A 461,373-nucleotide genomic window follows, 5' to 3' on the forward strand; every position below is an offset into this window, starting at 1 on the left:
GGACAAGCCGCTGGGGATTTATCCGGCATGTGGCACCCGAGCCAAGAACATCGGCGAGCTGCTGCTGTGGAGTGCAGTTTGCGACGATGCGACGTTTGCCGTCGCGGCGCCGCCCACCGATCCTGTCGATCAAAAGATGTATGCGATGTGGTCGACTTTCGCCCGCAACCAGCAACTGCCGGTGCGGTTCGACGCGGAGCTTGTCGAAGGGATCTCGCGAGCCGAATTGCTGGCCGCGGCCGATTTCTTGTTCACGTCGAGCGTCGCGGAAAACGGAGCGTCTGTTTTTCTGGAAGCCATGTTGGCCGGACGCCCGCTGCACGGTCGCGACCTTCCGGCGGTTACCGACGACCTACGCGCCGCCGGATGCGAATTCCCCGGTCTTGCGCCGTCGCTTTCGATCCCAGCCGCTGTGATCGGGCAATCGGCTCAGCCACAGATCTGGGAAGCCTATTGTGCAGCGTGGGGCTGGTTGCCCGACGGGTTTATCGACGCCTTGGATTTGGAGTCGGTCGATCGCGGGCCGATCGTCGGCGACATCGACTTTGCCCGTTTGCCGATCGGCCTGCAGGCGAGAGCGATCGCCGCGGCGAAGTCCGATCGTAAGCTGGCTGGCCAAATTCGCGACGCCAATCCCATCATGCACGACCTGCCCGCAGCACCCGGCGACCCGCAGCCGCATCTCGCTGCCAACGCGCATCGAGCGGCCGAAGCGTTCAATGAATCGGCGCTCGCCGATCGGTTGACGCAAATCTATCGAGCCGCCTTGCAAAGTGATCGCGATGCCGGAACGACGGCTCCCGCCAGCGCCGGGCAGTTGTTCGTTCAGCTGGCCCGCTACGAAGCCTTCACGCCGTGTCGCACGATCGAATTGTGATCGTTTGACGTCACTGCGGTGCCGCCACCTGCACGGCCCTCCCCGAACCTCGCTGCGCTGGTTCGACCCTCCCATGCAAACTGCGTTTGCGGGAGGGTGAAGCGTTCCACTTCACTCGCTCGGCGTATCCGGGAGGGTCGGGAAACGAGGTGAAGCGCGATGCAAGCAGCTGTGTATTGCACCCTCTTGGGCGAAGCCTGGGAGGGTCGGAAAACGAGGGTTTAGCAAGTTTTTCGGGGAGGGCTTTACGACGGATCGAAGACCGCAGGGCACGGTTAGACGCTTGAGCTGCTTGAAAAATTGGTCGGTGAAAACTGAATATGCTCGAAACCGATCGGCTTGGCTGGTACTTTGGTGCCTTGAGAAAACACCTCCAATTCATCGATATCCGTGAGTTCCCAACATGCCTCGCCCCTTGATATTCGCTCTGCTTCCACTGATCTGCTGTTTGACCTTCTTTGCCCACCGCGTCGATGCCGATGACTCGCTGACCCTCGATCCGGCGAACTCGATCCTTCGCGGTGATTTCCAGAATGCGAAGATTCTGTTTGAACGAGAGCATCGCGGGCACGTCGCGTTTATCGGTGGATCGATCACCGAAATGGATGGCTATCGCCCGATGGTGATGAAGTCGCTGCAGGAACGTTTTCCCGATATTAAGTTCACGTTCACCGACGCTGGGATCTCGTCGACCTGTTCGACAACGGGAGCTTTCCGGCTGCAGCGTGATGTGCTGGACAAAGGGCCCGTCGATCTGTTCTTCGTCGAGTTTGCAGTCAACGATGATCAGGATGCGATGCACTCGCGTGAAGCTGCGATTCGCGGGATGGAGGGGATCATCCGCCACGCCCGCTTGCACAATCCAAACGCCGATATCGTGCTGACCTACTTTGTGAACCCGGGAATGTTGGCCACGTCGCAACAGAAGAAAACTCCGCTCTCGATCGCCGCTCACGAAGCGGTTGCCGAACATTATCAAATCCCCGCGATTCGGCTGGCTCGGCAGGTTGCCAGCAGCATTTCCGCGGGCGATCTCAGCTGGGATGTCTACGGTGGCACGCATCCCAAACCGGCGGGGAATCGGATCGCCGCCGATCTGATCGACCAACTGCTGGACGCTGCTTGGAAGGGAGACAAGAGCGCAGAGGACGCGAAGCTTGCGGCGCATCCGTTGCCCGAGCCGATGGATGCGGACAGCTACTTCCGCGGCCGGTTGTTGGATCTCGCCGACGTGGATCTGATCGCAAAAGCGACGGTCAAGGTTCCCGATTGGGATGCGCTTCCCGGGGGCAAGCGAGGTCGCTTCAAACGCGAACGATTGCTGTGCCTGGAGGGTGTGGGAGCTGAGTGCTCGCTGAAATTCAGCGGCACGGCGATCGGAGCTTATGTGTTGGCGGGACCCGATGCGGCAACGGTCGAAGTGAGTATCGACGGCGGTGAATTCCAGCCGGTCGAACTCTACCACCATCACAGCAAAGGGCTGCATTACCCGCGGACTGTGATGTTCGCCACCGATTTGAGCAACGATGCGCATCAGATCAAACTGCGAGTTGCTGCGTCGCCGGAGCATCCAGAACGGCAGGTCGCTCGGATCTTAAACTTCGTCGCGAATTGACGTCCGGTACAAACCCAAACTGCGCGAGTGCAGCAACACTCCGAACGCGACAGGCGACCGTTGCTGTGCGTTAGAATCGCGGCTGTTGCGTGTTGGGCGTCGCGGTTTGAGGCTGAGGTGGAACGCCGAAGCCTTGCTGTAGATCGCCGAGGTTCAAGTTTTGAATCTGCAGATCGATGATCTCTAGCGTTCGCGGTTTGAACTTCAAGATCTCGGCTTGAAACGATCCGCCCGATTGGCCGTTGGCGTATTGCCGCTGCAATTCGACGGGGCGATTGCGGACCCCTTCGATCACGAACAGGTCTTTGTCGGCGATGTAGCCCATTCGGTCGGCGGTTCCGCGGAACAAGCCCTTCTCGTTGCGACCCTGGAACGCAACGTTCGACATCGCTTTGGCTTCCCATTGGCCAAACGATTGGCCACGTAAATTAAACTGATGTGCCGACGGCGTTTGCGAAAACTCCAACTGGTCGCAGTCCAAGACGGCTTGCCCGTCCTGTGCTTCGACGATCTGCCGCGCGTCGATCCGTTGCTCCTCGTTGGCCACCGGAGAGGTTGCGACGCGGACACCGCGGACAAATCGCAACACCTTGTTGGCGAAGTTGCCTTCGATCTTCTCCTGGTAGACCAGGTGAGCGGCCAGCCAGCCGCCGGTTTTCGAGAGCGTTGCCAGTGGGCCCGAGTCGGTCACTTCCGGCTTGCTCCACATGTGGTACCAACCCGGCCCACTTCCCAACAGCTGCGATTGGGCTGGGGTCACGTCGAGGGTGGGCAATTGCAATTGGTGGCTGCCCATCAGATTGCCGCGAAGATCGCGTTGGACCGCGGACAGCAAGACTCCATTGCTGTTTGCATCGATCCCGCGAAACGAGATCCTTTCGACATCGGCTTGCTTCGAAGCGTCGGGAGCTGTGAAGTTGATCCGCTGGGCCAAACTGACTTCCAACAAATCGCAGCCGACGTGCAGGTCCCAACGCGTCGGTTCGTCCAGCGTCGTCACTGCTCCGGTCATCTTGACGCCACGCATCAATTGAGCGGTGCGGCCGTTGAATTGCATCTGACCTTCCCAAGTGCAGCGCGGCGGCGCGACCCAGCGGAAGTTCGATTCTCCGGCGGCTGACAGAACCGAGGTCGGCATTTGGAATTCGCCGGCGCGGTCCATGAACAACGAATTGTCGCCCATTCGCAATTGGACCATCGGGCCGCGGAAGTAGCCGTCGGCGATCTCGATCTGTGCCGGGAAGCCGGAAACCTGGACGATCCGCCCTTCGTCGCCGTCGACAAAAATCAATTCGCGTCCGGTCAAGACGACCGGCAACGGTCCCTGTTGCGATTCGAGAACGTGTTCGATGCGGACGTCTTCGTTGATCGAAAACTCATGCGCGACAGCGTTCTTGCCGTCGGTCAAAATGTTCGCCGACAACGTGCGGCCGCTGATATGAGGCCGTGGCTGGCTGGCGGCGGCGGGCTGCCCAAAGCCAGCGCCCAAACCTCCCGTCGCGGCGACCGACGATTCGGGTTCCTTGGTCCACAGTTTCAACGACTCTCCCGAAGCGCGATTCAGCCGCAGTTGTTGCTCCGGCGGCGAATCGGCGGTGACTTGTTCGATGAACAGGTCCAGCTGTTCGGTCTTGGCGTAGATCTCGCGCGTGTCGAACAGCACGTTCCCCTTGGCGACCAAGCTCTCAGGGCGGAATCGTCCCTTCAGCGGTGCATCGTCATCACCTTGCTTGGACTCAGGCGTTTCGGGCAACAGCGTGAAGCCTAGGCCAAGGCTGTCGGTGCGGATCCGGCCATCGTCGGGCAGGATCGCCGACGCTTGCAGCATCCACAACTGATACTTGTTCGGTTCGGTCTGGGGCGTGATCCGCAGTTGATCCTGCCATCCGAAAGATCGAAAGGGCATCGTCGGATCGTGTGCAATCAAGCGTCCCTCGCCCGCGGCCTTTAATTGGATCAAGTCGGTTGGAGCGCCGGGAGTAAAGCGATACTCAAAATCGGTCAGCACCAACTGCATCGCGCGATGGGCGATATCGATCCCGCGCGAACTGGCGATTCGAATCACGCCGCTGCGGAAATCGGCGTCGATCAATTCGGCGGAGACGCGCGTCATCAACGTCGGCGCGTCGAAGGTGACTGGGCCACCAAAGGCGCGGACGCGACGGATCATCCGATCGGGAGACGGTTTGGCGACCGAGTTGCCAAACGGATCTTCCAGCTCGATCGCCAAATTGGGACATCGGATCACATCGACTGGTAGGCCGGGACCGCGGTGTTCGATCGTGACTTGATTGCTTAGCGACAACGTGTAGGTGGCGAAATCGAACCGCATCGCGCCGCCGCAGCGAACGTCTAGACTGCCGCCAACGCCCGATGGCGGGATCGATCCCGGCGGACGCGCGGCCAGGACTTCGGGGAGCGCTGGCCAGAGGGTTCCTTGTTCCAACGGGACATGCAGTCGATCCAGATAGATCAACGTCAGTTCGTTCAGCACCGCCAGAGGTGAATCGGAACGCTGAGTGGGAATTTTGCCGCCGCCAGCTAATGCGATCGTCAAGTCGCGGCCTTCGGCGACGGCGTTGCCAACCTGCACGCGGACCGGTGCCGTCGTCCAGATCTTCTTACCATTGATGCGGACGTCGCTGGCATTGATCTGCAACCGATCGCTGCCATCGCTTTTGGTGGCTGGGCCGATGATCTGCACGTTGCCGATCAGATGGCCTCCTTGAACCGGCGGCGTGCTGCCATCGATCACCGACAGTGATTCGGCGAATTCGATCTCCGCACCACCGGGGGCTTCCAACAGGATCGGACGACGCATGTTGACTTCGCCGCTGGGCGTTTCGCCCGCTGAATCATCGCTGCGCAGCAACAACGTGACGGGAGACAGCTTCCAGCGATTATCGCTCAACCGTTGCCAGTCTTTGAACAACAGCACACCGATCTCGGTTTCGATCTGCTTGGGCGATTCACGCTGCCACGATCCCGGTTTGAAATATTCAGCGATCTTCGAATCGCCGACGTCCGATGGCGCGCGGATCGGGATCTCGGCAAGCTGCTTTTGCCCCACCAACGCTGGCGCGATTGCATAATCGTAGCCCCAGGCTGCCAACAAGCAGACCACAAGCGCTTTGATAAAATCCAACGGTGAAGTGGGCATCCCGATCCTAACGCTGAACGACCAGCGAATCCCATTTTGATTTAGCGTGCAGCAAGCGTTCGATCATTTCGCGGACGGCTCCCGTTCCGCCGGGCAGCTTGGTGATCCAGGTCGCCGCCTTGCGAACATCGCTGGCCGCGTCGGAAACACAAACCGGTAAAGCGACACGTGTCATGACCGCCAGATCGGGCAGGTCGTCGCCAATGTAAGCCGTCTGTTCGGGGCCACATCCCGCCTCTTGCATCAGTTCGACGGCGGCGTCCCACTTCTGCTGGCAGCCTTGCCGCAGGCCGGTGATCCCCAGTTCCTCGGCGCGACGCGTAACGATCTCGCTGTTCCGCGCGGTGATGATCCCAAACGAGAACCCCGCTCGCTGCCACAGCTTGATCCCCAAGCCATCGCGGACATGGAAGGCTTTCGTTTCGAAGCCCGCCGCGTCGTAGATGATCTGCCCATTGGTCAACACGCCGTCGACATCCGACAGGATCAACTTAATGGGAGCCGCGATTTCGCTATCCGATTTCATACTCAATGTTGTTCAAACCTGGGGACGCATGGGCAGGATCTGAGGCGGATTCGGTTCGTCGTTAGGCAACAAACTGACGATGTCGGTGATGTCGATCAGTCCGACCGGTCGTTGATTTGCATCGGTGACTGGCAGTTCGCTGATCCTTCGCTGGGCGAGGATTTGAATCGCATCTGCCAGCAACGAGCCGCTGCGGACACGCGTCACCTGGCTCGACATCACTTCGACGATCGGCCCGTCCAACGCTCGCTCGCGACGGCGTTCCAACAGACGAGCCAAATCGCTGTCGGTAAAGATTCCCGACAGGCGTCCCTCTTGATCGGTCAGCATCACCGCGCCGGATCGTCTTCCCGATTTGCTGTTCATCACCAACACGTCGCGGACCGAAGTGCTGTCCGATGCGATCCGGCATTGCCCAACGGGTCGCATCACGTCGTCGACGGAAGAGAGTTTTTGTCCGAGGCTGCCGCCGGGATGGTAGCGAGCGAAATCGCTGGAGGTGAATCCGCGGAGTTCGCTGGTCAACAGAGCCAATGCATCGCAGACCGCCAGCATCGCCGTGGTGCTTGTCGATGGTGCGAGTCCCAGTGTGCAGACCTCCTGCGTCGAACCGATCTCGATCACCAGGTCGACGCCTTGCCCCAGGGGACTGTTGGCCGAGGCGGTGATCGCGATTAACGACTGCGATTGAGCCGACAGGGCGGGCAGCAGGCGGACGACCTCTTCGGTCTTGCCACTGTGCGAAAGCAGCACGACCACGTCGTCAGCTTGGACCTTGCCCAAGTCGCCGTGAACCGCTTCGGCTGAATGCAGGAAGTGTGACCGCGTGCCGGTGCTCGATAGCGTCGCCGACAGCTTCTGCCCGATGATTCCCGCTTTGCCGATTCCCGAGATGATCACCGAGCCTTTGCATGCGAGCAATTGATTTGCAGCGGCGACAATCCTTTGGTCGATCTCAGCCGCCAATCGGGTCAGGTGTTGTCCCTCGACACGGATCACATTGCGAGCGAATCGCAATTGTTCGATCGGCGTCGCGGCGGCTAGCGAATCGTTCGTGCAATCGCCCGCAGGCTTGGGGATTGGTTGGGCACTCATGGATCATCCTTGATCGGAGTCGAATGGTCTAACGTTTGTCTATCGACATACGAAGCGGAGTCTATTCATTTGATCCGTTCGCCACAACGCGAACCGGGCATAAATAATGCTTGCAAATCCAACGGCTTCCGGCGTCGCGGTCGAACGCTAGCGTTTCGGGCGAGTGATGGAAGATTAGGAGCAATTGCATGCATTGCAATCGCAGGCGAAGAACCAAATCACTTACAATCGATGCTCGCGGCAGCCGGTTTCCGTTTGTCGACAAATGAACTTCCAATTGCCGTGACGAGAAAACGATGCCCGCAGACGAAACGCCCGCTGACGATTCACCTCAACCAACGCGCCTCAGCGACGATCGGGCGGAATCGGAGTCGGTCGATCGACAGCGGAGCGCCGAACGATTTGTGTTGTTGCTAGCAACCGTTGGTCCGGCCAGTTTGGCCGCTCTCAGCTTTGGCAGCCAATTGGTCAACGAATACACGATCCAGAACGTGTGGATCGGCCTGCTGAGCTATTTTCTGAGCGGCATACAGTTCTTTTACTATCTGATCGTGCCGATTTGGATCGCGTGGCGGTATCCGGTGCTGGGGCGGCAAGGCTGGCCGGTGATCGGATATCTGTTGCTAGGCCTGATCGCCTGCGAGGTTCCGACGCTGCTTCAACTCTATAATGTCCGCGAATTTTTGGAGTTCCAATATTCGCAGATCGCGGTGCTGCAGGTCGGATGGGACCTGATGCGATTCATCGTGGCGATCGGCGGTTTTGTCCTGATGCGGCGGATCACGGGATATTGTCTCGTCGACGCGGGACTCGACAAACCGCCAGCGAAACGGCCGATCACGATCGCCGAACTGTTCGGCTGGATCGGCTTGGTCGCCGTCGTGATGGCGATCGCTCGACCACTCAACCGGGTCTATCAATCGCTGCAACTGGGAACGAGCGCGACGGTCGCGCCGACGCTACTGGTGGTCCTGGTCACGACCGTGCTTAGCGCGGCGGTGCTGTGGGGGACGATCCTGTTTCTGGTTTGGATGCGGGATCGTCGCGTTTGGATACGATTGGTGCTGGGCGTTTGCGTCTATGCGGCGCTTATGGTCGTCAATCTAGCGATCTATCAAATGATCTCCAGCAATCCCTTCCCGGTCGCGGTGGGAGCTGAACTTGTGCCTCGACTCGTCTTGGCGGTGTCCCAAGTTGTCGGGTGTATGTTGAGCCTGTGGGTGCTGCGAAAGATGGGACTGCAGTTTGTGCGTTTGTCGCCTCGCGGGGATCGTAGCGACGAAGCGATCGCCGAGACAACTTGAGCGTTAGAGGTGGACGGATCCCTACAAACGTTGACTGGGCGACTACAATAAGCAACTCACCCCTACGAGCGCGTGCGTACGGCACGCTCCTTTTTTATCAACTCTTAGAGAAACACGATTCGCATGCAAGCAACGACCAACATCGCAGCCCTGCTGCTCTCGGCCTTCCTGATCTCCGGCGCGGCGATCGGACAGGATGACGATCAATGGACCGACCTCTTCAACGGCGAAGACACCAGCGGCTGGAACAATCCGTATGAATGGGGCGAAGTCAACGTCGTCGACGGCGAGATCCATCTGACAGCGTCGAAGAAGTTTTTCCTGGTCACCGACAAGAAATACGGCGACTTTGTTTTCGAAGGCGAGGTGATGATTCCCGAGGGGCAAGCGAATTCGGGCTTCATGTTCCGCTGTCACTCCGAAAAGAACAAGGTCTACGGTTACCAAGCCGAATGCGATGGATCGGATCGCCGCTGGTCGGGCGGTCTGTATGACGAGAGTCGCCGCGGATGGATCTGGCCGAGCATCAAGGGCCGCACCAAAGAAGCGAAGTTCCTGGAGCATGCTGAGGAATCGCAAGCCTACTTTAAGAAGCCCGAAGTCGCCGGCGCGTTGGACCGCAACGGCTGGAACAAGTACCGAATCACTTGCCAAGGCGACTCGCTGAAGATCGAAGTCAACGGCGTCGTCACGACCGAGATCGAAGACGACACCGATGCAAGTGGCTTCATCGCCATCCAACACCACGGCGAAAAAGGGCAGACCTACCGCTTCCGCAATCTGCGGATCAAGGAACTGAAGCCGCAGAGCTAGCCGGCGGAGCGTCCCGGCTGAGATCAGCTGGTTTGATTTTTCTGCTGTCGTTTGTTGCGACGTCGCCGAGCGATTCCGCCGGCGACCAGGGCAACCGACAGCATCGCCATGCTTCCCGGTTCGGGAACGGCTGCGGTGACGGCAAGATTGTCAATCGCTACGTAAGCGGGCGTGTTGAGTCCCCAGGTGCCGACGTCGCTGCCGTCCAGTGTTATCCCGATCGAACGCGCGTCGCCCAGTCCCGTCAGATCGACGGTCTGCCAGTCCTCGACAATGTAGTCCAACGAGTCGTCGCTAAATCGGAAATCGCTCAAATAGAACTCGACGCTTCCGGTACTCGCTCCGCCGACATCGGCTTGTTCAAAGCCGGTGAAGGTGACGCGGAAGTAATCGGGGTCGCTTCCCGTGGATCCACCGAACTTCTTGGCAAAACCGCCATCACCGTCGCCATCACGCATCGAGATTCCGGCATAGGTCGTATTGGCGACGGCGATCGATTTCGCTTGCAGATTGGCCGACAGGTTGAAGTAAGCGGCGTTTGGGGAAAAGCCGGTTCCGATCACATAGTTGCCATTTCCACTGACATCGGTCCCCGGGTAAGCCGCAAACTGATTGGTGTAGCCCGCGGTGGTTGTGTTGTTGACGTTGGAATAACTCCACCCCGGTCCCCATTGGTTTGTCCCAAAGGTGACGCCGCGGGAAGACCAGCTGCCGGTAGCGGCTCCATAACCGTAGCCGTTCAAATAGCTACCGTCGGCAGTGGTGTCGGTGTATCCGGACAGTTCATCGAAATCGATCACCATGTCGGCAAGCGAAGGCGTCGCCGCGGCGAGCGAGATCATCAAAGCAAACAGTTGAATTTTCATTGTTGTGGTTTCGTCAGAGTTGTGGAATTCAGTGGTCGATGGAATCGTGAGCTGCGTCGCAAGTCGGCAGCCAAGCATTCCATCGAGGGTTAAAAATCAGTAGGCGCTGGAGTCAACCACTTCGCCCTTGCCGCGAGTGATCAGTTTTCCAAGCAGCTGTTTGTCGATCGTTTCGGCCATCAAGATCGTTCGGCCATCGGCAAACAGCACCGTTGCCCCTCCGGTGTGCAGACTGCGGATCTCGTTGTCGCCGATCCAGGCGTCGGGATCGTTGATTCCGTAGGCCTGCACAAAGACGTTGCGGCCATTGATCCATTCGCTGTCCGGGCCGCCGACGTCTTCGGCAACTGCGAGCGTTTGCGTGAGCCCATCGCGGATGTCGCGAAACCGCACCGACCGCTCGTACAAGAAGAGGCCATCTTCCGGATCGCGATCGACGATTCGTTCGCCGTAGATGCCGCCGTAATCGGACCTGCCCCGCGTCGCGGGACGCTCGATCGCAGTGGGGCATTCGTAAACGCTCAGCCGCGTCGACGCGGCGGGCAGATTTTCAGGGGCGTCATACGGCAGCGACCAATCGATTTGGGCATGGACGTTTTGTTGCTCCAAGAAAGGCAACAGCATCGCCGACCAAGCGAACTGCCGCTGCGTTGGCGGTGCGCCCCACGACCGCCACTCGATACATCCGGTTGGCAGCGTCTGATGCACGTCGTGGTAGTTGTGCAGCGCGATTCCCTGCTGACGCAAGTTGTTCTTACAGCTCATCTTGAGAGCGGCTTCGCGAGCCGCTTGAACGGCCGGCAACAGCAGGGCGACCAAGATCCCGATGATCGCAATCACGACCAATAATTCGATCAAAGTGAACCCAGCGGCTTGGCATGTTGGCTGTCGCAATTTCGCGAGCCGAACGATTTCCAGTTGCTCCGCCGGCGAGGCAGCTGACCAACCGGTGATTTCATCTTTCGTGCGGCCGCATCCGCTGCAAATCGCTTGGCAATCCAACCGGCACTGCTTAGTGCAGGGCGATGCGATCCGTCGCTGCTTGGCGCTTGGCATCTCTGTCCCGATCCCTTCGCTACTGCGTCGAAACACGCTTCGCCACGAGACCTCGGCGCGCAGCTTCCCTGTCTTCTGAGAACCGATTTCGATTTTCAGAAAGTGTGAGCGCGCAGCGACAAAGGGGGCAAGAACGTATCGACAACCGATGAAATTAAACAATGTGTTGTGTCGACACCATGCAGAGTGAACGACAAATACGCCGTGTTTCACTAGCAATTGGGGGACAGAACACATTGCAACGACCGCCTCAATCCAAGAAGGCACTCAATCGTCTTACGCGTGGTAGGTCTTCTGACTCACTGCCTTTCGAATACTCACAGCCTTCTCGCCTGGAATTCCAAGCAATGGCACTTCGGTAGAAGGAGCATCGAATCGAATGCGTTGGCACTCGAAGCAGTTCACAGCGGCTGGACCGTCCCGGTTTTTCACCGGAGTTCCCTGTTCGCTCGCAGTGCAGAAGCACCGCAAGTCACCACGAACGAGTCACATGATAGTACCGCGATTTCCAGCGTCAACCGCCACTTTTGGCTGAAGCGACGGCCAAGCCTTCGGCGGGATTCCGCCGTTTGGGGATGTGTGGGATGCCAATCTGCGTCGCTGCCGTTTGGCGGTTTCGTTTCAGATTTCGAAACCACACGCTTCGCCAAACAATGCAAATTTTGGTATGCCGTCGATTAACGGAAGGAGCAATTGGAGCGTGGTTCGATCGATTCTGGGGGCGTTCGTTGTGCTGGATCAATCGACTAAGAAGACGCCATAGCGCCAGACGAAGTGCATCGTGGCGATCACGATTAGGTTCCAGGCGACGAAAAAGAGCTTGGTGAACAGGGGCGGGTATTGTTTGGGGCCGGCGAGTGCATCGAGGCTGAAGAAGATCGCGCCGGCGAACATGAATCCCGCGACGATCGGCGATTGGAAGTAGGTCCACGAGATCGCGACCTCGACCAGCATGATCCCGACCAACAACCACTTCGACGGGACCGCGCCGAGCGTGATCGCGGTGTTATGACGCTCGGCGATGCGGTCCTCTTCGATATCCATCAACTGGCCAAACAGATGACTCTGCATCGCAAACAACGCGCTGAAGACCATCGTCGCCGCATTCAACTGAGGCACGCCACAGAGCCAACTGCCCAGCAGAAAGATCAATAGGTAGCCGATCTGATTCATCAGATCCAAGACCGGCAGGCGTTTAAATCCGAGCGTGTTGTAGGTCGCGTTGGTCAGTAGCACCGCGGCGAACCAGAGCAGCATCCACCAACCGCCGATGATCACAAACGCGATCAGAAACGGGACCTGCACCGCGGCGATGATCCATGGCAGACGACGCCGCATCGCCGCGTCGGGCCGTCCGCCAAACAGCCAGCTGTCCTTTCGCGGGTTGCAGCGATCGCTGACGTAGTCGCCCAGGTCGTTCCAACCATACAACAGCAAGCCAAGAGGAAAGCTGACGTAGAAACAGCCGAGCCAAAACGGGATCGATCCGAACATGTCGCGCCCCGCAAAGGGCAACAGGTAGAACCAGACATGCGTCGGCCAGAATCCAGGCCGAGCGATTTTGATGATTTCCAGCATGTCTTGGCTTCGCTTGCGGTGATACGATCTCGAACACAATCTACCAACCGGCATCGCCGCACGAAAACAACGAAACTAAGATTCGATACGGCCGCGCCAGGCGACTCGGCGTCCGCGACTGTGCCGCCACAACGCGATCCATTGCAGTCCGGCAAACAGCACCAACGCAAAGGGATGCAGCCAAGCCGAGGCCAGCGGCTGGCGAAACCGACGGACCGAAGCGACTCGCGACAGCGTTGCGATACAAAAAGCAAACGCCGCGATCGCACTGGCAATCCATGCTCCCGCGATCGCAAACCCGATCATGGCAATCGCCGCGGCGAGCGGCGCCAAGCAGAAGAGCGTCACCGGGACGATCAACGCCGGGCGGGCGAGCGCTTCGTCGGCGTTTTTGATCACGCCATCAAACACCTCCGCCCCGCTGCGGTACATCCGAACGCTCGCCAGATCGGTCCCATCGATCACGTCGGTCATCAACTCCGCCTGCCGATACGCTCTCGGCAATTTGATCCCATCGTGCCGCGATCGAGCGATCGCGGCGTGACCGCCCGCCAATTCATACGCTTGGCGGTCGGTCATGAACATCTGCCCGCAGCCCGCGGCGTAGGCGGGATCGGTGACGCGTTGCATTCGCCAGATCGGCAAGAATCCCAGCAGGACAAAATGCATCAGCGGTACGATCGCCGTTTCGATCCAGCCGACGGTTTCCTGGTGCGGGAAGCCGCTTAAAAGTGCCAGTGATTGCGGCTGGCCGGCGCGACGGTCCATGCAATGCGAAAGCCTAGCGATCGCGTCGGGTTCGACATGGACATCGGCATCCAAAAACAACAATCGGTCGTGGCGAGCCAGCTTCGATAGCTGCCAACAGGCAAACTGCTTGCCGTTCCAATCGCGTGGCAACTCGTCACCGGGGGCGATCCGCAGTCGCGAGTCCTTTTCGGCGATCCCTGCAACAATCGCTGTTGTCGTGTCTTGGGAATCGTCGTCCAGGACAACGACTTCCAGATCGACGCCTTCGCTAGCCAACAGACGTTCCAAGGTCGCCGCGATCCCCGCGGCTTCGTCTCGCGCCGGGACCAACACGCTGACCGGCGTTGGACGATCGTCGACCTGCGTCGACAAGCGGCGGAAGCAGCAGAGATTCCAAGCGATCATTGCGGCGGGAATGCCCGTCAACAACAAACAGAGGCTAGCCAAGACGATCGCGATCACTGTAATTTTCCGCCATGAGAAGCTTGGTACCGCGTACCGCTCAGCAGCGATCGGAATCGCCGCGCCAGGTCGTATCCCGCTCCGCTACCACGCCCGCCGCGAAGCACGATCTCCAGAGCTTCGGTATCGCGATCGATCGCCACGCGGGCGAGCTGATCTTGCGTCGCGCGAAGCCGCTGCGCCAACAATTCTCTCCAGTCCGACTTGCTCATCTCGCGATGCGCCGCAACGTCGATCGGATCGCCGAGCGCCATCAGCATTTCGGGAAGTCGTTCTTCCCAAAACGGGTACTCGATCGCCAACGGGACGATCGCGCCTCGTTCGAATCGGCTGCACAAATGAGCCAGGCCGGGCATCAGTTCGGCGGAGCGATCGCGAGGGTCGCAGAAGCGGCCTTCGGGAGTCAACCAGAGCGAAGCGGCGGGGCGATCCAAGATCGCACGACTGCAGCGAAGAAAGTTTGCAGCACCCGTGGCAGTCCCCATTTCCAACGGGTAAAAGCCCAAGCGAGCGAGGATCCGGTAACGCTGTAGCGCCGCCGCATCGATCGGAGCGAAGAAGTCGCGATCGGGAAAGCAGATCTCGCAAACGAGGTGCGCGGCCAACGGGTCCCACCATCCAGGATGGTTTCCGTAAACGATCAACGGTTGATCCGGCGCGATACCACGGGCTGCAGCAAGGCCCTCGCGCAGCATCGCCACCGCGTGGAACTGCTTACGAATCATCCGCCGACTGTAGCGACGGAAGCCGCGCAACAGGAAGCGGCTGATCTCGGGAACCGGCGGGTTTGTGGGCGTCTCGCTCATGCGGAGCCCAGATTAGGTCGGCCGCCAGCAAAAAACAAGGCGAGCGTCAACGTCGATTGAAACTCCATCGAGCGCTATCGTCCGCCTGCTGGAAGTTTGTCGTTCAAGTACCGCGTCATCAACGCCCGCAAATGCCGCGTCGTATTTTTCCCTTCGGAGATGCTGTGCGAGCGGTTCGGGTAGGCCCACATGTCGAACGGTTTGTTGTGCCGAATCAATTCGTTGATCAACATCTCGCTGGTTGCATAGTGGCAGTTGTCGTCGCCGGTGCCATGGATCAACAACAGATTGCCCTCCAGTTTGTGGGCGTGTGTAATCGGCGAACCCTCTTGGTAACCGTCGACATTGTCGCTGGGCAATCCCATGTAACGCTCTTGATAGATCGTGTCGTAATAGCGGTGGTTGGGAACCGGAGCGATCGCGATCGCTGTCTTGTAGAGGTCGGGGAATTTGAAGATCGCGCACAGCGACATCGAACCGCCACCGCTCCAACCCCAGATGCCAACGCGATCGGGATCGATATCCTTGCGATCCTTCAAGATCTGCCGGACCGCGGCGGCTTGGTCCAGCGGCGCGTTGATGCCGATCTTGCGATAGATGCTTTTTCGCCAATCGCGTCCCCGCGGCTGAGGCGTCCCGCGATTGTCGATGCTGATCACGACGTAGCCTTGCTGTGCCAGCATTTGATGCCACAGAAAACTCGATCCGCCCCAGCGATCGCGGACCGTGGTCCCCGCCGGTTCGCCATAAACATAGATCAACAGCGGATACTTTTTTCGCAGCTTGTGATTGGGCGGGTTGATGCACCACGCATCGAGTTCGACACCATCGTCGATCGCCACGCGGAACAGTTCCGCCTTGGGCAGTTTTCGTTTCGCCAGTTTCTTACGCAGCGCATCGTTCGCTTCCAACATTTCGATTCGCTGGTGGTCGGGCAGCGAAATCAGATCGGTCTGCGGCGGCGTGTTGAGTGTCGAATAGGTGTGGAAGGCGAACTTGCGATCGGCTGACAGTTGGTAGCGATGCGTTCCCGGTTGATCCGCTGGCGTCAACCGTTGCCATTGGTTGCCGGTCAGCGATGCGGTGTACAAGTACCGCTGGGTGGCGTTCTCGGGCGAGGCGATCACATAAGCGAGCCCCTGTGTCTCGTCGATCCCCAACAACTCGATCGCATCGATTCCTGCGGGCGTGATCGGTGTCAACGCTTGGCCGTCGCGCGAGGCTAGGTAGACGCGTCGCCATCCGTCGTGTTCGCTGATCCAGGTGAAACGCGTGGCATCGTCGAGCCAGAACATTTCGTCGTGCACATCGACCCAGGCGGCGTCGGTTTCGGTGAGTACCGTTCGCATGCGATTCGAATCCACATTCCAAACAATCACTCGGTTTTCGTTTTGCAATCGATTGAATTCTTGCAATACCAGGTCATCGGGCGATGCGGTGTCGACAGCGGGAGGTGCCATGCGGTCGACCGGTTCCCCATCGCCAGGACGTTCGCGACGCGGAGCCCACATGATCCGAGCGATGTAGTGTTGGCGTGGATCGCCCAATTCGATCCACTTCGTTTCGGCGGTTTTGATATCGACGACGCCAACGCGACATGCGGAGTTCTGTTGGCCGGTTTTCGGATAGGGGAAGGTGATCGTTTGAGGATACATCTGCCGCGTGTTGTTGATCATCGTCATCGTCGGCACGCCGGTAGTATCGAATTGCCAGTACGCGATCCGCGATCCATCGGGACTCCAACGGAACCCGTCGCGAATCCCCAGCTCCTCTTCGTTGACCCAGTCGGCTGTTCCGTTGATGATCTTGTCCGAGGCGGTCTTCGTCACTTGCCGGATCTCGCCCGTCAGCAAGCTTTCGACATAGATATTCCGCTCGTGAACCCAAGCGACACTCTGCCCGTCGGGAGAGAATTTGGCAAACATCAACGTCGCCTCGGGGCGATCGCCGCCGAGCTTCTTCAGCGTTCGCGCCGATCGATCCAGCACCCAATAATCGCCGCGGGTGTGGCGTCGCCAAACGCGGCGAGTGTTGGTGAAGATCAGCACGCGTGATTGGTCTGCGGAAAAAGAGAACGATGCGACGTCCAACGGCTTCGTCTGTCCCGCGGGAATCAGGCTGCCGGCAGGGACCAAGACATCGCGATGCTTGTCACTGGCATCGATCGCGACGATCCCTTTGTCGGATGAACCGTCGGAGGTCGGCAACCGCTTGGTATAGCGATGCCCTTCGGGGAGCCAGTCGCCTGAAAACGAACGGGCTGAAAACTCGCTGGAACCATAGATCTGATCGACGCTCAACAACGCCGGTTTGGCAGCGTCGGGCGACTTGGCGGATGCCACTGCGACGTGGAGACAAAGAGCAGCCAGCAGGCCGAGGTAGGCAAAACGTGAAGTCATAGTTGTCGGTCGCGGTGGGGGAGTCAACGTGAGTGGGATCGTGCCGCGTGCGGCGGACATTCAGCGGCGGATGCGGTTTGCGGCGGATCGTTCCTCAAAACCGGCAGCGGAGCCTGCTGCTCTATTGTAGCTTCGCGACGGGTGCGCATCGACTTTCCAATCGTCGAAACGAAGGTGTCCGGATGTTCGATCATCTGTTGGGTCATCTTGTGTTGATGGTAGTGCATCGCACACTTGGTGAGGTAATAGAAACAGACCGAAGGGTTGGTGAAACGATGCCTGACAAGGTTGAATATCCGCTGGCGATAGATTTTGCGGAGGCCCCGATCGGGAGTGCCACGCATCAATTTCCAAAACAGGACGCCAAAGCCGACGGTATAAAACGTGGCGTGCCGCAGGCGCATCAGGGGCCGTTTGCGGAACGCTTCGGTTTCGAAAGCTCTCAGCCGGAAGCGGTCTTGGATGTACAGTTGGTCCAAGCGGTCGAAGTAGACGTCGGGCGTATACGCGTCGAACATCGTCTTCATGTATCCGGCGCGGAGCGTTTCGCGTGACATCTGTTTTGGGATCACATTGGTCCCAAAAGGCTGGTCGTCGTTCAGATCCAACCGTCCCTCCTGCTGCAGCCTGGCGTGCAGCGGCGTCTTGGGAATCGCATGCAACAGCCCGACCATCGCCAACGCGATCCGCGATTCTTTCAAGAACTTCGTCTGCATCGCAAAGATGTCGGGCTTGTCGTTGTCGAATCCGACGATCAGCCCGCACCAGACCTCGATCCCGAAGTCTTGAATCTGGTGAATCTTTTCCAGCAGCGTGCCGCCTCGCTCGCGGACGTTTTGAAATTTCTTCGTCTCCTTGAGCGATTCCTCGTTGGGGCTTTCGATTCCGATAAAGACAGCTTGGATGTTGCAGCGGGCCATCAATTCCATCAGCTCTTCGTCTTCACAGAGGTCCAACGAAGCTTCGGTCATAAAAGCCAGCGGGTATCCGTTTCGCTCCTGCCACTGGGCGACCTCTTCCAGCACCGGTTTAATGCCACGCTTATTCCCGATCAGATTGTCGTCGACGATAAATGCGATCCGCATCCCTTCGCTGCGCAGGCACTCCAGTTCGTTAATGATCTGCGAGGCGAGTTTGATCCGCGGCTTGCGGCCGAAGGTGACGATGATGTCGCAGAACTCGCACTGGAACGGACAGCCGCGGGAGAATTGCAGGCTGCCAAACATGTAGTGTTTGTTTTTCAGCAGATCGTGCCGCGGGGTGGGGACCGTCGTCATGTCGGTCCGATCGGTCTGTTCGTAGCGTTTTTGGTGGTCTCCCGTTTTCCATTCTTCGAGAAACTGGGGCCAAGTCGTTTCCGCTTCGCCGACAAAGATCACATCGGGCAAGCCGTGGAAGTAATCCTCTTCGACCGTCACCCAGGGGCCGCCGAGAGCGACAAAGACGCCGCGGGATTTTAATTCCTGGATGATCTCGTCCATCCGGAACCGCTGGACGCTCATCCCCGTGACGCCGACTATATCGAATTGGGCGAGTCGATCGAAGTCGAGCGGTTCGACATTTTCATCGATCAGCGTGACGTCGTGCTCTTCGGGCGTCAGCGCCGCCAGCAGCGGCAGGCTGGCGACCGGCATGTTCGCTCGCGTCCCCATGATCGCTTGAGCGTGTTCCATTCCCCAATACGACACTTCAAACAGCGGATTGACGATCGCAATCGTAGCCATCTCGATTCCCCCCCGACATGAGTTTGAACAACACACAAACTATTGTAGGGCAAGCGACTGGCGACCGGATCGGAATTCGCTATTTTAAATCGCGGTACGGGTTGAACAGTTGATAGTTCAAGTGACGGTACAAGTCGCTGCTGGTGAGCAGTTCCTCGTGCCGCCCTTCGCCCGCGATCTGCCCATTGCTGAGAAGGACCACGCGTTCGGCAGCTCGCAGCGTTCGCAGTCGATGCGGTAGGATCACGACCAGCGTTCCCGTTTTGACAAGTTCCTGCAGCGCATCGAGGCAGGGATCTTCGGGGAGATCGGTCTGGCTGGCGGAGAGTTCTTCCACGATCACGACCGCTGGCTTGGCCAGCAGCGCCCGAGCGACGGCGACTTGATAGCGACCGCTGGCTTCCAGACGCGAATCGCCCGGCGAGATCTCCGCCGAGAAGCCCTCTTCGAGTTGTTGGATCTTTTCGTAGATGCCAACTTTCCGAGTCACATCGGCTAGGTCAGCGGTGGTCACGCCGTCGGTATTGGCTCGCAAATTCTCTTCGATCGAACCGGTCCAGATCGGGCCATCGCTGCCGACCCAAACGACTTGTTTGCCCAGGGCGCTGGGATGGATGTCGGCGATCGCCATCCCGTCGAGCGTCGCTTTGCCCGAGGCGGGGCGGCCAAAGCCGAGCAGCAGTTCGACGATCGCGCGGAGCGCGGCGACGTCGGATCCCATCAAGGCGACCAAGCTGCCTGGTTCCAGACGCAGCGAGATATCGTTCGCCAACACCTGCTGTTGGCCGTCATGCAGCGTGACGTGCGAGAGTTCGATCGCGTCGTTGAGTCCGCCGATTCCCAGTCGTTCGCTGGCGCCGGCTCGCGTCGGTTGATCGAGAAACGAAAAGACGGTCGCTGCAGAATCGGCGGCGACTTGCATTAAATGTTGCGTCTTGGCGAGGCTAGCCGCCGCCATCCCGGCGCCAAACAGGCTGAGCGCCAGGACGATCGCCGCCGGCAACGTGAGCCCCGATGTTGGGTCGAGCAGGTTGACGCCAAGGGCGAAAAAGAGCAGTCCGATCGCCAGTGTAGCGGCCAATAAAAGAACGGGAACACGGCGGATCGTCGTCTTGTCACGGACCGCTTGCAGATCCATCAACTGTTGCAGTTGAGCGTTGTACAGCAGATTAAACTCTTCGCCGGTCTGCAGCCGAGCCAGCATCGGTCCCTCTTGAACCATCTCGACAAGTCGTTCGCGCGACCGTGGGAGTTCCCATTGGCTCCCCTCGGGTTCATCCATGCCTTCGAGCCAGCGATAAAATTTCCAGACCAGCAACCAGCTGACGACTGCCAAAAGGGCCAACCAGACATCGACGAGTCCGGCCAGCAGGATGCAACCGATCAGGATCACGACGCGGCGAGGCGTGGTGCGATACCAAGCGATCAGTCCGCACCGCAGTTCGGGCAGCGAGTTAAGGATCAAGTGTTCGGCACGGCGGCGTTGGGCGGTGACTCCTTCGGTCGAAGCGTGCTCGATACAGCGGGTCAACGTGTCGCGGTGCAGTTGCGCGACGACGCTGTCGGCGCGGTGGAAGACGATTCGATAGAAGATCGATAACAACAGCGCTTGGGTCAGCGCGATCGCGACGCCAACGCTGCCGATCAAGATCAATTGGTGCAGCGGTTCCATTTTCAACAGCCACTCGGGCAACGGCACCGACAGATAGCGGCCCAACACGACGGGCGACGCATGCAGCCCGCGATCCTGCAGCAGGACGGTCGCGATTCCGGCGACGATAAATCCCAGTGGAATCAGCAACCCCGAGATGATCGCACAGAGATTTCCGATGAGGGTTGATGAACCGCTGGGCACTTGTCGTGCTCGCGAAAACGCGCTCGATGGCATGTGATGACCTGACACTCAGCAACGGAAGAAAATGGACAAGTTGATATCGGCAAAGGTTTCCGCCATAAGCCAGCCGCTATTATAACCGCAATCCAGGCCCTGCGGTCATTGGCAATCCGCCGAAACCAGGGCTATTCAGTGTTTGGGCTTACGCAAATTTGCCGGCACACCTTAGCGCGGCGTTGTGCAAGTGAACCGGACGCTCGCGCGTGGCGGCTGATACCTCCAATTGAGACCGTGATTTGCCCTGCGGACGAAGGCTTGCGAGATCAGCATCCTGCGTTCGCTTCGCTACAATGGCCGCATCAAGTCTCGACACCCTACGCAAAGGAATGACCCCCGATGAATCGAATCTGGCTGCCGCTGATTGGATGTCTACTGAGTGCCACGCTGGCCGCCGCGGACGAGCCGCCGCAAGCGAAAGATCCGGAGACGCGAAAGTACTTGTTGGACCGAGTCGATGATGTCGCGATCGCGCAGTTGTATGTCGATGGATTCGAGCAGTTGCCACTGAACGACAAACTGCTGATCTACCATCTGACGCAAGCGTCGATCGCCGGCCGCGATATCTTCATCGACCAAAAGTACAAACATTCGTTGCTGTTGCGCGATCTGATCGAAGAGACGCTGACGCATGCCGACGGTATCGATCCCGAGGTCCTTGCCGAAATCCGTCGCTACGCAAAATTGTTTTGGGTTAATAACGGCCCGCACAGTGCGCTGACGTCGCAGAAAAATATCCTCCGCTGTTCGCCTGAGGCCTTTGCCGCAGCGGTTCAAGCCGCCGTCGACAACGGGGCCGACATTCCGCTTGCCCAGGGGCAGGATCTCGCGGGCTTGTTGTCGAGTCTCCAGGCGGTGCTGTTCGATCCAAAGTTCGATGCGTTTGTGACGCAGAAGTCGCCAGCCGACGGCGAGGATATTCTGACAGCGAGTGCGAACAATTTGTACGACGGCGTGGTCAGCAGCGACCTGGAGGGTTTTGAAGAGCAGTACCCGTTGAATTCACGGTTGGTTAAAAAGGCCGATGGGACGCTGGAGGAGCAGGTTTATCGGGCCGGCTTCGACCACGTGATCCCCGGCGGAATGTACGCGCCCGAGCTGACCGAGGTCTGCAAACATTTGGAAGCTGCGATTCCCTACGCCACGCCCAAGATGGCCCGTGCGCTGGGGCTGCTGATTCACTATTACCACACCGGCGAAGCTGTCGACTTTCGCGAATACAACATCGCTTGGGTCGACGACAAAGACTCTCCGGTCGACACCATCAACGGCTTCATCGAAGTCTATATGGATGCTCGCGGCCAGAAGGGTTCGTGGGAATCGGTCGTCTATTTCAACGATCCGGCCAAGATGGCGATGATCACCGCGTTCTCGGAAAACGCTCAGTGGTTCGAAGATCAGATGCCGTTTGATCCGCGGTTTCGCAAACCGGAGGTGAAAGGGATTTCGGCCAAAGCGATCCAGGTGGTGATCGAGACCGGCGATTCGGGACCGGTCACGCCGATCGGCATCAACCTGCCCAACGCGGGCGATATTCGCGAGCAGTACGGCAGTAAATCGGTCTCGTTGAGCAACGTGGTCGAAGCCTATGAGCGGGCGAGTTCCAAGAGCGCGCGGGCGGAGTTCTGTTTAAACGAAGAGGAGTACCGGCGCAGCGCAAAATGGAAGAGCCTGACGTTGGCGTTGGAGGTGAACATGCACGAGGTGATCGGCCACGCCTCGGGACGCAACGCCGATTCCTTAAAGGTCGATCCGTCGATCGCGATCAAAGAATATTATTCCGCATTGGAAGAGGGCCGCGCCGATCTGGTCGCTCTCTACTTCATCGGCAATCCAAAACTCGTCGAACTGGGACTTGTCGATAACGCCGAGGATCTGCGTGAAATTCAACGGACTGCGTATGAGGAATACACGCGCAACGCGATGACTCAGTTGCGGCGATTGCCAACCAGCACGACGATCGAAGAGGATCACATGCGGAACCGGCAGATGATCGTGCATTGGTTGGCGGCGAACACTGCGGCGATCGACGTGATCGAAAAGGATGGCAAAACCTATTACCAAGTGATCGACGTCGACGGCTGGCACGATGGCGTGGGGCGGTTGTTGAAAGAGGTGCAGCGGATCAAGAGCGAAGGGGATCGGGCTGCGGCGGAGCGGTTGATGGAAGATTATGCGATCAAGATCAACACCAAGCTGCGCGACGAAGTGTTGCAGCGCTACAAAGCGTTGGACCAGCCGGCCTACACAGGTTTCGTGATGCCTCAATTAACGCTGGTGAGCGATCCTGAAGGGGCGCCAATCGACGTGGCGATCGATTATCCGCAGGACATGGAAGCGCAGATGCTGCGGTGGTCGGGGCGCGTCAAATGACCGCTCCGGCTCGGCAGCTGATAGAAAAGAAAATGCAAAGCATCGCTGCCCCGACGATGCTAGGGTGAATGCGGTTGACCGATCGCCCAGCGATCTGAGCTTGGAACGGTCAACGCTTGTCCTCGCCATTTAGTGGCGATGGTGTCCGCGGTGCCCGTTGTCGCGATGCCCGTGGTCACGATCGCCATGGTGTCCGTGGTGACCACGGTGGAGATCGTAGTGACCGGGGACATAGTGGTAGTGGTTTCCATGTGGCACCAGGCTCGGGCGGTGGTAGTCGTAGTGCGGGCGATGCGGATGATGGCCGCCGTAATACGACCGGTGCTGGCTGTAGATGCGGGCGGACGAACCGTACCCGTAACCATACGAAGGCCGGTAACTGCGGTTGTAACCGCCGTACCCGTAGCTGGGCGTCCCAAATTGGATGCTGAAGCCGCCAGTTTGGGCTTTCGCTTGGGGTGCGTCGCCGACAGCGACAACTGCGAAACAGAGACATGGAACCGCCAACCATCGAAGTGTGCGTAACATCTTTTCGTTACCTCCCTAGAACGTTTTCCGCAGCGACTAATTTCGAATCGCGACCCTCAAAAGCGGGCCGCGGCGAACTGTCGTTCCTGCCACGGACTTTAGTTATCTTGCTCGCGGCTCCCCGGAATTGGGTCGCCTTCACGATACTCTCATTAGATGACGCAAGCTGCGTGCCAGAATCGCCCGCTTGATCGGTGAAACATTCCAGGGTCGCCCGTTTGCGCAGCAATTGCCGGGGGCAACGCGATCTGGATCGGCGGAGCAGCCGATCCGCCGGGAACTCGGGGGTGTTGTCGTTTTGATGACACGCCGTATTGGAATGATACCGGTCGGCGCAAGAAAGTTCTCGATTCCGGGCGGGAAACTCAAGCTAATACGTTCAAACAGCCGAACCGTGATAAAAGCCAGAACCGTCAAAGTTTCGCGCGCCGATTTTCCAATTGCTTGCAGTGGTGATTCGTCTACTACCGCAGCGGGTGTTTTGATAGAAGCGGCCTCGAAGCGGTGCAGCAGTCCCAAAATCACATCGGTGAAATCGGTCGGAGTCATTCATGGTCATCTCAATCGTTCTCTTCATTCTCGTGGGCATGGGCATCGGCCACTTGATTTGGTACCGAGATCGATCCGAGGACGAAGCCCGGATGATCCACATCGAGGCTCGCTACCGCAAGCTGCGGGCGATCACGCGGCAGCGGAAGCGGCAGCATGCTCAACAGGATCGCGACTGGCGAGAAGCTCGCACCCAGTGGGAAGGGATTCGCGATCAGAACAAAGAGCTGACGCGGATCCAGCGGGAGCTTGAAGTCAAAGCGAACGATGCGATCACTCAACGCGATCTGTTGAGCCAGCAAGCTCAAGAGGCGGTCAACGATGCGGCCCGCGAAGCTGCGGAACGCGATCGTTTGCTGCAGGAGTTGAACGACGTCAATCGAGCCAAATCGCAAGCCGATGCGCAAGCCAAACGGCTCGACAGCGAGCTCGATTCGCTTCGCCAGCAACTCGACCAAACACGGCATGATCGCGAGCTCCGGCAGAACGAACTGAAGCAGACTGCGGAGAAGAAGGAGAGCCTGCAGCGGTTGCTGGATCAAACGCGCCAGCAAGTCACCAGTTTGCAGGGGGACAACCAGAAGCTGGACGCTCAGATCGAGCAGTTGCGTCAACAACGCGAACAATCGCTCGGCGAAGTCGCGGCGCAGCACGATCGCGAGATCGCTGGGCTGAAGCGTCAGCTGGCCGAAGCCGAACAGACGCACAACGATGCGGCGAAGAAGCATGGCTTGGAAATCGCCAAGCTGACCGAACAGCTGACTGGCAAACATCGGGCGGCGATGACCGAGGTCACGGCGAACTTCACAGCTCAATTGGAATCGGCGCAGGCTAAGCTCAACGCAGAGATTTCGCAGCGTTCCAAAACGGGAGAAGACTTCCACCGGCAGATCGCCGAACTGAAGCGGCAATGGTCCAGCGAGCATACCGCAAAGCTGTCCGAAACCACCGCCAAGCACCGCGCGGAGATCGAATCGCTGCAAGCCAAGATGAAGCAACAGGCAGCGTTGCACGAAACCAATTCGGCGTCGTTCCAACAGCAGATGGATGAGTTGCAGGCTCGCTTGACTCGCGAGCACGAAGCGATTCAGACCGAAACGAAGACCTTGCATCAGCGCGAGGTTGAATCGCTGCGAGACGAGCTGACCAAGCAGGTCGCCGGCAGCAAAAACAAAGCGGTTACGCTGAAACAACAACTGGAAAAACTGAAGACGCAACTGACTCGCGACCACGAAGCGATGATCGCTGAAACGACGGCGAAGCATCAACAGGAGCTTGCATCGCTGCAGGATCAGCTGAAGCAACAAGCCGCTGGCAGCGAGAACCAAGCGGCGTCGCTGAAGCAGCAACTGGCCGATTTGAAGGCTCAACTGACTCGCGAGCACGAGGCGTTGATCGCTGAAACGACGGCGAAGCATCAACAGGAGATCGCATCGCTGCAGGATCAGCTGAAGCAACAAGCCGACGGCAGCAAGAGCAAGACGGCGTCGCTGAAGCAGCAGCTGGCGGATTTGAAGGCTCAACTGACTCGCGAGCACGAGGCGTTGATCGCCGAAACGACAGCGAAGCATCAACAGGAGATCGCATCGCTGCAGGATCAACTGAAGCAACAAGCGGCTGGCAGCGAGACGACAGCGACTTCGCTGAAGCAACAGCTAGCAGATCTGAAGGCTCAACTGACACGCGAGCACGAAGCAAAACTAGCCGAAGCGGCCGACAAGCATCGCCAGGAAATCGAGCGTCTGACGCAACAGTTCGACGCCCAAGGCAAGACCGCGTTGGTCGATGCGGCGGCAGATTTCGAGCAGCAGATCGCGGCGATCGCGGCTGATCTGGCAGCGACGACAATCGAGTCGCAGAAACAACAAGACGAATCGAGCAAGACGATCAAGCGATTGAGCGAAGAGTGTCAGACGTTGAAAGGATTGGTAGATCAAAATCAAAGCCAATCCGAACAGCTGGTCGGCCAATTGAGCGACCGCGACGAAGTTCTGAAAAAGCTGCAACAGGAAGTTGGCCAAGTGAAGGTGCAACGGGACGAATTGAAGTCGGAGTGCGAGCAGTTGAAGAGCGAGCAGAGCAAGCTGGAATCGCAACGCAAGGAACTGCAGGTTCATTGCGACGACTTGCAGCAAGAGGTTCGGGCGGCCGACGCGTTGCACGCGAAGTTCGAAAAGCAGGTAAATCACGTCAAGCAATTGGTGACGCAACGCGACAGTGCGATGGATCGAGCCAATGGGTTGGAGGCGACGTTGGCCGAGGTCGACGCCAAGCTGATCGCTCGCGAGCAATCGATCGACGAATTGAAGCAGGACCTGAGCGAGCTCACGACGCAACGCGAGACGATGTCGTCCGAGCTGCGTGAGTTGACCGATTCCAACGAACGATTGAGCCAACAGGTCGAAGCGAAGTCCAAGGAACTGAGCCAGGTTGCCAGCAAGGTGGCGGCGCTCTCGGAACTGGAACGTCAACGCGACGAAGCGACGTTGAAGCTGCAATCGGCCAGCGAAACCAACGCCAACATGCAGAAATTGTTGAACCAACGGGACCGGGAACTCAAGAGCCAACAGCAGTTGGTTGCCGAATTGGAATCGAGTCGCAACGATCTCACCGCAGATACCGAATCGCTGCGGACCGATACCGAATCGCTGCGATCACAGATCGCTCAATTGACCAACGACCTCGCCGGCATGGAAAAGCTGCGTCCGCGATTGGCCGAGTTGACAAAGTCGTTGGAGCAGTCCGAGGCTCGCAATTCGCAACTGCAATCGACCGTCAAAGAACTGAGGTCACAACAGAAGGCGATGCTGGGGCAGGTCGAGCAGATCGAACCGCTGAAGCAACTGCAGAAACAGACCAAACATCAGCTGACCCAGGCGGTCGAAGAGCACCTGGAGACGGCAAAGCAACTGGAACGCCAATCCAACCGAGTGCAGGAACTGCAAGACAAGGTCTCCGAGTTGGCTCAAGTCCAGCCCCAGGTCCAATCGCTGCGGAAACAACTGGAGGATACGACGGGACATCTCCGCGATGTCACCGAGGACTACAACGCCAGTTTGGACGCCAATGCGGAAGCCGAACGTCGGATCATCGACTTGCAAACCCGACTGTCCGAACGGGCCGAAACGATTCGCGAACTGCGACGCAGCCGCGGGGCTATCGATCTGGCGGAACAGGACGCGGCGGAGGAAAAGCCCGACGTGATCCCCTTCAAGCAACGCGATCAAGCGGCTTAAGCCGGCTGCCGGTCGGCAGTTTGCTTTAAAGTAAAGGGCTTCGCTTGGTGCACCCAATAATCGCGGACGCTTACTACGTCCGCGATCCTTTGAAAGCGGCGACCGGTTGATCTCGGGCAAGATGCTGCCCGACGGCTACGGATCGGTAAGGTTGGGAGCCCAAACCGCATTCCGAACGCTGGGGATTTCGCCCGATTCGGGAAACGTTTGCCCGATCGCTTGTTCGATCTTTTGCTTGAGGTCGGCGATCGTGGCGGCTTGAGCCGAATCGTTGGCAAGATTCGTCAGCTCTTGCGGATCGTTGCGGTGATCGTACAACTCTTCCCCCTTGGCTCCCTCGTCGCCCCACTGCGTATAACGCCACTCGGGCGTGCGGATCGTGTAGCCAAAGACCGGCGGTTTGCCGCCTCGCTTGACCTGGCTGATCGTCCATCCACGCCCCTTTGCCGATGGATCGGCTAGCATCGGTTGCAAGTCTTGGCCTTGCAGGTTTTCTGGACTCGGAACATCGCAGGCTTTGGCCAGTGTCGGATACAGATCGATCAGCCCTACGGGCGACTTGGCCACCGAACCCGGCTGGGCCACGCCGGGGCCCGCGATGATCAACGGCACGCGAGCACTCTCCTCGAACAGACTCATCTTCTGCCACAAGCCATGTTCGCCCATGTGGTAGCCATGGTCGCTTGTGAAGACGACGATCGTGTTGTCCGCTAGCCCCAGTTCGTCGAGCGAATCCAACAGCCGTCCGACTTGGGCATCCATGAACGAGATGCTGGCGTAGTAGGCTTGGATCGCTTGCCGTCGCAGGTCGTCGGTCAACAGCTCGTGATCCTTCTTGTGACTCCCCAGGCCCAGTTTCGGGATGTCCTTTTGGTCTTCTTCCCAACCTTGAACCACGGGCATTTGATCCAACGGATAGGGCTCAAAATACTTTTTAGGAGCCACGTAGGGCGTGTGCGGTCGGTAGAAACCAACAGCCAAAAAGAACGGGCGATCGCGTCGCTTGGCACATCGCTGCAGCACCCAATGAGCGTCGTCGGCCAACATCGCGTCGGTGTGATCTTCGTCGGGCCGTGACGATGCAAGCCAGCTGAGCGTGCCGCCGAAGCTATTCTTCCGCAACGAGAAGATCTGCGGTTCCTCCTCCAGCCGATCGCAGCCGGCAGGATTCAGTTCCAGTTCCCACGATCCAGGGTCATCGTGCCCGTTCGTACCAACGCTTTTGGGAACGTTGTAGTGATACAGTTTGCCGATCCGGCCGGCGAAGTAGCCATCCAACCGGAACGCTTGAGAGAGGCTGTGGTGTTGCGGGATCGTTTGCCGAAAGATCAGGCTGTTGGCATGGATCCCCGTGCTGTTGGGATACAGCCCGGTGAGCATCGAATTGCGACTGGGACCACACAGCGGGTACTGGCAGTAGGCGCGGTCGAACCGGACGCCGCGAGCGGCCAGTCGATCGATGTTCGGCGATTTAACGATCGGATGCCCGTAGCAACCGAGCGAATTGTTGAGGTCATCGGAGACGATGAACAGGACGTTGGGACGAGAATCGGCCGCGTCGGCTGGCATTGCCTGAGCCGCGACCAGGCCGGCGATCGCCAAGAACAGAAATCGCCCACGCGGCAGCGCAGAAAAATGGGGTAGGTGCACGGGGGAGACCTTTCGACCAATAGGGAGTGTTTTCGACTGCCCTATTCAAGTCGATCGCGCCGCGGCGTGCAAGCATTCGCCGTCGTGTAAGCCGGTCGACGGGGGATGCATCCGCCCGCATCGGTCGATGCGGGCGGGGAGAGTGCGTTTGCGCGGCTGCTATTGACGCAGACGCGGCTTGATCTTGCCGTCGCCAGTGCCTTCCGTATCGGCAGGGCCGCCGGTGAGATTGACGTCCAGTTGAGGGAACGGAATCCCGATGCCAGCTTCGTCCAGGCCGTTCTTGACGGCTCGCGTCAACGATTCTTTGACGCCCCAGAAGTCTTCGGCTCGCGTCCAGAAACGGACGGTCCAAGCGACCGCGCTGTCCCCCAGTTCGCCCAAGACGATCTGGTAGCCGCGGCCTTCGCCGGTGAGCATCTTGTCGCTGAGCGATTCGGCGGCTTTGGAAAGCGTCTCGCGGGTCAGATCCAGGCTGGCCGAATATTCGGTGCCGACCGAGACGTCGACGCGTCGCTCTTTATGGAACGAGATGTTCTCGATCGTGCCGCCGGCGATCTGGCTGTTGGGGACGATGATCCGGCGGTTGTCGGGCGTGTCGAAGGTTGTCGTAAAGAGATCGATCTCGTTGACCTTGGCGACGATCCCAGCTGCCGAGATCACGTCGCCGACTTTGAACGGGCGGAAGACCAGCAACAGGATGCCGGATGCAAAATTGCCAAGCGTCCCTTGGAAGGCTAGCCCGACGGCAAAACCGGCGGCACCCAAGATCGCTGCGAAACTGGTGACGTTGATGCCAACCGACCCGGCGACACCTAACAATACGCAGATCATGATCGCATAAAAAACGACCTTGGAGACAAAGCGGCCGAGCGTTTCGTCGACGCGGCGGCGGACCGGCGTGCCGGCGATCCGCGAGACGAATTTGGCGACAAAGTAGGCGACGATCACTCCCAAGACGACCAACACCGCCTTGGGCAGATAGACCATCGACATATCGATCAGCTGCGAGAAATCGCCTGCCATCGCACTGCTAAACGCGTTGGACGCCTCTTCCTTGAGCACCTCCAGGTTCTCGTTGACTCCATTGGCTGCGGCTTCTCCCGCGTTTGCTGGCTCTTCGTTTTGCATCGCTCGATCCCTTGTCTTGTTAATCCACAGAAGGTAGCGTCGCGCGGACGATGGAAGAGAGTGATAAAGTCCCCGAAGCTTCTGCGCGCGACAAAAATAGAGTCGCATTCATATCAGAAACCTCCCCTGCCATTCCAGGGCAGCCAGCCACCAACGCTGGCCAACTGCAGCTCGCAACCAGTAAGGCCGCCCCGCGGGCGGCAATCTGCAAAGCATGGGCGAACCAGGGGCTCTGTGTCCCGAGAAACGTAGCTTCACGCCACTCCCAATCCCAAGCCAAGCTTAGCGAACCTCGCGAGCTAAACGCCGGCCTGAATGCGTCGCGCCGAGTTCAACGCGAGGGGCGAAGCTCCAATCCATTTCCTATCGCAGCTCAAACGCAACGAGTTCCGCGAGCGAAGTGCCAGCCTGGGGGACGTGTTCGCCGCGTTCAAGCCAACAAGTTAGCCGCGGCTGCGGCGGCCGCATATAGCCTACGGCGCCATCCGTAGGACTTGTTGGACAAGCTGTACGCGAGCCCCGGGAGGGGCGGCCTAATCAGCGCAGCTGTCGCCCTTGCCGCCGCGGCTTTTTATGATTGCGGATCCTCCGATCCTGAGGCTCGCCCGGCAAGCGATATCCATCCCCCCGCTCACGCGGCTTGTAATTTGTCCGACGGGCGAAGCTCCAATCCGTTGCTTAGCCCAGGTCAAGCGTAGCGAGCCTCGCGAGCGAAGTTCCGGCCTGGTTTCGGCGTCCACGATAATTCACCGGCAGGACCAACGGTCCGGCAATTTGTCGTCGGGCGATCTCTTTATGCCGCCCCCGATACCTCTCAAACGCTCAGCGATTCCGTTTTTAGAACAGCATGTTTTTGCCCGCGAATGACGCGAAGTTTCGCGAATGCTCGTGAGCTGAAAGACTGTCGATCTGCTCTGCCCTGGCCAGCCGGAACGTGTCTAGCGAGCGAATCGCCGGCCTGAATGCGGCGCGCCGAGTCCCATGCGAGTCTGAGGGGCAAAGCTCCAATCCGTTGCTTAGCCCAGGTCAAGCGTAGCGAGCCTCGCGAGTGAAGCGCCGGCCTGGGGGCGGTGCCAGCGATAATTCACCGGCAGGACCAACGGTCCGGCAATTTGTTGTCGGGCGATCTCTTCACGCCGCCCCCGATACCTTTCAAACGCTCAGCGATTGCGTTTTTAGAACAGCATGTTTTTGCCCGCGAATGACGCGAAGTTTCGCGAATGCTCGTGAGCTGAGAGACTGTCGCTCTGCCCTCCCTGCGAGCCGGAACGTGCCTCGCGAGACAAGCGTTGGCCTGAATGCGGGGCGCGGAGTCCCATGCGAGTCGGAGGGGCGAAGCTCCAGTCCATTGCTTAGCCCAGGTCAAGCGTAGCGAGCTCCGCGAGCGAAGTGCCGGCCTGGGTTCGGCGTCCACGATAATTCACCGCTAGGACCAACGGTCCGGCAATTTGTCGTCGGGCGATCACTTCACGCCGCCCCCGATACCTCTCAAACGCTCAGCGATTGCGTTTTTAGAACAGCATGTTTTTGCCCGCGAATGACGCGAAGTTTCGCGAATACTCGAGGGCTACTCGCACCAGTGCGAGTTGATATGCGAGTACACCGAAATTGAATCGGGCAACCGCAATGGCCGACCAGAACTTGCCAAAGGCACTCACGCATGCGAGAAAGATTGGCGGGACGTTGGTCATCGCCAAACTGGCTCGATTTGCACGTAACGTTGCGTTCACTGCCACGGAAATGGAACGCGGGACGAACTTCGTGGCGGTTGACAATCCCAGTGCCAATTTTTTGACTATTCATGTTTTGGCAGCGGTAGCGGAAGACGAAACTCGGTGAATTTCGGCAAGGACCAAGGCGGCGTTCGCGGCTTTCAAAGCACGCGGCGGAAGGCTCGGCTCCAACGACCCGAAAACGCGACAGGCGTACGCCGACCTTCTGCCACGCCTTCGCAGTCTCCGACCAGAAGGGAAGTCCTGTCGTGAGAGCGCGAAAGCACTCGATGACGACGGGCACTCGACGCGGTTGCAAGTAGAATCCGATCCAGGTCAAACGAATTCTCGACCGTGATGCGATTGTGAGTTAGACCGCGTTACACCCCCTCCAGCTTTACCACGATGGTGACGTACTGTGCTGCGTGTCATTCGACGACGGAACCCAGATATTCTGGCACGATGATTCGCCGGTAGTCATCGCGTTTGCTGGAATCGAACCTGAGATGTAGGAGGGCTTCACGTTTTTTGAGATTGACAGCCTGCTCGCTGATCTCACAAGACTGTACGAGCTATCCGAATGAAGGATGGACGCGGTGCGAGAGCACCGCGTCCGGATGATCTTAGGAGTCAAGTGATCCCGATTTCACGCGAGAACACCACATCTTGCTGAACTCAAATTTGTGTGGTCCAGGACCTCACTGGCTCCTCGGTTTTCCAATCTTTGGTTCGACCATACTCAGTGGGTGTATACCATCGGGACGGGAAATGAATAGGTGACTCATTCCCTCATGGCGCGAGCCACCTATCCCACATTAGCCGTCACTGGACGGTTCATCGACCATGGCGGACCAGGTACGAAAGCGACACAGCACGTGTTGTCTTGGGAATGCTGGCAACGAGTACGGTGGAAAACATGAGTGGATTTCGGAACGTGCGTGTTGGTGGCGAGTGAACTCGCCAGTGAAGAATATTTACTATCGAGCAGAATTCATGGCGTGAAAAGGATAATGCAATTTGGTAACGCTGCCTTAAATTGCTGGACGCCGTCGCGGGTCACCTTTGTTTCACGCACTTCTAGCTTTTCCAACTTCGTGCATTGGTGAAGTCCGGCGAGTCCTCTGTCGGTAACATTGCACCCCCACATACGCAGGTGTGTCAAATTTGGCAAAGTCGACAGAGCGATTGCGGCTTCGTCATCGACATTCGTATTTCCTAATATAACAGTCCGTAACGTCTTCTTCTGAGCCAAATGGTTGACACCGTTGTTCGTTAGTTGCCTGCATGAATGCAATTTTAAATACGAAAGTCGAGGGAAGTTGGCTGCGATAGTTTCGCATCCTCGATCGGATATCCGTGTTCCTGAAATATCGAGGTGCTCGAGCTTTGATAGTCCTGTCAGCAGTTGCAAGCCGTGGTCGTCCAAGGGAGTTTCGCCCAGTCGTAGGTCTTTAATTGTGTCGAGTTTGCAAAGCAGATCGAAATGGCGTTTGGTCATCGGCTTGCCGTGCCACTCAAAGGACAGGAGCTTCCCATCATCGTCAAATGAAACCCCGTTTGCAAAAGCGAATAGAGATATCGCAATGCTATTCACACGGAATCCAAGTTGCTTTCCAGCGATGATGCCCTGGGCAAACGCAATCGAGCGTGCTGATTCTTCCCGCTGACCTTTTCGACGCGTGCTACCTGATACGATACCCAGGTATTCGTCTGTTTCCAAATCCGTAACTTGTAGTTGAACTTGACAAGTGACGCCTTTCGCCAGCATGTCGACTGAGACAAGGACATCAGCTTTAGCGTTCTTGGCAATCTCAATGTCGGGCACTTCGCGTACATCGACTTGTCGTTCGTCTGCAATCGATTGCCGCATTCGTTCCGTTTGCTTTTTCGACACGACGTTGAAACCGTATCGGACTAATTCGGCGATGAGTTGAGCATGGAGAAAATTGGCGTCATCGGTTAGGGAATCGGCATCAGCGGTTGGCTTCCATCGAGGCGGTGCGAGAACGATTCGTTTGGTTTGCTGCTCGATCTCGACTTGCCGCTTCGTTGCGAAGGCGTCTATCACCTTTTGAGCATCTTCGTTGAGTGGCTCTGGGAAATTGACTTTACTTAGCCGTTCGGAAACGACCGTCAATGGGATCGCGTTGCCGAGTTGTTCACGGATAATACCCAACACTTCATCGCTAGTCGGATCGACGATCGTTTCGGGAACTCCGAGTAAGACACAACGACGGCCGGTTTCAACGCCGTCATCCGAACCGCGATTCACAAAGACTCCTTTCTCGGAGTTATGGACGATGGTGGCTTCAAGTCGTCCAGTCTTCAGTATCTTGCCCAGTTTCCACGCTGCGTATGAAGCAAATGGGACGTACTCATCGGCCAGTACTTCTTCGATATCGCCGACTTTTATTTCGATGGCCTTCTTTTCAAGGCTGACCGTCGTCGCGGCTGAAATGTCGAAGATTGACAACTCGTCCTTGCTTTCGTCGATGAGTGGGCCAAAGTATTTGTCCCCTGTCCGAGTATGGATTCGGACCATATTCGGCGCGGCGGCTTGGAGGCTCTCCGGTAATACGAAGAAGGGTGTGATAGCGCACAATAACGCGAGAACAACGAATCGCAAATGTGTTTTGGACATCGAGCTTTGGCTTCAAAGGGGCTTTTTGCTTGTAGTTTATGCCCCCCCATTAGAACCGGTGGTCGGCAAGCCATCAAGTATTCCGTTTGGGACTGTTCCAGCACGGACTTCACGCCCTCGCTTTAGTTACCAGCGAGAGCGATGGATAAATCAGTTCACGTAGACGAGTACGAAGAGATCCCGTGTTAGCAGTGTCAGGGCCCTCTAATCGGTTGACATCACCCGAATGAATTTGGCCATCAGGCCGTGGATTTCACAGCTACACCTGAGCAAGATGAAACGGGGCAAATTTGGGCTTAACGTCATTCCGACGCGAGAGAACTGATTTGTAGTACGGAGCTCTCCGCCCCATTTTATGTCAGATCTAGACGTACTGCTTAAGAGACACTAGGCACCAGCGTCTCGTCTCGTCCCGTCCCTGGAGCAGTTCCACCTCGGTTCACGAAGTCACGGAGGAAGAGGTCTCGGCTGACAATGATCGCGACCGCCGCGAAGCCGATCGGACGCTAGGGCTGAAACAACCAGTCGCGAGTTTCGGCATGCAATTTCAATTTCTTTGCTCGTTTTTCGATCTGCTTGCGGCCGTGCCCTGAGAAATCGATCAACACGTGCTCGGGAAACGATTCAGGGTCTGAAGTAACCTTCAGATCCAATGCTTCGCATTCGCTGACGCTTACTCCCAACGCGCCATCGGAGACATGTCCGAGCGATTCGGTGTAGTGCTTCCAAGCCGACTTGGCATCGATCTGGTCGCCGTCGTAAGTCGAAAGCATGTCTTCATCTTTGGGCGTCGGGCGAAAAGCTTGTGAAGTGATTCTACCGTCCTGAACAAAGGAGGGATGGATCTGCCGAATCAGCGTTGTGGAGGAATTCACGCGTCGGAGTCTCCAGGTACGAGCTGAGTTAATTGGTCGGCAAGCCATTTCCAACCGTCAAGCGATGACAAGTCGATTTCGTGTTCGCTCTCCTCGTCGTTACTCTGGTTGAGTGCATGCCAATAAGCCGACTTCGATTTCAGATCGATATCGAGTGTCGCCTCCCATTGGTCGAGACTCCATTCCGCCTGCACGCCCCCTTCGCCTGTGGGATACAAATAAGGAGCGGGTAAACAATCGGAGTAGTTTGCCTCAAATTGGTCGGTCAGCCAGTCCAAGTCATCGGCTTTGGGGGCAATCCCCCTGCCTTCCAACCATCCATTGCTGAGCGACGTGAATTCTTCGAGTCGTGCGCCGACGTCCAAAGGATCGAGCAAGCTGATGTGCTCAACCGATTCAAGTCCATCCAGTCGGTTGCGGCGATTGTATCGACCAACACCATCGATGATCACTCGAACACCATGCCGGAAGCGATGAAACGCGTCTAGGATCGTTTCCCTGTGCTCGGATTGGATGGGGGCTCCAATGATGCGGCCATCGATCAGCCGCAATTGAAATCGGTCCTTCCGTTGATCTGCCTCGCAAACACTTCCCCGCAGCGTGACTTCCTCAGTAAAGCCGCCAGCGGAAGAGGCGGCCAGCGTTAAATAGCGACGCGTTGTTCGATTGATTTGTGCCGGACGTTTGGTGTCCGGGTAGTTCAATTCCAACGCTTCATTGTCCCGCAGGCTGCGGCCGATACGATCGAAATAGGCCAGGTGGCTGTCTAGCAAAATTCCCGCAACCGAGCGTTGATGATGTGCGTTGTCGATCGCCGTTACGACCGACTCTTTTGCTTTGGCGAAGTACTCGCGATGGTCAACGGGAAAGAGTGTCCCTGTCGCCGAAGATACACATAAGACGATTTTGGGAATGGCACTTCCATCGCCGATCTCGGTAACTTTCAACGAAACGTCATCCGCAAACCCTTTGGGAATTCGCTTTCGTTCCGGGTTTTCATTTCGGTAGTGCCATTTAGCAACCTCAACAAGCAGTTCCTCCAGGGCCGACAGGTCTTTCAGTACCTCAAGCGGAATCGAGTGTCCGTTGAAGCGGTCACCGACTAGGCGCGGTTCCAGGAAGTCAATGTTTTGGGCCATTGGAACTGAGTGCAGGTGTTTCGGCAAAGGATGCGGAGTGCGTCCGGCTTACGCTGATTGTACGCGATTGGTTCGGTCGGAGATACGTCACGCGAGGGCTAGCGCAAGTGTCGTTACCCGAGCCATCGGCTTGATAAAACGCGACAACCACGCGTGCGCAACGGGTTAAACCGTCGAAGTTCAGAACTGCCTAGCTGCCCTGCGTTTCCAAGTGAGTGCAGTTGTTCTTAAGGGCGTTGCGTTGGCAGGCATTTGGTCCTGACGAGCCCCACTTACGTGTTTGTTCGTTTCTTCGGTGCCGGAAATGTATTCGGTTACGAACACTCCGCCTCGCGTGTGGTACGAACTTTCATCCACGGCGTTGAGCTCGAGCTTGTCGTGAACGAAAGGATTCAGGAATGCATGACGGAAATGCGAATGTTCACTGCGTCGAAGTCAGCTGAGCTAAAATGTCCGATCATGCGTTTGATGCAGATCGAGGAGCAGCTGGGGAAGCATTTGGGCAAAGCTTGCTCGGTAGTCTTTGCATCTAGTTTTTCGCGTGCTGTGTTAGCTGTCCTTCTCGTAGGGGCGAGGTTAGCAACCTTCTGCCTGTTGGCGTGGCTGTTCCCGTCTGCGGGACGGGGCGGCTGGCGGCTGCATTGAGGATCTGCAACATTCTTGGAGGCCTGAAATGACTCGAAAACGTAAGCCGCGTCGACGGATGGTCTATTCGACGACAGCAGGATTCAATGATGGCTCGGTCATCGCATGCGGTCCCGAACGCAAACCTTCTGCCAAGCGAATGAAGGAGGACGGCATTTTCATTGACGACGATGGCGTCTTCAAGGAATCGCACTACTCTGCATCGTATTGGAAGACTTGGGACGTTGAGCAACGCGTCAAAGCGGTGACCATCTTGGCAAACCGGCTGAATACTCGCCGAGCTATTCGTGAATTGGTGCTTCCAGAAATCGCCGGGATTGCCGCGACGTTGGATCGGATCGAAAGGCGACTCGACGCAATTGAACGTTCGGTTGACGGCGGTAAGTCGTCGCAAGGGGCTGCGGAATAGCGGCATCAATGCGCCCCCAATCGCGATGGTTGCTGTTCCAAGAGCCGGGACAACGTCGCCGGTCCACTGCTTCTTCGGCCGTTGTGGATGCAATCAGGCCGGGGCTCGTTTGCGGACCATGGACGACGCAGGTCGGTTGGCCGTGATGTGAAAGGAGCCACTTGCATCACACCATCATCGAATGCAAGGGATTGGGAATGTAGGGCGGGTAGACGCCGAGTGGGCTAAATCGACACCGGGTTGGCGTTGTTGCCCGGGTGCGCGAATCTACCGCTCCGACTCTAGGCGATCGACCGTCCGTTGCGAGATATCGCTCGACACGCGACAGAGTGCATCGATATGGCTTAAGGACACCGCACCGGTGGCAATAAAGCACTTTACAACGACCATGAAAGAGACATTCGGCCGAGCGGTCCAAGTGAGGGCTGTGGGCAACGAGAAAAGCATCCCAGGAAACAACCCGCGAAGTATCGCAAACAGGCAATCACGAGCCATCACCGGATCGGTGCGGATACGAAAAAAGCCCGCCAAACACTAAGTTTAACGGGCCTTTGATTGCTGGTGATCTTGTCACCAAGTACCGAAGGTGGGACTCGAACCCACACTGGATTGCTCCAACTGGATTTTGAATCCACGCTCGGTGTATTGGACCTGAGCTGGCAAAGCAATGCAAACCCAAGCTTTTGCGGGGTCAGCGTCGCAACTCACGTTGTAATAGGATTGTAGGCATATTGCGACTTTATTGCCAATACTGCCACTGATCTGCCACTGATTTTTCTCGTTGGACATGGGGGGGCACCATTAGCGATCAAGTCTACTCTTCAGTTCAAAATTATTTGATGAGATCGTCACCATCTCCTGGGCGTTTCCGGCCTCGGCATGGCTGTGAGGAAACGAATCACGAATCAGCTAGGCGAAGTTCAAGTGCTTAAGTGCGGGCATACGGCGACATCGGTAGCCGATCGAATGTCGCCCACCGGCGCGGTCATGCTGTATCGGTGGTTTCACGAGTAGCTGTGGCATAACGGTCCGAGCGCCTCGTCGTTAGACGGGCTGGCCAAAGAGTTCGATACAGGACTTCGGCACGCAGAGTCCAAGCTTCAAATTTCAAAGCGGAATTGCCTATTTTGCAGTCGAGGCGATTGCAAAATCGTCTTGTCGCTGCGGCTGAAGCTACGATTCGACCAACGCTTCGGCATACGACGTCCACCTGCTGAGTCTTTCGAGCGCAGGCGAACGCAAGTCCGCCTAGCACGCCTGCCAACGGTCCTGATGCTCATAAGAAAATTTTGGCTAATGCTGCCAACTCGCAGTCTGCGAATCAAGCGTCAGCGCAATCACATCCACAACTAGCCCTGCAAATTAGGCAAGAGCTACATTTGAGCCTGCGGCGAAGTGTGAGTGCTGAATGTCGGTAAGCAGAACTAACTGTTCAGGGCACGGATCATGACGCACCTCCAAGTAAAGGATTGGTTCGCACCAGAAAACTATTTGACCAGCGAATGGGGGGGCTGGCCGCCATGCGCAACACGCATGGCTCGAATGGTTTACGGCAGGAAACCGTGATCGTAATAGACATCATTCACAGAAACGCAATAGTAGGTAGTGTTTGTAAAACGCACCATCTAAGCACGACTTCGCTCACTGTTGGCAAGCCCAAGCCACCTCTGACGTGCAAGCTTTCCAGTTTCAGCTAATTGTTGTGCCAAAGGCAGTCTGAAACCGTACTGGGATGCACTCGAAATCACTCTATCAACGATAGACGGAAGTACCGTTTTAGTAAGGGCGGGTCCATGTGCCTGTAACCATCCGTGCGCAATGTATTCAGCTGTTAGTCTGGAATTGCACATTTCGTTGGCGCGTTGGAACCCAGCATTAAGATCTTCGAAGGCCGTTTCAGGGATGGTAAACCTCATCTGACCATCTCTCCAGTGTGGAGTGAAACCCAACAGAACACCCGAGTATTGTGGGTCTGTTAGGTCACCTGAAACATCTTCGCCTTTGAGACTCATTCCATGTCGCTCCAGAATTTCTCCGGTTGCATGGAGTAGTCTCGATCCCTCACTCTCGCTGTTTGCCAAAATAGGCAGGTTGTCGTAGTAACGAAACCTCAGCGGGTCTCCCAGGTATTGTGCTCCAAGCACAACATCCAGGTTGCGATAGAGGAACGCCTCTACCACGGACGGTGCCAACGGCGAACCTTGGTCAACCCCGTCCTGTTTACCGCAACCATCATGGCCACGGATGATTTGAATGACAAGCCAGACGAGATCGTCGGCGTGATAAAAGTCTCGGCAGAATGCTTCAATCGCCGGTGTTGTCGGAACCGACGGATAGCAATTCCTGATGTCGTCTATGGCTAGCCAATAAGTTTGATGTCGACGTACGTGATTCTCCATTTGAGCGTAAGTTCGCCAAACGTCGCGTCCATAGTTCGGAAAGATTTGCTGAACCCATTGGTTGAGCGTCATCAGTAAAGCCTTTGCGACCACACGATCGATAACCGTTTGGAGAAGCAACTCGCGAAAGCTGCCATTTCCTTTCGGTACGCGCGCAACACGCAATGGTTGCGGACGATAGGTGCGGCGGTTGATCGAATAAGCTGCGGCTCGAAGCGCTTCATTGCGTTCGCCCTTACTGAAGTCGCGAAACGTAAGGCCGTCTACTCCGCTCCCTTGGCCACCTTCGAGTCTAAGTTTTTCCCAGGCCGCTAGCAGATGCGTAAATGTGGCAAATCTGGAAAGCCTGAACTGTCGAGGATCTTGGCACACATAGTGAGTTTGCGAAGTGCGGTTGCGTGCCCCTACATTGCCTCCCAGTGACGGTCGGGATCGTCCACCGCGATACCCAGCCGGGAGTCTTGGGTGTGCAAAAACGTTTGTGATTGATCCACTACCGAATCTGGTCATGACGTCTCCAATGTTCTTGAATGAATCGGAGTGCCCGTCCCTCCTGGCCCGAGTGGGCAACGTCAACAATGTCCTGCTTCTCGAGAGCAAGCTTCCGGTTGCGCGATGCCTGATCAGCCTTAGCGTTAAAGCGATCGCGAAAATCAATAACGAGCATATAGCGAGACACTCCATGCCCCCAAGCAAGCCAAGACAGGGGGATCGTTGGCGAATTTCCGCCAGCAGCCCAGATTAGAATATCGGAGCTGAAATTTGCTTGAGTCATGGCATCTGTCATGATGATCTGAGCCTGCCCATGACAAGCTCTTGCGCGGTCGCGACTGATTCGACGTCGTTTACTTCCAGATAGCCTTGGGAACACCGAATTTTCAGCCGTGATGATTGGCCAGTCACGCAACTTTTGGCCTATTGCAAACGCGTGCTCGATGTCGTCGACAACGATCGAAACGTTGTAGTTTTCACCGACTTCATTTCTGCGTTGTTTAGCAATTTGAGAGATTCTACGGTTTCGTCGTTCGTTATGGATAATTATCTGGTAGCGATTCGCCATTGAGTCATTTATTCGATTCTGCCGGTTGTCAATCCATTCCACGCAAGCGAAGCGTTTCGGCTGATCGGCCGCAATTAGGTCAAGAACGCAAAACCCAAATGCCGCAGAAATATGTGCAGCAAGGTAAGGAGGATGGCATGTTCCTGCTTTCTCGAATGCAAACAGGCGAAATGGTGCGTCGTTTTTGCATAAGGCTGTCCTCATGTCCCTGTCAACGACCTCCGAGGCGTCAAGCAAGATCACAAAGTCAATCGACGATGGTTCAAGCTCGTTGAGCTGAAGAGGAGTGCAACCGATGATTCGGGGAAACGGTTGTGAGTCATCCTCAAACCCGTCCACGGGATTGCCAGCGTGATTAAAGAAAACGAGCGGCGTACGCCCTGTCACGCTTTGTATTTTATCTCTGGCTAGCCTCGCCCTTCGGGTTTTGTCTATTTGTTTGGCGACACTCCGCAAAGCAGACTGATGGTTCGCAAGCATGACGATGCGGGCGTTCGGAAATCGCCTGTTCAGCGCGGCGATCACTCCCGCTCGATGTCGGAGGTTTGCGAGCTTGATAATTCCATGGATGTTGTTCTGAAAGAACTGGCCAAATAGCCTTTTTCTTTCCTCGTCGAAAGACAACGCTGGGGCGCCGGGCGAGGAAAATGGAACGTCATAGATCTCGGGAAACGCTGCCCCGTCCCGAATACCGAGTTGCATATACAAAGCGTCACGGAGACCCACGTTTGGCCTTCGCTCTCCGTTAGGTGGACAAAGGAGTGACTCCATGACTTGCTCTGTGCGGCACCCTGCAGTTTCGTGTGCAACGGTATTGAGCCGTCGCACGTAAAATTGCCCTGAGAGGTTCGCTCGGACCCATTCCGGCGTCATCACAAAACGATGACCATCTCGACGAATTTGCAGACTTTGATGCTGTTCGTCGTCGTATTCGCACGGAGTGTCTTCCATCACAACGTCTCTATTTGGTTGTTATTTACCGATTACCGTTGGCCGGTCAAAAATCTCTGGACTTTCAAGTGCTCGATGCGGTTTGCGCGAGGTCGTGTCGAGTGACGCTCCTCGCATTCAACGCGTTCGATCTCATCGCCCTGCAAAGAAACCAATGGTGCAAGCGCCATTGAAGTTCAAATGAGATGTGTTCTGAGAGGGCCGACTATTGGTAAGATTGTGTATTGATATTGCAGCTGGGTTCATCGCGAATGTCCATTGACCAGATTGAAACACGCCAATACACTGCTCAGTGTGCAGTGTTCGGTTTTAGCAATCAAGTAACCAATCAACAAGTGGGAAAATGTCAAAAGAGATCACTTCCAAGGAGCTGATGGAAAGCGCAGGTAACGTTTCTCGAAATACATTGACCCAATGGTACAAGTGTAAGCTCATTCCTCCACCTGAAGTGCGAGCTCATCCGAGTGGCCGGGGCAAGACAAACTATTGGCCATGGTGGGTTGCACACCGCTGCAAACGTATTAAGAAGCTAAGCGACGAAGGCAGGTCTCGAGCCGAGATTCTAGCCCTAATCGGATCGAACTGGGAATTTGAAGAAGAACAGGCCAAGCTGGAAAAAAAGCGAGAGCGTCGGAGTTTTGCGAAGATTTGCCAGGATACCGAACGTATAAACGCCATTACCGAGATTCGAGAAAGAATAAACGATGAGATACTAGATTGGTCACGGCGATTGGGCAGAGAGGCCCGCGATGTGACGACCCAAACATTTGAACCAAATATGATCAATCAATGTCTCGAAATGATCAACGAAGGTTTCAGGCCAGTGCTTGTGCTGCACGATGAAGGGGTTGCTTTAACATCAGACGTCGCTGTAGCGCATCAAATTACGAACCTCACCAGCCCCAACGAGTCAATTTTGGTCATTCCACTGTCTCGTACTATCGCCCGTTTACTCGACGAAGCTGCCGTGGCTTTTTCGAGAGCTCAGATTTGCCTGCCGGGGACTGTCCGCGATATCGAAGGAGAGAAGATTGTCGAGCGTGATTTTAAACTTGTTGGTGAATGGGGATTCGAAGTGGGGCCGTGAGGGCAATCAAACAAAGATCCAGCCAGAAAAATGCAAAATGCCTGGGTGAAACCCGTGGAAATGCTCAGCGTTTTCCGAAGGCCAACCCCGGTGGAAAGTGCCTCGCCGTGCGAATCTATATTGCCCCGACCATGGTCCCCTGCTTTCTTCAGTCGGGCGAGTCAGGCGTTCTGTTGTGCCGAGCTGCCACCAAACGCAGGCGGTTCAAGTTGACTCGCATTTTTTGAGTCATCCGGCTTAACGTGTCTGCAATTGGGCAGTCCGTTTTGTTGCATTGCGCACTCGTATTTTCGTCGTAGATGCGTGCACTGCGGTATGCGAGATAGCTTACCTGCAGACGATCACTCCGAGCCATATAGATGCTCAGGAAGAGTGGCTCTGCAGTCTTGTTCCGCCATCGTATATCGCCTGCCGCAAAGATCTCTTTAGCATGCGTCCAACTAGGTATTGCTCTGCTGTTGAAAACCCTCGCTGCCGATCTTTTTCACGTTGTCGAGTTGTTCTTTGATGGCCTAGCGATCTGAAGTTGCTTTCAACGATGCTTCAACACGTGGCAGACGCGATGTGCCGATGTTTCCCATACAATTGCCACAGGGATACTGCAAGTTGTCCTATGGCTGCATTGCACCGACTATTGCGTTGGTTGCCAGAGGTCTTTTATTGCGGTGCGCGCCTGTCAATTCTGGACGTGGGGAGCGGCCCAACTACCAAACTCAGCTTAAGTTGGCGCGACTGGTTTGACGGTGTCGATCTTTGCGGTTCTTGTGAGGCCGGTCACGCACGCTTGGTTTGTTCTGAGCTTGGAGAGGGCCTGCGGAGCCGTTTCAATTGTCCATCCTTGCCCCTTTCAGATTTGGAGTGGCGTGTGACGCTCTAATTTCTCCGAGCCACTTTTCTGGCGATATCGATTAGTCAGCAATTATCCGTTCGCCGAATATGGAATTTTGTGAATTGACGACGTTGTGTTAGGCAATCATTCCGGTTGGCGCAACAGAATCTGCCACAGCGAGAACGGACGTTCAGAAAAAAAAAGTAGCTGGATGGAATTTTGCGGATCTAGGTGCAGCTGCATGTGAATCCTGGCGGTTAGAGTTTAAAGGGGACCTCTTTGGCCGGGCGTTCTATCTGGCCTCTCGGGGGCTGAATACGGATTCACTCACGATTCGAGGAGAGAACTGAAAATGTCCAGGAGGTTAAGATGCGTAAAGTTGTGACGCAACTCTCTCCCGGTAAAGGGTTTACGGCAGACTTGTTTGCAAGTGAGGACCTCTGGACTTGCAATAAGTAACACCGTTGGCGGGCCTCAATGGGGCTTCGCGTCGCACGCAACGCCTACCGAAGAGTTCTTGCATGCAAAATGCCGGCTGCTTCACGGGGGAAGCCCGCCGATTTAGCAGAGCTCGCGGGCCTGTGATAGCTAAAAAAAGAGCCCGTTCCGTCACCGACAGGACGGGCTCAAGTGCGTCCAGAGACGCATCGTAGCTCAGCGCCGACCGCACTTACTGCACGGCTTGCGGCTCGCGCGACGACGTGCCGGTGCTGGGCGTGGTGAGCTGCCTCGGGCCCTTTGCAAGCCGTAGATCGTGGCAACGATACAGGCGCCGTAGAGGATCAAATCTTGCATGTTCTGAACCCAATAAAAGGAGTGTTACCCTAGTGCTTTGTCAGCCTTAGGAATTGGGGTTTCCTGAATTGGAAGAATCCGGGAGTTTGTGGGTCGATTGCCCCACGAGTCACGGAGGATTCGATGATTAAGAAGTATATCGTTCGGCTTTCGGATACAGAACGGGAAGAACTGAAGGCGATTGTAAAGAAGCTGAAAGGCTCCTCGCAGAAGGTACGGCGGGCGATGATCCTTCTCAAAGCTGACACGGAAGGACCTGGCTGGAGCGACGCCAAAATCGCGGAAGCTTTGGCGTGTCGGATTCAGACCGTGGAGAATCTTCGCAAACGTTTGGTGACCGAAGGGTTCGATACGGCGCTGCACGGGAAACCGCGTTTGAGCGCCCCGCGAGAGAAGACGCTTGACGGAAAGCAAGAAGCGAAAGTGATCGCCTTGCGGTTGGGGAAACCTCACAAAGGGTTCGCGAGTTGGTCGCTGCGTCTGTTGGCAGACCACGTGGTAGAACTGGGGATCGTGGACTCGATCAGCTACGAAACCGTTCGCCAAACGCTTAAAAAAACGGCATGACCAATCGCAAGATCCAGTATTGGGTGATTCCACCCGACGCCGACTCCGAATTTGTAGCGTGCATGGAAGAAGTCCTAGATACCTACGAAGAACCGTATGATTCGGACTATCCCGTGGTGTGCATGGACGAACAGCCGGTCCAGCTTCACAAAGAGACGCGAACGCCGATCCCGGCGACCCGCAATCATGCTCGACGCGTCGATTACGAGTATGAACGGTGCGGAACCGCCAGCGTGTTCATGTTCACCGAGCCGCTGGCCGGATGGAGAGAAGTCACCGTGCGTCCAAAGCGAACCAAGGTCGATTGGGCCATCGAAATGGAGGCACTGCTGACGACACGCTACAAAAAGGCGAAGAAGATCATCCTGGTATGTGACAATCTCAATACCCACACCAAAGGCGCCTTCTACGAGGCCTTTAAGCCAGAAAAAGCCCGTGCCTTGGTTCGTCGCATCGAGTTCCGTTACACACCCAAGCATGGAAGTTGGCTCAACGCGGCTGAGAACGAACTCAGTTCAATGACGCGGCAGTGTATCAACGGTCGTCGATTCGCGACGATTGCGCCGCTGAGAAAGGAAACACAGGCGTGGTCCTCACACTCAAACAGAAGACAGCGTGGCGTTGACTGGCAATTCCAAGTCAAAGATGCGAGAACAAAACTAAAATCCCTCTACCCCAAAATCAAAGCCTGACAAAGCACTAGCCTGTCGAGCACGTTTGCGCACCAGATAACGACGGGTGCGGCCACGATCCAGGCTGTCATCGGAGCCCATCCGCCACCTGCGAGCGAGGTGGCTAGGGCAGCAACCCCCAGCCACATGAGGAACTGGAGCGATCCTTGAAGTTGATTGTTCATGGCTTCCTTGAGGTTGTATGACCCACATCGGCTGACGGTGTGGGAAGGGAGAGGGACGGCACATGTGGCCGCCACGGGGATCGGTCGTTAGACCGACAAGAGGTTGCTTTTCAGCCTGTCGATCAGTTCCGATGCTTGGCTGATAGAGAGTGCGGCGGTCGAGGAAACAGCAAACTCGTCGTGAAGAATGGGGTTAAGGTCGATCCCCTGGCGTTTGGCCATGGTCTTGATCGCTCCAACCTGCTTTTCGGTTGCCAGCCGAGGGCCTGAGCGATGGTTTGCCGCGAATCCCCTCTGGCCGGGGGATGCGGATCGTGCCAAGTCGCCGCCCGAACTACCAGCCAGTCGGACGACCGAATCGCATTGCTGTGCTGTGTGCACCAATTGCGACAGAGCTTGCTGATCGAACGATTCGATTTCAATGTCAGCTTTGCATGTAACGGAATTGGATTGTGGCGTCGGCTGGCCGACTACAGTGATCGTCAATTTCATCGAATGAACTTCCAATGGATAAGCGGAGGTGAAAGGGATGGGGAAACAACGTTTGCTTAAGACGCCACCCATTCGCTCCGACTCCATGCGGCGCCTGTTACGGCCGCAGGGTCGTGCGATGAGTAGCGGATGGTGTCATCGAACGGATCGTGAATCCGAACCATGGATTCGTACTCTCTGAGCCACGCTTCGTGCAAAGAACCGCTGAATGGTCGGGCGAAGTCGATGGCTACCTTGAGTTCCTGTTCGCAGCGTGGACCGACACTGGCGACCAGTTTTGCTTTCGTCTCGTCACCTCGAGCGAGCACACTGTGGGTCCGCCAATTGAACGCTGCATTCAGCTGATCGGTCAGTGCACCGGCGGTCTCGCGAACAGGAGTTTCTGCACGAGGCTTTAACTCGATCCAATGGTGATACGAGGACGATGAGGAACTGCTCGCACGCTGGGCCAGTTCTTGCAGCGTCGAAAGTTCTTCATCGGTCAATTCAATTGCTGACGGCGTGCAGACCTGGCACGGAAGGGCAACGTCGACCAGACGCATCGGATCGCCAGTCGCCGCGACACCAAAGGCACCAACGCATGTTTCACCTGCATCGCGAAAGAAAAGCAGCTTGGCCATGCAGTAGGGGGTGAACGTTAAACAGGGCTGGTGGTTGAGAAATTCATCAGCCGTGTCTCTTTTCTTTGGATAGGCGATCATGAGTCAGCTTCCCGGTGAATTGTTTTGAGTAGGTGACGTTGTTCCGCCGGCGGCCACGGCGGAAATATCGACAACCAGCGACACGCTGGACGTGCCGCTGGCGGTAAATAACAACGCCCAGTCGGTAGACGGATTTAGTGGGTTGCGAAGTCGATGAATTCGTCTTCATTACACGCCTCTTGCTGCGTTTGGAACTCGTCCCAGTCGATGACGTGGGGGCCGAGAAGTTCGGCATCGGGGTCGTTGATCGTTTCGGATGGATCTGCGACCAAAAAGCCGAGCCGTTTGACGGTAGCGATTGTCTCGCCCGTGACACGTGAGATATCTCGATAAAGATCTGCCTGTAACATGTGTGTTCTCCAATGCTTGGAAGTGAAAACGAAAAAAGCCCGTATCGGATGGCACAACGCCATCCTGTACGGGCTTAGGGAAACCTGAAATGCAAGTGACTCAGTCGAGGTTCGACAGGAGCCAGTTCTCATGAAGCCAAGCAACCTCCGCTGCCAGGGCTTCGCTTCGGTTGTCGAACGGTCCCAGCAACGGGCCATCGACGGGGGAAAGGTCGGCCATCCATTGACCTTCCTGGTTAGGCTCGACGTGCGAGCCACGTTGAATATCGAGCGTGCCGATGGAAGCGAGGTTTATCGTTTCCCCGTACACGCTCTTCACGCGACCAGAAGCCGTCACCACGATTTGCATGATCGTCACCGAGGGCGTCGCAGGATATTGCGGCGGGGACGGTCGACCATCATCCCATCGAGCGATGACTGAACCGCAGCCAGCTGGCTGCTGATGCGCTGCCGAAGCGTATCGTTGTCGCGAAGTGTTTGAGGTGCCACGCCGTCGATGACTTGGCGGGCACGTTCCACGACCTGCTCAAGTTCTTCGTTGGAACCGATGTTCAAACGTTTGAATCGCTCGAAGAACTCGGTCAGGTTATCGATCGCTGAATCGCGAAATACTTTAGGTGTGCCATCAGCTGCCCCCGCCAGCCGTTCGGCAAGGTGTTCGACCATCCTGCTGAGTTCCTCCGTGAACGCGATCTCGGCCAGCTGTACCGCTTCGTCGAACCGCGACTTTACGCGGTCGCACTCTTCCTGGTAAAGCTGTGGATTGAGGCGTCGCAAGTACTCTGGCGGCTCAACGCTGGGGAAGTCCCAGCCGATCTCGAACAGGCCCCGAAGCGTTGTCGGATAATCGCTCTCGTTAAAGAGATCCCCCAGCCGGTTGCGTGCCTCGTATTTCAGTTCGTCAAAGCGAGCATCGAGCGCCTCGACCGCTTCGGCCAACTGCGATTGAAACTGCAACATCCGCACATTGATTTCATCGAGCGTCCCTTGCGGAACCAACCGAATTCCGGATTCGGGATAAGGCAGACTCGTTCCTTTGAAAAAGGAATTCACCTGCGTGCGGACTGCGGTCACGGCTCGAAAGCTCGGATCGCCGGTGTCGATAAGCTTTTTTCCGGCGCTGAGATACTTTCCCTCCGCATGGAATGTATCGGCCGCTTGAGCTTTCTGCTCACGAGACAGCGACTTGCGAGTTCCGAACCAGGTGTACGAAATCCGCATTGCTGCCATCGTGGCTCGCAGCTGATGTCCGTGATTCGATTGCGTCACCTGGGATGGAGGCTCTTCTGTAAGTGTTTGCATTGAAATCTCTTTTAAGTTCAGTGTCGGGGGAAAACGAAAAAAGGCCCGTTCCGTATGGAATGGGCCTATTGGGTTTGGATCGCGAAACTGAGCGAACATTGCGTCGACGCGGGACGCTCAGCTATTCAGTTGCTGTCTGATAGATCGAGCTTGAAATTTCATCAACTTCTGGCATCCAGCCTTCAAGCCGACTTGGTGTCGACAGGTATCTCGCTTCGACGATGTGCTCGGGAAACTCATGGCATTCCACCAACACGTCGATATTCGAAGGGCCGGCGGCGTAGGTGAACTTCTGCCGAGTCAGAGGGTGCCCGTTGATGCTGGTCACCAGCAGTTCGCTAGCTGTTGCATCAGGGACTTCGGCGTGAAAAACAGCGGCAAGGTTTTCAGCATGCTCTCGAAGGATCTGTGCAGCCACATCTTTCCGGGGGCTCACTGCCATTACGAAAAGAAGGTCGCGAGGCGTATCGAGCATCTGTATGGCACCCGGAGCGAGAGGAGATGAATTCTCAGCTTCAAAGCTCTTCGGGCATTGGACGACAAACCCGTCGCTGGTGACTTGGATCGCCTGCCATTCTTGTTGTTGTTTGTTTGAGATATCTCTTGCGGCAGAGAAAACAACACCGACTGCCGCAACCAAAATGAAGCCTACGGCCAATGCGCCTCCGATTCGCCTTAGCTTGGGACTGGCATCTGGTTCAACCCGCGTCGGCAAGACATAGTTCAACACGCGTGCCGAGAACGCGAAGAGAGCAGAAATCAGCATGGCCATCATTGCGATCGATACAACGACACTTGGGAACGGTCCCAAGACCGGGCCGAATACACCGAAGAGACTAATCGCCCAGACCATTCCCAAGATCCCGAACGACAATATGGCATAGCTGAACCAAGGTAGTCGTCGGAGTGAAGTCAGACGTGAGTCGCGCGGCTGATCTGCCGGATCATTTTCCATTGCGATTCCTTCATTGCTTGAGTTTTAGAATTTGTGAAACAGCCAACCTGATCCAGTGATGTCGCATACCACAGGTAGACTCTTCACACTTAGGGTTAACACAGACAGCCACGCGGTCCTTCGAATGCCCGCAGTGGTTTGCTCCTGAGCACGAAAACGGCTTGCGGTAGCAAACCAACGGACCGGCCCCGCGTTATGTGCATAGTTTAACTTGGCGGGCGCAGGGGCGGCCCCTTTGGCGGTGTTTTTTAGCCAAATCAGCCCCTTTGGGCTTGGCGGGTGCAGGGGAACCTCGCGATCAGTTGGCGGATGGATCGGTCCGAGCGACGCGGCGACGGCTGGAGGACTGTCGGCTGCTGTGTTGATAGAGTCCCGTCTTGTCCGCATCTAAACATCGTCCTGAAGCCCATTTGCGGAGCGACTCAACCGATTCAGCTGATGTCACCGCAACGGGAACGACATTCAATGCAGCTTGTACGATGGGCAGGTCCAGCAGCGCAGCAAGACGGCAACATGCCCGGATTTCCGCACCCGTCCAATTGGCATCGGACGGCTTCTTCTGGTTGGCGTCCAAACCGAACAGCTCCAGGTACATCGACCAGATCGTGTCCTTTTCCGTGCGACCTGGCAGGTCCAAAAAGAACACACCATCGAAGCGTTCCGAACGGCTGAACTCAGCAGGCAACCTTGATGCATCATTGCTCGTGCAAACGACGAACACATCGCTCTCATGGTCATTGAGCCATTGAAGGAACGTACCGAACATCCGCGCCGACACGCCACTGTCATTGGATCCCGAACCGCTGACGCCGCTGAACGCTTTTTCAACCTCATCGATCATCAGTACGCAGGGAGCCATCGCATCGACGATCTGTAGCGCCGTCCGAGTCCGTTCCTCCGACTGCCCAACGAGCGAACCCATCAGACTGCCGATGTCCATCTGCAGCACGGGCCTTCTTGTTTCTCGTCCCAGGGCTTTGCAGAAGTGCGATTTCCCACACCCCGGCGGCGACAAGAGCATCACGCCTCGAGGTCGCTTTCGTGGCATATCGCGGCTCCGTTGAAGCAACGCACGCTTCGTGAAACTCTTGAGCGCGGACAGTCCGCCGAGTTTGCTGAAGTCGTCATCACCGCGATAAAGCTGAAGCAGTCCACTCTTGGTAAGTGCCTGGCATTTCTTCGACCACATCGTTTCAGCCGTCAAACGGCCTTCGCGAACGAGCGACAACGCAAACGCATTCTCCGCCTCGAACCGAGTAAGACCTGAAGCGGCATCAAGAACGCGGTCGAGCGATTCACCACTTGGCAATTCACCTACTTCCGTCGCGACGGCTTGAGCGATCGACGCCAGTTGTTCGCGATCGGGCAGATCGTGATCGACAACCACAAACAACTTTTCGAGTTCAACCGGCAGCTGCACCACCGGTGCCAGAACAACCAGGATCGTCCGCGCCTGTTTGCCCGACAGAACCTGTTGAGCAAGCGATTGAACGATTTCCGGAGACTGCATGAACCGATGGAAGTTCTCCAGGACCAGCAGCGTTGTTCCATCGACATCCGCAATCGCTTTCGCCGACCGGATCGCCGCGAGAGGATCGTTTGCGTCGACACTGAGCGGTTCGCCGCCACAATGCAAACCGGATGCAATGTTCCAATTCGCCACTCGCCAGCCTTCCTGCCGGCACATCTGAGTCATCTCCAAAATCGCATCGTGGTGTTCATGCGATTGAATCCAGATCCCTGTGAAGCACGCGCGGACGTACTCCTGCAATCGCTGCGTTAGCGACATAGCATCTCCCTTTTGTGTGCGGTAAATAAGAACCGAGCAACGGCACCGTCAGCAGGTCATCCCTGCGACGTGCGCTGCTGCTCCGACACGGACGATTGGTGGAACTCCGCTTTCAGATGCTCGCCTTGTCGCGAGCCAAGAGCCTGTTCCATGAAGTGGCTCGCTTGTTGGCATTCGCTGCCAACGAAGCCTTTCGTTTCGACACGGCTTTGCCCGTCAGCTGTCACGATGATCTCGATCGTTTTCAAGATGCACCTCCGACATTAACGGTCAGCTTGATCGAACCATCTTCGAGCGACTGTTCAGTCACCGAATGGCCATTCTTGCGAGCTTCCAGCGTCGCCTTCTCGACCGCGTAGGCTTGCAGAAACTGATCGAGCTTTGCCCGGTCGCCCCAGCGGCCTTCGAAGTTGTCGAATTCAACGCTACCGGTGTTTACATCGCAAACCACCGGATACCGCCACTTCGTCAACTGAACGATCCAGCCCGACTTCGAATCTGAAAACAGCTTGGCCAGACCAAACGTCGGCGGCTGCAAAGCCAACCGACCACAAGCGGCACGAATCGCAACCGGATCACGAACCTGAGTCTGCACCGAAACAACGTGCGACATCAAAGAACTCCTTGACGGAGACATCGAAAGGCCAGCACGACTGCCACACGCAACCGCTGAAAGCTAGGCCATCCCATCAAGGTATATGACGCAAAAACGCTTCGGATTTAGCCTAACGATTTCGTCCATTTTTGCTTGTAGCAAGCAGGATTTACATCGGCGATACTGTGGATGCAGGGATCAAACGCTGAATCTAGGAACCGTTTTGACAGTCTTCGTTCGTCGAGGTGAATGGCATGGCTGATGAGTTCTTGATCGTGAAAAGACGCGAACTGTTCGACCAAGTATGGTCGGCGCCGATGACGAAGATTGCCCCCAAGTATGGCCTTTCCGGTGTCGGCTTGGCAAAAGTGTGCAAGAAACACAAGATCCCGAAACCGCCTGTCGGACACTGGGCAAAATTAGAACACGGAAAAGGCTCACCCCAGCCAGAGTTGCCGGAACTCAACGATACAGATCTTGAAGAGATCCGCTTTTTTCGAGCAGGCTTTGAGCCGGTCACAAAACACGTGGACGCAGTAGCGACCACTCCAGAAATTGTCGTGAAGGATGACCTGCGAAATCCGCACCGTCTTGTCGACCAAGCAAGGGAAAAGCTTCGTAGCGAGACTGCAGGCTACCGTGGCTTGGTTTCCGTTGGATCGCAATGCTGCCTGGACATCTCGGTAACAAAGAAATCTCTGACCCGCGCATTGCGTATTCTGGAGGCCTTGATCAGATATTGGGAATCCGTTGGCGGTTGTGTAAGTGCTGGCGATCCTGGAACTAGGTTTGCACGCGACGAAGACGGCGTATCCATTTCGATCAGTGAGCAGATCGTTCGACACGAGAAACCCAGAAAGGATCGTTACTTTAAGGAGTACACATACGAGGCAACCGGCAAATTAACGCTGAGCATCGACGAATGGGGCGAAGGATTGCGAAAGAGCTGGTCTGACGGAAAGGTCCAGCGGCTCGAAAGTGTCCTGGGAAATGTCGCTGTAGCACTGGAAAAATGGGTGCTTCATGAGCGTGAACGTCGACTAGACAGGCAATGCGAAGAAAGGCAGGAGCGGGAAGCCATGAAGACTCGCGAGGCCAAGAAAGCATCTGCAGAGCTTGAGTCCGAGCGAATTAAGAACTTGGAAGCCTGTGCAAACGACTGGGGCCGTGCGGGGCAGATCCGCGACTACCTTGCCGATCTTGATGGCAAGATAGCCTCTCAAACGATTAAGCCGATTGATCCTGAGTCGTTTGCAAAATGGATGCCATGGGCACAATGGTACGCTGACTCAATCTGCCCTATTACGCCGACACCTCCACGCCCCGAAACAGATGAACCAATTGCTCGCATAAACAAATCGACTGAACATCTCGACCTCACCGCAAAGACGCGACAAAGATTAAAGCAAGGCCAGGTCTCTGACACTGACGAACTAGCGGAGCTTACAAAGCATCAGCTTGAGGAGCGTTGCGGGGGCCGATACTCGAACATGTACCGTGAGGTCACTCGTGTTCTAGAGGGGGTCGGTTACGACATCAGTGCCCGCTCTAGGTGGTAGCTCCGAGCGAACCATCTTTCGCAGCTTGAAAATACGGGAAGTTGCGGAGAACCGTAGCTACCGAAGAACTGATCCCTTGGCTGTACCTCAAAGGTATCTCCACGGGTGATTTGGGCGAAACGCTTCAATCGCTCGTGGGCGAGCGGCTGCTGGCCTGAGCGCGAACGCCGAATATCGTCTCAAAGAGCAGTGGTGCAGCGAGTACGACGACTGGAACAAACGCGATCTCTCGGGTAAGCAATATGTTTACCTCTGGGCTGATGGCATTCACGCGAAGGTCCGCCTGGGAGAAGTGCTTGCTGGTGCTAATGGGAGCAACTCTCGATGGAAAAAAGGAGTTGATCGCCGTGTTAGACTGGAAGGCCCCCGTTTTTGATCCAAGTGTTATGAGGGTAAGGATTGGGGAACAGGTTTGGTTTCGCTGTGCTGATGGAGCGGAGTTTGCGCAGCAAACGTAGCGGAATCAGCACAGCGACGCGCGAACTCATCTGGGGGAGGACACCGAGTGAACTGTGCGGCCGATAGACGTTTTAGTCCTCTCGCCAGGCCGAAGCGTGGGCACGAGCGTGACGCACGCTGTCAAACTCTTCCATGTTCAATAACTCATCCCGTAGTCGGCTGTGAAAGCTCTCGGCATATCCGTTCTGCCAAGGACTGCCAGGCTCGATGTACAGCGTGGCGACCTCCAAGGGAGCCAGCCAGTCTTGAATCGCCTTGGCCACAAATTCGGGACCGTTGTCGCTCTGGATCGCTTCCGGAACGCCGTGCATTACAAACAACTCTGCCAAACGGTTGATCACATCTTCACTGGTCATGGTCCGCGAGACATCCAACGTAATGCAGCGACGCGTGTATTCGTCAACGATTGAGGTCACTTCAGCGATTGCCCGTTAGTGGTGTGATCGAAGACGAAGTCCCAGCACCAAACATGATTGGGACGCTGAGCTCGAAGCCAAGAACACGCGTTCTTCGACGTTCCCTTCGCTCGCTTGTTCTTCCGTTTTCGTCGCACTTTCGGGCCCTCTGCTCGCCAGATCCGTTGAATACGCTTGAAGCTCACTCGAAACCCTTCCAATCTCAGCAGGCGAGTCATCTGGCGATAGCCGAACCTGGGACGCTCCCGAGCCAGTTCATGCAATCGCTTCGTCATCATTGTTGGTTCTGCGTACATAACGAACACTGCTCCGCGAGAATCCAACGCCGCGGCAGGCCCGACACTCAGACACGGAGAACCTCCGTCGCAACCGTTCGACGGTTTGCCGCTTATGGGGCGGGCTCAGTCGTTTCCCCGAAGTGCTTCCTTGAGCATCGCCTTGTCGAGCTCTGCCTCAGCAAGAAGACGCTTCAGTCGCGCATTCTCACCCTCAAGTTCCTTGAGCCGTTTGGCTTCCTCGCTCTTCATCCCACCGAATCGATTCTGCCAACGATCGAAGGTGGCTTCACTCACTTCGAGCATTTTCAAGACGTCTTCCATGCTCTTGCCAGCGTTGAGCATCACCTCGGCATCACGAAGTTTCTTGACGATCTGCTCCGGTGTGTGGCGTCTTCGTTTCTTGGTCATCCGAGAATCTCCTTGCTCATCATCGGGCTCTAGATTCTCATACCACCTGGATCAGTTTTTGGAGAGCACTCCAAACCTCCTCGCGACACTTAGGCTGAAAACAAAATCAACGCGAGATTGCCGTCGTTCCCCCGGTGCTACTTGAATTCACTCAGCGCTATCCGCCTGAGGTTTCAGAAAAGAGGACCGGCAGCCTACCAACAGCACCCTACGTTCACTTTTGCGAAGCCTGAAATAATCACAACTGAAGTCTTTCGATTCAACAGCGAAGAAGTTCCTGTTCCAAGTTCGCAATAGGGTTCCGATCTGTTGGTCACTGAATTTGAATCTGACCGTCCAGTAGCGTCACCGGTATTTGCCCCTCGTTCAATTCCGAACGTAAGTTGCCTTGTTCTGCGATCCAAGAAACGCTAGCAACGCCTGTTCTCTCCGGCACGAGATCAAAATCGAGGATTAGGAGTTGCCCATTCGTCATTTGAGGCAACTCATTGACGTTGGCAATCGTGACGACGAGTAACCCCTCAGACGTGCTGAAATCTTCGTTGACATCCCAGCTCAACAACCACCCTGTGAGTGCCGTTCCAAGGCGAACTGATGCGGTCTGGCTAGTTGGCCGTTCTCCGGAGTTAAACAGGCTCAAGCGAGTCTTGTCGTATTTGATCGCGAAGTCAATTCCCAGGATGTCCTGGGTTTCCGAAACAACAATTGGAAGTTGGGCCGTCTGTGAAGCAGTGCCACTAACCGTAGCTGATCCGAGCGTCACAACTCTGGCCTCCACCGCTACAACCGTGATTGTGAAATCTTGTTCGATCGTTTCTGCTAATTCACTCAGCGGAGTACGCGTCGCTTGAACAGTAACGGAAAAGGTTTGCCCCACAGAAAGCCCGGTATTGTTCGCCAATACTAATCGATTGTTCGACAACGAGAATCGTCCGTCGGCATCGTTGTTCAAAGCAAATGTGTAATCATCGCCCGAATCGGGATCAACAACGGTCAATACGCCCCCCACGGTAGAGCCAACCGCAGCGTTCAACGAAACATTGGGCGAAGCAAATGTGATACCCGTTGGGGCATCGTTAACAGGGGTGATCGTGATGGTCGCTGTTTGCGTCGTACTTGTATCCTTACCATCATTCTCCGTTCCACCATCATCTCTCGCTCTGATCGTCAACACAGATTGCCCGTAGGCATTGGGGGCCGCTGTGTACTGCAACTCGCCGTTAACAATTTCTGGTTCGCCCCCGGCGGCAAACAGGTTGTTAGTAAAGTTCGTGACCGAAACTGTCACGCTTTGAGATGCTTCATTCGCTGCGCCAGACGCTATCGACGTTACAAAGTTGGGCACCGTTTGAGGACCTGCGTCTTCTTCGCTTGACACGTTCGACGTTACCAATACGGCAGGAGCATCGTTGACAGGGCGGACGGTAATCGAAAACGTGTCGGAGACCGACAGCTCTCCATCAGATGCAGTGACAGTGATTGAAACAGGACCGTCTGCCGATGTGTTGGCGTCAGGTTGAAGTTGAAGAGTCAGGACGCTTCCCGTCACACTGGTCGTAACGATACTAGCTTCCGACGATGTGGCGGTAAACACTAGCGTTGTCCCCGCGTCGGGATCTTGAAAATGAGTGCCGACGTCCAGCGTGCTGATGCTGGAGTCTTCGTTGACTGCCAAATCGGTAAAGGGCGTAATCAAAAGCGGTGCCTCATTGACATTCGTTAGATTCACCGTGATCGTGGTCGGCGTGGAGTTACCCGCCGTATCCGCAGCATTTGCAATAATGGTAAACGTTGGCCGAGACTCGAAATCCAGTTTGCTCGAATTCAACACTCGCAATTGATTGCCATCTGCGATCTCAAAGGTGCCCGTATCGCTATCGGTCAGTGAGTAGGTGATGGGGTCACCTTCTGGATCTGTTGCAAAGAGATTTGCGGCAAGAGTTCCTACTGCAGTGTTCTCTTCAAGCGTGATTTCGGCTGGCATGATAGCACTCGGAGGCATGTTGATCGGCTTACCATCTTCAACATCCGTGATCTTAATTGGCAGCGTTGCGAAGCCGACTCCGCCCAATGAATCCGTTGCTGTCACCGTAATTGAAATCGAATCTCGCGATTCAAAGTCCAGCAGCGAGTTGTTCTTCACGCGAATCTCTGTGCCGACGAGCTCGAAGGTTCCGAGCCCGTCGTTGCTAAGACCGAACGTTAGCGGCGTATTTCCGTCAGGATCAACGGCAGTGACAGCGCCGACGACGCTGCCGACGGCACTATTCTCTGCGACCGAAGCAGGGCTGATTGCGAAACTTACCGGAGCCTTATTGATTGGATTGGATACTGAACCGCCGCCAGAACCTGACAACGCAACGGTTGACGGTAGACTTCGTGAACGAATGCCATCCGCCGTGTCAAAATCACCGCCCTGCTGAATCATTGCAGCGTTAAGATTGCGAAAAGCCTCCTTTGACGAGGAGTTCAAAAACAATCGCTTCGAAACAAACTGCGGTAAGATTGCCAGTTCACCGAAGTCGTACCCCGTACCGTTTGTGTCATCGGGCCAATTTGCGAAGACAACTTGATTATCGCTGACCTGCCCTGCGGGGCTTCCCGCTGATTCTTCGCCATCTTGCCACGCGGACGGTTGTGACTGAGTCAGGGTAAATGAACCGGCACCTATTCCCGTAAATTGATACTTCCCTTCGTCATCAGTGACGGCCTGTAGCGTAAATGGCTGGGCATCGGTTCCCGGGGCAGAACTAGTCCCGGTGAGCGTCATGATGACACCTGGAATCCCCACATCATGAGCAGCAGCATATGTTCCGCTGGCATCTGTATCCAAAAAAACGGTTCCAGCGATCGAACCGCCGTTTGCAAGCATTCGGCGCAACTCGAGACGCTCAACGCTAAATACGCTTCGTTTCGTGAAACGCCTATGCACTCGTTTGCGTTTCAGCAAAGAATTTCTGCCCATATTCTAGTAACCAACCCATTACGTAAACACAGAACCGGTTAACCGTCGTTTCGCCCAGACAAACGCGGGGTAAACCGTTTCATCAGTGGCGCAAGCGATATATTTGTCCGTCCCGAAGTGCAAATGTGCCTCCACTGCGTCACAGGCTTCAGGAAACGCCCCGTTAGATCCTTATTCCGTCCCGTCAAATGCGCCGGAACACACGACGATCTTAACTGCAATGGGGGCTGGCGACACTCCTTAGGTGGGGAAATGCTGGGATTTCGGCAAAATCGAAACAATCGTTAAAACTTACGCAGATTGCCTCACCGGCAAACTTGCTGTTTGCCGACAACTAGCCGTAGGGGCTCGTGCTTCGGCATTGGCCATGAGTATCGCACACCAAGTTCGTTATCCAACCTTGGCCGCCTTTGCTAAAGTTTCGGAAATTATGATGGTTAATCCGCGGCCAAGGTACAAATTCGTCGCCTGGATCATTGCGTTCTCCGCAGCAGTAGTACTGCATGTCAATGTTCACGCTCAGACTCACTGTCGATACGAATCGTCGTGCCGATATCAATCCGGACACAACGAACTCGGTTGTGATGCCGCCCCGCAGTATGAATCCCAATGTTGCAACATGCGACATTGCCAAAATCAAAGTTTTGGTAGCTTTCACGTCTACGGAGAGTTTATCAATTGGTGGGCATCCGATATGGGTGCTCCCTCGTTAGTAACGACTTCTTCCGCAGGTACCGATCGGATCGATGCCGGTGTGATGGGACTCGCGTCCACGTCAACGCTATTCGGTGATGATGTTGTCAGCAGTTCAAGCCAAGGCGGAAGGTTCGGGACGGAATGGCGACTTGATAATCGAAGCGGTTGGAGTATCAATGCAGAGTATCTGTTCCTAGGCGAGAATAATGACCGGTTTTCTGGCTCCAATGCGATTCTTGCACGCCCATTCTTCAACGTTCAAACGAACCAACAAGCGTCGAACCTGATCGCTTTCCCGAACATTGCCACCGGCAGCATTGAAGCCTCCGCCGGAACCAAGTTATCTGCATGGGACGTGCTGGCCATCCGCGACATCGCGCGCAACGCATGTTACGATAGCCAGGTCATGTTTGGCTACCGTGGCTCTCGCCTTGATGAGTTCATTCACGTCAACGATTCATCGACATCTTTAGACGCTGCTTCTGGTGCCGCCGAAGGTACGCGAATCAGGTCGACCGACCGCTTTGATGTCGACAACACTTTCAATGGCTTCACAATCGGAAATCGACTGCGAGCAGTCCTGACTGATCGCATGAGCCTGCAATTGATTACGAAACTTTCGATTGGTAGTGTCGAGTCAAACGCTTACATCGGCGGCCAAACGACAACGACGCCTGCTGGACAGACATCTGTCACGAGCAGTGGCGGCCTGCTAGCGCTGCCGTCCAATATCGGAAGCTACAACGTAAAAAACTTCGCGATGCTTCCGGAACTATCCCTAAATGCAATTTACCAAATGAATCCTTGCTGGGAGTTGCGACTTGGATACACATTGCACTATTGGAGCCAAGCACTTCGTCCCGGTACCGTAATTGACCAAAACGTTAACCCGTCGCAACTTCCGCCCGGCGTGATCAGTGGTGCCGCATTTCCACAGGAACGGCTTACGCTGACGGATTTCTTGGCCCAGGGTATCAACGTCGGCTTGGTCGGCAGGTTTTAGAGTGGTCAATGTCAGTACATCCATCCGGGCAAACCGGTTCAATGTAACCGCGGAATCGAAACCGGCAACAGCCATCGTCGATTCGCCCCATTACTCCAACCAGTTCGTTCGCAAGTCAAACAGAACATCCACTTGCTCACCCCAAATCTCGTCGTCGTTATTGTCAACGACCTCAGCATCCAATGAAAGTTCCTTGATTTCAAGATCGGGGAAGCTTATGGCTTCAGAGCTCGAAGGCACTGCCTTCAACTCTCCCATAGCTGATACCGGCAACTCCGGAGGAATCTCATGCGGGTTCTCCTCCTGCTTTCTGTGGATAGCTTTGATCTCGATACCCGTCAGTTGATCGGCAGTCACTAACGGAGTGCTATCTGGAAATGTCGTTGCCTCTTTTGACAGTCCGGACTCATCACTCACTACAGCTACCTCATTTCTCGACACTCCCACAACCTGTTCTTTTTGTTGCGATTCGATCTGCTCGCCTTCGGTAAGCGCCTCTTTCTCGGCTATCGCATTCAAATTGTTTGCGATGCTCACGAAGCGCGAGTGAAAGGCTGAGTCCAACGCTGACAATCGCCCGTTGCTGGTGAAATCCGCCAACAACACCGGATCGACATTTCCGTAGAATTCAAAACCGGACACGATAATTTTGTCGGTTCCAATGTCGTTTGAGGTTTGTGATCGTCGACTAATCACTTCCATCAACGAAGACGTATCAAGAGCACTCGGTCTTTTGCTCCCATTAAAATCACCGATCAACCCCACTACCACGAGCGCCGAATCCGTTCGTGATCCGACAGCCGCACCCGAGCTACCACTTAGCGAGAGATTGCTCACTTGAACCACACTGGTTACGGCACTTGTTGTAACGATTGGATCGAGTGCTTTCCCGTGAACCCTAACCAGTTCAAAACTCGCAGTCGACGGGATCGCGTCACCCGTCATCACGATCCGAAGCGAACCTGCCGTAACCACTGTCGCTGACTCAATTGTCCAGCCTGTCGCAGTTGTAAGCTTCGGCGCGCCACCTTCCATCGATAGTTCGACGACAGTGGGATCAATCCGTAACGTGAACTCGGCGCGATTCACTCCCGCTGCATTTGTGACCGCGATCGGCATCCCGGCAACAGTTTCGATGTCAATTTTGCCGCCCTGGATTGCGCTAATGTATCGATTCACCGCGAGCTCTGCACCAGGAGCAATCACCATATCGGCTAATTCCAACACCGCACCGCCAGTTTGCACACTGAATGAACGCACGAAGTCGCCCCCTGCCAAACCGTCACCGTCTCCATCGAGCAGCGTTCCTGCTGCATCGATAAACGCATCATCTGCGCTTCTCAGCCGCAGCGTGTACGAATCCGGTTCCAACGGTGATCCAGTCTTCACGAAGGTCAGCGTTCGAGTAGCCGGTTCGTAGTGGACTGAACCGTTGACGACGCCTACGCTAGAACCGACCAGTACCACGTCGGCATAGTTGTCCGGTGCCGCCTTGTCGTCGTACAGGTTTAGCTTCGTCATATCCATCGCACGCGAGAATGTCACACGCACGACACCATCGGAGACGTCGAATGCTTCAATCCCCGACACTTGGCCACGAATTTGAGTCGTCGAACTGGATTTTGTCACCCCAATCAGATTTCCGTCTTGCGTTGCTCCGGTGATCCGCAAGCCGAACTGCTCGCCCGCAGTCACACTTGGAGTCGCAGCAATTAAGATCGAGAACGTCAGTCCATTGGCTCCTGGTGCAAATGACAACTGTTTTACGCCAGCGTCAAATGACACGCCCGTCGTCGCTGCCGCCGCAGTCTGGATAGCCGCAAGAATTGCAGCTTCTGTCACCCGCGTTGTTGCCGATGTCACCTCGATACCAACCAAGATACTGGACGTACCTGCCAGCACTGCGTTGCTCAGATCAATACGATAGGTCGCCGTTTCACCGACACTGATCGTCAATGGCCCCGAGACGCCGACTGAGATCGCATCACTATCCAAGATCGACGTTACCACCGACGAGGGCGTTCCAAGCGTCACGCCTTCCTGTGCGGTCGGCAATGACAATTCCAACTTGAACGTCTCTAACTGCTCCGTCACGCCATCCAGGATCGTTCGCAGGGTTAACGTCAACGACGAATCACCGCCACCGGTAAACGTCAACAAACCACTCGACGCATCAAATGACACACCCACCGCTCCGGCGATCGCCCGCGCCATCGCTGCACTCAACGATTCAACATCCGAGCCATCCGTCGACGCCGTACCCGTCCCAAACGCAATTTTCACCGAAGCCGTTTGACCCAACGGTAATGAACCACCTCGCACGATCGTGAATCGGGCTTCGTCTCCCTCGTGAACAGTTGCCTGGTCACCCGTGATCGAGAACTGAACCGACTTGTCAATTCGATCTTCTTTCACCGCGTGCGCCTGGGGCGTACTGACAAACACTTGCAATGCGGGGGCATTGGCGAGCGTCGGAGTCGACAACACGAACACCACGTCCTGTTCCACGTTGTCTTCTGGATCGCGGGTCGTGCTGGCCGACAGCGTCGCTCTTGTCGCTCCGCCGGTGAACGTCAGAATACCGTCCTTCAACGTCACACCAGCCTGACTCGGTGGGTCAAGCACAAGTGGTCCGGAATCACCGCCGACCAGTTTCAAGTTCACCGACGCCGTAGCATTTTCCGACGCCATTTCATTTTCCGGCAATGTACCCAACATCGACACCGAAAATCTCAGTGGATCACCTTCGACGACATTCGCCGCCAGTGACTTGGCAACAAATTGAATCGGCGTGCCCATCACTTTTTCAGCCGTCACCTTGATCGTCGCCACCGGCGACGTGCCAAAGCGATCGCTCACGGTCACATCCACGTCGTAGCTGCCGTCACGTGGGAACGCATACGGCAGTGCCGCGAACCGAGTGTTCGTAATCACCGGAAGTGTGACCGGCGGCTTGCCATTCTCCTTAATCGTGTACATCACGGTCCAAGGACCACTCCCCGCGTCCGTAAATGGAACCGGCAATTCAACGATCAAACCCTTAGCAAACGTATAGTTCACCGCCGCCAACGGTTCGATGATCATCGGCAACACATTCGTCACATTCAAGACAAACGTCTGTCGCACCTCCACACCACCCGTAGCCGTCACCAAAACGCTCACGTCGTAGCGTCCCGCCGCGTCGGGCAAGAACCGGAAAGCAGCCCGGTCGGTATGTTGAATGCCCTTCGAGTACGGCACACCATCGCGAGTCACCCGCCACTGGTACGCCACGTTCCGATTCGCCGCATCCGCCAGTTCGCCCGCTCCCGTGGCTTTCAGGTCAACAAAACCGCCTTCCATCGCAGGCCCGCTGGTCTCCTGGGAGATCACGATCTTCGGCGGTGTCGCCAAAATCGAAATCGGTACGGCCGCTGACACCGTGGACTTACCCTCGTCATCTGTCACCACGACACTCACTTCCACTGTCGCGTTGCCAAACTTCACACCGCTGGCGGCACTGATCTCCGCAAAAGTCACACTCGGCTCCCGAGTCGTCTTGTTCAGATCGCGCCAAGGTTGATCCGAAGCACTCCGCACCTGCCACTTGTACGTTAGCGGATCGTTCCCGTCTGTCGCCGTCGCCGACAGCATGACCGACCCCGCCCCAGCATCTGGCAACGAATACCCTTCCCCCGGAACCACAATCTCAACACGCGGGTCCGCATTCGCGATCACGACCGGGTGAATCTTGATTTCCGACACCGCCTTGATCGTCGTCCCATTGCTGTTCGTCAGCGTTTCCACTGTCGTTCCATCACTGGCAAACGAGGTCGCACGCATCGCCACAACATACGTCTGCGACCCTGGCCCCGATTGCAAAAACGAATGAAACACCGTCGCGTCATCCACAAACGGCACATTATCAAACTCCGCTGCCGAGCCCTTGTAATCGAAGATCCATTGGTAACGCACCAGATCCTCACCGCCGTCGTAAACTGTCGTCGAAAACGCCAGTGAATCGCCTTCCAACCCCTCCGTCGCTCCGTTGATCGGGCTAGCGATCGGAACGTCATTCGTGACCACCACCGTGAACGTCGAACTGGTCGAACCATACACCGGATCATCCGCCGTCATTGTCACCGTGTACGAACCGCCATCCGGGAAAACCGCACTCAATTGCAGCTTGCCCACCGCATCAAACGACACAGGAACCGTCGGCGCCCCATCGCCATAGTTGACCGTCACCTGAGTCTGACTCGAACCTCCAATGAGTACCACATTCGGCTCCCATCGCACGCCTTCGACGTTGGACAAGTCCGCCCCAGTCGGCAGTACAAACTTAGGCGGAGTGGACAGCACTTCCAGAATGAACGTATCAATCGCCTCCTCAACGCCCCCTGAATCCAAAACAACTCGCCCCTCGAAGACACCTACGTTCGGCAGTGCCGTCCGAATTAGCGGGATCGAGAACGTCGAGTCGGTAATACTTGTCTGCTCAGCGACGGTGGCAAATTTGCCACCGTTGACACCGGGTCGACTGATCTGCACCAAGACTTTCGCGCCAGTAACCGCCCCCGCAACTGTTCCGCTCACTGGCTCTGAGTTATCGCCGTCCACCACGTAGCGGCGTGGAACATCCGCATCGGCTGCGCTAACAACTAGAGTGCGCAAGGCAAATGCACTGAGACTCTTTCCTGGCGTAGGAGCACCCAGAGTAATCGCCGCGTCGGTATTGATCGCACGGAAAACACGAGTCACCTCGACGCCCTCCACTATGGACGTGACTCTATAGGCACCGGTATGCAGTGGCGTAAACGAACCATTATTCGGGACGCTAGCGACTCCTTCCGTTCCGTTCTCATTGACTTCCTGCAAGGTCCAGGTCGCCGCAGCACCACGAGCGTCGACAAATTTGACTTCGGCTCCCACTGGAACCACTGCACCAAGGCGGTGCACAACGTCGGCGATTTCAGCAGTCAACTGAATCGAACCGGGCGTCACTGACTCAGCATTCGACGGCCAACTTGGAGCACGCATCGACAGCAGGTCGGCGTGCTCCGACACGTTGTCGGTGTTTGGATCATCGTCACCAGCACGCTGAGTGCTCAACGAACTCAGTCCATATTGGAATGCCGCAGGCGAAAGTGGATTTCCACGCAAATCAACCGCACTCAGCAACGGCATCACACCTTTTGCAATGCGAACTGCGTCACTCAGCAGTGTGCCATCCTTACCCTCCAGGCGATAGCTCACTGAGAAATTTCGCCCTACCACGACTTGATCAGCCACGTCCGTCGCACGCAAATTTTGAACACCGAGAACCACGGAACCGTCGTTGCGCACTGTAAAACTCTTCAGCGCCAACCACGGGATCAGCGGAGCGACACTAACCGCCGCCTTAATTGCCGAAACATCGCCAGTCACCTCGCCCCTAAGGGCCATCACGAGGCTATCTGAAACCTGGAAAGTGTTTGGACCCGACGTTACAACAAAATAGGTTTTTCGAGAGCGGGCAGCATCACCTTCAAGCACCTCAAACTCTACGGCATCCCCTGTCCTTAGGCCGTGCGCAGGGCTGCTGAAATGACTTTCCGATTCAACAAACGTCACGAATTTTCGACGAACCTCTTGCGTCCCCAGATAGTCATCGCCACGTGGTGGCAAAACCTGATTCGCCTCAACGGTTACGTTTTTCACATCGCCGGAAGCATCAACAATAGGGCAAGGTGCATCGGATGTTGCAAAACAATATCGTGCGTCACGTGCGCCTTGGGGTTCATCTGGCCAAGTCGCCCAAGCCTGATAGACGCCTGGTTCTAGATCGTGGAATCGATAAATTGCCGAAGGGCTCGGATCTTCCAGTCCTTGCGCAGATGTAAACCCCTGGCTCAGGGCAAGATTCGCTCGCTCGGATTCAGCGTCTGCTTGATTCAACGCAAGATGCTGTGTCCACTGCGACACTGTTTCCGCTCCAACACCCTTCGTCGAATAAATCACATCCGATTCGTCGATCACGTACTGTCCGGTCAGCACTCCGACGTCGGAAATAAAATTGTTGCGAAGGTTCAGCACACGAACGGATTCGGGTATCGAACTATCTTCTACCCGATAGACTGTTGCACTTTGACCATCTGTTGACGGCATGTCCACCAGAATAAACGATCTCGAATCGATCAGTGAAACAGCCGCATAGTTTCGTTCAGACGTGACATCACGCGGGTTACGCAGCAATCCGCCCGATGCGTCGTAGCGGACCAGTTTACCCGCCACCGTGTCGTCATGCAGAACAAACGTACTTGGTCCCACATAGAATGTGCCCGTGCTATTTGTCGAACCGACTTTATTCGACGGTGTCGTATCGTACCCGCCCGACTGGATCACGCTGGCAATCGTCGTTTCACCTACCGTTGTAAGAGTACCATCAACAATACTCACTTCATTTACGTCTTGCACCTTTCCGGATGTAGATGTAATTTTGGTGGTGCCATTCAATGAAGCCCAGAACACGACTCCAAACTCAGCATCAACCGCGTAATTCAACGGATTGACTGAAGCACGAGAAAACTGAAGATATTCACTTGCGAGAAGCGTCACCTTAGAATCATGGAGCACGTACATTGCTCCATTGTCGCCAAACCAAATGTTCGTAATTTTTGGCGATACAAATACTTCATAGATCTTTCTATTTTGATCAACTCGAAACACGCCGTAGTACGACGCAACATAAAAATCGCCAGTGGACGGGTCGACTGTCGCCGAGACTATGTCTCTCGCTCGAATCGATAAGACTGAAACACTCGCTGAATCCTGATCATCCTCGTTAGGCAACGCGTTATTGGGGGTCGAGTCCAGATCCATCTGATCTGCCTGACTAACCTCAGCCTCAATGATAAAGTTTCCAAAGCGCGCGTCAGTCAAAATGGTGAGGCTAACTTGCTCGCCCGTCCGAAGGGAACCAATTGTCCAAACACCATTGAGAAGGTCGCCCTGAGAAGCTGTCGTCGTAACGGCCTGAAGTTGCGAAGGAATACCGAGCCTCACCTGGACATTGGTCGCAATGTCAGGTCCATCGTTACTTACCCGAAAAACAAATTCGCTCGAAGAACCACTTCGATTTACGGTAGCCGTCAACGACAAATCAATGAAACCAGGTTCAGTAACAGTTGAGCCAACCTCACCGCTGACCAATTCTGTGTTGGAGGTGACTTGGGGATCGGATGCAGCGAGAAACTCGCTTCCAAGATCCTCTCCACTTGTGGCAACGATTCGTGACCTACCATCGGCATCGAGTTGACTCGACAATCGAACTCTAGTTAGTGAGGTTGAGTTATTCACTACCTCAGCTACAATCAACTCGTTCCCAACGAGAGTCACAACACGTGACAATGTCCCACTAACAGGCGAGATCCCGCCAGCGGTAAGAACTTTCCGCCAGCGACTCTCGACGACTGGCGCAGCGATGTCCAGGCTCACGGACAGAGTTGGAGTAGAACCAGACAGAACAGCATCCTTCAACAACAGGTCTGGATATCTATCGAAGACGTAAAGTCCGTCCCCGTTTATCAACACGGGAGTGCCATCAGCTAGTGTGACTACGTCGATTGGGGCGATATTGACCAACGAAGTCTTGCCCGCCTCAATTTCGGGAACTTGGTTGAGCGGGAAATCTTGGGTTGGGATCGATAGGAGTTCGACGGTGTCAATTCCCTGGCCTTCCAGACTCAACCATTGAAGTTTGTCCATACTTGCGAGCGGACCAAGCAAATTCGCCGTTCGCAATGAATCGCCTTCTGGCTGCGCGTCTTTTCCCGACAAGTCAAAGCTGAAATGCCTAAGATTCGGGAACGACTGTAGGACAGACAAATCGTCGATATCGCTAGCGTTGTCAATGACAAGCGACTCAAGGAATCGCGCGCCTTTACGTGTGCCTACAAGATCGCTGGTATCTTCGGAGTTGAATCGCCCCGACCGCAGAGAGTCAATATCGACTTGCGTAAATAAATCACTCGGCACATTGAGAGACCTAAGGTTGATTAGATATTCCAGACCATTGAATAGCAGAAACTCTTCAGAGTTCGAGAAGTCAAGGGAGGTTATTTCCGCCAAGTCACGGGCTGTGATATTTTCAGAGAAGCTGCCGTCATCACGATAGGAGATTTTCAGCGCGTCGGCGACCACTTGCCCTACTCCGCGAGAAACAGGCGCTCTTACGTGAGCCGTCCAAATAACGGGATTGCTATTTGCAAAATCTTTAGGAGAACGGGTTCCATAACCAAAATCTACGTTTGAAGCACCTCCTTGTCCGTCTACGAAATCAAGATCTCCGCTGTTGTCGTCTGCAACGACAAACGTGTCGCTACCGTCACCTCCGTACAGCCGATCGCGATCTGGATTGCCATAGTACGCCGCAGTCTCACCCGCAAATGGTGGGCTAACTTCAATAGTGAACTCGTTGCCGTTGTGCGTTGCCGCACCTTCGGGTCGCGACACTTTCAAGTAGTAGTCGTCTCCAGGCAAACCTCGCAGATCAAAGATCGACTGGTTCTCGCGAAGCAATCCGCCGTCAGAGTTGTAAAGACTGGCAGTGAAGCCTTCACTGGCAGCGGGAACGGAGATTGTCAAGCCAACGGCAACAACAGCATAGGGAGCGCCGTCAACCATCAAGCGAAGACCAAATTCGGTGAAACCATGGTCCCGAAGGTTCAGCAGAAATCCAGAGAGGTTGTCGGCCGCATCTAGGGTTAGCTCCAATGGGTTACCTTGTCGAAGCGTGGTTGTGTCAACTATTGCTTGCCCGACTTCAAGCCAGCCTAGGTCGCCGGAAGCCCCCATCTGGCCAGGCTGAGCATGAGTGACTTCGACGGATAGCCTGGCCGAAGAACTCGACACATCGAGTTGGTCCGACAATATTTCCATACTGATGGTCGCTCGACCGGGTGCGACCCCAGACTGCATGTTGCCAACGAGCCGCTTCGCGTCAATCAGATAGTATGCGAGCGGATTTCGAACGACACTTACTCTACCTTCAACATTAACGGCTATTGTGCTTCCATCAGCGGAAATCGATACGGAGTCAATTTGCTCATGCTCATTGCCGACAAGTATCGTCTTGGAAATTCGGTTTACTCGATCATAGATCTGCGCAAAATCGCCTTGCCTGTAAACCAGGAACTGCCCGTTTTGACTCAATGAAGAGCCAGAAATAGAGATGGCTGCAGCACTTGCCACGATAATGTCGTCTACCATTCCTGAAGCCGTATCATAAAGCACGATGTCTCCAGGCGAATCGAATCCTAACCACTGTTCTCTCTGTACAAACGCGATATACCGTCCATCACCGCTCATCGTTGGTGAATCGGAGAACCGCTTAGGGTCACTTATTACGGTAGTTTCACCTCCTCGATCGACAGCAATTACAGCCTGCTGAACGACATTACTATCGATGCGTTGAGCCTCAAAAGCGACTATATCTCCGTCATAATTCAAGCGTGAGGTTCGCACAAGGAAACGGCCGGGCCGTTGCCCCGCAATACCTGGCACCGACGACGCACCAATTTCTCTGAATACCTGGGACTCGCGATCGAACACTACGACAGTACCATTGTCATCATCTGTGTAAGAAACAATTTTCCCGCTGCCACTAATTGCTGGGAACTGAAGAATGTTGCTTCGGAAATCCGGAACAAGATACGGTGGAAGATTGGTGTTAAGATCGACTATGTACGTACGGCGGAGTTGGGTACGTTCGTCATGCGTTGTGAATACAACGACACTTCCATCGGTAGACATAGAAGGTGTGAAACTTGGTCCGGGTTGGCTAACCGCTATTGCTTTGATGTCCCCGGTCTGAAGGTCAGCAACAAAGATTTCTCCTTGTTGCTGTGCTGGCAATTGAGTTCCGTACAACAAAAAGCGGCCGTCACTACTTAGCATCGTACGCCCAATGTTCACTGCATTCGCTGCACCAAACTCCTTTGCCGCGAGTGGCAGCACTTGCGTTTCAGTGTTAGCGGATACGATGATTTCGCGACGTTCAGGTGTCACATAGATATAATCCCCTGGCAATCCATTGCCGAGCGTGTTGATGCGGAACCATTGTTCGCCTCGTGTGTCGGCGAACTCGCGGTGTTCTAGGCCCAGCACGGTCTTGGCGAATGAGTCTTGATTGAACAGGCCGTTGGGGAGCAAGATTTGCATCAAGCTGTCGGAGTTGGCCGGGCCCGGGACTCCAGTAAAAGATTCTGAATCAAACTTACCTATCAATACTTGATTCAGGTCGTTTGTCGTTGCCGCTAGTTCGGTAGACAGTCGGTGATTGGAAAGTTGATCGTTGATCTTTTGAGCGATCGTCGCCGCGTCGGCTTGCCGGACGATCGCGATCCGCGTTTCCGTACGAATCTTGAGTGCTGTGCCGAGCTTGGCTTCGATGAGAGTTCGCAAACGACCGGGTTCGATCGGCGTGTCTGAGGCTTGAACAGCGATGACGGTGATGGTTGGAGTGCCGATCAGCTCACCAGCGGCGTTGACGCTTTGACTCTGCACTTCAAACTTCAATCCGTTGGGGATCGCAATGTTCTCGTTAGATAGCCACTGCGTGGAATAGCCACCAACAATGCCACCTACGCCCGCTGTATGCTGCGCGAGCGAAAGCAGATTCCGCGCCGCAGTTCCCTCAAGCGTGTTGGACTCCATTTTGACTTGGATGATCTTTTGGGTTGCAAGGGATGTTTCAATCACCCAGCGGCTCTCCGTTACCGCGACGACATCACGCGACTTCGCAGCAAACTTAGCGGTGATCGTTTCGGCAATCTGCTTGGGGCGCTGGTCGTTGATCGATACTGGATCGATGAAGCTGATGCCTTTGTCCGTCACCGTGGCAATTTGCAGCGGAGTGGCCGATGCGACTTTGCCGTCCGGCAACGCAGAACTCTCGGCGTGTGCGTCGATGCCGGTCGCGGAGAACTCCAGCCGACGCGATGCGGAAGCGCTGCGCGTGTTGACCAAGATGCCAAACTTCAAGCCCGTGCCGCCGCCGGGAATTACATCGGGCAGCGGTGTCGAAGCGCCCCACTTCGCACCATGTCGCATCAATTGCGTCGGAGCAAACCCGAGAGTCTTTGCCAGCCCCGCATCGACAAGATCGTTGGCGCCGTCAGCCGAGATCAACGCGAAACTGGTTGGTGAGTCACCATTGGCGAGTACTTTATTGGGTCGATCACCAAGGTAGTCAGGATCAATCGAGAATTGCAAGAAGCTTTGCCCTTGGCTTTCCGTGAGTTCAACTCGCATGAATTCACTGTAAGGCACCGCGGCGTGAGTCCCCATCGCTGGAATCGCTAGCGAGTTGAGTTGCGATCGAATCGAATCTACGAACTCAGCGCGAAGCTGAGGAAGCGGCTCTGGCACGATCTCGACAGTGCCTCCATAGTCGCCTGTGGAAACACTAAGACCCTGGCGAATCGGCAATTGATAGTTCGTCTGCAAGGCAAGGTCGAGCGTCAACCCTGCCGGTAAATTGATCGTCGTCGGGAGTGGCGTCTCACTTGCCGAGACGATGCGAGAACCCGCCAACGATCCATCGGACGCTAGGGTGAAACCGAGCGTTTCAACCAAAGCGTTTTCAGCCGCATCATTGCGGTCAGGCACGATCAACAGTTGAGGCCCCGACTCGCCAAACAATTTTGGCGAGGTGGATGTCTCCTTCACGCCGATGGCCAGTGTCGCGGGAGTGAAGTGCAACTGCACCGAATTGTTGCTCGTTTTGGCGATCTTACCGTTCACCGCATCGGAGGCACCTGCAAAGAACACGACGTCGATCGTATCGCCTGGCTTGATCCGAATCGAGTCCGATCGAGTCAACATTAAGCCATTGACGAAAACCGCAAAATCGCCGCCGATGGTATGCGTGTAGCTCAGGAAACCATCCTGCGTGTTTTCCAAGCGTTGGATCAGCGTATATCGCTCGCCTACGTCAGGCACTCGATCCGAAGTAATCGACATCGATTGCGATGAAATAGCGGCTGTGAATCCAGTACCTCCCGAATAGGCATTGTCAGCGACGACCATCTCTGGTGCCGCCCCGACAATATCAAAGTTGACACTTGTCGCCGTGAAGTACTTCCACTTGGGTGACGTGGTAGCGAACTCCGCTTGCGTATCGCCCAGCAAGGTAGCTGCCGCCGTCGGATGAGGGACGATATCGACCGTCACCTTGCCCTTGAGCGGAAAACTCTCGTCCTGAGTCGTTGGATCGGTCACTGCATAGGCGTTGATCGCATCTGTCAAAGCGGTTTGCAGACCGTCACGCGTGTACGATCCGCCGGTGACAGACACCGTCCCGTTGACACCTTCGCGTTGCACCGACAACTGGAAATCCAACGGCGTATCGAGTGTCGTTCCGGCGGGAATCGGGTCCGTGATGATTTGGGTTTTGAGTTCTCGTTCAAACGTAACGGGACGTCCCGTTCCCGGATTCGCCAGATACTCACCCCCACCCGCAGGCGTCACATTCGCCAGCGTATCGACTGGAGAGCGAAGCGTCGTACTACCCACCTTCGCAAACGGCCCAATCTCCTGGATGCGAGGCGCACCGTAGACGATGTAGACCGTGCCTGCATTGTTCTTCAACTCACCTGTTTTCGGGTCGATCACATCCGCATTTGCCGCGCTGACAGCAAGGTCGTCGTAGCCATCCTGATTGATGTCAATGCGAGCGTTGCTGGCAATGCCTGTAACTTCAGGTCCACGCCCACCGCCGTCAATAACGATGTCAGCATCCGCCAGCGTCAACTCCAGTCCTCGCGATTGAATATCAAAGAAAACGTAGACAACGCTTTCTTTGTTGATGTCGTCCGCTGCCCATGAGTTTCTCATCAAGGAAAAATCCATTTTCCCGTCCCCTGAATAATCGCCAAAAGCGGCATCAAGGCGAATAGGTCTTTGGTCCGAAGAGAAGCCGGTTAATGTTTGCTCGATACCATCCCCTTCATTGAGAAAGTAGGTGATCGTTACACTCTCCGGTGAGCCTGGGATTGCAGGTGAACTCGGGATCGAGCGAAGGTGCCTTACTTCGGCTGCCAAACCAGCAGCGTCCAAATCATAGCTTTGTTCGCCATCCGTGATTGTTGCTGGGCTGGATAATCGCTCTTTCCAAGCAACAGAATCAAAATCGTAATGCGCGACGAGTCCACGAAGATCGACTGGGCTAGTCAAAACGCTCAGTGATTGCGTTCCGGTTTGACTTGTTCCCACCCAGAATGTTGCAACAGACGGCGTATCGGTCCCAGGCAGCATTGACACAATCGTGTCGATGCCTGCGACACCGTTACCGTCAGTTCTAAAAATGCCTGCTGCATCGGTAATAGCGTATTGACCGTTTTTCGCCAAACTCAATGATGCTTCCGTGACTCGGTTGCTAGCCGGTTTGGCAATCTCCCAATCACGTCCGCGCATCAATTGAATCTGCTCTTGATCGCGATGGTATCCGTTTCCAGTCAGTGCTCCGCCTACAAATACTTGGTTCGCTGAGTTCGTTCCGCTCAACACCGCGAGCAACTCATTGTTTTCTGTTCCTGCGACATTGCCCGTGAACGATACACCCGCAATGTCAGAAGTGGTTTGGAACTGAACCTGAGAGCCGCTCAACGTCAGCAGGCCCGAAGGTGTTCGATCCAAAGGCCCCTCAATGACTTTTACGAGATTCTTTGCAACATTCCCGGCAGGTACTTTTAGTGCAAAATCTGAATAACCATTTCCTGTAAAGTCACCCAAGGCAACAAAGCCGTCCGGAGCATACTTAGGTTCAACTGGTGTAACAATAAGCTGTTCACTGCCAATAGTCTCATTCGCGTCACTGAATGAAATAACGAAACTTTCGGTGTTCTGGACGACAAGTAACTGTTGCTTTGCATCGCTATCGCCAGATTCGTCGGCAAGAAGTTTTAATCCTGAGAACAGACCGGGTGTCGCTGGGTCCTGAACGTCCTGTACTCCCTTGCCTGCGAGCACAACCTGATAATCACTTTCACTCAGATCAATAACCGCAGGGTCACCAGCGACGGCACTTTTGATACGCGAGCCTTTGAAAATGTCGAAGACAAGGTCACCAGCAAACGAGTAATTGATCGAAACTTCAGTTAGTCCATCTCCGTCAAGATCACCTGCGGAGGAGAAAGTGTACCGCAACACTTGCAGTCGTTTGTCGGAAGGGGTTGTCCAAGTCACTGCCGCTACCGCAGGTGGGGCAAAAGCCTCAATGGAATGAATGATCACGGAACTGTCGAAAACGCTTGGACCTGCATCAAACTGGTAGGTCATGTCGAAATCCAGTGTGTCTCCGACGGAAACCGCAATCCCAGAAGCTAACATGGAAGGTTCAATCATAGTGCCATTTAACAAGACATCACTGATTCGTCCCTCTTGCGAAATGCTGACTAGGCCGCTGTAGTCGCTCGTCCATCGCCGACGAACCACTACGTTGAAGTCGCGCGGAACAGACTCTACCTCAGAGGTTTCAAGTCTAAATTCGTCGCCGATATCTCCGCTGGTCAGCGAAACTTCAACGCCATCAATGCTGAACTGTTGCCCACTGTCAACGACTGGCAAGAACCTACCGGAATCGACGGAGTACGTTTTAGACCACTGGCTATCGGTCGAGGTAGTCGCGGAATCCGCAAGGTGACGCAACTCGCGAAAATCGGAACTCAGGAAGAGTTCGCCAATCGTGTCCGTCTCAGCTTCCGGCGTATTTCGATGCAGCCGATCGACAATGAGTTCGTCGTAGAGATCACCATCAAGCGAAGGGATCGTTACCAAACTATCGGCGTATCCCCAATCTATATTCACCATCGCGTCTGGTATTTCCAGCGTTGGTTTGCCTGATTCAGTACCTGTGTAAATTGGACGTACAATGCCTCCATCAACCTCAACAAATCCTGCAAGTCCGACTCCAAAGTGCCCAAAGATTGGGTTGAACGACTGTGTGGTTATAGGGGGAACCAAAGTTTTCGTAATGGAGTTTGGTACAGGACCGAAAACGATGTCGACCGTCGATTCGCTAACCTCTTTGCGAAATTCCGAATATCCATCTTGATTTAAGTTTCCGGTGGCAAACAGGGCGCGATCTACACCGATGAATTCTGCACTACCGGTTGCCACGAAAACGGATTTACCAACCTCTGATCCTAGAAATCGAATGGAATAATTTAGTGTCTGATAGACTTTTGGAGTTGAGGTTTCCTTTGCGGTCAACTTGAGAATGTAGTAGTCCGGAAGTCCTTTGATAGAAGGGTCTTCAACCGTGCTAGTGGGGTCACCAGGGCGCGTGGCGCGAGCAGGAACGAGTGTATGAGAGATCACGGTTCCTAGCAGATCGTCCGCTACCGCTTGAATCATGCTTGTTTCAAGGAGTGACTTTGCCGAATCGCCAAACTTCTTCAATGAAGGGGGCACTGAAATAACGAATTGATCAACGTCCGCAGCGAGCTTGTCGTCTTTATCAACGAATGCGTGGAAGCTCAGACCATCGATCACAATGTCTTCTTGGGAGAAGAGCGGTGACCAATCGATATCGAGATACGTCGCTCGCCCAATGTTATTGTTGTCGCCAAAACCTCTTGCAAACTCATATCGATCTGGGGCAACACCAGTGTTGTTGCCGTCAATCCAGTCATCGCCGTCGTCGCCTTCAAGCAAATCGTTGCCACCACCGCCTTGAATGACATCGCGTCCGGGGCCGCCGTTGATTGTGTCGCTGCCTGCTCCTCCGAAGAGTCGGTCGTTGTCTGCGCCGCCGTTAATATACAGGTCGCCTAGGCGGCCTCGACGCGGGGCGTCTTGCAATGCGATGCCGAACTCGGCTTCAGAACCAGGGAACTTGTAGCCTGGTTCGGCGTGGACTTCATCGTCTCCTCCACGTGTCTCGATACGCATCCCTTCCACATCGACGCTCTGGAAGAAGGCGTAGTGTTGTAGGAAATCGCCTTCGCCGATTGTGTTGGCCGCGAACCGCTGGTTGTTGAGATCCCAGACCAAGCCCGTGAACTCGTAGCGAGCAAAGGTGGCGTTGTACCGCACCGCGACATGATCGGGGATCGGTCGGCCCTTGTCGTCAATGTCACCGCCAAGGTAGATGACTTGGTCGTACCCCTCTTGACCATCGAAACGGTCGGATTGCGAGGGAACGGTGTAGCGTTCTTCGGAAGTGCTGACGATCCGCTGTTGCCGTTTGTCTCGGGGCAACGAATCAGGGATGACTTGGAACAAGTCGTCGCCGGGACCACCCCACAATAAATCGCTTGCTTGGCGATCGCTTCCGCCGGAAAGCACGTCGTTGCCCTCGCCACCCAGAATCCAGTCTTCTCCACTGCCACCGCGCAGCCGGTCGTTGCCGGGACCGCCCAATATAATATCGCGGCGGCGACCTGCATCGCCCAGAGATTTATTGCCGTAGTCGAAAACTCGTTCGACGAGGTTCGCGGGTGTTTCATCAAGAACAATTTGCGCAGCGGCTCGCGCGGGATCGACGATCAATTGATAGATCGCGTAACGATCGGGATCGTTGTCCGCAGCCACAGTGTTCCACGACACATGCACGGCGTAATCGCCCGCAGGCAAATTCTGTAAGTCGACGACGGCATCAGATTGACCGCCTTGGCTGACCGAAGTGCTGATGATCGCGGCTGTCAAATTGTCTCCACCGCTAAGCCGGGCCAGTTCCAATCGCACGGGATCGCTGTTGTTGAACAGACTCAACACGATTTGAGTCACGCTGCGTTTTGCCGGATCGTCGAGCGTGAAGGCGTACCAGTCTTCATCGCTCTTGGACGACAACGACAGTCCGTTGACGACACGGACTTGCTCCAGGGTGGATGCGGTGGTCCGCTCGCTACGAATTTGCGTCAACCAAGTGGCATCGTTGACGTTGTTGTTGTCGGTCTTGACTGGTGTCACACCATTAACGCGACGTGCTCCGTTGGTTTCGGCCCAATCAACGCCTGAGAATTCGATCTCGTATTGCGTCGGCCCCAGTTCACTCTTCAATCGCAACCAAAATACGATTTCCTCGTCGCGTACTTTATCAGTGAGAGTCACCGACGGAGTCAGCGTTCCGAGTCTTTGTTCCAGTTGCAGTTTGACATTTTGTAAGCTCAAACGGCTCGACGAGCCAACTTGGAACCAGCCACCCAGTTCATGTGATTCGAGAACCGCCGTTTCCATTTTCTTGAAGTCGGGTTGAGCGTTGCCCAGCCAAACGCTTTGATCGGACGATGTGATTTGTGGCTCTGTTCCGGCCACTGGGGTTTCAATGTAAGAAAAATACAGTTCGGGAACGATTCCAGGGATCACCGACAATTCACTGATCGTGATATACCCGTCCAAGTCCGACATCGTAAAGGTGTAGATGTCTTCGTCTGCAACGCCGTCAATCGTCAGTCCTGTGTAAGCGGCTCCGGCAATCGTCGAGATCGGTGTGGTCGTCTCGGCCAGTCGATCACCACTGAATTGGAACGCGATGTCTTCGTTGCGGTTTTCGTCAAGATTTTCCGTTTGGTCGATCAAGATTGCGCGACCGGGCAGGATATCGACGTAGTCGTCACCGGCTCCGGCATCGATCCAAACACTCTTCACGACCGTGGGGCCGACAATGACCGTATCGTCACCACCGAGAGCGTCGATGATGATCGCTTGAAAATTGTCTTCGGGCGGTAGCAGATCAGCGATGTTTTCCAGTCCAGTCTCGATCCGCTGGGACGTTTGGCCCTCGCGGAAGCCTAACTCGTTTTTAGCAATGTTGTTGACGCCTTGGATCGTTAGCGGCACTGCTATGTCGGCCATCTCTGATCTTTTTTCGGCTTGCCCGTCGGCCAGTACCAATCGCAGCCGATACAGATTGTCACCACTGAGCGACGTGTCGTAGACGAAACTCTCGGCTTCGACGATTTCTCCTAGTCCAGCCAGTTCCAATGCGTTATTGACATCGAGGACCAAATCTTTCAGTGATTTGTTGTCACTGGTTTGACTGCGTTGGAGCGCGGAAACACCGGTTCGCGTATCGAGCCGTGGGACGACGACTTCGATCGGATCGGCATCAAATATCTTGAGGCTAAAGACTGCGTCGCCGGTCAGGCGACCGTTGAACGTATTCTGCGCCGCCGCTGCATCGGTAGTCGTCGTGGTTGCGATGGTATTCGCTGCTTGCGTTTGCCCCAACGCGAACCGCGAGTCATCTTCGAGTCCGGCACCGACGATCGCTTCGGCGTAGAACAAGTCACGTGGATTCCAGATTGGTTTTCCGTCCGCTCCCACCGCATCGTAAGACAGGCGAATTTGAGCATCAAAGGTGCTGTTGTCTTGGTTGGACGTGCGGCGAGTGATGAGGTGTCGTCCGCTGAGTAGTCCCGGTTCGGTGACGAAGTCGACATGAATTTCGTCTTCGAGATTGGTGCCTGAGTAATACCACACGAAACCCGTATCCTTGGCGTACTCTTTCCAGGCGTCGCCAGACAAACCTTCGTCCAGTTGCGAGAACGGTGTTCCGTCGCGACGGTACAAGCGATCGGGGCTGCCCAGCGGGGCACCGTTGCCGAACAGGAAGTCCAGTCCCGTGCCACCATACAATTCGTCTTGCTGGTTAAAGCCGCCCATGAACCGGTTCAAACCGGTTTCTTCAAGTGAAGCGACATTAGGGTCCAGCGACTCGCTAATTTGGCCCGTGATGTTGTCTCGACGAACCCCAAAGTTCTTGACGACAAAATCCGCGTCGTCGTCGGTACGCAGCCCGCCGATATCGATATGCCCCAGTTCGCCGGGGAAGTACGCTGGGTTTTCGGACCAAGCGAACATTTGGTTCGTGCCGGTGCCACCAATTAGATCATCGTTGCCTCGGCCCGCAAACAAGACATCGTGGTCGAGCGTTGATCCAACATTCGCACCCGAGTCGCCCCACAACCGATCATCGCCGCCGTAACCGAAGATCACGTCACTACCCGCACCACCATCGAGACGATCACGACCGTCGCTTCCGCGCAAGATGTCGTTGCCCGGACCACCTTGCAGGACTGCGACCCAATCATCGCTAGCCGCCGTCAACTGACTCGCATCGACCGGGTGAACTTGGTCAAACTCGATAATGTCGTTACCACCCAAGCCATCGATCTGAATTTGCTCGACCAGCGGTCGCCCTTGCGTATCCCGCCATTGTGCCAACACTTCACAGCGCCCATCGCCCATCACCATTGCTTCGCCACAACCGTTGACGCCAGGCGGAATCATCACGGACATGATGTTAAACGACTTCGCGTTGGCAGCGAACAGCGGTGTCTTGCCATCAACGCCAAACAGATTTCCTGTGACACTCGAAATTGAAAATTGTTGGCCCGCGTCGTCCGTCTCAGCGATCGGTCCAACAATGCCGATCAGATTGCCGAACCGTCGGAATAGATAGTCGTCTTTGGGTTTACCTTGATTGAGTGCTTCCAGCAGTCTGTCAATTTCAAAGGTGCCAGGAGTAGTTACAGCAAATACTTTTGGACTAGTGCCTGTCGCCGTTTTGATTGTAATTGTGATTGTGATACCGCCGACTGGCACGACGACTTGATTGGGCAGTTCGACCGCTCCGATAATCGACTGGCGTTGCTCCGCGACAGTGATGTAGTCAGCATTGTCCGACCCACGCACCAGCAACACATCCGTCGGATTCACACCGATCGGAACGCCCAAGTCACCATCAAACGAGTCACCGAAGAACTTGTAGTGGCTCGCGGTATCCAGCACCAATTGGTCGAGCCACTGTTCTCCGTATAGTGCATCGTACCCATCCTGGCCTTCGAGGATGTCGGAATCCGCTCCGCCATACAAACGGTCATTGCCGCCGCCGCCGAACAGATCATCCTCCCCCGAACCACCACTCAACAAGTCGTCACCACCGACCGTGTCCGCTTTATTGTTGTCTGCATAGTCCGGCCCATTGAGCCAATCGCCAAGAATGCGATCTTTACCACCGTCTCCGTAGAGCAATTCGCGGCGCACATTGCCGTAAAGAACGTCGCCATCCGGTCCACCGTGCAGTTCGTCGCCTAGCAATTGCACTTCGTCGCTAGTAATGTCAGCGGCTGTGTTGGCTGCCCAAGCATACAGATAATCGATCCCCGCTCCGCCCCACAGCGTCTGCCCCACCGTGATCGCGTCATTGGTGCCGATACCTTCATCACCGTAAACGTAATCCGTTCCGCCATCGCCGAAGACCAAGTCGATCCCGAATCCACCACGAACGATGTCATCGCCTTCGCCACCGCGAATGATATCGTTGCCTACACCACCGGTAACGAACGAATCATTCCCAGCACCCGCATCGACGTAGTCACTACCGTCCCCGCCATCAAGCAGTCGGTCATCGCCGCTTCCGCCGAACAACCAGTCGATGTCGTCACCACCTTCCAGTGAGTCGCGCCCATCATCGCTGCCACCGGGAACACTGCCATCCAGCGACCGTTGCTTGACCAACCTTGGCATCAGCGCAAATCCATCATTTGTAACGCCTTCGCGTTTCCGCTCTGCCAATTCAATCGGAAATTCAAAGCCTCCCGATTCTCGCAGCATCGCGGACGTCAACATCATGTTCTTATCGAACAATGTTGTGCCAAGCATTTCAACAAACGTAAACGCCGCATGGCCCCCGAACAGCAGATCGTTCCCTTTGCCTCCCTGAACTACATCGTCGCCCAAACCACCAACCAAAAAGTCGCGTCCGATACCACCGATCAGCGAATCGTTACCATCTTCCCCGAATAGATCATTGTCTCCATTCCCCCCCTCAATGCGATCGTCCCCGCTACCGCCGTAAACAATGTCACGTCCCTTGCCGGACGTGATAAAGTCGTTTCCTGCGTCCCCGTAGACCGTGTTATTACCATTGCCTGCGAAAACGTAGTCATCTCCACTGCCAGCTCGAATCAAATCATTCGATTCGCCCGCTTCAATGCGATCGTTCCCGTCGCCACCGTCGATGGTGAGGCTCTTTCCTGCGGCGGCATTTGACATCAAGACATCGTTGCCACTTCCCAAATAAACAACCCCTTCACCCGCAAATACATTGACCACGTCATCGCCCGGTCCTGCAACGACAAAGTCATCTCCATCACTTCCATAAATGCGATCCGAGGAGTCCGATGGTGCAAGCGACTGGTTAGTTGGAACTTTTTTATCGGTATTGATTAGGACGTAAAGCCGCTCCCACTCAGCAAAACTATTAAAGGTTACATCGGGTGTCGAATCAGAAGGCCAATCACCGATCAATACTTGTTTGGTCCCCTCGTTAGAAACCGCTTGGCCTACAATCGTTGCTGTATAGGCATAGAGCGTGTCTCGACCAGCACCTCCGATCAGCACATCGCTGCCCGCTTCCCCAAACAATTCGTCGCTATCGTTGCCGCCATCGATGAGATCGTCTCCTGTACCTCCGCGAATTTCATCGTCGCCGTCGCCGCCGAAGAGCATGTCGTTACCCTTCTGACCATCGATCGCATCCGCCCCACCGCCGCCGTGAACCCAGTCGGTGCCGAAACCGGCATTAATCACATCGCGGCCAGCAACTACCTTGAGAGTCTCGTAGGCTTTTCCGTCTGCATCTATTTGCGCTTTCGTGAATGGAGATTGACCTGGAATGTAACCCTGTGTTCCACCACCACCCTCGGGGGAGAGTCCATCACCAAGGATAGCGTCATTGCCTTCGCCACCGTCAATACGATCATTGCCAGCGCCGCCGACGATGACGTCGTTCCCCGCTTTGCCTAAAATCAAATCGTCGTCTGGGCCGCCGATAAGAGTGTCATTTCCTGGTCCGCCAGTGATCTTGTCATTTCCTGCACCGCCATCGAGATAGTTGACGCCGAGGCCACCGACCAGTGTGTCACGATCGCCCGTTGGACTAGATTTTTGCTCCACATTTTTGGCATATCCATAGAACGTAGAACTCCCTCCGCCGCCGTAGAACTCATCGTCGCCTGATCCCCCCCAAGCTGTCACGGGAGCCGTAACGTTTCGGGCAACGGTCAGAACATTCACTCCGTCCCCAAAGTGTGCCACGATACTGTTCACGTTGCTGATCGTTTGACTCGTTTCGAAGGCCGAAATCACATACTGACCAGCTTCCTTTCCGGCCTCGATACGAAACTTTTCTTCTTGATCACTGGCACCAACATTCAGTTGGAAAACACCGTTTCCAATATCACGTGCTAATTCGATCTCCTTCGCGCTGCACGAATGCGAATACTCAAGAAGCACGAGATTGACGAGGTCAGCATTGGTCTCAATGAATGTTTTGGAAATTTTTTTGAAACCAAGGTTAACGCTGCCCGTGACCTTTAATCCGGCAACAGCTTTCGCGGAAAGTTCGCCATGCAAGTCAAATATGCACTGCGGCCCCAGTTCAAATCGCTCAGTAAGCTCGTCTATCCGAACCTTGCCATCGTCATTTGGGTCGTGCAGGTTCAGATCGACAGTCGCAAAAATACCGCCACCGCCGTAGGGGGCAATCGTCAATTTGGCAACGCCGTAATTGATATTGAAATTCAAGGCTTGAGGCGTTTCGAGGGTGATGCTGCCAACGAGACGAACCTCAGGAAAGTCTTCGTTGGTGAGGCTATCCCTGTCTTGAATATAGAAACCGTTTAAAAGATCATCCGTTTCCTTCGATCTAGCGAAGTCAAAAAGACCTTGAGTGTCATAGCCAAATCGCAAGTCAATGAATGCGTCCAGTCGGCCGACTAGATCGGCCCAAACGAATGGTGGAAGCAAAGTCACAAGTTGCCGGTATTCAAATCCGACACTAAGGATCGGCATGTCATATTCCATTAGCGTCACGTCCTCGTGACCGAGGAAGATACGCATTATTTCCTTGATCGCCGAATCCTTCTCTAATAGCGGAAAACGGAAGCCTCGTTCACCACTCGGAAGCTTGTGCAGATCGGACACTCTTTTTTGCACGGGGGTTGGCAGACCGGCCATCGGGTCAGGTTGATTGTTATTGTCAGGCTGCCCCATCAGAACTGCAAACGCTGTATCAAATGGTGATTCACCGTTTGAGTCGAGCTTGTTGCTCAGTTTGTCTTTTGTGCTCGCGTCGCTGAAGTCCATATCCGAAAACGTGAATGATCCCAACGAAACTTTTCCACTCGCTGCAATGTCCGTTAACCGTGAAACGGTCTTGACTACCGAAATAAATGCCTTAGCAGTGTTGTAGGTTGACTCATCTATTCCATATCCCAACCCCTGTTGGCCCACCATGTAAGCCAAGTCAATGAGGTTGACAGGTTCGCCAGACAATTCAGAAATCACTGGAAGCGGAGCATCGAGCATGTCCACAAAATCTTTGATCGGATCAACGGCTTCCTTAATTCGATTGACTGACGGTCCAATAAGGTTTTTGATGAGTGTTCCAACATCGAGTTGAATGTTGTTAAACGCAATGTTTTGTTGGGCCAGGTCTCCGTCCTTCCATCGGATGTCCAATTCCGTCTCAATGCTCGGGAAGTTGCTACTGCTACCGACGGATGTGACAAGCGACAGCGTCAAATGACTGGCGTCGCCAATAGCAAACCCCGATGCACTCGCAGAAAGATCACCTAACGAGTTTCCCCCTACGTCGATCTGAAATCCACCCGAGAGCAATGAATCCTTGTCGGTCGCCGTCAATTGCAAGACACCAGCCAGATTGGCCGCTGCGTTTAATCCAGGCAACGTCGCAGTGAAGCCCACATGAATCGGACTCGACGCGATCGTAATTCCTTTCTCGACATCAGCGGTGACCGTGACAACCCAGTTCCAATCGAGATCGACCTTCACCTTGCCATCAACATTTAAGCCCAACGCATCGAGTCCAATGTCGATCGGTAATTCGGCGATGTTCTGTATTCCACCAAGCGGAAGCGTCAGGCTGACGGACTTTGTGCGAGTTGGGTCTTGCGTGTACTTCACATCGCTAGCACTGACAACACCACCTAAAGTTGGTGACTTCAGTATGTTTAACCCTGTTGGACCTAGTCGATCAAAGACTTTTTGTGGGATTTGATCCGCCAAACCGTCGATTGTGGCCAGCACGTCGGTGATGCCGTTACGAATCTGCTCGACAAACTTAATGCCATCGCTCAAATGGCCGCCGATGACAGGAATCCGCTCAAACAATTCCCTGTTATCGATTGCTAAGTCGACAACTTCCAAAACACCCATCCAGCCTTCGGAAAGGGTGGGTAGCATATCCACGGGGGTGGGAAGCGTTCCTGTTAACTCAAGCTCAATGTCGTTCAGGTTTTTGAAATCCGTCGGATTGATAATCAGGCTCGCAGGAGAGTCTGATGCGGGTAGGATTGGTAGTCGTGCTCCAATTTTTCCAGTCGACACGCCAGTAAAGTTTGCACCGCCCGAGGACGAAATTGCGACGTTCGCAAGATTTGTCGAGAGCGAAGTTCCCGGTACGCCCGTGCTACTGACCGCAATAAACGAGCCGACATTGGCATTGCTCGTCCCGAGCGTTCCATCACCAATGCTCGCAGACAGTGGGCCAACGACCGCTTTGAACTGCAACGCGTTACCGACGACTTTGAAGTTGGTGTCCAGTACCTTGCCTGGCTTTAATACGGCGGTAACTTTGTTCGACGCATCAAAACTGAGCGACATGTTGAGAGTCAAATCGGTTGATGCGAACGCATCAACGCGGCCACTACCGCGCGCGTCGAGGATTCTGTTCAATCCATCTGGCAATTGATCGTCGGTTAGCGTGAAATCAAAGTTAATTCCCGTCGCCGAATTTTTTGAGGTATCAAGCACCATGTCTTGTAGATTTAGCGACACGTCAAACTGTGATGTCGCGTCTTTGCCAATGTCGATTTGAAATAACTCATCATCCGCTGTAGTATTGGGAACCTTGAAGAACCTTGCGATGACAGTTTCAATCGCTTCTTCAGCCGCTTCGATCGACTCCCAAGTTGTATCCTTCACAGCGTCGATTACTTGCTGGAATTGATTGTCGAAGTTGAGCAGGTCACCAAGCCCGCTATTCAATCCCGGAATTTTCGCTGCCAACAGATCGTTGTTGCTTAGGTCGGCAATGAACGTCTTAATCTGATCGAGTAGCTTGTGGATTTGCACTGAATCGAAACCACCCAGGCCGAGTGTTGGCAACTCTCCAGGCTGGTAGCCGAACACCGGCACTGAGTCGAGTGTCGGCCAAGTGATCAAGATTCTTGGATCGGCGATCGCAGCAAGGGGATTGACTCCGGATACCGTTCCGCTTAGAGGCAGGTTAAGACTACCGCTCCCCGAAAGAGAAGGATTGAACCGAAAAATTGGGTTGGCAATCGCAGCTCCTTTGGCAGCAAGGTGTCGCCCTGCGCCTTCAAATAACTCTCGAAGCGTCACGCGTCCATCGAGATTCGGATCAAGCAACTCGATGTCAGCACCAACGTGTGCGGCCCCAGTGCCGTCCGTGATCTTGAATTGGACGATCCCGAGATTCGCTTTTGCCTCGATGTTTGTTGCGTTGAGGTCAATGCTCGACGTAATTTTTGGTGGAACTGATCCCGATGCGTCGATGAACGTTTGATCGGCCAGCGTCTTTCCGTGCAGCGGTAAGGTTTCTAACCTCAGTGCGTTTCCGTCTTCGTTCGAGTTCGATGTCAGCGACACTTCCTTGGCAAGCCCAAGCGTGAACGCGGCCGGTGACACACGCTTTCCATAAGTAAAAACCTGGAAATTCGGTATCCCTTCTGCCTCGACCGTGAACGGCGAATCACCCGACGAAAGATCGACGATGGTAAACCGGGTTGCTTTCGCTGTCGGGCGGTCAGCATCAGATGGTTCTACGTCGAACACAGGACGAAACGCGAGTCCATTGATCGCTCGATCGTATTCACTCGTGTTGAATCCAAGGGGAGAAGTTGGCTTGTTGAGAAGGATACTCCTAGTCGAGCCGTCCGATCGGTTCACAATCAGGGAAAGCGTACTGGAGGTAAACTCTGACTCCGCAATGGTCGCAGTGGCCAACGAAATCGGCTTGATCTTAAATGGCGACGCATCGCCGCCTGTCATATCGAACAAGCGTAGTGAGTACGTTGCTGGGTTGTACTTTGCTAGAAACGACGTCTCATCACCCAGGCCGGCTTTGGCAGCGGTCATTAGGCGAGTTTCAATACTTGCCGCAGAGATGTTCTTGCCCAAGTCCGTCAAGCTGACGTCAAAGGATCGCCCGTCACTCAATGTCACCATGAAGTCGGGAGCAGTAACGTATCCATTTGTACGAAGCCGCAGCAGGTTTTCTACTAAATTGGTGCTGCTGGTGAAATCCTCGGCGGGCGTGGCTCCTTTGCCAGGGTCGGATAAGTCAACACCGATGGTGAAATCGAATTGCGATTTCGCAGAGATCGTTGCGGTGGACTCTGTTGAAAATCCAGTCAACCCATGTGACGCATTGTTCTTGGCATCGACCTTCTTCTGGTCGTCCGGTATACCAAGAGTGAACTCTTTTTCGTTTGCCGCGTGATTGGTGCTACCTTGTAATTTGATCTTTAATGCTGAATCGACGTATGTGACTCCAGCAATCGGATTCGTAAGCGGATCGCTGCCCATGCCAACCCAAAGGTCTTGGATCGTCGGATAAATCGGGAGGCCATCTTCGTCGACAACACGTTTGGTGTACGCATTGCTCCAAGATTCCCCGAAGCCTAGTCCCTGACCAACTGTATTGGAGTCGGCGATCGGCAACTTCTTCGCTAACTCGCCTAGACCAGGCAGAGAGTCGAGCCATGAACCGAACTGAGTGAAACTGCTGCCCAGCGTTTCGGGTGTCAGATGGCGAAACGGGGTGTACTGGAACGCCGAATCAAGAACAACATCAATGCTTTCAAACGGACCATCAATGCGGGTATTGGAGAGGTTAATTTCTTGACGCTCGATCGCAGGGATTAAATCCGTGGTTCCAGCGTGCGTATCGCTAACCAGCAGTGTTCCGGAAATCGGTCTCTTGTTGTTCTTGGAAGTATCACCGAGAGACAAACGCGACTCAGGTGAACTTGTGAAGCCAGTTGCCTGTGAGAAGTCCTCCGGCTTATTTAAATTGATGGGAATCGTTTGGGTAAACTTAATGTCGTTGACGTCGTCGTCAAGCGAAAGTTTCAAAGCGCCAATCCGTCCTACTTCAGCGTCGGCGACTCCTGCCGCTGTGGCAATGATGCTTGGCAAGAGATTTAACTTTGTGAACTCTATTGAAAGGTCAGAACCGTTCAGTTTGACTCTGAACTCGGCGTCTATGTTTAGCTCAATGGACAAATCGGAGAGCGGTAAACGGAGCGAGATGGCGTCGTAATCGGCACGATTCGCTGCGCTGCTCTCCGACAGGTCAAGATGCAATCCTTGGATATCAATTAAAGACTCCGCTGGAATCAATGCCTTCGCAGTGTATGCAGTGCCAATCTTCGCGAAAGTGATTTCGTTGGTGGTGCCGATTAGTTCATCAGCATCTCTGACGACAGTACTAAGGGACGAATCAAATTCCGCAGCGAAGTCAAGCAGCAAGTCTTGCAATAAATTCAGTGAATCTACTTCCTTGTCGTTTGACCGTTTCAGTAACTCTCCCAAGGTCACCGAATCAAATGAACCGTCTTCCAACTTGATGGAAATTCCAGAAATTCCTCGTCGCAAATCAGGGACACTATTGAGTGAATCACCGCTGAAGTTTGGCACCAAAGAGAGAATCTGTTTTCCAACAACCCCTGAACCTTCGCTTCCGGCTACTGAAATCGGGTCATTTTCGCTCAAGAGATTGAAAGCATTGACGGCATTTAGCCAAAGCAGTGTCAGTCGATCCAATTCAGTGCCGCGCAGATTCGCAATAGTCAGATCATTAACTTCACTACGCTTTGTCAACTCGCTCGCTGTCGTTGCCTTGAATCGTCGTAGCGCATATTCCGTCTCCGCGCCGACTATTCCATCAACGGCCAACACCTTGTTGTTCTGCCCGGTAAAGCCGAAGTAGTTGAGTCGTTGCTGAAGACGCGCCGCCCCGATCCGATCAAGCTGACGCGCTAGGTTACCTTCTTGGTTCACAGCGACTCTGTAATCGCCCGATCCACTTTGTCCCGCTGCGATCACGACCTCCTGCGTCTTGTCACTCCCTTTCTGTCCAACGATAAGTGACCCTTGGAATCCTCGGAACCGAGCTCCAGCCACAGAAGGTATCTCGTCCACGGATAAGCCATCGAGGGTGGACGGTGCGAGCCAGAAGCCTTCAACGATTGAATCTGCGGTTCCATTCGCTTCATCGAACAGAATTCGTCCCAGCATCTGACTAGGATTGCCAAGTCCGGTGCTATAGACAATATCCGCCCTATCCCATCGCCCGTTCACAGGGACAACTCGCAACTCGCGAATCGTCGTATCGGCGGGCAAGTTCAATCCAAAAGAGCCTTCGACACCAAGGTTTAGTGTGCCACGGGTGATAGCGTTTCCACCGGTCTCGGAAATCTGTTTTTGCAATGCCGACAGATCGACGTAGAAAACGTCGCCTGTCAAACCACCGGCATTTAGTCGCAGCCCATCGACCCCCAGGGAGACATTCCCAGGCTCTCCGATTAGTTCAAACTGAATCGAGCCGACTTGATTGCGGAGATTGGACGGCAAAGCGATGCTACGTTTGCCGATCAGTTCACCATCTTCGAGTTGCGAAGCAAGCAGCCGAAGAGGAATCGAATCAACAACTTGATCGCCGAAGGAAACCTGAAGCCTCGCAGCATTACCGAAAACAGGTTGTTTGGCTGTAGTCAACTCCGTCAACGAATCAAAGCGATAGGTGAAATCGATAAGGCCAGTGTCGGCTGGCACGTAAACGCGGTTATATGACGCTGATTTTGCGGTGCTACCTAAATTAAGGAAGTAATCAAGACCGTCGGTCGTTACTGGCTTTGCAGAAGTATCCTTTCCAAAACCAGTCCAGCCAGCAACTGCTCGAGAAACAGAAGCTGGCGCAACTGAACCGTGTGTAACCACCGCAGCGGATATAGGCGAAAGTCGACTGCCCCACTGAAGTTCTGATTGCATCCCGATATCAGATAGCATCGCCGAATCCAACGCCGTCGGATATAGAAGGTCTTCGGTAGCACTAGTTGCGGAGTACGGTTCCAAGAAGGATGCCATCAAGACTTTTGACGATTTTCCGAATTCAGATTGCACGACATGAACAAAGTCACTGCCTCGGCCTTTACCGATGGTCAGACCCACCGTGAAGTTTCCATTCGCAAGGTATGCATTAGATCCCGAGAACTCCGGAGAATTGAAAGCCGGGAAGTCGATCAGGGTATCCAGCGATGTACTAAAAACAGACGAGGGCGTTGACGGTATGAATGTGACCGTTCCGAATTCCATCTGCGTACTCAATCGAGGTGCCGTGGTACTGGACTGAACGTAGCTGCTAATGAAACCTAGTCCGTGGAAAAGCTCATGTTGAATTAGAGTGATAAGATCCAACTGTCCTGCTACTAGGCCGCCACGACGTTCGAGTCCAGAGGCATCGACGAAGAATCTGTCACCAAGCTTTTCACCATTCAAACCCTCTGTGTCAAAAATTGTTAAAGTAATGTCAGCCGTCGAGCCATTCGGATCATTGCCCGTACGCGATTCAAAGAGTGTACCCGCTTCATAATTTCCAGTCGCACCAGCGGACTGTTTTAGGACGTAACTGTTCGCACCAGCGTTCGCATAAAACGTCGGGTCAAGAGTTGGTGCCAGAACGATTTCGACGTCTAACATTCCCAATCCTGGGATCAATGGACTGAGAATAAGATTTGCCGCATCAAAAGCGGCCTCAATACCGGGCAATTTGGCAAGGATCTCCGGGGAATAGTCTGGAGCGAATCGCAGTGGGCTACTAACGTTCGAGTAGACTTGTTTGGCTAATCCACTGCCGAAGTTGTCGTCAGGACGTAAGGCAAAATTGCCTCGAGCTATTCGAGAGAACTGATAGCCAGAACTTGTCGTTGCAACGACAGATGGCAAATAAGAGTTTCGCCACACGCTTTCGTGGAGTGAAACTTCTGTTCCAGATATTTCAACCAGCGTGTTGAATGCGCCGGGAATTGGTCGGCCTTGGGCTTCGTTACCAGACGTGCTCTGGTAGATTGTATCTGCGAATGCAACGTTGTTCCAAAGTGACGCTTTGACGGAATTTCCTGCGAGGAACTCATCTCCAATGAATGTCGGCTGATCGAAGTCATGAGGATCAAGGTATGTGAGGTGGTCGACGGGGATTTTATATTGAGCGAGTCGCTCAACCGCTTCGCTCGTGACGATTGCACCTGTGCCGTGGCCGATGAAGTGCATTGGTAGATTCTGGCCACCTGCCAGTTCAGTTACTCCGAGTTGTACCAGCATCGTGAATAGCGATTCGCCAGCCGCCTCAACCCAGTCGGTCGACAATTTGTTTGGCTCAACAAACCAATCGAAAAGAAGGACTAGCTCTCCGCTCTTGCCTTTGAGCGTTTGAGGCAAATCGTAGGAGCGATTCGCGTCGCTTGGCGTCGGATCGACAAACGCCTGGACAAGCGACTTGTCCATATCAACATCGACGATCCACGCATCGTTCCCCGTTTCCAATTCAGCTCGATCATTGATCGCGAGTGCCAAATCGAGAAGCGTGTCTCCGCCCAGTTTTCGGTCGTCTTCAAACCCATGCGTGATGATGGTAACGCCCGTGATCTGTTCGGCGCTACGGACTCGCGTGACAGCGTCTTCGATGCTGATCAAGCCCGCCGGTGCAACGGCCAGCAGTCGTCGGTCTTCGAGCATCTCGAAGAGCATTCGTCGCTTGGACGGCTTGCCCGATTTGCGGTGGCGGGCTCTGGATCGCGCAGAGGATTTGTTTGACTTGGAGTGATTCATGAACGTTGCCCTAAACGCTGTTGATGCGGCGTTTGCTTACTGCGAAAGGTTGGTCAGGACTGACCGGCAACGTGATGACGTGAAGGTGGATTCCGCCCAGAGGACGCCCTTGACTCTTCCATAAGCACTGGCTACCGCAGACGAATCAACGACACGCTCCATGCCGCAAGTGATCCTGCTTTATCCGGCCGGGCCCCCCAGCGGAACCGGAAGTTTACATACCTCCAAGTTGCAGCACAACTGTTTGGAGTGCATTCCCAACGCATCTAGGGGGGGGGGGCTGCGTCTCCCCCCAGCGACCGCAATCCCCCTGCTTCACGAACAATTCTGCGTTCGAATGGCTGCAAAATCAGCTACCACCGACGCAAACGCGATGACTAAACTAACACAGTCATCGCTACCAGTTGCTCGGCTTAAGGCGCCAACCGGGGCGGTCCAGATCTGGGGCCATGGTTGCTCTGGCGTCGAGCACGCTGGCAATGAATGTCGGCGGGAATGGTTTGGCAAAAATTACATCGAGGAGTTAAAGCCGCCTGAGCCACACGACCGGCGAAGGTGGTAACCCAGCGAAGAACAGTTGGCCGCCGATGCGGAAGGCCGACAGGGTAATGCCCAAGAGATAGACGTGCCACAAACAGGCCAACAACGAGAGCCGACGCCATCATGGCAGCTCTAGCGTCACCACTGTAAAAGCGTGATGGCGGTGGTCCTACCCATTGTTAGCTGGGTGTGTGAGCCGATTCTTCCTCGCGGTCCGCCCAGAAAACGTTTCTTCACAAACGCAGCACCAGCAACACCTTAGAGTCCGTCCTGGGCACGGTGTTGGCATGTTTCGAGGGGACTGGCATAGTCCGTTTTTGTGACCGACTGGCGCTAATGCGGCATGTAGACAAAGACATCTCGGGAGTGTCTGGAGATTCAGGAAGGGGGGGCCGGGTGACAAGCAGCCCGTGGACGGTCTGTCGGAGTTTGGGAGAAGGTCCAGACCAAGATGAACGACCGGGAACTTCGTCCGAAAACGAATCGGGGCGAGGCTCACTGGTTGGCATGTCTACTTTATTGTCACAAGTGCGGCGAAAAAATTTGGGGCGACAAAGCCTGTTAAAGGGATATCTGCAAAACCTGCAAGGTGAACGGCAAGGAGAACGAAACCGGCTGTCAATGCTTTCGGTTTCTCAACGCTGAAATCGAGGCGCATGCGGAATGATACTTCCTGCTCCATCGAGGCAACTGCCAGGCATGCAAATAGAAGAACGATGTATCCGGTGATGTTAAGAAGCGTCAAGGTCGTACCAATCGACTTGGAGATAGTTTGGTTGTAAAGAGCCCGACTCGAAGTCGGGTAAAAATGAACCGACTGGTCGGCCAGTGCCTAGGCACTGACCTGCGGGACCGAAACATCCGAGTACTCGATTGCAGGGGTCGCAAGTCCTTCGATCGCCGGCATCGACGAACCGATGATGCCTTGCAGATCACCATATAATCCCGCGGTGTTCAGTAACGCCCTTTGCAATTGCTTTTCACGCTTCGACCAAATCCGTTGCATGGATCGTCGTTCCGATTCCAAGTCGGTCTGCATTGTTACGAACGCCTCAACCACCCCCTCAACCCGTTGCTGAAACTCTCGTCCTGCCAGATAGTTGTAGACAAGCTCCATCTTTTCGTTTTGCCCTTGCACGGCCAACTTGCTCTTTCCGAGCTCAACAAGGCCAACACGGAGAGCAGTCGCGAGCCCGGCAACGGAGGGCCAATTACAAACCCAAACTCCGTCGATCAAACCGAAGTTGCGGATGCCCGGCGGCAGAACCTCAGTGACAATCACAACGCAGCCTGCGCGTGCTGCCCGCTGATCGTCACGTGCTTTGGCAAGCCAAGCGTTGCTCCATTTCTTGGTGCGTTTTGACTCCCATAGCATTTCGCCGCAACCCAAGCCGCTTGTATCGTAGACCCTTTGAATTGCGTCGCCACCATGAACGCCCTTCGCAACCGGTTCAATGGAATCCGCCGAAAACAACGTGCTTAACAGATCCTCGAGTGCAAGCTCCTGAACTTCGCCTTGAAGTTGCTGCGATCCCTGCTCGACTTTGCGCTGCAGTTCCTTAAGTCTTGCTGCCATCTCAGCAATTGTTTTGTCTTTTTCGGCTTGCCTCAGCTGATGGGCTTCGTCCAATTGCAACTTCGTCTCTTCAACAATTTTGTTCCGCTCGTCATCCAATTGACGAGCGACTTCCAGCTTCAACGATTCCTTCTCCGACTGAAGCTGGCGCTGCTGTTTACGCAGTTCCAACTCGTTTGTGCGGGCGGTGTCGAGGGTTTCGGCCAGTTCCTTCAGTTGTGCGTCACGATCAGCAATCTCAACCGCGACCGCAGCAGCAGCCTTTTGATTTGCCTCGGCCAGCAACGAGACTCGCTGCTCGTCAACACGCAATTGGATCTGTTCAGCCAGCGTCTCTCGCTGTTTGTCTAGCGCCTCCCGCTGTAGAGCAACTTCGTTCTGTTGGTTTTCGAGTTGACGCCGAAGTTTCGTAGCTTCGGCACCAAGTTCACCACGGATCTGAGAGGCGACCTGCGTACGCATCAATTCGGTAAGTTCGATTTCGTGATTGCAATTGGGGCAGGAAAGTGTGTTCTTCAAGGGCTTTCTTCTCGCTAGGGTTGAGTTAGTCAGTGTTGACACTCTTGCCTAACGAACCAAATCAAATCCTGTCCGGACAATATTTCTAATATCCAACAATTCGTCCCATTGCGAGTAGCTTACCGGCATCGAGCCCCGACTTCGCTTGCTCGTTCAGATGACTCTGCCAACCTGTCAAGATTTCATGGAGTTTTGGCTGCCCGCCAGAAATGTTATTAGCAACGGCGGCAATCATAGCGGTTACCGCAAGACTCTTCTTTTCGCCGAAGATTAACTTTTCAGCCGTCTTCCTGTCTGACTTCGCAAGCAAGCCAGCGCATTGGAGGTGAGCCGCAATTTGAATCAACTGGAAAATGGGCCGGGGCTTCACTTCGACAAGTCGTCGCAAGCGTCCAACACATTCAACAGTTCTCGTGGAATCGCCCGCTCCCGCAATCGCCACCGAAACATGACGCAATATTCCGTGAGCTGGGTAAAAGGGATGGTCGCCAATACACCATGGGGTGTACTGAGTCTTCGTGCGGTGAAACGCTGAAACGAAAGCGTTTGATTCGTCGCGTTGCATGGCGGCAGCAGACATCGCACCGATTCGACTCCAGTGAAGCAGCGCGAACCCTTTCCCGACATCATCCGGCGTGGACTGGATATACTCTGCGATTGAGTCATGTGAAAAATCACTCAGCCCGAGGCTCTTCGCAAGAAACTCTCTCGCCAAATCCCACTGCCCGGCGACGGTTTCAAGCTCCGAGCGGTATTGCCATTGACGTGCCCGATCGCCGTCGTGCTGGAATTCGCTGATCGCCTGGTCGCTGATCGCTCGACAACGATCGAGGTCGCCTTGGGATCCCAGCATCAACCCGATCTCGCTCTGCAGTTGAGTGCCCAACGCTCGCGCACGTAGATCCGACAGCACCTTTTCCGGGAAAACCCCTTCGAACGCCTCTGAAAAAAAGCCATCAAGTTGCTGGTAATACCCGACAACTGCTGCCATGCGGTCCGCTGCAGATTGATGATCGAAGCAATCATTTTGATGGACGGCTTTCACAATGAACGCGAACATCAAATCTCCAGCGAACTCCCACCGTGAAGACAACTTAGGTACAAGCGCTTCGACTTGCTCTGCATAAACACGCCCCGCTATCGTGTTGGCATCGTGATTACATGCCGTCAACGCCCAGGTGTCCGTCAGCAACCGCAACCAATCCGCGGGCCAGTCCAACGACGCCTCCCGATTGCACAATGCGTTCTGCATCCATCGGCAGCAGCGAAGAGAGCTATCAAGATCATGACGTTGTTCAGCGACTTGGTTCAGCCAACCAGCGATGATCTGAAATTGAGGCTTTTGCGTGACCGGCGGAAGCATCTCCAATGCCGAAACAACTTCACTGGCCAACGACTCGTATCGCTCAAGCGTCTTCTTTTCGATGCCATCCGTTGTTGCCCGCTCGGCAAGAGCGATCAAAGCAGAGCCATGAGATTCACGACGGACTAGGTCGCGAACACGGGTGATTGTTTCGTCACATGAAAATGACCAGTTGAAGCTGGCAAGTGTTGATCGCATCGCCTGGCTTGCCTCCGGGTGTTTAGCCAGGGGACGAAAGTCATCGTGACTGGTGTAACTGATTACATCGGCAAGCTGCAATCTTCGATCTTCCCGCGCCGACCGAATCTGAAAACCGCTCACTTGCCACCGGAATCGCGAAGCCTTGAAACCGTTCGCCAGGGCAGCCCTCGCGAATACATCGTGGATTTTTTCGAGATAGGCCTTCGCGTCCAGAGTTGCGATTCCCGTCTTCTCATCGTCTTCCGTCACGAGGGTCGCGGCAAAGACGTTCAAGGAAACCTGAGCGACTCCTTCCGCTTCGAGTTGCTGGCATACACGCACCAGCAATTCGGCAAGAATGTTGCAGTAGGTCGCAACGCGATCACCGAAGGAAACCTCTTCCGCGTTGACCAACCGCACGGGCTGGATCTTCTTCGACAAGAGCGACTGGCACAACGAATGAACGAGCCGCGGGAAGCCAGGGCTGCCGCTGTGCTGATTCGCATGAAATCTCGGCGTGTACTCGATCGCACCTGCCGCGCATGCAGATTTTAGAATGGAGCCCGCATTCCCACTGGTGATCGTCCCTGCCGGGCAGACTACCCCAGCGATCTGGCTCGGGAATTTGCGATCGCCGCTGTTCTCGTGCCGCCCCCGCTCTTTGACATTCGTCGAGGTCTCCAAAAACAGCCCACTCTCGTCGAGGAAAATGTCGTAGTTCATGGCTTTGGTTTCTCCTCCGACTCGCGGAGTTCCGATTTCAGTTCTTCGAGCTTTTCATGGACGCAGTAGCGAGGGTAATGCATAAAGTCGAGGATGCGGATGGCCAGCAATCGGCCAGCAACGGCATGTTCGTAATCCATCGGCTTATCGTGCGAGGCTGCGTTGCGAAACAATTGGATCGAACGTTCAGAAAGGACGTTCTGCGAAAAGGCGCTCCGCATGTCTGCGTAATTGTCGGGCTCACTTTTGATCCAACGAAATTCCGACAGGCGTTCACTAACATGCTGAACCGCGTGCCGACGAATAGACGAAGCAGAAACGATTTTTCTGCGAATGTCTGCCATGCACTTTTCGATTAACAGTAGCATGTCGTTTAATGTCATCCGGCGGCGACTATCAGGATCAGCCAACTTCAGAACAAACAACTTCAGCCTTTCTTTTTTACGTGGAGAAAGCGTTTGTACGTACTTACGATCAGCGTCAACCCAATCTGGATTTTCATCGATCAACGCGCCGAGTGGATCAACTAGCTTACGCCGAAGTATGCTCTCGATCGCTCTCCACCATTGCGAACATGCCATCGAGTAGTCATCCGTGATGCAAGTGACGAAACCTGTGTCGCCGTTACGGATGAAGTCTCGTTCGCGCGCTGCAAGGAGGCAAAACCAAGGGTGTCGCATCTGGAAGTGTTCTAGCGAAAGCCAAGGTTCAGTCGCTCCCGCGACATATCCTGATCGCCCAGGAAATATGTTCGCCTCATCATTTCTATAGTCTTTTAACCCAAACGAATCAATCAATAACTCGGTCACGACATCCCGCTCTGGAAATCCATTGTCGGCGCAGAAGCGATGCAAAACTCCTTCCTTGTTATCCACAAGTTGGCAGTATGAAGTGAGAAGCTGTTCGTCGAATATTGATTTGTTCTGGCGTTTCCAAGCTGATTGGCAACAGTTGTCCAATTCCATGAAGTCGTGGTAGATGTTCGCAATTCGCGTCCAGAACAACTTGGGTGCGGCTAGTCGTCTAAGCAGCTTTGCAAGTGAAATTAGATCATCGACCCGCCGGTAAACGTACTTCCATCCAAGACAACAACACACGAGCTTTCGGGCCAGATCTTCACGATCGGTATGATCCAGCAGCCACTTGGCAACCAGAAGTGCGGCGGTTGGATGCGCAGCGGGAACCATCCATAGATTCTCAGCGATTCGTTGGAAGACTTCTTCAATACGCTCAATTTTATCAACAGCCGTTAGATGGCTATTGTTGAGCTGAAACCAGAGCGCCTCCACTGGATATAGCGACTCGATTCGTTCAACCTGATCTCGCCCTTTACTCCAGCACGCTTCCGAAATCAACAACGACACTGGTTTAGCCAGCCCAGCACTTGCAAGATGAACACTCTCGTAAAGCCAGAGGGGCATGGCCCCGCGTCGATTCAGTTCGTGACACAGCTCAATCGACTCTTCATATTGACCTAGCTGATATGCATTCCAAGCTATACGCGATAGAAGAGGAGTTGCTGCCTCAAGCGGGTAAGGGAAGCCATTCGTGCGGCGATGACCGTCCGCGGAAACATCTAGGAACGCGATCTTTCGAGCTCCATTATCGCCAATGATTTGAGCACTGCCGCCGTTGCCTGTATCGTCAACCAGTTTAGGATGGTCGCGTTCCGTTGCTTCCCTGATCTTTGCTGACCGCAAGCAACACCGTTTGTACTTCTTGCCTGATCCACAGGGGCATATGTCGTTTCGTCTGGGGTGAGTCATCGTCAACTACCCCAAGAATAACCGAAGAACACTGCCCAGCGGCGAAGCAGCCGGCCGACGACGGTTTGTCTGGCGGCCTTTGTGCGATCGTGCCGAACTCGTCCGCTGGCCCTTTTTGTTGCGTGTGCCGGCGATCTCGCCGCCGCACAGTACCGTCACGGCCGCTTCCAGTCCCGACAATTCGCGCCCCGACCACCAGCGACCGCAACCGCGGCACTGAACATTGGATTTGCCGTGTCCGATATGGAAACGGCGTCCGCAAACGCAATTTACTTGTCTAGCGATGATAGTGTCTCCTGAAAGGGTTAATTTTGCCACGCGAACGGATCAGCAAGGGGGTACTCGTTTCGCCGGTCTCTCGATCACGCTTCAGGTTGTAATTAACGATCGTCGCGGCAAAGTGTCCGAGGTTATCCTTCGGTTTCGTCGCTAAACGCTTTCTCCAGTCGCGGCAACTTCGTCTGGCCGTTGCGAGTGGCGCGGTAAAGCCCGCCTCCGATCAGCAGAGGAGCACCGCCGGTCGCCAGGATGACGGCAGAGGTTCCTGCCGCAGCAGTCGACATTCCGACGACAGCGAACGTCGCCCCGCCGGCTGTGATGGTGAGTTGTGGTGTCACGATGAGTCGTTTCTCCGAGGGAAAAAGTCATTTGCAGTCGCGTAACGCTGCCGCTCGTAATGTGTCCTGGATTCTGCTCAACAAATGTCAACACGCACCATCCACGCCATTCTCCTGAATGAGTGTCACTGACTTTCGGACCATCTCTCGCAAATCGTGCATACGTCGTTGAAAGACTGCCACTTCCGCATGCCCGTTCAGGAGCGATCGCACTGGATGCATGGCAGCGTTGCGAAGCTCGACCAGGTGGTTGGTCTTTTTCTTGAATTCGGACTTCGACATCGCGAACAGATTTAGAAGCCTCTCCTGCTTGGGCCAGATGTTCAGCAGATCCGAAAGTTCTAGCCCTTCTACGGGCGATAGCTCGATATTCTGGCGTCTGCCATATTCGTGACGTCCGAGCACTTGAACCTGACGGTGTTGTGCAAGCGACTCAATCCAACTCATGTCATCCGGCTGGTTCATCGTTAGCAACTCAGCGAGCGACATCTCAAGTGCCGAAGTCCATAGATAACAGAACAAACGAACCGCTTGGCGGTTTAGATCGGCGTAGTGCAATAAACCAGCAAATCCACCGGACTCGGCGTCGAAGACGATACAACAAGGCGATCGAACAAGGCACTCGATAGCTTCCAGCATGCTCTCGCTACTGAGAATCGAATCGAGTGTCGACAGTGGCGAGAAAATGTCAGCAATCTGACCATCACCACTATTCGGAATTCGATCCCGAAAAAGCATTCCAGCTAGCGTTCCCTGATGGATAACCGGCAGCTGATCGAACGTCGCGCCCATTTTCTCGAGCGCATGTGCAAGGCTGTCTGCAGGGCTTGCAACAACCAACTGGTCCACAGGCGTCATGATCATCCCGGCAATGATATGTTCAGCAAATTTGGGAAGCTGTCCGTTGAGCATCACCGATGACAAGCGAGGAGTTGACATGGCCATCGCTTACAAAACCTGCCCAACGGGACTGGCTCCCTTCTTCGTATTGCATTTGCTACACGCAAGCCACCCATTGTCGACTGTTGTCGGCCCCCCTTGGCTGTGCGCGACCACATGGTCAGCATGAAAATCATCCCATGGCACGTCAGAACCGCAGTACTTGCAAGCGCCGCCATCACGACGAAAGATCACAAGCCGTTGAGTCGCATCGAATCCTCGCTGCGAGTCTAGTGGAATCAAATCTGGCACGAATGCGTGAAAATCACGCAGCAACATCTCATGGCGGTATGCGATCGCCTCTTCACCGTCGGAAGACTTCGATGTGTGCCTTTCGTAATTCAGAAAGTCGCTGTCGTTTTTTGCCGATCGGCGTCGATGCTCAAAGTCCAACAAGAAACTCTTGAACGCATCCTCCTTGCCTGACAGATTGTATTCCTCCATCAGTTGTGAGAGCAGCAAATAGATGGACACCGAAAGCCCTCGCTTGAGTTCATGCGTTTTTTCGGGGAAACACGCATGCATGTAGTCGAATACCTTTTTCGACTTCTTCGCAACTTTTCCGTTGTCGCTAAACGATTGATGCTCCGTGTACATCCCGTTTAGGCGACTGTCGCGAATGTTCGTCGCCTTGCCTTCGATTTCCAACAAAACACATTGAGCAGCCAACTGTTGATGCTGCATCCGTCCATCCGTGAATGCGACCGAACCAAAGAAGGGGTGCTTTGCGAGTGTCGCACAAAAGTCGCGCATGTCACTTGCCATTGCATTGCGTTTCTCCGCGGCGTTCAATGGCTTGCCGTTCTGCAATCGACAGAACATTTCACGAATTTCAGCATCGCTCGCGTCTCGAATGATTACGACGCTGAAGTTGAACATGTCGAAGATCTGGCGTGTCTCCATCTCCAGCTGATCGTACCGCTGTCCACCAAGATCCGGTGTAAAGTCCTTGTTCAACGCGTATTCGTTCGCATAAAAGTCCCAAATCGCTCTCATGCGCTGCTGCCCATCGACGGCTTCGTACTTAAAGTCGCTACCGTCAGCCGTTTTTCGCAAATACAACTTTGGAATATCCATTCCCTGATAGATGCTATCCATCAGTAGCTGCTGCTGCTTGCGATTCCAAACGGAATAACGCTGATACTCGGGCGTCGGATTGATGTTGTTCTTGTTGTGAATGAGACCGATAAGTGGCCAGATTTCGTTGTTAAGTTCCATAGTTGCTTGTTATCTCGCCTAAGTTGAAGTGTTGTTCGTTAGTCTGACTATTGGCTAACGGGAGGCTCGTGAAACTGTCCTTGTTTGCAATCCAATTTGTAAGCCGAGCGGTGAAAGTAGCCGTGCCGAACGCGATACCCAGTGCCTCACGGCACTAGGTTCACAATGGTTTCCAACCCATCCGACAGTGAGTCGAGTAGTTTGACACGGATTTCGTTGGCCTCGGTTGCCGTCAGTTGTAGGTCGTCGGGACGGTAGAGCAGCTCGCTGTCAGAATTGAACTTGGGTTTCTCGCGTCCAAGTTGCTTGGCGATCGCGTGCTGGATCTGCTCCCACTCGCCTCGCTTCGCCACGTCGTCGGCGTGGTCGCCACGACACCGGAGTTGGAATAATAGATCCAGCGCTGCCGAGCTTGACTTACCGAGTTGACGCTTGAACTCGACGAGCGCGTCGTGAGCCGTCCCGCCATCCTGAATCGTCAAGCTTTCACTCGTCAGCTTGATAACGCGTTCGGCGAAGGCGAACAGCTCTTGCCAAATGGCATCCGAATCAGTTTGTGTCGACTCCGTCGGTGTTTGGATTGCTCCAATCGACTTGGCCATTTCCGTTCGCGATGATTCACGGAAGACCGATGGGCCATCGCCTCCGCCAACCAGACGATCGTGAGACTCGCGAAAACGTTGGACAGCATCAGCCAATTGCACTCCAAGATCGTGTTGCCAATCGTTTGTGGTCAGCGAACACTTCCATTGATCGAGCGAAAGCCGCCCGCGGGTGGCAGCCGATTCACGCAATGCATGATGAATCTCTTTTACCATCCACGTCTGGACGCGATTGCTCGATTCGTCGTCGATCTTTTCCAGCGATTGAACTCCCGCGCCTTTGCAGAGTATTCGCTCAATCCTGTATCGCGAACCACGGCGGCCGGCCAGGCGATCGTCAATCACTCGCACTGCCATCGCCACGTCGATGTTGCCGAACGATGAAGGCACCAGCGATTGTTCATCGACACACAGAATCCTTGCCGACTTGATCCAACTCACCAGTGACTTCAAATTGTGAACGCTGCGCTGGAAGTCGCCCGCGTGTTGATTCCAGCGGCTGCTAACGTTCACGCCGGTCGTCTTTTGAAAGTGCGACAACAGCAAGTCGTAAACCGGGCCTAGCCGATCTCGTTTGCCTTCGTAGCTTTGGTCAAAGCTGGTGTCGTGAGCAAACTGCCGAAAGCCCTCTTCGTCGTTGTAGTGCTTGTAGAGTTTGGTTTGGTCCTGAATCATCGAATTCATGACGCGGCGATAGGCGCGGTCGTGTTCGATGCGGGCGGTCTTCTTATCGCTGTTCTGGCAAGCGTTGTTGTATGCCGGATCCTCGGCGACACGGCGAGGAATTTCCTCCGTGATCAATTCCTCGATGCGATCCTTGTCATCCCAGTCGATGTTGCCAAACTGATCATTGAACGTTCGGATGATCGACGAAAGCCGATCCAGTTCGACAGGCGGTTTTGCTCCACCGCCCGTATCGTTGGCGGGATCAACCTCGGCATCTTCATCGGGGAGCAGAATTTGCATCTGCGCGCCGACTTCGACACGGTAACTGTCCATGTCGATCGTTTGCAAAATGCCTTTTGACAGATCCTCCTCTTGAGGTGCCGGCAATTTTGGCGTCAGGAAATTCAGAAAGGTCGAAAGACGTTCCCAATTGGGTGGCACCGACGGCAAGATGGTTGCCAGGAAGCCGTAGGTCCGCACAAAGGCCTTGGCACGCGATTTGAAATCGACTTGCTTGTCTTCATCGAGGTCTGAGAGATAGCGATCGACGCAAACATCGAGCAACGGATCCAACTCGCTGCGATCGGCACCGGCCAGATAGTCATCGACGAACGCTTGCACCTCCGACCATGCATAGACCTGGTGCGCGTCCAGTACGGACTTCAAATCATGCAACTTATTTGGATCGGTCGAATCGCTGAGCACTGTTGTGCGATAGTACTTGGCGAAGGACTCACGGATCGTTTCCAAATCATTGAGGAAGTCCAGCACGAAGGTATCGTACTTATGCGGGTGGGCGCGGTTCAAGCGTGACAGCGTTTGCACCGCTCGAATGCCCGAAAGCGGCTTGTCAACGTACATCGTGTGCAACAGCGGTTCGTCGAAACCGGTTTGAAACTTATCGGCGACGATCAGGAAGCGATAGGGATCCGTTCGCAACATCTTCTCGATCTTGCTGCTCGCGAAGCCGTTCATCTTCGACTCCGTGACACCCTTCTCGCCCTGGAACTCACGATCGCCCGAGAACGCAACGATAGCTCGATACGGACTCTTGCGTTCTTTGAGGTACGCATCGAACGCTACCTTGTACTGCATGGCACGATCAACGCTGCTGGCCACGACCATTGCACGTGCCTGGCCGCCGACCTTCTTCTTCGCCAGCACTTGCGAATGGAAGTGGTCGATCATTTCATGGGCTTTGCGCCGGATCGCGTGCTCGTGCGATTCGACGTATTTCCGCAATTTCTTCTTCGCCTTGCTGACGTCGAACTCCGGATCGTCCTCGACCGACTTCACCAGTCGGTAGTAGCTGTTGGCTGTGGTGTAGTTCTTCAGTACATCAAGGATAAAGCCCTCTTCGATCGCCTGCTTCATCGTGTACTTATCGAAGGGGCGAAACTTCTGCTTGTCTCCTTCAGGGACCGGCACGCCGAAGAGTTCGAGTGTCTTCGGTTTCGGGGTGGCCGTGAATGCGAAGTAGCTGGCGTTGGAGAGCATCTTGCGTTTAGCGATAATTTCATTGATTTTGTCCTCGGTGGTTGGCTCCTCCGCATCCTCATCTTCACTGCCAGCGACCGCGTATTCCGTATCGGCATCTCGGCGACCAATCACATTGCCCACGCCGAATGACTTCTCTGCGACCAAATCCGATGCCCCAACGTCTGCGGACTTCGATTTCCCGCTTAAGGCAACGTTCGCCGATGCAGCCGCCTTTCCGCCTTGGCTACTATGGGCCTCGTCAATGATCAACGCGAAGGTGCTCGCACGATGCCCGTCTCCGATCGCGTCCAGAATGAACGGGAACTTTTGGACGGTTGTCGTGATGATCTTCTTGCCTTCTTCGATGAATCGTCGCAAATCGGCTGAATTTTGGGCCGCACCAACGACGGCCGATTCCTGGGCGAACTGACGAATGTTCGCTCGGATCTGTTTGTCCAGGTTGACTCGATCGGTTACGACCAAAATTGAATCGAAGACCGATTCACCATCCTTCTTCAGGCCGATCAATTGATGAGCCAACCAAGTGATCGAATTACTCTTTCCGCTGCCGGCGGAATGTTGAATTAAGTATCGCTTGCCCGGACCGATTTGCTGCGCATCGTCAAGCAGACCACGAACACACTTCAGTTGATGGTATCGCGGGAAAATCTGTTTCCGCTTGGTCTTTCCAGCTTCGTCTTTTTCCTCGATCACTTGCGCGTAATTCTCGATGATCTCCGCGAGAATAGGCTTCGACAGGATTTCTTTCCATAGATAATCCGTCCGCAATCCATTGGGGTTTGCCGGATTGCCCGCACCATCCTTGAATCCTTGATTGAACGGCAAGAACCAACTATCGACACCCTTCAGATGCGTGCACATCCATGCCTGAGAATCGTCAACCGCAAAATGAACCATACAACGGGGGAATTGAAATAGCAGTTCGCGCGGATCGCGATCCGTCTTGAACTGATTGATTGCATCGTCGTAGGTCTGTTTGGTGATTTGGTTTTTCAGCTCAAACGTCGCTAAGGGTAAGCCATTGATAAAGATAACGAAATCGAGCGATCGAGCCGTGGCGTTGCGGCTATATTTTAGCTGTCGTGTGACGCTAAATATGTTTTTCGCATGCAGAGTAGCAGCACGCTCGTTGCCAGGTGTCGGAGTGCCGTAAAATAAATCAAGCGCTCCGGTGCTCACGCCGTGCTCGATTCCATTTCGCAACACGTCGACAACACCGCGGCGGCCAACCTCCCCTTGCAAGCGGTGCAGAAACTTCCGACGTGCAGCCCCCTCGGCATCGATGTTCAGCGTTGCATACGCTTGGGGCTGCGACGATTTTAAAAACGCCAACAGCTTCGGCACATCAATCGCGTGCTCTCGATCGTAGTCCTGCGGCGTCCCGGCGAGGTATTCGGAATCGTTGACCAATGAATCGCAAATCAGCTGTTCCAAACTTGCTTCGTTAAAACGGGAGTGGGCCATTTGCGCTGTTTGACTCCGAACGTTGACAGGGAGTTTTATGTGGGGTTCTTTTGAGAATGCAACGATTCTAGCTAATTCGGATATCTGTCGCACCCACCTTGAGGCTTGCGATTCCCGAGAGTGTTTGGCGGCAGATCAGTTGCTCAATTCCTGCAGGGCCCCGCTAGCTCAAACCGCAGGCTTTCGAACACAGCACGTCCTCTCGAATCACGAGAAAACCGTTCGCCTCCAGAGATTGTGTCAGGTCGTTTTCGCTCTTGGCGTCAAATTCGAGCAACCGATTGCCGGTGCTTGTCACATGCTCGACTCCCAATGCGATCACCGGTTCCGGCAGCCAACTAAAGCAATTGCTTTGTGGGCACACAGGCCAGTCACCGTCGGCGTAGCCAGGGATCAACAGTGGATCGAAGGGCTCTTCGTCAGCGGGCGCACCAAGCTCAATACTCAAGAACCGGTCTCGAATGAAATGCCAGTTGCGGTTTCCGCATGCGTATCGAAAATCTTGCCACGTGTTTGCTGCTTCGATGGCGTGATACAGAGTCTGCAAGGCCAGCGCTTCGCCAAATCGAATGGCAACCAGACAGCGGCCGTTGTCGCAGCTATCGACTTTTCCGATAAGAACTGTATCTTCCTCGGAACCCTCGCCACGATCCGCGTACAGGTTAATGGAGGGATCCTGGATGATGCATCTGCCATCCAAGCGAACCGGCTCACGAAACGAAATACCAGCTGCAGTGATGAATGAACTGCAATCCAAATCACGCCGCAGTAGTTCAGCTCGCAAAGCAATGTCGTGGTGCGCACGTGCCGTCACCCACCCCTGATTCCCCACTTGGCTGTTCACTGCAAAAACCAGCTCTTCGATTGTGGCAGTTGCAAATCGTTCGACAAATTTTTTGAAAGTCATCGCTTCCCGGACCTCAGTTGAATGGCAAAGTGTCATTGTTCAAGATCGTGTAACGGAAACCCTAAAAAACTGTCCGGGATATTGTCAGTAAAAGTTTACTTGCATCGAGGCGAACAAGTACGGATCGCATTCTGGATATCGATGACTAGCTTCTGCTCCCGATCAAGCCGAAAGATTGCTCTTTGTCCGAAGGTTGATGCCAGGTCGACAACCGATTGCTGATCCATACCGGCAACCAAAAAACTTTCTTCTTTCCATGATTCGCAACGTGATTGTCCGACGACCTTGCGAATTTGCTCGGTCCGCATCTTCAGACTTTCCAAAAGCATGGCATTACGCAGCCGATTCGTTGCGTCGTCTAAACTTTGCTCAAACGGATTCCAAGCAGTAATTACAAAGCATGGTTCGGGAAACGGCAAACCGGTCGCATCAGGGCCAGCCACCATCGTTTTCGATGTTTGATCCAATATCACTGAATCACTGAACGCCAGCCAAACTTGGTTTCGGTTCTCAACCAACTCGATAGCGCGCATCATCAAATCCTGCACCGCAATGAATCTGGTCAACGAGATCGGCTGTTGCGGATCATCGTGATTCAGTCGCCGCGAATGGGCGATATGGTTACGAAACCGGACGGCCCACGAGCCAACCTTGCGAAATTCACGTTTGGAATAGCCGAGTTCCTCGAGCAGTTTGGGGATCCTGAAGACCCGATTCACGACCTGGGAAAGCTGGTGAAGAGTGACATGCGAGTCACCTGATACTTCGCTAGCTACGTTCGCACCGTCAGCTGCTTGTGGCTCATCACTGATCGGATGATTGGTATAGGTTCCGACCAATCGCCGCAGCACTCGCTCCAGCGCGATTAGATGCGCAAACGCAAACGCACTGGCTGCTGGTTTCGCCAAATCTTCTCGGGTCACGACCCCGATACACTGGTTGCTTCGGGTTAGCACTAGCCAGGTTGTGGTGGCAAGCCTTAAAAAAGCATCATTGAGCGAGAGGGTATCCGGGAAGCAATGCTCGTCAGGCAGTGGCTCCATGAAGTCCGCAAGGATCGATTTCTCGGAAGCGGTCGCCAGATGTTCGCGAAAAACTATGGACGGAGCCATGATTCCTTTTACAAACGCCACATCGAAGTCGTTCGCTTTCATCCAGTAGAATTGTTCGAGAGCCGAATCAGCCGGGTCAGCATAGTGGACACCGCGACTCGCAATGTCGATCGCGAGTAACCAGTGCTCAGGAGATCGACCGTAGTCGTATACTGTCATGGATCACTCTTCTCCTTGTGCTGGCACAGCGAATTCAGTTTGATCGTGCGCTCTCGATCGTAGTCTGTCGCAATCTCAATCGCGTCAAGTCCAGGGCAGTTGGATTAGTTCCAAATTATTGCTGAACCCGGACTGAGTCAGGTTCCCGCTGCCCACCAACAACACCAGGTTTTGCTCGCCGACCATCAATCATACCTTCAGCTGAAAGCTACCCCGGCACGGCACCGTGACCGCCATGTACTCCCGAGTCGCCCCCGCGCAATGCAAACGCTTCCGCCGTCGCCCGCTTAAAGCCGTGTTTATCGCAAAGCAGCACGCACCGTTGCAACTTTCGCCGATCAATCAGTGGAAAGACCACCGATTCAAAGAATGTAAAGCTGACCGTGTAGGTGGTCCCCAAGACGTAAAGCGGAGCAAACGATTCGAAAAAATTGGAAAGCTTGGCTTTGGAAATAGACACCTATGCCACGCCTCACACGTCCTTAGGAAATTGAGCACGGACCAGACTTTTCGCATGGTTTAGCATTAGTTCTCGCGGGTTTTCGTCGCGAGCGACAACCTTCAACCGTTCCTGCATTTTCCCTAATAGCTTCATGGATGTGGCGATTGGGTCCAAATCGCTACGCCCCAGTTCGCCGAGCGCTTCGCCGACAATAGAATCGAGTTCATGCTTCGGCCAGGCTTTTTCAACCCGATCTTTCCATTGGCGAATTATCGCAGTCTTGTATTCGTCTTCGTTCAGAAGTCTCAGGAAATTTCGAATGTCATGAAAGGCATCGGTCAGCTGACCGATCAACGTCGCAACACAAACCTCGTAATCGTGGCTTTGCGGCGTCAAACGCCCGACTGTTTTGTCAAACCATTGGCCTGCGATGTCAATTGTTGCTTGATCGGACTTCGAGGCGTACTGTAGCGAATGTTGCAGATAGGTTCTTAAGCGGCCGCTCACAGTTTTGATCTCCGATACTTGATCAGCCTGAACTTGCAGCCCTCCAGCGAGCTTTTCAAAGCTGAGAACATTCGGCCCGCCGCACTCAACCAGCATCATGTACGACCATGAAACTAAGCGGAAGAAGTCAAATTCAGAGCAACCTGAGCCGAGCGGACGTTGAGTAAATGTCTCAGCCCGTTGAGCAAAAAAGGGCGCTCCTATAAAGCTGGTTGTCAATTGATCAATCTGTTCGCGGATGCGAACGAGATCATTCCATCTTTGAATCAGTTCGTCGTGGGGGAGCGCCTTTATCCGGCTGACATTTCGCGGAGCGATGCAACTACGAACAAATTCAACTTCGAGTTCCCGGCCAGAATTCATCTCGCGAAAAATCCGACGCATTACGCTGTCAATTTCACCAATATCTCCTGGCCATGCGTGGTCGAGCAGAAGTTTGACTGACTCGATATTGAGCGAGTCCAATCCTCCGCGGCAAGAACGGGCAGCTAAGTGCAATTCGTAAACCAAGTCACCTATTCGTTGCGTCAATGTCGGATAGCGGAAACCGGTCGTGAAATCGGAGAAAATGCTACGAGTCTCCTCGAATGCAGCACAATCCTGTCCAATCAAGAGAATCTGCTTCTGAGCGAAGGGCAGCCAAGCTCTCAGGTAACGAGTAAGCCGCCGCTGTCCAGCATCGTCGAGATGATGAATGTTCTTGACGACGATCTTCATCTCATCGTGTTCGCAAACGCTCCGATCAATTCCTTTTCCGAACAAGGAGTTGTGGTTGTGCTCGCCGCAACCGTCTTGAAGCACGATTGGGTTAATTGAAGGGAATTCCAATGCATTGATCACAGCCTCGTCGATTCGCCGAGAGTTGCCATAGCGAACAAATAACAGGATCTTGGCTGGATTCGCTGACTGTTCCGCAACCTGCGCCGCCTTCAATTCGTCAACGAATTGCCGGATCTCATCAGACTGTCCGGCAAACGCTCGAAGATGAAGCCACTGAGACTCATCAGCAAGACGTTCCAGCAGCTCGTCAAAATCTGATTGATTCATGGGCTCACGCCTTTCGAGCCGCCGTCACTAACCGAATTGGATCAGCAATCGTTCCCCGGAAATTGAATGCAATGCAAAAATCTTCTAGCGGTCGATTGCTTAGCATGGTTTGAGATTGAAACTCCGTCGGTCGGAAAATAATTTCTCGACGCAACGCAGGAACGTAAACCCATCCCTTATCCGTGTCTTCCGAGACGCGACGAATGGTTCCTTGGCATGGAATCGGCTCACCTCGCTCGTTACCCCAAACGCAGAGACGCACGACTCGGTAACGACCGGCCATCGTTGACCGATCCAAAATCCGAAACTGGTCTTCACTTTCCCGATACTGGCCCGTTTGAAAAAGGGCCCAAGCGTAAAAGAACCTAGCTTTCAAACTCTCCTCGTCAGCAAACGTGATGCGACGATTTAGCCAATAGGCAAAGTGCTCCCATTGAGACTTGCTAAGTGGAACAGAACGTCGCTCGGACTCGTAGAGGTCAAGTTTTCCGAAACGTTGCCACCAGGCATTTGTATAAAGCCTGGCCAGTCGCAAATCGAGTTTTTCCTCAGCGGCTTCAATTCGCTCAAGCCCGCGCTCGATGTCACCATCGGAACGCCAATTCCGTTGACTATCAAAAATTAAATTGCGTGCCAGCATATACTCACCAGCGGTTGACCCAAGTTTCGCAAGCTCTTCCAGTGCCTCTTCCTTGATTGATGGATCACCAAGGATATGCGAAAGTTCGATCCTGCGTTTGTTGTACTGCTCTTTGGATGATCGCCAAGATTCGTGGTCAAGGACATCACACAAATCTGAAATCAGTTCAACTCGTTTGCCGCTACTCTGCCTGCCAACCAATCTTCCTCCATCCAATTCGTTCTTCGTCGCTTTGAATCGCACGTCCAGAGAGTAGTAGTTCTCGCTATCGAAGATTGCAGCTTGTGTGCAGTGACGAACCGCCTCATCGAATCCGGACCCGATCGCACCGCGGACTCTCGCTTCAATCGGACTATCGGATGCCCGAGTCGCGATCTCTGACAAAATCTGTTGTGCGAGCACGCAGAGGCTTGCATACTCGTTGTGAACTCTCGAAAGGGGACGACGATATCGCTTGTCGGATGCCTCGCTATAAGAATCTTCGGCTTGATTCAAAGCCGCCGCTGCCTTCTCGTAGTCTTGAATCAGACCTTTCGCGGCAGAATCAAGTTTTTCGAGGTCGTCCCACTCGACGTTATTCAGCTTTCGTAGCAACGCCTCGCGACGAAAGTAGCCTTCTTGAAAAGCGAGTCTTGGATTGGCACGTGTTCCGCTGCTCGCCAATATTTCGGCGATGACATCGGCAAGATCGAGTAAGTCGTTGTCTGTTGAAGTGCGAAGCGTGCTACTTGGGCCAATTGCGTTAAGCAAGCGAAGCGCAAAGTCCACCTCGAAGTTGTACGTCTGCCAATCTCCGGTGGCGCGGACCGATTTCAAAAGCGTTTTAAGAACATCGAATTGCTCCGCCGGTCGAAATTGGGTTCGGACTACGGTCTGAGCCTCCAATTGCTGCCGGGCGCCCAACGCGTGATTTCCATACTCGTCTTCCGTCCAACGGTAGACCGGAGTCTCGTTCAACGCCTGCCTAAGCACATCAAATCCCTCTTTGCCAAGGCATCGAAGGACGAGATCGACCGGAACATCCTGCCCGAAAAAGCTTGGAATTAGAATCAAACCGTTGAGCTTCTGTACTTGCTCAGCGGCCACACCGGTAGCCGTGCGGAATTCGAGTTCTTCGGTTGCGTCGGTTTGTTCATTTTGGACACCTGCTTCGGCGAGGATAGATCCCAGCGTGCCCGTGGCAACCGGAACAGCAATCGACTGAGCTTGTAGTGATGCTTCCAGGCTGGAGTTATAAGTTTCCACCTCCGCCAGTAGGCCCAGCCGCAACCGACCACGAGATTCGGGGAGCAGTCTCCAAAGCCAAGCCCAGAAATTTGGATTCTCCAGATCGCCCGCAGAGATGTCTTCCACGATGCTACTGTCGAAACTCTTCAAATGCTCACGAAAGCGTTTCGCATCTGAGCCGGACATCATGATCGGAAACGGAATGCAGGTCGCGCCGGAAAACTCTTCATACGATGACCCGACCACCAGGACCTTCCGCCCACGCGACGCCAGATAGGCTGCCAGCGAAGAATACTGCTCGCCCATTTGGGACGCATCCCAGACCAGCAATACTGAGGTGCTCTCCAGACGATCAAGCTCGGCAGAAATTCTTTCGACCAATCCCGCGTCGATGTCTGTTTGGTTACGACCGAAATAGAGCACAGGCCATCCCCGTGAACGTGCGGAAATTGCCAAATCTGCAAGAGCGACCGACTTTCCAGAACCACTCTGCCCGGTGACGAGCACGGGCTCTTCGTTAAGCCTTTGTGCCTCCAGAGCCTCAAAAACGGTTTCCTTCAAGTCATCAAACTCTTGACGGCGAAAAGCCAATCCGGTCACGTGCGCCTGCCAGTCGGGGACACCGTGAGAACCGTAGAGGAAATCGCGAAATCGCCGGTACTTTTCATCCGTAGATGCAAAGTTATATTTCGTTTTCGCGTCGGCGTCGGTTAGCAGCGTGACACCATTGGTCAATCGCCGCCATTCGGATGCCTTGAACACATGTCTCTTCTGATTGGGGAAAGTGAACTCAACACCCTCGACCCAACTGCGGCTAGTCTTAATTAACCCATGAATTTGGTCTTTGGGCAGAGAGTCCGCGGCCTGCCCCAACGTCATTGAATGCAAGGTGATCTTGTTCATCCTTTGCAGCAAATTGATCTCTCTAACCTTGCCGGTGCGTTCGGTTGCGCCAAACAAGTGTGTCTGTCCCGAGCCCAATTTCGCGATTGCTTCTGCCAATACCTTCGTGTCTAACCAGTCGGCTTCATCCAATCCGTCGATGAAAAGCGTCCCGCGGGGTGTCACCAGCGTCGGCAGTTGCCGCAGCATCGTCGCAGCCACGCCGTCTCGCTCCAATTGCTCCATCTCATCTGTGGGTGGTTGCTCCCGCGACTCGTCACGCGTAACGCATCCAAACAACTTATACAGACTTAGCTTCACCCGGTTGCGCGGATCTGAAGGAAACGTGGTGTCGTCAAGCACCGGCGTGACCGATCGCCAATCGGCCGCCAAAGCCCGGTCAAGGACATCGTGAATGGACGATGTGAGAACACAATTCCAAGGCAGCGAAGTCAGCTTCTCCAAGTCATCTGGAACTGCAATGCGGCTACTGATGTCGTGCCAAATCGGCATGAGTGATTTTGCTTCACCGCAGTTCGCGATTAGATCGTCGTAGCTGTTAGCGGATTCTAAACCAAAGCGAGCTTGGCAGGTGCTCAAAAAGTAGTCCTCGCTGCCGTACTGTCGCAGCAAGTCCTGCCCCATCAGAAGCACTGCAGGCCCTTCTGACATACCAGCGAAGAGCTTTTCGTAGTCAAAGTCAGTCATTTGATAAACCTGTAAGGCTACCTATCGAGTAAGCCGCAGCACGTAGCGTCTAATTTCTACGCTGGCGGTATTTCTATTTTGTACGTGTTGGAGAAGCAAATCGCGTGGTTCCGGTCACTCAGCCTGTCAGTTGAAGCTGGCCCGTCACCGCTTCGGCGATCAACGACGTGCGGAACTCGTTCATGAGTGTGATTTCTTTCGACACTGCGTTCACCACCTTGTCGATCCGTACATATTCCGTTCGCAGGAATTCCGCGATCTTTTTTTGCTCATCGCTTGGAGGGACTGGAATTTCGATAGCCATCAAGCGATCTTTGGTCAACTTCGGTTGAGCCGCACCGCTAATCCACGGGTTGTAGTCGATGGCTTCGAGAAGTTCGGCTAGGAAGTAGAAGTCACCTCGCTTGGGACGCAAGATGTGCGCGTGATTATTGACCCAGTATCTGCCCGTTGCGATGATCGAAAGACGCAGATTGCGCAGGACGAGGTTTGCGCCATCTTCGGCGACAAGAATCAAATCCTCGTCGAAAATGAAATCATCAACTTTGTCGATTACACCGGATGCCCCGTAATAGTCAAATTCGCGTTTTTTCATCGCCCCACGCTCGCTTGAATTGAGCGGGATGCGGCGTGTATTGAAGTTGTCAAATTCGGATTTGAGCCTTCCAGGAAACCAACCCACAGGAATCTCGGGAATCCAGAAAATGCCAGATGGTTTCAGCTTCGGCGATGCCGATAATCCGCGTGTTACTGCCTTCATGCGAATCGCCGATCTTTCTTTCTCCAGCAGTTCGATGAGGCGGCGTTTGTTGGCGATGAAGCGGTCGATCTCGGCGAGCTTGCCGTCCAGGAACGACACGATCGCATCCTGCTCTCGCCGCGGGGGAACCGGGAAGAGCTGTTTGCCAAAATCACCAAAACGGAAGTCCGTGGACCGTTCGCGGATCCCAGTTGCAAGTGCAAGTATGTAATTCGTTCGTGCCATCTCGCGGAGTAAATAGGCATAGTAATACGGGTTTGCTTCAGAGGATCTGGGCAAGCAGACTTGATAGACAGGAGATGATTTTCCGTCCGAATCTGAAACACCAATGGCTCCTGCGAAGCCGTCCATCGCATGAATCACCAAATCGCCCACGCGGATTCCTTGATATCCGATTTCCTGCATCGCTTCGGTGAAGCCATCAGAGCGACGGTTCTTGCGCAATGTGACCTCGCCGTCACGGAACGCGGTAATGACTTTGTCTTGTTCTCGAACGGGGCGTTGAACTTTGTAGAAAAGTGATTTTCCCCTCGAGATTCCCCAATGTTCGGGAAATCCCATGAGCCAAGGGACAGCTTTCTTGCTTTGATCGGTCGTCACAACGCTCACGAGACCACCTCCGTGATCTTCTCCAGCAAACCTTCGGTCTCCTTTTCCAAAGCCTGAATATCAGTCGTGATCTCGGACAGACTCCGCAGCGGCGTGTACCGATAGAAGTGTCGCGTGAACGGGATCTCATAGCCGACTTTGGTTTGCTCGGCGTCGATCCAGGCGTCCGCGACGTGCGGACGCACTTCGCGCTCGAAAAAAGCCTCGATGCCGCCCTCCTCTAATAAAGGAATCTGCTCCGTGTCCCGAAGGGAACTATCCGGTTCATGCTCAACGATGAAAGTGGACTTGCCTTCGGTCAGCACGTGGAAACCGTAGCGTCGGCCGCGAGCTTCAGTCGATTTATCGATGCCGGCCTCATCCGAAGGAAGCAACTCTTGCAGTACTTCGTCGACCGTCTCGCCCTTCTTCAGCTTGGTGCGTTTGGCAACAACCGGCTCGGCCAGTTCATCGGTTTCGGCTAACGAGTCGCGGATGAATTTCTGCTCCGTCTTATTGGCTTTGATTTCCATCTCGCTGGCCAGTTTCCTCAGCTCGACCAACACAGCTTCCCAGTCCATGTGCGGCCCCGCACCAATCTGCTCCGCCAACTTCTCCACCAGCGGCGGCAATGCCTTGATCGACTTGCGTTTATCCGACTCGCAGGCCGCCGCGAATTGCTGCAAACGCTCGGGCGTCAAATCGGTTCGCAACCGCAGCGGACGCTCGACGGTGATCTTCCAGTACCCGAAAGCTTCGTTGTCAAAGATCTTCGACGTCTCGGACTCCTCGAAGTCCAGCAACTGCCGCGTCACCGTTTGAATATGATCCGCATTCAGCTTGCAAGTCTTGGAACCCAGGTTCTTTCGCAGCTTTTCAAATTGCTTCGTTGCATCAATCAATTGCACTTTGCCGCGACGGTTTTCGGGCTTGCGGTTGGTCAGCACCCAGATGTAGGTCGCGATGCCGGTGTTGTAGAAGATGTTCAGCGGTAACGCGACGATCGCTTCGAGCCAATCGTTCTCGATGATCCAGCGCCGAATGTTGGATTCACCCTGGCCCGCATCGCCGGTGAAGAGGCTGGAGCCGTTGTGGACCTCGGCAATGCGGCTGCCCAGCGGCGTGTTGTGCTTCATCTTGGACAGCATGTTGACCAAGAACATCAATTGTCCGTCGCTGGATCGCGTGATCATTCGATAGTCATCGTCGTCGCCGTACTCGCTCTTCAGTTCGGTCACGAACCGCGGGTCGGTCATGTCGGCTTTCTTGCCATCACACAACCGATCGAGGTCCATCTTCCAGCTCTTTCCGTACGGAGGATTGGAGAGCATGAAGTCGAACTCTTCGGCCGGGTATCCGTCCGCGCCCAGCGTCGATCCGTAAATGATGTTGGCGGCTTCTTCACCTTCGCCCTTGAGCAGCAGATCGGCTTTGCAGATCGCGTAGGTCTCTGGCTGCAATTCTTGACCGTACAAATGGATCGAAACCGCTTTGCCGTGATCCTCGGCCAGCCCGGTCAATGTTTCATCGGCAACGGTCAACATACCGCCAGTCCCGCAGGCTCCGTCGTAGACCAGGTAGGTGTTGTCTTCGATCTGGTCGGCGATCGGTTTGAAGATCAAGTTGGCCATCAACTGCACCACGTCGCGCGGCGTCCAGTGTTCCCCGGCCTCTTCGTTGTTCTCTTCGTTGAACATCCGGATCAGGTGTTCAAAGATCGTGCCCATCGTGTGGTTGTCGACGCCGGGATGCGTTTCGATGCCATCGGCGTCGGTGGCCGGTTCGGGGCCGAGGTGCATCGAGGGCGAGACAAACTTTTCGATCAGCGAGTAGAGCGCGCCGGCGTCCTGCAGTTTTTGCAACAAGTTGCGGAAGTCGAACTTGTCCAGAATCTCTTGGACGTTGGGCGAGAAGCCGTCAAGGTAGTCGATCAGGTTCAGACGCAGTTCTTGTTTCTTGCCGGTCGCCAGCAACGATTTCAGCGTGAACTGAGACGTGTTGTAAAACGGCTGGCCCGAAACGCTGCAAAGGGCACCGTATTGCTCGTTGATACCGTTATCGTCGAGCAGTTTCTTGGTCTTGCGAACTTCTTCGTCGGTCGATTCCAGGATCACATCCAGCCGACGAATGACGACCATTGGCAGGATGGCGTCGCGATACTTGCCGCGGACCAGGACATCGCGAAGCACATCGTCAGCGATGCCCCAGACGAAACTGACGAGTTTATTATGTAATGTTGGGTCCACGCGTAACGGATCCTCCTTGGTGGGTTGAAATACTGGCCCGCCGTGAATGCGAGAATGGATTGTTGTTTCGGGATTCACAGCGGTGGTCATCTTACCGGATCGTGTTTGAAGATGTGAGCAGTGGGCCATAAGAAACAGGGTGACATCTATGCCGTATGTTCTGCGAAGCCTCATCAACCGCTTTGGCTGATACGCTGCAGTGCATCGACCACGGTTGCGGCATCATCGGCCGGAAGCCGGGCCGCGACGGACGTGCTAAGCAGGTCAACGACTTGCTGGCGATGCTGGATTTCGCGTCGCTGGATCGCATGCATCGACACGGACCGATACAGCAAAAGGACGATGGCCAATAACGCGACCGCAAATGCGATCGAAACGCCCCAAACGAACATCAGCCAAAACTCAGCCGTCGCCACGGCATCGTCTTTCTCCTGACGCATATTTTCGTACTCAGTCTTCACATGCCGGGCTTCGCCAATGTCGGTCATTGAGTCATTGGTCTTGCGATAGAAGTCGTTTTCCAATTTAACGATCGACTCTTCGCGGTCGATGATCGCGGTCTCTCGCTCGAGCAATTGGGTCTCGAGGGTGTCCAGAGCAGCCTTGCGGCCGTCCAAGATTCGTTGCTTCTCTTCCATCTCAAATCCCTTGCCGCCTTCGGCTGCCGCCAGCTCTGCTTGCAAGCGATGATTCGCTTCCCGCGACTTGGTCAGCTCACTTTCGAGGCTCGCGATTCGCTGGTTCTGCTCCGTACGAGTTCGCTCCACTTCCGACAACCGACCACGGGCCTCGTCGCCGGTCGGCAACGAAGACCCACCGCAACCGGCGATGAAAACAAACAAGAACAAGACGGCAGTGATTGAGATGTTTTTCATTAACATTTCGTAACGGGTGTGAATCCGAAATCGTCCGGTTTTACTGAGCGTGTAACCGAAGTTTTATTGCCTCGGCGGCTTTTCGCTCCGCCTTCTGCGTCGCGGTGGCTTCGACCAAACGGAATTGAAGGCACCCACACATGCAACTAATCTCGGTGCATTTGACTGGGCTGTTGCGGCGGACTGTGGTTTTACAGCCTTGGCAGGTCAGGCAATCGAGCAGCTCGCGATAGGCCTTTACGACGTGCGTGAACTCTTGCCGGGTGAAGTCTTGCCATTGGTTGTGATGGACGGCAGGATTCACCATCCAGCTTTCCTGTTCCTCAATTCGTGTGACCAGATCCTTGAATTTGCTTTCGAGCTGGCTCGTTTCTTCATCCTTGTCGACATGCCCCCAGCTCTTGGACGCTTTGGCGGACTGTTTCAACAGTTTCCGAAACCGCTGACAAACCCTCGGGAACAGTTCTCCAACGGAATGAGAGCCGTCGGCGCGGTAGACAACATCCGCACCCAAATCGTCGGCAAGCTCTGACGATAGGCACTCGAGATGGTTGCGAAGCCGCCACGCTGCGAGGCCAATGTCATTCTTTTGCAAGGCCGCTTCGATCTCGTCCCATGTACCGACAGCCGTGAAAACCTGGGGACCGTGGTCGACGGTCCAGCCGCTGAACTGGATTGCCGATTTCGGCTCGATCAATTTGGCGGTCTGCATCTGCTTGAACCAGGTTCGCTCGTGTGTCGTGATGATGAATTGTGTATCGGGGAATTTGGTGCGGAGCAGTTCGCAGAGCTTCTTGCGATGCCCGTTGTCGATCGACATGACAACGTCATCCAAAATGACCAGTTTCAAGTCACCGTCGAATACGTGTTTCATGAGTGCCAGGTACAGGCAAATCCCCATCCCGTCTTGGTGTCCTTCGCTGTGAAAAGCGGCTGGCGGGTGGATGCCGTGCGTGTAAAACTTGGCCTTGATTTCGAGGCTGTTCTCCGACGTGTTGAACTCCGACTCAAAATCGCTTTCGTCGTCTTCGTTGATGAAGCGGTATGAGTGCTCAAAGTCAGCTTTTACATGGCCGTAGAGTTCGTTCAAAACCGCCTCGGACGTTTGTTGGTACGCCGCGTGAGTACGCTTTGCGAGCATTGCGACTTTCTCCGAAACCGCTGCCTTCTCCTTGGCCTGCTTGTATTCGGCTAGCTGGCGTTTGGCTTCGACCAGAAACGTTCGCGAATGGTCGGTTGCGGATTGCTCCGGGAGCTGGTTCACCTTTTCAGCGAGTGCCTCGACAGCGGCCGAGACACTGTTCAATTTCAGCGGATTACTGATCCAAGTTCGACCGGACATGATGCCGGCCTGCGTAGTCAGATCATTTGCCCAGGAAGAGACCCTTTCGTACGCCGTCTCCAATTCGAAAATTTGATCCGGCGAGGAAAGTCGTTTGGCGATCACGCCGAGACTTTGCAAGTCGCGGCCGATCGAAGTCAAGGCGAGCGACAACGTATCTGCGGCGTTCTCGATCGCATCGTTGATAGCTTTTGCTGCTTCGCACTGCGTTTGCTTCGCCATCAAGTGCTGCTTCAATTTCTCGAACTCCCATTCTTTGTCACACAGCGGGCACTGGTCGGCATCGAGAGCATCTAGCCCGAATCCGATCAACTGGTGCCGGGCCAATGCGATCGCTAGCGTCGGGGCTGCATCTAAGGTGTCGAGCTGACTGATGATCTGGCCGCAAGCCTGACCGATGCCATCGTCAGCAATGGAGTCTCGAATCGTCTGGATTTCGGCGATCGCGTTCTGCTTATTGACTTCTTGTTTTGTGACAACACTCTTGTCGGACGCAGGCGACAAGAAGCTATCCAGATCAGGCGATGGACTAAAACCCGCAGTGGACTGGTGGTGGTTGATCACCGCGAGCACTTTTCCGTCTTCAATCTGAGGAACGCCAAGGTGCGTGCAGAGCTTTGCCGTGAGGTCCGAGAGCGATTGCTGGTCAGCCGTCGATAATCGGGCACATTGTGCGTTGGCTTTTCGGAGTTCATCACATGTCGACTGAACTTTGTCCAACCGCAACAACGCTTGCAGTTCCTTCGATCGGTCTTTGGATTCCGCCAAGATGAATCGTATGATTTGCCGGCGGGTCAATGCAATCTCTGGATGACCGGCGATCTCGCTGACAATGGCGTTCGCGAGTTCATCATTTGGTTCGATTTTCGGCTTGGACGGATTCTTCGTCGTCCGTGTCACGACGATCTCGCGATTTTGGCTGGGCACATGCAGGGTCAGCGTCACCTTGCCGATGTCTGCGTCAACATGCTTCCCATGCTCTTTGACGGTCAGCGCCTTCGTGCCGAGGCCTTTCAGCCTGCTGCACTTGCCTGTCAGCCCGAACTCGACAGCGTCCACGACGCCGCTCTTCCCTGATCCGTTCGGGCCTTGGATTGCAAGCGAAAGGAGATTCAGCTCGCGGTTGAAGTGTTTGATCCCGCGGACGTGGTCAATCGTGATTTCTTTGATTTGAATCATGCGTTGGTTGCATCCTCGTTAGTCTTGGATTGAAAGATTACAATGAAGTCGCCTGCTTTGGGCTTCTCGTTCTCGGCAATCAGTTTGCCAACATCGCCTGCGATGTCGCTCGTACCATCGGACTCGTGCATCTTTTCAAGAAACGCGGATGTGACACGGTCAACAATGGATCTGTTCTGTTCCATTAATGTGCTCCATTCTGCTTGGTTTGCTGGTTTGGTGGTTCAACACTCGGCGATCTGCGACGCGTGAGCGGCCGGGTGCTAGCGAGGATGCCTTATGACTCATGGCTCAGCATCCTAGAACATCACGTTGAACGCGATTGTCAGGATGACGAGCAATCCAATGTCGCCTTTGAAGGCTTCAGGGGTCGTGCCGCGAAACGCGAATGAACGCATCCCGCCAACAACGATCAATGCGATGATGAATTCTGTCATGATGCTCGTTGGGTTCCTTGATGGTTGGTTGAAATGTTTGATCTGCTAGTGACTAACGAGAGGGCTCGTAATCTGTCCGGCTTTGGCAGGATTTTGCTTCGTTGGTTTCTTGATGCCACCGCAACTGAGCGTCGCGCCGTCGATGAAGTGCATCGCGTCGAGTCCATAAACTCGTGATATGTCTTGCGTCGAGACAGCCGCCGCCTTGTGTAGCGACATGACCATCAACGGCGGGCACCAGTTGCCGACGGCCAGCTTGGAGCGAAAGTTAACAATCAATTGTGGACGGTCGTGAGCGATACGAGATTTGCGTTTCCCGAAGCCTCGCCCGCGATGGACGATACAATTCGGGTCGAGCAAGATGACACCTGCGATCGGCGCGTGTTGAGCGTCGACGCCCTTGCCAAGTTCGGCGAGGCGTTCTGGAACACAGAACGTGACGGCATCGTCTTGCCAAAGGGTCGAGCGAGTTCCAGAACAAGCCTCATCAAACCACTGTTCGTAAGCGACGCTGGCCCATGCCCGCGTCGCAGGGACGACGATCCATCGACCACCGACAGCGGATTCATTGATGCGACGCATGTTGTCGATCATGCGAGCGAAGGAAGGTACCCCACCGACGTACCAGCCCAGATCGTCTTCACCCATCGCCCGACACGTATTAGCATCCGTACAAACTGGGCCGAGGTATTTCTCGCCAAGGCGCGCGATTCGCGCGGCACGCATCAAAGGCGTCGGATAGAGTGATTCAAAATCGAGCTGAGTTGTTGTTTGCATGTTTGGAGATGAATCCTTAGGTAAGTGCTAAGTTGGGTGGCCTGCCAGTACTTGGCGGACGCTCGGGCCGTGAAGTTCACAACCCGATTGCGTCAGTGAGCGACTGCTATTGTCTAACGAGGCGAATCGCAGATCGTCCGGATCAGCTTTCCTGTTTTTCACCACAGTTACTGCAGAAGCGGTCACCGATCTTCACCGGCGTTTCGCATGCGGCACACGGCTTCGTCGCTGGACCATCGTCCAGTGGCGATTCCGTTTCGTTCTCCGTCATCGTGCAGGTGCCAGCAAGCTCGTCACACAGCCGATTCAGAACGACTCGCGCGGCCTGTTTGCTGGTCGATTCGTTTGACAGCGGATTAGCGATGCATCGGAAGCAACCGCCGTCAGTGTCACAAGCACACTGATCAAGCCGTTCGATGGCCTTGTCGATCAGTTCGTGCATTCGATCGCAGGCAACAGTGGTCAAGCCGACTCCGTCGTAGACCATGTCGTACAGATAGATCGATGCGGAGCCGTCAGCGTCGACTTCCGAAGCCGACGAGAAGTCTTGCTTGTCGCAGGGACCGGAGACAGCGGGGAACAGTCCCCACAGCAACCGTTCACAAGACTGCAATGCGGTACGAGCGACTTGGGTTCCGAGCTTGGCGGTGATCTCGTCCCAAAGTGGTTTACGCATGCGCAGCAGCGTCGCTTCGGTAGGCAAAGTGTGCGTCGGCATTCCCATGTTACCGCTCCAGGAATTGACGATCTTGCCACTGCGGTCCTTCTCGGTCACGCTGACCAGAAACTCCGTCACGTTGATGTCAACGGTTGCCAGCATCACGTTATCGTAATCTGCAATCTTGTGACGCCGTTTCAGTTTGATCTTCTTGTTGATGAAGGCTCGGGTCTCGTTCCACAAGTATTCCCGTTCGAGCAACACTTTTTTCTTTCCCCGGATCACGTCTTTGACCCGATACGCTTTGCCACCGTGGCGATAAATTGCATTTCGGTAAGCCTCGCGTAGTAGGTGGAATTCGTCGATCTCGCCGATCGAATCATCGTCCTTCCCGAAAACGAGTTTGTAGTTGCCTTCACCGATGCTGCGAATGTTGACGTGCTGATGCGGCTCGCTGCGGTAAAACACATCCGAGTCGAGTTTGCCTTCAGAACGAACAATCTGCACGGCGGCGACATCCTCGCCGAGCACGGCTGCATCCAAGTTGTCCTCGTCGCCACCGACTTCTGCTGTGGCGCAGGCGTAGTGCTGGCAAACGACACGACGGTTGGAAGTGTTCAGCACCAACGGCTCGTTGTCTTTGGCGAACAATTCTTCAGGGTGATTTGAGTAGTACGTGTCGATTGGGGTGTCACCGGGGATCAATACGATGCCACCGTCCTTGCCCGCACGAGCAGCCCGGCCGGCACGTTGCCACAGGCTCATCATGCTGTTCGGTAATCCAATGCAGACAACGGCGTCGACTTCACCAATGTCGATTCCCAATTCGAGGGCACTGGTGGAAAAGACCAAGCGGACAGACTTGTCTCGCAAGCCATGTTCGATCTCTTCCCGCTCCATGGCCGAAAGTCCCGCTCGATAAACTCGTACGAATGGAAGATCGTTGTCATGGTGAGATAGCAAGCGAGCCATCATTCGCTCGGCGGCCATTCGCCCGGGACAGAAAGCCAGGACGGTAAGTCCTTCGTCAGCGAGTTTGAAGGCGAGTTTGCGACCGTAGTCGTAGAAGTGATCGTCACTGCTGGTCATCCAGAACTTGCGACGCCCTTGGCGGCTTCCGTCGATATCGGAACCGACACAACTGAAATCGACTCCCGTCAGTCGTTCCATGTGCGACTGTGGTTCGTGGATCGTCGCACTGGTGGCGATAAAGGTTGGCTCGGAGCCGTGGACTTTGCAGACCTGGCGCAGCCGGCGCAGGATGTGTGCGACATTGGTGCCGAAGATCCCTCGGTACTCGTGGCATTCATCAATGACGACGTGCTTCAGATTTGCAAAGAAACGTGCCCAATGTGAGTCGTGGTACTGCAACATGGCGTAGTGCAGCATATCGGGATTTGTGAGGATCGCTTGCGCCTCGTCACGAATCTGTGGGCGATCGGCTTGGGGCGTCGCTCCGTCATATCGACTGATGAAATGCGGACGATCGCCGACGAGTTTGGCGACCGAAGTTGTCAACTCAGCAAACTCTCGCAGTTTTAGCAACTGATCGTTGGCGAGTGCCTTTTGTGGATACAGGAACAGTGACGTTGAGTCAGAGTTGCTACAGAGCTCGTTCAAAATTGGCAGTGAAAAGATCAACGATTTGCCACTGGAGGTGCGTGTCGCCACGACAGTGTTGTCACCGGCAAGGATGCGAGCCACGGCTTCGTGCTGATGGCGATACAAGCCGTCGGGGAAACGAGAACGAATCAGTTGCATTGCATCTGGGTGAAGTTTCAACGACTCAGATGGGCAGAAAACGCCTTTCGTCGGTTCTTGCACCGCCGGATCGTGATGCAGTTGCGATCCTTCCATGGCGGTGATGGCGTCAGCGATTCGGTCGATGATGGTTTGGTTGGCGACGGTATTCATCGGGTTTCGGGGGGCCTCAGATGGAGCGATCGGGTTTGTCTGAGGCTTGCTAACGAATTGGTTTGATTTTTGTCCGGGACGGCAAATCATTTTTGTTCCAGGGGGCTCCGTGCCCCTAAAAGTGATGCATTACAATCTTGCGAATGAATGACTAGCGCAAAACGCATAGGGCCTGCAATGAAGCAATCGCATAAGGATGACCAATACGAACAGACTGGTGTTCAAGACCAGCCCGACAAAGCAAGGATGCTGTTGCACAGCATTTACGAAGCTCCCGACAAAAGCTTCTGGAAGATTCCTGAGAAGGAACCGAACAGCTCGCACCCTGGAATTTGTTGGCACGTCGATCAGGACACCGGTAAAGCGGTGATGTTTAAGGGAACCAGCCAGCAACCCAAGAAGGCTCGGTATCTGATTAGTTACGCGGTTTTGGCTCCGAATGAATCCAACGGTTTGGATGCAACAACCTACTTCCGCGTTGACGAACCACGCTTGCCTCGGGTTCGACAGCTCGAATTGATGCATCACGATCGCCTCCGTGGTTCGCTTGCTGCTCACGACGTTGCGGAAATTGAGTTGGCTCTCAACGAGCTGAAGGGAGCGAGCCATGTCGACGGGTGATGACACCGTGTTTACAGAACACGTCAAGCAACTCGGCACTGGGACGACAGAAATCCCGGACGTGGTCCGCAAGAAATTGGCGGCGCGGTTGAAGTCGATGATTCGCAAGCGAGGTTTGGCGAATCTCTCCGCAACAACGTTTGGCTATTCAGGGAAATTTCTGGGTGACGCTGTGACTCTGGACGAAGTTATGGATGATGCGTACTGCCATCTGTTCTTCGGTACCGGAGCGCGTGCTGGTAAGCAGTTTGCATTTCTGCAGAAACAAGTCGAAACGGGCAACGCAATTGATCCGCTGATACAAAAAGAGTTATTTCGTTTTGTGCACGACCTGCACCGCAATGCTTTTCCAAACGATTCAGCGATCTACAAAAACGTGCTGGCTGCTGCGAAAATGCTTGTTGACGATCCTGAGAATGACGTTTCATTGCGTGACGGTAATGATCGCAAGCCGAATCTAGCTTCGGTGTTAAAGATGTCTGGTGACGCTCAGAATTTCGCAGAGACTGCATTGATAGAACGCGCCATTCGCGGAAACGACGGATGGCACAAAACTCTTGGGCTAGTTCGCCGATTTAGTAAGAAAGCGACCTGTGGCGTCTCAGAAGGCACGCTGGCAATGATGCATCAGGGCACTCGCCCGTTGCTCTTGCAACTTCTGAAAGAATCGATTTCGGATCTCGCGTATGATCCTATCGAAACAGCCGCGATGACGTCTGCGGCGGACTTTACTGGTGAAGACACAAAAGGTCCGGAATTTGTCCGGACGATTCTGGACGAAGACCGTTACGAAGTGAGGCAATCCAAGGTTGACGAGTTTGTCCACGAGGGACGGCGAGCAATCAAATCACTGGGCTGCAATAACACCACCACAGAAACGCTGCTCGAAATCCTTCACTGCTATGCCGAGAAATGCCGGCGATGTGCTTGTGATGAATACATCTCGCAAGAGCAAGTGCGCAAGGACATCGGCCTAAAAAAGCAGACCATGAGTGACTACATGGGCAAATTGAGGGCAGCTCTGGAGACAATAAAATCATGAAGCCAAACCACGACACTTTCGCGGAGTTGCTCAATCAAGGCCTTGAAATCCAGAATGCGATTGCATCAACTCAGGCTTCCCGTTCGGAACGTATTGAATCGGGCGACTTATTCCTCTTGAAGATGCCAATCCCAGCTTCGGTGACTTGGTGTGCTGCCTTCAGCCATTCCAAGGACAGCGATCTTTGGTACTGCGTCCCTGGTGATTCCTTTTCACTCTTGGCAAATTGCGATGTTGCTTCGGATGAAACAGAACACACGATGCCGCTCAATTTCCGCTGTCGTTGTGGACTTTGGATCCATTCGGAAGACATCGATGTCTCCAATCGAATTAGCCAACTGACCGAGGACATTGTTGTCGCTCTTCGTGACAAAGTGGCCGCGTTGGCGGACGACCCAATCGCTCTGTTGTCTGGGGATGAAATCGGAAGCGATCCCGATTACGAGAATTGGATTGATGAACTTCGAATCGCTGTTGATTCGCTTCGAGAATCACTGCACGATGAACCCACAATTTCGGTTCGGCTGGTTGATCGTAAGTCAGAACTCGCATTGACTCAGCTTGAGCTGGCTCTTGCAGCGGCGGACAATGATCCGGAGATTGAGCTTCCGACGCTGATCAGAACGCTGCAGGTTTTCAAGTCGATCGACGGGCTCTTAAAAGCGTGTCTCTACGATGATGGCCTTGTTCTGGAATGGCACCCGTCTGACGAGGAATCGTCGAAGCCGACGATCGCATCGCACGGGACCGAGCTGGCATGGACACCCCAGGATGGTTCTTTTTGTACGGGACTTATCGTGTGGGTGAACGGGGCAGTCGTTGTAACGGTCAATCACGAACTTGTCCAAATCGCAAAGGACTGAGGTAGAAACGTGCTGGGCGTACAGTCGATTGAACCGGATTCCGTTTGGGCGAAAACGAATCCGGTATGGTGTTACAATGAATTCATCCAAAAAGAGAAGGCAAAGAACCGGGGGGCTCGCGGGCTTCAGGTTCGACTCGCGAACTGGATCAGCAAGGCGCAAGCGGAGGGAGTAAGATTTCCACATGAACTGTGGAGAGAATTCTTCTGCTTGACTCCACCACCTGTCTGGCAGCCTCCCATGGAGCGACCAGGCGTTATCGGTCTGTTGAAAGGTGACCACGGCGGTTTGGATCAACCGACTGGATTTGCAACTCAGATTTCCGCTGCTGACTCAAGTGAAGGCTGGCAAGCGTATCGGCTGCCATTTCAATCGCATCATATCGAAGATGCGCTTTCCAGGTTGCTTCATGCAGCCCACGTGGATTTGGATGCGGTGGTTCCAGAAGCACGGGCGTTCACTATCACGGACTCGTTGAAGCAGTCACCGCAGGGATCGTCGATCAACATCGCCGCTTTGCTTGCCGTGATTGACACCTGGAACGACAACGGGCGTGGCAAAGAGCCGGACTTGCTACGGTGTTGCTGCTCGTTCGTGAAGCCGAAAGACAACCTTCTGAAATCCGTAGGTTCCATACGGATAAAGCTCGATGCCTTTATTCGTGAGTACGGGCATGGAAGTTTGGTTGTTTGCACCACTGAAGCGGCTAGCGAGTTCCAATTGCGCAAGCACTTCGAGCATGTTTGGAAGGTTGATTCTTTTGCTGACCTAGCACACAAGATGCTCAATACTGACTTGCTGAAACCATTGCTCTCCAAGCACGCGATGTCGTTAAATGCGGTCACGGAAGCTGCTAAGGTGATTGAGCGGATACGGCGATCTGTTGGTGGAAGCGAAGCAGCACTCGAATTTGCCGACCGCATGCAAAATGCTGTTTCGCAAGGAGGTGCTGCCAGTCTTCGTGTCTCCCAACGTTCGAGTGAAGTACTCGAAAACGTCCATCGACACATTGGGAACTTCGCGGAAGCGTATCGACATTCTCGACTTGCAGTAGACTCACTTAGTCAGCTCGGTGAGCATGCGAGCTTCCAAGAGTTGGCTGAGGCGAACGCTCGCTTGGGGTCCGCGATGTTTGACGCGCACCGGATTCACGAAGGAGCGGAGGTGCTGAGCGAACTGGTTGACGAAGCTGAAATGCACCCTCGCCTCTTGAGTGCGGAATCGAGAGTCATGCTCTTCAATACGCACGCGAGACTGTTGGCGGCTGCCGGGCTCGAAGGTTGGGAACGCTTGTTCCGAAAATCGATTTATCTACAGGAATTGGTAGAGCCATCCAGTATCGCTCGAACTCGGTGTTACCTGGTCCATGCATGTCTTCACAATAGATTGCCGGAAGACGCTGAACGGGAGTTGCGATGGTTCGACACCAACGCAGTTTCCGATGAATCGAAGCCATTCGTCAGCTTTTACCGTGCCGATCTCTATCGCCGCGATCCAAACTTTGGGCCAGCGTTTAAACAGGACGATCTATTCGAGCGTATTGGCCGCAACCACGCATTTGCGTTTTATCTCCAGGCAACGGCAAGACAGCCTGACCGAAGCCCTGAAGATCGCGAACACAGACTTGCGTGGGCCAGCGACATTTTGACAAATGAACGCGGGAAGCAGAAAGGACAGAACCTACTTCACCTGTATTCGCTGTTTATCAATCTTGCCAAACAAGACGCAGATGAAACATCAATCAAAGCAAAGATTGATAAGGTTTTCATTGATAGCGGAGACAACGCATTGAATGAATGGTACAGCGAATCACTGGCGAAATCGTCTGAAGAGACGGAACCGCTTTTCAATCGAGTACCTCATTTCTGAATCTCTTCCCGCCTACTGGCCTCACGGACTGAATAACGAATACATGTTTACCTGGAAACCGATCTATTCCGAAATCACAGCCAAGCTGTCTGAGTTTTCATCCGAGAACGAGAAGCTGGTACAAATGATGATCCGCTTACACGAGCAGGGATTGAAGGTCTCTCCCGTCGCGGACGAATACCCGGCGGGAACGAAGGTTCCGCTTGACGAGACCGACCCGTTTTCGTTCATGGCGATATTCAATCGTGGCGTCACGGACGAAAATCGCATCGCCATTTTGCGAGCAATTAGGGATGAGTGGGGAATTGCCGCCGAACTGCCGAGCGACTTCGACGGGCTGCCCGTGGTGAATTCACAGAACAGTTGGTTCATGCCGTACAAGTACAAGCGAACGGTGGACCATGTCGCGACTCTTTGGCGATTCTTTCTTCATGTACTTTCAATCGAAAACGAAAGTCAGCTCGACACATCCTTGTTCGATAAATGCCGGGCACTCAATGGTGTCGGATCGGCATCGCTGACGATGGGCATGTTTTGGTGCCGGCCTGATATCTGGATCTCGGTGGACAAAAAGAATCGAGCCAGCGCTGCGACCGAGGGAATCAACCTCAAGATTAAGACAGGCGCAGACTACCTTCGATGGCTTGGATTGGTCAAAGAAGCCTTCCAGATGCCCACGGTAGAGTTTTCACATCAAGCTCACCTCGATTTCGTTTCCGTTGATCCGCTCGAGGACGACGACAAAAATGGTGAAGGTGACGAGCGTGGTGGTGCCCTCCCGCACGGCGTTCGCAACTATTGGCTCCTCGCCCCTGGTCCAGGTGCGGGCCTGTGGGACGTTTGGTACGAGCGGTCGATCGGCGCGATTGGCTGGAATGAGATGGGCGACCTGCAGGAGTACGACTCAAAGCAAGCCATCGCGCAGTACATTCCGGAACTCTCGCCCGATTCCGGTCCGGCGAGCGTTGCACCCATGCTGTGGGAGTTTGCTCACGTGCTGAAGCCTGGTGATGTCGTGTTTGCCAAGCTTGGACTGCACAAGGTTTGCGGTTGGGGAATCGTTGTCGGAGACTACACCTACGACGAGAACGAAGAACCGTTCCACAACCTCCGCAAGATCGAATGGCAGGATGCCACCGAAGTCAGCATGCCAACCGGCAATCAGTTGCCGTTGAAGACATTGACTCGGATGACAGGCAAACGCAAATTCTTGGATCCGATGGCGGATGCCTATGATGGTGTGTCGGGATTGGAACGAGTTGGAGGAACCTGCAGTGGCGGTGGCCCTGGTGCAGGCCGAGTTGCCGGCACAGAATACAAACTGACCGATGCGATGGACGACCTGTTCATGCCGGTCGATGAAGTCCAGCAGTGCGTTGAGCTTCTTCGGCACAAGAAAAACCTCGTCCTTCAGGGCGCTCCGGGGACTGGCAAGACGTTCGTTGCGAAACGACTCGCGTATCTGTTGATGCAACGCAAAGACAATTCACGCGTTCAAATGATCCAGTTTCATCAGTCCATGACGTACGAAGATTTCGTCCAAGGCTACAAACCGTCGGCCGATGGTGGATTTAAACTGGAAGATGGAACATTCCACAGGTTCGTCTCGTCGGCAATGACGAAGCCTGACGTGCCGTTCGTATTTATCATTGACGAAATCAACCGCGGCAACTTATCGAAGGTTTTTGGCGAGCTGATGATGTTGATCGAGCCGGATAAGCGAACCTCGGATTTCGCGATCCCACTGAGCTATTCGTCGGATCCTGAAGCGACGTTCTACGTTCCGCCGAACGTGCATTTGATCGGCACAATGAATACGGCGGACCGGTCGCTGTCGATGGTGGACTACGCCCTACGCCGACGATTCTCATTCGTTGAACTTGAACCTGGTTTCCAATCGAAAGTGTTCGCTCAACACCTAATGAATGCAGGCGCCTCCGAAGATTTGGTCGCCAGAATTCGCCAACGTATGAAGTTGCTCAACGAAGCGATCAAGAGTGACGAATCGAATCTCGGGAAGGGCTATCAGATCGGGCACAGCTTCTTCGTCCCGCCGGAGGGACAAACGGCCAATGAACAGTGGATGAAACGCGTGCTTGCCTTCGAGATCAAGCCGTTGATTGAAGAATATTACTGCGATGACCCTGCCGGTCGGCAAACCGCAATCGAAACGATTCTCGAATGAATCCAGTGCCAGCAACCAGCATCCCCATCCAGAACGTCTACTACCTTCTCGCCTACGCGTGGGATCATTTCCGCACGGGTGACGAAGTGGATATCGACCAATCCCAGTGTCCCGACGCCCACAATCTGCTCGCGATGCTGCTTTGTGGTGGGATTCGGCGGCTGGCAACGAAGGGGATGGATAAAGACTATCGCCAATTCACCGAAACGACGCCACGTTTACGAGGTCGCGTGGACGTACTGGCAAGTCATCGTCGGATGACGCACGTATCAGGGAAAATGATTTGCGAGTTCGACGAACTGACCGCAGACACGTTACCGAACCAGGTTCTCAAAGCCACTTGTCGCCGGCTGAATCGGTTCTCGATGCATCTGAGCAAAGACAATCGCAAACAAGTTCGACATTGTCTTGACCTATTGGCCGATATCAGCGACATCCGGCTTGCGAGTCGGGCTTTTCATCGGGTTCAGTTGCATCGCAACAATCGCCACTATCGACTGCTGATGCACGTTTGCCAAATGCTTCACAGTCTGTTTCTTCCGGACCAGCAATCGGGAACGCACCGCTTCCGCGACGTACTAGCTGAAGAAACCGTGATGCACCGTGTCTTTGAGTCGTTTGTCCGGCAATTTGCTGTGAAGCATTGCCCAGATGCGAAAGTATCAGCCATGAAGATCGCCTGGCACGGCGAATGGGAGGACGACGTCAACTCAGTGCTACCGACAATGCTCACCGACGTGACGCTGAGCCGACCGACCCGGAAGACCATCCTCGACTGCAAATTTTATAAGGAAGCGTTGGTCACACGTCACAATCGCCACCGACTCCATTCATCGCATCTCTATCAGCTGATGGCTTATCTTAACAACAAATCAATCGACGAAGGATGGGAAACCGTCGACGGCATCTTGCTTTACCCCGCCGTGAACCATCACCTCGATCTATCGTTCTCGCTACTTTCCCACGACATCGCGATCCGCAGCATCGACCTTGACCAAAACTGGCCGTTAATTCACCAGCGTTTGCTGGACGTCTTGAGCTGAATAGCTCGCTACGGCGATTTGCTCGGCCACCAACGAATCGCGTCTTCACCAAGGTCGACGAAAAAAAGACTCGTCGCATTAAGGCAATGATACTGGTCCCGTGCCATCGGATCGTCAACCGAAATGATCGAGACGGATTGGCACTGCGGTCAATCTGTCTTCCGTGCTGCTCCTAATCGCACCGGGAATGCACATTTCACCCGTCGCGATGAGACCAAGTTCGTCCAGCTTTTTGCCTTATAGTTCAACGGACCTGATTTCGTTACCGAAGTGGGGTGCTTCGTTTTCTAGAAGCGATGGGACTGTGTTGGATCCGATGTCACGGAAGCTCCCGATGTTCAGGAAGTCGTCTTGCGGGTGCCTGGCTGCTTCTGTTGGTTGGGGGGGCGGTGCGGGCTCGCCTGAGGCGGCGTTGAGATCCTTTACATCGAACCTGCCTCCCCTTGACGGAACTGGTGTCTGTTAGAGCTTCGGAAGCAGACTTCGGGGCGAGTGCTTGCATCAAAAGGACTTTAGTGATGATGCCAAAGCGCAGGTGTAACAAATAGTTTGTCGGGAGTGCTTCAAAACACGGCGTCCGGGCGGTTCGCTTGGCTTTTTGCCTCCATCGGGGTTCACGCTGCGGTGTACTGCTCTCCGGCCCTGTCATTCAGAGCATCTGGTACTGAATGTTGGGGCATTGCAGTGTTTTTAACGCTCACGTCAAAAAAAACTGAAAAAAAGAATCTTGCCAATGGCGTGATATTGTCTGCTAATCGGGTTTTGTGGTGCCGTGGCGTCCCGTGCCGTTGTGGGGACAGCGCTCTTGCTGGGGGGATGTTTCTTTGCTTGACCCCTCCGGGTTCTTTGCAAGAATACGCACTTGAGGTACCGCGTGGTACTTAAGCTGCCCCCAGGAGAAATTCTAGATGGCCGACTCGGTATTCCCGATGGACCCGTCTAAGCTGCAAACGTTGATGTTGGATGGTTCGTTGATTGTAGCTTTGAACGAAACTCATTCTGCGTTGCAGCGGGTTGAAGCAAGGCTGAAGCACGTAGCAAGCGAGGATGACAGTGGGCCGGAATGGTTGACTGTGGATGAGGTTGCGGAACGATTGGGACGGAAGCCGTTTACCATTAGAGAGTGGTGTCGCCGCCATCGGGTCAACGCCTGCAAGGCTGGGCGACGCGGTGGTTTCGGTGATTGGCGAATTCATCGTAACGAAATTACTCGATACAGGAACGAAGGACTGCTTTAGGTTGTCGCCCCCAGAGACTGACTTAGTTGATTCCGTTTGAATGCCTACAACTGAGCGTTGCAAACCAGGATTTGGTGCAACTCAGTAGGTCACGGACAACTTCAGTAGTACTAGAGAATTCCAATCCATGATTGACTCGACTGGATTGCAATTAGCAGCACCGCCTAGGTGCTTACCGCCTGTGAAGGCCTGAACGATCACTCGATGGTCGACCGCCGGTTCCACGTAAGCTTGCGTGAGTTCGTTGGCGGGTACCTTTCTTGACGCCCCCTACGAAGGGCGTTTTTTTCGCGGTTTTTGCAAAACGTCGTTCGCCGCTGCGCTAAACGTCGCAGCGGCTCTTTGGAGTCATGTTCATGAGTGATACAAGAATTAGCTGGGTTGACTACACTTGGAATCCATGGATAGGTTGCAGCAAGGTGTCTCAGGGGTGTAGCCGTTGCTACATTGAAACGCCATTGCGAAACCAGGGGCGTGAGCCGTTTCAAGGTCCCATTCGGTGCACCGACACGTGGAGGAATCCGGAGCGATGGAACCAAAACGCCTTGCAGTTGCAAAGTTGCAAACGCGTTTTAGTTGGGACTATGTCGGACTTTTTTCACGAAGGCGCTGATGAGTGGAGAGCCGAGGCTTGGGAAACGATTCATCGGTGTCAGGCGCTCGATTGGTTCATTCTGACGAAGCGACCTGAATGCGTTCGGGAACGCCTTCCTGCGAACTGGGGGGAAGGCTATCCAAATGTTTGGCTGGGCGTCACGGTTGAGCGACAGTCCTGTGTCGGTCGTATTGATACGATTTGGGACAATCTAGCTGCCAACTACTTCGTTGTCGCCGAGCCGTTGCTTGGGACTGTGACTTTCGGAGACCGAATCGACAAAGTTGATTGGGTTATCGCGGGATGCGAATCCTGGAAAGGGGATTTCCGAACTCATATGAGTAATTCATGGGTGCGATCGATTCGCGATGAATGTGATTGGGCTGGCGTTCCTTTTTTCCTGAAGCAACGCTACGTCGATGGTGTTCGTAAGTTCGACGGCGAGTTCGACGGCGTTATCAGGCAAGACTTTCCGCGTTCGCGTAGGCTCCCGACCAGTTTCTGATAAAGCGATCGCTGGGGAGTGTCGTTACGGAATCGAGGCACTGATGGGGATGCACCATCAGTGCCATTGGGCGGAGGGGGACGCAGTAGAATGCCAGTCTCTAGCGGCATGCCGCTCTTAGGCGAAAACCTTTTGAATTGCTTTCCGTTCTTCATTTGGAAACAAGTGTCGGTATCGACGTCGCATTGCCTCGGTGGTATGCCCAACGAGGTATTGTCGAAAGTTGTGTTCTTGAGTGAATGAAAAAGGTGGCGCATCCTGTTGGAACTATCACCCTCCAACGGCCCGACGTGGGCAAAGGAATGCGCCATGAATCAGACTAAAGCAGATCGAACCGACGTGCCAGTGGACAACCAGATCGATCCCGAAGTGGTTTCCTTTCGAGCGCAGTTCGACCAGCGAAGCCCGCTCGACGAGATTGTCCGCGAGGGAGCCAGACGCATGCTGCAAGCGGCGATCGATGCCGAAGTCGAAGCCTTTATCTCCTTGCACGCGGATCGAATCGACGAGCGTGGCAGAAGGCTCGTCGTCAAGAACGGCAGCCTGCCGGAGCGAAAAATCCTCACCGGTGCTGGCTCCATCGCAGTCACTCAAGGTCGAGTTCGCGACAACGCTCCGGATCGCAGCAAGCGAGTCACATTCTCGCCCAGCGTGCTGCCAAGCTACCTGCGCAAGACCAAAGCTATCGAAGAACTGATCCCTTGGCTGTACCTCAAAGGCATCTCCACGGGCGATTTGGGAGAAGCGCTTCAATCGCTCGTGGGCGAGCGGGCTGCTGGCCTGAGCGCGAACGTCGTCTGTCGGCTCAAGGAACAGTGGTGTAGCGAGTACGACGATTGGAGCAAGCGTGATTTATCCGACAAGCAATACGTTTACGTCTGGGCTGATGGCATTCACGCGAAGGTCCGCCTGGAAGACGATGCCAACAAAAAGCAGTGCTTGCTGGTGCTGATGGGAGCAACTCCCGATGGGAAAAAGGAACTGATCGCCGTCCTCGATGGCTACCGTGAAAGCGAACAAAGCTGGAGTGAACTGCTCATCGATCTCAAGCAACGAGGCCTGAAGATGGCTCCGAAGATCGCCATCGGTGACGGTGCGTTAGGCTTCTGGGCGGCGATTCGGAAAGTGTTTCCCGAGACCCGCGAACAGCGCTGTTGGGTCCATAAGACGGCCAACGTTTTGAACAAGATGCCCAAGAGCGTGCAGCCCAAGGCGAAGGGAGACCTGCACGAAATCTGGCAAGCCGAGACGAAGGACGACGCGAACAAAGCGTTCGATCACTTCCTTGAAAAATACGGTGCGAAATACGCTCCTGCATGCGCGTGCTTAAAGAAGGACCGTGACGTGCTGCTGGCATTCTACGATTTCCCGGCGGAGCACTGGAGTCACCTCCGAACGACCAACCCGATCGAGTCCACGTTCGCGACGATCCGGCTTCGCCATCGAAAGACCAAAGGAAGTGGAACCCGGCGAGCAAGCTTGGCGATGATGTTCAAGCTCGCCCAATCAGCATCCAAGAAATGGAGACGCCTGAACTGCCACGAAAAGATCACTCTCGTCACCGAAGGGCGTTCCTTCAAAGACGGAATCATGCAGGATGAGATCGCCGCTTAATTCAATTTCTCAAAACACAACAATTGACAATTACTCATGCCCAACCCACGCATCGATCGTACGTTGGTCAAGGCCTTCTGCTGCACAGCAGCTGCAGAATGAGTGACGTAGACAATGCCAACCGCGAAGTACGCTCCACTGGGAACCATCGAGGGTTTGTTGGAAATGGTGGTGTGCTTCGTCCGGCGTCATGGGCAGCGTAAGGCTGCGATTCTTCTTGCTCCGAGCAATACTGGGAACGCAAAACGTTTGGGTGCCGCCTGGGTGACACTCGCGCCAATCGCTGAGCGCCTCCGACAGGCGTTTCGACATGGGGACTCTGCGTGTCGATCGCTGGCCACGCACCCTTTTCTTTTCGCGGAGCACCAGATGGCTATCGCTGACATCGACGAGTTGTGATCGCATCAGTTCACTTCGCCTTGCTCCGGTATGGGCCGCGGCAACGAACATCGGGTAGATGAATGGGTGCTTGGCCGTCTTCTGGACATAATTCAGAAGCTCTTCAACCTGCATGCGAGAGAGGAAGAGGCAGTCCCAAAGGTCCAGGACATCGGCATCGCTCAAGTTGCCGCGATCAATCTGAGCGACGATTTCGCTCCAGGTTTGAAAGTGTGGTTTCTCGTCCGCTTTCGGGAAGCGGACGCCCTTCATTGGGTAAGGTTTAGCAACGACCCCTTCCGCTAATGCCCAGTTCCAAACACTTCGAAGCGTGACCAGTTCCTTCTTGATCGTTGCTGGCTGGAGGCGGCGCCCTCGGATTCCGCTTGCTTTGGATCGTGCCTGAACATAGCCCTGCAGCGTCTCGCGAGTGAGCATGTCGATTTGAAAGTTCTTGCCGATGTGTTTCTCAAGATGCCTTTGGTGCAGCTTCATTCCTCTTACTGTGGTTGCTTCCAATGCGCCGTCGGGGATTCCGTCGAAGTACTTCTCAAACAGCTCGGCGAGCCGCACTCGCATCGCTGGAGATCGTGTCGTGGAGAGTTTGCCGTCGGAGAGCAGGAAAACGGGCAAATCGGCCCCTTCCGGCAACTCCAGGCGTCCGCTTTCGACAAGCTGGATATTCTCTTCGAGGCGGTGCAGGCGGCTCTCCGCCTGCCTCTCGTTCTTCGTTTTCAGCGTTCGTTTGTATTTCCGACCGGCAAATCGGAAGCTGATGTGGTAGTTGCCGGACGGATCAGTTTGCAGCCAAGCCATTTGAACTCTCCAATCAATTGATTGAGAGTGAGTCTATGTCGAGACGACGCATCTCGACCAGCGACACAGAACCAATGCATTTGCAATGTTGCCACTGATTTGCCACTGATTGCTCGGAGAGTCCACAAAAAAAGGACTCAGAGCGATTGCTCTAAGTCCTTTGCTCGTAACGAGTACCGAAGGAGGGACTCGAACCCTCACTCCCTTGCGAGAACTGGATTTTGAATCCAGCGCGTCTGCCAATTCCGCCACTTCGGCTCTTCTTTATGCTGCGATCCCAATTGGCTGCGGTGCTCAAGGGGCACTGCGGCTAGGAACGCAGGTCGTGGGGGGCGATCGACGAAGGCAGGCCATCGATCTCCACGTGGGGAGAGTATCGCGAAGTGGATGAAATTTTGCAAGCCGGGCAGTGAAGCTGCTCGCAAAAAAAACTGTGGAGACGCCGCCCGGCTATAGCGATTATAGGCGTTCGGTGGCGGAGGCTCCGCGGCGGTGCGCAGCTCGAGAAATTGGCCGCACCGCGAACCGCACTTTGCCTTTTGCCACTTTAACTGTAGACTTTCCACTCGCGCCCCGCCCACCAGCGGCGGCGGCTCACTGCGAGCTCGCGAGATGAAAAACAAGAAATGGATGGGTGGCCGAGTGGTCGAAGGCTCTAGTCTTGAAAACTAGCGTAGGGGTGACTCTACCGTGGGTTCGAATCCCACCCCATCCGCTGATCGGCCACTTGGGATCGCTCCCGAGTGGCCTTTTTTGTTTGCCCAGCGAAGCTGGCAAACCCAGTCGGTGCTTGTCACCGACCAAGCCCTGTTCATGGGGAATTGAATTCGATTCGCAAGGGTTCCGCCGGTGACTGCGGGTCTGAAGGAAGCGATAGGAGGACGATGGAACGTAGCGAAAGCGAACCCGATTCGGCTGCCGGCGGGGGCGAGCGTGCAAAAAGTCGCGATGCCCGATACATGAACAGCCGCCGGAAGTGTTTGGGGACGTCATCATCGTCAGGGAGCCAGTGCAGTAACTGGGGAGACCTGACATTATCCGTGGCCGCGTTAGCTCCCCCAAAGGCGAAGCGTGAGAAGCCGGTAAGGTCGCTTCAAGTGGAAACACAAGAAGCGATCGATGTGGTGTCAGGAGTCAGATGAACCCGTAGTAGTGAATAAGTCGCGGCCCGTGAAAGCTGGTAACAGTCTGGAGGACAAAACCGTGGCGACGACGTGCAAAGCATCGGCGGTAACCGAAGCGAGTCACGCCGGACAGAGATGACTCAAAAGGTCATCACTGGATGCGAAGGGGTGAAGTTTTATTTGTGATTGGAGAGAACACCGAAAACGAGCAATCGGCAGCCGACACAATCCGAGAAGATCGAAGGTCTCGGGGACCGGTCCACAGTGGCGATGCGGGGAACTGCTAAGCTGCTCGATTCGTCCGTCGGCGTGGAAGTAACTCAGCAAACTCGACACCTCGCGATTGTCCTTTACCGGAATAGCACACGAGGCGTCCGCTCGAAGCCAACCGCCACACTGCCAACCGATTCGACAGAAAGCGCTCGACCCAACGAAAGACCACCGACCGACAGTCATGAAGCGAACCTACTACAGCCTCTACGACCGACTGCTTGATCGCCGAGCTTTGGCTCGCGCGTTCGAGAAAGTCCGACGTGCCAAGGGTGCACCTGGCATCGACGGGCAAGCGATCGATGCGTTTGAAGCTGATTTACTGGGGGAGCTGACGCGGTTGGTGAGCGAACTGCGGAGCAAGACTTACCGGCCCAGTGCGGTCCGCCGAGTTTCGATTCCGAAACCGGAAGGCGGCCAGCGGCATCTTGGCATCCCAACAGTTCGCGACCGAGTCGTCCAGCAAGCGTTGCTGGACATCCTGCAGCCGATCTTTGATCCTGACTTTCATCCATCAAGCTACGGTTACCGACCGGGCCGCAGTTGCCAACAGGCAGTCGCCAAAGCAACGATGTTCATCCGGCGATATGGTCTCGACCAAGTCGTCGATATGGATCTCTCGAAATGCTTTGACCGGTTGGATCACGGCTTGATTCTCTCGTCGATCCGTCGTCGGGTGACCGATGGCAGCATTTTGAATCTGATCAAAATGTTTTTGACCAGCGGAGTGATGAACGAAGGTGTCTGGGAGGCGACGGAGCTTGGCAGCCCGCAAGGCGGTGTTGTCAGTCCCCTGATCGCCAATATTTACCTGGATGCTTTCGACCAGGAGATGATGCGTCGTGGTTACCGAATCGTTCGGTACGCCGACGACATTCTGATCCTGTGTCGGAGCAAGCGCTCGGCGGCTCATGCGATGAGCGTTGCAGTGGAGATTCTGGAAGGTGATTTGAAGTTGACCGTCAATCGCGATAAGACGCACCTGACTTCAGCCTGTGAGGGTGTGAAGTTCTTGGGCGTCGTGATCGGCAGCATGCACACCCGCATTGCTGCCGAGAAAGTCGCGGCCTTCAAGGCGAAGGTCAAAGTGATCACTCGCAAGAACAGCCCGGTGAACTTGGAGAAGGTCATTGCTGACCTGAATCCGGTGCTTCGCGGCTGGGGCAGCTACTTCCGGATGGCGAACTGCAAAGGTCTGTATCGCGAGTTGGCTAGATGGATTCGGCGACGATTACGGGCCAAGCAACTCGCGTTGTGGAAGAAACCGACGCGTCTGATTCGCCGCTTGCGGCAGGTCGGCGTACGTGGTGACCTCCAGAAGATGCGAATGACCGCGTGGCGTACGTCGCGTAGTTCTTACGCCAGCATGGCCATCAGCAATGGCTTCCTGGCGGAACTTGGCCTGTTTGACTTGACCGAATTGGAGACTGGAGTCCTTCCTGGATTAACCTAGGCAAGTAAAACAGGAGCCGTATACGGACCCGTACGTACGGTTCTGTGAGAGGGCTGAGTCAGCGGTCGCTCCGCTGGCTCACCCTACTCGATCGTGGCGTCGCAATTCTTTTTCGCTGGTGCGAGGTAAGCTCCGCCGGCCCTCTGTTGGATCGTTCCCATCGCGGCGGCCTGTTGCTGCTGAGCTGCCGCCGACGCGGTGGTGGTGTGAGCCCTGGGCAAATCGCTGTTTCAATTTAGAGTGTCAGCCGCTATTCGCTCGTGCAGCGTTGTCCAAGCGAACCGGACGCTATCGCATGGCAGGTGATTTGTCTAAGTCTCATCCACTTAACAGCTCTGGCCTCGCTGGCCCCGCAGCGTGTAGCTGGTCGTCGCATCTGATATAACTGGCAGAATCGGTGCGAAATCGCCGAAGTCCAGATGCCGCGATGCCGACGATACCCATTGATATTATGGGCTTGCCTCTTGGGTGGACCGGCGCCGCGATGCCGGATCGGCTACAGCTGGCAAACTGATTTGTTGTTCGTTCGACTTCTCGTATAGGACCCTCCAAATGCCGCGCGGAAAAACTTACGCCAATGCATCGCAAGCGATTGGCGACACCCCGATGATCCAAATCAACCGCTTGATTCCTGGCGATCAGGCGACGGTGTTTGCTAAGTGCGAGTTCTTCCAGCCGCTCAATAGCGTCAAGGATCGGATCGGCGTGGCGATGGTCGAAGCTGCGGAGAAGGCGGGGATCTTGAACTCCGAGACCCACATCATCGAACCGACAAGCGGTAATACGGGGATCGCGCTGGCGTTTGTGTGCGCTGCGAAAGGTTACAAGTTGACGCTGACGATGCCCGAGTCGATGTCGGTCGAACGTCGGGCGCTGCTGCGAGCGATGGGAGCCAATCTGGTGCTGACTCCTGCCGCCGAAGGCATGAAGGGAGCGATCAACCAAGCGGCCGAATTGGTCGAGAAGGGGGATAACGCTTGGATGCCGCAACAGTTTGAAAACCCCGCCAACCCAGCGATCCATGAAGCGACCACCGGGCCGGAGATCTGGGAGGACAGCGGACACGATATCGATGTGTTGATCGCTGGCGTGGGAACCGGCGGAACGATCACCGGCGTGTCGCGGTACCTGAAAAGTGTCAATCCAAACTTCAAGGCGATCGCTGTCGAGCCAAAGCATTCGCCCGTGATCAGCGGCGGCGCACCGGGCAAGCACCGGATCCAGGGGATCGGAGCTGGCTTTATCCCGGGCAACCTGGACATGTCGGTCGTCGATGACGTCGTGTTAGTCGATGACGAAGACGCCTTCGAAACCGCTCGCCAGCTTGCCAAGCAGGAAGGAATCATGGCGGGGATCAGCAGTGGAGCCAACATGTGGGCCGCTCAACAGATCGCCGCTCGCCCCGAATTCAAAGGCAAGCGGATCGTGACTGTCATGTGCAGCTTGGGCGAACGCTACCTGAGCACACCTCTGTTCAGCGACCAATAATAGCTGGCCGCCAGGCGATCGTCGCTCACTTCGTTAAACCGCCTGCCCGATTGGGCAGTGCGTGTCGCTGGGGTGATGCTTGAAACCGCGCGGGGCGATGCCCACGCGGTTAAACTAGTCGTGCGCGACTATGCCCACGCGGTAAAACTAGTCGTGCGAGGCGATGCCCACGCGGGTGAGCTAGTCGTGCGGGGCGATGCCCACGCGGTTAAGCTAGTCGTGCGGGGCGATGCCCACGCGGTTAAGCTAGAGCTGCACGCGGGCTGGTGAAAGGTTTGCTTACGAAGTTAAGCAGTGGCGGTTGGCCATCGAGATCCCGCTGACGATCGCTCCCACGATTCCCACAAAACCTTGATCGGTTCCGCACAGGAACAGGTTCGGCAGATGTGTCTGTCCGTCGAGTTGTTTGTCGGGAACGCCGTAGATCGCGCCGTTGTCGTGCCAGGTAAAGCGGCGGATCGTCTTGGGCGTGAAGACATCGGTATCGATCACATGCCGGCGGAAATCGGGCATGAAGCGGACCGCGGCGTCGATCGCTTCATCGTATTGGATCGTCTTCTGGCGGCGATACTCTTCCTCGGATAACCCACACCAGCGATCGTGATTCGCCAGTGTCGTGAGCCGGATCACTCCATCGGGCAGCTCGCCGTCGGCATCGTCGTAGAGGTAGTTGTTTGGTGAGCAGACTACGCCGGTACGTGGATCGCAGAGCGTATCCTCGGGGCGTTCCCAGTGGAATCGCGGGCTGTCGTTGTAGAACAGGATCGTGCGATCAAATCCGATCTGCTTCGGTTGGCGATCGAGGATCGAGATCGATTCGATAAACGACAGCTGGCCGGCGCGGGCGACGTCGACTTGCGTGATGTCGTCGCACAGTCGCATCGTTTCGATCTGCCCCGCCGACGAAAGAATCCGCTTGCCGCGAATCTCCGTCCCATCGTCCAGGACGACTCCGACGGCGCGATCGCCTTCGACATGGATCCGGTCGACACCGCTGCGCAGCTTCAGTTCGCCGCCGAGTCCGCGGAACTTGCGGACAAGATTTTTGAGGATCAGCCGGACGCCTTTAAATGGGCGGGCAAAACCCTCCATGTAGCAGGCGCGGAACATGATGCAAAACTGGCCGAAGTCCATGTCTTGCTGCCGCGCGTTGCCGTACCACATCAGCGGACACAACAACATTTCGATCAGCAGCGGATCGGTGATCGTCTCTTCCAACACCTGCCGCGTCGAGATGTTAAACGAAGCCTCGTCGAGGTCATCGTAATCGAGCAGCCGGGCCAACAGCTTTTGGAAGTTGTCTTTCTGGTGCGGGAACTGCTTGGCAATATCCGCTTCCAGCAGCTTGATATCGTTGCCGAAATTCAGCTCGACATCGGGAAAGCGGATCGCCGACCCGATGGCTGGGGACAATTGGAAGTCGTCCCAGCGAAACCGCAGCTGCCGCAGCAGTTTGGCCAACGGTCCCTTTTTGCTTCCCTTCTCGGTGAAGTTCGTGATCGCGTGCAGACCGACGTCGTAATCGCGGCCGTTTTGTCGATAGAACGAATTCAGCCCACCGATCGTGTAGTGCTTTTCGAGAATGCAGACACGTTGATCGAAGTAGGCCAAGCGAATGCCTGCGGCCAACCCCGACATCCCCGCACCAATGATGATGGTGTCGTAGACGTCTTCACGTGGTGGGTCGGTTGGGGAATTGGCCGTGGTCAAAGCGGTTTCGCTTGCAGGGAGGGATTCGCTAGCTGCGAACGATGTCTTTCATCTTCGGTTCTAGGTACGTCACGGTGCTCTGCATGCTTGCCAGTTGGCCGTATTCCTCTTCCGGAATTTGCACGCGGTGCCGCTTACGCAACTCCATCACGATATCCAGGAAATCCATGCTGTCGAGTTCCAGCTGTTCGCGGAACGGTTTGGCGTCCTCGAGGTTGCTGAGGTCTTCATCGGGAGCGATATCGCCGAGGATGTCGATAATTTCTTCGCGAATGTCTTCAGGCGTCATAACGTCCTTTTCTCCTGGATATTTTCAAACGCGGAACCGCTGGTCCGCCAAGTGGATTGAAATTGTGGCCCCGGGGCACCGACGCATCATAAAGGGTTAACTCAATTTTCAACAGGCTTGGTCGATCAAAACCGGCGAATGATCACGACAGAATTGATCCCGAGCATTCCGAATGAGTTGTTTAGGATGTATTGAACGTCGTCGAGTTCTTTTGGCTCGTTGATCACCAACCCCGGCAGTTCGCAGGCTGGATCGAGCTGATCGACGTTGATCGTCGGGTGGCAGACGGAGTCTTTGAAGGCCGATAGGTTGCCGGCAAGTTCCAACGCCCCGGCGGCTCCCATCGCGTGACCGATGTAGCTTTTGGTGTTGTTGAAGTGGACACTTTCGCAACCGGCAAACGCTTCTCGCAGCGCCAGGCATTCCTGAGCGTCGCCGCTGCTGGTCCCCGTCGCGTGGGTGCTGACGATGTCGATTTGGTCGGCCGCCATGCCGGCTCGCTTGAGCGCTTTGGTGACGCACTGAGCCTGCCGCTCGGGATTGGGCAAGACAAAGTCGGTGGCATCGGTATTCATCGCGTATCCGACAAGTTCGCCGTAGATTTCGGCGCCGCGGCGGCGGGCGTCGGATAGCCGTTCCAAGACGTAAACGCAGCCACCTTCGGCGACGACGATGCCGTTGCGATCGACGTCGAACGGTCGCGAGGCAAGCTCGGGATTTTCATGCGTCGCCAACGCACCTTGGCTGTTGAAGCCGGCGAAGATCCCAAAGGTGTGGATGCTTTCGGAAACGCCGCCAGCCAACGCTAGGTCGCATTCGTTCAGCCGCAACATCTGGGCCCCTTGGATCAGCCCCGCGTTGCCCGCGGCACATGCGGCGCCGATCGTGTAATGCGGCCCGGTGATCCCCATGTTCAGGGCGATTTCGCCGGCTGGGCTGTTGGCAACCGTTCGTGGATTGTGATGGTGCGACCAATATTTGGTGTCGTAATCGAAGCCTTTGATCTCGTAGATCTCGTTTTCGGTTTCGACGTTGCCGTGTTCGGTAACGCCAATATAGACGCCGACGTTCGATTTGTCGGTGTTCGCCCAATCGATCCCGCTGTGCAGGATTGCTTCGTTGGCGGCGTAGATACCGACGCTGCCGGCGCGGGTCCCGCGGCGGATATCCTTGCGGCTCTGATGTCGCTTGGCATCGAAGTCGCAAACGCCAGCTAAGGTTTTGCCGAAGTAGCGGATCTCGTAATCGGTCACGCCACTGCGGCCGGCGAGCAGCGCCTCGCGGAAGGTGTCCCAATCGTTGCCGTTGGGGGCGGTCAGGCCGATCCCGGTGATTACGATGCGTTGGTCGTCAGGCAATTGGAAAGAGCTGTCAGCGGCGGTCACATGTATCTCTCTAGAGGAGGCCCGAAAGCCTGTAATTTAAATCTTTTCCAACCTTCCGCAAGCCGCTCGAACGAGAGCTTACCGAACCGTTACTTAGTCAGCAGCTGCACGACGGCTGCGTGATTGTTCTTCTGAGCGAAGCTGAGCGCGGTGTCGCCGTCGACGTCTTTTGCTTCGCGATTCGCCTTCCGCGCCAGCAGCATCTTGCAAATTTCGGTCTGCCCTTCGGCTGCGGCGAACATCAGAGCGGTGAAGCCTTCGACGTTGTCAGCCAAATTCACCTCCGCTCCCGCTTCCAGCAGCCGTTTGACGGTCGCGTCGTTTGGCCCCGAAGCTGCGTACATCAGCGCCGTTCGCGCCGACGAATCCTTGGCGTTGACCTCGGATTTGTTCTCCAACAGCAATTCGACGACGGCGGTATGCCCGTCGAAGGCGGCCAACATCAGCGCGGTTCGCCCCGCTTCGTCGGCCGCGGTAACTTTGATTCCCTGCTCGATTCCCTGGCGGACCGGTTCGATCCGTCCCTCCGCCGCGGCGTTGCGAAAATCGGCGAGCGTGATCGGCGTGATTCGTTGCGGCGGTGCCTCGGCAGTCTCCGAGTCGCTGTCGTCGTCGGCCGATTCGGCAGCCGGGGCGGCTGGTGGCGTGGTGTTGTCGGGCGCGCCGCCACAGCCGATGAGAGCCAGCAACAGAGGCCAGCTGAGGTGTAGGTATTTTGGATTCATCGAAGGCTATCCCCGGCGAGCGTGCATGAAAAATTGGTGGCGCGGCGCCGCGCCAGCGACTATCGAACCACGAACCCTATCGTGGAGGCAAGCAGCCGAAGCGATTCCGCAGCCGATTTTTTAACGTTTCTCGAACAGCCAAATAAAATCTAAAGCATTGGCAAGATTGGACTTAGAGGGAATAGAGAAGAAATGCCCTCCCCCAAACCATGCAAACATAGGTAGACTATCGGCCAGCAATCCATGGCCGGACATCGGTGAATCAAAGGGGCAGGTTCTGCCTGGTGTCACGCGAGCGGACCGCAGCGGCATGGAGGCTAGAATTGGAGACAAGGCAATGTTGACAACCACACGACATGATCCAAACGTGACGCTGACACTTCGCGGAAAGAATTCGCGAACTGTCGACCAGGAGCTGGTTTCGCGTTACGAGGAAGTGCTTTCTAACAAGAAGCTTAACTGGACCACGTACCATCGCTTGGGAAAGCTGTTGGGGATGGGGGGCCAGGGGAAAGTTTATCTTTCGGCGCGTCGTGGCACCGACGGTTTTACGTTGCCCGTGGCGATGAAGGTCTTCTCCCCCGAACGCTACAGCGACGTCCGCGATTACGAAGCGGCGATGTCGCGGATCGCTGGGATCGCTGCCCGCGTGGCGATGATCCAAAACGATAACGTCTTGGACGTGCAGAACTTTGTCGAACGCAACCGGATCCGGATCATGGTGATGGAGTGGGTCGACGGTTACGATCTTCAAGCGCTGATGCGACCCGAGAAACTGAAACTGCTCGAAGGCAACATCAGCAAGCGACGTTGGAAATACATCAACGAAGTTATTTTGACCCGCGGCCCGGTTCAGAACCGCTTTAAAGCCGGCGTTGCGGTGGCGATCCTTCGCGAATGCCTCGAAGCCCTCGCGGCGCTGCACCGCGAAAGCATCGTGCACGGCGACATCAAACCGTCGAACATCATGCTGAAGAAGTCGGGGCACAGCAAATTGATCGACATCGGTTCGGCGTACGATTATCGCACTCCGCCAGTCGATCGTTCGTGTACGCCGGTCTATGCCGCACCGGAAGTTCTGGAGCACGACAACGCGACGCCAAAAAGCGATCTGGCGAGCCTGGGGTACGTGCTGATCGAAATGCTCAGCGGGCGGCCTCCCTTCCGCGGCGACATCTCACTGCGGGAATTGTTGCAAGCCAAACGCGAACTGCCGCAGCGACTGAACGAAGTCTTGCCAGCGGAAGTCACCTGCAACGCGCTGCTGATGCACTTCTGTCGCGGCCTGATCGCTCCGGACCCAAACCGCCGCTTCCCCAGCGCCGAAGCAGCTGAACACGTCGAACAAGGTGCCGCGGCGTTCCATCGCCAATTGGTCCTTAGCGACATGTCGACCGAATACGACAACGACATCCGACTGTGGTTGGAAGAGCTGAACCGGATCGAGCTATCGCTGGAAAAAGAACGCGAAGAGAACGAAGACCCCAGCGGCAACGAAAACGAATCGATCGTTTAGATCGCCGCGGGCAGTGATCCGCGGGCTGCTGGCAACTGGATTGAGACGGTTGCCAGACGAGTGAGCGAAGTGTGGCTGACGGCGAGCCCTTCCAAGCTAGCATTTCGGGGCTCTTTGGTCGAGGATTCTAGCTGTCGATTCATGGTTACCACGATTTCGGCTTTTCCTTTTCGGTGGTGGCTTCTTTGGTCCTCTGTGACTCTTTCGGTATTGACTGAAATCGAGTTTCCGAGCGATGTCGACCAACTCTTTGGCGAGCTGTTTGAGGGTTAGTTTTCCATAGACTGAATCAAACTCCTTTTCAGTCACAGCCGTCATGAACCCCTTCCACGATTCAGAGACGTCGTTGGCTGCATAGTAACTGGAAACCTCGTCGGCTAAATCCGCGTCACCTGCTGCACAGCCAATCGATGTTTTCATCACGCTTATTAGGTTTTACATCATCATCGACATGCAAAAACTGAACAGGGCCGCTTGAGGATATCCAAGCGTATTTATCTCACTGTTCAGTGTCGTGGCAAGATGCTGGAATGCGGTTTCGATATTCCATCGCTTGCGATAAGCATTCGCCACGCTTTTCGCACTAACCCGTGAGGGAAGATTGGTCAAAACGTGAACAGCGGTGTCGCCCTTGCGAGTTGGTGTGTCGAGTTCGATCGTGACCCGCCGCGGGCAAATCGTACGCCCTTGATAGGTGAAGGCAATCTTCTGTTCGTATATTGTGCCGCCGTCACAACGCCCGATTTTCCGGCGTTCTCCTTGCGATTCCCAATTTGGTAACAAGCCCTTTGAATGACGAAAAACAAAGAAAGCTTTCTTGTCCAAGGCAATCGTGGTCATCATCTTCTGTGAAGCAAAATGACGGTCGCCGATCCAGACATCCCCCTTTTCAACAAGCTCAAGAATCTCTGGATGTAACGTGGCTTCGTTGGCATGCCCATCGCGACTAAGAATCACATCGACAAGTAATTTCTTGTCGGGATCTAAGATAGGGATAGTGGTGCCAGGCAAGGCGGCTGCGCCGAGGGTCCGAAGCTCTTTGATTCGATGCTCGGTTCCAGCGAGATGGTTGCCGTCGATGATCCGTGTCTTGTAACCGCTCAACACAGGCGGTGGTTTGGGACCTTCGAGATGGTCCCACAACTGCGAAAGCTCGGCCGCCGTTTCACTTACCAAGGCGCGGCTCACTTGGGTCTCGATACCTTGCAGCTTGTTGTATACGGATGTGACAGAGACTTTCAGTTTTTCTTTGTGCTTTTTGTAAGCAGCATTGACCGAAGGTTTGATGTTCAAGGCAACACAGGCCATGATGTCAGCGACCGATGAGAACAGGAGTTCACCGCATCTTTGAGAGCCTGCGTGAGTGGCAAATAGAGTGTCCATTCGCTCGTCGCTGAGCAGATGATTGAGCACCAGTCGAGTGCCCATCGCCACAGGGCACTCATTTTTGAAGCGATCAAGCAGTTCATCAACAGTCATCATTCCACCTCGTTTCGCGTAACTTCCGATAAATAAGCTACTTAGATCTCAGTGCAAAATAGATGCCGAAGCATGCCCATGCTAGCTTGAAAGGGCTCGGCAAAGGCCTCCGCTTCTGTTTGCTCCCCGGGCGTCACTTGTCTGCGATCGTAGAGGCTTAAGAAAAAGTCAGACTTAGCCGCCATCGTCTTTGGCGGCTTAACATATCCTTAGTGATATACCCAAGCACCTGTGGGGACGGCGACTAGTTTACGATTTTGAACGTTGAGCCCACATGCATCGCCAACCGATTGCGCGCCCGCGTCCGCACGTACGATCCTGACCTGCCGCCGATAGGGAAGCGGATCGCGGATGTTGTAGTCGGCGCGAAAATGATGGTAGCGGAACGATAGGCCCTCGATGCGAGGATTCTTCAGATGGCGTCGCATACAAGAACCGATGCGGTCGAAATCCGCTTCGTGAATCACTTCGTCGGCTTGGATGTAGAAACACCAATCGCCCGTGCAGTGCTGCAAAGCAAGGTTGGTTTGATCCTCGAGGACCGTACCGTTCTGTCGACTCGTTTCATCCCAGACGGTATCGATGATCCGTATCTTGGGGGAATCGATCGATTGGATTAGCTCCCGCGTTTTATCGCAGCTTTGACCTACCGCAACGATCATTTCATCAACGATCGGAAGTATCGATGTAAAGCTCTCGATAACGGGGTAGTCGTAATGGATTGCGTTGCGAGCGATGGTGAATCCCGATACTTCATAGCTCAATCTCTATGCTACAGTTTCTGACTTCATACCCTTGCCTCGAAACATTCATTCACCGAACGACGAGGGGAAGCGAGGGACCCACCCAACTATGTGAGTTGGGTGTGTCTGTGGTGGCAAGTCGGGCAATAACAGAATAGCCCAATCAGCCGCTTCGCCGATATTGAACGATTCGCCAAGGGCGACAGCCTCAGCGACGTGAACATCTCTCGGGGATTCGCAACGTCAATGCGATCGGATGGTTTATATGCTTGATGAACCGGTTCGCGTTTTACAGACGGTGAGAGCTTGGCGGGCAAAGTTACGCGCCTCGGTGAATTGCCGAATGCTCGCGTCGTGGAATCTCGCCCGATACCCATGAATCAAGTCATTGCGAAGCAGGGTGGAAGGCGGCTCGTCGGGTATTGCAACTCTCACAGGCGGTGTTCAGGCGGTGTGGGGTGCTAGCAACTCGCTTTCGCTCGCTGCGATCGCGTCGCGGACTGCATTATCAAGAGGTTCCAGCGGGCAGTGCCACGGCCCTCGCCAACGGTTTCGGCTCGCGGAAACCTGCTGATACGTTGCCCCAACTTCATTTGCTAGCAGTTCAAAATAGTCGCGGTCGCAATTGGAAGGTTTGATCTCGATCAAATCGATGGGGTTGGGCGAGAGCAGAATGTTAGTCAGTCCGGCGCCGTGCAGACCGACAACGACGGCCGCGTCGCGAAACAGGCGAACCTGTTCTGCCAGCGTATATCGCTCCAGGCAATGCGATTCGAAACCATGGCTGGCCAGCAGCGCCGCGACTTCCGCATCGTTTCCCAACGAGCGGTTTCGGGCCAGTCGGCGACTGACATACAGCCGCCGCTGCGATGGCGGTTGCGAAACTCCTGTCGCCGGTCCCAAGCGGGATTGCAAGCGAGCCCCAAGTCGCCGTCGCGATACCGCTGTCGCCAGGGAGGGAACGATCAAACGATCAGCTTGGATCAGCAAGCCTTCATGTGGTTCGATCACCTTGGCTGCGGGAATGCCCAACAGTTCGAGCGCCTGGCGATGAAATGGTTTGTAGTTGTCGACCACGTAGGCGTCGGCTTGCAGCAGGCCCGCCTCGCGGACCAATTCCAGGCGGGGCAGCACCTCGCATAACCAGTGAAAATAGTTGTGCGATCCGGACGTGTTGAGAACGACGACATCACCGGCGACATGGACTGGTTGGGGCAGGCGGCGGGGAGTTGTCACCGCGCGGCGGATTCGACGTGGATTGAGCCAACCGCCGGGAACGGCTTTGGGAGCAAGCGGGCCATCGCAACGATGCAGTTCCGATAGCACGACGTTGTCGATTCCGATCCAGTCGCACTGCCGACCGTGGCACCATCCCCCTTCGATTTCCATAACAAGCCCGTCATCGAAATCGCCGGTTCGATCCGATTCGACAGCATCGTGGGGCGACTTCGCTGGCAAACTGCCGGCTTTCTCGCGCCACAGCATTTTGACGCGTTGCGGATAGCGGTTCAGCAGTTCGGCTGTCGACAGCGTTTCAGTTGGCTTCTTGTTCCCGCGGCGAAACGGCAGGAGCGTCGACAACGCAAACACGTACTTTCCGTAGTGCACTAGTTTGCGATTGTGTTGGGCAATATCCATCTCGAAAATGTCGCGCTCCGGTCGCTCGCTCAGTCCCCTGCCCGCCGTTCATTGATTGCCGGACCGCTGTAGGTCGAATTGGGCTCCTCCGTACTCTACCGCTACCTTTCTAGAGCGTCCAGATCACCGACAGTCCCACCGAAATGGGGTGCCGCGGGAGACGGCGTCCGAAATCAATGGCGACGCTGTCGATCGCTAATAACGCAGCAGAGCGGCTTCGGCCATCACGCCGGGGCCAAAGGCGAGCACGACGGCGGGGCCCTCGATCGGTTGCGATTGATTGCGTTCCATCACAAACAGCACCGTCGCCGACGACATGTTACCGAGGTCGTTCAAGACTTCGCGGGAGACCTGCGTCTGTTTCGGTGGCAGATTGAGTGCCTCCTCGACCGCATCGAGAATGCGCGGGCCGCCCGGATGGACGATCCAACGCTGGATGTCTTCGATCTTCAATCCTTGAGAGTTCAGCCACTGGCAGATCCAGGCTCGCAGATAGGTTTTGATGCAATCGGGAACTCCGCTGGTCAGCCGCATCTGAAATCCATGATCGCCGATATGCCAAGACATCTCGTCGTTCGTGTCTTCGATCAAACAGGCTCCGGTCGCTTCGATTTGGCAGATCGAATCCGAATGCGGATGCTTGGTTTCCCAGTTGGCACCCGCCGCGATGATGCTGCCCGAACCGTCGGCGAACAGCGCGTTGCCGACCACGCCATCGAGGTCCCAACGCATGCGAAAGTGCAGACTGCACAGTTCGACACAACACATCAAAACGCAGGCGTTGGGATCGGCTGCCGCGAGACCTTGGACGGTTCGCATTCCATTGATCGCACCGTGACATCCCATGTAGCCGACGTGCACGCGCTGCGTCGTCGATGGCATCCCAAGCAATTGGATCAAATCGATGTCGACGCCGGGGGCGGCAAAGCCGGTGCAGGAAACGGTGACCAGATGCGTGATGTCGCCCGGCAGCACCGCCGCGTCGTGGATCGCAGAGGTCGCCGAAGCGAGAGCCAAGGGAGTCGCATGTTTTCTGTACAGCGACATCCGCTGGGCGGTGGTCGGACCGTTGCCGCCAGTCCCCGATTCGTTGGATTCGCTGTCGGATTTATGCCAGAGATACCCAAGTTCGTACGGGATCACCGTCCGCCGCGACGAAACTCCCGATTTGTGGAACAGCGTTCGCAACAGCCGCTTCTGTTTCTCGGTCTCGCAGATTACCTCGGAACTGAGAGCCAAGGCATCTTCTTGACTAACAGTTTCCGGTGCCTGTGCCGTTCCCAGGCCAATGATTGAACACGTCATGCTGCCGCTCCCGATTGATTTGTCGTACCACGAATCGTCCCAACGAGGGAACCACGGTGACAACTTTCAGCAAACCACGTACCAGCTTGGGGTATCGAAGCGTTCGCGCGAAGGCGTGACACCAGTATTGTTGGGTGATAACAAGATCTTCTGTGAGGTCACCCCAGCGATCGATATAAGCCGCGTCCCATTGCTTCGCAGCAGCGACGACCAGTGGTGCAACCGCGCGTCCGCCCCGGATCGCCCAGGCCATCCCTTCGCCGGTGAACGGTTCAATATATCCGGCGGCATCCCCGACGACGAACAATCGTTCGCAAGCGACGTTCTGTCGTCGGCGAGTTAGCGTTGTCGTGCCTCGCCAGGTTCCCGCCAACATCTTCTGGCTGACGGGAAAGCCAGCCTCCTGTAGGATCGCTCCGCACACCTCCGCAGAGGTGCGTCCACGGAGCGCCTGGCGGTCGATTGCCGCAGCGATGTTCAACTGACCATGTTCGGTCCGCGAAGCCCCGACGTATCCGTCCTTCGCGACCGCCATGTAGATCGTCCCCTCGCAATAGTCGCTGGGAAAATCGGCTGTCGACATGCCAAACCCCACCCGCGAGTCGGGTTTAGCTGCCACCTGCATCTGCGATTGAGGGATCAGATGATCACTCGCTAGCCCAGTCGCCATGACGACGATCCGGCCGCGGAGCGTCACGTTTCTGGCGGGATCCGACAGCTGGCGATATTCCTGCTGAGCATCGGCTGGCAGCGCGGAATCGTCGTCGAGTCGCAGCGTCACGCCCGACAGGAATTCACATCCCGCCTCGATCGCCTGTTCGACAAGGACCGCGTCCATCGCGCTGCGGCTGATCGACAATCCGCCGGGCAACGGCAGCGTCACCCTTCGGGATCCCGATCGCAAGTCGTATTGGCTCAGCGGCAGCGCGCCGGCTCGCATGATCGGTTCGAGCACACCCAATGCTTTTAAGCCAGAGACGGCATCGCGATTCAAGCAGGCACCGCATACCTTGTCTCGCGGAAATTCTTTCCGATCGACCAACAGCACGCTCGCTCCGCCGCGAGCGATCCCGATCGCTGCGGTCGCCCCCGCGACTCCCGCACCAACGACAACGACATCCCAGATCCGTCTGCCAGCCGTCGTCGAGTCGGTCGTGGAGTCCATTAAGGTCGTTCCCAAGTCATCAGCAGACGCTGCGGCCAGACGTTTTGAAAGACCATCGATTGCAGCCCTGCCCTGTCCGCAAGCTCTTCCAATTCCGAGCGAGTAAACGCTCCCTGCACCGATAGTGGGCCATCGACGTGACACATTCGGCTGCGCGTTAACATCCGGATTCCGGCCCAGCACATCACGTAACCCAGTCGCGTTCTCAACAGATCGCTGATTACGATCAAGCGAGCACCGCTCTCGCGCATCGCCGTCAGTAATTGAATCACCTGCGGTGGATCGAAATGATGCAGGAACAGCGAACAGCAGATCACGTCGTATCCGGAGGGGAACGGATCGGCCAGAACATCGGCTTTGAAGAAGTTGACTTTCAGATCTTGCCCGTCAGCTCGTGCTTGAGCGTACTTAAGGGCGACGGGACTCATGTCGCACCCGTCGACCGAAACCGGCAGCCCCGACTTCACCGCCTGCTGAGCCAGCCCGATTGCCACGTCGCCGCCGCCGCTGGCAACGTCCAGTACGCGGGTCGGTTCTTGCGCTTGTTGTGCCAGCTTTTCGATCGGTCGCCATAGCGTCGCCGTGGTGCCACTGATCGCATTGACCCGCGTCAGCCCCGCCAACGCCTGGTGGTGCAGCGCCGGATCGAGATCGGGCTGATCCATCCATTCGGGTTCGCGTCGGCGTTCTTTTAACCAGCGTGTTACCATGGCAATCGACAGACTCCCCACTGGCCGTGGTTCTCGTCGACACCAACTTCGATCGTGTCGATCGCATCGCCAAACTTCGCCCGCGTCTGCTCGCGAACGCGCTGGGCGATCACTCGCGCCAACTCTTCCGCCGTCGTGTTGATCACCGGCAGGACGATGCAATCCTCTTTGGGAAAGACCCATCGCCGCTCGCGGAATCGCGCGACCATTTCGCCATCTTCCTCTTGGACCTTGATCTCCGCATGCTCGCTGGGCAGCAGGACGTGATGGTCCAGTTGCAGCGTTTCGTGCAGCACCGCATCGCGGAGGGCGATGAAGTCGACGACATATCGATTGGCATCCAACGGCCCTTCGACGGCAACCTTCACGCCATAATTGTGGCCGTGCAGCCGTTCGCAGATGTCGCCGGCAAACGTGATGAAGTGAGCCGCCGAAAAAACGAAAGCCTCTTTGCAGACCTCGACTCGGTAACTTGCAGATGCTGTCATCGGTCTCCCTATGGATCGCGTTGAGTGGTGTGAGTTGGATCGCGCTGAGCCGATGGAGCGTTACACGGCTCGCGGTGAACCGAGCTCGTCTCGATCAGCGACCGCCAGCAGCCCCTATTGAACCGCACTTCAGACCCCCTGTGCAATAGGCGTCGCGTGGTCGAGCTGCCGCAAGCCTTTTGCGCTCGGGCAGGTGAATGTTTGTGTTGTGGACGTTTCGGGCAGATCGCGGTTCCCGCCGCCGGAAACGTTTACGCTCCGTTCCGGCGCGTCGTGGCGAGCGATGCGCCGAAGAGCGGGGAGTTGAGGGCTCGGGGTGATCGGAGTAGTATTCTGGACGCAACGACAGCGGGAGAGAGTTCTCCGCCGCGATGGCATCGTTTGGCAAATAGAACAAGAAAATCGAAGCGACGGGTTCGCCGCGTAGATCAAGATCGCGTAGTGCGAGCGAAGGTGCAATCAATGACGGCCGATCAAATCTTTGTTGGATCGATAGCGATCGTACTGTCGATTGTCACGACGATCGCCGCGTTGGGGTATCTGCCCGCCGCGTTTGAGCTCGGCGTGGCGAAGAGGATTCAGCAGCGTTATGGCCAACGCGGTGCAGCCCGCTTTTATTGGCTGGTCTCCGCTCTTCTGTTCGCACTTGGATTGGTGATTCTGTGCGACGTGCGGCCGTCGTTTGCGGTTCCCGAAGCGGAACGCGAGCAGATGATCGCTGGCGATTCAGACGGCGAATCGCAGTAGAAATCGCGTCGCAAGGCCGACGCGGATCGCATCGCAAGGCCGCCCGGCAGAGATGCCAGTCCCGCTGCAAGATCGCAGGGACTGGCTTTTCGAGCGGCGTGCTGCTGGGCTGCTTTAGTGCAGCTGACGCACTTGGCTCATCGCTTGGTGCATCACACCCTGAGCTTTCACGCTGTAGGATTCTGGCGATTGGAAGAATCGTTTCAGCGAATCCTCGCTGGTGAAGAAGAACAGTTGACCCTGGTGGTGCAGACCAAATTCGCGGGTCCCTTCGACCTGTTCTTGGTTCTCGAAGAACCGCACGACATCCATGCCGCCAAGAGCTGGCGTGTACTTTTCGGGATCGGCCAAGAACTTAGTTTGCGCTTCGGCACTGGCAAACAGATACAGCTTGCCAAGGTGGATCGCGCCGAATTGCTTGTCGCCGCTAACCCAACGGGTCTCGTCGAGGATCGCAACGGGGCAGAACCCATCCATCGCCAGTGGTGGCGTAGCGGCGACGCTTGGCGATTCAGGCTCGGGCGACGGAGCTGTGGGCTCTTGCGTCGCGGTGGTTGCGGCGAAGCTGTTCGCTTCGATCGATGCAGCACCGCCGTCGTTTTGTTGAACTGGTTTCGATGGAGGCATCGAGATCGCAGCCGAGGCGGGCGTCACCGAGGGAGTCTGCAGTCCCGAATGGCTCGGCAGTTGGAACTGTCCCTGCGGCGCGTTGGCCGCGACGTTTCCAGCGATCGATGGCGGCATGCCGTATCCCGAAGCTGGACCGGTTGGTTCAGCAGCAGGCGGTTGGGCTGCGACGGCTGGTGTTTGCAGCGACGTCGGGCTTGGTGCCGCCGGTGCTTGTTGAGCGATATTGGCGGCTGGGTTGGCTGTCGGAGCGCCGATCGGGCGGCCTCCCTTGGCGGCAGCTTCTTGCAGCATCGTGACGTATTGCAACGGTGCCTGAGGGCTGACGCTGTGAGCGTGCACGGCACCGGAGGCATCGACGACGACATCGGTCGGGAACCGATTGACCTTAAAGTATTCGGCCAGCTTCTTATTGTTGCTGGCGTTGATCTTAACCGGCACAAATGTCTGGCCGATCACCGCGGCAACCTCGGGGCTTTGGAAAGCGCCAGCTTCCAAGCGGTCGCACCAGACGCAATTGTCGCTTTCGAAGTGGACCAGCAGCAGCTTCCCTTCGGCTTGCGCCTGTTGGTGAGCGACCTTGAGGTCAGCGTTCCACGGGATCTCCGCTTGAGAGCTGGAGGCAAATACGAACAGTGCAGTCAACAACAATGCGATACGCATCGCGATCCCTCGCGTTTCGTCAACTCTCGTGAATCAGGCACGGTCCTGAATCGTGGATCGCAATCGCAATCCGTCACTCACTCGAGCCGACTTGGGGTGTGGTTCGGCGAAGCACAACACAACGATTCGTTGCGGATATTCCGACGCCACAGTGGGTATTCGGCATTCGGAATCGTACTTCTTAAACGGAAAGTATCAATTATGCCGATTGTTCCGCCACACCAATCTCAAGAGGATTTGGGGGCTGTTGAACTATAAGAAAGAAGGTGGTTAGAAGCGGAGCGGACAGGATTCGAACCTGCGGATCCAGTTGCCCGGATCACCGATTTAGCAAACCGGCGCTTTCGACCACTCAGCCACCGCTCCTGCTAACCAATGCTGAAACTTTGTATCGGATGATCGCCGTTTCATCAGTCGGCTAATTCTTGCGAATCTGTCTAATTTATGCAACCCATCTGCGGCGGTTCTTCGCGGTGATTTGGTTTTTAAAAATGAAGCTTCCGCCGGCAGTGTCGCTACCGCCGTGGCAGCCAACAGAATCGGGCCTGTTGGCGACCGCCGCCGACTGCCAAACCGGACGCTCGAGCCCGCCGGGTGATCATTAATACGATCGCTAAATGGGCTCGCACCCAGCGGCGGCATGGTTGTCCAGTTTTCCTAAACCGGATAAGCGGAGGGGCGTGCGGAGGATTGGCGATCTTTTTTGAACCGCCACTGGAGAACTGCAGGCCCGACGTTCGATCGCTATTAATCGCGGGAAGCCCCCAACGTTTCAAGGATGAAATGGCAAGTCCGAGTCTGTCGCGAACAGGCGTTGCTTCTAATCCTTGGAAATTCTGTGCGATCTATCTTGGCTTCACTGTGTGTGCTTTTACTTGGCATCGTCGCTGCGCTTCCATTTCGCAAGTCGCCGCACCAAGAGGTTGAACCTCCCGCTTTGGAGAGGTCTCAAGTCGCCTCGTTGGTCTCGCCGCTTGAGGAGATCGACGTCGAAGCAGCGGATCTCTCTGGGCTGAGCCTATCGGAGATGCCGTACGCGATCGACGAGATCCCCAAGCCTGCCGATTCCCAAGACGGACTGGCTGCGTTTCCGACGCTGCCAAAATCGCGGCGTCCGTTTTCCGAAGGCTTGGTGCAACCGACGCCGATGCTGCCCGATAGCAACCCGTCGCGTGGGCCCGATCCGATGGACATCGCCAATCGATCGCAAGATTGGAACATCGATCTGCCGCTGAAATATGTGCAGCCGCAGACTGGATTAAAGGTCGAAGCGATCGCCAGAAAGCCGTTGGCAACGCCGGCTGAAGCGACAAGCGGTTCGCTGTCGTGGAACCCTTCGCCAAACGAAAATCGCCCGGCGGCTACCGGGATGCGGATTCATCAAGCCGGTTCGCGACAGTTGGGTGAAAGCTCGCAGTCGATCGAGCCAGAGGCGTCGGTCGAACCGACGCAGCAATATCAGAATTCGCCGCCGCCACAGCAGCGGCCTCGCAAACGCTACTTCGTTTATGAGCCAGCCGGTTGAGCCGAGATCGCTTCTTGGAAGCGATCGAATAGGTAGTGGCTGTCGTGTGGCCCCGAAGAAGCTTCGGGATGGTATTGAACGCTAAACGCATTGTGCTGGCGATGCCGAACGCCCGCGACCGTGTCGTCGTTCAGGTTCATGTGCGTGACTTCCAAGCAGTCGGGCAGCGACGATTGCTCGATCGCAAAGCCGTGGTTCTGCGTGGTGATCTCGATCTTCCCGGTCGTTAGATCCAAGACCGGTTGGTTGACGCCGCGGTGACCAAATTTCAGCTTAAACGCCTTGGCACCACAGGCTAGCGACAGCAGTTGGTGTCCCAAGCAGATCCCGAAGATCGGTTTCTTGCCGATCAGTTGACGGATCGTTTCTTGAGCCTGCTGCAAAGGCTCGGGGTCGCCGGGGCCGTTGGACAAAAAGATCCCGTCGGGTTCCAAGGCCAAGATCTCATCGGCGCTTGTCGAACCGGGAACGATCGTGACGCGGTTGCCGCGAGAGTGCAGGTGTCGCGGGATATTCCACTTCATGCCAAAGTCGAGGCAGACGATGTGGGCGCCGGAGTCGGGCGTTTGCGAATCGGTCCACTGATCCAATCGAACGTCCCAGGTCTCGACCGACTTGGGCATTACTTCGCAGGTCAGATCGCGGCCGACTAAACCGGGCGAGGCCTTCGCTTTGGCGACCAAGCTCTCGTCGTTCAGATCGGTCGTCGAAAGGATCCCCTTCATCGCACCCAGGTCGCGGATGCGGCGGACCAAAGCGCGGGTATCGATCTCGGCGATCGCGACGACGCCATGCTTCCGCAGATATTCGGTCAGGCCGCCTTGAGCGCGGTAATTGCTGTAGACACGGCTCGATTCGCGGATCACAAATCCCGACAACCGCGGCACGAGATGCTCGCGATCGTCGTCGTTGATCCCGTAATTGCCGATCTCGGGGCTGGTCATCGTGACGATCTGTCCGCGATAGCTCGGATCGGTCAGGATTTCCTGATATCCGGTCATCGCGGTGTTGAAGACGACCTCGCCGTCGACTTCGCCATCGGCACCGACCGAAATGCCGGTGTAGACGGTGCCATCTTCCAGTGCCAATTTCGCAGGGGCTCGCGTATTCATAAAGCTTGTATTGGGGTGGGGTTGGTGCGGCTGCGTTCTCATTGAAACGTATAACCTTTTCCCCACAGCGGCAAGGTGGCGAAGCGGGTTGTCGATCAGCGAAGTTCTTCAAAATCCTCCATCGGCTCGCCAAACTCCATCACCTCTTCGGCTTCTTCGACCACCTCGGCGACTTCCGCCTCCTCGACCTCCGCAAGCTCACCCTCTTCGACCGGCTCGGCTTCTTCGATCACTTCGTCCTGGTCGCCATCGGATTCTTTGTCGCCCGGCGTCGCCGGACTGGCAGCAGCACGTTTTTCCAGCATCGCTGCGATCGGAACCGCAAGCACGATCGAAGCGATAAAAGCACACCAACCGTAAAACCACATCATTGCAAATTCGCCAGTACTTCGGATTCGAATCAAGTTGAAAAGCGGAAGTTCGTTCACCCCGAGGGTGCCTATCGGCCATCGATCGGATCGTTGGATAAACCAGCGGGGATCCGATTTATCGTAATCAAACGCTGGGAGAGCTGCAATTTTTTGAGGCTCAAATTGCAGGGTGAAGCGATGTTTGCGCATTAGGCAATACGGGTAATCCGGCGTGTGCGCGAGGCACCGCGCAGATTCCCCGCTCACGCGTCGGGTTCCCGTTTAATCAGTACCGTTCAATGAAGGAGCCTCCGACCGTCGCAATAATTAGCGGCGGGAGGTAGTGGACGAGGTTACGAGTCCCAGCGATTTGGTCTGATGCATGCTGAAGGACTTGTAGCCTCGTCCACTACGCTTCGTTGAACGGCATTGGCGTTTAATCTGACGCTTCGGTTTGAAACACTGATTTGCTCTGGCACGAAATCCTATGCGTCCCGAACGACCTGCGGGGCTCCTGTGCAGAGGTTTCTAAAGCCTTACAGTGATAGTCGGATTCGACGCCATCAAAATACGAAGGGTTGCTAAGTATGAATCTGTCTGCCAACGAGATCGCCGAACGCAAAGACGCGATTCGCAAACAAGCCCACGCCAATCGAAAAGGGCAAGCTGACAAAGAAGCTGTCAGCCAGCGGATCACCGATCGTTTGCACCAGATGTCGCAGTACCAAAACGCGACCGCGGTGATGTATTACGTCGACGTTCGCGATGAAGTCCGCACCCGGCACGCGTTGCCCGAAGCGTTGGCGTCGGGGAAAAAGATCGTCGTGCCGTTTTGCGTCGATGGCGAACTGGAACTGTTTCATCTCGAAGCGATCGATGAATTGGAAACCGGGATGTACAAGATCCTGGAACCCCGAGCCGATCTGCGCCAACTGGCGGCCAAGCGAGTCGAGGTCGCTGAATTGGATCTGGTGATCGTGCCGGGAGTCGCTTTCGATCAAAACGGTGGCCGGACCGGGCACGGCAAGGGATATTACGACAAGCTGCTGGAGCACGCTCGCGCCGACACGCCGCTGATTTCGCTGGCCTTTGAATGCCAGATGTTCCCCGAAATCCCCGTCGCTCAGCACGATATCTATATGGACTTTGTCGTCACCGAAGCGGCGGTTTACGCCGGTCGCGGCAGAGCCTGAATTCGCAGCGACGGTTGCGGCTTTAAAACCGCTGCCGACGACCCGGTTGGCTGGCGCTGATCGCCTGCGTTTCGCATCCCCGTTTCACTTCCCGTTTTGCTGCCAGAGGTGCTTTCCATGCCCGATCTGAAGACGCTTGTCGAAGAGACCTATGCCGAGGGATTTCGCGGGATCTATGGTGAGGTGCTGATCACAGCGCACGATGAAAAGTGGCTGCGGCACTGCGTCAACGCGGTCACGGGGCATGCCAGCAGCACGATCATGTGCGATTGCGAGGCGGGCGTCGCTCAGTGGATCGGCCCAGCAGCGGCCGCGGCAAACAAGACTCCCGACGGCCGTCCCGGAGCGATCGTGCAATTCCATGTTCCGCGTTTCCGCAAGAACCGCGAAAAGCATCTGGAACGCGTGATGCTGGCTCGAATCAGCCAGAATGTACTGACCTGTCCCACCGCCCGCTGCTTCAACCAGATCGATTCGGACGACTATTTCAAGCTGGGGCGGAAGGTCGCGATGTTCGGCGACAGGCATCAATTCCGCGACCAACGGTACGGCGAAAAGGGATGGGTTATCCCGATTCTGGCGGGCGAGTTCTTTTTGTCGCGGCGATTTGGATTCCGCGACGGAGTGATGGGAGGCAACCTGTGGTTCATGGCAGCCAGTGCCGATGCGGCGTTGTCGGCTGCCGGGCGGGCGGCCGCTGCGGTCGATGCCTGTCCCGACGTGGTGACAACGTTTCCGGGCGGGGTTGCGTCGAGCGGTTCCAAGGCGGGCAGCAGCTATGACTTTTTAATCGCTGCGACCTATGCCGAATATTGTCCGACGCTGAAGGAGAAGTTGGGGGACAAATCAAAGGTGCCCGCCGGAGTCGCATCGATCACCGAGATCATCATCAACGGCAAGGATTTGGATGCGATCAAGGTTGCCACCAAAGCGGCGATCGCCGCTGCCGCCCCGACGCCCGATCTGATTCGGATCACCGCCGGCAACTATGGCGGGCGGTTGGGGAAAAGCTTCGTCCATCTGCATGAACTGATCGACTAGTTCGAACCTTTTGCGGGCGGGTCGATCGGCTAATCGGCTACGCTGTCGGAGGGGTGGCACTGCCAAACCGCTTCATGCGGTAGGTGTAGATCATCGAATACGCCAGGCAGTATCCGAGCACTGCAACGATCGAAGCCACGACAAGGCATCCGACGGTCAACGGGCCGATGATCTCCCAGATGCTTGTCCAATAAAACTCGGTTTTGTTCACGAAGCCTTCGGGGGGATGGTGAAGGCTGCGCCACCAATCTCGACCCTTGGGCTCGCTGCCCATGATCAGCCGTCCGACTTGGTAGCAGGGGAGGTAGATCGGCACAAAGGTAGCGGGATTGCTGAGCCAGACGATCGGGATTCCGACCACTTTGTTCGCTCGCAACGCCCAGGCGAGGAACATCACCAGCAGCATCTGCAGGCCGATAGTGGGGGTGAAGGTGACGAACAGCCCGATCGCGACGCCTAGTGCCAGCGGGTGAGGCGGATCGTCGGCGTGCAGGATGCTGTGCATGACAAAACGCCGAATGCGGATCCACATTCGGAAGGTTTGTCGTTTCGCGTATCGGTGCATGCGAAGGTACCAAGCAGCGGCAGAGGGGGTGGGGGGAGAATCGATAGTTTGATACAGCGATGACACGATGTCGACCCGTTAAGTAATGACGATTGTGCGAATCAGGTCGCGGTTATCGCGAACGATTCCGCAAGCAAAGACTGCGGCTATTAACGACCGATACCATGGAATACCACGTCTACCTAAGTCTGGCAGTGATCGATCATCGCGAGCTCTGAAACCGGAACGTGTGGATTTGTGATCACGCAATCGATCCAACGCAACAAACAGCCTTCAGAGTTCAATTGCTTCTAAGGCAAAGGAGCCTTCCCGATATGCAAGCTTCGCGAAATTTATTGTTGGCCTTTATCATCATTGGTTTGGCCACGACCGCAACTGCTGATTGGGATTCCTTTTGGTATCACAAAAAAGTTGCGATGCATAATTGCAAGATCGACTATTTGCGCAATCAATCCTGGCCACAACCGTTTTTGGAACACGACGCCTACAAGACGCGTGGCCCATTTCAAACGATGGCCAATAACGGCTGGCGGCTGCATAATACGCTCAGCCACGAAGTCTTCCGCCCCGACGATTCGATCCTGACAGCGGTTGGCCGCAATCGCGTTCATTGGATCGCGACTCAGACCCCCGCAAACCGCCGTCATATCTATGTCTTGCAGGCGCGGACGCCCGAAGAGACAGAGCGCCGCGTGGCGTCGGTCGAAGACGCTCTCTCGGGAATCGTTAGTAACGGCAATCCCCCGCAGGTCTTCGTAACCTCGAAAGAGCCGACGATGGGATCGGGCGAATGGAATGCCACGCTCAGCCGGATGCGTCGCGAGCAGATGGTCGTGCCCAAGTTGCAAGCGGATAACACCGGCACCAACTAAGCGTGCGGTGAGTTGAGAAACAGCAGAGTCCCCGTTTTATGAGGGGGCTGCTGCGAAGCGAGCCACGGTTCTCTGGTCGGCTACAGATCCAGACCGTCCAGTTCGTCCAACAGATTGTCGAGATCGTCTTTCGGTTGATCCGACGCTGCCGATTGACGCTTCGGGATTCCAACTTCCAGGCCAACCGTCGCGCGGCCGGCCAGCAACAGTTGTTCGTCCCGTTCGCGAGCCGCCGTGGCGATCGGATCTTCATCGGCATCGGGAGCCCCAAACAGCTTCGACAGGTCGATCTTCAAGCCCCCCGCTTCGACAGGGGCTCCAGCGATTCCCGGCGATTTGTGCTGCGGGAAGATAATCGCATTCTCGGGGCAAACGCGGCTGCACGCCGGACATCCCTTGCGACAATTGTCGGGCTGTTCGACAAGGATCGTTTCGACGGTATCGACGCCGTAGACGCCAAACAGGCAGAAATCGATGCATTCCATGCAATTGGTGCAGCGGCTGAAATCGATCACCGGGTACCAACGGCGGCTGGGCGATTCGTCGATCTTGGTGACCGCACCGATGCCAAATAGAGCGGGTTCGGCCGGGCGGCCGTTGGTTTCGGGAACCGCTTCGAGAGCCTGGTCGTTGGCGTCGGCATCTCCCGCCAATCGCAGCGACGTCGTGTTTGTCGGTTGCTCGAATCGCGCGGCGGCCGATTCTCCTGCGGTCCGCGGCAGCGCGGCGATCCGCTGCAGTTCGGCCACGATCGGGTCGGCAGCTTTGGTGACGCGGAAATCGAGGCTGTAGATGATCCGGTTGGGGCGCGGTGCATGTTCGGCAACACGCTCCTTCTCCTCGATCTGCGAATCCTCTGGCTGTTCCTCTTGATCGTCGTCCTCGTCGTCGCGGACCAACGCGACCTCGCCGAATTGGCCGCGGACGCCGCCGCGATCCAAGATCCAGTGGGCGGCGCGTTCGTAGACCCACGACAGCACGACCATGTCGCCGGGGATCGATCGCATGGTCGCCAGGCTTTCGCCGGCCGCAGCGAGATCGTACAGGTGTGGAATCAACAGCACGCTGACTCCGTCGATCTCCGCGGCCCGTTGGGCAACGGATTGTTCGAGCCCCCGTTTCTGCGGATTGCGACTCTGCCCCTGCGAGATAACAACGGTCAACGGATTGGACATTCGACTCTTACGAAACGGAATTCGATCGGGCGGGAAATTGTTCGACGGTCGAAGCGGCTCTGTAAAAGCAGGCCGCTAACCGACTGGCCAGTTTAAGCCAAACCGCTCCCGCTTGCACGTCCCGGCATCCGTTGTGCCCCGGGCAAATCGACGTAAATATCGACGGCACCAAAACTTGCCCGCGGCGGCTTAGCGGTACTCCCAACCGGTCAATTCGCCATCCTGACGGTTTCCATAGCGACGGAAGAGTTCGGGGTCGATCGATTGGCTCAAGAACCGCGTCGAACCATCGGCGAAGGAGAACAACGCGCCGCCTGGGTGCGTGCTGCCGAAACCGCCAACATATAAAGGCTCTTCCGACGGATCGGGCTCCGCTTGGTCGGGCAACTGGTTCAGCCGGTTGTATGCGGCGAGCAACGTTCCGGTGTTCCGCAGCGTCGCCCGCGTGCCAGAGGCCCAGCCGAGATCGTTGGCAAACGGCAACGATTCGCCCAACAGGATCGTCTGCGTGCTGCCGTCGGGGATCTGGCTGTAGCGGATGTCGCTGTTGAGGAACAACAGCCCGTTGTTGTCGGCGTCGATCGGGGCTTCGACGTCGTGATGACATCCCGAATAATTGCCGCTAACAATCTCCGGCTCGCTGTGCCTGCCGCGGCGGTAGTTGCCTGGATACGAGGGGCAATGCATCGTCGGGATGGTCTGTTGCCGCGCTTCGCGATTGACCGCTGCGTACGCACCGGCTGCCTGATCGAAGTGGTTGTACAACGCGTTCTGTTCGATAAAGGGCAGGATCTGCACGACCCAGCTAATGTGGTCGCCCGATTCGGCGCTGCGGATCGGCCCGTCGGGATTGATCACACCGGCGGGAAGGTGTTCGGTGCTGAATTCATGATGATGCATCGCCAAGCCCAACTGCGTGATGTTGTTCATGCATTGGCAGCGCCGCGCCGCTTCGCGAGCCGCTTGCACCGCCGGCAGCAACAGTCCGACCAAGATGCCGATGATCGCGATCACAACAAGTAGTTCGACCAGAGTGAATCCGCGTCGGCGCCGGCCGCCGCGATAGAGATGGGACGCATGGTTCATGGTTGTTCTCGTGGTTGAGAGGAATCGTTTGGAAAAGCAAGTCACATTGAGGACGGGATCGGAGATCTGGTTGCTGCCGCGTTCGGCAGTTTGGTTAGGGATATTCAAATTGCATCGATCGCTGTGTTCGCGCCGCAGCGTCGTCGTGCGGTTGGATGCTAGCGACGACATCGATCTGCCGCGGTGTGGCGTCGCCGGAAACGTCGATCTTCACGACGGCAGTTCCCTCGCCCGGCATCAGGTCGCGAGGCCGCCACGTTTCGCCGCGGTAGGCGTCGTCGCGCTGCAACCGCTCCGCAGCTCGCAGCGCTCCTGCATCCAGCAGCAGATCGGTCTGCCGCAGTTGCCGCAATCGTTGCGTCTCGCGCCGGCCCAGCAGTGCGCTGTGCAAGGTGCTTGCCGCCAACGCGGTTGCGATCATCATGCAGACCAGGACCGCGACGGCGATCGCGCCAGGTCGCTTCGGGTGCAAACGGTTCATTGGGCGTCGTCTCCTGTTGCGGCGGGATCCGCTGAATCGGCTGGGTTTTCGTTCGACGAGGGCATTCGTTTTTGCAGCAGTCCCACAGCGGCGATGATCTGCCGGTCGGTTCGCGGCGGAACACCTTGCAGTCCCGGATCGCTGCGGACCACGATTCCTAGACGCTGGGGCGCGTCGAGCGTTAGTAGTTCGATTTGCGACCGATCGTTTAATAAGAACAGCTCGCGGTCTTGCCGTTTGCTGTCGACCGTGGTCTGGCGTTGGATTTTGTTGCTGTCGAACGTATAGACAACGCGGGTGTCGTCGATCGCCAGTTCCAACGTCTGCGGATCGGGCAGCTCGAAGCCTTCGCTGCGATGGACGTCTTGGCGAAACTGGCGGTCCATACGGACCAACGCCCGGTCTTGGTCGGCTCTCGCTTGTCCCAGCTGGGAAAAGGTGAGCGATTGGTGGACGATTCCGATCGCCAGCAACATCACGACGCTGCCAAACGACATCGCCACGACCAATTCGACTAACGTGAAACCTGTGCAACGGCGAGGGATGCGTCGGTAGATCGGAGCGGTTTGTTGCGGTTCGTCTGTTGGATTATTCATCGTCGGTCCCCCGGATCCATCCTGTCAGCGAGAGTGGTTGCGATGGTGTCTGACGCTGCCAGTTGATTTCGATCGTTACCCGCGTGCCGTCTTCATCGCTCACTTGAACCGCCGTCAAGCTGGCGGCGGGCAACGCGGCTTGCGCGGCAGCCGATGGCTGAAGCGACTGGAGCTCCGCGCCGCGTTGGTCTTCGGGAAGTGCGAGCAAACGATCCAAATGATTCGAGAGTTCGTCGAGAGCCAGTTGATGATGGCGCGTCTGTTGCCACATCCGTCCGGCGCTCAGCGACATCGGCGCAAACGTACCGATCAACGCGACAAGCAGCGTCGCGGAGACGACAAGTTCGATCATCGAACCGCCGCCGCGTCGACAACCCCGCCGCGGCGGCGATTGGCAGCGATTGAAGGTGTGGCGAAAACACATGATCGTCGGAACTCCCAAATCAAATCTTCACAATGCAATCGAAAACAATGACGTCGACAAAACGTAAGCTCATGCCAAGATCAGAATGATTCCACTGAGGAACCCAAAAAACGCGAATCCAATCCAAGCCACAATCGCGGCCATCGCGAGCACGATCGCCGGCTGCAGCAGCGACATCAGCAACCCGACGCGGCGACCAAACTGGCGTTGATGGCGATCGGCTAGCCGGTGCATCAACCAGGCACGCGTCCCGTTGGATGTCGAACCGGCTAACGCTTCCGATTCATCGCGTTGCAGCAACCCCGCCGCCGACAGCGAACTCCACGGATCGGATCCCTGTTCGACTTCGTTTCGGGCGAACAACAGTTTGGCTCTTACGTTGCGGTCGTAGTGGTGGCGTGCCAGCGTCGACAACGCACCTCCCAGCGGCCGGCCCGCGGCAACCGCTGGCGACAACAATCGCAATAGCTCTGCCGAACGCAAACGAACGACCGGACGCAGCAGACGCGAGGCCCAGACGCGTCGATAAAATCGCTGCATCAAACCCGATGTGACCAACCGCAAGCCAGCGAATCCGACCAGTACCCATAGGAAAAACGTGCCTTCCAAAAAGCGACCGACAGCCCTCAACGAACGCATCGCCGCGGGAGGATGGTATTCGAACTCCTCGGCGATCTGCATCAACGTGGGAAAGATTCTCAAGGCTAAGAAACTGAGCACCAGTAAATACAACAGCATCATGCCAACGAGATAGAACATGCCGTAGCGAGCCGTGGGAGAGGTTTCGACGCCACCGTCGGCTGGCGTTGCCAACAACTGATCGAACGTCGCCGCAAGCGTTCCCGATTGCTGCCCAAAGCGGATCGCGAGGACCATCTCGTCGCTGAGCGCATCGGGGGTCTGTTCCAACGCCTCGACAAGCGACGATCCCGCTTGCAGGCGGCCGGCGAGTCGCAGCAAGCGGCGGCGATAGCGACCGTGATGTTCGTCGGCCAAGTTTGCGATCCACTCGGGCGTCGAAAGTCCTTGGCTGTGGGCGATCGCCAAGACGCGAAGCAGCGACCGCTGCTTTGCCGCCAACGGTTCGTTGGCGATTCGCGACGACAGACGCCAACGTTGCCCGGGGAAATTGCTAGTGATTTGCAAGCGACCCGTCGTCCGCATGCCGCGCACCAACGCACTACCGAATCGGTATGCGGTCGGGAAGTTCTGCTGGTTCAATGGGAATTTCATCTGCACACGCACTTGCTGGTTGCATGACCTGACGGGATTTGGATTCGAAACGTTGGGGCACCGGTTGGGAAGCGTTATCCCAACGAGGTGACTAGCGAGATCATCGGCATGAATAAAGCGAACACAACAAAAACGACAACCAACCCCACGGCAAGCAACGCTAGCGGGCCGACCAGCCATCGCAGCCAATCGATTCGCTGCGCTGCGCGTTCGTGGTAGATCAGTGACAGTTCACGCAGCAGGTGAATGTTGGGATGTCCGGTGGCGTTGGGTTGCAGCGCCAACAACAAGTTGGCTGGGAAATAGGTTGCTTCTCTGCTGTCGTTTAGTGTGTCGGAGGAGGTTTCCGCCGCGCCGGCCAGCGATTCGAGTTCGCGTTGGTACAGCGGATGGCCGCAGCCACGACTGCTGATCCGAAGCGCTTCGGGGATCGACGCGCCGACGCTGATCAGTTCGGCAACCGATCCGACAGCTTGCGCCATCGCTTGGACTGCTCGAGTGTTTCCCTTGAGGCTGAATAATCGGGAGCAAAGCGGGCTGCTGATCCACCAGCGGTAGATTGCGACGCTCAAGGCAATCGCTCCCGCCGCGATTATCAACTGTTTCAGCGGGGCTTGGATGATGCCGTCGGAGATCGCCACGGAGATCCGCGTCGGCAACGGAAGGTCCAGGCCAAAGTCGCGGTACATCGCCGCAAAGGTTGGGACAATTCCCCAGCTCAATCCCAGTCCGACCGCTCCAGCCAACGCCAGGATTAGAAACGGATACAACAAACTCGCCCCACGCTGACGCTGGCGCTGTTGCTGTCGCATCGTTTGCGAGAATAACAGGTGGATCCGCTGTGGCGTTTCGGCTGGGTTGAACCCGCCGACGATCACCGGCAACCAAGCTGCAGCTCGCGGATGCTGCATCCACGCATCGGCGTCGGTTTCGTTTCGCAACAGATCGATAAGTTCTTGAAGGTCGCGTTGTCCCCAGCTGTTTGGCATTTCTTCGGCCAATGCGGTCAGCGGCGGAATCAGGAGATCGCGTTGTTCAAGTGTCGCTTGGATTTGGTCGTGGAATGTTGACATCGGCCTACTCCGTTATCTGTGTCGCGATTTTGTATAACAAGTCGACGTACGGAAGCATCAAGCCCAGGCCATAGGCGAGCACCAACAGGCCGCCGATCCCGCCGCTCAGCAACATCGGCAACACAACCCGCCAACGACGGGCTTGGCTGGTCGCGGCGTCACTGTAGATTGCCGCGACTTCTCTTAGGACTTGGGAACGCGACTGGCCATCCAACTGGCCGACCAGTGCCCACCGCAGCATCGGCGGCAACGCGGCGATTGTGGGATCGTCCGGCGGAACTTGTTGCCCGATCTCTTCGGCGGTGCTCAGGTAGACGTTTGCCGTCGCCAATTCGCCCCCGAGGTCGTGACTCTGCAGTGGCAACGGCCCCACGCTCGCCAAGGCTTTGCCGGTGCTGCAGCCGACGTCCAACAGCGCTGCGACGTGGCGAGCATACGCTGCCGTCTGAAGCGACTTAAAATAACGCCGCCCACCAAACAACCATCCAAATCGCGAACGCCCCCGCCGGAGGCTCCACCAAACGATCGCAAGGATCGCGAGTACGGGGACCCCAGGGACCCAGATCGGCATCGCGTCGCGGAGCATTCCGACCAGCCGCAGACTGCCGCTGACCGGCAGCCACATCTGGGCGTAGATCGCTTCCAACCGCGGCGCGACAACTAGACAAAGCGAGATCAGGCCAAAGTAGACGACTACCACCAGGATCAGCGGACCGATCAAGGCGATTCCCATCTGGCCATGCAGGTCGCGGCGGGCCGACGCGGCAGCCGATAGTTGGTCGAGGACCTCGGTCGGGTGTTCGCACTGCACCCAGGTGCTGAGAGCCGATCGGTACGGTTTGGGAAGATCGGGGTCGCTGGCAATCGCCTGGATCAGGTCTCCTTGCCGCTCGATTCGCAGAGCCAATCGGCGTTGGATCTGCTCCAGTTGCGAGGCGAGAGCGTTCGGGGGGGCTTCAAACCCCAGCTCCATCGGCAGCCCTAAACGCTGCATCGAGAGCAGTTCTTTGTGAAAATCAACGATCTTCGTGAGCGGAGATTCGGGCATCGCATCGACAATCTGAAGAGGAGAACCAGTCGCTTGTCCGAACGATGATGCGCCGTGGACGAAGATTTATCTAAACATTCACACAAAGAAAGCGGCCCGGCGAATTTGTTGCGATGGCCATCGAATCGAGTTTCTTCGCTGTCCATGGTGGCGAGCCTGAGTTAATATTTGGTCTGAAGAAAAGTTGGCGGCTTATGCCAACACGGACGGGAACGGATTTCCTGCAAGTCAAAAAGGCTCGATGGCTGACTTTCAACTCCATATAACCGGAACTCTGGGACTGCTGCTGGGCGCTTGCCTGGCTGCAGGGGTCTTTGCCGACGTGTTGCACCTTCCGAAGGTGACCGCCTACCTTCTGGTTGGCCTTTTGGTCGGCCCCAGTTTGCTCGACTGGGTTCCGCAGGAGCACCTGGAACACTTCGACCCGATGTTGAAATTGGCGATGGCGGTCGTCTTATTCAACCTCGGCTGTGAGTTTACGTTCACCAAGTTTCGCCGCATCGCGGGACACTGTTTGGTCCTCTCGGCTGCCGAGATCTGCGCCACCTTTGGTTTAGTCTTAGTCGGTCTGTTGATGTTTGGCTGCGGCGGAAGCATGGCGCTGCTGTTGGCCTGTCTGGCGGTCGCCACCGCTCCAGCGACCACGATCCTGGTGCTGAAAGAGTTTCGTTCCGAGGGACCGGTCACCGAGAGCACCGGGTTTCTCGTGGCGATGAATAACTTCGCCTGCATCGTGTTGTTCGAGCTGGGGTTTCTGGCGATTCAACTGACGCAAGGTCAGCTGGAAACGCCGCTCTGGATGCAGGTGGGCAATGTTCTGATGAGCATCGCCGGGTCGATCGCGTTGGGAGTTCTCGGGGGTGTCGTCGTCAGTTACGGCTGCGGTCTGCTGAACATCAAACGCTGGTTGGTGCTGTTGGTTGCGACGGCGACCTTCTTATTAGGCGTCAACGAATCGCTGCAGGTTCCCTACATGTTGACCTTCTTCGTGATGGGGGTCACGGTTGCCAATACGTCCGATTCCAAGTCGAAGATCGGCGATGAACTGGATCACCTTTCGGGGCTTTTGGCCGTTCTGTTTTTTGCTGTTCACGGCACCGAACTCGATCTGCACGCATTTCTCGCAGCGGGCACGTTGGGCGCCGTCTACGTCGTCTTCCGGATCGTTGGAAAGTGGTCGGGCGTTTATTTTGCGGCTCGATTGACGCGGCAGTCGTTGGAGATGCGGCATTGGTTGGGCAGCTGCTTGTTTGCTCAAGCGGGAGCTGCGATCGCGCTCTCGACGATCGCTGTCTCGCGAAACCCGACGCTGGGAAAACCGGTGCAGGACATCATTCTCGGATCGGTCGTGTTGTTCGAGATCATCGGCCCGCTGTTCATCCGCAAATCGCTGTTGGAGACCGGCGAGGTGCCGTTGGCTCAGGCGATCAATCACGCTTCGCGGACGCCGATGGAACAGGTTCGCAGCGTCGGCGACCGCTTCCGATCGGCGGTCTGGGGAAATGCGACGCCCAACGGCGCGATGAATGGAGTGAGCGTCAACAAGCTGGTGCGGAAGACCAAAGGGATTCATCAATCGGCTCGCTTCGACGACGTGATCGATCATATCGAACACAGCAACGACAACACGTATCCGGTCGTCAACGACAAGATGGGTGTCGTGGGAGTGATCCGTTATCCGCTGTTGAGCGATGTGATGTTCGATCTCAGCGCGTCGCAGCTCGTCCGCGCCGAGGACTTGGTCAGCGAAACTAACGTCGTCCTCTATCCTGATGATCCGGCCTCGCGTGCCTTCGAACTCTTTCAAGCCGAAACCGACGACTGCATCCCGGTTGTCACCAGCACCCAGCCGCATGAACTGCTGGGAGTCGTGCGACGCAGCGATATCGTGCACGCTCTGATCACCCAACGCCGCAAGAAAAAGTAGTCGCGACGCACCGGCAGTTTAGCGTTGCGAATAACCGCTGGCATCGCGCGTTGCCGCTTGCCGCAGTCTCGCCGCGGTTACGGACTTTCGGCTCGGATCACTCCGATATAGAGGCTTCCGTCGGTGTACCAAGGATCTCCGCCGCCATTGGTCCCCTCGCGTCGCTGATGGTAATCGGCTTCGACCGAATGCTCGGCCAGCTGCCCAGTCTGTTCCAGGCATTGGAAAAGGTAGTCCCGTTCGGCATCGATGTTCGGGGCGGTGACGTGCGTGATCTGTCCCGTCGTGTGGCTCAGCCCGACACGCTCGTCGTAAACCGCGGAGCCGATCCACTTCGGTTGCCCAGCCGCATTTACATCCTCGGTTTTCCAGAATCGAACATGATGCCGATGCCGCGGGTTGTCGCCGACCGGTTGTTCAAAAGCCAAGTCCTCCTTGCGGCCAAACAGATATAAGCTGCTGACCGGAGCCGCGTCGTCGGGGCGAGAGAAGACGGTATCGGCAGCGATCTTCAGGTCGCTCTTCAGACCCAACGCGGCTGCCGAATACCAATCGGCCGCCCGCATGATCTCCTGCATTTCCACTTCGCTACCGAACAACGCGACATTTAAAGGGTCGCCGGGATGGCCGTCGCTGGTCCGCGTGATCCGCTGCGATTCGCCGTCCATTGGATCGCTTTCGGTGAACGCTTCCCAGACCCACGGTGCGACGGCATAAGCCACCACGATCCATAGCAGCAATATCACCGCAACGACGCGAATGAATTGCGATTTGCGTGTCCGTTGACGCGGGGTGGGTTCTGGTTCGGTGTCCATGCTTTATCTGTTGTGTTGATGCAGCTGCTGTGCGCCCGAATCGAGCGGCGGGCGTCGTCAAAATTAAACTTGAACTCGTTCGTCTTGGCAACGATGGTTCCCTAGGGGACACCGTGAATCCGTTTTTCAGTTTGGGTAACCGCCCGCCCGCGGCCGACTCTCCGCCGAAATGAAACGAAGTCGCCCGGCGGCTGGGCTCAAGCCTTCGCAGCGGACCGTGCTGAGACGGTTGGGCGAGCGGAAAACCAGCTTAAGTATATTCTGGTTAATTTGGGTGGTTGGCTGGCGGCGTGAGCTATCGTTCCGCTGGCCCGTTGCGGGCGCGGCGTATTTTTTCAGCGCGGTTGAGCATTTTAGCCAACGTTTACATTAGAATAGGCCCCACCCCGCTTGATCCGTCCCACCTCTCCCATTGTGATGTCACTGCCATGCGTTTTGTCCCGCATCTTGTCGTGCCGTTGTTGGCTGTTCTGTTTCTCACCCCGCCTGCCATCGCTCAACCGGCCGCTGAATCCTCGGCCTGGAAGGTCCAACAGGTGCCAGCGATTTGGAAGAAGGCGGCCGGTGGTCGCGATGCCTATTCTTGGTATCGCTGTGCCGTCGAAGTCCCCGAATCGTGGGCCGATGAAGAATTGACGCTCTTTATCGAAGGTGTCGACGACGCCCGCGAGGTCTTCTTCAATGGAACTTCGATCGGTCTGGTCGGTACGCTGCCGCCGGAATATCGCAGTGGATTGGGAGCGACGATGCGATTTCCGATCCAAGCCAATCTCGTTTCGCCGGGAGCCGCAAATGTTGTGGCCGTTCGCGTTTACCAGAACCAGGGACGCGGCGGGTTCAACGTCGCCGCACCTGTACTGTTCGGCAACGACAAGGCGATTCGGATGGCGGGCGACTGGGAGACACGCGAAGGCGATGACCTCAGCTGGGGCAAGCTGTCGACGCGCGATGAGATCGCCAAAACCGCGCGGTTCGCAAAACTGGAATCGGCCGCCGACGTCGAAGCTTCGCTGAAGAAGCTGGATGACGACGCGGGGCGTCAATCGATCGCCGACACGCTCAAGCAACTGACCCATCCCGACGACCTCGCCTTAAATGTCGCTGTGGGCGAACCGAATATCGGCCAACCGCTTTCGATCAAGTGGGACGCCCGCGGGCGGATGTGGGTGATTCAGTACCTGCAGTATCCGACGATCGCGGGGCTGAAGATGATCAGCCGCGACAAGTTTTTGCGAAGCGTTTACGACAAAGTTCCGCCGCCGCCACCGCATCACTTCATCGGTGCCGACAAGATCACGATCCATGAAGATACCGACGGCGACGGAGTCTACGACAAACACAAGCCGTTTATCGAAGGGCTCAATCTCGCCTCGTCGGTCGCGATCGGCCGCGGCGGCGTCTATGTGCTCAACCCGCCCTACTTGCTCTTTTATCCCGATGCCGATGGCGACGATCTTCCCGATGGCGATCCCGAGGTGCTGTTGGAAGGTTTTGGTTTAGAGGATTCGCACTCGGTCGCCAACAGCTTGCGTTGGGGCCCCGATGGCTGGCTCTATTCGACTCAGGGAAGCACCGTCACCGGGCATGTTCGCAAGCCGGGATCGGCGGAAGAACCGATCCATTCGATGGGCCAAGTTGTCTGGCGTTATCATCCCGAATCGGCTCGCTACGAGATCTTTGCCGAGGGAGGCGGAAACTCGTTTGGCGTCGAATTTGACTCGCAAGGACGCCTCTACTCCGGCCACAACGGCGGCGACACTCGCGGCTTCCATTACGTCCAAGGCGGTTATTACCGCAAGGGCTTCGGCAAGCACGGATCGCTCTCCAACCCCTACACCTACGGCTATTTCGAAGCGATGGGGCACGCGAAAGTCGCCCGCTTCACGCACACCTTCGTGATCTACGAAGGAGACGGATTGCCCGCGAAATATCAAGGCAATCTGTTTGGATGTGGTCCGTTGCAGAGTCATATCGTCCGCAGCGAAGTCCAGCCCGATCGATCGAGCGTACAGACGGTCGACCTTGGTTTTGCCTTGGAAAGCGAAGATAAATGGGTTCGCCCTGTCGACATTCAAGCCGGCCCCGACGGCGGGCTTTACGTGGTCGACATGTACGAGCAACGGATCGATCACGCCAGCCATTATCAAGGCCGGATCGATCGCGAGAGTGGCCGTGTGTATCGGCTGCAGGATCCCGATGCGAAGCCGTTCAAGATGGGAGACCTCAGCAAGTTGTCGACGGCTGAATTGGTCGACCTGCTGAAACATCCTAACAAGTGGCATCGGCAGACCGCTCTGCGACTGTTGGGCGATCGCCGCGATGCAGCCGCCCTGCCGCTGCTGAACCAGATGTTGAAGCAGTCCGAAGGTGTGGACGCGCTGAATGCTCTCTGGGGCCTGAATCTATCGGGCGGATTTGACGATGCGACCGCGTCGCAGTTGTTGGGACATTCCGAACCGCTGGTCCGCGAATGGACGGTTCGCTTGTTGGGCGACCGTTTGGTCTTGAGCGACGCGTTGGCAAAGCAACTCGCTTCGTTGGCAGCAAGCGAATCGGACGTCCGCGTTCGCAGCCAACTGGCCGCGTCGGCGCGTCGAATGCCCGCCGCCCAATCGCTGCCGGTGATCGCAGGGTTGCTGACTCACGATGAAGATGTAGACGACATCCACGTGCCGCTGTTGATTTGGTGGGCGTTGGAGGCACATTGTGAAGCCGACGGCCAGCAGGTGTTGGCGATGTTCAACGATTCCAAGATCTGGACGCGCCCGATCGTTCAACAGCATCTGTTGGAGCGATTGATGCGACGGTTTGCATCGACGGGAACGCGAGGCGATCTGCTGAAGTGCGCCACGCTATTGAATCAAGCTCCCACCGCCGACCAGCGAGCGACGCTGTTGGTTGGATTCGAGAGTGCCTTCGAAGGACGTTCACTCTCCGGCTTGCCAAGCGAATTGTTGGATGCGTTGGCAAAATCGGGAGGCGGTTCGCTGGCGCTGCGACTTCGCCAAGGGAATGCCGAAGCGATCGAAGAGGCGTTGGCAGACATCGCCAACAAAAAGGTTCCCGCAGCGAAACGGATCGAATTGATTCGCATCTTCGGCGATATTCGCAACCCCGCGGCGCTGCCAGTGCTGTTGGAAATGGCGAACCAGGAGAGCGACGAAGCGTTGGTCGGTGCGGTCTTGGCGACGTTGCAGTCGTACGATGCCGCCGAGATCGGCGAAACGATCGTCGCCGGCTTGAATAAGTACTCCGACGCCGCGACGGAAGTGGCGTTGTCGACCTTGGCCTCGCGAGCGGTCTGGTCGCAACAGCTGTTGTCGGCGGTCGCGTCGAAACAGATCGAAAAGGATCAGATCCCGACCGCGATCTTGCGGAAGATGTTGCTGCATCAAAACGCGGAGATTTCCGAAGCGATCGGCGACACCTGGGGCGAGATCTCCGGCGCGTCGACGGCGAACATGTTGGCTGAAATCACCCGGATCAGCGAAGTCTTGTCGCACGGGACGGGCAATCCTTATGACGGCAAGCTGCTGTACAAAGAGAGCTGTGGGAAGTGCCATCAGCTGTTCGAGCAGGGAGGGGAGATCGGTCCCGATCTGACCGCCTACAAACGCGACGATGTCCGGCAGTTGTTGGTCAACGTGGCGAATCCGAACTTGGAGATCCGCGAGGGCTTTGAGAACATGATGGTGCTGACCTTCGACGGCCGGGCGCTCAACGGATTTGTCGAGGATCAAGACAACCAAGTTGTCGTGATCAAAGGTGCCGATGGCCAGCGAACGGTGATCGAGAAAGAGAACATCGATCTAATGCAGGCGAGCAAAAATTCGCTGATGCCCGAAGATCTGCTGGCCAAGCTGAGCGATCAACAACTGCGTGATCTCTTCGCCTACCTCCGCTCGACTCAGCCGCTCCCCTAGCCCGGCAGAAAGCCGACGTCGTTTAACCGCGGCCCATCGGGCCGCGCGTCTGTGTGTGGCGAGCACTTCGCAGCGCGGGGCGTTGCCCACGCGGTTAAACGATTGCGATGGGAGAGGTTTTAGATGTCGGTGCCGGCCAACGAGACATCGCTCTTTTCTGCGTAGGGGTTGGTGCGAACCAAGCCGTTCTTGCGCGTCGTCTTGCTGGCGGGATGGGTGGATGCACCCGTTGTGCAGCTGTTGCAGTAGGGGTTTTGCTGCGGTGGGTTGACGAAGTCGGGAGCGAGTCGCCCTTGGTAGGTGCTCGGCGCGGCGACCTGTGGCAGCGATGCGAAGGGGCTAATTCCATAGGGCCGGGTGTGGCGGTTGCCATAATAGACCGGTGGGTGGAGAGCGAAGTAGGGTGGCGTCGCCACGCTGGTTCGGCTCTGGATGCCGTAGGGCTGGTAGCTGCCGAAGTAGCCTAGGTTCGGATAGCCGACGGCGGATGCCGGGATCGCGATCGACCCCAACAAGAGGAACAACGCGGCGGTGAAGGTGGATCGTCGAGTCATGGTGGAGAGTTTCCTGTTGCGATACCAATGGAGAGGTCCAAGGACGCACAGCCCTTGCTTTCCTTCACGTTAGTTACGGTGGGGCCGCAATTGAAGCTTCCACCGCCGATTCTGCTCTCCTTTGCCCCGATCGACCGGTGGGGTTGTAGCGATTGTGACAAATGCATCGCGCCGCGCGGGCAGGTATACTGCAAATTCTTGCAAGTTCGACTGGCCAGTCGCCATTTGATTCTCGGGTTCCCCGAACATCAACGCTTCGTTTTTCCTGCCACGCCCCCGATCCCAAGACATTCCACGCCATGAATACGACTCGACGAAGTTTGCTCACGACGACCGCTGCCGCAGCGGGTGTCCTTGCGTTTCCGCATGTCGCCGGTGCCGCGGAGCCCGCTAAGATTCGAGTCGGCCAGATCGGCACGAAGCACGCTCACGCATCGGGCAAGCTGGCTGCGATGCGGAAATTGAGCGACCTGTACGATGTTGTGGGCGTTGTCGAACCCGATGCAAAACGTCGGCAAGCGATCGCAAATACCGAAGCCTATCGCGGGATCCGGTTCCTGACCGCCGAAGAGTTGTTGAGCGATCAAGGCGTTGCCGCGGTGGCGGTCGAGACGTCGGTCGACACTTTGGTGCCGACGGCGATTCAATGTCTGCAGGCGGGAAAACACATCCATCTCGACAAGCCAGCTGGTTCGTCGATGTCGGCTTGCCGCGCGATGCATGCCGAAGCCGATCGTCGCGGGCTGACGATTCAGATGGGCTACATGCTGCGATACAACCCCGCCTTCGAGATGCTGTTTCAGGTGGTCCAAGACGGTTGGCTGGGACCGATCACCGAGATCAGCGGAATGATGGGCAAGATGGCGAGCGATCCGCTGCGGAAGAGCTTGGCGGCCTATCCCGGCGGCGGGATGTTTGAACTGGCTTGCCATCTGATCGATGCGGTGGTCACGGTTCTTGGAAAGCCCGACCGCGTGACGGCTCACAATCGCCAAACCTTCCCCGAGAAAGACAGCTTCGTCGACAATCAGTTAGCCGTCTTCGATTACCCGGCGGCGATCGCCACGATCCGCTGCAACCACCTGGATCCACTGGGCGGTCCGCGGCGCGGATTTGAAGTCGCGGGTCAGCAGGGAGCGTTTCAGATCAATCCGTTGGAACCGCCCGCGGTCCGCTTGGGGCTGGACCGCGCGAGAGGTTCGTTTGCCAAGGGCTTCCAGGATGTGAAGCAGGAACGGAGCAGCGGCCGTTACGACGACGAGTTCCGCGATTTGGCCAAGGTGATCCGCGGCGAAAAGGCCCTGCGATGGGATGCATCGCACGACCTGGCGGTTCATGAAGCGGTGCTATTGGCCAGCGGGTTGCCGTTGAATTGACGCCTGGTGTGGCTAGCTCGCGTTGGCGGCGACACGTCGCAGCAGTTCGGCGGTCGCTTGCAGCGATTCCATCGGGATCGTGTGCGGTCCATCGAATTGAATGAACTCAAAATTTGCTGACGATTCGTCGAGCAATTCGCTGAGCCACTGAGCTCCGATCATCGGCAGCACAAAATCGCTGTGCCCGTGGCTCTGCAGCGCGTCGACCGATTTCAGTCGATCGGCCGCGACAGCTTTCCATTGGGCTTCGCAGATCAGAGTCCCCGACCACTGGATCAGGCCGGCGGGCGGATCTTTCAGGCCGCGAAGCGCGACGTCCAGGGAGACCATTGCGCCTTGCGAAAATCCGCCGATCACCAAGGGAGCGTCCTTGTCGAAGTCGCCGGCGACCGCTTCGATTGTTTCGGTCAGCATCTGACGCGCTTCGTCGATCCCCGGCGGTTCTTGGCGTCGCAGTTCGCTGAAGTCGTTCGTTTGGAACAGCTCCATCAATCGCTGCATGTTCAGCGGCCACCAGGCTCGGCCGCCGGGCATCCCTTGATCGGCTAGCGAGATCGGAGCGGTCGGGAAGACAAAACGGAATTTGTCGGCGTCATCGCCCAGCATTTCCAGCAGGTATTGTCCCAGCGGGACCAGGTCGTCGCCGGGGGCTCCAAAACCATGGCACAAGACGACGGGAATGGTTGGGGCTTCGCCACCATCGATCACGACGCACTGCAGCGGACCGATTTTTTGTTCAAGAGCTGACATCAATGATTATCTGGGGATTTGGGCAAGGGATCGGGATTGACGCGGTCCAGATGGCCCAGGTCACGCCCCTGGGCAACGCGGTCGCGGACCAACTGTTTGAGCACTTTGATCTCGGGAAAACCGTGATCTCGGTGGCGATCCCAGATCATATCGCCATTAAGCTCGATCACGAAGCGGCCTCCATCGGTCGGCGCCAGGGCGACTTCGTCCAATTCGGCTTCAAAGGTTGTCAGTAGTTCTTGGCCCATCCAGGCGGCTCTTAATAGCCACCGACAGCCGGTGCAGTAGCGGATTACGATACGATTTTTCATGTAGGTCCGTTCCAGTGAAAAACTCTTTACCCGAAAGAGCTATGATCCGAAGGGATTATGTTATAGTGTAAGCCCCTGTTTTATGATCGATTCCGACGCGTCAACGCGAGCCCACCGATGAAACACCTGCCCAGCATTCCTTTTTTACTTTTGCTGTTATGCGTGCTAGCGGGTCCTGCCAATGGGACCGACACGGACCGCCAGGCGATCAAGTTCTTTGAGACTTCGATCCGCCCATTATTGGCGAAACACTGCTACGATTGCCACGGCGATGCCGAGCAAGAGGGCGGTCTGCGATTGGACCACATCTCGTTTATCGAAACCGGTGGCGATTCGGGCCCCGCATTGGTTGCTAGCGAACCGGACGAATCGCTGCTGATCGAAGCGATCCGCTACGATTCGGGCCTGGAAATGCCGCCGGATGAGAAGCTGGCTGACGAGGAGATCGAGCTGCTGGAACGCTGGGTCGCGATGGGGGCTCCATGGCCCAAAGAGGCGGCTGCGGCGAGTTCTCGCGACGAGTTCGGATTCACCGAAGAGGATCACAAGTGGTGGGCGGTTCAACCGGTCGCCGATCCCGCGGTTCCGAAGACTGGCGATGCTTGGGCGACCACGCCGATCGATCAGTTTATCGCGGCGAAATTGAAGCAAGCCGATCTGACACCCGCTGCCAAAGCCGATCGATATGAATTGATCCGCCGGGCGACCTTTGATCTGCACGGTTTGCCCCCGACCCGCCAACAGATCGACGATTTTGTCAACGACGATTCGCCTCAGGCTTGGGAGCGGTTGATCGATCGTTTGTTGGAGAGTCCGCGGTACGGCGAACGCTGGGCCCAACATTGGTTGGACGTCGTCCGGTATGCCGAAAGCGATGGCTATCGTCAGGACGCATTCCGGCCCAAAGCGAGCCGCTATCGCGACTACGTCATCGATTCGTTCAACAACAACAAACCATACGACCAATTCGTTCGCGAACAATTGGCTGGCGATGAGATCGATCCCGACAATCCCGATGTCTTGATCGGGACCGCATTCCTGCGGCACGGGATCTACGAATACAACCAACGCAACGCGCGGATGCATTGGGAATTGATCGTCAACGAGATGACCAACGTCACGGGAGAAGTCTTCCTGGGCTTGGGGATCGGTTGTGCCCAGTGTCACGATCACAAGTTTGATCCGATCCTGCAGAAAGACTACTTCGCGTTGCAAGCGTTCCTCGCGTCGACCTGTTGGCCAACCGATATGCCGTTGGTCGATCGTGAGACAAGAGAAAAACACGATCGGATGCAGGCGGAGTGGGAGCAGGCGACGGCGTCGATTCGCGAGCAGATCGATGCGATGCTGGAACCAACGTACAAGAGTCGCACCAACGCCGCTGTCAAAATGTTCCCCGAGGACATTCAGCAGATGTTCGCCAAGCCACGCGAGGAGCGAACCACGTACGAGCAGCAGATGGTGATGCTGGTCGAACGTCAGGTGACGCGGAAAAACGCTGAGGCCGACGGGAAAAAGGTCTTCGCCAAAAAGCCGGGAGAGCTAGCGAAATTCAACGATTTGCAGGCTCAACTGAAGGCCTTCGACCATCTGAAGCCCGAGCCGTTGCCCACGGGGTTTGTTGCGACCGACGTCGGTCCTGAGCCCGCGGAGACGATCTTGGTTTCGCGGACCGGCAAAACGAATGTCGATCCCGCCTTTTTGACTTTGCTGGGGCAACCGGCACCGGTGATCAAACCGACCGAAACGACGACTGGTCGTCGCCGGGCGTTGGCTGATTGGATCGCGCAGCCCGACAATCCGCTGTCGACGCGCGTGATCGTCAACCGAATCTGGCAGCATCACTTTGGTCGCGGTATCGTCTCCACGCCCAACGATGTCGGAATGTTGGGAGAACCGCCGAGCCACCCCGAGTTGTTGGACTGGTTGGTCCAGCGGTTCCTGGAAAACGGTTGGCAGTTCAAACCGATGCACCGAATGATCATGACCAGCGCCGCCTATCAACAGACGGCGCGGCGCGAGGCGACCGAGCATGAAGAAGCTGTCGACATCGAGAACCGATTGCTGTGGCGATTCCCGCCGACGCGATTGGATGCCGAACAGGTCCGCGACGCGATGCTGGCCGCTTCGGGCGAACTGACTCACCGCGATGGTGGCGGATCGGTCAGCGGAAACACTCCCGTGCGAAGCATCTACGTGAAGAAGATTCGCAACACGCCCGATCCTCAATTGGGTGCGTTGGATGCGCCGATGGGATTCGAATCGGCACCGACGCGTCCGCAAACGACGACGCCAACTCAGGCGTTGACTTTGGTGAACGGCGAGTGGACGTTGAAGCGAGCTGAAGCGATGGGCAAGCGTTTGCTGGCCGGAAAGGATTCGATCAGCGCGACGGAGATCGACCAAGCGTATTGGGCTGTGTTTGGCCGCCCCGCGTCCGACGCGGAACTAAACATGGCGTTGGAATTCACGCAGAGTTTGGTTGAGCAGGAATCGCCCACGCCAGAGCCAACCAAAAACGAAAACGATCCGTATCCGGGGGAAACGGGTTTGCGAAGCATTCAAAATGCGTTCGCCAGCGTGAATGGTGTTTCGCTGGGAAGCGGTGCGTTGTGGATCCAACCGGGCAGCCGATTTGAGCGGCTGCAATTGAAGGACCTTCCGCTGGGCAGCCGGTTCACGATCGAAGCGATTGCGACTCTCGACCGGATCTATCCCGATGCGAGCGTCAGCACGTTGATCTCGGCTTGGAATAGCAACAACAAAACGCCGGGCTGGTCGCTGGGAGTCACCAGTGCCAAGTCGGGTTATCAGCCGCGAAATCTGATCGTTCAATTGATCGGTCACGATGCTGCCGGAGCTGTGAAGTACGAAGTCGTTGCTTCGAACCTCCGCTTCCCGCTGAACAAGCCGGTCTATGTTGCTGCGGCCGTCAACGCACGGCCCAGCGGCGACGGCAAGTCGGCTGGAACGGTTACGTTCTACATGAAAGACCTGTCCGATCCCAAAGCGAAGATGCAAACCGCAACGATCCCGCATTCGATCGTTGGGAACATCAACAACAAATCGCTGCCGGTTTTGGTTGGCGGACGTCAAGGGAACGGCCATCGCTGGGACGGGCAAGTCGCACGCCTGGCGATCGCGGATAACGAGGTTCCTCAAGACCGTTTGATCGTCAACGCAGCCGCTGAAGGAGGTCCAGTCGAACATCTGCTGGACTTTGATTTCAGTGGCGAAGACGGCCAGATGCCAGCTCCGGGAACCGCTTGGGTGACCAGCGAAGCTGCGTTGAAGAAGTCGGAACCGCCGTCGAAGGTCGTCGCTGCGATGCGTGACTTCTGCCACGCGTTGTTCACGTCGAACGAGTTCCTGTATCTGCACTGAGCTTGCGGCGAGAAAGCCCGTCGCACCTTGGGTGCGATGGGATGCGTTAGCCGTGGTTTCCGCGTAGCCCCGGATCTGCCGCCCGCTTCGGGGCTTTGTCTTGGTTTTGGGGTGCGATCCTGCGGCTCGCGCCGCAGGCTTTATGCGATCGCCGCCTCCGCGGCTGGGAGTGCTCCTGCGGCATGCGCGGCGGGCAAATTGCGATCGCCGCATCCGTTCCTGCGGCTTGCGCCGCAGGCTTTATGCGATCGCCGCCTCCGCGGCTTGGAGTGCTCCTGCGGCATGCGCGGCGGGCAAATTGCGATCGCTGCATCCGTTCCTGCGGCTTGTGCCGTAGGCTTTATGCGATCGCCGCGTCCGCGGCTGGGAGTGTTCCTGCGGCATTCGCGGCGGGCGATATGCGTCGCGTTTGCGGCTTGGTGCTGGGCTGCGTCTCGCGCTGCCGGCAATTGTTGTGTCGGATTTCGACCCGAGATCGCTGCGCGCGAAGGCGTTCGTGAAGCCGCGGACGCGGCGGCCGCATAAAGCCTACGGCGCCAGCCGTAGGATGCGTTAGCCACGCGCTTCGCGTAGCCCCGGATAGGGGCGACAGGAGCATTGGATCTGTCGCCCACTTCGGGGCTTTGTTTGGGTTTTGGATTGCGATCCTGCGGCTCGCGCCGCAGGCTTTATGCGATCGCCGCGTCCGCGGCTGGCAGTGTTCCTGCGGCATGCGCGGCGGGCAAATTGCGATCGCTGCATCCGTTCCTGCGGCTTGCGCCGTAGGCTTTATGCGATCGCCGCGTCCGCGGCTGGGAGAATTGTCTCAATCGGATTCGCCTGAGGCTGGTTCGGTGGCGGTGGTAGAGTCGGTGGGTGAGGTGGGCTCGGGGAGCTTGTCGATCGCAGTCGTAAGCTCATCGGAGATTGCGTGGTAGCCGTCTTGCGGCGAGAAGGCCTCGGTCATCTTGACTGTCATTTCGCGGATGGGCATCGAATGGATCGCAAATCCATCGCGAATTTTTCCCGATTGTTTCAGTTCCCAGCTGGCCATCTCTTTTGTGCCAGCGTTTTCACTACCGGGAAAGGCGACTTCGACACGATAGCTGTGCGAAGGTTTACCGGCAACAAAGTCATACTGCACTTCAAAGTAGCAAATGTTTGGCTCTTCAAACCAAGCTTTTAGATCGTGCAGTTCAACCCGGCTGTCCTCTGTAGGTTCAGCAGGATCGGCCGACACGATAGATTCCGAAACTGGTGCCTGGGGCGGCGGTGAGTTGGACTCGGATTTACACCCCAGCAACGGCGCAAACAACAATGGACATAACAGAAGGCGATGTAATGAACGACGCAGTGCCATGTTTATCTCGAAGCTCTACAGGGAAGCGAGTGTGGATGAAGAGAAGCTTGTGAGAAGAGAACGTGTTGCTTCGCCTCTCACATCATTCCTTGGGACGGCTCACTTCTTCTTCGACTCCGAAGGCAAGGCAATTACAACATCCCCGCCGTCTTCAGAGATGGTTACCTGCAACGGCGAGTCGAGGGTCGAATAGGGAGCTGGAATTCCCTCGCGTGAATCGGGGGACTCCGCTTGCGTTGCATCGGCTGGTAGCACCGTGCCGTTCCCGTCGACCATTTGGCTGATGCGAACCCGGTAGTTCCCGGGAGGCAAGCCACCGTCGCCGTCGCGAGAACTAATGACGGAGAACTTCCCATCGGAATCGGACATCCCCAAGGCGCCGTCGCCCGTCGTTCCCGCTTCCGGAATGAATTGCACCGAAGCGTTGGCGATCGGGCCATCGTCCAATTGCAATTGGCCGTTGATCGCGACGCGGTTGACGCCATCTCCACCACAGCCGACGCAGAGGAGATAGCTGAGCACGAATAGACTTAGTTGCAGTTTTTGCACTTTGGGACCGCCCTACAAATGATTGATGTTTTCTACGAAACAGAGAGAGTCTGCGTCGCGATTTTGAGGAAGCAGTGAGCAAGATTGCCTCCCGTGATGCACAGGAGTTTCGCTTCCGCAGAGAATCGCGACGCTTTAATGTGACAAGAAATAGAGTTTGCGATCCTGCAGAGGTTAAAAGTCTGCGTCGATCACTTGGCCATCCGCCATCCGGCTCAGGTTGGTCAGGTTGGTTGTGTCGATGGTTTCAGAGATGTAGCGAACCGAACCATCGGCGAGGACAAACATGCATCCGCCTGGGTGCAAGCTTGCGACGCTATACCAAGATGCACGTCGGCCTCGTTTGTTGTTTAACGGGCTCGAATTGTTGCCGTAGTTCCAGACGTTCAGTCCACGCGCGGGAAAGGTGCTGTTAAACGCACCGACGGGATCGATTCCGACCGACAGCCAACCAGCGTAAGACCAGGCCGAGGTGTCACCATTGAAGGTTTCCAGCGTCAGTTCACCCATCGCCAGGGTGTTGCTTGTGCCATCTTGGATTCCGCTGATCGGTGTGTAGCTGTTTTCACCAAACAGATAACGTGTGCTGATCGAGACACCGCGGTGGTAGTTGTAACTGTTCAGCGTGCTTGCGGGCATCAAGAAATCATAGTTGGTTTTTTGCGCCGCGACGCCGGCTCCGCGATCGGGACTGTAATATCCGCTGAGCTCGATGGTTTCGGCTCCACCGTCCGACGGGCAACGGAAACTGGTGACCAGTATTTCCGATAGCGCTGCGTTTCCAGAGTCGACCGCGTTGGGAGTCGTCAGTGGAGCACCGCCTGGCCGGATGTAGTCGCCATACGCGCAAGAGTGATTGAATTGGTCGTAGAGAGGTTGTTGTTCCATGAACGGCAGGAGCGAGGTTAAGCCCTGCCCGTTCTTCGCCAAAGGATCGGGCAGATATGGCGATGCGGGGCTGGACGAGTTCAAACCTCCTAAACTGAATCTCCCCGCAGGAAACTTCTTGTAGGTGCTTTCGTAATTGTGTAAGGCCAGGCCCAACTGCTTCAGGTTGTTGCTGCACTGCATGCGGCGTGCTGCCTCGCGTGCGGCTTGAACTGCAGGTAGCAATAGCCCGACGAGAATTCCGATGATGGCGATCACGACCAGTAGTTCGACCAGCGTGAATCCATTTTTGTTTCTTCGTGTTTGCATCAAAGCTGTTTCTGCGAGGGATGAGGAGGTAGGACATTCAAAGGTGGGAGGAACCTGGATCGCCCAAGCTCCTGTTGTCACCCTTCGGTAGCAACTCGCATGCCAACAACGTGCGTTGACGGGATCAAGCGGCACGTCGTTTCAGCGCGAGCATCCCCATCCCACGCCTGCAGGATGAGAGGAAACGAGCCAATGGTGTTCCAACCTCCGCTGCCCGTGGCTCAGCGGGAACAGAGCATCCGGCACAATCCAAGCCTCTTCGTTTGGCAAAAGGATGTTGTTTTGAGAACTCTGTGCCTTCTCGTCAGATCAACATGCCAGCCGGCGAGTCTGTGCCAAAAGGATGTAAAACAAGCAGGCACATGATGCCCGGTCTCTAGGCAAACAGGATCGCGAATTGCGAACGCCCTTCAGGAATGACCGAGCAATAAAAAAAAGCTCGCCGAGAGCGGAATGCCTCGGCGAGCTTTTTGTTTGCCCAGCGAAGCTGGCAAACCCAGTCGGTGCTTGTCACCGACCAAGCCCTGTTCATGGGGAATTGAATTCGATTCGCAAGGGTTCCGCCGGTGACTGCGGGTCTGAAGGAAGCGATAGGAGGACGATGGAACGTAGCGAAAGCGAACCCGATTCGGCTGCCGGCGGGGGCGAGCGTGCAAAAAGTCGCGATGCCCGATACATGAACAGCCGCCGGAAGTGTTTGGGGACGTCATCATCGTCAGGGAGCCAGTGCAGTAACTGGGGAGACCTGACATTATCCGTGGCCGCGTTAGCTCCCCCAAAGGCGAAGCGTGAGAAGCCGGTAAGGTCGCTTCAAGTGGAAACACAAGAAGCGATCGATGTGGTGTCAGGAGTCAGATGAACCCGTAGTAGTGAATAAGTCGCGGCCCGTGAAAGCTGGTAACAGTCTGGAGGACAAAACCGTGGCGACGACGTGCAAAGCATCGGCGGTAACCGAAGCGAGTCACGCCGGACAGAGATGACTCAAAAGGTCATCACTGGATGCGAAGGGGTGAAGTTTTATTTGTGATTGGAGAGAACACCGAAAACGAGCAATCGGCAGCCGACACAATCCGAGAAGATCGAAGGTCTCGGGGACCGGTCCACAGTGGCGATGCGGGGAACTGCTAAGCTGCTCGATTCGTCCGTCGGCGTGGAAGTAACTCAGCAAACTCGACACCTCGCGATTGTCCTTTACCGGAATAGCACACGAGGCGTCCGCTCGAAGCCAACCGCCACACTGCCAACCGATTCGACAGAAAGCGCTCGACCCAACGAAAGACCACCGACCGACAGTCATGAAGCGAACCTACTACAGCCTCTACGACCGACTGCTTGATCGCCGAGCTTTGGCTCGCGCGTTCGAGAAAGTCCGACGTGCCAAGGGTGCACCTGGCATCGACGGGCAAGCGATCGATGCGTTTGAAGCTGATTTACTGGGGGAGCTGACGCGGTTGGTGAGCGAACTGCGGAGCAAGACTTACCGGCCCAGTGCGGTCCGCCGAGTTTCGATTCCGAAACCGGAAGGCGGCCAGCGGCATCTTGGCATCCCAACAGTTCGCGACCGAGTCGTCCAGCAAGCGTTGCTGGACATCCTGCAGCCGATCTTTGATCCTGACTTTCATCCATCAAGCTACGGTTACCGACCGGGCCGCAGTTGCCAACAGGCAGTCGCCAAAGCAACGATGTTCATCCGGCGATATGGTCTCGACCAAGTCGTCGATATGGATCTCTCGAAATGCTTTGACCGGTTGGATCACGGCTTGATTCTCTCGTCGATCCGTCGTCGGGTGACCGATGGCAGCATTTTGAATCTGATCAAAATGTTTTTGACCAGCGGAGTGATGAACGAAGGTGTCTGGGAGGCGACGGAGCTTGGCAGCCCGCAAGGCGGTGTTGTCAGTCCCCTGATCGCCAATATTTACCTGGATGCTTTCGACCAGGAGATGATGCGTCGTGGTTACCGAATCGTTCGGTACGCCGACGACATTCTGATCCTGTGTCGGAGCAAGCGCTCGGCGGCTCATGCGATGAGCGTTGCAGTGGAGATTCTGGAAGGTGATTTGAAGTTGACCGTCAATCGCGATAAGACGCACCTGACTTCAGCCTGTGAGGGTGTGAAGTTCTTGGGCGTCGTGATCGGCAGCATGCACACCCGCATTGCTGCCGAGAAAGTCGCGGCCTTCAAGGCGAAGGTCAAAGTGATCACTCGCAAGAACAGCCCGGTGAACTTGGAGAAGGTCATTGCTGACCTGAATCCGGTGCTTCGCGGCTGGGGCAGCTACTTCCGGATGGCGAACTGCAAAGGTCTGTATCGCGAGTTGGCTAGTGCTTTGTCAGGCTTTGATTTTGGGGTAGAGGGATTTTAGTTTTGTTCTCGCATCTTTGACTTGGAATTGCCAGTCAACGCCACGCTGTCTTCTGTTTGAGTGTGAGGACCACGCCTGTGTTTCCTTTCTCAGCGGCGCAATCGTCGCGAATCGACGACCGTTGATACACTGCCGCGTCATTGAACTGAGTTCGTTCTCAGCCGCGTTGAGCCAACTTCCATGCTTGGGTGTGTAACGGAACTCGATGCGACGAACCAAGGCACGGGCTTTTTCTGGCTTAAAGGCCTCGTAGAAGGCGCCTTTGGTGTGGGTATTGAGATTGTCACATACCAGGATGATCTTCTTCGCCTTTTTGTAGCGTGTCGTTAGCAGTGCCTCCATTTCGATGGCCCAATCGACCTTGGTTCGCTTTGGACGCACGGCGACTTCTCTCCATCCGGCCAGCGGCTCGGTGAACATGAACACGCTGGCGGTTCCGCACCGTTCATACTCGTAATCGACGCGTCGAGCATGATTGCGGGTCGCCGGGATCGGCGTTCGCGTCTCTTTGTGAAGCTGGACCGGCTGTTCGTCCATGCACACCACGGGATAGTCCGAATCATACGGTTCTTCGTAGGTATCTAGGACTTCTTCCATGCACGCTACAAATTCGGAGTCGGCGTCGGGTGGAATCACCCAATACTGGATCTTGCGATTGGTCATGCCGTTTTTTTAAGCGTTTGGCGAACGGTTTCGTAGCTGATCGAGTCCACGATCCCCAGTTCTACCACGTGGTCTGCCAACAGACGCAGCGACCAACTCGCGAACCCTTTGGGAGGTTTCCCCAACCGCAAGGCGATCACTTTCGCTTCTTGCTTTCCGTCAAGCGTCTTCTCTCGCGGGGCGCTCAAACGCGGTTTCCCGTGCAGCGCCGTATCGAACCCTTCGGTCACCAAACGTTTGCGAAGATTCTCCACGGTCTGAATCCGACACGCCAAAGCTTCCGCGATTTTGGCGTCGGTCCAGCCAGGTCCTTCCGTGTCAGCTTTGAGAAGGATCAGCGCCCGCCGTACCTTCTGCGAGGAGCCTTTCAGCTTCTTTACAATCGCCTTCAGTTCTTCCCGTTCTGTATCCGAAAGCCGAACGATATACTTCTTAATCATCGAATCCTCCGTGACTCGTGGGGCAATCGACCTACAAACTCCCGGATTCTTCCGATTCAGGAAACCCCAATTCCTAAGGCTGACAAAGCACTAGATGGATTCGGCGACGATTACGGGCCAAGCAACTCGCGTTGTGGAAGAAACCGACGCGTCTGATTCGCCGCTTGCGGCAGGTCGGCGTACGTGGTGACCTCCAGAAGATGCGAATGACCGCGTGGCGTACGTCGCGTAGTTCTTACGCCAGCATGGCCATCAGCAATGGCTTCCTGGCGGAACTTGGCCTGTTTGACTTGACCGAATTGGAGACTGGAGTCCTTCCTGGATTAACCTAGGCAAGTAAAACAGGAGCCGTATACGGACCCGTACGTACGGTTCTGTGAGAGGGCTGAGTCAGCGGTCGCTCCGCTGGCTCACCCTACTCGATACTTTTTGGTTCGTCTCTTTCAGCTTAGATCAGCTGTCGACTTCGACCGATTCGCCGTGTTTGTCGCGGCAGTCCATTTCCATGTGCTCGGGGAACAAGCCCTCGCTGCCAAGGATCTGAACCGTCATCTCGCCGGCTTCTTCCATGTGCATGATCTCGCGACGTTTCTTGTTGTTCAGATACGCTGCGACTTCATCGTTCACGCGGACGGTGATCCGTTGAATGTGCTCGTTTCGCGACGCCAGTGCCAGCATCCGGATGACTTCGATCGACATGCTCTCGCCAGTCTTGACCACACCGCGGCCGCTGCAGCACGGGCAGTCTTTGTAGACGCTGCGCTTTAGGCTTGGACGAATTCGTTGACGAGTCATTTCGACCAGACCGAAGGGGCTGGTTCGCAAGATCTTGGTGCGAGCCCGATCGCGAGCCATCGCATCGTGCAGAGCGCGTTCGACCTTACGGCGATGGCTCTCCTTCCGCATGTCGATGAAGTCGTTGACGATCACGCCCCCAAGATCGCGAAGTCGCAATTGGCGAGCGATCTCGCGGGCGGCGGCCAAGTTGACTTGCAACGCGTTCTCTTCGGCGTTGCTGTCGCTGCGGTGGCTGCCGCTGTTGACGTCGATCGCAACCAAAGCTTCGGTCGGATCGATCACGATCGAACCGCCCTTGGGCAATGGCACGGTGCGGCCTTGGATCTTGCGGATCTCCGATTCCAACTTGTAGTGATGGAACAGCGGTTCGGTGCCTTCGTAGAACTTCAGCTGTTCGGCGGCACGTGGCATCACCAAGCGGATGAAGTCCTTCGCCCGTTCGTACGCTCCGCGTTCATCGATTTGGATCGCATCGATATCGCTGGTCAGCATATCGCGGATCGTGCGGATGATCATGTCGCTTTCTTCGTAGATCACGCCCGGCTGCTCGCTCTCGGTCAAGCGACGGTGGATCGCTTTCCAAAGACGCAGCAGGTAGGCGAGATCGCGCGACAAGTCCTGCTTGGTTCGTCCGGCACCGGCGGTGCGAACGATGAAACCGAGACCCTTGGGAGGGCTGAGTTCCAGCAGAGCTTTCTTCAATCGTTTGCGATCGTCGTCGTCTTCGATCTTGCGGCTGACGCCAACGCGAGCCAAGGCTGGCATCAAGACGAGGAAGCGACCGGGGATGCTGATGTAAGTCGAAAGGGTTGGTCCTTTGGTGCCGATGCCCTCTTTGATGCACTGGACGAGAATGCTGTCGCCGCGTTTCAGAACATCTTGGATCGGAGGTTTAACGCGAGGTCGGCCCCCTTTGAAGACGCGTTGGTTGCGGCCTTGTTCGCGGGCTCGCTTGGCCGCTTGTTCGGCCAGTTCGTCCGATTCCCGCATGATCTCTTCGGGGTCGTAACCACCCTGTCGAAAGTACTGCGGTTCGACGTCGCTGATGTGCAGGAAGCCGTTGCGTCCGACGCCGAAGTCGACGAAGGCGGCTTGGATGCTAGGTTCGAGGTTAACGATCTTGCCTCGATAGATGTTGCCAACATAGTTGTCGGCACTTGCACGCTCGGTATAGAGCTCTTCAAGCTGGCCATCCTCGAGAATCGCGATGCGACTCTCTTCGGGCTGGGCAACGTTGATAAGCATTTCCTTCTTCATATCGCTTGCCTTTCATGGGTATCTGCATCCTCGATCTGGGCATCAGTTAGTGTTGTGGCTGTTGGCACGATGTGTGCCGTTGAAACTATGAAACGCATACGATGCGAACATTTCGTGTGTTGCCATCGGCTGGTCTTGGCGATCACTTCGCCCTGCCAGCGCTAACGATCTAACTGGTCATCTGCCCCGTGACGCATCTGGATGATTCAAATTCGTGTTCCAGTTCGACGCGCGTTCGCGTCAGAAACTGGCCACTGTCGGTAACGTGTGTAATCTTCAATTCTTGGATCAGGTCGGTTGGTCGCAGCGATGCGCCTTGATCCGGCGTGCAGCGAAAAACGAGCACGCCATCTTCTACCGCCAGGTGTTCGATCTCCGCTGCAAGACTGAACACCAATGTCTTGTCTTTCCGCTTTATTTCGATCGTGTCACGGCTGCGCAGCGCCTCGATCTCTGCGAGTAGAGCCGCCCGATCGGATTCGGGAATGGGCAGATTGTACGTTGTTGACTTCAGCTTTGCCTTAGCTGAGCCCTCGGGAACCGCAGTTACTTGCAAAATTCCTAAACCGGGCTGTTGGTCCGCTTGCAGCCGCTGGCCCAGTTCTTGGGGATCCAACGGTTCGGTAAGTTCCAGTTCGAGCAGTTCGTCGAGGCTTGCCGTGCCGAGCGCGAGCGCCGAGGGGAAGTTCATCCGCGGCTTGGGGTGAAAGCCTTCGGACATCGCCAGCTTCAGATCGATGCGGTGGAACAAGCGTTCCCACAATCGCAGCAGGTCGCGATGGCTGATCCATCGCAAGGGGCCGGTTTTCGAAAAGCGGATGTGGTACCGCGCTCGTGTCATAAGACTATTGCACAACCAGTTCGGGGACCAGATCGCCAAGGCGATCGAGTAAATACAAATCGACTTCGCGGGCGCTCTCCAGCTGCATCACGCGGCAGGCGATCTCTTCGCAATCGGCGATCGTCACGCTGCGAATCACCTTCTTGATCCGCGGGATCGCCAGCGGCGGAACGCTGACGCTGCGAACGCCCAGTCCCAACAGCAACAACACACGAGCAGGATTTGAGCTCATCTCGCCGCAGATGCCGACCGGCGTGTTGGTCTTGTTGGAAACATCGACGGTTTGCTGGATCAATCGCAGCACCGCCGGATCGCTCGACTGATAAAGTTCCGCAACGCTTTCGTTGCTGCGGTCGACTGCCAGCGTGTATTGCACCAGGTCGTTGGTGCCGATGCTGAAGAAATCGACCTCCTCGGCAAAGCGATCGATCATGATCACCGCGGCGGGGACTTCGACCATCATTCCGATCGGGATGTCGCTGCGGAATTCGGCCCCTTCTTCGCGAAGATCATCGATCACGATGTTGACAAGCATTCGCGCCGTTCGCAGTTCTTGCAGCGTCGAGATCAATGGGAACATCATCCGCACGTCGCCATGCACCGCAGCCCTTAGGACGGCGCGGATTTGGGTGCGGAACAGATCCTGATTCTTCAACGACAAGCGGATGCTACGGAGTCCCAAAAACGGGTTGTTCTCGGGTTCGGTCAGCGAGGTGTGCCCCATTTTGTCGGCGCCCAGGTCGAGCGTTCGAATCACGACCGGACGACCCTGCAACGCACCGATGACTTCGGTATACGCTTGGTAGTGGTCTTCTTCGCTCGGTTCCTCGTCGCTGCTGAGGTACAAAAATTCGGTGCGATACAGACCGATGCCGTCGGCTCCACGCTGCAGGCAGGCGTCGACTTCGTGAGGGAATTCGATGTTCGCCGAAAGCGTCACGCGATGTCCATCGACAGTCTCAGCTGGCAAGTCGCGCAGTTCGGCCAGACGCAGCGTCAGCTTTTGGCGAATCTGCGCCCGTTCCTCGTAGCGATCGATCGTCGCTTGGTCGGGATCGACGATCATGCAGCCGCGGTCGCCATCGACGATGACTTGCGAGCCCTGGCCGATGCGATCCAGGAACTGGCCGATGCCAACAACCGCTGGCAGTTCGAGTCCCTTGGCGACGATCGCTGTGTGACCGCCGGGGCCGCCGATCTCGGTGCAGAAGCCACGCACGAATTGGCGATCGAGGTTTGCGGTTTCGCTGGGGGTTAGATTCCGGGCCAGCAGGATCACCGGTTCGTCGAGATTGCTCAACGGGTCGCTGGTGACGGCACCAAGCCGATGCAGCAGTTGCTTTTCGATATCCAGCACATCCTCGGCGCGTTCGGCCAAAAACGGGCTGTTCAGCTTGCCGAGCGCTTCGGCGTAGCGGTGCAAGACGCGGCTGACGGCGTAAGCGGCGCTTTGATGCTGTTCGTGGACACGGCCTTCGAGTTCGGCCAACAGCCCGGGATCGCTGAGCATCTGTTGTTGAGCCGAGAAGATGCGGCCGGCTTCTTCGCCCAACCGTTCAGCGGTCTGCTTGCGGTTGACCTCCAGCTGCTTGGCCACCTTGCCAAATGCAGACAATAACCGCCCCCACTCGGCCGATGTGTCGGCCGCGGGAATAAGACACCTGGGGATGCGATACCCTTCATCGTCCAGTACTAAGGCCGGACCGATCGCAACGCCTGGTGAAACCGGGATTCCTTGAAGTTCGAGCATTCAATGGCGGCACGCGCAACATCCTTACCATCGACGCGATGCTGCAGGCGATCGATCCGCCGAGCCATCGAGAGGATGAACCGAATTGGCCTTGCCATTTCTTTTCTTGTACGGTTTTTAAAGTTCAATGGTCGTCGGTCCCCAGCCGCATCGGCTGGGAGCCATGCCGCAGCCGACAACATTTGTAGCGGCGGCGGATTATTCGGCGTCGAGTTCGTGGAAACCAGCCTCGAACAACTCGGCGACCGCCGACAACGCCTCTGCGGCATCGGGGCCTTCGGCTGAAAGCCCGAGCTGGGTTCCTTGAACAGCGCCCAGCGTGAGCACGGACAACATGTTCTTGCAGTCGGCAGATTGGTCGTCTTTGGTCACCATGACAGTCGCCTCGTACTGCATCGCCAACCGCGCCATCAGCTCCGCCGGGCGCAGGTGCAGCCCTTTTTCGTTCTTAACGACGACGATTTGCTGGCATGATGGATTGGACATAGCGTGCATATCTATGGCGGAACGTGCGTTTAAGACGCAAACTGATTGTTATCAGCCTCTTCGAGCAATTGGTTGATGTCGTCGACCGTCTTGCTTTGCTTGAGGAAGCGGCAGAAGGTGTCGTCGCGCAACTGACGCGAGATGTTTTCCAGGGCTCGCAGGTGATCGCCAGGGCGTTCTGGAGGGCTGATCAGCAGGAAGAAGAGTTGTACTTTTTCGCCATCGAGGCTGTTGAAGTCGACGCCGTCGACGCTGACACCGACGGTGCCGACCAGCTTTTCAACGCTGGGATGCTTTGTGTGAGGAACGGCAACGCCGCGACCAATGCCTGTGCTGCCGAGTTCTTCGCGCTTCATAACCGCAGCGATGATATCGTCTTTGTCGGCGGTCTTGATCTCGCCTGCGGTAACCAAGCTTTCCACCAATTCGGTGACGACGGCTTCCTTGTCGTATGATGCTAGATCCGGCTTGATCGCCTTAACGCAAATAAAGTCTGCGAATTTCATTACCTATCCTTTGATTTAAAAAAAATCAGCCTCGCAACGCCGTTTCGCAACGCTCGATGTTCCGGCTGGGAATTGATTTCATGGAGCCACCGGTGCCCGTCGAGGACAAACGGCTTCCAGGTGGCTGTGCGGTCTTGCAATGGTGTTCTGCATGTTCGATCGGCCGCGATTCGGTCGGGCGGTTGCCGCCACGACGCAGAGATCTGCTCTGCGTCGGCGGTATGGCTCCGACTGGCTGTGCTTTAAACCTCGTCGGCAACATCCGTTGTTTCGATGTGTTTCAGTCCGGTCGCCCGGTGCTCGGTTCGCTTTTCCTTGGCGCGTCGCAGTTGCTTTTCCAGCTTGGGAATCACGACATCCAACGCTCCGATGACCGTTGTCGCTGTGGCCGAGGCGATAAAGTCTTCCTCGTGTTCAACCGAGACCTTGGCTTCGAGAACTGGCGATTCGAGCTTCTCCAAGTCGACAATCACTTCGATCGCGTTCACCCGATCATACAAACGACGCAGCTTTTCAACTTTGTCTTCGATCAGAGATTGATCGCCCGTTCCCAGATTGCCGTGTCGGGCAGAGACGCTCACTAGCATTGATTGCTCCTTAGTATGATTGCAGCATCGAAACGGACCTCGTTTCTAGCGAGTAGCATACGCCGAATCACGCGTTTAGGTAAGCGTTACTGTAAACGCGTGCACATGATTCGGCGGTATTTTCGTTCCAAATGCTCGGCTTAACAGACCTTAAGTTCTTCCAAAACAATACCTTACGATACCCGTAAAGGATTGCACTCGTCACCCTCAATTGACGCTTTTTCGGGTGCTCTTCGCTTCGCTTTCCATCTTTTTGGCCAACGCAGTTTAAACTTCCTCGGGGTCGCTACGCACGCCCGATGCGACCGTTAGGAGGCCCCCAGACGTTCCACTGCATCTCCCGCTGCAGATCAGCGAGTCGCAGCGGAATCGGCCAGGCAGTAGACGTATTCTTGAGTCTTCTCATCGGCGGTCAACGATACCCGGGTAAATATCTGCCCCCCACAGATCGCTGGAGTTGCAAATACCTTGCTCCCCAGCGAATTTGTCGCCACGCTTTGGAATCCCTCGACGCTCGCCTTGAAGATATGTGTCTTCCCCGATTCGCTGGTCACATAGATGTTCTCGCCGACCAGGACGGGGGAGCTGCTGAAGGTTCCGCCCAGTCGCTCTTTCCAGATCTGTTCCCCTGTTTCCACGTTCAAACAGGTCGCGATGCCCGCGTCGAGAATGGCAAATACGTGCCCCTTGGCGATCAACATCGACGGCACGTATTCGCGGTCGGTGTTCTCCCAGACGATTTTTCCCGATCCGTCCGCTGCGACCGCAGAGATATGGTTGTCGGGGTATCCGCCGCTGGTCAGGATGACTTTTCCGTCGGTAACGGTTGTCGTCACGCATTCGGTCGTCGCCCCTTCGATTTCCCAGATCGTTTGTCCGGTCAGCGGATCGAGGCTGGTGACCAAGTCACAGCCGGTCATGATCAATTGATCGCGGCCAGCCGCTTTGACGACGACCGGCGAGGGGTAATTCGGGAGTTCGGGACGCTCGCGCCGCCAGACGATCTCGCCGTTGGTCCGATCCATCGCCACGATCGCTCCCCCCGCTTTATTGTCAGCCGATGAGATCACCAGGTTTTTGTAGATCGTCGGCGACGAACCGTATCCCTGGTGGACCTGGTAATCGGTCAAACGCGTTTGCCAGAGCTGTTTACCGTCCAGATCGAGCGCTGTCGTCCAAACCGCGTTGTCGTTGAGGAAGTTGATGAACAGCCGCGAGCCGTCCGAGGCGATCGTCGACGATGCCAACGTTGCCTTCAGATTCATCTTTTTCCCGCGGGTCTCGAATCCGCCGCGGTGGACGATCGTTTCCCATAGCTGTTTTCCGGTCGCGCGATCGAGCCCAAGGACGATCTGGACTTCGCGTTCGTGATCGGCTGAGGTGATGAAAACGCGGTCGCCGATCACGACGGGCGAGCTGTGACCGCGGCCGGGCACCTCCGCTCGCCACAACACATTTTCGGTCTCGCTCCACGATGTCGGAGGCGTTTGCTTTGCTGAAGCGACTCCGTTTTGATCCGGGCCGCGCCAGAAGGGCCAGTCGCTGGCGGGGAACTGCAATCCGCTGAGTCCAGCCGGTTCGAGCGCCGCCGCGGGTTGGCTGATCAGGGAAAGCGATATCAACAGACAAATAGGAGCGAAGTTCTTCAGTCGACCCATAGCGGTGCGTCTCGGTAGGTTGGTGGAGCCGGAGGGGGGCGACCGGAACGCTTTCGGGCCGCGCTCTCATTATCGATCATGCCGCGCCGCAACGCAATCTTTGCGCAGCCTCAGCCCAGGGCGGGCGTGCCAGGTTCGGTGGGGGCTGCAATGGAGAGCCGCGGGCTGTCAGCTGATCTGATCGCTCGACAGGTGCGTGATCGAATTCAGGATATCCAACCGCCAAGCGTCTTCGGAAACGGTAAACTTCGTCAGTCCGGTGTTCAGCATCGGGCCGATGTGTCGGCGGGTGAAATCGTTGCCAAGGATCTGTCGTAGCATGCAGACTTTAAAGTCGGCGTGGATCACCGCCACGACGACCTTGTCGGTCGCCCCGAACTGTTCGGCAAATCGAGCCAGCATTTGTTCGCTGCGGAGCGTCGCTTGGGCTTCGGTTTCATAGGGACGACAGCCCCACCAGCCCTCGGTGCCGATCGATTCGTCGACCGTTGTACCGGGATATTTGGCGAGGATTGCGTCGCGGTTCATCCCCGGCGCCCCCTGCTCTTCCCCGGGAATGTAGCCTCGGTAACATCCGCCGACCTCGTGCAGATCGCGCCAGACATGGATCGGCATCCGCAGCGAATCGGCCAGGTACTGGGTCGTCTGCAGCGTCCGGAGGAATCCGCTGGTGACCAGGAAGTCGACGTTTTGGTCGGCTATCGATTTTGCGATCGCTGCAGCCTGCTGGTGTCCCAGTTCGGTGATCTCGGGATCTTCGACACGCTCCGCTTCGGGTTTGCTGTTGTTGGCGCTTTGCGCGTGGCGGATCAGGTACAGCTGCATCGTCAAACTTTCGTCGAATCGGCGCGATCCGAATCGATCGCTTGGGAGGAAGGGGATGTCTCGCTGCCGCGATCGCGACCGACCCAGTCGATCATGGTCCATTGCAGGATCAGCAGTAGCACGGGGCCAACATACAACGCGAACTGAGAAAGGCTGCGATTGCGCATCCACTGCGGGCCATTTTCGGCAATCGCAAAATAGATCGCCGCGACGACGCCGCCATTGAGAACAAGCAACAGGCAGCCAAACAGAGCGCTGGCCACGGCGAACCCGCAGGTTCCCAGGCCGCCGCGAAGTCTTGCCGATCGTCTCACTGAAGCTCCCAGGTTGATTCAAACGCTCCGCACGAAAGGCTCGCGGCGGCTTGCGCGTTGCATGCCGCAGAATACTCTCCCCTTTTAAGTCGCCGCTGCGGTAAGTGCAACCGGCCCGGACGGCTTTGGGAGAGGCTTCGTCGCCGTTTCGAAACCGATCAACATCGCTGCGTCATGGAATCCGCAGCGCCGAAAACTGTCGATGCGCTCGCTTTCCCTTAGAGACTTCAAATCCCTTGCGAGCTGCAAACTGCTTGTGAACCGCCGTCGCAACTTGTTCGTCGTAGGGGCCGGCGTGGACCAACAATAAGTACCGCAGGCGGAGCGGTTTTTCAGAGGTGATCTCGAACGCTTCGTGCATCCCAAACGAAGCGCCCATCCAGCCATCGGCTCGGACGTGCCAGTGCGTTGGGTAGCGAGGGTTCTCGGGATGGTCAAAGAAGGTGATTCCTTCGATCTGCGTCGTCCGGTCGGGGCCGCTGCCGACAGCGACCGGGCCGCTGTAATCGACCCAACGAGCTGGCTTGCCGAAAATCTCCGGCTCCCCTTCCCCACCCTCGCTGTTGGTCAATCGCCCGCCGCCAAAATGAGTCGAGATCGTCTTGGCGACTCGCACGGCGAGAAACCCAAAATTGGTCTTCCCCAGCTGAACCGAATCGCGGCCTTCGCCCGGTTTGAATTCGGATTGCAGTTCCAACGCGTATTGACCCGCTTCGCCGGGGATCAACGCGGCGACCAGGTCCTGCTGCATCAATTCGTTCCCCTCGGGATCGAACCAGCCGCAGGTCGACGCCATCACGGATTCGTCGTTGCCGTCCTCGTAGGCGTACCAATTCTTCTGTCGGATCGAGGTCCCTTTGCCATCGGCCCAAAAGGTGAATCCGTCGACATCATGATGCGCAAACCAAACGCTGCGATGATGATCGTGGTCCGCCGCGCCGGGGTGTCCCATGCGAGTTAGCGACGTTCCCGATGGTCCGACTAACGGATAGAAGAATGGACGCGGGTATTTGGCGTCGTAGTGCCACCGCGTTCGCTGCACGCCATCGATCTGGAAGTCGACCTGGTGGTCGGGCAGCGGAATCAGCTCGCATCGATCCAGTTGAAACACGCCTGCGGCGGCAGGCTCTTCAGCCAACAGCGGAGAGGCGGCGGCTAGCAGTATCAAAACACAGGCGGCGGATCGGAGGAGGGGGGAACGCATGCGGAACCTTTGCAAAATCAGCGGTGAGAGAGTTGGGGGCAGGCGGGGATGTTCGCCATCTTCCCATGCTCGCGACCACGCTGCAACTTGCAACTGCAGGGCTATCGCGTGGCGGCTGATTTGCCAGAGCAGAAACTGTTAACGCCCTGTCGATTTAATCGCGTGCGAACTTCTTGAATTAGCAGTTTGGGCGTTAGCCCCGGTTTAGCGTTGCTTGAACCGGGGCTAACGCCCAAACGGCTGACTAAACCGACAAGCCGTTAACAGCCTTGGCTGCATGCGCGTCGCCGCTGATGTTACCAGCGGGATCAGTTCAGCGTTTCGGGACGCGTTCCCATCAGAAGGCCCGCGTTTTGAGGAGCGTTGGTTAGCGGTGCGTAGAGGGCGGAGGTGAGGCCTGCGCCGACCATCAACTGGCTCGCTTCGGGAGCGGTTCGCAAGCGGCCCAGCGGAGTCCGCAAACCGAGTTCCAAGTTCTGCACGGCGGTCGCCAACGATCGCTCTTTGGCGTCGATTGGATCGAAGAAATCGATCACCGCAACTTCGCCATCGGGCCGCGTGACATCGGCGGCGCGGCCGAGGATCGTGACGGCAAGGGCATCGTCGAGCGTCTGCAGCAATTCGGGAATCACGACCAAATCGAAGGGGCCCTCGGGCAGTTCGCCGCTGGTTGGATCGCCTTCGATCCCCTTCCAACGATTTTGCAGACCGATGCTCTCGATCATCGTCTTCGCTTCGCCCAACGCGTCGGCATGATCGATGGCGACGATCGTGGTGCCGGGATCGCGAAACGCAAGCGTCGACGTCCAGACGCCCGAACCGCAACCGATCTCCAGAATCCGCAGGTCGCGGCGTTTCTGGCCGATCTCCAACACCGCGGCGGCTTGCATTGCCAGCGGTGTCCGTGTCCATCCGCGGGCGACTTGGTGGCGTCGATACGCATCCCCGTTGCCGGCGGGAAGATCGCATCGCAGTTGGCCGACCAGGCTGTCCAAGTAGTAATCGCCGAGGTCTGAATCGTATTGGGCTAACAGTCCCAGAGTTTGCGAGGCGGCGTAGTGCTCGGCGTATTGTTCGATCAGGCCAGACGCGATCAAGACGTCCAAGATCCGCGTGGTCAGGTTGGGCTGGATGTCGCAAGCCTCGACGAGCTCGCCAAACGTTTTTTGCCCCGACAGCAGTTGCTGGAACAGACCGACCTCTCGGGCCGCCCGAATCGCGTGCGCCGTCGAGTTGATCCCGATCAGGGTCCAGTATTTGCGAATCGTCAATTCTTGCTGATTGGCCATCGTATGGTTGTGTCTTTTCGTGGATTTTGCAGTGGTGCGGGGGGCCGCGGCGGCGGCAAGAGTATATTGCACGAGGTTCGTTTCAGGAACGGATGGCCGGCCTGTGAAGCGCCGTCGATCGGATCAATCTCGCCATTGCGACTTCAGTTCCGCCAGCCCCTCGGCTGTCGAGATGATCGGTTCGTAGCCGAGCAGTCGCCGGGCGGCGGTGATGTCGAAGTAGTGGTCTTTGGCCAGTTGAGCGGCGACAAATCGTGTCATCGGCGGCTCGCTGGTCCGCCGCGTGGCGGCGTAGATCAGTTCCAGACCGTGGCCGATCGTGTAGGCGGTGCGGTAGGAGATCGATCGCGTCGGTACTTCGACTCCCGCCGCCGTTAAGATCTCCGACAGCCAAGCCCAGCAGCCGACCGGTTCGCCTTGCGACAAGAAGTACGCGCGGCCAGCGGCTTCGGTCTCCCCGCTGCTGATTCGATCCAACGCCAGCAGGTGGGCGTGGGCTGCGTTGCGAACGTGGATCGTATCGATCAGGTTTTCACCCGAACCGACGCGGACCAAGCGGCCGGCGCGGGCGCGTTGGATCAAGCGTGGGAACAGATGCGGATCGTCGGGAGCCCAGATCAGATGGGGCCGCAGCGCGCAGGTCAGCAGACGCCCCGGCTGATTGGCCGCCAAGACTTCCTGTTCAGCCGCGGCTTTGGTCCGCGGGTAGTGGCACAGATAATCGTCGGGATAGGGTTCCGATTCGTCGACGCCGGTCTGGTCGTCGCCGCCGAACGTGACGCTGGGACTGCTGCAGAAAACCAGACTGCGGATTTCGCGTTGGCGGCAGGCTTCGATCACGTGCCGGGTGCCGAGCGTATTGGTCTCAAAGTAGTGTTGGTACGATCCCCAGACGCCAGCGATCGCGGCGGTGTGGATCACGGCGTCGACATCTTCGGTCGCCCGCAGGACGGCGGTCTGGTTGCGGACATCGCCGCGGACCTGCTGCATCCCCGCTTCGGCAAGCTGTGGGTAATCGCGGCGTCCGAGCCCGACGACATCATCGCCGCGGGCGAGCAATTGGCGAACGATCTCGGCTCCTAAGAAGCCGCCGCAACCGGTAACTAAGACTCGCATGAACTTCCTGGTGGCAGTGGCGTGAAAATGGGCGGGGAATCGAGCGGTGCTGCGACCGTCGTCGAAGTGTAACACGGCGGGGGGCGGAGGCCAAAGGATGGCTCGCTGCTGCTGGACTCGCGTCTCGGTTGGGTAGAGATCATAATTGGGCTCCGCACCGCGTGGCCGATCGTGTGATCCGCTGCCGGGCGAAAAAGTCTATAGATGCAAAGGAAGCTGCGTTGCGAAACAGTAAAACTCTGGCCAAGGTGCGAGCGGGCAAGCCGGTTCGGATGTGCTCGTTTGGACATTTTATTCCGGCATACATCCAGATGGCCGCCGACAGCGGATACGACTGTCTATGGTTGGACGCGGAGCATCGGGCGTTCACCGATCGCGAGCTCCAGACGCTGCTATCCTATTGCCATCGGTTCGACATCGATTGCATGTTGCGGCCGCCGACGTTGGAGAAATCGCGGCTGTATCGCTATCTCGAAGATGGCGCGACGGGACTGATGATCCCGCATGTCTCGACTGCTGATCGGGCGGCGGAATTGGTCCAATCGGTGAAGTTCCCGCCGCTAGGCGATCGCGGGCAGGATGGCGTCGGGTTGGATGCGGGATTCCTATCGCGGGGCGATGAATACGTCGAGCACGCCAATCGCGAGACCTTTCTGGTTGTGCAAATTGAGACGCCTCAAGCGGTTGAAAATATTGACGCGATCGCCGCGGTTCCCGGTGTCGATGGAATGTTCATTGGTCCGGGCGATCTCGGGTTGCGGATCCGACGGACCGAAACCAACGTCACGATTGCTCAGGCCAACGCCGACGTCGCCGCCGCGGCGGCTAAGCACGGGAAATTCTGGGGCGGCCCGGGGCTGTCGCTGGAAAATATTCAGGAACTCTATCGGGCCGGCGCTCAGATGATCGCTCACGGCAATGACTATGATGGACTGCTTGCGATGATTCGTAAAAGCTCCGCAGAGCTCGACGCGATCTACGATTGACCGCGGCGAATCGCCGTGTTGCGATACGAATACGAGAAATGTGACCGATGAAAACCTGGACGATAGGCCGAAATCCGCAGTGCGATGTCGTGATCGATCGTCCCGAGGTTGCCGATCGTCACTGCTTGTTGCGACAGACCGTCGGCGGGTTTTTGTTGGAAGATCTCGGTTCCTCGACCGGGACGTTTGTCGACGATCAACGAATCACCCATCCCCTGCCGATCGGGCCCGAGAATCGGATCCGGTTGGGAGCGTCGACTCCTTTTGCTTGGCCCGATGGGATCGATCCCCAGGCGATTGCGCTGGCGTATGGAGCCGCCGGATCGAAGATCTACCGCGTCGGCCGTTTTCCCGATAACGACCTCGTGCTCGATCGCGACATGATCTCCGGGCGGCATGCGGTGCTGGTCGTGCAACGCGATCGAATCCTTCTGGAGGATCTCGGTTCGACCAATGGGACGGCTGTCGGTTCGATCAACAACAGAATTGAATCGGCCGAAGTTGAAGAGCGCGATCGAGTTTTCTTCGGCTCGTACAGCATCATTGTCACACATTTGTTGGCGATGACGCGGAAGACGAAGCCGCCCGAAACCGTTGTCGAACAGCCGATCCAATCGTCTCGCAAGGCGGAGGTTGCCCGCGGCGGATCCAAATGGCTGCCGCTTGCCGCCGCGGGGCTTTTGGTGGCGTGTTCCATAGGCGTGCTGATCGGATTGCTGAATCGTCAGCCCCAGCAGACGGCGACTAACGACCCGGTGCCGGCCGAGGAGACCGAACAGCCCGCGCCGGATGCAACCGCTTTGTTGCCTCCTATCGCACCGCCGGAAACCGCCGATTTGCTGATGACTCGCGGCGAGGATCAGCAGAGTGGTCCGGTCCCGATCAGCGAAGCAGCCGATGCGTTGTTCAAGGTGATTGTGACGGGCGACTCCAAGCAGATCGCGTTTCATATCGGCACTGCATGGTTGGTCGCGGCGGATCGGTTGGTGACTAGCGGGGCCGTCGTTTCGGCGATCATCGAGCAGGACGCCAGCGGTTTTTCTCAGGTCCAGGTCGTGCAAACCTCTAGCGGCGAAGTGTTTGATGTCGCCACCGCGCGGCTCGATTCGGAGCTTGCCGAAGCGCAGCAGCGTTACGTGGAGGGCCGCCAGAAGTACGGCGAATTGCAAGCGGAGATCAAGACGCTCGAGTTGCGTGGGGATAGCGAACCGCGGCTCAGCGAAGCCCGTCAGGAATCGCAAGCGATCATCGAAGCGGGGCTGCAATCGACGGCTGTGCGAGCCAGCTTTAACGTCGGCTGGCTCGAATTGGCGGCCCCTGTTCCCGAGGCGGATCCGGCATTGTTAGGCAACGCGGGCGAATTGGTTGTCGGGCAGATATTGCATATGCACGCCGCACCGATCCGCGTCGAAAATCCCGCCTGGGATCCAGCTCAAGCGAGCGAACCGTTTGGAGTTGAGGTGCGAGTCGAAGAGCGCATCGCATCGACTGTCGAAGAGGTTCCCGACCGTTGGCTGATGTCGATGGCAAGCCCCGAATCGCAACAGAACTATGTCGGCAGCCCGATTCTGACTCAGCAGGGACGAGTCGTTGCGATGTTCTCACGCGCCTTGGCCGATCAGCCCGACGCCGACGGTCGGCCATCGTTGTTGTTCGAAACCGTTTCGGTGCAACGTGTTGATGGGGCAGGCGAGTAGCGATTTGGTTCGCTTCAGTACTCGTATGTTTATTCCGTCATTCGCACGTTTATTTGTTCGAACACTTGCTTGCGCTGCGTGCTGGTATTTGGGGGCACGCGGTTTCGGACACTTGATTGCGCTGCGTGCTGGTATTTGGATGCACGCGGTTTCGTACACTTGCTTGCGCTTTTTGATGTTGCGCCGGTGGATGCTTTAATCAGGCGATGCACCGGTATTCCTGGGATAAAAGCTCAGTGTAGCGTTTCCTCAGTGTGCGGAGGCCGTGGTTGGTTTTTAGCCGTCGCAGATGCCACTGGTGCTCGCGATAGCGAATGCCTACCAACAACGCCTCGCGGACGGTGTAGCTGCGAGCGTGCTTCCAGCATTTGCGCTGCCGATCATCGATTCGGCGATCGGCCAGCTTGCGGCGACGAGTCCATTCCAGATAGCAGAACGTGATCAAGACAATCCCCATCCAGCTCTCGACCGCCTCGAAATCTTTGAAGCTGTACTGGTTCATTCCCAGCGTGCTCTTGAGTTCTTTGAAGAACAACTCGATCTGCCAACGTAGACTGTACAGCTCACAAACCTGCCGAGCCGACAAGTGCTTTGCATTGGTCATCAACAACTTCGTCCCTTCACGTTGAATCTTTTTGCCAATCGGCTTACTCGAGGAAAAGACGAGCATGACCATGCCCACATTGTGGACCTCGCTTCTCTCGCTGTGGACGTGATACGTCCGAGTTGACTTCGTCCCGTCGCGGCGGCGTGCCGTTCGATGGCAGGAGGCTCGTCGCTGAGCAGCGTAAGGCCCCGCACCGATCGAAAGACGAATGGTTTGGAAACGTGATGCAGGAAGTTGTTCGATTCGCAAACTCACACGAGGCCGCTTGCCGTGCTTCTTTGCAGAGAAGACGCGATTGGTGTTGACCGGAACGATCCAAAAATAGCCTCGCTCCCGGCAAGCCGCACGCACGCATTTGGCGTCAAATGCGGTGTCTCCGAGCACAATCAGTTCGGTGCCGGCGGGTACTTGCGCGTCGCAAATCAACTGCGCCGCAAGCTGCGCCTGCGTCCGATGTTTGATCTTGTGGGCCTTCGCATAAGGCTTGGTGTAGTACGGCAGCCACATCGGTACTCGCAGTCCATCGGGCGTCAGCAGCAATGCGAACACGAAACAGTGGCAACTCTTTCGTTGATACTTGTACTTTGTGTAGCGGCGATTCTTGGCCGGTCGTCGCTTGGAGTTACCGGTGCTGAAGGTGTTTTCGACGGTCTGGCCGGCAGTGGCGACGAGTGTTGAATCGAGCAGTAGGAGATAGCGGCCGTTCCAATCCTGATCACGGAGCATCTTCAGTGTGATCGCCGTGAGCAAATCGGCGATCGCCTGCCGGTACCGTTTAAGGAAGCGTCGGGGTTGTGCCCGATGTCGCGGTTTTCCCTCGATGGCGGAGGCAGCAGACATGCACGAGTTTCGACCGTGCCGCGTAAGAATAGCGATCAAGAATCGCAGCAGCATGCTTCGAAAGTGAGCAGAAACCTGCGTGTTCGGCAGAAACGACTTGATTGCGGGGAGGGAATCTTCCATGATTGCCATCGGTGAGCTCCTGGGCTTTGTTTGTGTGGTAACTCACAAACTCAGGATGTCTCACCTCTTTCTGCAATACCAATTTTCGCTAGCAACCCCATCAACGCGCAACATCAAAACTTGCGCTGCGTGCTGGTATTTGGAGGCACGCGGTTTCGTACACTTGCTTGCGCTGCGTGCTGGTATTTGGGGGCACGCGGTTTCGGGCACTTGCTTGCGCTGCGTGCTGGTATTTGGATGCATGCGGTTTCGAACACTTGCTTGCGCTGCGTGCTGGTATTTGGGATGCACGCGGTTTCGGACACTTGCTTGCGCTGCGTGCTGGTATTTGGATGCACGCGGTTTCGGGCACTTGCTTGCGCTGCGTGCTGGTATTTGGAGGCACGCGGTTGGTGGCCGGTTAGGTTGTTGTCGAGGGCGATTCGTTTGCCGCGTTGACCAACGAGATCACAGTGTCCCCTTTTTTCGGTTGGATCGGTTTGTCGTCGGTGTTGATGCTGACCATGCCGTTGGGGTCGATCTGGAACAACAGAACGGTTTGATCGCCGTAGGTCGATTTAAGGCTGTCGAGCGAAAACGTCTCGGTCAGTTTTGTCGTTTTGAAGACCGCGCCGTCATCGATCCGCTGCTGCATGTAGGCGCTTGTAAGTTCGCTGTTAAACAGGCTGCGACCGCGCAGATGGTGCGACAGGGCTCGTGTCGAGTTCTGCTTCTTGTTTTTAGACGCCAATTGGAACGTGTTTTCGCTGCCAAAGATGCCGCGGAATTGTTGAACCGACAGCGCGTTGACTTCATCGTTGGGAGTCATCGCTAACAAGCGACCGATCCCTGAAAAATCGAGGTTCTCCAACGCGTGGTCGCTGACGATGTTCACGCATTCGGCTTGCAGGCCATCGACCCGCGCCAGACTGACTTTGCTGTAGTTGGTATCGCACAGCAGGACCTTGATGTTTTTGGCGTGCAGCGAACGGGCCAAAGCGCGAATCCAGGGATCGGCGCCGAGGATCAGCAGTCCCTGTGGAGTCGGTTCGGCGATCTTCAGCCATCTCGCCAGCGGTGCGGCGGATAGACCGTAGATGAAGACCGTTCCGACGATCACCAAAAAGGTAACCGAATCCAAAGCGTTCGCGCCGGCAGGCAGCGGCCCCGAATTCATCAACTGCAACTTCAACGCAAACACACTCGCGACCGCGGCGGCAACGATACCGCGTGGCGCGACAAACGCGACGAAGGTTCGTTCGGCCATCGTCAAGCGAGTGCCAATCGTCGCAACGAAGACCGATAGCGGGCGGATCACCAGGACCAAGGCAAGCACAAAGATAACTCCTGGCCAGCCGATATCGCCGATCGCTTGCAGGTCTAATCGCGAGCCGAGCACGATGAACAAACATCCGATCAGCAGGACCTGCAGATGCTCCTTGAACTCGATGATATGTTCGATCGCAACGCGTTTCTGGTTCGCCAGCAGGATCCCCAGCAGCGTCACGGTGACCAGCCCCGATTCTTCGGCAAGGGCGTTGCTGATCGCAAACAACAGCATCGCAAACGCTAGCGAAAGGACGCCTTGCAGATGGTCGGGCAGCCAATAACGCCGGATGCTGAGGACCAAGAACCAGGCGCCAAAGCTGCCGAACAGCAAACCGATGCCGATCGTCTTGGCGAGAAGGACCAAACCGGAGACCAGTGAAAACTCGTCGGCTCCCAGAAACAGCTCGTCGAAAACGAGCACGGCAAGAATCGCTCCCACGGGATCGATGACGATACCTTCCCACTTCAGCACGCTGCTGACCCGCGCCGAGGGGCGAATCTGTCGCAGCAACGGTCCCACGACGGTGGGCCCCGTGACGATTAATATCGCTCCCAGTAGCAGCGAGACGCGGAAGTCGAAACCGAGGATGAAGTGAGCCGCGATCGCGGTGGTGAGCATCGTGATCGTGCTGCCGACAACCAGCAATCGGACCACCGATTTGCTCGACTGGCGGAACTCATTGATCCGTAGCGTCAGCCCTCCTTCAAACAGGATCACCGCGACCGACAACGAAACGATCGGGAAGAGGATTCGCGGCACGTCCTTGGCGTCGCCGTGCATCAGTTCGGCGATCAGGGTATCCAGCGGGACAAATTGTCCCAGCAGGATTCCCATGCACAATAACAACAGGATCCCGGGCAACCGGGTCCGCCACGCAATCCATTGCGACAGAACGCCCAATGCAGGGACCAGGGCGAGGTAGAGCATCAGATCCATGGGAAGTTCCGTCTTGGCAAGGCGTTTCAGAACGCAAGAGAATCCGAGCTCTATACGCTGGTATTGTTCTTGATCGATTTAAGTTCCAGTTCGCAGATCTGCAGCGCATCGGCGGCCAACTGGCCCGCCAATGCCCCGGGATCTTTGCCCGCCAGCACATCGGCAGCCGTTTGAACTTCGATCACAAACGCGTCGGCTGGATCTCCCGATCCCAATTCGGGCCGCTCGATCTTTCCGCCTTCGTGGATAATCTTGACCGGCATCAATTCGGTGCCGTCGTCGAAGCCGGCGAACTCAAATTGAATCGTCGCCCGTTCGAAATGAACTTCGTATCCGTGCGTGAACGGACGGCCGTGTTGGTCGATCGTGCCGCCACCAACCGAAACGATCACATCGGGATCGTCGTAGGTCATCATCGATTCAAAATACGAAGCGGTCTCGCCACGCATCCGGCCACGGCTGATGACTTCCTTGGGCATCCCAAACAGCAGTCGCAGCAGGTGGGCGTCGTGAACATGCAGGTCGATCAACGGACCGCCCACTTTTTCTGGATTGTAGAAATCGGGGTTCCAGTCGACCGGACCGATCACGCGTTTGAAGCGGCCACCCAAGCACTTGCCGTATTTTCCCGATTGTTGAGCGTCGACCAGCAAGCGGAACTCGGGCAGGTAAGCCAAAACGTGAGCGACCATCAGGTGCAAGCCCTTCGATTTGGCCAGTTCGACCAGGCTCGCGGCATCGTCGGCGTTCAGCGCTAACGGCTTTTCGCACAACACGTGTTTGCCAGCTTCCAAGCACTTGCGGACCGCATCGACATGCAGATGAACGGGCAGACAGATGTCGATCAGATCGATCGAATCGTTCTCCAACATCTCGTCGAGCGTTTCGTAGACCGAAAGGTCGCTGACATCGATCTGTTTGCCGGGAGGTCCAAAGTTGCCTTGGATGCCGGTCCAGTCGCCGCCGCGTCGCTGCGGATCACGCGTGCAAAAGGCAACCAGTTCGGCACCGGTGGCGCGTTGGTAGGCGAGGTAATGGATCCAGCCCATGAAGCCGATGCCTGCGATTCCTGCACGCATAATTTGCTAACTCCGAAGTTGATTGACTGAGGAAACCGTCGATGAAACGAGGTGGGTAAAGGCGGGAGGCAGCCGATAAAATCAAGCGTCCAGTTTTTCAAACCGCTCGGCTGCAGCGTCCCATGGATCGGGATCTTGCGGTTCGTAGGCGACGGGTTGGAAGCTGTCGCGAATCAATTGGCGGCCTTCTTGGATCGAGCCGATTTGCCCCAGTCCAACCATCTGCATCACGATGTTGCCGATCGCCGTCGCTTCGACCGGGCCGGCCAGCACGCGGCGGCGACAAGCATCCGCTGTCATCTGGCACAGCAACGCGTTTTGGGCTCCGCCACCCAAGATATGGATCGTGTTGATCGTGGTGCCGGTCAGCGATTCGAGCCAGCCGAGGCAGGTCCGGTAACGGAGCGCCAGCCCTTCCAAGGCACCTCGGAAAAGGACGCCGTTGTCGGCGGCGGCTGGTTGTCCGGTGCGGTTTGCAAATGCGGCGATCGCATCGACCATACAAGCCGGGGCTGCGAAGTCGGGGCAGTCGGGATCGATCAGTAATTGGAACGGCTTCGCGTCGGCAGCCGCTTGAACCATGCTGGGCCAATCCAACGTTTGACCGCGTCGTTCTAGCGAGGCTTTGATCTGTTGGAAGATCCACAGCCCACCGATGTTCTTCAGCAACCGCGTGCTCCCTTGAACGCCACCCTCGTTGGTGAAGTTCAGTTCGGCACAGCGATCGTTGATCAGCGGTTCGGGAATCTCGCAGCCCATCAACGACCAAGTGCCGCTGCTGATGTAGCACCAATCGGGCTGAGCCGGTGCGAAGTTGTCCGCTGGAACGGCGACGACAGCCGATCCGGTATCGTGAGTCGCTGGCAGGACAACGGGGACGCCTTCAAGACCGGGGACGCCACCTTGGCCACCGAGAATCGGGCCCAAGACGGTTCCTGGTTGCACTACGTCGCTGAAGACACGCGTCGGCAGATCGAACGCTTTCAGCAGCTTTTGCGACCAGCCTTGCTGTTGAGTGTTGTACAGTTGCGTCGTTGTCGCGTTGGTGTATTCGATCGCCGCTTTGCCGGTCAACAGCCAGTGGAAGAAGTCGGGGATCATCAACATCAGGTTGGCGATGTTGAGGACCGGCGAATTCTCCAGCCGCGCCGCCAACAACTGATAGGCCGTGTTCAGCTCCATGAATTGCAGCCCCGTCTCGGCGAAGATCTCTTCGCGAGCGACGCGTTCAAACGCCTTGGGGAACATTCCGCGAGTCCGCGCGTCGCGGTAGTGGTAGCCTGGGCCGATCAGGTCGCCGTTGGCGTCCAAGAAAACGTAATCGACGCCCCAGGTATCGACGCCGACCGAAAGGACTTTGGCCTCTCCGGCGGCGGCTAATGAAAGCCCTTTGCGGATCTCTTGCCACAGTCCCAGCAGATTCCAGTACATCCGACCCTGTACGTGGACCGGATCGTTGGCAAACCGATGCAGCTCGGAAAGCTTCAGTTGGCCGCCCTCGATGCAGCCAGCCAGTACCCGACCGCTCGATGCGCCAAGGTCCACCGCTAAATGCACAGGTGCCGATGCCATACGTTTCCTTCGTTCGATCGATGATTCGGGGAATTTGCCAACCGAAAAATGTGACCGCCCGCTGCCCGAAAGTCAACCGGAGGCAGCTTTTACGGCCGATATTCCGGCCGACTGCGGCGAATCGGCAGCCGCGTTCTGCAAGCTCGTGGCGGACGCTAGCGTGAATCCCTATCCAGCCCTATCGCATCCAGCGTTTGCAGTTCTTCGCTGACGGTGGACCGAGCTTTCCGTAGCTTTTCAAGATCGGCAGCTGATGCGTCGGCAATCGGTTGCTCCGATGCGAGGTTCGTATCGACGCGGCTCAGTGCATTGAGAATGATCAGCGCGTCGATCGGCGACAGATGGCCGTCGCGATTGGTGTCGTAGAAGAATCCGGGAAACTCATCGAGTGTCGCGCGATCGACCAAGCGGTTGTCGTCATCAACGAATTGCCGCCGCGATAGCTCGTTGATGATGATCAGGGCATCCAATGCGGTGATCTCTCCCGAAGCGTTGACGTCCAGCGGATCGGATCCGTAGGTCCATCCGTTGTTGCCGTCGTAGTTGACCAATAGCGTCGCCGCCCCTGCGCCTTGCCACTCCTCATAGTATTGGCCGTCGATTGGTACGTTGCCGACAAGCGTCCATTGATCCATGCTGGCGAAGACGTCGTCGGGATCCAAAAATAGCTTAAGTGAGTCGTCCGATCCGGCCATCTCGAGCACCGACGTCGGGCTGATCAATACCGATTGCGATCCATTGCCTGTCAAGTCGATCGCTTCGATGTTCCCTAAATCCCCCTCCAGGTCGCCGATATCGAAGTTGCCTTCGCCGGGGCGGAAGCGAATCGTATCGGTACCCATTTGGGTATCGATCCAAACATCGATACCAAGCGACCAGAGGTCGGCCGTGTCAAAATAATCGTCACCGCTGGTGAACCGAAAATCGATCGCCGATCCGGGAGGCAGCGGTGCTCGAAACAGCTCCATCTCGCCGCTTCGGACGACCGTCTGGCCATCGATTATGTCGACCTGGGTGGAATGGTTGACCGTGTTGATAAAGACCGACGGGGCATCGTCGGCCGAAGCAATATGAAATTGGTAATCTTCGACTTCGCCATCGGCGGCTTGCCCTGTGGGCGAGAGGCCGCCGGAGCTGCTGAGTCGGAAGCGGGCGAAAGTGCTGCCGCTCGATGCGCCGGCAGGAATCGTGACAGGGACGATATTCTCGCCAGAATTCAGGGGCAAAGCGGCAGCGATCTGTTCGCCCGGATCATCCCAATCGCCATCTTGGTTGAAGTCGATCCAGGCATCCAACCGACCTTCGCCACTGCTTACAACGATCACCGATGCCACCGAATCGGAATCGCTTGCGGCAACAAAGCTAGTGATGGGGTGCACGCCGTCATCGAGGTCGCTATCGGCTGCCGGATTGGCGATTGCAAACGGCTCGAAATTGATCCCGTCTCCCAAAAACAAATCGCTCGCCCCATGACGGGCTCCGTCGCTTTCCAACGAGGTCGGATAGATCGAATCGGGGGCATCGCCGTAGTCCAATCGCTCGTCATCGAGATTGATCAGTTCAACGTCGGCAGCGTTCAGCCCATCGAAGTTCGGATCGTCGCTGGTCGCCGCGGCGATCACGATCGTCAGTTCCACATTGCCATCGACCAGCGAATCGTCGACTCCCGTGATCGTGACGGTTTGCGGAGTGGTTCCGTTTTCGGGAGTGAAGCGAAGCGTTGGCGTGTCGATCGTCGCTTCGTCGAGATTGCTGCTGGACAACGCGATCGTGACATCCGACGCTGGCAACGCGTCCAACCGAACGGTGAACGTTGCTGTCTTCCCCGCTTCGGTCGTCTGCAGGATCCGCAGCGGTTCGACCGTGATCCCGGCGACGTCGTTATCGGTGGTTGTGATCGCGACCGATTCTGGTGACAGTGACGTAAACTGAGGATCGGAACTCGGTCCTACCGTAAGGATCAGTTGCGTGATTTGCGAGCCGTCGATCCGTTGGTCGTTCTTCGCCGTAACGACGACGGACTGCGGGAGGTTCCAATTTTCGGGAGTGAAGACCAGTTGTTGGCGATCGAGTTGAATTTCGTCGTCGCGGTCTAAACCGAGGTCGATCACGACGTCTTCCAGTGGCTGAGCGGTCAGGGCGACCGATAGCGAATCGGCGCGGCCCGATTCGCTGGCGACGAGGTTGGTTTTGGATAGCAGCAGCCCGGCGACATCGTCGCTGACGATGGTGCCGGTGGCGTGGTCGCGGGTCAGGATGACATCGGGCGTGGTCGTCAGCCGCAGTTCGAATTGTTCATCGTTTTCGATCAATGCATCGTCGATCAATTCGACCGAGACGATGGTGGAAAGGTCTCCGCTGGCTGTCAACGAAACCGGCACGCTCCACAACGAACGGTAATCGACGTCGGGAGCGGCGGTGCCACGGAGCGTGAGGGCTTGCAGTTCCGCTGTGCTACCGTCGGGCAGCGCGTGGCTCAATTGAGCGACAAAATCGAGGGTCCCGTCGGTTTCGTTTGCCGCCGCGTCGGAAAGATGTAGGCCGATCATCTCCACCGCGCCAGCGTCGACGCCATCGTCGCGATTGTCGATCCCTTGCAGATCGATCTGTCGCGCCACGCCTCGCGCGTCGACGGGGATGTTCTCGCTCGTGTCGCCATCGCGATCCAGGTCGTATCGATCGGCGGCGGTGCTGCCGCGACCGGCATCCAAGGCGGGGCTGTCTTGCAGCATGGGATGGATCTCGATCGCACCGCCATAAAATCCTAGCGGTGCCAGCAGGGGATCGATGACGTCGGATGTGTCCAAGTCACCCGCGGCATCGCTGGCGTTGCCGGGGCCGAAAACGTTGTAGCCGTCGCTGCGCAGACTGTTGGTTCGCGTGTCGCTTGCGCCGGTGACGTCGAGATTCGAATCGCCGTTGCCCGCGACGATCGACGATCGCAGTTCGGTGCGCGTGTTTTGTTCACCGCGCGAGACTAAGCCGTCGCCGAGACCAGCCGCTTGATTGTTGGTGATCGTGCTCGAATCGATCGACAACAGTCCGCCATCGTTGATCAGGCCGCCAGCCGCAACGGTTGCAGTGTTTCCGGAGATCGTCGTGCCGATGATCTGGCTGCCGTCACCGACGCCAAAGCGGCTGCTCAGATAGACGCCGCCTCCTTGCTGATCGGAGTGATTTCGCGCGATCGTGGAATGGAGAATCGTCAATTGGCTCTGGTCCACCGCGACGGCGCCACCGGAGCCGGCGGCGGTGTTGTCGTTCAACGAACTGCGGACGATCGTCAATTCGGCGCCGTCGGAGGCGTAGACCGCGGCTCCATCGCCAGCGGATTGATTGTCCGACAGATCGCTGTCGATGATGGTGATCCGGCCGCCGGTCGCAGAGATCGCACCGCCGGGACCGTCGGCGACATTGTCTGTGATCGCCGAGCGTTCGATATGCAATTCGCCGGAGGACTCAAAAAGGATCGCGGCCCCCGCTTCGCCTGGTTCGGTCTGTCCACCGGTTAGGTTGAGATCGGTTAGGGCGAGGTCGACGCTTTCCACATCGAAGATCCGCGATCGTTCGGCCGCGTCGATCGTGAGCGCTCCCGAGGCGGGACCGTTGATCGTCGTCGAACGCCGGATTGGGAGCGAGCCGAGCGTTAGATCGATCGTTTCGCCGGCAAGCGAATCGGCGATCTGAATCGCAGTGCTGCCGCCGAATTGGTTTGTGTATTCGATCGCTTCTCGCAAGCTGATGTCGCCGACACTCAGATCGCCATCGCTCTCATCGACCAGCGTATCGACGATCGGTTGGAAGTCATCGGGGACAAAGATCAGCGAATAATCTTCCACCTCGCCATCGGCCGCCATGCCTGCAGGTGTCAGGCTGCCCGCGGTGCTGACGCGAAATCGGAAGTGTGCGGGGCCGGGCGTGAAGTCGTCGGGAAGCGGCAATTCGATGATCGTCGATCCGTCGGCAACGCCTAGGTTCATGCTGACCGCAAACTGTTCCCCCGCGTCGTCCCAACTGCCGTTGCGATTCCAATCGACCCAGGCATCGAGATAGTTCCCCGTGGCGGCGGCGTTCTGCAGATCGATGGCGATCGTCAACGGATCGCCGATCGATTGGTAGCGGCCGCCGATGAAGGCGACGCCATCTTCGTCGTCGATAAAGGCTTGGTCGCCACGCGACAGACCTTCGGGCTGGCCATCGCGCTCGCTGTCGACGGTCGCGCCCAGTCGCGGGCCAGCGACCACGTGGTAGGCACCGTTGTCGGCGGCGAGGGTTGGGTAGCTGGAATCGAAGCCGGTCAGATCGCTTGTCGGCGCATCGCCAAAGTCGAAGGCGACTTCGACCGCACCGATGTCGACGCCGGTTCCCATCGCGCGGGAATTGCCGAGTTGATCGACGGCTGGAATGTCGCCGCCAATGGAAGCTTGGCTGTCGATGGCGGGACTGCCCGGCAACAGGCTGTGAGTAAACGTGGTTCGGTCCAACGCATCGACCAGCGGGTCGACGTTGGTCTGGTCGGTGTCAGCGCTGAACCAATCTGCCGCCGAATCGTGTGAGAGGTTGTTTCCCAGAGAGGTGATCGTCGCGCTGCCACCTCCCATTTCGAAGGTCCCCAGCGTGTTAAAGCTGTTGCCGGAAAACAGATTCGCTTCGGTTGTCGCCACGGCGTCGGCGCCATCGGCGACGACACGAATCGCCCGCGCGTCGTTGTCGACAAAACTGGAGCTGGTGATCTGAAACGATTGCCCCGCGGTCGTGGCGACAACGGAAACTGCGGCGGCAGTTCCGTTGGCTTCGTTGTTCGAGAAGGTGCTGTTGGTGATCGAGCCGTCGCCGTCGATCCGCAAGATCGCAGCGCCATCGCTGGCGGTCGTTGCCGTCTGGCCAGTCGCCGTGTTGTTGACAAACGAAGTGTTTACGACGGTCAGCAGCCCGCCTTCGGCATAGACGCCGCCGCCTCCTTGGGCTCGACTGTTGCGAATCACGAGATCCTGCAGCAGCAACGTGTCGCTAGTTCCCTGGTCGCTGCTGATGCCGGATTCAAAGTGGACCGCGCCGCCGGGGCCAATCAAGGCGCGGCCGTTGGCAAGCGTGAGGTCCTGCAGGACAAAGTCTTGGCCGCCGTCCCCTTCGAATTGGAAAACCTGTTTGGTGCCGCGGCCACTGAGCGTCAGTTGGTCGGCGCCGGGACCGGCGATGGTGATCGAGTCGGTGACCGTGAGGACCTGCGTCAGTTCGAGCGTCTCGCCACTCAGCTCCGGTGCAAACGTGATCGTGTCGTGACCGGGATTCGCGTTCGCTTCCTGAATCGCATCGCGGAGCGTGCAGGAACTTTCGCTGCATGCCCGCCCGTCGACGTCATCGATTCGGGTAACGTGGAAGGTTGTCAGCAGACGTCGCAATTCGAGCGACTCCAGTCTCAAGCGTCGATGCCGAGCGCTGGCGGATAGGCGAGAAGGATTGGTTTTTCGTGAATGCCTCAAAATTTCCACTCGTCAATGCAGTCGAACTAACGCGGCGGGCAGACACTCTGCCAGACCGATCTAGTTTGATTGACGCAGCCGACGATGCCTAACAATTCGCCGCAAATTTGCCGTTACAACCCGGCGGAACTGTCGTAACCCGGACTGTCGTGTGCGGAAAAAATCGATCTCTAGCGAATGCGTAGCGACCGGAGAGGCCCAAGTTGGGATTAGGCTCGCGATTCGAGGAAGGTTTGCAGGGCGAGGCGATTCGATTCGAAGGCCATGTTTTCGAGGTGTTCTGGCCCGAGGTCGCAGAACGAGGTCGATTGCACTTCGCTCGGTTCGGCTTCCAAAGCCGCCAGGTCGACGATTTGGCAGGTGTAGAAGAGATCGACGACTGGAATGATCAAGCCGCGATATTCGTAGCTGTTGGTGTAGGAGGTGAGGTATTGGAACGATTCGACATTCAGCCGCACCTCTTCCTTAATTTCGCGGATCAACGCCATTTCCCCGGTCTCGCCGCTGTCGACAAAACCGCCGGGCAGGCCCCACTTTCCCTTGCCCGGATCGCGGGCGCGGCGAAGCAGGAGCACCCGCCCCTGAGCGTCGGTGACAATTCCTCCGACGGCCACCGTGGGGCCAAAATGATACGTGTATTGGCAAGCGGAGCATTGGAACGGATCCTTGCCGATCGCAGTCGCCGCGGCTCCGCACCGCGGACAAAAATGGAAGGTTTGCGGTATCGGAAGGTTCATCAAATGCTCGGCAGTAGAGGTCGGCGGTCGGTTCCCAACCGATGGTACGAGAAACCGAGTGCGGTTTGAATCCGTGCGGCGGAGACAACTGCGGCTCTTTTGCGATTTGATCGAACCGCTTATCCTTTGTGCGTCGCAGTTTTAACCTTTATTGCATCGAAGAGCATTTATGGAAGCTGGTATTGTTGGCTTGCCGAACGTCGGAAAAAGCACGTTGTTCAACGCGTTGACGAGTTCACAAGCGGCCCAAAGCGAAAATTATCCGTTTTGCACGATCGAACCCAACGAAGGAATTGTCAACGTTCCCGACGGGCGATTGCAGACGATCACCGATTTGATCCACACCAAAAAGATCATTCCTGCAGCGCTCAAGCTGGTCGATATCGCGGGAATTGTCAAAGGTGCCAGCGAGGGCGAGGGCTTGGGGAATAAGTTCCTCAGCCACATCCGCCAGGTCGATGCGATCATCCAAGTCGTCCGCTGCTTCGAAGATCCCGACGTGACCCACGTCGCTGGCAACGTCGATCCGATGGCTGATATCGATACGATCGAGACCGAATTGATCCTCGCCGATATCCAGACTTTGGAAAATGCGTTGCCAAAGGCCGAGCGGACCGCGCGGACCGGCGACAAAGAAGCCAAGCTGTTGGTCGCCACGATCAATAAGCATCTGGAGCACATCACCAAAGAATTGCCGCTGCGTACGCTGTCGCTAACCGAAGCGGAAGCCAAGGTGGTCAGCAGTTTCGGACTGATGACAGCCAAGCCGATCCTGTACGTTGCCAACGTCGATGAAAACGACGTCAACGGCGAAAACGATCTGGTCGCCAAGGTCCGCGAGCACGCCAAGCAAAGCGGTGCGGGGGTCGTGCCTGTCTGTGCCAAGGTGGAAGCGGAAGTTGCCGAGCTGGAGCCGGAAGATCGGGCGGAATTCTTGGACGCTGTCGGTTTGACCGAGCCGGCGCTGGAAAAACTGGCCCGCGAAGCCTACCGAACACTTGGCCTGCACAGCTATTTCACCGCGGGTGAGAAAGAGGTTCGGGCGTGGACAATTCCCGTCGGAGCGACCGCACCGCAAGCTGCCGGAGTGATCCACAGCGATTTCGAACGCGGCTTTATCCGCGCGGAAGTCTATTCGGTCGAAGATCTCGTCGAGCACAAGAGCGAGAAGGAGATCCGTAACGCGGGCAAGTTGCGTGTCGAAGGGAAGGGATACGTCATGAATGATGGCGACGTCGTCCACTTCTTGTTCAACGTTTAATCAGCTGCCAGCGTCCGTTGCGACGCCCAGTTAACCGTGATGTTCGGGTTGTGTCGGCTGCGCTGAGTCTGTGTTTCGCGACTATTAAAAGTGACCTTGGATCGAGACGCTTGCCGACCAAGGTGGAGGGCGTTGAGCGCGGATCACTTCAGCAGTTAGATGGACGAACATGGATTATCGACGTGCCGGCAACGATGTGATGGAAACCGAAGTGTTGACAGCATCGCCAGCAAAACTGAGACGCATGACGGTTGAGTTTGCGTTGCGAAACGTGAACCAAGCGATCGAGCAAGCCGCGGCAAACGGCGGGGTTCAGAAGTCCGAAGCGACCCTGAATCTACGCGACGCGCTGACGGAACTGTTGGGTGGGATTCGTCCGTCGGAGGAATCGCTTTCCAAGCAGGTTGCCGACATGTACGTCTTCCTGTTGCAGTGGCTGACGGCTGCGGAGCTTGACGGCGATCGCGAGAAACTTGTCGATATCGGCCGCGTCTTGGAGATCGAACTGGATACTTGGAACCAGGTCGTGACGACCACGATCTCCGAATCGAGTTATCGGTCGGCTGGCGGCGACGACGATTCGCTCGATTCGATCTGCTTCGATGCCTAGCCAAAGCGATGGTGTACGCTACCCCAGGTAGGCATCGACGCAAGTGCTTCGGATGCTAGCCCCGCCGCGTCGATCCACATCTCGTGCAGCAGCAGTTGAGCGTCGACATCGGGGTTCTGCAGGATGCCCAGCAACAGGTGTTCGGGCTCCGCTTTCTGGTATCCCATCCGCGTCGCTTCGGCGATCCCATCGAGCACGCATTGCCGCGCCGCTTGCGAGACGGGCAAGTGGTTGTTGGTCTCGTGCAGCCGCGTGGATGCCAGCCGCAGTTTCTCACTGACGGTGCACAGGTCGTCGAGCGTTAGGCCCAGGTTCGCAAGCCAGCTGGCCCCCGAATACTCCGCTTCGGCGGCGAGCCCGATCAGCAGATAGTTGCTGCTGACCATCCCGTCGCCGGTCTCCGCAGCTTCGTCGACAGCAAACCGCAACGCGCGTCGCGAACGGTGGCTCAGCCGCTTCAAGACCGAGATCGGTTGGGCCTCGAGATCCAGTGCGGGTGCTGTGCGAGCGTCGCTTGCCGCCTGAGTATCGGAACTCGAAACTGCAAACATCGCCGTGCCGAGGGCGGACGCTTGGAAGAACCGTCGTCGAGAATGGGCCATGGGATAACCTTTGAGAGAGGAACCAAACAGGTACGGCGAATTCTATGCAGGGCGATCCGGCGGGCAAGCGTTTCAATCGCCAAGTCGCCTTCTTTTATCGGCTGTAGCGACGCGATTGACCTTGGTATGCGTGGGATCTTCAGCGTCGTGGCAAAGCTTGCAGCGAGCCAAATGAAGCGATTGGCGACGGTTTGGCGGCGACGGTTCGTGGTGCTGCGTGAGCCGGTCGCAAGCCGTCCGATCTGCGTCGCCGCAGGCCGGCCGATAGGCGCATAAAAAACGCGATGCTTGTCAGTCGACAAGCATCGCGATGCGATGAATCAATCGAGCTCTCGAGACCTATTGCAGGATCTTGCTCAGGTTGGCGACAACAGCGTCGACGTCCAGGTCTTGGGCGTTGGCGACAGCGTAGCTAGCCTTGACTTGAGCGTTGCCAGCCATGACGACGGTAACTTCCGCTTTGGAGTTGATGCCGTAGTTGTCGGGACCGTTTTCGAATTCGTTAGGAACAACAAAAGGAATGTTCGACGCCTTGGACTTCGAAGCCAAGTCTTTTGCCGAATCGGACAAATCTTCCTTGCTGTCGCCCATCAGGTTAACAAACGCCTTCAGTTGAGCGTCTTCGTTCTTGCTGATTGCAGCGTCCAACTTTTTCACCAAATCGACAACTTTGTCGTTGGTCGAGCGAGTGAAGACCATTACCTGTGGACGCGAACCGTTCTTGCAGCGGTAGCACAGGTTCTTGCCTTCTTCTACACCGTCGTCAGTCGCACCGGCGCACTTGGTCACGTAGAACGCACCGATCCGATCGCCTTCTTGGGGACCGCTGGTTAGCGCGTCTTTAGCCGAGACCGATCCAACAAAAGCCAATGCAATTGCGAGACTAAGGAGGGAAACATTCTTCATCGAGATATCCTTCATCGGAAAGGGATAGTTTGTCCATGCGACATCGCATGAACCGGTGGGAGGTTCTGATCGGCCAGCCAGTTGATTGCGGTTGCCAATCGGGATTTGCCACCTGCTGGAATTAGGCCTCATATACTGGCAAACATGTTACGCAACCGTTCAGCCGCGGACAATCATTAATTCTCTCCGCCAGCTTTTTACGAACGAGTTTCCAATATGTTCAGTGAGCTATCACACACAACGTTCTGCGAGGTGAGCTTCCGTACAGATACTTTGGCTGCTCCGTTGGAGGAAAACCGGTGGGTTTGCAGCGTCCGGATTCCGCGGGGCAGCGATCGCTGGCGTCGCGATCAAAACTGTCTCTGTTCGGTCGGGATGCTGCGACGGGCGTGGACTTGGGCGCTGTTGCGGTCGCAAGGGCGTGCGTCGCGACTGTGTTTGTGATGGCAAAATCGCGATGCGGGCGGGGGGCATGCTACCCGCCTTGTTCTGAATGCTATGAAAACGCGAAAATCATTCCGATCGGCTTCGAGACGCCAGCAATTACACCGCGGTCGGGAAGATCGAACATCGCATCACCCGTTTTTCCGAGAGACACTTTTGTATTTGAAATTGTGATGCGAACCTAACATCCATTCACCGACAGGCGAAATAATGCAGTATCGACAATTAGGGCATCTGGGCCCTCGAGTTTCCGAGATCGGATTCGGTGGCTGGGCGCTAGGTGGTCAGTGGGGAGCACAAGACGATGCGGATTCGATTGCCGCGCTGAATCGAGCGATCGATTTGGGTGTCAACTTTATCGACACCGCAGCCGGATATGGCGATGGCCGCAGCGAGCGCTTGATCGCAGAAGTTGCCAAGCAGCGCAGCGAACAGCTGTTTATCGCCACCAAGACACCGCCGGCCGATGGTCCCTGGCCGCCGTCCCCCTATTGCGCGTGGCAGGATCGTTATAGTGCCAACTACTTGCGCGAGAATATCGAACAGCGTTTGCGGAATCTGCAAGTCGAACGCATCGACTTATTGCAACTGCATACATGGACACGCGCTTGGAATGACGACCCGCAGCCTTTGTTGGTGCTGCGCAAATTGCGCGAGGAAGGCAAGATCGGCATGATTGGGATCAGCACACCCGAACAGGATCAGAATTGTGTGATCCAGTTGATGCGGGACGGGCTGGTCGATTGCGTTCAGGTGATCTTCAATCTATTCGACCAGGAACCAGCGGCGCAGCTATTACCCGTTGCTGAGGAGACGGGGACTGGCGTCATCGTTCGGGTTGCCCTAGACGAAGGGATGCTCGCCGGTAAGTTCACTGCCGAGCATCGGTTTGCCGACGACGATTTTCGCCAGCAATATTTTGCTGGCGATCGCTTGCCGCGTAGTGTCGATCGGGTCGCTGAGATTGCGAACGATATGCACCGCTTTGGGCTTCAAGACTACAGCGTCGCCGATCTCGCGATCAAGTTTGCACTCTCTGCTTCGGGCGTCGGTAGCGTGATCACCGGTATCCGATCTGCCGAACAGGCCGAACTCAACGCCGCAGTCAGCGACAAGCTGGCGGTCCCCGATACTCTGTTACATCTGCTGCGGCGACACAACTGGCGACGCGGCGTCTGGTATGCCGGCAAATAGCCGATGCAAGCGAGTCCCGTTCGAGCGGCTTCGACGGGGTGTTATCGGTTCGGCCGAACTTCGCTCGGCTTGCATCGCTATCGATAGCTGCCGGTTACTTTAAGGCTTAGCCTCGATCATTTTTGTGATCACGTCGCGAATTTCCATTTGCGGGCCCATCAGGATCTTGGCGACGTTTCCGTCGGCATCCACGATGGCTGCAAAAGGAAAGGATGCCAATCCCAGTTGCGTGGCTAGCGGGTCGCGAACGCCTTGGCTGGCTCGGTCGGGGTTGCGGACGTTGGGGAACGTCGACCGGAAGCGACGGCGGAACTCTGCCAATTCCTCGTCCGAATCGTCGAGATTGACGCCGAGAATCTTGACCTTCCCTTCGAACTCTTTTTCCAACTCCTGCAGCCCAGGAATGATCTGCAGCGACTCGGGACGCGATGTCGTCCAGAATGGCATCAAGACGATCGAGCCGCGGAAGGCGTTCCAATCGAGCTCTCCGCCGGCGAGATCCGGGTACTGGATATCCAGCGGTTGGCCGATCGCTTCGCGACGGTTGTCGCTTGCCGCGAGGAACGCTTCGGCTTCGGCAGCGATCTCCGGAGCCACGTTTTCCGAACCGATAAAGGTCTTGCGGATCGCGTCGTAGATCACTTTCACAACATCGGGATTCGCTGACCCCTCGGAACTCAACGCCAATCCAGCGAGGTATTGGAATGTCGAAACATCGATCGGTTGGGCGACCAGTTCGTCGATCGCCGCCTGCCACTGCTCAGCTCCGGCAGCCTCTTCGCCGCCGAGGTTGGCGTGCAGTTTGTCCAAGTTGTCGAATTTCGCCGCCGCTGCCATCATCTTCGCAGATCCGGCGATTTGAGGATCGGAATGGTTGGCGAACTTGCTGGCAATCGCATCGCGAACCGCTCTCGCTGCATCGTTGTAGTCGTACTGGCTGAGCACACCAAAGCTCTGCTGCAACGCATAAAACGCGGGCATCCCCAGCTCGCGATCGGAAGCTTGGAATTCTCCGACGAGCGCTAACAATTGATCTGTCGATTTCGATTGGCCGGTGCGAATCTTGTCCAGTTCAAAACCCAACCGCACGACGCGGCTGTCGTTGACCAGGTCGGGATCGTCGCTGGCGGCGAGCTCCGTCGCGTAGGCTTCCAGCTGTTCCGCAGCGGCTACGTCCTGCAGTCCGGCCAACTGGCTGAGGGCTTCGAGTTTGGTCCGTCGCGCGACGGTCAGCGTCGCCGGTTGGATGTCTGGGAGCGCGATCGCGTGTTCTGCGGCCGCCAGCTTTTCGGCACTGATCCGCTTCGCCTCTGCGATCTGAGCGGCTTGCGTCGTGAACGCCGACTGGCCACTCATCAGTTGCCGCAACGCGTCGTTGGTCTTCTCGAAATAAGCCAACGTCGTTTCCAGCGACGCATCGTCGGCCAGCGGAGCTAAACCGGTAGGCGCCGGATCCGAGGCGTCGAGCATGCCGTCGACGGCGGGAGCGGCTGTGGGATCGCTGGTGGGCGAGGCGGGCGAAGGGGCGTTTGCCGTCATCGGGGCAGCTGACGGAGCGTCCGGAGCTGGAGCGGCGGATGTTTCGTCGCCCGAATCCGCTGCTTGGTATTTGGTCCCCTTCGACGTGACGTCGTCGGTCTTCGACGAACAGCCCGACAACAAGCTGACGCCTACGATAGTGATTATCAGTCGACGGGTCATGGTCGACCCTCCTGAATGTTAGAGTTCTTGATGACGGAATGCAGCCGATGCCCAAACGACCCAGCTGGCGATCAGTATATCCGCGTTCCAACGGCATTGCCCAGGGCAATGCCCGCGAGTCGTCCTGGCGAACTGACGGATCGTTTGGAGTGCACTTGCTGTGGAACAGCAGATCAACAAAATAGAAGGCTTGAGTTCATTCCGGTCTTCCCCGTTTCGCAATACCGATTCACCACTATGTTTGCACTGCAAAACAACATCTGCTGGTCCCGCGTCGGTCCTCTTGCATTGCTCGCCAGCTTGCTGCTGCCCGCCATCGGTGCCGGGCAAGATGAAATCCAGACTCAGCTGGGGGCAGAACCGGGGCCGTATTTTGTGGGGCTGCCGGTCACGATCCAGTTGACCGCCACCGGTTTATCCGACCGCGGCACGCCGGAGGTCGAAGTCGAAAGCGATAGCGACGCGCTGCGTTGGACTTTGGTTGCCACCAACCCGACGTCGATTCGGTTCAACAACAATGGCCGGATCTCGTCGCAATCGAAATACGATTTCATCTTTCGGTTCACCGCCAGTAAAGCGGGCCAATGGGAGATCGGCCCGTTTGTGATCACCGATGGTTCGATCGAGAAACGCGTCGACGCGGTAAAGGTGACGTTCGAAGAGGTCCCCACCACCGACAACATGCAGATCCATCTGCGCGTTCCCGAGGGGCCGTTTTTTCCCGAGCAGCGTGTGCCGGTCGAAATCGAGTGGTGGTATGCGGGCGATCTGGCTAACACCGGCGTTTCCATCTCGTCGCCACTGTTCGACACCTTCAAGTTCGAAGATGAGAAGCCGACCAACGTCCGCGAGGCGCTGCTGCCGATCGATACCGCCGAGGGGAGTGTCGATTTGCAGGCTACCGTCCGCGAGGAGTTGGTCGACGGAAAGCGATTTCGTGTGTTCCGCGCCAAGCGGACGATGATTCCCGATCGTATCGGCACCTTTGCGATCGATCCGATCCAGGTCACGATTCGCCATCGCGTGTTGGGACGCCGCCAGCGGCGCGATGATACCGGGTTTGGATTTGGCTTTTTTGATCGCGTCGAAGAGTACGTGAAAAGTGTCGAGGCGTTTCGAGCGGTTGGCGAACCGATGACGATCGTGATCGGCGGCTTTCCCAAAGCCGATCAGCCCGAGAGTTTCGCCGGCGCGGTGGGGAAAGGATTTTCGATCGCTGTGACGGCGGATCGAACCGTTGTTCGCGTGGGCGATCCGATTCGATTGAACGTGACGCTGCGTGGCAGCGGGAATCTCAAGGGGGCCAGTTTGCCGCCGCTGTCGGCCGATGGTGGAATGGATCCCGAGCGGTTTCGCTTGCCCAGTGGAGACATCCCCGGGAAGTTGGGAAAAGATGAGAAGACGTTTTCGGTGTCCGTCCGAGTCGAAGACGAATCGGTTAGCGAGATTCCCTCGATCGCATATTCCTGGTTCGATACCGATGCTAAACAGTACCGCACCGCTCGATCGGCACCGATCGCACTGCGGGTGATGCCCGCCGATATGATCTCCGCGGACGACGTCGTATCAGCTGGTCCAGGCCCTTCCAGCGACCCGCCGCCCGCTGGCGATGAACCCTCGTCCGCGGCGGGCCAGCCGCGCAAGCGATTCTCGTTGAGCGGTGCGGACCTAGCTATCGAATCGAATCCGGCGGCGATGCTCTCTACCTCAAGCCGGTCGGTATCACCTGTTGTTGTCCAAACGACAGCTTATTTGGCCGGGATCGCGATCGTGATGTTGGCTTTGGTCGATCGCCGCCGCAGCCAAGCCGATCCCGCTGTCGTCGCGCGGCGGAAGGTTGCGGTGGAGCAAGCTGCGGCGATCGCTGCTGCTGCGGGCAAGCCTCAACGCCAGGGGGCGAACGAGGTTGCCGCTGCTCTCCGCAGCCTGCTCGCTTCGCAGCCGGGCGTCGAACGTTCGAGTACCGAAGCTTTGATCGGAGAGTGTGAAGCGTTGGTCTATCAGCCGAGTTCTGCGGGAGACGAACCGTTGTCGCGAGAGATCATCGAACGGGCCCAACAGCTAGCCAACCGATTTCGCAAGGAAGCCCAATGAACCGTTTATTGAAAACCTTGCTTTGTATCGTCGCGCTGTCGCAAAGCGTCTGGGCCAACCCATCGAACAAGTCGCTGGAGCAGGCGATCGAAGCCTACAACGAGGGCTTCGCAGCGGTCGAGCGGGAGCAGCGATTGCGGCATTTTCGCCGCGCCGAACTGCTGTTCGCTCAGGTCGCCGAAGCGGGCGAGATTGAAAACGCCAGTCTGTATGTCAGTCTTGGAAATGCGGCTCTTGGGGCACAGCGAATCGGGCCGGCGATCGTCGCCTTTCGCCGCGCGTTGGCGATCGATCCCAGCAATCGGCAGGCTCGGCAAAACCTAGAGCACGCTCGAACTCTGCTTCCCGATTGGGTTCCGCGTCCCGAGGCGACGGCGACTAGCTTCGGTTCGCTTGTCGGCGCGCTGTTTGGTGAATCGGTAGCCCGGTCGGCCGATCAAATCTACCTACTCGCTTCGATCGCCTTCTTGGCCGCCGCGGTTCTGCTGGCGCTGGCGATTCGAACCGACCGCAAAGGGATCCGAAATCTTGCAGGAGTCTTGGCGTTGATCTGGATCGCGTTTCTGGGGACGGCGGTTTGGAAATCGTATCAACCGACCGCCGCGGTGGCAGTTGTGATCCTTCCCGATACAACCGCGCGAGCCGCCGATTCGATCAATTCTCCGTCGCGGTTGCCCGAACCACTTCCCAGCGGAACGGAGGTCCAGGTGATGGAAGATCGCAGCGATTGGCTGCGGGTGCGACTGTTCGATGGCCGCGATGCCTGGTTGCCTGCGTCGAGCGTAGCGCGGCTGGCCGGTTAGCTGACGCGTTGCCTGGGCTATCGATTTGGCCGCGCCGGATCGCTGGCGGCGGCGAGAATCAGTCGACGTAAAATCGATCCGTTCTAAACGTTCGATCGCTTGCTGCGAGAGCCTTTCTTGGAACCGCGTTCCAGCTGTCGCGATAGGCTTCTCAGGTGCGTCGCGGCGGCTTCGGGTAGAACCGGATTGATGTAGCAGTCCGAGCCCCATTCGAAGCCCGCCAATTTCGTAACTCTTGGGAAAATCTCCATCCACCAATGGAACGCCGCCGTATCGTGGAAGGCGGTGGGGCGGGTATGGATGATGAAATTGTAAGCCGCTGGTGAGAGGATGCTTTCGACCAGTTTCAGCAGCTTGCGAACCAGGACCGCCAGGTCGACCAGCTGCGTATGTTCGATCGCTTCAAACGAATCCTGGTGTTGGCGAGGAATCAAACGCATCAGGTAGGGGACGCGACTGGCAAATGGGCAGAGGGCGACAAAGTGGTCGGTCGTCGCGATGATCCGCTTGCCGCTGATCTGTTCTTCGCCCGACATGCTGCAGACCATGCACTGTCCGGTGCTGCCATGGTGTTCTCCCAGTCGAGACATCAGGGCGCTGATCGATCCTGGCATCACGCTGGTCGCGATCAATTGGCTGTGCGTGTGTCGCAGCGACGCTCCGGCGGCAGCCCCAACGTTTTTGAACAGGATGTGGTAGTCGACGTCCGGTCGTTCCCGCCAGTAACGCATGCGGTTCAGGTACGCCGAAAAAACATCGATCACGCGGGATTCGCTGAGTTCGGTAAGGCTGTGGACATGCAGCGGCGATTCGATGAAGACCTCGTGCCCGCCGGTCAAGGCAAACGCTTCGAACGCGTGGCTTTGCAGCATCGCTTCTTCGGAGACCTTGCCGTTGCACGCTTCCACGGCGGGATAACGATTGGGCACAACGCGGACCGACCAGCTTTCGGGGTCGTCTTCGTCGTCGAGGATCGTCAGCGTTGGATCGGGAGTCAGTTGCTCGTTGCCCGCGCAAAACGGACACGCGATGACGGTGCTGCCAGATAACTGGGCTTCGACCAATTCATCGGGGCGATGGTCCCGGTTGGGAGCAACGATCACCCAAGCATCGGTCAAAGGATCGCGTCGAACTTCGCTCATCAGTGCGCACCTGCATGGCGGAGTCCCTTCCATACACGAACATGCCGAGGCAACAGGAGAGGAGAGCTTCGCATGCTGCCCAACCTCGGCTCAAACCCCCATAGCTTACAGCATTTCACCCTTCGAGAGAAGATTCCCGGCACTTCAAACTGCTGGGAAATGGCGGATCGCGTCGGCTCGTGTCGATCGGGGAAGCCTTGCCAGACAGTTTGTACGGGGCGGTTCTGACCACGGCTGGCGATTTACGGCAGGACTGACGCCCAAGCGGGAATCGGCCGCGATCAGCCTCGGTTTGCTGCAAATCGTTTGCTTTAAGAAACGATCCCTTTATGCGCTTGCCCTTCGTTTTGGTCGACTCGCTCGGGACGTCCTTTGTGCATGTAGACGACCTTGGTGTGGTCGAGCCCCATCAAACGCATGATCGTGGCGTGGATGTCGTGGACGTGCAGTTTGTCTTCGATCGCAAACAGTCCCAATTCGTCGGTCGCCCCGATGGTTTGACCGCCGCGAACGCCACCGCCAGCCATCCACATCGTGAAGCCGGTCGGATTGTGATCGCGACCGTCACCCTTTTCGCTCATCGGTGTGCGTCCAAATTCGCCGCCCCAGACGACTAGCGTCTCGTCGAGCAGGCCGCGCTGTTTGAGATCTTTGATCAAACCGACGATTGGTTGATCGACCGCGTCGCACAATCGCGAGTGGTTGGCCTCCATCCTGGAGTGACTGTCCCATTTGCTGCCCGCACCATGATACAACTGGATGAACCGGACACCGCGTTCGGCCAATCGACGAGCCATCAAGCATTGCCGCCCGAAGGTCTTCGTCTCCTTGCGGTCCATGCCGTAGAGTTCCAAGGTTTCCTGCGGCTCATCGTCCAATTCGATCGCATCGGGAGCCGAGGATTGCATGCGATAGGCCAGTTCGTAGCTGCGGATTCGCGCTTCGAGATCGGTGTTGGATTCCCGCGATGCGTAGTGCTGCTGGTTCAACTGGTTTAGGAACGCCAGCTTCTGCAGCTGCCGCGCTTCGGAGATCCCCGCGGGGCGGTTCAAGTTGGCGATCGGTTGTTCTCCCGATTCGAACAACACGCCCTGGTAGGATGCTGGCATGAATCCGGCGCCCCAAGCCCGGACACCGTTGACGACCATCGACTTGGTGTCCTTGATGACGACAAAGCCTGGCAGGTCTTGGTTTTCGGTTCCCAGTCCGTACGAGACCCACGCGCCTAGCGATGGCCGCCCGCCGAAGACCGAACCGGTATTCATCTGCGACACGCCACCGGCGTGGTTGATACCGTCGGAGACGCACGACCGGATCACGCACAGATCGTCGGCGATCTCGCTGTGCTTGGGCAACCAATCGGAGATCCACAGGCCGCTTTCACCGTGCTGGGCCCACTTGCGTTTGGATTCCAGCAGCGGCGAATTGACTTCGCCCATCGCGGTGACCGGCTTGTCGAAGCTCTCGGGCAAGCTCTGCCCAGCCAGTTCGTTCAACAAAGGTTTGGGGTCGAACAGATCCAGATGGCTTGGACCGCCTTCCATGAACAGCCAGATCACGCTTTTCGCGCGGCCGAGGAAGTGAGGGATCTTTGCCGCGGCGGCCGACACGCTCCGCTGGGGCAGCAAAGCTTCGCCGCTGAGTGCTGAAAATGCCAAGGCACCAAATCCCGAACCCGCAGTCTGAAGAAACTTGCGACGCGAATTGGGATGAATGATGTTGTTGCAGCTCATCGAAGATACCAATCTTAAGGGACTTGGAGGGGGGCCCACGTTCTTTTTCGGTCGAGGGCGGGCCTAAGGTGCAGGAATGCAGCAGCGATCGATTCTTGCCGCTTAATCCTTACCTTAGGGGATAAATTGTTGCACGTCTGGGGCTCTGCGGCAACACTTAAACGCCGGCGAAGCGATGCCGAGCCAGCAGTTTCAGCGTCAAAATCGCCGTCCGCATCACCTTCATCTTGCTAACGCCCCCCTTTTGGTCGTATCGCAGGATCAGCGGCACTTCGGAAAAAACGCGTTTTCTCGAACGCAATTTCAAAAGAACGTCCGCCATGCAAGAGAATCCGGTTTCGCTGACCAAATTGTCGCCGAAGTGGGCGAATCCTTCTTGGATCGCTTCGGCGCGATAGGCGCGATATCCGGAGGTGTAGTCGCGGACGCCTTTGGTCGGAAAGATCAGCGAGAACAACATCCGCGCACCAACGCTTAAAAACAGCCGGTTCCACGGCACGCCGACGACTTGTGCGCCGTCGCGAAAACGCGATGCGATCACGATATCGCTTCCCTCTTTGATGCGGCGAACCATCGAATCGATCAAACCTGCCGGGTGCGTATTATCGGCATCCATCGTCAGGATCACATCGCGAGCCGTCGCCAGTTCGGCAGCTTCGCGCAAACCGTCCCTCAGCGTCGGCCCCAAGCCCATGTTTTCGGAGTGTTTGAGCAGATGAACCGGCATTTGGAATCCGTATTGGCCAGCCAGTTCCGCCGTCGCATCGACGCTTCCATCGTCGACAACGATCACTTCGTACGGCCATCCATTGTCGGCAAACGCTTCGCCCAGATTGTTCAGCAACGCCCCCAACGCTTGCTCTTCGTTGAATGCCGGCAGCACGACGTAGACCTTCGATTTGGGATACGAAGGCGGGGATAGCGGATTGCGCTGCCGTTGTTCCGCGAGCAGCGATTGCGGATCGGATTGAAGGTTCATTTGACGGCAGTCCTGGTTCTTTGACGCGGGGAAATGCGATTGGCCAAGCTCATCCCAGTCACGCGCATGCAACACCTATCAACCCATTGTAATGACAAAAGAGGAAGCGTCTTTCAAAAATTGCCCGCCAGCGACATTTCTACCGGTTGGAAAAGGGGGGCTCGATCTCCCCAGCGAGCGTTTGGGAACGCGTCGTCAGTTGCCGCGTGGCGGCTGATCGCTTGAATTGCACCAGTGATCGGCTCTGAACACTGGTTATCGCTATGTATTTGTTGCGATTGCGTTTGTGTTAGAATTCGCTTGATCGGCATCCGTTTGGAGTTGTGTCACGCGACGAAAGAGGTGGGGCTTGTGGTTCGATTTATCGATGCGCTTCGGGAAGATGGCACAGAAGTGCATCCCCGATCGTTGCTGGGGAGAGTGACATCGTCCTAGCGCGTTTTCGAAAGCGGCCAGAACCGCTTGGCGTCGGATAAGGGGCAACGTCTGAAGGGGAAGCAGGAAATGCACGATAACAAGACATTGTTTGTCGCCCTTCAGGAAGGTGCAAACCGCAACGTCGTGAATCGGGCTTTTATCATTCCCCACCAGGACGAATCACTCGATATCTACGACGTGTTGATTCTCGATGAGAGCCATCGCAACAACGGGCAAGCGGCGGTCGCGGCGATCCTGCAGCACGATTTGACGACCTACGCGGCGATCATTCTCGATTCGGGTTTCCCATCGGGGACAGCTGAAAGCTTGTTGGCTCAATTGAGCGACGACACCTCTTGTCTGGTGGCGACAAGTCGTGCCGATATCAAGACGACGTTCGAAGATCTTTCTCAAGAGGCGTTGGCCAGCGATCCGCAATCGAGTCCAACCGATCTGTTGAAAGAGATGTATGCGATGTTGAGTTCGGGCGTCGAACCCGAACAGCGGCAATCGCAGCGAGAGCGGTTGGAATCGATCGGCCTGGCGGTCGCATCGGTCGCACACGAGACCCGCAATGCACTGCAGCGGATTCAGGTTCATCTCGACTTGTTGCGTATGAACGAAGGGGATGCGCTGCAACGGATGAACGATCTGACGTCGATCGAACAAGCGAATCGGTGCCTGTGGACGCTGTTCAATGAATTGCAGGATTTTAGTGCGCCGCTGCAGCTGCAATGCGAATCGGTGTCGGTTCGCGGTTTGGTTGATAGCAGTTGGGAGAGCCTGCGGGGGCGCGAAGGTTGGGACCGGGCCGAATTAAAACTCGACATCCCCAACGTCTGTGCGACGGTCGATCCGATCCGCATCGAACAGGTCCTGCGGAATCTGATGGAGAACGCGATCGATGCTTGCGACGACAAGGCAGCGATCGAGATCGCCGCTGCCAGCATCCAACTGAATGGACGGGAAGCTCTTCAAATCACGGTTCGCGATAACGGCAGCGGCATTCGGCCGGAGTTCCGGCAGAACGCCTTTGAGCCGTTTTACACGACAAAGTCGAGAGGATCGGGGTTGGGATTGCCGATCTGCAAGCGAATCGTCGAGGCCCACGGCGGTCGATTGGGGATCGACCCGAAGATTGTCGATGGGACCGCGTTTCTGATCGTGTTGCCTGTCGGTCGATCCGACACTTGCGACTGTTGAACGGATCGATCGAGATCGCCAAGCGGTTATTTGGAGGCTTTGGCTGGGATGCCGCGGACCACGACATCGTCCCACAGTCCCAGGTCGTCAAACGATCCGAGTCCGATCTGGCCAAACTGGAATTCGCGGTTATGCGTGACCATCTGCGGTTTGTCCATGTCGTCGAAATAGATCTCGATCAATCCATCGGCAACTCGGCGGACGACCTTCACTTGGTGCCAGGTGCCGTCCTTCCAAGGCGTTCCCGCGTTGGTCGATTCGCTGATCGCAACCCGCGGCGCGTCGTTGACGATGAAAATCTGATTGGCGTGCGGATCGGTCTCCTGCCCCAAGTGAACGTAATAAAAATTGGCAGGGTCTTGGTATCCGAAGAAGATGCACATGTCGCGATGCCCGCGGGAAGTCTGCAGCGTTTGCACCCGCGCTGTCAATTCAAAATCGCCGACGACGAGCTCCTTGATCAACGAGATGCTGTGCGGACTGCGATGCGGCGGTTGGTAATCGCTTTTGCCCAGCAGATGATAGGCGTTCGAACCGTCGGCTTGCTTGGTGACCTTCCACTTCGCGGCGTCGGTCGGTTGCCAGCGTTGGACGCCGTTTTCAAAGTCGTCTTGGAAAACGACTGGAAGTTCTTCGGCTTGAATCGACGAGACCGCAAGTCCGGTGTGGCTCAACAGTGCAGCGATGGTCAGTAGTTTGCAGGTGTTCCGAAAGACAGATTTCATCGAGTGGGTCCCGTTGGGTTGCTTGAGTTTGTAGAGGGCCGGGCCGGAGCGGTTCAGCGAGATGCTTCCGATCCGATCCGCGGAATCGTCCATGATCTTAATCCATCGAAGCGGGAAAGACACGTTTGGGCCCCAGTCCGCCGTCGCGCGAATGCAGGATCGCTCGCAAGCGTCCCGACTCGTCCAACGCCGCGATCTCCTGCGGATCGTTGATAAATCCCGGGCCCAACGCTCGGAATGGGATCATCCGACCGTTGATAATCTCTGTCACTTCGTCGTCGTCGAGGATCGTTTGCGGCATGTGCATGACGCCGCGCGCGGCGGGCTGCAAGGCGGCGCGAGCCGCTTCGGCGGTCAGATCGTCGATCGAGGTTGCGTCTTGGATTTTGAAAGGTCCGATCGCCGTGCGAGCCAGCGCCGTCATGATCGCTTCGGTTCCCAGGCTTTGAGCCAAGTCGCGTCCGATACTGCGGATGTAGGTTCCCGATCCGCAATCGATCTCCAAAACCAGTTCGGGGAACTCGTAGTGCAAAAGCGTGATCCGGTGGATCTGCACCGGCCGCTTGGGCAGATCTAACAAGTTGCCTTGGCGGGCCATTTTGTAGGCTCGCTTCCCCTCGACTTTGATCGCTGAATAAGCGGGCGGTCGCTGCAGAATTTCCCCCTGCATCTCGGCACAGGCTTGTTCCAGATCGATCCGCGACGGGGCTGGCAGTTCGGGGTGCTCGGTGACTTCGGTTTCGGAGTCGTCCGATGCGCTCGACATCCCTAATTCAAATGAAGCTAGGTAGCGTTTGGGGAGCAGGTGGAGATAGGGCACCAATCGCGATGCGCTTCCGATCGGCACCAATAAGACTCCGTGAGCCAGCGGGTCGAGCGTGCCAGCATGTCCGGCCTTGTTCGGCTTGACAGCGCGATAGACGCGATTGACAGCCGCCCGCGAAGTGATCCCCTTGGGTTTGTTGACGTTCAAAATTCCGAACATGAATCTATGGTTACCGCAGTCGAAGAGATTGCCAGCAGGACGCCTGAACATCCTGAATGAATTGGTTTAAGATGGTGGGTCGGCACGCGTCCGGCTCGTCCCGTTTGAGTCGCCGCGATCTCCTGCAATCGAGCTCTTTCCCAACAGAACCATGCCAGAATCCCAAGCGAAAGCCATCACCGCCGTAGGCCCGAACAGTGTAGCCGCCTTTGAGCGCGCGTGTCAGTTGATGCCCGGCGGGGTCAACAGCCCGGCCCGCGCTTTTGGTGCTGTCGGCGGAACGCCGTTGTTCATCGAATCGGCCAAGGGGCCCTATCTGTACGATGTCGATGGCCGTCGCTATTTGGACTACATCGGTTCCTGGGGCCCCATGATTTTGGGGCATCAGAATCCGGAAGTTGTCGCTGCGATTCAGGCAGCTATTTTGCGAGGGACCAGTTACGGGGCACCGACGGAAGCCGAGTCGGAGTTGGCCGAACGGATCATCGAAGCGGTTCCGAGCATCGACAAAGTGCGGCTCGTCAATTCGGGAACCGAAGCGACGATGAGCGCGATCCGCGTCGCTCGAGGTTACACCGGACGGGAGAAGATCGTCAAGTTCGCGGGCAACTACCACGGCCACGTCGACAGCCTGTTGGTCTCCGCCGGAAGCGCCGCGGCGACGCTGGGCGTTCCCGATTCGCCAGGTGTGACCAAGGGAGCCGGTGGCGACACGATCGTCCTGCCGCACAACGACCTGGCGGCGGTGGAAGCTGCGTTTGCCGCGCACCCCGGCCAGATCGCCGCGTTGATCTTGGAGCCGGTTGTCGGCAACATGGGATGTGTGCCACCGAACGACGGATATTTGCAAGGCCTCCGCGACATCACGGCGCGGGACGGATCGGTGTTGATCTTCGATGAGGTGATGACCGGCTTTCGAGTTGCCTTTGGCGGCGCTCAGCAACGCTACGGCGTGACGCCCGACATGACGACGCTGGGCAAGATCGTCGGCGGCGGGATGCCGCTTGGGGCCTACGGTGGCCGCCGCGAAATCATGGACCAAGTTTTGCCAGCGGGTAAGGTTTTCCAAGCTGGTACGCTCAGCGGCAACCCGGTCGCCGTGGCGGCTGGCAACGCGACGCTGAAGCGTTTGAAGGCTCAACCGCCTTACGAATACTTGGAAAAGATCGGCACGCAGTTGGCCACCGGCTTGGGACAGGCAGCCGAAGCGGCGGGGCTGCCGCATCAGGTTCAGCAGGTCGGCAGCATGTTGACGCTCTTCTTCAACGGTTCGCCCGTCACCAATTGGGAGCAATCCGACCGCAACGATCGTCAGCAGTACGCTGCATTTTTCTGGGGTCTGATTCGCCGCGGCGTTTATCCGCCGTGCAGCCAATTCGAAGCGATGTTCCTGTCGGAAACACACACCGAAGCGATGATCGACGAAACGATCGCGGCGGCGAAAGAAGTGTTGCAGGAAATCGCCGCGAGCGCTTAGCGATCGGCGTCGTCGCGGTTCGACTTGGTCCACCGCGTCGCTTTAATTTCCGGCAGCGAGGAATCGCTGCGGGCGAAGAACATCAGATGCTGCCACGGCAGTCCGTTGAACTCGCGGACCAGTTTCAAATCGTTGGCCGCGTATTCGCGTAAGATCTGCGTCTTGGACATCTTGTGCAAGCGTTTGATCGGCACCGTGGGATCTTCCATGCGGTATTCCAGCAATGCGATCACGCCGGTATCGGTCAGCGAGTTGCGAATCGATTTGAGCATCGGTTCGGGATGCGAGAACTCGTGATAGACGTCGACCAACAGCAGCAGGTCGATCTCTCCCTCGGGAAGATTCGGATCGTCGATTTCGCCAAGGATCGGGACGACGTTATCGTGTCCATCCTGCTGGGCTCTGGCTTTCAGTAGGTTCAGCATTTCGGGCTGGATGTCGACCGCCAAGACCTTTCCCGATTCGCCGATCTGGCGGGCCATCTTCAGCGTGTAGTAGCCGTTGCCGCAACCCAGATCGCATGCTGTCATCCCTTCACGCAGCTGCAATTGCTGCATCACCAGATCGGTGTTTTCCTCTTTGTTGCGATCGGGACGAATCAACCACGGGGCGCCGTGATACGACATCGTCTGGGCGATCACGCGTCCGAGATATTGAGTTGCCTGGCCGCTCGCTTGTTGAGCCGAAACAAACGCGGGGACGCAGATCAGCGAGGCTGCGAGGAACAAACGAAGGTTGGTCATGATGTTCACCCGCAAGTCCTTTGGTTGATAAAAAAAGTCGACGTGGCGAGCTGACCTGTGCAGGTTAGACCTGGCCTGTCGACAGCGATTCGAATTCGGGTTCGAACGCTGTCTCGAAGACAAAGACGTCGTCGAAGTCTTCGCGGCGATCCGAATCGCTCTTCCGCATCTGTTCGATCCGAATCAGATTGTAAACGATCTCGCCGAGGTCGCTGGTCGTGTAGATGCCCCAATCGTTGAGCACCAATTTGGCGAGGAAGCCGTATTGTTCCAGAGCATAGCGGCGGCAGGCTTCGCACAACTGTTGGCCCGTCAAATGCCGACTCTCTTCGTCGCTGAACGCCGGGTCGTCGCTGACTCGCAAGACATCGTGGGCATACGAAAGCGATTCGCGAACAAACTGATAGGCTTCAAATTTGAAGCGCTGGTCATGTTCCAACAGATCGGCAAATGCACGTATTCCAGTGTTCATAAATTCTCTTCTCCCTCCGCTTTGGAAGGCGTATCAAGATTCTTGGAGTTCTGCTTTTTCTTGCTCTTGGAGGACGATCGGTTGTCGCCGGCAGGTTTCTTTTGGACAACCGATAAGACGTCGGAAACGTCAATCAGTACTCGGCGATTATCCTCGGTCTGGACCAACAATTGTTGAGCCAAAATTTCTTGGAAGATCACCGTCGCTTTGCCATCGCGGGTGAGCACCTGGGCTCCCGGCGGTGGCAGCTCTCGCTGCATTTCTTCGTAGGTATCAAATTCGTACCGCAGGCAACACTTCAGTCGTCCGCAACGGCCCGAAATTTTTGACGGATCGAGCGTCGCTTTTTGCAGTTTGGCCATCCGCATCGAAACCGGTGGCATCGCCGAAAGGTGCGTGTTGCAGCAGACCGGTTTGCCGCAATCGCCATAGTCGGCAAGCAGCTTGGCTTCGTCGCGGACGCCGATCTGACGCATCTCGACCCGTGTCTGAAATTCCGATGCGAGGTCACGGACCAATTGGCGAAAGTCGACACGTTTGTCGGCCAAGTAATACACGACAACCCGCTCGCCGCCAAAGAGATGTTCGATGTCGACAAGTTTCATATCCAGACCGAGGCGGTGGATATGGCGTTTGCAAGCGTCGAACTCCTTGCGACCCTGGTCCGAGATGTGGCTGAGGTCGTTGACATCATCGCCGCTCAACGAGCGTAGGATCTGGCCACCGGGAGGGTTGGTCATGTGCGACAGCGTATGTTCGGTCGCTTCGACCAAGACCTCGCCGGTCTCCATTCCGCGGTCGGTCCGCACGATGACTTTCTCGCCGTAATGAAAGCTTGATTTCGAAGTCGCCACGTGTAGCGTGCGCAACGAACCGCATCGCACCACGTATTTCATGGGAGACGCTTTGGTTTCGTCGGTTGGGGTCGCAGTCGACATGGGGCGTGAACTCAAGCAATCATTGTCAGGTCAAAAAACTCGCAGTTGGGGCGTTGGCGGCTCCCACGCTACTTTTTCAATTCCGCGATATCTGGCGCGGTGTAACCCGACTTCCAGGATGGAACAAAGCTGGCAATCATGTGCTTCCGCGTCGCTGCCAGCAGCTTGCCGTCGGCAAATGCAACCGACCAGATCCCGCTGGGAACCTTGCCGATCTTTTCAAAGTTGTTTCCATCGCTTGTAAACATCGTACCATCCATCGATCCCACGGCTATCTGGGATGCGCCAGGATTGCAGTCGATCGCGGTGATCCAATCCGATGCCTGGCCCAACACGGTGGGTTCCGCTTCCCCATCGACTTCGATCCGCCGCAGCTTCCTGTCCGATCCGCCAGCAAACATTTGTTTGTCATTTGCAGAGAAGCAAACCGCCCAAATCGGTGCTTCGCCACAGGCAACTTTCTTGACCGTTTCTAGTCCCGCCAGCTTCAGCAGATGGACGCTTCCGGCACCATCTCCCGCTGCCAACAACTTTCCGTCAGCCGAGAAAGCAAGCGAATAAATCTGCTGGCCACCCAGCTCGACACTTTGGATGACTTCCCCTTTTGCGACGTCGTAAACGAACACTTTGCCCGCTTCGTTAGCCGCCACCAAAACGCTGCCGTCGGGAGCAAAGGCCAAGGCCCGCGTCCAGCGTTCGAAGACAGTTTCTTTCATCGTCAACTGCTCGCCTTCAAAACGATAAATGCCGAGGTTGCCCTTGTAATCTGTGCTAGCAACCGACGCGCCGTCGGGAGCCACTGCGACTGCCCAGACGCTAGCGGGATGCGTGTAGAGCGTCTCGCTGCCGGCGAGATCGGCGGGGTTTACCGCCACGACATTTGCTTCCCGCAACAGTAGCCCATCGGCGGCAGCCGCACAGACGCGGCCCGCGTTCGTCGAAACCGCTGTCACCCAGCGATGCGGCCAAGTCGGTTCCGACTTAGCCTCTGGCTTCGGTTCTGGCTTCGGTTCTGGCTTCGGTTCTGGCTTCGGTTCTGGCTTCGGTTCTGGCTTCGGTTCTGGCTTCGGTTCTGGCTTTGGTTCTGGCTTTGGTTCTGGCTTTGGTTCTGGCTTTGGTTCTGGCTTTGGTTCTGGCTTTGGTTCTGGCTTTGGTTCTGGCTTTGGTTCTGGCTTCGGTTCTGGCTTCGGTTCTGGCTTTGGTTCTGGCTTTGGTTCTGGCTTTGGTTCCGGCTTTGGTTCCGGCTTTGGTTCCGGCTTTGGTTCCGGCTTTGGTTCCGGCTTCGGTTCCGGCTTCGGTTCTGGTTTAGCTTCCGGTTTAGCTTCCGGTTTAGCTTCCGGTTTAGCTTCCGCGGCGGGGGGCTGTTCCTTGGCGGCAGGTTTTGTTGGTTCGTCGTCGGCGAACAACGGCGAGGCGAAGCTCAGCACGGCGGCGAGCGACAGGCTGGCGAACCAGTTGGTGCGGATCGTCTTGGCAAATGGATCTAACATGGGCAGGGAATCTCCAAAGTTGTCAATCAAGTTTTCGCATCGACCCGATTTTGGGGTAGCTGGTGCCGGGCGATCGGGAAGGATCGCGTCGAGACTCGCCGGTCGGGTCGGATAGCGGAGAGGTGGGCAGAACGAATTCGGTTTGTCGTTTTTGTAGCTGATGAGGGAGTCGGATTTGGGCAGGCTGTGATTTTATTACGCGTGAGATCCGCAAGCGAGCGATGTTGTTTCCCTCGCTCGCTTCATGCTCAACTTGGCGATACTGCTTCGGTAGCGGCTGAAAATTTCACCGCCACGCCAGCAAACTATTTGCAGTAGCTGAGCGCCATCAAAGCGTAGGCGGTGACCAGGTTGCGGTCCCCTTCGAGCCAGCGTTCGTTTTCACGGTTGACCCACGCGCCATCCTCGGCTTGCAGCGACAGCAGCGTTTCGGAAAGCTCCTGACGCCAATCGTGCTTTTGTCCGCTGGCATCTTCGATCGTCTTCAACTGCGTTGCGTCAAGCGCCTTAGCGAAGGTGTGGTAATAATAGAACAGCCCGGCGTTTCCCATGCCTGGATTCTGTTGCAGCGAGTAGGTTTTGCGGATGAAATCCATCGCAGCCTTCACGCGTTGATCGTCTTTGCTGACCCCGGCGTAGATCATGCTCTTCAGCCCCGCGTAGGTCATCGAACCATAACTGCGGAGGCCACCATCGGGCGTCTGCCCGGCTTGGCTCTGACCGCCCGCCGCCGAAGTGTAATAGAAACCGCCGTCGCCAACTTTTGCTGCGTGCGGAGTGTCGTTGTACTCCGATTCGAGGTTCTGGCAGCGCGAGACAAACTTCAACGCTTTTTGGATCGCCGGATCCTCTTCGCCCACGCCGACGCTGCGCAACGCGTCGAGGAAGAACTGGGTGTTGGAGAGGTCGGGGCGAGCGTGTTTGCCATAGCCCGCACCGCCATAGCCCGGGTCGGACGATTCGATTCCCTCTCCTTCGTCCCACTGGATTCCTCGCAGGAACGCTTCGGCTCGCTTCAGTCGTTGATCATATCGATGATCGCTGTTGGCCAACGCCAAAGCCTGCATCGCCAAGCTGGTTTCATAGTTCCGGTAGAGCGAGTCGTTGACGTAGATGCCGCCGGTATCTTGGAAGTGCTGCTCGAGAAACTTCAGCGATTTAACGATCGATGGGGAGGTCGCCATCGCCGGCCGATTCTGCAAAACCGCTGTGATGCATAAACTTGTCACACCCGTTCCAGTCTGCGGACTGTAGGCCCCGGTGTCGGATGCCGCCCCACGCGTCAGGAAATCGATGCCTCGCGCGATCGCTGCGTCGGTTTCCTGTTGCCGGTCGGCTGCGATGCTAGGAAGCGTCAATAAGGCAGCAAAACAACATAGCAACGGTCGTAGCATGAGAATCTTCCTGGGATCAACTTTTGTGGCTGGCTCGGTTCATTCGGCTCAAGAATTCGTCCGATGCTTCATTCTAGCAGCAAATGTTGAGGAAGTTAATCAATCGTCGATAGATCGACGGGGCTATTAAGTGTTTGTGTTTCGCCGAATTCGCCGGTCTGCAGCAGCGTCCGGTTGTCCAAAGGAGCCGGAAGCACGCGCGCTGCGGCAGGTGCCTTACATTAAATCAATGATTTGCCGAGGTTAGATCGACAGTTTGCCGGAACTGTCGCCAAAGCACAAAGTGACGCCAATCCCTGTTCCAAACAAATGCGAGGGGGCCGAGAGCACGATGGGCAGCAGACCTGAACAAACGCCGTTGAACGCTTCACACCGCGTCGACGATGCTCATCCCGATTTTCGCATGTCGCGACGGGGGATGGCCGCCGAACTGGATGCTGGCCAGAGGGATGCGGACCGGATGGATCATCTCTTGGAAGCTTTGCTGCCCAACCACGCGCGAGAATTGATCGACAAGCTGCAGTCGTGGAGCGAGGTGTTGGACCGCCGCGAAGCTGAACTCAACTCGCGAGTGGCGCTGTTCGAGCACCGCCAGCGGACGCATCGGATGCGAGAACAATCCCGGTCGTCGATGATGGAGGAACAGGAGCGTGCGCTGCAGCGTCAGCATCAAGCATTGCGAGACGATCTGCGGCGGTTTGCCGTTGGGAATATCCAAGTGCAGATGTGACGCGGCGCTCCAGGTCGGTCGCGCCAGAACAAATCGAACGGCGCGGACGGTATCGCGCCCCCCGAGATCGATGCCCGCGTAGAGCCGACTTTTAGAACAAGTCGCGCATCTGTCGCGTGAAGCTCTTCTTTTGTTCGTCGACAGCTTTGCCTTCGAGGTAGGCGACCCAAACCTGCGGATCCTCACCAAGTTCTTTACCGGTGCACTGCGCCAACGATTCGACGGCTGCGGTGCGGACGGCTGGGTTCCGCGATTTCAAGCTCGCCTTGAGTGCCTGAGCTGCTTCGGGGGACTGGTGTTTGCCAACCGCTGCAATCGCCGCCATCTTAACATCTTCGTTCGATTCGCTGCCGATCGTGGTTCCCAACAGTTCGGTCGATCGAGCTTCGTCGCGGACCGCCAAGACATCGCAGACCGCCATCCGGACCTTGATGCTTTCATCGGTCAATTGTTTCTCACACAGATCGAGCACGCGTTGGCTGCGGCAACCTGCGAGCGCGCGAATCGCCAGCGTCCGCATCTCTGGATTTTTGTCGTTTTCCAGAAGCGCTTCGATATGCGCGAGCCAATATTCTTGATCGGCATCGGACAGGCTGGGCATCGACGCAACCAGACGCTGCAGTTCCTCATGGCGCTGCGCATCGGTAGGCCCAAGTTTTTCATCGTCTGCCCATTGCGAACGATAAACCGGGTTGATCGTTTTTAAGGCAAACAGCGGTCCGTCGTGACATCCCGCTAGCAAAGCGCAGGTTGTCAGGATTGCCAAAGGGGTCAATCTGTGCATTCAAAAACTCCTGAATTTCACCGCGTGTACCATATGTGTATGCCGCGTATCCAGGTCAATCGGAATCGGCTTGCCGCTGTCATTAGAACTTGTACAGGAGGGTCGCTGTATAGTCGATATCTTGTGGTTCGAGCCCCAGTGGGGTGCTGTCATATCGATTGGTCGCGGCCAGTTTCAGGCTGAAGTTCTCCGAATCATCCAACAAAATTTCCCAGCCCGCATCGGTCACGACGCGGTAGTCGGAAAAGTCTGCGAAGGCGGGGAAGTAGTCGGCTTTGACGTAGATCTTGTTTCGTTTGTTGACCTGTTGTTTCAGATCCAAACCAAACAGCATTTCCGGTTTCCAGTCCTCATCGACCGAACCGATCTCCTGCGATGCACCGGCACCGATCCGAGTGATGAAGGTGACGTCGTCGGTCTTCGCCAGGAAGTAGGAGAGACCGCTGTTGACGTTCACGCGGGCGTCAAACGCTTTGAATTCGTCGTATTCGAGTCCACTCTTGATGAACGCCGAAAAGTCGGTTTCGGCGATCGCGCGATCCAAGTCGAAGTTCGCCCGGGCGTTATTCTGAGTATCGATACCGCCGCTGCTGGTTTTGCGGTAATTCAAATTCACACCCAAGTTATACAGATCGCTCTTCCGCGCCAGGTTGGCTCCGGCGGCGTAGCTGAGCGAGTTTGTATTGCCTTCGCTTCCGTTCAAACCAAACTCGACGCTGCTGTCCCAGCCATCGCGTGGAATCCAGACCCACGGATAGTGATACCAGCTGTATTCTTCTTCGATCTGTTCCATCTGTTCGGGCAGCGGAGTCATCATCGAGATGCCCAGATCGTCGCCAGCCGGTTCGGGTTCCGGTGCCGGTAGGGCTTCTTGCGATGCTCCCGATCCGACGACGCTTCCACCCTGATAACTCGGTGGGTCGTTCATCGGAACCGGTGGTGTGTAGTTCTGCGCCGGCGCGGTCAGATACTGATTCTGCGCATAGGTCGCGTTGTCGTTGGCCGTTTGATAATACGACGACTGGACCTGTTGAGGATTCGGCACACTGGCTGTCGTCGGCATCGAATAAGCGCTACCCGCCGCGGGGCCGCTCTGCCCGATCGACGGATATTGAGTGCTCTGCCCATCGACCGGTGGCAGGTAGGTCGGAGCGCTGTTGCCGTAGGCTCCCGGTTGATATCCGGAAGCTTGCAGCGGCTGGATCGTCGTTTGCGCACATGCACTCGATAACCCGTACGTCAGCCCTAGCGAACTGACGAGAATTAAACGAATTAGCGTGGGAGAAAACATCTCACTAGACTCCGGAAGATTTGTTCACCTGTTATCTATGTTCGGAGCGTATAGCAAACCGAGTTAACCGGAACAAAGAGCATTCTCGGAAAGAGCGGGAAAATCTTCACTTTTCCCCCAATCCGCGGTTTCCCAACCGGCCGGCATCTGCCGCGAGCGCGACCCGCGGCACAGCGGATCCGCTGCGCCGTTGTACACGCTCATGCGACAGTCGATAAACCCACAAGGCGTGCAGGCCCGGTGGTGATTGGGGACGCAATAAGTGCTGCTATTGCGGGTCGGAGCTAGCGGAGGCGGCCGCCGGAAGATAGCTTTCCAGCTTCTTGGGCAGATCCGAAAAGGCTGTCTTGCCGGCCATTGCAAGCAAAAGGCCCAAGCCGATCAGGCCAAAGACGATCGTGGCCGGGCGGTTAACATGTTCTCCCATCACATCGCGGGAACTGGTCAGCCACAATAGGACGCCCGCGATCAATGGTGCCGCGACGACGGTAACCGCTTGAGCGGCGATGATCGTCGGCGTTCGATCGAAGTCGAAGATCAGCACCGCCACGCCGACTGCCATTCCCAACAGCAGCGACGCCGCGGTCAGCAGGCGAGGTACCAGGTCGGTCGGGCGGCTGCCCATGTTCAGGCCGTCGGCAGCCATAAAACCACCGATCATCGCGTTGACCAGAAAGGATGAATAGGCAGCGGAGAAGAGCCCGAAGCAGAAGATGATTTTTGCGGCCGGGCCAAACGTCGACTCCAACGCGATCGCGACATCGACGGGACTGTTGAGCGTGATATCGGCGCGTCCGGAAAGACCAGCCGCCGCGGTCGACATCAACATCACCGTGATCAGGAACATGATTATCGAGCCGATGCGAGCATCGACCATGCCGCTTTTGACTTCATCGATTCCCCAGCCCTTCTGTCGCACGAGATACGCCTGATAGAAGGCTGCAGCGCTGATGAAGGTTGTTCCGATCAGGCCCAGGATCGGCAGCAGTTCTCCCGATTTGCCGAGCGTTGGGGTGACCAAGCCCTTGCCCATCGCAGCCAGGTCGGGGCGGAGGCTGATCAAATTGATAGCAAACGAGATCAGCATCAAGCCGACCAATGCCATCATCACGCGTTCGAGCATCTTGTACATGTCTTTGAAGGCAAACAAAAACACGATCGCTAGCAGGTTGAAGAGGATCACCATGCCGGCGACGACAGTTTTTGAATCGATGAACGCCTCAAAAGTCGCGGCGACACCGATGTTGTTGCCCGATTGAAACGCCGTCGCGATAAAGAAGACGCTCAACCCCACGAGGACCGACAACCAGCGACCGGCTTTGGCGGCGATTAGATCGCAGGGAGCGGCGGAGCCGACGGCGCCGAGTTTCGCCCCGAGGGTCATGTACAACATCATGAAGGCAACCGAGACCACGACGACCCACAGCATTGAATACTGTTCCGACGCGCCGACTTTCGAACTGGTCACAAGACTGCCCGGGCCGATCACGACACAGGCGGTGATCAATCCGGGACCGATCCGGCGATACCAAGGTTGGTGCGAGGGTTGATCGTTCATCGGCGAGCCTTCTTTAGAATAGGTGGGATAGGAGCGGAGGGTTTCTATTTGGCGGGGCTTCAGTGTGAGCGAAACGAGCTGCGTTGGCAACGGTCGGATTTATGAGCGACGCCGATTCGCCGCAATTCCCCCGTGGCACCCCTCCTTCGGAACTGCGGCTTACGCAAGCTCTCGCGATTGCCGAAGAAAATTGCTCCCGCGTCGACAAGATTGCAACGGGGATTGGTCAGCCGCAGCGGTCGGCTTTGGGGGGGGATGAGATCGATCCGCAGGCCAAGATTGACTCACCCGGTGCGGGCAACCAAAATGCGACCTGTCAGTCTCTCTGCTCGCAATCGCCCCTCCCTCCAAGGAAGCCCGATGCTTCGTTTTGCCCTTTCCTTCTCCCTGCTAATTGCATGTAACCCGATCATGGCGGATGAACCTTATCAAGCTGGAAGCATCGCATTGCCCGGCAGCCCCGACCAAAACAACAGCCAGCCGTTTGGCTACCGCTTGATGAAGCCGCGGAACATCGAACCGGGCAAGAAGTATCCCTTGGTTTTGTTTTTGCATGGCGCCGGGGAGCGTGGCGATGACAACCTGCGGCAGTTGAAGTTTTTGCCCGAATCGTTGGCGACGTCGGCCAACCGCGATCGGTTTCCCTGTTTCGTACTCGCTCCCCAATGCCCGACAGGCCAGCAGTGGGTCGATGTTCCTTGGGGCGATCTCAAATCGACGCCGATGCCCGAACAACCGTCGCGACCGATGCAAGGAGCGATCGAGGTCTTGCAGAAAACGCTGAAAGAGCAACCTATCGATCGGTCGCGCGTTTATCTGACCGGTTTGTCGATGGGCGGTTATGGATCGTGGGACCTCGCGTCGCGTCATCCCGAGTGGTTCGCCGGAGCGATTATCGTCTGTGGCGGGGGCGATGAACAACAGGCTGCGCAGTTGAAGCAGTTGCCGATTCAAGTCTTCCACGGTGGTGCCGATACCGTTGTTCCGACGCAGCGTTCGCGTTCGATGGTCGCGGCGATTCAGGACGCCGGTGGGACGCAGATCGAATATACCGAGCTGCCAGGCGTTGGGCACAACAGTTGGAGTCATGCCTATTCGGACGCCGCCGGCGCGCTCGAATGGTTGTTCAAGCAATCGCGTCAACCGATCCCAAGCGGTTCGGTCGGCAAATAGCGTCGCCGCGGTAAGCGGCGTGTTGCGGTAAGTCGCCGCTCGCCGCAGTCCACAACGCTTGCGATCTCATTTAAAGTCCGACGGCTGCGGCCAGCGAATCGCGGATCGCGGATTCCTTGGCGATCGCCGGACCTCGCGTTGGCAGCTCGATCACGAAGGTTGTACCGACACCTTCGTCGACGTCGAACGAGAGCTTGCCGCCATGGCGTTGCACGACGACTGTGTGCGCGATCGCCAATCCTTGTCCCGTTCCCTTGCCAACTTCTTTGGTCGTGAAAAACGGATCGAACACGCGGCTGCGGATCGCTTCGGGGATGCCACCGCCGTCGTCGCCGATTTCGACTTTGACAAAACCGTCGTGCTGAGACGATCGAATCGTCAACTTGCCGAGTCCGACGCTGCCGCCGGCGGTGTTGTCGGAGATCGCGTGGGCGGCGTTGATGATGAGGTTCAGGAAAACCTGATTCAATTCTCCCGGATACCCAACGACCGGTTCCAGGTTGTCCGCGAGATCGGTTTCGATTTGGGCGACGTATTTCCATTCGTTGGTCGAAACCGCCATCGTCGTTTCCAACGCCCGATTGATATCGACCGCCGACGTCTCCTCCGCTCCGGGATGCGACAGTTCTTTCATCGCCCGCACGATGCGAGAGACGTGTTCGACGCCATCGATCGAATCGGTTAACGCTTGCGGAATCTGGGTGCACAGACTCTTCAAGCTCAGTCGTTTCGCCTTCTCCCGCAGCTCAGCAACCAGCGTTGGACTGACCGCCGATTGATCAGCGACCTCCAATAACTGAGTCGACGATTCGAGATATCCGATCAGTTTGTCGAACTTGGAATTGAGGTATTCCAGATTGTCACCGAGGTATTGCATCGGAGTGTTGATCTCGTGGGCGACGCCGGCGGCCAATTGCCCAACCGATTCGAGCTTCTGCGCGTTATGCAGTTGTTGTTCCAGCAGTCGATGTTCGGTGATATCGCTGCCGAGAATCAAGGTGCCGCGGCGGAAGCCCGCTTCGAGAACCGGGTAGCTGGAAAACGAAACGATCCGCAACGTTCCATCGACGTCGGAGAAACTGGTTTCGAGATGAGTTGGCGTCTCGCGATGGAGACTGTCGGCCAGCTGGTCGACCACGTCGGCCGACTCCCACTGGATCGGCAGCGAATAGAGCGGTTGGCCGATCGCCTGGTCGGCTGGAATTCCCAGGATCGCAACGGCGTTATCGTTCCAGCGTTGGATGATTCCGGCGGCGTCGGTTCCCACCATCAACGAATCGATCGATTCGAGTAGCTGTTCGGATTCCTGCCGCGCTTCGCGAAGATGTTTGGTGCGTTCGGTGACCGTCCGTTCGAGAGCCTCGCGTTTGATGGAAGCCGCATCGATCAGTCGACGTTTCTCGATCAGCGCGACGACGATCTGCAACACCTCCGCATTATCGAAGGGCTTTTTTAGGATCAACAAGCGGTCCGAAAGCCCCAGTCGTTTGGAGATGTCACCCCAGGTGTTGTCGGAGTAAGCGCTGCAGATCACAACTTGCAGATTTGGGTCCACCTTCCACAGGTTTTCGATTGTTGTCAGGCCGTCCCACCCCGGCGGCATCCGCATATCGCAGAACGCCAACGTGTAGGGGCGTCCCGCCGCGGTGGCGTCGCGAACTTTGCGATAGCCCTCTTCGCCTTGGTAGGCGGAATCGAGTTGCACGTCCAGCTTGTCGCTTGCGGTTGGGGGCGGAGTCTCATCGCCAAAAAATGCCGAAGCGGCGTCCAGCAACTCCTGCCCATCCCCTTCGGAGACGAGGATCTTGTGGAAGTCGTCGTGGATCGCTGGGTTATCATCGATCACGATGATACGTGGTTTGGGTTGCTCGATAGTATTCATGGCAGTTCCTGGGAAAATCTTGCGAACGTTGCGATCTCGGCAGCGGGTCGGCTGAAAGTTCAAACGCTCGTCCGCTCGCGGTTGGCATCACCCGCCGGTCGGCAGATGAGGTGTCGTGACGGTTTCGATTGGCAGAGCTGGAATCGTTGGTGAATCCAGCGTCTGCGGGATGCTCGTGTCTCTTGTGCTCAAGACCCGGTCGTGCAATGGCAGCCTCAAGGTGAAGGTCGCTCCCAAACCCTCGCCGTCGCTATGAACCGACATGCTGCCTCCCATCTCACGCGCTGAATTGGCACATGAATGAAGTCCGAATCCGTGTCCGGTAGTCTTGGTTGTGAAGCCGTGTTGGAAGATGTTTTTGAGGTTCTCTTGCGAGATCCCGATGCCGTTGTCCCGCACCTCCAGCCGCACGTGTTCGTCTTCGGTGCGAGCGGTCAAACGGATTGTTTTTTCGCTGGCGTCCGATTTGTCGACAGCCTGTTTTGCGTTCTTGATCAAGTTGATCAGGATTTGCAAAACCTCATGCTTGCGGACTTCGATGTTCGGTACGTCTTCGAATTCGCGGATCAGTTCGACGCCGTGTCGCATCAAGCTGGCGTCGTTGATCTTGACCGCGTCCTCGATCAATTCGATCGGATCGACCGATTCGGTCATGCCGCTCTTTTTGGCAAACGATTGCTGCATCGATACGATCTCTTTGATGTGTTCGACGCTTTTTGCCAACGCTTGAATCTCGTCGCGTTGGGCGTCGCGCTCGCTGCGGAAACTGGTCGCCAATTGATTCAGCAGGGCGGGGAAATGTTTGCCCCGAGGATCGTGAGTCAAAAAACTTCCCAGGTCTGTTTTGTTTTCAGCGATCACCGCCGCCGCTTTGGCAAGGTGATCGACCGGGCTGGCGTTGATCCGATCGCGAATCAAGTTGGTCGAAACGTTGACGCTGTTGAGCACGTTGCCGACGTTGTGCAGCACGCCGGTCGCAACCTCCGCCATGCCCGCCTGACGAGCCGCGTTTTGCAGTTCGCCGGCCAGTTGTTCGCGTTCGCGTTCGGCCCGCTTGCGATCGGTGATGTCTCGGACAAAACAGCATGCGTATTCGATTCCGCCAAAAGCGCTGTAGTTGATCGTGACTTCGACCGGGAACGTCGAATCGTCGCTCTTGCGATGTTTGCTTTCCAGAACCATCGCCTTTTGGTCTTTCAGCTGTCCCCAAAACTCGGGCCATTTCTCCCGCGGCAGGCCGGGGTCGACGTCCGGTACCGAGATCTTCAGCAGTTCTTCGCGAGGGTATCCAAGTCGCTTGCAACTGATTTCATTGGCGTCGATGATCTGTCCGGTGCTCTCGCAAACAAACATCGCATCCTGAGCGAAGTCGAGTCCCTCGCGCAGCATCCGTTGGTTGAGGTCGCGTTTCCATTGTTGAGTGATGTCCAAAACGGTGATCACCGCTCCCTGCTGTCCATCCGAAGCGAGCGGGGTCGCGTTGATCGAGACCAGCACGTCTTTGTCTTTCCGCCGTACCAGCAGTTCCTCGTTGCGAACCTGTTCGCCTTGCAGAGCGCGGACCATCGGCAATTGGATCAACGGGATCGGTTCGTAGGTGATCGGATCGACTATCTCGATCGCCTCCAACTGCTCCAGCATCGACCGAGACTTCAGCCAATGTTCGCCGAAGATCTCCTCCGCCTCGGGGTTGAAACTGACGATATCTCCTTGGTCGTTGACCGATACAATTCCGGCGGCGACGCTTTCCAAAACTGCATTCAGCGTCTGTTTTTGTGTCTGCAGGATCTGGGTCACCGCCGCCAATCTCGCCTCGGACTTCTTGCGGTCGGTGATCTCGCTTTCGATCGCGATATAGCGAATCAATTCACCATCCTCGCGATGAATCGGTTGAGCGCCGATCGCCACCCAATACGGTTCGCCCGATTTTCGGTAGTGCACGATCTCGACGTCGAAGCCTTTCTTTTCGAGCACGCGTTGGCGGATCTGCTGGATCGTTGCGGGGTCGGTATTTTCACCGTACAGGATGTGTCCGGGGACTTTGCCTTGGACCTCTGCAAACGAATATCCCGACGCCCGCACAAAACCATCGTTGACCCATTCGATGCAGCCCTCTGCGTCGGTGATGACGACGGTGTTGTCGGTATATTTGGCGACCAGTGACAGCAGTTCGAGATGTTCGGAAGTTTCCTGTAGCTCGCGCTGCGCCGTCACACGTTCGGTGATATCCAGGTGAGTCACCACCGCGACGCCCGCTTGATGATTGCGCAGCGGCGTTACGTTGACTTGATACCAGAACTTTTCTTGCTGCGAATCGCATTCGTATTCGGAGACGTGTTGGGCGTTGTGCCCGGTGATCACCGCGGCGATCGCATCGGCAACCTGCCCTGCCCCATCGTGTTGTCCATCGTGAACCTGTTGGCGACATTGCTGCAGATAGTTGTCGCCGATACCAAGTCCCTGAGCGCATTGTTTGCTGGAGAACTCGCTCCACGATGCGTTGGTCTCGACGATCTGTCCGCCGGAATCGAGGACACAGATCGGCGCGTCGATCGCATCGAGCACACCTTGGAAAAAATCTTTCGACCGCTGCAGGTCGGCGGTCTGATCGTCGCCGCGCTGTTCCAGGACTTTGTTGATCACGTTGAGATCGCGGGCACTCTTCCACAACGCGGTCGCTTGAGTGACACAATATCCCAGCAACACCATGATCGCGATGATCATGCCGGCATGGTAGCGGTTTTGTGAACTGCTGCGGCGCTGGTACGCCGTGTTGGCATCATCCATCACCGCCAGGATTGCCGGACGGACCGGAGTCGCCACAAGCTGCGAGACCGTTTCGTCGAGCGTTTGTCGCAATTCGAGCAGTTTGTTGCCGTGCCGGATCGCCCAGTTGATTTTGGGAAAGGCCTGTTGCGGCGTTGTCCGCAGCAGTTCGCTTTCGAGGTTGGCGATCGCATCGCTGAATTGTTTGCGGTCGTTGGAGTCACCCGACATGCAGAACCGATAACCCGAGGTCTCGAGGTCGGCGACTGCAAGCTGAATGTTCGCCGGCAGCTGTGGGGTCTGTTTGGCAAGTTGAACGTTCCGAAACAAAGCGGCGATCGAATTGCGAACGATCGCGTGGGTCGCCTTGAATTCTTGAGAAAGTGCCAACTTCTGTTGAACCAAATCGTCGACCCTTTCGATCCGCTGGCTCACTTCGGATGTGACCAACCAGGACGCGTCCAGCTGGACAAGCTCTCGCGCAACCACGCTTCGCAGCGCTTGTTCAAACGAAGTCAATTGATCGTAGTCTTGGCGAATCCCTAACCGCAGCGAAAGCACCGACGAATCGAGATCGACGTTGTATTGTTTCGCCGCGCGAATCGCTTGTTCCAACCGCGCATGATCATCGCTGACCCGGTCGACCGAACGGATGTAGAGCCCGATGATCGCCAGGATCGTAAGCGTCAGAAAGAGTAGATTGGGGATGCAGCGATTCATTGCCATTCCCTTTTGATTTCGCCGGTTAGGCTTTTCAGGAACGCTTCGATCAGATGGGTTTCTGATTCCAGCAGATCGGTTCCCAGTTGATGTTCGGCCATGATTTCAATCGCCTCGCGCAGCGTCGTTGTTCTGCCGTGGTGGAAGTAGGGACCGGTAAGTTCGATGTTGCGTAGCGTGGGGACCTTGAAGCGGTGCAGGTCGGACTTTTGTTTGGTGAAGTTGAAGCGTCCTTTGTGGACCGCCGCGTTGGCATCGTCGCCGCAAAAGTAGTCTTCCATCACGCCAAACTTCTGGAACATGTTGCCCCCCACCGCGGCTCCTTGGTGGCACGAGATGCAGCCGAGGTCTTTGAACAATTCGTATCCCTTGACGGCGTCTGCGGAGATCGCCGACCGATCGCCCAACAGATAGCGATCGAAGGGGGAGTTAACGGTGATCAACGATTTTTCGAACGTCGCGATCGCGTCGACGATCGCAGCTTCACACAATCCCTCGGGATATTCTTCATTAAAAGCCTGCACGAAGCCTGGATCGCGTTGCAGTTTGGCAACGACACTGGGCCAATCGGTCGCCATCTCGATCGGGTTGTGTACCGGGCCAGAAGCTTGTTCTTCCAACGTGGCGACGCGGCCATCCCAGAACTGAGCCAGCGAGAGGCTGCAATTAAATACCGTCGGCGTGTTCAGGTTGCCGATTTGATCGTTGTACCCGACCGCCGTCTCCAAGCCGTCGCTGCCACCCTTGCCCATGTCGTGGCACGTTGCGCACGAAATCGAGTTGTCAGCCGACAAACGTTTGTCATAGAACAGGCGATGGCCAAGAGCCACCTTTCCCGGCGGCAGGCCGAGATTGGTGTACAGCGGCGATATCGGTTCGGTGGAAGTTATGGTCGCGACCGCGCGAACCGGTAGCGGGACGGGGGCTAGCGTCGCTGTTGTTTCCGGTGAATCGCAGCCGCTAATGCCGCAGGTTAGCAGGACGCAGAACATCGCAAACGACGTCTCGATCGGCTGCCAGAACTGTGCTGCCGACGCGATGCGGTGCAAGGGATCGACCGAATATGCAATTCCGTTTGACGACACCGGAGGTTGCCGGTCGGCGGAACTTGACTCAAATAACCCCTTCATTCGATTGCCTGCGTGCGCGGTCTCTCTGCGATATTCAAGCGACTCTTGTGTTGTCGACGAAGCGACGTATCAACAGCAGCGGTTCGCAAGCGACAGCCTGTAGCTGCCTGGCGAGGGTGTCTTGGTAACCCATTGGTGCTGTTGCTAAACTTTAGCACGAAAACCCGCTTGTGAAGCAAAGCTAGGTGTTTTGCCACAAGGGGAATGCTTGAGCGAAGAGGGCTTGCCCGCTAAAGCAATGCCGAGGCTGCGACTTCAGTGTGCAGACGAACAGTGGTCTCGGCCGATGTCGCCCAAGAAGAGAAGGTTTGGGCCGGTTGGTCGTTTTGTAATAGAGGTAGCCGATTTTCGCAGCGGCAATTTTTTCTTCGGCAATTTGATGGTCGCCGTGCCTCGGCGGCTAGCGATTGTTCGGCGAACTTTCCGCCGGTTTTGGTTCACCGACCGTCGTTACAGCGCCCGAACGGATCGATTCGCCCAACCGACGCTTCAGGCGATGGAAGATCGGACGGCGGCGGCGTTGTCCCGAGAGTTCATCGGCGCGAATGATCTGCAGCTTGCCATCGGGCCACTCGACCATCGCGGTGCAGTGTTCGATCCAGTCGCCGGTGTTGCAATACAAGACACCGTCGAGCGATTGCATCTCGGGATTGTGGATGTGACCGCAGACAACGCCTTCGCAATTCATTTGCCCCGCGTATTGATAAACCTTGTCGTGGAAGCCGCTTTTGCGTTGAACGATCTTCTTGACGCCAACCTTCAAACTGCGGCTCAACCGCACCGGGCGGACGCCCAGCAATCGCAGCATCCAGTTCAAACTGCGGTCGGTCGCAAGCAAGATCTCGTAGGCTGTCGAACCGAGTTCCGAGAGCCACCGCATTTTCTTTTCGACCACGTCGAACTGATCGCCGTGCAAAACTGCCAATCGCCGCCCATCGGCACACTGGTGTATGAAGGAGTCGCGGATTTCAACCAGCCGGTAATCCTCGGCAAAGCTGCGGAGGAAGGTGTCGTGGTTTCCTGGCGTGTAGTGGATCGAAGTGCCCGAGACGCCGAAGTCGAACAGTCGGGCGATCAGCCGCGTGTAGTCGGCGGTCCATCGGAAGCGGCGGCTGAGTCGACGATCGTCAAATAGGTCGCCCACGATATAGATATGCTGTGGCAGGCAGCGATCCAGCAGGTCCAACAGCGGACCGACTTGGCAGAATCGGCTGCCCAAATGGATGTCGGAGATGAACAGCGTCCGCGCGTCGGACAACTCCCAATCCATCGACTTTGTTGCGTCGGCGATCGGTTTGGCCTTGTTGTCGATCATCGTCAACTCCTTCTCATCGGCATGTTTCAATCGGGCGGATGTTTGGCTCGCTCGAAATACAATCCCGTTCGTTTTGCCCTGTCCACGTCGCTTCGCGTTCCGCGGGATTGGACTGCGGCGAGATCGGCTTGCGTCCGACAAACCGGTAATAGGGGACCGATACGAAAGGGATGAAGGGAAGTCCGCCACGATCCTCGTGCCGATCGGTCGACTCAAACTTCGAGCTCAAAAAAGGGAGATGGTCCGGCGAGAGAAAGACGTTGTCTTTCGCGAACCAGGTTGGCCAGAAGGCTCGAGTCACCACGCCGTGGCGACGATGGTTGGCGGCTGGATATTTCCGCGAAACGTAGAAATCGACGACGCCGATCAGCCCGCCGGGCTTAAGGATCCGCAGCGCGTTTTCGACCGCTGCAAACCAATCGGGGATCATCGTCAACGAATAGCTGAACGTCACGATGTCGGCGGCGGCGTCAGGCGTAAAAGTTGTCACATCGCAACAATGAGTGACGACATTCTTCCAGCCGCGATCGGCGATCCGTTGCTTGGCAACCTGCAGCAGCGACGGGGAGAGGTCGACGATCTCCAACCGCTCCAGCTGCGGCAATCGGTCGGCGATGCTCTCGACATTAGCTCCGGTCCCGCCGCCAAAATCGACCCATCGACCGCCCTGGGGGATCGGGATCGATTGCCACAGTTGTTCGCGGCCGTGCAGCAAACGTTTGCGAAACAGATCGTAATTGTCCGCCTGCTTGCCATAAAAACTCTCTAGACGTTGCTGGTGTGTCTCGCCACGAATGGGTAACGCAAGTTGCAGCAAGGTCTTCAGGTCGCTTGATATTGTCACGCGTGTGCTCCGATCTCAGACGGAAGCCCTCAGCCGGCGAGGTGCCCGATGAAAAACGATCCGTAGGTGCCGACGCGATCCTGTTGGTGCAGCCGCGACGCCAGATCGGTTTGCATCGACAGCAGGTCGGGAACTCTCGTTTTGCGGCCGCGATGATCGACCTGAATGTCGTTCAGGTAATCGGTCCGAAGTCCACCGCTGCGCCAGATCAGTCGCGCATCGGGCCGGGCCCGGTCGGCGATCTGTTGCCATTCCTCGACAAGCGCCGCGTGCCGATGCTCGCTCATCCAATCCATGTGGTCCAGCAGAACAAAACGGCTTGGTTGCACCGAAGTTTGATTCAGGAAATCGGTGAGCGTTGTCGTATGGACGTTCACGCGGTCGACTAATCCGCCACGCAACCGATCCAAGTTGGCGGGCTTCAGATATTCCGGGCAACACGTTGGGCTGTATTGTCCGGTCAAATAGACTCGCCAGAAGTAATTGTCGGACAATGGCAATCTCGCGAATACATGATCGAGAGAATGTTCGATGAAGCCGGCGATCCCGCCGCCAAAATCGCGTTCGACTTGACGTCGTTGTGCACGAGGCACACCCAACATCGAGAGGGTCGAATCGCGGCCCATCGCCATCCGCACCGGCCGCTTCCAAATCTGGGGGAAGACATGCGTCTGGTATTCATCGCGTTGTTGTTCCAGCGTCTCTGCATTCAGCATCCGATCGACGCTGCCCCGCGCTTTGGCGACGCGATCGATGTATTTGTTGATCAACCAAGCGAATGCGCCAGACGATCCGCGGAAATAAAACGATCGGTCGGGGTTCGCAAAGAATTTGATATAGCGATCCCAATATCCGCGAGCGAAGTCCGAGAGGTCGGTTCGCATGCTGTCGCGATAGGCTTCGACAGCCGTCGGCAGATAGCCGCGGCCGAACATCGAAAAGACTTCGTCGTTGGGCAACCGGCGAATCGCTGCCAGCTTCAACTCCAACAATGCATTTTGCCGTGGGTTCATGTCGACCGCATGGACCGATCGAACGTCGCACAACGCGTAATCGAGCGCGTTGCAACCGGCCGAGGTGATCATCACGATGTCGTCGCCGGGGCCAAGCCCTAACGCTTCGCGATCCAATCGTGGATCCTCCCAGCAGGTGTTGTAGATTAGCTGGTTTTGATGCACGAAATTGAACATCCGTTCGCTTATCCAGCGTCCGATCATGGTCGCGTTCCTAAACACTCGAGGGATGGGCTGCCGTTCACACAAGCGGCATCGTGCACGATCCCTCGACCGCTGGAAACCTTCAAATCCGAGCTTCGCAGAAAATTAAGCAAACCCTCTCGGCAACTAAACGCTGGCCCGCTCAAACGCTTTGTTTGCCACGCCCTACGGTGAAGATTGGATGAACGCCGGTCGACGCTTATCCGAATCGCGACGCTCGCGAAGAGAGCGATTACCGATCGATCGGAGCTTCCGTGGAGGCCATCGCTTGGCACCAAGCGGCGATCTTGTCGGGATCGATCTGTGAGTCGCGTCCGCCGCTACAGACGGCGCCGCGAATTCCCAGCAGGTCGGCTCCGAGTGACCTGAGTGAATCGACGTCCTGCAGCGCCAGCGATCCCGCCAACACCGTGCCGATTCCGTGTTGGCGACCCATCGCGATGACATCGGTTAACTGCCGGGGCGTTAACCAGTCCAATAACCGTCGCCCATCTTTGGTCGCTGTGTCGATCAGCAACCACCGGTGTTCCGTCTGAATCGCCAGTTCGGCGATCGTCTCGACGGGGGCGCAATCGGCCTCGGCATGGTCGGCATAAGCGACAGCCACGGAGGTTGTCGCGTCGGGCATCGCGGCTCGAAACCGTAACATCGCATCGCGGATTTGGCTGGCGCTACAAAGTCCCGCGGGGCCCGCTTTGGCAAACCGAATTCCCGCTGGCAACGCCAACCGATGCGACTGGAGTTCCCGCAATTCGCCACACGCGGCGCTGAACCCCAGTCCGGTCGGCTTCAGGCTCGCTACCCGTTGCAAGACGGCGTCGCTGCAGCGTCCCAACGCGCCAGCCTTGGGGTTCTTGAAATCGATGATCGCCAGCGGAAACTGGCAGGCGATTTTTGCTTCGGCAATCGAACGGACGCTGATCAGCAACGGTACCGCGTCGGTTCGCGCGATGCCGCCGACGGCTGGACTGGCGATTGGTAGGCCCGCTGATTTGTTGGTGTTCTGAAGCAAACCAAGCTCTTTCGTCGACGATCGATCTATAGGATAGCGGGCTCCTGGGCGAGCAGCGATTGTAACATGCCGCCGCGTTTTCCGTCTTGCCCCGGCGCTACGCAGCAAAGATCGAATCCAACGCCCGGCGACGCCGAATCAGTGTCGTACCGCCGCCAACGCCCAGCCGGACGGAATCGAAACGACAACCGAAGCAGATGGTTTTGGTTGTCGCCGTTGTTCGATGCGTCAGCCGTTCCGCTACGATGAATATTTCTTCTGCTGCACGCCGGGGGCCACTTTGGGACGCGTGATCAGCAGCTTGTACCGTCCGGGGCCCAGCAGATCGTCGATCCGATCTCGCAGTTCATTGTTGACCTGGACCTTGTACTTTTGGCTCCGCATCACGACTGCTTCGCCCGTCTTCAGGTGCATCGAGACCATCAGTTCCTGTCCGCCGGGATAACCGCGAAGGACCTCGCGAACGTGAGGCAACATCTCGTCGTGCGTCGTCTCGTCGAGATCGATCAAGATTCCGCGGGTGTATTTGGCGTCGAGTTCCTCCAGCGGCACCAATTCGTTGACGATCAAGTTGATCTCGTCGCCACCACCACGCCGATCGACGACACCGCGAACGATCAAGACGGCGTCGGGGACAACCATCTCGCCCATCTTTTGATAGCCGTCGGGCCAGAGGATGCAGCGAATCGGACCCTCGACATCCTCGAGGTCAAAGTTCGCATACTTCGACGGCGCACCGGGCTTTGGGTTTTTGGTGTGGGCGATTTTGATCGAACTCATCATTCCGCCGATGATCACTTCGGTGCGATCCTCGCACTCGATCAATTGGCTGGTTTTGTGCGTCCGGAAAGTGCTCAGCTTCTGTTCGAATTCGGCCAGCGGATGGCTGGTCAGGTAATATCCCAGCACCTCTTTTTCGGCCAGCATCGCTTGTCGTTCGGGCCAGTCTTCGACGTCGGGCAAGGCGTTGGTAGGATCCTTCTCCTCTTCCTCCTCGGTCGCGTCTTCAAACTCACCAAACAAGCTCTTCTGGCCACTCTTGCGATCGGCAAGCGCCGCCGCTCCGCTTTGCAAGGCGCGGTCCAACGCTGCGTGCAGTTGTCCGCGTTTGCCAAAGTCGTCCATCGCACCGGCTTTGATCAACGTTTCGACCGCCGCGCGATTACATCGTTGCGGATCGACCCGTTCGCAAAAATCGAAGATGTCTTTGAACGGCCCATTGGCGTGCCGTTCCTCCGCGATCGCGACCGCGGTCCCACCGCCGCAGCCCTTGATCGCCGACATGCCAAAGATGATCTTTCCGTCGGAAACCGAGAAGTCCGAATCGCTAACGTTGACGTTCGGATTAACGATCTCGATGTTCATCCGTTGGCAATCTTCCATGTGCTCGATAAGCGCATCCTTACGCTTAAAGTTCCGCCCGCTGATGTCGCTCGACAGCAACGCCGCCATGAACTCCACCGGATAGTGGGCTTTGAGATATGCGGTTTGGAAAGCGACAAGCGCATAAGCTGTCGAGTGCGACTTGTTGAAGCCGTAGCCAGCGAACTTTTGGATCATCACCCAAATGTCGTCGGCCTCTTTCTTCGTAAGCCCGTTGGCGATCGTCCCCTCGATGAACTTCTCGTGGTTCTGGTTGATCAGCGCTTCTTTTTTCTTACTGATCGCCTTAATACAGGTGTACGCGTTGGCCAGCGGAATGCCGCCCAAGCGGTTCAAAATCCGCATCACCTGTTCTTGGTAAACCATCACCGAGTTGGTTTCGGCGAGGATCTCTTCGAGCACCGGGTGCTTGTATTCGGGCTCTTCCTTGCCGTGCTTCACGTTCACGTAGGTATCGACCATACCGCCCTCCAACGGGCCGGGACGATACAACGCCGCTGTCGCGATGATGTCGTGGAAGCTATCCGGTTTCATCCGCTGCAACAGGTCGCGAATACCGCCGGATTCCAGCTGGAAAACACCTTTGGTTTCACCGCGCTGCAGCAGCGCGTAACTCGCTTTGTCGTCCAGCGGGAATTGCTGCGGATCGATCCGCTCGCCGGTCGTCTGTTCGATCAAATCGACCGCCTTGCTGAGGATCGTGAGGTTGCGAAGCCCCAGGAAATCCATCTTCAACAGACCGGCAGATTCCACGTCGTTCATCGACCACTGCGTGATCACGTCCTGCTTGCCCGGAACCCGGCCGATCGGCAGGTATTCCGACAGCGGTTTATCGGCGATCACAACCGCCGCTGCGTGGGTGCCGACGTTCCGCGCCAGTCCCTCGATCCGCATCGCTAGGTCCAACAGTTCGCGGACCTCCGAATCGCCGTCGTAAGTCTTCTGCAGCTCCTCGTTCTTTTCGAGCGCTTTGGCGATCGTGATCTTTAGTTCGTCGGGAACCATCTCGGTGATCTGGTTCACGCGAAACAGCGGGATCCCCAACGCGCGGCCTACATCTTTGATTGCCGCGCGAGCCGCCAAGGTTCCAAACGTACCGATCTGGCAAACGTTATCGTGTCCGTATTTCTCCTTCACGTAGTCGATTACTTCGACCCGGCGATCCTTGTCGAAGTCGACGTCGATATCTGGCGGCTCTTTCCGGTTTTCATCCAAGAACCGCTCGAACAGCAGATCGTATTTCAGCGGGCAGACGTGCGACAGATACAACGCATAACAAACGATCGCCCCTACACCGCTACCACGAACCGTCGCCCAGATGCCTTTGCTGCGGCCGTGTAATACAAAGTCCCATACGATCAAGAAGTAGGTCGGGAAACCGAGCTTGTCGATCACGCCCAGTTCGCGTTCGAGCCGCGCGTGCACCTCTTCGGACAGGTCGCCGTCATCTCCATCGGGCAGTCGGTCGCGGTCGCCCTTGTAACGGTCTTTCAGGCCCGTGATACACAGCTCACGCAGATATTGAGTCGCTGTCTTCCCCTCGGGAACTTCGAAATTTGGAAAGTAGAACTTGCCGAGGTTGAGTTCCAAGTTGACCGAATCGGCGATCTTCTGGCTGCGCGCAACAGCGTCCTCGAGTCCGGGGAACTTCTCGTACATCTGGTCGGGCGTACGCAGGAAGTACTGGTTCCCGTCCATCTTCATCCGCGACGTGTCGGTCCGGAAGCGGCCGGTGTTGATGCACAACATCACGTCCTGAGCTTCGGCATCGTCGGGATCGACGTAGTGGCAATCGCTGGTCGCGACGACGGGCAAGCCCATCTTGTTGGCGATATCGACGGCGCCGGCCAGTTGCTGGCGTTGGATGTCGACGCCGTTGTTCATGACTTCGATAAAGTAGCGATCGCCAAAAACGCGTTCGAACCAACTGGCGACTCCCATCGCCTCCTTCTCGATCTCTTCGGTCGAAGATCCCTTGAGGATCGCGCGGCTGAATTCGCTGCTCACGCAACCCGACAGACAGATGATCCCCTCGCTGAATTCCTCCAGGATCTGTTTGTCGATCCGCGGCTTGAAGTAGAACCCTTCTAGGCTCGCTTTGGAGGCCAGGCGGATGAGGTTCTGGAAGCCGGTTTTGTTCTGAGCTAGCAGCGTCAGGTGATAGCTGGCGTCGCGGCTGCCGCCACCAGAACCCTTGTCGAATCGGCTGCCCGGGGCGATGTAGGCTTCGTAGCCGACGATCGGGTTGATGTTGGCAGCTCTTGCCGTGCGGTAGAACTCAAGCGCACCGTGCAGGTTGCCGTGGTCGGTCAACGCCAGCGCATTCATGCCATGTTCGCTGCAACGTTGGACCAGTTTGGGGATCGAACTGGCACCGTCCAACAGGCTGTAGTGGCTGTGACAATGCAAGTGCGTAAATGGTCGAGCGTTCATGAATCCGATTCCCAGCAAAGGTCCTGCTTGACTTGTAACTGCAATGCCGCGCAGCGAAAACGCGGCCCAGAGCGTCTGGCGCGCGATACCGACTCTACGTTACGACTTCGTCGGCGAGATTTAAACCGGACTTGACGACGACGTTCAATCCATCCAATCGGGATCGGCCGCCTTGCGTATCATCGTGCCGATTTTGGCTTGTAGATCGATCATCCGTTGCCAAGCCGCATAGTCGATGACGACCTCTTGAGTCCGTTCATCGATCTGAGCGTGATCGATCAGTTTTTGCAGCCGCTGGTGCAGGAATTCGAGCACCTCGCACATCTGGGCTGCTTGGCTGGGAGATAACCGGTCGGGGATTTCCGGGGTTTCGATCATCCCCAAAGTCCCCGCCGACTCGCGATCGGTATTCCGTTCGCCGACTTCGAAATCGAGCGCCGAACTACCTTCGCCAGCGGAGAGGTCCTGAGTCATCGTCGCACCGATGTTCTTGTCGCTGGCCGCCTGCAGTGCCGCGACCCGGGCTGCGATCTGTTCCTCGGTTCCGACCAGCAGCATGCTGCGGCCAACCGAAACCAAATCGCCGTGCCGCAAGATCCGTAGATGGCTCTCCTGGCCATTGACCTTGGTGCCATTGGTGCTGTCCAGGTCGGTCAACACCAGCCGTTCATTGTCGTATTGGATCTTCAGATGACAGCGGCTGATCCGTTCATCGTTTAACTGGATCGTGTTCCCCTCTTCGCGCCCGATCGTTACGGGGGGGGCGATGTCGCGGAACACTTTCCCACGATCACTACCATGCAGAACTGTGAGCGTAACCTCGGTCATGTCGCCTGTTCCTGACTTGTGACCCAATCTGTACTGGCCGACAAAATGAACGTCGAAAAATTATATGTTTCCCCATTAGATTTTGGCATCCAGCGATCTACTGGGCAACTGTCCATCTTCAGCATTGATGATAAATTTCTCAGCAACTTCACCTACCCGCCCCCCGATCGACGCTGAACATGGAGAATTGTTGTTTCAACAAACGTCATTCCTGGCCAGGCAGGATCACCGATTTAACGATCTCTCCGTGGTGCATTCGCTCGAACGCCTGCTGCCATTGCCCGATTCCAAACGTCCCGCCAACGATCGGTTGAACGTCTAATTGTTTGGAGGTCAACAGGCTGATCACCCGTTCCCAGATCGGCCAATTGTGGCTGAAGCTCCCCTGCAATGTCACATTTTTTTGGACCAGTGGGTCGATCGAGAAGCCCAGCGGTTTGGGGCCCCAGCCGACTTTGGTGATCCATCCGGCGGGGCGGACCAATTCGATCGCCAATTGCAGCGTGCTGGAAACGCCCGCCGCATCGATCACGACGTCGACGCCCAATCCGTCTCCCTGGCGAGCCCATTCGCTGGCGTCGGTGAGCGTCGTGACGCCATATTTCTGGGCGACAGCAAACCGGTGCGTGTCCGATTCCAGCCCCAGCACGGCGACGTCAGCACCGACAAGTTTTGCCACCGCGGCGCACAGGATCCCGATCGTTCCGGGACCGATCACTAGCACGCGGTCTCCCGGTTCGATCCGCGAATTTTTGACGACAGCGTTGTAAGCGACGCAGCACGGTTCGGTGACCGCAGCGTGTTCAAACGCCAGCGCGTCGGGAACGCGATGCAAACAGCGGCTGGGGACGCGGACAAACCGAGTCATCGCCCCGTCGACTCCATAACCAAAGCCCTTCCGAGTCGGATCCAGGTTGTACAACCCACGCCGCGACATCGGATTGTCGACGTCGATGATCGCCGCGGTTTCGCTGGCGATCCGGTCCCCTTCGCGCCAGCTGGCAACGTTGGCTCCCGTTTCGACGATCGTTCCGGCAAATTCGTGTCCCAGCACCACCGGATAGTTGACCGGCCAGCTGTGGGTCGCCGTCCATTGGTGCAAGTCGCTGCCGCAGACGCCGACCGCGGCGACTTCGACCAGCACGTCGTCGGTCCCGATCGTCGGCCGCTGGAATTCTCGGATCTCGACGCTTCCCGGATCGGGGGCAAAGTTAACTATCGCTGGCGATTTCATCGTTGCACCTCGTCGTAGGCATGTACTTTTTCACAGATCAGGCGAAGCGAACTTTCCAGGTCGCCATCGGCTGTCTTAAATGCATCGGCATCGATCGTCAGCGGCGCTCCCAAAACAACCAACGGGGCCCCATAAGCCGGACATTGGATCGCTTCTTCGATCGACAGACCGCCGACAGCTTGGACGGGAATCTTGACCGCATCGACAACGGCTCGCAGATCGTCCAGTGGGCTCGGCATCCGTCCGCCAGCCGCTGCGATTCCGCGGCGATGATCGTAACCGATATGATGGACGATGTAGTCGCAGCCGAGGTCTTCCAGCCGCCGCGCACCATCGACCATCGTGTCGTAGGCCATGTTGTCTCCCATCACGCCGACGCCGTAATCGCGTCCCGCTTTGACGACGCACTCGATCGTCTCGTCGTGCGCTTGAGCCATCACGACGACGTGCGTCGCACCGGCACCCGCCATCATCTCCGCTTCCAAGTATCCGCCATCCATCGTCTTCAGGTCGGCGACGATCGGCACGTCGGGGAATCGTTCTCGCAGAGCGCGGATGCCATGCAAGCCTTCGGCCAAGATCAGCGGCGTCCCCGCTTCGATCCAGTCGACGCCGGCGCGGATCGCCAGTTCGGCTGTCTCGAGCGCTTCGGCTATCGTCGTCAGGTCCAACGAAATCTGAACAATCGGTTTCATCGATCTCTCGCAGCGTTTCGGATAGAAAAGGGGGCGGCTGGCACGCGCAACGGCATCCATGGGATCGCATGTTATACCCGCTGCACGCGACGATCGCACGCGTTGCGATCGACATTCTGTCCGAGATAACTATCGACTGATGCGGTGCGTCGACGTGAGACCGATCAAGCCAACAAATCTTTGACGACGTGTCCGTGCACATCGGTCAGTCGGAAATCGCGTCCTTGGAAGCGATAGGTCAATTGTTCGTGGTCGAAGCCCAGCAGATGCAGGATCGTCGCCTGCAGGTCGTGGATGTGGACAGGTTTCTCGGCGACGTTGAAGCCGAGTTCGTCGGAGTTCCCGTAGTCGAAGCCTCCTTTGACGCCGCCGCCAGCCAACCACATCGTGAAGGCGTCGGGATAGTGATCGCGGCCCAAGATCTTCCCTTTGGCTGTGCGTCCCTCGCGGAAAGGTGTGCGGCCAAATTCGCCGCCCCAAACGATCAGCGTGTCTTCAAACAATCCACGCTGTTTGAGATCCTTGATCAGCGCGGCGATTGGTTTGTCCATCGTCGCACACTTATCGGTCAGCCCTTTCTGGATCCCCGTCGCTGCACCGGTGCCATGGAAATCCCAACCCCAATCGAACAGTTGGACGAACCGAACGCCCGATTCGACCAGCCGCCGAGCCAACAGGCAGTTGTTCGCCAAGCTGGCGCCGCCGACCTCCGCACCGTATTCGTCCAGCGTCTTTTGCGATTCCTGTGAGATGTCCATCACTTCGGGAACCGCCGTCTGCATCCGAAACGCCAGCTCGTACTGCGCGATCCGGGTCATCGTTTCGGGATGCCCCAGTTGTTCGGCTTGGATTTGATTCAGGTCGCGGATGGCATCCAGGCTCATCCGCCGCATCCCGCGGCTCATCCCCGCCGGGTCGGAGGAATACAAAACCGGATCGCCTTTGCTGCGGCATTGCACTCCTTGATAGACCGACGGCAGGAATCCGCTGCCAAACGAGTTCTTGCCGCCGTTGGGTTGAACGCCGCTGGAAATTAAGACGACAAAACCGGGGAGGTTTTCGTTTTCGCTGCCCAATCCGTAAGTCGTCCACGATCCGAGCGAAGGACGTCCCGAACGCGGAGACCCCGTTAATACAAGCAGTTCCGCCGGGGCGTGGTTGAACTGGTCGGTGTACATCGAATGGACGATGCACATGTCGTCGGCGGTTTTGTGGAAGTTGGGGATCGCATCGGACATCCAGGTCCCGTTGCTGCCACACTGCTTCCACTTCCGCGGCGATCCCAGCAGCTTCGGTTTGCCGCTGGTGAATGCAAACGTCTTCCCTTCGATAAAATGGTCGGGACAATCCTGGTCGTCGCGCTGCTCCAGTTCGGGCTTGTAATCGAACATGTCCAGGTTCGGTGGCGAACCGGTCATGTGCAGGTAGATCACGCGTTTCGCTTTCGCCGGGAAGTGAGGCTTGGCTGCCGCCAGCGGATCGTTGCCCGAAGCGTCGCCGGCCATCAGACTGGCGAGCGCCATCGCTCCCACGCCCGCTGTCGATTGCTGCAGGAAGTGCCTCCGCGTGCTGAAGGCTGCGTATTCGATTCGTGGATCCATCGAGCTTATCCTTGGTTTTTGCGGCCCGTCAGGGAAAGGGGCAGCGATGCGATCAGCGTTTGAGAAACAGTTCGTCTAGGTTCAACAGCACGTTGCCAACAACAGTCATCGCCGCGGCTTCGGCGACATCCATTCCGTCGGGCAGTTCGCCCAGCGGCTCTTCGGCCAGTTGATGAGCCAACGCCGGATCGGCTTGGAATTCGGTCAACGCTTGCTGATACAACGCAGCCAAACGGTCGACTTCGATTTCCGTAGGCTCTCGCAACAAGCACGTCCGCAGCCCAAATTCGACCCGACCTCGGACCGACGAATCCGCCGTTAACATCCGCCGAGCCAGAGCTTGAGCCGCTTCGACGTAGACCGGATCGTTGAGTGTCACCAACGCTTGCAGCGGAGTGTTGGTCCGCCCACGTCGCACCGTGCAGACCTCGCGGTTGGGAGCGTCGAATGTTGCCATCGACGGATAGGGGCTCGAACGCCGCCACATCGTATAGATTCCGCGACGGTATTTGTCGTCGCCAGGACTTGTTTTCCAATCGGTCGCCGATCCAAACGCTGCGTTTAACCCGAGGTTGGGTTGCGGCGGCTTGGCCGGCGGGCCAAACATCTTGTGGCTCAGCAGACCGCTCAACTGCAACGCTTGGTCGCGGACCATCTCTGCCGAGATCCGGTATCGCGGGCCGCGAGCCAACAACCGATTTGCGGGATCCTTTTCCTGCAACTCCGGCGACGTCACCGAACTCTGCCGGTAGGTCGCCGAGGTGACGATCAATCGCAGCAACGCCTTCAGATCCCAGCCGCTGTCGCGAAGTTCGACCGCCAGCCAATCCAGTAGCTGCGGATGCGAGGGAAGTTCTCCCTGCGAGCCAAACTCTTCGCTCGATTCGACGATTCCGATGCCGAAGATCTCTTCCCAGTGTCGGTTGGCGATCACCCGCGGTGTCAAAGCGTTTTGATCGTCGACCAGCCACTGGGCTAGCGACAATCGATCGGCCGGGCGGTCGGCGGACAGCGGATGGAATGCTGCGGGCGTGCCACGATCGACGTCGGCTCCGGCTGACTGATAATCGCCACGCAGATGGATGTAAGTCGACCGCTGCTTCTCGCTTGGCAGCTCCTCTTGGATCGGCACGGTCGTATACGGTTTGATGTCGGCGAGTTGTTTTTCAAGCTTCGCCAGTTGGGTTCGGACCGGCGCCAGTTGCGGCGCGATCGTGCGATAGTAGGCGGCCAACTGGTTCGCTTGCTTCTCATCCAGCGGTTCGGTTTGCAACACGATCGATCGGATTGCGTTGGGCAAGCTGGCCCATTGTGTCAGGTTGGCCGAATCGCTTGCTCGCACGCGAACCTTGTCTAACAGGTGACGAACGTGTACCGATTTCTGGTGCAATTGCAGTTCCAGCACGCCGGCGGCGAGGGGCCGCGGTGGATCGAGCGTCAGCGTCAACTGATGCGGTTGGCCAAGTCCACCTGCGATCGCCCAGCCCTTTTTCGTGTCCTGTTTGTCCAGAATCGTTGTCGCTGCAGGAAAGCCCGACTGTTCATAATCAGCCAACGCGTTTTGGAACCGCAGTTGGACCGCTCCGCCGAGAGCGATCGATTGGTTGGGGCTGGGGATGGCGTCGGGCGTTTGTTCCCACACGACTTTGCGTCGCGCATCCAGCAGGCTCACCTTGTAACCCTTCAACCGCTGTTCGATCGAAGCACCTCCGTCGGTTCGGTTCCAGATCACGACTTCGTCGATCGGATGCGATTGCTTCAGGTCGATCTCAAACCATGGGTTGGCTTCGGCGTTGGTGTGCGTGACCGAATTCTTGTAGAAATCCCCTTCGGTGTTGCCGTCGATGGCTCGCGCCGCCGGTGCGTTATATCCGGTGGAACTCTGCGAAGCGGCGCTGGCAAGAGCGATGTTCTTCGAATCGCTGAACGCCTGCACTTCGGCCAGATGGATCATCTTTCCTTTGCCCGCCAGTTCGATCCTCACGAATCGGGCATCGACAGGTTGTGGTTCGGTGGGCGTCCAGGAAGCGGTCGCTTGTGTGAGGACAAAGTTGGCGCTCTGTTCGGGAGAGATCTCCAACTGCAATCCCGCCACCTGTTCCCCGGCGGTTTCAAATCGCAGCGTGTAGAGATCGTGGTCGCTCTTGTCGCCGCTGGCCTCGATCCATCCCTCGGCGTCGGTCGTCAATTGACGATGCTGAGCGGTAGCGGCGGCCGGAATCAGTGGCTTCCAAGTTGGCGGCGTCTTGATTTCGGCGAGCCACTTCGCTTGATCGGCTTCGATTTCGGGAGTCGTCTGCTGCAGTGTCGCTTTCAGGTCCGCGATCTGTTCGGCCCATTGCTGCTTCTGAGCTTTCTGTTCGTCGGTCCAGATCGGCAGCGTCGGCCGTTCGTCTTTGATGTCGGCGTCCAACGTGTTGTTGAAGATCGCAAAGAAGCGAAAGTACTCTTCGTGCGTGATCGGATCATATTTATGCGTGTGGCACTGGGCGCAGGCCATCGTCGTTCCCATCCAGACAGACATCGTCGTGTTAACGCGATCGACGACTGCCACGTTGCGGAACTCTTCGTCGTTGGTTCCCCCTTCGCTGTTGGTCATCGTGTTGCGATGGAAGGCGGTGGCGATCAATTGTTCGTCGGTTGGATTGTCCAACAGGTCGCCAGCGATCTGTTCGATCGTGAACTGATCAAACGGCTTGTTGGCGTTCAACGATCGGATCACGTAATCGCGATAGGCCCAGATCGTCCGCGGCGGATCGTCGGCGTATCCGGCGCTGTCGGCGTATCGGGCCAGATCCAACCAGACCCGCGCCCAACGTTCACCAAACGCGGGTTGTTCCAATAACGCATCGACATACGATTCGAAGGCATCGTCCCGCGTGTCTTCTACAAATGCTTGGACCTGTTCCCACTGGGGCGGCAGGCCGGTCAAGTCGATCGCCACGCGGCGGGCCAACGCGTATCGGTCGGCCGCGGGCGATGGCTGCAGTCCCTCGGCCTCCAACCTGGCCAGGACAAAATGATCGATCGGGTTGCGCGGCCAATCACCTTGTTTGACTTCGGGCAGCGGAGAACGGACCGGTGGTTCGTAGGACCAGTGCCGCGCGTAATGCGCTCCCTGTTGGATCCATCGGCGCATCCGATCGATCTCATCGGCGGTCAGTTGTTTGCCTTTGCCCGGGGGCGGCATCCGCAGGTCTTCGTCGTCGGTCGTCAATCGAGCTATCAGCTCGCTCGCCTCGGGATCGCCCGGCACGATCGCGGCGTAGCCTCCGAGATCGATTTGCGAACCCGCTTCGGTATCGAAGCGAAGTTCGGTCGAACGAGCGGCTTCATCGGGGCCGTGACACATCACACAATTGTTCGAAAGCAACGAGCGGATTTCGCGATTAAAATCGACTTGTTGGGCGCGAATGTTATTCACGGACAGCAGTGTGATCGCGAAGACCGCCAGTCGCAGCGAACTGGCTTGTCGTTTCAAGAGAACACGTTGGCGGTTTTCGATCATGAATAGTCGACAGAGCGTAGGAGGGAATGGCGAATTCGGTCCATAGCGGCAGAGCGTCGCGGGGAACGACCGCCGGCGGAAATCCATTCGCGTCGGCAAACGTTTCGGATGACAGGCGGGAGCGTCAATCGTACGGAAAACTTGGGGAAAGCCGAGGCTTCATGGTACCAGCCCGCCGAAGGCCAAGCAATTATTTGGCGAATCGCTGCCGCGGTGCCCCGTTGTGGAACTCGTCATGAGTTCCGGGAAGGAGAAGGGAGATCGGCCGTAGATCGAAAGTCTCGACGGCCTGTTGATTTAATCGCGTGCGAACTTCTTGAATTAGCCGTTTGGGCGTTAGCCAAATGGCACTCATTTTCACATTCCAGTAACATTTCCCTTCCCACCACATGCGATTGGCACTGAATTTGCGCTAGCGGTTTGGTTTTCTTTTGACTGCCAGAAAAAGCCATTCCATGTCGAGCGATGCAAGAACTCAGAACCTTAGTGCGGCTTTCGAACTGCTCAAACAGTGGACGGACATCGGCGATGCCGATGTGTTTGAAGAGCTTGGGCCAGCGGCCGTCTATAAAACAAGTGTAGTTCTGTGGCTGATGCTCTTCCAGCGCCTCAACCCCAAGGCGAGTCTGCGAGATGCCGTTCTCCACTTTATCGCAACGGCTCCCCCGGAACTCAAGACGAACAAGCGACTTCGTGAGGGTTCGCTTTCGACGAAGAGCAGCAGTTACAGCGATGCACGACATCGGCTCAGCTTGAAGGCAGCTCATTGGTTCCAAGAGCGTGTCGCGTCGTCGATCGTTAACTCGACGGCGCCGACATGGGGTGACCGGCGTGTGTTCTTGATCGATGGAACGACCTTTACACTGGCTCCAGTGGCCGAGCTTCAGGCCGCTTACCCACCCGCCTCTAACCAGTACGGCGAAAGTGTGTGGCCAATCGCGTATGTGGTTTTCGCACATGAACTCAGCTCGGGGGCAGCAGTGCCTGAGGAGATTGGAGCTATGTATGGCCCAAACGCCGTCTCAGAAACTCGGCTTGCTCAAACTCTCATGAAGCGACTCCCGGCTAAATCCATCATCATGGCCGACGCTGGGTTCGGAATATTTTCGACTGCTTATCATGCCCATTTGAATGGACACAATTTTGTTCTACGGCTAAAGAAAGATCGATTCAATCGAATTCGGAAGCGGGCAGAGCTAATCCATTCGACAGCCACTTCGAAAAGCTACCGGGTGTCCTGGACTCCTTCGGCCAAGGAACGAGTAACCAATCCAGACCTCCCATCCGACTGTGTCATAGCGGCGATGATCCATGAATTGAAGATCGGGGAAGAGAGCCTCTACCTCGTCGAGGATATCGATGCGACGCCCAAGCAACTGCGCGATCTGTACTGGAAACGCAACGATATCGAAGTCGATATCCGCAACATCAAACTGGTAATCGGTACCGAAGAGATCCGAGCGAAGTCGAAGGAGATGTTTCTCAAAGAGTTCGCCTTGTCGATGGTAGCGTACAATTTAGCGACCCAATTGCGTCGCCAAGCCGCAGTGATTGCCGAGTGTGAGCCCCGCGAATTAAGCTTTACGGGCGTGTGGTCTGTCTACCGTCACATGCTGCAGGGGATTGAAGTCAGTGACCCCGGTCGTTGGATCGAACGTTTGGATCGCGTGCTGCACTACGCCTCAAAGCAAAAGCTTCCCAACCGCCCAGGCCGCAGTTATCCACGCGAGGCCTACGCCCGCCGCCCCAAAACCACCCACTTCCAGAAACGAAGAAAGAAAAGTAAACCCAACGATCCAGAAGAACCAACGTCAAAGTGAGTGCCATTGGGCGTTAGCCCCGGTTTAGCGGTGTTTGAACCGGGGCTAACGCCCAATCGGCTGATTAAATCGACAGGCCGTCGACGACTTCCGATACGGCTGAGATGCAACTTAATGGATCAGCTGAGCCGATCGATCGCGGCGTTGCTGTCGCCGAACGATTCGCTCGGCGCACCGGCTTGCTGCAGCATCCACAGATAGAGATTGCAGAGCGGCGTTTTCTTCGGATAAACGATGTGTCGTCCGGTTTGAATCCGGCCCCCGGCTCGGCCGGCTAACAAGATCGGTAGATCGTAATGGTTGTGGCGGTCGCCGTCGGAGATGCCGCTGCCGTAAACGATCGCCGAATGATCCAGCAGCGTTCCGTCTCCTTCGGGCACCTGCTTCAAACGCTCTAAGAAGTAGGCGAACCGCTGCGCGTAGAAGCGATTGATCGTGGCGATCTTGGTTTGCTTCTCCTCGCTCTTGCCGTGGTGCGACAGTTCGTGGTGCCCTTCGCGAACGTCCAGTTCGGGGTAGCCGCGGTTGCTGCCGGCGTTGGTGAACATAAACGAAATCACGCGGGTGCTGTCGGTCTGCATCGCCAACGTCATCATGTCCAACATCAGGTCGGCGTGCTTCTGCATCTCGCGTGGAACGCCCGCCGGACGCGGGTAATCGGGGACGCCTTCTTCGGTCGCGTCCAGTTTGTCCGTTCCGACGATTCGCTTTTCAATGCTGCGGACCGAATAGAGGTATTCATCCAGCTTGCGGCGATCCAAAACGCCCAGTTGATCCTTCAGTTGGTTGGCTTCTTGCAAAGCGAAATCGAGGACACTCTTGCGGTACTTGTGACGCGTGGCGCGAGCTTCGCGAACCGCTCCGCCGTCGCCGTGGCCAAACAAGCGGTCGAAGACCTTGGCCGGATCGATCTCTTTGGCGACGGGAGAAGTTGCGTTCCGCCACGACATGTTCGACGAGTAGGCGCAACTGTAACCGCTGTCGCAGGTTCCCGCTTGGGCACTGTTCTCGAGTCCCAATTCCAGCGAAGCAAATCGAGTCGCCGATCCGATCGCATCGGCAGCAACTTGATCGACCGAGACGCCGTTTTGGATGTTCGCGCCGTCGGTCTTCTTGGGATGCGCGCCGGTCAAAAATGCGGCGACGCTGCGGGCGTGATCGCCACCGCCATCGCCTTGCGCTTCGGCTCCCTTCAGCGCCAGGCCGGTCATCACGTTGAAGTCGGATCGATGGGCTGCCAGTTCTTTCAGCGTCCGCGGCAGCTCATAATCGCTCCCCTCTTTCGTAGGTTTCCAATCGGGCATGTGCATTCCGTTGGGAACGTACAAAAACGCCATCCGCATTGGAATCGCGGTGTTTGTTGGGGCCGCGGCGGCGGTCAGGCAGCGGGTCGGCGACATCGCGTCGAGCAGCGGCAGGGCGATCGCGGTGCCGAGGCCACGCAGCAGGGTGCGTCGATTCAGAGTCGTTGCATGGGTATTCATCCGTCTCATCACTCTATTGCCTCACGCCTTGCTTCTGGAATGGATCGCTTTGCACGATCCCCAAGATCAGTTCGGAGAATCGATAGTCGTTGGCCGCCAATCGATTCTGAATTTTGTCGACCGCGCACTTGTCATAATATTCCAATCCGCGACCCAGTGCGAAGGTCAGCAGTTTCTCGGTCACACAGCGAACAAATTGCTCGCGCTGCTGTTCGACCAAGACCTTCCGCAGGTCTTCGACTCCGGTAATCTTGATGCCGCCGGGCAGTTCGCCGCTGGCATCGACCGGCAGCCCATCCTGCTGCTGTCGCCATTGGCCGATCGCGTCGAAGTTTTCCAACGCGAAGCCCAATGGGTCCATCAATTTATGACACGATGCGCAGGCCGGGTTGTCGCGGTGTTGAACCAGTCGTTGCCGCATGGTGCCCGTCAATTCGGAGCGTTCCAGTTCGGGAACGTTGGGCGGTGCCGGAGGTGGCGGCGTCCCCAAGATGTTGTCCAGGATCCATTTGCCGCGTTTGACGGGCGAAGTGCGTGTTGGATTGCTGGTGACGGTCAAGATGCTCGCTTGAGTCAGCAGGCCACCGCGAACTCCATCTTCGAAACGAACGAATTGAAATTCATCGCCACTGATTCCCGGCACGCCGTAGAACTTGGCCAGCCGTTCATTGAGATAGGTGAAGCGACCATCGAGCAGTTCGGTGATCGGGCGATCGTACCGCATCACCGCAGCGAAAAAGGTGAGCGTTTCGCGACGCAACAAGCCGCGGATCTCGTCGTCGAACTCGGGGAATTGGCTCTGGTCGGGATTCGATTTGCTGAGGTTCCGAAGCTGCAACCACTGGCTGGCAAAGTTGTCGACCATCAGCACCGAACGGGGATCTTTGAGCATCCGGTGAACCTGGCCAGCCAACACCTCGGGATCGTGCAGCGAATCGTTCCAAGCAAGCTTGAACAATTCCTCGTCGGGCATGCTGGACCACAGGAAATAGGAGAGCCGAGCGGCCAATTCAAACGCATTGACCGGCGGATAGACTCCGTTGGCATCGGGCTGGCGCGGCTGTTCGAATTTGTATAAGAAGTGGGGGGAGACGAGGACGGCTTGGAACGCGACTTGGATACTCTCATCAAACGTTCCGCCGTCGCTGCGGACTTCGGCCGCCAACATCCCCAAGCGACGAATTTCATCGTTTGTCGCGGGGCGGCGGAACGCGCGGCTGGCAAATCGCTGGATGACTTCAGCCGCGGCCGACTCGGGTGTCCTGTCGCGACTGGGAGTGACAAAGATTAACTTGCGATGCGTCGCGGGAAGATCGCCGACGACTTTGGAATTGTCGACTTTCGATTCGCCACTCAACATCACGTGGGCGATCGCAGCGTTGCGGTCTTCGCCTTTCTTGCCATCGGTGGCAGGCTTGTAATAGTCGTTTGTGAAGGCAAACGAGATCTTGTGCTTCCCTTTGGACAGTCTGAGTTTGATCGTGTAGTCGGTCGGATCGGACGCGGGAACATTGACGATTCGTTGCAGCTTGCCGTCGACCTTGACCTCGAACTTCACCGGTTCGTCGCCCGCTTGATCGCCGTACGCGGTTAGGCGGAGTTCGAACTGACCGCCGAAAGGGATCTTTTCCTGCAGGTAGACCTCGCCGGAGGAACTCAGCCTCACACTCCCGTTCCGCGTGCTGTACTTGTCCGCGTCGCCCAGGTTTTCGCCTGGGCGTTGGACGCTGAACAACTGAGCTCCCGGAGCGGTCTTGATCGCTTGGCCCATGATCTCTTCGGCCGCTTGCAGATACTTTTCCAACAGCAGCGGCGGCAGCGACAAGACGTCGCCGATGTTGTCGAAACCGTAACCGACGTCGTCGCCGGGAAAGTTTGCCGCCGGGGTGTAATCGACGCCGGTTAGTTCACGAATCGTGTTGCGGTATTCGCTGCTGTTGAGTCGGCGCAGCGTGATCTTGCCGGGATTGACGTTGGGGCCACAGTCGACCGAATTGGCGACTTCATCGATCAGGTGGATCATCGCGGCGCGATCGGCCGCGGGCATTTCGGGCGAGTCCGACGGCGGCATGACTTCGGCCTGCACCTGCCGCAGGGCTCGCATCCAAGTCTCGCGATCCATCCGCATCGCGAGCGCCGACGCGGGAGTCTCCAAGGCAACACCACCTTCTGCGGAAGCGGCGTCATGGCAATCCAAGCAGTACGTCTTAAGAAGCGGTTGCAGTTCCGATTTCAGAATCTTATCGAGATCGGCGGCGCTACAAGTCGTAGCGAAAACGGAGAGCAACAGGCTTGGCAGCAGCCAACGAAATTGCAGATGCACCGATCGGGAACGGTTTGCGATCCGATGATGTTTCGCGGCGACTGAAGAGAAGAGAGAAGAGTCGTTCACGTTGGCTGAGGGTTCCAATTTTTGAGATGTCAGTTGTCAGGATTCCCCCGCCCGCCAGATGGCGGTGCGGGGAGAATTCCGATGAATCAACAGACATCCATTGTAATCGCGGTTAGACCAATTTGGTCTTACCTGGAATGGCGTATTCGCCGGCCGGACGTTTTCCGTCCCAAGCCAATTCTTTCGGGAACAGGTCGAGCGTCGATTCTTTGCTGGCGAAGTCCCAGCTGACCAATTGCCCGGTGTAAGCGGCCATGCGGCCCATCACGGCGGTCAACGAACTCTCGGCGGTCTGCTTGAGTTCGACGATCGGTTGGTTGCTGCGGACCGCATCGATCAGATCCTTGTGCTCCTGCTTGTAAGCATCGGCGATGCTGCCTTTCATCGACCACAGTTCCTTGCCGTTGCGATCGACGATCCGCGAACCGGTGCTGCCGGCGCCGATGTGACAATTCGCTTCGGTTCCGTAGATCACGTTGCTGTTGTCGCCACGGGTGCCAGGGACTTGGCGGCACATGAACGACAGGTTGCGATCGCCGGGATACATGTAATCGATTTCCATGTTGTCCCACATCTCGCTGTCGTCGGGACGCGTGAAGCGGCCGCCGGAACCGTAAGCCGAGATGGGAGCCGAGCCCATGACCCAGTTCATCGTGTCGATGTTGTGAACGGCTTGTTCGGTGATCTGATCGCCCGAGAGCCAGATGAAGTGCATCCAGTTGTTCAGTTGGTACTCGGTGTCGCTCATTCCTTCGGTACGGTTCTTGTACCAGATACCGGTCGAGCAATAGCGGCTGGTCGCGCTAACGATATCGCCGATCATTCCGCTGCGGATCTTGTCGACCGCACCGACGTAGTTGACTTGGCGACGATACTGCGTACCGGTGACGATCGAGGTGCCGTTCTTTTCGGCCAATTCGTGAGCCTTCAAGCAGATCTGGTAGCCTGCAGGATCGACGCACGAAGGCTTCTCGGCGAAGACGTGCTTGCCAGCTTCGACAGCTTCGAGAATGTGGTAGGGGCGGAAGCCAGGCGATGTGGTCAGCAGCACGACGTCGACATCGGGATCTTCCAGAACCTTTTTGTACCCGTCCAAACCGGTGTACATTTTGTTCTCTTCCAACGCGATCTTTTCGGGATGGCGGCGGGTCAGAGTCGACTTCAGTCGTTCGTTTTTATCGGCGTACAGATCGGCTGCAGCGACCAATTTGATGCCTTCATTGATCGACAGCGAATCGTTGATCGCGCCTGATCCGCGACCGCCACAACCGACGATGCCCAGATTGATCGTTTGCTTTTTAGTTGCTTCTTCGGAATGGACCATCGACGGGACGGTCATCGCGGCGAATGTCGATGCCGCTGCGGTCGAACGCAAGAAATTGCGACGATCGGTGTGGGATTTGGCGGGTTGAACTGTGCTGTGATCGGATGCATCTTCGATTGGCATGATTCTTTAACTTTACAAAGCTTGAGGAGGGGAAACGGGCGGGATAGAAAGCTGTATTATAACTCCCCGCGTTCCGCCAAACCATTGATGACCGCGCCGGAACGCGCGGATCGAGCTTCTCGATTGGCGACGCAGCTGGCAGCATTGTAAGTATATCTCACAATAATGCAAAATGCCCTTCCGTAGTGAGCTACGGAAGGGCATGATCGGAGCCGGCAGGTTCTTGGGGAGAACGATTGCCTATTTGTTTTCGCCTTGCTTTTGTTGCGCGGGGCGAACGCGCTTGTTGATGTCGGTTTCCAACACGCCGAAGACAGCTTCGTGACGTGCGACCGACATCTGCAGTGCAGCCAACAGACGCTTCGCAGTGAAGAAGTTCACGATGATGCGTTGGTTGACGTTGATCGGATCTTTAGGAACACCGATCGGTTGTGGGTTCAGACCGAAATCGATGATCAGTTCTTCAGGCGAACCGGTTACGCGACAGAAGTTCGCATAACAGGCTTGTGCGTTTTCGTCGGTGACTTGCACTTGAACTGGCTGTGATTGCGCTTGTGCGGCTGGGGCTGCGGGGGCAGCAGCTGCTTCGGCCGCTGGCGCTTCTGGTGTTTCCGCGTCTTTGGTCATTCTATCTTCTCCAATAGGATGTCATTTTCCACCGTATGCGCGGCGGGCTGGCCGCACGCACCCACGATCACAAAACTTGAGGGTTGTTGCCACATTCACTTAAATTCAATCAACTATCTAATGGCAACACGAGATAGTTGTTGTTTCGTTAGATCGACCAGAGGGGTGTCAAGTTCCAGTGAATACCCACCCAGAGGTCATTTATCCTATAGTTGTTAAGGGCACAAACGAGCTTGAAGTTGTTGCCCGAACAACCGGAATGACCAGCATTGCTTTTCCTGGGCACCATCGCTGTTAAACAGGAAGGAACAGGTAGAGCAGTCAAAGTGTGCGGGCGTTTTTCAGTCGTTGTGGCGACGCTTCGTCTGGTGGTCGCAAGAACCCTACTTCTAAAAATCAAACTGGAATGTTTTGTTCAAGAACCTGTAGAACCGCCAGCCGAGCGATTTGGGAGCCGCGCTGATCTTCGCGGTACCGCGGTATCCAACTCGCATCCCTTCGGAGACTTCGGGCAACGGCACTCGGGCTTGGTACGACGCGTTGATCGGTCGCATGTTTCCCGTCTCGGGATCGACCTGAGTATCGAGATCGCCACCGCTCTGACTGGACAAGCTGGCAGGCGAATATTTCATTTCGGTTCGCGAGACTTGGTCGATCTTCCCGTGCAAGACTTCTAATCGCCTCGCATCGGGCTTCAGTTCCACCGAGTCGCCCTCTTGGATCAACTGGATGTCGCCCTGATCGACGATCAGGACCGCTTCGATATGACGCGGATCGCCGATCATGCAGATCAGACTCTCCTGAGTCATCAGCGCGCCAATGTTTTCGGTATCTAGCGGCGATCCCGACCACTCGGGCAAGCGTCCATCCTGCGGGTCTTCGTCGGGTTTATCCGGCGGTGGAATGATCACGCCCGAGATCGGCGCTTTGATCTGCAGTTGATCGATCTCTTCTTGAGCTTTGCGGCGCAGTTCGGTGACCGAATCGAGCATCTTCTTTTGCGTCGTCGTCTGTCCGCTGAGCGACGAATCGTAGCGTTTCAGACGAGACAAGCTGGCTAGTCGAACATCTGCGATTCGCTCTTCGCTTTCCAGGTCCGCCAGTTTCAGGGTCAGTTGCGAATTCTTCAGGATCGCCAGCGTATCGCCTTCGCGAACCTCGTCGCCTGGTTTGACCAACACCTGCTCGATCTGACCGGGCGTGCCGGCGTAGACCGAACGCGGATCGGCGGGGCGAACTTCAAACGCACACTTGATGTGGTAGGGCAACGGCACGAAACAGAATGCCGCGATCACGGTGCCAGCGACCGCAACGGTAGCGGCCAATCGAGAGCGTTTCACTTTTTGCATTCTCCCCGGAGTGCGAATGAATTTGATCGATTCCCAGATCGGTTTGGCGATCAAGCCGCCGAAGCCGATGATCGCAAACAAGCGACCGATGACCCGCAAACCGTACGGTTCGAGAACTTGGTTTAAGAACATCACGATGCCGATCACCACGACCCAGCGGTAGATCACCGACGCGACGGTGAACATTCCAAACATGAACCGGTTCCGCTGCGGCAGGAACGGATTCTCCTGCAGTTCCAAACCGAGGCAGGTTTCCTGAAACCAACGCTTTAAGGTTTCGGTAGCCTTCTGACGCAGGTTGGGAATCTCCAGCCAATCCATCAGGATGTAATAGCCGTCGAATCGCAGCAGCGGGTTGGCGTTAAAGACAACCGTGCTGACCGAGCAGATAAACATCGTTGCCAGGAAGGTGAAGTTCAGCAGGCCCGGTTCGCTGAACCACCATAACCAGGTCGCAAACGATGCCAGGATTAATTCGACATACATTCCACCGGCACCGATCCAGACTCGCTTCCATTTATTGGGAAGCATCCAGGAGTCCGATACGTTGCAATACAGGCAGGGTGTAAAGACTAGTAACATGAACCCCAGTTCATGGCACTCTCCACCAAACCGTTTACACGACAGACCGTGGCCAAATTCGTGGCAGATCTTCACGACCGCCATCAACAAGCCCATGTACAGCCAGTTTTCGGCGGCGAAAAATTCTTGGAACGACGGCAGTTTCGAGCGGAACAACTCAAAGTTCATTCCGACAAGAATCAGCGTGATCAATCCAAAGCCGACGAAAAAGATAAGTGCAGGAACGGTGAAGACCCATCCCAACACGGGGTTCATACGACGCAGGATTCCCTCGGGATCGATCCCGCGAAATCGAATCGCAAAGATGTTGGCCAGTTTGCCCAGCAGTTCCTTCTTCTTTTTTTCGCTGCCACGTTTTCGCAGTTGGCCGCCTTGGCCGGGAGAGTTGGAGATCACCAGCCCGCTGCGGTGCAGCATGCCGAGGAATTGTTGCAGGTCGCCGAATGTGATTTTCTGCGGAGCGAATTCCTGTTCAAACCCATCCTTGATCTGCTGCAGACTGACGTGCCCATCGAGCATCTGCAGGATGAAATATTCCTCGTCGTGGAAGCGGAAATACTGCAGCCCCACAGGTTCCTTGACGACCCAATAACTGGTCCCCTGATACATGTGACGACTGCTCGTCAAATCAGGACGCTTCCGAACCGAAAGCGGTCTTGATGAGCTGCTGATCAGGCTATCGGCGAGCGTTGTCATCGAATCTCGATCTCACGTGGGCCGGCTTGTCGCGAGTCGGCGGAATAGTATGTGGTGGCTGTCGGCGATGCGACTTGAAAAGAGGAGCCGTCTGGGGATTAGTTCAAGCTGACGTTGGATGGCGGCATGATTTGCATCTCCGCTTGCATCCCCGGGCTGACCAGATACCGGCCGCCTTCGACGCGATTGACGATCTTCGCCCAAACGCGATAGGTGTTGTCGCTTTCCAGGATCGGGCTGACGTATTCCAAGCGGCTTTCGAAATCGACGTAGCGGTTGCCGCCAACGTGAACGCGGATCGCTACGGGAGCTCCCATCACGATTCGTTCGGGGGCGTCGAGTCCTTTGACGTCTCCTTCGACCTTGATCTCATCGATTCTCACGACGCGGACGATCGGTGTGCCAGCTTGCACCCATTCGCCGCTCTTGGCATACCGTCGTGCGATGATGCCATCGAAGGTTGCCGTGATCTGGCGTCGTTTGATTTCGTGTTCGGCCAATCGACGCTCTGCGGTTTTGGCAGCAAAGGTCGCCACGGCGACTTGTTGTTCGTTTTTCGCCATCTCGATCGCCAGCTTCGATCGCTCGGCTTCGAGGACTTCGCGACGCATGTCCCAGTAGGGCATGGCTTGTTTCTTGTGCAGTTCCTCGGCCGACTTGGCTTCCGCCCATTCGTATTCCATCGATTTCTCGGCGGCCCGAATGTTGACGTCGTTTTCGGCTTGCAGCCGAGCCTGCTGCTCCTCCGCCTCTTTCAACACCAGGTTCAGCTTTGCTTGCTCGGGATCGATCATCGCGATCACCTTTCCCGTCTGAACCAGCTTGCCCTCTTCGACATCTTGGTTGTCGAGGAACAAGATTCCGTCGGCACCGGCGGAGATCTTGATGTCGTCGATCGCTTCGACCAAGCTGTCGCGGACTGGGATCGGAGAGTTATCCGATTGAGCCGAGGCGAGGTTGTCCAGCAATCCGATCGATGTCGCCAGCAGGGCGATGGCCAAGGGTTTGTGGTTTGCGAGGATATTCATTCAGTTCACCGTTGATGTTGAGATAAGTGCGGAATCGGCGATGCAGTGGAGAGGACGTCGATCGCAATGTGGAGGCGTGCGGTAGCGGACCGGGGGAACAGGTTGTTTGATCTCCCGAGCGAAACCCAGACCTAAAACCATTTGAAGAGAATTGTTTGGAACCATTCGTAGGCGCCGTGGAACCAGACGAATCCGGCAGCTCGGCGGCCGCAGTAGACGTCCGCAGTCACCTTCGCACCTGGGCGAGGTTGCAGCGTCGAGAGATCGATCGGATCGGCTCGCAGCGTGACAACGTTCCCTTCCTCCTGATCGGGTTCGGCTCGCAATTCACGTGCGGTCAGCACGGCTTTCATCTCGTGATCCGGATCGGTCGCGAGGATGAAGGTGACCGGCAACGGTTCGCCGCCAGCCGCCGCGACGGCGCGATCCAGGTGATCCATCTTCTTTTCGGGCATCTTCAATTTCAGATGCATCGGCTTGGAAAGATCGGCAATCGTCAACAGCACTTGGCCGGTGACAACCGGACGCGAACGGAGTGTCTTTTCAACATCCCAGGTCACGATCTGGCCGTCGATCGGAGCGGTGATGATCAATTGTGAGAGGCGTTCGTCGAGCAATTCTTGCTTCAGCAGCAGGCTGTTCAGCTCGGTCCGCTTCTCCGCCTCTTCACCCTTCAGCCGCGTTTCTTCCTGCTCTTCGCCCTTTCGCGATTTGCGGACGTCGTCCAATTCGTATCGGATCCGCGTCAGCGAAGCTTGGGCGGTGCGAATGCGGCCCATCGTCTCGGCATAGTCTTCTTCGACTTGGCGATTTCGCAGCTTCACCAACACCTGGCCCTTGGTGACGTTCATACCGTGGGCTGCGGCGACTTCGATGATCTCGCCATCGATCGGCGCGAAGACCTCTTGCCGGATCGTGGGCTGCAACGTGCCGGGGCAATCGAGCGCGAAGTCCAAGGGGACAAAGATCATCCCCAGGATTGCAGCGGTCAGAAGCGCCACGACAGCAAGTGTTTTGGGGAGCGTACGCGCTTTGATGATCCAAGCCGCTTTGCCCAAGGTGCGCCAGACGGGCATCAAGAACAAACTGTTGTGTTGCATCGAGTTGGCGATGGCTCGCGTGCCGTGTTCGTAAACCAGGTTCACGCGGCTGCGGAAGACTTCATCGGGCAGACTGCTTTCGATCTGTTCGACGATCAACGCTCCGATCACGTCGCCGCGATGCGCGTTATCGCGTTCGATCTCGCCGACGTTCTTGTTAAGTGCGTCATCGTTGCCGCGGCTCGGTTCTCGCAGCGGCAGGACTGCGATGTGGCGACCGTAAGATTGATCGACGTAGTCTTCGACGGCTTCTTCGATCTGCGGAGGCAAATCCTCGGTGGATCCATCGTGCCACAGCGGTTCACCCGCGGCGACGACGCGCGTCGCCAGATTGTTCAGCGAAGAGACGATGTTGGAGCGGTTTTCGATCGTGTCCTGGCCACTGATCGCCAGCACCTTGCATTTGCGGCCGCGCATCGTCGCCACGCTCACGCGGTCGCAACCGATCAGACGCCGGCCTTCGTTAGCGATCACGTAAGCGGTTTCTTTCAGGTCCAACGATTCGTGAGCGGCTCGCGCGAAACCATCGGCTTGCTGCCACAAGACTTGACGATCGGAGAACAATCGCAGTTGTTGCCCCTTGAGCCAGTCGCCGGCGAGGTCGGACATCTGCCCCAAAAAACGCAGATAACCCTTTTGCGTTTCGGGAGGCGAATCGGGGCGTTGGAAGACTTCGATCAGCCCTTCGACCTGATGCTCGCTGCGAAGTGGCGAGAGGACCAACAGGAAGCGGGTCGGATTCCCTTCGGCCTCGCCATCGGTGGTTCCCGAATAGGGTGGAACCAGCAATTGTTGGCCCGCTCCAGCGACGCGGCGCAGCAAGCGGTTGTGCTTGTTGGCGTCGTCCGAATCGGTCTCCAGCAGCGATTGACTGGTGTTGATCTGGTATTCCAGCTTCAATTGACGGTCGTCATCGAACAACCAGATCGCACCTCCCACCGCCGCCAGCGCAGAGATCACCCGCTGAAGCAATTGAGGGTAGTACTCCTCCGCCGGAGCTCCGCTCTTGGACAGCGCCGCGATCTCGTTGACCAAGCCGCGGATCTGATTTTTGGTTTGTTCAACCGTTTCTTGATTGACAGCCATATTCTGCTGTGTTCCGGAACGAGGAAGAGAGCCTATCGAATGTTTTACCGACCCTAGCGAGCTGGGTGCCTGCTTCAGACAACTTCAACCTATCGCAAACTTGTTGGATCTCCACCGCCAAACGTTGGGCATGTAGATTTCTTAAATCTTCGATGCGGAAATTGTCGAATGTTAGGATTCTTGCCAGGTGTTGCTTTAATGCAACGCCGACATCTACGACCCTCCAGCTGCCACAAGAGTTCCCTAGCTAGAATTACCTATCGGCAGCAGCTTATACTAAATGTATAAGCAGTATGTCGGATTGCAACCGATTTGCCGAAATTGCGGGGAACAAAACTTCAGCGTTTTCCGTCACAATCGCTCACAAACCGTCTCGTCCACCGCCGCCGATGCGCCAGCAAATCGCAGGCGTTATGTCCGTTGCGATCGCGACGATTTGCCATCATTTTCTGCAAATTCGTTGCCGACCACCGGATCGGGCTCGAACTTGCCGGTGCGGTCGGCCAAGTTGTTGGTTGATTGAGTCGGACAGATTTCGCTTTTCGGATCGCTTGGACGTAGTGCATGAACGAAGCAACGCTCGTAGAAGCTTTCCGCGGGATTCCGCGTCGCGATTCGGTGCGGATCGGAATCCAGGTCGGTAAGCTGCGCAAGGTCTGTATGGGAGACCAAGCGTTGGAGGCCTTTTTTCCTGAAGCGTTAGACATTTTGTTGCGGTTGTTCCATGCGCCAGCCGGTGCGTTCTGGTTTCGGCCGTTTAACGCGACCACGCTGTTCCCGATCTCGCGGGTCGGGTTTGAACAGTTGTCGCTCTCGAATTCCTGTCTGTCGGCGTGCGAACAGATGGTGCGTGGGGCTTGGCAGTCGCTGGCGCCTCAGGTGCGTCCGATCGACCGATCGTTTGTCTCGTTGATCGGTCCGATCCGCGACGGTTCGACATCGATCGGAGCGCTGCAGTTGGTCGCCGATAGTGGTGGCGATGAAGATCAGCAGCCGAAGTTGGTCTACGCCCGCGCCATGGCGGGTGTGCTGTCGTTGATCCAGCCGGCGATCCATCGGCGGATGCAGGTCGGCGAGACGTCGATCCGCGAAGCGACCGACCGATTGGCTCAGTTAGCCGATCAGCTGACGGGACTGCAGCAATCGATGCGGCATGCGATCGACCAGACCTTGGGGCAATTGCGAGGCGCATCGTTTGGGTCGCTGGAGGCGAATCAGCAGTTCACTCGCGTGATCCACGAGTTGCTGGAAACGCACGGCCTGCGCGTCGTCTGTCCCGAGTGTGGTGCGGCGGCGATCCTTCGCTGCTCCAAAAATCCCCGCACCCGCGACGGCGTCTTTGTGTTCGACCACAGCGTTGCAGGCCGGCGAACGTTCCACGGCGGATACACGACGCTGCCGGTACTGCAGGTCGTCAGCAAGCCGCCGCGGCGCGGTAAATCGCTGGCTTGATCGGTCGTCTGCTTATGCGGAGCTAAGGCCCGAGCGGACGTCGTCGGGGCCAGGCCCGCCGCCAAACGAATCCAAGTCGTTCGCCCAGACGCTCATCTCGACGCTTTCCGCCGCGCCAACCAGCGTAGCAAAGGCGACGTCGGCCGCGTCGCGCCCCGTGCCGATCCGAACAAATCCGCCGACGGGAGCCATCCGCGTGGCATCGAACAGGAACCATCGCCCGTCCAAAAACGCTTCGAAGAAGCCGTGGAAGTCGGGCGGCTGCAGATGGACCGCGTAACCGGCGACGTATCGCGCCGGGATCCCCATCGCGCGGCATAGGCTGATCGCGACGTGCGCGTAGTCGCGGCAGACGCCAGCTCGCTGCAACAGCACGTCGCAGGCTGTCGTCGACGGACCGGTACTTCCCGGTGTGTAGGTCAGGTGGTCGAAGGTCCAGTTGCAGATCGCGGTGACTCGCGAATAACCGGGCAACAGCCAGCCGAACTCGTTCATCGCAAAGCGATTCAGTTTGTCCGATTCGCAGTAGCGGCTGGGGTTCAGAAAGATCAGCACCTCCGGCGGCAGGCTGCTGTAATTCGATTCGCCGACGTTGTTCGAATCGACTGCCGCGGATCGCAGTTCCACCTCCGCTTGGTAACCGATGCTCAGCGGTCCCGGTTGGCCGATCAAGCGAAACAGGCGATTTCCCAGCGGCCCGACCTGGCATTGTTCCAGCGGTTGGTCGGGGGTGACTTCGATCCGTTCGTTGCAGATCCTTTGGAAATCGTTCATCGCCGCCGAGATGTTCAGCAGAAAGCTGGTCGGCGTGTGGACGTAATATTTGAGTTGGCAGCCAACGTAGATCGTTTTCATCGAAACCGCCTTGTTGTAGCGACACACCCGCAAGCGGGCCGAGGCGCAAGCCAACGAGTCCCGCATCAGCGGAGGCCAAACATAAAACGTCCAACCACAAAAAAACGACCCAACGTGATCCGCTGGGTCGTTTCAGAAGTTTGTTTACGCTGCGGCGATCGACGCCCGGCTGCGATTATTCGCCAGCGGTAACGGTTGGAACAACCCAGACCTTCAAGTCGACTTCGACTTCCGAGTGCAGGTGAACCTTGACCGTGTAAAGTCCCAATTCTTTCAGTGGGCCTTGCAGGCGGATTTGGTCGTCGGCGAGGGTGAATCCAACTTCCTTCAACGCTTCGACGATCTCGTGTTGGCCGACGCTGCCATACAGGTGACCTTCGTCGTTGGCGTTGGCTTCGATCGTGATCGACTGAGTCGCGATCTGATCGGCGTATTGGCGCAACTCGCTCAGCTTCTCCAATTCCAATTGGTGCAGCTTCTCGCGGTGCTTCTCGACCATTCGCTTGTGGTGATCGGTGGCGATGGTTGCCAAGCCTTGAGGCATCAGGTAGTTCATCGCGTAGCCGCGGCGGACTTCGACGATGTCGCCTTGACGGCCCAGGTGCTCGACGTTGTGGATCAACAGCAGGCGGATACCGCCGTTTTCGCCCTTAGGGAGACGTTTGTGGGCACGGTGCAGTTTTTTTTCGGTGGTTCGTGGCATTTCAAGTGCTTTCGCAGTGAATCAATCGGTATTAGTGAGGAAGCCAAGTCCGCTCCTCGAACCTGGCAATGTTTCAATCGAGGCTTCCGCCGACGTCCCGCTAGAACGGGATGTTGGGGTCGCTGAAATCGTCTCCGCGCGATCCGCTTGGGCTCGCCGCCGGGTTGCTGGGTGGGGCGGAGTGATGGGACGGTTCTTGAAGCGAGTTGTCGTCGCCGCCGACCTCGCGGTGGGAACCGCCGCCAGAGCCAAGCATTTGCATCCGATCGCAGACAACGCGGAGCTTGCTCCGTTTCTGCCCTTCGGTTTCCCAGGTATCCAGTTTCAATCGACCTTCGACCAGCACGGGAGAGCCTTTGCTGAGGTATTCGCTGGCGACTTCCGCCGTGCGTCCCCAAAGCGTGACATCGACGAAGGTGGTTTCGTCGACCCATTCTCCCGTCTGCGACTTGCGTCGGTCATTAACGGCAAGGCCGATATCGGTCACCGCGGTGCCACCTTGGGTGTAACGCAGTTCGACGTCGCGCGTCATATTGCCTAGCAGTATCACACGATTGTAGCTTGCCATGATTTGCCTCGCACTCCGGCTCCGATGAGCTTCGCTTAGGTAGCTGCGACTTCGGCAGCCTCAACTTCAGTCGATTCTTCGCCGGTGCCTTCAGTGGAGATCGATTCGCCACGTGCGTGAGCGACCATCGGTTCGACCAATCGCTTGTCGAGCTTAAGCGACATGTGACGGACGATCGATTCGCTCAATTGGCATGCGCGATTCAATTCGGTCAGCTTGGTCCCTTCCATTTCGAAGTAGGCCAGCCAGTAGGTTCCCTTGAAGTGACCATCGATTGGATAAGCCAGCTTTTGTTCAGCCCACAATCGGCTGACCAAAACCTTGCCACCCACCTCTTCGATCATCGCAGCGACGGATTTTCCGACGCCGTTTGGATCGCGAGCATAATGATTGCTGTCAAGAATGAACAATGTTTCGTAAGTGCTGATGTGGGTGACCACCAAGTTTCTCCTAGGATCTAGCGATACGCGCGTAAGGTTTATTATTTGTCGAGTTCAGTGCCATTGTAGGCATTCATGCAAAAGGCAACGTCGTGCCTGACAAAATCGTGTGCCGCTTGGGCGGCGCGATCCGTCACCCGTTCCACGTCGACCTCTTCGTCGGAGCGGAACTTGCTGAGCACATAATCGGGGATGTTCCAACCCGCTGGCGGCGGGCTGATGCCGATTCGCAAGCGAGGTACCTCTTCGGTCCCTAGCAGGCGGATGATGTCAGCCAACCCTTTCTGGCCACCGCTGGAACCTTTTGCTCTGACTCGCAGTCTGCCCAAAGCCAGATTAAAGTCGTCGCAAATGACCAACACATCGGCGGGATCTATCTTGTAAAAGCCAACCGCCTTGCGGACGCTGCCGCCGCTGGCGTTCATGTAGGTGCTGGGGCACAACACGATCGCCTTGGTGCCGGCGACCTGACCTTCAGCGACCTCACCATCAAATCGGTTCCTCGTTTCAGAGGCACCGATCTGTTGGGCGAATTTGGCCGCAGCCATGAACCCGATGTTGTGCCGCGTGTGGGCATACCGGATACCGGGGTTTCCCAGTCCGACGATCAGCTTCATGGCAATTCTAACAAATCCTACTCGTTTTCGTCTTCTTTCTTCGCACCGATGACTTCCGGTTCGGTTGCAGCTTCTGCATCCTCGTCGGTCGCCTTTTCGCCAGCTGCTGCGTTCATTTGAACAACAACAGCCGTCGGATCGGTCGTCAATTCAGCCCCTTCGGGCAATTCGATATCGGCAGCCGTCTTCGATTGGCCGACATCGAGATCGTTTACGTTCAATTCGACAAATTCGGGAATCTTCAAAGCGGGAACGTTGATCTCGACCGAGTGCAAGATTTCGTTCATCACGCCGTGATGGTTCAATCCGATCGCCACGCCGTGCAGCTTGACAGGTACCGTGATGGTGACCTTCTCGGACAGCGAAACGCGCAACAGGTCCATATGGAGAACTTCGATTCCCAACGGATCCCACTGAACATCTTTCAACAATACGTGATCGTTAGCCGCTCCGGCCAACTGAACGTGCTTGCTGTGGTGACGCAGCAGCAATTCCACCTCTTTGCGAGGAACCGACAGATGCTGATTTTCACCTCCGTGGCCGTAAACGACCGCGGGGATACGGCCCGTGTCACGCAATTTGCGTGTCGCGGCGGTCCCCATGTTCTCGCGAACCTCAACGTTCAATACGTCGGACATTGACTTTTCCTAATGCTATCCCTGTGATTTGGCTCGACATATCGCTAGCGTCTGCGGGCAGTATCCTGCGTGGCGACGGCTTTGATGTGATTTAGAATCGGCTAGTATTGCGAGTTTCCTGATTATTGCAAGCCCAACCGTTGAGCTTTAGCTAGTCTGCGCGGGGAATGTGGCTTGCCGATTCCGATTCGGGCCGTTAAACATGATTTCAAACACCCGGGACAGTTAGGGTGCGCTCAAATCACATTATATACGACAGCAGTCGATTTAGGATCTTTGATGGCGAAAAAGCGACCGCAGGCCTTTGAATACGTCGAACCGATCGGTCCTCGCGTATTGGTCCGCAAGGACGAACCAAAACGAGAAACCAAAGGCGGAATCGCGCTCCCCGATGCCGCTGAGATCCCGACTATCACCGGACGGATCGTGACGATCAGCGCCATGGTCGAACAAGACGATGAAATGCCGCTGCGGCAATACGATAAAATCCTGTTTCACCCCAAAGACGCGATCCCCGTCGACTTCGAATCGGACAACCAGCTGTTTGTCGTCCCCGTCGAAGATGTCGTCGCCGTCTTCAGACGAAACGATCCTAGCGAAGACGCCAGCTAGGATCTGCGCTTCGCCGATCCCACCCAGTCCCGCCGCTTTAACGGCGAACCAGCGTGTCATTACTTAATAGTTAGTCAATCGGCAGCTTGGCCCCCCACCGCGATCCATTGTTGCACGATCTCTTCAACCTCTTCCCCCTCGAGCGTTTCGTGGGCCAACAGATTGTCGACGATCGTCGCCAGCGCCGCCCAGAAATCGTCTTGAGCGAGAATTCGATACGCTCGGGCGGTGATTTGCTCTAGATACGCTAGTCTTTTGCGAGGATCGGGAAATCGCGGGGCGGCCGCTTCCCATGCGAGTTCCCAGTCGGATGTCCATTCGGCGATCAATCCGGGGTGATAGGGATCCCCTGTATGGATCATCTCCGCCGCGGGACCTGCCAGAGCTACCATCGCGAGTTTTTCGGAGAGTTCGCGAGAATCGAACCGCTCCGTCGGCCATTGGATCTGAATATCGGCGTGTCGTTGGGGGCCATCATCCCAGTCGGGTTCGATCGTGACGCTCAGGATCCGCGCCCCGGCGATCATCGCCATCATTGCGTGGCCGGCTTCGTGGTAGGCGGAGATTTCACTCATGGGCCGCAGTTTGCACTTATTCGCAGGCCATGGCAACACGCAGTTTTTCGATCGCCCGCATGTAAAGCTTACTCGCCGCTTTTTCGGACAGCTCGAGATAGGAACTCACCTGTTTGTTGCTGAACGCTTGGAAATGCCGCAGTTCGATCACCAATCGATAGCGATACGGCAGCCGGCTGAGCGCCCCGCCGAGCCGCCGGTTGGTTTCTTTTCTGGCAAAACACTGGCTGGGCGTCGATTGGTCGCTGCCAACGCCCTGCAACGCGTCGGCATCGTGTTCGCGGCGTGCGTCGCGCTTCTTGGCCAACAGATGATGGTGGTTGGTTTCGAAAGCTTTCATCTTGGCTAGATAGAACAGCCACTGTCGGACCGGCATCGGTTGTTCGTTCAAGTAGCGTTCGACGCGTTTACTGGCATCGATGAAGGTGCTTTGCACGATATCCGACGCGTCGACCCTGCGGCGGATGCGGACATCGAGATGCCTTTCGATCATCTGTTTGATCTCCGGCCTCAGCTCGCTGAACATCCGTACGATCGCGATCGTCTCGCGTTCTAACGTTCGATCCGAAAATAGCGGTTTCATCGAATGTCCTTGCGGCTAGTCGAAGAAGAAAATTTCTAAAAATGAATGGCGACAAAGTTTCCAGTTTACCGGACTAATCTAAGATCCAGCTTGAACAGGCGTACCGTAGGTTCAAGCGAATTCCGGCTCAGCGGAAAATTTTTTGAGTCATCGATGCAATGTTTGCCCCGTTAAAAATCAATGCGAAGTGAAGAGAGCTGTCTGTTGGAACAACCTTTGCAAACGGCTGAAGGCACGCTGACCCGGCGAGATCGTCGCGGCGGTTCGTTTGTCGGCAGTCGCGTTGCAGAGGCGCCCCCGTTGCCCGAATGCCTTGGTACGCCATGGTGGAAGCGGGGGTGCGATATCGTCGGAGCTTCGCTGTTGCTGTGCCTTTTGCTCCCTTTTCTGCTCGCCGTCGCATGTTACATCCGGATCGTTTCGAAGGGACCCGCTCTCTTTTTCCAACGCCGCGTCGGTGAGGGGGGCAAGCATTTCAACATCATCAAATTCCGCACGATGGATGTTCGACCCGAAGCGACCGCCGAACACCGAGTCTACGTGGAGCGGTTGACCACGCAAGACGCTCCGATCGAAAAGCCTGATCATACGAACAGAATCATTCCCGGGGGAAACTTTCTGCGACGCAATTCGATCGACGAATTCCCCCAGCTTTTGAACGTCCTGTTCGGGACGATGAGCTTGGTCGGCCCACGCCCCGATCTGCTGGAAATCGAAGACTACGAACCCTGGCAGCTGCGACGATTTGCAGTCCTGCCCGGGATGACGGGACTCTGGCAGGTGAGCGGCAAGAACCGGCTGACGTTCCGCGAGATGATTCAATTGGACATCCAATACGTCGAAGCCCGTTCGTTTGCGTTGGACCTGCGGATCTTGTTGAAGACCTTTTCGGTCGTCGTCCAACAGGACAACGATTGATCCAGGGCCGCCCGCATCCGCCCACCACTGTTTGACTGCCTGAACTGAATAAACACCAAGAGCTTACTTCTATGATTCGTGTTGGTATCGTTGGCCTCGGCTATTGGGGACCTAATCTGGTCCGTTGTTTTTCGGATATTGAAGGAGCCAAAGTGACGGCCGTCTGCGACCAGAGTCGCGACAACCTGTGCCGCATCACCGATCACTTCCGTGGCGTCACCCCGTTTGAGAGCTTCCAAGAGATGCTCGATCGCGATGTGATCGATGCCGTTGTGATCGCGACTCCCACGGCGACTCACTTTCAACTGGCCAGCGACGCCCTCAAGCACGGCTTGCACGTATTTGTCGAGAAGCCGCTGGCGAAGACCTCCGAAGAGTGTCGCAAGTTGATCGATCTGGCTGAACAACACAACCGCACGCTGTTTGTTGGGCACGTCTTCCTGCACAGCGCCCCGGTCATGAAGCTCCGCGAAATCATCGCCTCGGGCGAACTGGGGAACATCAATTACATCAGCAGTCGCCGGTTGAACCTGGGCCCCGTGCGGACCGATGTCAGCGCCCTGTACGACCTCGCGCCGCACGACATTTCGATGATGCTGTATCTGTTGGATCAGCAACCCGAAACCGTCACCTGCAGCGGATTCGATCGGCTCAACCCTGGGATTCACGACGTTTGCAACGTCTCGATGAAGTTCGCCGGCAACCGCATGGGAATGATCCACGTCAGCTGGTTGGACCCGCGCAAGGAGCGTGTCTTGACTGTCGTTGGCGACAAAAAAATGGCGATCTACGACGACCTGGAACAGGAGAAGATCAAGATCTTCGATAAGGGAATCGATGCGCCGCCGCCGGCCAGTGGTGACTTTGCCGATTTCCAAATGTCCTACCGCTACGGCGGCAGTTACAGCCCGTTCGTTCAGGAACGCGAACCGCTGAAAGCCGAGTGCGCGGATTTCATTCGTTGCATCGTCGACGACGACGTGCCACTGACCGATGGCGTCAACGGCTTGCAAGTCGTCGAGGTCCTCGAAGCGGCTCACCATTCGTTGCACCAGGGCGGCCAGCCGGTCGATCTGGTCGCCGCCCGATCGATTGCGACTTCTTAGATCGACGATCGCGGCGTTGTCTCGACTCATCCCATTTACCTCGGAGAAGTGATCCCTTGCACCACGCCACTGCAATCGTTGAAACCGACACCATCGGTCCCGAAACCAACGTTTGGGCCTACGCCCATGTGATGCCCGGCGCTATCGTCGGAAACCGAGTTAACATCGGTGATCATGCGTTTGTCGAAGGAGGCGCTGTCATTGGTGACAACGTGACGCTCAAGAACAGCGTTTGCGTCTGGGAAGGGATCACGATCGAAGACGATTGTTTCATCGGCCCAGCAGTCACGTTCACCAACGATCGCAATCCCCGTTCGCCACGCATGGACGCCGCCGCGCAGCGTTACGCCGAACGGGACAACTGGTTGGCCAAGACCGTTGTTCGCCGCGGTTGTTCGATCGGCGCGGCGTCGACGATTTGCCCGGGATTGGACCTGGGAACGTTTTCGATGATCGCCGCTGGCAGCGTGGTCACTCGCGATGTTCCCGCGTTTGCGTTGGTGATGGGCTCGCCCGCCCGACGCGTCGCCGATGTCTGCAGTTGTGGTCAACGCTTGCCCGGCAAGTTCGACGATTGCGATTGCGAAACCTGTGGCGAAACGGCAACCCAACGCGTTCAACGCGGATTCAAATAGTACCGACCGTTGGCTGGGCCAAACCAACCGAAACCTAATCTATTCCTTGTCTCCAAGATGCACACAACAACATGATCCGCCAACTCGATACCGATCTCGAAATCAGCTCGATCCCGCTCGTCGATCTGGCCACCCAATCGCGTCAGATCAAAGAAGACGTTTTGCGACGGATGTCCGACGTGATCGATTCGGCTCGCTACATCCTCGGACAAGAGGTCCAGGAGTTCGAAGAGCAGTTTGCCGCCTACTGCGGTGTCGATCATTGCGTCGGTTTGGCCAATGGAACCGACGCCCTGCACATGGCGCTGCGAGCTCTCGAAGTCGGCGAAGGCGACGAAGTCATCACCGCCGGCAACTCGTTTGCTGCGACAGCCTTTGCGATCGCTTACTGCGGAGCCCAAGCGGTTTTCGTCGACATCGATCCGGTCGACTTCAACATCGATCCCAATCGGATCGAAGACGCGATCACGCCGCGAACCAAAGCGATCATCCCGGTCCATCTGTACGGGCAACCGGCGCAGATGGCTGCGATTCGCGAGATCGCCGACCGACATGGCTTAAAGATTATCGAAGACGCCGCCCAGGCGCACGGTGCCGAGAGCAACGGTCAACGCTGCGGATCGTTTGGCGACATCGGATGTTTCAGTTTTTATCCCGGCAAAAATCTGGGAGCCTTCGGCGACGCCGGGGCCGCGGTCACCAACGATCCCGAATTGGCTGATCGTCTGCGGTTGCTGCGAAACTACGGCCAAAAGGTCAAGAATCGCCACGATTGCTTGGGTTACAACTGCCGCATGGACACGTTGCAGGCGTGCGTGCTGCTTTCGAAAATGCAGCATATCGAGGACTGGACCAACAGCCGCCGGCAGGTTGCGGCTTGGTACGGCGAGGCCCTTGCTGGCACCGATCTGCAGTTGCCGGTCGAGCGCGACGACGCTCGGCACGTCTACCATCTGTACGTCGTTCGGCATCCGCAGCGCGACGCGATCATCGAGTCGTTGTCGGCGAAGAAGATCTTCTGCGGAGTCCACTATCCGCATCCGCTGGCGACTGCGACGCCGTTCCAGGATGCCAAAACCTTCCCGGAAGGTTTGCCAGTCTGCACAAGTGCTGCCTCCGCAATTTTGTCGTTGCCGATGTATCCCGAGATGACACAACAGCATGTGTCGATGGTTGCCAAGGCTTTAGTTGATTTTGGGTGCTAGACCGAGAACCGACGAATGACTTCAAAAAAACAACGTAACCTGAGCCACGATCCGGCTGTCTTTTTCTCGCACCGCGCGTCGGGAATCGATCAATCGACAGTGATCATGGCGCGTGCCAGCCACGATTCGTTCACCGAATCGGCGGCCCATCATGGCGATGGCCGTCACTCCGCCAGCCTGCGCTCGTATTTGGAGTTGCCGTTTGTTTACAAGCGATTGATCATCGGATGCCTTGTGGCTGCGATCCTCTTGGGCTGGGCAGCGCTGCTTGTCTGGCCGCGGAAGTATGAATCCGAAGCCAAGCTGATGTTGCGGGTCGGCCGCGAGAGCGTTTCGCTGGACCCGACGGCAACGACCAGCCAGACTCTGATGTTGCAGAAGACGCAAGAGGAAGAAGTCGTTTCGGCGCTGGAAATGTTGGGCAGCCGTCAGATCGCCGAAGGCGTGGTCGATGAGCTCGGCGAGTCTTCGATCCTCAATGGCAGCCTGCCAAGCGAAGGCGGCGAGCCGGCCGGTCCAACCGTTGTCGATCGCGTCAAAGGTTTGGTGAGTGGTGCGATCGATCTGGTCGCGACGACGTCCGGTCTTCGCGACGAAATCTCCAACCACGAAGTTGCGGTTCGCCGCGTCCAAGGCGCCGTCGAAATCAAGGCTCAAAAGAAGTCGAACGTGATCTCGGTGCAAGCCTCTGCCAAGACGCCCGAGATGGCTCAAGCGTTGGTTCAACAAACTTGCGACACCTATCTGAAACAACATCTACTGAATTCGCAAACCGCCGGATCGCATGACTTCTTCGTGCAACAGGTCGATGCCGCGGAAGCTCATCTGAATGCGTTGACCGATCGTAAATCGGACTACATGAAAAAGCGTGGCATCGTTTCGGTCGAAGCGAACCGAGAGTTGTTGCAAGAACAACTGGCGACTTGCGAACGCGAGCTGCTGATGGCCACTGGTTCGCTGGAACAGGTGAACGCCGAAATGGCCGATCTTCGCCGCAAGATCGCCGACACCGAAGAAGAGATTGTCGCCGAACGCAAGGAAGGTTCCGACAGCACCTGGAGCGGCATGCGTCAGCAGGTCTACGAACTGGAACTGCAAGAGAAAAGCCTGGCGGCCAAATACACGCCGCAGCATCGGCGGTTGATCGAAACTCGCGAACAATTGGACGGGGCGCGGATGATCATGGCAAAGCTGCGCAGCGAACGAGTCGACCATAGCATGACGCCCAACCCGATGAAGCGTCGTATGGAAGACGATCTGCAGCGGTCGCAAACTCAGGTCGTTGGATTGCAGAGCGTCGTGCTGGAGAAAGAACGTCAGCGGGTCCAGTTGGCTCAACAGGTCCGCGAGCTGCACGACTGGGAAATCGAACTGACACAAATGGATCGCGACATCGAATCCTCCGCCGCCAGCCTGAAGAAGCTGGTCGAAAAACTGGAGGAGGCTCGCGTGATCGAAGAGCTTCGCAACCAACAGATCTCCAACGTGAGCGTCTTTCAACCGGCGACGTTTGTCGAACGTCCCGCCAGCCCCAACAAGCGGATCCTCGCCGCGGGATTTGTGATGTTGGGATTGTGCAGCGGCGTGGGACTGGCGTTCCTGCGTGAAATCGGCAGCGACACGATGCGGACCGCCGAACATGTCGAATCGAGCTTGCGATATCCCGTGCTGACAAAAATCCCGCACCAACCGCGGTTGGAACTCGGCAATTCGATCCGTCGACTCGACGATGCAGGCGATATCCGCACGCGTTGTCGATCGATCATCGGCGACCTGATGCTCTCGCGTGCCCAACCGATCGGTGAACCGCCGCGAGGTCGCTCGCTGGGCGTGATCGGGATCGATCCAGGTTGTGGAGCGAGCACGTTGGCCGCGGCGTTGGCGATGGTCAGCAGCGACGATTGCGGACTGAAAACAATATTGATCGATGCCGACGGTCGAACCCGTTCGGTTTCCAAGGCCTTCGGTTTGCAAAACGCTCCCGGACTGTTGGAGCTATCTGCAGGGGACGCCGCCGTCGAACAGTGCGTTCAGCAATTGTCCGACAGCAAGCTGGCGCTGTTGCCTTACGCATCCCCAACCGTGAACGATTCGGAATCGAAATCTGCCGAACGCCACGATCCACGGCAGACGATCGAAGCGTTCGGGCAAGCCAACGATCTGGTGATCATCGACTTCCCGCCAGCGTCGCTCCCCGACCAAGCCTTGTCGCTCGCCCAGACGTTGGATTACGTCGTGGTCGTGGTCGAATCGGAAAAGACCAAAGTTGCCCAAGCCCAGCGGTTTTTGAATCGCTTTGCCGGTAGCGATACCGAAGTGATTGGTATCGTTCTCAACAAGACGCGTAACTATGCTCCGGCGATGTTCTCGGGCGCGTAACCCTATCTGCGATGAAGTCGACCCGGGCTTCCGCCAAACTTATCAACCGACGCTTCGGCGGATCTAGCGATTCATGTCTCTTGCACTCACCTCACCCGCAACCGCACGGCGACCATCGTTCGACCGCTTGCTGATGTTTTGGGTGCCCGTGATCGTGCTGGCGGTCTTGGTGATCCGCAACGATGCTCGTATGGCGTACGCTCAATCGGCCAACGGTGCCGCGGTCGAAGCGGCCGATCTAGCCGAAAACGCCGGCACCGGAACACGCGAACGCCAGTTGTTGTTCCTCGCCTTGGGAGCGACCGGAGGGATGTTGCTGTGGCGCGATCAAAGGACCAACCGACGGCCGATCTATTGGCCGATCATGCTGCTGTTGGGGCTGTTGTTCGCCTACGGTTGCTGTTCGGTCGTCTGGTCCGATTCCCCTTTCTTAACCGTCAAGCGGATGATCGTGTTGGGCTGTCTCGCGCTCGGTGCGATCGGGATCGGCAAGGTCTGGAGCACCCGCGATTTCTGTCTGGCTTTAATCGGTTGGACGTTGCTGTTTGTCCTGATCAGCGTCGCCGCCGAACTCGCCAACGGCGTCTTCCTGCGCGGCGGAGACTACCGGTTTTCGGGAGTCTTTCATCCAAACAAGCAGGTCTTTTTCTGCGCGTTTCTGTTCCTGTGCAGTTCGTGCATGTATCAAAGCGAACGCAAGCGGATCTATCTGGCGATCGCGATCTTCGCTCTGATCGCAGTCATCTTAACGAAGTCGCGAACCGGCACGGCCGCCTGTCTGTTGGCGGGGGCTTGGTTGTGGTGGAGTTATCTGCCGCGGAACTGGATCGTCAACGTGGCCGTCGCCGGATCGATCTTGTTCAGCATCGGATTGATCGGACTTGGGGCGAGCGGCGAAGAGGTCTCGTTGCTTTCGGCCGCGAGGATGGGCCGCGAGGATGAACTCTCCGATCCGACCAAGTTGACAGGCCGGTTGCCGATCTGGACCGAGACCCTTTCCGCCTTCATCAACCAGCCGCTGTTAGGCTTTGGGTACGGCGCGTTTTGGTCTCCCGAACGGATTCGATATTTCGAATCGCAGAACGGTTGGGCGTTCAGCCACGCCCATTCGATCTACATCGAATCGGCGGTCAATTGGGGACTGTTGGGCGTCTTTATCATGCTGATGATCGTTGTCGCCACGGTGCGACGCGCGAAATACCTGCTGCGAACCCACGAACGGATGGCGGGTCGTTGGATGATCGCGCTGTTGATCCTCGCCGCCATCGCGGGGCTCGCCGAATCGGCGTTTGTCGCCGACGGATTTGAAGCGATCGTGTTGTGTGCCAGTATCGGATTGGTCGCCTGCCATGGTCCAGTTCCTCCCGCCCGAGGAACGCGATGACAACGATGGGCAAGATCCGCCGCAATGCGGTTGCAATTTTCACGGGCGATCTGGTCAACAAGGCGAGCACGTTTGCTGTCTATGCGATGCTGTCGCGGTACACGAGCCTGGAGTCCTTCGGGCTTCTGCAGTTCGGCCTGCTGGTGCTGTATACCTTTAATGTCTTCGCCGCCGCGGGGCTGCCAACGCTGTTGACCCGCCGCGTCGCGCGGCACGCCAATCGTTCGCGGCATCTGCTGTATCACGGCTACGCTGGCGCACTGGCCTCTTCGCTTTTGGCGATGCTGGGAATGATCCTGTTTGCTTTTGTGATGCGGTACGACGCCGAGATGCGGTGGGTGCTGTGTCTGCTGTCGATCGCGATCGTTCCCTACGCGTTGACCTTAGTCGCCGAGGCGGTGATCCGCGGCCGCGAGCGGATGCATTTGATCGCCCTGGCGAATCTGCCCGGCAACGCTTTGCTAGTCGGCGGCGCGTTTGCGGTGCTGTCGCTGGGCTACAGTATCTATTGGTTGGCCGCCGTGGTGATCACCGCTCGAACCGCGACGTTTCTGCTGACACATGCGATGGCGTCTTACTGCTGTCAGCATTCCCTGGCCGTCCCTGGCGTCGGGTTCCGCGTCGGCATGAAACAACTGAAACACTCGTTGGTCTTTTTCGGCAACGACGGCGTCAACGCGATCTGGTCGGCGCTGGACCAAGTGATGCTGTCGAAGTTTGCCAGCGAGCGAGAGATCGGTCTGCTCGGTTCTTCGTATCAAATCCTGCAACCGATTCTGATGGTCTACCGTGCCGTTGGGACCAGTGCGTTCCCAACCCTGTGCTACACCGCGTCGCGCGATGCGATTGCCGAGATGGTTCAGGCGCTGATCGGACTGCTGTGGCGGTTGAGTACGCCGGCGGCGATCGGATTGTTCCTGTTGGCCGACGAAATCCTCGTGTTTGCGTACGGCAATGAAGAGTTCCGCGCCGCCGCGGTCGTGATCCGAATCCTTGTCTTCACGCTCTTCCTCGATCCGGTGACTCCATTGTTAGGTCACGCGTTGTGGGCGACTAAAAACGAGGCAGTGGTGCTGCGGATCGTGTTGGTCAACCTGATGGCGAACGTCGTCGTCGGATGCCTGTTGATCAGCCAATTCGGTTTGATCGGAGCCGCAGTGACTTACGTGAGCATCAATTTCTTCAACGTTTTACAACACAAATATTACTTCCGTCGCGAGATCGCTCCATTGGCCTTGGGCCGAGAATGGCTGCGTGGTCTCCCCGCGACCCTCTGCCTGTTGGCGATCGTCGCCTGTTTTGTGCAATGGGATGCGGTGCGTTCTGGACAGCATCATTGGATCAGTATCGGGCAGGCAATCATCGCGCTGACTCTGGGAATGATCGTCTACGTGCCGCTGGCCTTCCCCGGGCTGTGTTCGCACGGCGTTCGCATGGTCACTGGAAAATTGGAAAAGGCATAAGATGCGAATCGCTTGGATATCATACGGGTTCGAAGAGCTGTGCGTGCAGAACGTCAATGCGCTCGCCGAAGAGCACGAGGTGCTGTTGGTGATGCCTCATCCGCAGCCGGGGGAAACGCAATACGCGATCTCCGACCGGGTGAAGCATTTCGGTTTTGACGAGCCACGGTTGCGCCAACCGCTGCGGCAGCTGAGCTGTGTCGCGGCGATCCGCCGCCAGATCGATGCGTTCAAGCCCGACGTGGTCCATTTCCAACAGGGACACATGTGGTTCAACACCGCCCTGCGATCGCTGAAACGGTATCCGTTGGTGGCGACGATCCACGACCCGCGGCACCACGCCGGCGACATGTCATCGCGGAAGACGCCGCAATGGGTGATGGATTACGGATTTCGCAAAGCCGATCATGTGATCGTTCATGGGGAGGCGTTGGCAGCGCAAGTGCAGCAGTTGTTCGGTTTCGCCAGCGATCGCGTGCACGTCGTCGCTCACGTCGCGATGGGCCAAGTCGAAGGAGCGACCGCCGTCGCCGAAGAGCCTCACAATGTGTTGTTCTTCGGAAGGATCTGGGACTACAAAGGCTTGGAATATCTGATCGCCGCCGAGCCGTTGATCGCAAAAGAAGTCCCCGATTCGAAGATCGTGATCGCGGGGCGAGGCGACGATTTTTCGCGGTACCAGAAACTGATCGGCGATTCGCCGCGGTTCGAGATCCACAATCGATGGATCAGCGATCAGCAGCGGGCTGAATTTTTTCAACGCGCCGCCATCGTGGTTCTCCCTTATACCGAAGCGACGCAAAGTGGAGTCGTCCCGGTCGCGCAGATGTATGCCAAACCTGTCGTCGCCACGCGCGTCGGCGCGTTGGCCGAATGCGTGCTCGATCGGCAGACCGGCTTGCTCGTCCCACCTCGCGATCCGCAAGCGCTGGCGACGGCGATCATTCAACTGTTAAAAGACCCTGCTCAGCGGCGGGCCTTGGGGGATGCTGGTTTCGATCGCTTGCAAGCCGAAGCGTCCCCCGCGGTTGTCGCGCGGCAGACGGTTGCTGTTTATGAACAAGCGATCGCCGATCGGCAGCGCGGATCCAAACCTTCGCCGGCGCAAGCGTCCGCGACGCAGCCAACGCAAACTTTAGGGAGCCCCAGTCATGTCAACCAATAACGCGATGCATCTGGGAGTCGTGGCGTCGGTCAAACACGGCTTCGAGCACTTCGTCCATCGGGAGCTTTCGTTTTTCGAGAGCCGCGGCGCGAAGATCAGCGTCTATCCGACGAAGTTCCAAGCGGGGTTGTACGGCCCGCGTCCGACGTGGAACGTCTATCGGTGGGGCTTGATCTCGCTGATGTTTGCGAATCTGGGCACGCTGCTATCGCGGCCGGCCAGCTATCTGCGACTGCTTGCCGAAGCGATCCGCCATCGCGCGGTCGTCGACTTTGTCCTGGCGGTCTATTTCGCCGGCAAGATGCACGACGTCGATCTGATCTACGCCACCTTTGGCGATCGCAAATTGTTTATCGCCTACTTCTGCAAACAACTGCTCGACAAACCGCTGATCTGCACGATCCACGCCTACGAGATCTACGAGAATCCAAACCCGGCGATGTTCGCTCGCGCGGTTGCTGCTTGCGACCAGATCACGACGGTGACCAATTACAACCGCGAGCAGCTGAAGTCGCGGTATGGGATCGATCCAGCGCGGATCGAGGTCGTGCGGCTCTCGATCGATCTGCAGACCTACCGACCGGAGCGTAAGTTTGTCGTCTTGATCGTCGGCTACTTCGCTCAGAAAAAGGGACATCGCATCCTGTTGGAAGCGCTTCGCAAGATCGACAACTCCGAATTTGAACTGTGGGTCGTCGGCACCGGTCGCGATTCGGCCGATTCGGTCGACGTCAAAGCCCTCGTGGCGGAGATGGGATTGGAATCGCAGGTCGCGTTTTTCAACGGCCTCTCGGGAACCGCGCTTCGAGCGGTCTACCACGCTTGCGACGTCTTCTGCCTGCCCAGTCATCACGACGACCACGGCGGGGCGGAAGGTTTTCCGACGGTGATCATCGAAGCGATGGCCTGTGGCAAACCGGTGATCAGCACGCGGCACGTCGAGATTCCGGCGATCGTCGAACAGATTCTGGTCGATGAAAAAGATGTCGATGGCCTGGCCGACGCTTTATTGCAAACGTATCGTTCGGCAGACCTGCGCGAACAGATGGGGGAACGAAATCGCGAACTTGCTGCGGAACATTTCTCGCATTCGAATGTTAAAAGAACCGAAGCGATGATGCGCGCCGCCTGCGGTCTGCCGCCGCTGGTTGAACCGGAAGCGAGTCCGGTCGAGATGCAACATGAGTCACTGACAACGTGAATAGCCCGATGAAATCCAAGCCCTACCGGATCTTAATGCTGCTCGAAAACGAGAGCGTTCCGGACGACTGCCGCGTGTTGCTGGAAGCCGAAGCGCTGATCGATGCCGGATATGCGGTGACGATCATCTGCCCAACAGGGGAGGTGACGAAAAAGGTCGACCGAATCGGAGAGATCCGCGTCTATCGATACCCGCAGGCGTGGGAGATGAGTGGCGTGCTGGGGTATCTGTTGGAGTACGGTTACAGCCTGGTCGCCGCTTTTGTCCTTTCATGGTTTGTCCTGCTGAGGCACGGTTTCGACGCAGTCCATGTGCACACGCCGCCGGATCTGATGGGATTGGTCGCGATCTTCTTCAAGTTGTTGGGAAAGCGGTTTGTCTTCGATCATCACGACCTGTCGCCGGAGCTGTATCTGGCGCAGAAACCGGGGCGCAGCGAGGGGACCGTCTATCGGGCGTTGCGATTTTTCGAGCGACTGTCGTGTCGCAAAGCCGATCGTTTGATCGCCACCAACGACACGCAGCGCTCGATACAAATCGACCGTTGTGGAGCCGATCCTGAGGCCTGCTACATCGTTCGCAATGGCCCCAACGCGTTGTTTTTGAGCGACGTCCAGCCGCTCGAATCGATTCGCACGCCGGGCTGTCTCACGATTGGATATGTCGGCGTGATCGGCGTCCAAGATGGCGTCGACTTTATGGTTCGGGCATTGCACGAAGTGAAGACGAAGCACGGCCGCGACGACTTCCGCGGCGTGATCGTTGGCAGCGGACCGGCGATCGCCGATCTCAAGCGTTTGGCGGCCAAGCTCGATCTGGCGGACAAGATCCTGTTCACGGGAATGATTCCGTTTGCAACCGTCCCATCGCACATCGCCGCGTTTGACATCTGCCTGACTCCCGATCCCAGCAACGCTTACAACGACAGCTGCACGACGATCAAGACGATGGAATACATGGCGCTGCGAAAGCCGACGGTCTGTTTCCGCACGCGCGAGAATCAAATCACCGCCGGCGACGCGGCGGTCTACGCCGACAACAACGACATCCCCGCGTATGCCGATGCGATCGTGCAATTGATGGACGACCCGGCGCTTCGCCATACGATGGGCCAGACGGCTCGGCAACGGATCGACAACGGGCTGACTTGGCAACATCAAGCGGTCCGCCTGATCGAACTCTACGACAACCTGTTCGACGTCGTCCGAGATCCAGCCGACTGCGACGCCCCCGCCGCAGTCGCAAGCGTTTCTTAGCCAACCGCGCTGCACCGCAATATCGCCCCAATCGAGGGCCGCAGGCCCGACGATTTACATCGCCAAGCCATCGGCTGGATGGGGCTGCTTGCCCTGGGGACGCGGTGGCTATTGCGCCAGTTCGAGGTCGTCGAGGTAGACGACGGCGTTGTCTTTGGCTTGGCTGACGAAGCCGACCCAGTCGAGATTTTGCCAACCGGGACTGGTCGTTGTCAGGTCGCGGAACGTTTGCGGTTCCTGTCCTGGCACGGTCACTCGCAGATGCCAATGTCCCGCCTCTTGCCCCAGCTGCGCCGCGACTTCGATTCGGATCCATTGATCGACGGGCATTTTGACCGAGACGCCATCTTTCGCTTTCAAGACGCCTTTCTCGATCCACAGACTTGGACCGATCTGAAACGGTTTGGCCGCGTCGCGCCATTCGTGCTGAAAGACAGCTCCTTCACCTAGCCGAATCATGAATCGGCATCGCGTCGTCCCGCTGCTGTGCTTGGGTGCCAGCGACATCATCGGATAATAGGCGTGTGGTTGGTCGGGAGTGTCGGTGAAACGGAGTGCTTTGCTGCCATGCTGGGCAAAGTCGACTTCGACGACTTCGATACCACCTCGCTCTTTGTCGGCGCTCACTCTTGCTCCCAACGGCAGTTCGCCGGATTCAAAGTCCTCGCGGACCGAATAGGCACGCGGCTCGGGAGCCTTCAACATCTCGGGCATCGGCAGCGATGCGGCTTTTTCCTTCCATGCCGGTTCGCCGTAAACGCCCGCTGCCGAAACATCAAACGGCTTGAAACCGATTTTGTCGGCGGCGGTGGTGTCGATGAATCGGAAGTCGTCGTGCTTGGGATCGACAAATCGCGGATCGGCAATCACCGACTCGCCACTCGTGTCCGCTTTGCTGATGTCGACCTCCGCTCCTCCACGCCAATAAAGGTTCCGCCCGACCTTCACGCCATCGTCTCCCCAACGGCCGTGGAACAGTTCCTCGCTGTCGAACAGCACGATGTTCTGTTCGTACGTGAACGATAGATGGTCTTCGACGCGGCTGCGTCGCACTTGGTATTCGCGTCCGTAGGCGAAGATGTTGTTGCGGATGATGTTGTCGCGTCCGTAGTGCTGGTGGTAACCGCCCGATTTGGTTCGGTAGACCAAGTTGTTTTCCAGCAGGATGTCGGTGCTTCCTTCATCGTTGTACAAGCCCCAGCCGCCGTAGCCCCACGAATCGATGTCGTGGATTCGGTTGCCGCGAAGGACCGTTCCGGGAGCTGGCCCCAGCGTGTAGATGCCTCCCATATCGCTCAGCCAACCCTGGCCGATGTGATGAATATGGTTGTGTTCGATGCGATTCCGCGCGGCCAAGCTTTCGGAATATCCCCAGCGCCAGCCGACGGAGATGCCGGTGTAAAACAGATCGGCGATCTCGTTATGCGTGATTTGATTGTCGCCACTATGACCGATCCAGATCCCCACGGCACAGGGGAACATGTGACCGCCGTGATTGACGATGCTGTTGTCGACGACGATATGGCTGGTCCGTTCCGCGAGGTTCTTGGCGATTCGGGTTTCGCCGATTCGCACGCCACCGGCACCCAGGTCGTGGATCCAACATCGCTCGATGCGGCTGTCGCGACAACCCTTGCGAAACCAGAGACCGTACTGGCCGGTGTGGCCGATTTCACAATCGGCGAAGACGATGCCCTGGGCTCCGTCGATCTGTACCGCCGCTTCGATCGGTGATGCGGCTTGCGAAGGCTCAAATCCCTCGCGCGGCGTGATCAGCCCGCTGTGCCGAAATGCCAAGCCGTGGAACTCAAGATTCTCCACCGATTTGTCGCTGGCGGCATCGCCAAGGATCACAACCAGCTTTTCGCTGACCGGCGCGATGCACTCGATCGTGTCCATCGATTCCCCTTCGCGAGGTCGGTAGCTGAGCAGACCATCGGGGGCGAGGAACCATTCGCCCGGTTCGTCCATCGCTTCGCGGTAGTTCTCTAAGATGTAGCCGGTGTTCAGAGTCAGCGGATTGTGCGACTTCATCCCACGTCCAACGCTGACCAAGCGGCCCGCGGCAGTATCCGCCGATTCGAGGAACCGCCGCGTGGTGTCCCATTTATGGAAGGCCAGGAATTGCACGTTGCGGATCTGTTCGGGGCTGAGTCCTTGCAAGCTGGCGATGTCGTCGGGATCGACAGTCAGCGTCTGCCGCGCGCGACGCGCGTTTTCGATCAACGTCTCTTGGCCGCGCAACATGTAGTGGAAAAAGTGATCCGGTTCGCGGGCTCGCGTCGCGTGGTTGCCGTTGATCCAGAGTTGATCGAAACGCCAATCCTGAGGCAACTGAGTCGACCAGACGCCCGAATCGGTGGCGGTCCATGGAGTTGTGATTTGGCGGCCGCCGGAGATCACCGGGGCAGCTCCTTCGGCGGCTTGGTAGACCACGTTGCCGTCTTGGGCTTCGAATACGATCGGTTCGCTGATTTCATAGCGTCCATCGGCGACGATCACTCGAAACTTTTCGTCCGGTGCGTCGGCGCGTCGCTGGCGAATCTCGTCGCGAGCTTCGGTCAGCGAATGGAGCGGACCGGCGGGCGAAACATGCAGCGTCGTTTCCGCCGCGTCGCAGGCAACCGCCGCACTGATCAGGATCGCGATCGCCACGCTTTGGCGGCTGACGCATCGAACGGCTGAAGATTTAGAGGAGAACCTATCAGGGATCGCTTGCGCGAACTTTGAAATCATTGTCGGGGAACTTTCAAACAGGGTGAGTATCAAGTTGGGGACCGCACAAATTAGGCGGATCGTTGAACGAGCTCAACGGGATGGCGATGCGGCGTTGGATGGCACTGCCCGCGATTGCCGGGGGAGCTGGCAAAACTCTACGTCGCTGTCGCGGGCTGCCTTTCCCGCAGCGCATCAAACCAATTGCTTGTCGTTTTCGCGGTTGTGGTCGACCCGCGAAGTGGTAACGTCATTTTAAGTCAGCCGTCCAAAAATTGGAGGGCTTTCGAAGTTGATTGTTCCTAAACCTGCTGGGTTTAACGAGTAAAGCGAAGATCGCATGAAGAGAGTTTCCCCAAACGAACTACCATCGCTGCCAAGCCGCGAGACGATGTACGCCGCGCTGGTCGCCAAGGACTCCCGTTTTGAGGGGGTGTTTCTGGCGGGGATTCGCACGACGGGGATCTTCTGTCGCCCTTCGTGTACGGCGCGGAAACCGAAGCCGGAGAATGTCGAGTACTTTCGCGATGCCAAGTCGGCGATGGCTCACGGTTTTCGAGCGTGCAAAGTCTGCCGCCCGTTGGCGGCGCTGGGGGCTTCGCCCGATTGGCTGGAGCCGTTGATCGATGATCTCCAGCGCGACGCCAATCTTCGTTTGCGAAGCGAAGATCTGCGATCCCGGGGACTCGATCCCGCTCGCGTTCGCCGTTGGTTTCAAAAGACCCACGGGATGACGTTTACGGCTTATCAGCGGATGCGGCGGATCAATCAGGCCTTTGGTCAGATTCGCGAGCGCCAGTCGGTGACCGAGGTCGCATTGGAGAGCGGATACGAATCGCTGAGCGGATTTGGGGACGGATTCAAACGAGCGATCGGCGCGGCGCCGGCCAAAAGCGACGACCGACAAGTGATTGCGATCTCGCGACTGCTGACACCTCTTGGTCCGATGCTGGCGGGCGCATCGGACGCGGGGATCTGTCTGCTGGAATTTGCAGATCGGCCGATGTTGGAAACGCAGTTGGATCGGCTGCGAAAGCGGCGCGGAGCGACGTTGCTGCCGGGGCCAAGTCCATTGTTTGCAACGCTGCAGTCTCAGTTGCAAGAATACTTTGCCGGTCGACGGACTCGATTTGAGATCCCCTTGGATACCACCGGGACTCCATTCCAACAAAGGGTTTGGGAAGCGCTGCGGCAGATTCCATTTGGCGAGACGCGCTCGTATGCTCAGCAAGCCACGGCGATCGGCAAGCCGACAGCGGTCCGCGCGGTAGCGCGGGCCAACGGCGACAACCGGATCGCGATCCTGATCCCTTGTCACCGAGTGATCGGCGCCGACGGAACGCTGACCGGATACGGCGGCGGACTATGGCGAAAACAGCGACTGTTGGAGATCGAGCGTCAGCAGCCAGCGACGGCGAACCGAGCTTAGGCTCGTCCAAGACCTCGTGGTTTTGGGCGATCCCAAAAACGGGCCTGTGCACTTATGCACCGGCCCGCCGTTGAATCAAAAATCGTCGGCGTGTGATTCGTTCGGTTTAGAACTTGAAACGCAGTCCCGATTCCCATTCGTTCACGAACAATTTGTCGCTGAACTGACCAAGGTCGTCATCTTGAAGCGCCATGGTTTCGGTTCCGAGGAATCGGTATCCGCTGAACAGTTCAACGCGTTGGGTTAGGTCAAACGAAACGCCAGCGCGAGCCTGATACGCGAAACCGAGTTCGCTGATCGCACTGGCGGATCCTGCAGGAACAGACAAGCTGTTGGCGGAGGTTTGAGCGACACCCAATCCCGCCCCTGCGTATCCGGTCAAACGCGATGTCACGGGGACGTCGATGTAGGCATTGACCATCCATGTATCGAGAGATTGGCTGCCGTCTGCGTCGAATGTGCTGGTACCGACCCCGACGCTGTCGTAATCGAAATCGAATTTGCTGTATTCAAATTCAACCCTTCCAAATTTTTCTTGCCATCCCAGCGCGATGTTGGCGTTGAAGCCCGCATTAAAGTCAGCGGAAAAACCGCCGTCGTCTAAATCGGAAAGAAACGTCCAACCAGACGATACCGAAACATAGAAGGCATCGCAGTCGCAGTTACCATTTGCAAGCCGTTGGCCGAGTGTCTCGGCTTTGGCTGAACTGCATACCGCAAGCATTGCAACGCACAGAAAGAGAATCCGTCTCATCGTGAAAGTCCTTTTCGCATTTGGGTTCGTACTGAAGTGCGATCCGTTCCGCGGAAGGTTGTGTTGGGGATCTCAACCGGCCGTTAAAAACAGCTCGCCTGCAAACAGTCACTCTGGTCTGCTTGCCACCCTTGGAGTCGGCGGATTCTTGTCGGGGCAGTGAAGAGTTTACGTTAATAGCCCGTATGGTTGGCGCGCTCCGCCGCACTAACTGGTGCAATTGGTCTCACTGTACATAGTGATACTATGGCTGCGAGCATTTTCTTGCCTCGATGGGAGCCGTTTTCGCTGCGCTGCGATGCTGGTGTCTGTGCAAGTCGCGAGAGCAGTCGAGGAAGAGTGCTCTCGCGAAGAGAGTTCGGTCGAGCCGATCGACTGCTGCGATCTGGTTTCACTGTTGGATCGCGGGACGAAGCTCACATCTCGGGAGATCTAGATGTGGCAGATTGTCGTACTGGCCACATCACCGACGCGATGACTCGGTCGTGGCAGACCAGACACAAGGCGCAAGACAAAGACGTTGCGGTGCTACCTTAAACACAACCGTCTCCTCGAGGTGTCTCGTTACAAACTTGCGAAGTCCCGCGATCAAGGACCTCGTCGCGTCGTCACATCGTCGGGTTAACGATCAGCAGAAGAAGTGTGCTCCGATTTTGATCTGGAGCCAGCGGGGGCGGGAGATCGACAAGTTGGCATCCGCGCGCCGCTTGAACGATTGCCAGAGTCCGGTTGTTGAGTCCCGCGGCCGGCCCGCTGGAGACGCGGTTTGGCGGGGGGCGAACGGCTGAAGCCTAATCTCTAGCGCCGTCCGCTTCGTTTACCCCACGCGTTTTGCAGTTTGAATTCGCGGAGCGTTGGACCCACGAAAAAACCCGCAGGAGGTTTAATTCCTGCGGGTTTCTTTTATACGCAACGTTTAGAGGCGCCGGCCGGATTCGAACCGGCGATGGTGGATTTGCAATCCACTGCCTTAGCCACTTGGCCACGGCGCCTTGAGGAGTCGTACGATAGGAGAATCGGCAAATCTGGTCAAGTCGCTTTAACTTAATTTGCCTGCCCAATCAAAAAAACTAACCCAGTCTGCGTTAGTCCTGTGATTGTACCGTACCGGCATGGAGTGAACTATCGGTCGTATTGGTCGGCGATCGCCAGTGCTTCTTCGATTGCCGACTGAAAATCTTCTTCGCTCAATCCCAGCGTTCGCCGGACCGCCACCAAGGCCTCCAACTGCTCGGGGGTAAGGTCACCCTCCGCACTAGCCGCCATGAAGATCGCTTTCATCGCCAGGTACTTCTGATCGCGGTCCCATCGCGGCACGACACTGCGCAAATAGTTGTGAGCCTTGTAGCCGACCTGCGTCGCCGCGGCGCACATTCGCCCGAGGTCTTCGCGGTCGGCCGGTTCACCAAACAGCAGCTCGGCAACATGCCCCAGCGACTTAATCTCCGCCTCCGTGATCTCGCCATCGGCAACAACGGTCAGGACCGCCACGTTCATCACCTCTTGATGGAACTGCTGTTGTTCCAAATGGACGGCGGTCGATGGATCGATCTCCAACACCGCCGGCTCAAACGCCTGCCGGCACTCGTCGCACTCGACGTAATGTTGCACCGCCCCCATCGGAATCGTGGGGATAAAGTAGAGCGTCAGGAACGGCCGGACGCTCTTCAGTCGATACGGTTGCAGCTGCCGACACTGGGGACAGCGAAAATCGCCGCGGTCGCGCGTGCGACGCAAATCGGTTGTCCCAATCAGAAGCATCGGCCTTCTCCTTCTAGCGAACAAAAATGTTAGCAACGTCGACGGGGCCGTCGGGGACCAGCGTCAGTGGCCCCTTGGCGTCGGCGGATCCCGTCGCCGCAAACGGCTCGATCTCCTTGCCGTTAATCGTCAGCGAAACCTTGTCGCCGCGAACCTCTCCTTCGATCCGATTCCACTTGCCCACCTTATCCAGATGAGGCGTCAGCGGCGAATCGTCACCCGCGATCGATATCGCGGCCGCATCGCCACGCAGACGAATCTGTGGCGAGCCCGAATCCTTGTTCAGTCGGAAGTCGACGACAAATCCATAATCGCCAAAGGCTTCGTCGGAGGCAAGTGGCAGGTTCGCGCCGGCGGCTCCGGTGCAGGAGAGAACCCAGTCGCTCGGCTTCCAATGGCCAGCAGCCTCTTCCGCCGTCTGCTTCGCCGCACCTTCGGGCTGCTGCACGTTCCAACCGGTCAAGTCGATGCCGGTGTACAGGCAGCGGTAACCGCGATCGGCGATCGCGATCATGTTGGCTTCGATCGGCGTATCGGGCAGCTCTTTGATCTTCACGTTGCGGTAATGGACGACGCCGCCTTCGGATTCGATGCACAGATAGCCCTTGCGCGGGTTGCAGTCGGTGCCACGGGTGACGACTTTGCCATTGACCGCCAGCGAGATCGTGCCATCGATCGCTTCGATCCGATAGTGATTCCACTGCGGCGTCGGCAGCGAACGCATTTCCGTCGGAAAAGCGCGACTGCCACCGCGATCGTTGACCGGAGTCATCTTGGCCCCATGGATCGGAAAGATATCGCCATGCGTGGTGAACCAATCGGCTTTGCCGTAGGCGTTCTCGAGGATTTGGACTTCGATCCCGCGATGAAACGGCTGTCCCTTGGCGGTGATATCGTCGGCCCAGACAAAGATTCCGGCGTTCCCTTTCGGGACCATGTGCCGCCACTCGACTTCCATGATGAAGTTCTGATACATCCGATCGGTCCGCAGTTCGCCGATCGGTTTTCCGCTGCAGATCAGCATCCCATCTTCGACCGACCAGGTGCGAGGATCGGTGTTGACCAGTTGCCAGCCCGACAGGTCCTTGCCGTTAAACATCGGGACAAAACCGTCGTCCTCCTGTTGCGACCAGAGGTTCGCTGTGGGGGCGAGCAGCAATACGAGAGCGACAATCCAGCTGCGATGCATGTTTCGACTCAAATCAATGGAAGGGAGATCGGGTTGCCGGCGATCAGGCGGCGGCCAACCAGGGGTGGGGAGAGAGGTTTCGATTGTACTTTACCCACCGGCCAGCTACATCCTGGATGGGCGAAACTCCCCAAGATCGACTATTATGAGTTTTTGCCAGCGTCTGATATCGGACCGCCATCAGCTGATAGCCGCTGCTTATCTCCCCTAACGCTCTTGTTTCATTCGAGGACTTTTAAACATGACTCAAGCAACACGACGACAGTTCGTCGCTTCTGGGCTCGCCGCGGGCGCTGTCGCGACGCTCCCCGGCCGCCGTGCCAATGCCGCTCTCGCCAACGACGAAATCAACGTCGGCTTCATCAGCTGTGGCGGACGTTCGAACGAATTGATGGGCTACTTCGAAAAAGTCCCCGGGGTCAACATCGCCGGTCTTTGCGATCCCGATCAGGCTCGCTTGAGCCGCACCAGCCGAAGGTTTCCCAAAGCGCAAACTTGGAAAGACCTTCGCGATCTGATCGCATCGGACAGCATCGATGCGGTCGTCGTCGCCACCTGCAACCACTGGCACTGCTTGGCAACGATTTGGGCGATGGAAGCGGGCAAAGACGTGTACGTCGAAAAGCCGTTGTCGCACAGCCAATGGGAAGGTCGGCAGACCGTCGCGGCGGCGCGGAAGTACGATCGGATCTGTCAGGTCGGAACTCAGCAGCGTTCGGATCCGATGCAGGCAGAGATTCAAAAGTACTTGCACGACGACAAGGCGTTGGGAGCGATCCAAGCGGTCCGCGTCAACCGCTACGGTCTGCGAGGTTCGATCGGACGCCGGACGGAGCCGCTGCAGATCGACAAATCGGTGGCTTACGATCTGTGGCTCGGCCCGGCTCAAGACGAACCGATCTTCCGCAATAATTTGCAATACGATTGGCACTGGGATTGGAACACCGGATCGGGCGAGATGGGCAACTGGGGCGTCCACGTCCTGGACGACGTTCGCAACAACGTCTTCCAAGACCAGGTCGCGTTGCCCAAACAAATTCTTGGTGGCGGCGGACGTGTGGTCCTGGGCGACGCGGGGCAAACGCCCAACGTCCACTTTGCGTATTTCGACACCGGATCGATTCCGGTCGTGATCGGACTGTCGAATCTTCCCGACAAAGCTGGCAGCAAAAAGAGCCCGGCGCATCCGGGCCCCGGCAGCGGATACGTCGTCTATTGCGAAGGGGGCCGTTTGGAAGGCCAACGCGGCCGCGCTCAAGCGTTTGATGCCGACGGGAAAAAGCTCGCCAGCTTCAAGGGATCGGGGGGCAACGTGTTGCATCAAGCGAACTTCATCGATGCGGTTCGCGCTCACGACCGTTCGCTGTTGAATACCGAAGTGGCTGTTGGCAACGACAGCACTGGTTGGTGCAACCTGGCCAATATCGCGTTCCGCGCCGGCCGACCGTATTCGCCGCAAGATGCCGCATCGGTCGAGTTGCCCCAGTGGAACACATTGATCGGCGAGATGGATCAGCATCTGAAATCGCACGAACTGTCGTTGGACAACAGTGCGATTCAGATGAGTCATCTGTTGACGCTCGACGAGAAGACCGAGCAGTTTGTTGGCGACGATGCCGATGCAGCAAACGCCTTCTTGAAACGGAAATACCGCGAAGGTTACGAAGTGCCAACGATCCAAGCGTAGGCTTGGGGGCACATTGGAATAACGCAAACGGGGACTCTGGTTTATTCGGAGGCCCCGTTTCTTGTATACTCATCGCCTGATTCCGTTTCGATGCGTCCTATGATTTTCCCACCGTTTCCAACAACCCGAATCCGCCGATGATTGTTCCTGTTAACCGCGAGCGACTGCTGCAACGTTTCCTGCAATATGTTCAGATCGGCACTGCGGCCGACCCGCACAGCGAGACCTATCCCAGCAGTCCGCAGCAGAAGGATTTGAGCCGCGTGTTGGCGGAGCAATTGGTTGCGTTGGGCGTAGCCGATGCGCACATGGACGACCACGGTTTGGTCTGGGGAACGGTCCCGGCAAACGTCGCCGGCGCTCCGGCGATCGCGCTGAACTCCCATGTCGATACATCGCCCGAAGCTCCCGGGGACGATGTGAAGCCGCAGGTGATCGTTTATCAGGGAGGCGATATTCCGCTGCCCGAAGACAATCAAGTCATCCGCGTCGCCGACTGTCCCGAACTGGCCGATCTGGTCGGCAAGACCTTGATCACCACCGATGGCACGACGCTGTTGGGAGGCGATGACAAAGCGGGAGTGGCGATCATCATGGAATTGGGTGGCGACGCTGATCGAAAATCCGCAACTGCCCCACGGTCCGGTCAAGATCCTGTTCAGCTGCGACGAAGAGATCGGACACGGCACCGACAAGATCGACTTGGCTCAATTGGATGCCGTCGCCGCTTACACGTTGGACGGTGGCGGAGCGGGAGATTTGGACGTCGAAACTTTTTCAGCCGATGGAGTTCTGGTCACCTTTACCGGGCGGAACATCCATCCGTCGATCGGCAAAGGGCGGATGGTCAACGCGACGCGGGCGGCGGGCTTCTTTCTGCAGCAGTTGCCCGACGATTCGCTCTCGCCCGAATCGACCGATGGCCGCGACGGATTCATCCATCCGTATGAGACCGAAGGAGGCGTCGGCCGGGCGGAATTACGCGTGCTGTTGAGGAGCTTCGATACGGCGGAGCTGACTCAATACGCCGATCGACTGCGACAAGCGGCAACGGCGACTGAACAACAATATCCCGGTCTCGCGGTCCGCGTCGAAGTCAAACCGCAATACCGCAACATGGCCGACGGTTTGCGAGAGAATCCGCGGGTGGCCGATCTGGCGGAGCAGGCGTTCCGAAACCTGGGCCGCCCGGTCCGACGCAGCATCATCCGCGGCGGGACCGATGGTTCGGCGTTGACGGAGAAGGGACTGCCGACGCCAAACCTGTCCAGCGGTCAGCACGCGATCCATTCGCTACACGAATTCGCATGCCTGGAAGAGATGATCGAGGCGGTCGAGCACCTGCAGGAATTGCTGCGGTTGTGGTCCGGAAACGACGGAGTAGCGGGAGCCATTGCGGTTGCCGAGGAAATTTTTGTTGCGGCACGATGCCTAGCTCGTGCGTTTGTCGCCCCGGCCGAGAATCGTTGTACTATGATGTGTAGACGCTGCATTGCACTACGCCTTCCCACCTACTGACGAGACTCGCCATGGTCGTGTTCTTTCGACGATCCTCTCTTCCGATTCTGACCTTTGCGATCTTGATCGCTCACGCAGTCTGCCAGCCGGTCGTCAGCCAGGCTCAACCGCGGCCGAACAATAAATACGGTCAGACCGATGATTTTCGGCAGATCGACCAGTGGCTGCCAACGCCCAATAAATACCGCTCCGCATCGGGAATGCCGGGCCCGGAATATTGGCAGCAGCGAGCTGACTACAAGATCGACGTGCGGTTGGACGATCAGAACCAGAAGATCACCGGCAGCGAAACGATCGACTACCACAACCCACGCTCCAGAGCCGCTGGGGTTCCTGTGGATCCAATTGGACCAGAACATCTTTGAACCGGGATCCGACGCGATCGCAACCGCGACGGCGCCGAATCTCTCCGACCGCGCATCCTTTAATACGATCCGATCGCTGTTGGCGCGGGAATCGTTTGAAGGAGGCTTCAAGATCCACGGCGTGACCGACGCCGAGGGCGGGCCGCTGAAATACACGATCGTCAAGACGATGATGCGGATCGATCTGCCCACGCCACTGCCGCCGGCGAATCGACGACCGTCAAAATTCGCTTCGACTACTTGATCAATGACAGTAAATTAATCCACGCCCGGACGGGGTACGAGTTCTTCGAGAAAGACGGCAACTACATCTACGAGATCGCGCACTGGTATCCGCGCGTCGCCGCGTTCACCGATTACGAAGGCTGGCAGAACAAGCAGTTCTTGGGACGCGGTGAGTTCACGCTGGAGCTGGGCGATTTCGAGGTCCGGATCACCGCTCCGGAGGATCACATCGTCGCGGCGACCGGCGTTTTGCAAAACGGCGAAGAAGTGCTCACCGAAACGCAGCGGCAGCGTCTGGAAAAGGCGAAGACCGCTAAGGAGCCCGTCTTCGTCGTCACGCCCGAAGAGGCTTTGAAGAACCAGAAGGATCGCAGCAAGCAGGACAAGACTTGGGTCTACCATGCCGAGAACGTTCGCGATTTCGCATGGGCCAGCAGCCGCAAGTTCATCTGGGACGCTCAAGGTCACGACCAGAACGAGAATCCCGTGATGGCGATGTCGTATTATCCGAACGAAGCCGAACCATTGTGGAGCAAATATTCGACGCACGCGATCATCCATACGTTGGATGTCTACAGCCGCTACACCTTCGACTACCCCTACCCGATCGCGATCAGTGTCAACGGTCCGGTCTACGGGATGGAGTATCCGATGATCTGTTTCAACGGCCCGCGCCCGGAGGAGGATAAAACCTACACCGCGCGGACCAAATACGGATTGATCTCGGTGATCATCCACGAGGTCGGGCACAATTATTTCCCGATGATCGTCAACAGCGACGAGCGTCAGTGGACGTGGATGGACGAGGGACTGAATACGTTTCTGCAGTACCTCGCCGAACAGGAATGGGAAGATGATTACCCGAGCAAGCGAGGCGAGCCAGCCGATATCACCGGTTACATGCGCAGCAGCGGCCAGGTGCCGATCATGACTAACAGCGAATCGATTCTGCAGTTTGGCAGCAACGCCTACGGCAAACCGGCGACGGCGCTGAACATCTTGCGGGAAACGATCCTGGGCCGCGAGCTGTTCGATTTTGCCTTCCGCGAATACGCCCGTCGCTGGAAATTCAAACGCCCCACGCCCGCCGATTTCTTCCGCACGATGGAAGATGCTTCGGGCGTCGATCTGGATTGGTTTTGGAACGGATGGTTTTACAGCACCGACCACGTCGATCTCGCGATCCGCGACGTCAAACTGTATCAGATCGACAGCTCCGATCCCGATGAAGAGGCCGAACGCAAGCGTCAGGAAAAAGATAAACGCCGGCCATCGCTGTCGGCTGAGCGGAACGAACCGCTGCAAAAACGGATCGATCTGTTCCCTGGCCTGAAAGACTTTTACAACGACTTCGACGAACTGGAAGTCACCGAGGATTCACGGAAAGCGTTTCAGAAGTTTGTCGAAAGCCTGAACGCCGAAGAGAAACAACTGATCCGTCGCAAGACGAACTTCTACGTCCTGACCTTCGAAAACGTCGGCGGTCTGGTGATGCCGATCATCGCCGAGATCCGCTACACCGACGGATCGAAGCAGATGTTGGAGATCCCGGCGGAGATCTGGCGGACGAACAACAAAACGGTTTCGAAGCTGGTGATCACCGATAAAGAACTCGACCGAATCGAGATCGATCCGCGACGCCAATTGGCCGACACCGACGCGTCGAACAACTTCTATCCGCCGCGGATCGTCCCCAGCCGATTCAAGTTGTATAAGAGCAAGAAATCGTCCAACCCGATGCGGAAAGCAAACGAAGCGAATAAGAAGTCGGACGCTGAGAAGGGGAAAGAATCGAGCAAGGAAGAGGCTGCGGAGAAGAAGCCTGCGGCCAAAGCGGAAGCTGCCAAGCCAGCCGCGGCCGCAGTGGCGAAGCCCGCAACTGCGGAGGCGGCCGAATGATCCTTCCTCTACTGTTATCGATGTTGATGCACCCGTTTCACGTCAGTTTGGCGGAAGGGGAATGGAATCCGCAGTCGGGGCGATTTGAAATCGCGATCCGCTTGGAGCCTCGCGATTTTCAGCTTGCGTTATCGAAGCACGCTGGCAAACGGATCGATCTCGAAACGACGGATCGCGACCAATTGCAAGCCGCGATCATGGCCTACGTGAAAGCCAAGTTCGTCGCCGTCGATGGCCAAGACCGCCCCGCGCGATGGCACTGGGTTGGGATGGAGAACGAGACGAAATACGTCTGGGTTTACCTGGAACTGCAACCCGATGCGGCTTCGCGCGAACTGCGGATCAGCCATCGGATGTTGCACGAAGTCGCTCCGACGCAGGTCAACACGCTGTTGTTGGTGGGAGCGGATGAAAAACAGACGCTCCGTTTCACCAAGGCCCAGCCAACGCAAACGCTCCGCCGCGACGGAGCCAAAGCCCCGTGGGAATTGGTTGTCCCGAAGACCTAGAGTCTCGGTGAATTGTGCGCGGACTCGCCTCCCCGAACGTCGCTTCGCTGGTTCGACCCTCCCCTTCAAACTTCGTTTGGCGGAGGGTGAAGTTGGTCGATTGCGATGCCAGACTACACCCGCCCAGCGGAACGCTGGGAGGGTCGGAAAACGAGCCTTCAGCCAGTTTTTCGGGGAGGGCCTTGCGAGGGCTCGAGCGTCTGGAAATTGTGCGCGGACTCGCCTCCCCGAACGTCGCTTCGCTGGTTCGACCCTCCCCTTCAAACTTCGTTTGGCGGAGGGTGAAGGTTCGCCCCTCGCTTCCATCCTGCGGAGGGTGAAGCGTTGGCTGGTTGACCTCGTGTCGAGGGCTAAGGCTTCGCGGCTTCGGCTGCTTCTAGGTAGGACATCAGTTCGTAGATCTCATCTTGAGTGAAGCGATCCATCAGCGCCTTGGGCATCATCGACTGCGATGATTTGTTCATGATGTCGATGTCGTCGCGATCGATCACCGTCGGCTCTTTCGACTCGGGATTGGCTAACAGCGAGATCGTCTTCTTGTCCTCTTCGACGACGATTCCCGAGATCGCTTTGCCGTCGAGGGTCAGGACGACGTGGACGACATATTTGGGGTCGATCTTGTGGGAAGGATCGAGGATCTCCTGCAGCACGCCCAACCGGTCTCCCTTCCAACGCGCGACGACGTCGGTCAGGTCGGGGCCGACCGCGCCCCCTTCGCCATGCATCTTGTGGCACTGAGCACAGCTCGCTTCGGTGAAGATTCGCTTGCCGATCTCGGGGGACCGACCGCGGAGAGCGAGGTCGAGATCCTGTTTGAAATCATCGACAGTCCAACTCTTGATAAACGCCCGATCGTTGCCGATCGGATCCTTTGGCTCGACAGGATTCTTCAGCCACATATCGAGATCTTCAACCACAACCATCACGCCGTACATCCGCATCCAGTGACGGGGAAAGGTGCAGACGTAAGGGTATTCCCCCGGCTGCTCCGGAGCGGTGAAGGTCAGCGCCTCGCGTTGGTGCGCTCCGACCATCGATGTCGAATGCAGTACTTTGTCGCTGTCGGGAACGTGCATTTTTCCGGACGGCCCGGGAGTCGAATCCATGGCCGAACCAAGCTCCGCAACCTCCTTCAGATCGCCCGGCGTAGTGATCACCAAGTTGTGCGGCATCAGGTCTTCGTTGATCAAAACGACCTGCACCTCGCTGCCCGCTTGGACGACGAAATAGGGAACGTCGTATCGCATCTCCTCTTCCACCGCGTGGATCTGGACGACGCGGACGGCGATTTCACTGAGACGCTTGCGGACGGCGCGGGCTTGGTCGACTGGCATCAGACCGATCAATTGATCGACCAATTGCATCGCGTTCAAAAAAGCTGGTTTGGTCCGATCGGCGGCGGGCGTCGCTTCGGCCAACTGCATCAGCTTGGCGACCACTTGTTGAGCGATCGAGGGATCGCGGTCGTCGGCGGGGACCTTTAACAGTGTCGAGACCGCTTCGGCGACCAGCGGCTTTTCGGCGATCGTCTTGGCAACGCGGCTGAACGTGTCGGCTTGGTCGGCGGGAATGCTGCGGAGTGCACCGATCGCGGCGCGACGCATTTCCTTCTCTTTCGATTGCTCGAACAGTTCGATCACATGCGCTCGCTGCGACGATCGCAACTTCGGTTTGGGGAGCAGCGCGATCGAGTGCAAATAGTCGAGCTTGCTGTCCGAGCTGGCGGTTGCCAGCTCCCATGCCTGATCCGATTGATCACCCGCGATCAAACCGGCGTATCCGGCAGCGCGAAGCATCGCTGAATCGGAAGCGACCGCGTCGATCAAGGCTTGTTTCTGATCCGCCAGGTCTTCGGACGACTGAGCCAGCAGCATCGCGGCCAACTGGCGGCCGACTTCTTTCTCTTCGGAATCGCTTTCATCGAGCCCCGAAATCGCGGCGAGTAGTTCGGTCGCCGGGCTGGTGCCGTTGATCACCGCCAGACCTTCGGCGGCTTGTTGGCGGTCCTGTCGCGAGAGGCCGCCGCGAGTCAGGATCGTGGCGAAGACAGGTTTGTATTTAGGATCGTCGGTGGCGCGAGGGACCATCACCAATTGCTCGTTGGAGAGCCGATTGAGTTGGAACATCACGACCCGCTCGCTCTTATCGAGGAAGATCCGAGGCGGCTTGGGATCGGCTGCCGCCGCGGTCGTTGCGAGGGCAAACAGGACGATGCAGAGTGTCAGCGCGTGAAGCTTCATACGTTTGAATCGATTGAAAGGAACGGTTGGGAGCGACCGGAAACGTTACGGGCTCCCGAATCGCCTGAGTGTATCAAATTGTGTTGCCGATAGGACCGCAGGGCTCAGCCGTCCGACGAGGCCGCCGCCACATAACGACTCCCCTGCCGGCTCCCTCGCTGCTTGAATTCCTGCTCGATCGCATGTCGCAGGCTCGACTTCTGCAAGCACCATTCCGGAGCGATCAGGTAGGCCGGCGGAGCTTCGCCGCTGACCCGTTCGATGATCATCGTTTCGGGCAGGCGTTCGATGAAATCGACGACTGTCTGGACGTATTCGTCCCGGGGCATCAATTCCACCTCCCCCGCAGCGACTTCATCCCCCAGACGCGTATTTTTGACGGCGTACAGATTATGAATCTTCACGGCGTCGAGATTCAGTCGAGCGACTTCGACGGCGGTCTCCATCATGTCGGCGTGCGATTCGCGTGGGATCCCCAGGATCACATGACCGCTGATCTCGAACCCGCGGCCGCGGCTACGCTCGACAGCATCGATCATCGAATCGTGGTAGTGAGCGCGGTTCATCCAATCGAGACTCTCCGCGTGGATCGTCTGCATGCCGTATTCGACCGAGACGTAACGCTGCTGGGCCAATTCGCTGATCAGATCCAACACATCCTCGGCGACGCAGTCGGGGCGGGTGCCGATCGCCAGGCCGACAACTTCCGGATGCGACAGCGATTCCTCGTACAACGCCCGCAGATGGTCGACGTCGGCGTAGGTGTTCGTGGCAGGCTGGAAGTAAGCGATGAAGCCCTTGATGTTGCTGTATCGACGCTTTAGGGCTTCGATCCCGCGATCGATCTGTTCGCGGATCTCGTATCGCCGCGTCCGCCGGCTGGGGCTGAACGAAGGGTTGTTGCAGAAATTGCAGCCCCCTTTGGCAAGCGTTCCATCGGCGTTGGGGCATGTGAAGCCGGCGTTGATGCTGACCCGTTGGACGCGACCGCCGAAGCGATTCCGCAAATAGGCGCTATAAGGGTAATAGAACGCACCATCGAGCCGCCAATCGAAATGTTCGTGCCCCGGCGGAATTGAGGATTGCATGTTTGAGAGCTATTATAGTTAGGTGAAGTGACAATAAATGGAGCGCTAAGGGACTTTTGAAGTGGCTACCATTTTTCAGCAACCTGAGTGTAAGGTCCACTATTACTCAGCGCATAGATAGCGCCAACGGCGTGGGCAGGCAAGGGAACCGATGGACGATATTGGCAAAGTTAAACGTTACGGGATGCTCGAACCCTCCAGCGGCGGCGATCCGGTGCCGTTGTTGAAGGAGCGATTGACGGTCGGACGCCGCGATTCGTGCGACATCTGTTTGAAGTTCGCAAATATTTCGGGGCAGCATTGTCGGCTGACGCTCGAGAACGGATACTGGTTCGCTCGCGATATGGACAGCCGCAACGGCACCAAGGTCAACGGCAGCCGGATCTTGCGCAAACGACTCGATCCCGGTTCGGTGATCTCGTTTGCCAAGCACGAATACACCATCGAATACAACCCGCAGGATCTGGGGGCGTTTGGCCCACCACCGCCGGACGAAGATCAATTGTCCGACGTTCTGCGACGTTCGTTGATGGACCGCGCCGGCATGAACCGCCGCAGCGAGTCGAATCGCTTCAAGAACGAACAGCACGACGACCTCGATTTTTAATTAGGATTCCGCACCGATGAAGTTTGCACATTGTGTCTTTTTTACGCTGAACGATAAGTCCGATGTGCAATGCGAATCGTTGATCGCCGCGGGGCTGAAGTACCTTAAGCCCCATGACGGCATCGTCAGCTATGCGATGGGGCGTCGCGAACCGGAGATGCAACGCCCGGTCAACGACCAGGAGTTTGATGTTTGTTTGGCGATCGTGTTTGCCGACCGCGCGGCACACGATGCCTACCAAGTGTCCGACCCGCACAACGAATTCATCGCCGAACAAAAAGAGAACTGGAAACAGGTTCGCGTCTTCGATTCCAACGTCGCTTAGACGACTGGCGAAGCCAGCAATCCGACGCCAGCCAAGCGGTGGGCGATCCAATCGAAAAGGGACTGAGAAACGATGCATCAGGATGGCATAACTCCGGCGAAAATCGGCGACTACACCTGCGGCCCTGGCAATCCATTGCTGTTGATTGCCGGTCCGTGTGTTTTGGAAACGCGCGAGGCAGCGATCGAGATCGGTTTGCGGCTGCGCGATATCGGCCAAGAGCATGGTGCCTCGATCGTCTTTAAGGCTTCGTTTGATAAGGCGAACCGGACCAGTTTGAGCAGCTACCGCGGGCCGGGACTCGAAGCGGGGCTCGAGATTCTGCAAGCCGTTGGCGAAGCGACCGGCCTGCCGGTGACGACCGACATTCATCTTCCCGAGCAAGCCGAAGCTGCCGGGCGGGTTTGCGATCTGCTGCAAATCCCTGCTTTTCTCGCCCGCCAGACCGATCTGTTGGTCGCGGCAGCCGAAACGGGCAAAGCGATCAACGTGAAGAAGGGGCAATTTATGGCTCCCGGCGACATGCGGTACGTCGTCGAAAAGCTGCGGGAGAGCGGATCGCAAAACATCCTGCTGTGCGAGCGGGGAACGTTTTTCGGTTACGGCCGTTTGGTCAACGATATGCGGTCGATTCCGGAGATGCAGGCGTTGGGCGTGCCAGTCGTTTTTGACGCCACGCACAGCGTCCAGCAGCCCGGTGGGTTGGGTGGCGCAACCGGCGGCAATCGCGCGATGGTTGAACCATTAGCTCGGGCTGCCGTAGCAATAGGAACCGACGCGTTATTCTTTGAAACCCACCCCGACCCCGATAAATCACCGAGCGATGGTCCGAACATGGTTCCGCTGGATCAGTTTTCGGGTTTGGTGGGCCGGATGCTCGCAATCCGCCGCGGTCTCGAGGCCCTTTAAAGGCGGACAGAAAACGATTTGGTTGGATCGGCATCCCGTTCTAAAAACTCAGTTTTCTGTCCGGCCCTAAAAAATCGAATGATGATCTGGATCACAAACTCTCGTTACCGCATTGGCTTGGTCTGTCTTTTGATCGCTGCCAATGCAGCTCTTGTCGGCTGCAACAACGAAGCGGAGATCGTCCGCCAAGCGCGGCGTAAACAAAAGCAGCAGCTGGCAAACGAAGCGGCAACCGTCGACCACTTGAACGAGGCGGCTGGCTATATCAGCCGGATGGTCGAGCTCGATCCTCAAGCGGCGACGCGGCAGATCAATTACCATCTGAACGCTTGGTTGGAAGCCTCGCCGCCGAAGGTCGATCGCCAGTTGTCCCCGATGGCGGCCCAACGGATGCAGTCGTTCCCCGACGAAGTCGACGCGGTCCGTCCCGATTCCGACACCTTCCTGCCGGGCGACATCGACTATTTTCGTCGCTGTTTTCTGCTCAGCCGCGTCGCGAACTGGGCTGGCGACGGGCCGCTGCACGATCCAATTCTCGCCGGCTGGCTAGCCGACGAAGAGTCGGGACTCGACCCGTCGCAGGCTCAAACGCTGGAAAAAGCGTGCCGCTTGTTCGACTGGACGCTCCGCAATATCCAACTGCAACCGATGCAATTCCCCGCCAATTCTCCGCGGGTCGCTCCCAAGGAGATGCCGCCTGGATTGGTCTTCGATGGACCTGGGTATCGGCAGACGTTGGAGGAATGTTTGTGGCGAGGCAGCGGCGATGGGCTGCAGCGTTCGCGCGTCTTCCTCGCGCTGTGCCAACAGGCCGGCCTCGATGCCTGCATGCTGGCGATCAAGCACCCCGATCGCGACTCGGTCGCGCCGTGGTTGGTGGGCGTCCGCGCCGGCCAACAGGTCTTCCTATTTGATGCCATCATCGGAACGCACGTTCCCGGTCCTGGGCAAGAGGGAATCGCGACGCTCGCTCAAGCCAAAGAGGATCCGGCGGTGCTGCGGCGGATGAAGATCGCCGGGCTGTACGATTATCCCGTCGATTCCAGCTGGCTGTCGAAAGTTGTCGCCTTCATCGACATCCCGACCGAAGCGTTTTGTTGGCGGATGAAAGCCCTGCAGCAGGGGCTGACCGGCGACGCCCGGATGCAGCTGACGTACGATCCCGAATCGATCGCGGCGTGGGAAGAACTCGAATTGATCGACGAAGTCCAAGCCTGGTCGATCGACGCTTTGGCTCGCCGGTATCACTTTGCAATGCAGCGAGCGATGTCCGACGACCTGAAGGTCTATCTGGACCAACAGATGCGATGGGGCATGTTGTCTCCCAATTTTCCGTTGGCCAACGCGCGGTGGAATCACTTGAGCGGCGAGTTCGATCGCGACGAAGACGATGGGGCGCGGATCCTTTATATGAACCTTCGGATTCCCGACACCGACATCGAAAACCTGCCGTACGATGTGAATCTGCAGGTTCAATTGAACGCTCGCCGCCAACCTGGACAGCCGCAGGAAGCGTACGACCAGCAGTTGCGAATCATCCAGGCTCAGTACCGCCAAGCCAAACAGGCGGCAACGTTTTGGTTGGCGTTGATCCAGTTCGAAGACTCGCGTTACGAAAACGCAGCGACGTGGCAGCAGAAGCGTGTGCTGGGCCGCGACGCGCAATCCCCTTGGGGACCTTCGGCTCGTTACAATGTGGGAAGAGCATTGGAGCATCTGGACCGTCCCGACGAAGCGATCGAATATTACAAGACGCAGCGCGATCCCCAAGAACACGGGAACCGCATCCGGGCTCGGTTGTTGTCGCGCGAAGTCGCCGAATAACGCGATCTGGCGGTTCGGGGCACGTATAATCAGTGCTGGGAAGAGGAGGGGGATGTACGATGTTCCAACAGCACTCACGACGCATGCGCACCGGCGGTAACCGCGCGCTGCCACCGTGGCGGAGCTTTCTTTTGGGTTGGGTTGCGCTTTGTCTGGCGTTTCCGCTGACCGAATCTCCGACCTTCAGCCAGGACGTCCAGCGAGGAGTGTTGGTTCAAGTCGCGTTGCCGATCGACGATGCAACGCAGCGGCAGGTCGAATCGACGATCAACACGATCCGTTCCACCGCCACAGCGGAAGCGGGGCGGCAAAAGTTAGTGCTGCAGTTCGGCAAGCAAGGCGACCAGGCGACCGGCGGCGAAACGGCTTTCGAACGCGGGCTGCAATTGGCGCGGTTCTTGACCAGCGAAAACGCGACCGACGTCAAGACGATCGCTTACGTCGCCGGATCGGTCCAAGGGCACGCGGTCCTGCCGGTGCTGGCTTGCGATCAGATCGTCGTTGCCCCCGGAGCCAGTTTGGGAGATGCCGGAATCGACCAAGCCTCCGTCGATCCGGTCGTCATGTTAGCTTATGAATCGATCGCCCAGCGACGCCGCACGATTCCGATCGGAGCGGTGCGAGCGATGCTGGACGCCGATCTCGAACTAGTCCGGATCAGCCAAGTCGATGGGGGCGACCTGTTTCTTTCGGGACCCGAACTTGCGGAACTCCGCGACCAGGGGAAGGTCTGGAAAGAGGAACAGCTTGCCGCGCCGGGCGAGCTTGCCAACTTTGTCGGTTCGCAGATGAGGACCTATCGGTGGGCAACGCACGAGGTTCGCGATGTCGATGAATTGGCCACCGCGCTCGGTTTGTCGCGAATCAGCGATTCCCAGTCGCCCAACCTGGGAGAGGTCAACGCGGTGTTGGCGGAGATCAGCGGTCCGATCAATCGCCGGCGGGGACGACGCGTCCGCAATAATTTGTCCGACGCGATCCAACGCCACGATCTGAATCTCGTCGTATCGCACGTCAACAGCGCCGGTGGAGATCTAAACGAATCGCTCGAATTGGCATCGTATTTCGCCAACCTTCCGGCTCAGGGAATCCGAACCGCCGCGTTTGTCGACCCTCAAGCCGTCGGCGATGCCGCGTTGGTCGCATTGTCGGCGCAACAGGTCTACATGTCCCCCGAAGCAAACCTGGGCGGGCCGGGAGCAGCGTCGTTCAGCGCCGCGGCGTTGGATGATCTGAGCGAAGCGATCGACCAGATCGCGCGGTCGACGGGACGCAGTCCAGCGCTGTTGCGCGGGCTGTTGGATCGAGAACTGGAAGTCTTCGAATATCTTGACGCCCGCAGCGGTCGCGTCGCTTACTTCAGTTCCGACGAACACGCCGCGCGAGACGACGCGGCGCGATGGGCTCGCCAGGGGGCCGTCGCGTTGGCCGATGGCATCTCGGCAGAACAAGCACTTCAACTGGGGCTGATCACCGGCATCGAGAGCGATCTAAAACAGGTCTGCCGAAAGGTTGGACTGAAAGATCTGCCTCAACGGCTGGACGAACGCTGGATCGTGAATTTTGTCGAGAGCCTGGGACGCCAAGTTTGGCTGCCGCGGATGCTGCTGTTCATCGGCTTCTTCATGCTGTCGGTGGAGATCGGTGCGCCGGGGATCGGTTTTCCCGGCTTCATTTCGATGGTCAGCCTGATGCTCTTCTTTTGGATCCAAGCGGCCGGCGGAACGGCGGAGTGGTTGGAGATCTTCTTGTTCGTCGGCGGAGTTCTCTGTCTGCTGGCGGAGGTGCTGTTGTTCCCCGGCTTTGGCATTTTTGGGATCGGCGGCTTGGTGATGTTAGTGGCCAGTTTAGTCCTGGTCAGCCAAACGTTTGTACTGCCCAGCAACGCCTACCAATACAACCAATTAACGGGCAATCTGATCGGCGTGCTGGTGGCGATCGGCGGGATGTTAGGAGGCGGGCTGGCGCTCCGTTGGATGCTGCCTCAGTTGCCTTTCTTCCGCCATCTGATGATGGTCGAAGACGAAGAGGAGAAGCAGATTCGGGCCGAGAACGAAGCGATCGTCCACTGGGATCATCTGCAAGGTCAGCGAGGAATCGCGACGACGCCGCTGGTCCCGTCGGGCAAAGCCAGGTTCGGCGAGGAGTTGATTGCGGTGGTCAGCGACGGACCGATGATCGATCCGCAGCGACCGGTGATCGTCAAACAGGTTTACGGCAATCGGGTCGTCGTCGAAGAGTTGATCGACGAGGACCAACCGGAATAAACGCCGGCGCGGTCGCAGGATCCGCAGGGCAGAAAAGTCGCTGGATGATCGAATCCGAGATAAATGCCGACCTCGGCGGGTGGTCGCCCGTCGCGATTTCGCATATCAAACAGGAGAGTTTACCGATAATTGGGGGGCACCGGACCTAATTCGATCCATCCGCATGGAGCAACGCTTGGACATGAACGACAACTATCTGAAGGTGGCGCGGCTGGCGGCCGCAGCTGGTGCTGAGATTCTTTTATCCTACCAAGGCCGGTTTTCGGTCCGCGAGAAGGCACCTCGCGATCTGGTTACCGAAGCGGACGTCGCGGCGCAGCAAGCGATCCAAAAGATCCTGCTCTCCAACTTTCCCGACCACGGATTTGTCGGCGAGGAGGAGGGGCACGACCAGGTCTCCGCCGAGATGTTGGCCGATCCGAACCACCCGCCGATCTGGATCGTCGATCCGTTGGATGGGACTGTCAATTACGTCCATCAATTGCAGAGCTTCGCGGTTTCGATCGCGATGTACCACCGTGGGGAATTGCAGCTTGGAGTCGTCCACGATCCGGTAACAAAAGAGATCTTCTGGGCGCAGCGTGGCGGCGGGGCGTTTTTGAACGACTGCCCGATCCAGTGCAGCCAGTCCGATCGACTGGATCAAGCTCTTTTGGCATGCAGCTTTTCGGCGGGTGTGCGTCACGATTCGGGAGAACTGGACCGTTTTGCCGCCGCTTTGGATCAAGCTCAAGCCGTTCGTCGGCTCGGTTCGGCTGCGCTGAATCTCTGTTATGTCGCGGCAGGACGGTTGGACGGCTACTGGGCGACGTGTGTCAAACCTTGGGATGTCGCGGCGGGAGCGGTGATCGTTTCCGAGGCTCAGGGGGAGATCTTGTCCCTCGCGGGGGAAAAATTTGATATTTGGGACCCACGATTTGTGGCAACCGCCACGAAATCGCTAAACGATCAACTCCGCCGCTGCTTGGCCTAGTCTGGCCCCCCGGCAGCGGAAATCGTTGGTTTTATTGCGTCCGGTCCTGCGGATTATTTGGGGAAGTGCATCCCCAAGTCGACGTGTTCTCGCCAGTTTCCCTAATCCGATTAGTCACAAGCTTTTTACTCGGCGGTGATTCGCTTAAAATGAGTAGAGCTTCTCTGCGTTAACCGTGTCCTTATCACCCGATGGGTTTCGAGTGCTTTTCTGGCAAGCAAACCGATTCAATTCTGCCAGGGTGCTGTGCGCTTGGATCGCGTGTGCGCTGGCGTGGATTGTGGTCCTCCCCTGCAGTGCCCAGACTCCCCCCCAGGTGCAGTTCCCCGACGGGATCGACGACCTGATCACGCCGCAGGATGCGCTCCCCCCGGCGATCTACATGCTCGACGATGGCACGCGGGTCTTCATCCCGATCACTCCCTATCGCGATTTTGAGCGTCGCAACCAGGTCGTCGGCAGCACGCCCAGCGGCCGCGCTCCGTTCACCTTCGATTCGATTGAAATCACAGGGGAAGCGAAGGGTGGCCGAGCCGAATTGGATGTCGAGTTGCGGATCGATCTCGATGCCAGTTTGAAGGAGGAGGTGGCGATCCCGCTGCTGATGAAGAACTTCCATCGGCTGACACCGTTCCAAGTCGACGGGCTGAGCGATGTTCGCGGGATGACCGATCCGAAACTCGGCAGCCAGACGCTGTTGGGAACGCCCACCAAGCAGCGGATCGTGGTCCAGGCCAAGTTCTCGGTCCGAGTCAACGAGGCGGATGTCCGTCGCAACATCGACTTTCGCTTGCCCGTCGCCCCGACGACGATCAAGTTGACTGTCGATCAAGAGCGACCGTTTGCCGTCGTTACCGGTTCGACAAGCGAAGAGATCGTTCGCGCTCCCGAACCGGTTGAGCAAGGCAAGAGCCTGATTCAGTTGGAAGCGGCTGGCGGCGATTTCACGATGGCTTGGGGAGCATCCGAAGAGGAGGCTCCCGAAACGCAATCGCTGGAGGTCGAAGGGGACTGGAAGATCGATTGGCAGGACCCGCAGCAATCGCCGCAGATCGAGGTGACTTACAAAGTCCGCAATCTGTCGGGCAACATTCAACCATTTGAGATGCAGATCCCGGCGCAGTTTTCGATCTCGCCGATTTCGTTTTCCGACGTCTCGATCAGTCCTGTCGGGAACGACACCTACCGGATCACCCCTGCTCTTTCCGAGACGCCGCGGTTGACGTTCCAGTTGCAAGTCGATGTGCCCGGCGCAGACTATCGAACCGAATCGCCGCTGCGGTTGGTTGGGATGTCGATCGCTGGCAGCGTCCGCGAGACCGGAACGATCAAAATTCAAACGACCCGCGATCACCGCTTGCGTTGGCTGGAAGGCAACTTTGTGCGGCCGTTGATCTCCGCTTCGAACAGCGAAGGGGACGGCCGAGCCTACGATTTCCGCTACGATCGCGGCGACTTCACCCTGCCGATCTGGCTCGCGGTGAAGGCGAGCGGGATGCGGATGCAGGTCGATTACGAAACATCGATCGGTCCGGAGTCGGTGAATCTGGATGTGTTTGTTAACGTCGCCGGATCGGGGACGACCGGGCAGAGCTTGACGATCGACTTCAAGCAATGGGAACTGCAACGCATCAACGATCAACTGTTGATCGACCTCGACATCGCCGGCGTCGAACCGACGGCGGAGACCGTGCAGATCGAAGTCGACGAACTGATCGAAAACTTAAAACCGATCTCGGGACAGCGGCGGCAATTGAAGCTGCAGCTGATCCGAGCCCTCTCGGGCAGCGAGGGGAAGGTCAGCTTTGACATCCCGTCGATCAATCGGCCAGCCAAACGACGCAGCGACGTGATCTACACGCCGGGCCAAGTGCGCGTGCTGGAAAAAGAGAACGTTACGATCGCCTTTGATCCCGCTAACAGCCACGGGCTCGAACAGGTCGTCGATGTAACGACCGCCGATTCCCGCGTGTACCAGTTGTCGTCGGCCTTCGGCAAGCCGCGGTTGACTCACACCGTGGCTCGTCGCAAGACGCAGTTTCGCACCGCGATCGCGGCGGAACTGGCGATCAATGGCGACCAATGTTTCTTCAGCCAGCGGCTGTCGATTGAATTCAGCGAGGGGACGCTTGCCTCGCTGCAATTGATGTCGCCGCACGACGATCTGAAAAACTGTTCGGGAACGATCGACGGCAAGCCGGTCTTCCTGAAAAGCGAGAGCGATACGACCTATCAAGTTCGCTTCGATCCGCTGCCGCCGGGCAGTTATGAATTGGAACTGACGCAGCCGTTCCCGTTCCCACCCCAGACCGACGAAGAGCTTGCTTCGGTCGAACTGCCGCTGAGTCTGCCGATGGAATTGGCTTCGGGCGGCGAGTTCGAGATGCCGTTCCAAGTCGTTTCGGACGCCTGGTCGCGCGATGAACCGGCAGGTTCGGACAAACAACCGGGGGCGATCCTGGTGATCCCCGGCATCTCGCCAACGATCCAATTGGTCCGCCAGCGGCAACGCGATGAAGCGTCGCTGTTCATCGACCGGTTGTGGATCCAATCGATGATCGGCAGCTCCGTTCGCCGCGAGAAGATTGTCGCTCGCGTTCAAGGGTTTGCGTCGCATCTGGAACTGTTCAGCAATCAATGGAACGAAGACATCCAAGTTCGGGCGATCGTCGACGGAACCGAACTCCGTGATGTCGTCCAACAGGGAAACCGGCTTCAGATTCCGCTGCCTCAAGACCAAGCCACCTCGATGGTCGAGGTCTGGATCTGGGATCGGAACGTCGAGGCGCCGGCGGTGCTCGATGAGATCACACCGCACGTGAAACTAAACGCTCCTCACGGCGAGTGCTACTGGCAACTGGTGCTTCCGTCGGGGCAACACTTGGTCTACGCAAGTCCCGAAGCGGGGCGAGCGATGCAGTGGCAGTGGCGGAGCCTGTTTATGGCTCGCAAACCAATCCTCACGACAGCTGAACTGGAACGACAATTCGGTAGCTCCACCTCCGAAACGCTGCCGCCGTCGAACATCTATCTGTTCACGCCAGCCGATCTGACGGGGCTGCAAGCGATCGCGGCACCGCGGAGCACGATCTGGTTCGTGGTGGGTGGGATCACGTTGCTGTTGTCGACGCTGATCGTCTACGTCCGTCGGTTGCGAACCTCTTTCACCTTTATGATGCTTGGATTCCTGTTGGTCGGGATGTCGGTGACGCTGCCCGATCTGGCGGTGATCTTCGGCCAGGTGAGCTTGTTGGCGCTGATCTTAACGGTCGTCTTGTTGGCGATTCGATCGGCGATCGCTGGTTGGCCACAGGCGAGCGTGTTCGAAGCGCCACGGCCTCGCGAGGGCTCGACTCGCAGCGTTCCCAATCCGATTGTCGTCGGGTCGACGCAGAGTCTCGATCCGCGACGAGTGGGACCTCCGGTCGAGGCAAATTCATGATCTTGGCTTGTCGTTCCCCGCACCGCTTGCTGCGAGCGACGCTGGTCGGCATCGCTCTAGTGATCTCTGCCGCCAGCTTTGGTTCTGCCGATGAACCGTCGGCCAGCGACGAAGCACCGCGCGTGAAATATCGCCAGATCTTCATTCCTAAACGGGATGAAACCAAGCTGATTCCGCCGGACTACGAACCGATCTCGCAGAGCAAACTGAAGCAGGCGCTAAACAATCTGCAAGATTCGGCCAACGACGAACAGGTGCTGCCCGAATTGGTTCAATTGCAATTGATGGCTCGCTATGCCGAGAACGCATTGCAGTCGATCGGCGAATCCTATTTTGAGTTTGAATATCAAGATGATGCACCGGGCAAACTGACGTTGAGTCCGTTGAATCTGGCGGTCCTTCCAACCGCTTCGCTTTCGGGATCGACCACGGCGCGATTGAGTACATCGTTGGATGGTCAGGTCGCGGCGCGGGTTAGCGGCGATCAGCGGATTGGTTTTTCGTGGAGCTTGCAGGGGACGCAGGTCGATCCCTCGCGAACTCAATTTACGATGCGTCTGCCAGCGACCGGCAACGGCAAGCTGTATCTCGCTCTCCCCGAGGGCCTCGAGATCGAAACGCATTCGGGGGCCGTCGAAGTAGTCGACCCCGCGTCGCCGACACTCGAGGATGTTGTGTTGCGCGACGACGAAACGATCTATCTTGTCGAATTGGCGGGGGGCGATCGGGCCGACTTTTCGATCGTCAAAGCCGCCTCGTCGCCGGTGCTCAGCCAAGTTGTGATGCGTGAGGCGTTTGGCAAATACCAGATCCGCGAGGATAGCGTCGCCTGGGATTTCACCTTTGATTTCACCTGGCCGCGCGAGAACGGCCCGCTGAACCTGGTGCTCCCCAGCGGCAGCGTCCCAACATCGTTGACGATCGATTCGATGGCTCGCCCGTACGAAACGACTTTGGAAAACGGCCAGACGCTGCTCGTCCTGGATCCCAGCGATTGGACCGACCCGGCGGGCTCGATCGATCATCGGTTGCAGTTGATCGGCCTCTCGGCACCTCTGAAGTCGGGCTGGGTAACGCTCCCCAAAGTCGGCTGGCGGAATTGTCAGGTCGTGATGTCGGGCAGCGGATCGATGCTGCGATTGGACCTCGCCTATCCGATCGAATTGATCGACGTCGACACCTCGACGCGTTGGAGCATCGCTAATTCTTCGCGAACCGATGTCGACGAGAGCTATCAGTTTTCGGGTTCCTCGTGGGACGCGCCGCTGAAGCTGTTTATGCAGCGCGACGATTCGCACGCCACGGCGACCAACGCGATGCGTTTGAATATCGGTAGCGATTCATTGCAGGGGACTTGGGACAGTTTTGTCGAATACAAGGTGGCGGTTCTGCCCGCCGAAGATGATCAGGAACCGGCGATGCGGTTGCCGACGATCGGGCCGATCTCGATGGAGATCGAAGATGGCTGGGAGATCACCAGCGCGGTCGTCGTTTCCAGCGGACGCGAAGTCGACCGAGTCGGCGGCAAGATCGACCGACTGACGATCTGGCCCGAGCCCGATGAGATCGACGGCAAGGTGTTCCATGTCCGCGTCAAAGGACGCCGCCCCCTGCCGCCACAGGATCGGGTGAGCATCCCGCCGACGTTTTTCGTCCGTTGGGAGACGATTCCGACCAGCGAATACGTGATGTTAACGGCGTCGTCGCGAATCCAATTCCGCAGCAATCAAGGGCTGCAGCAAAACCGGATCTCCAACAAACAACTGCCGTCGTCGATCGCCGAACTGTTCGGAGATCCGAGCGTCGCGCAGTGTTATCTGGCGATCGATTCGACGCGCACGCCATCGATTGAATTCGATCGCCCCGCCTCGCGGTTTGATGCTCGCGTCGACGTGTCGGCTACGTTTCTCGAAGGCAGGATTACCGAACAGTTTACGATCGGCATCGAAAACGTCTCGGGCAAGTTGGAAGAACTTGTCGTTCGTTTTCCCGAATCGCGGCAGGAAACGATTCGTTGGACGGTCGCCGATACGGGCAGGAACAACGAGGATGCGACCGGACGCAATTCGATCCTGGCGACGCGGCAGACGACCGAGGATGGAGCCGAGGTGTGGAAGTTGCGATCGCACGACCGCATCGACGATGGCACGGTGATCGTCGGCACTCGCGAGATCGTCGACGCCGAACTGCGGATCGATTTGCCCAGTATTCCGCTGGCGTTTAATCAACGCGGCATCGTCCGCACCGACCGCACCGTCGAAGTTGTCTCGGTTAGTTCGAACATCGTTCGGATCCCCGAACCGAAAAGAATTCAAAGCGAATCTCCGCTCCCCGTGCTGCGATACGATCCGACAGTCGATGGGCAGGTCACGATCCAAGCCAGGAAGACCAAGGCGTCGCTGCCGATCATCCAGCGGCAACAGTTGAGTGTTGTCGCCGATGCGTCGGGAGCCGAACGGGTGTTTGTCGAAATCACTCCCGATTCTTCGGGGATGATCATCGTGAACCACGAACCTTCGCTGCGTTTGGAGCGGGCGATCGGCGAGCAGGCCGACCTGCCTCCCGAATCGCTGCGAGTCACCGATTCGACGGTTACCTGCAAGCTCGCCACGCAGCGCTCTCTGCTGTTGGTCTTCACCGTTAACCGCGCCGCTCAGGTCTGGGGACGTGTTTGGCAACCGCCGCAGGTGCAGTGCGAAAATCCTGTGTTGGAGTCGAGCTTGCGGTTGTGGTTGGGGCCCGACAGCGTTCAATGGAACAAGAACCAGTTGCAACTGGAACGCGATACGGAGCCGGTCCAGCCGCCAGCTTATGTCGTCGATTCGGTCTCGGTGCCGTTGGCGTCGGCTGGTTCGGAGCTGGAATTAAAAGAGACGATCCTGCTGTTGCGTAGCGAAACGATGACCGGGCTGAAATTTGGAGCTGCGATTTTGTTGGTTGCATTCGGCTGGGCGACCGGCGGTTGGCGAGTCTTCGGAATGCTCGGCTTTGCCTTTCTCGCCCTTTCGGTCGTGGGAGTGTTGGGCAAGTGGCGGATCGATCCGCTGCTGTTGCCACTGATTCCGTACGCCTTGGGAGCGTTGCTCGCCTCGCTGTTGGCTAAGCGTCCGGTTCCGCGAATCGAAGAGGATTCGCGACGCGAGGTGGGGAGTCATTCGTTGGTTTTGCGAGCTCTCGTCTGCTTGGCGTTAACCGTTTCGTGGGCCGTCGCGGCGAGCGGCCAAACGCCTCCGATCACTCATTCGCTGTTGATCCCGACCGAAGAGGATGGCACGCCGATCGACAAGGTCTACATCCCACCGAAGCTTTACGAACAATTGCTGCAACGCGAATCCAAAGCGTTTCATCTGACCAATGCCCACGTCTCTTCGGCGCGTTACATCGTCGACATCCGCTCCAACGCGTTTGTCGCCGAGCGCGATGCGGCGCGAGTCCAAGCGACGATCGGCATCGAGAACCCCGACCTCGCCAGCGCTGTGGTGATGGCGATTCGCCAACAACCGTTTCGCGACGCGATCCGGCGAATCGATCTGTTGGTCGCCGGCGATGTGATTCCGATCCGTCGCCCCACATCGGGCAGCGACGACAAGATCGTTCTTCAATTGGGAGGCCAGCCGAACGCCACGGTTCGGTTTTCATTGGCCGTTCCGACTGAGATCGACGATGCCACCGGACGACGCGAACTGTTGCTGGAGATTCCACCAGTCCTCAACTCGCAATTGGCGGTGATGTATGACGACGAGGTGCGGGACGTCGAAGCGGTCTCCAGCCTAGGAAGCGTCGTCACAAATTCGGCGACTCAATCGCTGTCGGCTGATCTTGGTCCGGTCGATAACCTGCGGGTCGCATGGCGCAAACAGAACGCAGACCCATCGGTGCCGTTGGTCAACACGCGACGCTGTTGGTACCTGCATCTCACGCCGCAACAGATTTCGCGCGAGGTGCAGTTGGATTTTGTCCAGCCGACCGAAGGGGTGAAGGTCGATCGCATCGAATTGAATTTTGACACGACGCAGGTTCCCGTTGTCACATCGAGCGGATGGCAGTTAGAAGAGACGCGCATCTTGGAGGGAGAGCGGTCGGCGTTGACCTTCGTCTCCACCAGCGAAGCGACCGACTCCCTGCGACTGCTGTGGTCCAACCCACGCGACGGCGATACAACTCAAACGATTCGGTTGGTCGATATCCGTGCGGCCACCACCGACGAAACGACTCCCGAGGTGTTGGTAGCGATCGCGGCACCGGCAAACTGGACGATCGAAGATCCTTTGGATTCGCTGGCCACGGTCGTCGATGCCAATGCTTTTTTATCGCATTGGCCGACGCGAACGGGACTCTTAAGCAAGGTGTTCCGCAGCGAATACAAAGGCCCGATTCCGTTTCGCTTGCGACAAGACGAAACGCGACAAGCGGTTGCCGACGATGTCCACCAGATCAACTTTGAGACCGATCGGCTGGAGATCAATTACAAGGTTTCGGTCCAAGATTACGCGACCGCCGGAGAGAGTATCCGGTTGCGGGTTCCCAAGAACTTGCAAGTCGAGAGTGCGATCTTGCAGGGCGAATCGGTTCCCCACAAGCGATTGCCTTTCGAGGACCACGACGAAATCGTAATCGGTTGGCGTTCGAATCCCGAACCGTTTGTAGAACTGTACGTCAAAGCGTCGGTCCCGGTGAAACTTGATGTTCCGCTGAGCGTGCCGCGGATCTTCCCCAGCCAGTTCACGCTGACCAGCAGCGAATTCCAATGGAGTCGCGTGTCGGGTGTCGCCGTCCAGTGGTTGCAACAGGATGCGTTTGAGGACTTGCGGTTTGAAGTCACCGGAGTCGAACAGTTGCACGCGCAGATGTTTCCGGTCACACGTTGGAATCTCGATGTCCAATGGCTCTCCGAACCCGTCCTGCCGGGGCAGTTCCGGTTGCAGAGAGTCACGCCGCGGATCGAATCCGAATCGGTCACCGTCGTCAGTTGGAAGGATCGCGCGTGGTCGGCGAAGGCCTACTTCGATATCCACGTGCAGCAGGGAAACGTCGACTATTTTTCGTTTGAAGTTCCGGCCAGCTGGTTTAGCGAGATTTCGATCGACGATGAACTGCCCTGGATCGCGATGCCGTCGGTCAATCGCGATTCGAAGATCATCCTCGTCCTGCCGTCGCGGCAGGCTGCCAATCGCTACCAGATCACGATTCGTGGTGGACCGCGAGCGACCGCCAGCGAAAGCGTGACCGTTCCCACGGTGCGGATGCTCGAAGCGGGAAAGCATCGCCACTTCTTTGCCGTTCCGCGGCGATTGACCAACGAAGCGATCGCGTGGAAGGTCACCTCGGCAAATGAAATCTCGCTGCGAACGCCTTTGGCGAGAGCATCGGGAGTTCCCGACGATCACGTAACTTACGAAGCGAATCCGAATTTCTCCGCCAGCCTGAATCCGGTGTTAGATCTGACGATCGAACCGCTAGTCTCGTTGGCGTCGTTTGAATATTTCGAGACTTCGATCGCGGCTCACGTCCGCTGCAAATGGGACTTCGTTCCCGCCGGTCGCGATCTGCTGTCGGTCGAGATTCCCGAGTCCTACAAAGTGGTGGCTGCTCGGATCAACGACATGGAGGCGGATCTGCATCGCCGGCCGTCGAACCTCTTGGATGTGCAACTGCTGTACAGCCAGTTGCCCCAGCAAATCGAATTGCTGTTAGAGGTGCCCTGCCGCGGCGAGGCAAGCACCGCCAAGCTCGAAGTCCCCCAGGTTGTCGGAGTCCCCGTCAAAGAGACTTGGTTTGTGGTGCAAGCGATGGCTGGCCGCGACGCGTTCCAGCGACCGTTGAACGACGTGGCGGTTCCCGCCGGCTGGAAAGATGTGTCGGCGGAACGTCTGCTGCTGGCGCAATCCGAATCGATTATTACCTGCTTGGATAACGCGACCGAATCGCTGCAGGAGCGAACCTCCTACGAACTGGTCCACTGGCTGACCCCGTGGCTGAATCGCTTTGAAGACGCTGTCGAAAGTCTCGCCACCTACGGTGACGCGACCGAGCCGACGATCGAGGACTTGAGAACGCGGATGGACCAATTGGTCGAACAGGCGGGAGTCGAAACGTTGGTCCGACAGGCATTGGAACCTTCCGCCAGCGTTGCCTTTACGTCCGACCGCGTCGTGCATGTCTATCGCGCCGAGGCGGAGCTGCAGCAACCGCAGCTGATCGAGATCCAATTCCAGACAGCAAAAGAGCTCAACGACTATGCTCCCTTGGCGCAAGCTGTTGCGATCTGGGGCGGTCTGTTTCTGTTGATCGCCGCGACGACGCTACTGTTGCGAATCCGCGATCCGTCGCTGGGGAACCTCGTCTGGTTGGCGATGATCGGAGTGGGAGTGTTTGCGCTCTCGCCGCGCCCGTTGGCCAACGTGCTGTTGGGCGTCGTGGCGGGAGTCACGCTGTTGGCGATCTGGCTGATCTTCCGCCGCGTCCGAACCTCCCGCGCCTAACCGGGGCCAGCGCGAGACAAGCGGCGTTTATTCGTAAGTCAGCAATGAATGCAGCGGGTATTTGCTCAACCGCTGCTCGCCGCCAAGGGCTTTGAGGTTGATCACAAACGCGCAGCCTACGATCTCCGCGCCGCACTTCTCCAACAATTGGCAGCAGGCGTCGACGGTACCTCCGGTAGCCAACAGATCGTCCAGCACCAGCACTCGCTGCGATGGTTCGACCCCATCGACATGCATCTGCACCGTGTCGGTCCCGTATTCGAGATCGTAGGTCAACGAGTGCGAGGTGAACGGCAGCTTGCCAGGTTTACGAATCGGAACAAACGAAGCGTTCAATCGGATTGCTAGCGGTGCAGCGAAGATAAAACCTCGCGCTTCGGCGGCTGCGACGACGTCGATTTTCTGATCCAGATAGGGAGCGGCCAAGCGATCGATGACCGCCGACATTGCGATTGGGCATTTCAGCAGCGGCGTGATGTCGCGAAACAAAATCCCAGGCTTGGGGAAGTCGGGGACGTCGCGGATGTAGTCGCGGAGATCGATCGAAGCATCGGACATGCTGAATTCCTGAAGTAAAGACGCAAAACGAGGACGCCCAATTTATCAGGTCGTCAAGAATTCAGAAACTGCCGAACCGAGATCCCGAAGCCTCGCAGGGCGTCGCTTAAAAAGGAACCGATCCTTGGGGCGGTGCCCAGATCGTCGCCGATCCCAGGCAGACAGACGATCGCGATCATCAACAGCAGCATTCCTCCCAGAGCCATTCCCGAGAGGCTCGACCCCGAATCCTTGGGGATGCTGCCGGTCAGCTGCCACGTCCGCCGAACTCCCTCCTGCGGCGTGATGTCTTGCAATCGGCAGACCGCAATCGTGGCGGCACCGTTTTCAGCAGTGAACCGCCATTGTGGCCAGACGAGCGTTCGTTCGTGCTGCGCGATCAGGATCCATTTCCGATCTTTCCGCAACTTTCTCGCATACTTCTTGGCAACTCGAAGCGTGTAGCCCTCGATCGAAGCGTCGACCAGCGTGACTGGAATGCGTCTCCGCCCAACCTTTAATACACCGATGGCGCGTTCACCCGAGATCGGGCAACGAAAGAAAGAGGCTGGGGTGGAAACGTCTGACATACATTTCGCTCGGCGGGGTTCAGCGTGGCGGTATCTAAACCCTAGCTTATTTTTCGAGCGAGCAGATTCTTCCACGGCTTTGCTAGCGGCGAAATGTCGCATTCATGTCAAGCTTTGACGATTCGGGAAGACGCTCGGGTTGTTAGCAGCAATTTCGATTTGAGGGTGGGATTGGTCGATCCTACAAGGGATACATATCTAAACAAAGGAAGGACTGGCATGAGTGCGATGAATCGACGAGTTATAGCGGCCTTGATGGCCCTCGCGTCGGTGGTCCACTCCGTCCATGGGCAGTCGCCGATGCCATATGGCGGCGATGTCGCGATGCGGCCCGGGATCGGATTGACCAGCGACGACCAGGTTCCGGAGATTCCCGGCGAAGTTCTCAGCCAGTTGCCGCCCGGCTGCACCACAACTTGGAGCGGACGTCCTTCTTCGGCTCAACTGATGATGCCTCAAGTCGCACCGCAAGCTGCCGGCGGTGCCGCCCCTGCGGCGGTCGATCCTTATACTGCCGCCAGCAATTCCGCCGGTAGAGCGGTCCATATGATCCACGGAAGCTACCGCTACGATGCGGCAAGCGTTCCCGATAATTCGATCCGCGCCCAATTAGCCGCCGCCCATCGGATGGCTCAACTGGAAAAGGACGATCCGCTCGCCCCCGCCGATGATCCGCTCTCGCTGGGCGGAGACGACGACCCGCTGGGCGGTTTGGGCCCGCGTAACCGCCGCTCGCGTGGCGGTGGCGGCGACAAGGGAGCCGATGCTCCGAAGGCTAAAAAGACTCCCGATCCCCACGAGGCGTTGTGGGCTGAGGACTGCTATCCCTCGGCGGCGACCTGCGCCAAATGCCATCCCAAACACTACGAGGATTGGCGAGCCAGCAGCCACGCCTACGCTGGTATCTCGCCGATGTTCCAGGTCTTCGAACAGTTGATCAGCGAATTGTCGCAGGGCACCGTCGGCTACTTTTGTGTCCGCTGCCACATGCCCGTCGCGACGCAGATGAAAAGCATCGAACGCTCGACGACGATCCTCGACGCACCGGTCGTGATTCGCGAGGGGATCACCTGCATCGCCTGCCACCGCGTCAACGAGATGTACAACAAAGTCAACGGAGCTCGCCGGGTCGAACCGGGCGACATTCACGCCCCGGTTTATGGAAACGTTGGTGGTGCGGGCGTCAATCAAGCGATCGCGGAAAAAGACAAGCACAAACTGAAACTGAGTCCCGACGATAAGGGTCCCGGCCAAGCGATGCACCTGGAGGGACGCTTCTTCGAACCGCTCTCACGCAGCGAATTCTGTATGCCGTGCCACCAGGTGGCGGTCCATCCAGGGATCGCGTTAGAGGTTGTGTGGAACCAATACCGCAACTCGCCAGCCTGGAAGAACGGCGTCTCCTGTCAGGATTGTCATATGGGGCACACCCCTGGCAAAGCCTACGGTTACTCTTGCGAACCGATTGCCGAATTGGCGGGCAAGCCGTTTGGGCCACCGCGGAAATTCTCCAATCACAATTTTTGGGGCCCCAACTATTCGATCGCTCACCCCGGCGTCTTCCCTCACAATCCCAAAGCCGACCGTTGGTCGCCGCGGGAATGGTTGTCGTTCGATTGGCGAGCCGGTTGGGGAACCGAGGACTTTGAACGCAGCATCCGCGGCGTTCAAGGGATGCACTTCCCGCCCCCTTGGGACGATGCCGACGATCGCCGCGACGCGCGGAAGATCATCGATTCGAACTTGAAACGGGCTGTGGAGAAACGAGATTCCGGTATCGCGACGCTCTCCGCTGCGGTCAGGCTGGACGGGCCTCACTTGAAGTCTCAGCCGCGAGTCAACAAACCGTTGAATTTCAAGATCCATGTCCACAACGGCAGCGATGGTCACAACCTACCGACCGCGTCGTTGGGAGCCCAGCCGCAACAGTGGTTGAACGTCACGTTGATCGATCCGTTTGGAAGGATCGTCTGGGAGACCGGATACTTGGACAGCAACGGCGATCTGGCGGAACTGATGAGCGAGGATGTGGCTAACGGAAAGATCCGCCCGGACTACCAGTTGTTCAACTTGCAGACAAAGTTCTTGATCACCAACGTCAAAGGACCCGACCGCGAATTTCCGCTGCCGGTCAACGTCGACGTCGATCAGATCCCTTTCCTGCGTCCGGGGAACGTACCGTTTTCGGTCCTCAACCACCCGCCGTTCATTCGCATGGAAGCCCACTCGATTCCACCCGACGGTGTCAAAACCGCAAGCTACCGGATCCCTGCCGACGCGTTCCGTCAACCGGGAACCTACAGGATCTCGGCTCGCTTCCGCGCTCGCTTGGAACCGCCCTACTTCATGCGGCTTTGCAAATCGACGCCCGAAATGATCCGTCGGATGAATGAACAGATCATGGACATCGCTCCGCAAACGACGGAAATCTTCGTTCGCTAACCATGTTCCAATTACTCCCCCCATCGAACCGAGCAGCCATGCATGCCTCAGCGATCCTTATCGTCAGCCGCCCCGCTGCGACGATCTTCGCCAGCTTGCTGATCGTTGCATCGCTGCTGGCGACAACCGCCGGCGCCCAATATGCGACCGCCACCAGCGGTGTGCAGTTGGGGATGCCGGTGATCCGCAGCCAGGCGGCCGACGCAGCCCCGACGCGGTTGCCCGATCCGTCGACGGTTCCGGTCGCTGCTGGCACGCCCGCGGCTACGGTTGCCACGCGGCAAGCTGCACAACCGGCAACGGCTCGCAGCAGTGAACCGATGCCAGGTCGGCTCGCTTCGGCGGTCCAGTCCAGCACGCTCGATGGGGCCAGCATCTACGCACCTCAATTGGTTCCTTGGGCGGGCGATTTTTCGCCGACCCCGCTTCCCGATGCCGCCTTCACTTACGATGCCGCCGAGGCGCGACGCCCCTACGACGGGAAGAGCCCGGTTCCGGTTCAGCGTCCGTTGATCGAGTGGGGCCTGCCGCTTTTCCTCAACGGCATGATCCCTCGCAGCCAAACGTTCCTCGGGGAGACGAACCTCGTTCAACAACACTTCTACATGTACGGCGATTATCGCGCCGGATATGGCGGCGGGCGAAACGCCGGCGGCGACTTCCACAACATGGCCGCGCAATTCCGGCTCGACCTTGATTGGGGGATCACCTCGACCGAACGCTTCCACGCCTTCATCCAGCCGCTCAATCGCGGCGGCGACTTTACCGGGATCAACTTTGTCGATGACGACTTCGACGCGCAAGACGCGTTTAACGCCGACTTTATCACCGCCTTCTTCGAAGGCGACCTAGGAGCGATCACCGGCGGGCTGACCGATACCTGGTACCCGTTCGATCTGCCCTTCACCGCCGGGCTGATTCCGCTGCTGTATCAAAACGGCATCTGGATGGATGACGCCGTCGCTGGAGCCGCGTTTGCACTTCCGTCGAAGAACAGCAAATTCCTGCGATGGTCCAACTTCGACGCGACATTTTTTGCAGCCGTCGACCAGCTCAACAGCGACGCCTTTCCCGGCGACAAAAATGCGGCTCACCTGTTCGGTACCGCGTGGTTTATCGAAGCCTACGATGGCTACATCGAATCGGGCTACGCATACGTCGATGATCGCACCAACAGCGATCGCAGCTACCACAACGTGACCCTCAGTTTCGCCAGGCGTTATTTCTGGCGAGTGGCGAACACAGTCCGCGTGATCGGCAATTTCGGACAGGATCTACCGCGTGACCAGCGGACAGCCGATGGAGCTTTGGTGCTGATCGAAAACGCTTGGGTCTCGCGAGATGCCCTCCGCTTTGTCCCCTACCTGAACGCATTCGCTGGTTTTGGCCGCCCTCAATCGGTCGCTCGCGCGGCGGCGGCTGGCGGCGTGCTGAGAAATACTGGGATCAACTTTGAAACCGACGGTATCAACGGCTTCCCCACTCTCGACGCCACGGCAAACAATACCTATGGCGGCGCGGTCGGCATCAATTTGCTGGGCCCCGCCTTCGATCACCAATTGGTTGTCGAAGCGGCCTACGTCGGAGTGATGGATAACCCAGACGATCGCAATGCTGCGGGCGAGGAGCTAGCGTTTGGAACGCGGTACCAAATCCCGATCAGCCATCGGACGCTGATCCGCCTGGACGGCATGTGGGCTTGGCGAGATAATGCTAGCGATTTGACCGGCGGACGCATCGAGTATCGATGGAAGTTCTGATTGGGGCTTTTGAAGAAGCTTCGTTATCGTTATAGTACGCGATTCATTCCGACCGAAGATTGCAACTGTTGCATAATCCATAATTGAAAGGCTCCCGAAAATGCCCAAAATGAAGACCCACAAAGGCACGAAGAAGCGTTTTCGTCTGTCGGCCACAGGCAAAGCGATGCACCGCAAGAGCGGCACCAGCCACTTGCAAGCTCGCATGTCGCAAAAGCGTAAGCGAAACTTGCGTGGTACCGGCGCGATGGACGTTTGCATGGAAAAGACAATCCACGCAGCCCTCAGCGGCAACAGCTACTAATCCCAGCTGCCGGCCGCTCAGGCGGCAAAACAAAAAGAATCCCATTCACCAAGCAGCTGGGCAGAAACAGTCTCGCCGATAGAGCGGGGCGGCCCGAGGTTGCCAAACACGCAAGGAACGATCGATGCGTACGACTAAAGGTGCAGCTCGCACCCAAGCTAAAAAACGTCTTTTCAAACGCGCCAAAGGTTTTGTCGGCGGACGCGGAACCCTGTTGCGCAGCGTCAAAGAGACTCTGCTGCGAAGTGGTGCTTACGCCTACCGCGATCGTCGCGTCAAGAAGCGTGACTTCCGTCGCTTGTGGATCACCCGTATCAGCGCCGCTTGTCAACAACGCGAGATGCGATACAGCCAGTTCATGTACGGCCTGAAGAAAGCCGACATCCAACTCGATCGTAAGCAATTGTCGGAACTGGCGATTCACGATCCTCAGGCCTTCGACGTGATCGTTGAACAGGCCAAAGCCGCGATCGCCTGATCGCCGCAGATTCCCCGCAGCCCGGGCGATTCCGGGCAGCCGCGAAAGTAATTTCTTGGACCTATGGCACTCGCAGACTTCATTCGATCGCTAGACGATCTTGAATCCCAAGCGGTCGCGGCGTTTCGCGAAGCGACCGATAACGACGGACTCGAAGAGGTTCGAATCCGTTTTCTCGGTGCCAAAAACGGCCAGTTGAAATCGGTCCAGCAGCAGATGAGTTCGGTCGATGGACCGGACAAAAAGGCGGCTGGTATGCGACTCAACGCGGCCAAGGGGAACATCCAAGCATCGTTCGAACAAGCTGTCGAACAGCTTTCTCAGCGGGCCCAGAAATCGGGCCCCGCTCCCGACCCAACGCTCCCTGGCAATCCTGTTCGCTTGGGACACGTTCACCCCGTCACTCAGACGATCGAACATCTCAAAGAGATCATGGGGCGGATGGGGTTTGAAGTCGTCGAAGGTCCCGAAGTCGAGGACCCTTGGCACAACTTCGTCGCTCTGAACATTCCCGAGGATCACCCCGCTCGCGATCCGCTGGATAACTTCTACCTGGCCACTGCGGAACGCAACGGCAGCGGCAAGACGTACGCCGAAGGTGACCGGTTGCTGCGCAGCCAAACCAGCACGGTTCAGATTCGCGTGATGGAAAACCGCCAGCCGCCGATCCGCGTGATCTCGCTGGGCCGCGTCTACCGTCCCGACGAAGCCGACGCCACGCACTATCCGATGTTCCATCAAATGGAAGGTCTGTTGATCGATCGTGGCGTTACGATGGCCAACCTGAAGACCGTACTGAACATGTTCGCCACCAGCTATCTGGGCGAAGAGGTTAAGGTCCGCTTCCGGCCGTCGTTTTTCCCGTTCACCGAACCGAGCGTCGAAGTCGATTACTGGTGGAACGGCTCCTGGATCGAATTTGGCGGCGCCGGCATGGTCGACCCCGCCGTTCTCACCGCAGTCGGTTACGACCCCGAAGAGGTCACCGGATTTGCATTTGGCCTGGGCGTCGAACGCCTCTGCATGCGACGCCATGCGGTCACCGATATCCGCGATCTTTTCAGCGGCGACATTCGGTTCCTCAGCCAGTTCTGATCGGCGTTTTCACCGACTGATCCAACACACGAAGAGTTGCCCCGATGCTTGTATCTTGGAATTGGCTTCGCCGTTACGTCGACCTTCCGATGACCGAACCCGAGCTCTCCGAACGCTTGAGCATGACGGGGCTGAATCACGAGGGGACCGAAGTCGTCGATGGCGAAACCGTCATCGATCTGGAAGTCACCAGCAACCGCGGCGATTGCCTGGGGCACATCGGTGTGGCTCGCGAGATCTCGGTGCTGTACGAACTGCCTCTCTGTAAGCCGCAACCCGAACCGGCGGAAGGTTCCGGCAAGGCAAGCGATTCGATTCGCGTCACCAACGTTTTTTCCGACGCCTGCCCGCGCTATACAGCTCGCGTGATCCGCGGCGTAAAAGTTGGCCCCAGCCCCGATTGGCTGGTCGAAGCGCTGCGTGCTGTCGGCATCGGCAGTGTCAACAACGTTGTCGATATCACCAATTTTGTCCTGATGGAATGCGGCCAACCGCTGCACGCGTTTGACCTCGCGAAGCTGGCTGGCGATGAGATCGTCGTCCGCCCGGCGAGGCCCGAGGAAGAGATCGAAGCGATCGATCACAAAACGTACACCTTGGATCCGGAGATGTGTGTGATCGCCGATCGCGATCGCGCCGTTGCGGTCGCCGGGGTGATGGGTGGCGCGTCGACCGAAGTCACCGAGTCGACGACCGACCTGTTGATCGAATCCGCCGTCTTTACTCCGCTCAGCGTCCGCCGGACCGCTCGCAAGTTGAAGCTGCACAGTCCGTCGTCGTTCCGTTTTGAGCGCCGCGTCGATCCGCAAGGCGTTGATTGGGCCAGTCGCCGTTGCTGCGAATTGATCCTCGAAATCGCTGGCGGAACCCTGGAACAGGGAGTTGCCGACACGGAACCTCAGCTGCCCGCACCGACCAACGTCTGTCTGCGTTTGGCGCAAGTCGAGCGTGTGCTGGGCGTCAAGGTTCCCGACGACGAGATCCGCAAGATCCTCACCGCGCTAGGCTGCGACGAGCAGACTGCGGATGTCGACAAGATCCACACCTGCCCGCCGTCGTGGCGACACGACCTGACGCGCGAGATCGATCTGATCGAAGAGATCGCGCGGATTTACGGCTACGAAAAAATCCCCGACGACAGCCCGATCCCGGTCGCCGCCAGCCAGAAGCGTCCGTTTGACGAAGCGGTCTCCAAGATCCGCGACGTCCTTGTCGGATCGGGAATCAGCGAAGCGATGACGCCTAGCGTCGTCCCAGCTGACGTCGATGAACTCGTCAGCCCCTGGACCGATCGCCAGCCGCTGACGACCGAAACGGCGCTTTTGAAAGGAGCCAAGACGCTCCGCCGCAGCATCCTGCCGAGCTTGCTGGACAGTCGCCACGCCAATCAAGCCGCGTCTGGTGCTGATGCGGAACTGTTCGAAGTCGCTCACATCTACGTTCCGCCAGCGGAAGTCGACGGCTTGCCCGAAGAACAGTACTGCGTCGCTGGCGTTTCGGGGCAGGACTTCTATCAAGTCAAAGGAATCGTCGAGACGCTGCTGCGACGACTGGGGATCGCCGCAGTTCCCGACGTTCGCCAAGTCGAAGTCCACGGACTCGATAAAGCTTGGTCAATCGAACTGACGATCGCAGGCGAATTGATCGGCTACGTCGGTCAGTTGTGCCCGGATGTCCAGAAGAGCTTGAAGCTTGAAAAAACAACGACCTGTTTCGAACTGAACCTCGACGCGATGCTCGCCGCGGCGCACCTGGTCCCTCAGTTCCGCAGCGTCAGCCCCTTCCCATCGGTCTCGCGCGACCTGAACCTTGTCGTCGACGAAGCGATCCGCTGGGTCGATCTGGCCGCCAGCGTCCGCGCGGCAGTCGGTCCTGTCTTGGCTGACCTCAAGTATGTCGAAACCTATCGCGACCCGGCAAAAGATGGCGAAGGGAAGAAGCGGATTCTGATGAGCATCGATCTGCAAAGCCCCGACAGCACGCTAACCAATGCTCAAGCCGACGCAATGCGAGGCGACGTCGTCGACCGCTGCAACGCCGACCACGGCGCAGTCCTGTTGGGCTAAGCCACATCTTCCGGCCCGATCTATTCTCAGGGCCCAAAGGCTAGTCGACTTACGCCTTCAGGGCCGAAGGCCCTGGCAAGATTCCCTAGGGCCGAAGGCTCGGCGATTTGCATAGCCCAGGCCATCGGCCTGGGTAGTCGGGCCGCAGCGCAAAACGTTAGGGCTGAAGGCCCGGCAAGGTGCCCCAGGGCCGAAGGCTCGGCAATTTGCATAGCCCAGGCCAACGGCCTGGTTAATGGGACCGCAGCGCAAATCGGTTAGGGCTGAAGGCCCGACAATTGAGAAGAGGCGGGCAAACCACCGGACCTTCGGTCCTCGATTTCGGGGGGGGATTCGTGCCGGACGCCGCCCCCCAGGCCGTTGGCCTGGGCTATTCAAACTGCCGAACCTTCGGTCCTCTGCTCGGGTGAATTCGTGCCGGACGCCTGGCCCCCAGGCCGATGGCCTGGGCTATGCAAACTGCCGGACCTTTGGTCCTCGACTCGGGTGAATTCGTGCCGGACGCCTGCCCCCCAGGCCGATGGCCTGGGCTATGCAAACTGCCGAACCTTCGGTCCTGTAGAGGTCGCTTCCTGGAGCGTTACTCCCACACGTAACGCTCGTCGATTTCAATTTCATGTCGCTTGCAAATGGCTCTGAACTCATCTTTGAATCCCAGCCGTTGGTGGTGTTGCCCCTGGTTCCGAATGTACGTATCGACCACTCCACGCTGGGAATGACTGACCGAGAACGCGGCATATCCAGCTTGCCACGAGAATCGGGACGAGCAGTTTTTGGCTGTCTTCGCCCATTGCGAGGTTTCGGTTTTGATGTGTTCGACCAGGTTTGCGATGGTGACGGTTCTCGCCAGGCCAACCAGCAGGTGAACATGATCGAAATGCCCCCCAACCGATGCGCTGAAACACTTCGCCTCCTTCACCCGATATGCCAACATGCGGAACATTTCGTCGCGAACCGCATCATCTTGCAGGAACGGACGACGCTCTTTGGTTGAGAAAACGATGTGGAGCCAGACCTGAGCAAGCGACTGCGACATGGCGAAAATACCTAACGATTGATTCACGGACACAAGGATGTAGGAGCACGAAGCCAAATCGCATCCAATCTCCACTCAATCCGCGTATGCTGGCTCGCCATCCCGGCAATTTGTTTGTACAGGGCCGAAGGTCCGACAATCAGAGTGCCCAAGGACCAAGGGTCCGGCGATTTGCATAGCCCAGGCCATCGGCCTGGGTGGTTGGATCGCAACGCGAAATGTTAGGGCTGAAGGCCCGGCCAGGTGCCCCAGGGCCGAAGGCCCGGCGATTTGCATAGCCCAGGCCATCGGCCTGGGTAATGGGACCGCAGCGCAAATCGGTTAGGGCTGAAGGCCCGGCAAGGTGCCCCAGGGCCGAAGGCTCGGCAATTTGCATAGCCCAGGCCAACGGCCTGGTTAATCGGGCCGCAGCGCAAAACGTTAGGGCTGAAGGCCCGGCCAGGTGCCCCAGGGCCGAAGGCTCGGCAATTTGCATAGCCCAGGCCATCGGCCTGGTTAATCGGGCTGCAGCGCAAAACGTTAGGGCTGAAGGCCCGGCAGTTGGGAAGAGGCGGGCAAATTACCGGGCCTTCGGCCCTCGACTCGGGGGGAATTCGTGTGGGACGCCTGGGCCCCCAGGCCGTTGGCCTGGGCTATGCAAATCGCCGGACCTTCGGTCCTCGATTGGGGTGGATTTGCGGCGGACACCCGCCCCCAGGCCGATGGCCTGGGCTGTGCAAATTGCCGGACCTTTGGTCCTCGACTCGGGTGAATTCGTGTGGGACGCCTGGCCCCCCCAGGCCGTTGGCCTGGGCTATGCAAATTGCCGAACCTTCGGTCCTCTGCTCGGGTGAATTCGCGTGGGACGCCTGGCCCCCAGGCCGATGGCCTGGGCTGTGCAAATCGCCGGACCTTTGGTCCTCGACTCGGGTGGATTCGCGGCGGGCGGCCGAAACCTGCGCCGTTGGCCTTTGCTACGTTAGCTGCCGGGCTGATGGTTCTCGGCTGTGCTGGGCGTTTGTTGTGCGGTGGCCGCCGGTGTCGGTCTTGAATTCGACGGGGCAATGTTGAGGCAACAGCATCGTGACTCGCGACGGCTGGACTGCGATCTCGACGGGCAGGTAGCCGGCGAAGTCGCCATCGAGCTGGTAGGGGATCTTGGCTCCCGGATCGGTCGGTTCGATGGTAAATCGCCGGCTGCGGTTGATGATGGTTCCGTCGAGTGTGTGATGCGACCGCCGAAAGATATGCGCCAGATAGTGCAGGGCCCGATAGACCGATCCCTTGTCGAACGTGACCGAATCGAGCCAGCCGTCGGTCCCGTCGGCCCAGGCTGCGATCGGAAGTCCGACGGCGTAACGGGGCGCATTAAAGACGAACGCCCATCGCGCCGGCACTGGCTGTTCGTCGCTCTGGCGATCGATCAAGCGTAGTGAGGGGAAGTGGTAACCGATCATCGACCGCAGGACGGGAGCGAGGTAGCTGAGCTTCCAGATGTGGCCGCTGCGCGTTGTGTGCAATCGCCGAACCACCTCTGCGTCAAAGCCACAACTGCACATGATCAGGAACAGCCGCTCGTCGGCGAGCGCCGCATCCATCACCACCGTCCGCTGTCGCATGATCGTGTCGGCAGCATCTTCGGCACTGGGGCGATGCCCCAGGTAGCGAGCCATCAAATTTTCGGTCCCCAGCGGCAGCGGCATCACTGGCGATTCCGCTGGCAATCGCGATACGACAAGCGATAGCGTTCCGTCTCCCCCGGCGGCAACCACTCCCTTCAGTCGCCCCGCGGCGGTCAACGACTTCGCATCCGCCGCTAATTGGTCGATGTCCGAAGTGCTTCGCACCTCCAGCCCACGCTGGGTGAGCGCATGGGCCAGCTTGGGCACCAGGTCGCGACGCTGCCCCGAACCCGCTTTGGGGCTGGTGCAGATCAATACGACTTCAGGCGACTCGTTCATCCCGATCGACCACCGCTGCGAAGGAATTGAGAAATGGGTTCGAGCATTTGTTTGCGGCGAATCAGAAGTGTGCCGCAGACGCTCATTCTAAAGAGCCTACGGGATCACAAAACCCACGATAAATCAAGCGATTCATTTTCCCGGCCGAGATCTTCGCAGCAATCCGCCACAAACCCGACGGCTGCCGCGGCGAAACCGCTCGCACCGCGCACGAAAAAAGCCTGGAGACCACAAAGATCTCCAGGCTTTAAAAGGTCGGGGCGAAAGGATTCGAACCTTCGACCCCCTGGTCCCAAACCAGGTGCGCTAGCCAGACTGCGCCACGCCCCGCGACCGAGCGATATATTACCGATCTTGGCTCTCGGGGGAAAGCCGGGATCGGCCTCGAATCGGCTAGATTTTTTAGAATCGTTCCAAAACAAAGTCCGATTCTAGCGACTTTGCTAGCCGATTCTCGAACACATCTTTTTGGACAGCCGCCGCTCGCCCGAGGTTCGGTCGCGCCGGGCAACGCTACGGGATGTGTGGCCTTAAAGGCGAGTTCGCCAGCGAATCTCGCCAGTCGCGATTGGATCGATTAGAATCGGAACCGTCTCTGCGAGCGACCGACTGCCCTTAGCGAGGCTTACGGCGTTCGGTCCCCACAAACTTCCCACTGCAACCCCGTCGAATCCAACCATGCGAATCGCAGCCCTTTTACTTTTGACGACCTTCCCGGTCTTCGCGTCGGCGGCCGAACTGTTTGTCGAAGCGGAAAGCTTCCAAAACCATGGCGGCTGGAAACTGGACACTCAGTTCATCCAAGAAATGGGCTCTCCCTATCTGCTGGCTCACGGTATCGGCACGCCGGTCGACGATGCCACGACAGAGGTGACGGTTGCCGAAGCGGGCACCTACCACGTGTTTGTTCGCACCAAAGATTGGGTCGCCCGCTGGAATGCTCCCGGCACTCCGGGCCGCTTTCAATTGGCGATCGACGGGAAGAAACTGGCAACCGAGTTTGGCACCCAAGGCGCTGAGTGGGCTTGGCAATCGGGCGGCACCGTCGACTTGCCCGCCGGCAAAACCGAGCTGCGATTGATCGATCAGACCGGCTTCGATGGCCGCTGCGACGCGATCTACCTCACCACCGACAAATCCAACTCGCCACCCAATGAATCAAAGGTGCTGTCGAAGTGGCGACGCGAGCAGCTGGGAATTGCAGACGAACCGGTCGAGCGAATCGGATACGACTTGGTCGTTGTCGGCGGCGGATACTCGGGACTGGGAGCGGCGATTTCCGGAGCTCGGATGGGCTGCAAAGTCGCTCTGATCCAGGATCGCGGCGTCTTGGGCGGAAACGGTTCGAGCGAAGTCCGTGTCTGGGCGATGGGGAATATTCGCCGCGGTCGCTACCCACGGATCGGCGAGATCATCGAGGAGATCAGCGACAACGCAACCAAATCGCCTGGCAAGAAAGAGGAATTTGTCGACGAGCTGAAAGAACAGGTCGTCCGCGCTGAAGAGAACATCGATCTGTTTCTGAACCATCGCGCATTCGCTGTCGAAACCGAAGGGGACCGAATCGTGTCGGTCGATGCCTTTGATACCCGCAACGGTGCGGTCAGCCGATTCAAAGGAATGCTGTTCGCCGACTGCACCGGCCACGCTTGGATCGGTGCCTGGGCCGGCGCCGATCTCGAGATGACTCCCGAGGGGCGGATGGGGATGAGCAACATGTGGGCCTGGGACGAACAAGCCGAACCGGCGGAGTTCCCCGAAACTCCTTGGGCGCTGCCGCTGAAGATGGCCGACTTCCCCTACCCCCGCGACCACCATGGGCAATGGTTTTGGGAGAGCGGTTTCGATAAGGATCCGCTGGGAGATGCTGAGGGGATTCGCGACTGGAATCTCCGCGCCGTCTACGGTGCCTTTAACGCGATGAAGAATGGCGATGGAGCTGAAAAACACCGGACCGCTTTCCTGACCTGGGTCGCTTATATCGGCGGGCCGCGCGAGAGCCGTCGGCTGATCGGTGACGTGCTGCTGAACGAAGAGGACATCGTTTCGAAGCGAGATTTTCCCGACGGAACCGTTCCGAGTACCTGGTCGATCGATCTGCACTATCCGAAGAAACAATACGCCGCCAAGTTCCCCGACAACCCGTTCATCTCGATCGCCGTGCATGGCAAGGGAGTCGACCGGATGTACGGTTATCCGATTCCCTACCGCTGTTTCTATTCGCGAAATATCAGCAACCTGTTCATGGCGGGGCGTTGCGCTAGCGTGACGCATGAGGCGTTGGGAACGGTTCGCGTGATGAAGACGTGCGGGATGATGGGTGAAGTGGTTGGCAAGGCGGCTGCGATTTGTGTCGAACGCCAATGCTTGCCACGCGGCGTCTACACCGACTACTTGGACCAATTGACCGAGATGCTGGAACTGCCCGGCAAGGCCTACCGCAAGCAGGTCGGTGGCGAAACGATTATCCCCGACGACGCGCTGCCGCTGGCCGGCCCGGCGGGTCTCTTTGAGGGCCTCGATCCCGCAAAAATGAAGGGTCTCGTCATCGACGACGAAAAGGCGAAGGTCTCCGGCCCGTGGGTCAAAGGCCAGGGACTCAAGGGCTACGTCGCTTACGGTTACCGTTACGCATCGCCGGGCAGCGGCGCGACGATGACCTTCGAAGCGGCGGCTCCGGAAGCGGGCAGTTATGACATCCGCGTCCTTTACGGCCCGCATCCCAACCGCGGCACCACCGTCCCCGTTTCGCTGGAGGCAGGCGGCGAGACGATCTCGCGGCGCGTCGACATGCGAGGCGAACCGGCTGCTGAATCGAAGTTCGCAACGTTTGCAGACGTTTCGCTGGAAAAGGGAGCCAAGGTGCGGGTCACGATCAGCAGCGATGGAGCCGGCGGCAACGTGCACGCCGACGCGATTCAGTTGATCGCCAAGTGATCGAACCTCCTTTTCAATCGACCGCCGCGATCGAGACGCTTCGCCAGCGGGCGGCGATCCTGCGGTCGATCCGCGGCTTTTTTGACGACGCTGGATTTTTCGAAGTCCAGACGCCGACGCTGTCGTCCGAAACGATGGTCGATCTACATATCGATCCCGTTACGGTCGCTCGCGAGGCGCTGCAGTTGTCGCTGCCTCATGCGCACAATGATCTGTATCTGCAGAGCTCGCCCGAATTTGCGATGAAGCGATTGTTGGCCTGCGGAGCCGATGCGATCTACCAGATCTGCCCCGCTTTTCGAGCGGGAGAACGGGGGACGAACCACAATCCAGAGTTCACGATGCTGGAGTGGTACCGCATGGGCGACCGCTTCGAAGAGGGGATCCAGCTGCTGTCGCAGCTTGTCGACCGGGTGACCGATCGCCCCGCGTGCCAGCAGATGACGTATCAGGCGGCGTTTGAGGCGTTCGCCCAATTCGATCCGCTGACCGCGACACTGCCTCAGTTGCGGGCAGATTCTAGCCGGCTGGGGATCGATCTCACCGGACTCGATTTCGAGCACGTCGACGACTGGTTAAATCTGATATTCGACCACGCCGTCGTTCCCAATCTGGGACGCGGCCAGCCGACGATCCTGACGCATTACCCCAGCTCGCAAGCAGCCCTGGCGTTGATCTGCCGCGACGATCCGCGGACGGCGGAGCGGTTCGAGCTGTTTATCGATGGGATCGAACTCGCTAACGGCTACGGCGAACTTCTGGATGCCGAAGAACTGCTGCGTCGCTGCGACGAAAACAACAGGGCCCGCATGGAAATGGGGAAGCCCGGCCTGCCGATGCCGCGGCAACTTTATAGAGCTATGCAGCACGGCATCTCCACCTGCTCCGGATGCGCTCTCGGCGTCGACCGCTTCGTCGCCGTCCTGCTTGGCAAGCGGGAGCTTTCTGAAACGCTGACATTCCCGATCGATCGCGCTTAGCCGATTGGCTTGTGACCTAAGTTGTCACACCTCCACGCGATGATACTTGTGTCGAGGGGGCAAGCAGACAACGCTCCTCGCCGAACAAATATCTCAGGCTGAGAAAACCATCTCAGAATGAGACGCGAAGTTCGGTTTGCAAGTCGCGGCACCCAAACGAGGCGCCTCGGCCTCAACAGGGCCTAAGATTAGCAAAAAGAGCGAAAAAGCACATTTTCCTGCGAATACAAGATCAAATTCGCTAGAAACGCTTTCTCGGCATACCGATTGCAGAAGTGTTAAGCGAAATCAGCACGGCTGGTTTGCCAATTAAAATCTCATGGAATGGAGGCATCACGAAGATGTTAGTTTTAAGTCGAAAAGAAGGCGAGCGTTTGGTTATCGGTGACAACATCACAATCACCATCAATCGAATCTCGGGTAATCGCGTCACGATCGGCGTCGATGCCCCTCGCGAAGTTCGCATCGTCCGCGGCGAACTGACGGTTTTCGAGGAAGAACCCAAGGTCGAAGCTGAATCGCTCGGCTCGTGTGCAATGCCAGCAATGGACCTGGTTCATTCGGCTCGCAACCGCGTCTCGGTGTATGCCAAGGAAGAACGTTAATCCGGCAGGCAATCGCTGCCGGGCTAGCCGCCAAGTGCGGCGACAAGCCAGAGCGCCCGGCAGCAACATCGATCTCGTGTTGCCACTGCGCACCAGACTCGGGATTGTATCTATCGGTCTCTAATCGAGCAGACTGATCGATATTCGACCACCAAAACAGACGTCGATGTCCGCTTCGGGAGTCCTCGGACGCCCGTGGTAATCGGCTTCGAATTGGTAACCATCAGCCGTTTTACGATAGTTTAGTGGAAGGACAGTGCGGTCGGTTTGACAGCATTGCATTGCGGGAATTGCTGCGGTATCAACGGCAGGAAGGTTGATATTCCAAAGCGTCGACGCAAGCTTCGACTCCTCGATCGCAAACGCAATCGCTTCGCAGGCGAACCTTGCGGATCGATCCCAATCGTCGCGGATATCCTGTCGTCGCACCTGTGACACGGCGATTCCACAGCGACCGCGCAGATAGCCCTCGCGAGCCGCTGCAACAGTCCCCGACATCCAGATGTCCGCACCAACGTTGCCGCCGTGGTTCATTCCTGAAATCACTAGCGACGTTTCGGGGGCGAGTTCCAGCAACCCGACCCTGACACAGTCGGCGGGCGAACCGTCGACGGAATACTCGGCTTCGCCGTATTGCTTTACGATCAACGGACGCTTGGTCGTCACGCGGTGCCCGCATTCGCTCTGCTCCGTTTCTGGAGCGACCACGACGACATCCATCGTTCGTCGCAGCGCCCTCTTTAACGCCTGGATCCCCTCTGCTTGGATTCCGTCGTCATTGCTCAGCAGAACTTTCAAGTTGTCCAATCTCCTCGGTTCCCGATTTCGCTAACTGTCCGCGTTTCCAGCCTAACACGACTCGGAGCTATCGCCGACACGGCCTGTGCGGCGAAACGAAAGCGATCGATCAGGCGTCCGCCTTCGATTGAAGATCTCGCTCGATCGCTAGCAACCGTTCGGCGATGGTGTCGATCACGTCGAGATCGGCCAGTAGGACGCGGTGATCCATCACGACGCTGCGGTCGATGCAGATTTCGCTTTGCGACAAATCACCAACTGTCCGGTAGCGGCGGCGGGCTCGGCGAAGGAAACCGTTGAAGCCTGTCCCCAGCGGAATCCCTGCGGCCAGCCCCGCCGCAATCACCGAATCCCGCGAGACGCCAGCCGGCAGAAACCAAGCGACCTTAAAATAGGTGGTCTCCGATTCGTAGGGCATCGCTTCCGCAAATTGCCAGATTCGGCTTCCCGCCAGGAGTTGCTTCAGCCGTGCGACCGCGGTCCTCCGCTGCGCATTCCATTCGTCCAGAGTCGCCAATTGGGGCAGTAAGGCTGCTGCCTGCAGGCCACTCAGCGGAGCGATACCACTTGGACGCTCGGCTGCCAACGTCGCTCGCTGGGCGATCCGGTCGTCGGAGCTCAGCAACGCCCCGCCGCATCCGCTGGTCATCAGTTTCGACGCTCCGAAACTGAACACTCCGACATGCCCCCACGATCCAGCGGGCTTCCCCGTCAGCGAGGCACCATGCACTTGGCAGGCATCTTCGACGAGGGCGATCCCCCGCTGATCGGCCAGATCCCGCAGCCGCTTGGCGTCAAACAGGTCGCCATAAAGATGCGACGCGAGGATTGCTGTCGTCGATTCGCCGATCGCTTGTTCGACCAGATCGGCATCGATCACCCATCGCCCTGGTTCGGTATCGACGATCACCGGCTTGGCTCCCACCGCCTCGATCGCTCGAATATTTCCGGGATAGTCGTAGCCGGCGAGGATGACTTCCGAATCGGGACGGACCTGAACCGCTCGCAGCGCCAATTCGACCGCTGCGGTACCGCTGGCGCACAGCCGAACGTGCTCCACAGCGAACCGCGAGGCCAACCGATCGGCGAGACAGCGGGATGCCTGTGCTGCGTATTTCCCCCAGTCCCCTGATTCGGCTGCTTGCCGGATCGAATCGACGATTGCGGGACTGGTTGGGGGCCAGGTGGGGAGCGGCAGCGGATCGGCGGTAGCGACGTGCGGCATAAGGAATTGTGGGCTTGTTAGCGTGTTCGTAAGGTCTTATTATGCCCCGATTAAGGATCGGTCAATCGGTCGTTGGTTCTTTGTCCCGCCCATCTTGCGCGGTGCGAAGGAGCAACGTCGGGGCGTGCCGAACAGTGTCGCTCGACCGGATTTTTAGGTCGGACATCGAACCTAGCATCCATCAGCTGGAAGGACTCCGGAAGTGCTGGAGAGTCAATTTTTGACATTTATGGTCCCGATTGGGAATCGAATTGGATTGTTGGCCCAGGACGCGGTCCCCGTAGAGGGGCCGGCTTGGCAGCAAATCCTTTTTAATCCGATCGGTATGATCACGATTTTGGTTGTCCTTTTTTATGTGATGGTACTCCTTCCGGAGCGGCGCAATCGCAACGAGCTGACCAAGCGTCTGGCGGCTCTGAAAAAGAACGACCGCGTGGTCACCGTGGGCGGAATTCATGGGACGATCGTGAACATTACCGAATCGGACCAAGTAGTGATTCGCGTCGACGAGAACAACAACACGCGGCTGCACGTCAACCGCAGCGCGGTCTCGCGAGTGATTTCCGATGACGACGACAAAAGCGTCAAACCGTAGTTAGCCGTATTGATTATCGCCGGGCGAACCGCTGACCGTTCGCTAATCTCAACCAAACAAGAAATCGATTCGATGTTGGATCTAAACGTGATTGAAACTCTTTTAGCACAAGCCGAACCCGGCAAGTTAGGCACGCAGATCGGTATCATTGCGATCATGTTGGCCGTTCTGATTGTCCCCTTCCTGGTGGGGGCGTTTTTGGCCAAGAGCTTGCGGATGCCCAACTACGGCACTCGAATTGGCGTGGTTCTGTTTGCGATCACCGCTTCGGTGGTAACGATCACATTTGGACAGCTGAAATATGGCGTCGACCTCAAGGGGGGCACGATCCTCGTTTATGAGATCGATCCGACCGCCGGCGGCGGTGCAAGCGACGATCCCTCCTCGCGGGTGACGGCCGAAGAATTGGTCGGTGCGTTGACCGAGCGGATCAACCCTAGCGGTACGCAAGAGATCGTGATTCGCCCCTACGGCGACCGCCAGATCGAGATCATCGTTCCCAACGTCGAGGAATCGGGCGTTAACGAGATCAAAGACAAAGTACAAACCGCTGGTATGTTGCGATTTGCGATCGTCGCCAACGAACGCGATCACTTGGGTTTGATCGAAACCGTTCGCGCCGCCGGCCCAACGCTCTCGGACGTCGTTAAAGACGATGCCGGTGAGGTGATTGGCCAGTGGGTCAAAGTCGACCGCGAGAGCGAAGAGATTCTCGGCGGTTTGCGTCCGTTTCGCGTCGAGGTTTCCGGCGACATCATTCGCGATTCGCGAACCGGAACGCTGCTCACGCCTCAGGGACTGCAGGGTGAAAACGCTCTCGTGAAATGGCTCAGCCAAAACGGGATCGAAGACATCGACGTACTGATGCGAATCGAAAAAGAATACGACATCACCGGTGAAGATCTGGCGATCGTCGCCAGCGATCACGACGGTCAAGGAAATCCTGCGGTACGGTTCACCCTAAACGCTGCGGGCAAGAAACGCTTCTACGTTCTCACCATGAACAACTCCCCCGACGGATCGTTCTTGCGACGCTTGGGGATCGTGTTGGATGACAAACTTCTGTCGGCTCCTGTGATCCGCTCGCCGATCAATGGCGACGGTCAGATCACCGGAAACTTCTCGCGTGAAGAAGTCGACTTCTTGGTCGGCATCTTGCGAGCCGGTCGCCTGCCTGCGGCGCTCAGCAAACAACCGATCAGCGAGAATCAGATCGGATCGACTTTGGGCGACGACACGATCCAAAAGGGCAAGTGGTCGATCATCTCGGCGTTTGGCTTGGTGCTGTTTTTCATCGGAGTCTATTACCGCTTCGCCGGTCTGGTCGCCTGTTTCGCTCTGCTGCTGAACTTGGCGATGATCTTGGCGATGATGATTTTGATCAATCAACCCGCCACGCTGCCTGGTTTGGCTGGCCTTGTGTTGACCGTCGGTATGTCGGTCGACGCGAACATCCTGATCTTCGAGCGGATTCGCGAGGAATTGCGTCGCGGGGCTGCACCGCGGATGGCGATTCGCAATGGTTTCGGTCGAGCGACGACCACGATTGTCGACGCGAACTTGACGACGTTGATCACGGCGATCGTGTTGTACACAATTGGTACCGATCAGATCCGCGGCTTTGCCGTCGCGTTGATCTTGGGAATTCTGTTCAGTATGTTCACGGCGATCTACGTCTCGCGAACGTTCTTCGATATCGCAGAGCGTTGGGGCCGCGTCTCGTTGGGAATGTCCGATGTCGTGACCTCGATTCGGACCGCGGTTACCGGCAACGCTGACTTTGACTTCATTGGAAAACGCGTTCCTGCCTTTTTCCTTTCCGCGACCTTGATGATTGCGGGTGTGATCGCGTTGGCCTATCGCGGCGGTTCGATTTTCGATATCGATTTCGCCGGTGGCACCTCGGTCACGTTCTGGTTGCAATCCGACGCCGAATCGGACGAGGTTCGCGAAGTCGTCGAAAGCAGCCTAAACACCGATCCCGAGTCGAAGATCCAGTTTTCGCTCAATAGCGTCGACATGGCGGGAATGAAGAATCGCGTCTTTGCGATCTACACCTCGGTCGAAGACGTCGACGATTTGAAGCAACGCATCCGCGAGGGCTTCGAAGCTTCCGACGATCTGGACTTGGTTACTTTCGAAACTGCCATCACCGATGCGGATGCCGCTCCAGCACCTGAAGCGGAAGCGACAGGACAGATTGGTCGCAACGATGCGTCGTTGATCCGCACGGTTGCTTATCGCCCGCAAGACGACGCTGCGGACGCTCCAGCCGACACCGCCGATGGCGAAGCTGCGGCTGACGCAACTGCCGCTGACACCGCTGCAGAAGAAGCCACCGAAGCTGCGGCTGGCGAAGGACCTTCGATCTCGGCTGCTGTAGAGAAGCCGAAGACCGAATCGACCACGCGAGTGCTCGCCTTGGGCGTTGCTGGTGGTGACCAAAACGACGCGAAGATCAACCACGACGCGTTGGTCGCCGCAGTTGTCAAAGCTGCTGCAGCCCGAGAGATTCCGCTGCAAGAGGAAGGCATCGTTGTTGTGCCTCAAGGTGCTGGCAGCGAGGATTGGTCGGACGAATCGAACATGGGATTCGCGCAGTGGAAGGTAACTCTCGATCTGCCAGAAGCCAACGCAACGGCGGTCCTCGACGGATTGAAGAGCGAACTGGATGCCGGACCGATCTGGTTGTCGTCGAGCAAGGTTGGTAGCCGCGTCGCCGGCGACATGACCCGCCGTGCGATCGCTGCGATGTTGGCCAGTTTGGTGTTCATCGTGGGATACATTTGGTTCCGCTTCCAACGCGTCGCCTTTGGCTTCGCTGCCGTTGTCGCTTTGGTTCACGACGTCTTGATCACTCTGGGGGCGATCGCTGTCAGCTTCTGGGCTGCTCGCTACCTCGGGTTCTTGTTGATCGATGAGTTCCGCATCAGCCTGGCTGTTGTGGCGGCTCTGCTGACGATCATCGGTTATTCATTGAACGATACGATCGTGGTCTTCGACCGGATTCGCGAAGTGCGTGGCAAGAGCCCGAACTTGACCGCGGAGATGGTTAACACCAGCATCAACCAAACGCTCAGCCGAACGTTGTTGACTTCGCTCACGACGCTGTTGGTTGTGGTTCTGCTGTATGCCTTCGGCGGCGAAGGAATCCACAGCTTTGCCTTTGCGTTGACCATCGGTGTGATCGTTGGTACGTACAGTTCGATCTTCGTTGCATCGCCAACCCTGTTGTGGTTGTTCAATCGCACCGAAGAGGCAACGACTCGCTAAACGCTTGGCCATTTGAGGCGGCGACGCCTCGCTGATGTCATTTGATACGGCTCGGGAAACTGCTTAACGGCAAAGTTTTCCGAGCCGTTTTTGTTGGTGCGTCGGCTCTCAGGGATCGGATGTGGCGTTTGGAGTCGCCCGGGTACTGAGGCTTGGCTGCGGAGTTTTCCGGCGTGGGAGGAGCGTTCCGAGTCTCTGGCTTGGGGTATTTGTTTGCCTTTAGGTCGTTTGGTTGTGGCACTTTTTCGCGCCAAATTTGCAGCGTATCTGTTCGCGACGATTGCTTTCATGTTAGATTTATAAGGCCTCGAGAAGTCCCGTTCGCGAGTTGTACAAACCTGTTGGTGCCCAACGGTTCGTTTCCAATTGAACAGCAAGCTCTCTTTGACCCACTCTACTGCCCTGACAAACGAACCGAATCATTGGTGTTGCGCTCTTAGCGATCGCTACCGGTTTACGCTTTCGGCGGACCTGGTCGATTGGTTTGCTCGGGAGATATGGCTTCGCGACCAAGGGGGCGAATTTGACCAACCAGTCTCGCCCTCGGAGCTTCTGTGCGAAACGCCCGACTTCATCTGGCCCGGGTTCATGCTCCCCGATTCCCTGCCGTTGGTAGGCAATCGTTATGGCGATTGGTTGTGCCTACGCGTGGGGGCTGACAATTCGGTAGCCGAAGTCATTCATTGGTATCACGGCGGGGGCGACTGGATGCCGTGGGGAGCAACGCTGGCCGAAGCTGTTGCGTTTGATAGCCTCCGCAGCCGCCTGCCCGGCCGCCGTCAATATTACGCCAACATCGCTGCCGACTTCGCTCAACAATCCGGTCCGGCGACGATCCCCGGCTGGGCTGCAGATCATCTTCCGGCGGCGATCGGCAAGCTGCTGTTGGACGAATCGGGCGATACCGATGAGATCCCCGGGCTCGGCGAATTGATGATTCAGCACGATGTCGCATCGACTGCCGTGCATGGCGAATCAGCCTTAGCCGCTTTGGACAGTTTGCTGCGTCAGAAACTGGAACCCTGGGCGGCGCGAGAGCTGGGAATCCAGTGGGACCAGGATGCGATTCGTTGGCTGTTCGATAACGACTTGATTCAACCTTCGGTTTTGCAGCGTCTTGCAGATCACTTCGGCTGCGACAGCGAAGACCTTCGGGGCCAGGATTGGGATGTGGCGATCGCGCACGCCACCGCCGTCGTTGCCAAACGCGATGACCTCGGTTGGGCGAGCGATATCCTCGGCTGGGCTGCAGAGCGTGCCGGGCGTCCCGATGCGGCGATCGCTGCGTACCGCAACTCGCTTCGCTGTTCGTCGTTTGCCGATCAATCGGTCCGCTTCCGCACGCATTGGTTTCGGGAGTCCGAAGGCAAGTTCGCCGCTGCCCGTTTGCAAGAACTGGGGGCCGATTTGCAGCACGATTCCTATCTGCGGCTGTTCCGCGAAAGCAAGGATCAAGGGCTGCGAAGCCGCGTCACGAACTACTGGATGCGGATCGCAGAACAAGCCGCTAGCGATGAGCGTTGGGCCGAGGCCTACGACGCCTACTATCGCGCCGGTTGGGACATGGGCTGCGACGATTTAGAGGTCTATGAAGAACTGCTAAGCAGGTTAGCCGATGCAGCGGAACGCAGCGGCATGGTGGCGCGAGCTGCCTTGGCGAAGACCCATCTCGCCTGCCTCGCAAACCGCTTGCGATAAGGCCAGCTCGATCGGCTCGATCGGCCCGCTCGCAATCAGACCGGGACAGTCACCCGGTGCACGATCTCGCCGACGATCTGTTCGGCTCGCAAACGATCGCCCGTCATAAAGCTGTCCTTCAAGACGACGCGATGCGACAGCACGGGAACCGCTAGCGATTTGATGTCGTCGGGAACCACGTAGTCGCGTTCCATGCAGACGGCTCGTGCTTGGCAGCCGCGGAAAAAACTGAGCGCTGCCCGCGTGCTGACTCCCACCTGCAGATCTTCGCTCTGCCGCGTTGCATCGACAACGGCCAACAGATACGAGATCAGCGAGTCTTCGAAACGGACTCTCCGCACCGCCTCTTGGCTCTGCAAAACCTCTTCGCAAGTCGCCACCGGTGACAACTGTTCGACCGGTTCGCCATCGCAGTGCGATCGCAACACATCGCGTTCGACGTCGGGCTGCGGATAACCGACGCTGGTCCGCAATAGAAACCGGTCCAGCTGGCTCTCGGGCAACCGATACGTCCCCTCGAACTCGATAGGATTCTGCGTCGCAACGACGGTGAACGGTTTGGGCAGCGGGCGCGTCGTGCCGTCGATCGAAACCTGCCCTTCGCTCATCGCTTCTAACAGCGCACTCTGCGTTCGGGGTGGAGCTCGGTTGATCTCATCAGCCAATACGACGTTGGCGAAAACCGGCCCCTGATTGAACTCAAATTCGTGCAGGTCGGTGCGATACAGATTGCTGCCGACGATGTCGCTGGGGAGCAGATCGGGCGTGAATTGGACGCGAGTAAAGACGCCGTCCAGGCTTCGCGCGAGCGCTTTGGCAGCCAGCGTCTTACCGACTCCCGGCACGTCGTCCAGCAGCACATGCTCTCCCGCTAGCACCGCGATCAACAGCGACCGCACGACTTCGGGCTTACCGAGGACCACCTTCTCCATGTTCGCTTGCAAGCGTTGGGCAGTCGAAAAAGCAACGTCGATCATCCACACCTGCTTGCGAATTGCGTTTGAATATGACAGTTTCCTGGTGAGCGGACGTCTATGCTAAACGCACGCTCGCGATGATTCCAGGCGGCTGGGCGGTTTGCCGCTGAGTTTCCCGCCAAGATCCTCTCCCTCATCAGCTCGAAAAAGGAAATCCTCGATGATCGAAAACCCTCCCAAGCTCGATGCCTTGGTGATTGCACCTCACCCCGATGATGCTGAACTCGGCATGGGAGGTGCCATTGTGAAGATGTTGTCCGAGGGCTTGAAAGTTGGTGTGCTCGATCTGACCTCGGGCGAACCGACCCCTTTTGGTTCGCCGGAAACTCGCCGCGAAGAGACCGCTGCGGCGACCAAGGCCCTAGGCCTCAGCTGGCGTCACAACGCGGGCCTTCCCAATCGATCGCTCGAACCGACCCTGGCGGCTCGCGAACTGATCGCCGGGATCTTTCGTTTGACCAAGCCCCGTTGGCTGTTTGCTCCCTACTGGGAAGATGCTCATCCGGATCACATCGCGGCGACGGCGCTTGTCGAAGCGGCTCGCTTTTGGTCCAAGCTCAGCAAGACGGAGATGCCGGGCGAGCCGTATCATCCCGAACGCATCTATTACTACTACTGCGTCCATCTCAAGCTGACCCCGCAGCCCGATTTCATTCTCGATATCTCCGATCAATGGGAGACGAAACGGAAGTCGATCGAAGCGTATCAGAGTCAGTTTGTCGTCGGCCGCGATCCGGCACCGCCCACGTTTATCGACCGCTTGCGCGACGAAGCCGCTTATTGGGGCAAGGCGGTCGGCTGCCGATACGGCGAACCATTTGCCAGCCGCGAACCGGTCGCGCTCCGTTCGATGCGAGAGCTGTTCTAGTTGCTGAAACGCTCCGTTTCCGCCGCGCCCTGCGCTCCGCTGGTCGCGGCGGCTCTATTCGGCAATTCGGTAGAGCGCGGTGTCGGACCGGATCAGTAGAGAATCGCCGAGCGCTGCGGGAGAAGCCATCAGTTGGCCGTCGAGCTGGTTTTCAGCCAACAGCTGATATTCGCGGCCCGGCTTCAGAACAGAGACTTTTCCCTCGTGGCTGCACAGATAGATCTTGCCTGCGGCCATCAGCGGCGACGCCGAATATTTGCCTCCGACACGCTGCTTCCAGACCAGTTCACCGCTGGCGGCGTCGAAGCAGCTGGCGATCCCATCGTCGCTGATCACGTACAGTTCGCCGTCGATTAACAGCGGCGATGGCTTGGCCGGAATCCCTTTCTTCTCGACCCATGCGACATGGGTGTCGGTCACGTCGCCGCTGCCGTCGACACGAATCGCCCACAACTGAGGCTTTCCGAAGCCGGTCGAGATGTAAACTGTGCCGTCGCCGTAAACCGGCCGCGGCACGACCGAAAATCCCTTCCCATGACGGACCTTCCAGATCTCGCTGCCATCGGTCGGATTGTAAGCCACCAACCACTGCGACCCCATGCAGATCAATTGCTCGCGGCCCGCAGCGTCGATGATCGCGATCGGCGTATCGTACGACTTCTTCTGCTCTCCCGATGCCGCATCCAACGGCGGGCGATCGGTTCGCCACAGCGTTTCACCCGTCGACTTATCCAAGGCCGTGACGTATTGCTGGTCCATCCCATCGCAGATCAGGACCAACGCGTTTTTGTAGACAAATGGAGAGCTGCCCGGGCCGACGCCATGTTCCAGCGGCAACCGCTTTCGCCACACTTCGGCCCCCTTTTTTCGATCGACGCAAATCGTCCCAAACGTTCCGAAGTGGCAATAGATGTTGTCGCCATCGATAACCGGTGTCGGCGATGCGTAACTGTTAATCGTGTGGATGGGATCGGGTTGGTCCAGCCGAACCAGATCGATTTCCATCTCCTGTGCCCCCGTCGCTAGATCGACAGCGACCAATCGTAACGTGATCGACTTGGCCAGACGAAACTCGCCAAACCTGCGAGGGTTCTCTACCAATCGCTCCAGCGTTGCGATCCGCTCCTCTTCGGTGGCCTGCTCTTCGATCGCCGTCGTCATCCAGACCTTGCCATCGGCGACCACCGGCGAAGACCAGCCCTTGCCGGCGATGGGCGTCTTCCAAATCACGTTTTCCGTCTCGCTCCACTGCGTCGGAGCGTGCGTCACGTCGGCGATCCCGTCGCCAGCTGTGCCGCGGAACTGAGACCATTCCACTGCGGCGACGATTTGTGTTGTGAGAAGCAGCGTGGCAACGACGCCCAAACTGCGACAGAAGGGAAGAGTGTTCATAGTTGAATCGGGGGCGCCAGGACCGGTGGGAGAACGAAAAAATCGATCCGCCGATTATAGTCGACTCCCCCATCACGTGTCACAATGGATTCCGTCCGAACTGCAGGACATTCGCAGGACCTAAATTCAGTCTTCGCTACGACGGTCTCGAAGCCGCCGTAGCGTTGGTGCAGGGCTATTCAGTGTTTCAATTTGAGGTATCAGCCGCCACGCGTTAGCGTCCGGTTTACCTGGAGAACCGGACGCTAACGCGTGGCGGCTAATTTGCCTAAGCACAAACACTGATCAGCCCTGAGCGTTGGTGCCTGGTCCCAGTCGCTGCGCGATCAAAGGTTGTACAAGCTGCCGAACTTGCGTTTCAGGTAGCCGACCAATGGTTGCGATGTGATTGGTTTGCCGGTCGCTCGTTGGACCAATTCGTTTGGCGAATAGACGCGTCCGTGATGATGGATGTTTTCGTTCAGCCAACTTCGCAGCGGCGTGAACTCTCCCTTGCCGAACATCGCGTCGAGATCGCCGAGCGCTTCGCCAGCAGCGTCGAACAGCTGGGCGGCAATGAGATTGCCCAACGTATAGGTTGGGAAATATCCGAGCAGGCCGGCGCTCCAGTGAACGTCTTGCAGCACGCCGTCGGCGTTGTTCGGCGGCGTGATCCCCAGGTATTCCTGATACTTCTGATTCCAAGCATCGGGCAGATCCTTGGGTTTCAGGTCGCCGGAGATCAATGCCTGTTCCAGTTCAAAGCGGATGATGATGTGCAGGTTGTAAGTCACTTCGTCCGCTTCGACGCGGATCAAGCTCGGCTCGACCGTGTTGACGGCGAAGTGGAAGGCGTTGACGTCGACATCCGACAACGCTTCGGGAAAGGTCCGCTGCAGTTCACCATAAAAGTGCTGGCAGAAAGGCAGGCTGCGACCAACCATGTTCTCCCACATCCGCGATTGCGATTCATGGATTCCCAGCGAGACGTACGTTCCCGGCGGCAAACCAAACTGGTCGCCACGCAGTCCCTGGTCGTAGATCCCGTGTCCCGCTTCGTGTAGCGTTCCGTACAACGCTCCCGGAAACCAATGCGCGTCGTAGCGCGTTAGGATTCGGCAATCGCTTGGTCCCAGACTGGTGCAGAACGGATGCGAGGTCTCGTCCAATCGGCCTCGGGTGAAATCGAAACCGACAGCTTCGGCTGCCTGCATGCAAAACTTACGCTGTGCGTCGACGGGAAAGTTTCGTCGCAGCAGATCGGTGTTGGGTTGAGTCTTCGCGTCGCGGATCGCTGCGACTAACGGAACCAATTCGCTGCGCAGATCGCGAAAGACTTCGGTCAACTGTTCCGACTTGGCGTCTTCTTCGTATTCATCCAACAACGCGTCGTAAAGATTGCCGCCGTCGGCCAATCGCTCGGCCGATTCGATCTTCAGGCGAATGATCTCTTCCAAGGCGGGCAAGAACGCTGCGAAGTCGTCCGCTTTGCGAGCATCTTCCCATCGCTGCTGCCCGACAACGGTGGCTCGCGAAAGAGCTTCGACCAGATCCTGAGGCAGCTTGCACGCCCGCTCAAAATCGCGACCGATGCGATGGATCGTCGCCCCCGCGTCGCTGTGTCGATCGCCCGCCAGTTCACTCTGCTGCAATTCCGCAATCCAATCTCCCATCTGCGGATCGGTGCGGCGACGATGAGCCATCCCGGCCAGATAGGTCACCTGATCGGCGCGGTAGGCGCGGCCACCGGTCGGCATGTACGTTCGCTCATCCCATTCCAGGGTGTAGCTGATCGATTCGAGCAGTGCGGTTTCACGTGTGAATTTCGCAAGTTGATCAAAGGTTTCGTTGCCATTCATTCGGAAGGGACTCGTTGGACAAGAGGCTCGAAAATCAGTGTGGAAAGCATCCGGCGCCGCCGGCGGATCGATGCGCAAGTCTAAAACCTGGCTCGCCCGCTGGCAATCGAGATGCGATCCGTCGCGTCAACAACTATGCTAGACTGGGCAATCATCAGTGGCCCCGTCTGGTATCAGTCAATGTCGGTTCGCGGTGGCCGTCGCGATCGGAATTTTTTTTGTATCACCCCACGAAATTCTTCATGCCGATGAAAACTCGCCCTCTTTTTTTGCTGCTGACACTTTGGATCGTCCCTCTCGCAGCGCTCGCCGCAACGGCTGATCAGCCGCATCCCAACATCGTCTACATCTTGTTGGACGATGCGGGCTACGGCGATCTATCCTGTTATGGGCAAAAGAAATTCGAAACGCCTAACATCGATCGACTGGCGGCCGAGGGGATGAAGTTCACGCAGCACTATTCCGGTAGCACGGTCTGCGCTCCGACGCGCTGTTGTCTGATGACAGGTGTTCACACCGGGCACGCTTATGTCCGTGGGAATCGCGAGATCAAGCCGGAGGGCCAAGCGCCGATGCCAGCCGATATCGTGACGCTCCCGCGTTTGCTGAGTGCAGCCGGATACGAAACCGGCGCATTTGGAAAGTGGGGGCTCGGCGGGCCGGGATCGGCGAGCGATCCGGCCGAACATTTTGATCTGTTCTACGGCTACAACTGCCAGCGGGAAGCTCATAATTATTATCCCGACCATCTTTGGAAGAATCGCCAACGCGTTCCCTTGGACGGCAAGACCTATACCGCCACGATGATCGGCGACGAGGGGCTCGACTTCATTCGCGCGAACAAAGACCAGCCCTTCTTTGCGTTTTTCCCCGTCGCGATTCCGCACGCTGCGATGCATGCGCCGGAGTCCTATATCGCTCCGTTCCGCGAGAAGTTTCCAGAGTTTGAAAACAAGATCGGCAAGTATGCCGGTCCCGAAGTGAAAAATCCAATCGCTGCGTTTGCTGGCATGATGACGCTGGTCGACGAACAAGTCGATCAAATCATCGCGCTGTTGAAAGAACTCGATCTGGACGAGCGGACGATCGTAATGCTCAGCAGCGACAACGGTCCGCATCGCGAAGGCGGTCACGATCCCGACTTCTTCGACAGCAACGGACCGTTCCGCGGCTACAAACGCGATCTGTACGAAGGGGGCATCCGCGCTCCGCTGATCGCCCGTTGGCCCGGCAAGATCTCGCCCGGTTCGACCTCCGATCTCATCTCCGCTCACTGGGATATGTTGCCAACCTTTTGCGAGCTCGCGGAAGCCAAGACTCCCGACACGATCGACGGTATTTCGCTGGTTCCCACGCTGTTAGGCGATGACGATAAACAACAACCTCACGAATTCATGTACTGGGAATTTCATGAGCGTGGCGGCAAGCGAGCGGTTCGTTTTGGCGACTGGAAAGCTGTCCAGTTGAACCTGAACAAGAAGCAGCGAGGTGAGATCGAGCTGTATCATCTACCCAGCGATCGCGGCGAACAGAAGAACGTCGCCGCAGAGCATCCCGAACTCGTCGCCAAAGCAAAAGCGATCATGTTGTCGGCGCATCAGCCCTCGGAACATTGGAAGTTCAAAGGTGGCAAGTAGCTTACTTGAGATACGCGTCGAGCTTCTTACGCTGATCTTCGATTAAGGGTTCAAAGCCGATCTGCACTCCGGGCAAAGCTGACTTCAGCGCTTCGATGTCTGCTGCCGAGAGGTAGGTCCGATCGATCTTCAGCCGTTTCAGGCGAGGCAGTTTCGTTAACTGTCGCAGCGCTGGCAGGTGGAAATCGGCTTCACCGATCTCCAGCGTTTCGAGCGTCTTGATTTGCGTCAAAGTTTCCAGCGATGCATCGCTTAAGCTCAGCGGTGCATTGCCTCGCTGCGGCAATCGCTGCCCTAGCTTCAGCGTCGTCAAACGGGGCAGCTTGGCGATCTCCGCATTGCTTGCTTCGGTCCGGTAGGTGTGCCAGGTGCGCAGCTGCCGCAGGTTGGTCAGCGTGGCGATGGCGCGGAAACCGTCATCTCCCATCGACATCCCCGCCACGGTCAGGCTCTCCAGGTCGGGCAGTTCGGTCCAAGCGGAAAACCCTTCTCCTGTGAAGCCTTCCTTTCGAAACGAAAGATGAAAGAAGCTAACACGCTTGAGTCGTTTTAACTCGGCAAGCTTCGCCAGTCCTGCGTCGCTCAACTGTGCGCCGTCGAGCGACAGCGACTCCAATTCTTGCAGCCCCACCAAAAATCCAACGGTCTCATCGTTCAAACCCTTTGCTCCGCCGTAGGCAGTCAACTTTTTCAAGTGAGTCAGGCTGCCGATCTCCTGCCATTGCTGGCTCTCCAATCGCTTGCTGTCGCGAAACGATAGTTCCACGATCCGATCGGCTTTGATCACAACAGTTGCTCCCAAAGCTTCAAGCCGACGTGCGGTGGCCGCTTCGGTGTCGGCGTGCAATGGAGTCGACTGAGCAAGCAAAATAGCGACAAACATCGCCAAGCAATGGAGTTTCATCGTCCGCCTTTTCATCGAGTGAACCTTGGTGAGCTTATTCTGAATCGACCAACAGCGCCGAAAGGACTTGAGCGTAGACGCGGTGCCCGAAATCGTTGGGATGGTTGACTCCGTTGCCGGTCAGATCGGCGTCCTTTTTACGTTTGAAAAACTCTTCCCAAACGCTGGTCATGTCGGCAAGTGTGACTCCGGGTTCGCAGAGCGATGCCAGGGTGTCGCGGTATTGCGGGAAGACATCGTGGTTCAAGCGGATCCAGTCGCGATTGCCAAGCATCGTGGCGACCAAAATGAACTCAGCCTCGGGCAACTGGGCTCGCGTCTTGGCAATCATCTCGGCCGTGTACTTGCCGTAGTTTTCCGCGGAGATGCCTGCCGAATCGTTCATCCCAAAAGCGATGATCACCAGATCGGGCTTGTGCGACGCGACCTCATCGATCATCGACACGCCCCACGGCGTCGCTTTGCCGCCGATCGACAGATTGGTCAATGTGATGTTGGGCGAATATTGTGTCTTCAGATGCTGCAGCAACAGATCTTGGTAAGCGGGTTGAAAGGGCGCGCCCCCTCCCCAGCCCGAAGCGTTGCAGCCGGTGGAGATGCTGTCGCCGAGCAACACGATCGACAACGGTTTTTCATCGCGCAGCTTTCCAATCGTGGTCGGCAACGCCGCCGGATCGAACTTCGGCGCCGCCACGGGCCAGTTCTTCTCCGAGGTTTTGTAAGTCACCAGCGTTTGCATCTGGTGATATTCCAATGTGGCACCAAACAGGATCTCGCCGTTGCCATCGCGATGCGTCAGTTGATGTCGCTGCGATTTCGCCGGCCGACGTAGTTCTTCGGGGAGCGTTGTGACGATCTGCGATCCGGCGGGAACAACGATCTCGCGCGTGCCCGGTTTGAAGCGATAATCGGTTCCCTCGCGATAGGTGATCTTGCCCGATGAACTCTTCACCGATTCGATCTCCGCGATCGGAAACAGAAGCGAACCGCGAGCCTCTCCCGTTTTTGCGTCGCGAACAAACAGCACGGACTCCCCTTCGATTCGGTCGCCAGCCCAAAACGGTTGCAGCGCCGCGGGAGTATATTTCCACGTCGACGTCTCTTCCGCCGAAGTCTCGCCGGAGCGAAATGGATTGCAAACGAGAAGGATAACGATTGGCAGCAGCTTGATTTTCATCGGCTCTCAAAACGGTTGGATCGCCAGCGACAGCGGTGTCGAATCGCCCACTGGCAACGTTGGGGGTGGGGGAAAGTGTCGACGATTATCGTAACTACAAATCGCGCGACGTGCCGCATGCAGCGGAGGAGAGGTTCCTAAATCGTTTCGCCGCGTCCCCAGTGGGCCGCGCGTTGAACCTCAAGTTCCCATCGCTGGAAAACTCGCGGGGCGTTGCCCACGCGGTTAAACGATTTATGCGCGGCGGCGCTGGAGTGGAGGCTTTAGCCGAAGCCGCGCGGGGCGTTGCCCGCGCGGTTAAACGATTTATGTTTGGCGGCGCTGGAGTCGAGGCTTCAGCCGACCGCGTGCGGAACGGGGAAACACTATTCAAACGAAACGTGGGCCTCTTGCCACCAAGCTGTCCATTTTTCGGTGTCGTCGCCAAAGTTCTGTTGAGTCAGTTTCTCGAGTCCGGCGGCTGCGGCGGCGCGGACGCGGGCGTCGCGATCTTGCAAGGCGACCAACAGAGCTTCGACTGCGACGGGATCTTTTACGTTTGCTATCGCTCGCGCCGCAGCGATCCTCAACAGCGGCAGCCGCGCCTTTAGCCCCGCCAGATGCGGCAGCAGTTTCAGGCTCGCGAGATCGGCAATCTTATCGCCAGCCTGTCCGTCGGCGGCCTGTTGGCGGATCGCATCGACCATCGCCATGATGTCGTCGACCGACTGGGGAATCTCGAGTTTTGGCAGCTCGATTCCCGCCGGGATCAGACTCTCCAATGTGCTCCCCGCACGCAGCTCCTCCGCCGTCGGCAGTTTGCCGCCACGCAACACGTTCAGTTTCAGCAAGGCATCGAGCTTGGCGCGATCGGCGGGGTCTAAGGTTTGCACTTCCGCATGGGCCTGAGCCCGAACGGCGGGATCGGCGGAGAAGATGCCGCGAGCGGATGCTTTTGCTTCGACCGATACATCGACCTCTGCAAGCGACGCCGCGCCGGCCGCTTCGGCCTCTTTCAATAGATCGGCTGCGGCTTGCAGGTCGGTGCTGGCGACTTGGAATGTTGCTTGCAATTTGCTGGGCGAGACACCGGCCCGATCGATCCAGATCGCCGATTGGTAGGCCCAAATCGAAAGGTCGCCACGAACCGATAAGATCCGCTGGCAGCGTGGTTCGACAGCGCCGGTGATAAACGCCTGACCGGCCGGCGGTGAATTTTTATGGTAGTCGATGCAGACGACTTGAGTCAGAAAGCCCTGCTCGCTGGAGTCGTTCAGTTCGATCGCGGCGGTGCGGCGATAGGTTCCCTGAGCCGTCAGCTTTCCCTTCAGTCCAACCGCCGCCAGACGCTGGACGTCGCCCCCTTGAGGCAGAAAAAGCGTACCGGGCGTGACCTTCAGTTGCAGGTCTCCGGCAGTTTGCTTCCGCAGGTAGATCTTCATGCGATCCCCCAACGCCCCGCCGAGAAACTCGATCCGGACACTCACCGCTCCCGATTCGATAGCGGCGTGCAATTCCAGTTGTCGCGTCTCGGCAGACGCTGGCAATGCGAAAAGTCCAAGCCATGCCAAGGCGAAACGGATTACAAACTTGATCGAAAACATCGGTTCACTCGGTGTTGGAAGATTGGAATTCGGCGGCGATCGATTGTACCGCATATCGGTGGGTTGCCAAACATCCGCAATAGGTAAACGCAGCGTCGGCAACCTCGCTCGAATCCAGCGTGTCGCGGAAGAGAAAATTTGCACGGCCGCGATACTGCCACGATTCGCTGGCTATAATCGACCACCCGCAAGAAAAATCTTCCCACCACCATCACTCAACCCACCTGGAACTACGCCATGCGTCGATTTTCTGCTCTCCGCAGCCATGCCATGCTGCTCGCGTTCGCTCTACCCATTTTTCTCTCCACCGCTTCGCTTGCTGCCGCCGAAGGTTACGCCGTAAGTGTCGCCGCCGATCGCGACGATGCGATCTACGATTCGGGAGAGGCCGCCGCGTTTGTGATCTCCGTGACACGCGGCGACCAGCCTGTCACCGACGGCAAGCTGACCTATGTGGTCGACGATTTTTTGCGGAGCGGCAAAAGCGGAGGTTATCCCGAAGGCGAGGCTTCGCTCGATGGAAAGCCAGTTCGCGTGGCGGTGAAGTCGGACAAACCGAATGTCTTGCGTTGCCAAGTCACCTACACGCCAGCCGAGGGCAAGCCGATTCGCAGGTTGGCGGGGCTCGCGTTTTCGCCGACTGAGATCGAGCCGAGCATGCCGGTCCCGGATGACTTCGACGCCTTTTGGGCCGACCAGAAAAAGCAGCTAGCCGAAGTTGAGATCACGCCGACGCTGACGCCAGTCGAACAGAAGAACAACAAAATCGCCTGCTTTGACGTTCAAGTTCCCTGCTTGGGCGGCGCTCCGGTCTCGGGGTATTTTGCCAAACCTGTAGGGGCGGAAGAGAAGAGTTTGCCTGCGATTCTGTGGGTTCATGGAGCGGGCGTGCGAAGTTCGTCGCTGTACGCCGCAACCAAAGGAGCCAACGCGGGGATGCTGTCGATGGACATCAACGCTCACGGAATTCCCAACGGCAAGCCCGCTGAATTCTACGCTCAACAGAGCGGCGGTCCGCTGAAGAACTATCGTTATGCCGGCCGCGACAGTCGCGACACCATCTATTTCCGCGGGATGTTCCTGCGACTGGTTCGCGCGATCGACTTTCTGACGATGCAACCGGAATGGAACGGCCGCGAAGTGATCGTGATCGGTCACAGCCAAGGGGGCGGGCAAGCGTTGGTCGCTGGCGGTTTGGATCCACGCGTGACCTTGATCGCGTCGGGCGTGCCGGCGATCTGCGATCACACCGGAAACGTCGCCGGCCGCGTCAACGGCTGGCCGAAACTGGTTCCCAACGGGCCCGATGGAAAACCTGAACCGGCGGCACTGGAAGCTTCACGATACGTCGACTCGGTCAACTTCGCCTCGCGCTGCAAAGCCGACGCGATCATGAGCGTCGGTTTTGTCGATGTCACCTGTCCGCCGACTAGCTGTTACGCGGCGTACAACGCCTTGTTAGGCGAGAAGACGATGATCAGTGAACCTTTGATGGGGCACAACGCTCCGAAACATATCCACAAAGCGTTCTTCGATCGCGTGCTCCAGCACGTCGAACAAAGCCAACCCGCAGCGGCTAAGTAGACCGCCGCGGGCAATCGGATCGATCGTCTGGCGTTTACCACCAATCCCGTTCAACGAAGCGTAGTGGACGAGGTTACGAGTCCTTTTGCATCAGGCCAAATCGCTGGGACTCGTAACCTCGTCCACTACATCACGCCGCTAATTCTTTCGACGGTCCGAGGCTCCTTCGTTGAACGGTATTGCGTTTACCACAGCGGCAGACGATTTGGCCGGGACCAACGGATGCGAGCCAGCAGCACATCGCCGCGGTAGCCGTTCCACGGCATCCATTCGCCGACAGTGATCCACGATTCGTCGGGGCTGGCGTGGGTGACGTGGAAGTTGCCCATCAAGGCAACTTTCTTGGGGTCGTTCACTCCATCTCCGACCAGCGGCAACGCGACCTGTTCGGTCTCTCGGATCAGACATTGTCGCTGCACATCGACCTGAGCGACCCACAGCGGTGCACGCCAACGCATGACGTTTGCGTTGGATTCGTCCTCGCGGGTGTAGACCAGAAACAGCCCGTCGCTGTGTGTCAGCCAGTGTTGTTGCGTCGTCGACATTCCGATCGGCGTGCCGTCTTCCCATGCCCACGCCTTTTTCGGCGACCAGTTCAGCCCGTCCTCGCTGCTGCTGACATATCCGTGATCGTCTTCGGCGCGGATCGTCATCCAAAACTTGCCGTCAAACTCGGTCACGCTTGGTTCCAGCAGTCCGCGGCCGTGGCGATTCTCTAGCGGCGGGCCGATTTCACGCATCGTCAGTTGGTCGCCGTCGTAAGCCGCGTGGACACCAGCGACCATCCGGTTCTTCTCTCCGGGCCCAAAGGTGAACGACATCTGCACGTCGCCGTTGGGCAACACGACGCGTTGACCACATCCATTGGAGTAAATGGAGGTGTTGCGTGGATCTTCCCATTCGAGAATCTTGCGTTGCGACCAAGTGCCATCGGCGGCGCGGGTGGCATAAACGGGATAGCGCGACAACTGCTCCTTCCGAGCAAAATATTTGCCTTTGTAAAAGACGACGTGCCCAAGGGCGAGGACCGAATTCGATTGCGGATGGTATTGCGGAACGACGTCGCAGACCGCAGCTTTCAAGTCGTCGCTACGGCCGGGGATTGGATCGCGTCCCAACGCCGGAATCGGCTCGGGATCGCTCCACGTCTTCCCAAGATCGGTCGACGTCGACCAACAGACAGGGCCGAAATAGTCCGATCCGCCGATCTCTTGAATCGTCATCAGCGCGATCGGTTTGCCATCGGGGCCCGGCATCATGCAGACTCGAGGATGAAACCAAGTCGCTCCCTTGCCATCGCGATTCTCCCACAGGGTTTGCTTGGAGATCGAAGCGATCAGCGGTTCGTCGGCACGGGCAAGCGTCGCCAAGTTCGCTCCCATGCAAATTGCGATTATGATGGCGATCCGCAGGTGGTGCTTCGGGATCACTGATAAACTTACGGTACGCATCTTGAATTCCTCATAGTTGTTTTGGTCGTCGGCAATCCAACATTGGATGTTTGAATTATGGCAACATTGTATCGAATGATTTTGGGCAGAAGGTCGTCTCTCGGATCGATGGTTTGTGCACTTGCGGCGGCAATCGCGATCGTTGCCGCGCCGATTCCTCGGGGCTACGGCGATGAACCGCCGACGCGCGAAGAGGCAGTGCAGGCGATGCATCGCGCCGTTGCCTTCTTTCGCGATCAAGCATCGGCAGGGGGCGGGTATGTGTTTGGTTTGAGCGAGGATCTTTCGCTGCGAGAAGGCGAAGGGAAGGTTGGCCATTCGACAGCCTGGATCGAACCGCCAGCAACGCCTGCGGTTGGGCTGGCCTATCTGAACGCGTACCGTTTGACCAACGATCCGATCCTGTTGGACGCGGCGCGGAAAACCGCAACGGCTTTGATCAACGGACAACTAGTTTCCGGCGGATGGGGCGAGCAGATCGAATTTGCACCGCGCGATCGGGCTCGGTACGCGTATCGCGTCGATTCGATGGAGGTTGGTAAACGCCGCAACACGAGCACGCTGGACGATAATAAAACGCAGTCGTCGTTGCGATTCTTGATGCAGTTGGACAGCACGTTGGAATTCCGCGATGCCAAGCTGCACGAAGCGGCTCGGTTCGGCTTGGACCGCGTTCTGACAGCTCAATACCGCAACGGAGCTTGGCCGCAGCGATTCGATGGACCAAACGATCAGGCCGAAGTTCCTGTCGTGAAGGCGAGCTTTCCAGAGCAGTCGCCGAAGACGTTTCCCAAACAGAAATACGATTCGTTCTATACGCTCAACGACAACACGCATTGCGACGCGATTGCCACGATGCTGGAGGCCTGGGACACCTACCAAGATCCTCGTTACAAAGAGGCAGCGATCCGCGGCGGCGACTTTTTGCTGTTGGCTCAACTGCCCCAACCTCAGCCCGGTTGGGCGCAACAGTACGACTACCAGATGCATCCAGTCTGGGCTCGGAAATTTGAACCGCCATCGATCTCCGGGGGCGAGTCGCAGGGAGCGATGCAAATGTTGTTGCACCTGTACCGTCGGACTGGCGACAAGCGTTATCTGCAAGCGGTGCGGACCGCCCTGCCCTACTTCAATCGCTCGCTGCGCGAAGACGGGCGGTTGCCGCGATTCCTGGAACTGCAAACCAATCGCCCGTTGTATCTGACCCGCGATTACGCGGTAACCTACAACGACAACGATCTGCCAACGCACTACAGTTTTGTTGTGAAGGCCAGGCTGGATTCGATCGAAAAGGAACTCAACAAGCTGGAATCGTTGCCGCCGGACCAGCTATGGCGCCCCGGCAAAAGGAAGTCGCCGAAGATGAGCGACGCCTTGTCGAAGGCGGCATCACAACGGATCGATTCGCTGGACCAACGTGGAGCCTGGGTGGAGAAGGGGAAGCTAAAGACGCACGCCCAGACGCCTGGGGGGCGGATTATTTCGAGCACAACATTTATCAAGAATCTCGATGTGTTGGCGGAATATGTCGCCGCGGCCAATCGCTAGGTTCACACGCTGCAGCGATGGTTTGCTATAACGTCCATCGCACGGATGCGTGCGTTTGATCTCCGACTAAACTTGATGAAAACAATGCCCGACGCTTCCGAACCGATCGATCCCTATCACAAGTGGTTGGGAATTCCCAAGCCGCAGCAGCCGCCGACGCATTACCGCTTGCTGGGGATCGAACCGTTTGAGAACAACCCCGAGGTGATCGACGCTGCCGCCAGTCGCCAGGTCGCGTATCTGCATCAACTGACCTCAGGACCGCACCGCCGATTGACTCAGAAGTTGATGAACGAGATCGCTCAGGCGCGTCGTGTGTTGATGGATGATGCATCGCGGGAGAAGTACGATGCGCAGCTGCGCGATCGCCCGGCGGAGAAGCCCGCCTCACCAAAGCCGGAAAACAAGATCGACTTTGGCACCTTCCCCGCAATCGACTTCGGCGAGAAGAAGACGCGAAAGCCTATCGATACGGATTCATTTGCGGTCGTCACCGACCAGTCGAGCGAAGAACCCGCGGCCAGCATTGGCGATTCGGGGGCGTCACGTCCACGTGGCGGAAGAGCCCCCAAAGCGTGGTGGCAGAAGAATGATTGGCGAATCCATCTAGGGATCTCCGCCATTTCCGTCGCGATCTTCGTCGTCTATCTGCTGTTCTGGGGCCCTGGATCGAACAACCGGTTTGTTCCCGAGGGAAACTTTGAACAACCCAAGATCCAAAACTTCGACGACCAATTTATCGATTAACGCGGCGACAGGATCGTCGCCGCGTCGTTGAGTGTCGCTTGGTCTATTTGAGCTTCAGTTGATCGATCGAACGGGCGGCGACGGAGGTCTTCGTTTCGACCAGCGTCTCGTTCAGGCGAGCGCGATATTCCATCATGCTCTCAGCACCTTCGAAGCCGACGACGGTCTCGTCCCAGTCCAACTGCTTGCTGAGCACGCGGCCGGCATCGATATCGAACTTGATCGTGCCGTTGCTCAACTGTTGAACGACTTGCGATTTGACTTTGGGATCGCTGATCGGCGTGATCGGTTGCGATTGAACGGTGATCGTTGCAACGCCGGTTTGCACTTTTTTAAGTGTATAGAGTTCGCGGACGTCGATCCGTTTGACTTGGCCGCCGGCAAGCCGCGCGTGCGTTTGGCGTGGCACAGCCCAGGTATCGCCAACTTTGATCGCCTTGGGTGGCAGTGGCAGGGTCAAACCTCCCATGCCCAAATTGGCTTTGGTGCCAGCGTGACTCTCGCGTTCTTTTTCCTGTCCCTGTCCGTTGATGCTGACGGTGGTCAACGGTTTGCCCAACGTCGCTTTGACAGCTTCGAATTGGTAGGGTGGATCCTCGCCCGACTTGCTGTCCCAACGGACCTCGTCGGCCTCGCCGATCTTCTGGCTCAGTTCGGTGTCTTGAACCATGTGGACAAAGGTCATTTGGCCGGTTGCCGGATCGACCGATTCGACGTTCCAGACCTTGGTGCTCAGACTGCGGACGTTGGTCAATTCGTCTTTGCCACGAATCCGCGTCTTCGTCTTGGCGACATGGGTGACTTGGTACTGCAGCGTCTCGCCTGCTTTTAATTGGTAGTGCAACAGATACGCTGGTTCGGCTTGCACCGCGGGGCTCGCGTTGTTGGTCTGTTGAGCACCAGCAGATCCAACGAGCACGGCCAACAACAAAGTCATTGGGAGGCTGGCGGAAAAGGCGATTCGAGTCATGAGTGCATTCCTTGCAAAGCAATTGAGGCGGGAAACATCCAATGTTTTCAGCCCAAGGATGGCAAAAACGCCAAAATTAGGCAACCCGAATCTGGTTCCGCGTTGGGCCCCGGTAGCGCGAACCGCTGCCGATGAGATTGGCCCGAAGATGCATCACGACCGCGAGGCGGTTGGGGCCGCGGCGGCCGGGAAATCGCGAAGTGCGTTATTCAAACGCGTGACCACAGTCGCAGTTTTTACGCCGGACGTGCGATTCCTTTCCGCACTTGGGACACTTTTTTTGGGTCCAGGATGTCGAGTGAGGTTTCGCCTTGGGATTGCTGCTAGCCTCGCTCGCCTTGCGTTTCCGTTCGGCTCGAAGCTTTTCGGTGCGTGCCGAATCGGCCTGCAAGACCGCGCACTGCGGATGAATTCCTCCATTGGAATAGGTCCGTTTGCCACAGATGGGACAGACCTTCCCCGATTCTTGAACTCTCCAAGGCGTCGGCTTCTTCTCGCTCATCGCGGCCTTCCTCCAGGCATGCACGCACCCCGGTCGGACATCCACGAGCCTTTCCATGCTCGTGCAACTCGCAACCTAACTGAAGCACTGGACGGACAAATCCAGCGCGTACCAACAAAGGCAGCATCTGGCGTTGTCGAAAACGCATGAGAGGAATACCGAAAAACACCCGGCTTCCGTTTAGTTCCTTCTGCGACGCTCAAAACTGTGCGTCGGCTGAAAGCAACCTAAGAAGAAAGGAACTCCAAAGCAAAGAGCCCATGCGACATTGTTAACTAATGTACAGCAAAACGGGGCAAAAGTCCACGAAGAACTAGAGATCAGCCCGGGCAATGGCGTTTTGTACCCTGGATTGGCCTCCCCACGGAGGGCGTACGGGAATTCCCCTGGGCAACTTGGAAGCTTACCGCCAGAACAACTATCATGGGCGCAAGTCTCGGGCGACGCGGCGATCGCCCGACGTTGGTCCCGCTGGCGCCGGTCCCTCATCTTCGACGGAGTTGCCCTTCTATGGTTCGCATTCAAACTTCATTCGCTTTGGCGATCGGAACCTGTTTGCTGTCGGCGGCGATCGCGGCCGGCGGTGACCGGCCCAACGTGTTGTTGATCTGTGTCGACGATCTGAAGCCGACGATTGGATGTTTTGGCGATCCCGTCGCAGTCACTCCCAACATCGACGCCTTGGCATCGCGAGGCGTTCGCTTTGACGCGGCCTACTGCAACCAAGCTGTCTGTTCGCCCAGCCGCAATTCGTTGATGACGGGACTGCGACCGCAGACGATCGGCGTCTACGATTTGGGAACCCACTTCCGGCTCGCAGTTCCCGATGCCGTCACGTTCAGCCAGTACTTCAAACAGCATGGCTATCGGGCGGAGGGACTTGGCAAGATCTACCACACCGGCCATGGCAATGTCAACGACAAGGCATCCTGGAGCGTGCCGTTGTGGCGTCCAAAGGCGGCTCAATATGTCCTGCCCGAGAGCTTGCAAAACCACCGCCCCGATTCGAAGGGCAGAAATCGCGGACCGGCGACCGAAGCGGCCGATGTTTCCGATGAGACCTATGCCGATGGCAAGATCGCCCGCGAAGCGATCGCTCGTTTAACAGCGGCCAGCAAGCGGCAAGACCAACCGTTTTTTATCGCGGTCGGTTTTCTGAAGCCCCACCTACCCTTCGTCGCTCCACAGAAATACTGGGACCTCTACCAACCCGATGCGTTACCGATGCCCGAGGTGGTCGTGCCGCCGACAGGTGCGCCAAGTTACGCTGCAGTCAAAGGTGGCGAACTGCGAAGCTACAGCGACATGCACGACAAAAAGGAGATCGATCCACAGACGACGCGGCATCTGATCCACGGCTACTACGCCGCCACCAGTTATGCCGACGCGCAGATCGGTCGCGTGATCGATAAAGCCAAACAACTCGGGCTGCTCGACAACACGATCGTCGTGCTGTGGGGCGACCACGGTTGGCATCTGGGCGATCACGGGATGTGGTGCAAACACACAAACTACGAACAGGCGGCGCGGATCCCCTTGATCGTTGCCGCACCGAAATCGCAACGGGACCTCGTCAGCAACTCGCTCGTTGAAACTGTCGACATCTATCCCACGGTCGCTGAACTGGCTGGGCTGCCTCAACCGAAAGGCCTCGATGGAATCAGCTTTGCAAATCTGATCGAGAAGCCCGATGCAGCGACTCGCGATCACGTAACCCATGTCTATCCCCGCGGCAGCCGCTTGGGGCGGGCGATCCGCGATTCACGCTATCGGTTGGTCCAGTGGAAGTCGCCCGGCGGAAAAGATGCGACGGCGGAGCTGGAGCTGTACGACTACCAGACCGATCCACTGGAAACAAAAAACGTGGCGTCGGAAAATCCCGAGGTCGTCGCTCGGATGTTGGATCTGTTGGCGCAACAACCCGAAGCGAAACGTCAATGGAAAGCGAAGGGGAAGTCGGGATCGAATTCAAACGGAAAAGGGGCTAAGAAAACGCCGGGCAAACCTAAACCAGTCAGTACAGATGAAAAAACGGGAACTTAGCAAAATGATTTTGCGACGCCCTAGTATCCCCACGGGAGTAAACGATGTCCGCGGCAAGTCATAGAAACTTGTTGGTTGGTGCCTTGGCGGTTCAATTGCGGCTGATCGATGTCGGTGACGTCGCCGCGGCGATCGTCCGCTGGACGGAAGACAAGTCGCAGTCGCTGGAAGATTTGCTGCATGCGGAGAATCGCATCGATGCGCAGACCAAGCAACTGCTGACCTCGCTTGTCGACAAACAGATCGAGTTGCATCAAGGTTCGACCGAAGCCGCACTGGGAACGATCTGCCCGCCGTCGGAACCCTCGCTGTCGACACTCTACCAGTCGCTGCGACCGATCGAAGATGCCGATGTCACCGATTCACTGAACTCGGTTTCCGATATCGCTGCCGAATCGATCGACCCGTGGGCGACAAATTTTCATCCCACGACATCGGATGAGTTGCCAAGCGACGCGGCGGCGGCGAGCCACCGAACTCGATATCAAAAGCTGCGCGATCATGCCAAGGGAGGCCTCGGGCAGGTCTATGTCGCCCGCGACGAAGAGCTGAATCGACAGGTCGCGCTGAAACAAATTCAGGCGAGGTTCTCCGGTGACCAAGGGGCTCGGCAGCGATTCATTCTTGAAGCCGAGATCACCGGCGGGCTGGAACATCCCGGCGTGGTCCCGGTTTATGGTTTGGGTGTGTACGAGGATGGCCAGCCCTATTATGCGATGCGATTCATTCGCGGGCAGAGCATGGAAGCGGCGATCGCGTCGTTTCACCAGCGGTTCCCCAAAACCGGAGCGCCCGCGTGGCGCGATCCCGAGCGGACGTTGGAACTGCGAAAGCTGTTGAGTCGTGTGTTGGATGTCTGCCAAGCGATCGCGTACGCTCATTCTCGCGGCGTGTTGCACCGTGACATCAAACCCGACAACATCATGCTGGGGAAATACGGCGAGACGTTGGTCGTCGATTGGGGCTTGGCGAAAGTCGCTGGATTAGACGATGTCGAATCAGAGGCGGTCGATGAACCGCATCTGGCTCCCGCGTCGGGAAGCGATTCGGCGCCAACACGCTTTGGGAGCGTGATCGGAACGCCGGGCTACATGAGTCCCGAGCAGGCCAGCGGGGAGATCGATGCGATTGGTCCTGCAAGCGATGTCTATTCGTTGGGGGCTTCGCTGTACTGTTTGTTGGTCGGCAAACCACCGTTTCAATCGCGCGACGCCGACGGCAATCCGCTAACGATCACTCAGTTGTTAGAAAAGGTTCGCAACAGTGAATTCACCGCGCCGCGTCAAATCGATCCTGCGATTCCGAAACCACTGGCGGCGATCTGCGTTCGCGCGATGGCCAAAGATCCCGAAAATCGCTACGCCAATCCACTGGAACTAGCCGACGAACTGGAGCGTTGGATGGCCGACGAACCGGTCACAGCGTACCGCGAATCGGGCCTGCAACGACTGCGCCGTTGGGTCAAGCGGCACCAGACCTTGGCCGCTGCTAGCGCCGCGATCGTGCTGGTTTCCGTGTTGGGTTTGAGTTCGTTTTCGGTGGTGCTGGGAAAGAAGAACATCCAGTTGGCCGAGCTGGCTGATTCGCTGAGCACCAAGAACCAGCAGCTCGATCAACGCGGCCAGGAGCTCCAGAAATCGAACGAAGAGCTGCGGATCGCCGAAGCGGAGGCGACGGAAAAGGCGGCGATCGCAACGGCGGTCACCGAGTTCTTGAACGACGACCTATTGTCTCAAGCATCACCTGCCAAAAATCCCGATCCGCAACTGCAAGTCCGCACGCTCTTTGAACAAGCACTCCAAGGCATGCAGGATCGCTTCAGCGACCAACCGTTAGTGAAAGCGAAGCTGTTGCATACGATTGGCGTCGCATCGGGCTATCTTGCTCAGTGGGGTGAAAGTGAGGCGGCGTTGGCCGAAGCGCTGCGTCTGCGGACAGAATTCTTGGGGCCCCAAGATGTCGAGACATTAAAGACCGAAGCGGCGTTGGGCCAGGTGGCTGCGTCGCGGGGGAAATATGCAAAGGCACGTACTCTGCTGACATCGACTCTGCAAACGCAGTTAAGTGAATTGGGGGACGAACATCCCGATGTCTTCGAGACGCAAAATGGTCTGGCGGGGTTGTACAGTTTGTTGGGAGAGTTTGACAAAGCGCATGAATTGAACGAACAAGCGATCGCGGGGTACACCAAATCGTTTGGGCCCGATGCCGCCGAGACGCTTGACTGTTTGATCACAAAAGTAGGCTTGCTGGCGGCAGCGGGACGATTCGCCGACGCATTGCAGCTATCGAGCGACGTACACACTCGGGCCGCTGCCGGTTTGGGGCCGATGCACTTCACAACCTACGACGCGTTGTTGTCGACAGCCCAGCAAATGTATTCGCTCGATCGTCCCGACGACGCCTACGACGTGTACACAACCTTTCTGAAAGAGCTGATCGAAACGCAGGGCGAATCGCATCCCTATGTCGCCATCGTGCGAAACGATCTGGCGTTGATCGATTCAGATCAAGGAGACCCGGTGCAGGGGCTGGCAACGCTGCGTGAACTCGCTCGGGAATCGATCCAGACGCTTGGACCAGCCCATCGCGATTCGATCATGTCGCAGTTCAACGTGGGGACGGCGCTGAATGCGTTGGGGCGGTTCGAAGAGTCTCAACCAATCTTTGAATCGGCGTTAAAAACGGCGGATGAGAGCCTTGGCCCGGTGAGTCCGTCCGCTCTGCAGACTCGCTTTCTACTGGCTCAAGTCCATTGGGAACTTGGTGATAGCGAGGCGGCACAACCTTTGTTGGAGGAAGTGATCGCGCTGGCGAAAACTCCGATGCAAGTGGAATCGAAAGTCGTTCTCGACGCAAAGACGTTGTTGGCGTCGATCTATGGGGCCGCTGCAAAGTACGACGAGGCTCGCGAATTACTGCTGGCGGTTCGCGCTGGGTATGCCAAGCTGGGACTTGGGAAATCGCGGGTCATGGTCTACCCAACGGAATACCTTATCGATGTCTTAGTCTACAGCGACCGGACCGATGAATTGGACGAACTGTTGCAGCAGCTGGACGACGATTTTGGTGCCGATTCGGTGCTCGCAAATCAGTTGAGGCTACGGATGGCGGAGAATTGGATCGAGCGTGGGGAAATCGATCGAGCCGATGTGTCGATCCAGCAGGTGACGCAATGGCTGGCAGATCGCGATCCGTTGGAGCGGTCCGAATTTGGAGTGGCCTATTATCTGGCGGGCTTGATGAGCATGCTGAAACGCAGCCAGCAAGCGATCGACGTCTATGAACGCTTGGTCGTCCGGCAGTCGGAAGTGTTGGGCGCCAATCACGTCGATCGCTTGTTGACGCTGCACGACTTGGCTTTTGAATACAGCGAGTTCGGGCAGCACAAGGAGTCGGCCAAGCTGTATACCGAGGTCGTTCGCCGTCGAACCGAGGTCTATGGTTTGGAGAGCGATCAGACGTTGCAGTCGTTGTACAACTTGGCGATGGAGCAGTTTGCGTTGGAGGATCATCAGGGAACGATCGAGTCGATGAAGCAATTGGTCAAGGCGGCGGAAGCTCGCGGCGAACCGATCGTCAACCGGATGGAATTGCACACGGGGCTCGCCCACGCGTTGATGAAAACAAAGGACTACGCCGCCGCCGTGCCCCATTTCCAGGCCGGAGTCGAGGGGATGATCGAGACCTACGGCGAGGCGGACGATGACACGCTTCTGTTGATGCACCAATTGGCCTATTGCATGGACGCCGCCGCGCAGCCCGAGGAATCGATCGCGATGTATCGCCGCGTCGTCGACGGACGATCCGAGGTGCTGGGCGCAGCTCACGGTCACACGCTGATGTCGCTGGGGAACATGGCTCAGGTCCAAGCGACTGCCGAACTGGAACAGGGAGCCGAGGAATCGATCGCCGACATGCAGCGGCGGATCGAATCGCTGGACGTCGGCGATGTGGTCGCGATCGATGCGAACTATGCGATCGCCGAGACCTATCGGAAGATGAACCGATTGGATGATGCGATCACCTTTTACCGGAAGGTTGCCGACGGACGCCGGACGTCGCTGGGGGAAGAACACGAGCGGACGCTGTTGGCAATGCATCAGGTCGCCTACACGTGTGGCTTGGCGGGGAAACTGGATGATGCGGTCGTGATCTATGCCAAGGTCGTCGCGGGACGCAGCAAAACCTTGGGGCGAACGCACCCGCACACGATGTTGTCGCTGAACAACGCAGCCAAAATTGAAATGGGACGCCGCAAACCGGCCAAAGCCGCGGCGCTCTACGAGGACATCTTGAATCGGATCGTCGAAGACAAGGGGCTGCGGCACACCGATACGTTGCTTCCGCGGATGGAGCTAGCGAATTTGAAGTATCAGTTAAGGGAGTACGCGATGGCGACGGAGCTGTATTCGCTTTCGGTCGACGTGATGCGGAAAAGCTTAGGCAAGACGCCGACCGAGACGATGCGGGAAGGGTTCGCTGGCGTGTTGGTGATGTTGGCCGATGCCGAAGCCCACGACGGCCAATTTCTCGCCGCGGGGAGGCACGCTCGCGAGGGACTGGAGATGTTGGAGATCGTTGCGCCGGAGAACTGGTTGCGCTATCGCAGTCTGAGTGTGATCGGTGGATTGCAGGCCGCCGACGGACAGCATGCCGAAGCGCAAGCATCGCTGCAGCAAGCCTACGAGGGCTTGGCTGCTAGCGATTGGAAGGCGGTTGAACTGTTGAACCAAGTGCAAATCGAAACGGTCGACCGCTTGCTCGATTCTTATACGCAGACCAATAATGCGGATCAGGTCGCCAAGTGGAAACAGGTTAAGGAGAGCTTAACCGAGCAGCCGCAGCCATGACCGCGCCGGGCGTGTCGAGGCCGCGCGGATTTGCTGTCAGAAACCAGCGGCGTCCGCAGTGCCTTTGGATTGCGAAGTGGTGTCGGATTCCGACCTTAGCTTGTTGGGCCGTGCTTCGCCGGTCATTGCGGAAGGGGTTTGCGACATTCAACCAAACGAGTTGCTCGCTTTGACAACGTCCATTCACACGCCAGCGCTTCGCGTCCCGCAGGGATTTTTCTACGGCTACTTGATGGTTCCTGTCGCCTCGTTGGCTCAGATCTGCACCGCGCCGGGGCAAACCTTCGCAATTTCTGCATTTATTCCGGCGATCCGCGACTCGTTGCAATTGAGCGAAATCTCGCTCACCTCCGCCTATATGATCGGCACCTTGGTCGCCGCGTTTCCGTTGATGTTGGTTGGCCCGATCGCCGACCGGATCGGCAACCGGGCGACGATCACCGGGATCGTGTTGCTGTTGGCCGGTGCTTGCTTCTTCGCTTCGTTTGTCAATTCCTTTGCGACCCTGCTGCTCGCCTTCCTGGCCCTCCGGTTTCTGGGCCAAGGTTCCTTGTCGTTGCTCAGCAGCAACACCACGTCGATGTGGTTTCGCACCAAGCTGGGCCGCGTTTCGGCGATCATGAGTATCGGCATGGCGGGCGCCTTCGCCGTCATCCCCGGTTGGTTGTTGTCGAGCATCGAGAGCTACGGTTGGCGAGAGACCTATCGCGGCTTGGGGCTGGTCGTGGCGGGGATCATGTTGCCGCTGCTGGCTATTGTCTATCGCAACCGCCCCGAGGACGTCGGCCAACATTTGGATGGCAACCGCCCCGACGAACCGCTCCCTCACGCCGAGGGCTCTCGCGCGACCGGATCCCAGCGGACCGTCGCGATCGAAGAGCGTTCGCTGTCGCTGCGCGATGCGATGCGGCAGCCGACGTTTTGGATCCTGATGACGATCATGTCCGCTTGGGCGATGATCGGCACCGGCCTCGTCTTTTATCTGTTTGCGATTGGCGAAGCTCGCGGGATCGATAAAGACGCCACCGCCGCGGTCTTCAAAACGTTTGCGTTGAGCATGTTGGCGATGCAATTCAGCGGCGGCTTCTTGGCCGATCGGTTTGCGTTACACCATTTGTTGTTCGCCGGAGTGGGACTGTTGAGCTTGGGGACGCTGACGTTGTTCTTCGCCCAAACATCGCCTCAGTTGCATCTCTTTGGGCTGCTGTTTGGTGCCGGGCAAGGAATCACCGTAGCGGTCAACGCGACGGTCTGGGTACGTTATTACGGACGTGCTCATCTGGGCAAGATTCGCGGGACGTCTTGGAGCGCGTCGGTCGCCGGCAGCGGCGCCGGACCGTTTCTGTTGGGCTGGGCCAAGGATCACTCGGGGCACTTCGAGCCCGCGATCATAGCCTTTTTATGTATTCTCATTCCGCTGGTGCTATTGGCGTTGTGGGTCCGTCCTCCGGCGCGACCCGATGTTTTGGCACCCGCCGCCTCGTGACTTCCTTTCGATTGCAAGACCGATGATTGACGACTTAAACCTGCAATTTGGTATCGATAAAAAAATCGCCTTCACCTTGGGCAACGGCGATCTCCCCAAAGCGATCCTGTTGGCCGAAGACGCAACCGCCGAGATCTATCTGCACGGCGCGCACGTCAGTTCGTTCCATCGGCATGGCTGGGGCGAGATGTTGTGGATGAGCGACGAATCCAACTTTCGGACCGATCGTCCGATCCGCGGCGGCGTGCCGATCTGCTGGCCATGGTTTGGACAACCGCAGCCCGAATTGCCTCAGCACGGCTTTGCTCGCACGTCGCAGTGGGAGGTTATCGAGACGAAGACACACGCCGATCCCAGCTTGGAGATCGCGCTGCGTTTGACCGACAGCGAGGCGACGCGGCAGTTGTGGCCGCATCCGTTTGAACTGACGATGCGCGTGATCGTCGGTCGCGATCTGACGATGCAATTGAGCTGTCTGAACACCGGCGAGGAACCGCTGGATGCCGAGGCGGCGCTGCACACCTATTTCCACGTTCAAGATATCGATGCGGTGCGAGTCGCGGGACTCGACGGCCGACGCTACATCGACAAGCTCGATGCGCTGCTGGTCAAACCGCAGGCGGGGGAACTGTCGATCGATCGCGAGGTCGACCGGATCTATCTGGAAACGCCCGACGCGGTCACGATCCACGACGGAGCCGAGCGACGGATCGAGATCCAAAAATCGGGCAGCTTGTCGACGGTGGTTTGGAATCCCTGGATCGATAAATCGGCGGCGATGGCTGATTTTCCCAACGACGGCTACCGGACGATGGTCTGTGTCGAAACGACCAACGCGGCCGAGGACATCCGCACGATCCAACCGGGCGAAGTCCACACGATCACGCAATCGTGCCGCTGTGAACCGGCAACTGGCCCCGCCGATCCTGTGGAAGCTATATTGTAAGTCCCGATATTCCCGCTTGCCCCTCGAAACACCTCACGGACTTCCTTCGATGCGATATTCCCCTCTCCGCACGGTCGCTTCGCTACAACGACTCGCTCTTTTCGCTTGTATCTTCAGCCTATCGGCCGCGCTGGCGGTTGCCGACGAAGCGGCCAGCAGCGGTTGGATCGATCTGAAATTGCAGCGTGATACGGTCTGGGAGCCCTGCAATTTTGGAGGCGATGGAGAGGTCGAGTTCTCCGAGAACCAGGCGGTGCTAGAGATGGGCGATCCGCTGACTGGGATCCGTTTGGTCAAAGAGTTTCCCAAGGATGGCTACGAGATCCAGTTTGAAGCTTCGCGTTTGGAAGGCTTTGACTTTTTTGTCGGTCTGACTTTTCCCGTCGCCGAATCGCACTGCAGCTTGATCCTGGGCGGTTGGTCGGGAGCCGTGATCGGACTCTCGAACATCAACGGCGCCGACGCTTCGAACAACCCCACGACGCGCGAAGGGGATTTTGATAACAACCGTTGGTACCGTGTCCGCGTGCGTGTCGCCGCCGATCGGATCACCGCCTGGGTCGACGATAAGCAATGGGTCGATCAGCCGCGGCAGGGTGTTGAGTTTGGGATCCGGGGCGAGATGGATCCTTCGACGCCGCTGGGGATTGCGACGTATCAATGCAAAGTCGCCTACCGAAAGATTCAATATCGACGGCTGAACTCCGGCGAAGTAAAACCCTCCCACAAACCACAGCCGACCGAATCGAAGAGCAAGTAGGAATGAACGACCCCGAATTTGATGAGCATTGGATGGGGCGAGCCCTGGAGCTTGCTTATGCCGCCGCAACCGCCGACGAAGTGCCGGTCGGCGCGGTGATCCTGAACGAAAAGCGGCAGGTAATCGCCGCCGCGCACAATCAACGCCAGCAACTGCACGATCCGACGGCGCATGCGGAGATGATCGCGATCACGCAAGCTGCCGAAGCGATCGGCGATTGGCGGCTGGAGGGTTGCACGCTGTATGTGACGCTGGAACCGTGCCCGATGTGTGCCGGTGCGATCTTGCAAGCCCGCGTGCCACGGGTCGTCTACGGTGCCGACGATCCCAAGGCCGGCGCGGTCCGCAGTATGTACGAACTGCTCTCCGACGATCGATTGAATCACCAATGTGCGGTCACCTCCGGCGTGCTTAGCTCGCGTTGTTCGGGAGCGTTGACCGATTTTTTTGCCGCGAAACGGGCGATGGGGAAGAAGTAGGAAACGAACTTGAGCAACGAGTTACAAAAGCTGGACATCGGTCGTTGGGGTGATCAGGTCATCGGTCTGGGCGAAGATGCCGACGTGCATCTGACGATCAGCGAGAGCTACAGCAGTAGCATGATCCAGGTGCCGATCCATGTTCGCCGCGCTAAAGCGGAAGGCCCCGTGGTTTTTGTCACCGCCGCGATCCATGGCGATGAACTCAACGGCACCGGTGCGATCCGTGAACTGATCCAAGAGGAATTGGAACTGACGCGTGGGTCGTTGATCCTGGTGCCGGTGCTGAACCTGCTGGCATTCGACCGGCACACCCGCTACACGCCCGATCGCCGCGATCTGAACCGCTCGTTTCCCGGATCGGCCAGCGGCAACATGGCCAGCCGAATGGCGCGGACGCTGTTCGATCAGATCGTTGGCCGCGCCGACTTTGGCATCGACCTGCACACCGCCGCGATCCGCCGCACCAATTATCCGAACGTCCGCGGCGATCTTTCCAATCCAGCCGTGCGGCGGATCGCCACCGCGTTTGGATCGGAGATCGTGCTCAATGGCCAGGGCCCCGGCGGCGCCTTGCGCCGCGAAGCGTGCCAGGTCGGTTGTCCAACGATCATCATGGAAGGGGGCGAGATCTGGAAAGTCGAACCCGATGTCGTCGCCAACGCGGCGCGTGGTGTTCGCAACGTTTTGCGCGATCTCCAAATGTTGGGCGGTCCGCCTGAACAGGCTCCCTACCAAGTGATCGTCGAAACGTCGAAATGGGTGCGAGCCGAGAAGGGTGGCTTTTTGCAGTTCCATGTCCAGCCGGGAGAGGTCATTGTCAAAGGCCAGCCGGTGGCGACGAACACCAACCTGCTGGGCCGCGAACGCTGCATCCTGGAAGCTCCCTTCGACGCCGTCGTGATCGGGATGACGACGCTGCCCGCGGGCAGCCCCGGCGAACCGGTCTGCCATCTAGGAATGTTGCCCGAGGGCTTCGATCCCGAGACGCTGCATCAGCTGAGAGGCGGGACGCAACGCGAGGCGACTTAAGCATCGGATGCGGTCCGATGCAGATGGCGTTTAAGATAAGCCGAGATCCAATGCCTTGCTCTCCCAGCCCGACGCGGCGTTCTGGGAGAGCAGCATAGTGGTGCATCGTCGGATTAGAAGTAGCGGTTCCAGACGGCTCTCAACTGGCCGTCGAACATCTGGTCGGTTCCATCGCCCATCGGAACGGCGTAGCCCACAGAAATCGCTTCGTTATTGCAGACTTCAAATGTGCTGCCGAAGACCATGTTGAAGTTCGATTGGTAGTCGGCGTTGGGAGTTCCCAAAACAAAGATCCCATCGGACAAGGTGTTGCCGCGTTGCAATTGACGTTCGTAATGCATTTCGATCGTCGGGATGATCGCGTTGAAGATGGCATCGGGCTTTTCACCGCGACGTCGCAGGAAGTACCCTAACGCTCCATCGCTATACAGACGGGTCGTGTCGCGAAGACGACTCTCCATCCCGCTGTTTGTCACAACGTGGTTCCCCGTGACGTCGATGTCGACTTGGATGAATCCTTGGTAGAACATCCGTTCGGTCAGGTTCACGATGCTGGCGAAATAAGGCATCAGGTGGATCGCTTGGTTCTCGACCAGCAGGGCTGTCGATCCGTCGGCCATTTGGACGTTCAGGTCGTTTGTCGATGGCAGCGTCAGCGAAACACCTCCCGAAAAGACGACGTCGGTCGATTGATACAACACCTGTTTGTAGGCGAGGAACAGATCGCCGAATTCGACGTCGCCGGTTTGCGTTTGGCCATTGGCGATCACGTCGGACGACAGGGTCGATGCGAAGGGAACGCGGAACTCGATCGATGCGCCATCGTTGCGACCAAACGCATACTCAAAGCCCGGAGTGAATCGGTTCACCGAAACTCCCGCATCGTTGAGCGGCACATTGTTCATCAAGTCGTAGTTGAAAAAGGTGCGAGTTCGCGGCATAGCGCTGTTGTTTGTCGCGATCTTCGACCGACCGACAACCGCCGCTCCCGCGTTGGCTGCGTCGGGGATGACAATGTTAAACGTTTGCAGTCCGTTGACCGAGATGTCCCACAGTTCTCCGTTGACGATTCCGCCGCCGACCTGTTCGGTCGCCGTCGCGTTCAGGAATACGGTGTTTGGTGGCAGCCCCAGATTGGTCCCGCCGATGCTCTCGACGACTTGGAACGTATAGCGTCCATCGCCACCTAACGTACCGGTCAGGATCGAAGCGAAGTCGGGATTGGCGACGTTGCCGGCGACGTCGTACAGCAGCGAACTGTTCGCTTGGTTGACCGGAATCGTTCCGGTGCCGGTGGCGACAAACGATGTTCCGCTAACGATCTGAGTTCCTCGCAGATTGGTCCGTCCGGATCCACCAAAGCCGCCGCCGATCATCACGGGGGCTTGGCTGATGTTTAACGCAGGTGACGGAGCACAATCGTTTAAGCAGGCGAGATTGCTGAAGGCGTTTAACAGCATCTCACATCGGCTGGGCGCACACTCCGGTCCGCAGGATGCCGTTGGATTTCCGTAGTGCATCGGTTCGTCATACGCTAGCGGTTGCTCGTAGTAGGCCGAATCGTGGTGCTGGTGCGCGTCTTGATAGGCAACGGTAGCGATATCGCCGCCCTGACCTGTAGGCGGTTCGGGCATCGGTTGCCCACATTGGCTGCAACCTCGCGGCCCGCCAACGTAATTTTCGTTTACGTGACCGCAAACGCAGGTCACTTGCTCGGATAACACGTACGCTACCGGCCGCTGCGCAGGTGCGTTGGATGCAACCTGTGCCTGCAACTGTGCAGTTCCAACCAACAATGCGATCAAACCTAAAAGGCCCGCCCGAAACATAAATGCATCCTTCCATATCGGCCAATGACGATTGCAGCCGGCGGCTTGCATGCCCCCCGCCTTCTAGCTACGAGTTCAGCATCGACCAACGGGATAATCGCAATAAAGAGATTATTCGCTAATGTCGTTGGAATTGGAAAAAGAGCGAATCGCCCTGCGACCCGAACAGCCCCAACGAACGCTAATCTTCGACATTAATGGCTCTCGCTGGACGATTCCTGATAGCATCGGGCCGAAAATAAAGCTTAGAATTCAAAGCACAGCAGGGGCGTCCCGGCCCGGTTCCAACGCAGCGTAGGCTATGCCCGAGAATCCGACACCACGGCCGAAACTCGATATCACGCAAGACCTTGATGCGGCCAGCGCTCACGATCCGCGCGAATCCGATTTTTCGGTCGTCGACGACGATCGGGAACTGGCCCTGCCGACCGAGATCGGCGACTACACCGTCACCCGTTTGATTGGTTCGGGAGGAATGGGGCGGGTCTACCACGCGGTTCACCGTCCGATGGACCGCATCGTGGCGCTGAAGATGTTGCCGCCCAGCCGGATGCAAAACCACAAATCGGTCGACAGGTTTTATGCCGAAGTCCGCGCCGCGGCTCGCTTGATGCATCCCAATATCGTGACAGCGTTTGACGCCGGGCACAAAGGCGATCTGCACTATCTGGCGATGGAGTATCTCGAGGGGGCGACGCTCACCCAGATCGTCCGCGCGTCGGGGCCGCTGGAACTCTCCCGCGCCGTCGACCTGATTCGCCAAGCCGCCACCGGTTTGCAGCACGCGCATCGCGCCGGGATCGTCCATCGCGACGTCAAGCCAAGCAATCTGATGCTCACTCCCGAGGGGATCGTCAAAGTTCTCGACCTCGGGTTGGCGACGATCGGTTCGGAACCGGACAAGCAGCGGAAGCGAGGTCGGTTGGTCGGAACGATCGAATATATGGCTCCCGAGCAGATCGAAGACGCTTCGAATCCCGATCGCCGCAACGACATCTACAGCCTCGGTGCCACGTTTTTCTTCCTCCTCACCGGCCGCACGCTGTACCAAGGTGGAATCCTCGACCAGGCGCGGGCGCACCGCGATGAACCGCTCCCCGATCTCTTCGCTCTCCGCCCCGACGTCGACGTCCGCCTGGACCAAGTGATCCGGCGAATGTTGGCCAAGCGACTCGACGGTCGCTACAGTTCGTTGGCCGAAGTCTTGGAGGATCTCGACGAATGGTTAGCCGGCGCGACGCTGTCGGATTGGACCGAAGCCGGTTCGCGGTTGACGCTCCCGGGAGAACAATTGACCGACGGCGTCGAAGCGACCACCGCGGTCGGGCGTTCGAGTGTGTTGGGGCTGGACGTGGGGATGTTTTACGTCGCCGCCGCGATGGCCGAAGCGGGGCATCCGGTTCGGACGGGCAACGCGGGGATCAACAATCAACCGCTGCTGCAGTCCGCCGTCGCCACGACTCGCGACGAACAGACGATCTTTGGCAGCGATGCGATTAAGTTGCGGACCAAGACGCCGCATCGCCTGGCTCACTGCGTGCAGTTGTATCTGGGGACGACGAAGTTGGATCGCCACATCGGCGACCGCCAGTGTCCGCCCGAAGTTGCAATCGGGATGATCATGCGTCACGCGGCGCGGAACGCTTGGGAATTAAATGGGCGTCCGGCGGTGGTGGCCGTCACCGTTCCCGCCTGTTACGACCAAGCGCGGCGACGCAGCACGATGCAAGCGGCTCAGGTCGCCGGATTCGATTCGATCCGCTTGATCGATCGGCCGCTGGCTGCCGCGCAAAGTCAGTTGATCGAAGAACATGCTGCCCTGCCACCGCCGAAGCCCTCGGAGGTCTGTTATTGGATGGTCGTCTCGTTGACCGGGTTGGCGATGGAGATCTCGGTGGTCCGGCATGTCGGCGGCCGATTGCAATTATTAGCCAGCGTCGGCGACTGGAATTTGGGCCTGCTGGCATGGCAACAGCGTGTCGTCGATCTGGCAGCTACCGATTGTCTGCGGCGGCTGCGACTCGATCCCCGCAAAGACCTCAAGGATGCTGTCAGTCTGCAATTGGCGTGCGAGAAGGCGCTTCGCCAGCTGTCGATCAAACCGCAAGCCGATCTCGATTTCCGGCTGCAGGGCCGCGACGCGACAGTCACGCTCAAGCGGGCGACGTTGGGAGCGGCTTGCAGCGACCTGTTGGTCCATCTCAATGGCATGATCGGTCAAGCGCTCAAAGAATCGGGAGTCGACGCGAGCCAGTTGAGCAATTGTTTGACCGTCGGCATGTTGACGCGAATGCCTCAGGTCAGCGACGTGTTGCGAGGCCGAATCGGATCGCAGATGCCGATCATCGCTGTCGATCGTCCCGCCTTGGCTGCGGGAGCTGCGTCGGCGGTGATGGGGGAATTGCCTGGGCAAACGCACGGCTTCCCGGCTCCCCATTCGTGCAGCACGCACGACCTGGGGCTATTGATTCGCGACGGCAAGCAAAAGCGACCGCGGACGGTTCCGGTCTTGCCGCGAGCGACCAAGCTGCCCGCGCGCAAGTCGCGACGTCTGCTGCAACCCCAGCCGGGCCAACGCCCTTCGCTGACGCTGATCGAATCGGCTGGCTGGCAGGGAGACGCTTGGCGGTCGTTGGGAAACTTCCATCTACCCGAACACGACGCCGAAGCACCGTTGGAAGCGGTTTTAGAAGTCGATGCCAACGGCTTGTTGAAGGTTGGCGTTCACGACCCCAACACCGGCCACGTACAACGCGTCCCGCCTCTGCCGACGCCGATGATCGACGAAGCCGACTTGGCGACCTGGCGAGCCTGGATCGAAAAGACAACTCGCAACCAACCACCGTCATAACGAAAAGAAGTGCCGTCGCAGCAAGGAATTGCAGGCTTGGCGAGATTTGCGTTGGCGCAATCGGCGTTCGCAAGTTCGTCCCCGCATCGGCTGGTTCTCAAATACGCTGCGTCTTACCTTCTGTCGGCCCCGCGATCGATAGCCTTCTTCACGCCGCCGGTTCGCTGAAATACAAGCGTTAAACACCGGTTGTTGTGCGGCGTGTCCCGAACCAGGCGATAGCTAAAAAGATCGTGGCGTGCAGCAATATCACGAGGTACGACGTGGGAAGAGACGGCTCGAAATCGGCGGCGAGCCGTTCGGCTTCCGGCAGGCAACCCTCGATCGCTTTCTGCCCCCAAAATACCGTCGTGGTTGTTTTGGCGATCCATTCGGGCAACCCCGACAGCGAAGCGACTACGCCACCGAGGATGATCTGAGGGATCACCACGACGGGGACGATCGCCACTGCGGTCTCTTCCGATTTCGAACAGGCCGAGATCGCTTGCCCTAATAATGATCCCGTTAGCGCCAGCAGACACAGGGTGCCAAGCATCGGCAACTTGTCGCCGGGAGGATCGTACCAAGCGATCGCGATCGCTCCCAACAAAGCCGCTTGGCCGAGGGAGAGCAATGCAAAAAACAAGATCTTCGCGCCGAGATAGGCTTCGGGGATCAAGTTGAAATTGCGTTCGCGACCATAGATCATCCGTTCCTGAACCAGTTCTTTGACGCTCGAATTGCATCCCAGCCAAAAACAGCTGACGCTCAACAGGAACAACAGATTACGTGTCGTGGCGATCCGTTCGGGCGGGAGACTTTCGCTCAAGTCCTCAAACCGCCCGAAGACGAGACACAGCAAGAGGCCCACCAGCAGCGGCTGTCCGATCAACGTGGCGACCGCTGGAAGGTCGCCTCGCCAAACGGCAACGGTGCGGCGAAAGATGGTGGCAAACTGCCGCCGGCCAATCGACGCCGACGTGCGGTAAGAAGATTGCGACGCCGCTGCCTCGGAGTCTTGTTTCTGAAGTGCGGGTTTTCGGTCGACGACATACCGGCGGTAGTGCGGACTTGTCAGGAAGGCAGCGGCCGATGCTTCCGCCGGCTGTTTGGCGAGCGCCGGATAGATTTCCGCCAATCGATTCACCTTGAAATATTCGAGCGCTTCAGCGGGAGTACCCAAAAAGGCGAGATGTCCGCCTGCGGTCAGCACCAGAATCAATCCGCAGTATTCGCTGACATGCGCCAGATTGTGGGTCACGCAGACAAGCGTCTTGCCACTGGCAGAGAGGCGTTGGAACAACTGCATCATCTCTTGGTCGGCCTGTTCATCCAGCCCCGACGTCACCTCATCGAGGAACAGCAAGCTGGGGTCGGAGATCAGTTCGGTCCCCAGCCCGACGCGTTTCAGCTGTCCGCCGCTAAGTTGCGAAATCCGCACATCGCGACGCGTTTCCAAGCCCACTCTCTGGACGATCGTATCGACAGCCTGTTCCAGTTCGGCCGGTCGCAGATCGGGCGGCAGACGCAACGCCGCGGCAAATCGAAGTGTCTGCTGAACCGTCAGTGATTCGTGCAGCGTAAGCGATTGGGGGATCACGCACAGATCGGTCTTGATCGCGTTGAAGTTGCGATGCAGATCGCGTCCGTTGACATACGCTCGGCCCTCGGTCGGATCGCCGCGACCGCTGAGCATTCGCAACAACGTCGACTTTCCCGACCCGCTGGGCCCGATGATGCAAGCAAACTCACCTGGATTGAGTACCAGTTCCACGTTGTTCAGCAACCGCAAGGCATCGCCACGACCGCCCGCTCGTATCTCCAGCCCCAATCGTTCGGCGACCAATTGGACGTTGTTCTTTCGCGAACGACTGACCAGTCGATGCGCTCGCAGTTCCAACGAAAACGGCCCGATGTCGATCGTGTCGCCATCGTTTAATTGGCACCGCGTCGCGATCGGTTGTCCATTGACAAAGGTCCCGTTGGCGCTGCCAACATCTTCGATCGCGATCTGTTGGCCGTCGCGGGATAGTTGTGCGTGCGATCGCGAAACGTGCGGATGGTCGAGACAAAAGTCGGCGAGATCGGGATCGCGCCCGATCAACCCACCGTTGCCAATATCGAAGGTCTCCAGGTTTTGCAACTGCTGGAGAATCTTAGGAACCTCAGCCGTCAGCAGAGTTCCCGCGGGAGCCGACCGCGCCTCTTCGAGACCGATCACTTGCACGATTGGACCGGTGAAGCCCAGTCGAATCGTATCGCCACTATTAATTCGATGCGACGAATCCACCGTCGCTCCATTGATCAAGGTCTGGTTCGATCGACTGTGATGCAGCAAACGCCAGCCATCGCCATCGAATTGCAGTTCCGCGTGCAGCGAACTGACTTTGGGGTAGCGTGCGTCGTCGAACCGCACTTCGCAATCCTTGGCTCTTCCCAAGCGGACCGCTTGGTTTCGGAAGTCGAAGACCTGAACCGATCCATCGGCGTGTTCGATGTGCAACCTCATGTTCGCCTGCCAAACTTTAATCGGAAGCGTTGTTCCCCAATCCGAAACTCGCAAGACTTGCCTACGTTCAGCACAATCTGTGGCACTCGCAACCAAATCCCATTGATCGTATTACCGCTTTCGATAACCCAGGTGCCTCGTTCGCTGCGAGTTAGCACGGCGTGTTGCATGCGTGTGAAGGGATCGCGGGGGCGTTGGATGTCGCAACCTTCGCCGCGTCCGATCACATACCGTTGGCGATCGAGCATCGTACGCGCCTCGGCGCGCCCCGCAACGATCTCCGAAAAGATCACCGCTCCCGGCAGATGTTGCCCCTCCAACGCCTTGGTCGATGCCGGCAACAGATCCTCGACGCCTGCCATCGCGACGGTTTCGGGAACCTCTTCGCGAACAATATCCATCTTGTAGTGGCCGCCGCCGATCAAGACCTCTGCATCGTGCATCAGAGGAGCCTTGGTTACGCGAACGAACAATCCGTTGCGGCTCTGCAGATCGGTGACGCACAACCGAGTTTGTCCGGCGACCGATTGGCGGTGGATCGCAAGATGCCGCGACGAAATCATTTCGTCGTGTGTGATCTGCAAGTCGCCTTCGGTCCGACCAATCGAAAACCGATCTCCGCGGATCCGGATCGCTTCGCCGGAATCCTTTCCATCGTCGCAGACGACCAGCAACGCAACAGGCGGCCGCGCGGTCGGACGAAACATCTTTTCGTCATTGTCGGCTGTTGTTTTGGCGGACCCTTTCGCTTGGCGGCGAAGTTCAGCCTGCACGCGCTGCACCTCTTCGTCGGACTCGAGTTGGGTTGGTGGTGGCGCGTCGTCGTTCATGCTGTCATCGATCAATACGAACTTGTTTAATTTTAACCGGAGATAGGGCGGATGCTGATCGACCGGAAGGCGACCTCACCGTCGAGCGATTGCAAAAGTATGTGCCCGCTGCGTCGTACGTGGATCTCCGGCTGACCTCTGCGTCTAGATTCCGATAGTGTTTTTCGCCAGGACGGCGAAGAGGTGTCGTACTCAAGCAGCTTCTTGCCGTTGAGCCAGTGTTCCACCGTCGTCCCGTTGCAAACGATCCGAGTCGTATTCCATTGTCCAAGCCGCGTGTTGGTGGCACCTGCGGGGGCGATCACTCGCCAAAGCGAACCGGTCGACATTTTGGGGCTCATCACATTGGCGAATCCCACCTCGTCGATGATTTGATATTCGGTCCCCGCGGAGGTTTGAGAGTTCAATTCGCGGTAATAGATCCCACTGTTTGCGTTGGGACCGATCTTCCATTCTGCGGCGAGTTCGAAGTCATCATATTCATCGCGCGAGATCGCAAGTCCCTCGCCGTCCTTCGCTACCAACATTCCATCCCGCACTTTAAACGGGCCCAGCGACTGCCAGGCACTTGTGTCGGAACCATCGAACAGCTGCACAAACTCGTTGGTGCTTGGCTGGGGCTGGCTGATGCTGGAAGTGCTTCCCAGGTTTCCCGAATCAGAACCGTCAGCGTTGTTGTCTGGCTGTTCGCGCCCAAACCATTGGCAGAAATAACCAGGATTGTGCTGCACCGATTGATTGGGTTGGTCGGCCCAAAAACTCTGGACTCTCCGCACCTTTGTAAAGTTGGCGATCAATACCATGAAGTCTTCGCCGCCATCTTTGTTGTCGGGTTGGCTTCCAACCCAGTTGCGATATCTCAGCGGTTCCCCCGTTATCCACGTCCACTTGCCCTCTTGGTCTTCATCGCTGGCACCCACCCAAACCGCATCGAGCCCCGCTTTTTTGCTGATCTGGAAGAGGAAATCGTTTTCTTCCTGCGACTTGACGACCGCAAGATTGCCCCCCAGCAACGTGCAGCGATTTCGCGCTTCGTGCCAGGTAAGATTTTCTGTGAACAGTTTGTAATGAGAACCTCGGAATTCGACCGCGTCCTGCGGAGGCACAAGTGGTCCCTGAGGTCGAACAGCAAAACTGCCCGATCGATCGCCAGGTCCCTGCCATTGGAAATCGATTCGCGGGCCGACTGCATCGTTCGAGATGGTTCCCGAGTTGTCTCCACCTACGTTTCCAGCAATCGCATGCACGTCGCTGGCAAGCCAACTCATCTTGCCTTCTTTGATCTCACCTCGCACTTCGCGTTGGAACCCTTGCGCCATAGAAAACAACGCGCGAAACGAAGTCCCCGTGCGAGACAACATGGTCAACGAGACTGGTTTGCCGTTATCGCTTCCGCCCCAGACCGCTCCCGGTGAAAACAGACGGTCGAGACTCGCTTCGCTAAGCGATTGGATCGTTCCGCCAGGCGGAAGTGTTGGCGAGACAGATGGTGCGACTTCTGGCGAGACGCTTGGCGTCGGTGGCGGCATTGGTGATGGCACCGTGGCGACCGCTTCCACGGCAGGGGGCGATTTGGTTGGCGGCACCGACTCGCTTGGCTCGACCGGTTGCACTTTTAAACGGATCGTTTCCTGGTCGCCTCGTTCGATCGTTACCGTTTCGCCCGCGATCGCGATTCCGCCCGAACGGACTTCGACGTGGCGGGTTCCCGGTTTTACCCGAACACTGGCCAGCGATTCCCCTTCGTTCCAGCGGAGCTGAATCGTTTCTTGGTCGACCAAAACCTCCGCATCGTCGGGGAGATTTTCGATCACGATCGTCCCCTCGCCGGTGCGAAGCATCAACACCGCGGCGAGCAACAATGCGAGAAAGCCACCGCCGCTTGCGATTGCCAACGTCGGCGGCAGCTTGGACCGACCTCCGCCACTTTGCGTCCGCTTGGCAGGCTGAACCGATTTACCGACACGCCGATCGCTGACTTTCAAATCGGCAAGACTCGCCGCCACGCTCGGCTGGCGAGCGACAACCGGAGCGATTACGGGTTGTTCGATCGAGGTGTCGCGACTGGGAGATGGCAGGTCGACGTGAGTGTCGGTCTTGGCAGGATCGATTTGCGTTTGTGATTTGAAATTGGCTTTGCCCGCAAACGGCTTAAGCGCGTCGGCAACTTGCTTTGGCGTGGAATACCTTTTCGACGGCTCCTTGGCCATCATTTTGGCGATGATCTTGGATAGCTCGACCGGAACGTCCAGCCGCGACAGACTGACATAATCGGCTTCCTGTTGGGCATGTGCCATCAAGACGCTTTGGAATGTTCCGCTGAACGGCGGCTTTCCCATCAGCAAGTGATACAACGTGCACCCCAGGCTGTAGATGTCGGCTCGAATGTCCGCGGCGGCGGCATTCAAGGCTTGTTCGGGAGCCATGTATTCGGGCGTCCCCAGCATCGTTCCATCGGCAGTCAGCCCTTCGGTGTTGCGTTCACTGCTAGCCTTGGCGAGACCAAAGTCGAGAATTTTGATCCGCAGATTTCCATCCTCTTTAAAGACCATCACGTTGGATGGTTTGATGTCGCGGTGCACCGTATGTTTCGAATTCGCATGCTGCAACGCGGCAGCGATCTGGAGTGCCAGCGTGCACGCGACGGGAATCGGAACGGGGTGATATTTGCGAATGAACCGATGCAGGTCGACTCCCGGAACATACTCCATCGAAAAGACTAACTGCGTCGGCAATGGAACCTGTTGGTAAGCTGTCGCGATCGCGGGGTGGTTCAATTTTCCGATCGCCCGCATCTCGTTGCGGAAGCGTTGTTTGGCGGAATCGTTGGTGACCAATTGATCGCTGAGTACCTTCAACACCTCGACCCGATCCATCGGGATATATTTGGCCAGATAAACAACTCCCATCCCGCCGCGACCAAGTTCCTTGAGAACGTGGTAGTCGGTGCAGGCGGTGAGTTCTTCGGGCAAGCCGGTCGGTTGCGGGGATGGTCTCGATTGCGAAACGCTCTGTTTGACGATGCTGGGATCTCCCGCGGCGAGACTCGGGTTGGCTGCCTTGGTCTCTTGAACACGCTTCAGAAATCCATCCCCCGACAACGCCGCAACCCGCGACTGCAGTTCCGGATTGCACTCGATCATCGCCGCAACGCGCAGTTCAGCCACCGAATCAAGCTTGCCGCTGACGAAGTCGTTCAGCACTGTATCGTCGACGATCGCGGGATTGGTGCGAGTTCGCTTCGTTGGGGATTTATCGGACACTTTCCCTCCTTCAGGCATGTCGTGTCCCACCATGCTAGCGTTGTCTTCAGCCGTGAGCTATAGGCGGGTTCTAATACCGAAGGCAACCGATTCGCTTTCCCAGTCACAGAAATTCTGAGTTCGCTTGAAATTGTTTGGAATTTGCAGATCAGCCGCGAGCATCTGCTTTTTGTTATCGGGTGTTTCGTCCCGGCCAAGGCTTCCTCGGGATCGGCGTGGGGGCGGAGGGGGACCTCGGAAATAACAGATCGGTTCGCTCTCACATTCAGGCAATCGTGGCATGATGAGTCGCACGGGGTGTTGCCGCGACAACGCCGGTGTGGCTCACGATTCCGAAGCAGACTTCAGGCCGAACGCTTTTCGTTCAACTGATGAAATTTGTTGACTGGCAACGAGTTCGTTCATAGATTGCGAGGGTTCAAACGGGCATCAGCCTGGGGGCAACGTGTGACCGCGTCGAATATGACAACAGTTGGAGAGGCCGCCTTAATCATGATTCGAATTCGAAACCAGAAGTTACGAGCGGCCTTCCATCACGTTGCATTTAAGTTATCAATCGTTGCGGTTTTCGCATTGCTCGCATTGCCCAGTCGGGAAGCGTTAGGTCAGCAGACGTCGCCGGCAAGCATCGTGCTTGTCAAAGATGGCCATCCGGTTCACAACATGATCTGCCTGCAAAACGACGAAGCCGATCCGGCGGCAGTGATGGCGTTGAAGGAGTATCGAGACTTGGTGGCAAAGGCGACGGGCGTGGAGCCGAAACGCGTTGCCGAACCGGTGCCGGGAACCCCAACCATCTTCTTCGGACGCAATCCCTGGTCGGAAAAGGCGGGCGTGACGGCGGCGGGGCTGGATTCGGAAGGCTTCCGTATTCGCACCGTGGGGCAGGACATCCATATCGTCGGGCGAGATACTCCCGGTGCCGGTGCGCATCGCGTTACCGGCAGCGTCGGGATGGAACCGGGAACGCTGTTTGGCACCTACGCGTTTCTCGAACGCGGCTACGGAATGCTGTTCGCCTGGCACGATGATCTGGGGACGATCACGCCGCCTAAGAAGGACCTTGCAATCGAGCCGATCGATCTGACTGACGCTCCCGATTGCATGTATCGGCAGTTCACAAAGTCTCCCGCCGGACTGGCGAACCAAATCTTTGGCCGCCGGCTGCGACTGGGGCATCCGATCGATGTTCGCCACGAGCACAACTGGCATCGCGTCATGTCGCCCGACGTCTACGGCAAATCGCATCCGGAATGGTTTGCGGAAATCAATGGCAGGCGCTACCCGAAACACTACGCGGAGAAACGCGGCGGGCAGGTTTGTACCAGCAACCCGCAAGTCGTCGAACACTTCGCAAACGCCGCGATCGAATACTTCGACAAGACGCCGAACTCCCAGATGTTTTCGATTGCCGCCAACGATGGGCGGAAATTTTGCGAGTGCAGAAAATGCCAAGCTCTGGACAGCGGCGACGTTCGCCCCGATGGTCGCAGGATCACAACTGATCGCATCCTTACGTTCAGCAATCAGGTGGCCGAGCGAGTTGCGAAGGAACATCCGGACAAGCGGCTGGGCGTGATCATCTACCTCGACTACAAGTATCCGCCGAAGCGAGTGAAACCGCATCCGATGTTATTTCTGGTCCATCCGACCAACAGCGGTTTCAGCCAGGGAGCGTTCTACGAAGGCGACCAGTGGTCCGAATCGGCGATGGAACGCGGCTGGCATCGGGCGGCCGGAACGTTCTACAAATACGACATCTGGCACTACGACCAAACGCCGCTGTACATGATTGCTCCGGTCACGAAGCACTTGATCGAAAAGTGCCGCGCCCAGCAGACGCATGGAGTCGACGGCGGTTACCACTACATCGCCCGTTCGTACGAACTGCTCGGTGCCGGTCACTATCTTCTTGCGCGGATGATGTGGGATCACGACTTTGATGCCGAAGCCGCCGAGCGCGACTACTATTCCGCCCTCTACGGAGTCGCTGGCGAATCGGTGAAGGCGTACTACGATCTGCTCGAGTCGCAGCTTGCGAAAACCTTCCGCGACGGACCGGGCAATGCCAACACGGAACCGATGATCGCTTCGTTCTTCAACCGCTATCCGGGAGCGAACAATCCCGGCATGTATCTCGCCGCCTACTGGCCCATCGCGGCGGAGATGAAAGAGCGGATGGACGGCATCTACTTCGAGCATCGCAAACAGATGTCGAAGGACGAACTCGATCGGCTGCACCGGCTGATCGATCACCATAACTACACGTTGCACACGGTCAACGCGATGGTCATGGCGGGGCGTGGACTTACGAAAACGGCAACCGTCGCCGACCGCAAGTCGTTTGAAAACTCCAAATCGAAACGAGACGCAGCCATCGCAAAGATCAAAGCCTACCGTCCCTTCTACGCCAAACTAATCGCCGACATGGATGCCACCAGCCATACCGGAGTCATCTACGGAAAGAAGCCGACGATCGAAGTCCGAGCCCCCTCGGACTTCAATCAGTAGTCATTAGAAAGTCGAACCGGAGCGGCTGAAAGCTTCACAAGCTCCATCTGGTAGAACGTTTAAGTGCAGGCGTTGACGATCTGTTCGGCTCGGTCGCAGAGCGCTTTCGCTTCGTCGAGCGTGGGGGCTTCGGCGATGAAGCGGACGATCGGTTCGGTGTTGCTGCCGCGGACCAACAGCCAGCGGTCGGACCACGATAAGCGTAGACCATCGATCCGGCTGACCTCTGCATCGGGCAGCTCCGCCGCGATCTGGTCCATCGCCGCTGGCAACGCTTCGCGGCCGATCTCCGCTTTCGCTTTGTAGATCTCAAACCGCGGCAGCTCCGCCGCCAGTTCGGCGATCGATTTGCCGGTCGTTGCCATCAGTTCCAGGACGTGAGCCATGCCGACAAAGCTGTCGCGAACATAGCCTACGGCTGGATCGATCGGTCCGCCGTTCCCTTCGCCACCGTAGACCGCGGCGTTGGCGATCATCATGTCGGCAACGTTCGCTTCGCCGACGGCGCTGCGATAGGGAGTCGCCCCGGCGTCGATCGCCACTTGCTGCGACATGCTGCTGGTCGCCAGATTGATCACGATCGGGCCGGGCTGCTTCATCATCGCTCGCTGAACGCACATCGCGACGGTGTATTCTTCACCGATGAACTTGCCATCGGCATCGATCAACGCCAGTCGGTCGGCATCGGGATCTTGGCAGAAACCGACGTCGCAACCTCGGCTCTTGATCGTCTCGCAAACGCCTTGCAGATTTTCGGCCAGCGGTTCGGGAGGATGGGCGAACAGGCCGTTGGGCTCGTCTCCTAATACGATCACTCGGCAGCCGAGCGCTTCGAGCAGTCGTCGCCCCAGTGCGCTTCCCGATCCGTGGTTGCTGTCCAAGACAACGGAGAAGTTCTGTTTGCGGATCGCTTCGACATCGACAGTCGCCAACACCGCGTCCAGGTGCGATGCGTGCGGATCGTCGATATCGCAGCAGCTGCCCAAAGCGTCGGCCGCCTTCCACGAGATCGAATCGTTCAAGTACAGCTCGCGGACCTTGGCTCCGCTGGCAGCATCCAACACGCGGCCGGCGGCGGAGAAGAGTTTGATGCCATTGTAGGCGGGAGGATTATGGGATGCGGAGATCTGGACCGCTCCGGCCGCCTTAAATTGTTTCACCAGCACGCCGACGGTCGGCGTGGCGGCGACGCCCGCGTCCAACACATCGCGGCCACAGGCGACGATCGCCGCGGCGGCCAGATCGCGCAACATCGGTCCGCTGGTCCGGCCGTCGTACGAGAGCACCACGGGGCCCGGTGCGGTCAATTGGTTGCAGAACGCTGCCAAATAGCGGGCCGCAACCGGAGGAGTCAACGTCTCCCCGACAATCCCTCGCAATCCGCTGACGCTAATAATCAGTTCCGACATCTTTTCGTTTTACCCTTTTACTAATCTCAGCTTACGAGTCCGCCCGGCTGCTGGTTGCCAGCCCCAATACCCAGGCTTTAGAATCTCAGCAGACTGAAGTTTTCAGCCTTTTTTCAGCTTGCAATCCATTGATTTTGCCACGGCCCGGCAATCGGACCGCTACCCCCATCGGGTCACCTAACAAACGAAAGAATACGCGATCCCCATGACACAAACAGCCCCCACGATCACGGTTGAAACGGCGCTTGCACAAATCGCAACAGCTCATACCGCGGGCAAATTGACCGCCGGTGCCGTCGAGAATCTCCGCGCGTGGCTCAGCGAAGACCGGTATGCCGCTTATCGCAACGATATCGTGCGGCACATCGAAGACGAAAAGTGGCAGAAATTGGACGACGTCTTCTGGACGATCATCCCGTTCGGCACCGGTGGCCGCCGCGGACGGATGTACGATTTTGGATCCAACGCGATCAACGACCGCACGATCGGCGAGAGCGCTCAGGGGCTGGCGACTTATGTCAAGCAACAGCACCAAGGTTCGGCCAGCGGGCTGTCGTGTGCGATCGCTTACGACACGCGGCACAAATCGCGGCACTTCGCCGAATTGTGCGCCGGGATCATGGTCGCCAACGGCTTCAAGGTCTACTTCTTGGACGACTATCGCGCCACGCCGCAACTCTCCTTCGCCGTCCGCGAAAAGCACTGCAGCTGTGGCATCATGGTCACCGCCAGCCACAATCCACCAAGCGACAACGCGGTAAAGGTCTATTGGTCGACGGGCGGTCAAGTTCTGCCGCCGCACGACAAAGCGATCATCGACCGCGTGATGTCGACCGACGCGATCGAAGTCGTTGCGTTTGCTGACGCATTGGCCGACGGCCGCGTCGAGATCTGCACCGAAGAGATCGACAAGGCGTTCACCGATAACGTGACAGCTTGCAGTTTCAGTGGCCCGCGCGACGCGAAGATCTTGTTCACGCCACTGCACGGCGTAGGATCGGCTGCCGTCCTACCGGTTTTGGAACGCGTTGGATTCTCCGACGTCGAAGTCTTCCAACCGCACGCCGAACCAAGCGGCGATTTCCCCAACGTCCCCGGGCACGTTTCCAATCCCGAGAACAAACAAGTCTTCGACGCACCGATCGAACAAGCCAGCAAAGAAGGCTTCGATCTCGTGATGGCGACCGATCCCGATTGCGATCGCTTGGGTTGTGCGGCGCCGTTGACGACCGAAGCGGGCAGCCCTTGGGCGACGCTGACCGGCAACCAGATCGGCGCGTTGCTGGCCGATTATGTGCTCAACAGCCGCAAGGCCGAAGGGAGCCTTTGCAGCGACGACTACATCGTCACCACGCTGGTCACCACCGCGATGGCCAGCCGGATCGCCGAACACTACGGCTGCCGCTGCGAGAACAATAACCTCGTCGGATTCAAATACATCGCCGGCGTGATGGATCGCGAAGGAGCCGACAAGTTCGCTTTCGGCTTCGAAGAATCGCACGGTTACCTGATCGGTAAATACGCTCGCGACAAAGACGCCGCGGCGGCCTGCATGTTGATGAGCGAATTGGTGGCGAAGCTGAAGAGCGAAGGAAAAACGATCCACCAGCAGATGGATTCGCTCTCGCAAACTCATGGCCTGCACGCCGAACATCTGATCAACGTGATGATGGAAGGTAGCGAGGGGATGGCGCTGATGACCAAGTTGATGGCCAAGTATCGCCAGGATCCGCCCAAGGAGATCGGCGGCATGAAGGTCGCTCAGGTCCGCGATTACACCGCCAAGACGATCACCACAGCCGATGGATCGACGTCGCCGTTGGACGGTCCCGACGGCGATCTGGTGATTTTGGATCTCGACCAGTCGGGGAACTACTTCGCCGTTCGCCCGAGCGGAACCGAGCCGAAGGTGAAATTCTACGTCTTTACCTATCTGCCACCTGAGGAGTCGCAAGATCTGCCAGCGGCCAAGGCCAAGCTGGCCGATCGCTTGGCGGCGATGGAAGTCGACGTCCGCGCGTTCGCCAAGACCGTGTCGTAGTCGTCGCTCGCGTTGCCGACGTCAAACGATGGATCAACGATGGAGAGGTCGCTGCCCGACGCAGCGACCTCTCTTTATTGGAGCGATCCGGTCCGGCAACTTGGCCTCAACGGTCAGCGGTTTCCCCAAAACGCATCGAAATCCGGGTTTGACCACGTCTCGCGTTCTCGACATCCGCCAAGTATTCTGCAACACTTGAACCCGCTCCCAGCGGGACTGCTACCGCATCCATTTAAAGTGACTCACCTCCCGTCCGACCGGCAAGAATGCCTGTTGCACGTTTGAAAAACCCTCGAAAGAATCGAATGAGCGAAACCGAAGTTGCGCCGCCGGCCGAATTTGGAAACCCTGTCGACAAAGTCCACACCGACCGCGAATTTCTGAAACAGGCTGCTGCTGAAGGCCGCCTGCTGTCGGCGTTCGTTCGACTCTCCGGCCCCGGTTGGTTGCAGAGTGCGATCACGTTGGGCGGTGGTTCGCTGGCCGGAGCGCTCTTCTTGGGCGTGCTGGGCGGAACCAGCATGATCTGGCTGCAATTGATGGCGATCACGATGGGTGTGATCATGCTTTCGGCGATCAGCTACGTCACGCTGTCGACCGGACGCCGCCCGTTTGAAGCGATCAACACCGAGATCAACCCGGCGCTCGGTTGGGGTTGGTTGATCGCGACGATGATGGCCAACATGATCTGGTGTATGCCTCAGTTCAGCCTCTGCTACGACGCGTTGGATAAGAACCTGATGCCGCTGGCAGGCCAGTCGTTGGGGGAAGACATGGGAGCGAAGCGAACCGTTTCGTTGATCCTTTTATTCGCCGCCGGATTTGTCGTGTTGCTGAACACGCGGCGCGGTGCCGCCGCAAAACTGTTCGACATCACGCTCAAAGCTCTCGTTGGAATGGTCGTTATCTGTTTCTTTGGCGTCGCGATTCTGTTGGGCGTCAAAGGGGAACTCGATTTCGGTGCGATCTTTTCCGGCCTGATTCCCAACTTGAACCAATGGACCCAACCGACAGGCGATCTGGCGGCGATGGTCGCCAGTCTTTCGGAGCAAGGCCAGTCGTTCTGGACCAACCGTTTGGTCACCGAACAACGAGCGGTGATGATCGCCGCGGCAGCGACCGCGGTTGGCATCAACATGACCTTTCTGTTGCCTTATTCGATGCTCGCTCGCGGCTGGGACAAACCGTTCCGCGGCCTGGCTCGCTTCGACTTGGCAACCGGCATGGCGATCCCCTACGTCTTGGTGACCAGCTGCGTAGTGATCGCTGCGGCGTCGACGTTCCACGGCAAGATCGACGACCAATTGGCCAGCAACGATCTATCGGTGATGCAGCAGAGCCCGATGTTCGACGCGGTCAAGGATTCTTTGATGGCCCGCGTCGAGCTACAGTTGGGTGACGAAGAAGCTGAAACGGGATCTGAAACCGAAGCCGAAGCCGAGAAACTGGAAGCCAAGAAACTGGCGATGATCGCCAATTTGGATGTTACCGAAAAGAAGCTCGCCGCGACGCTCGTCAAACGCGACGCATTCCAATTGGCCGACACGCTGGCACCGCTGTTGGGCGTTTCGCTCGCCAAGCTGGTCTTCGGTTTGGGCGTCTTCGGGATGGGATTCTCGACGATCATCATTTTGATGCTGATCAACGGATACGCCTTCCGCGAAATGTTCAATCAGCCCGACGGAACGTTCCCGTTTGTCCTGGGTGTCGTCTTGGCGGGACTGTTCGGTTTCTCGTGGATGTACTTCTGGGATAGTCCAGCGAAGTTCTGGTTGGCGATTTTCACATCTAGCTTCGGCTCGATGTTACTTCCGATCGCTTACATCACATTTTTCTTGATGATGAACAGCCGCCGGATCTTGGGAGACGAAAAGCCGACCGGCGGACGGATGTTGCTGTGGAATGTGTTGATGATCTTCTCGGTCTTGGGAGCCCTGGCGGCTGCCGGAACCGCGATCTACGACAAAGTGACCGACAAATCGAATCCAGTTGCGGGACAAGCCATCTTGGGCCTGTTGGTCGTATACTTAATTTTGATTGCGATTGGTTTCTTTGTGCGTAAGAGCAAGCCGACTAGCCCAGGAATGGAATGAGCGAGAACTCAGAGTCTGCAAACAATGCTCCCGAATCGGGAGCCGAGCTCGGCTTTGAGTACGCGGCCGCCAAGGTCCGCACGTTCCCACAAACTCCCGGCGTCTATCTGATGAAAGATGCCGCCGGGCGGGTGATCTATATCGGCAAGGCGAAAAATCTCCGCAGCCGCGCCGGCAGCTACTTTCTGAAAGCGGCGGCCGAGGAGCAGCGGACGGCCGACTGGATCGGCGAGATCGCCGACATCGACTTCATGGACTGCGATTCCGAAGTCGACGCGCTGCTGATGGAATCGCGGCTGATCAAAGACATCCAGCCCAAGAACAACAAAGACCTTAAAGACGACAAGACCTTCCCGTATCTAATGATCACGACGCGGGAGGAGTTTCCGCGGATCGAGGTCACGCGGGAACCGCGCGATCGCGGCGTCAAGCTGTACGGTCCCTTCCCCAGCGCCGGAGCGCTTCGCGGTGCGATCCAAGTGCTGCAGCGGATCTTTCGCTTCCGCACCTGTTCGCTGGACATCAACGAAGGGGACGAGCGTTGGAAGTGGTTCCGCCCCTGTCTGTTGGCCAGCATCGATCAATGCACGGCCCCCTGCAATCTACGGATTAGCAAGGAGGATTACCGCCAGGACATCCGTCGTTTGCAAACCTTCCTCGACGGCGGCAGCAAGAAACTGCTGAACGAATTGCGCGGCGAGATGATGGAAGCGAGCAAGGCGTTGCAGTTTGAAAAGGCGGCGAAGCTGCGCGATGAGATTCGGATGCTTGAAAAACTGGACGAGCGCGGGGATCTGGAAACTCACGCGCAGCCGGAGGTCTTTTACGTCGATCCCAAGAAGGGACTGACCGGACTGCGGAAAGTGCTCTCGTTGAAAGAGACGCCGCGGGTGATCGAAGGAGTCGACATCGCGCATCTCAGCGGCGGCGAGACGGTCGCTAGCTTGGTTCAGTTCATCGATGGGCTGCCGTTTAAGCCGGGCTATCGCCGCTTCCGGATCAAAGACGTCAAAGGGATCGACGACTTTCGCAGCATCTATGAAGTCGTCTCGCGGCGTTTCCGCAGCCTGAGCGACAACCAGGAAAAGTTCCCCGACATCCTGTTGATCGACGGCGGCAAGGGGCAATTAAACTCCGCCATGGCCGCCTTCCGCGATCAAGAGATCACGCCGCCGACGGTGATCTCGTTGGCCAAGCGAGATGAAGAGATCTTCGTGCCGGGAGAGTCCGAACCGATTCGGCTGAGTCGCAACGCGTTCGCGCTGCGGTTGCTGCAATACGTCCGCGACGAATCGCATCGTTTTGCCCAGCACTACCACCACATCCTGCGCAGCAAATCGACACTCGATCGCTAAACGATCTAGAGCAACCCAGGGATGCGGTTTGCTGGGGGCCAGTATGTACGCAGTTTGGGCAGGCAGCTTGCTGCGCAGTTTGGGACAGGCATCTTTCAATGTGCACTGCCGCGCCTTTGGTAACGCTCTCTGGCGGGGCGGTACTACCACCCGTTGAGTTGCGCATGCAGCGTCGGAAACGTGCGTGTCCTTTTAAGCTCTACTGACAACTGAAAACAAGTACTGGTCGTCTAGCGGCGAAGACTCCGCACCCCGGGCACCGCCCGAAGGGTGGTCGGCGGCGACGTCGGTTCGAGTCCGACCCGGTGCTCTGATGATCTTTGACAATTTGAAACGTAACAAGCGCCCATGATGTAGTGGCAGCCTACTGCCTTGCCATGGCGGAAGTGTGGGTTCGATTCCCGCTGGGCGCTCTCGGATTAGGCGTGAGGCTTGAGACGTGAGTGGTGAACAACAGATTCCCTTACTTCCCCTCAATCCTACAGTCTTCAGACTCAAGCCTCATTTTGCGGTGGGTCCTGTGCTGGTACGGGAGGGCGACTGTTAATCGCTTCGTCGCAGGTTCGATTCCTGCCGCCGCAGCGGGCACGTTCAGTGGGGGCAAGCAGAAGGGCAGAAGAAGTTTGAGGGTCCCTTTCGGCTCGGTCCAAATTCAGCTTGAGACAAGCAATGTCAGTCGGAATCGGCGATATACTCAACTCGACTGACAAACTCGTAGGCCGAGGGCGTTCGTGTGCTGTAGTCTTTCGCCATGCGTTGGAATTCCGCGTACGCGGGATGAGCCAGGCACGCGTCACGCGCGCGAACACTTGCAAACGTGAAGAGTACACAGTATGAGCCATTACGAAAGTTCGGATCAATCGCTTGCGGGGCCGGGTCCGCCGGATCATAACCCGTGCTTGCACCCCACTCGAGCCGTGTGATCTCCGAGATCTGATCTGGTAATGCAACGATCTTGTCCTCAAACTCCTGCATCTGCTCGCGCGCGTGTCGGGGTTGAAATGAACTTGAACCACTCGACGCAACATTCCATGAGTCGATGTGCGCACATGTGGGGTCGCATCGTGAATGAAGAATGGAGTAGTGGCTGCTCCAGAGAAATACGGTCCCAGATCATCCAAGCCAACAACCTCCTGTGTTGCTTTGAAGAACTCCTCGTTGCGAAGCAACTGTTGATCTTCGAAGAGCACCAGGACGTAATAACGCAAGGTAGACTCGCCTCTAATTCGCCCCCACTCAAGGCGCTCCATAATCGGCGCTTTCGATGGAATTGCGCGAATGGCGTCTTCGGCATGCCGAATCGCCTGGGGATTCACGTTCGGCCTTGTACGGTAGCTCAACAATCGCAGGACTTTTCCTTCGCTTGATATTTCGCGGCGGCCACATCCGAGCGTGCATAAAAAGCCTACTATCACCAACGCGCAAACAATGTGTTTCATCATGACTGAGCCTACCTGCTTTCGAAGTTGAAAATGGCGGGTAGCGTCGGAATGACAGATCCCAACGCTACCCGCCTGCGATGTCGAAGCGTTCCAGCGTTGAAACTACCCGGCCCGCTATCTCCCCTTAGGCGTGAATTTGCAAATCCGAACATCCGTGACAAGAAATTGTCGATCTTTTTCCCCGCCAAGTAGCAAGGGGGGGCCGTACAGCTATAACGACACTCGGTCGGTCACATCAGAGGAGCGAAAAAGGGGGGGAGCTCATGTTCTCGTCAGGTTGTGGTGTCGATGTTGTGTCGCTCTACGTCCGCGCAAGAGGTATTGTCGAAAGTTGTGTTCTTGAGTGAATGAAAAAGGTGGCGCATCCTGTTGGAACTATCACCCTCCAACGGCCCGACGTGGGCAAAGGAATACGCCATGAATCAGACTAAAACAGATCGAACCGACGTGCCAGTGGACAACCAGATCGATCCCGAAGTGGTTTCCTTCCGGGCTCAGTTCGACCAGCGAAGTCCACTCGACGAAATTGTCCGCGAAGGAGCCAGGCGAATGCTGCAATCTGCGATCGACGCTGAAGTCGAAGCGTTCATCGGCATGCATTCCAGTCGAACCGACGAGCGAGGCAGACGACTCGTCGTCAAAAACGGAAGCTTGCCGGAGCGGGACATCCTCACCGGTGCTGGATCCATTCCCATCACCCAGGGGCGAGTTCGTGACAATGACCCCGATCGCAACCGACGGGTCACGTTTTCGCCCAGCGTGTTGCCAAGCTACCTGCGAAAGACCAAGGCCATCGAAGAATTGATTCCTTGGCTGTACCTCAAAGGGATCTCGACCGGTGATTTCGCGGAAGCCCTTCAGTCGCTTGTGGGCGCGCGTGCCGCAGGGCTGAGTCCCAACGTCGTCTGTCGGCTCAAGGAACAGTGGTGTAGCGAGTACGACGATTGGAGCAAGCGTGATTTATCCGACAAGCAATACGTTTACGTCTGGGCTGATGGAATTCACGCGAAGGTCCGTCTGGAAGACGATGCCAACAAAAAGCAGTGCTTGCTGGTGCTAATGGGAGCAACGCCCGATGGCAAAAAGGAACTGATCGCCGTCCTCGATGGCTACCGTGAAAGCGAACAAAGCTGGAGTGAACTGCTCATCGATCTCAAGCAACGAGGCCTGAAGATGGCTCCGAAGATCGCCATCGGTGACGGTGCGTTAGGCTTCTGGGCGGCGATTCGGAAAGTGTTTCCCGAGACCCGCGAACAGCGCTGTTGGGTCCATAAGACGGCCAACGTTTTGAACAAGATGCCCAAGAGCGTGCAGCCCAAGGCGAAGGGAGACCTGCACGAAATCTGGCAAGCCGAGACGAAGGACGACGCGAACAAAGCGTTCGATCACTTCCTTGAAAAATACGGTGCGAAATACGCTCCTGCATGCGCGTGCTTAAAGAAGGACCGTGACGTGCTGCTGGCATTCTACGATTTCCCGGCGGAGCACTGGAGTCACCTCCGAACGACCAACCCGATCGAGTCCACGTTCGCGACGATCCGGCTTCGCCATCGAAAGACCAAAGGAAGTGGAACCCGGCGAGCAAGCTTGGCGATGATGTTCAAGCTCGCCCAATCAGCATCCAAGAAATGGAGACGCCTGAACTGCCACGAAAAGATCACTCTCGTCACCGAAGGGCGTTCCTTCAAAGACGGAATCATGCAGGATGAGATCGCCGCTTAATTCAATTTCTCAAAACACAACAATTGACAATTACTCTCCGCGCAATTGCTGGAGACCTTGACGCACAGGGTCAACTGTGGTGTGTGCTGCGGTCTCACATGCATCGTATCATTCGCCTGAAGGCGGCCGACCTGGGTATGGAGTGGGCGATTGACGCCGACGATGTTTATGACGAGTTCATTGTGGAACGATTCGCTCTCAAACGGCCAAGAGAGTTTCAGAACGCGTATCACTTCACCTGCTACGTTGAAAAGTGCTTGCGGCGAAAGACGAGCCGTGCGGCAGCGCTAACACGAACAAGCAACGCCTGGATTGAGGGCTTTCATGAACGACTCGTCGCGTCGGTAACCACTGAAGACTTCATCTGGCGTGAGGAGTTGGCGGTCGCACGGGCCAGCCTCACGTTGCGCGAAGATCTGATTTGTCTTTTGGTACAAGAACAGCTGAGTTGGCACGAGATCGGCCGGAGGCTGGGATTGGCTCCCGATACTGCCCGTATGATCCACCAGCGCGCAATTAGCCGAGTCCGCAGTCAACTTTTCGGGGGGGCCTGATATCTCGATTTTCCGAGTTGGTCTCGCTCTTCGTCTGCAAGAACGAGCGAGGTCACAAGCACGGAACTGAAGACTATAGGCACGTCTGCCTCGGGCACCGACGCGCAGCGTTGGTCGGCAGAAGGTGCCGTTTGGGATGCCGTTTGGGACAGGCATCTTGCAGTGTCCACTGTCGCGCTCTTGGTCACGCTCTATGGTGGGATGGTTCTACCACCCGTCGTGTTCAGCATTCAGGTGGAAAACGTGCGTGTCCTTTTAAGCTCTTTTAAGATAAGCCGGAGCCGTGGGTGTCCTTTTAAACTCCTTTTAAGCTCTGCACTAGCTCGCCGGGCCCTGCCTTGCGTTTACTTCAAGTCGGTCCGCTTCAGTTGTTTGGTGAGGAACTGCTGCATCGTGGAATCGCCGGTTTGAGAGTCCCCCGGATATCGCAAATCGGCTTCGACTCCTAGTGCCTGCAATTTTCGCTGTAACATGAGCCCCGACACTGCAGAATGCGTAGGGTCCGACTGGCGTTCTCCAGGAACGGGAGCTTTGTCCTGCGCGGGGAATTCCATGAAGATCCGAGGGTCGTCGTCGCTGGCGTGTTCGATCGGAGAATAACGCTGGATTTGTGGAAGCAGCGAGGCTCGCGCCGCGAGGAACGGTGCAAAGGAATCCGGGCGGGTCGCCCCCGCAAATCCAAACGCCCTGCCCCCATATTCGTAGTTCGGTATCCACTCCCTCGCTTGCTGCGGATCGAGCGATGTTTGCGGCGCCTTTCCTGCGGCACACCACAGTCGGGTTGACTCACGGGAAATGAGGTCATCACTGTTCGGTTCAGCCATGTCGTCATGCATGGCTAACCACAGCGAGGAGCATCCGCCAGCGCTGACACCGCAAGCGCCAATCCGCGCCTTGTCGATCTTCCATTGGCTTGCCTTGGAACGCAGAAACTGCAGAGCACGCGCGGCATCGCTTAAAGGCCATTGCACAGGCGGCCCGATCTCTGCTGCATTGGCATCCTGCAGCAGGCGGTAGTTCACTGAAGCAACGGAAATGCCAGCGTCCAAGAAGCCGCGCACATCAAGGTGCTGATGGATATCTGTTTTGTCCTGTGCCGACCAGCCACCGCCGTGGAGGTAAAGCACGAGCGGTGTCGGCTCTTCGCTCTCCGCTAACCAGACATCCATCGTTTGACGAAAATGGTCTCCGTAGGGGACGTCTGTGAAAGTGGCTGGCGATGCATCGGCGATCGCTGTTGCAAAGCGTTGCTGTACGGCTGCTGGAGGCATCCAACCCGTGGGCCGGAATTCGTCGGGTTCGTAGCCGCAGGTGATGAAATACAGCCCCGTCTTGCTGGCCTTCGCTGGTGGCACGTTCACATGCAATTGCGTGAAGCCATCAGCGAACCAGGCTTCATAGCCATCGGTGGCGCTGGGCTTCAGAGCTTGGCCGTTCAGCCGAACGTCGAGCTGAGTTGGCTTGCGGTAGGGCAGTCGCAGTCGGAAGCTGATACCGTTGTCGATATTCACATCATCGGAGTCTTTGGCGGTGAGCAGCTTCGAAGCAGGCGTCTCCATGGCCAATTTAATCTCCGGGCCCGCTTCGATGAACTTTGTGATGTTCCCTGCGTCATCACCGAACTGGTCGTGCAGGTTGAGCTGCAACTCGCGAAGATCCGTTGCGGCGACAGCCCGTTTCGCTGCAGCCGTGGTCGCACACACCAGGCTCGCACGTCCGTCTGTCTGCGGATACAGGAATCCAAGCGTAAATTGGCTTTGCTTCGACCACAGCTCAACTCGGCTCCTCCGGCGGTCGGCCGCCGTGTTTCCGTATGCGGTCACAAAATGCCCGACGAAATTCTTAATCCGATTCACTGGATAGCTAGGTTGTCGCTCATCGTTCCAGACTTTATTTCCAATTTTCAGCAGTCCTTTCATGCGTGCGACAATGCTCTGCTCCCACGCCACCTCATGTGTGGCGATCATCGTGTGGTATTTGGCATAAGAATAGTGCTGCGTGTAAAACATCGGCTTGCCTTGCCACAATTTCGTTCCCAATGGAGCGAGTTCCGCGCCCCAGAAGGTCCGTTGCGCATCCGCCTCAAAACGGTCCGATGGGAACCCAGCAGCGTTGCCCGCGTCGATCATTGCTTCGGTCACTCGCCAATCCCAAGGCCGCAGTGCGTTGTTCGAATAAGCGCTTCCCGTGATCTCCGTCATGATCTGACCGTGGTAGGTTCGCCGGCTGCTCAATTGTTCAGGTGGGTATTCCTGGAGCCCGGTGCCATGGAAATCAGCGTGAATTTCTGGCTGATATTGGTCGACCACCGAAAGCACTGCTACCAGTTCTGGCGCATCCTGTGGATTGCGAATCGTTAGAGACTTCACGTCCCAGAGTTTGCCCTTTCGGTCCAAGCCGGCATACATCTCGACACCATTTTCATTCCGCCAGCGATCTGTGTGGAACAACGCAAGAGGATTCACGACCGGCATGACGAGGATGATCTGTCGGCGGCGAGTCTCCGCCGCGAGTGGATCATCGCTCAACATCCACTCGATAAACGCCAGCGCTCCGGAGGAGCCCGTTCGCTCGGGGCCGCAATGTAAAGTGGTGACCAAGCAAATTTGTTTGTCAGTATCGGAGACCGAATTGTCCGTGATTTTCACCATATAGACAGGCATGTTCTGGCCGCTGATCCCATGCGAATCGAGCGTGACCCACTGCGGGAACTTCGTTTCCCAGTATTGCAGTGTGCCTTCATATTCTTGCCACGTCAGGCGATGCATTGGGGCATAACGCTGTTGCTTTTCCTGGGCATTAGCGGACGTCACGCAGAAAGCTCCGAGAAGCAGGAATCCGACAGTTAGCAATCGAGAGAACGATTGAAATTCTTGCTGGGATGAGTTCAGACTCATGCTCGTTATTCCTTTCCTCGTGAATCTGGAGAACGCTCAACGCCTGCGAATATTGTCCGCCGCGGTGTCTGGATTGCTCGGCGGCAGCGCGGCTGGTTCCGCAAAGCCTTGCGGGATCGATAGTGCGATATAGCACCGAAACGTGGCGGTTGGCGGTGCGTCATTCTATTTGCCGCAACTGACGCTTGCAATCTTTGCGAAATGTAGTGCTGTGTCGTTCCGCGTCGTTTCGATGGTTCAGGACATACCTCTCGTGGTGTTTAATGGTCTCGGTAATTGTTTGGGACAGGCATGTTGTATTGTTTGGACGTCGTTTGGGACAGGCATCTTTATTGTCCAGTAAGAACCGTAGTTATACAATTGCTTTACCGGGGCGTTTTGCGGAGGGAGTTTCTGATGACGATGGCTCGAAAGTATCTCGTCGATCCGGCGGTGACACGTTGGTATCACTGCATCTCACGCTGTGTTCGGCAAGCGTTTCTGTTTCACGACAAAGACAACCTTGATCGCCGCGACTGGCGTCAATGGATCGAAGATCGGCTGGAACTGCTCGATTCTAACTTCGCGATTTCAGTGGGCGGTTTTTCCGTGATGGACAGCCATCTGCACGTGCTCTGCAGGCTCGATCCCGAGGTGGCTGATCGCTGGAACCCCCGAGAGGTCATGCGGAGATGGATTGCCATCTATCCACCGAAAACGCTCAAGTCGAACGACAAAAAGGTTGTCCGGCAATGGATCGAGACACAGGCAAAAGACCATCGGCGTGTGACTCTGTTGCGCGACCGGCTCAAGAACCTTGGCTGGTTCATGAAATCTCTCAAAGAACCTTTGGCCAGGCTTGCGAACAGGGCGGATGGCTGCCACGGGACGTTTTGGGAAGCTCGGTACAAAAGCATTGCGATTCTCGATAATGATGCCCTGCTATCGACCAGCACCTACATCGACCTCAACCCTCTCGCGGCTGGAATCGCTTCGACTCCGGAGGAGGGTTTGCACACTTCGATACACCAACGTGTCGAACATGTTTGCCAGAAGGGCGAAAAAGAAATCGAGCGGTTGAAGGCGGCCCGCCGGGGGAGTGTCGCGGCGAGCGTCGCCGCTGGCGTGATGGAACAGGATCTTTGGCTCGTCCCAATCGAAGATCGCCGCGGCATCGTCCGGGACGAGGGGAGTGGAGCGAGTTGTCGCGAAGGGATGTTGGAATCGTTCCCGTTGGGAAGCTATCTCCTGCTGCTTGATTACACCGGGCGTCTGTTTCGCGATGGCAAAGCGAACATGGAATCTGGAGTCAAAGAAATCTTTGACCGCTTGTCGTCAACGCTTCAATCCTGCCAAGCTCGGACTGACAAGATGCTTCGTTCAAAAAGCCTTCGTGGTAGCTTCTTTGCGTCGGACAATCAAACAGTCGCCGCGATCGCAACCGCCCCCGGTCATCACTTTCGAAACCTCTCTCCCCAACCGCCCGACTAGCCTTTCACTGCGGTATCACCACCACAGGTTCTCAAGCTACGAAGCTACCGGTACAGTCAGTGCCCGCAAATTCACCCCACCAGCAGGCTCGCTCTCTGCAAAAAACGCCACGACACGCGGCCAACCTGCCCTGCAACCACAACCTCACCCTCTGTCGCACTCTCCAGCGGGCCTGGCCCACCATCCGTTAGGATCAGCATGCAGAGTCTGAAACGAGCGTGTCCTTTTCGTCCCTCACCCTCTGTCGCACTCTCCAGCGGGCCCGTTCCACCACCCGTTAGGATCAGAACGAGAGTCTGAAACGAGCATGTCCTTTTCGTCGCCGCCACCGCGGCCCGAAACAAGCCTGTCCTTTTCGTCCTCTTTTCGTCTGTCAACGAGCGTGTCCTTTTCGTCCGGGACGGGGAAGCTCATTGACCAACATGAGATGAAGAGATAGTCGTTCGGGGAGAATCCGAACCGATTCAGATGAGTCGCAATACGTCCGCGACGAATCGCATCGCGTGGCCATACGTCTGCCGTCGGATAATGGCCCCAGCACTACACATTAGATAATGTGCAGCAAGTCGACGCTGCAACCTTGGCCGATCCAGCGAAGCGATCGCGTCGGTAGAAGAGTCCCCTGTCAGCGGGCCGCCTGGTCGCGACGGCCCGCTTCGACAGAGTTTTCGCTGGCATTGGCGACTAGGCTTCCATCGGTCCTTCGACGCCACCGGTTAGCATTTCGGAGTCATCGATATGGATGGGTTTGTAACCGCCGACCGCCTTGAAGCCGATGATCAGCAATAGATACAACACGGCCATGATCGCTGGAATCGCAGCGGTCAACTTCAACGCCATCCGACCGCCAGCAAGAGTCGCCGCGCCAACGGGGGCTTTGTCCTCGCCCGCAAACGGCTTGGCCGATTCCCACCACGCTGACAATTTGTTGTAGTTCTCGTCGGTCTCGCCATCGGCAGCCAGGGTTTCGCCAATCGCTGCCAATTCCTTGCCTTGGTCTGCCAAGACGCCAACTTTGGCACCGTCGAGCCCCTTGATCTTGGGCAGGAACAGGAAGCCTTCAGGCTTCTCCACCGAATAGCGTGCGTAGGTCGGTTCGGCGTTGTCGCGAAGGTCTTGCGAGGCGTAGTAGTCCTGCTTGTAACCGATCGCGGGACCGCCGAGCAAACCGGCCGACAACATCCCCATGCCGCCCATCAGTCCGATCGCCACAGCACCACCCTTCGGGAAGCGTTCCGATCCGACAGCCAACATCGTCGGCCACAGGAACGTTTTTCCGCAGGCGTAAACCGTGGCGGCCACGACACACATGATCAGCGACGTGGCGGTGCCCAACATGGTCAGTCCCAGAGCCCCCAGGATGCTACTGACAAACAACAGCCCCAGCGGCGAGATCCGATGCACGATCGGCCCGGCGACAAATCGCAAGGCGAACATCAGACTGGACGTATATACGAACAGCATCAAACCCTTTTGCGGGTCGTTCATGATCGAACCGGTGATCTTCGAGATCCACGAATCGGTTCCCAGTTCGACGTAGCCGACCAGGGCGTGCAACACCAACAGGATGAAAAACAAAGGCGTGACGACCGAAGCCAACATCTGCCCGGTGGAAACTCCCGCCGCCGCAGCTTCCGATTTTGGAAACCGTTGGCCCAACAGCATCCCGCCGTACAGGATCACGGGGACCAGGAACAACGACATCTGGATCTTCCAGTCGACAGCAGCTTGCAAAACCGACCCGTCGGTGTCGACTTTGGCAGCCATGAAGGCCGACGCTAAACCGCCGATCACCAGACCAGCTGGCCAGCCCGCGTGCAGGATATTCAAATAGTGCGTTTTGGATTTCGGGAACAGCGTCGCGGTCAATGGATTGACGACAGCTTCGCAAACGCCGTTGCCCACGGCGAAGATGAACATGCCCCAGAACAGGCATTGGAAAGCAGCGTCTTTGCCTCCGGCGTCAAACGCCGCGGGAGCTGCTAGCGTGACCACGGCGGAGATGAAGTGCAGGACAAACGCTGCGGTCATCAATTTGCCGTAACCGATCGCATCGGCGAACAGGCTGGTCACGATGATCACGACGCCAAAACCTGTCAGACCACCGCCGGTGATCGTCCCCAGTTCGGTCATCGTAAAGCCAAAGTCTTCGGCCCATTGAACCAAGATGCCGCCGCGGACCGAAAAGCCCACACCGGCTGCGAGTATCGCCATGAAGCCTGCCCACAGCAGCCGTTTTGCGTTGGGGGCCGCCATCGCAGTGTCCGAATCATTCGACATTTGTTAAATTCCCTGGAAAGGAGGAATGCTCTAGAAGAAACCAATGGTTGTGGTGCAAATGCTGCCATTGTAAGGCCGCCGCGTCAAGTTGGCTGCTGGCATTGCCGGACCGATAATTTCCCCTAAATCGCATCCCAACTCAGCTTCGGAGAATTTATCGCTTTGCGCACTCGCGATCGAAGCCTGCTATTATGCTTACAGCATCGCGTTTGCCAACGAATTTCCGCTCGCCCGTGGCGGAGGTTGGCCGTTTCCCACCCCCTCCTCGCTCTGGAGAAAAACCGTGTCGAAAATTTCGTTTTCAATGCTTGCTCTAAGCTTTTTGTTAGGTTTCGCTGTGAACACCGCCAACGCCCACGATCACCTTACCGATTTCAAGATGGAATCGATCGAAGGTAAAACCGTCGACCTCGCCCAGTTCAAAGGGAAAGCGATCCTGGTCGTCAACGTCGCCAGCGAATGTGGCTTGACTCCGCAATACGAAGGTTTGCAGGCGTTGTACGAAACGTACAAAGACAAAGGTTTGGTCGTCCTCGGTTTCCCCTGCAACCAATTTGGCAAGCAGGAACCTGGGACCTCGGCCGAGATTCAATCGTTCTGCAAATCGAATTACGACGTCAGCTTCCCGATGTTTGCCAAAGTCGAAGTCAACGGCGACGGCGCTTGCCCGCTGTACAAACATTTGACAGCCGCCGACACCAAGCCCAAGGGAGCGGGGAAGGTATCGTGGAACTTTGAGAAGTTCTTGGTCGATGGGCACGGGCACGTGGTCGGCCGTTATGGCCCCCAGACCGAACCCGACGACGCTGCGTTGACCCAGCAGATCGAATCGCTACTTAAATAGGCGATCGACAAATCGACGCTGCTCTGTTCGCGGGGCAGCGCACCACCAATCGACATCGCGTTGGCGGCTCCGATGCTCCGGCGCGATGCACTTCTTGCAAGCTGCTTTTGCTGCCTGATTGGGGGCCATTTCGCAGCGGCTAGCATTTTTCTGGCCGCCGATTTTGTTCGGTCATTCCTTCCCTCGGCGTCCGACTGGTGTAAAGCGCGATCGCTTGGCTGCCGATATAACGGGCATAACCGATAAATTCTGCTTGCTTGCGACGGACGAACGGGAGTCGACCTGATGACAATTCTGCGGCGCATCCGTCACGCCCTCTTTGCATCGATGGCCGCGTTCCTGCTGGCTATCTTGTTTGTCCCCACCGGCGAACCGCGAACCGTGTGGACGATTAACGATGCCGACGCTCCGCCCCAGTTGGTGATCGCATCGGGAATCGCATCGGCTCCGATCCACTCTCCATCGCGACTCCCCAAACTGCTGACCGCGCGATTGCGTTGGCGTTTGCTGATGACGCAGCACTACGCCGACCAAGATATCAATCGCCAGTTCCGCCAGGCGGTCGATGCCGTCGAAGCCGCCGGCGACGAAGCGTCGACATCTTCCGAAGCCGCGATGACGTTGACAAGTTTTCGGCAACCGGTCGAAGGCCAAGCCGAGGAAACGCAGTCCTCCGAATCGCCGGTCGACGACGACTCACCCGACGCCGAAGCCAGTCATTTTATGACCGGGCATCAGTTCTGGACGCGGCAGCACGAGCGTGCCGCAGCCGCCTACGACGAATTGCTTTCATTGGATAAACCGGCGGTCACCGCATCGCCGCTGACGACGCTGCCCGGTCTGCCGACGCGTGGTGGACTGTTGCTAGCGATCTGCTGTGGATTGCTCGGCGGTCTCACGATGGCTTCGGTCGACGCGTTTGCCTATCGCAAACAAACGCCTCCGGAATCGAACCTCGATGCGACGCTGCATCTGCCCGCTTCCTGGTTTCGCGTGCGACGAACGCCGCCGCAACGACTGGCGCATGGTCTGCGGACCGCCTGCATCGCCTGGATCGTTGTCGCCGGGCTGTTGCTAGCCACCTCGGCTCGCAAGGAAATGGGGCTGCAACGGCTGATGAACTGGCCGCTCGCGGAACTCGCCGACCTCGTGTAACGCCGGATTCGTCGGGCCTGGCCGCTGACGGTGCCCGCAGTTTGCTCGGCGACTGTGCGCAATTGCTATCGCCCGATTCCTGTTACTTGCTTCGCCGTGGCTTCGGAATGCTTGGCTCGTCGCGATGCCATCGATGAATCGTCGCGATTCGCTTCAGTCGGCTGGCAAGATTTGCCGAACAAACCGATTAGCCCGTATGTTCGGATTTTATCTCCGCAATCAAACCAGTAGACGACCATGGCTGATAAGAACGATCTTCACGTTGACTCAAAGTTTTACTTCGCAGCCTCTCCGTTTCCTGCGACGCCGCAAGCCGAGTCGTACTGCGGGATCGGTTCGGTCGAAGAAACACGACGTCGAATCAAACGTTCGATCGAACGAGCCGATGGCCCATCGATCGTGATCGGCGGCCCCGGGCTGGGCAAGTCGCTGCTGTGCAACATGATCGCTAACGATTACCGCAGCCTGTACAAAGTCGCTTTGCTCTCAGAGGGGCAGATCGATACCAGCCGCGAGCTGTTGCAAGCGATCATGTTCCAATTGAACCTCCCCTACCGCGACCAAGAAGAAGGGGAATTGCGACTGGCGTTGATCGATTTCCTGCGTCCCAAAGAAAACTCGGGCGACAACGGGACGTTGCTGATCGTCGACGAAGCCCAGTCGCTGTCGTCGGACCTGCTGGAAGAGATCCGGATGATCAGCAGCATCGTCCGCGATGGCAAGCCGCGTGTCCGAACGCTGTTAGCCGGCGGTCTGCGGTTGGACGAAAACCTTGCCGATCCGCGACTCGCATCCTTCTCGCAACGCGTCGCGGCGCGATGTTATCTGCATGCGTTATCGGTTGGCGAAACCGCCCAATACATCCGCCAACAACTGGAACGTGTCGGCGCTGAACCGCAGGACCTGATCCGCGACGAAGCGATCTCCAGCGTGCACAGCGCATGCGACGGGATCCCGCGATTGATCAACCAATTGATGAATCATGTCCTCTACTTTGCCGAGCAGCAAGCTGTCGAAATGATCACGCCGGATATCGTCCAGGCTGCCTGGGCGGATCTACAGCAATTGCCAATGCCGACACGATCGGCCGCCAAAACGCCAGCCGCATCGGTCGTCGACTTTGGTCCGTTGGATGACGATGGTGAAACGGGGGCGATCGAATTTGGTGAGCTCTCCGACTTTGATACCAATTGCGAAACCGCCGCCAGCGAAATCGAATCGCCACACGCCGCGTCCGATCAGCTTGCAAGCGACGCGGATGAGCTCGAACCGATCGACCGCGAAGAGGTTGTTAACGAGAGCTTCGAAATGATCGAAGCCTGCGTCCAGTTGGTTGCTGAATACGAACGAGATCACTTCGCCTTTGATGCCGGCAATAGCTCGGATTCGAATTTGGCAGATGCGTTTGCCAAAGCGTTTGGCGTCGAATCGGTGATCGCCGAAGGACACGAAGCCAGCGACGCCGATCGGCAGCCCGAATATGTCCTGGGCCGCTACGAAGAAGAGGGTGCGGTTGCAGCCGAATCGACCGAATCTCCAACAGCAGAAGAGTCTGCGAAGTGCGACAGTGCGGATGTGAACGCCTCCACAACCGCTGGCAAACTTCCGATCTCCGACGACGCAACGTCGCCATGTTTCCGCGACTTCCCCGTCGTCAACCTGTCGGCCAATGCGAGCGGAACGAAGAGCGAATGTAAGCAAGCGAGCATCGAGAGCTCCGCTGTCGGATCGCCCGTCGCTCCGCAGATCGATCCGGCGCAGGAAGCCAACGCTTCCGAAGCAGCAGCGTGTGCGAGCGAACTCGACGCGGAAACCGCGTGTTTCCGTGAGTCGATCGCGGTCATCGGCGACTCGCAGATCGCCGACCAGGTATCGACCGACGTCGAACTCAACAACGTCAGCGATGAACCGGTAACGAGCGAAGCCGCGTTTGGCACGATTGCTTACGAGTTGTGGACGGAACACGCCGAGGCGAATGACGTGGCCAAAAGTGATTGCAGCGAAGCTCAGCCGACGATCGATCAACCGAGCAGCACGCCTCAAGCGAGCCAGCCGAAACCATCGGATCCGTTTGGCGAAGGCTTTGACGATGAGATCGCGGTCGAGATCCACCGGCATGGCAATACCGACGCCCAACCCGTCAGCGTTGCTACCGGTTCGCCCACGCCCGATCCGGAGTCGAATCCTGTGTTGTGGATTGGTGGCGTTACCGAAGGGAACGACCCGCCAGAGGCCGAGCACGAAGATCTGTTGCGAGCCGAGGTGATCTCGATCAACCGAGCGGCGATCGATACGAATCCAGGTGTTGTTGCGGGGCATTTCCAAGGCCTGCAGACTCGCGGCCACGCGGCGCATGCCAATGCGAAGCCCAAGGCCGCTCGAGACATCGAAGTTGCCGACGATCGCGATCTGTTGTTCATCGAAGACGAAGTGCAGGAGATCGACGGGATCGTTCCGCGACCTGCGGTTCCCGCGGCGACCAAGACGCTCAACGACCTGACGACCTTGTTCAGCCGAATCCGCAAAGGGTGAGTAGTTCGATGACTAGCCTGCCGACCAGCCCACGGATCCCCGCTTCGATGCGAGTGTCCACTCGACTGAAAGCACTGGCGACCGCGGACGAATCCGAACAACCAGCGACCACGACGTGGATCGATCCCGCCCACGGGACTGCATCGGTTGCCGCGACTCCTCCGCTGCGCTGTCTCGCTCAATCGATCGTCAACGCTGCCGACCAAGCCGCGCAGACGCCGATTTTGGTGCCGGGGAAACGCGTTGTGTTGGAACCGGAGCTTTTTGTTGCACTCTCGAGCGAGCTGATCGATATCGCCCGCCGACCGATCCGTATCGAAGCGCTCTCTCCCGCGGCAGGCGGATGGGCTGCGATCCACTTGCTGCGCAGCTATCGCCGGATCGTCAATCAATTGGCTGCCGACGTTCCCTACGACGTCGATGTCGTGGAGATGAATCGGATCAGCCGCCCGGCAGGTCCCAATCGCCCGCTGTTCATCGGATTGGCAACCAGCAGTGCGATGCTGCGTTGGCTGCCGACAGCATCCTGCTACCGATTCCTGATGCTCGAGTCGAACACGCGGACTCCGCTGCCCGAGGGAACGCAAGCCTCGGTCGAGCGTTTTCATCTGACCGCCATCAACGGCGGCAACGCGAAGCGCTAGCGACAACCGGCAGGCAGCGAAGCGAATTCCTCCGCTTCGCAAATGCTCATGGGACGCTATTTTCCCGCCTCTGCGGCTTGCAATTGTTGCACTGCTTCCTCGGTGGAAACAACCTGCGCATACCCGAAGGCCAGCGCCGCCATAAACGCACCGTGCACGTAATTGGCTGGGATTTTTGTCCCTTGGAATTCCAATTCCAGTGTTGCACAAGCGTCGTGTGCGACGGTGCAGGCGTAACCGAAGTCGCCAGCGGCACGCACGACCGCATCGATGCACATGTGGCTCATCGCTCCCACGACCAGCACGCTCTCGACGCCAGCTTTATCGAGGATCGCTTTGAGTTCGGTGTCTCGGAAGCTGTTGATCTGCTGCTTCACAACGACAGGTTCCCCCGCAGCCGGAAGTACCGAAGCGTGCGTTTCAGCGCCTTCGGATCCAGGGGCAAAAAATGGAGCGTCCTGCGTCGGGAATTCGTGACGCACGTGGACAACAAGCCCTCCCGCTTCTCGAACCGCAGCAACGATGCGAGCTGCGTTGACCGCTGCCGCCTCCACGCCGTCGAGTTCCCATTTGCCGCCGGGAAAGTAATCGTTCTGCAGATCGACGACGATCAGTGCTGTTCGCTGAGTCATGTCTATTCCGTCAAAGGTTGTTTGATAGTCACCGCGTTGTAGGAAACGCTCAAGCGGCTCATGATGACTCTTTCGATGCTCCCTGGCAAGTTCCGCTGTTTGGTTCGAACTTCATCGCGCCGGGGGCGCCCGTTTGCGTTAGGCGGGGCAACGCGTCGCCGCAAACAATTCGTCGATCGCAACCACGCGGCCACGCGGCGCCGCCGGGCCTTCGATCGAATCATCGACCGCAGAGATCGTCGATTGGTCGCGTTGACGCCACCAGTTTGCTACGTCGCGTGGCAGCGCGTGCCACAGATCGGTCTGTTCCCGCAAATGCTCCAGGAACTGGCGATAGATGTTCAGCCGACGGGACGTGTCCAAATAATCGGGGTGCGTGATCAGCATCGCCATTCCGGCGATCTGGCGCAGGTATTGCAACTTGTCGATCCATACCTGCGGCGTCGTTTCACCCAACGCGACCAACAGCGTATGGTCTTGCGGAAGCGTGTAGGGGAGTTCGACAAACTTGCCCGCGATAAAGGGCCAGGGCGAACCGATTCCGCCGGGCATCGCTTGAAACGGATCGACGTCGAAACAACTGGCATCGTAATCGACGTCCAGCCCCTGCAACCAATCGAGGTTGCGATGGACCATCGGAGCACGGAATCCTGTCGACTTGAAATTGCCGATCGCTTCGTTGATCCGATCCTTCCGCCAATCAAACGTCCGCCGCGATTCGAACAATCGGCCGTCGTGGTTGTAGCCATGGACGCCGATCTCGTGCCCGCGGGAACTCAAGTCGTCCAACAGACCTGCGTCGATCTTGTATTTGTAGGGAACAAAGTTCCAAGCCGAACGGAAACCGTACTCCTCTTCTAGGCTGGCTAATGCAGAGACCAGCTTTACGCCAGCCCGCGTTTCCACATCGTGCGTGAGAACCGTGGCGACTTCAAAACCATCGGGCCACGGATGCAGCGTCCGATGATTGGGCGTCGTCGCAACATCGTGCGAGACCGCCCGCTGCCAATCGCTGATGAACTCGTTGGGCAGGTACCAATCATCCGGTGCATCGAGCGAACGATTGCGGCCGCGCTGCAGCAGTTGACGCATCGCGATCGGGATCCAGGGCCGAAGACGGTAGTATGCCTTGAACTTCCAGGTCAGTCGCGCCGCGGCGATGTCGTCCAAAGCATGCTGCTGCAACACGCGACCAAGCGGTCCATCAAACGCGAATCGGAACGATAGATCGGGCTGGTTTACGTCGTCCATTGGCCAGGTAGGGATAGGAACTTGGAAGCGATGCTCGCTGTGGCGTGTGTTTGTGTAGCGATCTTTCACCCCGCCGGGCAGAGCTTGGATGACAGCATAGTCGAAATCCGGAGACCCACCAAAATAAGGGCGGGGATTTCCAGTCGCACACGCTCCGGTCACCGATTCGCAAGCTCTCCAACCGTTGGCTTTCGCATAACTGCGCTATCCGATTCGCTGGTCTTGCTTCGGAGCTCGATTCGCTGCCGTCGCCGCGTGCGATACCGCTCGGAAAGAGCCGCAGAGATCGAGACGTGCAAAAAAATTCCGAGTCTGTTCGGGATTGCTAGCCCTCGTGTCCGGGGGGGCTGCGGATGCAACGCACAGTCCCTTTTCTCCCTAAAACCACAGTTTGATTTCCGGAAACCGGCAAATCCATTTGCTAGCATCGCCGCAGTTTATAGACTTCAGCCATCGATCGGTCCGGCAGAAAACGATTCCATCTTTACGCATTCCTCTAGATTTCATAAGATTGCGGAAAATATGTTTCATGCTCGCGTGGAATGTGTCCTTTTTTAGGTTGGATGTATACAAGGATTGGTGCGATGGGCGGAGCCCCTCTACTTCTCGCGTTGGCTGCGATCACAGTCGATTATGGCTGGCAGCCCGATGATAAAGGTGGGATCGAATACATCATTCAAATCCCCCCGGGACAGCTCGAACAATCCGGTGGTTTCACCAGTCGGATCGATCCGCGGGTTCGCGGTCTTGTCTCGCGGGTCGTCGTGCGCGTTGGCGATGGTCCGTTGCCGCAGGACTTCGGCGACCTCGCCCCCAATAGCGCTCCCGACGAACTGGGACCCGTGTTGGGAGCCATCCAACAGGTGACCGAGACGCAGGTCTGGGAAGCGAGCGAACCGGACACCGTCGTGCGCGGACAAAGTGGAACATCCAACAGCGGCTTTACGCTGCCAGGTCAGATGGGAGCCACCGCGCAACCGAATCAGCAAACGCGGACGACCAATCCTCAATCGCCAGCCAATCCGGTCCGCAACGTGGGCAATTCGATGCCCAGCACCAGCACGTTCAGCGGTGACTCATCGAACCGAAATGCCGCCGCACCGCCGAGCACAAATCCTGCGATGCAAACGTATCGCAATGGCAGCGATCCGACGCGTCAGGACGTGACACAACAAAATGCAGCGACGGCGCCAAGCAATGATCTGCGGAACTACAACGATCCGCGTTCCGCACAGGCTGCCACCGGTTCTTCGACCTACCGCGACAGTTCGTGGCAATCCAACGCCAACTCGAATCGCGGTGCCGCACCCTCGACGGCTCCCTATGGTCCGACGCGTGAAGAGATGACCAACGCAACGACTCAACAGCCCAACTACAACGGCAATAATTACAACAGCAACAATCCCAACACGAATCCTAATTACGCCAACGACAACCGTAACAGCTCGCCGCTGTCGACTTTTGCCAATCCTAACGTCGGCGGAAACACCGCGGCGAATGGAAACACCGGCAACACGGGCTATGGTGCACAGGGATCGTCGAACCAATATGGGAACAACCTCTACGCACAGCAGCAGCACAGCGACACCAATCTGCAGACTGTCAACAACAACGCAAATCAACCGGGCTATAACGCTCAGCAGACGCCTCAGAACGGGTTCCCAAACAATCAGAACCTGGGGCCGCTGCGGAACGGTTACGCCACTGACAACGCAGCCAACCAAGGGCAATATCCCAACGGGAATTACCCCGCGCCCAACCCCGGTTTCGCCAACAATGGCAATCCGAACAATGGGCTCGGTCAGTCTGCCAATCCGAACCAGGGGTATCAGAACCCGAACTACAATCCGGCGATTGGGTATCCTCAATCGCAGACTGGGATCGGCCTGCCACCATACGCCCAAGGCGTGTACGGCCAGCAAACCGATCCTCGGCTGTTGATCGCAGCCAACGGCGGGATGTTCAACGGATCGATTCGCGATCAATTGGCGAAGGGCGATTCGGAAGAGAAGACCTCGGCGCTGCTGCTGGCAGAGCGTGAGCGGTTGTCGACCAAGGCGTTGGAACTCGAACGCGAGAACGACACGCTTGCCAAAGCGAAAGATGCGTTGCTGTACGACAACAACACTTTGATCGCCGAAAGCCGCGTCACCAAAGACCGGCTGCAAAGCATGAGTGTCTTTCAGTTCTTCCTGATGATCTCGTTCCTGGCCAATCTGTATTTGGGCGTCCACCTGAGCAAGCTGTACCAACGCTATCGCGACCTCGTCACGACAGTGCGTGCGTCGACCGCATCGGCTCAGCCGAGCTGATCGCCGCACCGCACGAAGGTTCGTTCAGGCGAACGTTAAGTTGTCGGTTGCACCAGAAATGCAATCAGATCGCGTAGTTCTTCCACACTCATCGTCCCCTCCAACCCCGTCGGCATGATCGATTGCTCGATCGGCAACTGGGTGTCGATATCGGCCAGCGGGACTTCAAAGATCAGCCCATCGGCACCTTGCAAACGCAAGCTGTTCCCCGCGCCGGCTTTATCTAACTTCAGACCGGTCAGGACGCGACCGTCGATCGTGACGACCTGCCAGGGAACGTAAAGCGGTCCCACTTCTTTGCTCGGATGCAGAATCGACTCGAGCACTCGGCGTGGCGTCATCTGCCCAGACAAGCTGGTTAAATCGGGGCCAGTCGTTGCGCCGCGGCCGCGGTGCGAATGGCAATTCACACAGGCTGTGCGAAAGAAAACTCGCCGCCCCGCTTCGGGATCGCCTCCGCTGCCAACCAATTCGTTCCAGCGATCGAGATCGTCGCGGTTGGGCAACGCAGCCCCATAGTCTTGTCGCGTTTGTTTCAGCACGCGTAGCGCTTCGCGGCGCAACACTTCCGGCTGACGCGGCAACGACATCTTGTTTAAGACCACGGCGTGTGGGCCCGCATTTCTCGCCAGCCCCGCGATCGCATCGGCGCGAGTTTCCTGGTCGACGCTCTCGGTTGTGGCCAATTTCGCCAGTTGGTCAAAGTCGTCGTCACCGCCGCGAGCTGCCAACATTCTGACACCCTGACGCCCGAAGTCGCGATCGTCGGTTGCAACGATCCAGCCGCCCAGTTGTTCCGCCTCCGGCTGCTTCGACTCGCTTGGCAACATCTCGATCGCCATCGCTCGCAGCGTCGCCGGGGCGTTGGAATCGCCAGCGAACTCCAGCAATAACTTTTCGCGTGCGGGATCGCGAACGCCGCGCGCCGCCGAGCCGTTTTCGAGATAGGCGATCGATGCAACCACGGCAGAAAACAGCTGCGGCGAGATCGCGTCGCGTCGCAGCAATTGGCGGATCGCTGGCAAGTGATGCTTGCACTGTTGTTCAGTCGCCCATCGCAACGCGGTGTTGGCAACATCCGTCGATGTGTCGCTTAATCCCCATGTCAGAAGTGCGTCGCGCTGCTGTGGCGTTACGCTGGCGGGTTCAGTCAGTTGCTGCCAACGCCAAGCGGTGAGCAACCCTTCACGCTGCTTGGGCGAAGCCAACGCTTCGCGATCGATATCAGCTAATTGTCCCGATCGAACTAGCCCAAACATCGCCGCCTGGCGAAGGAACGCGTCGTCGCTTTCGAGAGCTTTCAAGCGGTCGGCAACGGTTGTCTCATCGCCCTTTTCGATCCGTTTCGCCTCGGTTTCGGCAGCGGTCAGCGCGGGAAACGATACGGCGCTGCCTGCATCGTCTGCCTTGCGGCTCAGCCGCCACACGCGTCCTTTGCCGTGCACCGGGTAGCTCCGGTCGGCCCAATCGGTGACGTAGACCGATCCATCGGCAGCGGCTGCCATGGCGACGGGACGAAAGCTTGCGTCGCCTTGAACAAACACCTCGGTTTCGCTTTTCCAAGTCGCTCCTTGCGGCTGAGGTCGATAGCGTTCGATGCGATTGTCGCCCCAGCTGGTTACCCACAATCGGTCACCGTGAGCGATCAGGTCGCACGGTGCCTCACCCGTCCTCGCGGCCATCGGCAGCGTGCCGGGCAGTTCGCCATTCCAGGCTTGCAGCGGATGAGTACCGGCACGGCCGAAGCGGAACTGGAATCCATAATCCGCTCCTGCAACCACGTGGATCAAACGGCAGGGAGGCATGGCGTCGGGATCGTTGCCGACGGTCCACAGTCGCCCAGCGGGATCCAACGCGATCCCAAACGGATTCCAAAACCCGGTGGCGACGCGCTGTAAATCGCTTCCATCGAAAGTGCAGCGAAATATGTTCCCGCCTTCGCCATCGCCGCTTTGTTGCGAACCATCTGCAGCGACCAAGGTGTACGGTTCGCCGAGGTTCTCACCCTGGCCGACGTACAGCCAACCATCGCCGCCAACCGTCAGGCCCGAGAGTCCGTTGTGCGGATAGGTTGCCGTTGTTTTTAGCGTCAGCAAGACCTCGCGTTGGTCGGCAACGCCATCGCCATCGCTGTCGCGAATTCGGACCAGTTCGCTGCGCGTCGCGACAGCAAACCAACCGCCGCCGAGCGGTGCGATCGCCATCGTCGCTTCCCCTTGCTCGTAGAAGATCCGCTTGCGATCGGGCCGCCCGTCGCCGTCGCTATCCTCGAACCGGTAGATCCGATCGGTCTTGGGGCCCGCGTAATCTTCGGGTGGAAAATGCGTGTGACACTCGATCACCATCAAGTTTCCGGCGTCGTCGATACAACAACCTGTTGGTGTAACAATCTCGGGCTCCGACGTGATTAGCTCAATCTGCCACGCGGGATCGAGCACTTGCGGCGGCTTGACTGCAAACGCCGACTGATTGCCGGTAATCAGCAGTGCCAGGAAAAACAATCGAGAACAAAATCGAAGGGCACGGTGCAGCATGGTTCGTCGCTTGTAGGTTGGCAGGAAAGAGCGGAGGTGCGCGTAGGAAATCGCTAGTTTAAGCTGTCGATTGCTGGCTGTCTTGCTTTTTGCCGCGGCTCCCAATCACGCTCGATCGGTGACGTTGAGCGGCGTCGGATTGTGAGGGGGGCGCGATCGAAAAGGTCCCGGATCGACGAATCGTGAACATTGCGATTGACTTTGCCTGCAGATGTCTGATACAGTGGGCTTTGAAATTGGTAGCGAACGCAAACTAGATGTTCGCCGATTTGCTTGAAACGACGCTGGCTTTGTCCCTTTACTTTCTTGCTGCGGCCCACACGTTTTGATTTGGCCCTTCGATTGAGTGATCGTGACAACGACCCCTTCTTCGACAGCTGACTCATACTCTTTTAGTTCAGCAAGCTCCCTATTTTGTCGGTCCTTCGGGGCCAACTGTAACTTGGCCTGCGCGTGATGCATGGCGTGCCGGTCGCGTATATCTACGTTTTCGTGCAACCTGGGAGAATTGCGAAGTGTCGCAAGGAACGATTAAGAAAATTACGGACAAGGGTTTTGGCTTCATCGATGGCGAGCGTGGAGATATCTTCTTCCACCACTCGGCTGTTGTCGAAGGCAGTTTTGAAAGCCTCCGTGAAGGGCAAAATGTTGAATACACCGAAGGCAGTGGTCCTAAGGGACCGCGTGCTGAGAATGTTCGCGCCAGCGAATAATTCCGCTTCGCTCTAGATGAACAACAAATCGTTCGGTCAAACTTGTTTGGCCGAGCGATTTTTTTATGCGCCAACGATAACTTCGCCGCGATCGCTAACGCATTCCGCCGGCGACGGCAACATCCGCTTGCGACGATCCGCTCGACAGGACATTCTAAATGGAATGGTAGATACCGCCGCGTGGCCTGCTGAGTTTGCATTTGTCGAACTGTCAGCGATTCCACGCCTGGCGATCGATTATTCGAAATGAAATGGAGCTGCGGCGTGACAAGCCAGTGGATGACAGGCTATTGCACCAACGTGCATGCCGGTACCGATATCGCTCAGATTCGCAACAACCTCGATCAAGTCGCCGTCTCGGTCCGCGAGAAATTGGGGGCGTCGTCGATGGGAGTTGGGTTGTGGATCCCCGCTGAAGCGGCTTCTGAATTAGCAGCTCCCAACGCGTCGGCGGAGTTTGCCTCCTGGTTGGCCGATCGCCACCTGATCCCGTTCACGATCAATGGCTTCCCCTACGGCAATTTCCATCAGCCCGTGGTCAAGCACCGTGTCTATCTTCCAACATGGTGGGAAGCGGCTCGCCGCGACTACACGCTTCAATTGGTGGAGATCTTGCACCAGATTCTCCCCGCCGGTCAAAGCGGTTCGATCAGTACCTTGCCATTGGGCTGGGGAGAACCGCATCCCAGCGGCGAGCAAATGCAACAAGCCGCCGCAAATCTGAAGCAGGTTGCCGAGCGATTGGCGCAGATCGAACAGGAATCGGGCCGCCGGATCGTGATCGCGCTCGAACCCGAACCGGGCTGCGCGATCGATACCACCGACGACATGATCAAGTTCTTCGACGAATATCTTCCCGGCGCGAACCTGCGGCGGTACCTGACGGTCTGTCACGACATCTGCCACGCGGCGGTCATGTGCGAAGATCAATCGGTCGTGTTACGACGCTACGCCGACGCGGGGATCGGGATTGGCAAGGTGCAGGTTTCCAGTGCGATCGAAGTCCCCTGGCACGCGATGCAGCCCGATGCCCAGCGAGCGGCGATCGATCAGTTGGCTGGGTTCGCCGAAGATCGCTACCTGCACCAAACGATGGTTGTTTCGAAAACTGGCCAACAGCGGCTGGTGGAGGATCTGCCGGAACTGCTCGCATCGAGTGATCCAACGCAAGACCGCAGCTGGCGGATCCATTTCCATGTGCCGATCTACTTGGATCGGTTTGGCCAATTAAACGCGACTCAGCCGGCGGTGGTCGAGTGCATCGGAGCTCTTTCGGCAACCGAGGGGCTCGATTTTTCTGGGCACATGGAAGCGGAAACCTACGCATGGGGCGTTCTCCCCAGCGAACTGAAGGTGGATAATCTGGCCGACGGCATTGCCGAAGAAATGCGTTGGCTTCAATTACAAATCGGGAGATAAAAGGGTCGTGGTAGAACTAGGCGTAAACATCGATCACGTGGCAACCGTACGGCAGGCTCGCAGGACCTACGAACCCGATCCGGTCGCAGCTGCCTATCTCGCCGAGCTGGGCGGTGCCGATGGAATCACGTTTCACTTGCGTGAAGACCGCCGGCATATTCAGGATCGCGATGTTCGGATCTTGAAGGAAACGATCTCGGTTCACGTCAACATGGAGTTTGGTTGCGTTCGCGAGATCGTCGACATCGCTTGCGACGTGAAGCCCGATTGGGCGCTGTTGGTTCCCGAGAGTCGCGAAGAGGTGACGACCGAAGGTGGTCTGAATGTTGCCGAAGATTCGTCGCGAGCCGCCGATGCGATCAAGCAGCTGCACGATGCAGGGATCGCCGTCAGCCTGTTTTTGGATCCCGACCTGCGACAGATCGAAAGCGCTGCCGCGTTGGGCGTCGGCGCCGTCGAACTGCACACCGGCCCCTACGCCCTGGCCAAGGGAGAGGCGGTGGAACGTGAACTGCAGCGTCTGAAAACTTGTGGCCAGGCGGTGTTGGACGCCGGGATGCGGCTGCACGCCGGCCACGGTCTGACTTATAAAAACGTTCACCCCGTCGCTGCGATCCCGCACATTCGCGAACTGAATATCGGGCATTCGATCATCGCGCGAGCCGTGATGGTTGGAATCCAAAAAGCTGTCGCCGACATGAAGCACGAGATCGAAGTCGCCACGCGAGCCAAATCGGTTTAAAACGCGTGAGCTCGAATTCCGAAGCACCTGCCGATTTCACCCAGCTGCTTAAATCGCAAGCGAATCAGCTGGGCTTTCATCTCTCGGGCGCTTGCCCGGCGGTGGAACCCAGCGGTTATCATCGGCTGCTGGATTGGATCGATTCGGGCAAGGCGGGCGAGATGGACTATCTCGACGCCCGCCGCGATGCCTATCGCGATCCGCAGCATGTGATGCCGGGCGTGCAGAGTCTGCTGGTATTGGGCTTGCCCTACCGGACCGCTCAGCCAGAGGAGGTCGGTCCGATGCAGGGCCGCTTCGCTCGCTACGCTTGGGGATCGATCGATTACCACGATCTTGTGCATCGCAAACTGAAGCAGTTGAAACGCTGGGTGCTGCAGGAACGCCCTGGCGCCACGGTTCGCGGCGTCGTCGATACCGCGCCGCTGCTGGAGCGTGAGTTTGCTCAGCTGGCCGGCATCGGCTGGACCGGCAAAAACACGCTGCTGATCAACAAGTGGCAGGGGAGCTATTTTTTTCTGGCGGCGTTGCTAGTCGACTTTCCATTGACGTACGACGCACCGCACGAATCCGATCACTGCGGCAAGTGCCGGGCCTGCTTGGACGCTTGCCCGACGGCGGCCTTTCCCGAACCGGGCGTCCTCGACGCGACGCGTTGCATCAGCTATCTGACGATCGAACATCGCTCGGCGATCCCGCAAGAACTCCGCCGACCGATCGGGAATTGGGTTTTTGGGTGCGATGTCTGCCAAGACGTCTGCCCTTGGAATCGCCGTGGCAGCGAAGCTCAAGAAGCTGAATTTCAGCCGCTTGCGACGCAGAACCCCGCCGAACTGATCTTGCTGTTTTCGCTGACCGACGACGAATTCCGCAGCCGTTATCGCAAGACGCCGCTGTGGCGAACACGTCGCCGAGGTCTGCTGCGGAACGCTGCGATCGTGCTCGGCAATGCCGGCGATCCGGCGGCGATCGATGCCCTGAATCAAGGGCTTCAAGATTCGGAGCCGTTGGTTCGAGGAGCGAGCGCTTGGGCGTTGGGCCAGATCGGAACCTCCGCCGCCGTCGATCGGCTGCGCGAGCGTTGCGATCGAGAGACCGACGCGATGGTCCAGCAAGAGATTGCCGAAGCGCTCCGTAGGGCTCAGCCCGCGGCTTAGCTGACTGAATCATTGAGTGAACGATCGGACGGACGCCTGTGCGTTGCCGGCGCAACCAGATGTTGTGTTATCCGTCGCTGGGAAGCTTGGCTCGGACCAGAGATTCCAATTTGTCGACGACTTGTGCTTCGTCCATTCCATCGGTGCTAACCGTGATCGCATCGTCAGCCGCTACCAATCGGCCGACATCGCGGTTTTGATCCTGAGCGTCGCGGAGATTTTGTTCAGCCAGCAATTGCTCGACAGCGATCTCTTGGCCGTTTGCCAATAATTGACGCTGGCGTCGCCGCGCTCGCTCCTCGGGCGACGCTGTCAAGAAGATCTTGCAAGTCGCATCGGGAAAGACTTCGGTCCCTTGGTCGCGACCCTCGGTGACGTAGTCGTTGCTGACGACCAGCGACCGCTGTTTGTGGTTGAGGATCTGGCGGACGCTGGCGATGTCGGCGACATAACGAATGTTGCGAGTCACCTCGGGAGTGCGAATCGACACGCTGACGTCGCACCCGTCGGCCCAAACCCGATCGTTTTCCAGGCGGATCTCAAGCGCGGCGGCCAGAGTTTCGACCGCGGCCGAATCGCCTAGATCCACTCCCTTCTGCATCGCGACGTGAGTGACGGTGCGGTACATCGCGCCGGTATCGAGAAAGTGGAATCCGAGTCGCGACGCGAGCTTCCTCGCGACGCTGCTTTTTCCCGCTCCCGCAGGGCCGTCAATCGTTATTACCATAGATCCGAATATGTTTCTTGGGGCGCGATGTCGAAGCGTTTACCGAAGCATCGATTCGATTCGACGCAACGCTTGATCGAGTTCTTGTTGTTGGGCTGCGTCGAGTTCTTGCGACGATCCAAACCGCTGTTCGTAGAGCCGCGTGACGATCCGATGCAAATCGGCAGCTTGCTGATCATCGCAACTTAGTTCGGTTTGAGCAACGCGGGCAAATTCACGCGGCGTTTGGAAACGCTTGCGATACAGCCCCATTCTCGATAACAGGAAACACATCTGGTCGAAAAAGGCGACTCCCGAAAGCCCAGCCGTTTCGTTGTTGGTTCTGCGAAGCGAGAACAGGTTCGACGCGCGATAGCTGTTTCGCCAAACCAAGACAGCTCCCAGGCAGACAAACACGCTGACGACGGTCACTCGCCACGAGAAGATCTCGTGGATCGCGACGGCTCCTTCTCCCAGTTCGCCCGCCTTCAACCGCTGCACCCACTGATCGATCTGTTCGAAGTAGGCGCTGTATGCGGAGATTTCGCCAACGCCCTGCCCCAGATCCTGCAGCGTTCCCTGTTGGCGTTGATTGCTCATATCGAGGACGTAGTCGTCCCACAAGATCTGGGCAAAATCCATCATGTGCGACATCCTGCCCGATCCTTGTTCCTCCCCGAGCGCGGGCGTTGGGTCGAGACGCATCCAGACGCCGCCGCCCGGTGCCTGCCCGTACAAGTCGACCCCCGCCGGCAATTGATCCCGGTCGATATAAGCTTCCACCCAGGCGTGGGCGTGCAGTTGCCGCACGATGTAATACTCGCCAAAACTGTTGAATTCGTCGGTCTTGTAGCCGACGACCAAGCGAGCGGGGATCCCTTGGCTGCGTAGCATCAGCGTCAACGCACCGGCGTAATATTGGCAGTGGCCACTCTTTTTTGTCGAGATGAAATAGTCCATCGGGTCGACGTTTCGAGGCCGCTGGTCGCTGAGGTCCAACGAATACGTGAACTCCGGATTTTGCCCGAGGTAGGTTTCCAGACCCGCTGCGATTTCGGTGATCCCTTTCGAATTGGCTCGCAAGTCGTCGGCGACGCGATCGGCGGCGTCGATCAAATTCGGCAGCCGTTTGCGATCGATCTGCAACAGCATCTGTCGCTCCCAAGCACCGATCGTGCTGGAGTAGTGTCGTTCGCTGGTCAAGTCGACGTACCGCAGCCACTGCGTCTGCTGGCCGCGAGAAAACGCATGCGTGAGAAAGGAGTACTCCATTCGCTGGTGCCGCGCTTCGTTGCCGCTGCGTTTCAGCAGCCAATGCCGAGGCCAGTGCCGAATCGAATCAAACGGCTCGGTTTCAAAGTAGGGTGGGATCGAAAAGATCGCCATCGTGTTGGAGGGTTCGATCCGCAGCGTGGCTTCGACGCGATCGAATTTCTCCCGCCGCTCCGCCTCCTCTTCGACGTATTCGCGCGGCAGACGATGGTTGCCGACAAAGTCGCGACGCCGCACGGTCTCCCATTCGCCAAGGTCGTTGACCGGATCCCAGTGATAACCGTCCAGCACTTGGCCGCGCAGATAAGCCGGCTCGCGGAGCGTGTAGGCACGCCCCGACTCTTTGTTCCGCAATTCCAGCCGCATCACTTTTTGTGGGTTCTGCAGCAACCTGCCCATCTGTTCAAATCGTACGCTCTCACTGTACCCGGTTGTCCCTTGGCCAAACGCCGTCGACTGCAGCCCGTTGCCGCTGGAACGAGGCAATGCATAGAAGAACGTCGCTGCAAAAAACAGCACCGCAGGCCCTAGCACAAACAAGCCGACTCGCGACAACTTGACGTTGCGAACATCAAACGAAAACGGTTCGGGTTCGATCTGCCCGCTGCGACTGGCAGTGCTGGTCATCGTCTGGCAAACATACGACTGCAGTTGAACCATCGTGCTGAGTCCGACGATCGAAAATGGGATCAACAGCATTCCAAAGTAGAGCGCGTCGTTGAGGACGGCGGCGACAATCAGTTCCAGCAGCGCAAACACGCTCAGCTGCTCAAACACGCGGCGGCTCTTCTTCTGCAAGTGCAGCACCGCCTGGACCAGCACCAACAATCGAGCCACCGCCGCGATCTGCCGCTCATCGACGCCGCTCCAGAACCCGCCGACGCAATAGATGCTGGCGATGCCCATCAGGATGTACGCGATCGACGGAGGCAGGTAGACGATCTGCAACCAGTCGACGAAGACCAGCGAGAACAGCCCCGCGGCCAACGCGATCGTCGCCAAGCTCTCGGTCCCCGAGACGCCGCCCAGCAGGCAGCCACCGAGGATTGTCAGAGCGACAAAATGAATCTTCAACAAAGCTTCAGTCTTCATGTGCGGTCTCCATAAAGATCTGTTGCGACGATTCATCGGCCAAGTTCAACCAGCGTAGATCCAATCGCCCCGCGACCGTCGCCGCGGAATCCTGGGAGTCCAGCACCTGGTGGTTCATCGGCCGCGTGCTGGCAACAACCAGGGGCCAATTCGTGTCCGATACACCGACTAATTCGCGCAGCTTGTCGTGCAGCAGCGGTCCCGGGCGACGCGATGCCATCGCCAAACTGCTCATCACCCGCCGCCGGAATTCGAGCCCGCGGCAGTTTCGATTCGAGATCACCAGCCCGTCGGTGATCGCAAACGCAACTTGAGTCTCCGGATTGCGAAGCACCTCGTTCATCAGCGTGGCGGCAAACCCAACCAACCGCTCCAGGCTCTCGTCCGACGGAACCTCCTGGTACAGATCGACCAGCAACGCGATCTGTTGCCGCTGCTGTTGCTCGAACTGCCGGACTGCCAGTTCACCGATCCGGGCCGTGGTTCGCCAGTGGATCCAACGTCGGCTGTCGCCATTTTGCCAATCGCGGAGCCCGTAGAAATCGCCTTCGTTGACCCCGGCGCGGCGACGCGATGCGACCAATCCGGTTTGGTCCGACAGCATCCAACCTCGCCAACCTTTTCTCAGTCGGCCCAATCTCGGATAGACGACAAACTCTTCGCGGCGATCGATCAGCCGCGACGCGCGAGTCAGGCCAAAGGGGAACTCGGTGCTAAACCGCAACGGCCCCAAAAGGTACCGGCCGCGTTGGGCGATGCGACACTGGAAGGCCGCGGTTTGTTCGTCCTGGCTGCCGATATAGGCCAGCGCCGCCCGGCCGCTAGCGGTTTCGCGGCGTTGCGATTCGCTGTGGATCCGTTCGTCCAGCTGCAGGAACCAAGCGGGCAGCATTTTTCGCAGATTGCGAATTCTATAGCGGATCGAAAACAGATCGCCCGCAAAAACCTCGACCGGTAATTGCCGCGCGATCGTCAGGCCGTGCAGAGTACCACGCGAGAACCGCCACTGCATGACCAGTGTGCCGATCAGCAGTCCCGCCAGGATCGCCAGCAGGTTCAGGTCGCGAACGACAGCGCCGACGATCGTGAACAACGCAACAAAGCCAAAGTGGTAGCCGCTGCGCGTTAGTCGCACTTTGATGCGGTGCAGTTTGTCTGCTGGCGTTGCGCTCAAACCCAACCCCTAACACCTTCGTCGCGAAGCGATGCAGCCGATCGGAGCGTCCCCCAGCGGAACGCTTCGACACAATCGGGCCTTATGCGTCAATTATCTTCACTGCCCTTATCGACGGCAACACCGCGCGGACGATTCTCGATCGAACCGGTGGCGAAATCATCCGCTGCTGGGCGATTAGGGTCGTTTCGTCTCTTTTCGCTCGGGACGGTATCCCTTGCTTGTCGTATTGCGGCTCTGCTTCTTGTTCCGCTTTTTCGACTTGTTGGCGTTGGGGATCGTGTGGACATATTCCCCCTTCACTGCGGCGTTGGCGTTTTTGCGACGCTGGATCAACGCTTCCTTCGGCGGTTTGCTTGGGATCAGACAGTCGCAGCCGTCGCCGATCAGATCGTGCCGTCCCGTCTCCTGTAGTGCCCGTCGGACCTCAAAATAGTTAGCCGGTTTGAAGAACTGCATCAGCGCCCGCTGCATCTTGCGATCGCGGAGCTTTCGCGCGGTGAAGACCGGCTTTTTTGTAAACGGATCGAGCCCGGTGTAATACATTGTTGTGGCGACGTCCAATGGCGCGGGGATAAAGTCCTGCACCTGATCGGGCCGGTATCCATTGCGTTTCAGGAAGACCGCTAGATCGATCATCGCGTCGAGATCGCTGCCCGGATGGCTAGCGATGTAATACGGCACCAAGTACTGCTTCTTGCCCGCCTTTTTGCTCGACTTGTTGAACTGCTCGGTGAACGCTTCGAAATCGTCTCCCGACGGCTTTCGCATGTAGTTCAATACGCCTGGATCGGAATGCTCCGGAGCGACCTTCAGCAAGCCGCCGACGTGATGTTCGGCTAGTTCTTTGATGTACGTTGGGCTCAACCGCGCCAGGTCCATTCGGATCCCGCTGGCAACCAAGACCTTCTTGACGCCGGGGATGTCTCGCGAATCTCGCATCAACTGGATCAGCGGACCATGGTCGGTCCCCAGCAGTTTGCAGACCTTGGGGTGGACGCACGATTGCCGTCGACAGACAGCTTCGACTTCCGGGCGCGAACACTGCATCTGATACATGTTCGCCGTCGGACCACCGATATCGCTGACGGTTCCCTTGAACTTGGGGTCGGCACCGAGTTCCTTCAGTTCGCCGAGGATCGATTTTTGGCTGCGCGATTGAATCACACGTCCCTGGTGGGCGGTGATCGAACAGAAGGTGCAGCCGCCGAAACAGCCGCGCATGATCGTGACCGAGTTCTTGATCATTTCGAACGCAGGGATCGGTTCGCGATACAAAGGATGCGGCTTCCGCGTGTAAGGCAGCCCGTAGATCCGATCCATTGATTCTTGCGTGATCGCCAGCGGCGGCGGATTGACGACCACCGCTTGGTTACCGTGATACTGAATCAACCGCCTGGCGTTGAGCGGATTGGTTTCGTTGTGGATGATTCGCGTCGCTTCGGCAAAGGCAACTTTGTCGGCTGTGACATCGGCAAAGCTGGGCAACGTGATCGCATCTTCAGGCGGCGTTTCCGAAGCCCCGGTGACGTACGCGATCCCGCGCATGTCCCGGAGATCCTTGACCGTTTCGCCTTGATCCAAGCGGCGAGCGATCTCGACGATCGCATCCTCCCCCATTCCAAACGCAACCAGATCGGCTTTGGAATCCATCAGGATCGATTTGCGAACGTTGTCGCCCCAGTAGTCGTAGTGCGCTAGTCGTCGCAGCGATGCTTCGACGCCGCCGGCGATTACCGGCACACCTTTGTAGGCCTCGCGAGCACGGTGGCAATAGGAAAGCGTCGCCCGATCGGGGCGCGTACCGATCTTGCCGCCGGGGCTGTAGGCATCGTCGTTGCGGACTTTGCGGCCGGCGGTGTAGTGATTGATCATGCTGTCCATGTTGCCAGCACTGATCGCATAAAACAGTCGCGGACGACCGAACCGCCGCCAGTCTTCGCAGTTCTGCCAGTCGGGCTGGCTGACGATGCCAACGCGGAAACCAGCAGCTTCGAGGACGCGACCAAGGATCGCCATCGCAAAGCTGGGGTGATCGACGTAAGCGTCGCCGGAGACAAAGACGATGTCGATTTCGTCCCAGCCGCGCTGCTTCGCCTCCTTCGCCGTCATCGGCAAGGGGCGATCGGCAACGGTCGAACCGCATGCAGGGAGACCGGACAGCAGGTCGGAACGGATCGGCGAGCCGTTGAGGATTGGCAGAGATTTCATGTTTTCATTATGCGAGGCAGAATGCGACCGGATAGCCCAAAGATTAAAATTGGTCGATAGTTACCGGACCGGGCACAGCTTGCAGCCCGCAGGCCCCGCGCGTTCCCAGCTCGGCGAGCGGTAATTCGATTCGATCTGGCGACGCACCGCTTTGCCCGCGGTTCGACACGTCTTCTATAAGACAGCTGTCTTAAACAGATCGTCGACCGCAATCGATTTGGGAGACGCAAAGACCTCGCCCGCTTCGACCCCGGCGGCAGAACCGGTGATCTGAGCCGCTGCGGTGATGCGTTGCATGATCTGCGGCTTATGGGCAAATTGGGTTTGGTAGCAGGCGACCGAATCGAGCTTCCGCTGCAGCGTGCTACTGATATCGACAGTCAGATGCGACAGGCAACCGCTTAAATGATCCGGTTCTACCGCCAGGCGGAAATAGAGCTGACGCGAGATCGTGTGAACGGGGAATCCACCAAAATGGCTGTCCCATTTGCTCAATCGACTGTAGAAAATCGCTGCATCGGTGATCTGCATCGCTTGCCAATGATCGGGAGATGCCATCGGCGTCTTGTCGCCAAAACCGATCACCAGCTTCGGGCGATGCTTGCGAAATTCGGTCGCCAACGCGACGCGCGACTCAAAGCAATCGAACAGCCGGCGGTTGGTAAGATCGAGGATCGTCCGCACCTGGACTCCTAGCGCTGCGGCGGCGGCTTGAGCCTCCTGCAATCGCACTTCGGGGCCAGCCGAGTTCGGCGTCGGTTCGCCATCGGTCAGATCGATGATGCCGACACGGTAGCCTTGATCGACCAAGCGGGCCAAGGTGCCACCACAAGCGATCTCGACATCGTCGGGATGCGCTCCCACCGCGATCACGTCCAGTTCGGGGTACTGAGAAAGATCAGCGTTCATCAGCGGTCAAGGCTCGGTAAATGGAGGAGGAATGGCGTGGGCAACGAGTGATGCAAAACAGTGCGGCGGCGACAGCCAGCGGGACCCCGATTCAGCGCGGCCGTCGTGGCAGCGCCGATTGGTTGAGGAAGGAACGCAGTTTGTGCAGGCACGCCGGCGCATCCCCTTCGTTGACCTCTGGCGGTGCCATGGAGAAATAATCGTTGGCGATGCCCAGGACCTGCTTGTAGGCTTCGGCCATTTCGGGTTCTTCGTCGACGATCATGCTGGCCATTTCGAAATCGCGATCCCAGAGGATGCGATCGGCCAGCAGTTCGACGACCAGATCCCACTGCTCGATTTCATCGCACCAGGGATCTGGGATGTCGTCGAGATCGTCTTCGATGTTCGCGGCATCGGCTTCGGATCCCGGAGCGTTATCGATGAACGCTGCCAGCACCATCGACCGCATGTCGCAGCACGAATCGCCGAAACATTGACCGGCGTCGATCTCCAGTTCGATCTGCGACTTGACGGTCTCGAAGATCGCCATCACCGTCGCTTCCAATTCCGCAGTCAGCTCGGGCATCGCTTGAGCAGGACTCAACAGTCCGTGGCAGACCTCGTTAAGCAACGCGATCCGTTGATAGACCATCTGCTCGTCGTACAATTCAACGCCCGACTCGCAAACCACCGCTCCGTTGTCGTTGCGAATTTCCCATTCCAAAGCATCGATCATCGCCACGCAGGTTTGCACGATCAATGTTGCTTCTGAACCGGACAACGTCCGGTCGCCTGTGGATGTGTGCCACATTGAAACTCGCCTCAAAAACGTTGATGCCCAAAACCCGTAAACCAAAAAGCGTCTCGAACATCCAGTGTAACAGCGCCAACCCGATTAATCAGTAAGGGGACCGGCAAATGGACGGCGCTTGGTTGGCATCGTTGCCGCTAGCTTTTCCGCAGCTCAACCGCTTCGGCTTCCAGCTTCGCGATTTCCTTTTCGAGGTTCGTGATCTCGTCGGGTTCATCGGCTTGTTGGCGGACACCGGCAAGGTTCTGCCGCAGTTGCGACAACTTCTTGTTGATCACATCCAATCGCTTCTTCGCCTTTTTGTCCATCGCTTGTTTTTCTCCGGTTAGTTAAGTGGGGCGAGTCGATCGCGCGGCGTTCAGAATTCCAAGAACGCCACAACGAAGTGAACTAATAATACGAACAATGTCGTCCACAAGACAGTCGCGGTGATCGAATCGCTGACGTCACCGGCACTCTGCTTGGGACGCATCCCGCGATAATAGGCGATCGCGGCGATGCCGATCCCGCACGCGACGTTCTTCAACAGCACCCATTGAGCTCCCGTGGCGAACCAGCCGCTTTCGCTGTGCAGTTGCGAGTGGAAATGGACCTGCCAAAACGAAGCGTTAATCTGAGGGTGGTTGATCGCGAAGGTCAACATGCTGATCCATTGAGCGGTTTGAAAGCCGACCCATTCCAACAGCGGAGTGCCGATCACAAACGCGGCGATGATCGGAACCAAAAGGTACGCCGTCGGGCGAACACCTAACGTCTGCAACGCATCGACTTGCGATCCGTATCGCTTGACACCGACGTCGGCGGCAACCGCCGCGCCGCACCGCGCGGCGATCAAAATCGTCGCCATCACGGGGACCAAGATCCGATATAACGCAAACCCGATCGCCGCCAGCAGATCCTCGATCAACAGCGGTTTGGTGTAGACCGAGAAGGGTAAATAACGAAAGGTAAAATGGGTACCGGCAAAGCCGACGATCAAACCTGCCATGATCAAATAGATCCAGGCCGAAGGACCAGCGACTAGGTTCAGGTAGTGCGTCAAGAATCGCAAGCCCCATTGCACTCGCGGCAACCGTGGGATCGCATCCCAGGGCAGCCGCACCGCCGCAACGATCGCCGCTCCACTGGCGTCCAAAAAATCAAACGCCCCGCGGCGGCTGATGTCGAGCAACGATTGCAACCGCGGCGGTTCGGTGGCGGTTGGCGGTTCGGTCGCAACCGGCTGCATCCGCTCGGGGATCGATTTCCAATCGCTCGGATCGACAGCTACCAATTGCCGCCGCTCCGAATCCAACAACAGCACGTGGTCGGCGATCGGCAACAGCGTCTCGTAATCGTGAGTGACGACGACGCTGGTTCGGCCGTGCGTCTGTTGCGTCCGCCGGATCAGCGACGCGACCTGTCGACCGCTGGCTGCGTCGAGCCCCGATGTCGGTTCGTCGTACAGCACGACTTCGGGATCTGCCGCCAGAGTGCGAGCGATTGCTAAGCGTTGTTTCTGGCCGCCGCTGAGCGCGGCAACCGGCGTCCGCGTGGGGACGCGGAGTTCGTCCAACCATTGTTGCGCCGATTGTTCCGGCGGCTTGGAGCGGTCGCGGCGGTGGTCGATAGCAAATTGAACGTTCATTAAAGGTGAGAGTTCATCGAACAGCGCGAACTGCTGAAAAACGATTCCCACCCGGCGCAGCGGTTTGCCCTGGCTGCCGGTGATCGAACCCGACCATTGGATCGCGGCATCGTGACGAGGAATCAGCCCCGCCAAGATTCGCAGCACCACCGATTTGCCAGCACCGCTGCCGCCGACGACGACAGTGATCTTGCCCGCTGGAAGCGTGGTGGAGGTCGGTTCAAGCAGCGTCCGCGATCCGGCTCGCACCTGCAATTCGTGCAATTCCAATGCCGCGGAGGTCTCGCCCTGCATGCTCGCTTCCATTTCCGTACTCTGTGCCCAAAAGATGTCGCGATCGAGCCCCGCCTCTCAAAAACGTCGGCTAAGTCCAATCGCCCGCACTGCCCGCCGGGGGGGCTGAAGGCAACGCAGCTGTAAAATTGCTGGGTTGGGGAGGGATCGCGGTCCGATTGTATGGGAACTGGCGCAGCGGCAACAGTTGCGGCGTCGCGGCGGCTGTAAACCAAGCATTCATTGGTCTCGAGGATCATAGGCAAGGGGTGGCCAGCAAATGCGGGTTGGTCGGATCGCAACTGGAGCTGTTAATCGAAGTCAAACAAACGGGAAACATTAAGAAAGCCGCTTGTTAAAAAAGTCCGATAGAAGTAAACTCCGTCACTATTACAGCTCGCGAAATCCAGCACCGCGAAGATGATGCCCCGAGTAGCACGCTTGGCAGGCCCTTCAAATGCTTCCATAAGTGCTGTCAAGATAACAAGTTACGTTTCTATCAGGTGACTCAATTCGGAGTCGTCGCGGATCGAAAGGATTAGAAAAGTGCCCAGTCAGCGTACTTACAATGCAAAGCCCGGCGAAGTCGAAAAATCGTGGTACATCGTCGACGCGACCGATCAAACGCTCGGGCGGCTCGCCAGCGACATCGCCGTCGTTTTGATGGGCAAGCATCGCCCCGAATACACTCCACACATCGATGTTGGTGATTTCGTAATCGTAACCAACGTCGAAAGCATCAAGATGACCGGCCGGAAAATGGAACAACGCCATTATACCTGGTACACCGGACATCCCGGATTGCGTTTGGAAAGCTATCAAGGTCGTCAGGAGCGAAAGCCCGAAGATCTGCTTTACCACGCGGTTCGTCGTATGTTGCCGAAGAACAAGATCGCTCGCCACATGCTCACCAAGCTGAAGATCTACACCGGCGGCGAGCATCCGCATCAAGCACAGCAGCCGCAACCGTTGACGGGTGCTGGCAAGGTCATCGCTAGCTCCAACTGAGCCGGAACTCTTCCCGCTTACGTTTTATAATCACCCACGGACGCCGCCCACGCGGCAACGCATCATCCCACGAAATACTGAGTTATGGTTGCAGTAAAGAAAGACAAGATCAACGGCGATGCACTTGGAACAGGTCGCCGCAAGTCCTCGATCGCCCGCGTACGTGTGCGTGCTGGCAGCGGCAAGGTGACGATCAACCGCAAACCGCTCGAAGCTTATTTCGTGAACGATCAAGACCGCGAAGCGATCGAGCAGACTCTCGAAGCTTGCTCGGCTCGCGAAGCAGTCGACGTTTTGGTCCGCGTTCATGGTGGCGGCACGACCGGACAAGCTGGTGCAGTTCGCATGGGCTTGGCTCGTGCATTGGTCAGCTTCAACGAAGAGAATTTCCACACGCTCCGCGATGGCAACTTCCTGACGCGAGACTCGCGTATGAAGGAACGTAAGAAGCCAGGTCTGCGTGGTGCTCGTCGTGGCGTTCAGTTCTCGAAGCGTTAATCGCTCGACAACTGCAGCTCTGCAAACAACAAAAGCCCGCTTGCTCGGTATCCGAGTGGCGGGTTTTTTTGTGCGCGCGTGGCGACCTCCGATCGCGCGCTCGTCGGTCGGCCGAAACCCTCCATGTGGGGGTTGAGGTGTCTCGTGAGGGACTGTGTCCCGGGAAACGCTGGGTTTGCTGAGCTCAAACGCAAATGAAAACTGGGGCTGCTCGACTGATCCCAACATTCGCGACGATCCGGCTAACGATCATCTAGCGCTCGGGGGGCTCGAGGATGTCATTGAAAGCACCCCGGATGCGGCGCAGCCAAGGCTGCAATCGAGCTATGTTTCTGATGTTGGATTCATTCCCTTCGCGTTCCGCTTTCGATGATCTGGGGGCGCGCGTGCTCGACGCTCTGGACCTCCGAAACCGATGTCTGTACGAAACTTCCTGTCGCGATGCCGTGAGCCGCAAGTGCGTGCCACGCTAGGACTGGAACGGCTCGAGCATCGCTTTCCATTCGACGCAGCCGCAGTGGACGCCGGCGCTTGGGGACAGGACGACACATCGATTTCGGAATACGTTTCCAGCGCCAACTCTGCCGATCACTCCGATGATCAATTCATTGCTTCGGATGCCGACTTCAAGCTGCGGCTCGACGCGCCCGACGGCGGAATCGATTCCCCCGAAACCACAGTTGTTGGTCTGCGTTCGCCCGAGAATTCCGAAGCCGATGCCGCCGCGTTCACCGACGGCAGCCACATGCTTGCGTTTGCCAGCGAGATCGCGGGTAACGATGGACTGTTTGTGAGTCGCACGCAGCCCGATGGCTCCCCTGGCGACCAGCCGACGGTTGTTGCTCTCTTTTCCGCCGGCGAATTGCAGTCGCCTGGCAGCGACATCCGCGTCGCTCTGGCAACGCTCGACAGCGGCAGCTCCGTTGTCGCGTGGACCGATTCCAGCGGGATCCATCTGCAGCAACTCGATCCATCCAACGCGCTTCACGGACCACGGATCGATTTTGCCACCAGCACCACGTCTGTCGAATACGCTATCGATCTGATTGGACTCGAAGATGGCGGTTGGATGCTCGCCTGGAATGATACTCAGGCGGCGAATATCCAGCTGCAACGTTTCGATTCGGAGGGGCAGATCGTCGGCCAGCCGAATCCGATCGCTGCGACTTCGCCGACGGCGCGGATCGACGACTTGCGATTGACCGAATACCCCGGTGCCGATTTTGGAGTCTCGTGGGTCGAGTGGTCGACAGATTCCGTCGAACACCTTGAACAGCAGTTTCTGGGCGTCTTAACGGTCGACGGGACGTGGGCGATCGATCCCTTCGAAGTCACCAGCGACGGCTTCTCGCCGACGCATGAGCTTGCCGCGATGGACGACGGTCGCTGGGTACTGGCGGGGATGCGCCAGGGCTCGCTGGAATCGTACCCCGCGGTCCTTGTTGTCGACGCGACGGGAGACTTGATCGCGGAACACGCTCTCGACGCAAACGCTGGCGTTGTGGATGCTCCGGTGGCGCTGACAAAGCTCGCCGGAGGCGGCTTTGCAATTGGATACTTTCGTGGTGAATCGCAGTCCAGCTCCAAGCTTGTCGTCGAGCAGTTCAACGACGATGCAGAGCCCGTCGGTGGTCCCGTCGCGATGAACCACACTGCGTTGCTTGGCGAACCCGCCGCAGCGATCGTTGGACTTGCCAACGGCGGAATCGCAGGATATTGGATTGGCACGGCGCTAGACCAAACTTCGCCGGCGCTCCTCTCGCGAACCGTGCGAATGGAATCGACACACATGCAGTTCGCGTTGGAAGGGGCTGTTTCGTTGGCGGAGGCGGATTCCATCGGCATCGTTGGTCTTCCCGCCGATGCGGCGCTCAACCATGGCGTGCGGACGTCGCCAACATCGTGGATCGTTTCTGCCGGAGATGTCGACAACTTGCAAATCCTTTCGCTCGACCCGCTTCCCATTCTCACCCTCGCCGTCGATCTGCATGCGTCCGACGCAAGCGCGGCGCCACTTGCATCGATAGCGCTTACGTCCGGAACGCCGCTGGACGACACGATCGATCAATTTAGCTCCGCTTACATCGTCGATGGTCGCGGAGGTCGAGACACGTTTGTCGTCGCAGGCGATCGGAACGAGTACTTCGTCGTCGGGGCAGAGTCTGGTCGCGCGGTACGCTTGGTTCACAAAGAAAGCGGAATCGAACATCTGCTGACCGACATCGAATATCTGGCCTTCGATGATCTGATTCTGGAGCTCGAGCCAACGGCATCGGCGGACCGGGAATTGATGCTTGAAGCTGATGCCAACGACGCTACTAAGCTCAGCTTGGAAACACAGGCGGCGATGATCCAGGCAAATTCCCGTCTGGGCCCAATCAGGCCGGCGCTGGCGGCTGGCGCGCGCCCTGACATGCCACCAGCGATCCGCAGTATGGACGCCATGCAGTCGGCGATGAACGCAGCATTCGCCGAGATGGAAGCGGCGATGGAGATGGAGCTGAAGGGGGCGGTCCAGGGAATGGAAAAGTCGATCCGCAAGATGAATGAACCGGTTCGGTTGGTTCAGAACAAACAGGCGGCTGGCGAAGCGAAGGACCAGGCTGCCGAAAGCAAATCAAAATTGGACGATGCCGCGAATTCGGATCCTCACGCCGCGTTGGCGGCCGGTGCTGATGTCTCCGGTCATGCCGCGGCGGGTGACGACAAGGGAATCACGGATCCGCTGGCGGTTCTCAGCTTCGCTCCGCTGCAGCCCGCCCGTCCGGCTCTGCCGCAACTCACGGGACTCGCTTCACTGAACAATCCAGTTGCTGCAGCACGGAATTTGTATCGTGTCAGCGGCCAGTCGCTGCCCGACGTCGCCCCCGTTCTCATTCCTCCGGCAGCTCCCGTGCCGCCTCCCGATACGCTTGCGATCGCTCCGGTCCGAATGCCATTCCTCAACCCGATGCTCGACGCACCGACTGCGTTCGACAGCCAGCAATTGTTTGCCCAGATCGATGCGGTGGAGCAGCAAGTGGCCGAGGATGCCGAAGCGATTGAATTGGTCGCTGGATCGGCAGTTGTGTTGGCGACGGGCATGTCGATCGCTCAGGTCGCTTGGTTGCTGCGTGGCAGCGTGCTGTTAACCAAGTTGATGTCGTCGATGCCAATTTGGGTGTCGTTTGATCCGCTGCCCGTCCTTTCTGAAAGCTGGAATCGCGTTGCGATGGATTCCAGTGGCGACAGCGAAACGCTGTTGGATATTGCAAGAGTTCAAGACCCCGTTGGACCCCTGCAGTAAATCGTCGCTTTCCCCCGTTTCACCTCGATTCTAAAAGCCCCTAAATATGAAACGATTTGGCACAACAACCCGGATTGCATTTGCAATGGCGATGTGGACCGCAACGGTCCTATTGACCTTGCGTATGACGGGGCTGCTGGACGACGGCGCTTCACAACAGATCCAATCACGTACACGTTTGTGTGAAGTGATCGCCGTCAATTGTTCGCAATTTGCGTCGCGCGACGATCAAGCGGCGATCGAAGTCGCCTTGCGCGCACTCACCGCCCGAAATGACGACGTCCTCTCCGCCGCCTGCCGAAAGGCCGATGGATCGCTGGCGTTTGCATCGCAGGGGCATCAAGCAAATTGGAGCCCGCGCGATGGCGAGGCTTCGTCGAGCACCTGCATCCAGGTTCCTGTAATGCAAGGCGACCGGGTGTGGGGGCAGGTCGAAGTCTGCTTTCAGTCGCCAGCCGCAACCGGTTTGCTGGGCTTCCTCGCCCTGCCATCGGTCAAGCTGACGGTCCTGACCACGCTTGGCTGCCTGGTCGGTTTCCAGCTGCTGCTGCGCCGCTGCTTCAACCAACTCGATCCCAACCAAGCGGTTCCCGAACGCGTTCGATCGGCTCTCGATACCATGGCCGAAGGCGTTGTGGTGCTCGATGAAAAGTATCGCATCAACCTCGCCAACCAGCAATTTGCCGACATGATCGGTTGCACCGTCGACCAGTGCCAAGGCAAAAACATCGATTGGTTCCCCTGGGATACGCAGGACGAGCGTCCGTTGAGCGAGTTGTTGAGTGAGCTGAACGGAGAGGATCCGAAGATCTTTGAGAACATCAAATTGCGAAAATCGGAGACGTGCCGGCGGACGCTGAAGCCCAATGCCAGCCGGATCCTGAACAAGCAGGGCGAATGCAAAGGGATGCTGTTGAGCCTGGATGATGTCTCGGTGCTGGAAGAGCAGAACGAGCAACTGCGTTTTCTGGCGACCCGCGATCCGATGACGTCCTGCCTGAATCGCCGCTCCTTTTTCGAGTACTTGGAAGAGGCGTGGATTTTGGCGGAGCGACACAAGCATCCGATTAGTTGCCTGATGGTCGACGTCGATCACTTCAAAGGGATCAACGATTCGTTTGGGCACGCCGTTGGCGACGAAGTGCTGAAAGGCGTTTCAGCCGCCTTGCTGGCGACCGCCCGCGAATCCGATTACGTCTGCCGCTATGGTGGCGAAGAGTTTTGTGTCCTACTGCAACACTGTGATATCGATGGTGCCGCGTGTGCGGGCGAACGCTATCGGGCGGCGATCGAATCGCTGCAGTTTCCGCAATTGAGCGTCACCGCCAGCCTCGGTTGTTCCAGTGCCGACCTGGGAGCGGAGTCCGCCGAACAGATGCTCGAACAAGCTGACCAGTCGCTTTACGCTGCGAAGCGAAGCGGACGCAACCAGGTCGCGCGATTTGATCGCATGGAATCGACCATCCAGGAAATCGAAGCGGCCGCCGAACAAGACAACTCCACCGCCGAGGAATCGCTGCTCGATTCGGTCAAAGACCTGATCAGCGATGCACGCGATGCGGGAGCGACAAGCGTCAGCGTCGATCGATTAAACGTTGCGATCAAAGAGAGTTCTCAGCGGCCAAGCAGCTGAGCATCTCTGAAAGTATCGGGCACCCAGCCCTACGTTGGTTTCAAATCGATCGGTCGCAAGCGTCCAATCGATGCCAACATCACGCCGCTTCCAATTCGCATGCGGGTTGCGTACATTGCCCACGTACGTACGCGCCCCAAGAGAATCGCATGCACGGTCCCGATCCCCACACCCAACATCCGCTGGCTGGCTTTCCTCAAGTCGGCTATCTCAAGCCGATTCTTGCGGCGGCGGACGTCGAAAACATCATCGTCGGTGATTACACCTACTACGACGATCCCGCGGGCCCCGAGCGGTTTATCGACAATGTGCTGTATCACTTTCCATTCATCGGGGACAAGCTGACGATCGGCAAGTTCTGCGCGATCGGTCGCGGCGTCAGGTTCATCATGAATGGAGCCAACCATCCGATGGATGGCGTCAGTACGTATCCCTTTTGGATCTTTGGCAACGGCTGGGAGTCCAACGCGCCCGCCGCGGGGACGCTGCCGCATAAAGGCGATACCGTTGTCGAAAACGATGTCTGGATTGGATACGAAGCGACGATCATGCCGGGCGTGAAGATCGGCAACGGCGCGATCATCGCCGCGAAATCGGTGGTCACTTCCGATGTCCCCGCTTACACGATCGTCGGCGGCAACCCCGCTCGCGAGATCCGCCGCCGGTTTGCCGAACCCGACGCGGATCGGCTGGAAACCATCGCATGGTGGGACTGGCCGGCCCCGAAGATCACTCAGCACTTGGCCAGCATTGCGGGAGCCGACATCGATGAACTCGAGCGAGCGATAACAGCGGGCGAGTGATTCCGGCGGAGCGTTCTATGAACTTCCGACCGTGACGTGAAGACCACAATCGATCTACAGCGATGCAGCTTGCCCGGTGATTTGGTTCCAGAAGCGATCGGCGACGCCAAACGACATCGTCATCCCAGCTCCGCCCGGAGCAACGCAGACATGAACGCGATCCCGCGCTTCGATCTCCAACATCTCGCGATCGGGATGTTTTGCGTAGATGCCGTGCCAGCGAGCCTCGATTTTCCAGTCGGGCAAGTCAAATTGCCGCTGCAGTTCACGAAGGATCAATGCGTCGATCTCCGATCGGTCGAAGGGGCTGATGTCGTCGTCGTACTCGTGTGAATCGCCCAGCACGACTTGTCCGAGTTCGTTTTGCGAAGCCATCACGTGGATGCCAAAACGATCCAGTTCAGGCGTTTCCTCTCGGACGCGTTGCTGAACTGCCGCCAACGACGAGCAATCGGCAAACGAACTGTAGTGTCGCAGCGTTAGCCCGCTGGCCAAGTGAGGCCCGATCCGCCACGCATCGGCTTGCGCAGCGGTCCGCATCATGTGTAACTTGCAAATCTTCAGCGGCGATTGGGCGAACGCTTCGGGCAACAAAGTCTGGAAATCGATTCCGCTGCAGACAACAACGCGATCCGCTTGCCATTGCCTTGCATCGCTGGAATGGAGCGTTCCATCGGCCAGTTCGCAGACCGTTGTGGCGAATTCGCAATCGACGCCGTAGCGGCTCGATAGCCACGACGGGATCGCGGCGATCGCGCGTGGCGGATTGACGCACAGTTCGGTGTCGCTCCACATCGATCCCAACAATCCATCGGGCTTCGCGGCTGGCGTGCGACGGAGCGTTTCGGCTGCGGTAAGCATCTGGACGTTGATCTCACCGTTTTGATTTTGAGCGGTAAACTCCTCTAGCACCGCCAATTCATCGGGGCGATGCGCCAGATGCAACGACCCACAGGCGTTTGCCCAAACTCCCGATTGCTTGGCAAGCTTCAACCACAGCTCTCGCGATCGCATTGCCACCCGATGTAGTTCTCCCGCAGGCTGTCCGATCGGCCAAACCATTCCAAAATTGCGGATCGAAGCGCCGTTGGCCACCGCTGATCGTTCGACCAACAGAACCTTCTTGCCGCGGGCTGCCGCCATCCAAGCGTGAGCCAGGCCAACAATTCCGGCACCAACGACAGCGACGTCGTACTTTATTGTCATCGGTTTTCTACCTTCGATATTCTTCTGCTGCACAGCGAAGTGACGTCGAAACAATGCATCCCGTTGCCGCCGATGCCGCTGGTGCGGGCGGGCGAGAGGGAACTCTTCCCGCATCCAGGCAGCGGTGGCTTGGAAGCTAGTAAACAACGAATCGGCTCGCACCACGAGCCCACCAATTATGAGGATTTGATGAAACTGCTTTGAATGCTGTGGCGACACGTGTTATCTAATAGCTGTCGCACGCACGCCAACTCCAATCACACCGACGGAATCCATGGACACACGCTCCCGCAATACATCCGTTTGGCAAACCGCGGCGACTTGGTCACCGATGCTCTGGGGGAGCATGGCCGCCTTCGGAACCTACTTCTGCATGTATGCCTTTCGCAAACCGTTTACGGTGATCGATTACGATGACATGACGGCATGGGGCTGGGGCTACAAAACGGTTGCCGTGGCGGCGCAAGTCTTCGGATACATGGTGTCGAAGTTCCTGGGGATCAAGATCCTTTCGGAACTGCCGGCCCATCGCCGCGCGGTCAGCATCATCGGTTTGATCCTGTTCGCCGAAGTCGCTTTGATCGGATTCGGCCTGGTTCCCGCTCCGTATAACATAATCTGCCTGGTGCTCAACGGTCTGCCGTTGGGGATGGTCTTCGGCTTGGTCCTTGGATTTCTGGAAGGTCGCAAGCAAACCGAAGCCTTGGCGGCGATCCTTTGCACCAGTTTTATCCTTTCCGACGGCGTCACCAAATCGGTTGGCAAAGGCTTGTTAGAGATGGGCGTTCCGGGCTTCTGGATGCCCGCCACCGCTGGAGCGCTGTTCCTGCTCCCGATGCTCTTTTTTGTCTGGATGCTGCGACAGGTTCCGCCACCGAGCGACGCCGATATCGCTGCCCGCAGCAAACGCGTGCCGCTCACTTCGCAAGAGCGTCGCGACTTCTTCTCGCGTTACGCCTGGGGCCTGACACCGCTGTTAGTGATGTATTTGTTAGTCACCATCGTGCGCAGCGTCCGCTCCGACTTTGCCCCGCAAATTTGGGAGAGCCTAGGCGTGACGACGACTCCCGAGTTGTTCAGTTACTCCGAACTGTGGGTCGGTCTTGGCGTGACGCTAGCCAACGGAGCGGCGATGCTGGTTGGCGACAACTACCGCGGATTCAAGCTCGCCCTGGCAACCTGTTCGATTGGGTTTGCGATCTTGCTGATGTCGACTTATGGCCAACACGTCGGATTGATCTCGCCGTTCCTGTTTATGGTCTTGATCGGCGTCGGACTCTACCTCCCCTACGTCGCCACGCACACTACGATCTTTGAGCGATTGATTGCGATGACGCGCGATCGCGGCAATCTCGTCCACCTGATGTACCTTGCTGATTCGATCGGCTACCTCGGCTACGTCGGCGTGATGCTGGTCAAAAACGTGTTCCAGCCAGGCGGCGATTTCATGTCCTTCTTTCGCCCCGCCTGCTACGTCGTCGGCCTCGTCTCACTGCTCTGCATGATCGGGTGCCAGTTCTTTTTCTCGCTCCGCGCCAGCCGCCAAGCTCCCGCTCCCTCGCCGATCCCAATCGAACAACCAGCGACTTAGTGCAAAGGCATCCTCTTGCCGACCGGCAGTTTCTAACAGCCTCCGCCCAGAATGATTGTGACGACCACGGGCTTGGGGATCAGCTGGGTGGCGCGGACGATTGAGTCTTCACTGTGGCGATTTCAGCCCGGAGGGCGACATATCTAATGTCGGTGGTGTAAACCGCCGGTGGAATGAATGTGGCAATCTGTTCAGCCCGGCGGGCGACACCACTATAGAATATTGTGTGTCGGCATACATATTAGATGTGTTGGACGCCAGGGTGACCGATTCGGCACGCGGTGGCTCGCAAAACCGGAGCTCGGGAAATACTCCTCGCTCGATTGCCTTGAGCTCTGTAGTCCCGATAATCGGTGATATCGAGAAGTGAATATTGCCATCCAGTGGTTGTCGTCGCGTTCCAGTTGATCGTAGTGACCGCTGCGGATGCAATCGCCTTGGGGCGAGGCTTCCCGGTATTTGAACCGCCCTGTGAAGCAGAGAGACCATGCGCCGACAAACTATCGAATTCGCGATCGCGCTGGGGCTGGCTGTTGTCGTTGGCTGTGGTGCCAAAAAGCAGGATCGAAGCTTGGAGAAGATGTATCTGGAAACGATCATGCCCGACGATCTTGTGGCGATCGCTAACGTCGACGTCGCCACAGCGGAGAGTATCGCAATCGTCGACGATCCTCGCGGGCGATGTCTGGGCCTGCGAATCGCGCCGGACCAGCCCAAGCTGCATGGGGGCGTCCGCGCGGAGGTCAGCGTCGATTTTCCGTTCACTGAAAACGATCGCGTCCGCTATGCCTGGAGATTCAGATTTGCCGACGATTTCATCTCCGATGATCCCCAGAATCGCTGGTGGGTGATCGGGCAATGGCATGACCAACCCGACGCCCGCCAAAACGAAACCTGGGAGACATTCGAATCGCGGAGTCCGCCGATCGCGTTGGGCATTGGCGATGTCGATGGCCAGTTATCGGTCGGCATGACCTACGGCGTGACCAAGGACAATCAGCCTCAGTTTGTATCCGCTCCGGTCCCAATCGAGCGAGGCGACTGGGTTGCGGTGGAGGCTCTTGTCCACTGGTCCCAGGGGGCGGAAGGGCGAGCCGAGTTCTTCATCGATGGTTCAGCGGAGCCGTCGATGGTCGCCACCGGTCCCAACATGAACAACGGATACCAGCACTACCTAAAAATTGGCATGTACCGGCATCCCGACATCGAAACCGAAAACTGGATCTACATCGACGACGTCTCCATCGTCCAGGCAGATGATGCGGTCGAGGCTCAACGGTCGCCCGAGGCATCAGGCAGCGGAATCTGATTCGCCAACGAAAGCAGTTCGCTTTCGCTCAACGCCCGCCGGAAGACAGCCAATCCGCCGATCTCGCCATCGAAAAAGTTGCCCCATTCCTCGCTGCGATGGACCGCCCCAACAGTGAATGCGGCGCCATCGGATCCGCCGTCGAACAAGCCTTTGGTGTAGGGGAACGGGTTGTATTGCGAGCGAGCATCGAGCCGGCCGTCGACGTAGACGCACGATTGTTTGCCATCGTAAGTCATCGCCAGACAATGCCATTGCTTCAGCGGGATCTCCGTCGCACCGCTGGAATACGTGATGCAGTATCGCTCGCCCGGCGTGGGCCCGCCGACGCCAGAGACGTGGCCGTGGATGCGATTCTTTAACGGGTAGCGCTTCATCTCGTCGGCTTTGGTGCCACGAGGCGCGTTGAGGAACAGACAGTACTGCCGCTTCCGCCGCGTCTCATCCCAAGCTCCTGCGATCGCTTGCCAGTTCTGCTTCCCATCGCGCCGGATCCACGCGACAACGGTCACTTGAGCCTCCGGACCGTGGATGTCGAGCCCGCCGATCTGAGGCCGCGGGATCATGAACCATTGCCCCGATCGGATCCGAGCCGCATGGGGACCAAACACGCCTCCATCGACACGTGCGATCGGCCCCTCCATTTCCTGAAGAGCCAACGGTTCCCCGCCCCGCGAAATTCGCGGCTGTCCGGCCGGTTCTTGGAAGTCCCAAAACGCGACAAGTCCCTCGCGCTTCGTCACCTCGGTGGCCGGGCCTTTGGCGGCAGGCGCTTCGGCACGGGCCACGGCACCCGCGAAACAGCTAACCATTGTCGTGGTCGCCAGCACGGCGGATCGCAACACGTTTGCGTTTAACATCTTGAACATACGAAAAGCTCTTTGAGGCCTATGGAGCAGAAACAAATGGGCTGGCCGAGTCACCATGCGGCAGGCCACGGCAAGATTATGCCAAGTTGTCGGCGACGGATCGACCGACGAGGGCGGTCTCAGTCGGAAGATCCGGTCCGACACGGAACGATCCAGCGCGGAGGGCGGGTCGGAGTGTGACCCCGTCGGGGGCAGCAATTGATTACGCGATCGAGTCCGGTGGTGTTCGCTACGCTCTCACCACCGGCTACCTTCTGCGATTCCTTCGGAATGGTGTCTGCATCTCGACGAGAAACGATCCCGCAGGGATCGCAGAAGGTAGCCGGAGGTCGACGCGCAGCGGCGTACCTCCGGAAAACAGGCCCCATCGCATGGATCGATCCCGCAGGGATCACAGATGCTTGCAGCCCGGGATCAACGCGCTTCGCAGATCACGCACTTCAGATAGTCGGTCTCGGGACACGACAGCCGCACCGGGTGATCGGCTGCAGCGCCGCGATTTTCGAACAGGATCAGATCGCGGCGGGTCTGGAGGCCGACTTTCTGAAGCATCTTCATAAAGTCGGGACGCGTGACGCGGCCGGAGCAGGAACAGGTGACTAAGATCCCGCCTGGCTCCAGTATTTCCAAAGCCCCACGATTTAACCTCGTGTAGGCGCGGACGGCGGCATCGACGCTCTGACGCGAACCGGCGAACCGCGGCGGGTCGAGGATGATGCCAGAGAAACGCTTCCCCTCTTGCTTGAATTGCTCCAGCCGTTGGAAGCAATCCCCTTTTTCAAAGCGGACGTTGTCCAGACCGTTGCGTTGGGCGTTGGTGGTCGCCGCCGCGACAGCTCGCTCGCTGGTGTCGATCCCCAGCACGCTAGCCGCTTCGCCTAGCTTCGCAGCGTTCATGGCAAATCCGCCGACGTAGCTGCAGATGTCGAGGACTTCGCGTCCCTTCATATAAGATGCGGCCAAGCGACGGTTCTCGCGTTGATCCAAGTACATTCCGGTCTTCTGACTGTGCATCAGATCGACGGTGTATTCGATATCGTTTTCGCGAATCAGAAGGTCGGCCGGAGGCGGATCACCGAAGACGACGTCGTCGCGGGCTTCGATCCCTTCAGCTTTCGCCGTCGCGGCATCGATCCGAACGATGATCGCTTTGGGATTCATTCGCTCGCGCAAGTGGGCGACGATCGCATCGATCCGCTGAGCGATCACGGCGGCGTTGACTTGCACGATCAGGAAATCGCGATAGCGGTCGACGATCAGACCGCTGATCCCATCGGCTTCGCTGTAGACGATCCGGACCGCATCGCAGACCGGTTCCAGACCGGCAGTCTGGCGACGCTGGATCGCTTCATCGATGCGACGCGCGAAAAACGCATCGTCGATCGCTTCAGCGGGATCCCAGGTGTAGAGCCGAACGCACAGCTTGCCGCTTGGACTGTAAAGCCCCCGCGCAACCCAGCTGCCATCGTGCGTCACCAAGTCGACGACTTCACCGGTCGGCAATTCGCCGTGAGAAGGGGCCAGCGAGGCGACGTGTGCCCAGGGGTGCCTGGACACAAAAGGAAAATGACGCGAGGGTTTGATCTCAATCGTGCGGGGCTTCGACACTCAGTTCGCTCTTTCATTCAGCGACGAAGCGGGCTACACCTCGTCGATATTCCAACCGGTACGGTAATCGCGACGCAACCACTTGTTGGCGTCGTCGTTGTTCGTGAACCGCATCGCGGCAGCATCCCATTGGAGATTCTGCGTGCGATAACGAACCGCGATGTTGCCCAGTAGAACCGATTCCGTCAACAGGGCGCCGTAATCAAATCCATCGCTCGGCTGTTCGCCGCTCAAACAACCGTCGACCCAACCGTGGTAATGGTTGACGCTTTCGACCTTTTCGATCGCGTCGGCGGCATATTGATCCTGCGGGAACAATTGCGGTGGGCCAACGTGTGGCATGACCATCGTTCCCTTTTCGCCGATGAAAATCGACCCCGATTTTGGCAGCGCGACAGTGCCGGGGATATGCGATCCGCGGACGCTAGGCAACAGACCACCGTCGTCCCAGCTGATCTTGATCGTATCGTCGGTCGTCAATTCGGTGCCAGGGAAGACGTAGTCGACTTGGGTTTGAGCCGCCCAGACCTGGTCGTTCATCCCCGAGTGATCCGCTTTCAGCTGAGTCGGCGGAGCGGCGATCTTCAGCGCCGTGAAGACGGGATCCAAGATGTGGCAGCCGAAATCGCCCAAGGCTCCGTTGCCGAAGTCCTGCCAATCTCGCCATCCCCACGGGTGATAGACGTTGTGGCCGCCGTAGGTTCGCATCGGAGCGACGCCGATCCACAGATCCCAATCGACCGACTTGGGCAACGCTGGCGGGTTCTTCGGAACCGAGATCTGTCCCGACTTTCCATGCCCCGTCGCGGCACACCACGAACGGACCTCTTTGACCTTGCCGATCGTTCCCGATTGGATCACTTGAACGCCGGTTCGGTAGACCGAATGCGAATGGATCTGGTTGCCCAGTCGAGTGATCACGCCCGACTTCTTGGTTTGGTTGGCGACCTGTCGAGCTTCCCAGACATTGTGGGTCAACGGTTTTTGACAGTAGACGTGCTTGCCTTGACGCATCGCATCGAGGGTGATGAAGGCGTGCATGTGGTCGGGAGTCGAAACCGTGACCGCATCGATTTTGTCGCCCAGCTTGGCCAGCATCTCTCGGTAGTCTTGGAAGACCGGCGCGTCGGGGGCTAGTTTTTTGACCTTTTCAGTTCGCGCCAAATCGATGTCGCAGAAGGCGGCCATCTGGGTCTGTGGGTGATCCGACATCTCTTTAATGTCCGACCAGCCCTTGCCGTCACAGCCGATTCCGGCGACCGACAGTTTGGAGTTCAGGTTGCGTCCGCGAACGATCGATGGACAGGCGACAACAGCTGCCGCGGCAGCGGACGCTTGAAGGAACTGACGGCGTTTGATCACAGGTAGGACTCCGCAAAGAGGTTTTAGTTAGGTGGGGTTGCAATGTTTGCTGCCAAAATCCTAACCGCCGCAGAATCAC

General features: G+C 57.2%; 314 protein-coding genes, 9 tRNA genes, 2 pseudogenes and 1 riboswitch (1 of these 326 running past the window's edge). Of the genes and pseudogenes, 127 read left to right on the top strand and 198 right to left on the bottom strand.

Annotation, left to right across the window (positions count from 1 at the left end; all coding sequences use genetic code 11):
• Together CA51_RS06220 and CA51_RS06225 are read left to right on the top strand one after the other, a co-directional pair.
• On the top strand, window positions 1-877 hold the 3' portion of the coding sequence (locus CA51_RS06220; RefSeq protein WP_145118796.1) for a glycosyltransferase family protein. The gene continues 665 nt to the left of window position 1, outside the view; 877 of the gene's 1,542 nt are visible here — the last part of the coding sequence; the start codon falls outside the window, past its left edge; the stop codon is at window positions 875-877.
• A gap of 403 nt (window positions 878-1,280) precedes the next feature.
• Window positions 1,281-2,492 carry an SGNH/GDSL hydrolase family protein gene (locus CA51_RS06225; RefSeq protein ID WP_145118798.1) on the top strand — a complete coding sequence of 404 codons (1,212 nt, stop codon included), beginning with the start codon at window positions 1,281-1,283 and terminating at the stop codon, window positions 2,490-2,492.
• Between the two features lie 70 nt (window positions 2,493-2,562).
• On the opposite strand, the gene CA51_RS06230 is transcribed toward CA51_RS06225, so the two are convergent.
• From CA51_RS06230 to CA51_RS06240, 3 genes are read right to left on the bottom strand one after another with little or no spacing between them, the layout of a single operon-like run.
• Window positions 2,563-5,652 carry a hypothetical protein gene (locus CA51_RS06230; protein ID WP_145118800.1) on the bottom strand — a complete coding sequence of 1,030 codons (3,090 nt, stop codon included), beginning with the start codon at window positions 5,650-5,652 and terminating at the stop codon, window positions 2,563-2,565.
• Between the two features lie 7 nt (window positions 5,653-5,659).
• Window positions 5,660-6,178 carry a KdsC family phosphatase gene (locus tag CA51_RS06235; RefSeq protein ID WP_145102750.1) on the bottom strand — a complete coding sequence of 173 codons (519 nt, stop codon included), beginning with the start codon at window positions 6,176-6,178 and terminating at the stop codon, window positions 5,660-5,662.
• 12 nt (window positions 6,179-6,190) lie between these two features.
• On the bottom strand, window positions 6,191-7,273 hold the full coding sequence (locus CA51_RS06240) for a KpsF/GutQ family sugar-phosphate isomerase (RefSeq protein ID WP_145118802.1): 1,083 nt from the start codon (window positions 7,271-7,273) through the stop codon (window positions 6,191-6,193).
• Window positions 7,274-7,569: 296 nt separating this feature from the next.
• Here CA51_RS06240 and CA51_RS06245 point away from each other — a divergent pair, with 296 nt between their 5' ends.
• Together CA51_RS06245 and CA51_RS06250 are read left to right on the top strand one after the other, a co-directional pair.
• Window positions 7,570-8,577 carry a hypothetical protein gene (locus tag CA51_RS06245; RefSeq protein WP_145118804.1) on the top strand — a complete coding sequence of 336 codons (1,008 nt, stop codon included), beginning with the start codon at window positions 7,570-7,572 and terminating at the stop codon, window positions 8,575-8,577.
• Window positions 8,578-8,700: 123 nt separating this feature from the next.
• The gene (locus CA51_RS06250) at window positions 8,701-9,390 is read left to right on the top strand and encodes a 3-keto-disaccharide hydrolase (RefSeq protein WP_145094235.1); all 690 of its coding nucleotides are present in this window, start codon (window positions 8,701-8,703) and stop codon (window positions 9,388-9,390) included.
• Window positions 9,391-9,413: 23 nt separating this feature from the next.
• Here CA51_RS06250 and CA51_RS06255 read toward each other — a convergent pair whose 3' ends face one another.
• The 8 genes from CA51_RS06255 to CA51_RS06290 all read right to left on the bottom strand — a co-directional run bounded on the left by CA51_RS06255 (window position 9,414) and on the right by CA51_RS06290 (window position 20,832).
• Window positions 9,414-10,256: a DUF4465 domain-containing protein gene (locus CA51_RS06255; protein ID WP_197451632.1), complete on the bottom strand. Its 843-nt coding sequence runs from the start codon at window positions 10,254-10,256 to the stop codon at window positions 9,414-9,416.
• Between the two features lie 96 nt (window positions 10,257-10,352).
• Entirely contained in the window at window positions 10,353-11,312 is a 960-nt protein-coding gene (locus CA51_RS06260) for a DUF1559 family PulG-like putative transporter (protein ID WP_197451633.1), read from the bottom strand.
• 267 nt (window positions 11,313-11,579) lie between these two features.
• Window positions 11,580-11,807, bottom strand: a riboswitch (cobalamin riboswitch).
• 243 nt (window positions 11,808-12,050) lie between these two features.
• Window positions 12,051-12,890: a UbiA family prenyltransferase gene (locus CA51_RS06265; RefSeq protein ID WP_197451634.1), complete on the bottom strand. Its 840-nt coding sequence runs from the start codon at window positions 12,888-12,890 to the stop codon at window positions 12,051-12,053.
• Window positions 12,891-12,965: 75 nt separating this feature from the next.
• Entirely contained in the window at window positions 12,966-14,102 is a 1,137-nt protein-coding gene (locus CA51_RS06270) for a glycosyltransferase family 2 protein (RefSeq protein ID WP_145118808.1), read from the bottom strand.
• Window positions 14,099-14,908 carry a lysophospholipid acyltransferase family protein gene (locus CA51_RS06275; protein ID WP_145118810.1) on the bottom strand — a complete coding sequence of 270 codons (810 nt, stop codon included), beginning with the start codon at window positions 14,906-14,908 and terminating at the stop codon, window positions 14,099-14,101. The genes CA51_RS06270 and CA51_RS06275 overlap by 4 nt, the downstream gene beginning before the upstream one ends.
• Before the next feature lie 74 nt (window positions 14,909-14,982).
• Window positions 14,983-17,307, bottom strand: a complete 2,325-nt coding sequence (locus CA51_RS06280; RefSeq protein WP_145118812.1) for a S9 family peptidase — start codon at window positions 17,305-17,307, stop codon at window positions 14,983-14,985.
• Between the two features lie 23 nt (window positions 17,308-17,330).
• Window positions 17,331-19,031 carry a B12-binding domain-containing radical SAM protein gene (locus CA51_RS06285; RefSeq protein WP_145118814.1) on the bottom strand — a complete coding sequence of 567 codons (1,701 nt, stop codon included), beginning with the start codon at window positions 19,029-19,031 and terminating at the stop codon, window positions 17,331-17,333.
• A gap of 79 nt (window positions 19,032-19,110) precedes the next feature.
• The gene (locus CA51_RS06290) at window positions 19,111-20,832 is read right to left on the bottom strand and encodes an ATP-binding cassette domain-containing protein (RefSeq protein ID WP_197451635.1); all 1,722 of its coding nucleotides are present in this window, start codon (window positions 20,830-20,832) and stop codon (window positions 19,111-19,113) included.
• A gap of 429 nt (window positions 20,833-21,261) precedes the next feature.
• Here CA51_RS06290 and CA51_RS06295 point away from each other — a divergent pair, with 429 nt between their 5' ends.
• The gene (locus CA51_RS06295) at window positions 21,262-23,295 is read left to right on the top strand and encodes a dipeptidyl-peptidase 3 family protein (protein ID WP_145118818.1); all 2,034 of its coding nucleotides are present in this window, start codon (window positions 21,262-21,264) and stop codon (window positions 23,293-23,295) included.
• Window positions 23,296-23,424: 129 nt separating this feature from the next.
• Here CA51_RS06295 and CA51_RS06300 read toward each other — a convergent pair whose 3' ends face one another.
• Together CA51_RS06300 and CA51_RS06305 are read right to left on the bottom strand one after the other, a co-directional pair.
• The gene (locus CA51_RS06300; protein WP_145118820.1) at window positions 23,425-23,823 is read right to left on the bottom strand and encodes a hypothetical protein; all 399 of its coding nucleotides are present in this window, start codon (window positions 23,821-23,823) and stop codon (window positions 23,425-23,427) included.
• 138 nt (window positions 23,824-23,961) lie between these two features.
• The gene (locus CA51_RS06305) at window positions 23,962-24,372 is read right to left on the bottom strand and encodes a hypothetical protein (RefSeq protein ID WP_145118822.1); all 411 of its coding nucleotides are present in this window, start codon (window positions 24,370-24,372) and stop codon (window positions 23,962-23,964) included.
• 2 nt (window positions 24,373-24,374) lie between these two features.
• On the opposite strand from CA51_RS06305, the gene CA51_RS06310 reads away from it, so the two are divergent.
• A complete protein-coding gene (locus CA51_RS06310; protein WP_145118824.1) occupies window positions 24,375-27,608 on the top strand; it encodes a hypothetical protein in 3,234 nt (1,077 codons plus the stop codon).
• A 135-nt stretch (window positions 27,609-27,743) separates the two neighbouring features.
• Here the strand turns inward: CA51_RS06310 and CA51_RS06315 are convergent, their stop codons facing one another.
• Together CA51_RS06315 and CA51_RS06320 are read right to left on the bottom strand one after the other, a co-directional pair.
• On the bottom strand, window positions 27,744-29,210 hold the full coding sequence (locus tag CA51_RS06315; RefSeq protein ID WP_231746169.1) for a sulfatase: 1,467 nt from the start codon (window positions 29,208-29,210) through the stop codon (window positions 27,744-27,746).
• Window positions 29,211-29,417: 207 nt separating this feature from the next.
• The gene (locus CA51_RS06320; RefSeq protein ID WP_197451636.1) at window positions 29,418-30,389 is read right to left on the bottom strand and encodes a mechanosensitive ion channel family protein; all 972 of its coding nucleotides are present in this window, start codon (window positions 30,387-30,389) and stop codon (window positions 29,418-29,420) included.
• A 1,626-nt stretch (window positions 30,390-32,015) separates the two neighbouring features.
• On the opposite strand from CA51_RS06320, the gene CA51_RS25685 reads away from it, so the two are divergent.
• A complete protein-coding gene (locus tag CA51_RS25685) occupies window positions 32,016-32,228 on the top strand; it encodes a hypothetical protein (RefSeq protein WP_197451637.1) in 213 nt (70 codons plus the stop codon).
• Between the two features lie 864 nt (window positions 32,229-33,092).
• On the opposite strand, the gene CA51_RS06325 is transcribed toward CA51_RS25685, so the two are convergent.
• The 3 genes from CA51_RS06325 to CA51_RS06335 all read right to left on the bottom strand — a co-directional run bounded on the left by CA51_RS06325 (window position 33,093) and on the right by CA51_RS06335 (window position 36,756).
• Window positions 33,093-34,742, bottom strand: coding sequence for a leucine-rich repeat domain-containing protein (locus CA51_RS06325; protein ID WP_145118828.1), 1,650 nt, complete (start codon window positions 34,740-34,742; stop codon window positions 33,093-33,095).
• Between the two features lie 506 nt (window positions 34,743-35,248).
• The gene (locus CA51_RS06330) at window positions 35,249-35,617 is read right to left on the bottom strand and encodes a hypothetical protein (protein ID WP_145118830.1); all 369 of its coding nucleotides are present in this window, start codon (window positions 35,615-35,617) and stop codon (window positions 35,249-35,251) included.
• Complete coding sequence (locus tag CA51_RS06335; RefSeq protein ID WP_145118832.1) at window positions 35,614-36,756, bottom strand: hypothetical protein; 1,143 nt, start codon at window positions 36,754-36,756, stop codon at window positions 35,614-35,616. Before CA51_RS06335 ends, CA51_RS06330 begins: the two co-directional genes overlap by 4 nt.
• 673 nt (window positions 36,757-37,429) lie before the next feature.
• Here CA51_RS06335 and CA51_RS06340 point away from each other — a divergent pair.
• On the top strand, window positions 37,430-37,810 hold the full coding sequence (locus tag CA51_RS06340; RefSeq protein WP_145118834.1) for a hypothetical protein: 381 nt from the start codon (window positions 37,430-37,432) through the stop codon (window positions 37,808-37,810).
• Between the two features lie 578 nt (window positions 37,811-38,388).
• On the opposite strand, the gene CA51_RS25690 is transcribed toward CA51_RS06340, so the two are convergent.
• The 3 genes from CA51_RS25690 to CA51_RS25695 form a co-directional block, all read right to left on the bottom strand.
• Window positions 38,389-38,471 (bottom strand) — tRNA-Leu (locus CA51_RS25690).
• Between the two features lie 964 nt (window positions 38,472-39,435).
• Window positions 39,436-40,581 carry a reverse transcriptase domain-containing protein gene (locus tag CA51_RS06345; RefSeq protein WP_197451638.1) on the bottom strand — a complete coding sequence of 382 codons (1,146 nt, stop codon included), beginning with the start codon at window positions 40,579-40,581 and terminating at the stop codon, window positions 39,436-39,438.
• 121 nt (window positions 40,582-40,702) lie between these two features.
• Window positions 40,703-42,220 carry a hypothetical protein gene (locus tag CA51_RS25695; RefSeq protein WP_197451639.1) on the bottom strand — a complete coding sequence of 506 codons (1,518 nt, stop codon included), beginning with the start codon at window positions 42,218-42,220 and terminating at the stop codon, window positions 40,703-40,705.
• Window positions 42,221-42,563: 343 nt separating this feature from the next.
• Between CA51_RS25695 and CA51_RS06350 the strand changes: the two genes are divergently transcribed.
• Both CA51_RS06350 and CA51_RS06355 read left to right on the top strand, forming a co-directional pair.
• Window positions 42,564-43,307 carry a hypothetical protein gene (locus tag CA51_RS06350; protein ID WP_145118838.1) on the top strand — a complete coding sequence of 248 codons (744 nt, stop codon included), beginning with the start codon at window positions 42,564-42,566 and terminating at the stop codon, window positions 43,305-43,307.
• 1,750 nt (window positions 43,308-45,057) lie between these two features.
• A protein-coding gene (locus tag CA51_RS06355; RefSeq protein ID WP_420821478.1) for an IS630 family transposase occupies window positions 45,058-46,190 on the top strand; the annotation gives its coding sequence in 2 pieces (ribosomal slippage) (window positions 45,058-45,493 and window positions 45,493-46,190; 1,134 coding nt in all).
• A gap of 251 nt (window positions 46,191-46,441) precedes the next feature.
• On the opposite strand, the gene CA51_RS06360 is transcribed toward CA51_RS06355, so the two are convergent.
• The 9 genes from CA51_RS06360 to CA51_RS06400 form a co-directional block, all read right to left on the bottom strand.
• Entirely contained in the window at window positions 46,442-46,846 is a 405-nt protein-coding gene (locus CA51_RS06360; protein WP_145118840.1) for a hypothetical protein, read from the bottom strand.
• Between the two features lie 56 nt (window positions 46,847-46,902).
• Window positions 46,903-47,547 (bottom strand): hypothetical protein, encoded by a 645-nt coding sequence (locus tag CA51_RS06365; protein WP_145118842.1) that lies wholly within the window; start codon window positions 47,545-47,547, stop codon window positions 46,903-46,905.
• Between the two features lie 134 nt (window positions 47,548-47,681).
• Window positions 47,682-47,897 (bottom strand): hypothetical protein, encoded by a 216-nt coding sequence (locus tag CA51_RS06370; RefSeq protein WP_145118844.1) that lies wholly within the window; start codon window positions 47,895-47,897, stop codon window positions 47,682-47,684.
• 100 nt (window positions 47,898-47,997) lie between these two features.
• Window positions 47,998-48,246 (bottom strand): hypothetical protein, encoded by a 249-nt coding sequence (locus CA51_RS06375; RefSeq protein WP_145124049.1) that lies wholly within the window; start codon window positions 48,244-48,246, stop codon window positions 47,998-48,000.
• A gap of 5 nt (window positions 48,247-48,251) precedes the next feature.
• Entirely contained in the window at window positions 48,252-49,199 is a 948-nt protein-coding gene (locus CA51_RS06380; RefSeq protein WP_145118846.1) for a hypothetical protein, read from the bottom strand.
• 121 nt (window positions 49,200-49,320) lie between these two features.
• A complete protein-coding gene (locus CA51_RS06385; protein WP_145118848.1) occupies window positions 49,321-50,154 on the bottom strand; it encodes a hypothetical protein in 834 nt (277 codons plus the stop codon).
• Between the two features lie 298 nt (window positions 50,155-50,452).
• On the bottom strand, window positions 50,453-51,943 hold the full coding sequence (locus CA51_RS06390) for an AAA family ATPase (RefSeq protein ID WP_145118850.1): 1,491 nt from the start codon (window positions 51,941-51,943) through the stop codon (window positions 50,453-50,455).
• Between the two features lie 56 nt (window positions 51,944-51,999).
• Window positions 52,000-52,191, bottom strand: coding sequence for a DUF2997 domain-containing protein (locus tag CA51_RS06395; protein ID WP_145118852.1), 192 nt, complete (start codon window positions 52,189-52,191; stop codon window positions 52,000-52,002).
• A complete protein-coding gene (locus tag CA51_RS06400) occupies window positions 52,188-52,556 on the bottom strand; it encodes a DUF1257 domain-containing protein (RefSeq protein WP_145118854.1) in 369 nt (122 codons plus the stop codon). Before CA51_RS06400 ends, CA51_RS06395 begins: the two co-directional genes overlap by 4 nt.
• A 236-nt stretch (window positions 52,557-52,792) precedes the next feature.
• Between CA51_RS06400 and CA51_RS06405 the strand changes: the two genes are divergently transcribed.
• A complete protein-coding gene (locus tag CA51_RS06405) occupies window positions 52,793-54,097 on the top strand; it encodes a hypothetical protein (RefSeq protein ID WP_145118856.1) in 1,305 nt (434 codons plus the stop codon).
• 41 nt (window positions 54,098-54,138) lie between these two features.
• A pseudogene (locus CA51_RS26105) lies at window positions 54,139-54,453 on the top strand (transposase); the annotation flags it as partial.
• A 28-nt stretch (window positions 54,454-54,481) separates the two neighbouring features.
• Here the strand turns inward: CA51_RS26105 and CA51_RS06415 are convergent.
• Both CA51_RS06415 and CA51_RS06420 read right to left on the bottom strand, forming a co-directional pair.
• A pseudogene (locus tag CA51_RS06415) lies at window positions 54,482-55,658 on the bottom strand (IS3 family transposase).
• Between the two features lie 313 nt (window positions 55,659-55,971).
• Entirely contained in the window at window positions 55,972-58,530 is a 2,559-nt protein-coding gene (locus CA51_RS06420; RefSeq protein ID WP_197451640.1) for a cadherin domain-containing protein, read from the bottom strand.
• Between the two features lie 460 nt (window positions 58,531-58,990).
• Between CA51_RS06420 and CA51_RS06425 the strand changes: the two genes are divergently transcribed.
• Window positions 58,991-60,322, top strand: a complete 1,332-nt coding sequence (locus tag CA51_RS06425; protein WP_145118860.1) for a BBP7 family outer membrane beta-barrel protein — start codon at window positions 58,991-58,993, stop codon at window positions 60,320-60,322.
• 90 nt (window positions 60,323-60,412) lie between these two features.
• On the opposite strand, the gene CA51_RS06430 is transcribed toward CA51_RS06425, so the two are convergent.
• From CA51_RS06430 to CA51_RS06530, 22 genes are all read right to left on the bottom strand, one after another.
• A complete protein-coding gene (locus tag CA51_RS06430; RefSeq protein ID WP_145118862.1) occupies window positions 60,413-91,225 on the bottom strand; it encodes a Calx-beta domain-containing protein in 30,813 nt (10,270 codons plus the stop codon).
• 1,051 nt (window positions 91,226-92,276) lie between these two features.
• Window positions 92,277-92,510: a hypothetical protein gene (locus CA51_RS06435; RefSeq protein ID WP_145118864.1), complete on the bottom strand. Its 234-nt coding sequence runs from the start codon at window positions 92,508-92,510 to the stop codon at window positions 92,277-92,279.
• Between the two features lie 87 nt (window positions 92,511-92,597).
• The gene (locus CA51_RS06440; RefSeq protein WP_145118866.1) at window positions 92,598-93,803 is read right to left on the bottom strand and encodes a DUF2130 domain-containing protein; all 1,206 of its coding nucleotides are present in this window, start codon (window positions 93,801-93,803) and stop codon (window positions 92,598-92,600) included.
• A gap of 142 nt (window positions 93,804-93,945) precedes the next feature.
• Window positions 93,946-96,126: a hypothetical protein gene (locus CA51_RS06445; RefSeq protein ID WP_145118868.1), complete on the bottom strand. Its 2,181-nt coding sequence runs from the start codon at window positions 96,124-96,126 to the stop codon at window positions 93,946-93,948.
• The gene (locus CA51_RS06450; RefSeq protein ID WP_145118870.1) at window positions 96,123-97,892 is read right to left on the bottom strand and encodes a YecA family protein; all 1,770 of its coding nucleotides are present in this window, start codon (window positions 97,890-97,892) and stop codon (window positions 96,123-96,125) included. The genes CA51_RS06445 and CA51_RS06450 overlap by 4 nt, the downstream gene beginning before the upstream one ends.
• Window positions 97,893-98,302: 410 nt before the next feature.
• Window positions 98,303-98,509: a hypothetical protein gene (locus CA51_RS06455; RefSeq protein WP_145118872.1), complete on the bottom strand. Its 207-nt coding sequence runs from the start codon at window positions 98,507-98,509 to the stop codon at window positions 98,303-98,305.
• An 87-nt stretch (window positions 98,510-98,596) separates the two neighbouring features.
• Window positions 98,597-99,448 carry a CBS domain-containing protein gene (locus CA51_RS06460; RefSeq protein ID WP_145118874.1) on the bottom strand — a complete coding sequence of 284 codons (852 nt, stop codon included), beginning with the start codon at window positions 99,446-99,448 and terminating at the stop codon, window positions 98,597-98,599.
• A gap of 9 nt (window positions 99,449-99,457) precedes the next feature.
• Complete coding sequence (locus CA51_RS06465; protein ID WP_145118876.1) at window positions 99,458-100,666, bottom strand: GmrSD restriction endonuclease domain-containing protein; 1,209 nt, start codon at window positions 100,664-100,666, stop codon at window positions 99,458-99,460.
• Between the two features lie 146 nt (window positions 100,667-100,812).
• The gene (locus CA51_RS06470) at window positions 100,813-104,868 is read right to left on the bottom strand and encodes a type I restriction endonuclease subunit R (RefSeq protein WP_197451641.1); all 4,056 of its coding nucleotides are present in this window, start codon (window positions 104,866-104,868) and stop codon (window positions 100,813-100,815) included.
• A 193-nt stretch (window positions 104,869-105,061) separates the two neighbouring features.
• Window positions 105,062-105,805: a hypothetical protein gene (locus tag CA51_RS06475; protein WP_145118880.1), complete on the bottom strand. Its 744-nt coding sequence runs from the start codon at window positions 105,803-105,805 to the stop codon at window positions 105,062-105,064.
• A 95-nt stretch (window positions 105,806-105,900) separates the two neighbouring features.
• Window positions 105,901-107,076: a DUF3293 domain-containing protein gene (locus CA51_RS06480; protein WP_145118882.1), complete on the bottom strand. Its 1,176-nt coding sequence runs from the start codon at window positions 107,074-107,076 to the stop codon at window positions 105,901-105,903.
• A 208-nt stretch (window positions 107,077-107,284) separates the two neighbouring features.
• On the bottom strand, window positions 107,285-107,536 hold the full coding sequence (locus CA51_RS06485) for a hypothetical protein (protein WP_145118884.1): 252 nt from the start codon (window positions 107,534-107,536) through the stop codon (window positions 107,285-107,287).
• A 12-nt stretch (window positions 107,537-107,548) separates the two neighbouring features.
• Window positions 107,549-109,072: a hypothetical protein gene (locus tag CA51_RS06490; protein ID WP_145118886.1), complete on the bottom strand. Its 1,524-nt coding sequence runs from the start codon at window positions 109,070-109,072 to the stop codon at window positions 107,549-107,551.
• 4 nt (window positions 109,073-109,076) lie between these two features.
• Entirely contained in the window at window positions 109,077-112,529 is a 3,453-nt protein-coding gene (locus tag CA51_RS06495) for an ATP-binding protein (RefSeq protein WP_145118888.1), read from the bottom strand.
• Window positions 112,530-112,647: 118 nt separating this feature from the next.
• Window positions 112,648-113,898: a restriction endonuclease subunit S gene (locus CA51_RS06500; RefSeq protein ID WP_145118890.1), complete on the bottom strand. Its 1,251-nt coding sequence runs from the start codon at window positions 113,896-113,898 to the stop codon at window positions 112,648-112,650.
• Window positions 113,895-116,123, bottom strand: coding sequence for a type I restriction-modification system subunit M (locus CA51_RS06505; protein ID WP_145118892.1), 2,229 nt, complete (start codon window positions 116,121-116,123; stop codon window positions 113,895-113,897). Before CA51_RS06505 ends, CA51_RS06500 begins: the two co-directional genes overlap by 4 nt.
• A gap of 173 nt (window positions 116,124-116,296) precedes the next feature.
• Window positions 116,297-116,998 carry a hypothetical protein gene (locus CA51_RS06510; RefSeq protein WP_145118894.1) on the bottom strand — a complete coding sequence of 234 codons (702 nt, stop codon included), beginning with the start codon at window positions 116,996-116,998 and terminating at the stop codon, window positions 116,297-116,299.
• Between the two features lie 40 nt (window positions 116,999-117,038).
• Entirely contained in the window at window positions 117,039-119,519 is a 2,481-nt protein-coding gene (locus CA51_RS06515) for an AAA family ATPase (RefSeq protein ID WP_145118896.1), read from the bottom strand.
• Entirely contained in the window at window positions 119,516-119,704 is a 189-nt protein-coding gene (locus CA51_RS06520) for a hypothetical protein (protein ID WP_145118898.1), read from the bottom strand. The genes CA51_RS06515 and CA51_RS06520 overlap by 4 nt, the downstream gene beginning before the upstream one ends.
• Window positions 119,705-119,818: 114 nt before the next feature.
• Window positions 119,819-119,956: a hypothetical protein gene (locus tag CA51_RS25700; RefSeq protein ID WP_197451642.1), complete on the bottom strand. Its 138-nt coding sequence runs from the start codon at window positions 119,954-119,956 to the stop codon at window positions 119,819-119,821.
• Between the two features lie 45 nt (window positions 119,957-120,001).
• Window positions 120,002-120,604, bottom strand: coding sequence for a hypothetical protein (locus tag CA51_RS06525; RefSeq protein ID WP_145118900.1), 603 nt, complete (start codon window positions 120,602-120,604; stop codon window positions 120,002-120,004).
• 271 nt (window positions 120,605-120,875) lie between these two features.
• Window positions 120,876-123,305, bottom strand: coding sequence for a DEAD/DEAH box helicase (locus CA51_RS06530; protein ID WP_197451643.1), 2,430 nt, complete (start codon window positions 123,303-123,305; stop codon window positions 120,876-120,878).
• A 177-nt stretch (window positions 123,306-123,482) separates the two neighbouring features.
• Here CA51_RS06530 and CA51_RS06535 point away from each other — a divergent pair, with 177 nt between their 5' ends.
• The 9 genes from CA51_RS06535 to CA51_RS06575 all read left to right on the top strand — a co-directional run bounded on the left by CA51_RS06535 (window position 123,483) and on the right by CA51_RS06575 (window position 134,880).
• Complete coding sequence (locus CA51_RS06535; protein WP_145118904.1) at window positions 123,483-123,926, top strand: hypothetical protein; 444 nt, start codon at window positions 123,483-123,485, stop codon at window positions 123,924-123,926.
• Window positions 123,913-124,968 (top strand): hypothetical protein, encoded by a 1,056-nt coding sequence (locus tag CA51_RS06540; RefSeq protein WP_145118906.1) that lies wholly within the window; start codon window positions 123,913-123,915, stop codon window positions 124,966-124,968. The genes CA51_RS06535 and CA51_RS06540 overlap by 14 nt, the downstream gene beginning before the upstream one ends.
• Window positions 124,965-125,831, top strand: coding sequence for a hypothetical protein (locus tag CA51_RS06545; protein WP_145118908.1), 867 nt, complete (start codon window positions 124,965-124,967; stop codon window positions 125,829-125,831). The genes CA51_RS06540 and CA51_RS06545 overlap by 4 nt, the downstream gene beginning before the upstream one ends.
• Before the next feature lie 9 nt (window positions 125,832-125,840).
• Window positions 125,841-127,700: a tetratricopeptide repeat protein gene (locus tag CA51_RS06550; protein ID WP_145118910.1), complete on the top strand. Its 1,860-nt coding sequence runs from the start codon at window positions 125,841-125,843 to the stop codon at window positions 127,698-127,700.
• Window positions 127,701-127,743: 43 nt separating this feature from the next.
• A complete protein-coding gene (locus CA51_RS06555; RefSeq protein WP_197451644.1) occupies window positions 127,744-129,885 on the top strand; it encodes an AAA family ATPase in 2,142 nt (713 codons plus the stop codon).
• Complete coding sequence (locus CA51_RS06560; RefSeq protein WP_145118914.1) at window positions 129,882-130,928, top strand: 5-methylcytosine restriction system specificity protein McrC; 1,047 nt, start codon at window positions 129,882-129,884, stop codon at window positions 130,926-130,928. Before CA51_RS06555 ends, CA51_RS06560 begins: the two co-directional genes overlap by 4 nt.
• Before the next feature lie 908 nt (window positions 130,929-131,836).
• Entirely contained in the window at window positions 131,837-132,166 is a 330-nt protein-coding gene (locus CA51_RS06565) for a helix-turn-helix domain-containing protein (RefSeq protein WP_145118916.1), read from the top strand.
• A gap of 356 nt (window positions 132,167-132,522) precedes the next feature.
• On the top strand, window positions 132,523-133,266 hold the full coding sequence (locus tag CA51_RS06570; protein WP_197451645.1) for a DUF5131 family protein: 744 nt from the start codon (window positions 132,523-132,525) through the stop codon (window positions 133,264-133,266).
• Between the two features lie 309 nt (window positions 133,267-133,575).
• Complete coding sequence (locus CA51_RS06575) at window positions 133,576-134,880, top strand: IS256 family transposase (RefSeq protein WP_231746035.1); 1,305 nt, start codon at window positions 133,576-133,578, stop codon at window positions 134,878-134,880.
• 30 nt (window positions 134,881-134,910) lie between these two features.
• Here the strand turns inward: CA51_RS06575 and CA51_RS06580 are convergent, their stop codons facing one another.
• Both CA51_RS06580 and CA51_RS06585 read right to left on the bottom strand, forming a co-directional pair.
• Window positions 134,911-136,074, bottom strand: a complete 1,164-nt coding sequence (locus CA51_RS06580) for a tyrosine-type recombinase/integrase (RefSeq protein ID WP_145118920.1) — start codon at window positions 136,072-136,074, stop codon at window positions 134,911-134,913.
• A gap of 174 nt (window positions 136,075-136,248) precedes the next feature.
• Window positions 136,249-136,332: transfer RNA gene (locus CA51_RS06585), tRNA-Leu, on the bottom strand.
• A 370-nt stretch (window positions 136,333-136,702) separates the two neighbouring features.
• On the opposite strand from CA51_RS06585, the gene CA51_RS06590 reads away from it, so the two are divergent.
• Window positions 136,703-136,789, top strand: a tRNA-Ser gene (locus tag CA51_RS06590).
• Between the two features lie 863 nt (window positions 136,790-137,652).
• Window positions 137,653-138,921, top strand: coding sequence for a group II intron reverse transcriptase/maturase (ltrA, locus tag CA51_RS06595; RefSeq protein ID WP_145117572.1), 1,269 nt, complete (start codon window positions 137,653-137,655; stop codon window positions 138,919-138,921).
• A gap of 83 nt (window positions 138,922-139,004) precedes the next feature.
• Here the strand turns inward: ltrA (CA51_RS06595) and CA51_RS25705 are convergent, their stop codons facing one another.
• Window positions 139,005-139,142, bottom strand: coding sequence for a hypothetical protein (locus CA51_RS25705; RefSeq protein WP_197451646.1), 138 nt, complete (start codon window positions 139,140-139,142; stop codon window positions 139,005-139,007).
• A 331-nt stretch (window positions 139,143-139,473) separates the two neighbouring features.
• On the opposite strand from CA51_RS25705, the gene cysK reads away from it, so the two are divergent.
• Entirely contained in the window at window positions 139,474-140,409 is a 936-nt protein-coding gene (cysK, locus tag CA51_RS06600) for a cysteine synthase A (RefSeq protein WP_145118922.1), read from the top strand.
• Between the two features lie 279 nt (window positions 140,410-140,688).
• On the opposite strand, the gene CA51_RS06605 is transcribed toward cysK, so the two are convergent.
• The 4 genes from CA51_RS06605 to CA51_RS06620 form a co-directional block, all read right to left on the bottom strand.
• On the bottom strand, window positions 140,689-142,119 hold the full coding sequence (locus CA51_RS06605) for a phytoene desaturase family protein (RefSeq protein ID WP_145118924.1): 1,431 nt from the start codon (window positions 142,117-142,119) through the stop codon (window positions 140,689-140,691).
• A gap of 28 nt (window positions 142,120-142,147) precedes the next feature.
• Window positions 142,148-142,408, bottom strand: coding sequence for an acyl carrier protein (locus CA51_RS06610; RefSeq protein WP_145092132.1), 261 nt, complete (start codon window positions 142,406-142,408; stop codon window positions 142,148-142,150).
• A gap of 125 nt (window positions 142,409-142,533) precedes the next feature.
• Window positions 142,534-143,793, bottom strand: a complete 1,260-nt coding sequence (locus tag CA51_RS06615) for a beta-ketoacyl-[acyl-carrier-protein] synthase family protein (protein ID WP_145118926.1) — start codon at window positions 143,791-143,793, stop codon at window positions 142,534-142,536.
• A gap of 89 nt (window positions 143,794-143,882) precedes the next feature.
• The gene (locus tag CA51_RS06620) at window positions 143,883-144,518 is read right to left on the bottom strand and encodes an ankyrin repeat domain-containing protein (protein WP_145118928.1); all 636 of its coding nucleotides are present in this window, start codon (window positions 144,516-144,518) and stop codon (window positions 143,883-143,885) included.
• 337 nt (window positions 144,519-144,855) lie between these two features.
• Between CA51_RS06620 and CA51_RS06625 the strand changes: the two genes are divergently transcribed.
• The gene (locus CA51_RS06625) at window positions 144,856-146,034 is read left to right on the top strand and encodes a serine/threonine-protein kinase (RefSeq protein WP_145118930.1); all 1,179 of its coding nucleotides are present in this window, start codon (window positions 144,856-144,858) and stop codon (window positions 146,032-146,034) included.
• 435 nt (window positions 146,035-146,469) lie between these two features.
• Here CA51_RS06625 and CA51_RS06630 read toward each other — a convergent pair whose 3' ends face one another.
• From CA51_RS06630 to CA51_RS06660, 7 genes are all read right to left on the bottom strand, one after another.
• Window positions 146,470-147,513, bottom strand: a complete 1,044-nt coding sequence (locus CA51_RS06630) for a transposase (protein WP_231746036.1) — start codon at window positions 147,511-147,513, stop codon at window positions 146,470-146,472.
• Between the two features lie 209 nt (window positions 147,514-147,722).
• Window positions 147,723-148,277: a glycosyltransferase family protein gene (locus CA51_RS06635; RefSeq protein WP_145118934.1), complete on the bottom strand. Its 555-nt coding sequence runs from the start codon at window positions 148,275-148,277 to the stop codon at window positions 147,723-147,725.
• 423 nt (window positions 148,278-148,700) lie between these two features.
• A complete protein-coding gene (locus CA51_RS06640; RefSeq protein ID WP_145118936.1) occupies window positions 148,701-149,894 on the bottom strand; it encodes a glycosyltransferase family 61 protein in 1,194 nt (397 codons plus the stop codon).
• Window positions 149,895-150,089: 195 nt separating this feature from the next.
• On the bottom strand, window positions 150,090-151,199 hold the full coding sequence (locus CA51_RS06645) for a type III polyketide synthase (protein WP_145118938.1): 1,110 nt from the start codon (window positions 151,197-151,199) through the stop codon (window positions 150,090-150,092).
• On the bottom strand, window positions 151,147-152,364 hold the full coding sequence (locus CA51_RS06650; protein ID WP_145118940.1) for an NAD(P)/FAD-dependent oxidoreductase: 1,218 nt from the start codon (window positions 152,362-152,364) through the stop codon (window positions 151,147-151,149). Before CA51_RS06650 ends, CA51_RS06645 begins: the two co-directional genes overlap by 53 nt.
• Window positions 152,364-153,074: a methyltransferase domain-containing protein gene (locus CA51_RS06655; protein ID WP_145118942.1), complete on the bottom strand. Its 711-nt coding sequence runs from the start codon at window positions 153,072-153,074 to the stop codon at window positions 152,364-152,366. The genes CA51_RS06650 and CA51_RS06655 overlap by 1 nt, the downstream gene beginning before the upstream one ends.
• Window positions 153,068-153,562 carry a 6-pyruvoyl trahydropterin synthase family protein gene (locus tag CA51_RS06660; protein ID WP_145118944.1) on the bottom strand — a complete coding sequence of 165 codons (495 nt, stop codon included), beginning with the start codon at window positions 153,560-153,562 and terminating at the stop codon, window positions 153,068-153,070. Before CA51_RS06660 ends, CA51_RS06655 begins: the two co-directional genes overlap by 7 nt.
• A gap of 462 nt (window positions 153,563-154,024) precedes the next feature.
• Here CA51_RS06660 and CA51_RS06665 point away from each other — a divergent pair, with 462 nt between their 5' ends.
• Window positions 154,025-154,309, top strand: coding sequence for a hypothetical protein (locus tag CA51_RS06665; RefSeq protein ID WP_145118946.1), 285 nt, complete (start codon window positions 154,025-154,027; stop codon window positions 154,307-154,309).
• Window positions 154,310-154,423: 114 nt separating this feature from the next.
• Here CA51_RS06665 and CA51_RS06670 read toward each other — a convergent pair whose 3' ends face one another.
• Window positions 154,424-155,599 (bottom strand): thioredoxin family protein, encoded by a 1,176-nt coding sequence (locus CA51_RS06670; RefSeq protein ID WP_145118948.1) that lies wholly within the window; start codon window positions 155,597-155,599, stop codon window positions 154,424-154,426.
• 277 nt (window positions 155,600-155,876) lie between these two features.
• Window positions 155,877-155,965: transfer RNA gene (locus tag CA51_RS06675), tRNA-Ser, on the bottom strand.
• A 571-nt stretch (window positions 155,966-156,536) separates the two neighbouring features.
• On the opposite strand from CA51_RS06675, the gene CA51_RS06680 reads away from it, so the two are divergent.
• Window positions 156,537-157,124: a hypothetical protein gene (locus CA51_RS06680; protein WP_231746037.1), complete on the top strand. Its 588-nt coding sequence runs from the start codon at window positions 156,537-156,539 to the stop codon at window positions 157,122-157,124.
• Here CA51_RS06680 and carA read toward each other — a convergent pair.
• Window positions 157,106-158,236: a glutamine-hydrolyzing carbamoyl-phosphate synthase small subunit gene (gene carA, locus CA51_RS06685; protein ID WP_145118952.1), complete on the bottom strand. Its 1,131-nt coding sequence runs from the start codon at window positions 158,234-158,236 to the stop codon at window positions 157,106-157,108. The two genes, CA51_RS06680 and carA, sit on opposite strands and share 19 nt — an antisense overlap.
• A gap of 95 nt (window positions 158,237-158,331) precedes the next feature.
• Window positions 158,332-158,607, bottom strand: coding sequence for a hypothetical protein (locus tag CA51_RS06690; RefSeq protein WP_145118954.1), 276 nt, complete (start codon window positions 158,605-158,607; stop codon window positions 158,332-158,334).
• Window positions 158,608-159,173: 566 nt separating this feature from the next.
• Between CA51_RS06690 and CA51_RS06695 the strand changes: the two genes are divergently transcribed.
• Together CA51_RS06695 and CA51_RS06700 are read left to right on the top strand one after the other, a co-directional pair.
• A complete protein-coding gene (locus tag CA51_RS06695) occupies window positions 159,174-159,779 on the top strand; it encodes a 5-formyltetrahydrofolate cyclo-ligase (RefSeq protein ID WP_145118956.1) in 606 nt (201 codons plus the stop codon).
• Between the two features lie 117 nt (window positions 159,780-159,896).
• Entirely contained in the window at window positions 159,897-160,820 is a 924-nt protein-coding gene (locus CA51_RS06700) for a formylmethanofuran--tetrahydromethanopterin N-formyltransferase (protein WP_145118958.1), read from the top strand.
• A 37-nt stretch (window positions 160,821-160,857) separates the two neighbouring features.
• Here CA51_RS06700 and CA51_RS06705 read toward each other — a convergent pair whose 3' ends face one another.
• Entirely contained in the window at window positions 160,858-161,352 is a 495-nt protein-coding gene (locus tag CA51_RS06705; protein WP_197451647.1) for a DUF2062 domain-containing protein, read from the bottom strand.
• Between the two features lie 449 nt (window positions 161,353-161,801).
• On the opposite strand from CA51_RS06705, the gene CA51_RS06710 reads away from it, so the two are divergent.
• Window positions 161,802-162,257, top strand: coding sequence for a hypothetical protein (locus CA51_RS06710; protein ID WP_145118962.1), 456 nt, complete (start codon window positions 161,802-161,804; stop codon window positions 162,255-162,257).
• Window positions 162,258-162,337: 80 nt separating this feature from the next.
• On the opposite strand, the gene CA51_RS06715 is transcribed toward CA51_RS06710, so the two are convergent.
• From CA51_RS06715 to CA51_RS06750, 8 genes are all read right to left on the bottom strand, one after another.
• Complete coding sequence (locus tag CA51_RS06715; RefSeq protein WP_145118964.1) at window positions 162,338-163,432, bottom strand: 4Fe-4S dicluster domain-containing protein; 1,095 nt, start codon at window positions 163,430-163,432, stop codon at window positions 162,338-162,340.
• Window positions 163,433-163,621: 189 nt separating this feature from the next.
• On the bottom strand, window positions 163,622-164,518 hold the full coding sequence (locus CA51_RS06720) for a DUF1559 domain-containing protein (RefSeq protein WP_145118966.1): 897 nt from the start codon (window positions 164,516-164,518) through the stop codon (window positions 163,622-163,624).
• Between the two features lie 94 nt (window positions 164,519-164,612).
• The gene (locus CA51_RS06725) at window positions 164,613-164,999 is read right to left on the bottom strand and encodes a hypothetical protein (protein WP_145118968.1); all 387 of its coding nucleotides are present in this window, start codon (window positions 164,997-164,999) and stop codon (window positions 164,613-164,615) included.
• Entirely contained in the window at window positions 164,996-165,595 is a 600-nt protein-coding gene (locus CA51_RS06730) for a PulJ/GspJ family protein (RefSeq protein ID WP_145118970.1), read from the bottom strand. Before CA51_RS06730 ends, CA51_RS06725 begins: the two co-directional genes overlap by 4 nt.
• Window positions 165,588-166,019, bottom strand: a complete 432-nt coding sequence (locus CA51_RS06735; protein ID WP_145118972.1) for a hypothetical protein — start codon at window positions 166,017-166,019, stop codon at window positions 165,588-165,590. Before CA51_RS06735 ends, CA51_RS06730 begins: the two co-directional genes overlap by 8 nt.
• Before the next feature lie 69 nt (window positions 166,020-166,088).
• Window positions 166,089-167,252, bottom strand: coding sequence for a type II secretion system F family protein (locus CA51_RS06740; protein ID WP_197451648.1), 1,164 nt, complete (start codon window positions 167,250-167,252; stop codon window positions 166,089-166,091).
• 74 nt (window positions 167,253-167,326) lie between these two features.
• Window positions 167,327-168,325: a type II secretion system F family protein gene (locus CA51_RS06745; protein ID WP_145118976.1), complete on the bottom strand. Its 999-nt coding sequence runs from the start codon at window positions 168,323-168,325 to the stop codon at window positions 167,327-167,329.
• A gap of 4 nt (window positions 168,326-168,329) precedes the next feature.
• The gene (locus CA51_RS06750; RefSeq protein ID WP_145118978.1) at window positions 168,330-169,373 is read right to left on the bottom strand and encodes a type II secretion system F family protein; all 1,044 of its coding nucleotides are present in this window, start codon (window positions 169,371-169,373) and stop codon (window positions 168,330-168,332) included.
• 241 nt (window positions 169,374-169,614) lie between these two features.
• Here CA51_RS06750 and CA51_RS06755 point away from each other — a divergent pair, with 241 nt between their 5' ends.
• Window positions 169,615-171,300 (top strand): cation:proton antiporter domain-containing protein, encoded by a 1,686-nt coding sequence (locus CA51_RS06755; RefSeq protein WP_145118980.1) that lies wholly within the window; start codon window positions 169,615-169,617, stop codon window positions 171,298-171,300.
• A 77-nt stretch (window positions 171,301-171,377) separates the two neighbouring features.
• Here the strand turns inward: CA51_RS06755 and CA51_RS06760 are convergent, their stop codons facing one another.
• Window positions 171,378-172,115: an LssY C-terminal domain-containing protein gene (locus tag CA51_RS06760; RefSeq protein ID WP_145118982.1), complete on the bottom strand. Its 738-nt coding sequence runs from the start codon at window positions 172,113-172,115 to the stop codon at window positions 171,378-171,380.
• A 428-nt stretch (window positions 172,116-172,543) separates the two neighbouring features.
• On the opposite strand from CA51_RS06760, the gene CA51_RS06765 reads away from it, so the two are divergent.
• Window positions 172,544-176,038: a PVC-type heme-binding CxxCH protein gene (locus CA51_RS06765; RefSeq protein WP_145118984.1), complete on the top strand. Its 3,495-nt coding sequence runs from the start codon at window positions 172,544-172,546 to the stop codon at window positions 176,036-176,038.
• Window positions 176,039-176,157: 119 nt separating this feature from the next.
• Here CA51_RS06765 and CA51_RS06770 read toward each other — a convergent pair whose 3' ends face one another.
• The gene (locus CA51_RS06770; protein WP_145118986.1) at window positions 176,158-176,592 is read right to left on the bottom strand and encodes a hypothetical protein; all 435 of its coding nucleotides are present in this window, start codon (window positions 176,590-176,592) and stop codon (window positions 176,158-176,160) included.
• A 299-nt stretch (window positions 176,593-176,891) separates the two neighbouring features.
• Between CA51_RS06770 and CA51_RS06775 the strand changes: the two genes are divergently transcribed.
• The gene (locus CA51_RS06775) at window positions 176,892-177,968 is read left to right on the top strand and encodes a Gfo/Idh/MocA family protein (RefSeq protein WP_197451649.1); all 1,077 of its coding nucleotides are present in this window, start codon (window positions 176,892-176,894) and stop codon (window positions 177,966-177,968) included.
• A gap of 12 nt (window positions 177,969-177,980) precedes the next feature.
• On the opposite strand, the gene CA51_RS06780 is transcribed toward CA51_RS06775, so the two are convergent.
• Together CA51_RS06780 and CA51_RS06785 are read right to left on the bottom strand one after the other, a co-directional pair.
• On the bottom strand, window positions 177,981-178,718 hold the full coding sequence (locus CA51_RS06780) for an alpha/beta hydrolase (protein WP_145118990.1): 738 nt from the start codon (window positions 178,716-178,718) through the stop codon (window positions 177,981-177,983).
• A complete protein-coding gene (locus CA51_RS06785; protein WP_145118992.1) occupies window positions 178,718-179,029 on the bottom strand; it encodes an Rdx family protein in 312 nt (103 codons plus the stop codon). The genes CA51_RS06780 and CA51_RS06785 overlap by 1 nt, the downstream gene beginning before the upstream one ends.
• A 117-nt stretch (window positions 179,030-179,146) precedes the next feature.
• On the opposite strand from CA51_RS06785, the gene CA51_RS06790 reads away from it, so the two are divergent.
• Window positions 179,147-182,413, top strand: a complete 3,267-nt coding sequence (locus CA51_RS06790; RefSeq protein ID WP_145118994.1) for a PSD1 and planctomycete cytochrome C domain-containing protein — start codon at window positions 179,147-179,149, stop codon at window positions 182,411-182,413.
• 805 nt (window positions 182,414-183,218) lie between these two features.
• On the opposite strand, the gene CA51_RS06795 is transcribed toward CA51_RS06790, so the two are convergent.
• The 3 genes from CA51_RS06795 to CA51_RS06805 all read right to left on the bottom strand — a co-directional run bounded on the left by CA51_RS06795 (window position 183,219) and on the right by CA51_RS06805 (window position 185,498).
• Window positions 183,219-183,752, bottom strand: coding sequence for a hypothetical protein (locus CA51_RS06795; protein ID WP_145118996.1), 534 nt, complete (start codon window positions 183,750-183,752; stop codon window positions 183,219-183,221).
• Between the two features lie 99 nt (window positions 183,753-183,851).
• On the bottom strand, window positions 183,852-184,301 hold the full coding sequence (locus CA51_RS06800) for a carboxypeptidase-like regulatory domain-containing protein (protein WP_145118998.1): 450 nt from the start codon (window positions 184,299-184,301) through the stop codon (window positions 183,852-183,854).
• Window positions 184,302-184,475: 174 nt separating this feature from the next.
• Window positions 184,476-185,498, bottom strand: coding sequence for a DUF1559 domain-containing protein (locus tag CA51_RS06805; protein ID WP_231746038.1), 1,023 nt, complete (start codon window positions 185,496-185,498; stop codon window positions 184,476-184,478).
• A 1,295-nt stretch (window positions 185,499-186,793) separates the two neighbouring features.
• On the opposite strand from CA51_RS06805, the gene ltrA (CA51_RS06810) reads away from it, so the two are divergent.
• Window positions 186,794-187,864 (top strand): group II intron reverse transcriptase/maturase, encoded by a 1,071-nt coding sequence (ltrA, locus tag CA51_RS06810; protein WP_145119002.1) that lies wholly within the window; start codon window positions 186,794-186,796, stop codon window positions 187,862-187,864.
• Here the strand turns inward: ltrA (CA51_RS06810) and CA51_RS06815 are convergent.
• Window positions 187,832-188,964, bottom strand: a protein-coding gene (locus tag CA51_RS06815; RefSeq protein WP_145124051.1) for an IS630 family transposase whose coding sequence is annotated in 2 segments (ribosomal slippage) — window positions 187,832-188,529 and window positions 188,529-188,964 — 1,134 coding nt in all. Because the reading frame shifts where the segments join, the coding sequence is not laid out codon by codon here. The genes ltrA (CA51_RS06810) and CA51_RS06815 overlap by 33 nt on opposite strands.
• Before the next feature lie 134 nt (window positions 188,965-189,098).
• Here CA51_RS06815 and CA51_RS06820 point away from each other — a divergent pair.
• On the top strand, window positions 189,099-189,299 hold the full coding sequence (locus tag CA51_RS06820) for a hypothetical protein (protein WP_145119004.1): 201 nt from the start codon (window positions 189,099-189,101) through the stop codon (window positions 189,297-189,299).
• A gap of 121 nt (window positions 189,300-189,420) precedes the next feature.
• On the opposite strand, the gene CA51_RS06825 is transcribed toward CA51_RS06820, so the two are convergent.
• From CA51_RS06825 to CA51_RS06875, 12 genes are all read right to left on the bottom strand, one after another.
• Window positions 189,421-191,022: an Rne/Rng family ribonuclease gene (locus tag CA51_RS06825; protein ID WP_145119006.1), complete on the bottom strand. Its 1,602-nt coding sequence runs from the start codon at window positions 191,020-191,022 to the stop codon at window positions 189,421-189,423.
• 169 nt (window positions 191,023-191,191) lie between these two features.
• Entirely contained in the window at window positions 191,192-191,863 is a 672-nt protein-coding gene (locus tag CA51_RS06830) for a TIGR03936 family radical SAM-associated protein (RefSeq protein WP_145119009.1), read from the bottom strand.
• A gap of 4 nt (window positions 191,864-191,867) precedes the next feature.
• On the bottom strand, window positions 191,868-193,613 hold the full coding sequence (gene ptsP / locus CA51_RS06835) for a phosphoenolpyruvate--protein phosphotransferase (protein WP_145119011.1): 1,746 nt from the start codon (window positions 193,611-193,613) through the stop codon (window positions 191,868-191,870).
• A gap of 198 nt (window positions 193,614-193,811) precedes the next feature.
• Window positions 193,812-194,099, bottom strand: coding sequence for an HPr family phosphocarrier protein (locus CA51_RS06840; RefSeq protein ID WP_145119013.1), 288 nt, complete (start codon window positions 194,097-194,099; stop codon window positions 193,812-193,814).
• A gap of 29 nt (window positions 194,100-194,128) precedes the next feature.
• Window positions 194,129-194,605 (bottom strand): PTS sugar transporter subunit IIA, encoded by a 477-nt coding sequence (locus CA51_RS06845; RefSeq protein WP_145119015.1) that lies wholly within the window; start codon window positions 194,603-194,605, stop codon window positions 194,129-194,131.
• A gap of 242 nt (window positions 194,606-194,847) precedes the next feature.
• The gene (hpf, locus tag CA51_RS06850; protein ID WP_145119017.1) at window positions 194,848-195,192 is read right to left on the bottom strand and encodes a ribosome hibernation-promoting factor, HPF/YfiA family; all 345 of its coding nucleotides are present in this window, start codon (window positions 195,190-195,192) and stop codon (window positions 194,848-194,850) included.
• 350 nt (window positions 195,193-195,542) lie between these two features.
• Window positions 195,543-196,850: an outer membrane protein assembly factor BamB family protein gene (locus CA51_RS06855; RefSeq protein ID WP_145119019.1), complete on the bottom strand. Its 1,308-nt coding sequence runs from the start codon at window positions 196,848-196,850 to the stop codon at window positions 195,543-195,545.
• 168 nt (window positions 196,851-197,018) lie between these two features.
• Entirely contained in the window at window positions 197,019-197,675 is a 657-nt protein-coding gene (locus CA51_RS06860; protein ID WP_197451650.1) for a histidine phosphatase family protein, read from the bottom strand.
• 2 nt (window positions 197,676-197,677) lie between these two features.
• On the bottom strand, window positions 197,678-197,989 hold the full coding sequence (locus CA51_RS25710) for a hypothetical protein (protein ID WP_197451651.1): 312 nt from the start codon (window positions 197,987-197,989) through the stop codon (window positions 197,678-197,680).
• 172 nt (window positions 197,990-198,161) lie between these two features.
• Window positions 198,162-199,193 (bottom strand): DUF6807 domain-containing protein, encoded by a 1,032-nt coding sequence (locus tag CA51_RS06865; protein ID WP_145119023.1) that lies wholly within the window; start codon window positions 199,191-199,193, stop codon window positions 198,162-198,164.
• Between the two features lie 308 nt (window positions 199,194-199,501).
• Window positions 199,502-200,482 (bottom strand): class I SAM-dependent methyltransferase, encoded by a 981-nt coding sequence (locus CA51_RS06870; protein ID WP_145119025.1) that lies wholly within the window; start codon window positions 200,480-200,482, stop codon window positions 199,502-199,504.
• A gap of 123 nt (window positions 200,483-200,605) precedes the next feature.
• The gene (locus tag CA51_RS06875) at window positions 200,606-201,598 is read right to left on the bottom strand and encodes an NAD-dependent epimerase/dehydratase family protein (RefSeq protein ID WP_145119027.1); all 993 of its coding nucleotides are present in this window, start codon (window positions 201,596-201,598) and stop codon (window positions 200,606-200,608) included.
• 221 nt (window positions 201,599-201,819) lie between these two features.
• Here CA51_RS06875 and CA51_RS06880 point away from each other — a divergent pair, with 221 nt between their 5' ends.
• Window positions 201,820-202,584 carry an HpcH/HpaI aldolase family protein gene (locus CA51_RS06880; RefSeq protein ID WP_145119029.1) on the top strand — a complete coding sequence of 255 codons (765 nt, stop codon included), beginning with the start codon at window positions 201,820-201,822 and terminating at the stop codon, window positions 202,582-202,584.
• Window positions 202,585-202,631: 47 nt separating this feature from the next.
• Window positions 202,632-204,281, top strand: coding sequence for an FHA domain-containing protein (locus tag CA51_RS06885; RefSeq protein WP_145119031.1), 1,650 nt, complete (start codon window positions 202,632-202,634; stop codon window positions 204,279-204,281).
• A gap of 199 nt (window positions 204,282-204,480) precedes the next feature.
• On the opposite strand, the gene CA51_RS06890 is transcribed toward CA51_RS06885, so the two are convergent.
• The 6 genes from CA51_RS06890 to CA51_RS06915 all read right to left on the bottom strand — a co-directional run bounded on the left by CA51_RS06890 (window position 204,481) and on the right by CA51_RS06915 (window position 216,967).
• Window positions 204,481-205,728, bottom strand: coding sequence for a transposase (locus tag CA51_RS06890; RefSeq protein WP_145119033.1), 1,248 nt, complete (start codon window positions 205,726-205,728; stop codon window positions 204,481-204,483).
• Between the two features lie 523 nt (window positions 205,729-206,251).
• A complete protein-coding gene (locus tag CA51_RS06895) occupies window positions 206,252-208,096 on the bottom strand; it encodes a cation:proton antiporter (RefSeq protein WP_145119034.1) in 1,845 nt (614 codons plus the stop codon).
• 50 nt (window positions 208,097-208,146) lie between these two features.
• Window positions 208,147-209,175: a Gfo/Idh/MocA family protein gene (locus CA51_RS06900; RefSeq protein WP_145119036.1), complete on the bottom strand. Its 1,029-nt coding sequence runs from the start codon at window positions 209,173-209,175 to the stop codon at window positions 208,147-208,149.
• Window positions 209,176-209,256: 81 nt separating this feature from the next.
• On the bottom strand, window positions 209,257-210,747 hold the full coding sequence (locus CA51_RS06905; protein ID WP_145119038.1) for a rhamnulokinase: 1,491 nt from the start codon (window positions 210,745-210,747) through the stop codon (window positions 209,257-209,259).
• 155 nt (window positions 210,748-210,902) lie between these two features.
• Window positions 210,903-216,149 (bottom strand): GEVED domain-containing protein, encoded by a 5,247-nt coding sequence (locus tag CA51_RS06910; RefSeq protein WP_145119040.1) that lies wholly within the window; start codon window positions 216,147-216,149, stop codon window positions 210,903-210,905.
• A 290-nt stretch (window positions 216,150-216,439) separates the two neighbouring features.
• Entirely contained in the window at window positions 216,440-216,967 is a 528-nt protein-coding gene (locus CA51_RS06915) for an NUDIX hydrolase (RefSeq protein ID WP_145119042.1), read from the bottom strand.
• Window positions 216,968-217,136: 169 nt separating this feature from the next.
• Here CA51_RS06915 and ychF point away from each other — a divergent pair, with 169 nt between their 5' ends.
• Complete coding sequence (gene ychF / locus CA51_RS06920; RefSeq protein WP_145119044.1) at window positions 217,137-218,228, top strand: redox-regulated ATPase YchF; 1,092 nt, start codon at window positions 217,137-217,139, stop codon at window positions 218,226-218,228.
• Between the two features lie 169 nt (window positions 218,229-218,397).
• Window positions 218,398-218,838, top strand: a complete 441-nt coding sequence (locus tag CA51_RS06925; RefSeq protein WP_145119046.1) for a flagellar export chaperone FliS — start codon at window positions 218,398-218,400, stop codon at window positions 218,836-218,838.
• Here the strand turns inward: CA51_RS06925 and CA51_RS06930 are convergent.
• Both CA51_RS06930 and CA51_RS06935 read right to left on the bottom strand, forming a co-directional pair.
• Window positions 218,835-219,440 (bottom strand): Clp protease N-terminal domain-containing protein, encoded by a 606-nt coding sequence (locus CA51_RS06930; RefSeq protein ID WP_145119048.1) that lies wholly within the window; start codon window positions 219,438-219,440, stop codon window positions 218,835-218,837. The genes CA51_RS06925 and CA51_RS06930 overlap by 4 nt on opposite strands.
• Window positions 219,441-219,779: 339 nt before the next feature.
• Window positions 219,780-220,346 (bottom strand): hypothetical protein, encoded by a 567-nt coding sequence (locus tag CA51_RS06935; RefSeq protein WP_145119050.1) that lies wholly within the window; start codon window positions 220,344-220,346, stop codon window positions 219,780-219,782.
• Window positions 220,347-221,000: 654 nt separating this feature from the next.
• Between CA51_RS06935 and CA51_RS06940 the strand changes: the two genes are divergently transcribed.
• Window positions 221,001-221,984, top strand: a complete 984-nt coding sequence (locus tag CA51_RS06940; protein ID WP_145119052.1) for an aldo/keto reductase — start codon at window positions 221,001-221,003, stop codon at window positions 221,982-221,984.
• Window positions 221,985-222,083: 99 nt separating this feature from the next.
• Here the strand turns inward: CA51_RS06940 and CA51_RS06945 are convergent, their stop codons facing one another.
• Window positions 222,084-223,685 (bottom strand): TlpA family protein disulfide reductase, encoded by a 1,602-nt coding sequence (locus CA51_RS06945; protein ID WP_145119054.1) that lies wholly within the window; start codon window positions 223,683-223,685, stop codon window positions 222,084-222,086.
• Between the two features lie 237 nt (window positions 223,686-223,922).
• Between CA51_RS06945 and CA51_RS06950 the strand changes: the two genes are divergently transcribed.
• A complete protein-coding gene (locus CA51_RS06950; RefSeq protein ID WP_197451652.1) occupies window positions 223,923-225,779 on the top strand; it encodes a BatD family protein in 1,857 nt (618 codons plus the stop codon).
• Window positions 225,776-226,582 carry an SH3 domain-containing protein gene (locus CA51_RS06955; protein ID WP_145119058.1) on the top strand — a complete coding sequence of 269 codons (807 nt, stop codon included), beginning with the start codon at window positions 225,776-225,778 and terminating at the stop codon, window positions 226,580-226,582. The genes CA51_RS06950 and CA51_RS06955 overlap by 4 nt, the downstream gene beginning before the upstream one ends.
• 83 nt (window positions 226,583-226,665) lie before the next feature.
• Here the strand turns inward: CA51_RS06955 and CA51_RS06960 are convergent, their stop codons facing one another.
• The 3 genes from CA51_RS06960 to CA51_RS06970 all read right to left on the bottom strand — a co-directional run bounded on the left by CA51_RS06960 (window position 226,666) and on the right by CA51_RS06970 (window position 230,436).
• Entirely contained in the window at window positions 226,666-227,724 is a 1,059-nt protein-coding gene (locus CA51_RS06960) for a galactose-1-phosphate uridylyltransferase (protein WP_197451653.1), read from the bottom strand.
• A gap of 311 nt (window positions 227,725-228,035) precedes the next feature.
• The gene (locus tag CA51_RS06965) at window positions 228,036-229,457 is read right to left on the bottom strand and encodes a DUF1501 domain-containing protein (protein ID WP_145119062.1); all 1,422 of its coding nucleotides are present in this window, start codon (window positions 229,455-229,457) and stop codon (window positions 228,036-228,038) included.
• 157 nt (window positions 229,458-229,614) lie between these two features.
• Window positions 229,615-230,436 carry a glycosyltransferase family 2 protein gene (locus CA51_RS06970; protein WP_145119064.1) on the bottom strand — a complete coding sequence of 274 codons (822 nt, stop codon included), beginning with the start codon at window positions 230,434-230,436 and terminating at the stop codon, window positions 229,615-229,617.
• A 504-nt stretch (window positions 230,437-230,940) separates the two neighbouring features.
• Between CA51_RS06970 and CA51_RS06975 the strand changes: the two genes are divergently transcribed.
• On the top strand, window positions 230,941-232,056 hold the full coding sequence (locus CA51_RS06975; protein WP_145119066.1) for a sensor histidine kinase: 1,116 nt from the start codon (window positions 230,941-230,943) through the stop codon (window positions 232,054-232,056).
• 26 nt (window positions 232,057-232,082) lie between these two features.
• Here the strand turns inward: CA51_RS06975 and CA51_RS06980 are convergent, their stop codons facing one another.
• Both CA51_RS06980 and truB read right to left on the bottom strand, forming a co-directional pair.
• Window positions 232,083-232,781 (bottom strand): hypothetical protein, encoded by a 699-nt coding sequence (locus CA51_RS06980; RefSeq protein WP_231746040.1) that lies wholly within the window; start codon window positions 232,779-232,781, stop codon window positions 232,083-232,085.
• Window positions 232,782-232,878: 97 nt separating this feature from the next.
• Entirely contained in the window at window positions 232,879-233,766 is an 888-nt protein-coding gene (gene truB / locus CA51_RS06985; RefSeq protein WP_197451654.1) for a tRNA pseudouridine(55) synthase TruB, read from the bottom strand.
• 151 nt (window positions 233,767-233,917) lie between these two features.
• Here truB and hemL point away from each other — a divergent pair, with 151 nt between their 5' ends.
• Window positions 233,918-235,243 (top strand): glutamate-1-semialdehyde 2,1-aminomutase, encoded by a 1,326-nt coding sequence (gene hemL, locus CA51_RS06990; protein ID WP_145119070.1) that lies wholly within the window; start codon window positions 233,918-233,920, stop codon window positions 235,241-235,243.
• Here hemL and CA51_RS06995 read toward each other — a convergent pair.
• From CA51_RS06995 to CA51_RS07015, 5 genes are all read right to left on the bottom strand, one after another.
• Window positions 235,240-235,986, bottom strand: coding sequence for a class I SAM-dependent methyltransferase (locus CA51_RS06995; RefSeq protein ID WP_145119072.1), 747 nt, complete (start codon window positions 235,984-235,986; stop codon window positions 235,240-235,242). The genes hemL and CA51_RS06995 overlap by 4 nt on opposite strands.
• Before the next feature lie 64 nt (window positions 235,987-236,050).
• A complete protein-coding gene (locus CA51_RS07000) occupies window positions 236,051-236,458 on the bottom strand; it encodes a Minf_1886 family protein (RefSeq protein ID WP_145119074.1) in 408 nt (135 codons plus the stop codon).
• Complete coding sequence (locus CA51_RS07005; protein WP_231746041.1) at window positions 236,455-237,396, bottom strand: PSP1 domain-containing protein; 942 nt, start codon at window positions 237,394-237,396, stop codon at window positions 236,455-236,457. Before CA51_RS07005 ends, CA51_RS07000 begins: the two co-directional genes overlap by 4 nt.
• Window positions 237,397-237,464: 68 nt before the next feature.
• Window positions 237,465-238,886 carry a WD40 repeat domain-containing protein gene (locus CA51_RS07010; RefSeq protein ID WP_145119076.1) on the bottom strand — a complete coding sequence of 474 codons (1,422 nt, stop codon included), beginning with the start codon at window positions 238,884-238,886 and terminating at the stop codon, window positions 237,465-237,467.
• A gap of 305 nt (window positions 238,887-239,191) precedes the next feature.
• A complete protein-coding gene (locus CA51_RS07015; protein WP_145119078.1) occupies window positions 239,192-240,280 on the bottom strand; it encodes a prenyltransferase/squalene oxidase repeat-containing protein in 1,089 nt (362 codons plus the stop codon).
• A gap of 331 nt (window positions 240,281-240,611) precedes the next feature.
• Between CA51_RS07015 and CA51_RS07020 the strand changes: the two genes are divergently transcribed.
• Window positions 240,612-241,010, top strand: coding sequence for a hypothetical protein (locus CA51_RS07020; RefSeq protein ID WP_145119079.1), 399 nt, complete (start codon window positions 240,612-240,614; stop codon window positions 241,008-241,010).
• A 91-nt stretch (window positions 241,011-241,101) separates the two neighbouring features.
• Here the strand turns inward: CA51_RS07020 and CA51_RS07025 are convergent, their stop codons facing one another.
• The 3 genes from CA51_RS07025 to CA51_RS07035 form a co-directional block, all read right to left on the bottom strand.
• Window positions 241,102-241,794, bottom strand: coding sequence for a HEAT repeat domain-containing protein (locus tag CA51_RS07025; RefSeq protein ID WP_145119081.1), 693 nt, complete (start codon window positions 241,792-241,794; stop codon window positions 241,102-241,104).
• Window positions 241,795-241,876: 82 nt separating this feature from the next.
• Entirely contained in the window at window positions 241,877-243,085 is a 1,209-nt protein-coding gene (locus tag CA51_RS07030) for a DUF481 domain-containing protein (RefSeq protein ID WP_145119083.1), read from the bottom strand.
• 268 nt (window positions 243,086-243,353) lie between these two features.
• The gene (locus CA51_RS07035; protein WP_145119085.1) at window positions 243,354-244,643 is read right to left on the bottom strand and encodes an Nramp family divalent metal transporter; all 1,290 of its coding nucleotides are present in this window, start codon (window positions 244,641-244,643) and stop codon (window positions 243,354-243,356) included.
• 360 nt (window positions 244,644-245,003) lie between these two features.
• Here CA51_RS07035 and CA51_RS07040 point away from each other — a divergent pair, with 360 nt between their 5' ends.
• Entirely contained in the window at window positions 245,004-245,816 is an 813-nt protein-coding gene (locus CA51_RS07040; RefSeq protein WP_231746042.1) for a carboxylesterase family protein, read from the top strand.
• Between the two features lie 70 nt (window positions 245,817-245,886).
• On the opposite strand, the gene CA51_RS07045 is transcribed toward CA51_RS07040, so the two are convergent.
• The 13 genes from CA51_RS07045 to CA51_RS07105 all read right to left on the bottom strand — a co-directional run bounded on the left by CA51_RS07045 (window position 245,887) and on the right by CA51_RS07105 (window position 268,357).
• On the bottom strand, window positions 245,887-247,698 hold the full coding sequence (locus tag CA51_RS07045; protein ID WP_145119087.1) for a hybrid sensor histidine kinase/response regulator: 1,812 nt from the start codon (window positions 247,696-247,698) through the stop codon (window positions 245,887-245,889).
• Window positions 247,699-247,785: 87 nt separating this feature from the next.
• A complete protein-coding gene (locus CA51_RS07050) occupies window positions 247,786-251,184 on the bottom strand; it encodes a PAS domain S-box protein (protein WP_197451655.1) in 3,399 nt (1,132 codons plus the stop codon).
• Entirely contained in the window at window positions 251,181-252,269 is a 1,089-nt protein-coding gene (locus CA51_RS07055) for a cytochrome-c peroxidase (protein WP_197451656.1), read from the bottom strand. The genes CA51_RS07050 and CA51_RS07055 overlap by 4 nt, the downstream gene beginning before the upstream one ends.
• Window positions 252,270-252,714: 445 nt before the next feature.
• Window positions 252,715-253,629, bottom strand: coding sequence for a UDP-2,3-diacylglucosamine diphosphatase (locus CA51_RS07060; protein WP_145119093.1), 915 nt, complete (start codon window positions 253,627-253,629; stop codon window positions 252,715-252,717).
• 13 nt (window positions 253,630-253,642) lie between these two features.
• On the bottom strand, window positions 253,643-254,473 hold the full coding sequence (locus tag CA51_RS07065) for a class I SAM-dependent methyltransferase (protein ID WP_145119095.1): 831 nt from the start codon (window positions 254,471-254,473) through the stop codon (window positions 253,643-253,645).
• A gap of 29 nt (window positions 254,474-254,502) precedes the next feature.
• Entirely contained in the window at window positions 254,503-255,690 is a 1,188-nt protein-coding gene (locus CA51_RS07070) for a BtaA family protein (RefSeq protein WP_145119097.1), read from the bottom strand.
• A gap of 232 nt (window positions 255,691-255,922) precedes the next feature.
• Complete coding sequence (locus tag CA51_RS07075; protein WP_197451657.1) at window positions 255,923-256,702, bottom strand: (5-formylfuran-3-yl)methyl phosphate synthase; 780 nt, start codon at window positions 256,700-256,702, stop codon at window positions 255,923-255,925.
• 240 nt (window positions 256,703-256,942) lie between these two features.
• Window positions 256,943-260,518, bottom strand: coding sequence for a DNA polymerase III subunit alpha (dnaE, locus tag CA51_RS07080; RefSeq protein ID WP_145119101.1), 3,576 nt, complete (start codon window positions 260,516-260,518; stop codon window positions 256,943-256,945).
• Window positions 260,519-260,662: 144 nt separating this feature from the next.
• Entirely contained in the window at window positions 260,663-261,346 is a 684-nt protein-coding gene (locus CA51_RS07085) for an FHA domain-containing protein (protein ID WP_145119103.1), read from the bottom strand.
• Window positions 261,347-261,551: 205 nt separating this feature from the next.
• On the bottom strand, window positions 261,552-262,580 hold the full coding sequence (locus tag CA51_RS07090; protein ID WP_145119106.1) for a zinc-binding dehydrogenase: 1,029 nt from the start codon (window positions 262,578-262,580) through the stop codon (window positions 261,552-261,554).
• Window positions 262,577-263,275: an orotidine 5'-phosphate decarboxylase / HUMPS family protein gene (locus CA51_RS07095; RefSeq protein WP_145119108.1), complete on the bottom strand. Its 699-nt coding sequence runs from the start codon at window positions 263,273-263,275 to the stop codon at window positions 262,577-262,579. Before CA51_RS07095 ends, CA51_RS07090 begins: the two co-directional genes overlap by 4 nt.
• A 164-nt stretch (window positions 263,276-263,439) precedes the next feature.
• Entirely contained in the window at window positions 263,440-264,876 is a 1,437-nt protein-coding gene (locus tag CA51_RS07100) for a DUF1501 domain-containing protein (protein WP_145119110.1), read from the bottom strand.
• Between the two features lie 52 nt (window positions 264,877-264,928).
• Window positions 264,929-268,357: a DUF1553 domain-containing protein gene (locus CA51_RS07105; protein WP_231746043.1), complete on the bottom strand. Its 3,429-nt coding sequence runs from the start codon at window positions 268,355-268,357 to the stop codon at window positions 264,929-264,931.
• A 458-nt stretch (window positions 268,358-268,815) separates the two neighbouring features.
• Between CA51_RS07105 and CA51_RS07110 the strand changes: the two genes are divergently transcribed.
• Entirely contained in the window at window positions 268,816-270,204 is a 1,389-nt protein-coding gene (locus CA51_RS07110; protein WP_231745945.1) for an IS4 family transposase, read from the top strand.
• A 119-nt stretch (window positions 270,205-270,323) separates the two neighbouring features.
• Here the strand turns inward: CA51_RS07110 and CA51_RS07115 are convergent, their stop codons facing one another.
• The 7 genes from CA51_RS07115 to CA51_RS07145 all read right to left on the bottom strand — a co-directional run bounded on the left by CA51_RS07115 (window position 270,324) and on the right by CA51_RS07145 (window position 281,995).
• Window positions 270,324-271,688, bottom strand: coding sequence for a DUF1552 domain-containing protein (locus CA51_RS07115; protein WP_145119114.1), 1,365 nt, complete (start codon window positions 271,686-271,688; stop codon window positions 270,324-270,326).
• Between the two features lie 13 nt (window positions 271,689-271,701).
• Complete coding sequence (locus tag CA51_RS07120; RefSeq protein WP_145119116.1) at window positions 271,702-274,080, bottom strand: DUF1592 domain-containing protein; 2,379 nt, start codon at window positions 274,078-274,080, stop codon at window positions 271,702-271,704.
• 112 nt (window positions 274,081-274,192) lie between these two features.
• Window positions 274,193-275,527, bottom strand: coding sequence for a Gfo/Idh/MocA family protein (locus tag CA51_RS07125; protein ID WP_145119118.1), 1,335 nt, complete (start codon window positions 275,525-275,527; stop codon window positions 274,193-274,195).
• Between the two features lie 240 nt (window positions 275,528-275,767).
• Complete coding sequence (locus CA51_RS07130; RefSeq protein WP_145119120.1) at window positions 275,768-276,154, bottom strand: DUF3467 domain-containing protein; 387 nt, start codon at window positions 276,152-276,154, stop codon at window positions 275,768-275,770.
• Window positions 276,155-276,543: 389 nt separating this feature from the next.
• Complete coding sequence (locus tag CA51_RS07135; RefSeq protein ID WP_338052336.1) at window positions 276,544-278,712, bottom strand: biotin/lipoyl-binding protein; 2,169 nt, start codon at window positions 278,710-278,712, stop codon at window positions 276,544-276,546.
• Window positions 278,713-278,879: 167 nt separating this feature from the next.
• A complete protein-coding gene (locus CA51_RS07140) occupies window positions 278,880-279,809 on the bottom strand; it encodes an efflux RND transporter periplasmic adaptor subunit (protein WP_145119124.1) in 930 nt (309 codons plus the stop codon).
• 131 nt (window positions 279,810-279,940) lie between these two features.
• Window positions 279,941-281,995: an efflux RND transporter periplasmic adaptor subunit gene (locus CA51_RS07145; protein WP_145119126.1), complete on the bottom strand. Its 2,055-nt coding sequence runs from the start codon at window positions 281,993-281,995 to the stop codon at window positions 279,941-279,943.
• A 564-nt stretch (window positions 281,996-282,559) separates the two neighbouring features.
• Here CA51_RS07145 and CA51_RS07150 point away from each other — a divergent pair.
• Window positions 282,560-283,447 (top strand): hypothetical protein, encoded by an 888-nt coding sequence (locus tag CA51_RS07150; protein WP_145119128.1) that lies wholly within the window; start codon window positions 282,560-282,562, stop codon window positions 283,445-283,447.
• A 12-nt stretch (window positions 283,448-283,459) separates the two neighbouring features.
• Here CA51_RS07150 and CA51_RS07155 read toward each other — a convergent pair whose 3' ends face one another.
• The 6 genes from CA51_RS07155 to CA51_RS07180 form a co-directional block, all read right to left on the bottom strand.
• On the bottom strand, window positions 283,460-284,302 hold the full coding sequence (locus CA51_RS07155; protein ID WP_145119130.1) for a transglutaminase-like domain-containing protein: 843 nt from the start codon (window positions 284,300-284,302) through the stop codon (window positions 283,460-283,462).
• A 175-nt stretch (window positions 284,303-284,477) separates the two neighbouring features.
• Complete coding sequence (gene rplI / locus CA51_RS07160; RefSeq protein WP_145119132.1) at window positions 284,478-285,005, bottom strand: 50S ribosomal protein L9; 528 nt, start codon at window positions 285,003-285,005, stop codon at window positions 284,478-284,480.
• Between the two features lie 100 nt (window positions 285,006-285,105).
• On the bottom strand, window positions 285,106-285,573 hold the full coding sequence (gene ssb / locus CA51_RS07165; protein WP_145119134.1) for a single-stranded DNA-binding protein: 468 nt from the start codon (window positions 285,571-285,573) through the stop codon (window positions 285,106-285,108).
• A gap of 35 nt (window positions 285,574-285,608) precedes the next feature.
• Complete coding sequence (gene rpsF, locus CA51_RS07170; RefSeq protein ID WP_145119136.1) at window positions 285,609-286,013, bottom strand: 30S ribosomal protein S6; 405 nt, start codon at window positions 286,011-286,013, stop codon at window positions 285,609-285,611.
• Window positions 286,014-286,054: 41 nt separating this feature from the next.
• Entirely contained in the window at window positions 286,055-286,630 is a 576-nt protein-coding gene (pth, locus tag CA51_RS07175; protein WP_145119138.1) for an aminoacyl-tRNA hydrolase, read from the bottom strand.
• 17 nt (window positions 286,631-286,647) lie between these two features.
• Window positions 286,648-287,268 carry a 50S ribosomal protein L25 gene (locus CA51_RS07180; protein ID WP_145119140.1) on the bottom strand — a complete coding sequence of 207 codons (621 nt, stop codon included), beginning with the start codon at window positions 287,266-287,268 and terminating at the stop codon, window positions 286,648-286,650.
• A gap of 279 nt (window positions 287,269-287,547) precedes the next feature.
• Between CA51_RS07180 and CA51_RS07185 the strand changes: the two genes are divergently transcribed.
• Window positions 287,548-287,880 (top strand): co-chaperone GroES, encoded by a 333-nt coding sequence (locus CA51_RS07185; protein WP_145119142.1) that lies wholly within the window; start codon window positions 287,548-287,550, stop codon window positions 287,878-287,880.
• A 74-nt stretch (window positions 287,881-287,954) separates the two neighbouring features.
• Here the strand turns inward: CA51_RS07185 and CA51_RS07190 are convergent, their stop codons facing one another.
• Window positions 287,955-288,455, bottom strand: a complete 501-nt coding sequence (locus CA51_RS07190; RefSeq protein ID WP_145119144.1) for a hypothetical protein — start codon at window positions 288,453-288,455, stop codon at window positions 287,955-287,957.
• 16 nt (window positions 288,456-288,471) lie between these two features.
• Window positions 288,472-289,038, bottom strand: a complete 567-nt coding sequence (locus CA51_RS07195; RefSeq protein WP_145119146.1) for a sigma-70 family RNA polymerase sigma factor — start codon at window positions 289,036-289,038, stop codon at window positions 288,472-288,474.
• A 180-nt stretch (window positions 289,039-289,218) separates the two neighbouring features.
• Here CA51_RS07195 and CA51_RS07200 point away from each other — a divergent pair, with 180 nt between their 5' ends.
• From CA51_RS07200 to CA51_RS07245, 10 genes are all read left to right on the top strand, one after another.
• Window positions 289,219-289,956 (top strand): sugar transferase, encoded by a 738-nt coding sequence (locus CA51_RS07200; protein ID WP_145119148.1) that lies wholly within the window; start codon window positions 289,219-289,221, stop codon window positions 289,954-289,956.
• 71 nt (window positions 289,957-290,027) lie between these two features.
• Window positions 290,028-291,062 (top strand): Gfo/Idh/MocA family protein, encoded by a 1,035-nt coding sequence (locus CA51_RS07205; RefSeq protein ID WP_145119150.1) that lies wholly within the window; start codon window positions 290,028-290,030, stop codon window positions 291,060-291,062.
• Window positions 291,063-291,118: 56 nt separating this feature from the next.
• Window positions 291,119-291,697 carry an acyltransferase gene (locus CA51_RS07210; RefSeq protein WP_197451658.1) on the top strand — a complete coding sequence of 193 codons (579 nt, stop codon included), beginning with the start codon at window positions 291,119-291,121 and terminating at the stop codon, window positions 291,695-291,697.
• A 71-nt stretch (window positions 291,698-291,768) separates the two neighbouring features.
• The gene (locus CA51_RS07215) at window positions 291,769-292,902 is read left to right on the top strand and encodes a DegT/DnrJ/EryC1/StrS family aminotransferase (protein WP_145119154.1); all 1,134 of its coding nucleotides are present in this window, start codon (window positions 291,769-291,771) and stop codon (window positions 292,900-292,902) included.
• 15 nt (window positions 292,903-292,917) lie between these two features.
• Entirely contained in the window at window positions 292,918-295,281 is a 2,364-nt protein-coding gene (locus CA51_RS07220; protein WP_145119156.1) for a GumC family protein, read from the top strand.
• Window positions 295,282-295,354: 73 nt separating this feature from the next.
• Entirely contained in the window at window positions 295,355-296,665 is a 1,311-nt protein-coding gene (locus CA51_RS07225; RefSeq protein ID WP_145119158.1) for an O-antigen ligase family protein, read from the top strand.
• Window positions 296,662-298,128: a flippase gene (locus tag CA51_RS07230; RefSeq protein WP_145119160.1), complete on the top strand. Its 1,467-nt coding sequence runs from the start codon at window positions 296,662-296,664 to the stop codon at window positions 298,126-298,128. The genes CA51_RS07225 and CA51_RS07230 overlap by 4 nt, the downstream gene beginning before the upstream one ends.
• 1 nt (window position 298,129) lies before the next feature.
• Entirely contained in the window at window positions 298,130-299,293 is a 1,164-nt protein-coding gene (locus CA51_RS07235) for a glycosyltransferase family 4 protein (protein ID WP_145119162.1), read from the top strand.
• On the top strand, window positions 299,280-300,494 hold the full coding sequence (locus CA51_RS07240; RefSeq protein WP_145119164.1) for a glycosyltransferase family 4 protein: 1,215 nt from the start codon (window positions 299,280-299,282) through the stop codon (window positions 300,492-300,494). The genes CA51_RS07235 and CA51_RS07240 overlap by 14 nt, the downstream gene beginning before the upstream one ends.
• A gap of 8 nt (window positions 300,495-300,502) precedes the next feature.
• Window positions 300,503-301,750, top strand: a complete 1,248-nt coding sequence (locus tag CA51_RS07245; RefSeq protein WP_145119166.1) for a glycosyltransferase family 4 protein — start codon at window positions 300,503-300,505, stop codon at window positions 301,748-301,750.
• Window positions 301,751-301,858: 108 nt separating this feature from the next.
• Here CA51_RS07245 and CA51_RS07250 read toward each other — a convergent pair whose 3' ends face one another.
• Window positions 301,859-304,486, bottom strand: a complete 2,628-nt coding sequence (locus CA51_RS07250; RefSeq protein WP_145119168.1) for a right-handed parallel beta-helix repeat-containing protein — start codon at window positions 304,484-304,486, stop codon at window positions 301,859-301,861.
• 319 nt (window positions 304,487-304,805) lie between these two features.
• Between CA51_RS07250 and CA51_RS26330 the strand changes: the two genes are divergently transcribed.
• Entirely contained in the window at window positions 304,806-305,894 is a 1,089-nt protein-coding gene (locus CA51_RS26330) for a bifunctional transcriptional activator/DNA repair enzyme AdaA (RefSeq protein ID WP_197451659.1), read from the top strand.
• 106 nt (window positions 305,895-306,000) lie between these two features.
• Here CA51_RS26330 and CA51_RS07260 read toward each other — a convergent pair whose 3' ends face one another.
• From CA51_RS07260 to CA51_RS07275, 4 genes are all read right to left on the bottom strand, one after another.
• Entirely contained in the window at window positions 306,001-306,648 is a 648-nt protein-coding gene (locus CA51_RS07260) for an outer membrane protein (RefSeq protein WP_145119170.1), read from the bottom strand.
• 920 nt (window positions 306,649-307,568) lie between these two features.
• A tRNA-Cys gene (locus CA51_RS07265) sits at window positions 307,569-307,640 on the bottom strand.
• Window positions 307,641-307,770: 130 nt separating this feature from the next.
• Window positions 307,771-308,409, bottom strand: a complete 639-nt coding sequence (locus CA51_RS07270; RefSeq protein ID WP_145119172.1) for a TerB family tellurite resistance protein — start codon at window positions 308,407-308,409, stop codon at window positions 307,771-307,773.
• Window positions 308,410-308,422: 13 nt separating this feature from the next.
• Window positions 308,423-309,598 (bottom strand): 3-keto-disaccharide hydrolase, encoded by a 1,176-nt coding sequence (locus CA51_RS07275; RefSeq protein WP_145119174.1) that lies wholly within the window; start codon window positions 309,596-309,598, stop codon window positions 308,423-308,425.
• Between the two features lie 241 nt (window positions 309,599-309,839).
• Here CA51_RS07275 and CA51_RS07280 point away from each other — a divergent pair, with 241 nt between their 5' ends.
• Entirely contained in the window at window positions 309,840-311,285 is a 1,446-nt protein-coding gene (locus tag CA51_RS07280) for a Gfo/Idh/MocA family protein (protein ID WP_145119176.1), read from the top strand.
• A gap of 41 nt (window positions 311,286-311,326) precedes the next feature.
• On the opposite strand, the gene CA51_RS26460 is transcribed toward CA51_RS07280, so the two are convergent.
• Window positions 311,327-311,935 carry a hypothetical protein gene (locus CA51_RS26460; RefSeq protein WP_338052337.1) on the bottom strand — a complete coding sequence of 203 codons (609 nt, stop codon included), beginning with the start codon at window positions 311,933-311,935 and terminating at the stop codon, window positions 311,327-311,329.
• Between CA51_RS26460 and pepT the strand changes: the two genes are divergently transcribed.
• Genes pepT through CA51_RS07295 form a run of 5 tightly spaced genes read left to right on the top strand, consistent with a single transcriptional unit; the run spans window position 311,889 to window position 315,801 of the window.
• Window positions 311,889-312,803, top strand: a complete 915-nt coding sequence (gene pepT / locus CA51_RS26465) for a tripeptide aminopeptidase PepT (protein WP_338052338.1) — start codon at window positions 311,889-311,891, stop codon at window positions 312,801-312,803. The genes CA51_RS26460 and pepT overlap by 47 nt on opposite strands.
• Before the next feature lie 11 nt (window positions 312,804-312,814).
• Entirely contained in the window at window positions 312,815-313,168 is a 354-nt protein-coding gene (locus CA51_RS26120; RefSeq protein WP_231746044.1) for a hypothetical protein, read from the top strand.
• Window positions 313,149-313,412, top strand: a complete 264-nt coding sequence (locus tag CA51_RS26125; RefSeq protein ID WP_231746045.1) for a hypothetical protein — start codon at window positions 313,149-313,151, stop codon at window positions 313,410-313,412. The genes CA51_RS26120 and CA51_RS26125 overlap by 20 nt, the downstream gene beginning before the upstream one ends.
• The gene (locus CA51_RS07290) at window positions 313,409-315,292 is read left to right on the top strand and encodes a M1 family metallopeptidase (protein WP_231746046.1); all 1,884 of its coding nucleotides are present in this window, start codon (window positions 313,409-313,411) and stop codon (window positions 315,290-315,292) included. Before CA51_RS26125 ends, CA51_RS07290 begins: the two co-directional genes overlap by 4 nt.
• Window positions 315,289-315,801: a DUF6702 family protein gene (locus CA51_RS07295; RefSeq protein ID WP_145119178.1), complete on the top strand. Its 513-nt coding sequence runs from the start codon at window positions 315,289-315,291 to the stop codon at window positions 315,799-315,801. The genes CA51_RS07290 and CA51_RS07295 overlap by 4 nt, the downstream gene beginning before the upstream one ends.
• A gap of 350 nt (window positions 315,802-316,151) precedes the next feature.
• On the opposite strand, the gene CA51_RS07300 is transcribed toward CA51_RS07295, so the two are convergent.
• Complete coding sequence (locus tag CA51_RS07300) at window positions 316,152-318,041, bottom strand: plastocyanin/azurin family copper-binding protein (RefSeq protein ID WP_145119180.1); 1,890 nt, start codon at window positions 318,039-318,041, stop codon at window positions 316,152-316,154.
• Window positions 318,042-318,145: 104 nt separating this feature from the next.
• Complete coding sequence (gene mnmL, locus CA51_RS07305) at window positions 318,146-319,129, bottom strand: tRNA modification radical SAM protein MnmL/YtqA (protein ID WP_145119182.1); 984 nt, start codon at window positions 319,127-319,129, stop codon at window positions 318,146-318,148.
• A gap of 151 nt (window positions 319,130-319,280) precedes the next feature.
• On the opposite strand from mnmL, the gene CA51_RS07310 reads away from it, so the two are divergent.
• The 8 genes from CA51_RS07310 to CA51_RS07345 all read left to right on the top strand — a co-directional run bounded on the left by CA51_RS07310 (window position 319,281) and on the right by CA51_RS07345 (window position 335,958).
• Window positions 319,281-319,736, top strand: a complete 456-nt coding sequence (locus CA51_RS07310; protein WP_145093684.1) for an FHA domain-containing protein — start codon at window positions 319,281-319,283, stop codon at window positions 319,734-319,736.
• A 16-nt stretch (window positions 319,737-319,752) separates the two neighbouring features.
• Window positions 319,753-320,061: a Dabb family protein gene (locus tag CA51_RS07315; RefSeq protein WP_145119184.1), complete on the top strand. Its 309-nt coding sequence runs from the start codon at window positions 319,753-319,755 to the stop codon at window positions 320,059-320,061.
• Window positions 320,062-320,133: 72 nt separating this feature from the next.
• On the top strand, window positions 320,134-320,970 hold the full coding sequence (gene kdsA / locus CA51_RS07320) for a 3-deoxy-8-phosphooctulonate synthase (RefSeq protein WP_145119186.1): 837 nt from the start codon (window positions 320,134-320,136) through the stop codon (window positions 320,968-320,970).
• An 81-nt stretch (window positions 320,971-321,051) separates the two neighbouring features.
• On the top strand, window positions 321,052-322,794 hold the full coding sequence (locus CA51_RS07325; RefSeq protein ID WP_197451660.1) for a tetratricopeptide repeat protein: 1,743 nt from the start codon (window positions 321,052-321,054) through the stop codon (window positions 322,792-322,794).
• A gap of 59 nt (window positions 322,795-322,853) precedes the next feature.
• The gene (locus tag CA51_RS07330) at window positions 322,854-325,061 is read left to right on the top strand and encodes an NfeD family protein (protein ID WP_145119190.1); all 2,208 of its coding nucleotides are present in this window, start codon (window positions 322,854-322,856) and stop codon (window positions 325,059-325,061) included.
• 163 nt (window positions 325,062-325,224) lie between these two features.
• The gene (locus tag CA51_RS07335) at window positions 325,225-326,034 is read left to right on the top strand and encodes an inositol monophosphatase family protein (RefSeq protein ID WP_231746047.1); all 810 of its coding nucleotides are present in this window, start codon (window positions 325,225-325,227) and stop codon (window positions 326,032-326,034) included.
• 316 nt (window positions 326,035-326,350) lie between these two features.
• On the top strand, window positions 326,351-329,476 hold the full coding sequence (locus CA51_RS07340; RefSeq protein ID WP_145119192.1) for a hypothetical protein: 3,126 nt from the start codon (window positions 326,351-326,353) through the stop codon (window positions 329,474-329,476).
• A complete protein-coding gene (locus CA51_RS07345) occupies window positions 329,473-335,958 on the top strand; it encodes a hypothetical protein (RefSeq protein ID WP_145119194.1) in 6,486 nt (2,161 codons plus the stop codon). The genes CA51_RS07340 and CA51_RS07345 overlap by 4 nt, the downstream gene beginning before the upstream one ends.
• 27 nt (window positions 335,959-335,985) lie before the next feature.
• On the opposite strand, the gene CA51_RS07350 is transcribed toward CA51_RS07345, so the two are convergent.
• Both CA51_RS07350 and CA51_RS07355 read right to left on the bottom strand, forming a co-directional pair.
• On the bottom strand, window positions 335,986-336,516 hold the full coding sequence (locus tag CA51_RS07350; RefSeq protein WP_145119196.1) for an adenine phosphoribosyltransferase: 531 nt from the start codon (window positions 336,514-336,516) through the stop codon (window positions 335,986-335,988).
• Between the two features lie 53 nt (window positions 336,517-336,569).
• Window positions 336,570-337,085, bottom strand: a complete 516-nt coding sequence (locus CA51_RS07355; RefSeq protein ID WP_145119198.1) for a hypothetical protein — start codon at window positions 337,083-337,085, stop codon at window positions 336,570-336,572.
• A gap of 228 nt (window positions 337,086-337,313) precedes the next feature.
• On the opposite strand from CA51_RS07355, the gene CA51_RS07360 reads away from it, so the two are divergent.
• The 6 genes from CA51_RS07360 (at window position 337,314) to pheT (ending at window position 345,230) form a co-directional block, all read left to right on the top strand.
• Window positions 337,314-339,527, top strand: coding sequence for a multiheme c-type cytochrome (locus tag CA51_RS07360; RefSeq protein WP_231746048.1), 2,214 nt, complete (start codon window positions 337,314-337,316; stop codon window positions 339,525-339,527).
• 38 nt (window positions 339,528-339,565) lie between these two features.
• Window positions 339,566-341,287 (top strand): hypothetical protein, encoded by a 1,722-nt coding sequence (locus CA51_RS07365; RefSeq protein ID WP_145119200.1) that lies wholly within the window; start codon window positions 339,566-339,568, stop codon window positions 341,285-341,287.
• Between the two features lie 100 nt (window positions 341,288-341,387).
• On the top strand, window positions 341,388-341,591 hold the full coding sequence (gene rpmI / locus CA51_RS07370) for a 50S ribosomal protein L35 (RefSeq protein ID WP_145119202.1): 204 nt from the start codon (window positions 341,388-341,390) through the stop codon (window positions 341,589-341,591).
• 124 nt (window positions 341,592-341,715) lie between these two features.
• A complete protein-coding gene (gene rplT, locus CA51_RS07375) occupies window positions 341,716-342,069 on the top strand; it encodes a 50S ribosomal protein L20 (RefSeq protein ID WP_145119204.1) in 354 nt (117 codons plus the stop codon).
• A gap of 63 nt (window positions 342,070-342,132) precedes the next feature.
• Window positions 342,133-343,164 (top strand): phenylalanine--tRNA ligase subunit alpha, encoded by a 1,032-nt coding sequence (gene pheS, locus CA51_RS07380; RefSeq protein WP_145093648.1) that lies wholly within the window; start codon window positions 342,133-342,135, stop codon window positions 343,162-343,164.
• Between the two features lie 44 nt (window positions 343,165-343,208).
• Window positions 343,209-345,230, top strand: a complete 2,022-nt coding sequence (gene pheT / locus CA51_RS07385) for a phenylalanine--tRNA ligase subunit beta (protein WP_145119206.1) — start codon at window positions 343,209-343,211, stop codon at window positions 345,228-345,230.
• 580 nt (window positions 345,231-345,810) lie between these two features.
• Here pheT and tnpA read toward each other — a convergent pair.
• The 3 genes from tnpA to CA51_RS07400 all read right to left on the bottom strand — a co-directional run bounded on the left by tnpA (window position 345,811) and on the right by CA51_RS07400 (window position 348,536).
• Window positions 345,811-346,323 (bottom strand): IS200/IS605 family transposase, encoded by a 513-nt coding sequence (gene tnpA, locus CA51_RS07390; protein WP_231746049.1) that lies wholly within the window; start codon window positions 346,321-346,323, stop codon window positions 345,811-345,813.
• A gap of 896 nt (window positions 346,324-347,219) precedes the next feature.
• Complete coding sequence (locus CA51_RS07395) at window positions 347,220-348,206, bottom strand: diacylglycerol/lipid kinase family protein (RefSeq protein ID WP_145119208.1); 987 nt, start codon at window positions 348,204-348,206, stop codon at window positions 347,220-347,222.
• 255 nt (window positions 348,207-348,461) lie between these two features.
• Window positions 348,462-348,536: transfer RNA gene (locus tag CA51_RS07400), tRNA-Pro, on the bottom strand.
• A gap of 348 nt (window positions 348,537-348,884) precedes the next feature.
• Between CA51_RS07400 and CA51_RS07405 the strand changes: the two genes are divergently transcribed.
• From CA51_RS07405 to CA51_RS07415, 3 genes are all read left to right on the top strand, one after another.
• Window positions 348,885-351,143 (top strand): FAD-dependent oxidoreductase, encoded by a 2,259-nt coding sequence (locus CA51_RS07405; RefSeq protein WP_145119210.1) that lies wholly within the window; start codon window positions 348,885-348,887, stop codon window positions 351,141-351,143.
• Window positions 351,140-352,123 carry an EF-P lysine aminoacylase EpmA gene (gene epmA / locus CA51_RS07410; RefSeq protein ID WP_197451661.1) on the top strand — a complete coding sequence of 328 codons (984 nt, stop codon included), beginning with the start codon at window positions 351,140-351,142 and terminating at the stop codon, window positions 352,121-352,123. Before CA51_RS07405 ends, epmA begins: the two co-directional genes overlap by 4 nt.
• 275 nt (window positions 352,124-352,398) lie before the next feature.
• Window positions 352,399-352,728 (top strand): carbon storage regulator, encoded by a 330-nt coding sequence (locus CA51_RS07415; RefSeq protein WP_276528644.1) that lies wholly within the window; start codon window positions 352,399-352,401, stop codon window positions 352,726-352,728.
• Window positions 352,729-352,848: 120 nt separating this feature from the next.
• Here the strand turns inward: CA51_RS07415 and surE are convergent, their stop codons facing one another.
• Both surE and CA51_RS07425 read right to left on the bottom strand, forming a co-directional pair.
• A complete protein-coding gene (surE, locus tag CA51_RS07420; protein WP_197451662.1) occupies window positions 352,849-353,526 on the bottom strand; it encodes a 5'/3'-nucleotidase SurE in 678 nt (225 codons plus the stop codon).
• Window positions 353,527-353,635: 109 nt separating this feature from the next.
• Window positions 353,636-354,751 carry a DegT/DnrJ/EryC1/StrS family aminotransferase gene (locus CA51_RS07425; protein ID WP_145119216.1) on the bottom strand — a complete coding sequence of 372 codons (1,116 nt, stop codon included), beginning with the start codon at window positions 354,749-354,751 and terminating at the stop codon, window positions 353,636-353,638.
• Window positions 354,752-354,980: 229 nt separating this feature from the next.
• Between CA51_RS07425 and yajC the strand changes: the two genes are divergently transcribed.
• From yajC to CA51_RS07440, 3 genes are all read left to right on the top strand, one after another.
• Window positions 354,981-355,346, top strand: a complete 366-nt coding sequence (gene yajC, locus CA51_RS07430) for a preprotein translocase subunit YajC (RefSeq protein ID WP_231746171.1) — start codon at window positions 354,981-354,983, stop codon at window positions 355,344-355,346.
• Window positions 355,347-355,418: 72 nt separating this feature from the next.
• Window positions 355,419-358,619, top strand: coding sequence for a protein translocase subunit SecD (gene secD, locus CA51_RS07435; RefSeq protein ID WP_145119221.1), 3,201 nt, complete (start codon window positions 355,419-355,421; stop codon window positions 358,617-358,619).
• 384 nt (window positions 358,620-359,003) lie between these two features.
• The gene (locus tag CA51_RS07440; RefSeq protein WP_145119223.1) at window positions 359,004-360,317 is read left to right on the top strand and encodes an SMI1/KNR4 family protein; all 1,314 of its coding nucleotides are present in this window, start codon (window positions 359,004-359,006) and stop codon (window positions 360,315-360,317) included.
• Between the two features lie 35 nt (window positions 360,318-360,352).
• Here the strand turns inward: CA51_RS07440 and CA51_RS07445 are convergent, their stop codons facing one another.
• Window positions 360,353-361,249, bottom strand: a complete 897-nt coding sequence (locus CA51_RS07445) for an AAA family ATPase (protein ID WP_145124060.1) — start codon at window positions 361,247-361,249, stop codon at window positions 360,353-360,355.
• Window positions 361,250-361,454: 205 nt separating this feature from the next.
• Between CA51_RS07445 and bshB1 the strand changes: the two genes are divergently transcribed.
• On the top strand, window positions 361,455-362,162 hold the full coding sequence (bshB1, locus tag CA51_RS07450) for a bacillithiol biosynthesis deacetylase BshB1 (protein WP_145119225.1): 708 nt from the start codon (window positions 361,455-361,457) through the stop codon (window positions 362,160-362,162).
• 54 nt (window positions 362,163-362,216) lie between these two features.
• Here the strand turns inward: bshB1 and CA51_RS07455 are convergent, their stop codons facing one another.
• Both CA51_RS07455 and CA51_RS07460 read right to left on the bottom strand, forming a co-directional pair.
• Window positions 362,217-363,554: an outer membrane protein assembly factor BamB gene (locus CA51_RS07455; RefSeq protein WP_145119228.1), complete on the bottom strand. Its 1,338-nt coding sequence runs from the start codon at window positions 363,552-363,554 to the stop codon at window positions 362,217-362,219.
• Between the two features lie 326 nt (window positions 363,555-363,880).
• Window positions 363,881-365,392: a carboxypeptidase M32 gene (locus CA51_RS07460; RefSeq protein WP_145119229.1), complete on the bottom strand. Its 1,512-nt coding sequence runs from the start codon at window positions 365,390-365,392 to the stop codon at window positions 363,881-363,883.
• A 248-nt stretch (window positions 365,393-365,640) separates the two neighbouring features.
• Here CA51_RS07460 and CA51_RS07465 point away from each other — a divergent pair, with 248 nt between their 5' ends.
• Window positions 365,641-367,029, top strand: coding sequence for an arylsulfatase (locus tag CA51_RS07465; RefSeq protein ID WP_145119231.1), 1,389 nt, complete (start codon window positions 365,641-365,643; stop codon window positions 367,027-367,029).
• A gap of 1 nt (window position 367,030) precedes the next feature.
• Here CA51_RS07465 and CA51_RS07470 read toward each other — a convergent pair whose 3' ends face one another.
• The 3 genes from CA51_RS07470 to CA51_RS07480 all read right to left on the bottom strand — a co-directional run bounded on the left by CA51_RS07470 (window position 367,031) and on the right by CA51_RS07480 (window position 370,693).
• The gene (locus CA51_RS07470; protein ID WP_145119233.1) at window positions 367,031-367,933 is read right to left on the bottom strand and encodes a leucine-rich repeat domain-containing protein; all 903 of its coding nucleotides are present in this window, start codon (window positions 367,931-367,933) and stop codon (window positions 367,031-367,033) included.
• A 34-nt stretch (window positions 367,934-367,967) separates the two neighbouring features.
• The gene (locus CA51_RS07475) at window positions 367,968-369,110 is read right to left on the bottom strand and encodes an SGNH/GDSL hydrolase family protein (RefSeq protein ID WP_145119235.1); all 1,143 of its coding nucleotides are present in this window, start codon (window positions 369,108-369,110) and stop codon (window positions 367,968-367,970) included.
• A gap of 365 nt (window positions 369,111-369,475) precedes the next feature.
• A complete protein-coding gene (locus CA51_RS07480; protein WP_197451663.1) occupies window positions 369,476-370,693 on the bottom strand; it encodes a HEAT repeat domain-containing protein in 1,218 nt (405 codons plus the stop codon).
• A gap of 237 nt (window positions 370,694-370,930) precedes the next feature.
• On the opposite strand from CA51_RS07480, the gene CA51_RS07485 reads away from it, so the two are divergent.
• Window positions 370,931-372,277, top strand: coding sequence for an acetylxylan esterase (locus tag CA51_RS07485; RefSeq protein ID WP_145119239.1), 1,347 nt, complete (start codon window positions 370,931-370,933; stop codon window positions 372,275-372,277).
• A 185-nt stretch (window positions 372,278-372,462) separates the two neighbouring features.
• Here the strand turns inward: CA51_RS07485 and CA51_RS07490 are convergent, their stop codons facing one another.
• Window positions 372,463-373,728, bottom strand: a complete 1,266-nt coding sequence (locus tag CA51_RS07490; protein ID WP_145119241.1) for a sialidase family protein — start codon at window positions 373,726-373,728, stop codon at window positions 372,463-372,465.
• Window positions 373,729-373,836: 108 nt separating this feature from the next.
• Here CA51_RS07490 and CA51_RS07495 point away from each other — a divergent pair, with 108 nt between their 5' ends.
• Both CA51_RS07495 and CA51_RS07500 read left to right on the top strand, forming a co-directional pair.
• Window positions 373,837-375,276 carry a pectate lyase gene (locus CA51_RS07495; protein ID WP_197451664.1) on the top strand — a complete coding sequence of 480 codons (1,440 nt, stop codon included), beginning with the start codon at window positions 373,837-373,839 and terminating at the stop codon, window positions 375,274-375,276.
• Between the two features lie 75 nt (window positions 375,277-375,351).
• Entirely contained in the window at window positions 375,352-376,023 is a 672-nt protein-coding gene (locus CA51_RS07500; RefSeq protein ID WP_145119259.1) for a J domain-containing protein, read from the top strand.
• Between the two features lie 43 nt (window positions 376,024-376,066).
• Here CA51_RS07500 and CA51_RS07505 read toward each other — a convergent pair whose 3' ends face one another.
• The gene (locus CA51_RS07505; RefSeq protein WP_145119261.1) at window positions 376,067-376,993 is read right to left on the bottom strand and encodes a hypothetical protein; all 927 of its coding nucleotides are present in this window, start codon (window positions 376,991-376,993) and stop codon (window positions 376,067-376,069) included.
• Between the two features lie 205 nt (window positions 376,994-377,198).
• Window positions 377,199-377,495 (bottom strand): hypothetical protein, encoded by a 297-nt coding sequence (locus CA51_RS07510; RefSeq protein WP_145119263.1) that lies wholly within the window; start codon window positions 377,493-377,495, stop codon window positions 377,199-377,201.
• A gap of 510 nt (window positions 377,496-378,005) precedes the next feature.
• On the opposite strand from CA51_RS07510, the gene CA51_RS07515 reads away from it, so the two are divergent.
• The 7 genes from CA51_RS07515 (at window position 378,006) to CA51_RS07545 (ending at window position 389,094) form a co-directional block, all read left to right on the top strand.
• Window positions 378,006-379,538, top strand: coding sequence for a sulfatase (locus tag CA51_RS07515; RefSeq protein ID WP_145119265.1), 1,533 nt, complete (start codon window positions 378,006-378,008; stop codon window positions 379,536-379,538).
• A gap of 44 nt (window positions 379,539-379,582) precedes the next feature.
• A complete protein-coding gene (locus tag CA51_RS07520) occupies window positions 379,583-384,391 on the top strand; it encodes a serine/threonine-protein kinase (protein WP_145119267.1) in 4,809 nt (1,602 codons plus the stop codon).
• 169 nt (window positions 384,392-384,560) lie between these two features.
• Complete coding sequence (locus CA51_RS07525; RefSeq protein WP_145119269.1) at window positions 384,561-385,877, top strand: MFS transporter; 1,317 nt, start codon at window positions 384,561-384,563, stop codon at window positions 385,875-385,877.
• A 22-nt stretch (window positions 385,878-385,899) separates the two neighbouring features.
• The gene (locus CA51_RS07530; RefSeq protein WP_197451665.1) at window positions 385,900-386,823 is read left to right on the top strand and encodes a D-hexose-6-phosphate mutarotase; all 924 of its coding nucleotides are present in this window, start codon (window positions 385,900-385,902) and stop codon (window positions 386,821-386,823) included.
• 49 nt (window positions 386,824-386,872) lie between these two features.
• Window positions 386,873-387,583 carry a 3-keto-disaccharide hydrolase gene (locus CA51_RS07535; protein WP_145119273.1) on the top strand — a complete coding sequence of 237 codons (711 nt, stop codon included), beginning with the start codon at window positions 386,873-386,875 and terminating at the stop codon, window positions 387,581-387,583.
• A gap of 2 nt (window positions 387,584-387,585) precedes the next feature.
• On the top strand, window positions 387,586-388,062 hold the full coding sequence (gene tadA / locus CA51_RS07540) for a tRNA adenosine(34) deaminase TadA (RefSeq protein WP_145119275.1): 477 nt from the start codon (window positions 387,586-387,588) through the stop codon (window positions 388,060-388,062).
• Window positions 388,063-388,071: 9 nt separating this feature from the next.
• Complete coding sequence (locus CA51_RS07545) at window positions 388,072-389,094, top strand: succinylglutamate desuccinylase/aspartoacylase family protein (protein WP_231746050.1); 1,023 nt, start codon at window positions 388,072-388,074, stop codon at window positions 389,092-389,094.
• Between the two features lie 113 nt (window positions 389,095-389,207).
• On the opposite strand, the gene CA51_RS07550 is transcribed toward CA51_RS07545, so the two are convergent.
• Entirely contained in the window at window positions 389,208-390,728 is a 1,521-nt protein-coding gene (locus tag CA51_RS07550) for a hypothetical protein (RefSeq protein ID WP_145119277.1), read from the bottom strand.
• Window positions 390,729-391,224: 496 nt separating this feature from the next.
• Between CA51_RS07550 and CA51_RS07555 the strand changes: the two genes are divergently transcribed.
• Window positions 391,225-393,774: a protein kinase domain-containing protein gene (locus CA51_RS07555; protein WP_145119279.1), complete on the top strand. Its 2,550-nt coding sequence runs from the start codon at window positions 391,225-391,227 to the stop codon at window positions 393,772-393,774.
• A 178-nt stretch (window positions 393,775-393,952) separates the two neighbouring features.
• Here the strand turns inward: CA51_RS07555 and CA51_RS07560 are convergent, their stop codons facing one another.
• Genes CA51_RS07560 through CA51_RS07570 form a run of 3 tightly spaced genes read right to left on the bottom strand, consistent with a single transcriptional unit; the run spans window position 393,953 to window position 400,355 of the window.
• Window positions 393,953-396,262 carry an FHA domain-containing protein gene (locus CA51_RS07560; protein ID WP_145119281.1) on the bottom strand — a complete coding sequence of 770 codons (2,310 nt, stop codon included), beginning with the start codon at window positions 396,260-396,262 and terminating at the stop codon, window positions 393,953-393,955.
• Window positions 396,259-397,092, bottom strand: coding sequence for an FHA domain-containing protein (locus tag CA51_RS07565; protein WP_145119283.1), 834 nt, complete (start codon window positions 397,090-397,092; stop codon window positions 396,259-396,261). Before CA51_RS07565 ends, CA51_RS07560 begins: the two co-directional genes overlap by 4 nt.
• 32 nt (window positions 397,093-397,124) lie before the next feature.
• Entirely contained in the window at window positions 397,125-400,355 is a 3,231-nt protein-coding gene (locus tag CA51_RS07570; RefSeq protein WP_197451666.1) for a protein kinase domain-containing protein, read from the bottom strand.
• A gap of 582 nt (window positions 400,356-400,937) precedes the next feature.
• Between CA51_RS07570 and CA51_RS07575 the strand changes: the two genes are divergently transcribed.
• Complete coding sequence (locus CA51_RS07575; protein WP_197451667.1) at window positions 400,938-402,866, top strand: DUF4838 domain-containing protein; 1,929 nt, start codon at window positions 400,938-400,940, stop codon at window positions 402,864-402,866.
• A gap of 59 nt (window positions 402,867-402,925) precedes the next feature.
• On the opposite strand, the gene glmM is transcribed toward CA51_RS07575, so the two are convergent.
• Window positions 402,926-404,275: a phosphoglucosamine mutase gene (gene glmM, locus CA51_RS07580; protein ID WP_145119289.1), complete on the bottom strand. Its 1,350-nt coding sequence runs from the start codon at window positions 404,273-404,275 to the stop codon at window positions 402,926-402,928.
• A 205-nt stretch (window positions 404,276-404,480) separates the two neighbouring features.
• On the opposite strand from glmM, the gene CA51_RS07585 reads away from it, so the two are divergent.
• The 6 genes from CA51_RS07585 to CA51_RS25720 all read left to right on the top strand — a co-directional run bounded on the left by CA51_RS07585 (window position 404,481) and on the right by CA51_RS25720 (window position 410,346).
• Entirely contained in the window at window positions 404,481-406,316 is a 1,836-nt protein-coding gene (locus tag CA51_RS07585; RefSeq protein ID WP_145119291.1) for a phospho-sugar mutase, read from the top strand.
• 305 nt (window positions 406,317-406,621) lie between these two features.
• Complete coding sequence (locus CA51_RS07590; RefSeq protein ID WP_145119293.1) at window positions 406,622-408,409, top strand: divalent metal cation transporter; 1,788 nt, start codon at window positions 406,622-406,624, stop codon at window positions 408,407-408,409.
• Window positions 408,406-409,764: an excinuclease ABC subunit UvrC gene (locus tag CA51_RS07595; protein WP_145092157.1), complete on the top strand. Its 1,359-nt coding sequence runs from the start codon at window positions 408,406-408,408 to the stop codon at window positions 409,762-409,764. Before CA51_RS07590 ends, CA51_RS07595 begins: the two co-directional genes overlap by 4 nt.
• A 219-nt stretch (window positions 409,765-409,983) precedes the next feature.
• Window positions 409,984-410,074, top strand: a tRNA-OTHER gene (locus tag CA51_RS25715).
• Between the two features lie 32 nt (window positions 410,075-410,106).
• Window positions 410,107-410,177, top strand: a tRNA-Gly gene (locus CA51_RS07600).
• 94 nt (window positions 410,178-410,271) lie between these two features.
• A tRNA-Asn gene (locus tag CA51_RS25720) sits at window positions 410,272-410,346 on the top strand.
• A gap of 90 nt (window positions 410,347-410,436) precedes the next feature.
• On the opposite strand, the gene CA51_RS26495 is transcribed toward CA51_RS25720, so the two are convergent.
• On the bottom strand, window positions 410,437-410,841 hold the full coding sequence (locus CA51_RS26495; RefSeq protein WP_420821479.1) for a Dabb family protein: 405 nt from the start codon (window positions 410,839-410,841) through the stop codon (window positions 410,437-410,439).
• 782 nt (window positions 410,842-411,623) lie between these two features.
• Between CA51_RS26495 and CA51_RS07610 the strand changes: the two genes are divergently transcribed.
• Window positions 411,624-412,928: an IS256 family transposase gene (locus tag CA51_RS07610; RefSeq protein ID WP_231745824.1), complete on the top strand. Its 1,305-nt coding sequence runs from the start codon at window positions 411,624-411,626 to the stop codon at window positions 412,926-412,928.
• Between the two features lie 98 nt (window positions 412,929-413,026).
• A complete protein-coding gene (locus tag CA51_RS07615; RefSeq protein WP_145119297.1) occupies window positions 413,027-413,482 on the top strand; it encodes a sigma-70 RNA polymerase sigma factor region 4 domain-containing protein in 456 nt (151 codons plus the stop codon).
• Between the two features lie 344 nt (window positions 413,483-413,826).
• Here the strand turns inward: CA51_RS07615 and CA51_RS07620 are convergent, their stop codons facing one another.
• On the bottom strand, window positions 413,827-416,379 hold the full coding sequence (locus CA51_RS07620; RefSeq protein WP_145119298.1) for a M14 family zinc carboxypeptidase: 2,553 nt from the start codon (window positions 416,377-416,379) through the stop codon (window positions 413,827-413,829).
• 396 nt (window positions 416,380-416,775) lie between these two features.
• On the opposite strand from CA51_RS07620, the gene CA51_RS07625 reads away from it, so the two are divergent.
• Entirely contained in the window at window positions 416,776-417,849 is a 1,074-nt protein-coding gene (locus CA51_RS07625; RefSeq protein WP_145119300.1) for a hypothetical protein, read from the top strand.
• A 684-nt stretch (window positions 417,850-418,533) separates the two neighbouring features.
• Here the strand turns inward: CA51_RS07625 and CA51_RS07630 are convergent.
• Window positions 418,534-420,129: an MFS transporter gene (locus CA51_RS07630; protein WP_231746051.1), complete on the bottom strand. Its 1,596-nt coding sequence runs from the start codon at window positions 420,127-420,129 to the stop codon at window positions 418,534-418,536.
• 337 nt (window positions 420,130-420,466) lie between these two features.
• On the opposite strand from CA51_RS07630, the gene CA51_RS07635 reads away from it, so the two are divergent.
• From CA51_RS07635 to CA51_RS07650, 4 genes are all read left to right on the top strand, one after another.
• On the top strand, window positions 420,467-420,973 hold the full coding sequence (locus tag CA51_RS07635; RefSeq protein ID WP_276528645.1) for a glutathione peroxidase: 507 nt from the start codon (window positions 420,467-420,469) through the stop codon (window positions 420,971-420,973).
• Window positions 420,974-421,258: 285 nt separating this feature from the next.
• A complete protein-coding gene (locus tag CA51_RS07640; protein WP_145119302.1) occupies window positions 421,259-422,128 on the top strand; it encodes a hypothetical protein in 870 nt (289 codons plus the stop codon).
• A gap of 237 nt (window positions 422,129-422,365) precedes the next feature.
• The gene (locus CA51_RS07645; protein ID WP_145119304.1) at window positions 422,366-424,660 is read left to right on the top strand and encodes an ExeA family protein; all 2,295 of its coding nucleotides are present in this window, start codon (window positions 422,366-422,368) and stop codon (window positions 424,658-424,660) included.
• An 8-nt stretch (window positions 424,661-424,668) separates the two neighbouring features.
• The gene (locus tag CA51_RS07650; RefSeq protein ID WP_145119306.1) at window positions 424,669-425,304 is read left to right on the top strand and encodes a hypothetical protein; all 636 of its coding nucleotides are present in this window, start codon (window positions 424,669-424,671) and stop codon (window positions 425,302-425,304) included.
• Window positions 425,305-425,360: 56 nt separating this feature from the next.
• Here CA51_RS07650 and CA51_RS07655 read toward each other — a convergent pair whose 3' ends face one another.
• Both CA51_RS07655 and CA51_RS07660 read right to left on the bottom strand, forming a co-directional pair.
• Window positions 425,361-425,936 (bottom strand): cysteine hydrolase family protein, encoded by a 576-nt coding sequence (locus tag CA51_RS07655; protein WP_145119308.1) that lies wholly within the window; start codon window positions 425,934-425,936, stop codon window positions 425,361-425,363.
• A gap of 138 nt (window positions 425,937-426,074) precedes the next feature.
• Window positions 426,075-427,187 carry a polysaccharide deacetylase family protein gene (locus CA51_RS07660; protein ID WP_145119310.1) on the bottom strand — a complete coding sequence of 371 codons (1,113 nt, stop codon included), beginning with the start codon at window positions 427,185-427,187 and terminating at the stop codon, window positions 426,075-426,077.
• A 584-nt stretch (window positions 427,188-427,771) separates the two neighbouring features.
• Here CA51_RS07660 and CA51_RS07665 point away from each other — a divergent pair.
• On the top strand, window positions 427,772-429,499 hold the full coding sequence (locus CA51_RS07665) for a hypothetical protein (protein WP_145119312.1): 1,728 nt from the start codon (window positions 427,772-427,774) through the stop codon (window positions 429,497-429,499).
• 35 nt (window positions 429,500-429,534) lie between these two features.
• Here CA51_RS07665 and CA51_RS07670 read toward each other — a convergent pair whose 3' ends face one another.
• Window positions 429,535-432,000 (bottom strand): PVC-type heme-binding CxxCH protein, encoded by a 2,466-nt coding sequence (locus CA51_RS07670; RefSeq protein WP_197451668.1) that lies wholly within the window; start codon window positions 431,998-432,000, stop codon window positions 429,535-429,537.
• Between the two features lie 548 nt (window positions 432,001-432,548).
• Between CA51_RS07670 and CA51_RS07675 the strand changes: the two genes are divergently transcribed.
• From CA51_RS07675 to queG, 4 genes are all read left to right on the top strand, one after another.
• Window positions 432,549-432,746 (top strand): cold-shock protein, encoded by a 198-nt coding sequence (locus CA51_RS07675; RefSeq protein WP_145102644.1) that lies wholly within the window; start codon window positions 432,549-432,551, stop codon window positions 432,744-432,746.
• Between the two features lie 246 nt (window positions 432,747-432,992).
• The gene (gene eboE, locus CA51_RS07680; RefSeq protein ID WP_145119316.1) at window positions 432,993-434,165 is read left to right on the top strand and encodes a metabolite traffic protein EboE; all 1,173 of its coding nucleotides are present in this window, start codon (window positions 432,993-432,995) and stop codon (window positions 434,163-434,165) included.
• A gap of 37 nt (window positions 434,166-434,202) precedes the next feature.
• Entirely contained in the window at window positions 434,203-434,907 is a 705-nt protein-coding gene (locus tag CA51_RS07685) for a pyridoxine 5'-phosphate synthase (RefSeq protein ID WP_417730190.1), read from the top strand.
• Between the two features lie 5 nt (window positions 434,908-434,912).
• Window positions 434,913-436,064 carry a tRNA epoxyqueuosine(34) reductase QueG gene (queG, locus tag CA51_RS07690; protein WP_145119320.1) on the top strand — a complete coding sequence of 384 codons (1,152 nt, stop codon included), beginning with the start codon at window positions 434,913-434,915 and terminating at the stop codon, window positions 436,062-436,064.
• Between the two features lie 67 nt (window positions 436,065-436,131).
• Here the strand turns inward: queG and cmk are convergent, their stop codons facing one another.
• The 8 genes from cmk to CA51_RS07725 all read right to left on the bottom strand — a co-directional run bounded on the left by cmk (window position 436,132) and on the right by CA51_RS07725 (window position 446,154).
• Window positions 436,132-436,791, bottom strand: a complete 660-nt coding sequence (gene cmk, locus CA51_RS07695; RefSeq protein WP_145119322.1) for a (d)CMP kinase — start codon at window positions 436,789-436,791, stop codon at window positions 436,132-436,134.
• A 39-nt stretch (window positions 436,792-436,830) separates the two neighbouring features.
• Window positions 436,831-439,134, bottom strand: coding sequence for a transglutaminase TgpA family protein (locus CA51_RS07700; RefSeq protein ID WP_197451669.1), 2,304 nt, complete (start codon window positions 439,132-439,134; stop codon window positions 436,831-436,833).
• Complete coding sequence (locus CA51_RS07705) at window positions 439,124-440,308, bottom strand: DUF58 domain-containing protein (RefSeq protein WP_145119325.1); 1,185 nt, start codon at window positions 440,306-440,308, stop codon at window positions 439,124-439,126. Before CA51_RS07705 ends, CA51_RS07700 begins: the two co-directional genes overlap by 11 nt.
• A 177-nt stretch (window positions 440,309-440,485) precedes the next feature.
• A complete protein-coding gene (locus tag CA51_RS07710; RefSeq protein ID WP_145119327.1) occupies window positions 440,486-442,519 on the bottom strand; it encodes a YgiQ family radical SAM protein in 2,034 nt (677 codons plus the stop codon).
• Between the two features lie 174 nt (window positions 442,520-442,693).
• Window positions 442,694-443,428: a PIG-L family deacetylase gene (locus tag CA51_RS07715; protein WP_145119329.1), complete on the bottom strand. Its 735-nt coding sequence runs from the start codon at window positions 443,426-443,428 to the stop codon at window positions 442,694-442,696.
• A 91-nt stretch (window positions 443,429-443,519) separates the two neighbouring features.
• The gene (locus tag CA51_RS07720; protein WP_145119331.1) at window positions 443,520-444,191 is read right to left on the bottom strand and encodes a hypothetical protein; all 672 of its coding nucleotides are present in this window, start codon (window positions 444,189-444,191) and stop codon (window positions 443,520-443,522) included.
• Window positions 444,192-444,358: 167 nt separating this feature from the next.
• Window positions 444,359-444,529, bottom strand: a complete 171-nt coding sequence (locus tag CA51_RS25725; RefSeq protein WP_197451670.1) for a hypothetical protein — start codon at window positions 444,527-444,529, stop codon at window positions 444,359-444,361.
• Window positions 444,530-444,579: 50 nt separating this feature from the next.
• Complete coding sequence (locus tag CA51_RS07725; protein ID WP_231746052.1) at window positions 444,580-446,154, bottom strand: ABC transporter permease; 1,575 nt, start codon at window positions 446,152-446,154, stop codon at window positions 444,580-444,582.
• A gap of 513 nt (window positions 446,155-446,667) precedes the next feature.
• Between CA51_RS07725 and rplM the strand changes: the two genes are divergently transcribed.
• The 5 genes from rplM to CA51_RS07750 all read left to right on the top strand — a co-directional run bounded on the left by rplM (window position 446,668) and on the right by CA51_RS07750 (window position 453,349).
• The gene (gene rplM, locus CA51_RS07730) at window positions 446,668-447,129 is read left to right on the top strand and encodes a 50S ribosomal protein L13 (RefSeq protein WP_145119333.1); all 462 of its coding nucleotides are present in this window, start codon (window positions 446,668-446,670) and stop codon (window positions 447,127-447,129) included.
• 84 nt (window positions 447,130-447,213) lie between these two features.
• On the top strand, window positions 447,214-447,627 hold the full coding sequence (gene rpsI, locus CA51_RS07735) for a 30S ribosomal protein S9 (protein ID WP_145119335.1): 414 nt from the start codon (window positions 447,214-447,216) through the stop codon (window positions 447,625-447,627).
• A 415-nt stretch (window positions 447,628-448,042) separates the two neighbouring features.
• Complete coding sequence (locus CA51_RS07740; protein ID WP_145119337.1) at window positions 448,043-450,913, top strand: hypothetical protein; 2,871 nt, start codon at window positions 448,043-448,045, stop codon at window positions 450,911-450,913.
• A gap of 46 nt (window positions 450,914-450,959) precedes the next feature.
• On the top strand, window positions 450,960-452,546 hold the full coding sequence (locus CA51_RS07745; RefSeq protein ID WP_145119339.1) for a sensor domain-containing diguanylate cyclase: 1,587 nt from the start codon (window positions 450,960-450,962) through the stop codon (window positions 452,544-452,546).
• A 149-nt stretch (window positions 452,547-452,695) separates the two neighbouring features.
• Window positions 452,696-453,349 carry a CatB-related O-acetyltransferase gene (locus CA51_RS07750; protein WP_145119341.1) on the top strand — a complete coding sequence of 218 codons (654 nt, stop codon included), beginning with the start codon at window positions 452,696-452,698 and terminating at the stop codon, window positions 453,347-453,349.
• A 54-nt stretch (window positions 453,350-453,403) separates the two neighbouring features.
• Here the strand turns inward: CA51_RS07750 and CA51_RS07755 are convergent, their stop codons facing one another.
• Complete coding sequence (locus CA51_RS07755; protein WP_145119343.1) at window positions 453,404-454,555, bottom strand: TIGR03364 family FAD-dependent oxidoreductase; 1,152 nt, start codon at window positions 454,553-454,555, stop codon at window positions 453,404-453,406.
• A 274-nt stretch (window positions 454,556-454,829) separates the two neighbouring features.
• On the opposite strand from CA51_RS07755, the gene CA51_RS07760 reads away from it, so the two are divergent.
• Together CA51_RS07760 and CA51_RS07765 are read left to right on the top strand one after the other, a co-directional pair.
• On the top strand, window positions 454,830-456,146 hold the full coding sequence (locus CA51_RS07760) for a DUF5690 family protein (protein ID WP_197451672.1): 1,317 nt from the start codon (window positions 454,830-454,832) through the stop codon (window positions 456,144-456,146).
• A 487-nt stretch (window positions 456,147-456,633) separates the two neighbouring features.
• Window positions 456,634-457,455 carry a polysaccharide lyase family 20 protein gene (locus tag CA51_RS07765; RefSeq protein ID WP_145119345.1) on the top strand — a complete coding sequence of 274 codons (822 nt, stop codon included), beginning with the start codon at window positions 456,634-456,636 and terminating at the stop codon, window positions 457,453-457,455.
• Here the strand turns inward: CA51_RS07765 and CA51_RS07770 are convergent.
• The 3 genes from CA51_RS07770 to CA51_RS07780 form a co-directional block, all read right to left on the bottom strand.
• Window positions 457,419-458,324 (bottom strand): LamG domain-containing protein, encoded by a 906-nt coding sequence (locus CA51_RS07770; protein ID WP_231746053.1) that lies wholly within the window; start codon window positions 458,322-458,324, stop codon window positions 457,419-457,421. The genes CA51_RS07765 and CA51_RS07770 overlap by 37 nt on opposite strands.
• Window positions 458,325-458,738: 414 nt before the next feature.
• Window positions 458,739-459,932: a class I SAM-dependent rRNA methyltransferase gene (locus CA51_RS07775; protein ID WP_145119347.1), complete on the bottom strand. Its 1,194-nt coding sequence runs from the start codon at window positions 459,930-459,932 to the stop codon at window positions 458,739-458,741.
• A gap of 33 nt (window positions 459,933-459,965) precedes the next feature.
• The gene (locus CA51_RS07780) at window positions 459,966-461,294 is read right to left on the bottom strand and encodes a Gfo/Idh/MocA family protein (protein ID WP_145119349.1); all 1,329 of its coding nucleotides are present in this window, start codon (window positions 461,292-461,294) and stop codon (window positions 459,966-459,968) included.
• Between the last annotated feature and the right edge of the window lie 79 nt (window positions 461,295-461,373).

Source organism: Rosistilla oblonga (genome assembly GCF_007751715.1).
Classification (GTDB): Bacteria; Planctomycetota; Planctomycetia; order Pirellulales; family Pirellulaceae; genus Rosistilla; species Rosistilla oblonga.

Bases quoted from the DNA above. Each gene is read 5' to 3' on its own strand.
- CA51_RS06530 (WP_197451643.1), bottom strand. From the start codon at position 123,305: ATGAATACCGTCGCCAACCAAACCATCATCGACCGAATCGCTGACGCC.
- CA51_RS06725 (WP_145118968.1), bottom strand. From the start codon at position 164,999: ATGAACCGTTTGCACCCGAAGCGACCTGGCGCGATCGCCGTCGCGGTC.
- CA51_RS06460 (WP_145118874.1), bottom strand. From the start codon at position 99,448: ATGTCAACTCCTCGCTTGTCATCGGTGATGCTCAACGGACAGCTTCCC.
- CA51_RS07520 (WP_145119267.1), top strand. From the start codon at position 379,583: ATGTCCGCGGCAAGTCATAGAAACTTGTTGGTTGGTGCCTTGGCGGTT.
- rplT (WP_145119204.1), top strand. From the start codon at position 341,716: ATGCGTACGACTAAAGGTGCAGCTCGCACCCAAGCTAAAAAACGTCTT.
- CA51_RS07045 (WP_145119087.1), bottom strand. From the start codon at position 247,698: ATGAATACTATCGAGCAACCCAAACCACGTATCATCGTGATCGATGAT.
- CA51_RS07665 (WP_145119312.1), top strand. From the start codon at position 427,772: ATGGGCGGAGCCCCTCTACTTCTCGCGTTGGCTGCGATCACAGTCGAT.
- CA51_RS06610 (WP_145092132.1), bottom strand. From the start codon at position 142,408: ATGACGCCTGAAGACATTCGCGAAGAAATTATCGACATCCTCGGCGAT.
- CA51_RS06975 (WP_145119066.1), top strand. From the start codon at position 230,941: ATGCACGATAACAAGACATTGTTTGTCGCCCTTCAGGAAGGTGCAAAC.
- secD (WP_145119221.1), top strand. From the start codon at position 355,419: ATGTTGGATCTAAACGTGATTGAAACTCTTTTAGCACAAGCCGAACCC.
- CA51_RS06625 (WP_145118930.1), top strand. From the start codon at position 144,856: ATGTTGACAACCACACGACATGATCCAAACGTGACGCTGACACTTCGC.
- CA51_RS07185 (WP_145119142.1), top strand. From the start codon at position 287,548: ATGGCGAAAAAGCGACCGCAGGCCTTTGAATACGTCGAACCGATCGGT.
- CA51_RS07130 (WP_145119120.1), bottom strand. From the start codon at position 276,154: ATGACCAAAGACGCGGAAACACCAGAAGCGCCAGCGGCCGAAGCAGCT.
- CA51_RS06540 (WP_145118906.1), top strand. From the start codon at position 123,913: ATGTCGACGGGTGATGACACCGTGTTTACAGAACACGTCAAGCAACTC.
- CA51_RS06930 (WP_145119048.1), bottom strand. From the start codon at position 219,440: ATGGCCCATTCTCGACGACGGTTCTTCCAAGCGTCCGCCCTCGGCACG.
- CA51_RS06940 (WP_145119052.1), top strand. From the start codon at position 221,001: ATGCAGTATCGACAATTAGGGCATCTGGGCCCTCGAGTTTCCGAGATC.
- CA51_RS07020 (WP_145119079.1), top strand. From the start codon at position 240,612: ATGGGCAGCAGACCTGAACAAACGCCGTTGAACGCTTCACACCGCGTC.
- CA51_RS06275 (WP_145118810.1), bottom strand. From the start codon at position 14,908: ATGAGCGAGACGCCCACAAACCCGCCGGTTCCCGAGATCAGCCGCTTC.
- CA51_RS06280 (WP_145118812.1), bottom strand. From the start codon at position 17,307: ATGACTTCACGTTTTGCCTACCTCGGCCTGCTGGCTGCTCTTTGTCTC.
- CA51_RS06420 (WP_197451640.1), bottom strand. From the start codon at position 58,530: ATGCTTGCAAACGGCGGTTCGATCGCTGGAACCGTTTTTTTGGATACA.
- CA51_RS06655 (WP_145118942.1), bottom strand. From the start codon at position 153,074: ATGGTAACACGCTGGTTAAAAGAACGCCGACGCGAACCCGAATGGATG.
- CA51_RS07195 (WP_145119146.1), bottom strand. From the start codon at position 289,038: ATGAAACCGCTATTTTCGGATCGAACGTTAGAACGCGAGACGATCGCG.
- CA51_RS06325 (WP_145118828.1), bottom strand. From the start codon at position 34,742: ATGTCCAAAACACATTTGCGATTCGTTGTTCTCGCGTTATTGTGCGCT.
- CA51_RS06795 (WP_145118996.1), bottom strand. From the start codon at position 183,752: ATGGCACTGCGTCGTTCATTACATCGCCTTCTGTTATGTCCATTGTTG.
- CA51_RS06340 (WP_145118834.1), top strand. From the start codon at position 37,430: ATGACTCGAAAACGTAAGCCGCGTCGACGGATGGTCTATTCGACGACA.
- CA51_RS06825 (WP_145119006.1), bottom strand. From the start codon at position 191,022: ATGAAGAAGGAAATGCTTATCAACGTTGCCCAGCCCGAAGAGAGTCGC.
- CA51_RS06745 (WP_145118976.1), bottom strand. From the start codon at position 168,325: ATGTCAACATTCCACGACCAAATCCAAGCGACACTTGAACAACGCGAT.
- CA51_RS07760 (WP_197451672.1), top strand. From the start codon at position 454,830: ATGGACACACGCTCCCGCAATACATCCGTTTGGCAAACCGCGGCGACT.
- CA51_RS07505 (WP_145119261.1), bottom strand. From the start codon at position 376,993: ATGACTCGAATCGCCTTTTCCGCCAGCCTCCCAATGACTTTGTTGTTG.
- CA51_RS06570 (WP_197451645.1), top strand. From the start codon at position 132,523: ATGAGTGATACAAGAATTAGCTGGGTTGACTACACTTGGAATCCATGG.
- CA51_RS06375 (WP_145124049.1), bottom strand. From the start codon at position 48,246: ATGCAAATCGTGGTGACGGCTTCTGGTCGCGTGAAGAGCGTGTACGGG.
- CA51_RS25685 (WP_197451637.1), top strand. From the start codon at position 32,016: ATGGCCGACCAGAACTTGCCAAAGGCACTCACGCATGCGAGAAAGATT.
- CA51_RS06665 (WP_145118946.1), top strand. From the start codon at position 154,025: ATGACGGCCGATCAAATCTTTGTTGGATCGATAGCGATCGTACTGTCG.
- CA51_RS26330 (WP_197451659.1), top strand. From the start codon at position 304,806: ATGAAGAGAGTTTCCCCAAACGAACTACCATCGCTGCCAAGCCGCGAG.
- CA51_RS06995 (WP_145119072.1), bottom strand. From the start codon at position 235,986: ATGACCAACCTTCGTTTGTTCCTCGCAGCCTCGCTGATCTGCGTCCCC.
- CA51_RS06230 (WP_145118800.1), bottom strand. From the start codon at position 5,652: ATGCCCACTTCACCGTTGGATTTTATCAAAGCGCTTGTGGTCTGCTTG.
- CA51_RS07530 (WP_197451665.1), top strand. From the start codon at position 385,900: ATGATTGACGACTTAAACCTGCAATTTGGTATCGATAAAAAAATCGCC.
- CA51_RS06225 (WP_145118798.1), top strand. From the start codon at position 1,281: ATGCCTCGCCCCTTGATATTCGCTCTGCTTCCACTGATCTGCTGTTTG.
- CA51_RS07750 (WP_145119341.1), top strand. From the start codon at position 452,696: ATGCACGGTCCCGATCCCCACACCCAACATCCGCTGGCTGGCTTTCCT.
- CA51_RS06390 (WP_145118850.1), bottom strand. From the start codon at position 51,943: ATGTCGCTAACGCAGCGATTGCAGGAGTACGTCCGCGCGTGCTTCACA.
- CA51_RS07205 (WP_145119150.1), top strand. From the start codon at position 290,028: ATGATTCGTGTTGGTATCGTTGGCCTCGGCTATTGGGGACCTAATCTG.
- CA51_RS06890 (WP_145119033.1), bottom strand. From the start codon at position 205,728: ATGTCTGCTGCCTCCGCCATCGAGGGAAAACCGCGACATCGGGCACAA.
- CA51_RS06955 (WP_145119058.1), top strand. From the start codon at position 225,776: ATGAACCGTTTATTGAAAACCTTGCTTTGTATCGTCGCGCTGTCGCAA.
- CA51_RS06950 (WP_197451652.1), top strand. From the start codon at position 223,923: ATGTTTGCACTGCAAAACAACATCTGCTGGTCCCGCGTCGGTCCTCTT.
- ssb (WP_145119134.1), bottom strand. From the start codon at position 285,573: ATGGCAAGCTACAATCGTGTGATACTGCTAGGCAATATGACGCGCGAC.
- CA51_RS06845 (WP_145119015.1), bottom strand. From the start codon at position 194,605: ATGAAATTCGCAGACTTTATTTGCGTTAAGGCGATCAAGCCGGATCTA.
- CA51_RS07700 (WP_197451669.1), bottom strand. From the start codon at position 439,134: ATGAAGACTGAAGCTTTGTTGAAGATTCATTTTGTCGCTCTGACAATC.
- CA51_RS07465 (WP_145119231.1), top strand. From the start codon at position 365,641: ATGAAAACTCGCCCTCTTTTTTTGCTGCTGACACTTTGGATCGTCCCT.
- CA51_RS07535 (WP_145119273.1), top strand. From the start codon at position 386,873: ATGCGATATTCCCCTCTCCGCACGGTCGCTTCGCTACAACGACTCGCT.
- CA51_RS07595 (WP_145092157.1), top strand. From the start codon at position 408,406: ATGAGCGAGAACTCAGAGTCTGCAAACAATGCTCCCGAATCGGGAGCC.
- CA51_RS07455 (WP_145119228.1), bottom strand. From the start codon at position 363,554: ATGAACACTCTTCCCTTCTGTCGCAGTTTGGGCGTCGTTGCCACGCTG.
- CA51_RS06660 (WP_145118944.1), bottom strand. From the start codon at position 153,562: ATGACAGCATCTGCAAGTTACCGAGTCGAGGTCTGCAAAGAGGCTTTC.
- CA51_RS06565 (WP_145118916.1), top strand. From the start codon at position 131,837: ATGGCCGACTCGGTATTCCCGATGGACCCGTCTAAGCTGCAAACGTTG.
- bshB1 (WP_145119225.1), top strand. From the start codon at position 361,455: ATGATCGAAAACCCTCCCAAGCTCGATGCCTTGGTGATTGCACCTCAC.
- CA51_RS06700 (WP_145118958.1), top strand. From the start codon at position 159,897: ATGCCCGATCTGAAGACGCTTGTCGAAGAGACCTATGCCGAGGGATTT.
- CA51_RS06475 (WP_145118880.1), bottom strand. From the start codon at position 105,805: ATGACTTTCAAAAAATTTGTCGAACGATTTGCAACTGCCACAATCGAA.
- CA51_RS07770 (WP_231746053.1), bottom strand. From the start codon at position 458,324: ATGTTCAAGATGTTAAACGCAAACGTGTTGCGATCCGCCGTGCTGGCG.
- CA51_RS06895 (WP_145119034.1), bottom strand. From the start codon at position 208,096: ATGGATCTGATGCTCTACCTCGCCCTGGTCCCTGCATTGGGCGTTCTG.
- CA51_RS07270 (WP_145119172.1), bottom strand. From the start codon at position 308,409: ATGCTTCTGATTGGGACAACCGATTTGCGTCGCACGCGCGACCGCGGC.
- cysK (WP_145118922.1), top strand. From the start codon at position 139,474: ATGCCGCGCGGAAAAACTTACGCCAATGCATCGCAAGCGATTGGCGAC.
- CA51_RS07225 (WP_145119158.1), top strand. From the start codon at position 295,355: ATGTCTCTTGCACTCACCTCACCCGCAACCGCACGGCGACCATCGTTC.
- CA51_RS06870 (WP_145119025.1), bottom strand. From the start codon at position 200,482: ATGGCCAATCAGCAAGAATTGACGATTCGCAAATACTGGACCCTGATC.
- CA51_RS06305 (WP_145118822.1), bottom strand. From the start codon at position 24,372: ATGACTCCGACCGATTTCACCGATGTGATTTTGGGACTGCTGCACCGC.
- CA51_RS07610 (WP_231745824.1), top strand. From the start codon at position 411,624: ATGAATCAGACTAAAACAGATCGAACCGACGTGCCAGTGGACAACCAG.
- rplI (WP_145119132.1), bottom strand. From the start codon at position 285,005: ATGCCACGAACCACCGAAAAAAAACTGCACCGTGCCCACAAACGTCTC.
- CA51_RS06385 (WP_145118848.1), bottom strand. From the start codon at position 50,154: ATGGAAAATGATCCGGCAGATCAGCCGCGCGACTCACGTCTGACTTCA.
- CA51_RS07095 (WP_145119108.1), bottom strand. From the start codon at position 263,275: ATGAAACCGATTGTTCAGATTTCGTTGGACCTGACGACGATAGCCGAA.
- tadA (WP_145119275.1), top strand. From the start codon at position 387,586: ATGAACGACCCCGAATTTGATGAGCATTGGATGGGGCGAGCCCTGGAG.
- eboE (WP_145119316.1), top strand. From the start codon at position 432,993: ATGAAATGGAGCTGCGGCGTGACAAGCCAGTGGATGACAGGCTATTGC.
- CA51_RS07475 (WP_145119235.1), bottom strand. From the start codon at position 369,110: ATGAAAATCAAGCTGCTGCCAATCGTTATCCTTCTCGTTTGCAATCCA.
- CA51_RS07355 (WP_145119198.1), bottom strand. From the start codon at position 337,085: ATGTCAGACGTTTCCACCCCAGCCTCTTTCTTTCGTTGCCCGATCTCG.
- CA51_RS07200 (WP_145119148.1), top strand. From the start codon at position 289,219: ATGCGAAGTGAAGAGAGCTGTCTGTTGGAACAACCTTTGCAAACGGCT.
- CA51_RS06710 (WP_145118962.1), top strand. From the start codon at position 161,802: ATGCATAATTGCAAGATCGACTATTTGCGCAATCAATCCTGGCCACAA.
- CA51_RS06555 (WP_197451644.1), top strand. From the start codon at position 127,744: ATGTTTACCTGGAAACCGATCTATTCCGAAATCACAGCCAAGCTGTCT.
- CA51_RS07005 (WP_231746041.1), bottom strand. From the start codon at position 237,396: ATGTCGACTGCGACCCCAACCGACGAAACCAAAGCGTCTCCCATGAAA.
- CA51_RS07445 (WP_145124060.1), bottom strand. From the start codon at position 361,249: ATGGAGAAGGTGGTCCTCGGTAAGCCCGAAGTCGTGCGGTCGCTGTTG.
- CA51_RS06885 (WP_145119031.1), top strand. From the start codon at position 202,632: ATGAAAACCTGGACGATAGGCCGAAATCCGCAGTGCGATGTCGTGATC.
- CA51_RS06720 (WP_145118966.1), bottom strand. From the start codon at position 164,518: ATGAACCATGCGTCCCATCTCTATCGCGGCGGCCGGCGCCGACGCGGA.
- CA51_RS06875 (WP_145119027.1), bottom strand. From the start codon at position 201,598: ATGCGAGTCTTAGTTACCGGTTGCGGCGGCTTCTTAGGAGCCGAGATC.
- CA51_RS26120 (WP_231746044.1), top strand. From the start codon at position 312,815: ATGGTCGTGTTCTTTCGACGATCCTCTCTTCCGATTCTGACCTTTGCG.
- CA51_RS06750 (WP_145118978.1), bottom strand. From the start codon at position 169,373: ATGCCCGAATCTCCGCTCACGAAGATCGTTGATTTTCACAAAGAACTG.
- CA51_RS06925 (WP_145119046.1), top strand. From the start codon at position 218,398: ATGGATTATCGACGTGCCGGCAACGATGTGATGGAAACCGAAGTGTTG.
- CA51_RS25700 (WP_197451642.1), bottom strand. From the start codon at position 119,956: ATGACAGAATTCATCATCGCATTGATCGTTGTTGGCGGGATGCGTTCA.
- CA51_RS06370 (WP_145118844.1), bottom strand. From the start codon at position 47,897: ATGTTACAGGCAGATCTTTATCGAGATATCTCACGTGTCACGGGCGAG.
- CA51_RS06650 (WP_145118940.1), bottom strand. From the start codon at position 152,364: ATGGACTCCACGACCGACTCGACGACGGCTGGCAGACGGATCTGGGAT.
- CA51_RS07140 (WP_145119124.1), bottom strand. From the start codon at position 279,809: ATGAATATCCTCGCAAACCACAAACCCTTGGCCATCGCCCTGCTGGCG.
- CA51_RS07470 (WP_145119233.1), bottom strand. From the start codon at position 367,933: ATGAAACTCCATTGCTTGGCGATGTTTGTCGCTATTTTGCTTGCTCAG.
- CA51_RS07515 (WP_145119265.1), top strand. From the start codon at position 378,006: ATGGTTCGCATTCAAACTTCATTCGCTTTGGCGATCGGAACCTGTTTG.
- CA51_RS06405 (WP_145118856.1), top strand. From the start codon at position 52,793: ATGGCTGATGAGTTCTTGATCGTGAAAAGACGCGAACTGTTCGACCAA.
- truB (WP_197451654.1), bottom strand. From the start codon at position 233,766: ATGTTCGGAATTTTGAACGTCAACAAACCCAAGGGGATCACTTCGCGG.
- CA51_RS07010 (WP_145119076.1), bottom strand. From the start codon at position 238,886: ATGTTAGATCCATTTGCCAAGACGATCCGCACCAACTGGTTCGCCAGC.
- CA51_RS06960 (WP_197451653.1), bottom strand. From the start codon at position 227,724: ATGAGCGAAGTTCGACGCGATCCTTTGACCGATGCTTGGGTGATCGTT.
- CA51_RS07060 (WP_145119093.1), bottom strand. From the start codon at position 253,629: ATGATCGACAACAAGGCCAAACCGATCGCCGACGCAACAAAGTCGATG.
- CA51_RS07510 (WP_145119263.1), bottom strand. From the start codon at position 377,495: ATGAGCGAGAAGAAGCCGACGCCTTGGAGAGTTCAAGAATCGGGGAAG.
- CA51_RS07030 (WP_145119083.1), bottom strand. From the start codon at position 243,085: ATGTTTTCTCCCACGCTAATTCGTTTAATTCTCGTCAGTTCGCTAGGG.
- CA51_RS06515 (WP_145118896.1), bottom strand. From the start codon at position 119,519: ATGATTCAAATCAAAGAAATCACGATTGACCACGTCCGCGGGATCAAA.
- CA51_RS07190 (WP_145119144.1), bottom strand. From the start codon at position 288,455: ATGAGTGAAATCTCCGCCTACCACGAAGCCGGCCACGCAATGATGGCG.
- CA51_RS07245 (WP_145119166.1), top strand. From the start codon at position 300,503: ATGAAATCCAAGCCCTACCGGATCTTAATGCTGCTCGAAAACGAGAGC.
- CA51_RS07310 (WP_145093684.1), top strand. From the start codon at position 319,281: ATGGACGATATTGGCAAAGTTAAACGTTACGGGATGCTCGAACCCTCC.
- hpf (WP_145119017.1), bottom strand. From the start codon at position 195,192: ATGCTAGTGAGCGTCTCTGCCCGACACGGCAATCTGGGAACGGGCGAT.
- CA51_RS06350 (WP_145118838.1), top strand. From the start codon at position 42,564: ATGTCAAAAGAGATCACTTCCAAGGAGCTGATGGAAAGCGCAGGTAAC.
- CA51_RS06630 (WP_231746036.1), bottom strand. From the start codon at position 147,513: ATGACTGTTGATGAACTGCTTGATCGCTTCAAAAATGAGTGCCCTGTG.
- CA51_RS06640 (WP_145118936.1), bottom strand. From the start codon at position 149,894: ATGGATATTGCCCAACACAATCGCAAACTAGTGCACTACGGAAAGTAC.
- CA51_RS06690 (WP_145118954.1), bottom strand. From the start codon at position 158,607: ATGATGTGGTTTTACGGTTGGTGTGCTTTTATCGCTTCGATCGTGCTT.
- CA51_RS06580 (WP_145118920.1), bottom strand. From the start codon at position 136,074: ATGGCTTGGCTGCAAACTGATCCGTCCGGCAACTACCACATCAGCTTC.
- CA51_RS06670 (WP_145118948.1), bottom strand. From the start codon at position 155,599: ATGCGTATCGCATTGTTGTTGACTGCACTGTTCGTATTTGCCTCCAGC.
- CA51_RS06900 (WP_145119036.1), bottom strand. From the start codon at position 209,175: ATGCGTGCAGGAATCGCAGGCATCGGCTTCATGGGCTGGATCCATTAC.
- CA51_RS07765 (WP_145119345.1), top strand. From the start codon at position 456,634: ATGCGCCGACAAACTATCGAATTCGCGATCGCGCTGGGGCTGGCTGTT.
- CA51_RS07220 (WP_145119156.1), top strand. From the start codon at position 292,918: ATGACTTCAAAAAAACAACGTAACCTGAGCCACGATCCGGCTGTCTTT.
- CA51_RS06235 (WP_145102750.1), bottom strand. From the start codon at position 6,178: ATGAAATCGGATAGCGAAATCGCGGCTCCCATTAAGTTGATCCTGTCG.
- CA51_RS06535 (WP_145118904.1), top strand. From the start codon at position 123,483: ATGAAGCAATCGCATAAGGATGACCAATACGAACAGACTGGTGTTCAA.
- CA51_RS07365 (WP_145119200.1), top strand. From the start codon at position 339,566: ATGCATGCCTCAGCGATCCTTATCGTCAGCCGCCCCGCTGCGACGATC.
- pheS (WP_145093648.1), top strand. From the start codon at position 342,133: ATGGCACTCGCAGACTTCATTCGATCGCTAGACGATCTTGAATCCCAA.
- CA51_RS06400 (WP_145118854.1), bottom strand. From the start codon at position 52,556: ATGTCGCACGTTGTTTCGGTGCAGACTCAGGTTCGTGATCCGGTTGCG.
- CA51_RS07250 (WP_145119168.1), bottom strand. From the start codon at position 304,486: ATGATTTCAAAGTTCGCGCAAGCGATCCCTGATAGGTTCTCCTCTAAA.
- CA51_RS06255 (WP_197451632.1), bottom strand. From the start codon at position 10,256: ATGAAAATTCAACTGTTTGCTTTGATGATCTCGCTCGCCGCGGCGACG.
- CA51_RS07395 (WP_145119208.1), bottom strand. From the start codon at position 348,206: ATGAACGAGTCGCCTGAAGTCGTATTGATCTGCACCAGCCCCAAAGCG.
- CA51_RS07555 (WP_145119279.1), top strand. From the start codon at position 391,225: ATGCCCGAGAATCCGACACCACGGCCGAAACTCGATATCACGCAAGAC.
- CA51_RS07115 (WP_145119114.1), bottom strand. From the start codon at position 271,688: ATGAATACCCATGCAACGACTCTGAATCGACGCACCCTGCTGCGTGGC.
- CA51_RS07625 (WP_145119300.1), top strand. From the start codon at position 416,776: ATGACGATGGCTCGAAAGTATCTCGTCGATCCGGCGGTGACACGTTGG.
- ychF (WP_145119044.1), top strand. From the start codon at position 217,137: ATGGAAGCTGGTATTGTTGGCTTGCCGAACGTCGGAAAAAGCACGTTG.
- CA51_RS07550 (WP_145119277.1), bottom strand. From the start codon at position 390,728: ATGCCCGAACCGCCTACAGGTCAGGGCGGCGATATCGCTACCGTTGCC.
- CA51_RS06430 (WP_145118862.1), bottom strand. From the start codon at position 91,225: ATGAATCACTCCAAGTCAAACAAATCCTCTGCGCGATCCAGAGCCCGC.
- CA51_RS07585 (WP_145119291.1), top strand. From the start codon at position 404,481: ATGACACAAACAGCCCCCACGATCACGGTTGAAACGGCGCTTGCACAA.
- CA51_RS06705 (WP_197451647.1), bottom strand. From the start codon at position 161,352: ATGTGGATCCGCATTCGGCGTTTTGTCATGCACAGCATCCTGCACGCC.
- CA51_RS06240 (WP_145118802.1), bottom strand. From the start codon at position 7,273: ATGAGTGCCCAACCAATCCCCAAGCCTGCGGGCGATTGCACGAACGAT.
- ltrA (WP_145117572.1), top strand. From the start codon at position 137,653: ATGAAGCGAACCTACTACAGCCTCTACGACCGACTGCTTGATCGCCGA.
- CA51_RS07330 (WP_145119190.1), top strand. From the start codon at position 322,854: ATGTTCCAACAGCACTCACGACGCATGCGCACCGGCGGTAACCGCGCG.
- CA51_RS07090 (WP_145119106.1), bottom strand. From the start codon at position 262,580: ATGAAATCGCCAGCGATAGTTAACTTTGCCCCCGATCCGGGAAGCGTC.
- CA51_RS07425 (WP_145119216.1), bottom strand. From the start codon at position 354,751: ATGCCGCACGTCGCTACCGCCGATCCGCTGCCGCTCCCCACCTGGCCC.
- CA51_RS07335 (WP_231746047.1), top strand. From the start codon at position 325,225: ATGGAGCAACGCTTGGACATGAACGACAACTATCTGAAGGTGGCGCGG.
- CA51_RS06480 (WP_145118882.1), bottom strand. From the start codon at position 107,076: ATGACAGTATACGACTACGGTCGATCTCCTGAGCACTGGTTACTCGCG.
- CA51_RS06300 (WP_145118820.1), bottom strand. From the start codon at position 23,823: ATGTTACGCACACTTCGATGGTTGGCGGTTCCATGTCTCTGTTTCGCA.
- CA51_RS07495 (WP_197451664.1), top strand. From the start codon at position 373,837: ATGGTTTGTGCACTTGCGGCGGCAATCGCGATCGTTGCCGCGCCGATT.
- CA51_RS06860 (WP_197451650.1), bottom strand. From the start codon at position 197,675: ATGCAGCTGTACCTGATCCGCCACGCGCAAAGCGCCAACAACAGCAAA.
- CA51_RS06575 (WP_231746035.1), top strand. From the start codon at position 133,576: ATGAATCAGACTAAAGCAGATCGAACCGACGTGCCAGTGGACAACCAG.
- CA51_RS06855 (WP_145119019.1), bottom strand. From the start codon at position 196,850: ATGGGTCGACTGAAGAACTTCGCTCCTATTTGTCTGTTGATATCGCTT.
- CA51_RS07000 (WP_145119074.1), bottom strand. From the start codon at position 236,458: ATGAACACTGGAATACGTGCATTTGCCGATCTGTTGGAACATGACCAG.
- CA51_RS07125 (WP_145119118.1), bottom strand. From the start codon at position 275,527: ATGCCAATCGAAGATGCATCCGATCACAGCACAGTTCAACCCGCCAAA.
- rpsI (WP_145119335.1), top strand. From the start codon at position 447,214: ATGGTTGCAGTAAAGAAAGACAAGATCAACGGCGATGCACTTGGAACA.
- CA51_RS07360 (WP_231746048.1), top strand. From the start codon at position 337,314: ATGAATCGACGAGTTATAGCGGCCTTGATGGCCCTCGCGTCGGTGGTC.
- CA51_RS06525 (WP_145118900.1), bottom strand. From the start codon at position 120,604: ATGGGTGAAGACGATCTGGGCTGGTACGTCGGTGGGGTACCTTCCTTC.
- CA51_RS07615 (WP_145119297.1), top strand. From the start codon at position 413,027: ATGCATCGTATCATTCGCCTGAAGGCGGCCGACCTGGGTATGGAGTGG.
- CA51_RS06790 (WP_145118994.1), top strand. From the start codon at position 179,147: ATGAAACACCTGCCCAGCATTCCTTTTTTACTTTTGCTGTTATGCGTG.
- CA51_RS06520 (WP_145118898.1), bottom strand. From the start codon at position 119,704: ATGGAACAGAACAGATCCATTGTTGACCGTGTCACATCCGCGTTTCTT.
- CA51_RS07650 (WP_145119306.1), top strand. From the start codon at position 424,669: ATGACTAGCCTGCCGACCAGCCCACGGATCCCCGCTTCGATGCGAGTG.
- CA51_RS06265 (WP_197451634.1), bottom strand. From the start codon at position 12,890: ATGCTGGAAATCATCAAAATCGCTCGGCCTGGATTCTGGCCGACGCAT.
- CA51_RS06465 (WP_145118876.1), bottom strand. From the start codon at position 100,666: ATGGAACTTAACAACGAAATCTGGCCACTTATCGGTCTCATTCACAAC.
- CA51_RS06445 (WP_145118868.1), bottom strand. From the start codon at position 96,126: ATGAACTACGACATTTTCCTCGACGAGAGTGGGCTGTTTTTGGAGACC.
- CA51_RS07235 (WP_145119162.1), top strand. From the start codon at position 298,130: ATGCGAATCGCTTGGATATCATACGGGTTCGAAGAGCTGTGCGTGCAG.
- CA51_RS07715 (WP_145119329.1), bottom strand. From the start codon at position 443,428: ATGAACGCTGATCTTTCTCAGTACCCCGAACTGGACGTGATCGCGGTG.
- CA51_RS06450 (WP_145118870.1), bottom strand. From the start codon at position 97,892: ATGACTCACCCCAGACGAAACGACATATGCCCCTGTGGATCAGGCAAG.
- CA51_RS06490 (WP_145118886.1), bottom strand. From the start codon at position 109,072: ATGAATCAATCAGATTTTGACGAGCTGCTGGAACGTCTTGCTGATGAG.
- CA51_RS07725 (WP_231746052.1), bottom strand. From the start codon at position 446,154: ATGGAAGCGAGCATGCAGGGCGAGACCTCCGCGGCATTGGAATTGCAC.
- mnmL (WP_145119182.1), bottom strand. From the start codon at position 319,129: ATGCAATCCTCAATTCCGCCGGGGCACGAACATTTCGATTGGCGGCTC.
- CA51_RS06905 (WP_145119038.1), bottom strand. From the start codon at position 210,747: ATGGCATCGGCACCTGTGCATTTAGCGGTGGACCTTGGCGCATCGAGC.
- CA51_RS07085 (WP_145119103.1), bottom strand. From the start codon at position 261,346: ATGACCGAGGTTACGCTCACAGTTCTGCATGGTAGTGATCGTGGGAAA.
- CA51_RS06715 (WP_145118964.1), bottom strand. From the start codon at position 163,432: ATGTCCAATCCGTTGACCGTTGTTATCTCGCAGGGGCAGAGTCGCAAT.
- CA51_RS06840 (WP_145119013.1), bottom strand. From the start codon at position 194,099: ATGTCCAATCCATCATGCCAGCAAATCGTCGTCGTTAAGAACGAAAAA.
- CA51_RS07275 (WP_145119174.1), bottom strand. From the start codon at position 309,598: ATGCATCGCAGCTGGATTGTCGCTCTCGTATTGCTGCTCGCCCCCACA.
- CA51_RS06645 (WP_145118938.1), bottom strand. From the start codon at position 151,199: ATGACGTGTTCAATCATTGGCCTGGGAACGGCACAGGCACCGGAAACT.
- CA51_RS07100 (WP_145119110.1), bottom strand. From the start codon at position 264,876: ATGGATCCACGAATCGAATACGCAGCCTTCAGCACGCGGAGGCACTTC.
- CA51_RS07620 (WP_145119298.1), bottom strand. From the start codon at position 416,379: ATGAGTCTGAACTCATCCCAGCAAGAATTTCAATCGTTCTCTCGATTG.
- CA51_RS07655 (WP_145119308.1), bottom strand. From the start codon at position 425,936: ATGACTCAGCGAACAGCACTGATCGTCGTCGATCTGCAGAACGATTAC.
- CA51_RS06365 (WP_145118842.1), bottom strand. From the start codon at position 47,547: ATGATCGCCTATCCAAAGAAAAGAGACACGGCTGATGAATTTCTCAAC.
- CA51_RS07325 (WP_197451660.1), top strand. From the start codon at position 321,052: ATGATCTGGATCACAAACTCTCGTTACCGCATTGGCTTGGTCTGTCTT.
- CA51_RS07405 (WP_145119210.1), top strand. From the start codon at position 348,885: ATGCGAATCGCAGCCCTTTTACTTTTGACGACCTTCCCGGTCTTCGCG.
- CA51_RS06285 (WP_145118814.1), bottom strand. From the start codon at position 19,031: ATGGCTACGATTGCGATCGTCAATCCGCTGTTTGAAGTGTCGTATTGG.
- CA51_RS07645 (WP_145119304.1), top strand. From the start codon at position 422,366: ATGGCTGATAAGAACGATCTTCACGTTGACTCAAAGTTTTACTTCGCA.
- CA51_RS07500 (WP_145119259.1), top strand. From the start codon at position 375,352: ATGAAAACAATGCCCGACGCTTCCGAACCGATCGATCCCTATCACAAG.
- pheT (WP_145119206.1), top strand. From the start codon at position 343,209: ATGCTTGTATCTTGGAATTGGCTTCGCCGTTACGTCGACCTTCCGATG.
- CA51_RS07755 (WP_145119343.1), bottom strand. From the start codon at position 454,555: ATGACAATAAAGTACGACGTCGCTGTCGTTGGTGCCGGAATTGTTGGC.
- CA51_RS06425 (WP_145118860.1), top strand. From the start codon at position 58,991: ATGAGTATCGCACACCAAGTTCGTTATCCAACCTTGGCCGCCTTTGCT.
- CA51_RS06335 (WP_145118832.1), bottom strand. From the start codon at position 36,756: ATGGCCCAAAACATTGACTTCCTGGAACCGCGCCTAGTCGGTGACCGC.
- CA51_RS06620 (WP_145118928.1), bottom strand. From the start codon at position 144,518: ATGAATCCAAAATACCTACACCTCAGCTGGCCTCTGTTGCTGGCTCTC.
- CA51_RS07070 (WP_145119097.1), bottom strand. From the start codon at position 255,690: ATGATCGGACGCTGGATAAGCGAACGGATGTTCAATTTCGTGCATCAA.
- CA51_RS07300 (WP_145119180.1), bottom strand. From the start codon at position 318,041: ATGAAGCTTCACGCGCTGACACTCTGCATCGTCCTGTTTGCCCTCGCA.
- CA51_RS07480 (WP_197451663.1), bottom strand. From the start codon at position 370,693: ATGTTTTCGATCAAGTTTGTAATCCGTTTCGCCTTGGCATGGCTTGGA.
- CA51_RS07015 (WP_145119078.1), bottom strand. From the start codon at position 240,280: ATGCTACGACCGTTGCTATGTTGTTTTGCTGCCTTATTGACGCTTCCT.
- CA51_RS07145 (WP_145119126.1), bottom strand. From the start codon at position 281,995: ATGGCTGTCAATCAAGAAACGGTTGAACAAACCAAAAATCAGATCCGC.
- CA51_RS07740 (WP_145119337.1), top strand. From the start codon at position 448,043: ATGTCTGTACGAAACTTCCTGTCGCGATGCCGTGAGCCGCAAGTGCGT.
- hemL (WP_145119070.1), top strand. From the start codon at position 233,918: ATGCCAGAATCCCAAGCGAAAGCCATCACCGCCGTAGGCCCGAACAGT.
- CA51_RS07215 (WP_145119154.1), top strand. From the start codon at position 291,769: ATGATCCGCCAACTCGATACCGATCTCGAAATCAGCTCGATCCCGCTC.
- CA51_RS06755 (WP_145118980.1), top strand. From the start codon at position 169,615: ATGGCTGACTTTCAACTCCATATAACCGGAACTCTGGGACTGCTGCTG.
- rpmI (WP_145119202.1), top strand. From the start codon at position 341,388: ATGCCCAAAATGAAGACCCACAAAGGCACGAAGAAGCGTTTTCGTCTG.
- CA51_RS06730 (WP_145118970.1), bottom strand. From the start codon at position 165,595: ATGAATAATCCAACAGACGAACCGCAACAAACCGCTCCGATCTACCGA.
- yajC (WP_231746171.1), top strand. From the start codon at position 354,981: ATGGTCCCGATTGGGAATCGAATTGGATTGTTGGCCCAGGACGCGGTC.
- CA51_RS06740 (WP_197451648.1), bottom strand. From the start codon at position 167,252: ATGAAATTCCCATTGAACCAGCAGAACTTCCCGACCGCATACCGATTC.
- CA51_RS07460 (WP_145119229.1), bottom strand. From the start codon at position 365,392: ATGAATGGCAACGAAACCTTTGATCAACTTGCGAAATTCACACGTGAA.
- CA51_RS06780 (WP_145118990.1), bottom strand. From the start codon at position 178,718: ATGTCAGCTCTTGAACAAAAAATCGGTCCGCTGCAGTGCGTCGTGATC.
- CA51_RS25725 (WP_197451670.1), bottom strand. From the start codon at position 444,529: ATGGACAAAAAGGCGAAGAAGCGATTGGATGTGATCAACAAGAAGTTG.
- CA51_RS07230 (WP_145119160.1), top strand. From the start codon at position 296,662: ATGACAACGATGGGCAAGATCCGCCGCAATGCGGTTGCAATTTTCACG.
- CA51_RS06785 (WP_145118992.1), bottom strand. From the start codon at position 179,029: ATGAAAAATCGTATCGTAATCCGCTACTGCACCGGCTGTCGGTGGCTA.
- CA51_RS06865 (WP_145119023.1), bottom strand. From the start codon at position 199,193: ATGCGTTCCCCCCTCCTCCGATCCGCCGCCTGTGTTTTGATACTGCTA.
- CA51_RS07345 (WP_145119194.1), top strand. From the start codon at position 329,473: ATGATCTTGGCTTGTCGTTCCCCGCACCGCTTGCTGCGAGCGACGCTG.
- CA51_RS06440 (WP_145118866.1), bottom strand. From the start codon at position 93,803: ATGCGTACGCAGGTCGCCTCTCAGATCCGTGGTGAACTTGGTGCCGAA.
- CA51_RS07560 (WP_145119281.1), bottom strand. From the start codon at position 396,262: ATGAGGTTGCACATCGAACACGCCGATGGATCGGTTCAGGTCTTCGAC.
- CA51_RS06980 (WP_231746040.1), bottom strand. From the start codon at position 232,781: ATGAAATCTGTCTTTCGGAACACCTGCAAACTACTGACCATCGCTGCA.
- CA51_RS06310 (WP_145118824.1), top strand. From the start codon at position 24,375: ATGGTCATCTCAATCGTTCTCTTCATTCTCGTGGGCATGGGCATCGGC.
- CA51_RS06560 (WP_145118914.1), top strand. From the start codon at position 129,882: ATGAATCCAGTGCCAGCAACCAGCATCCCCATCCAGAACGTCTACTAC.
- CA51_RS07315 (WP_145119184.1), top strand. From the start codon at position 319,753: ATGAAGTTTGCACATTGTGTCTTTTTTACGCTGAACGATAAGTCCGAT.
- pth (WP_145119138.1), bottom strand. From the start codon at position 286,630: ATGAAGCTGATCGTCGGACTGGGAAACCCCGGTATCCGGTATGCCCAC.
- CA51_RS07565 (WP_145119283.1), bottom strand. From the start codon at position 397,092: ATGAACGACGACGCGCCACCACCAACCCAACTCGAGTCCGACGAAGAG.
- CA51_RS07155 (WP_145119130.1), bottom strand. From the start codon at position 284,302: ATGAAAACGATCTACGTTGGCTGCCAACTCAAATATTACGTCCACACG.
- CA51_RS07150 (WP_145119128.1), top strand. From the start codon at position 282,560: ATGAACGAAGCAACGCTCGTAGAAGCTTTCCGCGGGATTCCGCGTCGC.
- CA51_RS07490 (WP_145119241.1), bottom strand. From the start codon at position 373,728: ATGCGTACCGTAAGTTTATCAGTGATCCCGAAGCACCACCTGCGGATC.
- CA51_RS07660 (WP_145119310.1), bottom strand. From the start codon at position 427,187: ATGGACGACGTAAACCAGCCCGATCTATCGTTCCGATTCGCGTTTGAT.
- ltrA (WP_145119002.1), top strand. From the start codon at position 186,794: ATGAAGCGAACCTACTACAGCCTCTACGACCGACTGCTTGATCGCCGA.
- CA51_RS06380 (WP_145118846.1), bottom strand. From the start codon at position 49,199: ATGCAAACACTTACAGAAGAGCCTCCATCCCAGGTGACGCAATCGAAT.
- CA51_RS07640 (WP_145119302.1), top strand. From the start codon at position 421,259: ATGACAATTCTGCGGCGCATCCGTCACGCCCTCTTTGCATCGATGGCC.
- cmk (WP_145119322.1), bottom strand. From the start codon at position 436,791: ATGGTAATAACGATTGACGGCCCTGCGGGAGCGGGAAAAAGCAGCGTC.
- CA51_RS06250 (WP_145094235.1), top strand. From the start codon at position 8,701: ATGCAAGCAACGACCAACATCGCAGCCCTGCTGCTCTCGGCCTTCCTG.
- CA51_RS06765 (WP_145118984.1), top strand. From the start codon at position 172,544: ATGCGTTTTGTCCCGCATCTTGTCGTGCCGTTGTTGGCTGTTCTGTTT.
- CA51_RS06295 (WP_145118818.1), top strand. From the start codon at position 21,262: ATGAATCGAATCTGGCTGCCGCTGATTGGATGTCTACTGAGTGCCACG.
- CA51_RS07295 (WP_145119178.1), top strand. From the start codon at position 315,289: ATGATCCTTCCTCTACTGTTATCGATGTTGATGCACCCGTTTCACGTC.
- CA51_RS07710 (WP_145119327.1), bottom strand. From the start codon at position 442,519: ATGAAATCTCTGCCAATCCTCAACGGCTCGCCGATCCGTTCCGACCTG.
- CA51_RS06510 (WP_145118894.1), bottom strand. From the start codon at position 116,998: ATGAAAAACATCTCAATCACTGCCGTCTTGTTCTTGTTTGTTTTCATC.
- CA51_RS07035 (WP_145119085.1), bottom strand. From the start codon at position 244,643: ATGAACGATCAACCCTCGCACCAACCTTGGTATCGCCGGATCGGTCCC.
- CA51_RS06945 (WP_145119054.1), bottom strand. From the start codon at position 223,685: ATGACCCGTCGACTGATAATCACTATCGTAGGCGTCAGCTTGTTGTCG.
- CA51_RS06545 (WP_145118908.1), top strand. From the start codon at position 124,965: ATGAAGCCAAACCACGACACTTTCGCGGAGTTGCTCAATCAAGGCCTT.
- CA51_RS07040 (WP_231746042.1), top strand. From the start codon at position 245,004: ATGCTTCGTTTTGCCCTTTCCTTCTCCCTGCTAATTGCATGTAACCCG.
- CA51_RS06775 (WP_197451649.1), top strand. From the start codon at position 176,892: ATGAATACGACTCGACGAAGTTTGCTCACGACGACCGCTGCCGCAGCG.
- CA51_RS07485 (WP_145119239.1), top strand. From the start codon at position 370,931: ATGCGTCGATTTTCTGCTCTCCGCAGCCATGCCATGCTGCTCGCGTTC.
- CA51_RS07280 (WP_145119176.1), top strand. From the start codon at position 309,840: ATGACTCAAGCAACACGACGACAGTTCGTCGCTTCTGGGCTCGCCGCG.
- CA51_RS07260 (WP_145119170.1), bottom strand. From the start codon at position 306,648: ATGAGACGGATTCTCTTTCTGTGCGTTGCAATGCTTGCGGTATGCAGT.
- CA51_RS06965 (WP_145119062.1), bottom strand. From the start codon at position 229,457: ATGAGCTGCAACAACATCATTCATCCCAATTCGCGTCGCAAGTTTCTT.
- glmM (WP_145119289.1), bottom strand. From the start codon at position 404,275: ATGTCGGAACTGATTATTAGCGTCAGCGGATTGCGAGGGATTGTCGGG.
- CA51_RS07180 (WP_145119140.1), bottom strand. From the start codon at position 287,268: ATGTCCGACGTATTGAACGTTGAGGTTCGCGAGAACATGGGGACCGCC.
- CA51_RS06245 (WP_145118804.1), top strand. From the start codon at position 7,570: ATGCCCGCAGACGAAACGCCCGCTGACGATTCACCTCAACCAACGCGC.
- CA51_RS06360 (WP_145118840.1), bottom strand. From the start codon at position 46,846: ATGAAATTGACGATCACTGTAGTCGGCCAGCCGACGCCACAATCCAAT.
- CA51_RS06260 (WP_197451633.1), bottom strand. From the start codon at position 11,312: ATGCCAAGCGCCAAGCAGCGACGGATCGCATCGCCCTGCACTAAGCAG.
- CA51_RS06935 (WP_145119050.1), bottom strand. From the start codon at position 220,346: ATGAAGAATGTTTCCCTCCTTAGTCTCGCAATTGCATTGGCTTTTGTT.
- CA51_RS07240 (WP_145119164.1), top strand. From the start codon at position 299,280: ATGTCAACCAATAACGCGATGCATCTGGGAGTCGTGGCGTCGGTCAAA.
- CA51_RS06320 (WP_197451636.1), bottom strand. From the start codon at position 30,389: ATGCAAAACGAAGAGCCAGCAAACGCGGGAGAAGCCGCAGCCAATGGA.
- CA51_RS06760 (WP_145118982.1), bottom strand. From the start codon at position 172,115: ATGGACACCGAACCAGAACCCACCCCGCGTCAACGGACACGCAAATCG.
- CA51_RS06695 (WP_145118956.1), top strand. From the start codon at position 159,174: ATGAATCTGTCTGCCAACGAGATCGCCGAACGCAAAGACGCGATTCGC.
- CA51_RS06770 (WP_145118986.1), bottom strand. From the start codon at position 176,592: ATGACTCGACGATCCACCTTCACCGCCGCGTTGTTCCTCTTGTTGGGG.
- CA51_RS06735 (WP_145118972.1), bottom strand. From the start codon at position 166,019: ATGTGTTTTCGCCACACCTTCAATCGCTGCCAATCGCCGCCGCGGCGG.
- CA51_RS06915 (WP_145119042.1), bottom strand. From the start codon at position 216,967: ATGAACCTTCCGATACCGCAAACCTTCCATTTTTGTCCGCGGTGCGGA.
- kdsA (WP_145119186.1), top strand. From the start codon at position 320,134: ATGCATCAGGATGGCATAACTCCGGCGAAAATCGGCGACTACACCTGC.
- CA51_RS07350 (WP_145119196.1), bottom strand. From the start codon at position 336,516: ATGTCCGATGCTTCGATCGATCTCCGCGACTACATCCGCGACGTCCCC.
- CA51_RS07590 (WP_145119293.1), top strand. From the start codon at position 406,622: ATGAGCGAAACCGAAGTTGCGCCGCCGGCCGAATTTGGAAACCCTGTC.
- CA51_RS06805 (WP_231746038.1), bottom strand. From the start codon at position 185,498: ATGCAAACACGAAGAAACAAAAATGGATTCACGCTGGTCGAACTACTG.
- CA51_RS06495 (WP_145118888.1), bottom strand. From the start codon at position 112,529: ATGACTGACTTTGACTACGAAAAGCTCTTCGCTGGTATGTCAGAAGGG.
- dnaE (WP_145119101.1), bottom strand. From the start codon at position 260,518: ATGAACGCTCGACCATTTACGCACTTGCATTGTCACAGCCACTACAGC.
- carA (WP_145118952.1), bottom strand. From the start codon at position 158,236: ATGAATACGCGAGCCCCTGCGAAATTGGCACTGGAAGATGGCACCGTC.
- CA51_RS07630 (WP_231746051.1), bottom strand. From the start codon at position 420,129: ATGTCGAATGATTCGGACACTGCGATGGCGGCCCCCAACGCAAAACGG.
- CA51_RS06830 (WP_145119009.1), bottom strand. From the start codon at position 191,863: ATGACACGAGCGCGGTACCACATCCGCTTTTCGAAAACCGGCCCCTTG.
- CA51_RS07025 (WP_145119081.1), bottom strand. From the start codon at position 241,794: ATGCACAGATTGACCCCTTTGGCAATCCTGACAACCTGCGCTTTGCTA.
- CA51_RS25695 (WP_197451639.1), bottom strand. From the start codon at position 42,220: ATGGAAGACACTCCGTGCGAATACGACGACGAACAGCATCAAAGTCTG.
- CA51_RS07050 (WP_197451655.1), bottom strand. From the start codon at position 251,184: ATGAATCGCTGCATCCCCAATCTACTCTTTCTGACGCTTACGATCCTG.
- CA51_RS07745 (WP_145119339.1), top strand. From the start codon at position 450,960: ATGAAACGATTTGGCACAACAACCCGGATTGCATTTGCAATGGCGATG.
- CA51_RS06970 (WP_145119064.1), bottom strand. From the start codon at position 230,436: ATGAACCTTCAATCCGATCCGCAATCGCTGCTCGCGGAACAACGGCAG.
- ptsP (WP_145119011.1), bottom strand. From the start codon at position 193,613: ATGCTCGAACTTCAAGGAATCCCGGTTTCACCAGGCGTTGCGATCGGT.